Origin of the sequence: Peribacillus frigoritolerans, assembly GCF_004358755.1 — a bacterium.
Taxonomy (GTDB): domain Bacteria; phylum Bacillota; class Bacilli; order Bacillales; family Bacillaceae; genus Bacillus_P.
The window spans coordinates 1-461373 of record NZ_SMZY01000001.1 but is presented as its reverse complement, the minus strand read 5'-3'; the positions used below and the strand labels follow the sequence as shown (position 1 = coordinate 461373).

General features: G+C 40.1%; 472 protein-coding genes, 2 tRNA genes, 1 other RNA gene, 2 pseudogenes, 4 riboswitches and 6 other annotated features (1 of these 487 only partly in view). Of the genes and pseudogenes, 77 read left to right on the top strand and 400 right to left on the bottom strand.

Going from position 1 to position 461373, the window contains the following annotated elements; all coding sequences use genetic code 11:
• From E2R53_RS02340 to E2R53_RS02325, 4 genes are all read right to left on the bottom strand, one after another.
• Positions 1-351: the 5' portion of a VanZ family protein gene (locus E2R53_RS02340; protein ID WP_133310227.1), read on the bottom strand. It extends 711 nt beyond the left edge of the window; the window shows 351 of its 1062 coding nt (coding positions 1-351); the start codon lies at positions 349-351; the stop codon falls past the left edge of the window.
• A gap of 379 nt (positions 352-730) precedes the next feature.
• Entirely contained in the window at positions 731-1279 is a 549-nt protein-coding gene (locus E2R53_RS02335; RefSeq protein ID WP_133310226.1) for an SF0329 family protein, read from the bottom strand.
• A 118-nt stretch (positions 1280-1397) separates the two neighbouring features.
• On the bottom strand, positions 1398-1718 hold the full coding sequence (locus E2R53_RS02330) for a hypothetical protein (RefSeq protein WP_133310225.1): 321 nt from the start codon (positions 1716-1718) through the stop codon (positions 1398-1400).
• Between the two features lie 304 nt (positions 1719-2022).
• Positions 2023-2397, bottom strand: a complete 375-nt coding sequence (locus tag E2R53_RS02325; RefSeq protein ID WP_133310224.1) for a DUF3888 domain-containing protein — start codon at positions 2395-2397, stop codon at positions 2023-2025.
• A gap of 259 nt (positions 2398-2656) precedes the next feature.
• On the opposite strand from E2R53_RS02325, the gene E2R53_RS02320 reads away from it, so the two are divergent.
• Positions 2657-3577 (top strand): hypothetical protein, encoded by a 921-nt coding sequence (locus E2R53_RS02320; protein WP_133310223.1) that lies wholly within the window; start codon positions 2657-2659, stop codon positions 3575-3577.
• A gap of 534 nt (positions 3578-4111) precedes the next feature.
• Here E2R53_RS02320 and E2R53_RS02315 read toward each other — a convergent pair.
• Both E2R53_RS02315 and E2R53_RS02310 read right to left on the bottom strand, forming a co-directional pair.
• Positions 4112-4333: a hypothetical protein gene (locus E2R53_RS02315; protein ID WP_133310222.1), complete on the bottom strand. Its 222-nt coding sequence runs from the start codon at positions 4331-4333 to the stop codon at positions 4112-4114.
• 134 nt (positions 4334-4467) lie between these two features.
• A complete protein-coding gene (locus E2R53_RS02310) occupies positions 4468-4956 on the bottom strand; it encodes an NUDIX hydrolase (RefSeq protein ID WP_133310221.1) in 489 nt (162 codons plus the stop codon).
• A 791-nt stretch (positions 4957-5747) separates the two neighbouring features.
• Between E2R53_RS02310 and E2R53_RS02305 the strand changes: the two genes are divergently transcribed.
• Positions 5748-6206, top strand: coding sequence for a DUF3888 domain-containing protein (locus tag E2R53_RS02305; protein WP_133310220.1), 459 nt, complete (start codon positions 5748-5750; stop codon positions 6204-6206).
• A gap of 120 nt (positions 6207-6326) precedes the next feature.
• Here E2R53_RS02305 and E2R53_RS02300 read toward each other — a convergent pair whose 3' ends face one another.
• The 5 genes from E2R53_RS02300 to E2R53_RS02280 form a co-directional block, all read right to left on the bottom strand.
• On the bottom strand, positions 6327-6821 hold the full coding sequence (locus tag E2R53_RS02300) for a GNAT family N-acetyltransferase (protein ID WP_165970861.1): 495 nt from the start codon (positions 6819-6821) through the stop codon (positions 6327-6329).
• Positions 6822-6976: 155 nt separating this feature from the next.
• Positions 6977-7504, bottom strand: coding sequence for a hypothetical protein (locus tag E2R53_RS02295; RefSeq protein WP_133310218.1), 528 nt, complete (start codon positions 7502-7504; stop codon positions 6977-6979).
• 86 nt (positions 7505-7590) lie between these two features.
• Positions 7591-7779, bottom strand: coding sequence for a hypothetical protein (locus E2R53_RS02290; protein WP_133310217.1), 189 nt, complete (start codon positions 7777-7779; stop codon positions 7591-7593).
• Positions 7780-7871: 92 nt separating this feature from the next.
• Positions 7872-8330: a hypothetical protein gene (locus E2R53_RS02285; protein ID WP_133310216.1), complete on the bottom strand. Its 459-nt coding sequence runs from the start codon at positions 8328-8330 to the stop codon at positions 7872-7874.
• Positions 8331-8818: 488 nt separating this feature from the next.
• Complete coding sequence (locus E2R53_RS02280; RefSeq protein WP_206197343.1) at positions 8819-9349, bottom strand: GNAT family N-acetyltransferase; 531 nt, start codon at positions 9347-9349, stop codon at positions 8819-8821.
• A 262-nt stretch (positions 9350-9611) separates the two neighbouring features.
• Here E2R53_RS02280 and E2R53_RS02275 point away from each other — a divergent pair, with 262 nt between their 5' ends.
• Positions 9612-9818 carry a hypothetical protein gene (locus E2R53_RS02275; RefSeq protein ID WP_133310214.1) on the top strand — a complete coding sequence of 69 codons (207 nt, stop codon included), beginning with the start codon at positions 9612-9614 and terminating at the stop codon, positions 9816-9818.
• 51 nt (positions 9819-9869) lie between these two features.
• Here E2R53_RS02275 and E2R53_RS02270 read toward each other — a convergent pair whose 3' ends face one another.
• From E2R53_RS02270 to E2R53_RS02250, 5 genes are all read right to left on the bottom strand, one after another.
• Positions 9870-10466, bottom strand: coding sequence for a group-specific protein (locus E2R53_RS02270; RefSeq protein ID WP_133310213.1), 597 nt, complete (start codon positions 10464-10466; stop codon positions 9870-9872).
• Positions 10467-10559: 93 nt separating this feature from the next.
• The gene (locus E2R53_RS02265) at positions 10560-11225 is read right to left on the bottom strand and encodes a GNAT family N-acetyltransferase (RefSeq protein ID WP_133310212.1); all 666 of its coding nucleotides are present in this window, start codon (positions 11223-11225) and stop codon (positions 10560-10562) included.
• Between the two features lie 111 nt (positions 11226-11336).
• The gene (locus E2R53_RS02260; protein ID WP_133310211.1) at positions 11337-11783 is read right to left on the bottom strand and encodes a pyridoxamine 5'-phosphate oxidase family protein; all 447 of its coding nucleotides are present in this window, start codon (positions 11781-11783) and stop codon (positions 11337-11339) included.
• Positions 11784-12085: 302 nt separating this feature from the next.
• Positions 12086-12607, bottom strand: coding sequence for a hypothetical protein (locus tag E2R53_RS02255; RefSeq protein WP_133310210.1), 522 nt, complete (start codon positions 12605-12607; stop codon positions 12086-12088).
• A gap of 317 nt (positions 12608-12924) precedes the next feature.
• Positions 12925-13152 (bottom strand): hypothetical protein, encoded by a 228-nt coding sequence (locus E2R53_RS02250; RefSeq protein ID WP_133310209.1) that lies wholly within the window; start codon positions 13150-13152, stop codon positions 12925-12927.
• A gap of 578 nt (positions 13153-13730) precedes the next feature.
• Between E2R53_RS02250 and E2R53_RS02245 the strand changes: the two genes are divergently transcribed.
• Entirely contained in the window at positions 13731-14138 is a 408-nt protein-coding gene (locus tag E2R53_RS02245) for a hypothetical protein (protein ID WP_133310208.1), read from the top strand.
• 69 nt (positions 14139-14207) lie between these two features.
• On the opposite strand, the gene E2R53_RS02240 is transcribed toward E2R53_RS02245, so the two are convergent.
• From E2R53_RS02240 to E2R53_RS02210, 7 genes are all read right to left on the bottom strand, one after another.
• A complete protein-coding gene (locus tag E2R53_RS02240; protein WP_133310207.1) occupies positions 14208-14705 on the bottom strand; it encodes an NUDIX hydrolase in 498 nt (165 codons plus the stop codon).
• A gap of 105 nt (positions 14706-14810) precedes the next feature.
• Complete coding sequence (locus E2R53_RS02235; protein ID WP_133310206.1) at positions 14811-15098, bottom strand: hypothetical protein; 288 nt, start codon at positions 15096-15098, stop codon at positions 14811-14813.
• A gap of 79 nt (positions 15099-15177) precedes the next feature.
• Positions 15178-15912 carry an alpha/beta fold hydrolase gene (locus E2R53_RS02230; RefSeq protein WP_133310205.1) on the bottom strand — a complete coding sequence of 245 codons (735 nt, stop codon included), beginning with the start codon at positions 15910-15912 and terminating at the stop codon, positions 15178-15180.
• 102 nt (positions 15913-16014) lie between these two features.
• Positions 16015-16422, bottom strand: coding sequence for an NUDIX hydrolase (locus E2R53_RS02225; RefSeq protein ID WP_133310204.1), 408 nt, complete (start codon positions 16420-16422; stop codon positions 16015-16017).
• Between the two features lie 43 nt (positions 16423-16465).
• Positions 16466-16702, bottom strand: a complete 237-nt coding sequence (locus E2R53_RS02220) for a hypothetical protein (protein WP_165970860.1) — start codon at positions 16700-16702, stop codon at positions 16466-16468.
• Between the two features lie 102 nt (positions 16703-16804).
• Positions 16805-17200 (bottom strand): VOC family protein, encoded by a 396-nt coding sequence (locus tag E2R53_RS02215; RefSeq protein ID WP_133310202.1) that lies wholly within the window; start codon positions 17198-17200, stop codon positions 16805-16807.
• Positions 17201-17240: 40 nt separating this feature from the next.
• A complete protein-coding gene (locus E2R53_RS02210) occupies positions 17241-17771 on the bottom strand; it encodes a DUF6584 family protein (RefSeq protein ID WP_286166043.1) in 531 nt (176 codons plus the stop codon).
• 147 nt (positions 17772-17918) lie between these two features.
• Here E2R53_RS02210 and E2R53_RS02205 point away from each other — a divergent pair, with 147 nt between their 5' ends.
• Positions 17919-18218 (top strand): hypothetical protein, encoded by a 300-nt coding sequence (locus tag E2R53_RS02205; protein ID WP_133310201.1) that lies wholly within the window; start codon positions 17919-17921, stop codon positions 18216-18218.
• Between the two features lie 76 nt (positions 18219-18294).
• Here the strand turns inward: E2R53_RS02205 and E2R53_RS02200 are convergent, their stop codons facing one another.
• Genes E2R53_RS02200 through E2R53_RS02185 form a run of 4 tightly spaced genes read right to left on the bottom strand, consistent with a single transcriptional unit; the run spans position 18295 to position 21127 of the window.
• The gene (locus tag E2R53_RS02200) at positions 18295-18756 is read right to left on the bottom strand and encodes a GNAT family N-acetyltransferase (RefSeq protein ID WP_133310200.1); all 462 of its coding nucleotides are present in this window, start codon (positions 18754-18756) and stop codon (positions 18295-18297) included.
• Between the two features lie 23 nt (positions 18757-18779).
• Complete coding sequence (locus E2R53_RS02195; protein ID WP_133310199.1) at positions 18780-19811, bottom strand: serine hydrolase domain-containing protein; 1032 nt, start codon at positions 19809-19811, stop codon at positions 18780-18782.
• A 28-nt stretch (positions 19812-19839) separates the two neighbouring features.
• Positions 19840-20616, bottom strand: coding sequence for a hypothetical protein (locus tag E2R53_RS02190; protein WP_133310198.1), 777 nt, complete (start codon positions 20614-20616; stop codon positions 19840-19842).
• Positions 20591-21127 (bottom strand): RNA polymerase sigma factor, encoded by a 537-nt coding sequence (locus E2R53_RS02185; RefSeq protein ID WP_133310197.1) that lies wholly within the window; start codon positions 21125-21127, stop codon positions 20591-20593. The genes E2R53_RS02190 and E2R53_RS02185 overlap by 26 nt, the downstream gene beginning before the upstream one ends.
• Positions 21128-21405: 278 nt before the next feature.
• On the opposite strand from E2R53_RS02185, the gene E2R53_RS02180 reads away from it, so the two are divergent.
• Positions 21406-22272 (top strand): GNAT family N-acetyltransferase, encoded by an 867-nt coding sequence (locus E2R53_RS02180; RefSeq protein ID WP_133311118.1) that lies wholly within the window; start codon positions 21406-21408, stop codon positions 22270-22272.
• A gap of 128 nt (positions 22273-22400) precedes the next feature.
• Here the strand turns inward: E2R53_RS02180 and E2R53_RS02175 are convergent, their stop codons facing one another.
• The 8 genes from E2R53_RS02175 to E2R53_RS02145 all read right to left on the bottom strand — a co-directional run bounded on the left by E2R53_RS02175 (position 22401) and on the right by E2R53_RS02145 (position 28289).
• On the bottom strand, positions 22401-22952 hold the full coding sequence (locus E2R53_RS02175) for a GNAT family N-acetyltransferase (RefSeq protein ID WP_133310196.1): 552 nt from the start codon (positions 22950-22952) through the stop codon (positions 22401-22403).
• Positions 22953-23005: 53 nt separating this feature from the next.
• Entirely contained in the window at positions 23006-23161 is a 156-nt protein-coding gene (locus E2R53_RS23035; protein ID WP_165970859.1) for a hypothetical protein, read from the bottom strand.
• 47 nt (positions 23162-23208) lie between these two features.
• The gene (locus E2R53_RS02170) at positions 23209-23577 is read right to left on the bottom strand and encodes a hypothetical protein (protein ID WP_133310195.1); all 369 of its coding nucleotides are present in this window, start codon (positions 23575-23577) and stop codon (positions 23209-23211) included.
• A gap of 53 nt (positions 23578-23630) precedes the next feature.
• On the bottom strand, positions 23631-24239 hold the full coding sequence (locus E2R53_RS02165; protein WP_133310194.1) for a hypothetical protein: 609 nt from the start codon (positions 24237-24239) through the stop codon (positions 23631-23633).
• Between the two features lie 178 nt (positions 24240-24417).
• Positions 24418-24744, bottom strand: coding sequence for an ArsR/SmtB family transcription factor (locus E2R53_RS02160; protein WP_133310193.1), 327 nt, complete (start codon positions 24742-24744; stop codon positions 24418-24420).
• On the bottom strand, positions 24745-25164 hold the full coding sequence (locus tag E2R53_RS02155; RefSeq protein WP_133310192.1) for an SRPBCC family protein: 420 nt from the start codon (positions 25162-25164) through the stop codon (positions 24745-24747).
• A gap of 183 nt (positions 25165-25347) precedes the next feature.
• Positions 25348-27591 (bottom strand): ABC transporter permease, encoded by a 2244-nt coding sequence (locus tag E2R53_RS02150; protein WP_165970858.1) that lies wholly within the window; start codon positions 27589-27591, stop codon positions 25348-25350.
• A complete protein-coding gene (locus E2R53_RS02145) occupies positions 27588-28289 on the bottom strand; it encodes an ABC transporter ATP-binding protein (protein ID WP_133310190.1) in 702 nt (233 codons plus the stop codon). Before E2R53_RS02145 ends, E2R53_RS02150 begins: the two co-directional genes overlap by 4 nt.
• A 255-nt stretch (positions 28290-28544) precedes the next feature.
• Here E2R53_RS02145 and zwf point away from each other — a divergent pair, with 255 nt between their 5' ends.
• Positions 28545-30035 carry a glucose-6-phosphate dehydrogenase gene (gene zwf, locus E2R53_RS02140; protein ID WP_133310189.1) on the top strand — a complete coding sequence of 497 codons (1491 nt, stop codon included), beginning with the start codon at positions 28545-28547 and terminating at the stop codon, positions 30033-30035.
• A gap of 81 nt (positions 30036-30116) precedes the next feature.
• On the opposite strand, the gene E2R53_RS02135 is transcribed toward zwf, so the two are convergent.
• Positions 30117-30671, bottom strand: a complete 555-nt coding sequence (locus E2R53_RS02135) for a hypothetical protein (RefSeq protein ID WP_133310188.1) — start codon at positions 30669-30671, stop codon at positions 30117-30119.
• Positions 30668-30880 (bottom strand): hypothetical protein, encoded by a 213-nt coding sequence (locus tag E2R53_RS02130; protein ID WP_133310187.1) that lies wholly within the window; start codon positions 30878-30880, stop codon positions 30668-30670. Before E2R53_RS02130 ends, E2R53_RS02135 begins: the two co-directional genes overlap by 4 nt.
• Positions 30881-31094: 214 nt before the next feature.
• Here E2R53_RS02130 and E2R53_RS02125 point away from each other — a divergent pair, with 214 nt between their 5' ends.
• On the top strand, positions 31095-31517 hold the full coding sequence (locus E2R53_RS02125) for a hypothetical protein (RefSeq protein ID WP_133310186.1): 423 nt from the start codon (positions 31095-31097) through the stop codon (positions 31515-31517).
• A gap of 98 nt (positions 31518-31615) precedes the next feature.
• Here the strand turns inward: E2R53_RS02125 and E2R53_RS02120 are convergent, their stop codons facing one another.
• The 3 genes and pseudogenes from E2R53_RS02120 to E2R53_RS23465 all read right to left on the bottom strand — a co-directional run.
• Positions 31616-32041, bottom strand: coding sequence for a hypothetical protein (locus E2R53_RS02120; protein ID WP_133310185.1), 426 nt, complete (start codon positions 32039-32041; stop codon positions 31616-31618).
• Between the two features lie 193 nt (positions 32042-32234).
• On the bottom strand, positions 32235-32360 hold the full coding sequence (locus E2R53_RS23470) for a hypothetical protein (RefSeq protein ID WP_286166042.1): 126 nt from the start codon (positions 32358-32360) through the stop codon (positions 32235-32237).
• A 628-nt stretch (positions 32361-32988) separates the two neighbouring features.
• A pseudogene (locus E2R53_RS23465) lies at positions 32989-33447 on the bottom strand (SMI1/KNR4 family protein); the annotation flags it as partial.
• Between the two features lie 212 nt (positions 33448-33659).
• On the opposite strand from E2R53_RS23465, the gene E2R53_RS02110 reads away from it, so the two are divergent.
• On the top strand, positions 33660-34691 hold the full coding sequence (locus E2R53_RS02110; protein WP_286166041.1) for an SDR family oxidoreductase: 1032 nt from the start codon (positions 33660-33662) through the stop codon (positions 34689-34691).
• Between the two features lie 17 nt (positions 34692-34708).
• On the opposite strand, the gene E2R53_RS02105 is transcribed toward E2R53_RS02110, so the two are convergent.
• From E2R53_RS02105 to E2R53_RS02085, 5 genes are all read right to left on the bottom strand, one after another.
• On the bottom strand, positions 34709-36079 hold the full coding sequence (locus E2R53_RS02105) for an MFS transporter (RefSeq protein ID WP_133310183.1): 1371 nt from the start codon (positions 36077-36079) through the stop codon (positions 34709-34711).
• Between the two features lie 141 nt (positions 36080-36220).
• On the bottom strand, positions 36221-36649 hold the full coding sequence (locus E2R53_RS02100; RefSeq protein ID WP_133310182.1) for a VOC family protein: 429 nt from the start codon (positions 36647-36649) through the stop codon (positions 36221-36223).
• A 169-nt stretch (positions 36650-36818) separates the two neighbouring features.
• On the bottom strand, positions 36819-37001 hold the full coding sequence (locus E2R53_RS02095; protein WP_029279862.1) for a YqaE/Pmp3 family membrane protein: 183 nt from the start codon (positions 36999-37001) through the stop codon (positions 36819-36821).
• 100 nt (positions 37002-37101) lie between these two features.
• The gene (gndA, locus tag E2R53_RS02090) at positions 37102-38514 is read right to left on the bottom strand and encodes an NADP-dependent phosphogluconate dehydrogenase (RefSeq protein WP_133310181.1); all 1413 of its coding nucleotides are present in this window, start codon (positions 38512-38514) and stop codon (positions 37102-37104) included.
• Between the two features lie 117 nt (positions 38515-38631).
• The gene (locus tag E2R53_RS02085; RefSeq protein WP_133310180.1) at positions 38632-39873 is read right to left on the bottom strand and encodes a DNA polymerase IV; all 1242 of its coding nucleotides are present in this window, start codon (positions 39871-39873) and stop codon (positions 38632-38634) included.
• Between the two features lie 177 nt (positions 39874-40050).
• A riboswitch (cyclic di-AMP (ydaO/yuaA leader) is annotated at positions 40051-40195 on the top strand.
• 86 nt (positions 40196-40281) lie between these two features.
• On the opposite strand from E2R53_RS02085, the gene E2R53_RS02080 reads away from it, so the two are divergent.
• Entirely contained in the window at positions 40282-41544 is a 1263-nt protein-coding gene (locus tag E2R53_RS02080; protein WP_133310179.1) for a cation:dicarboxylate symporter family transporter, read from the top strand.
• Positions 41545-41756: 212 nt separating this feature from the next.
• Here E2R53_RS02080 and E2R53_RS23030 read toward each other — a convergent pair whose 3' ends face one another.
• The 5 genes from E2R53_RS23030 to mce form a co-directional block, all read right to left on the bottom strand.
• Positions 41757-41933, bottom strand: a complete 177-nt coding sequence (locus tag E2R53_RS23030; protein ID WP_165970857.1) for a hypothetical protein — start codon at positions 41931-41933, stop codon at positions 41757-41759.
• A gap of 109 nt (positions 41934-42042) precedes the next feature.
• On the bottom strand, positions 42043-42570 hold the full coding sequence (gene msrA, locus E2R53_RS02075) for a peptide-methionine (S)-S-oxide reductase MsrA (protein WP_133310178.1): 528 nt from the start codon (positions 42568-42570) through the stop codon (positions 42043-42045).
• A gap of 68 nt (positions 42571-42638) precedes the next feature.
• The gene (locus E2R53_RS02070) at positions 42639-43763 is read right to left on the bottom strand and encodes a M20/M25/M40 family metallo-hydrolase (RefSeq protein ID WP_133310177.1); all 1125 of its coding nucleotides are present in this window, start codon (positions 43761-43763) and stop codon (positions 42639-42641) included.
• 23 nt (positions 43764-43786) lie between these two features.
• Positions 43787-45334 carry an acyl-CoA carboxylase subunit beta gene (locus E2R53_RS02065; RefSeq protein WP_133311116.1) on the bottom strand — a complete coding sequence of 516 codons (1548 nt, stop codon included), beginning with the start codon at positions 45332-45334 and terminating at the stop codon, positions 43787-43789.
• 2 nt (positions 45335-45336) lie between these two features.
• Complete coding sequence (mce, locus tag E2R53_RS02060; protein ID WP_133310176.1) at positions 45337-45753, bottom strand: methylmalonyl-CoA epimerase; 417 nt, start codon at positions 45751-45753, stop codon at positions 45337-45339.
• A gap of 178 nt (positions 45754-45931) precedes the next feature.
• Here mce and prli42 point away from each other — a divergent pair, with 178 nt between their 5' ends.
• Positions 45932-46024: a stressosome-associated protein Prli42 gene (gene prli42, locus E2R53_RS23025; RefSeq protein ID WP_165970856.1), complete on the top strand. Its 93-nt coding sequence runs from the start codon at positions 45932-45934 to the stop codon at positions 46022-46024.
• A gap of 178 nt (positions 46025-46202) precedes the next feature.
• Here prli42 and E2R53_RS02055 read toward each other — a convergent pair whose 3' ends face one another.
• The 9 genes from E2R53_RS02055 to E2R53_RS02015 form a co-directional block, all read right to left on the bottom strand.
• Positions 46203-46721, bottom strand: coding sequence for a L,D-transpeptidase (locus E2R53_RS02055; RefSeq protein ID WP_133310175.1), 519 nt, complete (start codon positions 46719-46721; stop codon positions 46203-46205).
• A 20-nt stretch (positions 46722-46741) separates the two neighbouring features.
• Complete coding sequence (locus E2R53_RS02050) at positions 46742-47725, bottom strand: aromatic acid exporter family protein (RefSeq protein WP_133310174.1); 984 nt, start codon at positions 47723-47725, stop codon at positions 46742-46744.
• Between the two features lie 215 nt (positions 47726-47940).
• Positions 47941-48663, bottom strand: a complete 723-nt coding sequence (locus tag E2R53_RS02045; protein ID WP_133310173.1) for an amino acid ABC transporter ATP-binding protein — start codon at positions 48661-48663, stop codon at positions 47941-47943.
• Positions 48656-49315 (bottom strand): amino acid ABC transporter permease, encoded by a 660-nt coding sequence (locus tag E2R53_RS02040; protein ID WP_070876687.1) that lies wholly within the window; start codon positions 49313-49315, stop codon positions 48656-48658. The genes E2R53_RS02045 and E2R53_RS02040 overlap by 8 nt, the downstream gene beginning before the upstream one ends.
• A gap of 79 nt (positions 49316-49394) precedes the next feature.
• Positions 49395-50174: a transporter substrate-binding domain-containing protein gene (locus tag E2R53_RS02035; RefSeq protein WP_133310172.1), complete on the bottom strand. Its 780-nt coding sequence runs from the start codon at positions 50172-50174 to the stop codon at positions 49395-49397.
• Positions 50175-50418: 244 nt separating this feature from the next.
• Positions 50419-50856, bottom strand: a complete 438-nt coding sequence (locus tag E2R53_RS02030) for a BrxA/BrxB family bacilliredoxin (RefSeq protein ID WP_133310171.1) — start codon at positions 50854-50856, stop codon at positions 50419-50421.
• A gap of 127 nt (positions 50857-50983) precedes the next feature.
• Entirely contained in the window at positions 50984-52003 is a 1020-nt protein-coding gene (gene meaB, locus E2R53_RS02025) for a methylmalonyl Co-A mutase-associated GTPase MeaB (protein ID WP_133310170.1), read from the bottom strand.
• Complete coding sequence (gene scpA / locus E2R53_RS02020) at positions 52000-54159, bottom strand: methylmalonyl-CoA mutase (protein WP_133310169.1); 2160 nt, start codon at positions 54157-54159, stop codon at positions 52000-52002. Before scpA ends, meaB begins: the two co-directional genes overlap by 4 nt.
• Before the next feature lies 1 nt (position 54160).
• Positions 54161-56047, bottom strand: coding sequence for a methylmalonyl-CoA mutase family protein (locus E2R53_RS02015; protein ID WP_133310168.1), 1887 nt, complete (start codon positions 56045-56047; stop codon positions 54161-54163).
• A 399-nt stretch (positions 56048-56446) separates the two neighbouring features.
• Between E2R53_RS02015 and E2R53_RS02010 the strand changes: the two genes are divergently transcribed.
• Positions 56447-57349: a diacylglycerol/lipid kinase family protein gene (locus E2R53_RS02010; protein ID WP_133310167.1), complete on the top strand. Its 903-nt coding sequence runs from the start codon at positions 56447-56449 to the stop codon at positions 57347-57349.
• Between the two features lie 42 nt (positions 57350-57391).
• Here the strand turns inward: E2R53_RS02010 and E2R53_RS02005 are convergent, their stop codons facing one another.
• From E2R53_RS02005 to E2R53_RS01970, 8 genes are all read right to left on the bottom strand, one after another.
• Positions 57392-58702 (bottom strand): dihydrolipoamide acetyltransferase family protein, encoded by a 1311-nt coding sequence (locus E2R53_RS02005; RefSeq protein ID WP_133310166.1) that lies wholly within the window; start codon positions 58700-58702, stop codon positions 57392-57394.
• 30 nt (positions 58703-58732) lie between these two features.
• The gene (locus tag E2R53_RS02000) at positions 58733-59716 is read right to left on the bottom strand and encodes an alpha-ketoacid dehydrogenase subunit beta (protein ID WP_133310165.1); all 984 of its coding nucleotides are present in this window, start codon (positions 59714-59716) and stop codon (positions 58733-58735) included.
• A gap of 12 nt (positions 59717-59728) precedes the next feature.
• Positions 59729-60721 carry a thiamine pyrophosphate-dependent dehydrogenase E1 component subunit alpha gene (locus E2R53_RS01995; protein WP_133311115.1) on the bottom strand — a complete coding sequence of 331 codons (993 nt, stop codon included), beginning with the start codon at positions 60719-60721 and terminating at the stop codon, positions 59729-59731.
• A 44-nt stretch (positions 60722-60765) separates the two neighbouring features.
• Positions 60766-62187, bottom strand: a complete 1422-nt coding sequence (gene lpdA, locus E2R53_RS01990) for a dihydrolipoyl dehydrogenase (RefSeq protein WP_133310164.1) — start codon at positions 62185-62187, stop codon at positions 60766-60768.
• Between the two features lie 17 nt (positions 62188-62204).
• Positions 62205-63320, bottom strand: coding sequence for a butyrate kinase (gene buk, locus E2R53_RS01985; protein WP_133310163.1), 1116 nt, complete (start codon positions 63318-63320; stop codon positions 62205-62207).
• A gap of 81 nt (positions 63321-63401) precedes the next feature.
• Positions 63402-64496, bottom strand: coding sequence for a branched-chain amino acid dehydrogenase (gene bcd / locus E2R53_RS01980; RefSeq protein ID WP_070876675.1), 1095 nt, complete (start codon positions 64494-64496; stop codon positions 63402-63404).
• Between the two features lie 48 nt (positions 64497-64544).
• Entirely contained in the window at positions 64545-65435 is an 891-nt protein-coding gene (yqiS, locus tag E2R53_RS01975) for a phosphate butyryltransferase (RefSeq protein WP_133310162.1), read from the bottom strand.
• A 146-nt stretch (positions 65436-65581) separates the two neighbouring features.
• Positions 65582-67642 carry a sigma 54-interacting transcriptional regulator gene (locus E2R53_RS01970; protein WP_133310161.1) on the bottom strand — a complete coding sequence of 687 codons (2061 nt, stop codon included), beginning with the start codon at positions 67640-67642 and terminating at the stop codon, positions 65582-65584.
• Between the two features lie 155 nt (positions 67643-67797).
• Here E2R53_RS01970 and E2R53_RS01965 point away from each other — a divergent pair, with 155 nt between their 5' ends.
• A complete protein-coding gene (locus E2R53_RS01965; RefSeq protein WP_070876672.1) occupies positions 67798-68052 on the top strand; it encodes a DUF2627 domain-containing protein in 255 nt (84 codons plus the stop codon).
• An 11-nt stretch (positions 68053-68063) separates the two neighbouring features.
• Here the strand turns inward: E2R53_RS01965 and E2R53_RS01960 are convergent, their stop codons facing one another.
• Positions 68064-68792 (bottom strand): glycerophosphodiester phosphodiesterase, encoded by a 729-nt coding sequence (locus E2R53_RS01960; protein ID WP_133310160.1) that lies wholly within the window; start codon positions 68790-68792, stop codon positions 68064-68066.
• Between the two features lie 47 nt (positions 68793-68839).
• Here E2R53_RS01960 and E2R53_RS01955 point away from each other — a divergent pair, with 47 nt between their 5' ends.
• On the top strand, positions 68840-68983 hold the full coding sequence (locus tag E2R53_RS01955; RefSeq protein WP_133310159.1) for a YycC family protein: 144 nt from the start codon (positions 68840-68842) through the stop codon (positions 68981-68983).
• 70 nt (positions 68984-69053) lie between these two features.
• Here E2R53_RS01955 and spo0A read toward each other — a convergent pair whose 3' ends face one another.
• The 23 genes from spo0A to E2R53_RS01840 form a co-directional block, all read right to left on the bottom strand.
• Positions 69054-69845: a sporulation transcription factor Spo0A gene (spo0A, locus tag E2R53_RS01950; protein ID WP_070876669.1), complete on the bottom strand. Its 792-nt coding sequence runs from the start codon at positions 69843-69845 to the stop codon at positions 69054-69056.
• A 302-nt stretch (positions 69846-70147) separates the two neighbouring features.
• Positions 70148-71437: a SpoIVB peptidase gene (gene spoIVB / locus E2R53_RS01945; RefSeq protein ID WP_165970855.1), complete on the bottom strand. Its 1290-nt coding sequence runs from the start codon at positions 71435-71437 to the stop codon at positions 70148-70150.
• A 237-nt stretch (positions 71438-71674) separates the two neighbouring features.
• Complete coding sequence (recN, locus tag E2R53_RS01940) at positions 71675-73399, bottom strand: DNA repair protein RecN (RefSeq protein ID WP_133310157.1); 1725 nt, start codon at positions 73397-73399, stop codon at positions 71675-71677.
• A gap of 31 nt (positions 73400-73430) precedes the next feature.
• Positions 73431-73880 (bottom strand): transcriptional regulator AhrC/ArgR, encoded by a 450-nt coding sequence (ahrC, locus tag E2R53_RS01935; RefSeq protein ID WP_133310156.1) that lies wholly within the window; start codon positions 73878-73880, stop codon positions 73431-73433.
• Between the two features lie 127 nt (positions 73881-74007).
• A complete protein-coding gene (locus tag E2R53_RS01930; protein WP_133310155.1) occupies positions 74008-74850 on the bottom strand; it encodes a TlyA family RNA methyltransferase in 843 nt (280 codons plus the stop codon).
• A 3-nt stretch (positions 74851-74853) separates the two neighbouring features.
• Positions 74854-76746: a 1-deoxy-D-xylulose-5-phosphate synthase gene (dxs, locus tag E2R53_RS01925; RefSeq protein ID WP_133310154.1), complete on the bottom strand. Its 1893-nt coding sequence runs from the start codon at positions 76744-76746 to the stop codon at positions 74854-74856.
• Between the two features lie 308 nt (positions 76747-77054).
• A complete protein-coding gene (locus E2R53_RS01920; RefSeq protein ID WP_133310153.1) occupies positions 77055-77939 on the bottom strand; it encodes a polyprenyl synthetase family protein in 885 nt (294 codons plus the stop codon).
• Complete coding sequence (locus E2R53_RS01915; RefSeq protein ID WP_133310152.1) at positions 77939-78172, bottom strand: exodeoxyribonuclease VII small subunit; 234 nt, start codon at positions 78170-78172, stop codon at positions 77939-77941. Before E2R53_RS01915 ends, E2R53_RS01920 begins: the two co-directional genes overlap by 1 nt.
• Positions 78165-79517, bottom strand: coding sequence for an exodeoxyribonuclease VII large subunit (gene xseA, locus E2R53_RS01910; RefSeq protein ID WP_133310151.1), 1353 nt, complete (start codon positions 79515-79517; stop codon positions 78165-78167). The genes E2R53_RS01915 and xseA overlap by 8 nt, the downstream gene beginning before the upstream one ends.
• A 14-nt stretch (positions 79518-79531) precedes the next feature.
• A complete protein-coding gene (gene folD, locus E2R53_RS01905) occupies positions 79532-80407 on the bottom strand; it encodes a bifunctional methylenetetrahydrofolate dehydrogenase/methenyltetrahydrofolate cyclohydrolase FolD (protein WP_133310150.1) in 876 nt (291 codons plus the stop codon).
• A 32-nt stretch (positions 80408-80439) separates the two neighbouring features.
• Positions 80440-80832, bottom strand: a complete 393-nt coding sequence (nusB, locus tag E2R53_RS01900; protein WP_070876660.1) for a transcription antitermination factor NusB — start codon at positions 80830-80832, stop codon at positions 80440-80442.
• 201 nt (positions 80833-81033) lie between these two features.
• Positions 81034-81441, bottom strand: coding sequence for an Asp23/Gls24 family envelope stress response protein (locus E2R53_RS01895; protein WP_070876659.1), 408 nt, complete (start codon positions 81439-81441; stop codon positions 81034-81036).
• Between the two features lie 23 nt (positions 81442-81464).
• Positions 81465-82817: an acetyl-CoA carboxylase biotin carboxylase subunit gene (gene accC, locus E2R53_RS01890; protein ID WP_133310149.1), complete on the bottom strand. Its 1353-nt coding sequence runs from the start codon at positions 82815-82817 to the stop codon at positions 81465-81467.
• 11 nt (positions 82818-82828) lie between these two features.
• Complete coding sequence (gene accB, locus E2R53_RS01885; RefSeq protein ID WP_133310148.1) at positions 82829-83320, bottom strand: acetyl-CoA carboxylase biotin carboxyl carrier protein; 492 nt, start codon at positions 83318-83320, stop codon at positions 82829-82831.
• A 256-nt stretch (positions 83321-83576) separates the two neighbouring features.
• Positions 83577-84161, bottom strand: a complete 585-nt coding sequence (locus tag E2R53_RS01880; protein WP_133311114.1) for a SpoIIIAH-like family protein — start codon at positions 84159-84161, stop codon at positions 83577-83579.
• Positions 84162-84178: 17 nt separating this feature from the next.
• Entirely contained in the window at positions 84179-84832 is a 654-nt protein-coding gene (gene spoIIIAG / locus E2R53_RS01875; RefSeq protein ID WP_133310147.1) for a stage III sporulation protein AG, read from the bottom strand.
• Positions 84825-85457, bottom strand: coding sequence for a stage III sporulation protein AF (gene spoIIIAF, locus E2R53_RS01870; protein ID WP_133310146.1), 633 nt, complete (start codon positions 85455-85457; stop codon positions 84825-84827). Before spoIIIAF ends, spoIIIAG begins: the two co-directional genes overlap by 8 nt.
• A gap of 11 nt (positions 85458-85468) precedes the next feature.
• Positions 85469-86638, bottom strand: a complete 1170-nt coding sequence (spoIIIAE, locus tag E2R53_RS01865) for a stage III sporulation protein AE (RefSeq protein ID WP_133310145.1) — start codon at positions 86636-86638, stop codon at positions 85469-85471.
• A gap of 26 nt (positions 86639-86664) precedes the next feature.
• Entirely contained in the window at positions 86665-87054 is a 390-nt protein-coding gene (gene spoIIIAD / locus E2R53_RS01860) for a stage III sporulation protein AD (RefSeq protein ID WP_175443507.1), read from the bottom strand.
• Between the two features lie 13 nt (positions 87055-87067).
• Positions 87068-87274, bottom strand: a complete 207-nt coding sequence (gene spoIIIAC, locus E2R53_RS01855) for a stage III sporulation protein AC (protein ID WP_029279768.1) — start codon at positions 87272-87274, stop codon at positions 87068-87070.
• A gap of 21 nt (positions 87275-87295) precedes the next feature.
• Positions 87296-87811: a stage III sporulation protein SpoIIIAB gene (spoIIIAB, locus tag E2R53_RS01850; RefSeq protein ID WP_133310144.1), complete on the bottom strand. Its 516-nt coding sequence runs from the start codon at positions 87809-87811 to the stop codon at positions 87296-87298.
• Entirely contained in the window at positions 87808-88728 is a 921-nt protein-coding gene (gene spoIIIAA / locus E2R53_RS01845; protein WP_133310143.1) for a stage III sporulation protein AA, read from the bottom strand. The genes spoIIIAB and spoIIIAA overlap by 4 nt, the downstream gene beginning before the upstream one ends.
• Positions 88729-88801: 73 nt before the next feature.
• The gene (locus E2R53_RS01840) at positions 88802-89083 is read right to left on the bottom strand and encodes a YqhV family protein (RefSeq protein ID WP_133310142.1); all 282 of its coding nucleotides are present in this window, start codon (positions 89081-89083) and stop codon (positions 88802-88804) included.
• A 117-nt stretch (positions 89084-89200) separates the two neighbouring features.
• Here E2R53_RS01840 and E2R53_RS23020 point away from each other — a divergent pair, with 117 nt between their 5' ends.
• Positions 89201-89377, top strand: coding sequence for a hypothetical protein (locus E2R53_RS23020; protein ID WP_154319145.1), 177 nt, complete (start codon positions 89201-89203; stop codon positions 89375-89377).
• Positions 89378-89397: 20 nt separating this feature from the next.
• Here E2R53_RS23020 and efp read toward each other — a convergent pair whose 3' ends face one another.
• The 4 genes from efp to E2R53_RS01820 all read right to left on the bottom strand — a co-directional run bounded on the left by efp (position 89398) and on the right by E2R53_RS01820 (position 92131).
• Positions 89398-89955: an elongation factor P gene (gene efp, locus E2R53_RS01835; protein WP_133310141.1), complete on the bottom strand. Its 558-nt coding sequence runs from the start codon at positions 89953-89955 to the stop codon at positions 89398-89400.
• Between the two features lie 51 nt (positions 89956-90006).
• Complete coding sequence (locus E2R53_RS01830; protein WP_133310140.1) at positions 90007-91068, bottom strand: M24 family metallopeptidase; 1062 nt, start codon at positions 91066-91068, stop codon at positions 90007-90009.
• Position 91069: 1 nt separating this feature from the next.
• Positions 91070-91510: a type II 3-dehydroquinate dehydratase gene (aroQ, locus tag E2R53_RS01825; RefSeq protein ID WP_133311113.1), complete on the bottom strand. Its 441-nt coding sequence runs from the start codon at positions 91508-91510 to the stop codon at positions 91070-91072.
• An 84-nt stretch (positions 91511-91594) separates the two neighbouring features.
• On the bottom strand, positions 91595-92131 hold the full coding sequence (locus E2R53_RS01820) for a YqhR family membrane protein (protein ID WP_133310139.1): 537 nt from the start codon (positions 92129-92131) through the stop codon (positions 91595-91597).
• 492 nt (positions 92132-92623) lie between these two features.
• Between E2R53_RS01820 and E2R53_RS01815 the strand changes: the two genes are divergently transcribed.
• Both E2R53_RS01815 and E2R53_RS01810 read left to right on the top strand, forming a co-directional pair.
• Positions 92624-93571, top strand: coding sequence for a DUF1385 domain-containing protein (locus tag E2R53_RS01815; protein ID WP_133310138.1), 948 nt, complete (start codon positions 92624-92626; stop codon positions 93569-93571).
• Between the two features lie 42 nt (positions 93572-93613).
• On the top strand, positions 93614-93988 hold the full coding sequence (locus tag E2R53_RS01810) for an SA1362 family protein (protein WP_133310137.1): 375 nt from the start codon (positions 93614-93616) through the stop codon (positions 93986-93988).
• 7 nt (positions 93989-93995) lie between these two features.
• Here E2R53_RS01810 and E2R53_RS01805 read toward each other — a convergent pair whose 3' ends face one another.
• The 4 genes from E2R53_RS01805 to E2R53_RS01790 all read right to left on the bottom strand — a co-directional run bounded on the left by E2R53_RS01805 (position 93996) and on the right by E2R53_RS01790 (position 99315).
• Positions 93996-94880 carry a patatin-like phospholipase family protein gene (locus E2R53_RS01805; RefSeq protein WP_133310136.1) on the bottom strand — a complete coding sequence of 295 codons (885 nt, stop codon included), beginning with the start codon at positions 94878-94880 and terminating at the stop codon, positions 93996-93998.
• A 154-nt stretch (positions 94881-95034) separates the two neighbouring features.
• Complete coding sequence (gene mntR, locus E2R53_RS01800) at positions 95035-95466, bottom strand: transcriptional regulator MntR (protein ID WP_070876642.1); 432 nt, start codon at positions 95464-95466, stop codon at positions 95035-95037.
• Between the two features lie 128 nt (positions 95467-95594).
• Entirely contained in the window at positions 95595-98153 is a 2559-nt protein-coding gene (locus tag E2R53_RS01795) for a vitamin B12-dependent ribonucleotide reductase (protein WP_133310135.1), read from the bottom strand.
• Between the two features lie 325 nt (positions 98154-98478).
• Positions 98479-99315, bottom strand: a complete 837-nt coding sequence (locus E2R53_RS01790; protein WP_133310134.1) for a lipoate--protein ligase family protein — start codon at positions 99313-99315, stop codon at positions 98479-98481.
• A gap of 219 nt (positions 99316-99534) precedes the next feature.
• Here E2R53_RS01790 and E2R53_RS01785 point away from each other — a divergent pair, with 219 nt between their 5' ends.
• Complete coding sequence (locus E2R53_RS01785; protein WP_286166103.1) at positions 99535-99906, top strand: rhodanese-like domain-containing protein; 372 nt, start codon at positions 99535-99537, stop codon at positions 99904-99906.
• Positions 99907-99993: 87 nt separating this feature from the next.
• On the opposite strand, the gene gcvPB is transcribed toward E2R53_RS01785, so the two are convergent.
• Genes gcvPB through gcvT form a run of 3 tightly spaced genes read right to left on the bottom strand, consistent with a single transcriptional unit; the run spans position 99994 to position 103922 of the window.
• Entirely contained in the window at positions 99994-101454 is a 1461-nt protein-coding gene (gene gcvPB, locus E2R53_RS01780; protein ID WP_133310133.1) for an aminomethyl-transferring glycine dehydrogenase subunit GcvPB, read from the bottom strand.
• Positions 101447-102793, bottom strand: coding sequence for an aminomethyl-transferring glycine dehydrogenase subunit GcvPA (gene gcvPA / locus E2R53_RS01775; protein ID WP_133310132.1), 1347 nt, complete (start codon positions 102791-102793; stop codon positions 101447-101449). The genes gcvPB and gcvPA overlap by 8 nt, the downstream gene beginning before the upstream one ends.
• Before the next feature lie 25 nt (positions 102794-102818).
• Positions 102819-103922, bottom strand: coding sequence for a glycine cleavage system aminomethyltransferase GcvT (gcvT, locus tag E2R53_RS01770; protein ID WP_133310131.1), 1104 nt, complete (start codon positions 103920-103922; stop codon positions 102819-102821).
• 159 nt (positions 103923-104081) lie between these two features.
• Positions 104082-104193, bottom strand: a riboswitch (glycine riboswitch).
• Between the two features lie 305 nt (positions 104194-104498).
• Here gcvT and E2R53_RS01765 point away from each other — a divergent pair.
• From E2R53_RS01765 to E2R53_RS01750, 4 genes are all read left to right on the top strand, one after another.
• Entirely contained in the window at positions 104499-106181 is a 1683-nt protein-coding gene (locus E2R53_RS01765) for a DEAD/DEAH box helicase (protein ID WP_133310130.1), read from the top strand.
• 24 nt (positions 106182-106205) lie between these two features.
• Positions 106206-107000: a YqhG family protein gene (locus E2R53_RS01760; protein ID WP_133310129.1), complete on the top strand. Its 795-nt coding sequence runs from the start codon at positions 106206-106208 to the stop codon at positions 106998-107000.
• A gap of 296 nt (positions 107001-107296) precedes the next feature.
• Positions 107297-107383: riboswitch (cyclic di-GMP riboswitch) on the top strand.
• Between the two features lie 31 nt (positions 107384-107414).
• Positions 107415-107546: an anti-repressor SinI family protein gene (locus E2R53_RS01755; protein WP_083328201.1), complete on the top strand. Its 132-nt coding sequence runs from the start codon at positions 107415-107417 to the stop codon at positions 107544-107546.
• Between the two features lie 97 nt (positions 107547-107643).
• The gene (locus E2R53_RS01750; protein ID WP_133310128.1) at positions 107644-107979 is read left to right on the top strand and encodes a helix-turn-helix domain-containing protein; all 336 of its coding nucleotides are present in this window, start codon (positions 107644-107646) and stop codon (positions 107977-107979) included.
• Between the two features lie 365 nt (positions 107980-108344).
• On the opposite strand, the gene E2R53_RS01745 is transcribed toward E2R53_RS01750, so the two are convergent.
• On the bottom strand, positions 108345-108644 hold the full coding sequence (locus E2R53_RS01745) for a DUF5658 family protein (RefSeq protein WP_133310127.1): 300 nt from the start codon (positions 108642-108644) through the stop codon (positions 108345-108347).
• A gap of 299 nt (positions 108645-108943) precedes the next feature.
• Here E2R53_RS01745 and E2R53_RS01740 point away from each other — a divergent pair, with 299 nt between their 5' ends.
• Complete coding sequence (locus E2R53_RS01740) at positions 108944-109291, top strand: helix-turn-helix domain-containing protein (RefSeq protein ID WP_133310126.1); 348 nt, start codon at positions 108944-108946, stop codon at positions 109289-109291.
• Positions 109292-109380: 89 nt separating this feature from the next.
• On the opposite strand, the gene E2R53_RS01735 is transcribed toward E2R53_RS01740, so the two are convergent.
• Positions 109381-109605, bottom strand: coding sequence for a hypothetical protein (locus E2R53_RS01735; RefSeq protein WP_133310125.1), 225 nt, complete (start codon positions 109603-109605; stop codon positions 109381-109383).
• Positions 109606-109689: 84 nt separating this feature from the next.
• Here E2R53_RS01735 and E2R53_RS01730 point away from each other — a divergent pair, with 84 nt between their 5' ends.
• Positions 109690-110013: a DUF3889 domain-containing protein gene (locus E2R53_RS01730; RefSeq protein ID WP_133310124.1), complete on the top strand. Its 324-nt coding sequence runs from the start codon at positions 109690-109692 to the stop codon at positions 110011-110013.
• Positions 110014-110247: 234 nt separating this feature from the next.
• On the opposite strand, the gene E2R53_RS01725 is transcribed toward E2R53_RS01730, so the two are convergent.
• The 9 genes from E2R53_RS01725 to comGA form a co-directional block, all read right to left on the bottom strand.
• Positions 110248-110427 (bottom strand): YqzE family protein, encoded by a 180-nt coding sequence (locus E2R53_RS01725; RefSeq protein ID WP_133310123.1) that lies wholly within the window; start codon positions 110425-110427, stop codon positions 110248-110250.
• Positions 110428-110451: 24 nt separating this feature from the next.
• Positions 110452-110970, bottom strand: a complete 519-nt coding sequence (locus E2R53_RS01720; RefSeq protein WP_165970854.1) for a shikimate kinase — start codon at positions 110968-110970, stop codon at positions 110452-110454.
• 76 nt (positions 110971-111046) lie between these two features.
• Positions 111047-111421: a competence type IV pilus minor pilin ComGG gene (gene comGG / locus E2R53_RS01715; RefSeq protein WP_133310121.1), complete on the bottom strand. Its 375-nt coding sequence runs from the start codon at positions 111419-111421 to the stop codon at positions 111047-111049.
• On the bottom strand, positions 111418-111915 hold the full coding sequence (gene comGF / locus E2R53_RS01710; RefSeq protein WP_133310120.1) for a competence type IV pilus minor pilin ComGF: 498 nt from the start codon (positions 111913-111915) through the stop codon (positions 111418-111420). The genes comGG and comGF overlap by 4 nt, the downstream gene beginning before the upstream one ends.
• On the bottom strand, positions 111848-112174 hold the full coding sequence (comGE, locus tag E2R53_RS01705) for a competence type IV pilus minor pilin ComGE (protein WP_133310119.1): 327 nt from the start codon (positions 112172-112174) through the stop codon (positions 111848-111850). Before comGE ends, comGF begins: the two co-directional genes overlap by 68 nt.
• On the bottom strand, positions 112158-112625 hold the full coding sequence (comGD, locus tag E2R53_RS01700) for a competence type IV pilus minor pilin ComGD (RefSeq protein ID WP_133310118.1): 468 nt from the start codon (positions 112623-112625) through the stop codon (positions 112158-112160). Before comGD ends, comGE begins: the two co-directional genes overlap by 17 nt.
• Positions 112588-112896: a competence type IV pilus major pilin ComGC gene (gene comGC, locus E2R53_RS01695; RefSeq protein WP_133310117.1), complete on the bottom strand. Its 309-nt coding sequence runs from the start codon at positions 112894-112896 to the stop codon at positions 112588-112590. Before comGC ends, comGD begins: the two co-directional genes overlap by 38 nt.
• 17 nt (positions 112897-112913) lie before the next feature.
• A complete protein-coding gene (gene comGB / locus E2R53_RS01690) occupies positions 112914-113948 on the bottom strand; it encodes a competence type IV pilus assembly protein ComGB (protein WP_133310116.1) in 1035 nt (344 codons plus the stop codon).
• Positions 113938-115005: a competence type IV pilus ATPase ComGA gene (comGA, locus tag E2R53_RS01685; protein WP_133310115.1), complete on the bottom strand. Its 1068-nt coding sequence runs from the start codon at positions 115003-115005 to the stop codon at positions 113938-113940. Before comGA ends, comGB begins: the two co-directional genes overlap by 11 nt.
• A gap of 196 nt (positions 115006-115201) precedes the next feature.
• Here comGA and E2R53_RS01680 point away from each other — a divergent pair.
• Positions 115202-115273: transfer RNA gene (locus E2R53_RS01680), tRNA-Gln, on the top strand.
• A 43-nt stretch (positions 115274-115316) separates the two neighbouring features.
• Here the strand turns inward: E2R53_RS01680 and E2R53_RS01675 are convergent.
• Both E2R53_RS01675 and E2R53_RS01670 read right to left on the bottom strand, forming a co-directional pair.
• Complete coding sequence (locus E2R53_RS01675) at positions 115317-115565, bottom strand: hypothetical protein (protein WP_133310114.1); 249 nt, start codon at positions 115563-115565, stop codon at positions 115317-115319.
• 187 nt (positions 115566-115752) lie between these two features.
• Entirely contained in the window at positions 115753-116133 is a 381-nt protein-coding gene (locus E2R53_RS01670; protein ID WP_133310113.1) for a Spx/MgsR family RNA polymerase-binding regulatory protein, read from the bottom strand.
• A gap of 270 nt (positions 116134-116403) precedes the next feature.
• On the opposite strand from E2R53_RS01670, the gene E2R53_RS01665 reads away from it, so the two are divergent.
• A complete protein-coding gene (locus E2R53_RS01665; protein ID WP_070876617.1) occupies positions 116404-116649 on the top strand; it encodes a DUF2626 domain-containing protein in 246 nt (81 codons plus the stop codon).
• 40 nt (positions 116650-116689) lie between these two features.
• Here E2R53_RS01665 and E2R53_RS01660 read toward each other — a convergent pair whose 3' ends face one another.
• Together E2R53_RS01660 and E2R53_RS01655 are read right to left on the bottom strand one after the other, a co-directional pair.
• Positions 116690-117799 carry a class I SAM-dependent methyltransferase gene (locus tag E2R53_RS01660; protein WP_286166040.1) on the bottom strand — a complete coding sequence of 370 codons (1110 nt, stop codon included), beginning with the start codon at positions 117797-117799 and terminating at the stop codon, positions 116690-116692.
• Positions 117789-118421, bottom strand: a complete 633-nt coding sequence (locus tag E2R53_RS01655; protein WP_133310112.1) for an MBL fold metallo-hydrolase — start codon at positions 118419-118421, stop codon at positions 117789-117791. The genes E2R53_RS01660 and E2R53_RS01655 overlap by 11 nt, the downstream gene beginning before the upstream one ends.
• A gap of 83 nt (positions 118422-118504) precedes the next feature.
• Here E2R53_RS01655 and E2R53_RS01650 point away from each other — a divergent pair, with 83 nt between their 5' ends.
• Positions 118505-118969 (top strand): hypothetical protein, encoded by a 465-nt coding sequence (locus E2R53_RS01650; RefSeq protein WP_133310111.1) that lies wholly within the window; start codon positions 118505-118507, stop codon positions 118967-118969.
• 74 nt (positions 118970-119043) lie between these two features.
• Complete coding sequence (locus E2R53_RS01645) at positions 119044-119217, top strand: DUF2759 domain-containing protein (protein ID WP_133310110.1); 174 nt, start codon at positions 119044-119046, stop codon at positions 119215-119217.
• 232 nt (positions 119218-119449) lie between these two features.
• On the opposite strand, the gene E2R53_RS01640 is transcribed toward E2R53_RS01645, so the two are convergent.
• From E2R53_RS01640 to E2R53_RS01580, 14 genes are all read right to left on the bottom strand, one after another.
• Positions 119450-119764: an MTH1187 family thiamine-binding protein gene (locus E2R53_RS01640; RefSeq protein WP_133310109.1), complete on the bottom strand. Its 315-nt coding sequence runs from the start codon at positions 119762-119764 to the stop codon at positions 119450-119452.
• 26 nt (positions 119765-119790) lie between these two features.
• Entirely contained in the window at positions 119791-120894 is a 1104-nt protein-coding gene (locus E2R53_RS01635; protein WP_133310108.1) for a hypothetical protein, read from the bottom strand.
• Between the two features lie 64 nt (positions 120895-120958).
• On the bottom strand, positions 120959-122098 hold the full coding sequence (locus E2R53_RS01630; protein WP_133310107.1) for a M14 family metallopeptidase: 1140 nt from the start codon (positions 122096-122098) through the stop codon (positions 120959-120961).
• A gap of 283 nt (positions 122099-122381) precedes the next feature.
• On the bottom strand, positions 122382-124286 hold the full coding sequence (locus E2R53_RS01625; protein ID WP_133310106.1) for an LTA synthase family protein: 1905 nt from the start codon (positions 124284-124286) through the stop codon (positions 122382-122384).
• Between the two features lie 349 nt (positions 124287-124635).
• Entirely contained in the window at positions 124636-125604 is a 969-nt protein-coding gene (locus E2R53_RS01620; protein WP_133310105.1) for an ROK family glucokinase, read from the bottom strand.
• 65 nt (positions 125605-125669) lie between these two features.
• The gene (locus E2R53_RS01615; RefSeq protein WP_133310104.1) at positions 125670-125870 is read right to left on the bottom strand and encodes a YqgQ family protein; all 201 of its coding nucleotides are present in this window, start codon (positions 125868-125870) and stop codon (positions 125670-125672) included.
• 168 nt (positions 125871-126038) lie between these two features.
• Positions 126039-127208: a rhomboid family intramembrane serine protease gene (locus E2R53_RS01610; RefSeq protein ID WP_133310103.1), complete on the bottom strand. Its 1170-nt coding sequence runs from the start codon at positions 127206-127208 to the stop codon at positions 126039-126041.
• 151 nt (positions 127209-127359) lie between these two features.
• Entirely contained in the window at positions 127360-127536 is a 177-nt protein-coding gene (locus tag E2R53_RS23015) for a hypothetical protein (RefSeq protein ID WP_165970853.1), read from the bottom strand.
• Between the two features lie 58 nt (positions 127537-127594).
• Complete coding sequence (locus E2R53_RS01605) at positions 127595-128365, bottom strand: DUF92 domain-containing protein (RefSeq protein WP_133310102.1); 771 nt, start codon at positions 128363-128365, stop codon at positions 127595-127597.
• Positions 128358-128924, bottom strand: a complete 567-nt coding sequence (locus E2R53_RS01600) for a 5-formyltetrahydrofolate cyclo-ligase (RefSeq protein WP_133310101.1) — start codon at positions 128922-128924, stop codon at positions 128358-128360. The genes E2R53_RS01605 and E2R53_RS01600 overlap by 8 nt, the downstream gene beginning before the upstream one ends.
• 64 nt (positions 128925-128988) lie before the next feature.
• Positions 128989-129138: a 50S ribosomal protein L33 gene (gene rpmG, locus E2R53_RS01595; RefSeq protein WP_070875478.1), complete on the bottom strand. Its 150-nt coding sequence runs from the start codon at positions 129136-129138 to the stop codon at positions 128989-128991.
• 118 nt (positions 129139-129256) lie between these two features.
• Positions 129257-130306 carry a sugar phosphate nucleotidyltransferase gene (locus E2R53_RS01590; protein WP_165970852.1) on the bottom strand — a complete coding sequence of 350 codons (1050 nt, stop codon included), beginning with the start codon at positions 130304-130306 and terminating at the stop codon, positions 129257-129259.
• Positions 130307-130319: 13 nt separating this feature from the next.
• Positions 130320-132959, bottom strand: coding sequence for a 1,4-alpha-glucan branching protein domain-containing protein (locus E2R53_RS01585; protein ID WP_133310099.1), 2640 nt, complete (start codon positions 132957-132959; stop codon positions 130320-130322).
• Between the two features lie 15 nt (positions 132960-132974).
• On the bottom strand, positions 132975-133370 hold the full coding sequence (locus E2R53_RS01580; protein ID WP_165970851.1) for a hypothetical protein: 396 nt from the start codon (positions 133368-133370) through the stop codon (positions 132975-132977).
• A gap of 221 nt (positions 133371-133591) precedes the next feature.
• Here E2R53_RS01580 and E2R53_RS01575 point away from each other — a divergent pair, with 221 nt between their 5' ends.
• Positions 133592-133939, top strand: coding sequence for a hypothetical protein (locus E2R53_RS01575; protein WP_133310097.1), 348 nt, complete (start codon positions 133592-133594; stop codon positions 133937-133939).
• Positions 133936-134412, top strand: coding sequence for a hypothetical protein (locus E2R53_RS01570; RefSeq protein ID WP_133310096.1), 477 nt, complete (start codon positions 133936-133938; stop codon positions 134410-134412). The genes E2R53_RS01575 and E2R53_RS01570 overlap by 4 nt, the downstream gene beginning before the upstream one ends.
• Positions 134413-134455: 43 nt before the next feature.
• Here E2R53_RS01570 and phoU read toward each other — a convergent pair whose 3' ends face one another.
• The 10 genes from phoU to E2R53_RS01520 all read right to left on the bottom strand — a co-directional run bounded on the left by phoU (position 134456) and on the right by E2R53_RS01520 (position 145795).
• A complete protein-coding gene (phoU, locus tag E2R53_RS01565; RefSeq protein ID WP_133310095.1) occupies positions 134456-135115 on the bottom strand; it encodes a phosphate signaling complex protein PhoU in 660 nt (219 codons plus the stop codon).
• 107 nt (positions 135116-135222) lie between these two features.
• Positions 135223-136047, bottom strand: a complete 825-nt coding sequence (gene pstB / locus E2R53_RS01560; protein WP_286166039.1) for a phosphate ABC transporter ATP-binding protein PstB — start codon at positions 136045-136047, stop codon at positions 135223-135225.
• 32 nt (positions 136048-136079) lie between these two features.
• Positions 136080-136958, bottom strand: coding sequence for a phosphate ABC transporter permease PstA (gene pstA / locus E2R53_RS01555; RefSeq protein ID WP_133310094.1), 879 nt, complete (start codon positions 136956-136958; stop codon positions 136080-136082).
• 1 nt (position 136959) lies between these two features.
• On the bottom strand, positions 136960-137901 hold the full coding sequence (gene pstC, locus E2R53_RS01550) for a phosphate ABC transporter permease subunit PstC (protein ID WP_133310093.1): 942 nt from the start codon (positions 137899-137901) through the stop codon (positions 136960-136962).
• 72 nt (positions 137902-137973) lie between these two features.
• Positions 137974-138948: a PstS family phosphate ABC transporter substrate-binding protein gene (locus E2R53_RS01545; protein WP_133310092.1), complete on the bottom strand. Its 975-nt coding sequence runs from the start codon at positions 138946-138948 to the stop codon at positions 137974-137976.
• A gap of 196 nt (positions 138949-139144) precedes the next feature.
• The gene (locus E2R53_RS01540; RefSeq protein WP_133310091.1) at positions 139145-141313 is read right to left on the bottom strand and encodes a peptidoglycan D,D-transpeptidase FtsI family protein; all 2169 of its coding nucleotides are present in this window, start codon (positions 141311-141313) and stop codon (positions 139145-139147) included.
• A 131-nt stretch (positions 141314-141444) separates the two neighbouring features.
• The gene (locus E2R53_RS01535) at positions 141445-142731 is read right to left on the bottom strand and encodes an MFS transporter (RefSeq protein ID WP_133310090.1); all 1287 of its coding nucleotides are present in this window, start codon (positions 142729-142731) and stop codon (positions 141445-141447) included.
• A gap of 123 nt (positions 142732-142854) precedes the next feature.
• Entirely contained in the window at positions 142855-143463 is a 609-nt protein-coding gene (sodA, locus tag E2R53_RS01530; protein WP_133310089.1) for a superoxide dismutase SodA, read from the bottom strand.
• 136 nt (positions 143464-143599) lie between these two features.
• Positions 143600-144088 (bottom strand): DUF456 domain-containing protein, encoded by a 489-nt coding sequence (locus E2R53_RS01525; RefSeq protein ID WP_435796765.1) that lies wholly within the window; start codon positions 144086-144088, stop codon positions 143600-143602.
• A 96-nt stretch (positions 144089-144184) separates the two neighbouring features.
• Positions 144185-145795: a Na/Pi cotransporter family protein gene (locus E2R53_RS01520; RefSeq protein WP_133311109.1), complete on the bottom strand. Its 1611-nt coding sequence runs from the start codon at positions 145793-145795 to the stop codon at positions 144185-144187.
• Positions 145796-146029: 234 nt separating this feature from the next.
• On the opposite strand from E2R53_RS01520, the gene E2R53_RS01515 reads away from it, so the two are divergent.
• Positions 146030-146800 (top strand): DUF1189 domain-containing protein, encoded by a 771-nt coding sequence (locus tag E2R53_RS01515; RefSeq protein WP_133310087.1) that lies wholly within the window; start codon positions 146030-146032, stop codon positions 146798-146800.
• A gap of 47 nt (positions 146801-146847) precedes the next feature.
• Here E2R53_RS01515 and E2R53_RS01510 read toward each other — a convergent pair whose 3' ends face one another.
• Entirely contained in the window at positions 146848-148575 is a 1728-nt protein-coding gene (locus E2R53_RS01510) for a methyl-accepting chemotaxis protein (RefSeq protein WP_133310086.1), read from the bottom strand.
• A 224-nt stretch (positions 148576-148799) separates the two neighbouring features.
• Here E2R53_RS01510 and E2R53_RS01505 point away from each other — a divergent pair, with 224 nt between their 5' ends.
• Both E2R53_RS01505 and ispG read left to right on the top strand, forming a co-directional pair.
• Positions 148800-149138, top strand: coding sequence for a hypothetical protein (locus tag E2R53_RS01505; protein ID WP_133310085.1), 339 nt, complete (start codon positions 148800-148802; stop codon positions 149136-149138).
• A gap of 137 nt (positions 149139-149275) precedes the next feature.
• Positions 149276-150382, top strand: coding sequence for a flavodoxin-dependent (E)-4-hydroxy-3-methylbut-2-enyl-diphosphate synthase (ispG, locus tag E2R53_RS01500; protein WP_251625510.1), 1107 nt, complete (start codon positions 149276-149278; stop codon positions 150380-150382).
• Positions 150383-150426: 44 nt separating this feature from the next.
• On the opposite strand, the gene E2R53_RS01495 is transcribed toward ispG, so the two are convergent.
• Positions 150427-150819: a DUF308 domain-containing protein gene (locus E2R53_RS01495; RefSeq protein ID WP_133310084.1), complete on the bottom strand. Its 393-nt coding sequence runs from the start codon at positions 150817-150819 to the stop codon at positions 150427-150429.
• A gap of 149 nt (positions 150820-150968) precedes the next feature.
• On the opposite strand from E2R53_RS01495, the gene E2R53_RS01490 reads away from it, so the two are divergent.
• Positions 150969-151550, top strand: a complete 582-nt coding sequence (locus tag E2R53_RS01490) for a hypothetical protein (protein ID WP_133311108.1) — start codon at positions 150969-150971, stop codon at positions 151548-151550.
• Between the two features lie 54 nt (positions 151551-151604).
• Here E2R53_RS01490 and E2R53_RS01485 read toward each other — a convergent pair whose 3' ends face one another.
• The 4 genes from E2R53_RS01485 to E2R53_RS01470 all read right to left on the bottom strand — a co-directional run bounded on the left by E2R53_RS01485 (position 151605) and on the right by E2R53_RS01470 (position 154785).
• On the bottom strand, positions 151605-152027 hold the full coding sequence (locus E2R53_RS01485) for a Fur family transcriptional regulator (protein ID WP_133310083.1): 423 nt from the start codon (positions 152025-152027) through the stop codon (positions 151605-151607).
• A gap of 1 nt (position 152028) precedes the next feature.
• The gene (locus E2R53_RS01480) at positions 152029-152865 is read right to left on the bottom strand and encodes a metal ABC transporter permease (RefSeq protein ID WP_133310082.1); all 837 of its coding nucleotides are present in this window, start codon (positions 152863-152865) and stop codon (positions 152029-152031) included.
• A gap of 1 nt (position 152866) precedes the next feature.
• A complete protein-coding gene (locus E2R53_RS01475) occupies positions 152867-153640 on the bottom strand; it encodes a metal ABC transporter ATP-binding protein (protein WP_133310081.1) in 774 nt (257 codons plus the stop codon).
• Positions 153641-153903: 263 nt separating this feature from the next.
• Positions 153904-154785 carry a YitT family protein gene (locus E2R53_RS01470; RefSeq protein WP_133310080.1) on the bottom strand — a complete coding sequence of 294 codons (882 nt, stop codon included), beginning with the start codon at positions 154783-154785 and terminating at the stop codon, positions 153904-153906.
• A gap of 83 nt (positions 154786-154868) precedes the next feature.
• Between E2R53_RS01470 and E2R53_RS01465 the strand changes: the two genes are divergently transcribed.
• On the top strand, positions 154869-155123 hold the full coding sequence (locus tag E2R53_RS01465) for a DUF2624 domain-containing protein (RefSeq protein WP_133310079.1): 255 nt from the start codon (positions 154869-154871) through the stop codon (positions 155121-155123).
• 124 nt (positions 155124-155247) lie between these two features.
• Here E2R53_RS01465 and E2R53_RS01460 read toward each other — a convergent pair whose 3' ends face one another.
• Together E2R53_RS01460 and E2R53_RS01455 are read right to left on the bottom strand one after the other, a co-directional pair.
• Complete coding sequence (locus tag E2R53_RS01460; RefSeq protein ID WP_133310078.1) at positions 155248-156144, bottom strand: deoxyribonuclease IV; 897 nt, start codon at positions 156142-156144, stop codon at positions 155248-155250.
• 11 nt (positions 156145-156155) lie between these two features.
• Complete coding sequence (locus E2R53_RS01455; RefSeq protein WP_133310077.1) at positions 156156-157472, bottom strand: DEAD/DEAH box helicase; 1317 nt, start codon at positions 157470-157472, stop codon at positions 156156-156158.
• Positions 157473-157826: 354 nt separating this feature from the next.
• On the opposite strand from E2R53_RS01455, the gene vrrA reads away from it, so the two are divergent.
• Positions 157827-158510: a VrrA/YqfQ family protein gene (gene vrrA / locus E2R53_RS01450; RefSeq protein ID WP_286166037.1), complete on the top strand. Its 684-nt coding sequence runs from the start codon at positions 157827-157829 to the stop codon at positions 158508-158510.
• 120 nt (positions 158511-158630) lie between these two features.
• Positions 158631-159575: a 4-hydroxy-3-methylbut-2-enyl diphosphate reductase gene (locus E2R53_RS01445; RefSeq protein ID WP_133310076.1), complete on the top strand. Its 945-nt coding sequence runs from the start codon at positions 158631-158633 to the stop codon at positions 159573-159575.
• A 45-nt stretch (positions 159576-159620) separates the two neighbouring features.
• Here the strand turns inward: E2R53_RS01445 and E2R53_RS01440 are convergent, their stop codons facing one another.
• The 26 genes from E2R53_RS01440 to rpsU form a co-directional block, all read right to left on the bottom strand.
• Positions 159621-160742, bottom strand: coding sequence for a Nif3-like dinuclear metal center hexameric protein (locus E2R53_RS01440; protein ID WP_133310075.1), 1122 nt, complete (start codon positions 160740-160742; stop codon positions 159621-159623).
• Positions 160739-161452 (bottom strand): tRNA (adenine(22)-N(1))-methyltransferase, encoded by a 714-nt coding sequence (locus E2R53_RS01435; RefSeq protein ID WP_133310074.1) that lies wholly within the window; start codon positions 161450-161452, stop codon positions 160739-160741. Before E2R53_RS01435 ends, E2R53_RS01440 begins: the two co-directional genes overlap by 4 nt.
• A gap of 133 nt (positions 161453-161585) precedes the next feature.
• On the bottom strand, positions 161586-161948 hold the full coding sequence (gene cccA, locus E2R53_RS01430) for a cytochrome c550 (RefSeq protein ID WP_070875448.1): 363 nt from the start codon (positions 161946-161948) through the stop codon (positions 161586-161588).
• A 327-nt stretch (positions 161949-162275) separates the two neighbouring features.
• Positions 162276-163415 (bottom strand): acyl-CoA dehydrogenase family protein, encoded by a 1140-nt coding sequence (locus E2R53_RS01425; RefSeq protein ID WP_133310073.1) that lies wholly within the window; start codon positions 163413-163415, stop codon positions 162276-162278.
• A gap of 385 nt (positions 163416-163800) precedes the next feature.
• Complete coding sequence (gene rpoD / locus E2R53_RS01420) at positions 163801-164913, bottom strand: RNA polymerase sigma factor RpoD (protein WP_070875446.1); 1113 nt, start codon at positions 164911-164913, stop codon at positions 163801-163803.
• A gap of 117 nt (positions 164914-165030) precedes the next feature.
• Positions 165031-166839, bottom strand: coding sequence for a DNA primase (gene dnaG, locus E2R53_RS01415; RefSeq protein ID WP_133310072.1), 1809 nt, complete (start codon positions 166837-166839; stop codon positions 165031-165033).
• A gap of 32 nt (positions 166840-166871) precedes the next feature.
• Positions 166872-167324, bottom strand: a complete 453-nt coding sequence (locus E2R53_RS01410) for a YaiI/YqxD family protein (RefSeq protein WP_070875543.1) — start codon at positions 167322-167324, stop codon at positions 166872-166874.
• A gap of 357 nt (positions 167325-167681) precedes the next feature.
• Complete coding sequence (locus E2R53_RS01405) at positions 167682-168494, bottom strand: pyruvate, water dikinase regulatory protein (RefSeq protein WP_133310071.1); 813 nt, start codon at positions 168492-168494, stop codon at positions 167682-167684.
• 20 nt (positions 168495-168514) lie between these two features.
• Positions 168515-169153 carry a helix-turn-helix transcriptional regulator gene (locus tag E2R53_RS01400; protein WP_133310070.1) on the bottom strand — a complete coding sequence of 213 codons (639 nt, stop codon included), beginning with the start codon at positions 169151-169153 and terminating at the stop codon, positions 168515-168517.
• Positions 169154-169395: 242 nt separating this feature from the next.
• Positions 169396-171459: a glycine--tRNA ligase subunit beta gene (gene glyS, locus E2R53_RS01395; protein ID WP_133310069.1), complete on the bottom strand. Its 2064-nt coding sequence runs from the start codon at positions 171457-171459 to the stop codon at positions 169396-169398.
• Complete coding sequence (gene glyQ, locus E2R53_RS01390; RefSeq protein ID WP_133310068.1) at positions 171452-172342, bottom strand: glycine--tRNA ligase subunit alpha; 891 nt, start codon at positions 172340-172342, stop codon at positions 171452-171454. The genes glyS and glyQ overlap by 8 nt, the downstream gene beginning before the upstream one ends.
• 306 nt (positions 172343-172648) lie before the next feature.
• Positions 172649-173404: a DNA repair protein RecO gene (recO, locus tag E2R53_RS01385; protein WP_133310067.1), complete on the bottom strand. Its 756-nt coding sequence runs from the start codon at positions 173402-173404 to the stop codon at positions 172649-172651.
• Between the two features lie 32 nt (positions 173405-173436).
• Positions 173437-173580, bottom strand: coding sequence for a YqzL family protein (locus tag E2R53_RS01380; RefSeq protein WP_133310066.1), 144 nt, complete (start codon positions 173578-173580; stop codon positions 173437-173439).
• Between the two features lie 138 nt (positions 173581-173718).
• Positions 173719-174633 carry a GTPase Era gene (gene era, locus E2R53_RS01375; protein ID WP_133310065.1) on the bottom strand — a complete coding sequence of 305 codons (915 nt, stop codon included), beginning with the start codon at positions 174631-174633 and terminating at the stop codon, positions 173719-173721.
• Entirely contained in the window at positions 174626-175135 is a 510-nt protein-coding gene (locus tag E2R53_RS01370) for a cytidine deaminase (protein WP_133310064.1), read from the bottom strand. The genes era and E2R53_RS01370 overlap by 8 nt, the downstream gene beginning before the upstream one ends.
• 3 nt (positions 175136-175138) lie before the next feature.
• Entirely contained in the window at positions 175139-175516 is a 378-nt protein-coding gene (locus E2R53_RS01365) for a diacylglycerol kinase family protein (RefSeq protein ID WP_133311106.1), read from the bottom strand.
• A complete protein-coding gene (gene ybeY / locus E2R53_RS01360) occupies positions 175488-175958 on the bottom strand; it encodes an rRNA maturation RNase YbeY (RefSeq protein WP_133311105.1) in 471 nt (156 codons plus the stop codon). Before ybeY ends, E2R53_RS01365 begins: the two co-directional genes overlap by 29 nt.
• A gap of 5 nt (positions 175959-175963) precedes the next feature.
• A complete protein-coding gene (locus E2R53_RS01355) occupies positions 175964-178141 on the bottom strand; it encodes an HD family phosphohydrolase (protein ID WP_133310063.1) in 2178 nt (725 codons plus the stop codon).
• 62 nt (positions 178142-178203) lie between these two features.
• On the bottom strand, positions 178204-179163 hold the full coding sequence (locus tag E2R53_RS01350; protein WP_133310062.1) for a PhoH family protein: 960 nt from the start codon (positions 179161-179163) through the stop codon (positions 178204-178206).
• Positions 179164-179166: 3 nt separating this feature from the next.
• On the bottom strand, positions 179167-180351 hold the full coding sequence (gene yqfD / locus E2R53_RS01345; protein ID WP_133310061.1) for a sporulation protein YqfD: 1185 nt from the start codon (positions 180349-180351) through the stop codon (positions 179167-179169).
• A 16-nt stretch (positions 180352-180367) separates the two neighbouring features.
• The gene (yqfC, locus tag E2R53_RS01340; protein WP_070875432.1) at positions 180368-180655 is read right to left on the bottom strand and encodes a sporulation protein YqfC; all 288 of its coding nucleotides are present in this window, start codon (positions 180653-180655) and stop codon (positions 180368-180370) included.
• Between the two features lie 61 nt (positions 180656-180716).
• Complete coding sequence (locus E2R53_RS01335; RefSeq protein ID WP_133310060.1) at positions 180717-181163, bottom strand: hypothetical protein; 447 nt, start codon at positions 181161-181163, stop codon at positions 180717-180719.
• Between the two features lie 28 nt (positions 181164-181191).
• Positions 181192-182184: a flotillin-like protein FloA gene (floA, locus tag E2R53_RS01330; protein ID WP_070875430.1), complete on the bottom strand. Its 993-nt coding sequence runs from the start codon at positions 182182-182184 to the stop codon at positions 181192-181194.
• A 16-nt stretch (positions 182185-182200) separates the two neighbouring features.
• Positions 182201-183499, bottom strand: a complete 1299-nt coding sequence (locus tag E2R53_RS01325) for an NfeD family protein (protein WP_435796773.1) — start codon at positions 183497-183499, stop codon at positions 182201-182203.
• Between the two features lie 973 nt (positions 183500-184472).
• The gene (locus E2R53_RS01320; RefSeq protein ID WP_070875428.1) at positions 184473-184919 is read right to left on the bottom strand and encodes a GatB/YqeY domain-containing protein; all 447 of its coding nucleotides are present in this window, start codon (positions 184917-184919) and stop codon (positions 184473-184475) included.
• A 13-nt stretch (positions 184920-184932) separates the two neighbouring features.
• On the bottom strand, positions 184933-185106 hold the full coding sequence (gene rpsU / locus E2R53_RS01315; protein WP_015595024.1) for a 30S ribosomal protein S21: 174 nt from the start codon (positions 185104-185106) through the stop codon (positions 184933-184935).
• A 209-nt stretch (positions 185107-185315) separates the two neighbouring features.
• Here rpsU and E2R53_RS01310 point away from each other — a divergent pair, with 209 nt between their 5' ends.
• On the top strand, positions 185316-186260 hold the full coding sequence (locus E2R53_RS01310; RefSeq protein ID WP_133310059.1) for a Na/Pi symporter: 945 nt from the start codon (positions 185316-185318) through the stop codon (positions 186258-186260).
• 43 nt (positions 186261-186303) lie between these two features.
• On the opposite strand, the gene deoC is transcribed toward E2R53_RS01310, so the two are convergent.
• The 13 genes from deoC to gpr form a co-directional block, all read right to left on the bottom strand.
• Positions 186304-186975 (bottom strand): deoxyribose-phosphate aldolase, encoded by a 672-nt coding sequence (deoC, locus tag E2R53_RS01305; protein ID WP_070875426.1) that lies wholly within the window; start codon positions 186973-186975, stop codon positions 186304-186306.
• A 180-nt stretch (positions 186976-187155) separates the two neighbouring features.
• Positions 187156-188514, bottom strand: coding sequence for a tRNA (N(6)-L-threonylcarbamoyladenosine(37)-C(2))-methylthiotransferase MtaB (mtaB, locus tag E2R53_RS01300; RefSeq protein ID WP_133310058.1), 1359 nt, complete (start codon positions 188512-188514; stop codon positions 187156-187158).
• A 5-nt stretch (positions 188515-188519) separates the two neighbouring features.
• Positions 188520-189275 carry a 16S rRNA (uracil(1498)-N(3))-methyltransferase gene (locus E2R53_RS01295; protein ID WP_133310057.1) on the bottom strand — a complete coding sequence of 252 codons (756 nt, stop codon included), beginning with the start codon at positions 189273-189275 and terminating at the stop codon, positions 188520-188522.
• Between the two features lie 13 nt (positions 189276-189288).
• Positions 189289-190227 (bottom strand): 50S ribosomal protein L11 methyltransferase, encoded by a 939-nt coding sequence (gene prmA / locus E2R53_RS01290; RefSeq protein ID WP_133310056.1) that lies wholly within the window; start codon positions 190225-190227, stop codon positions 189289-189291.
• 20 nt (positions 190228-190247) lie between these two features.
• Entirely contained in the window at positions 190248-191360 is a 1113-nt protein-coding gene (gene dnaJ, locus E2R53_RS01285) for a molecular chaperone DnaJ (protein WP_133310055.1), read from the bottom strand.
• A gap of 219 nt (positions 191361-191579) precedes the next feature.
• Positions 191580-193406 carry a molecular chaperone DnaK gene (dnaK, locus tag E2R53_RS01280; RefSeq protein ID WP_133310054.1) on the bottom strand — a complete coding sequence of 609 codons (1827 nt, stop codon included), beginning with the start codon at positions 193404-193406 and terminating at the stop codon, positions 191580-191582.
• 24 nt (positions 193407-193430) lie between these two features.
• Entirely contained in the window at positions 193431-194024 is a 594-nt protein-coding gene (gene grpE, locus E2R53_RS01275) for a nucleotide exchange factor GrpE (protein ID WP_133310053.1), read from the bottom strand.
• Positions 194025-194108: 84 nt separating this feature from the next.
• Positions 194109-195137 (bottom strand): heat-inducible transcriptional repressor HrcA, encoded by a 1029-nt coding sequence (gene hrcA, locus E2R53_RS01270; protein WP_133310052.1) that lies wholly within the window; start codon positions 195135-195137, stop codon positions 194109-194111.
• A gap of 177 nt (positions 195138-195314) precedes the next feature.
• On the bottom strand, positions 195315-196466 hold the full coding sequence (gene hemW, locus E2R53_RS01265) for a radical SAM family heme chaperone HemW (RefSeq protein WP_133310051.1): 1152 nt from the start codon (positions 196464-196466) through the stop codon (positions 195315-195317).
• A gap of 98 nt (positions 196467-196564) precedes the next feature.
• Positions 196565-198391 carry a translation elongation factor 4 gene (gene lepA / locus E2R53_RS01260; RefSeq protein ID WP_133310050.1) on the bottom strand — a complete coding sequence of 609 codons (1827 nt, stop codon included), beginning with the start codon at positions 198389-198391 and terminating at the stop codon, positions 196565-196567.
• Positions 198392-198848: 457 nt separating this feature from the next.
• Positions 198849-199193, bottom strand: coding sequence for a YqxA family protein (locus tag E2R53_RS01255; protein ID WP_286166034.1), 345 nt, complete (start codon positions 199191-199193; stop codon positions 198849-198851).
• 24 nt (positions 199194-199217) lie between these two features.
• A complete protein-coding gene (gene spoIIP / locus E2R53_RS01250; protein ID WP_133310049.1) occupies positions 199218-200414 on the bottom strand; it encodes a stage II sporulation protein P in 1197 nt (398 codons plus the stop codon).
• Positions 200415-200479: 65 nt separating this feature from the next.
• Positions 200480-201598 carry a GPR endopeptidase gene (gpr, locus tag E2R53_RS01245; protein ID WP_070874388.1) on the bottom strand — a complete coding sequence of 373 codons (1119 nt, stop codon included), beginning with the start codon at positions 201596-201598 and terminating at the stop codon, positions 200480-200482.
• A gap of 209 nt (positions 201599-201807) precedes the next feature.
• Between gpr and rpsT the strand changes: the two genes are divergently transcribed.
• Positions 201808-202074, top strand: a complete 267-nt coding sequence (gene rpsT / locus E2R53_RS01240; protein WP_070874389.1) for a 30S ribosomal protein S20 — start codon at positions 201808-201810, stop codon at positions 202072-202074.
• A 43-nt stretch (positions 202075-202117) separates the two neighbouring features.
• On the opposite strand, the gene holA is transcribed toward rpsT, so the two are convergent.
• The gene (gene holA, locus E2R53_RS01235) at positions 202118-203134 is read right to left on the bottom strand and encodes a DNA polymerase III subunit delta (RefSeq protein WP_133310048.1); all 1017 of its coding nucleotides are present in this window, start codon (positions 203132-203134) and stop codon (positions 202118-202120) included.
• Positions 203135-203435: 301 nt separating this feature from the next.
• On the opposite strand from holA, the gene E2R53_RS01230 reads away from it, so the two are divergent.
• A complete protein-coding gene (locus E2R53_RS01230; RefSeq protein ID WP_070874390.1) occupies positions 203436-203570 on the top strand; it encodes a YqzM family protein in 135 nt (44 codons plus the stop codon).
• 49 nt (positions 203571-203619) lie between these two features.
• Here the strand turns inward: E2R53_RS01230 and E2R53_RS01225 are convergent, their stop codons facing one another.
• The 3 genes from E2R53_RS01225 to E2R53_RS01215 form a co-directional block, all read right to left on the bottom strand.
• Positions 203620-205953, bottom strand: a complete 2334-nt coding sequence (locus tag E2R53_RS01225; protein ID WP_133310047.1) for a DNA internalization-related competence protein ComEC/Rec2 — start codon at positions 205951-205953, stop codon at positions 203620-203622.
• Positions 205954-205960: 7 nt separating this feature from the next.
• Positions 205961-206509, bottom strand: coding sequence for a ComE operon protein 2 (locus tag E2R53_RS01220; RefSeq protein ID WP_133310046.1), 549 nt, complete (start codon positions 206507-206509; stop codon positions 205961-205963).
• Between the two features lie 71 nt (positions 206510-206580).
• Positions 206581-207207: a helix-hairpin-helix domain-containing protein gene (locus E2R53_RS01215; protein ID WP_165970850.1), complete on the bottom strand. Its 627-nt coding sequence runs from the start codon at positions 207205-207207 to the stop codon at positions 206581-206583.
• 84 nt (positions 207208-207291) lie between these two features.
• Here E2R53_RS01215 and comER point away from each other — a divergent pair, with 84 nt between their 5' ends.
• Positions 207292-208116 (top strand): late competence protein ComER, encoded by an 825-nt coding sequence (gene comER, locus E2R53_RS01210; protein WP_133310044.1) that lies wholly within the window; start codon positions 207292-207294, stop codon positions 208114-208116.
• A gap of 78 nt (positions 208117-208194) precedes the next feature.
• Here comER and E2R53_RS01205 read toward each other — a convergent pair whose 3' ends face one another.
• Genes E2R53_RS01205 through E2R53_RS01170 form a run of 8 tightly spaced genes read right to left on the bottom strand, consistent with a single transcriptional unit; the run spans position 208195 to position 213229 of the window.
• Positions 208195-208938 carry a class I SAM-dependent DNA methyltransferase gene (locus E2R53_RS01205; protein ID WP_133310043.1) on the bottom strand — a complete coding sequence of 248 codons (744 nt, stop codon included), beginning with the start codon at positions 208936-208938 and terminating at the stop codon, positions 208195-208197.
• The gene (rsfS, locus tag E2R53_RS01200; protein WP_070874395.1) at positions 208935-209291 is read right to left on the bottom strand and encodes a ribosome silencing factor; all 357 of its coding nucleotides are present in this window, start codon (positions 209289-209291) and stop codon (positions 208935-208937) included. Before rsfS ends, E2R53_RS01205 begins: the two co-directional genes overlap by 4 nt.
• Complete coding sequence (gene yqeK / locus E2R53_RS01195; RefSeq protein ID WP_133310042.1) at positions 209288-209866, bottom strand: bis(5'-nucleosyl)-tetraphosphatase (symmetrical) YqeK; 579 nt, start codon at positions 209864-209866, stop codon at positions 209288-209290. Before yqeK ends, rsfS begins: the two co-directional genes overlap by 4 nt.
• A complete protein-coding gene (locus tag E2R53_RS01190; protein ID WP_133310041.1) occupies positions 209856-210425 on the bottom strand; it encodes a nicotinate-nucleotide adenylyltransferase in 570 nt (189 codons plus the stop codon). The genes yqeK and E2R53_RS01190 overlap by 11 nt, the downstream gene beginning before the upstream one ends.
• 17 nt (positions 210426-210442) lie before the next feature.
• Positions 210443-210736: a ribosome assembly RNA-binding protein YhbY gene (gene yhbY, locus E2R53_RS01185; protein WP_133310040.1), complete on the bottom strand. Its 294-nt coding sequence runs from the start codon at positions 210734-210736 to the stop codon at positions 210443-210445.
• Positions 210730-211572 (bottom strand): shikimate dehydrogenase, encoded by an 843-nt coding sequence (gene aroE / locus E2R53_RS01180; protein WP_133310039.1) that lies wholly within the window; start codon positions 211570-211572, stop codon positions 210730-210732. Before aroE ends, yhbY begins: the two co-directional genes overlap by 7 nt.
• 15 nt (positions 211573-211587) lie before the next feature.
• Entirely contained in the window at positions 211588-212691 is a 1104-nt protein-coding gene (gene yqeH / locus E2R53_RS01175) for a ribosome biogenesis GTPase YqeH (RefSeq protein ID WP_435796772.1), read from the bottom strand.
• Positions 212692-212698: 7 nt separating this feature from the next.
• Positions 212699-213229, bottom strand: coding sequence for a YqeG family HAD IIIA-type phosphatase (locus tag E2R53_RS01170; RefSeq protein ID WP_083328033.1), 531 nt, complete (start codon positions 213227-213229; stop codon positions 212699-212701).
• A 374-nt stretch (positions 213230-213603) separates the two neighbouring features.
• On the opposite strand from E2R53_RS01170, the gene E2R53_RS01165 reads away from it, so the two are divergent.
• Complete coding sequence (locus E2R53_RS01165; protein ID WP_133310037.1) at positions 213604-213744, top strand: sporulation histidine kinase inhibitor Sda; 141 nt, start codon at positions 213604-213606, stop codon at positions 213742-213744.
• Between the two features lie 3 nt (positions 213745-213747).
• On the opposite strand, the gene E2R53_RS01160 is transcribed toward E2R53_RS01165, so the two are convergent.
• Positions 213748-214554 (bottom strand): phosphatidylserine decarboxylase, encoded by an 807-nt coding sequence (locus E2R53_RS01160; RefSeq protein WP_133310036.1) that lies wholly within the window; start codon positions 214552-214554, stop codon positions 213748-213750.
• 100 nt (positions 214555-214654) lie between these two features.
• Between E2R53_RS01160 and pssA the strand changes: the two genes are divergently transcribed.
• Complete coding sequence (gene pssA, locus E2R53_RS01155; RefSeq protein ID WP_133310035.1) at positions 214655-215194, top strand: CDP-diacylglycerol--serine O-phosphatidyltransferase; 540 nt, start codon at positions 214655-214657, stop codon at positions 215192-215194.
• A gap of 34 nt (positions 215195-215228) precedes the next feature.
• On the opposite strand, the gene E2R53_RS23010 is transcribed toward pssA, so the two are convergent.
• Positions 215229-215393 carry a hypothetical protein gene (locus tag E2R53_RS23010; RefSeq protein WP_165970849.1) on the bottom strand — a complete coding sequence of 55 codons (165 nt, stop codon included), beginning with the start codon at positions 215391-215393 and terminating at the stop codon, positions 215229-215231.
• Positions 215394-215818: 425 nt separating this feature from the next.
• Between E2R53_RS23010 and E2R53_RS01150 the strand changes: the two genes are divergently transcribed.
• Complete coding sequence (locus E2R53_RS01150; RefSeq protein ID WP_133310034.1) at positions 215819-215959, top strand: YrzI family small protein; 141 nt, start codon at positions 215819-215821, stop codon at positions 215957-215959.
• 178 nt (positions 215960-216137) lie between these two features.
• Here E2R53_RS01150 and sigK read toward each other — a convergent pair whose 3' ends face one another.
• Complete coding sequence (sigK, locus tag E2R53_RS01145; RefSeq protein ID WP_070874405.1) at positions 216138-216866, bottom strand: RNA polymerase sporulation sigma factor SigK; 729 nt, start codon at positions 216864-216866, stop codon at positions 216138-216140.
• A gap of 214 nt (positions 216867-217080) precedes the next feature.
• Here sigK and E2R53_RS01140 point away from each other — a divergent pair, with 214 nt between their 5' ends.
• Positions 217081-217827 carry an SGNH/GDSL hydrolase family protein gene (locus E2R53_RS01140; protein ID WP_133310033.1) on the top strand — a complete coding sequence of 249 codons (747 nt, stop codon included), beginning with the start codon at positions 217081-217083 and terminating at the stop codon, positions 217825-217827.
• Positions 217828-217890: 63 nt separating this feature from the next.
• On the opposite strand, the gene E2R53_RS01135 is transcribed toward E2R53_RS01140, so the two are convergent.
• From E2R53_RS01135 to E2R53_RS01115, 5 genes are all read right to left on the bottom strand, one after another.
• Positions 217891-218130: a YrhC family protein gene (locus E2R53_RS01135; RefSeq protein ID WP_133310032.1), complete on the bottom strand. Its 240-nt coding sequence runs from the start codon at positions 218128-218130 to the stop codon at positions 217891-217893.
• Positions 218131-218220: 90 nt separating this feature from the next.
• Complete coding sequence (locus tag E2R53_RS01130; protein WP_133310031.1) at positions 218221-219354, bottom strand: bifunctional cystathionine gamma-lyase/homocysteine desulfhydrase; 1134 nt, start codon at positions 219352-219354, stop codon at positions 218221-218223.
• Position 219355: 1 nt separating this feature from the next.
• Positions 219356-220279: a PLP-dependent cysteine synthase family protein gene (locus tag E2R53_RS01125; protein ID WP_133310030.1), complete on the bottom strand. Its 924-nt coding sequence runs from the start codon at positions 220277-220279 to the stop codon at positions 219356-219358.
• Between the two features lie 54 nt (positions 220280-220333).
• Entirely contained in the window at positions 220334-221032 is a 699-nt protein-coding gene (gene mtnN, locus E2R53_RS01120; protein WP_133310029.1) for a 5'-methylthioadenosine/S-adenosylhomocysteine nucleosidase, read from the bottom strand.
• 30 nt (positions 221033-221062) lie between these two features.
• Positions 221063-221704, bottom strand: a complete 642-nt coding sequence (locus E2R53_RS01115; protein ID WP_133310028.1) for a class I SAM-dependent methyltransferase — start codon at positions 221702-221704, stop codon at positions 221063-221065.
• A 536-nt stretch (positions 221705-222240) separates the two neighbouring features.
• On the opposite strand from E2R53_RS01115, the gene E2R53_RS01110 reads away from it, so the two are divergent.
• A complete protein-coding gene (locus E2R53_RS01110; protein ID WP_070874412.1) occupies positions 222241-222441 on the top strand; it encodes a DUF2536 family protein in 201 nt (66 codons plus the stop codon).
• A gap of 86 nt (positions 222442-222527) precedes the next feature.
• On the opposite strand, the gene E2R53_RS01105 is transcribed toward E2R53_RS01110, so the two are convergent.
• The 21 genes from E2R53_RS01105 to E2R53_RS01005 all read right to left on the bottom strand — a co-directional run bounded on the left by E2R53_RS01105 (position 222528) and on the right by E2R53_RS01005 (position 243820).
• Positions 222528-223217, bottom strand: a complete 690-nt coding sequence (locus E2R53_RS01105) for a YrrS family protein (protein ID WP_133310026.1) — start codon at positions 223215-223217, stop codon at positions 222528-222530.
• A 54-nt stretch (positions 223218-223271) separates the two neighbouring features.
• Positions 223272-225014, bottom strand: a complete 1743-nt coding sequence (locus tag E2R53_RS01100) for a peptidoglycan D,D-transpeptidase FtsI family protein (protein ID WP_133310025.1) — start codon at positions 225012-225014, stop codon at positions 223272-223274.
• A gap of 58 nt (positions 225015-225072) precedes the next feature.
• Positions 225073-225546 (bottom strand): transcription elongation factor GreA, encoded by a 474-nt coding sequence (gene greA, locus E2R53_RS01095; RefSeq protein WP_070879795.1) that lies wholly within the window; start codon positions 225544-225546, stop codon positions 225073-225075.
• A gap of 311 nt (positions 225547-225857) precedes the next feature.
• Complete coding sequence (gene udk, locus E2R53_RS01090) at positions 225858-226493, bottom strand: uridine kinase (protein WP_133310024.1); 636 nt, start codon at positions 226491-226493, stop codon at positions 225858-225860.
• Between the two features lie 2 nt (positions 226494-226495).
• The gene (locus E2R53_RS01085) at positions 226496-227764 is read right to left on the bottom strand and encodes a peptidase U32 family protein (RefSeq protein WP_133310023.1); all 1269 of its coding nucleotides are present in this window, start codon (positions 227762-227764) and stop codon (positions 226496-226498) included.
• 25 nt (positions 227765-227789) lie between these two features.
• Positions 227790-228719 (bottom strand): peptidase U32 family protein, encoded by a 930-nt coding sequence (locus E2R53_RS01080; protein ID WP_133310022.1) that lies wholly within the window; start codon positions 228717-228719, stop codon positions 227790-227792.
• On the bottom strand, positions 228712-229374 hold the full coding sequence (locus E2R53_RS01075; protein WP_133310021.1) for an O-methyltransferase: 663 nt from the start codon (positions 229372-229374) through the stop codon (positions 228712-228714). Before E2R53_RS01075 ends, E2R53_RS01080 begins: the two co-directional genes overlap by 8 nt.
• Positions 229375-229556: 182 nt before the next feature.
• Positions 229557-230684: an endolytic transglycosylase MltG gene (mltG, locus tag E2R53_RS01070; RefSeq protein ID WP_133310020.1), complete on the bottom strand. Its 1128-nt coding sequence runs from the start codon at positions 230682-230684 to the stop codon at positions 229557-229559.
• 215 nt (positions 230685-230899) lie between these two features.
• Positions 230900-231190, bottom strand: a complete 291-nt coding sequence (locus E2R53_RS01065) for a DUF1292 domain-containing protein (protein WP_070879789.1) — start codon at positions 231188-231190, stop codon at positions 230900-230902.
• A gap of 33 nt (positions 231191-231223) precedes the next feature.
• Positions 231224-231640, bottom strand: a complete 417-nt coding sequence (ruvX, locus tag E2R53_RS01060) for a Holliday junction resolvase RuvX (RefSeq protein ID WP_070879788.1) — start codon at positions 231638-231640, stop codon at positions 231224-231226.
• Between the two features lies 1 nt (position 231641).
• Complete coding sequence (locus E2R53_RS01055; protein WP_029279472.1) at positions 231642-231908, bottom strand: IreB family regulatory phosphoprotein; 267 nt, start codon at positions 231906-231908, stop codon at positions 231642-231644.
• A gap of 157 nt (positions 231909-232065) precedes the next feature.
• A complete protein-coding gene (gene alaS, locus E2R53_RS01050; protein WP_133310019.1) occupies positions 232066-234699 on the bottom strand; it encodes an alanine--tRNA ligase in 2634 nt (877 codons plus the stop codon).
• Between the two features lie 381 nt (positions 234700-235080).
• Complete coding sequence (locus E2R53_RS01045; protein WP_133310018.1) at positions 235081-236142, bottom strand: AI-2E family transporter; 1062 nt, start codon at positions 236140-236142, stop codon at positions 235081-235083.
• Positions 236143-236566: 424 nt separating this feature from the next.
• On the bottom strand, positions 236567-236758 hold the full coding sequence (locus E2R53_RS01040; protein WP_070879785.1) for a hypothetical protein: 192 nt from the start codon (positions 236756-236758) through the stop codon (positions 236567-236569).
• 14 nt (positions 236759-236772) lie between these two features.
• Positions 236773-237273, bottom strand: coding sequence for a PRC-barrel domain-containing protein (locus tag E2R53_RS01035; RefSeq protein WP_133310017.1), 501 nt, complete (start codon positions 237271-237273; stop codon positions 236773-236775).
• Positions 237274-237275: 2 nt separating this feature from the next.
• Positions 237276-239651, bottom strand: a complete 2376-nt coding sequence (gene recD2, locus E2R53_RS01030; protein WP_133310016.1) for an SF1B family DNA helicase RecD2 — start codon at positions 239649-239651, stop codon at positions 237276-237278.
• 29 nt (positions 239652-239680) lie between these two features.
• Positions 239681-240334, bottom strand: a complete 654-nt coding sequence (locus tag E2R53_RS01025; RefSeq protein ID WP_133310015.1) for a tetratricopeptide repeat protein — start codon at positions 240332-240334, stop codon at positions 239681-239683.
• 78 nt (positions 240335-240412) lie between these two features.
• Positions 240413-241528: a tRNA 2-thiouridine(34) synthase MnmA gene (gene mnmA, locus E2R53_RS01020; protein ID WP_133310014.1), complete on the bottom strand. Its 1116-nt coding sequence runs from the start codon at positions 241526-241528 to the stop codon at positions 240413-240415.
• A gap of 27 nt (positions 241529-241555) precedes the next feature.
• Complete coding sequence (locus E2R53_RS01015; RefSeq protein WP_133310013.1) at positions 241556-242698, bottom strand: cysteine desulfurase family protein; 1143 nt, start codon at positions 242696-242698, stop codon at positions 241556-241558.
• A gap of 15 nt (positions 242699-242713) precedes the next feature.
• Positions 242714-243130, bottom strand: coding sequence for a cysteine metabolism transcriptional regulator CymR (gene cymR, locus E2R53_RS01010; RefSeq protein WP_133310012.1), 417 nt, complete (start codon positions 243128-243130; stop codon positions 242714-242716).
• Positions 243131-243148: 18 nt separating this feature from the next.
• Positions 243149-243820, bottom strand: coding sequence for a YczE/YyaS/YitT family protein (locus E2R53_RS01005; protein WP_206197342.1), 672 nt, complete (start codon positions 243818-243820; stop codon positions 243149-243151).
• 236 nt (positions 243821-244056) lie between these two features.
• Between E2R53_RS01005 and E2R53_RS01000 the strand changes: the two genes are divergently transcribed.
• Positions 244057-245322: a replication-associated recombination protein A gene (locus E2R53_RS01000; protein WP_133310011.1), complete on the top strand. Its 1266-nt coding sequence runs from the start codon at positions 244057-244059 to the stop codon at positions 245320-245322.
• Positions 245323-245533: 211 nt separating this feature from the next.
• On the opposite strand, the gene E2R53_RS00995 is transcribed toward E2R53_RS01000, so the two are convergent.
• The 5 genes from E2R53_RS00995 to E2R53_RS23005 all read right to left on the bottom strand — a co-directional run bounded on the left by E2R53_RS00995 (position 245534) and on the right by E2R53_RS23005 (position 250388).
• Complete coding sequence (locus tag E2R53_RS00995) at positions 245534-246295, bottom strand: tRNA threonylcarbamoyladenosine dehydratase (RefSeq protein WP_070879777.1); 762 nt, start codon at positions 246293-246295, stop codon at positions 245534-245536.
• A gap of 240 nt (positions 246296-246535) precedes the next feature.
• Positions 246536-246724: non-coding RNA, 6S RNA (ssrS, locus tag E2R53_RS00990), on the bottom strand.
• A 62-nt stretch (positions 246725-246786) separates the two neighbouring features.
• A complete protein-coding gene (gene aspS / locus E2R53_RS00985; protein ID WP_133310010.1) occupies positions 246787-248565 on the bottom strand; it encodes an aspartate--tRNA ligase in 1779 nt (592 codons plus the stop codon).
• Between the two features lie 20 nt (positions 248566-248585).
• Entirely contained in the window at positions 248586-249848 is a 1263-nt protein-coding gene (gene hisS / locus E2R53_RS00980) for a histidine--tRNA ligase (RefSeq protein WP_133310009.1), read from the bottom strand.
• Between the two features lie 71 nt (positions 249849-249919).
• Positions 249920-250154 (bottom strand) — a binding site (T-box leader).
• Between the two features lie 57 nt (positions 250155-250211).
• Positions 250212-250388: a hypothetical protein gene (locus tag E2R53_RS23005; protein WP_165970847.1), complete on the bottom strand. Its 177-nt coding sequence runs from the start codon at positions 250386-250388 to the stop codon at positions 250212-250214.
• Between the two features lie 135 nt (positions 250389-250523).
• Here E2R53_RS23005 and E2R53_RS00975 point away from each other — a divergent pair, with 135 nt between their 5' ends.
• The gene (locus E2R53_RS00975) at positions 250524-252272 is read left to right on the top strand and encodes an SH3 domain-containing protein (RefSeq protein WP_165970846.1); all 1749 of its coding nucleotides are present in this window, start codon (positions 250524-250526) and stop codon (positions 252270-252272) included.
• Between the two features lie 129 nt (positions 252273-252401).
• Here E2R53_RS00975 and dtd read toward each other — a convergent pair whose 3' ends face one another.
• From dtd to E2R53_RS00940, 7 genes are all read right to left on the bottom strand, one after another.
• Positions 252402-252848: a D-aminoacyl-tRNA deacylase gene (gene dtd, locus E2R53_RS00970; protein WP_133310007.1), complete on the bottom strand. Its 447-nt coding sequence runs from the start codon at positions 252846-252848 to the stop codon at positions 252402-252404.
• Between the two features lie 16 nt (positions 252849-252864).
• A complete protein-coding gene (locus E2R53_RS00965; protein WP_133310006.1) occupies positions 252865-255057 on the bottom strand; it encodes a RelA/SpoT family protein in 2193 nt (730 codons plus the stop codon).
• A gap of 156 nt (positions 255058-255213) precedes the next feature.
• Positions 255214-255726, bottom strand: a complete 513-nt coding sequence (locus E2R53_RS00960; protein ID WP_070879771.1) for an adenine phosphoribosyltransferase — start codon at positions 255724-255726, stop codon at positions 255214-255216.
• A 16-nt stretch (positions 255727-255742) separates the two neighbouring features.
• A complete protein-coding gene (recJ, locus tag E2R53_RS00955) occupies positions 255743-258091 on the bottom strand; it encodes a single-stranded-DNA-specific exonuclease RecJ (RefSeq protein WP_133310005.1) in 2349 nt (782 codons plus the stop codon).
• Between the two features lie 60 nt (positions 258092-258151).
• Positions 258152-258496 (bottom strand): LapA family protein, encoded by a 345-nt coding sequence (locus tag E2R53_RS00950; RefSeq protein WP_133310004.1) that lies wholly within the window; start codon positions 258494-258496, stop codon positions 258152-258154.
• Between the two features lie 267 nt (positions 258497-258763).
• Positions 258764-261010: a protein translocase subunit SecDF gene (secDF, locus tag E2R53_RS00945; RefSeq protein ID WP_133311101.1), complete on the bottom strand. Its 2247-nt coding sequence runs from the start codon at positions 261008-261010 to the stop codon at positions 258764-258766.
• A 40-nt stretch (positions 261011-261050) separates the two neighbouring features.
• Positions 261051-261347 (bottom strand): post-transcriptional regulator, encoded by a 297-nt coding sequence (locus E2R53_RS00940; protein ID WP_286166033.1) that lies wholly within the window; start codon positions 261345-261347, stop codon positions 261051-261053.
• Positions 261348-261489: 142 nt separating this feature from the next.
• Here E2R53_RS00940 and spoVB point away from each other — a divergent pair, with 142 nt between their 5' ends.
• Positions 261490-263052, top strand: coding sequence for a stage V sporulation protein B (gene spoVB, locus E2R53_RS00935; RefSeq protein ID WP_133310003.1), 1563 nt, complete (start codon positions 261490-261492; stop codon positions 263050-263052).
• 3 nt (positions 263053-263055) lie between these two features.
• On the opposite strand, the gene E2R53_RS00930 is transcribed toward spoVB, so the two are convergent.
• On the bottom strand, positions 263056-263706 hold the full coding sequence (locus E2R53_RS00930) for a DUF421 domain-containing protein (RefSeq protein WP_133310002.1): 651 nt from the start codon (positions 263704-263706) through the stop codon (positions 263056-263058).
• Between the two features lie 151 nt (positions 263707-263857).
• Here E2R53_RS00930 and E2R53_RS00925 point away from each other — a divergent pair, with 151 nt between their 5' ends.
• The gene (locus tag E2R53_RS00925) at positions 263858-264238 is read left to right on the top strand and encodes a TIGR04086 family membrane protein (RefSeq protein ID WP_133310001.1); all 381 of its coding nucleotides are present in this window, start codon (positions 263858-263860) and stop codon (positions 264236-264238) included.
• A gap of 50 nt (positions 264239-264288) precedes the next feature.
• On the opposite strand, the gene yajC is transcribed toward E2R53_RS00925, so the two are convergent.
• The 12 genes from yajC to nadB all read right to left on the bottom strand — a co-directional run bounded on the left by yajC (position 264289) and on the right by nadB (position 276257).
• Positions 264289-264573 carry a preprotein translocase subunit YajC gene (yajC, locus tag E2R53_RS00920; RefSeq protein ID WP_133310000.1) on the bottom strand — a complete coding sequence of 95 codons (285 nt, stop codon included), beginning with the start codon at positions 264571-264573 and terminating at the stop codon, positions 264289-264291.
• 21 nt (positions 264574-264594) lie between these two features.
• Positions 264595-265737 (bottom strand): tRNA guanosine(34) transglycosylase Tgt, encoded by a 1143-nt coding sequence (gene tgt / locus E2R53_RS00915; protein ID WP_070879764.1) that lies wholly within the window; start codon positions 265735-265737, stop codon positions 264595-264597.
• 29 nt (positions 265738-265766) lie between these two features.
• Entirely contained in the window at positions 265767-266795 is a 1029-nt protein-coding gene (gene queA, locus E2R53_RS00910; RefSeq protein WP_133309999.1) for a tRNA preQ1(34) S-adenosylmethionine ribosyltransferase-isomerase QueA, read from the bottom strand.
• An 18-nt stretch (positions 266796-266813) separates the two neighbouring features.
• On the bottom strand, positions 266814-267014 hold the full coding sequence (locus tag E2R53_RS00905) for a DUF2905 domain-containing protein (protein WP_070879762.1): 201 nt from the start codon (positions 267012-267014) through the stop codon (positions 266814-266816).
• Entirely contained in the window at positions 267011-268012 is a 1002-nt protein-coding gene (gene ruvB, locus E2R53_RS00900; protein WP_070879761.1) for a Holliday junction branch migration DNA helicase RuvB, read from the bottom strand. The genes E2R53_RS00905 and ruvB overlap by 4 nt, the downstream gene beginning before the upstream one ends.
• 11 nt (positions 268013-268023) lie before the next feature.
• Positions 268024-268632, bottom strand: a complete 609-nt coding sequence (gene ruvA / locus E2R53_RS00895; RefSeq protein ID WP_133309998.1) for a Holliday junction branch migration protein RuvA — start codon at positions 268630-268632, stop codon at positions 268024-268026.
• Positions 268633-268945: 313 nt separating this feature from the next.
• Positions 268946-269509: an intercompartmental signaling factor BofC gene (locus E2R53_RS00890; RefSeq protein ID WP_286166032.1), complete on the bottom strand. Its 564-nt coding sequence runs from the start codon at positions 269507-269509 to the stop codon at positions 268946-268948.
• A gap of 168 nt (positions 269510-269677) precedes the next feature.
• Positions 269678-270409, bottom strand: a complete 732-nt coding sequence (locus E2R53_RS00885) for a YhcN/YlaJ family sporulation lipoprotein (protein ID WP_165970845.1) — start codon at positions 270407-270409, stop codon at positions 269678-269680.
• Between the two features lie 395 nt (positions 270410-270804).
• Positions 270805-272547 (bottom strand): SafA/ExsA family spore coat assembly protein, encoded by a 1743-nt coding sequence (safA, locus tag E2R53_RS23460; RefSeq protein ID WP_286166031.1) that lies wholly within the window; start codon positions 272545-272547, stop codon positions 270805-270807.
• Between the two features lie 186 nt (positions 272548-272733).
• Positions 272734-273828 carry a quinolinate synthase NadA gene (gene nadA / locus E2R53_RS00870; protein WP_435796771.1) on the bottom strand — a complete coding sequence of 365 codons (1095 nt, stop codon included), beginning with the start codon at positions 273826-273828 and terminating at the stop codon, positions 272734-272736.
• A 28-nt stretch (positions 273829-273856) separates the two neighbouring features.
• Positions 273857-274687 carry a carboxylating nicotinate-nucleotide diphosphorylase gene (gene nadC, locus E2R53_RS00865; protein WP_133309995.1) on the bottom strand — a complete coding sequence of 277 codons (831 nt, stop codon included), beginning with the start codon at positions 274685-274687 and terminating at the stop codon, positions 273857-273859.
• Entirely contained in the window at positions 274674-276257 is a 1584-nt protein-coding gene (nadB, locus tag E2R53_RS00860; RefSeq protein WP_133309994.1) for an L-aspartate oxidase, read from the bottom strand. Before nadB ends, nadC begins: the two co-directional genes overlap by 14 nt.
• A gap of 101 nt (positions 276258-276358) precedes the next feature.
• On the opposite strand from nadB, the gene E2R53_RS00855 reads away from it, so the two are divergent.
• Positions 276359-277525, top strand: a complete 1167-nt coding sequence (locus E2R53_RS00855; RefSeq protein ID WP_133309993.1) for an IscS subfamily cysteine desulfurase — start codon at positions 276359-276361, stop codon at positions 277523-277525.
• Positions 277512-278057: a transcription repressor NadR gene (locus tag E2R53_RS00850; RefSeq protein WP_133309992.1), complete on the top strand. Its 546-nt coding sequence runs from the start codon at positions 277512-277514 to the stop codon at positions 278055-278057. The genes E2R53_RS00855 and E2R53_RS00850 overlap by 14 nt, the downstream gene beginning before the upstream one ends.
• A 41-nt stretch (positions 278058-278098) precedes the next feature.
• Here the strand turns inward: E2R53_RS00850 and pheA are convergent, their stop codons facing one another.
• From pheA to E2R53_RS00710, 28 genes are all read right to left on the bottom strand, one after another.
• The gene (gene pheA, locus E2R53_RS00845) at positions 278099-278956 is read right to left on the bottom strand and encodes a prephenate dehydratase (protein ID WP_133309991.1); all 858 of its coding nucleotides are present in this window, start codon (positions 278954-278956) and stop codon (positions 278099-278101) included.
• A 15-nt stretch (positions 278957-278971) separates the two neighbouring features.
• The gene (locus E2R53_RS00840) at positions 278972-279415 is read right to left on the bottom strand and encodes an ACT domain-containing protein (RefSeq protein ID WP_133309990.1); all 444 of its coding nucleotides are present in this window, start codon (positions 279413-279415) and stop codon (positions 278972-278974) included.
• Between the two features lie 66 nt (positions 279416-279481).
• The gene (gene obgE / locus E2R53_RS00835) at positions 279482-280768 is read right to left on the bottom strand and encodes a GTPase ObgE (RefSeq protein ID WP_133309989.1); all 1287 of its coding nucleotides are present in this window, start codon (positions 280766-280768) and stop codon (positions 279482-279484) included.
• Positions 280769-280791: 23 nt separating this feature from the next.
• Positions 280792-281340: a sporulation initiation phosphotransferase B gene (locus tag E2R53_RS00830; protein WP_133309988.1), complete on the bottom strand. Its 549-nt coding sequence runs from the start codon at positions 281338-281340 to the stop codon at positions 280792-280794.
• Between the two features lie 309 nt (positions 281341-281649).
• Positions 281650-281943 (bottom strand): 50S ribosomal protein L27, encoded by a 294-nt coding sequence (rpmA, locus tag E2R53_RS00825; protein WP_029279387.1) that lies wholly within the window; start codon positions 281941-281943, stop codon positions 281650-281652.
• A 1-nt stretch (position 281944) separates the two neighbouring features.
• On the bottom strand, positions 281945-282298 hold the full coding sequence (locus tag E2R53_RS00820) for a ribosomal-processing cysteine protease Prp (protein ID WP_070879463.1): 354 nt from the start codon (positions 282296-282298) through the stop codon (positions 281945-281947).
• Positions 282299-282309: 11 nt separating this feature from the next.
• Complete coding sequence (rplU, locus tag E2R53_RS00815; RefSeq protein WP_070879462.1) at positions 282310-282618, bottom strand: 50S ribosomal protein L21; 309 nt, start codon at positions 282616-282618, stop codon at positions 282310-282312.
• Between the two features lie 15 nt (positions 282619-282633).
• Positions 282634-282718, bottom strand: a sequence feature (ribosomal protein L21 leader region).
• A gap of 52 nt (positions 282719-282770) precedes the next feature.
• Complete coding sequence (locus E2R53_RS00810) at positions 282771-284204, bottom strand: Rne/Rng family ribonuclease (protein WP_133309987.1); 1434 nt, start codon at positions 284202-284204, stop codon at positions 282771-282773.
• Positions 284205-284263: 59 nt separating this feature from the next.
• Entirely contained in the window at positions 284264-285130 is an 867-nt protein-coding gene (locus E2R53_RS00805) for a M50 family metallopeptidase (protein WP_165970844.1), read from the bottom strand.
• A complete protein-coding gene (locus tag E2R53_RS00800; RefSeq protein WP_133309986.1) occupies positions 285123-285902 on the bottom strand; it encodes a M23 family metallopeptidase in 780 nt (259 codons plus the stop codon). The genes E2R53_RS00805 and E2R53_RS00800 overlap by 8 nt, the downstream gene beginning before the upstream one ends.
• Positions 285903-286094: 192 nt before the next feature.
• Positions 286095-286901 carry a septum site-determining protein MinD gene (minD, locus tag E2R53_RS00795; RefSeq protein WP_133309985.1) on the bottom strand — a complete coding sequence of 269 codons (807 nt, stop codon included), beginning with the start codon at positions 286899-286901 and terminating at the stop codon, positions 286095-286097.
• A gap of 2 nt (positions 286902-286903) precedes the next feature.
• Positions 286904-287587 carry a septum site-determining protein MinC gene (gene minC / locus E2R53_RS00790; protein WP_133309984.1) on the bottom strand — a complete coding sequence of 228 codons (684 nt, stop codon included), beginning with the start codon at positions 287585-287587 and terminating at the stop codon, positions 286904-286906.
• A gap of 146 nt (positions 287588-287733) precedes the next feature.
• Complete coding sequence (gene mreD / locus E2R53_RS00785) at positions 287734-288252, bottom strand: rod shape-determining protein MreD (protein ID WP_133309983.1); 519 nt, start codon at positions 288250-288252, stop codon at positions 287734-287736.
• Positions 288252-289145 (bottom strand): rod shape-determining protein MreC, encoded by an 894-nt coding sequence (gene mreC, locus E2R53_RS00780; RefSeq protein ID WP_133309982.1) that lies wholly within the window; start codon positions 289143-289145, stop codon positions 288252-288254. The genes mreD and mreC overlap by 1 nt, the downstream gene beginning before the upstream one ends.
• A 34-nt stretch (positions 289146-289179) precedes the next feature.
• Complete coding sequence (locus tag E2R53_RS00775; protein WP_070879454.1) at positions 289180-290202, bottom strand: rod shape-determining protein; 1023 nt, start codon at positions 290200-290202, stop codon at positions 289180-289182.
• Positions 290203-290321: 119 nt separating this feature from the next.
• A complete protein-coding gene (gene radC / locus E2R53_RS00770; protein WP_070879453.1) occupies positions 290322-291005 on the bottom strand; it encodes a RadC family protein in 684 nt (227 codons plus the stop codon).
• A gap of 36 nt (positions 291006-291041) precedes the next feature.
• Positions 291042-291614 (bottom strand): Maf family protein, encoded by a 573-nt coding sequence (locus tag E2R53_RS00765; RefSeq protein ID WP_133309981.1) that lies wholly within the window; start codon positions 291612-291614, stop codon positions 291042-291044.
• A gap of 309 nt (positions 291615-291923) precedes the next feature.
• Positions 291924-292961, bottom strand: a complete 1038-nt coding sequence (locus E2R53_RS00760; RefSeq protein WP_133309980.1) for a hypothetical protein — start codon at positions 292959-292961, stop codon at positions 291924-291926.
• Positions 292962-293079: 118 nt separating this feature from the next.
• The gene (locus tag E2R53_RS00755) at positions 293080-293898 is read right to left on the bottom strand and encodes a hypothetical protein (protein ID WP_133309979.1); all 819 of its coding nucleotides are present in this window, start codon (positions 293896-293898) and stop codon (positions 293080-293082) included.
• Positions 293879-294514, bottom strand: a complete 636-nt coding sequence (locus tag E2R53_RS00750) for a PilN domain-containing protein (protein WP_133309978.1) — start codon at positions 294512-294514, stop codon at positions 293879-293881. The genes E2R53_RS00755 and E2R53_RS00750 overlap by 20 nt, the downstream gene beginning before the upstream one ends.
• Positions 294515-295546 (bottom strand): type IV pilus biogenesis protein PilM, encoded by a 1032-nt coding sequence (pilM, locus tag E2R53_RS00745; protein ID WP_165970843.1) that lies wholly within the window; start codon positions 295544-295546, stop codon positions 294515-294517.
• Positions 295547-295563: 17 nt separating this feature from the next.
• Positions 295564-296325, bottom strand: a complete 762-nt coding sequence (locus E2R53_RS00740) for a prepilin peptidase (RefSeq protein WP_165970842.1) — start codon at positions 296323-296325, stop codon at positions 295564-295566.
• Positions 296326-296333: 8 nt separating this feature from the next.
• Positions 296334-296804, bottom strand: a complete 471-nt coding sequence (locus tag E2R53_RS00735; RefSeq protein ID WP_133309976.1) for a type II secretion system protein — start codon at positions 296802-296804, stop codon at positions 296334-296336.
• A 105-nt stretch (positions 296805-296909) separates the two neighbouring features.
• Entirely contained in the window at positions 296910-298115 is a 1206-nt protein-coding gene (locus E2R53_RS00730) for a type II secretion system F family protein (RefSeq protein WP_133309975.1), read from the bottom strand.
• Positions 298115-299155: a type IV pilus twitching motility protein PilT gene (locus tag E2R53_RS00725; RefSeq protein WP_133309974.1), complete on the bottom strand. Its 1041-nt coding sequence runs from the start codon at positions 299153-299155 to the stop codon at positions 298115-298117. The genes E2R53_RS00730 and E2R53_RS00725 overlap by 1 nt, the downstream gene beginning before the upstream one ends.
• Before the next feature lie 7 nt (positions 299156-299162).
• Positions 299163-300818 (bottom strand): GspE/PulE family protein, encoded by a 1656-nt coding sequence (locus E2R53_RS00720; RefSeq protein ID WP_133309973.1) that lies wholly within the window; start codon positions 300816-300818, stop codon positions 299163-299165.
• A 3-nt stretch (positions 300819-300821) separates the two neighbouring features.
• On the bottom strand, positions 300822-302186 hold the full coding sequence (locus E2R53_RS00715; protein WP_133309972.1) for a VanW family protein: 1365 nt from the start codon (positions 302184-302186) through the stop codon (positions 300822-300824).
• Positions 302187-302188: 2 nt separating this feature from the next.
• Positions 302189-302638 carry a hypothetical protein gene (locus E2R53_RS00710; protein ID WP_133309971.1) on the bottom strand — a complete coding sequence of 150 codons (450 nt, stop codon included), beginning with the start codon at positions 302636-302638 and terminating at the stop codon, positions 302189-302191.
• Positions 302639-302803: 165 nt separating this feature from the next.
• Between E2R53_RS00710 and E2R53_RS00705 the strand changes: the two genes are divergently transcribed.
• Genes E2R53_RS00705 through E2R53_RS00695 form a run of 3 tightly spaced genes read left to right on the top strand, consistent with a single transcriptional unit; the run spans position 302804 to position 305386 of the window.
• Positions 302804-303244 (top strand): type IV pilus modification PilV family protein, encoded by a 441-nt coding sequence (locus E2R53_RS00705; RefSeq protein ID WP_165970841.1) that lies wholly within the window; start codon positions 302804-302806, stop codon positions 303242-303244.
• Complete coding sequence (locus E2R53_RS00700; protein ID WP_133309969.1) at positions 303241-303744, top strand: prepilin-type N-terminal cleavage/methylation domain-containing protein; 504 nt, start codon at positions 303241-303243, stop codon at positions 303742-303744. The genes E2R53_RS00705 and E2R53_RS00700 overlap by 4 nt, the downstream gene beginning before the upstream one ends.
• Before the next feature lie 13 nt (positions 303745-303757).
• The gene (locus E2R53_RS00695) at positions 303758-305386 is read left to right on the top strand and encodes a hypothetical protein (RefSeq protein WP_133309968.1); all 1629 of its coding nucleotides are present in this window, start codon (positions 303758-303760) and stop codon (positions 305384-305386) included.
• Between the two features lie 36 nt (positions 305387-305422).
• Here E2R53_RS00695 and E2R53_RS00690 read toward each other — a convergent pair whose 3' ends face one another.
• From E2R53_RS00690 to E2R53_RS00680, 3 genes are all read right to left on the bottom strand, one after another.
• Positions 305423-307135, bottom strand: a complete 1713-nt coding sequence (locus E2R53_RS00690) for a sensor domain-containing diguanylate cyclase (RefSeq protein ID WP_286166030.1) — start codon at positions 307133-307135, stop codon at positions 305423-305425.
• An 84-nt stretch (positions 307136-307219) separates the two neighbouring features.
• Positions 307220-308524, bottom strand: a complete 1305-nt coding sequence (locus E2R53_RS00685; protein WP_133309967.1) for a bifunctional folylpolyglutamate synthase/dihydrofolate synthase — start codon at positions 308522-308524, stop codon at positions 307220-307222.
• Positions 308525-308606: 82 nt separating this feature from the next.
• Entirely contained in the window at positions 308607-311249 is a 2643-nt protein-coding gene (locus E2R53_RS00680; protein WP_133309966.1) for a valine--tRNA ligase, read from the bottom strand.
• A gap of 125 nt (positions 311250-311374) precedes the next feature.
• Positions 311375-311603 (bottom strand) — a binding site (T-box leader).
• Positions 311604-311761: 158 nt separating this feature from the next.
• On the opposite strand from E2R53_RS00680, the gene E2R53_RS00675 reads away from it, so the two are divergent.
• Positions 311762-311953, top strand: a complete 192-nt coding sequence (locus tag E2R53_RS00675) for a hypothetical protein (RefSeq protein ID WP_133309965.1) — start codon at positions 311762-311764, stop codon at positions 311951-311953.
• A gap of 188 nt (positions 311954-312141) precedes the next feature.
• Here the strand turns inward: E2R53_RS00675 and ysxE are convergent, their stop codons facing one another.
• Together ysxE and spoVID are read right to left on the bottom strand one after the other, a co-directional pair.
• Positions 312142-313179 (bottom strand): spore coat protein YsxE, encoded by a 1038-nt coding sequence (gene ysxE, locus E2R53_RS00670; RefSeq protein ID WP_133309964.1) that lies wholly within the window; start codon positions 313177-313179, stop codon positions 312142-312144.
• 119 nt (positions 313180-313298) lie between these two features.
• Positions 313299-314321 (bottom strand): stage VI sporulation protein D, encoded by a 1023-nt coding sequence (spoVID, locus tag E2R53_RS00665; RefSeq protein WP_133309963.1) that lies wholly within the window; start codon positions 314319-314321, stop codon positions 313299-313301.
• A 193-nt stretch (positions 314322-314514) separates the two neighbouring features.
• On the opposite strand from spoVID, the gene E2R53_RS00660 reads away from it, so the two are divergent.
• Both E2R53_RS00660 and E2R53_RS23000 read left to right on the top strand, forming a co-directional pair.
• Positions 314515-314703 carry a CsbD family protein gene (locus tag E2R53_RS00660; protein ID WP_133309962.1) on the top strand — a complete coding sequence of 63 codons (189 nt, stop codon included), beginning with the start codon at positions 314515-314517 and terminating at the stop codon, positions 314701-314703.
• Positions 314704-314792: 89 nt separating this feature from the next.
• On the top strand, positions 314793-314951 hold the full coding sequence (locus E2R53_RS23000; RefSeq protein WP_165970840.1) for a hypothetical protein: 159 nt from the start codon (positions 314793-314795) through the stop codon (positions 314949-314951).
• Between the two features lie 50 nt (positions 314952-315001).
• Here the strand turns inward: E2R53_RS23000 and hemL are convergent, their stop codons facing one another.
• The 6 genes from hemL to hemA are packed head-to-tail and all read right to left on the bottom strand — an operon-like array spanning position 315002 to position 321261.
• Positions 315002-316288, bottom strand: coding sequence for a glutamate-1-semialdehyde 2,1-aminomutase (hemL, locus tag E2R53_RS00655; RefSeq protein WP_133309961.1), 1287 nt, complete (start codon positions 316286-316288; stop codon positions 315002-315004).
• 18 nt (positions 316289-316306) lie between these two features.
• Complete coding sequence (gene hemB / locus E2R53_RS00650) at positions 316307-317287, bottom strand: porphobilinogen synthase (protein ID WP_133309960.1); 981 nt, start codon at positions 317285-317287, stop codon at positions 316307-316309.
• A 6-nt stretch (positions 317288-317293) separates the two neighbouring features.
• Entirely contained in the window at positions 317294-318079 is a 786-nt protein-coding gene (locus E2R53_RS00645; protein WP_133309959.1) for a uroporphyrinogen-III synthase, read from the bottom strand.
• Positions 318079-319011, bottom strand: coding sequence for a hydroxymethylbilane synthase (gene hemC, locus E2R53_RS00640; protein WP_133309958.1), 933 nt, complete (start codon positions 319009-319011; stop codon positions 318079-318081). Before hemC ends, E2R53_RS00645 begins: the two co-directional genes overlap by 1 nt.
• Positions 319012-319053: 42 nt before the next feature.
• Positions 319054-319887, bottom strand: coding sequence for a cytochrome C assembly family protein (locus E2R53_RS00635; protein WP_070876414.1), 834 nt, complete (start codon positions 319885-319887; stop codon positions 319054-319056).
• Positions 319888-319905: 18 nt separating this feature from the next.
• Complete coding sequence (gene hemA, locus E2R53_RS00630; protein WP_133309957.1) at positions 319906-321261, bottom strand: glutamyl-tRNA reductase; 1356 nt, start codon at positions 321259-321261, stop codon at positions 319906-319908.
• A 213-nt stretch (positions 321262-321474) separates the two neighbouring features.
• On the opposite strand from hemA, the gene E2R53_RS00625 reads away from it, so the two are divergent.
• From E2R53_RS00625 to E2R53_RS00610, 4 genes are all read left to right on the top strand, one after another.
• Positions 321475-321960, top strand: coding sequence for a LiaF transmembrane domain-containing protein (locus E2R53_RS00625; RefSeq protein WP_133309956.1), 486 nt, complete (start codon positions 321475-321477; stop codon positions 321958-321960).
• Between the two features lie 323 nt (positions 321961-322283).
• Positions 322284-322526: a hypothetical protein gene (locus E2R53_RS00620; protein WP_133309955.1), complete on the top strand. Its 243-nt coding sequence runs from the start codon at positions 322284-322286 to the stop codon at positions 322524-322526.
• A gap of 9 nt (positions 322527-322535) precedes the next feature.
• Positions 322536-322787: a hypothetical protein gene (locus E2R53_RS00615; RefSeq protein WP_133309954.1), complete on the top strand. Its 252-nt coding sequence runs from the start codon at positions 322536-322538 to the stop codon at positions 322785-322787.
• Between the two features lie 120 nt (positions 322788-322907).
• A complete protein-coding gene (locus E2R53_RS00610; protein ID WP_286166029.1) occupies positions 322908-323129 on the top strand; it encodes a hypothetical protein in 222 nt (73 codons plus the stop codon).
• On the opposite strand, the gene E2R53_RS00605 is transcribed toward E2R53_RS00610, so the two are convergent.
• Entirely contained in the window at positions 323126-323389 is a 264-nt protein-coding gene (locus E2R53_RS00605) for a hypothetical protein (protein WP_206197341.1), read from the bottom strand. The genes E2R53_RS00610 and E2R53_RS00605 overlap by 4 nt on opposite strands.
• 83 nt (positions 323390-323472) lie before the next feature.
• Here E2R53_RS00605 and E2R53_RS00600 point away from each other — a divergent pair, with 83 nt between their 5' ends.
• Positions 323473-324111 carry a hypothetical protein gene (locus tag E2R53_RS00600; RefSeq protein WP_133309953.1) on the top strand — a complete coding sequence of 213 codons (639 nt, stop codon included), beginning with the start codon at positions 323473-323475 and terminating at the stop codon, positions 324109-324111.
• Positions 324112-324245: 134 nt separating this feature from the next.
• Here E2R53_RS00600 and yihA read toward each other — a convergent pair whose 3' ends face one another.
• The 24 genes and pseudogenes from yihA to E2R53_RS00480 all read right to left on the bottom strand — a co-directional run bounded on the left by yihA (position 324246) and on the right by E2R53_RS00480 (position 351994).
• A complete protein-coding gene (gene yihA, locus E2R53_RS00595; protein ID WP_133309952.1) occupies positions 324246-324839 on the bottom strand; it encodes a ribosome biogenesis GTP-binding protein YihA/YsxC in 594 nt (197 codons plus the stop codon).
• Complete coding sequence (gene lon, locus E2R53_RS00590; RefSeq protein WP_133309951.1) at positions 324836-327160, bottom strand: endopeptidase La; 2325 nt, start codon at positions 327158-327160, stop codon at positions 324836-324838. Before lon ends, yihA begins: the two co-directional genes overlap by 4 nt.
• Before the next feature lie 534 nt (positions 327161-327694).
• Positions 327695-329356, bottom strand: coding sequence for an ATP-dependent protease LonB (lonB, locus tag E2R53_RS00585; RefSeq protein ID WP_133309950.1), 1662 nt, complete (start codon positions 329354-329356; stop codon positions 327695-327697).
• Positions 329357-329871: 515 nt separating this feature from the next.
• Positions 329872-331137: an ATP-dependent protease ATP-binding subunit ClpX gene (gene clpX / locus E2R53_RS00580; protein ID WP_070876402.1), complete on the bottom strand. Its 1266-nt coding sequence runs from the start codon at positions 331135-331137 to the stop codon at positions 329872-329874.
• Positions 331138-331553: 416 nt separating this feature from the next.
• Positions 331554-332840, bottom strand: a complete 1287-nt coding sequence (tig, locus tag E2R53_RS00575; protein ID WP_133309949.1) for a trigger factor — start codon at positions 332838-332840, stop codon at positions 331554-331556.
• Positions 332841-333082: 242 nt separating this feature from the next.
• The gene (locus E2R53_RS00570) at positions 333083-334093 is read right to left on the bottom strand and encodes a tetratricopeptide repeat protein (RefSeq protein ID WP_133309948.1); all 1011 of its coding nucleotides are present in this window, start codon (positions 334091-334093) and stop codon (positions 333083-333085) included.
• Positions 334094-334174: 81 nt separating this feature from the next.
• Positions 334175-334771: a 3-isopropylmalate dehydratase small subunit gene (gene leuD / locus E2R53_RS00565; protein ID WP_133309947.1), complete on the bottom strand. Its 597-nt coding sequence runs from the start codon at positions 334769-334771 to the stop codon at positions 334175-334177.
• Positions 334743-336182: a 3-isopropylmalate dehydratase large subunit gene (gene leuC / locus E2R53_RS00560; protein ID WP_133309946.1), complete on the bottom strand. Its 1440-nt coding sequence runs from the start codon at positions 336180-336182 to the stop codon at positions 334743-334745. Before leuC ends, leuD begins: the two co-directional genes overlap by 29 nt.
• Positions 336183-336246: 64 nt before the next feature.
• Positions 336247-337359 (bottom strand): 3-isopropylmalate dehydrogenase, encoded by a 1113-nt coding sequence (leuB, locus tag E2R53_RS00555; RefSeq protein WP_133309945.1) that lies wholly within the window; start codon positions 337357-337359, stop codon positions 336247-336249.
• A gap of 27 nt (positions 337360-337386) precedes the next feature.
• Positions 337387-338931: a 2-isopropylmalate synthase gene (locus E2R53_RS00550; protein WP_133309944.1), complete on the bottom strand. Its 1545-nt coding sequence runs from the start codon at positions 338929-338931 to the stop codon at positions 337387-337389.
• Positions 338918-339940, bottom strand: coding sequence for a ketol-acid reductoisomerase (ilvC, locus tag E2R53_RS00545; RefSeq protein WP_070876390.1), 1023 nt, complete (start codon positions 339938-339940; stop codon positions 338918-338920). The genes E2R53_RS00550 and ilvC overlap by 14 nt, the downstream gene beginning before the upstream one ends.
• A 29-nt stretch (positions 339941-339969) precedes the next feature.
• Positions 339970-340488 (bottom strand): acetolactate synthase small subunit, encoded by a 519-nt coding sequence (ilvN, locus tag E2R53_RS00540; protein WP_070876388.1) that lies wholly within the window; start codon positions 340486-340488, stop codon positions 339970-339972.
• A complete protein-coding gene (gene ilvB, locus E2R53_RS00535; RefSeq protein ID WP_133309943.1) occupies positions 340485-342203 on the bottom strand; it encodes an acetolactate synthase large subunit in 1719 nt (572 codons plus the stop codon). The genes ilvN and ilvB overlap by 4 nt, the downstream gene beginning before the upstream one ends.
• A 110-nt stretch (positions 342204-342313) precedes the next feature.
• Positions 342314-342569, bottom strand: a binding site (T-box leader).
• 11 nt (positions 342570-342580) lie between these two features.
• On the bottom strand, positions 342581-343486 hold the full coding sequence (ilvE, locus tag E2R53_RS00530; protein ID WP_070876384.1) for a branched-chain-amino-acid transaminase: 906 nt from the start codon (positions 343484-343486) through the stop codon (positions 342581-342583).
• 518 nt (positions 343487-344004) lie between these two features.
• A tRNA-Arg gene (locus tag E2R53_RS00525) sits at positions 344005-344080 on the bottom strand.
• Between the two features lie 118 nt (positions 344081-344198).
• Positions 344199-344717 carry a metallophosphoesterase family protein gene (locus tag E2R53_RS00520; protein ID WP_133309942.1) on the bottom strand — a complete coding sequence of 173 codons (519 nt, stop codon included), beginning with the start codon at positions 344715-344717 and terminating at the stop codon, positions 344199-344201.
• An 18-nt stretch (positions 344718-344735) separates the two neighbouring features.
• On the bottom strand, positions 344736-345323 hold the full coding sequence (locus E2R53_RS00515; protein ID WP_133309941.1) for an XTP/dITP diphosphatase: 588 nt from the start codon (positions 345321-345323) through the stop codon (positions 344736-344738).
• Between the two features lie 5 nt (positions 345324-345328).
• Positions 345329-346087: a ribonuclease PH gene (rph, locus tag E2R53_RS00510; protein WP_070876380.1), complete on the bottom strand. Its 759-nt coding sequence runs from the start codon at positions 346085-346087 to the stop codon at positions 345329-345331.
• A 121-nt stretch (positions 346088-346208) separates the two neighbouring features.
• Positions 346209-347276, bottom strand: coding sequence for a GerMN domain-containing protein (locus E2R53_RS00505; protein WP_133311094.1), 1068 nt, complete (start codon positions 347274-347276; stop codon positions 346209-346211).
• A gap of 513 nt (positions 347277-347789) precedes the next feature.
• On the bottom strand, positions 347790-348587 hold the full coding sequence (gene racE, locus E2R53_RS00500) for a glutamate racemase (RefSeq protein WP_133309940.1): 798 nt from the start codon (positions 348585-348587) through the stop codon (positions 347790-347792).
• 9 nt (positions 348588-348596) lie between these two features.
• The gene (locus tag E2R53_RS00495) at positions 348597-349049 is read right to left on the bottom strand and encodes a MarR family winged helix-turn-helix transcriptional regulator (protein ID WP_133309939.1); all 453 of its coding nucleotides are present in this window, start codon (positions 349047-349049) and stop codon (positions 348597-348599) included.
• Between the two features lie 223 nt (positions 349050-349272).
• A pseudogene (gene gerE / locus E2R53_RS00490) lies at positions 349273-349362 on the bottom strand (spore germination transcription factor GerE); the annotation flags it as partial.
• Positions 349363-349378: 16 nt separating this feature from the next.
• Complete coding sequence (locus E2R53_RS00485) at positions 349379-350953, bottom strand: recombinase family protein (protein ID WP_133309938.1); 1575 nt, start codon at positions 350951-350953, stop codon at positions 349379-349381.
• Between the two features lie 735 nt (positions 350954-351688).
• Positions 351689-351994 carry a helix-turn-helix domain-containing protein gene (locus tag E2R53_RS00480; protein ID WP_286166028.1) on the bottom strand — a complete coding sequence of 102 codons (306 nt, stop codon included), beginning with the start codon at positions 351992-351994 and terminating at the stop codon, positions 351689-351691.
• 126 nt (positions 351995-352120) lie between these two features.
• On the opposite strand from E2R53_RS00480, the gene E2R53_RS00475 reads away from it, so the two are divergent.
• The gene (locus E2R53_RS00475) at positions 352121-353290 is read left to right on the top strand and encodes an AIPR family protein (protein WP_133309937.1); all 1170 of its coding nucleotides are present in this window, start codon (positions 352121-352123) and stop codon (positions 353288-353290) included.
• Positions 353291-353949: 659 nt separating this feature from the next.
• On the opposite strand, the gene E2R53_RS00470 is transcribed toward E2R53_RS00475, so the two are convergent.
• From E2R53_RS00470 to E2R53_RS00460, 3 genes are read right to left on the bottom strand one after another with little or no spacing between them, the layout of a single operon-like run.
• On the bottom strand, positions 353950-355851 hold the full coding sequence (locus E2R53_RS00470) for a hypothetical protein (protein ID WP_133309936.1): 1902 nt from the start codon (positions 355849-355851) through the stop codon (positions 353950-353952).
• Positions 355835-357823, bottom strand: a complete 1989-nt coding sequence (locus E2R53_RS00465) for an McrB family protein (RefSeq protein WP_133309935.1) — start codon at positions 357821-357823, stop codon at positions 355835-355837. The genes E2R53_RS00470 and E2R53_RS00465 overlap by 17 nt, the downstream gene beginning before the upstream one ends.
• The gene (locus E2R53_RS00460; protein ID WP_133309934.1) at positions 357807-359096 is read right to left on the bottom strand and encodes a hypothetical protein; all 1290 of its coding nucleotides are present in this window, start codon (positions 359094-359096) and stop codon (positions 357807-357809) included. Before E2R53_RS00460 ends, E2R53_RS00465 begins: the two co-directional genes overlap by 17 nt.
• 310 nt (positions 359097-359406) lie before the next feature.
• Between E2R53_RS00460 and E2R53_RS00455 the strand changes: the two genes are divergently transcribed.
• Complete coding sequence (locus E2R53_RS00455; RefSeq protein WP_133309933.1) at positions 359407-359703, top strand: ArsR/SmtB family transcription factor; 297 nt, start codon at positions 359407-359409, stop codon at positions 359701-359703.
• A gap of 5 nt (positions 359704-359708) precedes the next feature.
• Here E2R53_RS00455 and E2R53_RS00450 read toward each other — a convergent pair whose 3' ends face one another.
• The 4 genes from E2R53_RS00450 to E2R53_RS22995 all read right to left on the bottom strand — a co-directional run bounded on the left by E2R53_RS00450 (position 359709) and on the right by E2R53_RS22995 (position 364210).
• On the bottom strand, positions 359709-360200 hold the full coding sequence (locus tag E2R53_RS00450) for a hypothetical protein (RefSeq protein WP_133309932.1): 492 nt from the start codon (positions 360198-360200) through the stop codon (positions 359709-359711).
• Positions 360201-360874: 674 nt separating this feature from the next.
• The gene (locus E2R53_RS00445) at positions 360875-362476 is read right to left on the bottom strand and encodes a recombinase family protein (RefSeq protein ID WP_286166102.1); all 1602 of its coding nucleotides are present in this window, start codon (positions 362474-362476) and stop codon (positions 360875-360877) included.
• A 26-nt stretch (positions 362477-362502) separates the two neighbouring features.
• The gene (locus E2R53_RS00440; RefSeq protein WP_133309930.1) at positions 362503-364008 is read right to left on the bottom strand and encodes a recombinase family protein; all 1506 of its coding nucleotides are present in this window, start codon (positions 364006-364008) and stop codon (positions 362503-362505) included.
• A gap of 40 nt (positions 364009-364048) precedes the next feature.
• Positions 364049-364210, bottom strand: coding sequence for a hypothetical protein (locus E2R53_RS22995; protein WP_165970839.1), 162 nt, complete (start codon positions 364208-364210; stop codon positions 364049-364051).
• A gap of 632 nt (positions 364211-364842) precedes the next feature.
• Here E2R53_RS22995 and E2R53_RS00435 point away from each other — a divergent pair.
• A complete protein-coding gene (locus tag E2R53_RS00435; RefSeq protein ID WP_133309929.1) occupies positions 364843-365439 on the top strand; it encodes a hypothetical protein in 597 nt (198 codons plus the stop codon).
• A gap of 918 nt (positions 365440-366357) precedes the next feature.
• Here E2R53_RS00435 and E2R53_RS00430 read toward each other — a convergent pair.
• The 12 genes from E2R53_RS00430 to E2R53_RS00375 form a co-directional block, all read right to left on the bottom strand.
• Positions 366358-366672 carry a hypothetical protein gene (locus E2R53_RS00430; RefSeq protein WP_133309928.1) on the bottom strand — a complete coding sequence of 105 codons (315 nt, stop codon included), beginning with the start codon at positions 366670-366672 and terminating at the stop codon, positions 366358-366360.
• Between the two features lie 385 nt (positions 366673-367057).
• Complete coding sequence (locus tag E2R53_RS00420; protein WP_133309927.1) at positions 367058-368086, bottom strand: hypothetical protein; 1029 nt, start codon at positions 368084-368086, stop codon at positions 367058-367060.
• A gap of 1041 nt (positions 368087-369127) precedes the next feature.
• Positions 369128-369289, bottom strand: a complete 162-nt coding sequence (locus E2R53_RS22990) for a hypothetical protein (RefSeq protein WP_165970838.1) — start codon at positions 369287-369289, stop codon at positions 369128-369130.
• A gap of 175 nt (positions 369290-369464) precedes the next feature.
• On the bottom strand, positions 369465-370868 hold the full coding sequence (locus tag E2R53_RS00415; protein WP_133309926.1) for an esterase/lipase family protein: 1404 nt from the start codon (positions 370866-370868) through the stop codon (positions 369465-369467).
• Between the two features lie 125 nt (positions 370869-370993).
• Positions 370994-372745, bottom strand: coding sequence for a UvrD-helicase domain-containing protein (locus E2R53_RS00410; RefSeq protein ID WP_133309925.1), 1752 nt, complete (start codon positions 372743-372745; stop codon positions 370994-370996).
• The gene (locus tag E2R53_RS00405; RefSeq protein WP_165970837.1) at positions 372732-374585 is read right to left on the bottom strand and encodes an ATP-dependent nuclease; all 1854 of its coding nucleotides are present in this window, start codon (positions 374583-374585) and stop codon (positions 372732-372734) included. Before E2R53_RS00405 ends, E2R53_RS00410 begins: the two co-directional genes overlap by 14 nt.
• A gap of 476 nt (positions 374586-375061) precedes the next feature.
• Positions 375062-375553 (bottom strand): hypothetical protein, encoded by a 492-nt coding sequence (locus E2R53_RS00400; protein WP_286166027.1) that lies wholly within the window; start codon positions 375551-375553, stop codon positions 375062-375064.
• A gap of 316 nt (positions 375554-375869) precedes the next feature.
• Positions 375870-376097, bottom strand: coding sequence for a hypothetical protein (locus E2R53_RS00395; protein ID WP_133309923.1), 228 nt, complete (start codon positions 376095-376097; stop codon positions 375870-375872).
• Positions 376098-376117: 20 nt separating this feature from the next.
• On the bottom strand, positions 376118-376495 hold the full coding sequence (locus E2R53_RS00390) for a hypothetical protein (protein ID WP_133309922.1): 378 nt from the start codon (positions 376493-376495) through the stop codon (positions 376118-376120).
• A gap of 496 nt (positions 376496-376991) precedes the next feature.
• The gene (locus E2R53_RS00385; protein ID WP_133309921.1) at positions 376992-377558 is read right to left on the bottom strand and encodes a DUF5067 domain-containing protein; all 567 of its coding nucleotides are present in this window, start codon (positions 377556-377558) and stop codon (positions 376992-376994) included.
• A 93-nt stretch (positions 377559-377651) separates the two neighbouring features.
• Complete coding sequence (locus E2R53_RS00380; RefSeq protein WP_133309920.1) at positions 377652-377828, bottom strand: DUF4926 domain-containing protein; 177 nt, start codon at positions 377826-377828, stop codon at positions 377652-377654.
• 512 nt (positions 377829-378340) lie between these two features.
• Entirely contained in the window at positions 378341-384112 is a 5772-nt protein-coding gene (locus tag E2R53_RS00375; protein WP_165970836.1) for a DUF4011 domain-containing protein, read from the bottom strand.
• A 351-nt stretch (positions 384113-384463) separates the two neighbouring features.
• Between E2R53_RS00375 and E2R53_RS00370 the strand changes: the two genes are divergently transcribed.
• Entirely contained in the window at positions 384464-385765 is a 1302-nt protein-coding gene (locus E2R53_RS00370; protein ID WP_133309918.1) for a deoxyguanosinetriphosphate triphosphohydrolase family protein, read from the top strand.
• 109 nt (positions 385766-385874) lie between these two features.
• On the top strand, positions 385875-386474 hold the full coding sequence (locus E2R53_RS00365; protein ID WP_133309917.1) for a restriction endonuclease: 600 nt from the start codon (positions 385875-385877) through the stop codon (positions 386472-386474).
• 123 nt (positions 386475-386597) lie between these two features.
• Here E2R53_RS00365 and E2R53_RS00360 read toward each other — a convergent pair whose 3' ends face one another.
• The 5 genes from E2R53_RS00360 to E2R53_RS00340 all read right to left on the bottom strand — a co-directional run bounded on the left by E2R53_RS00360 (position 386598) and on the right by E2R53_RS00340 (position 390631).
• Positions 386598-386753: a helix-turn-helix domain-containing protein gene (locus E2R53_RS00360; protein WP_133309916.1), complete on the bottom strand. Its 156-nt coding sequence runs from the start codon at positions 386751-386753 to the stop codon at positions 386598-386600.
• A gap of 134 nt (positions 386754-386887) precedes the next feature.
• On the bottom strand, positions 386888-387355 hold the full coding sequence (locus E2R53_RS00355) for an acyl-CoA thioesterase (protein WP_133309915.1): 468 nt from the start codon (positions 387353-387355) through the stop codon (positions 386888-386890).
• Positions 387356-387463: 108 nt separating this feature from the next.
• Entirely contained in the window at positions 387464-388228 is a 765-nt protein-coding gene (gene sdhB / locus E2R53_RS00350) for a succinate dehydrogenase iron-sulfur subunit (protein WP_133309914.1), read from the bottom strand.
• A gap of 3 nt (positions 388229-388231) precedes the next feature.
• Complete coding sequence (gene sdhA / locus E2R53_RS00345) at positions 388232-389992, bottom strand: succinate dehydrogenase flavoprotein subunit (protein ID WP_133309913.1); 1761 nt, start codon at positions 389990-389992, stop codon at positions 388232-388234.
• Positions 389993-390022: 30 nt separating this feature from the next.
• Positions 390023-390631 (bottom strand): succinate dehydrogenase cytochrome b558 subunit, encoded by a 609-nt coding sequence (locus tag E2R53_RS00340; RefSeq protein WP_070876365.1) that lies wholly within the window; start codon positions 390629-390631, stop codon positions 390023-390025.
• A gap of 345 nt (positions 390632-390976) precedes the next feature.
• On the opposite strand from E2R53_RS00340, the gene E2R53_RS00335 reads away from it, so the two are divergent.
• Positions 390977-391393, top strand: a complete 417-nt coding sequence (locus E2R53_RS00335; RefSeq protein ID WP_133311091.1) for a YslB family protein — start codon at positions 390977-390979, stop codon at positions 391391-391393.
• 42 nt (positions 391394-391435) lie between these two features.
• Here the strand turns inward: E2R53_RS00335 and E2R53_RS00330 are convergent, their stop codons facing one another.
• From E2R53_RS00330 to zapA, 13 genes are all read right to left on the bottom strand, one after another.
• The gene (locus tag E2R53_RS00330) at positions 391436-392668 is read right to left on the bottom strand and encodes an aspartate kinase (RefSeq protein WP_133309912.1); all 1233 of its coding nucleotides are present in this window, start codon (positions 392666-392668) and stop codon (positions 391436-391438) included.
• 130 nt (positions 392669-392798) lie between these two features.
• Positions 392799-392982, bottom strand: a riboswitch (Lysine riboswitch).
• Positions 392983-393049: 67 nt separating this feature from the next.
• Positions 393050-394822 (bottom strand): excinuclease ABC subunit UvrC, encoded by a 1773-nt coding sequence (gene uvrC, locus E2R53_RS00325; RefSeq protein WP_133309911.1) that lies wholly within the window; start codon positions 394820-394822, stop codon positions 393050-393052.
• A 318-nt stretch (positions 394823-395140) separates the two neighbouring features.
• On the bottom strand, positions 395141-395455 hold the full coding sequence (trxA, locus tag E2R53_RS00320; protein WP_070876361.1) for a thioredoxin: 315 nt from the start codon (positions 395453-395455) through the stop codon (positions 395141-395143).
• 160 nt (positions 395456-395615) lie between these two features.
• A complete protein-coding gene (locus tag E2R53_RS00315) occupies positions 395616-396593 on the bottom strand; it encodes an electron transfer flavoprotein subunit alpha/FixB family protein (RefSeq protein ID WP_070876359.1) in 978 nt (325 codons plus the stop codon).
• Positions 396594-396647: 54 nt separating this feature from the next.
• Positions 396648-397421 carry an electron transfer flavoprotein subunit beta/FixA family protein gene (locus tag E2R53_RS00310; RefSeq protein ID WP_070876357.1) on the bottom strand — a complete coding sequence of 258 codons (774 nt, stop codon included), beginning with the start codon at positions 397419-397421 and terminating at the stop codon, positions 396648-396650.
• Positions 397422-397496: 75 nt separating this feature from the next.
• Positions 397497-398270, bottom strand: a complete 774-nt coding sequence (locus E2R53_RS00305; RefSeq protein WP_133309910.1) for an enoyl-CoA hydratase — start codon at positions 398268-398270, stop codon at positions 397497-397499.
• A gap of 49 nt (positions 398271-398319) precedes the next feature.
• Positions 398320-398904 carry a TetR/AcrR family transcriptional regulator gene (locus tag E2R53_RS00300; protein ID WP_070876352.1) on the bottom strand — a complete coding sequence of 195 codons (585 nt, stop codon included), beginning with the start codon at positions 398902-398904 and terminating at the stop codon, positions 398320-398322.
• Between the two features lie 206 nt (positions 398905-399110).
• On the bottom strand, positions 399111-400799 hold the full coding sequence (locus E2R53_RS00295; protein WP_133309909.1) for an AMP-binding protein: 1689 nt from the start codon (positions 400797-400799) through the stop codon (positions 399111-399113).
• 255 nt (positions 400800-401054) lie between these two features.
• The gene (locus E2R53_RS00290; RefSeq protein WP_070876348.1) at positions 401055-401459 is read right to left on the bottom strand and encodes a DUF350 domain-containing protein; all 405 of its coding nucleotides are present in this window, start codon (positions 401457-401459) and stop codon (positions 401055-401057) included.
• A gap of 22 nt (positions 401460-401481) precedes the next feature.
• Entirely contained in the window at positions 401482-403839 is a 2358-nt protein-coding gene (locus E2R53_RS00285) for an endonuclease MutS2 (RefSeq protein ID WP_133309908.1), read from the bottom strand.
• 29 nt (positions 403840-403868) lie between these two features.
• Positions 403869-405590 carry a DNA polymerase/3'-5' exonuclease PolX gene (polX, locus tag E2R53_RS00280; protein ID WP_133309907.1) on the bottom strand — a complete coding sequence of 574 codons (1722 nt, stop codon included), beginning with the start codon at positions 405588-405590 and terminating at the stop codon, positions 403869-403871.
• A 135-nt stretch (positions 405591-405725) separates the two neighbouring features.
• Positions 405726-406268 (bottom strand): CvpA family protein, encoded by a 543-nt coding sequence (locus tag E2R53_RS00275; protein WP_133309906.1) that lies wholly within the window; start codon positions 406266-406268, stop codon positions 405726-405728.
• 8 nt (positions 406269-406276) lie between these two features.
• A complete protein-coding gene (zapA, locus tag E2R53_RS00270; RefSeq protein WP_070876341.1) occupies positions 406277-406549 on the bottom strand; it encodes a cell division protein ZapA in 273 nt (90 codons plus the stop codon).
• A gap of 104 nt (positions 406550-406653) precedes the next feature.
• Between zapA and rnhC the strand changes: the two genes are divergently transcribed.
• Positions 406654-407589: a ribonuclease HIII gene (gene rnhC / locus E2R53_RS00265; RefSeq protein WP_133309905.1), complete on the top strand. Its 936-nt coding sequence runs from the start codon at positions 406654-406656 to the stop codon at positions 407587-407589.
• 174 nt (positions 407590-407763) lie between these two features.
• Here the strand turns inward: rnhC and pheT are convergent, their stop codons facing one another.
• The 3 genes from pheT to E2R53_RS00250 all read right to left on the bottom strand — a co-directional run bounded on the left by pheT (position 407764) and on the right by E2R53_RS00250 (position 412838).
• Positions 407764-410178 carry a phenylalanine--tRNA ligase subunit beta gene (pheT, locus tag E2R53_RS00260; protein ID WP_133309904.1) on the bottom strand — a complete coding sequence of 805 codons (2415 nt, stop codon included), beginning with the start codon at positions 410176-410178 and terminating at the stop codon, positions 407764-407766.
• Between the two features lie 14 nt (positions 410179-410192).
• Complete coding sequence (gene pheS, locus E2R53_RS00255) at positions 410193-411227, bottom strand: phenylalanine--tRNA ligase subunit alpha (protein ID WP_133309903.1); 1035 nt, start codon at positions 411225-411227, stop codon at positions 410193-410195.
• 62 nt (positions 411228-411289) lie between these two features.
• Positions 411290-411531: a binding site (T-box leader), on the bottom strand.
• Positions 411532-412079: 548 nt separating this feature from the next.
• Positions 412080-412838 (bottom strand): TrmH family RNA methyltransferase, encoded by a 759-nt coding sequence (locus E2R53_RS00250; protein WP_133309902.1) that lies wholly within the window; start codon positions 412836-412838, stop codon positions 412080-412082.
• 171 nt (positions 412839-413009) lie between these two features.
• Here E2R53_RS00250 and sspI point away from each other — a divergent pair, with 171 nt between their 5' ends.
• On the top strand, positions 413010-413222 hold the full coding sequence (gene sspI, locus E2R53_RS00245) for a small acid-soluble spore protein SspI (RefSeq protein ID WP_029279208.1): 213 nt from the start codon (positions 413010-413012) through the stop codon (positions 413220-413222).
• A gap of 31 nt (positions 413223-413253) precedes the next feature.
• On the opposite strand, the gene E2R53_RS00240 is transcribed toward sspI, so the two are convergent.
• Together E2R53_RS00240 and E2R53_RS00235 are read right to left on the bottom strand one after the other, a co-directional pair.
• The gene (locus tag E2R53_RS00240) at positions 413254-414339 is read right to left on the bottom strand and encodes a M42 family metallopeptidase (protein ID WP_133309901.1); all 1086 of its coding nucleotides are present in this window, start codon (positions 414337-414339) and stop codon (positions 413254-413256) included.
• A gap of 64 nt (positions 414340-414403) precedes the next feature.
• A complete protein-coding gene (locus E2R53_RS00235) occupies positions 414404-414892 on the bottom strand; it encodes a dUTP diphosphatase (RefSeq protein WP_133309900.1) in 489 nt (162 codons plus the stop codon).
• Between the two features lie 139 nt (positions 414893-415031).
• Here E2R53_RS00235 and E2R53_RS00230 point away from each other — a divergent pair, with 139 nt between their 5' ends.
• Positions 415032-415427 carry a sigma-w pathway protein ysdB gene (locus E2R53_RS00230; protein ID WP_133309899.1) on the top strand — a complete coding sequence of 132 codons (396 nt, stop codon included), beginning with the start codon at positions 415032-415034 and terminating at the stop codon, positions 415425-415427.
• A gap of 6 nt (positions 415428-415433) precedes the next feature.
• On the opposite strand, the gene E2R53_RS00225 is transcribed toward E2R53_RS00230, so the two are convergent.
• The 26 genes from E2R53_RS00225 to E2R53_RS00100 form a co-directional block, all read right to left on the bottom strand.
• Positions 415434-416042 (bottom strand): TVP38/TMEM64 family protein, encoded by a 609-nt coding sequence (locus tag E2R53_RS00225; protein WP_224771107.1) that lies wholly within the window; start codon positions 416040-416042, stop codon positions 415434-415436.
• 56 nt (positions 416043-416098) lie between these two features.
• Complete coding sequence (locus tag E2R53_RS00220; protein WP_133309898.1) at positions 416099-416368, bottom strand: DUF1294 domain-containing protein; 270 nt, start codon at positions 416366-416368, stop codon at positions 416099-416101.
• Between the two features lie 78 nt (positions 416369-416446).
• Positions 416447-416806, bottom strand: coding sequence for a 50S ribosomal protein L20 (gene rplT, locus E2R53_RS00215; protein WP_070877701.1), 360 nt, complete (start codon positions 416804-416806; stop codon positions 416447-416449).
• 27 nt (positions 416807-416833) lie between these two features.
• Positions 416834-417034 (bottom strand): 50S ribosomal protein L35, encoded by a 201-nt coding sequence (gene rpmI, locus E2R53_RS00210; protein WP_029279195.1) that lies wholly within the window; start codon positions 417032-417034, stop codon positions 416834-416836.
• 21 nt (positions 417035-417055) lie between these two features.
• Positions 417056-417574 (bottom strand): translation initiation factor IF-3, encoded by a 519-nt coding sequence (infC, locus tag E2R53_RS00205; protein WP_165970920.1) that lies wholly within the window; start codon positions 417572-417574, stop codon positions 417056-417058.
• 58 nt (positions 417575-417632) lie between these two features.
• Positions 417633-417762: a sequence feature (ribosomal protein L20 leader region), on the bottom strand.
• A gap of 134 nt (positions 417763-417896) precedes the next feature.
• A complete protein-coding gene (gene thrS / locus E2R53_RS00200) occupies positions 417897-419828 on the bottom strand; it encodes a threonine--tRNA ligase (RefSeq protein WP_133309896.1) in 1932 nt (643 codons plus the stop codon).
• A 347-nt stretch (positions 419829-420175) separates the two neighbouring features.
• Positions 420176-421000 (bottom strand): putative sporulation protein YtxC, encoded by an 825-nt coding sequence (ytxC, locus tag E2R53_RS00195; protein WP_133309895.1) that lies wholly within the window; start codon positions 420998-421000, stop codon positions 420176-420178.
• 119 nt (positions 421001-421119) lie between these two features.
• On the bottom strand, positions 421120-422055 hold the full coding sequence (gene dnaI, locus E2R53_RS00190) for a primosomal protein DnaI (RefSeq protein ID WP_133309894.1): 936 nt from the start codon (positions 422053-422055) through the stop codon (positions 421120-421122).
• A gap of 19 nt (positions 422056-422074) precedes the next feature.
• Positions 422075-423484: a replication initiation and membrane attachment family protein gene (locus E2R53_RS00185; protein ID WP_133309893.1), complete on the bottom strand. Its 1410-nt coding sequence runs from the start codon at positions 423482-423484 to the stop codon at positions 422075-422077.
• 61 nt (positions 423485-423545) lie between these two features.
• Positions 423546-424004 carry a transcriptional regulator NrdR gene (gene nrdR / locus E2R53_RS00180; protein WP_070877707.1) on the bottom strand — a complete coding sequence of 153 codons (459 nt, stop codon included), beginning with the start codon at positions 424002-424004 and terminating at the stop codon, positions 423546-423548.
• Positions 424005-424076: 72 nt separating this feature from the next.
• Positions 424077-424475, bottom strand: coding sequence for a cytosolic protein (locus E2R53_RS00175; protein WP_286166025.1), 399 nt, complete (start codon positions 424473-424475; stop codon positions 424077-424079).
• A gap of 166 nt (positions 424476-424641) precedes the next feature.
• Positions 424642-425022, bottom strand: a complete 381-nt coding sequence (gene speD, locus E2R53_RS00170; RefSeq protein WP_070877709.1) for an adenosylmethionine decarboxylase — start codon at positions 425020-425022, stop codon at positions 424642-424644.
• Positions 425023-425431: 409 nt separating this feature from the next.
• Positions 425432-426454, bottom strand: coding sequence for a glyceraldehyde-3-phosphate dehydrogenase (locus tag E2R53_RS00165; RefSeq protein ID WP_133309892.1), 1023 nt, complete (start codon positions 426452-426454; stop codon positions 425432-425434).
• 121 nt (positions 426455-426575) lie between these two features.
• Positions 426576-427181 (bottom strand): dephospho-CoA kinase, encoded by a 606-nt coding sequence (coaE, locus tag E2R53_RS00160; RefSeq protein ID WP_133309891.1) that lies wholly within the window; start codon positions 427179-427181, stop codon positions 426576-426578.
• Between the two features lie 16 nt (positions 427182-427197).
• Positions 427198-427833, bottom strand: coding sequence for a sporulation membrane protein YtaF (gene ytaF / locus E2R53_RS00155; RefSeq protein WP_133309890.1), 636 nt, complete (start codon positions 427831-427833; stop codon positions 427198-427200).
• Positions 427834-427897: 64 nt separating this feature from the next.
• On the bottom strand, positions 427898-428722 hold the full coding sequence (mutM, locus tag E2R53_RS00150; protein ID WP_133309889.1) for a DNA-formamidopyrimidine glycosylase: 825 nt from the start codon (positions 428720-428722) through the stop codon (positions 427898-427900).
• 12 nt (positions 428723-428734) lie between these two features.
• Complete coding sequence (gene polA / locus E2R53_RS00145) at positions 428735-431365, bottom strand: DNA polymerase I (RefSeq protein ID WP_133309888.1); 2631 nt, start codon at positions 431363-431365, stop codon at positions 428735-428737.
• 146 nt (positions 431366-431511) lie between these two features.
• Positions 431512-432447, bottom strand: a complete 936-nt coding sequence (gene hflC, locus E2R53_RS00140; RefSeq protein WP_133309887.1) for a protease modulator HflC — start codon at positions 432445-432447, stop codon at positions 431512-431514.
• Positions 432437-433417, bottom strand: coding sequence for an FtsH protease activity modulator HflK (gene hflK / locus E2R53_RS00135; RefSeq protein WP_133309886.1), 981 nt, complete (start codon positions 433415-433417; stop codon positions 432437-432439). Before hflK ends, hflC begins: the two co-directional genes overlap by 11 nt.
• Positions 433418-433635: 218 nt before the next feature.
• Complete coding sequence (gene pnpS, locus E2R53_RS00130) at positions 433636-435396, bottom strand: two-component system histidine kinase PnpS (RefSeq protein WP_133309885.1); 1761 nt, start codon at positions 435394-435396, stop codon at positions 433636-433638.
• Complete coding sequence (locus E2R53_RS00125) at positions 435389-436108, bottom strand: response regulator transcription factor (protein ID WP_133309884.1); 720 nt, start codon at positions 436106-436108, stop codon at positions 435389-435391. Before E2R53_RS00125 ends, pnpS begins: the two co-directional genes overlap by 8 nt.
• Before the next feature lie 371 nt (positions 436109-436479).
• Positions 436480-436956, bottom strand: coding sequence for a MaoC/PaaZ C-terminal domain-containing protein (locus E2R53_RS00120; protein WP_133309883.1), 477 nt, complete (start codon positions 436954-436956; stop codon positions 436480-436482).
• 80 nt (positions 436957-437036) lie between these two features.
• Positions 437037-437975 carry a malate dehydrogenase gene (gene mdh / locus E2R53_RS00115; RefSeq protein ID WP_133309882.1) on the bottom strand — a complete coding sequence of 313 codons (939 nt, stop codon included), beginning with the start codon at positions 437973-437975 and terminating at the stop codon, positions 437037-437039.
• Between the two features lie 70 nt (positions 437976-438045).
• Complete coding sequence (icd, locus tag E2R53_RS00110) at positions 438046-439314, bottom strand: NADP-dependent isocitrate dehydrogenase (RefSeq protein ID WP_133309881.1); 1269 nt, start codon at positions 439312-439314, stop codon at positions 438046-438048.
• A gap of 117 nt (positions 439315-439431) precedes the next feature.
• Positions 439432-440550 carry a citrate synthase gene (citZ, locus tag E2R53_RS00105; protein WP_133309880.1) on the bottom strand — a complete coding sequence of 373 codons (1119 nt, stop codon included), beginning with the start codon at positions 440548-440550 and terminating at the stop codon, positions 439432-439434.
• Between the two features lie 393 nt (positions 440551-440943).
• Entirely contained in the window at positions 440944-441402 is a 459-nt protein-coding gene (locus tag E2R53_RS00100) for a DUF441 domain-containing protein (RefSeq protein ID WP_133309879.1), read from the bottom strand.
• Between the two features lie 155 nt (positions 441403-441557).
• Between E2R53_RS00100 and ytvI the strand changes: the two genes are divergently transcribed.
• Positions 441558-442667 (top strand): sporulation integral membrane protein YtvI, encoded by a 1110-nt coding sequence (gene ytvI, locus E2R53_RS00095; RefSeq protein ID WP_133309878.1) that lies wholly within the window; start codon positions 441558-441560, stop codon positions 442665-442667.
• 99 nt (positions 442668-442766) lie between these two features.
• Here the strand turns inward: ytvI and E2R53_RS00090 are convergent, their stop codons facing one another.
• The 8 genes from E2R53_RS00090 to dnaE form a co-directional block, all read right to left on the bottom strand.
• Positions 442767-443153, bottom strand: coding sequence for an FxsA family protein (locus tag E2R53_RS00090; protein ID WP_133309877.1), 387 nt, complete (start codon positions 443151-443153; stop codon positions 442767-442769).
• 91 nt (positions 443154-443244) lie between these two features.
• A complete protein-coding gene (gene pyk / locus E2R53_RS00085) occupies positions 443245-445005 on the bottom strand; it encodes a pyruvate kinase (RefSeq protein ID WP_133309876.1) in 1761 nt (586 codons plus the stop codon).
• 53 nt (positions 445006-445058) lie between these two features.
• Entirely contained in the window at positions 445059-446018 is a 960-nt protein-coding gene (pfkA, locus tag E2R53_RS00080; RefSeq protein ID WP_133309875.1) for a 6-phosphofructokinase, read from the bottom strand.
• A gap of 302 nt (positions 446019-446320) precedes the next feature.
• Positions 446321-447298, bottom strand: a complete 978-nt coding sequence (accA, locus tag E2R53_RS00075; protein ID WP_133309874.1) for an acetyl-CoA carboxylase carboxyl transferase subunit alpha — start codon at positions 447296-447298, stop codon at positions 446321-446323.
• On the bottom strand, positions 447292-448167 hold the full coding sequence (gene accD / locus E2R53_RS00070) for an acetyl-CoA carboxylase, carboxyltransferase subunit beta (protein WP_070877728.1): 876 nt from the start codon (positions 448165-448167) through the stop codon (positions 447292-447294). Before accD ends, accA begins: the two co-directional genes overlap by 7 nt.
• Positions 448168-448311: 144 nt before the next feature.
• Positions 448312-448935 carry a FadR/GntR family transcriptional regulator gene (locus tag E2R53_RS00065; protein ID WP_133309873.1) on the bottom strand — a complete coding sequence of 208 codons (624 nt, stop codon included), beginning with the start codon at positions 448933-448935 and terminating at the stop codon, positions 448312-448314.
• A 10-nt stretch (positions 448936-448945) separates the two neighbouring features.
• Positions 448946-450181: an NAD(P)-dependent malic enzyme gene (locus E2R53_RS00060; RefSeq protein ID WP_133309872.1), complete on the bottom strand. Its 1236-nt coding sequence runs from the start codon at positions 450179-450181 to the stop codon at positions 448946-448948.
• A 119-nt stretch (positions 450182-450300) separates the two neighbouring features.
• Positions 450301-453663, bottom strand: coding sequence for a DNA polymerase III subunit alpha (gene dnaE, locus E2R53_RS00055; protein ID WP_133309871.1), 3363 nt, complete (start codon positions 453661-453663; stop codon positions 450301-450303).
• Between the two features lie 137 nt (positions 453664-453800).
• Here dnaE and E2R53_RS00050 point away from each other — a divergent pair, with 137 nt between their 5' ends.
• From E2R53_RS00050 to E2R53_RS00040, 3 genes are all read left to right on the top strand, one after another.
• Positions 453801-454139: a YtrH family sporulation protein gene (locus E2R53_RS00050; RefSeq protein WP_070877732.1), complete on the top strand. Its 339-nt coding sequence runs from the start codon at positions 453801-453803 to the stop codon at positions 454137-454139.
• Positions 454136-454639 carry a sporulation membrane protein YtrI gene (gene ytrI, locus E2R53_RS00045; RefSeq protein WP_133309870.1) on the top strand — a complete coding sequence of 168 codons (504 nt, stop codon included), beginning with the start codon at positions 454136-454138 and terminating at the stop codon, positions 454637-454639. Before E2R53_RS00050 ends, ytrI begins: the two co-directional genes overlap by 4 nt.
• A gap of 166 nt (positions 454640-454805) precedes the next feature.
• On the top strand, positions 454806-454988 hold the full coding sequence (locus E2R53_RS00040; RefSeq protein ID WP_133309869.1) for a hypothetical protein: 183 nt from the start codon (positions 454806-454808) through the stop codon (positions 454986-454988).
• Positions 454989-454992: 4 nt separating this feature from the next.
• Here the strand turns inward: E2R53_RS00040 and E2R53_RS00035 are convergent, their stop codons facing one another.
• Entirely contained in the window at positions 454993-455928 is a 936-nt protein-coding gene (locus E2R53_RS00035; RefSeq protein WP_133309868.1) for a DHH family phosphoesterase, read from the bottom strand.
• A 148-nt stretch (positions 455929-456076) separates the two neighbouring features.
• Here E2R53_RS00035 and E2R53_RS00030 point away from each other — a divergent pair, with 148 nt between their 5' ends.
• Positions 456077-456373, top strand: coding sequence for a YtpI family protein (locus tag E2R53_RS00030; RefSeq protein ID WP_133309867.1), 297 nt, complete (start codon positions 456077-456079; stop codon positions 456371-456373).
• Between the two features lie 40 nt (positions 456374-456413).
• Here the strand turns inward: E2R53_RS00030 and E2R53_RS00025 are convergent, their stop codons facing one another.
• The 5 genes from E2R53_RS00025 to E2R53_RS00005 all read right to left on the bottom strand — a co-directional run bounded on the left by E2R53_RS00025 (position 456414) and on the right by E2R53_RS00005 (position 461169).
• Entirely contained in the window at positions 456414-457733 is a 1320-nt protein-coding gene (locus E2R53_RS00025) for a DRTGG domain-containing protein (RefSeq protein WP_070877737.1), read from the bottom strand.
• Between the two features lie 70 nt (positions 457734-457803).
• On the bottom strand, positions 457804-458043 hold the full coding sequence (locus tag E2R53_RS00020) for a hypothetical protein (RefSeq protein WP_133309866.1): 240 nt from the start codon (positions 458041-458043) through the stop codon (positions 457804-457806).
• Positions 458044-458172: 129 nt separating this feature from the next.
• Complete coding sequence (locus tag E2R53_RS00015; RefSeq protein WP_133309865.1) at positions 458173-458856, bottom strand: metal-dependent hydrolase; 684 nt, start codon at positions 458854-458856, stop codon at positions 458173-458175.
• A 119-nt stretch (positions 458857-458975) separates the two neighbouring features.
• Positions 458976-460094: an alanine dehydrogenase gene (ald, locus tag E2R53_RS00010; RefSeq protein ID WP_133311089.1), complete on the bottom strand. Its 1119-nt coding sequence runs from the start codon at positions 460092-460094 to the stop codon at positions 458976-458978.
• Positions 460095-460410: 316 nt separating this feature from the next.
• Entirely contained in the window at positions 460411-461169 is a 759-nt protein-coding gene (locus E2R53_RS00005; RefSeq protein WP_133311088.1) for an SDR family oxidoreductase, read from the bottom strand.
• Between the last annotated feature and the right edge of the window lie 204 nt (positions 461170-461373).

Below are 461373 nucleotides of genomic sequence, written 5' to 3'. Positions count from 1 at the left end.
ATCGTCTATATCAAAAGCTCCCAAACCAGAAAACATTTGTAGGGTTTCAAGTATTGTGATAGACAAAATAAAAAAGGTTATAAATCGTCTAAAACTACATCGAAACAGGAGTGGAATGATAATCCCAAAAGGTATGAACGCTACAAAATTCCCGAACTGAAAAAACCAATTTTGAAAGTCTCTTCCCATTGGATAATGCAATTGAATCGCTCCAGGTATTGGGTTAAATCGTAAGCTAGATTCTTGCCCTAGGGAACCTCTATTGAAACCAAGATACAAGAAATAGAGGGTCAAAGCTGTATATAATGTTAACAACACAATCGTTACTTTTCGTAACTTCCCTTGATACATAATTACAATCCTTCCTTCTCGCAGAGTGAGACTCGTCTACTATTTGATAGCCAACGCCTTTTGCCTCAGGAGAACTCGAAAGCTTTAGAAGAACTTGAACATCCCCCTAACGCCACAATGATGACAAGCAAACTGAAACTCATAATAACCCTCACGCACTCGCACATTTTCCAATTATACCCCTCTAAAAGGCAGCCGTAGCAGCCTGATCGTCTTCTTAAACTAACGACCCCGATTGTTGCATAAGGGCAACTCACAATATCTTAATTCCCCTTATCTATAAAAGGAGAATAACACTGCTATTTTTTACAATTCTTCAATTGTCATAGGCTTTATTAAAGTTGAATGTTGATAAGACGTAGAAAAAGAACTTCGTGTTTTATGGAAGTTCTTTTTCTGTTCTAAAATGTATATTTTCTGCCTCACAACGTAATTTATAAAAATCCTGAACTAATGATTTTTCTTCAGAAATAAATTCTTTCATTTTACGTAAAGTTCTTTTCCCTACACGACGGTCCAACATACACAATATTTTTATTAACATATTATTCGACTTTAGAGATACTTCAATTGGTGAATTAAAAAATTCTTCCACAGCAGAAAAAAAATCATATTGTCCATAAATACCTTCCATACTTAATCGTTCTTGAGCTTGTTCTTGGATTGCTCGATTATTAAAAACATTATCATAGCTAAAATCGTCTAATTGAATACGGATATCTCTTTCTCTATAATATTCTTCTCTTTCAGCAGTAAATGTACACATACTTAACATTTCTACTTTATCAACACTTATGACAGCTCTCCCTAACTGGTCGTGAGCTTTTCGATAATTAATCACTTGAAAATCTACTCTTGAATGCAAAGATTCGCATACCAAACTCATTAAACGTTTCTTTGCTTTGCTCCATTTAGGATGATATGACAATAAACCCCCTCCTCTCTAAATTGTAAAAGTTTACCTTTTTTATTTCGGAACAAGAGCGATATTCGTTATTCAACTAATGCCCCCGATTGCTGAATAATTGGTCTTATCCTATTTGGCTTTAAAAATACTCCTTATATGTGTATATGGTAATAAGTAACGAAATTGTTGCATAGATGATAGCAGTTACAAAAGCTGTGTTTAATGAAAAAGAATGCTTTTCCTCTTTCATCTTAAAGTTTGTTGTTTGTGTCTGAATCAAAACATCAGTGTGTTTCGATGTATAACCTCCGCTAGAAGTAAAAAACCAAATCAATCCGGCACCGAGAAAACCGACGATCGTAGAGTAATCAATAAATCCGACTTTGAAAACATAGGATACTGTATAATTGGTTCCTAATAATGCAGCTAATGTAAGAACGGCAATAACTATCTTTCTCAACAAAATTCCCCCTTGATGTTGATTAAAACATTTTATATTTGTATCCTTCTTACGTTTTACAGTAAGTATAAGATTCATTATCATTATCAAAATTCAAAAAAATCACACAAAAGGTTACAATAAAGTACCCTTCGTGCAATTTTTTATTAGTGAATTGATATGCAACTTTTAATGACCATTCTTATTTGCATACTAAACCGAACCCGTTATTCATTCCACAAATCCTTCCTGCTAATACCTCATTAATCAAAGGCGATACGTTTTGCTGCAATCGCCCCCGATTGTTGAATATGGAATCTTAACATCATCCTAGTACTTCTATAACATTAACCCCTTCTAACTTTACACCAAAAGTAATATTAACAGGACTCTCCGGTGGATTATGAGGACCTGTATATGTGTCGTATTTAACCTTTACTGTGAAATTGTACTGGGAATACCCATCTGACTTTCGAGTAACTTCTAAGATTTCAGCATTCCATAAACCATAACTACGTTCTGGATATTTTTTCTTAATTGCTTCTCTGGCGTAAGGGTCTAGTAATACCAATAATGCATCATAAAAATCATTATGCTTTTCTCCCACACTTACTTTTTTAATTTCAGCAACTCCTTGGATTGTAAATGTTAAATTCAAATATAACGAAATCACAGTTAAGGCAATTAATAAACGTTTCATAATTGCAGCTATCTCCTTTTTATTAGTAGCCTGGCCTACTTTTTTTCAACAAGTCTTCATATTCTAAAATATGACCCATTTCTAAGCAAAAAGGGACGATGTTACATGGGATAATGATGCAATAGGAAATCACTTATTTAAAGATTATGGATTTAAGGACATGTATCATGAAACCTAAACAAGTACTTGGCACTAAATAGTATTAGCCGTTGGATTTTATTCCAATAGCTAATTCTTAATAAATAAGGAGTATGATTTTATGAAAAACAAATATCTAAAGTGGATTTGTTTAATTATTCTTCTTTTTACAATAGGTTTTTTAAGTTCATATTTATTAAATTTTACTGAGAATAAAACAAATAATAAGCTCGGCACAAAAGAGAATATTTCCGGTTTAACTGGAGAAGGTACTAATACAATTAGTGTTGGTCTATACAAAAACGATAAACTAATTAAAGAACATGAATTAAACGATCTAGAGAGAAATAATAAATTCACTTTATCTTTGTCTAATTTCATTAATACATCTAGGGAATATATGATGTTAGTCCTTGTTGATTTCAAACAACATGAATTCAAGATTAACGGAGAAAGTAAAACAACATATTCTTTTTTAGCAAAACCTAATGAAACTGAAAATGTGCCATTTTCTATTGAGATCCCTGATAAAGCAAGTGAACTTACTATTTTAGTGATTAAAGAACCAAATAAAATTACTACGAATACAAAAGAAATAGATAAAATTATTACTCTTCAAGAAGTTTTACCTTTAAGGTTTAACTTAAATACTAATACTCAAGAAACTATTTTAAGCACTCTTAAGTCTTTAGAAGTAGAAAAAAACGTTCCAATAGAAAATATGTTTATATCTTATAGTAAGCAAGAATTAAATATTACTCTTGATTATCCTAATGAAAAACCTTTGTATATGCATATTGGTGATTTTGAGAATGGGAAAACTCCAGTTGCCATTGTTGCTTTTAATAATTGGAAACAAACCCCTTTAAATGGAGAGTATATAAATTTTGCTGAGGTTTCGAAACAAATGAAGGTATACAAGGTTGATAAATTAGATAATGGGATAATACAAATATTATCCTTTCCTAAACCTTTCAATGTTACAACTGACGATTACATCTCACAAAATGTTTACAGTTCTTTTAGGATGAAAATAAAGTAGAGATTTTTTTGGGAATTTTTATTGACGTCCATCGTTTGATAATCAAAGGTAAATGAATACTCTATACAAAGTTAGTTGAGAAGAATTGACAGAAGAAAAACACACTGATTTTTCCCAAACCGGGACTACTTCAGCGTGTTTTTTGATGGGATTTCACACCGAAATTAGAAAGTTGTCTTAGGATTTATTGGAGTTGCTACTTTCTTCTCTACATAACATTCTTGTTTTACAAACTTGTTCTTCGTGAGGTTTACTAATAAAATTCAAATGCTGTTTATTCTTAATTTAAAAAGTCTCGTTCCCATTCTAAAGGGTTCCGTTTTGGAGTGCAAAACACAGAATAGCAGCCTAATTAACAATACAATTAGCATAACTTAACGAGAAAAGACTCGCCATAATTTTATGACGAGTCTTTAATTTCGTAAATGCAATTGGAAGCTGTTATTCCATTATAGCCCCCGATAACGGAATAAGGTTTTCCAGTTATAAATTAGCATTTCAAAAATGAATGGTTTAATTATCCCCCTATCAACTCTATGATAACAAGATAGCCGCTAAAGAGAAAATGGACGCCACAATAATTAAAATAAGCTCTCTTGATGATTTCCTATCCCATCTTTGTACAAAATCCTCTGATAAACTCCTATCTTCATTGATTGCCTTTTTAAATTCTTTATTGAACCTAGATGTTCGTATTAGTAATATCATCCATAAACAAATAGCAATTAGTCCACTAACTATTTTTAGCCAATCCATAATTTAGTCACCCTCAATGAATTAAAGTGTTCTTTTTAATACATTCCCTCCAAGTTTACTCATTATTGACCTATTATGCCCAAATATAAAGAGGCGATCACTTGTGCAGTAATCGCCCCCGATTGCTGAATATCTTACATTCTAATTTCCCAATCATCATAAATCTCAACATCCGGATCAAATACACTTCCCTTTAACCACCTAAATGCTTTAAGCAGTAGTGGAGATGCATTATTAATATTTGCTTCTTCTTCTGACAACCACAACGCACCCAGAGAGTCTTGACCTTCAAACTGATGAGGTATCTTTATATCGCCTCTGATTACTTCAACTAAATAATAGGCTGCAATATGATGGACAAATTCATACTCATTCCAAGCCCAAGGTAACATAAAGTCTGCTATACCCAAGTTTTTGTCTACTTTCACTTCAAAACCAGTCTCTTCAAGAAATTCTCTTTTTAATGCTACTGTCAGACTTTCACCATCTTCTAAACTTCCTCCTGGAAGATCATAACGATTTATGTAAGGTCCTCTGTTCTTATTGATTACTAGTATTTTATTGCCGTCGGTGTATATGCCGTAAACTCCAAAAACTCGGTGAATCTTTTTATCAGTAATCATTATTTTCTCCTCGCAATATTCTGAACGCCAAAGGGTGACAACTGATATTACATAATGGCCCTTGATTGTTAAAGATTAAGGAGATTCAAAAATGAATTTCTTCCAAGAATTTCATTGTAGATTTTTCTAACTGATGTGGAGTTAAATGATTTACATCTACCACTCTCGTATTAAATCGTTTAAACCACTCTTTTTCAAAACTAAATATTTTCAAGTTCTGCTCAAACGAGCTTCTTCCTCTTGTTTTGTCATTCTGTTTTCGCCTTCGCAGGGTCTCTTCATTCGCATCCAAGTATAAAATATAGTCAGATCGACATTTTCGTAATTCTTGAAGTTCATTTTGAAGTTCGTTTTCTACATCCCATCCGTATTCATTTGCTAGAGAATAATGAAGTGTATAAAACTCGATATCTTCTGGCCCTCTATCAAGTATTATCTTTCCATCAGGTAAATTATGAAATCGATTAATTTCTGAATCATACCAAATCTTTACCCTATCTCCCGATTTGACCCCATTGCTTGCTTGCGTTTTATTACATTACACCGAGCTATAGGTACATCTTTAATGTTTATACGGGGACTTAAGATTTAAGTTTCACTATTCAGATAATTATTTGAATTATTTTAATAATGGCACCTTTTCAGTTAAATTACCCAATTCCTCAATAAGAAAAGGCGATTCGCTTTGCTGCAATCGCCCCCGATTGCTTAATTGGAATTTTGTGGCCTTTTGGACTAATTGCTGAATAATTTAACCTGAATTTAGGCATACCAAAACTGAGGTGATTAAGTTGAGAAGAACATTATTAATTCTCTCTGTATTAGTATTTGCAGCTCTAGTTTCTCTAAATATTTCTAGTGGAGAAGCAGAAGTCCCTAGAACAAGTAAGAAAGAAATGGTTCACTATCTTTCTGCTGAAGAATTATTATTGAATTTTATTGGGCCAAAGATCGAAGAAATTGTTCAAGAACAGTATGGCCAGAGAAAGCCTTGGCATTTTGTAAAAGTCAGTGAGGTTAAAGGGATTGCAAGTGTCAAAGAACCAAAAGATTGGTTTGAAGTAAAGGCAGTAATTGCTGTAGAAGAGAAATCTAAAATGAAATATGATGCATTAACAATTAAGTTTGATAATCATTATATAAATAATGATAGTGATTTTATGAAGAATTTAAAAAACATTTCTTTTGACTTGTTAAAGTATGAAAAAGATGTCAAAAATATAAATCAAAAAACGATGGAGGGGCAATAAATGCCTCTCTTTTGTTTTTTAATAAGGCACCAGTGAACTTAAGTATTGTAAATTAAATTTCCGATTGAGAAAATTTAATTTACGCACCCGATTGCTTAATAATTTTTTAAAAGTTTGTTCCTAAAAATATGCCGGTACTTCATATGAAATAGTCTCAATTTCTAATGTTGAGGAGTAATACATACAAACACTATTTTTATACTTTTGTTTTGAAGTTGGTATTGCTTTAAAATTCAATTTATTATAGAAAATATGATCAATATCACTATAAAGAAAAATTAAATTGCAGTGTTCTTTCTCTTCTAATTCTTTTATAGTTTCCTTAATGAGTATTGAGGCATAACCTTTTCCCCTTAATTCTGGAGGAGTCGATATAGATCCGATACCTTTTATAACCAAGCCTTTGGAGGGCTTTAACGTATATACTATGAGCGAGCTTAATAGCTTGTTTGTCTCTGTATCAACCAGTACATACCAAACACCATTTTTGTACTTGCTAGATTCATTACACACATTCAGATAATCCTGAACAGCAAGTTTGTCACCCCAAGCATCATAGCCCATCATAAAAACCGACTCCATATCCTCATTTCCAGCAGCTCTAATTGTTTTCAAAATACCTCTCCTCAAGATCATTTTCACTTTCATTCGGGCTTACCTTAGAGTAATCAATAATCTACGGAGATTTGCGAGTTGTTAAACAAAGGTGCTAATTCAATAATCGTCCCCGATTGTTGAATAAAGTAACCAAAATGCTTTTTTTATACTTTTTAGAGATTAAGTTCATTAATGTCCCTGAATATTAATGAATACACATTTTTCTGGTGTTCGTCCGTCTTCTTATCATTGTACATACCGTATTTCCAACCTTTTAATGTACCTTCTTTAGGTAGAATACCAACTGCAAAATCCTCTCCTGGTTTCCAGCTCCAATCCTTTTGGTACTCTACACTTTTGTTTGTGAAAGGTATATGGCTTGTAGTGGATATAAAAAAAAATGGAATTTTTGATTTCAAATAGATATCTGCATATTGACTTTTAGAAGCTTGGTAAAGATGTTCTTCCAAAATGAAGACTGCATCATAATCTAATAATTTTAACTCAGTCAGTTCTTCAAGTGAAATTTCTTTAAAGTTAACTTGTTCCTCCGTAATTTCTGGTGGAACTCCGACCACAGCTATATTTAATTCTGCTCCATTGTAGGAATATAACTTAGGATCTTTAGAACAAGCTGATAAAGCAATTATTACAATCATTGATAGGTAAATTACATATTGCTTTTGTTTTGTGCTTTTCATTTATTTCCCCCCAGATACTTTAACACCATAAACAGAGGCAAAACTTTGTTAAGTAATCGCCCCCGATTGCATAATAAGGGTCAGTGTTAGTCCTTAACCCTAATTATAATTTTGGATAGAATTCCGCATACAATAATAGTCAATCCAGCAAAGATTCCAGCATATATTCTGTTGTCCCAGTCTATGTAAGAATTTGAGATAGTAATCACAGTGGCAGCAAAAAAGCCCATAAGAATTGCTTGAGGTATATTTAATTTCATTTTAAACTTTTCCATTAAAAACTCCTTTTTGGCCCGTAGAATTTTCTAAACGATAATATTTGTTGTTGCAGATAAGCCCCCGATTGTTGAATAATAAGAAATCAAATCTAAGCTGCATTTCTGTAATCTGAATAGTAAATTGTACCCCAAAATAGAATGAAAAAACTTACTAGAATAACAAGGCTTATAATTGCCTCTTTAACGGTATAATATGGTTTTTTCTTTAATAAAAGCTGATCAGTGATTAAAAAGATTCCTGCTGCTAATAAACTAATCCAGCCTAAGATTAACCCAAACAGAAAATGAAAGATAATTGAAATAAGTAAACTTATATATTTTAAATTAGAATATCTTTTTGATAGTTCACCAATTTTATCACTGAGAATCGATGTAATTATTCCATAAAAAAATATAGCTGGCACTACATAAATCATATAAATTGAAAGGGAAGAAATGACAGAATAAAAAATAGAGCCATTAGAACCAAATCGATAAAAGAATATACTTAATAAAATTGCGTATAGAGTACTTGAAATAGAAGCAGATATTATTTTACGTGAAATCATATTTGTCAGTTAACTCCTTAACTTATTTAAACGTTTTTTTTGTAAAAGTTTTATAAAAATTTACTCTTAAACAATTTTAATAAAATTAAAGAGAATGACATATATAATTAGTACATTCAACAGAAGTCCCCATATTTCTAGACTAAATTGACCATCCCCATAGTAACCTAGCCATTGAGCAGGTATCCCATAGAACGTATAAGAATCTTCACTCCAGTATCCTATGTTAGGAATAAAAGCTATTGAAACCGTAAGAATTAGTGCAATGAGCAAAAGAAGTTTTTTATTAATTGACCTCAAAACAGAATCACCTCTATATATTTAAAGTGTCAATTTCTTTTGAACTAAGCCCAGCATTTTAATAAGGGTACTGCCCAATATCTTTATACCAATTATTTCAAATAGAAGTCGTATTAACAACAAAAAATGCATATTAAGAGGACTTATCTTATTCCGGATAAGCCCCCTTTACTTGAAGAACTCATATATTATTTATGGTACTCCATCAACCAACAATCTTGATAAATCCCCTCGTGAAGTTCTCGATTTGGAAGTACCTTTACTTTTTTAAATCCACATTTCTCATAACATTTTATCGCCCTAACATTTCTTGTTTGAGGGTCCATAACTATTCGGTCTGCTTTTTGTTGTTCGAGCAAAAATCTAATCATTGATGTAACAAGTATTGTTCCAATTCCTCTGTTCCAATAATCTATTTCTCCTATAAATTGGTCTGTTCCATAAACATCTTCGTTTAAATACCCATATTCTTTTTTAGTTTCATCATCTAATTGATAGTATTGGATATAGCCGATTACTTTGCCTTCATACTCTACAATACATTTAACTTCTTCATCATCAGTAGCAAAAAAAGCTTCTTTCACCTTGTTTAAATCAAAAGGATTATCCCTGCCTTCATAGAACTCAAGAACCGACGGGTCTGATAGCCATTTTGCTAAAAAGACATTATCTCCATCTTCTAATTTCCTAACCTTTAAATTCTTATTATGAAACAACATAATAGTATTTCCCCCATTTCTATTTACACTCTTTAAGAAATAATCCCTCTAATGAGTTATTCATTTAGGCTGCACATTTACTCAATCAGAAAAGGCGATTTACTGTGCTGCAATCGCCCCCGATTGTTGAAGACTTGAAGTCGAGATATCTAAAGATGCGATAAATCTTTGACAGTACCCTCGATATTCGATATCCTATATTATTCTGAATGTCAGTAAATAAAATTAACGATCATTAAGCTATAAAAGGGGATTTATTTAGATGGATATTAAGGTATCTGACTTGGTTGAAGCAAAACGTCAAATTGACTCAACTCTTAACAAACTAAGAGAAACAGTAAAAACTCTTGAAGCTAAAGAAAATCCTAACAGATATAAATCTCAGATCACCTTAGCCAGAAGGCGAATAGAAGCATTTGAAATTTCAGTGTTTCTTATTGAAAGAGAAATAAATGACCTTGGTAAATAAAGTCGCAATTACTTTATTGCGCTATCTCCCCCGATTCTTGAATAACAAAATTCAGACAATCTCACAACATTTAAATAATTTTGAAATTACCTCTGATCTTTTTCTTGAGTTAAAAATATCTTCAATAGGCAGCACTGCATACCACGTACTATAAGTATTCTCTGTTAACAGTGGATTATCATATATTAAATTTATTTTTAACCTTTTATTCACATTTAGAGATCTAGATAATTCCGTATAAACCTTATTCATTCTATTCTCATCAAATACACTTTCAATTGAAATTCTTCCATAAATCCCATTCCACCAAGTTACAAAGGACTTAACACTCTCAGAATATCCAAATTCTCCTGTTTCATTGTCCTTAAACAACTTTTGATACAATGTTTTATCCAACTCTAATGTCCCATTATGGTCGTATAAGCCACTATGGTAATTTTTTTTTACAGCCTCGTTCCATACTTCTGTAAAAATATTTTCAAACTCACCTTCTACGAGCCCCCAGGTTGCACTTTCCACGTATGGAAACAAAGGATTTTCTCGATCTTGATTTTCACTGTTTATATATATGTTTTGTACATAAATCAAATAATTCAAGGAATAAGGAGCGTTAACTTCCATTTCAAATCCGCTAAGTGTGTTCTCCATAAAACTGTCCCCTCCTGTTCATTTAGTTCCATTATCCTTCTAACAAAAAGGCGCCAATACAATACTGCAATCGCCCCCGATTGCTTAATAAAACTAACTAAAATGCAAGTCGATTCCATATTGATATAAGTTTAGCTTCCTCGCAACAGACTGTGATGAAAAATTATCCCAGGCAGTGCTATAGAGAGGCTGCAAACCTAATTTCTTCACTTCATTAGCCCAAGATATGACACATCTAGTAGCATAGCCTTGACCTTGATAACTTGGTGATGTTTCCACACTAGCTTCAGCAGCTGCTGCACTTATTCTAGCACTAGAACATACGGACACCGCTTTACCATCTCGAACAATAACGTACATTGGCTGCTTCCATTCTATTTCACTCATTAGATTAGAAAATTCTTCAGCCAGGAGATCTTGATTTTCATTAGTTATCTTAATTGCATCAGATGTCATATTAAAGCTTTCAGGGAAGGAGAAAGCTGGTCCCAACCATATAGAATTAATCTTCCTGATCTTATTAAGATTAAGAATGATTTTTCCTAAATCCAGGTTATCTACCTGTGTTAAAATTTCATTTTTTTCAATTTCGGAAATAGTCCTATCAAACCGAATTACATTTCCTGTCTTAGTACGTCCAATGAATAGGAACGGGCCAGCTGTATCTTTATGTTCATTCAATCCTGTTATTCTTTTTAGTTTATCAATTTTAAATAATACTTCAGTCTGCATTTCCATCATTTTTTTCTCTTTACTCAATTTTTCATTCTCCTAGTTTAAACTAAACACTTAAAAATTTTTTTATATCAACAAACACCCTCGATTGTTGAACAAAAATGCTTATCAATGAAACTAAATCTTCTTTGGCTTTTAAGAATTAACTCTAAATGACTGATCTCTAACAACAACTGTTGCCGGTTGAAAACAAATGAGAAGACTATTGTGATTGAATCTTTTAAATCGATTATCCCATCTCTCTTCTACTGTACCTAAATAACGGGACAACAATCTTTTTGCCATATTAATATCAAAAGGTTCAACTGTTGCCACCCCTCTAAAACCAGCGTGTAATACTTTACCACTCATATGATTAAAATCAACGATTCCAATTGCACAACTAGGAAATTTCTGAATTCTCGAAGGAAAACTATCTGTTTCATTGTTACCTAATATCCAAATACAGTTATTCTCCCAATGAAACCATACTGGAGATTCTTTTGCGCCTTTTTCTGAAGAAGTTGCAAGATGTGCAAATAGTGGCTTCATTAAAAACTCATCCAAATCAAAACTTTTCTTTTTATCTCTAATAACCCTCATTCGTAACCTCCTCATCCATCAAATCACTTGGAATCTAATTCTTGTTTCGTATTTGCAGATGGAAGCTTATATTCAACTATTGCCCCCGATTGCTTAATACCAATTATTTCAAAATCAGGTGATTAACTCAATTGTTTATTTCATTAAAAAGGACACTTACCTTTTTACAGATAAGCGCCCTTTAATTGAAGATCGATATTTGTAGTAGATCACTTAAAATTTTAAAGAGAACTTCAGCTAAAAGTACCCGATTGTATGTTCATCCCTATATGATCGTTAGCTGTACCCTGTTACAAAAAACTCTATTGGACTTCAATTATAATGCTGCCAAACAGGTTATCTTCAATATATACATCCAATTTCCAAATTCCTTTTGAAGGTAAATTCAAATAACCTACAGATTCAGCATAGTGATGAGGGGGTTTTACTACCTCTTCGTTCGGGACACCAATCGAGCTTTTAAAAGCTGTAACAGTTTTTCCGTCCTCTTTACTCGTCCCTATTATTTTCACCTGCTTATTGAATAGCTGTTCCGTCTTTTCTGGAGTTCCTCCCCAAAAATGAGGTAATTGCTTATTATTTGTCCCAGCTTTAACTGGAGCATCTACAATAGCCAACTTGCCTTTAACCCCTCGCAAACCAAAAGGTACATCTTTTCCATTTGGCCCTGGTTTGGAGATTGTAAAGTAAGGGCTAACTTGCCATTCTTTCGTTGTAGTTTCTGATGAGGCAGGTGTATTGTTTTGCTTAACTGAAGATGAATTTTCACTGGAACAGCCTGTTAGTAGCAAAAAGGTACAAATTGAAATAAGAAAATTCTTCACATGTCACCTCTTACAATTTTTTCTATATAAATTCGAGATAAATAGATGAAAAACCTGCTATAAAAAAATTGAATCAACCAAGCTCATTGTTAGGAAAATCGGGTTTTGACTATCTATGTGTTCTTCAACTAACGCCCCCGATTGCTAAATATGATTTACAAAATGTTAGTAGCCGGCAATATGAACTTTACCTATTTCACTCCCAGAAAATGAATCAATAAATGCTTCGTACTCTGCGAGGTGATTTTACTCGCACAAATTCGACGTAGTAAAAGAGGCACTTTGTTTTAACAAACTCCCCCTTTTCCGGTATACAGTTATTTCTTTCTAAAGCGCAAATATGCAAAGACAAGTATGACTGATATTATGGATAATATTATTGAGTACTCTGTTATCATAAAGAAAAAATCCGGATAAGAAGTTCCTGATGTTGAAATATAACCGTTTACATCTTCTGTAGAATATGTTCTATTTAAGAATACTAACAGTAATGAAAAAGAAATTATAAATGAATAAATAGCAGTTTTAACTAAAATTTTCTCCAAAATAAATTCCTCCTTCTATGTAATGACATTGAATTAAATATTAATCATCAATTATTCGCTTCAATAAGAAGTTGCAGTGTTAAACCAACCTACATAAACAATAACGAATTTACTTAACGGTCATTAAGTCCCCCCTTTTTTCAATTCTGTTATTCCACAATCCTGCCCTTTAATGGAATAACTGATATTTCCATCTTAATATAAATGTCCTATATCTTGTATAAATTTATAAGTAATTCGCCCCCCGTTATAGTTGTTAAATGGTGTGTGTGTGTGAATTACTTTGCAATTTAGAAACAAGAACTTCGTAAATAACAACATCTTCTCTAAAATGCAAATCTTTTTAACATAAGAATAGTTGCAATGATCACCTTTTAAAGTTCCTCGAAAGTCTAAATGTCTCATTGTTTTGTCTTGTTTCATTCGCCACTCTAATTCCAAAAAACACTTTGGACTCTATTTTTTTCTTTTAAAGATTAACCAACTAGATTAATTAAAGTTCTTTCGATTTTTGTTGAGAATATCTGGTACTATTAGAAATAACTATCATACATTCAAGTTGAAAAGGAGTGTTAAAAGTGGAGCGGTTAGTCTTCTTTTATAGAAAATGTTTAGTCGTAGTCATTTCTGCTATGATGTATACTGGCTATGCTTATACAGAAGGTTTTACAAATTTTGAATTGAATCCATCTGCTTTGTTTTCAAGTATCATTTTTTTTGCGATCTGCATAATTGGCTATACAGCCTATGGCCTTCCAATTTCCATCCTTACAGAGCTTATTACAAAGAAGATAGTATCGTATAAATTTGTGCGCGCTTTCACTTCGGGAATCCTACATTTGTCAGGAGGTTTTTTGTTTTACTTTATCAGTGAAGATCTTATGTACTATTCTGTTCAGTGCACAATCGTGTTTTTTCTGACAGACGAAGTGTTGAGAATGCTTGAAAAAAGATATTCGCACATTTGTTTAAAAGGTTGGGTTTAAGTATACTTTTTTAAAGTTGGGACGTTTTCATAAAATGCCCAAACTGCAGAAGATACAACATACCTTATACTAATTCATTAATTTTTTTAATTCCGTCAAAACAAAATTTTCACGTTTTATCCATACGCTCTGCTCACATTGATTTAAAATGATTTGGTTTTGTTCCATCGCATCTTCAAGCTTTACCCACTTAGGTGTATATTCTTGTTCAGATTCGTACTCATCTAACTGTTGTTCTACTGCCTCCCCGCCTGTTAATTCACAAAGATAATAATGTGAAGTCATTCGAAAGACAGCATCTTTATCATAGTCATCTAAATGTCTTTCGATGACAACGCCCATTTTGTCTCCAACTGAACCGTTGAGATAGCCTGTCTCCTCTGCTACCTCACGTATTAGACCTTCTGCATGACTTTCATTTCTTTCTACTCCACCACCTGGAAATTTTAAGTCTCCAAGATTTGAATGAACCATAAGGATTTTATTATTTTGAATAATGATGGCCCGGACCGCTTCTCTGTTGTTTATCCTAACTTTTCCCTCGTCAATCTCCTGAATTCCTAACATTACATTAAAAATGATAACCCCTCCATTTTATAAAAGAGAAATACGATTCCTAGTGTGTATCCTTATGAAAGAACCAGTCTGGTTGTATATAAATGCGGCAATAATTCATTTTTTTTTATTTTTCAGTTCTAAAAGTACAGGTGCTATATTCAGCAAAATGGAAACGATCGTCAAAAACCATAATGCCCTTTCCATGCCAGGTACCACATCCTTTAACGCTGCCCAATCGTCCACTTCTACCCAATCAGATATAAGACTGTATTCTGCACAAAGTGTAAGTGCTGTAAATGATAATCCCATAGCCATTGCAAGCTTATAATCCTTCCCTGCTTTATATAAATAAAGATTGATAAAAGTTATTACTATTGAAAAAACCCCTAAAATTATCCACATAATTATGCCTCCATTTTTTATTTAAAGATGAACATTTATCTATAAATATATTAATCCTTGTTCTGAGATGGCCTCCTGCCTATTCATTTTTACATTTTTCTATTAATCTTCTAATGGCCTCTACAACTAATGCTGGTTCATCATTTTGTATGTAATGTGTACTATCTTCAGCAATCATAAATTCACTGATAGTAGATATTTGAAGAAGTTCTTCTTGCATTGTATTCCATAAATCTTGTGACTTGGGGGAATAGTGATTTTTTTTGCCTGCAGAAAGGACTGTTAATGGAATGTTTAGTTTCTTTTGGTCTTCTTTTAATTGATTTAAACTTTGCATAAATTCTTCATAATTACCTTCGTGAACGAATTGCTTATTGTAAGCTTCTTGAAACTCTTCGGACATAGTTGGAAGAAATCTTTCTCGATAATCCTCAGGTGTAGAGTCTACTAGAAGCAGTCCACAAACATCGTCAGGATATTTACTCGCAAATAACCGTGCATTCACTCCCCCAAAAGAGTGTCCTACCAATATATATGGAGGCATTATATTTAACTTATATAGAAGCTCATTCAATTCTTTTACCATCTCTCGGCTATTTCTAGGATTAGAACTTGGCTGGCTTCTGCCTAAACCTGCTCTATCATACACAATAACTTCTGTTAGCATGGAAACTTCGGAAATGATGGAATTCCACCCTTTTGAATAATCTCCATACCCAGCATCCATTACAACGGTTGGTTTATCCTGTTTTTCTCCCACTATGTTAGCAAACATTTGGAAGCCGAAAACTTTTATATACATTTCTTTAGACATATCAATTGGATCCTCACTTTTTTTATTCCTTTACTTCAACAATTTTTCAATAAAAGAAGCGTCAATCTCTTCTTGGATCAACGCCTTTTATTGGTGGATATTCTACTTCCAAGTAGTTGTGCTTGTTTGAAGCTGCTTACTTACAGACAGTTGATCCATTATCCGTGATAATTCTGAATGGAATTTTACTGATTTTAAATCTTTAATAAATTGAATCCCTTTAATCTTTTCTATTTCATTAACAGTAGCAATTCCACTAGCGGCATTTGCGAAATAAAAGTAGCCATGCCATTTGATATCTCCAAAATAAAAGAATCCATTATAAATCTCAATCAGATCACTAACATCTATTCCAATTTCTTCTTTCACTTCTCGTTTCGCACATTCCAAAGGGGTTTCACCTGCTTCTTGCTTTCCGCCCGGCAAGTTCCAGTCATCCGCTCTGTCCTGAACAACTAATATCTTATTTCTTGTATCTTTAATTAATACACGAGAAAAAGCTGGTTCCAAAGTCCATTCCTCCAAGTTGATGACTGCTGTTTTTAGATTTTGCTCAGTATGAAGGAGTATATATCCTGTCCGTATCTGTATCAATTACAAAATCTACTTGAATATCTTCCTCAAAAGGGACGATGTCAAATTTATTCATTCTGCAAAAGATGCTGGGCAGATCACGAACATCAACAGTCATTTGTTTTGCCCTTACATACATCTGCCTTAATTCTTGTTTTGAACATTTCTTTCCTGTAATCAGTATTTGATGATAAAATCCATCAATTTCGACAATCATTGGTATTCACGATCGGTTGCTGGCCAATCTATATAGCACTAGGTAGTAAAACTAAGCGATGAAAGGTTAATGAACGTCCCCAATTGCTGCACAGTAAAAAAATTAAGGCGCTACAAGCTCTACTTTTATTCGATCTGGATCTTCAAAATACACGCCATAATGTTCTTTTCCACCTGCGAATGGATGTTTATCCGGATAAAGAATATGAATGCCTCTGGACTTTAATTTATTTGTCATTTCATCTACATGCTCTCGTGAATTCGAATGAAAGGCCAGATGGTTCAGGCCAACTCGACATCTATTATAAGAAACATCCATATATCGTTCCTGGGTTTGCACGAAGACAAGATAAGTATCTTCAATTTTCCAGCTCTGCCCCTGATCCCATTCCTGATACTTGCTGTAACCCAGCTCTTCAAGAAACCAACCCCAGAATTCAATAGATCTTTTTAGATTAGATACATATATCTCGATGTGGTGAATTAATCCTTTTGGCAAAATACCCCGCTCCTAATATTTTTTTGCATAACTCCCCCTGCTAAAGTATCCATTTCACAAATGAATACACTCCTATAAATGCAAATACGATCGTACCGAATATGACTGAAAGGCAGCCGACAACAAGCAGCTTATCAATCACTGAATCCTCAGGTTCCTCCAGCAGTTTTTCTGTTACTTTCTTTTGCACGGGTGAAAAATTATCACTAAATTCCAGATTTTTTAGTATTTCTTTATCACCTTTAAACTTTAAAGCTCTTACAATCTGGAAAGGATTATTACCCATCGATTTTTCGAATTCAATACAGGCATGCTGCATTTCCGGTGTTTTATTCTTTTCCAAATACCAGTAGCGGCCTGCCATTGACGGGTACTTCAATTCATAGTAAATATCCCCTAATTTTCTGCGGAGCTCTAATTCATCAGGGTACGTTGCAATCAAGCCATGCAGTCTGTCCCTGGCTTTCCCCAAATCGTTTTTCTTAATATCCTCTTCGATCTTAAGGAGAGTATTTGCCGGCACTTTTTCTATGTGAGACACCTCATTTGATTTATTCGTTCCATCTTCCAAATAGATACAGCAGTAACAACACCTTTTTCATTAAGATAAATTTATTCTCTTTCAGCAGAGAAGTCTGATTCTATATCTGAATTCAGCCTTCCTATGATAAACTTAAGCTTATCAGCATTTTCCAATTATGAAACAAGGAGATCAGATATGTTTCATGTTCTATTGCTTATTGCGGTTTTTTTCTTTTTACTTTATGCAGTCCGGAAAATGGTTACTGGTGAAAAATATAACCCTGAAACGACACTTGCCGAAGCAAAGCAAATTGCACGTTCCATGTTATTGGGAATTGTCATAGTGATATCACTTATAGTCATCGCATACGAGGCTTGGGTTCTGTCAGGGCGTTCTGCAGACTGGGATGGTGTATACATTACAGCTGCAGCTATCACAGGAACCGCCGCCTTTTCTTTTGGCTATTATTATAGAGTGAAATCCAAGTACACCTAAAAGCTTATAGTTTGCCAAGGACATTCTAGGTAACCAATCGTTCTCTTACTTGAATAATGGCAAACTATAAGAACACTTAAGAAGGAAAATATTCCATCGGCTCCACACAGTGGACATACCCATTTTTCTTATAATAACCAATCGAATCATCACTCGGCCAAACAATGACAAATTCACACTTAGTATCTTTAATCCACTGATTAATCGAGCTTAGCACCATACTTCCAATTCCTTTGTTTCTATATTCCGGTATGGTGTACACATTGGTCATGTACGCAAAGGGATAGGTTGTTCTTCCAGGCCGCGGTACTTTTTGAATTAGTTCTATGTAAATATGAGATATGATTGTTTCATTTTCTTCTGCAACCCAGATCATCCACCGGTCACCCTTAATAGCGTTCTCCAAGAAGATTTGGCATTCTTTCTCGAAGTCTGGAAAAGATGAGTTTTTCTTGCTTTCATCATGTTCAATTGTGAAATCCCATCTCATTTTGATTAATTGGTCAATGTCCTTTTCTTCAGCAAACCTTATTTTCAAAAAAATCCTCCCTATCCCTAAGCTTATTTTCTCCCTTTTTCCAAGCACTCCATCACCGTATCGCCGAATGACCTGACATCCTGTAAATAATCATATCCCTCAGGTGACCCGAAACTATTAAACATGCGGACAGCAACGAAGTCTTCTTGTGGGATTACCAATAATGTAACGCCTGTATAGCCCAATATCTGATAGGAACCTCTGGGAACTCTTTCTCCGATTTCTGTTTCCTTGGCCGGCAAATCTTTCACAAACCACAGGAAACCATTTTGCGGAGAGTTGTGATCTATAGTTGCTGGGCTCTGCATAGAGGTAGCAAGCTTGATGACTTCTTTTGGGACAATTTGTTCCCCGTTCACCTTTCCTTCTTTAAGGTGCAGATATCCCCATAAAGCCAGTTCGCGAGCAGATACATACATGTTCATCTTGTCGCCTTCTGTACTTTTGCTCGTTCTCCAGCTGCTATCCTGTCCAGATCTCAAAATGATATCAACAAGTTTTTCATTTTTTTCGGCATGCCAATCCGATTCAGAAAAACCCAGCGGCGTGAACACTTGTTCATGGACAATTTGAGAAATGGTTTGTCCAGTTGTACGTTTGACAATTTGTGTCAGGGCATCTATGCCAACTTGCCTGTAGGTCCATTTCTCACCAGCAGGATACTCCCGGCAGATAACACCCTCTTTTTCCGTTAAGCCGTGGGTATGTGTCAATAAATGCCTGATGGTTGTATCTTTCCAAACAGTTTCGTCAAGCCCTGGCAAATAGTTTGTTGCCAGATCATCTATACTGTGAATGCATCCGGTATATACAGCATATGCCACAGCAAAACCAATATAGCTTTTTCTCACAGAGGCTACGTGAAATTGAGTATCCCGCTGTACATTTCTTGCATCAGGCTTGTTTGATTGCTCTCCTATGTATTCTTCTAAAACAACAGAATCGTTTTGAATGACAAAAACAGCAGCTCCTGAACAGATTACTTGGTTAAACGTATGAGTAACGTGTTTTAATACTGGGTCAAAATTCTGATTTGGTTTGGTGTTTAAAAGCAAAGACTATTCCTCCGGTGTCAGTAATCAACTATTCTTTCTCATATTGAAGTAAATTTGCAAGTTTTATCAGTTCATGAGGATCTATACTTGAATCCTTTTTATTCATTCCAGCAGCATATATATGATAGATAAAGTTTTCAGTGACCACATACAGATCAGTCTTGCCGCTTTCTGTTTTTTCTTCCTGCAACACACCCCTGTGACCTGATATTTCTACTTCGTATGCAGTATGGGATAAACTAGGATATTTCGTATGCGGCAGCAGCATTTCCATTCTTGTATTAATTGGTTCATCATGTTTTTGAGTATTGATATATATGTGCTGGCCTGGTGTAGTTGTTGCGTATATCGCCTGCGTTTCAAAAACTTCTTCCTTTCCCTGCTTAGATATACTGAGGTGGATTTCCGGTTCTCCTGCAATGGTTTTGATGGTTTCATTGGCATCCGTTGGATAAACAGTATTATTGATTCCTTCATTTGTAAGAACCGCCGTTTTTTGTCCATTGATTGTCTCCATTTGAAAATGGACACCTTCAATGAATTTACTATTTCCGCTGCTAAAATCGCCTGTCCCGGTCAGGTTCAGCTTTCCGCTCATCTGACCAGCCATCACAAACAGGAATAAAGCAGCCAGTACTGAGCTTATTGATAAAGTGAAAATCCGCTGAAGTCTTAGCATCGCATTCGTTTTTTGAATGTTTTTCATGAGTTTTCGTCGAACCATTTGCGCACGGTAAGGACTCCATTCTACTTGATCATCTGCCTTCTGCAGCAGCTGGTCACAATAACTTACTTCTTTGTTCATCCTGATAACCCTCCTTGATCAATGTTTTTTCTAGAGCAAGCATGGCTCTTGAGAGTGTAGATTTCACCTTTGTTTCGGACCAGCCAAGTATTTCGGACGTCTCACTGATTGAGAATCCCTTGATTTTTCGGATAATAATAACCTCACGGTGAGAATCCTTCAGCATTTCCAAGGCCTGATAAAGCTCCTTTGAACGCTCTTTCAGCTCAACGAAATGCTCCGGTAGCAGACTGGGATCTTTCTTTTGACGGAAGAGCTCCATGACTAACCGTACCGGCTTTTTCTTTCTTGCGTAGTCGACCGTTACATTGTGCGCAATTCGGAACAGCCAGGTTTTCGGATTTGCTTCCCGCCTGAAGGAATGATGCTGCCTGAACGCCCTTAAAAATGTTTCGTGCGTTAAGTCTTCAGCCTGCTGATAATCTTTTGTCATCATTAAAATATACTTGAAAATGGTCTGATGATACTGGCTGTACCAATCTTCTATTTCGGTCTCTCTTGCATCTTCCAAATGAATCGTCCTCTTCCTTAGATTGTAAGTACCTGTTATTTAGACGTATGACGTGTTGAAAAGTTGTGTTTCAGTTGCAAAAAGTTAAAAGATTGCGCTCAAAACCTTAAAAATATGGCAACGTTTACTTTTAATGGTATTATATGACTATCAACTTGTAAACTTAGCGATTTTTATAGGTGAACAGAATTCATTTCTTTTTAGGAAACAGGGAGAATAAAACAGTGATAACAATCGAAAGAGCAGTCATATCAGATGCCGGAAAGCTAACAGAAATAATGAAAACTGCATTTGATGAAGAAGCAAGAAGATGGCTTCCGAATCAAAACATTCTTGATTACAACATCCAGCCTCCTGGATATTCTTCAGTTGAAATGACAAAGTATATGATTGAAGAATTGATTTATTTTAAAATAATCTATAATAGTGATATTGTTGGCGGAATCATCGTGAGCATAACGGGTAAGTCTTTCGGCAGAATCGACCGGATTTTCCTCGCACCGGAACATCAAGGGAAAAAAATCGGTTCAAAGGTCATTGAATTAATGGAAGAGAAATTTCCGGCAGTAAGAACCTGGGACCTTGAGACATCCAGCAGACAAGTGAATAATCACCATTTTTACGAGAAAATGGGGTACAGAACTACTTTCAAAACCGCAGATGAATACTGTTATATAAAGAGGAGAGAAAGTTCTGCAGATATAGAAAGACTGAGAGAGAATCAAGATCTTTCGAATACACAATATGAAAACTGCAAGATGAACCAAACAGAGTTCTATCAAATAAATGCAGAAGGCAGCTCCTTCAGTAACAGCAATTTAATGAATACTCATGTCAGCAACTGTAACCTCAGTCACTCAAAGTTTCAGAATATTAATTTCAGGCATTCATTTTTTGCAGATTTAAACCTTTCTTACAGCAAAATGAGATTAGTAACTCTTGCAGGTGTCCGCTTCATGGACACAAATCTTGGAGATGAGAAACGACCAATCTCTTTTGAAAGGTGCGACCTTCAGGGAACGGCCATTAAGAACAGCAGCCTGAGAAACATGAGAATTACAGATTGCGATATCGCAGGTATGACAATTGACGACATTCCAGTCGAAAAGCTGCTTGAGGTATATTACCAGCAGTTAAAAAAGTAACTAACTCATGACAAAAACAGCCTCTTTAGGAATAAAGGGCTGTTTATTTATTCATTCTGTTTAAATCAATTAGTTTGTCCTGTGCAAGCATATTATTGCACTAATAACCAGCCCAATAGAGTCAATCCTTATTCCGACCATTCATTCTCGAGTACACTGTAAAGCAATGAATCTCTCCATCCATCTTTTAACTTCAAATGATGACGTATCCGGCCTTCTTTTTTCATTCCAGCCTTCTCCATAACCCTAAATGATCCTGTATTTTCAGGATCACAGGTAGCAAATATCCGATGAAGATGGAACTCTTTAAAACCTAATGCGATTAATAAGCCGGCGGCTTCGGATGCAACGCCCTTGCCCCAGTAATCCGGATTCACTATGTATGAGATCTCTCCCGCCCTGTTTTCCCAGTCACTTATGTTTAGTTCCGCTGCACCTATCATTTTCTTTTCTTTTTTGTTAATGATGGCAAAAGAATATCTTGTTCTTGGATCTTTCCTGGAGTCTTCAACGACTTGCCGGACAAATGCCTTCGTCTCTTCTTCTGTATTCGGTCCCCATGGCTGAAAAGCGCATGCCCTTTCTTGTGAGGCATATTGGTGAACACCTGCCCAATCTTCTTGTCTCATTTCCCGCAAGAATATACTTTCACCGGTAATAGTTGAATTTCTTATTTCCATACTGGCCTCCTCATCTTATATTTATATATCTAATCGCAGCTGTATAATAAATGTTAATCATGATCAAAAATGCTTTTCACAAGACGAAACAGCATCCTTGGAATAAACGTGATGATCTTCCAAACCGCTTCAAACAGAATTTCAAATACAAATTCCCTGCATTGATCTCTAAACGAGTCTTTTCTTATACCTCTTCTCATTCTATTCAATATCAGGTCCTCCAAAGTAAACTTTCCTATCAATTCGCTCGTCAAACTCACTTCTTCTGCAAATAGAAGGTTTCCTCCTTCTTATCGTCCCATTTAATCGTCACCTTCTGCTTTTCCCCTTTTCCTGTAACAGAACATCCTCTACAGTTGGAAGAGAGAGTCATTGTAGCGCCTTTTACGTTTTCTTCTGATTTTGTTGATTTTCCATTGTTTATGTTAATATCAAGCACCTCAAATTGAGTGTTCTCATTTCCGTCCTTAAAATGAAATTCATAGCTGCCATGCTCTTCATTTCCATCAATCGTTGCTGTGTATTTTCCGGTCCAGCTTTTGCTTTCTCCCGAAAAGGTTATGAATTGACTCGTGCATCCAGACAATAATCCTAATAAAAGGACGGCAATAAATAGTTTATTCATCAACTTCTCCCTTCTCACAGCGGTGCAGCTTGCTGTTAATCATTATAAATACGCTACTTCTTGATTGTTTTAACTTCTTCAATTCTCCACCTAAGAGTCTCATCATCAAACCCTTTTGTCTTACTCATAATAAATTGATAATCGTCCCTTATCATATCGGCTGTTTGATAGGTGAGTACGATTTTTTCTCCTTCTATCCCTATCTCCTTAAGATCGAGCACCGAATTTGGTTCCCAGTCAATGCTGCCGGTCTTGAAATGAATACTGCAAGGACAATTCCCTGCTCTGTCTATAGGTGAGAATCCCCCATTTAATGAAAATCCAAAATAATCTTTTGCCTTATTGAATGAATCTTCCTCTTTATAATCTTCGACTGTACGAACCGCATCTAAGAAATCTTGGTACAAAACTGGTGAATTCAAGCGATCAATTTCTTTTTTGAGGTCGTCAGCATTATTTTTTAATCGTTCATTTTCTTTCGCTGTCTCTTCAAATGCAGCAGCATTTTTTTCTCTGACGTCTTTAAAAGCGGCAACCTGCTCTGTCAGATTGTCTCTTTCCTGCTGAAGTTTCTCTGCCTCATTTCCCATGTTTAGATTATTGATGATCATCATTGCCAGAAATATAACCAAAGCGATAATTGCATAAGCACTTTTTTTCAAACCAGGACCCCCTCATCAAACGATCAAAAAGCAGAATAGTTAAATTACGTTTAAAGGCTGAAAAAGTTTCATTTTTCTAATAATTCCCGCTCATCAACTGCTGAATGTCACATGGCTGTATAGCCAGCACGAAAAAACTCAGCTCATGAATGAACTGAGTTACCATTTATATGAAACACTAGAGTGTTTCATCATCATTCTCAACAATATGCTTAAGGATCGACAATTTGTTATTCCAAAACTGCTCATAGTAGGACAGCCATTGTTTTACTTCTGTCAGCGGCTCTGGATGCAGTTGATAAATTTTTTCTCTGCCTACCTTTTTACCGCTGACTAAATTAGCTTCAGATAGAATATGAAGATGTTTAGCTATGGCCGTCCGGCTTATAGGAAAATGAGAAGTTATTTCGGTAATGGCCAATTCTTTGCCTGCAAGTAATCGAAGCACTTCTCTTCTTGTTGGATCAGCTATAGCTTGAAATACATCATGCTTTAATGCTGACATTTATCCTTCAACAACCTTTAGGAGTCGTTCATTAACAATATTAATCCAGCCATACTCCATTCTCTTGCGATTAACAGAACTTTTTTCGTTTGCTTTTGGAAGAACTTCATCTGCAGATTTCCAGCCGCCATGAATCAGGGTGAATTCTGTTTTTCCGCCCAGGTCTTTCAGGAGAAAAGTAACGATCCATCCATCTGTATCCCAGGAAAAAGAAATTTTAGTTGGTTCATCCACTTCTAATACTTTACAGGGAGATGGACCAAAAGGGGATTGAATGTGAAATTCATGACCAATCCTGGCTTCGAAATCATTGGGCATAAACCATGCTGCAATCCCTTCAGAATTGCTTACTTTTGCCCATACCTTTTGAATAGGAGCTTCAAATATAATTGTTTGTTTAATATCTTGTAATGTCTCCACTAAAAACACTCCTTGTCAATTAAAAATACAGAACCATTTGGTTTCGTTTTTAGTATATAACACCTTTTAGTTTCATATCCACATGAACTTTCTCGTTTATATTTCTCCTTTTTAGTGTTCATCAAAAAAAGACAATCACATATAAATGCAATTGTCTCTCTCAAATTTCCAGGGCAATACTCCTTACTCCTGGCGCTTCAGCACTTCCTGCAGCGGAATGCGGCTGATTTTCCTCTTTGAAAGCTGCAGGGAGGTTACATAAGATGCGTAGATGATGATAAAACCGGCGGCGATCATCAGATAGTCAGGTTCGATCGGAAGGGAGAATCCCGTTGATTCCGAAACGGATGCCATCAGTCCTTTGTAGCTGATAAATGCAAGAGGAACGCCGAGTACATATCCTGCTATGACGACAGGAGTATAGACATTCAGAAGAAGGGATGAAATTTCTTTCCTGTCATAGCCCATGACTTTCAGCAGGGAAATGTTCACGGTGTGCTCATCCATCATCATGCTGGTGATCAGGTAGATGATGATGAGGCCGATTAAAAAGGCGAACACGCCGATCACCGCCGCCGAATAGTTGGTCGGCTCAAGGAGCTGTTCCATGCCTTTTTTCATGGCATTTTTATCTTCAATCGCAGCGATTGCTTTTCCAGATTCCTTTTTAAGCGTCCATTTTCCGATATATGCATCTTCTTCAAGGTTCAAAAAGCGGTTCACGTCCCTGCGCTCCATGTAAATGGCATGACCGATGAAGATTTCTGCAACACCGGTGATGGTGACGGATTGCTCCTGGTCGGTCCAGGGATTTTGAATCGTGATGGAATCTCCGGCTTTAAGACCTTCGGCCGCAGCCAGAGCCTGAGTTACGACTGCCCCTTCAGGCAGCGTGCCGTTCAGCTCTGTCCCGCTGCTGTCAATTAGTTTCAGCATTGACGTTGAGGAATCCATGCCAACGAGCTGCGTTTTAACGTCTTTTCTGCCGTCTTTCCCTTTTATAATGGCTTCTGCTGCAGAAAACGGACTTTCCTCTGCCGAAACAGGCTCCGTTTTTACTTCCTGATAATAGATCGCATAGTTATAGCGATAAGCATCTTCATACGTTTTTTTCATCAGCACGTTCATTGAATTCATGGAAATGAATCCAAAGGTGACTAATAAGGAGGAAAAGAGAATTCCTGTAAACAGCACAAGGCTCTTGGATGGACTGGTGAGCAGCATCTTCAGGCGGAACCTTCTTTTAAAGCTCCATTTTAATGGGAGCTTTATGGCTCCTTTTTTCGAAAAAGACGGTCTTGAATGCAGCAGTTGGAGCGGCGGTTGATTGACTTTTTTTCTGACTGTCAGGAAACCGGCCAGACAAAGAACGGAAATCGGCACAGCAAATCCAGCGATAAGAGTGACCGGATCAAAGGCAAGCCGGTTTAAAATGGGCAGATTGTAAAAAGCGGTGTAGAGCTCTGTCAACGGCCCCGCTGCAATGAGTCCTGCCGCTATCCCGAGTACCGTTCCGGCAATGGCAATGATCAATGGATACAACATAAAGGAGAGCGTGACTTCCTTTCTCGTATACCCGAGCGCAAGAAGGGTTCCAATTTGAGTGGACTGCACGTCTATTTGCCTTTTCAGCATTAAAACGACCATAAACAGGGCAAGAATCCCGATAAAGACGGGAAGAACACTTCCAAATGACTGATTGGACTCAATTTCCGCATCAATATATGAAATTCTGACGTTGTCTTTTGCATCCACCCATTTCAGAACAGCAACTGTTTCTGCAACGGTTTTTTTCAGGCTGCTTAAAGAACCGCTGGTTTCAAGAAATCTGCCGGAGTAATAAACAGGCGGCTGATTTCCCCCTGGAAAATCCTCTTTGGCCATCAGGATGACACCGAATGTTTTCGGATCAGCCATCAGGTCATTCTCGTTTTGAACGCCGTAAATATAGTCCGGGAGATAAACATGAGCCGTTATTTTGCAGGTTTTCCCGCCGGCGTCAAAGCTGTCTCCCACTTTCAGCCCGTGTGCGTCTGCAAAAGAAGCGGTTATGGCTGCTTCATTTTTTTCATCCGGCAAACGGCCCTTTACCACATAGGGTTCATTGATGCCTTGCTGAACGGAGAGAATTCGGGCAGTAACGCCCTCCTTCCATTCGATATCCAGCCATTGGCGGGCCTGCAGATTCACTCCAAATTCCTTTTCAATGGAGGCCAGCTCATCCTCAGACAGCCGCTCTCCTGCTGTAAATTGAAAATCCTCCTGATTATACTCTTCTCTGAACAGCTGATTGCTCGAATCCATCAGTGCCATTGTGCTTGAGAGCGTCACAAAAAGCATGACGGCAACTGCGAGAAGGAGAGCGGAGCCTCCAAACTGCAGAGGCTTTTGCCTGATGGTGCGCAGAGCCATGGCCTTGATTTTCATACCCATTTCACCTGCTCTGCAGGTATTGGAGCCTCATTTTTAACGGTTTCAATGATTTTTCCACTTTTCATTTTCATGACGGTATGGGCCATATCGGCGATTCCCGGATTATGGGTGATCATTAAAATGGTTGTGCCGTAAATGACGTTAATTTCCTGAATAAGCGAAAGAATTTTTTTCCCGGTCTCTTCATCAAGCGCTCCCGTCGGTTCATCGCAGAACAGAATACTTGGATTTTTGACGATCGCCCTTGCAATGGCTGTTCTCTGCTGCTCCCCTCCGCTTAATTGATGCGGAAACTTGTGCTGGTGTTCACTCATTCCGACCTTATCCAGGATCTCATCAGGGGAAAGAGGATGATCACTGATGTCGGCGCCGGTTTCAACATTTTCCCTGACAGTCAGTGCAGAAATAAGATTATAGGATTGAAAAATAAAGCCCGCATGCTTTCTTCTGAAAAGAGTGAGCTGCCTGTCGTTCATTTCATGAAGGTTTTCTCCCTGGACGGTGACCTGCCCCCCGTCTGCTCTGTCAATGCCTCCGGCCACGTTCAGAAAGGTGGATTTCCCGGAGCCGGATGGTCCAAGAATGACAATGATTTCTCCTTTTCCGCATGCAATGCTGACGTCATTTAATGCAGGCACCTCTACTTCACCTGTACGGTATATTTTTCTGACATTCTCAAAGATGAAACTCATACAGACACCCCCGATTATTTCTAGTATCTTCCTCTGTATCGTACTAAAAATCTTCATTCTTGACGATCTCTTATTTTACCTGTAATCCTAATTTCATTTCCGTTTTATGGATACAATAGAAATGGTTCATACTACTTATGTAGGAAATTAATCTTAAATGTTTGATTTACTTCATGGTTAGCATTAAAATTAAGTACTTGAACAGGTTACATATCATTATTAATAAATCCGCTGATACAAAGTGAGGTTCAATACATGAATACGGAACATAAACCAAAAGCAGTAATCGTAATATTCGGAGCAACAGGAGATCTTGCCAAGCGCAAGCTTTTCCCCTCCATCTACCGTCTGCACCGCAGCAAAAAAATCGACAGTGACTTCGCTGTTGTAGGCGTGGGCAGGAGACCGTGGACAAATGAAGAATTCCGCTCAAATGTCAGCGACTCGATTCAGTCATCGATTAAGCAGTCATCTGAACTCGATGAATTTGCATCGCATTTTTACTATCATCCATTTGATGTGACAAATCCATCTTCCTACCTTGAGCTGAAAGGCATGCTTTCAGAGCTTGACGGCAAATACGGTATCCCTGGAAACAGAATGTTCTACATGGCGATGGCGCCGGAATTTTTCGGAACGATTGCCCGGAATTTAAAAAGCGAAGGCCTGACAGCAACAGAAGGCTGGAGCCGTCTTGTCATCGAAAAGCCGTTCGGACATGATCTGCCTTCAGCACAGGAGCTGAACGATGAAATCCGCGAAGCTTTCTCGGAAGATCAAATTTACCGCATTGACCACTATCTCGGAAAACAGATGGTGCAGAATATTGAAGTGATCCGCTTCTCAAACGCTCTGTTTGAATCGGTATGGAACAACCGCTATATCTCCAACATTCAGGTTACTTCAAGCGAAGTACTTGGTGTAGAAGACCGCGGACGCTATTATGAAAATTCAGGTGCGCTGCGTGATATGGTTCAAAATCACTTAATGCAAATGGTGGCCCTGCTTGCGATGGAACCGCCGATCAAGCTTGAAACAGACGAGATCCGTTCTGAAAAAGTAAAAGTAATGCGCGCACTCCGCCCTCTTACAGAGAAGGACGTTCCTGATTACTTCGTGCGCGGACAATACGGCAAAGGCGAATCAGAAGACGTATCTGTTCCCGGCTACCGCGAAGAAAGCAATGTCGATCCGGAATCCAACACAGAAACATATGTGGCCGGCAAGCTGATGATCGACAACTTCAGATGGGCTGGCGTGCCTTTCTATATCCGCACAGGAAAGCGCATGACGGCAAAATCAACGAAGATTGTTGTCCAGTTCAAAGATCTGCCGATGAACCTCTACTCAAACGATGTAGACAGCAAGCATCCGAACCTGCTCGTCATTCACATTCAGCCTGATGAAGGCATCACGCTTCACCTGAATGCCAAAGAAGCAGGCGGCGGCTCTTACGTTAAACCGATCAAGCTTGACTACTGCAGCAACTGTGTTGATCAGTTCAACACGCCTGAAGCCTATGAAAAGCTCATCTATGACGGTCTGCGCGGAGACGCCACCAACTTCACTCACTGGGATGAAGTGTCCCTCTCATGGAGCTATGTGGACACCATCTCAAAAGCATGGGAAACGCACAAAGCTGAATTCCCTAACTACGCAGCCGGCTCAATGGGTCCAAAAGCCGCTGACGAACTGCTTGAAAAAGACGGCTTCCACTGGTGGCCGATCACGGATATGGTTGATTAACTCAAAAAAGGTTAGAGATGAATATGTACGATCGCACCGCTTTTAGCGGTGTTTTTTTATTGCATAAAAATCTTACATACGTCACAAATTCATATTCCTGATTAACAGCTGGTTGTATTCAGTCCAAAATTCTTCATACAATTCTTTATCGTAGTCATCAGAAATCCGTTTTTCTTTCGAATGATCAAACAATTCTTTAGCCTGAAGGGCAAAAGAGACGATCTGGTTTTTATAATCGATGCTGCCTATTTTCACTTCTAACCCTGGATAATAAATACTCCCCGTATCCGGATTGGTTGTAGTTATTTTCACAAAATCCGATAGTGTCACGTGGCCGTCCAAATGTTTGACGCTCCAATGGATAGAAATGGGGCAGCCCATCATCAAGATTGCACCGCAACCGTGGAGAATCAGGCCTTCATCATGTTCAGGTTCGCAGCAATAATCATTTTCAAGGGTCCGCAGAAGTGCCAGAGCAGACTCGCTGATTCCCCATTCTTCGTTAACAGATGATTGTGTAATAATCGTATCAAGAACACTCAAGAAAATTTCACCGTGAGAACACAAGTCATGTTCATCATCGCAAAGCCAACGTTGATTCTCAATTTTGATTGTAAAGGGATTTGACAGTTTCATTTTTCATTCTCCTGTTTCACTGTCTTCTCTTTTTGCTTGCTTCTTGGAGAGATTAACCAATTTATAAAAAGAATGATTACTGCTAAAGCAAAAGCTTCAATAATGTTTTCTTTCCAAAGCAAAACTCTTGTTTCCTGGTAATCAAAAAATACTTTTGTTGTACCAATCAACAGAAATAGAATAAGGAAATAAATGATTTCTCTTTTCAATTCATCAGCTCCGGACATAAGAAAAAATAATTAACAAACATTTTTGAAGTCATTTTGAGAGTACTTCTTATTAATTAAGCAGCTCTCCCTTAACAATTAATTCTAATCCGCTGCATCCAATTCCTCCTGCATCCGTGTCATTAATAATTTATGGAAGAAATTGAAACTTTTATTACAACAATACGTCTCATTATGTTAAAAGGAGGGGTTGAACATGAAAAAAATGAGGCTATTACTATTTTCCATTGCAATAATCTCACTGTTTGCAGCAGGCTGTTCAAACGGTACAGCAGCTGGAGGGAAAAGCATTGAAGTTTTAAAACGTATAGGTGATAGAACTCAATACGGGGATTTTAAAGTGATTACAGACGGTGAACAAGTAAAAAAAGCGGAAGAAATTGTGAATGATCTTGACTGGGAGAATGCAAAAGTTGATATGGCACGTCCTGCAGATTACCACTTTTCTTTCCCAAACCCTGAGGCCAAAGTCGCTTTATTTGAACTATGGGTAAGTCCAAACAAAGATAAAGTCGAACTCGTCATTGATGCTGAAAGTAAATATATTCAATTAGACAAAAACAAGTCGGCAGAACTGTTTGAAATACTGACAGGTGAACAATTATCTGACCAGAAATAATGTTATGGCCTCGATTTAGAGGCCTTTATACTTAGTTTCTTCTAAAGGGTCAATCAGTTCTTCCACTGTGCTGAAGAATAATATGCCGCCTCCAAAACCTATTCATACTCCATAACGTTTAAACACTGCCCATCGGGACCTATTGTGATATGATGAATTCCATTTGATTCAAATAGTTTATAGAAGTCACCGCGCCTGTTGAGTTTGGATAGGTGCTCTGTCATATCCGTTTCAGAAAAGACAATATAATCCATTGATATTGATCTCAAGTAAAATTCATAGATAAATTGCTTATTAAGGTCCTTTACGTACCCCACCTCACCAGTATCCCACTTAAATAAACGGGATAACGAAATGGTTTTAACTGAATTAAATTTTGAAGAGAGTGTGGTAAACAGTTCTTCTTCATAGTCTGGAATGATTGCATAGATATAACATTCGTTCTTATAAAAAGAAGATACCTCATCTATCAATTCTTGTTCTTCAATTTCTTCGTCGAGGAATACCACTGTTCTCTTAAGCAATCGATCACCACCTATTTGTTCTAATTATTTCAAGTCGAAACACAATACATCTGTTAATAACAAGCCCCTGTTAAATTTTTTTTATTTAAATTAGATTATATTAAAAGGAAACCAAACTTATAGTGGTTTCCTAATCACTTTTTACTCAGTTATTAAAGGCCATCACGTTATTACTAAAAAGAACCAAGACAAATCAAAACCAATCTTTCACATAAGCAACTAATCCCATTAAAGCACCTATTCCCGCCCCAATAAAAACAGGTACTACAAAATTTGATTTATTTCTTTTTTTGCTTAATATCTCATTATTGTGACTCATTAAAATGCCCCCTCTGTATAATATTATTTATTAACTATACGAAAAAATCAGGACAAAGTTTCAAGTTCTCATTTGAGTAGATGAATAAGTGCTATACATTGGATTTTGACAAACTCAAACTATCATAGGTTATTATCTCTTTTTTGTCTGTTCCCTTTATTCAACAAAGATGCTGCGATAGCAGAAAGAAAATCACCGTGAAGTATTAAACGAGCACTCATGCATGTCACTCCTTTCTCTCTAAAATTTATGCTTTTTATGACTAATCCACTTCACATTACTGCACAAAGTTTCGGAAGTACATCTCCTCATAATACTTAATTTCACTGTCATTCCTTATTAAAAGCACAATCTTCTTTACAGCCATAGAAGAGAGAATTTCCTTTTCAAGGAACTCGTTGCCATAAGTGACAGCTAACTCTTTAATACCAAGTATAGAACTTTGCAGGAGTAATATCACACTTTCCTCAATAAAGCGTTCGTTTCCTGCAGGATTAAAGTAGAGATAATCCAGGGCAGGAATGATTTCTTGTTCAATGTTTGTTAGAAAAGCGACTTTGAGTTCCTCATATGTCCAAACCCGTTTGTCCTGTTCAAAAAATAATTCATCATGCCCGGTTTCCTCTTCGGTATACAATCCGTTTAATAAAGCTCCAAAATTCGGAGCGAGTTCAATTACTAGCTCTGAATCAGCCTCAATATAGATAATTGGCGGATTTTCTTTCAGTTTTCGGTAATCAAAAGCAATCCAGGAATGCCCCTCTCCAGAAAATAGCACAATATTCTGAGGAAGCCCCCACTCATTTATCAAATATTCACTGTTTAAAATACTGTGTTTTTCACCTATCCCCCAAATATGGTCCACGTGAACATGGTTATCTGCCCAGGATGTCGGGACATTCGTCGGGAACGATTTGTCATTAAGTGAGCCGCCATTTTGTTCTTTAAGAAGAGCTACATAAGATGCCGGCAGCTTTACTTTGAGTATTTCTTCAGCACATTGAACTGCTTCATCTGTTAAATCCTTTAACTTATAATATTCGTCATCTTTTTGCCAGATTGTTTTCAAGATCCATGTACTCCTCATTAGTCATTTCAGCTTCAGTTACTTCTGTTCACATACTTCAACAACTGAGTCCTTTATCCTCTTTTCAGACACCTAAATAACTCATGCAGTTTCAATAAATCGTATAAAGAATGCTTTAATCAGTTCATCATATTCGTTGACAATATCAAAAACTAGTATTATTATATGTTTAAACACTTAAACATATAGTACTTGAAAGGATGATCTTAGTAATGAAGAAAACCGTACTTGTCACAGGCGGAACCGGCTATGTTGCAGCCTGGGTCGTTAAGGAGCTGCTTGATGGAGGCCATGATGTAAGAATTACTGTCCGCGATGCAGCGAAGACAGAAAAATACCAGCATCTCCTTGATGTAGAGAAACAATCTGCCGGAAAACTGACAGTCTTTGAAGCAGACTTACTGAAAAAAGGAAGCTTTGATGAAGCCGTGAAAGGCTCTGAGTATGTGTTTCACACCGCTTCTCCATTCTTCATCAGCGGATTTAAAGATGCGCAAAAGGAATTGATTGAGCCGGCTTTGGAAGGAACGAAAAACGTTCTGGAATCGGTCAGACGCACACCTGAAGTGAAACGGGTAATTCTTACGAGCAGCGCAGTGGCCATTTTCGGGGATAATGCGGACATGGAGGGCAAGTCCTCTTTTAATGAAAAGGACTGGAACACGACGAGCAGTGTTTCACATCAGCCGTACAGCTACTCAAAAACTCTAGCTGAAAAGGAGGCATGGGAAATGGCGGACAAGCAGCATTTTGATTTAGTCACCATTAACCCAACCTTTATACTTGGTCCGTCTCTTTCAAAACGTTCAGATTCAACGAGCATCAGTACGATTCTCGACCTACTGAAAGGCGGATTTAAAAGCGGCGTGCCCAACTTAATCAACGGAACCGTTGATGTGCGTGATGTCGCAAAAGCCCATGTGCTTGCCGCCTTTACTGAATCTGCAAAGGGAAGATACCTGATTTCAAATGAGGAAGCCTCCCTGCTTGATATGGCCCGAATATTTGAAGAAAACCATCCAAACCACCATCCTCTTCCTAAACGCGAAGTGCCAAAACCGCTCATCTGGCTGATTGCACCGAAGGTCGGCCTGACACGGAAGTATGTCAGCAAAAACGTTGGAATTAACGCCCGCTTTGATAACAGAAAAAGCATAAATGAACTGGGTATGACTTACAGAAGTCTAAAGACGACCCTGAGTGATCAGAACGAACAGCTTGAGGCTGACGGCCTGCTTTCTTGATGCATAAAAAAGTCACTTCAGTATTGAAGTGACTTTTTTGCATCTCGTTTAATATAAGACAAAAAGACAAAGAAGGAGCTAATAATCAGCAGCGCCATCCCCCAAAAGATGTTTGTGTAAACTGCTGTGACCGAAACACCCTGCTGCCATTCAATCAATAAACCTGACAGCGCAACACCAAATGCTCCGCCGAAAAATTGAATCAGCTGCATCAGGCCCATGCCCGAACCGATTTCATCCTCCGGCAGGATGCGGGATGCTTCGTTCGCAATGCTTGAGGTCAGGCTTGAAAAACCTGTGCTCATAAACATGTAGGCGACCAAAATCGCATATGGATATTCCCCTGAAAACAAAGCCAGGATCAGCAATGAAATCAGCAGCATCACGTGGCCAAAGGAGATTAACGGTATATTTCCGAATCTGTCAATCAGCCGTCCTATGAACTGTGCGGCAACCGCTGAAAGGATGGCACCCGGAAAAATAATCAGGCCGATGGCAGCAGGATCTTTTCCAAAAAGCTCTGACAGGATGATCGGCATCATAAAGAGCGCGGAAAAATGAAGAATAAATCCTGAAAACGCTGATAAAGCAAGCTTCACATACTGTCTGTTTTTAAACAGCGAAGGCTGCACAAACGGCATGCTGACTTTGTGAATATGCCTCCATAAGAGATACAAGATAGCCAGCGAGCCAATCAGAAGAGGCACTGACATGGTGGATAAAAAGAGCAGCAGTCCCGTGACTCCGAGCCCTGTCAGCAATCCCCCGGCCGAATCGAAGTGTACCTTATGCACTTCCTCTTTAGGAAGCAGTTTTTTAAACAAGGGAAGAAGCAGGACTACAAATGCCGTGATAACAAATAAGTAGTTCCATCCAAGATAGGTTGTAATGGCTCCGCCAATAACGGGTCCAAGTCCAAAACCGAGAGATGCAGCAGACGAAATCAGCGACATCGCTTTCCCTCTTCTTGAAATCGGAATATATTTACCCGCCAGAACCATTGCAAGACCAGGCACAGCCCCTGCTCCCGCTGCCTGAAGAACTCTCGCGGATAAAAGCAGATAAAAGTTATGAGAAAAGAAACCGATAATGGAGGCTGCCCCGAGCATCGCAAGCCCGACTGCAAGCAGCCTTGAGATCGGAATAAAATCTGATAATCGGCTGTAAGTGAGAGTCGAGATGGCAAAAGCGATCGAGTAGCCTGACACAATCCAGGATGCAGTGCCGGATGAGAGACTCAAGTCACGCAGCACGCTCGGCAATGCGACATTAAACATCGTCGTGTTCATTACAACGAGCCATACGGTTAAACTCCACAGCCATACAATTCTATTTTCGTATTTTAAGCCAGGAACTGCTGGCGGTCTTTCTTCTATTTTCGTTGACATTCTATCCCGCCCTCAGCCTTTATATCGTATACCTAAAGAAATATATACTCTTACAGCATGTACAGTCAACCGATTTGCTTTGATTGGTCCTGTAAAGACGAAAACCCCTTCTTAACCAAGAAGAGGTCTTTTTTAGGCTTATTATTCGTTTTCTTTAACAGCAGATACTTGCCATTCAACACCATATTTGTCTTTAACCTGTCCGTATGCCGGACTCCAGAATGTTTCCTGTAGAGGCATTGTGACATTTCCGCCTGCTGAGAGCTTTTCAAATACATGTTTGGCTTCGTCGGCTGAATCAATATGAATCGCAATCGAAACCTGTGAACCGAGAGTATAAGGCATTCCAGGAAATGTATCAGACAGCATCATGAGGGTATCCCCCGCTTTAAACTGTGCATTCATAACCCGGTCCTTTGCATCAGCGGGGACTGGATGATTCGGATCCTCCGGCATGTCCCCGAATGTCTGAATCGAAACAAGTTCAGCATTTAATGCATCCACATAAAATTTCACTGCCTCTTGACCATTTCCATTTGTCACAATGTAAGGATTTACTGATGTGATCATTTTACACCTCATTGTCATAAATTTAATAAGAACACTTGTTCTGTATTATCATAACATGTTCAGCTGCCTTCTGCTACACACTTTTTAAAAAGATGCAATAAATAAAGCCCGTCACTCTATTTCTTTAGAGGCGGGCTAATTTCCTGCAAAGGCAGCTTTATTTTTATAGTTATCTCACGCCGTACTTCTTCATCCGCTTCTCATCTTTTGCATCCTTCACCACAAGCACGGCATGTATGGCTCCCGGAAGATAAAAAATGAGCGTTAAAATCAGGTTAAGCAGCGCCTGAAACGGTCTGCCGACAAACAGCACAGCCACAGGAGGCAGTAAAATCGCCAATAAATAAAGCATCAACATTCACCCCGTTCTTTTTTTATCCGTAACATTTTACCCTGATTCACCGATTTAGAAACAGTAAAAAACACGGAGCACAAGGCCCCGTGTTCCGATCTTACTTAGACATCCATTCTGTATGGAAAATACCTTCTTTATCTGTACGCTGATACGTATGAGCTCCAAAGTAGTCACGCTGCGCCTGAATAAGGTTGGCAGGAAGTGTTTCTGTACGGTAGCTGTCATAGTATGATAACGCAGCTGAGAAGCTAGGCACCGGTACTCCCTGCTCAATGGCAACCGTTAAGACCTTGCGGAGCGCTCCCTGGTAGCCTTCAGCAATTTCTTTAAAGTATGGATCTAAAAGCAGGTTTGCAAGGCTTGCATCACGGTCGTACGCATCTTTGATTTTTTGCAGGAAAGCAGCACGGATGATGCAGCCGCCTCTGAAAATCATCGCGATGTCACCATACTGAAGGTCCCACTTATATTCATCAGAAGCTGCTCTCATTTGAGCGAAGCCTTGTGCATAAGAACAAATTTTACTCATATAAAGAGCTTTGCGCACAACTTCAATCAGTTCTGCTTTGTCGCCTTCATAAGAAACAGCTGCAGGTCCTGATAAGATTTTGCTTGCTTTCACGCGCTCATCCTTCATGGCAGAAATGAAGCGTGCAAATACAGACTCGGTAATAATCGGAAGCGGAACACCTAAATCAAGAGCGCTTTTGCTTGTCCATTTTCCAGTGCCCTTTTGGCCTGCAGTATCCAAGATAACATCTACCAGGGGCTTGCCTGTTTCTTCATCTGTTTTCGTGAAGATGTCAGCTGTGATTTCAATTAAGTAGCTGTCAAGCTCGCCTTTATTCCAGTCTGCAAATACTTCATGCAATTCCTCTGCAGATAGACCAAGAACATTTTTCAAAATAAAATAAGCTTCTGAAATCAGCTGCATGTCCCCATATTCAATGCCGTTATGGACCATTTTCACGTAATGTCCTGCACCATCAGGGCCGATATACGTAGTACATGGATCTCCATCAACTTTTGCAGAAATCGCTTCGAAAATAGGTTTTACCAGATCGAAAGCTTCTTTCTGTCCGCCAGGCATAATAGATGGTCCTTTAAGTGCCCCTTCTTCGCCTCCTGATACACCAGTGCCGATGAAGTGAATGCCGCTCTCGGCAAGCTCCTTGTTGCGGCGCTGTGTGTCTGTATAAAGCGTGTTTCCGCCGTCAATTAAAATATCCCCCTTGTCTAAATGAGGAAGCAATTGTTCAATAGTAGCATCTGTTGCAAAACCCGCTTTGACCATCAACAAAATTTTGCGGGGAGTTTCAAGTGATTGAACAAATTCTTCAATGCTGTATGTACCTACAAGATTTTTACCGCTGTTTTCTTTCAGCATTTCCTCTGTTTTATCAGAAGAACGATTATAAACCGATACGGAATATCCGCGGCTTTCTATATTAAGAGCAAGGTTTTTGCCCATGACGGCCAAACCGATGACGCCAATTTGCTGTTTTGACATTGTAATACTTCCCTTCTCAATCAATTTTTTTAAAGACAGAGCTCATGTATACATGCACATGGATTCTTCATGTAAAATAACACAGAAACCGTGCTTTTATCAAGTAAAGCGTCTTGCTCATTCCCTTAAAAAATCTTTATTAAAGCTTGTGCCGCTTGTCTTATCATCTTCTAATTTGTCCACTTTCATCCCGCGTTTCACCATGCTGCCGCCATATCTTCTATTAATATCTTCAATGGTTTTGTAAAGCGGTTCTTTTTTGGCATCCTCCTGAAAAGAAAAAAGATCCAGCTGCTTATAAGCGTCCTCTTTCTGAACGAGATCCTGGCATGTGATGCCAAGAAGCCTGATCGGTTCACCTGTCCAATGTTTATCAAACAGAGCTTTAGCATGCGTAAGAATATCTTCTTTCTCGACAACGGGGTTGTTCAGCTTTTTACTTCGGGTAAATGTGCTTCGGTCAGAATAGCGAATTGTCGTGAAGATTTTCGTGCCGAGAACATCCTTCCGTTTCATTCTGCTGCTTACCGACTGGGACAGGCGGTTCAGTGTTTCATAAAGAATTCTCGGCTCTGTCGTATCTTTTGATAATGTAGTTGAATTTCCAATGCTTTTAAAATCATAGATAGAGTCAGGGTTTACCTCTCTGTCATCAATGCCATTCGCTCTTTTTTTCAGCCTCTCGCCATTAATTCCGAGAAGCTGCTTTAACCCGATCGCATCTGCATCTGCAAGGTCTTTTATTGTTTGAATGCCAATTGTTCTTAATTTATCCGCTGTTTTTTCGCCAACCCCATGCATCTCGCTTACTGGAAGCGGCCAAAGCGTTTTACCCAGTTCCCGCTTTCTGAGTACTGTGATGCCAAGCGGTTTTTTCATATTGGAGGCCATTTTGGCGAGAAATTTATTAGGAGCGACGCCGATGCTTGCAGGCAGCAAAAGTTCATCCATCAGCCTGTCCTGAATAGTCTTCGCGATTTGAAGAGGATTGCCCTCCTTTAAAAACTCCGTTAAATCCATATAACCTTCATCAATTGAAACGGGCTCTACCAGATGGGTAAACTCCCGCAAAAGATCGAACATGGCTTTTGAGGCTTTCCTGTAACGGTCAAATTTTGGTTTGCGCACAATCAGTTCAGGACAATGGCGTTTCGCCTGCCAAAGCGGCATAGTTGTTTTTACTCCCTTAGCCCTCGCCTCGTAACTGCAGGTAACCACAATTCCTTTTCTTTCTTCAACGTTCCCTGCAATGGCAAGCGGCTTTCCTCTGAGTTCGGGATCAAATGCCATTTCAACCGATGCATAAAAGCTGTTCATGTCCACATGAAGAATCACTTTGGGCCCGCTTTGCTCTTTCATTTCCGTTCAACTTCTTTCCAGACTGTTGTTAATCTTAAGTTTACCATAACAGCAGGAAACACCGCCAACGGAGATCGTTTTCACTCTGATCAGCACCCTGTTCAGCATAAAAAGATTGACAAGTTGCTGTTTGTCAGAGTAAATTATATCTTGTATGTTTTTTATTATACTGAACAAATGAATAACAAGCTTAATCCATCCAGAGCGGGGGAATCATGCAATTGGTAATCCAATTACCTTGGGGTGAATCCTTTAAACAAAGGCAGGGAACTCTCAATCCCGAATCCGACAGTTAACCTCGTATGCTTTATTGAGAGAAAGAACTTTAGTAAATTAAAGACCTTTCTTTTTTAAGATTGGTCTTTTTTTGTATTTTCAGACAACTTACAACTTAGAGGGGGTTCATACATGAAGAAATTTAAATTGGGACTGGCTTCCCAAATTTTCATCGGTTTGATTTTAGGGATTTTGGTAGGTGTTATTTGGTTTAACGATCCGCGCGTTGCAGCGTTCCTGCAGCCGCTTGGTGATTTATTTCTCCGCTTAATTAAAATGATCGTCATTCCAATTGTTATTTCCAGCTTAATTGTCGGTGTTGCCGGAGCAGGCAATGGAAAACACGTCGGAAGACTTGGCGGCAAAACAATCCTTTATTTTGAAATCATTACAACAGTTGCGATTGTTCTTGGCGTATTGCTTGCAAATGTCTTCCAGCCTGGACAAGGAGTTGACCTTGAGTCTGCTCAAAAGACAGATATCCAGCAGTATGTCGATACGTCTGAGGAGCAAAGTGAAAAAACGGTCGCCGAAACGTTCCTTCATATCGTTCCGACAAACTTCTTTAAATCTGTCGTTGAAGGAGACATGCTTGCAATTATCTTCTTCTCAGTCCTGTTTGGACTTGGTGTTGCAGCCATTGGAGAACGGGGAAAACCTGTCCTTCAGTTCTTTGACGGTGTCTCGCACGCGATGTTCCACGTCGTAAATCTCGTGATGAAAGTCGCTCCGATTGGTGTGTTTGCCCTGATTGGAGTAACCGTTTCAAAATTTGGCATTGATTCTCTGTTGTCTCTTGGAAAATTAGTTCTTTTGGTGTACGCTGCCCTGATTTTCTTTTTGATCGTTGTTTTAGGTGCAGTTGCCAAATGGGCAGGGGTTAATATCTTTTCACTCCTCCGCTACATTAAGGACGAATTGCTTCTGGCATTCAGTACTTCCAGCTCTGAAACCGTTCTTCCGAGAATCATGGAAAAGCTAGAAAAAATGGGTTGTCCTAAAGGAATCGTTTCTTTTGTCGTTCCGATAGGCTATACCTTCAACCTTGACGGATCTGTGCTCTATCAGGCAATCGCTGCTTTGTTCCTTGCTCAGGTTTACGGCATTGAATTGACAATTGTTCAGCAATTGACGCTGATCTTAGTCTTGATGGTCACTTCAAAAGGAATGGCTGCAGTTCCAGGCACATCATTCGTTGTCCTGCTTGCTACCCTTGGGACCATCGGTATTCCTGCAGAAGGACTTGCCTTTATTGCAGGTGTTGACCGCATCATGGACATGGCGCGTACGGTAGTAAACCTAGTTGGAAATACATTGGCTGCTATTGTCATGTCAAAATCAGAAGGAAAATACAACCGTATTAAAGCGGATGAAGTGATGAAAGCAAGTGCATAGAAATAATCTGCCCCCGGCGCTGCTGCCGGGGGTTTGTTATACAATCAGAAATTCCTAAAATGGAAGGATCCGCTGCTTAACTATCTATATTTAGGAGGATTCTCTTACCCTCTGAAATCGACATTCAGTTTTTGAGGGTACGATTCTCCAATCATAACAAAACACACCACTCAGCAATGAATAATGAATGGTGTGTTTTAATTTAATTCTATTCACTTGCACTCAACTTTATCAAACCCAAACCTTTCAAGAAACTCATTGTAGGCTTCCATTCTCCCAAGGATTTTTCCTTTCTCAAGTTCATTCATGTTATTCTGCAGTAGCTTGCAATTCTCCTCCGCTCTTGTTTTCACATAGGAAGCGATGGCGCTTTCATTAAATGTATTCATATTGATCACCTCACCTTAATATGGAAAGTACCCCGCTGCCCTCTTTGACAAACTATTATCAGCACATTCAAAAAAGCCCCTCACCTGTTAAAAGGCAAAGGACTAGGGCTTACTTCTTCCAATTTTTCTGAATAAATTCTTCTCTTCCAGACTCTTCTCTTTCTTGCTTATACTTATCGGGATTTTTAGCATAAAACTTTTGGTGATATTCTTCTGCAGGGTAAAAAGGTGCTGCAGGCAGGATTTCAGTGACAATCGGATTTTTAAAGCGGCCGCTCTCTTCAACTGCTGTTTTTGACTGTTCTGCTTTTAGCTTTTGCTCTTCTGTATGATAAAAAATGGCAGTGCGGTACTGGCTTCCTCTATCAAAAAACTGTCCGCCGTCATCAGTCGGATCAATTTGCGGCCAATACAGCTCAAGGAGGGTTTCGTACGAAAAGACATCTGGATCAAAGGTAATTTCGACAGCTTCCCTATGGCCTGTCTCACCTGTCTTAATTTGTTCATACGAGGGATTTCCCAAGGTTCCGCCTGTATAGCCTGAAACAACCTCAATGATTCCAGGCTGCTCGTCAAATGGCTTGACCATACACCAAAAACATCCTCCGGCAAACGTTGCTTTTTCTCTCTTATTCATGCATGACACCTCTATTTTCTAAATAAGAAACAGCAGGTGCAATCGCTGCGCCTGCCATTCTTTTGGGGTTATTCGCCTTTAGCTACTTCTTCAATGATAGCCAAAACAAGTTCAGCTGTTTTCACAAGCTCTTCTATCGGCATCTTTTCATTTGTTGTATGGATATCTTCGTATCCTACTGCCAAATTCACGGTTGGAATGTCAAATCCGGCAATCACATTGGCATCACTGCCTCCGCCGCTTGTTTGAAGCTCGCTTGTGCGTCCGATTGCTGCAGCCGCTTTTTTAGCGACTTCAACAACATGATCACCCTCGCCGAATTTAAATCCTGGATACATCACTTCAATATCCACTTCAGCTCGTCCGCCCATTTCTGCAGCAACGCTCTCAAAAGCTTCTTTCATTTTCGCCACTTGAGCTTCCATTTTCTCAGGAACCAAGGATCTTGCTTCAGCTAAAATATTCACATGATCGCAAACGATGTTAGTTTGCGTGCCTCCTTCAAAACGGCCAATATTAGCTGTTGTTTCTTGATCAATTCTGCCTAAGGGCATTTTTGCAATCGCTTTGGCTGCAATGGTAATCGCAGATACACCTTTTTCAGGAGCGACACCGGCATGAGCCGTTTTGCCAAAGATGGCTGCTTTTACTTTAGCCTGTGTTGGAGCAGCTACAATGATTGTGCCGACTTTACCATCACTGTCTAATGCATAACCGAATTTTGCAGTGATTTGAGACCCATCTAGAGCTTTTGCGCCTACAAGGCCAGATTCTTCACCGGCGGTAATAATAAATTCGATTTTCCCATGTGCGATATTATTTTCCTTTAAAACGCGGACGGCTTCAAGCATCGCGGATAAACCTGTTTTATCATCAGCACCTAAGATCGTCGTGCCATCTGTTACGATGTAATCATCTTTAATAGATGGCTTAATGCCTTTTCCAGGAACAACTGTATCCATATGTGACGTAAAGTAAATGGGATCTACTCCGTCCTTTACAGCATCCAAAGTACAAATTAGATTTCCTGCTCCGTGTCCAGTGATGCCGGTAGTATCATCTTCCACTACATGAACTCCAAGTGCTGAAAACTTTTCTTTTAATACTTTTGCTATTTCTGTTTCGAATTTCGTCTCTGAATCAATTTGCACAAGCTCCAGAAATTCATTAACTAAGCGGTCTTGATTAACCATATGTATTTCCTCCATAAATTGTATTAAAGCGGCATGTTTCCGTGCTTTTTGACAGGTCTTTGCTCCTGCTTTGTCCGCAGCATTTCAAGCGCTTGAATCAATTTGATTCTTGTATCCCGCGGATCAATGACATCATCGACCATGCCCTGACTTGCAGCAACATACGGATTAGCGAATTTCTCCCTGTATTCTTCAATTTTATTTGCTCTTGTTTCCTCAGGATTATCACTGTTTTCAATTTCTTTAGCGAAAATGATATTCGCAGCACCCTGAGGACCCATTACAGCAATCTCGGCATTCGGCCATGCAAACACAAGATCCGCCCCGATGGATTTGCTGTTCAGTGCAACATATGCTCCGCCGTAGGCTTTTCGCAAAATAACCGTCATTTTAGGAACGGTTGCTTCTGAATAGGCATATAAAATTTTAGCTCCGTGTCTGATGATTCCCCCATGCTCCTGCTTAATTCCAGGGAAAAATCCCGTTACATCTTCAAATGTAATAATCGGAATCTGGAAAGAATCACAAAAACGGATAAACCTGGAGGCTTTATCAGAAGAATCAATATCCAGTCCGCCCGCCATATATTTTGGCTGATTGCAGACAAGTCCTACGACTTCTCCTTTTATTCTTGCAAAACCGACGACAATATTTTTTGCAAAGTCCTTTTGCACCTCATAAAAAGAATCGGCATCCGCTACTTCTTGAATCACCACTCGAACATCATAAGGCCTGAGAGCATCAAATGGAATGCAGTCTGTCAGATTCGGACGATAATCTGAATGATTCTCAAACGGCATTATTGGTGCTTTTTCCTGATTATTCTGAGGTAAATAAGTGATTAATTTTCTCACCTGAGAAAGCACCTCTTCTTCTGTTTCACCAGAAAAATGGGCATTTCCGCTGATTGTATTATGTACTTTAGCTCCGCCTAAATCTTCAGAACTGATTTTTTCGCCTGTTACGGTTTCAATCACTTTAGGCCCTGTTATAAACATTTGACTCGTTTTCTCGACCATAAAGACAAAGTCTGTAATGGCAGGAGAATAGACGGCACCGCCTGCACAAGGACCAAGGATAACAGAAATTTGCGGAATAACACCTGAGTAGATGGTATTGCGGTAAAAAATCTGCCCATATCCATCTAATGATACCACACCTTCCTGAATTCTAGCACCTCCGGAGTCGTTGAGGCCAATGAAAGGCGTTCCGCTTTTCGCGGCAAGATCCATGACTGCAGCAATTTTTTTGGCGTGCATTTCTCCAAGAGCTCCGCCGAAAACAGTAAAATCCTGTGAGAATAAGTAGATTGGCCGCCCATGGACTTTGCCGTATCCTGTGACAACTCCGTCTCCAGGTCCTTTTTTTCCGCTAAGGCCAAAGTCATTGCAGCGGTGTTCAATAAAAGGATTCATCTCTACAAAAGTACCTTCATCTACTAATAGATCAATTCGTTCTCTCGCTGTCAGCTTTCCTTTTTCATGCTGTTTCTCAATGCGCTCATCTCCGCCGCCCATTTCCACTTCACGTCTTCGATCATACAGTTCATTTATTTTATCGAAAATATCTATGCTCATTGAACAGTACCCTCTCTCTTTTCACATAGTTCCACTAATACTCCATTTGCAGCTTTAGGATGCAAAAAAGCGATTGAAGCGCCGCCTGCACCGTTCCTTGGAGTTTCATCTATCATTTTCACTCCATTATTCCGTAAATCTTCAATCCGTTTCTTTATATCATCCACTCCTAAAGCCAAATGATGTATGCCTTCTCCCCGTTTTTCAATAAATTTGGCTACAGCACTGTCGTCTGAAGTGGGCTCAAGCAATTCAATTTTCGTCTCCCCGATTTTCAAAAAAGCCACTTTCACCTTCTGCTCTTCCACGTGCTCAATGCCCTGAAGCTGTAATCCGAGAGTCTTCTCATAAAACGGAAGCACCTCAGAAATGCAACGCACCGCTACCCCTATGTGATCTACCTTTTTAATCATCTCTTCCCTCCTCTTGTTGAAAACGCTTAACTCTTATGAACATGACTTACTTCTTTATATACTGTCAATATTCCTGCTGTTTCGACTAAAATGTGCAATTTTGTTCATAACTCCTCCCTTGTCCAGTCTAATTATTCACGTTAAAATATAGACAGAATCCTATTTAGGAGTGAAGATTATGTCTAAAAGATTTCAAAAATTGATTGTTTATTTGATGCTTGCTGTAATGATTGCAACAACATTACTTGCTGGGATGAGCATGTGGTTCTAATAAGAAATGCGGAGCCGATTGTTTAGCCCCGAAAGGCAGATAAGAATCCGGCAGTGAAGGCGCTTTTTGCCAATGCTTACGGATTTGTTCTGACCGAGGGGTTAGGAGGCGGAGCTGGACACCATGAATAACGGAACCGGCTGATGACCGGCATCTTATACTAAAAAAGGTGATTCCCTCATTGGGAAACACCTTTTTTCATTGCACCTTTTTCAGCAGCAATTTCTTCAAACGGCTTCTTGTTTTTTGTAATAAATACCTTTGTGCCGATTGGAATATGTTCAAACAGAATTTCTACTTCCTCATTATACATGCGCACACATCCCTGGGTCACAAAGGAACCAATCGAATCTTCATTATTCGTTCCATGAATGCCATACGTTCTGCCGTCAGAATTTTCTGCATCGAATCCAATCCATCTGGTCCCAAGCGGGTTTTTAGGATCGCCGCCCGGAATATTCTTTTTTCGGTAATACGGATCTGCCGCTTTCACAGTAATCGTGAATTCTCCTTCTGGTGTAAGCTCTTCATTTTTGCCTGTAGCCACGTCAAAGATTTTCACAACCTGACCATTATCTATATATGCAAGTTCGTTCGACTGCTTATTGATAATGACATATGGATCACCGACAGATGGATTTTCTCCGAGCGGCCAAAGCGGAGAGAGAAACAAGATGGAAAGAAGCAATATTTTCATGATGATTCACCCTTTTTTCTTTATGTTGCGCTGGAAGGATGAAATTCATGCTCTGCAGATATGCCTTTAAACTGACTTTTTATGACAAGATACTGCTCCATCTCCCGTACAAAGTGAAGGAGAGCGGCTCTTGCTTCAAATTCATCCCGTGATTCGGGAAGCGGCATTTCTTCAAAACTTTTTCTCATATGATGAAGCTTGACTAAAAACTTGTGTGCCGTATTACCAGGGTGTATCGCTTTTCTGACTTCCTGAATAAATTCAGCGATAATTTCGGCCTGATCCACCGTTACATTTACGGAAGTAATAATCGGAAGGACCCGTTCGATAATTTCAAATTGTTTTTCCCTCATTTTGAAATAGTGGTAGTAAAGATTTTCATGTCTCATAAAATGATTTTCGACATCTCTGAATGCCAGAGTTTTGGCTTCGTTTATTAAAAGAGCGGTCTCCGTTATTTCTTTTCCATCCCATGAACTATCGTTTGATAGTAAATACTCCTCAATTTCCAGAAAGATTTTCGAAAGATTATCTTCAATTTTCAGCTGATATTCCTTCAGCTTTTTATCAACACTCGGCATATAAAGGTTCATAATCAGGGCCACCCCTATCCCGGTTGAAACAAGCGCGATTTCATTTAAAACAAGACTGAGCGTAATATGTGAGGATGTGTATAAGTGCAAAATGATAACTGAACTGGTCACAATCCCTTCTTTTGCACGAACAATCACTGTCACAGGAATAAAGAACAGTAAAAGAAGACCGATAACAAAAGGATAATAGCCAATTCCTTCAAAGAAGACAAATGAAAAGAGAATGGCAATTAAACAGGCAAAAAATCTTGCCCAGGAAGTCTGCAATGATTTCTTCTTTGTAACCTGAATACAGAGAATCGTCAGTATCCCGGCTGATGCGAAATTATCGAGCTGAAACAGCTGTGCCAGACTGATGGCAATCGCTGCTCCAAATGCAGTTTTAAGCGTGCGGTATCCGATTTTAAACATTTTCTTGCCCCTTGCTTCAACATTCTGTTTGTTAGTGTAACCAAATTGAAAAATGATTTTTGAATAAGTCTTATGTATGCTGCTGCGGTTTTTTAAATGAACTGCTCATTTAATGGTGTTTCTTTTGAAATTAATATGTATAAATGAATACGGCCAAACCTTTTAAAAAACAAAAAAGAAAAAGATGATCATTATGATCACCTTTCACTTTAGGATTATAGCATTTTTTCAAGGAAAATTTGAGCACGTTTCGTTTTAGGATTTGTAAAAAATTCCTTAGGCGGTGCATCTTCAACTAAAATGCCCTCATCCAAAAAGAGGACTCTGTCTGCTACTTCTCTTGCGAATCCCATTTCATGGGTTACAATCGCCATCGTCATACCCGAGAACGCAAGATTTTTCATAACCTCCAATACTTCCTTTACCATCTCTGGATCAAGAGCAGAGGTAGGTTCATCAAAAAGCATAACCTCGGGGTTCATTGCAAGCGCCCTTGCAATCGCAACCCGCTGCTTTTGTCCGCCTGATAACCTGCTTGGATATTCGTGAGCTTTTTCAGCAAGACCTACTTTCTTTAAAAGCTCGTGACCCTGTGCCTCTGCTTCCTTTCTGGAAGTTCCCTTAACCGTTAATGGAGCGTATGTTAAGTTTTCCAAAACGGTTTTGTGAGGAAAAAGATGAAAATGCTGAAAAACCATTCCGACATTTTGACGAACTTTATTGATATCTGTTTTTGGATTTGTAATATCATGATCCTTAATCCAGACATGTCCGTCTGTTGGATCTTCCAAACGATTCAAACAGCGCAAAAAGGTGGATTTTCCTGAGCCTGAAGGTCCGATAATCGCGACAACCTCTTTTTCAGCAATTGATGTGGTAATTCCTTTAAGCACTTCTAACTTACCAAATGACTTATGAAGATTTTCTACTTTAATCACTGCGCGCCATTCTCCTTTCAACGAGTTTGCCAAGGAGCGTTAAGATGATAACCATGACATAATAGATTAAACCCGCAATTAAGATCGGTTCAAAATAACGGTATGTTTGTCCTCCGACAATATACGAACTTCTCATGATATCCTGTACACCAATGATTGTTACAATAGCAGATTCTTTTGTCAGCGTAATGAACTCATTCATCAGTGCAGGAAGAATATTTTTGATGGCCTGAGGAAAAATGATATCTTTCATCATTTTTGAGTAAGGAACACCAAGAGCCATTGCAGCTTCGCGCTGCCCTTTATCGATTGCCATGATGCCTGCTCTGATAACCTCAGAAATGTATGCGCCTGAATTCAGGGCAAATGTTGCAACTGCTGCAGGATAAGGATCAATCTCAAAGCCAAGTATTTGCGGTGCACCATAATAAATGATTAATAATTGCAAGATGAGCGGCGTGCCGCGAAAAACGGATGTATATGCATCTGCAATCCACATCAGCGGCTTAATTCTGCTGATCTTAAGCAGAGCAAGAATGACAGCTAGAATAAATCCAATTAAAGCAGAAAGTCCTACAATTTTCAATGTAACAGGTATCCCCTGAAGAATAAAAGGTATGGAAGGGGCTATAGCCGGAAAATCCAGATTCATTTTTCAAGACACTCCTTTCTGTATAAGGAAATAAAAAACGTTCAACAATCGTTCCGTTGAACGTTTTTTTAAAGTTAACTTATTTTTCTTCTCCGCCGAACCATTTCACGACTAATTTTTCAAGCTCGCCGTTTTCTTTCATTTCCTGAAGAACTTTGTTGAACTCTTCCGTATGTTTACTGTCTTTAGGGAAAGCAATCGCAGAACCTGCTTCCTCTGTTTCCCCGTCTTCAATTACCACGCCTTCTAGTTCTTTATCCTTTTCAAAATAGCCTTTTGCTACTGTGTCTTCAATAATTGCTGCATCAAAACGGCCTGATTTCATTTCTTGAATCAGTTCAGGAATTCTGTTGCGGTTTTCAACTTTGATGCTTACCTCTTCAGCGATTTCCTCCGCTTTGCCTTCTTGAATTGAAGCAAGCTGAACGCCAACTGTCTTTCCTTCTAAATCTTCAACAGATTTAATGCCGCTGCCTTTTGGAGAGACGATCATATGTTTAGCTGTATAGTATACATCTGAAAAATCCACGCTTTTTTTGCGTTCTTCCGTTGGTGTCATCCCTGCTAAAACAATGTCAGCCTTGTTAGCCTGAAGTGCCGGGATTAAACCAGTAAAATCCATGTCCTGAACTTCAATTTCATAGCCAAGCTCTTTGCCGATTGCTTTGGCAAGGTCGATGTCAAATCCAATGATTTCGCTCCCTTTAGCAGTGTCAATGTACTCAAAAGGAGGATAATCTGCAGATGTTGCCATTTTCAACACTTTTTTCTCTTCTCCAGATCCATTGTCTGAAGATCCGCATGCAGCAAGAACTCCAATTACTAAAATCGAAATCACAAATAATAACAGCTTCTTCATTTTCTTCCCCCTATAGTTTTCTTAAAATTCTAAATTTATTAATATTATCTTCTATAGAATAATATTTTACAAGTGTTTTTTTACGAATAAATATCCGAATAAATGTATTTTAACACAGACTTATAAATATGCAATATCTAGTTCAATAATTTATTTTTATGCAAAAATATTATATTGGAAAAGAATGTTAAACTTTTCGGAAATATAAAAAACCACAAAAAAAAACTGCCGTAAAAACGGCAGTTTAGATTTCTTCGCAATGCTGATCAAAAGCTTCTTGAAGCTTTGCTACAACACTCATGGGATCGTGTCCTTCGATTTCATGGCGCTCAACCATAGCCACAAGTTTGCCGTCTTTTAACAGGGCAAACGATGGTGAAGAAGGCGGATAACCAGTGAAATGCTCTCTTGCATAAGCAGTTGCTTCTTTATCCTGTCCTGCAAACACAGTGACAAGGCGGTCAGGTCTTTTATCATAATGAACAGAGTGAGCTGCTGCAGGTCTTGCAATACCCCCTGCACAGCCGCATACAGAGTTGACCATCACAAGAGTTGTTCCTTCTTGCTTAAATGTTTCTTCCACCTCTTCAGGTGTAGTTAATTCTGTATATCCTGCAGCCGTGATTTCTTTTCTTGCCTGTGCGACTACATCATTCATAAACATATTAAAATCGATATTCACGTTATAACCTCTCCTTTATTGACAATACATACAGTTTACCAATAGTTGCGGCAAATGACCACTGAAATGCGGAACGGACTTTTCAGCGCAGGAAGACAGATAAATTTAATCTTCGGGAGAAAAGCACTTATCTGCTTAAAAAAGCAGAGATCAGCTCTTTTACACTTCCTGAAACCGGACGCTTTCCTTCTACCACATCTTTTTCATAGCTCTGCATATTGCCTTTTATAAAAGTATGCTGAAAAAAATGATGCTTCAGCTGTTCCTCAATCATCTCATAGAGCCATTCCTTCTGCTGAAGCTTCCTTCTGCCTTCGAACATTCCGCTTTCTCTTGTTTTCTGTGCAAAAACATTGATTGTCTCCCATATTTCCTGTATCCCTGTTTCATGTAGGGAAGAAGCAGTGACTGCTTTCGTTTCCCAGCCTTGTGTATAGGATTTTAGAAAATGAAGAATATGATTGTACTCATGCTCAGCTTTTTTTGCATGATCACGATTATCACCATCAGCTTTATTGACGACCACAAGATCGGGAAGCTCCATAATGCCTTTTTTCATCGTCTGCAGCTCATCTCCGGCACCTGTCAAAACCAATAGGAGGAAAAAATCAACCATCCCTCTTATGGCAAACTCACCCTGTCCGACACCAACCGTTTCAACAAGGATCACATCATACCCTGCTGCCTCGCAAACAATGATGGATTCCCTTGTTTTCCGTGTGACTCCTCCAAGTGTTCCGCTTGATGGAGAAGGCCTGATAAAGGCATCCGGATTGCGTGAGAGCCTCTCCATTCTCGTTTTATCTCCCAGTATACTGCCTTTTGAAACTTGGCTGCTCGGATCGACAGCAAGTACAGCCACTTTATGTCCGAGACTGCACAAATACGTCCCGAAAGAATCAATGAAAGTGCTCTTTCCTGCACCAGGGACCCCTGTTATCCCGATTCGTATCGAGGAGGTCTCTTTTTGCTGCAGTTCTTCAATCATTTCCTGCGCTTTTTCAAAATGCTTTTCGGCATTGCTTTCCACTAGAGTAATAGCCTGGGCAACAGCCACTCTGTCGCCATTGAGAACCCCTTCGATATAGTGCTCTGCACTCTTTTCCATACTTCCCGCTTTTTTACGCTTTTGAGGACTTCCTGTCATTCCTCTGCATCCTCATAGCCAAGTCTTTCGTAAATCTTCTCAAGCATAACTTTTGCTGCATTCGGAATAACAGTTCCTGGTCCAAATATAGCAGAAGCCCCGCTGTTTAATAAAAATTCATAATCCTGATATGGAATAACTCCTCCGACAATCACGACAATATCTTCTCTGCCTAGTGCCTTCAGTTCTTTTATCAATTGCGGAAGAAGGGTTTTGTGGCCTGCAGCAAGAGAACTCATGCCGACAATATGAACATCATTTTCAACTGCCTGGGCAGCTGTTTCCGCCGGTGTTTGGAATAATGGACCAATATCCACATCAAAACCGAGATCTGCATATGCCGTTGCCACAACCTTTGCACCGCGGTCATGACCATCCTGTCCCATCTTGGCGATTAAGATGCGGGGTCTTCTTCCTTCCAGCTCGGAAAATTCATCCGTCATTCTTCTTACACTTTCGATTTCTTCTTCATTAGAAAATTCAGAGCTGTACACTCCGCTGATGGAACGGATCACTGCCTGATGCCGTTTAGATGCCTTTTCGACCGCATCGGAAATTTCGCCTAAAGTTGCTCTTGCTCTCGCTGCCTCAACAGCAAGTGCAAGCAAATTCCCTTCTCCGCTTCTGACAGCCTCTGTTAATGCTTCAAGTGCCAGGTCCACCCTGCCCTGATTACGTGCCTCTTTCAAAGTCTGAAGCCTTTCAATCTGTTTTCTTCTTACGATTGTGTTATCAATATTTAAAATTTCAATTGGGTCTTCTTCCTCCACTTGAAATTTATTGACGCCTATAATTGTTTCCGTTCCCGAATCTATCTTAGCCTGACGTTTAGCTGCCGCTTCTTCAATTTTCATTTTAGGAAGCCCTGTTTCAATCGCATTAGCCATTCCGCCAAGGTTTTCCACCTCTTCAATATGCGCCCACGCCTTATCCATCAGCTGTTTTGTAAGAGATTCTACATAATAAGAACCCCCCCATGGATCGATTACATCGCATATACCGGTTTCCTGCTGCAAATAAAGCTGAGTGTTTCTGGCAATACGTGCTGAAAAATCAGTTGGAAGTGCGATGGCTTCATCCAGTGCATTTGTATGCAGTGACTGGGTGTGGCCCATAACAGCAGCATGCGCTTCAATGCAAGTTCTGACAACATTGTTAAACGGATCCTGTGCTGTCAAACTCCAGCCTGAAGTTTGGGAATGTGTTCTGAGAGCCAGTGATTTAGGGTTTTTAGGATTAAATTCTTTGACAATTTTGGCCCACATTAACCTTGCCGCCCTCATCTTTGCAACTTCCATAAAATAATTCATGCCGATTGCCCAAAAAAAGGAAAGTCTCGGAGCGAATTGATCAATATCAAGGCCTGCTTTTAACCCTGTCCGAATATATTCAAGTCCGTCAGCCAATGTATAAGCAAGCTCGATATCCGCTGTAGCCCCCGCTTCCTGCATATGATAGCCGGAAATACTGATGCTGTTGAATTTAGGCATATTTTTCGCCGTATATTCAAATATATCCCCGATAATCCTCATTGATGTTTCTGGAGGATAAATGTATGTATTCCGGACCATATATTCTTTTAAAATGTCATTTTGAATCGTACCTGCCAGTTTCTCTTTAGAAACTCCCTGTTCCTCAGCTGTCACAATATAAAACGCCATGATAGGCAGAACAGCTCCGTTCATCGTCATCGAAACTGACATTTGATCCAGCGGAATCTCATCAAAAAGGATTTTCATATCAAGAATGGAGTCAATAGCCACGCCTGCTTTCCCTACATCCCCTTCAACTCGCGGGTGATCAGAATCGTATCCTCTGTGGGTCGCGAGGTCAAAAGCAACGGATAAACCCTTTTGCCCCATGGCTAAATTCCGTCGGTAGAAAGCATTGCTGTCTTCTGCGGTTGAAAAACCGGCATACTGCCTGATTGTCCATGGTCTGTTCACATACATAGTTGAATATGGCCCTCTTAGAAAAGGCGCAATGCCCGGATAGCTGTCCAAATAAGGCATATTTTTTCGGTCTTCTGAGGTATAAGAAGCTTTTAAGGGAATCCCTTCATTCGATTGAAAAGGTTCGGCAGCATGAACGTTTTCAGGATTTTCGGTAAAACTGCCTCTGATCAATTCTACATTCGCAAGATTAATTCGAGTCATATTACAATACCCCCAATTGAAGCTGCAATTTTTTTAAGAAGGCATAAACATCCATTCCGTGATAGATGCATTCATGAATGCCGCGCTGCTCAAGGTAATCTTTATCAAGCCGTCCCGCTGCATAAACTTTGACGCCTGGCAATCCCTTTATGAAATCAAGCGATTCATACGACTCATCTTTCCCGCATACGATGATAGGCTTGTCCGGTCCTTCCAGCTGATCTGGTTTCAAAATCACAGCCTCTATACCACCTGCCGAAAGCATGCCTGTTACAAAATCAAGCCGCGGTTTATAGTCAAGCAGCTTTCCAAGCACGATGACTCCAACTTTTGGATAATGACCGAATTTGCTTTTGTATTCAGCTGAATCAGCCCTGAGTCCTTCAAATTGTTCAGCAAGTCTCATTGATAACAGTTGAGTCAATTCCTCATTTGATTTGTCACCTAATAATCCAGCATTTATATCACTTGCTTTTATCGTTTTTGCGTCTTTCATCCATTCATTCAATGATGGGCCACGGTCAGTCCCGGCCGCTTCTGCAATAGGAATTCCCCCTTCAGCTTTTCGTACTTCTAGTTCAGGCTCCTGCAAATTCGCATAATGGTTCGTTCCAATCAGCTGCACCTTTCGATTACTGACATCTTCCAGTCTTAGTGTCAGAAGAGTACGCAATTTTTCCTGAATATAACTTTTCCTTGCTGCCTGCACGAATCCGCCCATCGTTTCAATCGACTGAATCTCCTTCCAGGCAAGCTCCGCAAGCTCAGCAGTAAGCTCTTCAATGTACCATGAGCCTCCTGCAGGGTCAGCAACTTTAGACAGAAGACTTTCTTCTTTCAAAATAAAGTGCGTATTTCTTGCAATTCTGTCTCCTGTTTTACTGACGTCTCCAAGCACTTCATCAAAAGGTGCAATAGTTAAGCTGTTCACCCCTCCGATAGCAGCTGAAAATGCTTCTGTAGTTGCTCTCAGCATATTTACATGTAAATCGTGCTTTGTCTTATTGAATGTTGATGCAGCAGCATGCAAAACCAGAGGATGTCGATCCGCACTTGCCCCAAATGCTGTCAAAATGGTTGCCCATATTTTTTTAGCCGCTCTGAATTTAGCAATCTCCATAAAAAAATTAGATCCGGCAGAGAACGTAAAACCGACCCTGTCAGCAAGTTTTTCGATGGAAAAGCCGCGTTCTTTTAATACGTTTAATAGCTCAATTGCATTAGAAAACGTATAAGCCAGCTCTTCTTTTGCAGATCCGCCTGCCTTATGGAAAATTTCACCATTAAAAAATACAGCTCTTACATAAGGCAAATTTTCCTGATCCAGTATTTCGATCATTTCCACAAGACATTCTATTTTCTTCGTTAAAGAAACAAGGTCCGATCCGCTGATCCATTCACCGTATGGATCAAAAGCGAACGAGCCTTTACAATCTTTATTTTTCAAATAAGTTATAAATAATGGGAAGAATCCGATATTGCCCTGCAATGAAATATGGAATTCTTTTTGTTCCAAGTCGATGCCATCAAATGCTGTGCAAATGTTCTGATAGGTTTCCAGATAACCAATGTCTTCTAAGTGAATGATATCCTGGCCCATCTGTATGGTTTCGCGAATTTCATCATTTAATTGTTCTGGTGTTTTTGACCGCTGAAGTTTTTGGCTGACAGACCAATCATTTCTTTTCTGGGCAGCGGCCCCCCTTTTTTCCCCGCTGGATTGCGTATTGTGCTCAGTATATAATGGATTTAGAGTAATGCCTTCATATGTTTTTCTGGAAAGACTTTGAATGCTTTTCCCCTTTAAAGCTTTCTCGGCCTCTTCCACCCACATTTGTTCTGATGCTTTTTCAAAATCATTTATTTCGTGATTGATTCTTTGCTTCATACTCCCGCTTCCCGGATAGGAAGCCCACCCCCTTGGCGCAAAAGAATGCGTTTACATTTTTGAAAATAGTAAAAACTTAATCTATTTCATTTTATTATACCTTTACACAATCAGCAATTCTATTTCAATATTGAAACCTTAAAGCACATTCACCCGTATTTATCTAAAAAATGTTTCAATTACATGAAGAGAGGTTAATTTAAAGATGAAGAGAAAATTCGGAGAAAAAAAGAAACGCAAAAAACGGGAGAATTGGATAGTCGATACTTTACTTGAGTGTATTGGCTTGATTGAATATCTTTTCCTTCTTCCGTTTAGAATTCTGATTTACACTATAAGGTCTTTAATCAATTTATTAAATTTTTAAACCTATTCTGCAAGCTCATAAGGGGTTTTTTTATGGCGAAATATAAAAAAGGCATGCTGATCTATAATGGAAATGCCGGTCAGAAGGATGCTGAAAAAACACTTGGAATCTGTGTTCCGGTTATTTCCCTGCATGTGGAACAGCTCTTGCTGCTTCAAACATCAAAGCCTCTGGATGCACAGGAATACTGCAGGGCTCACGGCGAAAACATGGATATCGTAATTATACTGGGCGGAGATGGCACCGTACATGAATGTATAAATGGACTTGGCGGACTGAATCAAAGACCGGTTATCGCCATTTTGCCCGGCGGCACATGCAACGACTTTTCACGCACACTCGGCATTCCGCAAAATTTAAAGAAAGCCACTGAAGCATTATTTGCAGGTGAAATTCGCGGAACAGACGCTGCAGAAACGAGCGGAGGATACTTCCTCAATTTTTGGGGCATTGGCCTTGTTGCGGAAACATCTGAAAATATTAATGACACCGAAAAAGCACTGCTTGGAAAAGTCAGCTATTTTCTAAGCGCGTTTCGAACGATTAAATCCATGAAGCCTTTTCACTTCAGACTGAAGCTTGATGACACCTGGATTGAAGAAGAAGCAATCATGGTGCTGATTGCCAATGGCAAAATCATCGGCACAAATATGCTGCCGCATCCAGATATTAAAATCGATGACGGCCTTGCAGATATTTTCATCATTAAAGAAGCCAGTTTTTCACTTATTAAAGAAGTGATGACAATGAAAGACAACATTGAGTGGAATCATATCGATTCTCAGCTGATGCACTATCAGGCAAGCAGCATGCAAATTGAAACAAAAGAAGAAATGAGCGTCGATACAGACGGTGAGGTTTATTCAAAAACACCCGAAACCATCACGATTTTACATAACCATTTTCAAATGCTTGTACCTAAGGATCAAATATAAGAAAAAAGCCATCACATGATAAGAAGTGATGGCTTTTTACTATTAATATACAGAAGTCGTTTCTTTTGACGTATTCTCTAAAATTTCTTTTACTCTTGCCAGGAATCTGCCGCACACTAAACCGTCAAGCACACGATGATCAAGAGACATGCATAGATTCACCATATCGCGCACCGCGATCATGCCGTTGTTCATCACAACAGGACGTTTTACGATGGATTCCACCTGAAGAATGGCAGCCTGCGGGTAGTTGATGATCCCCATAGACTGTACAGATCCAAATGAACCTGTATTGTTTACTGTAAAGGTCCCGCCTTTCATTTCATCTGCCGTTAACTTCCCTGCACGGACCTTGCCTGCAAGTTCAGAAATTTCACGGGCTATGCCTTTAATTGTTTTTTCATCAGCATGTTTAATCACGGGAACATACAAAGCATATTCAGTTGCAACCGCAATTGAGATATTGATGTCTTTCTTCTGGATAATGCTCTCGCCCGCCCACATTGAATTGATCTGCGGGAATTCTTTTAATGCTTGGGCGACAGCTTTGACGAAAAACGCAAAGAATGTAATGTTAAATCCTTCTTTTTGCTTGAATTCATTCTTGATTGTATTGCGGTATTCAACCAGATTGGTTGCATCCACTTCAATCATCGTCCAGGCATGAGGTGCCTCATGCTTGCTTCGCAGCATGTTAGAAGCAATCGCTTTGCGGATGCCGGTAACAGGAATTTCAATATCTCCCGGCTGTGCAGAAACAGATGCAGCAGGAGCTGATTGTGCAGTTTTCTGCGGTGCAGCTGCTGGTGCGTTTTGCTGAACATCTGCTTTAGCTGGTGATTCTTGTGCAGGCGCAATGCCTTTGTCCGATGATGAAGGGATATTTCCGCTCTCAATGATTTGCTGCAGGTCTTTTCTTGTAATTCTGCCGCCGGCGCCTGTACCTGCAACCTGTTCAAGATCGATGTCGTTTTCCTGTGCTAAGCGCAGGACAGCAGGAGAATATCGTTTCTTGTTTGATTGGTCTGATTGCTGAGCAGGTTCTGCTTTTTGTGTTTCCTCTGAAGCCGATGAAACTGGTGCGTTTGCCGCTTTAGCATCTTCGCTTCCTCCGCCGACGTCGACTTTGCAAATAATTTCGCCGACAGCAAGCGTATCGCCTTCATCTGCAACCAATTCCTTGATTACGCCCGTAAAGGAAGATGGAACTTCTGCATTTACTTTATCTGTCATAACCTCAGCAATCGGATCGTATTTGTTTACAGTATCACCGACTGATACCAGCCATTTGCTAATGGTTCCTTCCGTTACACTTTCCCCAAGCTGGGGCATTGTCATCTGTTCAACTGCCATGTCTGTTCCCTCCTCAAATGAAAATCTTATTTAAAATTCAGCAAGCTTCCGCATAGCCGCTTCTACTTTATCTGGATTGATCATAAAATATTTTTCCATTGTCGGAGCATATGGCATTGCCGGCACATCAGGCCCTGCAAGACGCATGATTGGTGCATCCAAATCAAATAGGCAGTTTTCAGCGATGATGGCTGACACTTCACTCATGATGCTTCCTTCTTTGTTGTCTTCTGTCAGCAGCAGCACTTTTCCTGTTTTAGAAGCGGCTTCAATAATTGCTTCTTTATCCAGCGGATATACCGTCCGCAAATCAAGAATATGCGCTGAAATGCCATCCTGCGCAAGCTTTTCTGCAGCTTGCAGTGCAAAATGCACGCACAGGCCGTAAGTGATGATTGTAAGATCTTCACCTTCACGCTTAACATCGGCTTTTCCGATCGGCAGTACATAATCATCAGCTGGAACCTCGCCCTTGATGAGGCGGTAAGCTCTTTTATGCTCAAAAAACAGAACTGGATCATCGTCTCTAATTGCAGCCTTTAAGAGTCCTTTTACATCATAAGGAGTTGAAGGCATCACAATTTTAAGACCAGGCTGATTGGCAAATAAAGCTTCGACCGATTGTGAGTGATAGAGAGCGCCATGTACGCCTCCGCCATAAGGAGCACGGATCGTAATCGGGCAATTCCAATCATTGTTTGAACGATAGCGGATTTTGGCGGCCTCTGAAACGATTTGATTGACTGCAGGCATGATAAAGTCCGCAAATTGCATCTCTGCAATTGGTCTCATTCCGTACATGGCTGCGCCAATTCCCACACCTGCAATCGCTGATTCTGCAAGCGGAGTATCAATGACGCGCTCTTCTCCAAACTTGTCGTACAATCCGGCTGTCGCTTTAAAAACTCCGCCTTTTTTGCCTACATCTTCACCAAGCACGAAAACTTTTGGATCACGTTCCATCTCTTCACGAATCGCCATCGTGACAGCATCTATATAAGAAATGACTGGCATTGTTCTTCCCCCTTACTCTGCGTATACGTATTTAAGTGCTGACTCTGCATCTGCATATGGAGCACTTTCAGCGTAATCTGTTGCTTCGTTTACAACCTTCATGATTCCGTCATGAATTTCTTTTTCCAACTCATCCGTCATGACGCCAGTTTCTTTTAAATAAGCGGCAAACTTTAAGATTGGATCATTTTTCTTAGCTTCTGAGACTTCTTCCTGCCCGCGATATGAACGATCATCGTCATCACTTGAATGAGGAGTCAGACGGTATGAGATTGCTTCTATAAGTGTAGGCCCCTCTCCGCGACGGCCTCTGTCTGCAGCTTCTTTTACTGCCTGATACACTTCAAGCGGATCATTTCCATCCACTGTAAAGCCAGGCATTCCATAGCCAATCGCACGGTCTGAGATTTTCTCGCATGCTACTTGCTTTTCATACGGAACGCTGATTGCATATTTATTATTTTCACACATAAAAATAACCGGCAGCTTATGTACTCCTGCAAAATTTGCGCCTTCATGGAAATCTCCCTGGTTTGAAGAGCCTTCCCCGAACGTGACAAACGTGACAAGATCCTTTTTCTCCATTTTGCCCGCAAGAGCAATTCCAACTGCATGCGGCACTTGGGTTGTTACAGGTGAAGAGCCTGTAACAATGCGATTTTCTTTTTGGCCAAAGTGACCGGGCATTTGACGGCCTCCTGAATTTGGATCTTCTGCTTTTGCAAATCCGGAAAGCATCAATTGCTTTGCAGTCATGCCAAACGCAAGCACGACACCCATATCACGGTAATATGGAAGGGCATAGTCTTTTTTGCGGTCAAGTGCAAATGCAGCACCAACCTGAGCCGCTTCCTGTCCCTGACACGAAATCACGAATGGAATTTTCCCTGAACGGTTGAGCAGCCACATGCGTTCATCGATTTTGCGCGCCATGACCATTGTTTCATACATTTCAAGAACTTCTTGATCAGATAAACCAAGTATTTTATGACGATTTTCAGCCATCATTTTGCCTCCTTAAAAATCAGTATGTAAGGGATATCCTCCCTTTAAGAATGGATTGCTTTCCCATCAACTGCAAGGGCCGCTTCACCTATTGCTTCAGACAGAGTTGGATGAGGATGAATGGTTTGTCCAATTTCCCACGGTGTTGCATCAAGCACCATTGCAAGCCCTGCTTCAGAAATCATATCCGTTACATGCGGTCCAATCATATGAACACCAAGGAGATCATCGGTTTTAGCATCGGCAATTAATTTGACAAACCCGTCGGATTCCCCAAAAACAAGCGCTTTGCCGATCGCACGGAATGAGAACTTACCTGTTTTCACTTCAAATCCCGCTTCTTTTGCTTCATCTTCTGTATAGCCGACACTTGCAATTTCAGGTGTGCTGTATACACATCTGGAAACTTTCTTATAATCAATTGCAGAAGGAGTATGTCCCGCTATATGCTCAACTGCTGTAATGCCCTCATGTGAAGCCACATGCGCAAGCTGAAGTCCGCCTATAACATCGCCAATCGCATAGATATGCGATTCTTTCGTCTGCATAAATTGATTGGTTTTAATAAAGCCATTTTCAAGCTGAATATCTGTATTTTCAATCCCGATGCCCTCAACATTTGCCTGACGTCCGACAGATACAAGAATTTTTTCAGCAGAGAATGTCTTTACTTCACCTTTATGCTCAGCACTGATAGAAACAGCTTCTCCTTTTTCAAGGGTTTCAGACAGCACTTTAGCCCCTGTTACAAGGTTAATGCCTTTTTTCTTAAGCAAGCGCTGCATTTCTTTGGATATTTCAGCATCTTCAGTTGGAAGGATGCGGTCTGCGTACTCAAGTACAGTTACCTCAAGTCCAAAATCAGACAGCATGGATGCCCACTCTATTCCAATTACTCCTCCGCCAACTATAATAATTGATTTAGGCAGCGATTCAAGTGCAAGTGCTTCATCTGACGTTAAAACAGATTCACCGTCAATTTCAAGGCCGGGCAGACTGCGCGGTCTTGATCCTGTAGAGACAATCACATTTTTAGGAATCAGCATTTCATTCTCTTCGCCGTTATTCATTTCAACAGAAATGGTTCCGGGCATTGGAGAGAAAATAGATGGACCCAAAATGCGGCCAGTCCCTTCATAAACATCGATTTTCCCCTGCTTCATTAAATGCTGAACGCCTTTATGCAGGGTATCAATAATCGATTGTTTGCGCTCTTGGACCTTCGTGAAATCAAGTTCAACACCTGATGTAATAACGCCAAACTCTTCGCTTCTTTTCGCTGTAGCAAACACTTCCGCACTTCTAAGCAACGCTTTGCTTGGAATACATCCGGCATGAAGACAAGTGCCTCCTAGTTTTCCTTTTTCAACAATCGCTGTTTTTAAACCGAGCTGGCTTGCGCGAATTGCGGCTACATAACCGCCTGTTCCGCCGCCTACAATGACGAGATCATAATCTGTTGCCATACTGATGCTCCTCTCTTTTAAACCTGGTTGTAGATCTTAGAATCCACTCTTTTATTCGGATATTCCTTGGCTTCTTCTTCCCCCCGGAGAACGCGGAGAGCCCCTTCTGTTAATGCCTGAAGTTCATTTTCACCCGGAAAGACATTCACATCTGCGATCCAGTCAATGTAGGAAGAAATTTCTTTTACGAATTTTTTCCCGTAGGCAAGACCGCCTGTTAGAATGATTGCATCTACTTTGCCTTTTAACACGGCGCTTGCTGCACCGATTTCTTTGCCGATTTGATAGGCCATGGCATCAAATACAAGTTTAGCCTTTTGATCACCTGCAGAAATCATGCGTTCAACCTTCTGGCCGTCATTGGTGCCAAGATACCCGACCAGCCCGCCTTTTCCAACAAGCATTTTCATAACTTCCTCACGATAATAATCACCGGAATAACAGAGATTCACCAGGTCACCTGCAGGTACAGTCCCTGCCCGTTCAGGACTGAATGGTCCATCTCCATGGAGTCCGTTGTTCACATCAATTACTTTTCCAAGCCTGTGTACGCCGACTGTAATCCCGCCGCCCATATGAGCCACAATCAGGTTCATTTCACTGTATTTTTTGCCGTACTGCTGAGCAACTTTCCTCGCAACGGATTTTTGGTTTAAGGCATGAAAAATACTCTTTCGTTCGATGGATGGAACACCGGATACTTTTGCAATCGTTTCCATTTCATCTACAACTACCGGATCCACAATGAAAGAAGGTATGTTCAGCCCGCCGGCTATTTCAAATGCGATGATGCCTCCCAAATTTGAAGCGTGCTGTCCTGCAAAACCGATGCGGAGATCGTGCAGCATTTGTTCATTTACATGGTATGTTCCGCCCTCTATCGGACGAAGCAGTCCGCCTCTTCCGCATACCGCGCTTAATTTAGAGATGTTAATCCCTTCTTCATCCAGCGTTTCAAGTATTGTTTGTTTTCTGAATTCATATTGATCAATAATGCTGTTAAAAGCATTTATTTTATCTGTATCATGACGGATTGTTTTTTCAAAAATCGATCGTTCATTATCAAATACACCAATTTTCGTCGAGGTCGAACCGGGGTTTATGACGAGAATCCGATATTCTTTTTCTTGCAACTTCCAAAACCTCCAAATATGAGAGAGATCAGACAGCGCATCGACACGCTGCCTGCTTAACTCTTCTCAAAAAATTGCCTATCAGCGGCGGCTTAAAATGTGATGTCCATTTTGCAGAAACTGGCTGCGGGAATTTCTCATTCTTTCAATGCGCTCTTCCGCTAAACGATCAGCTGCCGCATATGTAGGGATGCCGTCGCGTTTTGCAATTTCAAATACACGTTCAATATTTTGATAAATGCCTTCTACTTTTTTCATCGCTCTTTCGCTGTTGTAGCCAAGCAGCTCATCAGCTACGTTAATTACTCCGCCGGCATTAATGACATAGTCTGGTGCATAAGCAATTCCCATTTCATGAATCGTATCGCCATGACGAGTTTCTCTTAATTGGTTATTTGCAGCACCTGCAATGACTTTAGCTTTGATCTGCGGGATGGTATCGTCATTGATAGTAGCTCCAAGTGCACACGGTGCATAAATATCACAGTCCACTCCGTAAATTTCATCTGGATCTACAGCTTTAGCTCCGAAAGCTTCAACAGCTCTTTGAACGGCTTCTTTATTAATATCCGTCACAATCAGCTGTGCGCCTTCTTCGTGCAAATGTCTGCAAAGGTTGAATGCAACGTTGCCGACACCTTGAACTGCAACAGTCTTGCCTTCTAATGAATCTGTGCCGAACGCAGCTTTTGCAGCAGCTTTCATTCCGCGGTATACGCCGAACGCCGTTACAGGAGACGGGTTTCCTGATGATCCGAATGCAGGTGAAATACCCGTTACATAATCTGTTTCTTCGTGGATCAAATCCATATCTTCAACAGTAGTGCCGACATCTTCAGCAGTAATATAACGGCCATTAAGTCCTTGAATGTAGCGGCCGAAAGCACGGAACATTTCTTCGTTTTTATCTTTGCGCGGGTCACCGATGATAACTGTTTTCCCTCCGCCAAGATTTAATCCTGCAGCTGCATTTTTGTAAGTCATACCCTTGGCTAAGCGAAGAGCATCTTCAATCGCATCTGCTTCTGAAGCGTATGTCCACATGCGCGTGCCGCCAAGTGCAGGTCCTAAAGTTGTATCATGAATAGCGATAATAGCTTTTAGCCCTGATTGTTTATCTTGGCAAAATACCAGTTGCTCATAATCATATTGTTCCATATATTTGAAAATTTCCATGTGTAATTCCTCCTAAAGTTCTTTTCGTTTTCATTTCCGGGTTGTCTCTTAACTAGAACAAATCGCCAAAGCCAGCGAGTATAGCTTGCTTTCAGCTGAATCAGCACGGCTGGTTAAGACAATCGGGGCTTTTGCACCTGCAATGATGGCTCCTACTTTTGCATTCGCAAAATACATGAGCGATTTATATAAAACATTGCCAACTTCAATGGTTGGTACTAAAAGAATATCAGCCTGTCCTGCAACAGCGCTGGTGATGCCTTTATGCTCTGCAGCTTCATATGAAACAGCATTATCAAGTGCAAGCGGGCCATCAACGATGCAATCTTTTATCTGCCCTCTTTTGTTCATTTGGGTGAGAGCAGCTGCATCGAGAGTCGCCTGCATGGAAGGGTTTATAACTTCAACAGCTGCAAGGGGCGCTACTTTTGGAACATCTATCCCAATTTTCCTTGCAACCATGACAGAATTTGCAAGAATCTGCTTTTTCTGCTCCAGATCTGGTGCAAGATTCATCGCTGCATCCGTTACAATCGTGTATCTATCGTAGCCTGGCACTTCAAAAACAGCTACATGTGATAGAATTTTGCCCGTGCGAAGGCCATATTCCTTGTTTAAAACCGCCTTTAAAATGACGGCTGTAGGAACATTTCCTTTCATTAATACATCCGCTTCATTATGAAAGACAGCTTTAACAGCAAATTCTGAAGCTTGTTCAACAGATCTTGCATGTTTTATTGAAAACTTTTTAGCATCAGCACTTCTTTCTTGAAGCATGATTTCAATTTCTTCTTTATTTCCGAACAAAATAAATTCGGCAAGTCCCCGTTCTGAAGCTTCCAAAACTGCTTCAAGCACTTCTGGATCTTCGGCAGAGGCCACTGCCACTGTTTTGTTTTCAAGCTGGGCTGCTTTTTCTAGCAGGTCTTCTAAGTTCATTGTGTTTTCAACCCCTTCAAGATGTATTCACAGCACCCGTTATATTATAATGCAAGAAGCGTGCCAACATAAAACCTTGTAAACGCTTCATCTTATCGAATATAAAACATGCAATTTATTTCATACCGTGCAAATTATTGCGTGCATTACTTTGCAAGATTGTATTTTTCTATTTTATAATACAGGTTTCTAAGCGAAATACCTAATGAAAGGGCGGTTTTTGTCCGATTAAAATGATGCTTGTTCAATGCTTCTCTTATTAAAACTTCTTCTAGCTGTTCGATTGATTCTGCAAGAGTCTGATTGCCGCTGCCTTCTATAGAATAGGCTATTGCCCCGGACTTTTTATCATCATCCTGTGCGAGTTCCGGCAAATGGTGTGCAGTAATTTCGGTTTCATTGTATTTCATAAAAATCATTGCTCTTCCAAGAACATTCTCAAGCTCTCTGACATTACCAGGCCAGCTGTGCGCTACAAGCATGCCTAAAGCTGATTCTTCAATTCCTTCAATACTTCTGCCATAGTCCTGATTCAGTTTTCTGATAAGGTGCTCAGCAAGCATCGGAATATCACTTTTCCGGTTCCTGAGCGGCGGGATTGAAATAGGATAACGATTTAACCGATAATACAAATCTTCACGGAATGTGCCGTCTGCCATAGCTTTTTCAATATTTATATTTGTTGCAGCGATGACTCTTACATTGATTGGAATGGATTTCGTTGAACCAACGCGGACAATTTCTTTTTCCTGCAGCACACGGAGCAATTTTGCCTGTACATTTGCCGAAAGTTCGCCAATTTCATCAAGAAAAATGCTCCCTTTGTTGGCTTCTTCAAAAAAACCTCTTTTACCGCCCCTTTTCGCTCCTGAAAAAGCCCCTTCTTCATAGCCGAACAGCTCGCTTTCAAGCAGCGTTTCTGAAATAGCCGCACAATTCACACGGATAAACTTGTTGTACTTCCGGTCGCTTGCATTATGGATCGCATGGGCGAATAATTCTTTTCCTGTCCCAGATTCCCCTCTTAAAAGAACAGTCGCAGGTGTTTTAGCCCCAAGCTTTGCCTGTTCAATTGCAAGCTTGATCTCTTCGCTTCCCCCGATAATATCTTCAAAGGCATACTTCGCTTCTAGTGTTCTGATGATTTGCCTTGCTCTGTGCAATTCTGTCGTTAAGGTCTGGATCTCGGACACATCATGAATAATGCCCACACTTCCTTTTAGTTTCCCATCTACAATGATTGGAGCTACGTTTACAATGACGTCTTTTTTGCCAGGGCCAACTTTCATCCTCACACCTCTGACAGGTCTTCTCGTTTCAAGAACCTTCATATGCATGCTTTCACCCTCAGATATATCAGCAGTCGCAGGCTTGCCCAACACTTGTTCTTCAGTCAAACCAGTCATCCTAGAATAGGCGGGATTGATCAAAATCCCTCTTCCTTCTTCATCTACTACAGTTATGGCCTCATCAGATGATTGAATGATGGCTTGTAGAAGCGTTTGAATTTCCTTTAAGTTCGTCATTTCTTCTGCAAGGTTCACAATATCGGTAATATCTTTAAACAAGGAAAGGGCACCGAGCAATGTTCCAGAGTCATCAAAGATCGGGATTCTTGTTGTAATAATTTTAAGGCCATTTTCAAGTACCTGTTCCTGATTCATTTCCACTTCTTTTGTTTTCAGAATTCTTGGAAGCTTGCTTGAAGGAATCATCTCTTCAATTAGACGCCCAATCACATCTCCCTTTTTTAACCCTGTCATCCGCTCTGCTGTTTTATTGAAAAGAATCAGCCGTTCTTTATCATCGATGACAATCATGCCGTCATTCGTTGAATCAAAAATGGTTTCATGCTTATGTGTAATATCTTTTAAAGCTGAAATTAAATTCTCTTTCTGATTGATTAAATTAGAAATAATATGAGCGACAGTCCCCGGGATAATCACCGTATTTCTGCTTCTGCACTGCAGCAGGTCCTCAAATACCTCATTGCTTCCAGTTGCCTCGATCACAATATTGATCTGATCGGACAGCAGCGGCTTCCATTCAGAACTTGTCAAAATTCCAAGTTTTTTTGCAAGCTGCATGCCAGGCGCATCTGGATCAATGTCCACTACTGCCAATATTTCCATCGCTTTTATTTCCAACAGCATTTTGAGGAGTGTTGTCCCGCCTTTTCCGGCACCTACCAGCAAGACCTTTTGCATAATGATAACCCCTTACCGTTTTTTATATGTTAAATATGTATTTGAATGATTCGTGCAAAATTTTGCACAGTTTTATCATATCATTTTTTGTTCACTTGACAAATTGTTTTTTTCGTTGAACAATTTAAACAGACAAAGGGGAAAGGACTAAAAAAATGATACGAATATTCGCTTTATTAATCATGGTGATTCCCGGAGTTTTGGCCGGCTACGGCATTAAATTAATGCGTGATATGCTCTTTGGAATTCTCCAGGCTCCTTTTCCAAACCTGGGGCTGCAATTTACCGCCGGGCTGCTTTTATTTATAGGCGGATTAAGTTTTGTCGCAGGATTTATTTTTTACCGTGACCGAAAACGAAATAAAGTGCAGAAAAAATTCCAGAAAAATAAAAGAACCCCGTTAGTTTAAGATAAACGGGATCAAATTATTTCTTTTTTTAGCAATAGTGCCTTTTCGGGGTAATCCGTGAAAAATCCTGCGCACTCTGATTTGAAAAGCATTCGCATTGTTGCGTCATCATTGACTGTAAACGGGCGCACCTGAATCCCATTAGCCTGAGATTGAAAAATCACGTGCTGATCAGCTGCAAAATGGATAGGATGAATTCCGCTGGCTGAAAGTGTTTTGGCATAATTCCATGGTTCAAATAACCTCTCGCTTAAAAGGGCTGCCGTTTCCAGTTCAGTTGAGATACTGCGGCATCTCATTAGACTGTCATGATTAAAGGATGAGAGAATGACGCGATTTTGCATGGTATGAGTGAAAATCTGCTGTATGACTTTTTCTTCAAGGTTTTCATATTGAATCCGATCATTTTTCAATTCGATATTCACCAGAAAGTTGGAAGTTCCGCTCCATGATAGCACTTCTTCAAGAGATGGGATACACGCTATTCCTGAGTATTCAGGAAAGCGGCTGCATGCATCCAATGTTTTAAGCTGGGCAAAAGTTAAGTCTTTCACAAAACCATTGCCATTCGTTGTTCGATCAACCGTTTCATCATGAATAACAACTGGAACTCCGTCCTTGGAAAGATGAACATCAAGTTCAATTCCATCGGCACCAAAATCAATTGCCGCCTTAAAAGAAGGCATCGTATTTTCAGGACATGTACCTGCAGCACCTCGGTGTCCAAATATTTTGGTCATGTGCATCACCTGTTTCCATAATATTTTGAAAGGAGCATAAACGAGCTATGAGACCACTTCCAATATCCGCTGAAACAGCGATAAAGCTTTCAGAGGAACTAAACTTGCCGATTGAACAAATCATGCATATGCCTCAGCATATCCTTCTTGCTAAGCTTGCCGAAATGCAGAAACAAGACAAAGAAGAGTAAACAGCAAAGAACCCAATTTCACCTGATTGGGTTCTTTTTTTAAGATCCAGCCTCTAAGATTCTAGCTCTCTCAAGAAGCTTTATGCTCTAAACGCAATTTGTCAGCTACCATTGCGATGAATTCTGAATTCGTCGGTTTCGCTTTAGACATGCTTACTGTATATCCGAATAATGAGGAAATTGATTCAATATTCCCGCGGCTCCACGCTACTTCAATTGCATGGCGGATCGCACGCTCGACACGGCTTGCTGTCGTGTTATACTTTTTGGCGATATCAGGGTAGAGCACTTTAGTAATGGATCCAAGCAATTCGATATCGTTATAAACCATTGAAATGGCTTCTCTTAAATATAAATACCCTTTGATGTGGGCAGGAACGCCAATTTCATGAATGATGCTCGTAATGTTCGCATCAAGGTTTCTTCCTTTGTTTTCGGACTGAGATCTGAGAGAGGAGTTTGATCTTGAAAGAATCGGCGCTGCTGATTTTCCGCTTACTTGACGAATATGATTAACCAGGTTTTCCATATCAAAAGGTTTTAAGATGAAATAAGATGCACCAAGGTCAACTGCTTTCTTTGTCACGTCTTCCTGCCCGAAAGCTGTAAGCATGATGACATTAGGCTGTTTGGATTTTTCCATCTCTCTCACTTTTTCTAAAACAGCCAGTCCGTCCAGATGAGGCATGATAATGTCCAGAACCAAAACATCTGGATCTTTATCCTTTAGCATATTCAGACACTCTTGTCCGTTGTATGCAATACCAAGCACTTCCATGTCTTCCTGACTTGAAATAAATTCATCCAAAAGCCCCACTAGCTCCCGATTATCATCAACGACACACACTTTTATTTTCTTCAATTAAGCTTCCTCCTCAGTCTTCATTTCCCGCCTAAATCGATAGTATCTCTATACATCATTCTAAATGAGAATTTCGACAATGCAACTAAAATTCCTCTTATTTTTTTAAATAATACCAAAAAAATGAAATATCTAAATTATTCTTCAATTTGCTCACGTTTTCGACGAGTTACGCTATTTATCTTTTCCAAAGTTAAACAGTTTTGTCGAAAAATCTTCTTACTTCTATTTTACCTAAAATTAGACGATAAATAAAGCCAAAAAAATTAGCTGTTAAGAAACTTGTCTCAACAGCTAATTCATCAGCTCGCTTTTTTTGCATCTTTATGATAAATATCAATACCCGCTTCACTCAGCATCCACTCAATATGAACACCATAACCAGAAGTTGGGTCATTTACGAAAACATGCGTGACTGCCCCGATTACTTTCCCATTTTGAATAATAGGACTTCCGCTCATCCCCTGAACAATACCTCCTGATTTCGCTAAAAGCGCCGGGTCGGTAATTTTAATGACCATCCCTTTTATCGCAGGAAATTTTTGAGGAGTTGAACTGACGATTTCAACATCAAATTCTTCAACTTTGTCCTGGTCGACCACTGTCAAAATGTGAGCTGGACCTTCTTTTACTTCGTTTGATAATGCGATTGGCATTGGCTTATCGTAAAGTCCATTTGCCATGTCCTCATTAAGCTTCCCGAAGATTCCAAACGGGCTGTTCCTTGTAATATTGCCGATTACATGACGATCGCTTGAAAACCTTGCCAGCTTTTCGCCAGGATTTCCATTGCTTCCTTTTTCAATTGATGTCACTGTTGATCTTACGACTTGCCCATCCTGTACGACAATCGGCTTTTTCGTATCCATATCAGAAATAACATGTCCAAGGGCGCCGTATTTTTTTGAATCTGGATCATAAAAAGTCATGGTCCCTATTCCTGCTGCGGAATCACGTATATATAAACCAATTCGGTAAGCACGTTCATTTTCATCTTTCAAAGGAACTAATTTTGTTTCAATTTCTCGATTCTCTCTGGATATTACTAAGTCAAGCGGTTTGCCTGTTTTTCCAGCATCTTGTATAAATGGCGTTACATCACTCATACTCTCTACTGTAGAGCCGTTTATTTTCTTAATAATGTCTCCAACTTGAACCCCTGCAATTTCACCTGGCGACTTTTTGCCTTCTGCTGTTTTAATTTGATGATGACCTACAACAAGAACTCCAAGCGTATTCAGCTTTACACCAATTGATTGACCGCCTGGAATGATTTTAAAATCTTCAAGCACTTTTACATCGACTTTTTTTATTGGAATTCCCGCTAAATCAAATACTATTTCACCAACTCCGCTTTGCTTTCCTTCAATCTGAAGGGATTCAGCACCGGTCTTAATTGAAAAAACCTGTTCTGAATCGCCGGCTTTAGCACCAGCCTGCAGAGATGTTTCCATTGATAATTGCTGATTTTCAAATACGGTTAAAGAATTTGGCAATTGAATGTATTCTTTAACAGGTTTTACAAATCCTAAACTCATTAAAGAAACAAGGAGAATACAACCAATTATTTTTCTAATTTTATCAAAGCCCAAATATACACACTCTCCTCGCTCCTGACACCACACCAATACATCGGCTACATTCATTAATTTTGCCTTCTGAAGGCGCATTTATAACTGATATAAAAAGAAAATGTTGCTGTTTTGATGTATAACCCGGGTAATACTCAGAAATAAGGAAGCTGGTTTGAATAGTTGGCCATGATAAATCGGCTATATGCTTGATTTGAAGCGAAAAATCAAAAAAAATACTGCCTGGGATGGCAGTATTTATAAGCTCTTGACCGTATCAGCAAGAGCAAGCAGCTCTTTTGCGTGCTGTTTTGTTAAATCGGTTACTTCAACGCCGGCGATCATCCTGCCGACCTCTTTTATTTTTTCTTCCTCCAGAAGCGGTTTTACGCTTGTTTTGGTTCTTCCTTTAACCGTTTCTTTTGATATGAAAAGGTGTGTGTCTGCCATCGCAGCAACTTGTGGAAGATGCGTAATACAAAGGACCTGTGACCCGACAGAAACTTTGTAGATTTTTTCGGCAATTGCCTGTGCAACCCGTCCGCTTACACCTGTGTCCACCTCATCAAAAATAATGGATGTGACACCCTGGTGCTTTGAAAAGATGCTTTTCATGGCAAGCATAATCCTTGAGAGCTCTCCGCCGGAAGCAATTTTAGAGAGCGGTTTTAATGGTTCGCCAGGATTGGTCGATAAGTAAAATTCCGTTTCATCCACGCCATTTTCTCCAAATTTAGCAGGTACACCATCAACCTGAGGCGCATCCTTGCTTCCTTCCCTTACGCCAAAAACAACCTCAAATTTTGTTTTTTCCATATACAATTCTTTCAACTCCCGCTGAATTTGCTTTGTCAGCTCAGCGGCGCTTTTTTTCCGGACGGCTGTCACATTTTTTGCTTCAACGATCAGATCTTTCACCAGGCTGTCCAACTCGTTTTTCAGCTTGAACAAATGACTGTCGCGGTTTTGAATCGTGTCAATTTCTTCTTCAATGGCTGCTGCGTATTCCAGGATTTCTTCTACATCCTGTCCGTATTTTCTCTTAAGATGGGTAATTTCCGCAAGTCTTGTTTCGATTTCATTCAAGCGCTCAGGATCGAATTCCAATTGATCCAGTTCATTTCGAATCTGAAAAGATAAATCCTCAAGCATATAATAGCAGTTTGAAATGGTTTCGGACATTTCTTTCAGCGACTCATTTATTGCTGATACCTCTTCTAATTGACTCATGGAATGGCCAATATAATCGAGGCCTCTTTGCTCGCCGTGCAATGAATTATAACTGTTTTGAAGCGATTCAAATATTTTTTCGAAGTTGGATATTTGGCTTTTTTCTTCCATCAGCCTCTCATCTTCTTTGATTTTTAAATCCGCTTTTTCAATTTCTTCAAGCTGAAACTGAATCAAGTCAAGCCTATGGGCCATTTCCTGTTCATTTTCAGACAGCTGTTTTATTTTTTTCACAAGCTTTGCGTATGTATCGTAAATTTCTCTGTAAGAAGCAAGTGCATGATTTATTTTCCCCGAGCCGAACTGATCGAGAAGCTTCCAGTGGTTTTCCTCGTTCATCAGCTCCTGATTGTCATGCTGTCCATGAATATCAATAATCATTTGTCCGATTTCTCTAAGAATTCCTATGGTGACAAGCTTCCCGTTAATACGGCAGATACTTTTTCCCGAAGATGAAATGTCGCGTCTTAAAACAATCATGCCGTCGCTCGTATCGATTCCAAAATCATTGCATCTGTCTATACAGGGGTGTTTTTCATCATCAAGTAAAAAAAGACCCTCTAATTCAGCACGTTTCTCTCCGTAACGAACAAATTCAGATGAGCCTCTTCCGCCGACAAGCAAATGAACGGCATCAATGATAATCGATTTACCTGCTCCGGTTTCTCCAGTTAAGACGGTCAGCCCTTTCTCAAAGGAAACCGTCAATGATTCAATAATTGCAAAGTTTTTTATTGAAAGTTCCGCTAACACAGCGCCGGATCCCCCCTTAAATATTTCGTTATTACAGCATATCCAGAAAACGTTTCGAAATAATTGAAGTATCCTCAGGCGTACGGCAAATGATGAGAATCGTATCATCTCCGCATATAGTACCCAGAATTTCATTCCAATCTAAATTATCAATTAATGCACCAATGGCATTAGCATTGCCAGGCAGCGTTTTCATGACGATGTTATGCCCTGCTGAATCAATTTTCACGAAGGCATCCATTAAAGCCCGCTTCAGCTTTTGCAGCGGATTAAAACGCTGATCGGCAGGAAGGCTGTATTTGTACCTGCCGTCAAGCATAGGCACTTTCACTAAATGAAGCTCTTTAATATCTCTTGAAACAGTGGCCTGTGTCACGTTGAAGGCAGCTTCCTTAAGCATGTCCACTAACTCATCCTGAGTTTCAACTTCATTATGAGTAATCAGCTCGCGGATTTTTATGTGTCTTTGACCTTTATTCATTAGGCACCCCTTGTTAACTGTATGTTTATACTGAATATGTTATATGATATTTTAATAAAAGTACACGTTTTTGTCGAAGTGTATGTTCTTATTTTAATCAAAACAAACAGGAATAATAGCTGCTCTATTATTCCTGTTCCGATTTTTTGCTTTTTAGTTCATTGTGGGCTTTTTCAACCACGCTGTCGATTGTATCAGGGAAGCTCATGTTTCCTGCTTCATCCGTTCCCTTCCAGCGCAGATGGAGCAGAAATTCGATATTGCCGTCTCCTCCTGTTATAGGAGAAAAAGACAAGTTGCAGCAGTCATATCCTTCTTTTAACGCAAAGTCAGTAATATATTCCAATACCATTTTATGCGTTTTAGGCTCTCTGACAATCCCTTTCTTGCCCACGAGCTCCCTGCCTGCTTCAAACTGCGGTTTAACTAGAGCGATGCAGTCACCGCCGGCAACCAGAATCTTTTTAAGTGCCGGAAGAATTAACTTCAGAGAAATAAATGAAACATCTATCGAAGCAATTTCAGGCAATCCTTCTGAAAAATCGGCTGGCGTGGAATATCTGAAATTCGTCCGTTCCATGACAACAACACGGTCATCCTGACGGAGTTTCCAGGCAAGCTGATTATAGCCCACATCTAGAGCATAGGACAGCTTGGCTCCATTTTGCAGGGCGCAATCTGTAAATCCCCCTGTTGAAGAGCCTATGTCGAGGAGAATTTTATTTTCAACTGAAAGATCAAATTCTTTTAATGCTTTTTCAAGTTTCAAACCTCCGCGGCTTACATATCGCAGCATATTCCCCTTGATCGTAAGATTTAGAGCAGGATCTACTTTTTCGCCAGGTTTTTCAACTCTTTCTTCGTTTGCATAGACGAGCCCTGCCATAATGGCACGCTTCGCTTTTTCTCTCGTTTCAATCAGTCCTCTTTCAACTAGGAGGATATCAATTCTTTCTTTTTTCGAACTCATTCATTAAACCCTTTTCTCTTTCGCTTTTGATATGCTTAAAATCCGTTCCTCTGCGTGGGCAGCCGTTAATCCTATTTCTTCAAGCAGTTTATTTACGCTGCCGTGTTCAATGAAACGGTCAGGAATGCCCATTCGGTCTATAACGGCATCTGAATGGCCTTGCTCATGAGCAAATTCAAGCACCGCACTGCCGAATCCGCCTTGGAGAACAGCCTCTTCAATTGTAAGCACCGGCATTTTTTCAGCAAAGATTTCTGAAAGCATTGCCTCATCTAGAGGTTTGATAAACCTTGCATTTACCACACGTACTGAAATATCTTTTTTCGCAAGACTTTCCGCAGCCTTCATAGCCATTTCAATCGTTGTGCCGAAAGTCAGGATAACTGCATCTGTACCCTCTCTGATTACTTCCCATGTTCCGATTGGGATTTCTTTCAGCACGTCATCCATTTTCACGCCAATTCCATTTCCTCTAGGGTAACGGAGAGCGATTGGCCCATCATTATATTTTAATGCAGTATAGACTAGATGCTGTCCTTCATTTTCATCTTTAGGCATCATGACTACCATGTTCGGCAAATGTCTCAAGAACGCGATATCAAAAACACCCTGATGTGTTTCACCATCAGCACCAACTAATCCTGATCGGTCAATTCCGATGAAAACATTGAGGTTTTGACGGCATATGTCATGAACGACCTGATCGTATGCACGCTGAAGGAATGTTGAATAGATGGCCAAAAACGGTTTCATATCCTGTGTGGCTAGTCCCGCAGCCACTGTAGTTGCATGCTGTTCTGCAATTCCGACATCAAACATCCGGTCAGGAAATTCGCTTGCAAAGCCTTCAAGTTTTGAACCGACAGGCATAGCCGGTGTAATGGCAACGATTCGATTGTCTTCCCGCGCCATTCTTCTGACGGTCTCGCTGACAAGGCTGCTCCACGCAGGACCTGCGGTTTCACCCTTTACAAAATCGCCCGTTTCAATCTTATACGGTCCAGTTCCATGCCATGTTCCAATTTTATCTGTTTCAGCAGGCTGATATCCTTTGCCTTTTTTTGTAATGACATGTAAAAGAACAGGTCCTTTTGTTTTTTTAGCATATTGCAGATTCTCAAAAAGATCATCGTAATTATGACCATCTACAGGTCCGAGATATGTAATTCCAAGCTCCTCAAAAAAGATGCCTGATACCAGCATATATTTTAAGCTGTCTTTTACACGTTCGGCAGTCGCTGCAAGCTTACCGCCGACAGCAGGTATTTTCTTCAGAATATACTCAAGCTCATCTTTAACCCATTGATATTTTCCTGCGGTTCTTAATTTTCCAAGCACATTATGAAGAGCACCTACATTTGGTGCGATAGACATCTCATTATCATTCAAAATGATGATCATATCTTTTTGTTCGTGTCCGATGTGATTAAGCGCTTCGAGAGCCATCCCTCCTGTTAAGGCGCCATCACCGATAATCGGCACGATATGATCTTTAGTCCCCTTTAAATCTCTTGCAATGGCCATTCCCATTGCTGCAGATAAAGAAGTAGAACTGTGTCCTGTTTCCCAAACATCGTGTTCGCTTTCATTGCGTTTAGGAAATCCGCACAAACCCTGATATTGCCTGATTGTATCGAATTCGCATGCCCGTCCAGTCAAAATTTTATGAACATACGATTGATGCCCGACATCCCACAGGAATTTATCATTTGGACTGTCAAATATTTTATGCAAAGCAATTGTCAGCTCAACAACACCAAGATTAGGTCCGATATGTCCGCCGCTGACAGAGAGCTTCTCAATTAAAAATTTGCGGATTTCGGCACTCAATTGCTCTAGTTCATTATTTGATAGCTTCTTAAGGAATGAAGGGTCTTTAATGGATAACAGATCCAAATGGATCACTCACTTTCAGTTCATTTTCTACATGGTTCTTTTAGTGTTTAAAATAGCCGCTAACACAGCTGTGATAACGGCGACATTTGCAGCATTTCATGAAATTCTTTTTTTATCCTGATATCCCGCTCTGTATGGACTTGATATGTATAAAATATGGTGTAAGTATAACATACCGTCATAAAAACCTCAATTTGATGGTGTGCTATAACAGGTTGAAGAGATATTGAGCAGAAGGTGATATCGAATAGAGGTTGTAAAAACCGTATAAAATCAAAAACGTGACATTCAGCTGTCACGTTTTTGGTTTAATGATCTCTTGAAGCAATTAAGTCGCATAATTCTTCAAGCAAGCCTGAATGGATATTAATCTCTGCAAGAATCGCTTTTGCATGGCTAATATGGTCTTCCAGTTTCTGTTTTGCACCCTGTAAAGTAAGAAGTGACGGATAGGTTGTTTTTTGATTCGTTTCATCCGATCCGACAGGTTTTCCAATTTTAAACTGCTGGCCTTCAATATCTAAAATATCATCCTGAATTTGAAAGGCAATTCCGATATGATAAGCGAATTCACGCAGCTGGGCGATTTCCACGCGGGAGGCATCAGCTAAGATTGCTCCAGCGATAATACTGAAAGCAAGTAATTTTGCCGTTTTATGTTCATGAATATACTCCAGCTCTGAGATGGTCAGGTTCTTCGCTTCTCCCTGCATGTCTGCCACCTGACCACCTACCATACCTTCAACGCCTGCAGCTTTTACTAATTCACTGATCAGGGCAAGGCGCTTCTCTGCAGAAATGTCCTCCTGATCAGCAATCAGTCCAAAGCTGTGCGTAAGGAGACCATCTCCCGCAAGAATGGCCAGTGCTTCTCCGAACACTTTATGATTTGTAGGCTTTCCTCTTCTTAAATCATCATCATCCATCGAGGGAAGATCATCATGAATAAGAGAATATGTATGAATCATTTCCACAGCGCAAGCAGCAGGGATTCCGATTTGTTCCTTCTTTCCGAAAGCATGAAGCACGGCTAACACTAAAGCAGGGCGAATTCTTTTGCCGCCCGCGCTAAGCGAATAGATCATTGCCTCTTTAATAGAAGGAGGTGCAGCCAGCCTGCTGATGTATAAAGGCAGCTCTTCCTCAATTTTCTCTTTTCTTGAAGAAAGAAAAATGTCAAGAGACAGCGTCATCACTCTTCCTCCTGCAAATCAAAAGGAGCAAGTTCTCCGTCTTCGCGGAGAATCTGGTCCATTTGCTTTTCAACCGCCTGCAGCTTATCATGGCAAAGTTTTGAAAGCTTCATTCCGTCCTGAAAATAAGCGATTGCTTTCTCAAGAGGCACATCGCCCTCTTCAAGCTTTTCAACTATTTGTTCGAGCTCTTCCATGGCTTGTTCAAACGTAGCTTCTTTTTTCTCACTCATAAGCATTTCGCTCCTCCACTCCTGTAACTTGGCAAATAACCTGCCCGTCCTGCATTTGAATGTGAAGTTCATCACCCGTTTTGACTTGTGAGATGCTTTTCACAAGATCTTCATCCTGATAAGCAATGCTGTATCCCCGCTCCATGATCTTCAGCGGACTGAGCGCGTTCAGGCTTGCGGCCATTGACTGAAATTCCGCCTGTTTTTGACGCAGCAGAACGGACATATCCCTTGTCAATTTCTTGATCAATTGCTGATGCTTCTCTTTTTCACGGTGGATTTGTTCACGGGGATGCAAACGGTATAAACGATTTTTTAATTGATCATATTTGTCCTTCTTCAGCTGAATGGACCTGAGGCTTTCTTTTTGCAGTGCTTCTACTAATTGATCTAGCTGCTGTTCCTTTTGCTGATACAGCTGCTTCGGATATTTAAAGGCATACGACTTTTGATAATAAGCCAATTGCTCTTTTTTTGAAGAAATCTTTTCCTGCATTGCACGCAGCAGACGTGTTTGGCGATTAGAAGTTCTCTCCAAAAGTTCTGCAAAATGCGGCACTGCAAGCTCTGCTGCTCCAGTTGGAGTAGGCGCCCTTAAATCTGCAACAAAATCTGCAATTGTATAATCCGTTTCATGCCCTACAGCTGAGATGACCGGAACGGCGGAATTGAATATTTCCCTAGCAACCATTTCTTCATTAAATGCCCATAATTCTTCGATGGACCCTCCGCCGCGGCCAATAATCAGCACGTCCAGACAGCCCAATGCATTGGCCTGCTTAATCGCTCCAACAACAGACGGGCCAGCATGGATTCCCTGCACAAGTGCAGGGATAATGATGACTTTAGCTGAAGGATAGCGGCGTTTGATTGTAATCAATATATCCCGGATTGCAGCTCCTGTAGGCGAAGTAATGACACCTATTGCCTGAGGATATTTTGGAATCGGCTGTTTATGCTTTTGATCAAACAGCCCTTCTTGTTCGAGCTTCTTTTTAAGTTCCTCATATGCAAGGTACAGGCTTCCGATACCGTCAGGCTGCATTTCTTTCACGTACATTTGATAGCTGCCGCTCGGTTCATAAACAGAAATTTCACAGCGCAGCAGCACTTTCATGCCATTTTCAGGCTTGAATTTAAGCGATGAATTTTGGCCTGCAAACATAACGGCTGCAATTCGTGCTCCTTCATCCTTTAATGTGAAATACATATGGCCTCGGCTGTGCATTTTAACATTTGAAAGCTCACCCTTCACCCAAATATCCTTCAGGTGGGGATCGACATCAAACTTTCGTTTAATATACTTTGTTAAGGCCGTAACTGTCACATGCTTCATTTCACTCATTGCTCAGGACTCCTTTAAAGCTCTTTACTTACCTGCAGTCTTTCAGCGGAATTTCTTGCTGATTTTACTACATTATGAGCAAGCATTGTAATCGTCATCGGACCTACGCCGCCCGGAACAGGAGTGATGTGGCTTGCAATTTGCTTTGCATCTTCAAAAACAACATCGCCGCACAGCTTTCCTGTCTCCAGCCTGTTTACGCCAACATCGATCACAACAGCATTCTCTTTTATGTGCTCGCCTGTAATGAAATTAGCTCTGCCGACAGCTACAACTAAAATATCGGCTTGCTTTGTTACTTCTTTTAAATCCGGCGTTCTTGAATGACAATAAGTAACGGTAGCATGCTCATTCAGAAGCAAGATGCCGACAGGTTTTCCTACGATATTGCTTCGTCCTACTACTACAACATGTTTACCTGCAATTTCAATATTTGCAGATTTTATCAATTCTACAATTCCAGCAGGTGTGCACGGCAAGAATGTATCTTCTCCGATCATCATTTGCCCGATATTAAGAGGATGAAATCCATCTACATCTTTTAAAGGAGAAATCTTTTCAATGACTGCTTTTTCTTGAATATGATCTGGCAATGGAAGCTGAACAAGGATGCCATGGCAGCTTTCATCATGATTATATTTCTCAATCACATCCAGAAGTTCTTTTTCTTCCATTGATTCAGGAAAATGTTCAAGCTTGAACGCCACGCCGATTTCTTCTGACGCTTTTTGTTTTCCTTTAATATAAGAAATAGATGCTGGATGATCGCCTACTAAAATTACGACAAGTCCCGGCACAACACCTTGCTGTTTTAATTCTTTCACTTCCTGTGCAAGCTGTTTGCGTTTTTCCTGAGCTAATTCTTTCCCGCTGATTATTGAAGCTGTCATTGTTTTGTTCCTCCTCCGAGTATTGTGATTGATTATTTATCAATCGTCTGTTTAATGTTTGAGAGGACACCATTAATAAACTTCGGTGATTGATCATCCCCAAAGGTTTTTGCGAGTTCAATTGCTTCATCAAGAGTTACATTGACTGGAATTTCTTCAATATACATCATTTCATATACGGCGAGACGCAGTACAGATCGATCTACATTTGCAAGTCTCTCGAGTTTCCATTTCACTAAATGAGGTTTGATTTGTTCATCAATCTCTGCCATATGCTCAATTGTTCCAAGAACAAGAGCAGTCATAAACTCGTCCAGTTCTTCCCCGTCAAGCGCATGAGACATCGCTTCTTTAGGATCAATATCACTTACATCTATTTGAAAGAGTGCCTGCAGCGCTTTTTCTCTTGCTAATCTTCGTTTCATTTGTTCTTGCTCCTTTATGTACAAAAATGTCGAAATGTCATAAAAAGATAATACCATATTTCATGGACATAAGCACATCGATAAAAACCTTTTCTGTCGAAATGCCGAATAAAAAACTTCACATGCAATTTAATATTCGTACTTAACCAAATGTTCAATCTATTTAAGTGAAAAAAAACCAAAGGAAGATCTCCTCTGGCTTTACATTTCCTGGTCGACTTCAATTTCCTGTGACTTAGTTTCAAATTGAATTCCGACTACATGAATATTAATTTCATTGATTTCAAGTGCTGTCATGTTGTATAAAGCCTGGCGCGTATTATCCTGAATGCGCTGAGCAACCGTAGGAATGGAAACTCCGAACATCATGACACAATATACGTCAATCGTAATTCCGTCTTCTGAAAGATCAACTTTTACACCTTTGCCGTGATTTTTTTTCCCTAAACGCTCAACTACGCCAGATGCAAAGTTGCCGCGCATTTGGGCAACGCCTTCTACTTCAGAAGCTGCAATACCGGCAATAACCTCAATGACCTCAGGGGCAATTTCAACTTTGCCAAGACCATTTTCTTCATGAGTCATTTCAAGTAATTTGTTTTCTTTCAAGAATCAGCACCTCCATATATTTTTCAAGCTTCCATCAATTTATGGATTTCTAAAAATTTCGTATTAAACTCTCCTGATACAAACGTATCATGCTCAAGCAGCTTTTGGTGAAAAGGAATCGTTGTATGAATTCCCTCAATTACAAATTCACCCAGGGCACGCTTCATTCTCGCAATTGCTTCTTCTCGCGTAGCACCGTATGTAATCAGTTTAGCAATCATCGAGTCATAGTATGGCGGAATTGTATAGCCCGGGTACACTGCAGAATCTACTCTAACACCCAGTCCGCCAGGCGGCAAGTACATCTCAATTTTTCCAGGTGACGGCATAAAATTCTTCTCTGGATTCTCTGCGTTGATCCGGCATTCAATGGCCCAGCCATTGAAAACAACATCTTCCTGCTTAACAGACAGCGCAAATCCTGAGGCTACTTTAATCTGTTCTTTAATCAAATCAATGCCTGTTACCATTTCAGTCACGGGGTGCTCCACTTGAATACGTGTATTCATTTCCATGAAATAAAATTTATTTTCAAGATAATCAAAAATAAATTCTACTGTTCCCGCTCCTGTATAGTTCACTGCTTCTGCTGCTTTAACAGCTGCTCTTCCCATCGTCTCGCGCATTTCCGCTGATAATGCCGGAGAAGGTGTTTCTTCAAGTAATTTTTGAAGACGGCGCTGAATGGAACAATCTCTTTCACCCAGGTGAATGACATTGCCCAGGGAGTCAGCCATAACCTGAATTTCTACATGCCTGAAATCCTCAATGTACTTTTCAATATAGACTCCAGGATTTCCAAAAGCAGTTGCTGCTTCCTGCTGTGTAATTTGGATGCCTTTTATCAGCTCTTGTTCTGTTTTAGCGACCCGGATCCCTTTTCCGCCTCCGCCTGCTGTTGCTTTAATTATAACAGGATACCCGATATCATTTGCAAGCGAGACAGCGTCCCCTGATTCTTTAATAATTCCCTGTGAACCCGGAACAATCGGCACTCCCGCTTTTCTCATCGTTTCCCTTGCAACATCCTTTGTTCCCATTTTAGAAATGGCATCAGCGCTAGGTCCCACAAAGATGATGTTGCATTCCTGGCAAAGCTCTGCAAAGTCAGCATTTTCAGCTAAAAAACCGTAGCCCGGATGAATGGCTTCACTGCCGGTTAATTTTGCAACACTAATAATGTTCGTGAAATTCAAATAGCTGTCTTTTGAAGCTGTCGGACCGACACAATACGCTTCATCAGCCAGCTGAACGTGCAAAGAGTCTCTGTCTGCTTCTGAGAAGACTGCAACCGTCTCTATTCCTAGTTCTTTGCACGCCCGAATAACCCGAACCGCAATTTCTCCTCTGTTTGCTATAAGCAATTTCTTAATCATAGTTTCTCTCCTTACTCTGGTCTGACAAGGAATAATGGCTGACCGTATTCAACAAGCTGACCATTTTCAGCTAGAATCTCAACAATTTCCCCTTTAACTTCTGCTTCAATTTCATTAAACAATTTCATGGCTTCAACGATACAAACAACTGAATCAGATGTTACTTTTGATCCTACTTTTACATAGTCGTCTGTGTCCGGAGAAGATGCAGCATAAAACGTTCCAACCATTGGAGACGTGATTTTATGTAAGGATTCCTCCTGAACAGGAGCTTCTTTCTTAGGCTGTTCTTTTACTTCCTGCATTGCTGCCACAGCCTGTGGAGCAGGGCTTTGGCTCTGTTCGACTGCTGCTACTGAAGTAACGCGATTCGCAGCTTGCTCCAATTCATCCAAACGTTTTTTTAATTTAATTTTTGAACCTTCATGTTCATAAGTAAATTCATCAATAGAAGACTGGTCAATGAGTTTGATCAGTTCTCTGATTTCTTGTATCTTCAACATCTGCTGGCACCCCTATTCAAGTTCTTGATGATTCCTTGACCATCTTATTTGTTTTTATAATCTAGTACTAAAACTTAGTCCTATTATACATCTTACGACAGGTCAGGCATTAAATTCAATATTAATTCTTTCCTGAGGAGGAGGATCTTAATATGTAAGACTACTTTAAATTATAAGGGAAATCAAAAAAATATGAAACGTTTACACCAATTAAATAGAAAATCCCCGTGTGGCAGACACACAGGGAAGTTGCTTTTTATTGATTAGAAGGCTCCAATGTAACCGCTACATCTTTCATGCCTTTCATTTCACTGCTGACAAGCTGAATGATTTTGTTTGCTTCAGATGCTGAGCTCTCTTTCGCTTTCACCGTTACTTTCACTTTTTCTCCTTCGATGCGGACGAGAGCATCGTCATAGCCATTGGATTTAATGAACGTTTCAAGAATTTCCTCATTGGCCACCGCTTCATCAATGGCATTCATTTCATCTCTAGCTGCACTTTTCTCAGCGGCTGTTACATCTTTGCTTGCAACAATATCCTCTAAGCTTTCTTTTCTTGCACTTCTTGCATCTTCAAGCTGCAGGCGCATGGTGGCAAACAGCTCATCGTTTGAAACCGATACAACCGTTCCATCCTCAGCCTCCTCGATCGTAACTTCCCCATTATCATTTTCCTTTTCTGTCCCTTTCACGGCTTCTGCTTTTTCACCTTTTTCAGCCTCTGCTCCAGTCAATGCCACATCGTTTTTCACTTCTTCAGGAGTTGTAATATAGTAAACTGACAGAACTACAACCAAACTTAACATCGTTAATAACCAAACCGTTTGTTTTTTCAGCATCATTCGTGAATCCTCCTTTATTTCCCTTTTTTAGCTGCAACTGCAACGCGGTGGCTCGGCACCCCAAGCACTCTCGTTACAGCTTCAACAATTGATTTTTTTATTTGAATGTTATCAGCACCCGCAGCTACAACAAGCACTCCCCTGATTTCCGGTTTCTTGGTCTGAAGGATGATTGGAGTTTCCTGCTCTCCCTTTCGGATAATGACAACGGATTCTTCAGTTGATCCATCTTCGACCGTCCTCTTCCCTCCCTGAGGATCCGTCTCTTCTGTCGTTTGGCTTTGTGAAACGCTGTTTTTTTCAAGAATTTGCTCTGATGTGGCATCTACATTGACGACAACCATTGCATTCTCAATGCCAATCATTGAATCGAGCGCTTCTTTTAATTGATTCTCATATTCTTGCTCGTATTTATCGATAGACCCTGAACCCCCGCTTTCTTCAGAGGGTTTAAAGACATCGGCATCACCTGAAGCGGTTGATGTCAGACCGGAGACTTGCGACACCTTCGGCAAACTTGCTTCATTCGTGAAAAGGTTGCTGATCAGCATAAAACCTATTCCAATTGCCAAAACGATTAGAACATAGTGATACTTGGATGGTTTTTTGCCGTTTTCAATGTTTATCATGCTTTTTAGCTTCTCAAACAAATTCTTTGGATTACTCATCTGTGCTGCCCTCCCCTCCTTCCATTTTCAAGGAAATCTTATCAGGGTCAACTTCCCAGATACTTGCGAGGTATGATTTAATCTCTGATGCCTGCCTGATTTGATTTTCTTTTTCAGTTTTTTCTGTTTCCGCTGCACCAAGAACAACTGGCTGAATGGTTTCAACCGCTTCGGATTCTGCTTCATCTGCTTCAAGTATCACCTCTATGCCCTGCAGACTTTTTTGAATTTCTTCAAATGGTTCATCTACAGATAGAGAGATATGTTTAATCGATACATCATAGCTTTGCACCAGCTCCTCTTTTGCCTGTGATTTTAATTGGACAGCCATGTTTTTTAAAATATATGCATCGTTGGAAGCTTGTATTTCTTTTTTTTGCAAATCAATTATTTTTTTTATTTCTTCTTCCTTTGTTGGAGATTCCATTTGAACTTCTGATACAAGCGTATTGATGTCAGCTGATAATAATTTGAAGATCGGCGAGAGAATGATGACGATAAGCAGAAGGCTGATGACCATCTTTGCGTACTTTTGCATGGCTGAATTCGGCAGCAGCAAATCAAGGATGACAGCAAGCATAATAAATAGAATGATATTCGCTATCCATTCTGTTAAAAAAGACATGCCTCATCCTCCTAACGAACCATCATGGTAATGTTTCCAGCAGCAATAATGACCGTAATACTTAAGAAAAACATCAAAGAAACAATGGCAAGTGCGGCAAAAATATAAATCACGCTTTTACTGATGATATCGAGGCATTTGATAATCGGGCCTCCGCCGAGCGGCTGTAGCAGGGCAGCCGTAAGTTTATAGATAAAGGCAAGTGTCAAAACCTTTATTGCAGGAAACGCTGCGATAAAAAGCAGGATCGCGACGCCGATAATCCCGACTGTATTCTTTAATAGAACGGAAGCACTGATGACTGTATCCGTTGCGTCGGTGAACATTCTGCCAAGCACCGGAATAAAGTTGCCTGTGACAAATTTAGCTGTTCGAATCGCCATACCGTCAGATACGGCGGCCGTTGCTCCCTGAACAGAGATGACACCGAGAAAGACGGTTAAAAACGTTCCGAGAAGGCCAATACTTATATTGCGCAGCAGCTGCGCAAGCTGGGTCACTTTGTATTGATCCGTCAATGTACTTACGATGCTTAACAGAGCTGAGAGGAATAACAGGGGCAGAACGATTTTTTCAATCAATACCCCGCTTGTGTTCATAAGGAAGAGGATGACAGGATGGAAAAACGCTGCTGAGATCAGGCCGCCAGAAGCCGCCATGAGTGCAAGCAGCAGGGGGATCAGCGCCAAGATAAAGCTTGTCATCGTCTGTATGGCTTCAACTGTGTATTCAATCGCTATGTGAAAACTATTAAGAGCAATAATCATCAGCACCATATAGACAAGTGCATAGGCTACTTTGCTTACCGTACTTTGGCTGAATGCATCCTGAAGCAGCTGCAGAAGCATGCTGAAAATCGTCAGCAGAATTAGAGTTCCGAGCAATTTGCCGTTTGCAATAATCTCATGAAAAATATATTTCAAAAACGCTTTTGACCATTCCTGGAAGGACAATTCCTTTTCTCCATTTAAAAATTGAAGCAAGCTTCCCTTTTGACTCTCTGGAAGATACCCTCCATACTCTGTCATAATGTCATCCCAGAATTTTTTAATTTCCTCAATTCCGAGCTTGTCTATTTGCTGATCAATTAAGTCCTGCTGCGGTGGAGGGGGAGAAGCTTGTACAATCACTGGAAAAGAAAAAAAGAAAAGAAAGAAGACGGCGATGATTCCTTTTTTCATTTTACTCACCCCTTAAAGCCTCGCTATTAAGCCGGTATTAATCCGATAATGGTTTCTATAATGACAGTTAATATAGGAACTGCCATGGCCAGAATCAAAATTTTTCCGCCAAGCTCAATTTTTGAGGCGATGGCGCCCTGTCCGGCATCTTTTGTAATCTGAGCTCCAAACTCTGCAATATAGGCGATTCCGATTATTTTTAAAATGGTTTCTACATACATCATATTAATATTTGCATTCAATGCTATTTTTTCGATCATCGTGATAATCTGTGAAACCTGATCGACCAGAAATAGAAAAATGACGCAGCCGACAAATACTACAAGCATAAAAGCATATGTCGGCTTTTGTTCTTTTACGATTAACGCGAGAAAAGTGGCCACTAAGCCAAGTCCGACAATCTGGATAATTTCAATCGCAGAGCCCCCCCTATCCCTGAAAGAGGAAGACTGATTTTATTTTTTGGAACAGATCCTCAACTATGGAAGCAACCATGAACAGAATGTAGATAAATCCAAGCAATGTAACCCATTGTGCATACTCTTTCTTTCCCATTTGATCAAGTATTGTATGAAGAAATGCTACAACAATTCCAATTCCCGCTATCTGAAAAATGATATTCACATCTACTCCCATTACATGTAATCCTCCTGACTGCTACATCAATAAAATAACGAGCAATAATCCAGATAAAAAACCTAAGCTTTTCAGCATTGCTTCATAGCGGCTTTGTTTATCAAGTGCATCCGCTTCTTCTCGTTCAAGATGGGTTAAGGTCAGGCGAATATGTTTTTGCTGCGACATGATGTCGTGCTGTCCGAGCGTCTCTCCAAATTGCTTTAAAATTTCATATTCTCCCTGCTTAAATGCTGTCATCCGCCAAACTTCCTGCAGGCTATTTTCCCAGGCTTCCTTTACACTTGTATGCCCTGCGGACAATCGTTTTGAAAACTCTTCAAAAAACCATGAGAGCGGCTTTGGCATCTGTTTTGACAAAGTGGCTGCCGCTTCTTTGAGAGGTGTGTGCGAATACATAATTTCTGCCTCAAGAGCCTGAAGAGCAACCTTTAGCTGCCTCAGCTGGCGCGGACGCTCACTAATATGCTTCGCCACTTCAAACCCTGTCCATGTAGTCGCAAGCAAAATGAATACAGCTCCAAGTATTTTTATCATGACGGTATACTCACTTCATTCCGTATCAGCCGTCTATCGGCATCCAATATTCTTTGAACCGTCCCTGGCCCATTCGTTCTTGAGAGTTCAATATACCGTTTAAAGATGCCATGCTCTGCCAAAGGCTTTATTGTAGGGCGTGAAATGACGTCGTCAAGCGAATAGCCGTGCACAGAAATGAAAAGCCCTACTCCTGCATGAACGGCCTCTAAGATAGCTTCTGTATCTTCCATCCTGCCTGCCTCATCCACAACCAGAACGTCCGGACTCATCGACCTGATCATCATCATCATTCCCTCTGCTTTCGGACAAGCATCAAGCACGTCCACTCTATCCCCGAATTCATGCTGGGGAATTCCATTGATGCAGCCTGCAATTTCTGACCGCTCATCCACAATTCCTACTTTTACGGAAGGAATACTGCCTGTTCCAGTACTCATTACTCTTGCAAAATCACGAAGAAGAGTTGTTTTTCCTGTTTGAGGGGGACCAATAATCATGGTATTCATCCAGGCTTTATGATAGATGCTGGAAATAAAAGGTTCAGCAATGCCTTTTTTCTGTTTTGCCACACGAATATTAAAGGAAGTAACATTTCGAATTGCTTTCACAGCGCCATTTTCTGTAATAACACGCCCTGACAGCCCCACGCGGTGGCCGCCCTGAATCGTTATAAAACCCCGCTTCAGCTCCTCTTCAAGCGTATAGATGGAGTATTGGCTCAGCTCATTTAAAAGAGATATACCGTCTTGATAATCAGCCTCGCAAGGCAGAAAAAATGGTTCTCCTGCTATTACAATTTCTACTCTTTTCAAAATCCTGATTCGGATCTCTTCGATTTTTTCTAGCGCTTCCCGCGGCAGGTTCAGCACGTGTTTTCTTATGTTTTCAGGAAGCATCTCTGTAATCTCGTTCAACTGGCTTCCTCCTTGCATAGTCTCTTGATACTCTAATGTTTATGCAGGCTTGGACACAATATGACTTCTTATGTTACTTATAGACGCCGATTAATATAAATGCGACCCCGATTGCGATAAAAATCAGTTTTGCATATGAAAGCTGCTCAGCAATCTGAAAGATTCCTATTGTCATGGTTAAAATAAAAATAATCGGACCAACAATGGCAAGCATGGAATTAATTAATACAGCTTTGCGCACATCATTGAAGACGAGCATTAATATAGCTGCCGTCATTTCAATGCTTGCAGATAATAATCTTAATAGAGCCATTGATCTTACTGCCGGATCTAAATTAGCGAGGTAGTGTTTCATCTTGTCCTCCTCCGTGGTTATTACTAAAACCTATGAAGAACGAAAGATAAATAGACAAAAAGAATTCTTGACAGAATTTTCAGATTTAATAATAATAGGTAGAAAGGGGGATGTGTCATGGGATTTGGAGTGGAAGCTTATGAATTATATAACTATTTACAATGGTTCATTGGAATGATGATTTATATTTTCATACCGGCAGCACTTCTTTTCAGAGCGGGTAAAAAGAAAGAGGATAAGGGAAAAGTCTTCCAGACGCAGCCACTATTAGAGGATACAAAAAACTCCATCTGAAAAGATGGAGTTTTTGATGACTAAGCTCTTGAAACGTATGAGCTGTCAGTAGTATTAATAATTAGAACGTCTCCTTCATTTACAAAGAAAGGAACGTTTACAACCAGGCCAGTCTGCACTTTTGCAGGCTTCGTTCCGCCTGAAGCAGTATCGCCTTTGATGCCAGGCTCTGTCTCAATAACTTCGAGCTCAACTGTGTTTGGAAGTTCAACTCCAAGTGTTTCACTTCCGAACATCATGATGGACACTTCCATGTTTTCTTTTAAGAACTTCAATTCGTATTCAATAGATGCTTCCGGAAGTTCCACTTGATCGTATGATTCATTATCCATGAATACATGCTGATCTCCATTTGCATAAAGATATTGCATTTTGCGGTTCTCAATTTGAGCTTTCGCAACTTTTTCACCAGCGCGGAATGTTTTTTCCTGAACAGCTCCTGTACGCAGGTTACGAAGCTTGGAGCGTACGAATGCTGCTCCTTTACCTGGCTTTACGTGCTGGAAATCCATTACGCGCCAAATGGCATTATCTACTTCAATTGTTAAGCCTGTACGAAAATCATTAACTGAAATCATTTATGTTCCTCCTATGTAAATGCTGCTTTATTAACGTTCTGGAAGCTTTTATTATAAAATAATAAGCTCTTTTGGGGAGTGTGTCAGCGACTCATTACCATCCTCTTTAACGACTGTATCATCCTCGATGCGTACCCCGCCAAGCTTTGGTATATAAATTCCAGGCTCTACAGTTACGATCATGCCGGGTTCAAGAACCGTTTCAGATTTGACAGACAGTGACGGCCCCTCATGAACTTCCATGCCGAGACCATGACCAGTTGAATGTCCGAAATATTCACCGTAGCCGTTTTCTGCAATATAGTCTCTTGTGAGAGCATCTGCTTCTTTACCCGTCATGCCTGCTTTTATCCCATTCATTCCCCGCAGCTGTGCTTCGAGTACTACGGAATAAATCTTCTTCAGCTCATCACTTGGATCTCCCACCGCTATCGTTCTTGTAATATCTGAACAATATCCTTTGTAGTATGCACCAAAATCAAGTGTTAAAAAATCGCCTTTTTCAATTTCTTTTTCACTTGCTACACCGTGAGGCAGCGCAGAGCGATATCCTGATGCAGCAATAATATCAAATGAAGAAGAAACAGCGCCTTGTTTTCTCATGAAAAATTCAAGCTCATTTGCCACTTCAATTTCCTTCATACCCGGACGGATGACTGTCAAAATGTGCTTAAATGCAGCATCTGCAATCTCCGCAGCTTCCTTTAATATCTTAATCTCTGCTGCAGACTTAATCAAGCGTAACTTTTCTACAGCACCTGAGACCGGAACAAACTCAATCCCTCTTAATTCAGCCTTATAAGCAGAGTATGAAGCGAAGGAAAGATCATCCTGCTCAAATCCAAGACGTTTAATCGATATCTTAGCGGCTTGGGCTGCCACCTCTTCAAGAATCGGTCCTTTATGCTGAACAATCTCAAAACCCTCAATTTGTTTCGCTGCCTGCTCTGTGTATCTGAAATCTGTAATAAATACAGCATGCGAGTCAGATATGACCGCAACACCGGAAGAGCCTGTAAAGCCTGTCATGTAACGGCGGTTGTAGCTGCCCGTTATAAGAATCGCATCCACATCAAGTTCTTTTAATCTGTTTCTCATTTTCTCAAGCTTCATCTTATTTCTCCCCCATCTTTTTATGTAATGCGAGTAAAGCATATTGATAACCCTCAAAACCAAGACCGATAATTTGCCCTGCTGTTACAGGAGCCGTTACAGACTGGTGCCTGAATGGTTCCCGGCTATGTACATTCGATATATGAACTTCAATGACAGGCATGGAAACGCTCGCAATTGCATCTCTTATGGCATAGCTGTAATGAGTAAAAGCCCCGGGGTTAAGCACAATTCCATCAAACTGATCGTCTGCCTCATGAATCGCATCAATTAAGTCCCCTTCATGATTTGATTGAAAGCAGGTGACCTGAAATCCTTGTTTTTCTGCAAATAACATTAATTCACGTTCTAAGTCTGTAAGCGTTTTGCTGCCATAAACATCAGGTTCCCGCAGACCAAGACGATTGAGATTTGGACCATTAATAATCAAGAAATGCCGCATCATAAAAACTCCTTGCTTAAATAAACTAAAAAAAATAGAATGTTCAATTTATGAACATTCTACCATAATCGCCGATTACTTTCCTTAATGTTGAGGGGACGCCTTCGCATTTTTTTTGCTTAAGATCTCGTTATGTTCAAAGGAAATGGTATAGCCGACAAATACTCCATATAAAATATAGAGACATATTGTCGTTACAGTAGTCAGCCGTTCAAGTTCAAAGACAGATTTTAAATTAGGAAAAATCGGATTTAAAAGGAAGAATACGAGCGCCCATAGCGAGAGACCAAAAGCAAGGCCAACAAACATGGATGAGAATCTCTTTAAAACAAGATAATACAAAAGCGCCGTTCCGACGGAAAGAATGCCAATGCAGAAAACTGAAACAAAGTTTCCCATGACGCCATTTTTCCATTCTCCCAAAATAAAGGGCTGAAGCAATAAATTCGGGCTAATTTCTGTTAAGTTCAGCACATAAGCTAAATAACCGAGCAAACTCCAAATCACTCCGCCTGCAAAACCTGTAATCACCACTCTTCCTATAAAAGGAATTGATTCACCAGGCTTATCAGGATCATCTCTTTTTTCTCCGGCAGAATTAGATTGAAAATCATCTGTCATATGTACACCTCCTGCTCTTAGTATGTGCAGGAATTCGGCTCCATCATTCAAAAAGGATACAATCAGATGTCTAGCAAAGGACTGCTGGGTTATACTACTAAGAGTGAGACATCGCTTGTTCAGCACTCACAGTAAGATATAAGCTGATCTTTGTCTTAAGCTCTTTTCGTAAACTTTGTTGCTATTAGTCTAAATATTTAAACGCATAAGTGGATTGCAGCGGATAAACTTGACTCCTGCAGGAAATAGAGCAAAATGGGAACCCTGCAGGCAAAGCCGAGGAGGCTTCCATGCTCCCTGCGGAAAGCAAGTGGAGCGGAAAGGAACGGACAACATTAATAATCGAAAACAACATTGATCACAATCTAAAAAGAATTAAATTCAACTGCCTAGAGGTTTATCCTGTTTTTATGTAGAATATAAACATAACATTCTCTGCAGCTTTGTTTAAAAACAGTCCAAAAAGAGAATAGATAGGTAGGTTGGTGAAAAATGTCAAAGCAGAATAAGCCTGCATATGGCGGGCAAGCAGTGGTAGAGGGCGTCATGTTCGGCGGAAAGCATCATTATGTAACAGCCATCAGACGCAAAAACAAACAAATCGACTATTTCCGGTTACCGCGAAAATCAAGCAGCATGATGACAAGCCTTAAAAAGATTCCATTTATTCGCGGCATCGCAGCTATTATAGAAGCAAGCGCAAATGGAACGAAGCACCTGAATTTTTCAACAGACAGGTATGATCTCGATCCTGAGGAAGATGAAATACTCCAGCAGCCTAAAAAAGAATCAAAGATGACGATGATACTTGGAGTTGCTGCGATCGGTGTTCTTTCCTTTCTCTTCGGGAAATTCATCTTCACTTTAGTGCCTTTGTTTCTGGCTGAGCTGACAAGGCCCATTTTCTCTTCTGACCTTGCACAAATATTAATCGAAGGGCTATTCAAATTAATTCTGCTCTTAGTCTATATTTATGCGATATCATTTACTCCGCTGATCAAGCGAGTCTTTCAATATCACGGTGCAGAGCATAAAGTCATAAATTGCTATGAAAATGAAATGCCGCTTACGATAGAAAATGTTCAGAAACAAACGCGTCTGCACTACCGGTGCGGAAGCAGTTTCCTGTTATTCACAGTTATAGTAGGGGTATTTGTTTACATGCTTGTTCCGACAGAACCGCTTTATGTCCGCGTCCTTAACAGGCTGGCATTAATACCTGTCGTGATTGGCATTTCATTTGAAGTCCTTCAGTTTACAAATAAACTCAGGGATGTTCCTGTTTTAAAATGGCTCGGTTATCCCGGCTTAAGTCTTCAGCTGCTGACGACAAAAGAACCTGACAATGATCAGGTCGAAGTTGCCATCGCAAGCTTTAATGAATTGCTGCGGATGGAAAAGGAAACTGAAGAAGGTATAAAAACGGAACAAATTGTATAAGCTGAACTTCATTAATTCATTTTCATCTTGGGAGGTGGACTCATGAAAAATCGTGTGAATCCATTTGTGATGATTGTGTTAGCTCTTGGCGGAATCGGGTTTCTGGTTACCCTTATAACCAGACCCGGATTCCTCTTCAGAGAAATGCTGATCTTCGTTATTGTTCTAGCCATCATCTATTTTGTTGTCCGTTACTTTACAAAACAAAGAATGGGAAAAGACTCTTCCTCATACTCTAAAGCTGCTAAACAATCTAAAAGACGTTTCAGCGACCGCAATCAGAGCAGCTCCCATTTGAAAAGTGTTTCAACGCAAAAAAAGAGCAGCAAAACATCTGCTCTTAAAAAGAAACAAGCCTCTCATTTAACAGTGATTGAAGGAAAAAAAGGCAAAAAGAAAAGCAGGGCATTTTTCTAGCCTGCTTTTAATACGTCCATTTTTTCAAGAAAAGTTCAGTACGGCTTCTTCCTAGCTCAATTAGAGCTAGTTTTTTTTGTTCAGTTAAGTCAAATTCAGTCGTTAAAATACTTTCGACAGGCAGAAAAATGATATTTTTTTCATGCCTGCTCGAAATATGCCTGGCATCATGCGCGTCTTTCATCGTTTCAAAAAGAGCGCCATACATTTCTATTGCGTTTCGGATATTGTTTCTCGGCCTCTCTTCATCTCTAGGACTTAGTTTGATGCCAAGAACCGGCCGTGCCTGAATTGATTTCTTTTCTTTAAACAGCCAAATTGGAAAATTGCTTAAAACTCCTCCATCCACGACAATATTGGTTCCTTCAGCAGAAGTCAGTTTGACAGGTTCAAAAAAATAGGGAAGGCTGCAGCTCATAAGAACAGCTCTCGCAACAGAAAAACGTTCTGGAACAAGGCCGTACCTTGGCAAGTCATCCGGAAGCACAATAATTCTTCCATTAGTCAGATCAGAAGCAACGATTTTAAGGGAGCCGGGTCTTAAATCACCAAAGGTCGATACCCCTCTCTCCTTCAGCTTGCCAGCTATCCATTCTTCAAGCTTGCCGCCCTTATAAAGACCCAGCCGCCAATAGATATTCAGCCATTTCATAAATTTAAATGGAAGGATGGAAGGATTTCGTTCTAAAAACTTTCCGAGCTCCATATCATCCATCATTGTTATGATTTCATCACTTCGGTATCCCGCAGCAATAAAGGCAGCAATAATGGAGCCGGCACTGGTCCCTGCGACCCTTACAAATTGCAGGCCCCTTTGCTCAATTGCCTGATAAGACCCAATTAGTGCAAAGCCTTTTATTCCACCGCCAGAGAAGACGCCATCAATATACACAGAAGTTCCTCCCCTCTTCTCCCATCCTTACATTGTAAGTTGGGGAGGCGGAAAATAGACCTTTTCTGCACGTTTAGGACAGCTCTCTGAGGCCATGTTTTAGTGTAAAAGCAATTGAACGCAAAAAAAGACGGAAGCATTTGCTTCCGTCTTCTTAGGACTCACTGTCCTGTTCATTCTGTTTTTGTATAGCACGCAGTGTTTCAACGCGCGCTTCATCTCCTTCAAAGAATTGCACAAGATCGCCGATGCGGTCAATGGCATTCCAGCTGAGATGATGCTCGATGCCTTCAACATCATTGTAAATTTTTTCTTCATCCACGCCGATCAGCCTCATGAACTGCTCTAAAAGCTCATGACGGTAAACGAGGCGCTTTCCAATTTTTTTGCCTTTTGGCGTTAAGATAAGTCCACGGTATTTTTCATATATGAGATATTCATCTTTATCTAGTTTTTGGACCATTTTTGTTACTGAGGAGGGATGAACGGAAAGTGCTTCCGCAATATCAGAAACGCGGGCATATCCCTTTTCTTCTATTAATAAGTAAATTTGTTCAATATAATCTTCCATACTCGGTGTTGGCATGCGGTCCCCTCCAAAAAACGTTCAAAACATAGGAAATCATTACAAGTGTACACTAGTTTGAAGGCGATGACAAGGAAGCCTTCGTTCTAATTGCGAAAAGAAAAGAGCTGGCTAGCCAGCTCTTTATCTTATAGACCACACTTCAATTGTGCTCCGCAGCTAGTACATGTGTTGCAGCCGCCGATGTCTTCAACCGTACCTTCCCGACAGACCGGACATGTATTTCCTACCTCGTTGCCAATCGTTACATTTGTAGATCTTAATGCCTGTATTGTATCAACCAGCACAACTTTTCCTTTTTCTTTAGCTGGTGCTTCTTCACTCTCAGAGAATGTGTTTTCTTCCGCTTTTAAAGTCAGAACCTGGGTGTCACGGCTTCCGTCAACGTAAACCGTGCCGCCTTTTGCTCCGCCTTTATATAATCGTTCATATACTTTTTGAACTTGATCAACAGTATATCCTCTTGGTGCGTTAACCGTTTTGCTGATTGAACTGTCAATCCAGCGCTGAATCACACACTGTGCATCTGCATGAGCTTCTGCACTCAGTTCCATTGCTGAAATAAACCATTTTGGCAAATTATCAGGATCTGCTTCCGGATGCTGATCCAGATATTCCTGTACGATATCCGCTTTCACTTCAATGAACTTTCCTAATCTTCCGCTTCTGTAATAAGAGAACGAGAAGTAAGGTTCGAGTCCGGTGGATACGCCAACCATTGTCCCTGTGCTCCCCGTAGGTGCAACAGTCAATAAATGCGAGTTTCGAATGCCGTATTCCTTAATATCATCTAAAAGATCAGCCGGCATTTTGCTCATAAAGCCTGTTTTTGTGAATGCATCACGCAAACGGTTTGTTTCTTCTTCTGTTTCACCAGTGAGGAACGGGAAGCTTCCTTTTTCTTTTGCAAGCTCAACAGAAGCTTTATATGCAGTTGTTGCGATCGTTTCAAAGACTTGATCAATCAATTGATTGCCTTCTTCTGAACCGTACTCTGTTTCACAGTAGATCAGCAGATCATGCAAGCCCATAACGCCAAGGCCGACACGGCGTTCGCCCAATGCCTGCTTCTTATTATCTTCTAAGAAATAAGGTGTTGCATCGATGACGTTATCCTGCATGCGGACACCGACTTCTACCGTTGTTTTAAGCTTTTCGAAATTGACCGTTTTGCTTTCTTTGTCTGCCATTTCAGCAAGATTGACCGCTGCAAGGTTACAGACAGAATAAGGTGCGAGAGGCTGTTCCCCACATGGATTTGTAGCTACTACCTTTTGTCCATACGCTTTAGCATTCGTCATGTCGTTTGCATTGTCGATAAAGAAAATACCGGGCTCTGCTGAATAGGTCGCACAAACATTGATTAGGTTCCAAAGCTCTTTCGCTTTAATTGTGCGGTATGTGCGGACTTTGTATCCCAGATTCTCCCAATCGCGGACATCGCCATGATTGTGCCAGTCTTCGTTATAGGCTTTCATTTGGTCTGCATTATAGCTTTCCACATCAGGGAAGCGAAGCTCGTAATCTTCATCTTTTTCAACTGCATCCATGAAATCCTTCGTTAACGTAACGGAAATGTTTGCGCCTGTAAGGAATTCAGAGTTATGAACGCTGTATGTTCCACCAGTAACCAGTTTCAATTCTGCATCTTTAATGATTTTTTCATTAAATCCGCCGAAGCCTGGAATTTGCTTGTAGTTCACAATGCTTTGGTACATTGCTTTTTCATCATCAGTCAGAGGCTTGAACTTTAATTTTTCCTGTGCGTATTTCTTGATTGTTTCGTCATTCGTGTTTTCGATTAAATAACGTAAAATACGAGGGTTTTGCATTTTAGATATAATGAATTCAATAATATCAGGATGCCAGTCGGCAAGCATGATCATTTGAGCGCCCCTGCGCGAACCCCCTTGCTCAACTAAATGCGTCAGTTTCGCAATATCATCCAGCCATGAGACAGAACCGGACGATTTGCCGTTCACTCCGCGTGCGAGTGTATTTCTTGGCCGCAGTGTTGATCCGTTCGTTCCGACTCCGCCGCCTCTGCTCATGATTTCCATTACCTGCTTGCGGTGCTCTGAAATGCCTTCGCGTGAATCCTGTACAAATGGCATCACGTAACAGTTGAAGTAAGTCACATCTGTTCCTGCTCCAGCTCCGTATAAAACACGTCCCGCCGGTACAAAGTTCAATCCGACTAATTCCTGATAGAACTTCTGGAACCATTCATTCCGCTTTTCTTCTGTTTTTTCAACAGATGCAAGCCCTGTTGCATTTCGTTTTGCGATTTGCTCGTAAAATACTTCAAGCGGTTTTTCAATGACATCCAAAGAACGATGGATAACTCCTGTTTCAACCTCTTCAGGCTTTTCAAGGGAATGGCGGTACTCTTCTTCAACCTGTACACTGGCCATTTTAGTCTGCCAGTCAATCTCTAATAGATAGCCAAGCCCTCTTGCAGGGAATTTTGGATCCTCTTTGATCGTCAGTACGACAAAATCCCCTTTTGATAATGTCAGCTTTTCAGTGTCTTTAAACGTGTATCGGTCAAGCATGACTAAACGCGATACCCCTTTGTGCGTCAATTTCATGTCATCAGTTATTGGGTGAACTTGGGGAAACAATGAAATATCGTGGTTCAGCTTGTCCACATCAAGTTTTAAATTTTCATTTAGTGCTACGGTCATTCAAACAACTCCCCTATCTACTTGTACTTGATTTAATTTATCACACAGCCATACTTTTATCAATATATAGTATTATATTTTCGTTCGACAATACTATATATGGATAAACAGGCAAACCTATTTTATTTTGTCAAATTAATAACTGCACAAATGAAGCAGAAATAATGAGAAAAAAGAAGATAGGAACTCCATAATCACTTTTTTTGATGAATTTTGTCGCTTGCAAAATCCGAAGAGAACACGTAGTTAGAAAAATAAGGAATGTTTTGTAATAATTTGAAAAGCATCACAAAAAAATAAACAAAAGCGACTAGATTTAAGTCGCTTATCGTTTATAATTCCACTCATCTGTATCATATTTTTCCAATGCAATCTTCTCTACATATGCATGTTCTTCATCTGTCAGTGTATAAGGCTCAAGTGAAATATTCAGCCCCATTTCAAAGCCCTTTTTAAAAGCATGCTTTGCCTCCTCCAGAGTAACAGGAATTTCACGCAAAGCATTGACAGCAACTGCCTTATTTTTAAAATTTTTCTGCATTCGTTCTTTTACCCGCTCGCTTGGATACTTAAACAGGTTAAAAAGCTTTTCTTCATCTATATCGAGCAAAATGGAGCCGTGCTGAAGAATGACTCCTTTTTGGCGTGTTTGAGCGCTCCCTGCTACCTTGCGTCCTTCTACAACAAGTTCATACCAGGATGGTGCGTCAAAACATACGGCAGACCGCGGATTCTTAAGCCCCTGCTTCTCTTCCTCCGTTCTCGGAACGGCGAAATATGCATCAAGTCCCAGTTCCCTGAAACCCTGAAGAATACCTTCAGATATGACTCTGTATGCTTCCGTTACAGTCTTTGGCATTTCAGGATGCTCTTCTGACACGATCACGCTGTAGGTCAGCTCTTTGTCATGGAGAACCCCTCTTCCTCCTGTCGGCCTGCGCACAAAGCCAAGCCCGTACTCTTTAACGGCATCAAGATCAATTTCTTTTTCGGCTTTTTGAAAATATCCAACTGAAAGAGTGGCCGGGTTCCAGCCGTAAAAACGAATGACCGGAGGGATCATTCCCTGACTGTTCCACTCAAGCAGCGCTTCATCTAATGCCATATTATAGGACGGGGAACAATTCCCTGAATCAATAAATCTCCAAGTTTCTTTTGCCATCTTCATACCCCATTTTCCATGATAAGTATGTATTTCATTTTCTGTGCCTTACCTAGTCTATCAAAAAGAAGGGAAGGTTGAAAATATTTATGTCTTATTCATAGATGACAATTTGATCCTGCTCTTATATAATAGTAGTTGTCCAATATTATTAAAGTTCATTTGAACTTGTCTTAGAAAAGTTGCTTATAAAGGAGTCGGGTCAGCTTGACAACATGGATTTTTTTATTGATTCTATTAGGCGCACTAGCAGCCTATACGATTTACTCTTATTTTTATCAGCGAAAAATTATGAAAACATTAACGGAAGAAGAATTCCGAGCAGGATACAGAAAAGCTCAGTTAATTGATGTCCGTGAACCAAATGAATTTGACGGCGGACATATCCTTGGAGCAAGAAACATTCCTTTATCCCAAATGAGACAAAGACATAAAGAAATCCGCAAAGATCAGCCAGTCTACCTTTACTGTCAAAACACTGTCAGAAGCGGACGCACAGCTCAAATGCTGAAAAGAAAAGGCTACAATGATCTCTACATGCTTAAAGGCGGCTTTAAGGGCTGGGGCGGAAAAATTAAAGCTAAGAAATAAGAAGAAGTCTGCAGACAGTTTTGCAGACTTTTTTTGTATAAATAGAAAAAAGGATCCGCAAAAGAGCGAATCCTTTTTTTTTACCTTTTACTGCTTTTGATAACGCAAGATCGGTTTTCTTGCTGCTGTAGTTTCATCTAAGCGGCTGACAACTGTCGTATGCGGAGCTTCCTGGACGATTTCAGGGTTTTCTTCCGCTTCTTTTGCGATTTGAAGCATCGCCTCAATAAATGAATCTAAAGTTTCCTTTGATTCTGTCTCAGTCGGTTCAATCATGATGCACTCTTCAACATTTAACGGAAAGTAGATTGTTGGCGGATGATAGCCGAAATCAAGCAGCCTTTTTGCGATATCAAGCGTACGGACCCCTAATTTTTTCTGGCGCTTGCCTGAGAGAACAAATTCGTGCTTGCAATGTCTGTCAAACGGCAGATCATACGCTTCTGAAAGTCTTCTCATCATATAGTTGGCGTTTAGTACTGCATATTCCGTCACCGCTTTTAATCCATCAGGTCCCATTGTGCGAATATAAGTATATGCACGGACATTGATTCCGAAGTTTCCGTAGAATGGCTTTACCCTGCCGATAGACTGCGGGCGGTCATAGTCAAACGTATATTTATCATCTCTTTTTACTAAAACAGGTTTTGGCAAGTACGGAATCAGATCAGCTTTTACTCCGACCGGACCAGATCCAGGACCGCCTCCTCCGTGAGGGCCGGTAAATGTTTTATGAAGATTTAAATGAACGACATCAAATCCCATATCGCCGGGGCGGGCCTTGCTTAGTACGGCATTTAAATTTGCACCGTCGTAATAAAGCTTGCCTCCTGCATCATGAACAATTTTCGCCATTTCCAATATATTTTCTTCAAAAAGACCAAGGGTATTAGGATTCGTCAACATAAGCGCAGCTGTATCGTCCCCTACCACACGCTTTAAATCATCAAGATCAACAAGCCCCTGTTCGTTTGATTTAACCGTAATCGTCTCAAATCCTGCTACTGTTGCTGATGCCGGATTTGTTCCATGAGCCGAGTCAGGAACAATCACTTTTGTCCGGTTCAGGTCATTGTTCGCTTCGTGATAAGCACGGATCATCATCAGGCCGGTCCATTCACCATGAGCTCCCGCTGCGGGCTGAAGTGTAACTTCATCCATTCCGGTAATTTCAATGAGATGCTCCTGTAAATCATACATTAGCTCAAGTGCACCCTGAACTGTACTTTCATCCTGCAATGGATGAATATGAGCCAGTCCTGCCATACGAGCAACATTTTCATTAATTTTCGGATTGTACTTCATCGTACAGGATCCAAGAGGATAAAAACCGGAATCAACTCCATGGTTTCTCTTGGAGAGAGCTGTATAATGTCTCATGATATCAAGTTCAGATACTTCCGGCAGTTCAGCATCATCTTCTCGCAAATATTCACTTGGAATCAATTCATCTGCTGCCATTTCAGGGATATCCAATGAAGGCAAACTATAGCCTGTTCGTCCTGGTTTTGTCAGTTCAAATATTACTGGCTGATCCTGCTTATTCATGTCCATCCCCCAATTCCTTAACAAATAAGTCAATTTCTTCTTTTGTGCGCAATTCAGTTACCGCTACAAGCATGTGGTTTTCAAACTCCGGGTATACAGTGCCTAAATCGAAACCGCCAATGATATTCTTTTGAATAAGTTTTGCATTTATCTCTTTAATCGGTTTGTTTAATTTAATAACAAATTCGTTAAAAACAGCCCCTTCGAATGGAACTTCAATCCCGCTTGCAGCAAATGCTTTTTTAGCGTAATTTGCTTTTTGGATATTTTGCAAAGCCATCTCTTTTACGCCTTTTTTTCCCAGTGCAGTCATGGCAACCGAGGCTGCCAAAGCATTTAAAGCCTGATTTGAACATATATTAGAAGTCGCTTTGTCACGTCTAATGTGCTGCTCACGCGCCTGCAGGGTTAAGACAAACCCGCGTCTGCCCTGTTCATCTGTCGTTTGGCCAACCAATCGTCCCGGCACTTTGCGGAGCAATTTTTGAGTTACAGCAAAATATCCGCAGTGCGGACCGCCAAAAGCAGTAGGAATACCGAATGGCTGAGCGTCGCCTGCCACAATATCAGCTCCAAATTTTCCAGGAGGTGTTAAAGCTCCCAGCGCAAGCGGATTAGAAGACACGATAAACATGCTCTTTCCTGTGTGAGCAATAGGTTCAATGTCTTTAAGCGGCTCGACTTGCCCGAAGAAGTTTGGATATTGCACAACAACAGCCGCAACATCGTCTGACATTTCCGCTTTTAAAGCTTCAAGATCGGTTACGCCATTTTTCACAGGCACTTCCACTACTTCAATGTACTGTCCTTTTGCATATGTTTTCAGAACATCTCTGCTTTCCGGATGAACTGCTTTTGAAACAATGACTTTTTTCTTTTTTGTTTGACCGGCAGCAAGCATGGCAGCTTCAGCCAGAGAAGTTCCGCCGTCATACATGGATGAATTTGCAACATCCATTCCAGTAAGCTCAGCAATCATCGTTTGAAATTCAAAGATGGCCTGAAGCTCGCCTTGTGAGATTTCCGGCTGATACGGTGTGTAGGCTGTATAAAACTCTGACCTGGAAATAACATGATCTACGATGATCGGCATGTAATGATCATATACACCTGCGCCAAGGAAAGAAGCATTGCTTCTTAAATCCTTGTTTTTAGAAGCAAGCTCACTCAGCTCACCCACAAGTTCCGTTTCAGACTTTGCTTGTTTGATCTTGTATTCCCCCTGAAAACGCACACTCTCGGGAATATCTGAAAAAAGCTCATCTATAGAAGATACTCCGACAGCGTCAAGCATTTCCTGCTGATCTTGTTCTGTCATCGGCAAATAACGATGTTTCATGGATGTGTTCCCCTTTCAAACTAGTTCATTTTTTTGGTCGTTTATAAAAAGGTGTTGAAACTACAACTGCTTTTAAGCGTTTCTTGCGCACCTGAACACTCACTTCAGAACCTGGTTCTGCAAATTCCTTTTTCAGCATAGCCCAGCCAATATTTTTCTTTAATGTAGGAGATTGTGTGCCGGTCGTTACCTCGCCGATTTGTTCGTCTCCATGAAATACTTCATAACCATGCCTTGGAATTCCCTTGTCAATCATCTCTATACCGGCAAGCTTTCTTGCCGTGCCATTCTCTTTTTGTTCTTTTAATACATCTTTGCCGATGAAGTCTGCCTCTTTGTTCGGTTTTACGGCAAAGCCAATCCCTGCCTCAATCGGAGTAATGTCCTTAGTAAGCTCCTGGCCATACAAAGGAAGATTTGCTTCAAAGCGCAGTGTATCGCGTGCCCCTAGACCGCAAGGAAGAATTCCTTCATTTTTGCCTGCTTCTAAAATCGCATTCCATAAAGAAGGCGCTTCTGAAGAAGGGCAATAGACTTCAAAGCCGTCTTCGCCTGTATAACCTGTTCTTGAGACAAGTGCTTTTACATCATTTATGACAACGTCATCTTTGAATTTAAAAAACTTGATTTCACTTAAATCTGTTTCTGTTAATTGTTGAAGAATCGATTCAGCTTTAGGACCCTGAATGGCCAGCTGGGCAATTTCAGATGAAACATTACGCAGCTGTACATCTCCGAATTTGTGCGAGCTCAGCCAATCATAATCTTTTTCAATATTTGAAGCATTAACGACTAATAAATAATGAGAGTCTGATTTTTTATAAATTAATAAATCGTCCACTGTTCCGCCATCTTCATAGCACATAGCCGTGTACTGCGCACCGCCGTCTTTCAGCAGGGAGACATCATTTGTCATCGTTTTTTGAAGAAAAGCTAGACTGTCCGTGCCTGCCACTTCAATTTCGCCCATATGCGAAACATCGAATAAACCTGCCATTCCCCGAACTGCTTCGTGTTCCTCTTTAATAGAAGAAAATTGAACGGGAAGATCCCATCCTCCAAAATCAATGGTCTTTGCTCCGTGCTCTTTATAGACATCAAATAATGGTGTTCGCTTTAAATCCGCCATAATCAAATCGCCTCCCCAAAAAGTATAAAAAAAGGACAGAGACCCCCCTTTATATAAAAAGGAAGTCTCTGTCCCTGCACCTGAAAGTTTACCTTGCCAATATATGCAAAGCTTTCCCCTTTGGTGGTTTGCCGCTTTCACAAACTCTCTCCAGAGTTGCGTCAAACAAGAGTTCTTTTGCCTGAGAGATTCACAGATGTTTGCTCCTTCGGCGCTGCGTTTGCGGCATACATCCAATGAAGCCGCCGGCAGTCTCTCCCCTTGTTCTCATTCGCTCATATTTTCTTTAAAACTGGTCATACTAAGAGATAACATTCTTTGACATTTTGACATTTTTGACATAAGAAGCATGCTGACTGAAAAGTAAGTATGTTAGCAACTTTCTTACTTATTAACATCCTACCATTATGAACAATATTCATCAATCTATTTTTACACAAATATTAAACATGTATTTTAGTTTAATGTTCGTGTTTAACCTATTTTATTTGTATTTTATCATAATAAATTACGAATTCACACTTTAAAGTGAACGATTCAGTATAACATTACCTTTTCTTGAAAGGGCTGTCATTAATGAATGTAAAAATCAACTTTGATTCCTCCTGGCAGGATACTTTTTTTAAGAAACTTGAAGATGATGGACCCTGGGCAAGCTGGGAAAATTACAAACTCGCCTGTGAAGTGCAAAAACATTTAATTGTTCCTTCATTTGAAGGCTTGCAGGCACCAAATCATCTGACCGATTTCACACCGCTTCCGCATCAATTAGAGGTTGCAAGACAAGTAGTAGAGCATATGAACGGCAAAGCGATACTGGCAGATGAGGTAGGGCTTGGAAAAACGATTGAAGCTGGACTGATTGTAAAAGAATATATGATCCGCGGACTGGCCAATAAGATCTTAATTCTTGTGCCGGCCTCTCTTGTGTCACAATGGGCAAGAGAACTGCATGAAAAATTTTATATTCCAGCTGTTGAGCAGAAGAAGAGCTATGTATGGGAAGCATGTGATGTGGTTGTTTCTTCTATTGATACAGCAAAACGAAGTCCTCACAGGGAAATTGTCCTTGCCCAGCAATATGATTTAGTCATTATCGATGAGGCTCATAAACTCAAAAATAATAAAACAAAAAACTATGAATTTGTTCAGAGCCTGAAAAAGAAATACTGCCTGCTTCTGACTGCAACTCCAATCCAAAACCGTGTAGAAGAGATTTTCAATCTTGTCTCTCTTCTCAAACCCGGTCATCTTGGAAACGAAGCTTACTTTTCAGAAGTTTTCTCAGCAAAAAATCGCTCACTCGAACATCATGAGCATCTGCAGGAGCTTGTCAACAAGGTCATGATTCGAAACCGCCGCGGCGATACCGGAATTGACTGGCCTAAACGCCATGTTGAAACGGTTCCGATTGAACTCTCTCCAACTGAACGAAATTTGTACACAGCCATTTCAAGGCTGAAATCGTTCGGAACGGCTTCTACAAGCATGTTTTCCATCATGACCCTTCAAAGAGAAGCTTGCTCAAGCAGAGAAGCTGTTTATATGACGCTGAAAAAAATGATTGAGCGGCCTGAAGGTGAAGCCTCCCCGCTTCCTGAACCTATTATCAGGGAATTGATTCAGTGCATTGATGAGGTGGACGGAAACTCTAAAGCACAAAAAACAGTGGAGCTAATTAAAAGAATTGATGATAAAGTGATCATTTTTACTGAATACCGTGCCACTCAATTTTACCTGCAGTGGTTTTTGCAGCAGCACGGCATTACTTCTGTGCCATTTAGGGGAGGATTTAAGCGGGGCAAAAAAGATTGGATGAAAGATTTATTTAAAAACCGCGTTCAAGTCCTGATTGCAACAGAAGCCGGGGGCGAAGGCATAAATCTTCAATTTTGCAATCATATCATCAATTATGACCTGCCCTGGAATCCTATGCGGCTTGAACAAAGAATTGGCCGGATTCATCGCCTCGGTCAGGAAAAGGACGTTTACATCTATAACATGGCTACAAAAAACACGGTCGAAGAGCATATATTAAAACTGCTTTATGAAAAAATTAATCTATTCGAAAAAGTAATCGGTGAGCTTGATGAAATCTTAACCAAATTGGATATTTCCAATTTTGAAGATCATTTGCAGGACATTCTCTTTCAATCAAAAAGCGAGGGCGAAATGAAAATCAAAATGGAAAATTTAACATCCATCCTTCATTTTGCAGAACAGGAACAATCAGAACAAAAAGCTGCAAATGGAAAATAAAAACAGGCAAGGAGGCCAGAAGATATGCTGCAGCAAGAGATCAGCCAATTCTTAGAAAGTTTTTTCACAGCAAATTCATGTCAGATCACAGATAAACAGCCAGAGTATATGACTGTGCAGTTAACAATCGAAATGGATAAAGAGCTGATGAATCGGCCTTTTTACTGGACTTATCTTGAAAAAACCGGCGGTGTTCCAAATCCTATGCAACTGACATTTCTTACAGATGCCAAACAGGCCCCAGAAGATTTAAAAGGAGAAATCATGCATTTCGGCGCACCGCGGCTCCATCAAATTTTCCGGACGAGCAAAAAGCTTGGAAGCCACATCCGCCTTTATGAAAGTCCTCCGAACAAAGGAAGCTCTCAATCACTGCATCCATGGCTTGGAGTAAATATTATGGTATCTTATCAGAGCGACAAAAAGAAGGACCAGCTTTATTCAATCGGTCTCCATTTGATCAGCGGCGCAATCATTGAAAACTTCCAGGATCAATTGGAAAAAATGACGCTTACTCCCCGCATTCCTGATCTTTGTTTTACGACCTCCCCAATGATTAAGGAACAAAGCGGGTTAAATCGAATTCAAAACTATATTCAATCCATTATTGAGCAGGATGATCACTCTTGGGCGGAAGATGCCAGACAGCGCTGGAATGCTGATATGATGCTGCTCAGCCATTTTTATGAAGATCTTGATGAAAAACCGGAAGCCTACCAATTAGAAAAAGAAGCATTGAAAGAATTATATGATCCGCAAATAAACGTTTCGATTGTAAATGGCGGAATTTTTTATTTGTCGCAAAATGCGTTCTATTAATGTCGAAAACTGCAAAATCTCATTTTCAAATAAGAAAATGAGATTTTGCAGTTTGTTTTATCGCGTAAAATTTTCTGTCGCTTCTTAAAAACAAAACCCATCAAAATGCCTACATTAAAGGAATTTACACCCAATTAATTCAAGTATTTTCATAAAAATCAAAAAATATTTTTCAATCGACACATTTCAGCACAAAAAGCAAAAATCATTTTTTATAATAGTAGTAAATAAGATACACTCTTCTGAAGGACTAAAGAAACAAAAACTTGATTTATGCAAAATGAACGATTGCACATATCAGACAAAGGCAAACTTGCTGAAAGGCAGGGACGCAAAGTCACAGATCTAAGGTTTACAAAAACTATGATGGCTGGACTGCCTGAAATACAGAGACGTATTTTAGGAGGAGAAAAAATGGAGATATTAATGAAGGAAGTAGAAAAGATGGATCAGGAATGGAAAGAGTTAATCCTGTCAGCTTTGAAAATGGGCATCAGCAAAGAAGAAATTAGAGAATTTCTTAAAACGCAAACACTTAAAAATTGACAAACAAGAATTGTACATATTTTTTTTTGTAAAAATCGTTCTATATATATAACACCACCTTCGTTATATGCTATAATGGCTCTGGGAAGGTGATCATATGATTGGTGAACGCATCCGTAAATACCGCAAAGAACGAGGACTTTCTCTATCAGAGCTTGCCGATCGCGCTGGTGTTGCTAAATCGTATTTGAGTTCAATTGAACGGAATCTGCAGTCAAATCCTTCTGTTCAATTTCTTGAAAAGGTCTCATCTGTACTTGGAGTATCTATGAATACCCTGATTTTAGACGAACCAATTTATGAGACTAAAAAAGATAATCTTGATAGTGAATGGGCAAACCTCGTGAAAGAAGCGATGGATTCTGGTGTGACGAAGGATCAATTTCGTGAATTTCTTGAATTTAACCGGTGGAAAATGAACCAAGATAAATAATAAATTCCTGCACCACATGAATAGAGCCTTTTATCAGGCTCATTCCATGTGGTGCTTTTTAAATTTCGGTTCACCATGCGGCTAAACGTTAAATGACCCAAATCAATAAAGGACAAAGACGTTCTGGTATTTTGCCAGAGCGTTTTTTTTATGCATATCTATCAAAATTACCGGTTAATTTCATCCTATTCTTTATTAAATACTTTTCCGGATTAAAATTAGCGGTATGCACCGCTCGAATAGCTTTTATTTTTGTCAGATCATTTGTGCAGATTGGACAAATCCACCGATCTGCCGGACAGCTGCTGAATGAAGACTGATAACAGCGATTGCAAAGTTTTTTATACATACTACTGTCCTCCACTCTAAATAAAAATGATATGAATCCAATAGACATGCATCGCCAACACAATTCCATAAGCAATAGAAGCTGTATAAGCAATGAATTTTACTGCTGCTGAAGAAGGCAGGCACCTGAAAAAAATAAATAAAAGTAAAAAAATAGAAAAGGATAGTTTGAAACCTGCAAATAAAAGGGGATGTATTTCATAGAGCAGCTTCATAAATGGATTAGCTTCAGCTATTAAATCGTATTGAAGACCAATAACAGTAAGCAAAGCATCTAATGCATTAACAACAGCCAAAAAAATGAAAGCGCGTTTCAAAAGCGTCTCCCCTTTTTGGTGATTTTCAGCTGGATATTCTCAATTAAGAACAATTTAATTGCAATTTATTGCTGCCTGATTTATTTTTATGCAACCAGTTATTTATTATAAGGATCTATTAAATTATAAGACGTTAAAGACAAATAATATATCATTAAAAACCGCTGAATTTTCGTTTTAAAGAACATTTTACGCGCACAACCTGCTGTTTGCTCTTATTTTCTTACTATTTCACCACTTTATAAAGAACGATATGTTCTATATAATGAAAACACATTGATATTAAAGGAGCATTCTTGATGATTGGGGAAAGGATTAAATCTTTACGGCAAAAGAAAGGATACTCCCTTTCTGAACTCGCAGAGCTATCAGGAGTTTCAAAATCCTATTTAAGCTATATTGAGCGGGATATTCAAAAAAATCCTTCTATGCAGTTTTTGACTAAAGTTGCTGTTTCATTAGGAACGGACCTAGAACAGCTTCTTGCAGAGGATCAGGATTCAAAACCTAAGGCAGAAAAACAATTGGACGAAGAATGGACGGATCTCATTTCTGAGGCTATTGATCAGGGATTGACGAAGGATGATTTTCGCACCTTTCAGGATTTTATAAAATTTAAACGATATAAAGAAAAAAAGAAACATTGAGTCAAGTATATGAAATGGAAGATCTTCGGTTCGACTTTCCGCAAAAACGAAAAGAAGAATAAAGCCGCCTACGGACGGTTTTATTCCGCTTAATCTCCCCCGCCTCCCCCGCCGCCGTCACCTCCTCCTGAATCTCCTCCGCCTCCCCAGTCAAAGAAGCCAGAGTCAGAGCGATGACGATCATCCGAATCTGTTCCGGCAACAGGAAAGATTGCGGAGGAACCGGTGCCTCTGTGTCTGTTTTTACTTCTATTCCCATCTGTAACAATTGCAGCAATAAGGATAATAAAAAAGAAAATGATCACGAATACCATTTTATTGCCCCCTTCAGATAATATTCCAATTTTGAATAATAGCTCCTTTTTTGGTAAAAATAACTAAAAAGGAAGGTGATACGTTTGAAAAAATCGATTGTTTTATTTCTTCTTCTCTTTATCTACGGATTAACTCCTTCATTGGTTTCAATTTCCAGTGATGTTTCTGCCGCACAGCACACAGATTGGAAAAACGTTGCTGTCAAAGAGACAAAAAAACGTTATCCTTTGTCACAGGTTCTATTTGCACAAAAGATTTGGGATAATACTAAAAAGAATCAAACTGTAAAACAATATAAAGTTACCGTACGTGAAGGAATGAAAGACATTGGCGTTTTTGTAACAATCTCTTACGATGCCAAAACAGAAAAAGTAAAAAAGATTCAAGTATTAGAAGAGGCAGACTAAAGGAATAAGAAACGATACAAGAAAAGGTACCCAAACGGGTACCTTTCTTATTACACACGGAGATTCTGATTTAACTTCTCAATCTGATCCTGAATTATACCGCAAACCTCTTCCGCAAACTTTTATCGGTCCTTAGTTAATTCACAAGTTCAAAAAAAAGTGCTGTTTTGAATTGCACCCAAATATTAGATCATTCTAATATTGCGGGGTCACTTCAAACCAGCACCGGCCTTTTTATCTTCTTTTCTTCTTAAAAAACATGACGGCAAATGGCAAAATTCCGAACCATCTGCTTGCAAATGGAGTCCGCTCCGTTTTGCGGATCGTCTTTTTTGCTTTTCTTACTTCCTTTGGGGTATCCATATAACGAACTAATTGCTGTGTCATATATTTCACATAATCATTGGTAGACAAAACAAACACCTCATGCACACTTTTTTATTCAGTATAGCCAGTGTCTTGTCTTTCTAATCTCTTAATCATTTCTTCAGTAACTTCATTTATTGATTTACCTGTCGTTTTTATCATGAATGAGCAATCTTCATAAGCAGTTTTTCTGGACAAATACAATTCAGTAAGATCTTCTTTTGAAGCATGGAGTGCAAGCGGCCGATTTTCATCCTCTTTTAGGCGTTCAAAAATAACATCAAGATCCGTATGCAAAAATACAACTATTCCATTCTCCATCATATACTTTCGGTTTTCTGTTCGGACAGGAAGCCCGCCTCCTGTTGTAATGACTACATCTTCAAGGGGGAGCATCCTGATGGATTTTGTCTCCAGATCCCGGAAGAATTCTTCTCCCTGTTCTTTGAAGATTGTCTTCACTTCTTTTCCGGTCTCTTCTGCAATGAATTCATCCATATCATAAACAGGAACTTTCAGCCTTGCAGCCAAAGCTTTTCCGATGGTTGTTTTTCCAGTTCCCATAAATCCTGTTAAAAAAATAGCCTTCACAAACATTCACTCCGCATTTTTTTCATAACTTTAACACAGATTTGCTCATTATGGGAAATGATTTTAAAGCGATCTTCTAATATACCGTCCAATCGACAATTTTCTTTTGCATGATGCTGTATCTATATTTAGATGAAGTAAAATTCTTATTTTCTGTTACGCATGACAGTTCTACAAGAATATGTTCCGGATCAATTTCAGTAACCGTATAAACTATTGTCCCTTTTTTAAGTTTTATGAGCTGCTGTTCTGCTGCATCTTCTCCAGTAATTTGATTTAAAGAATGTTTAACCCCAAATAGCATAAGATTTTCTAATAATACCGACTGGCTTCTTTCCTCGTAGAACTTTTTTTCTGTTATATATAAAGCTGTGTGATGAAAGACAACCATAAGAAAAAATAGTACCAATATCGAGACTGAAGGAAGAATATACCCACTTTCGTTTTTCATTTCATGGCCATCAGTTCATGATAATTTCTGAGACTGAAGCGGTACTCATTATCTGTCATGCTGGTAACCGTAAGAGATGCACCGCCTGCAATAGGCTCAAATTTAACAGTTTTAACATTTCTGAGACAGATGATATGCCCCGTTCCATCAACTTGTCTGCGAATAAGAAATCCGTATTTTTCATATTCAATGACCCTTCCTGATTTTGAAGTGAATGAAATTCTTTGGGGCTCAACGGTCAAATTCGTCCCTTCCCGCATTTCGATAACGGTCTGCTGCTGAAAAACTTCCCATTCCAGAAGATTCAAATCATCTTCCCTTTCAGATATTCCATAAAGGTAAGGGATAAGAATGACCGAAGAAGAAACAATAATAACGACTATGCTTAAAGAGAACAGCATGTTTAGAAACGTAAATCCCTTATTCTCAAAAAGAATACAGGCATTCCGCTTCCGCATCTTTCTGGCTTTCCCATTTGATGCAAGCTTGATCAATTCCTTCCTCCTTGCTCCATATAATCTCAAACCTTTGATTTTTAACGGAAAGAATAAGGTTTTCTTTTGCACGGTTTTCAAAATTCAGGGTTTCAATGTGATCTTTCAGAAGAACCAAGGCTTCATGCTTAATCTTATTTTCTTCCCGCTCTTTTTTTAAATAAACCGATGCCGGAAGCAGCATAAGAGAAATCATCGACCAGATACTAAAGGCCATAAGTATTTCAGCCATCGTAAACCCATTACAGCCCTTCAACATTCATTCGCCCCATTCCCATATAAAAGATCATCCTGTACTTCTCTTTACGATAGGCAACATTCATTGTTCCGCTTGCTGTTATTCCGCCTTCACTGTTAAATTGAACCCTGGCATCCATTGTTGCTGGGGTAATTTGAATATCGGAATCATAGCTTACCGTGAATAACCTCTTTGCGGGTATCCCTCCCTCTACACCGATGTACTGGTTTTTGGCTGTATCAAAAAGAATCATAACCCCTTTTTTATTCGAGATTGCATGCTGCTGAGCATAAAGAACATCCCTTTCAAGCGCTTCAAAAAATAATTCTGCCGTTTTTTGACTTTGAAATGGCTGTATGATGAGCATCGTTAACACCATAAGAACAGATACAATACTCATCACCATAATCGTTTCTGTTAATGTATAGCCTGATTCAATCTCCTGCCTTCTCAGCAACCTTTCCGTCGCCATCAATAATCAGCTCGGTTCCATTCGGGCATACAGGTGATTCCTCAATATAATTCTCTGTCTTAAGGTCATCAATTGTAGGGACCGACTTTAGTTCAATTTGATAGGCAGTGGACTGAGCCTGTAGTGTATTTTTCAAACCTTCGCAGCCTTTAGCCTGAATATTTGAGTGATGCTTCGTAATATTCGGAATGGTAATCAAAAGCAGGACAGAAATGACAAGCAGGACGATCAGCATTTCTATTAATGTAAAACCTTTCTCACTTTTAACCATGGTGGTCCTCCTCTTTTTTATAAAGCTTCCATCATGTGATACATTGGCAAAATCATTGATAAATACATCAATAAAACCGTCACTCCCACAGCCAAATAAGCCGCGGGCTGGATCATCATGATCCATTTCATTAATTTGCCTTCAAGGCGCTCAAGAACAAATTGACTGTAAGTATAGAGCTCCCTAGCTAAATTCCCATTTGCTTGTCCGTGCCCAATTACTTGGGTCATCTCTTTTTCATAAAATGAGTTTCGTTCAACTAAACCTTCAAATCGCTCCCCTTTCTTTAGATGTTCAATAAACCAGGAAGCTTCATCCCTGTAGAAAGGGAGCAAATTTTGATTTTCAAATACCGTCAGGCTTTCATATATAGACAGGCCGCCTTTCAATAAATTGCTTAACTGCAGCGAAAAATAGTAGCTATTAATAAGGATCACAAATTTCTTCCAGAGCGGAATTTTTATCGCAATTCTCATTTTTTCCTGAGGAGGCAGCTTTTTAAAATAAATGATGTAAAAAATGCTGCCTAATACAAATAGAAGGAGAATTAATACAATAAAAATCTTTGTACCTTCAAAAATCACAAATAGAATTTCAGTCAATATACTTGGCTTTATATTCATGGAGTGATAAATTTGCTGAAACTGCGGAGCGATAACTGACTGGGAAATATACAGAAGAATGCCGATTGTAAAAAAGAGGAAAAGAGGATATTGCAGAACTTTCTTCATTTTTTCATGCTGAACAAGTTTGCGGCTGAGCATTTCTCCTCCTTCTCTAAGAGCCATTTCAAGATCTCCATGCCGTTCTGCAAAGTACAAGTAACTTAGCACTTCAGTATGAAAGCTCAGCTTTTCAAAAGCTGTGCGGACAGGAACTCCTTTGGATAATTCCCGCAGGCAAAAGAAAACAGCTTGTTTCTTTTCATCATTTAAATCAATCGATGTGAATTTCATTGCTTCATTGAGTGTATATCCTTTTTCTAAAAGATCGCTGAGTCTATTTAAGAACAATGCCTGATCTTTTATCAGCCATTTTTTTTTAATCTTCATACTGATATATCCACTTATGCATAGACTGATTAGATAAATAACCTAAAGCGATCCCTTTTTTAATCACATCTTTTAAGGTTGTATAGTCACAATCTACTTCTTCTCCCCTGGCTTCCTTGAATGCGAGAGTGAGATTTTTGCCATAAAGCATCTCAAAAATTCCAAGCCGTCTGGACTTTCTCATTTTTTTGCAGTGCGGAGAACAAACATTCGCGCAAAAAGGGCATTTTAACGCTACAAGCCTTTGTGCCACAACTGCTAAAAAGGTTTGTTCAATTTCAGATAAACTGACATCAAACTCCAGCATTCTGTAAATAGCTCCTTTTGCATCTCTAGTATGCATCGTTGATAATACTAAGTGTCCTGTCAGCGCTGCTCTGACTGCTATTTGAGCTGTTTCCCTGTCCCTGATTTCACCTACCATGATAATGTCAGGATCATGCCTCAGAATCGCTTTTAATCCAACTGCATAAGTAATTCCGGCTTTTTCATTTACTTGTACCTGCAAGACTTCAGAGCTTTTTGTTTCAACAGGATCTTCAAGGGTAATAATGCTGCGGTTAAAATGTTTTTTTGCGTAATGAATCAGAGAATAAAGAGTGGTGGTTTTACCTGAACCAGTCGGGCCTGTAAATACCATCAGACCATGAGAGTGGTTAATAAAGGAGAGAAGCTTATTTGCTGTTTGGGGAAACAGAGAAAGATGCGCCAGCGAGGGAATCACTTCATTTGGAAGTATGCGGATCACAAGACTTTCTTCAAAGATTGTTGGAAGCGTTGACAGACGGAGCTGGACATCTATGGTTTCATTTGAAAGGGCCAAAGCGCCATTTTGCGGCCTTCTTCTTTCACCAATATCCATAGAGGCCAAAAATTTAAAGTGTGCGATAATCCGTTCACATACCTCTTTTCTGATGGAGCGCTTTTCGATAAGGTCATCATCAATACGATATTGAATAACGGCATCCTTCTCTCTCGGGACAAAATGGATGTCTGATGCATGTAATGAACACGCTTCTTCCACAATTCTTTCACTTAATAATTCGATTGAATTCATGACATCCTCCTTTCTGTTCAATTAGTGAAAGCGTACTTGATTTCCGTTTAGAATGCACATCCTAAAAATGCAGTTTTTTCAACCATTTTAGTCGTTTTCCCGTCTGATAATTTCATAATCTGCCAGATAAAATAAAAATTTCACGGCTTATCGTATAATTTTGCTTGTTTTGTCAAAAATGAATAAAGGTTTTCATTGGGCTATAGCCAAGCGGTAAGGCAACGGACTTTGACTCCGTCATGCGCTGGTTCGAATCCAGCTTGCCCAGTTCATTAAGTGCGAAAAACCCTGCGAATGTACGCAGGGTTTTTTTAAGCTTCTCTTTTGGCGTAATAGATGTAGGGTTTTCGCTTGGATTTAAGCAATGACGGTTTCATATAATATACCCGGTAGCCGCTGTTTAGAATTTCATGATCGATGTATTTAAGATTGTTTTTTTTAGCGAAATCCTTTGAGGCTTTCTCAATGCTAATTTCATTGGAAATATAATTTGGACTTGAATAGTCAGTTGCTACATTCCTATTGCCAATGCCCTCTAAAAAGAATTGTATTTCTGTCATTTCAGCTCCACCTTTTCGTTCTTTATAATGAACTATTTGTATACACTATACAAAGAAAATGGCGGATTGAAAATGGCTAAAAATGGTTGATTTCCTAATATATATTATATTTACTTGGTATTTCTAAAGATTACTCTCGTATTCTCATTTTTTCGTTTCCGATAAAGAACGGAGTGTTCTTTATAAATCATGAAACAGATTTATGAACTTCCTTCTTCTTTGAAAGTTTTGTCAGAGCTTGGGGATTATAACCAACGACAAGCTTTTTTCCATCTGTAATAATCGGTCTTCTTAAAAGCTTAGGCTCGTCAATGATCAGTTTTATGACATCAGATAAAGGAAGATCATCAATATTTAAATTTAAATCTTTATACGTTTGGCTGCGGGTAGCTAAAATCTCATCCATGCCGTCTGTTGTAAGCTGAAGAATTTTCTGGAGTTCTGTATAAGAAGGAGTTTCACGAAACAAATGCTTTTCACTGAATTCGATATTGTGCGCTTTTAACCAATGCTTAGTTTTCCTGCATGATGTACAGCTTGGATAACTATAAAAAAGTAACTCGTTCATTGTTCTTCATCTCCCATTCTTGTATAAGGTTTGTTTAAAAATAACGCTCATACGGCAGCAATTCTTACTTTCTGATTTTATTGTACAGTATTTGTTTAACTTTTGTACAGCAATAATCCTTGGAATAACCATCTTTTTTTTATAAAAAGTTTACACTTTGTTACATAAATGGCACTTCTAGAATGTAAACGCTATTTACAATGGTATTGGACGTACATTATAATAAAAAAAGTGATGGACTTAGGGACTAAACAAAGGAGGGATTGACATATGGATCGCATGTTCCGAGTATTAGGCTTTTGGACTGGCATCTTTGCTGTCATGTTTTATTTGGGAGATATGAAAACGACTTCATTATTATTCTTCGGACAGACTGGATTTTTCGTACTTTTATCTTATTTAAAATTATCTGAACGCATGTATATTTACATTTTTGGAGCATATTTAACCGTTTTCTTCGTAGGCTTTACATATTGGACAACGTTTATGATGGTGCCTGGACAGGGCGGCCATTGATAAATTAAAAAGGTGAGCTGCCAGCGGCAGCTCACCTTTTTTAATAGATATCTTTTTCACGAAGGTTTGTTCCCTTTTCATGTATAAATACTTGAAAAGAAGAACTCATCCCATCCGGCATAATTAAACTTCTGATCGCTCTATTTTGTTTGGCTGCTTCCCCAAAAGGATTTAGATCTCCATTTTCCATAAGGTAAGAGAGAATTCCTGCGTTCGCCAAAAATAGATCCTGCCTTTCGCTTTTCAGCAAATTCCAGCCAAACTCTGCTGCCCTTTTCTCTAGTGCATCAAAGTGGATGTGCGCAGTCAGATCCATTTCAAAAGGGTTCGCAAGCGGAGTCATCATTCTATGCCTCAAGTACCCCCGCATGCTTCCTTTATATCTGGCTGGGTGCTGCCATTCTTTATTTGTATATCCATAGTCAATTGTAACAATGACTGCCTTGTGAGCTAAGGCATTTATCTTTTCTAAATATTCGAGCATGGAGAGCGGAATCTCAAAGCGCTGTCCTTCACAAAGCTTGATTCCCTGCCAATTTAAGTAATCTTTTATCTTATCATTTTTTAAAGGAACTCGTTTTTCAACAAGTTCATTTTCTTGATTAAAGGAAATACACACTTCAAACAATTGGTTATTGCTTTTTTCTATAACCTCTACAGGAAAGGCATCAAACAGTTCATTAGAAAATATTATGCCGCTGTAAGGTTTTGGAAGATCATCTATGGAAGATATTGATGTAAGACGGTTCAGCTTAACACTGGCTGATTGAAGTTCTCTGTGATATCCGCTTTTTTCAACAGAATATACCTTCATTACCTTGAATGTCTCTGGAGATATCTCTTCCCATTCACGGAGCATGGCTGAAAGAAATCTTCCTGTTCCCCCACCCAGTTCACAAAAGAAGGGCTCTGCAGCCCCGCTTTTAACGAGCCTTGCAAACAGATTGGCAAATACTTTTGCAAAGACATCAGAAACATTGCTGGCCGTATAAAAATCCCCATCTTTGCCGATTTTCTTTTCCTTATTTGAATAATACCCGAGCTCTGGATGATAGAGGACAAGATTCATGTATTCTGAATATGTGATCGCTCCGCCTTGTTTATTTATGTAGTCAATAACAGGCTGAATCATCTTTCCTTTAAAAGCCATTTAAATATGGATTGCTTTCCATTTCGAGTTCGATTGTTGTATCTTGTCCGTGTCCAGGCAGAACAATTGTGTCCTCCGGGAGAGTAAGCAGCTTTTGATGAATGCTTTTAATTAACTGACCATGATCTCCCTGCGGCAAATCAGTTCTGCCGATACTGCCTGCAAATAAAGCATCCCCTGAAACAACAAAGCCGCCTTCTTTAAAATAAAAAGAAATGCTGCCTGGTGAATGTCCGGGTGTTTCGTATATTTGACAGGAAAAAGAGCCTATTGTGAGTGCATCTTCCTGATCGATTAAGTGATCTGCTTCACGAGCAGAAATGGTCTGTGACATAAATGCCATTGATCCGTTCATTGCCGGATTAGAAAGCCATTTTTTTTCTAGACGGTGAATGTATACTGGTATCTTAAATTGATCACGTATTTCATCTACAGCTCCAATGTGGTCAAAGTGTGCATGTGTCAGCAAAATCGCGATTGGCTTCATTCCTCTTTTTTGAATATGCTGAATTAACTTTCTGCCTTCACTTCCAGGATCGATGACAAGACATTCTTTCATAGCATTCGATATTAGATAACAATTCGTTTGGAGAGGTCCTAAAGGCATCTGCTCCCATTTCATATAAACACCCCGATTGCATGATTTTTCTTTCTATTTTACACTAAACTTATGTTGAACTAAATGATTAGGGAGTGAAATGCGGGGTGAAAATGTATTACGGAGTCGAATTTCATTCAGACGCAGATATTAAAGACATCATTGCCGACTATGAATACTGTGATTCAGATGGCAGTATACTGATAACAGATTGTTACAAGCAGGCAATCTTATTAAAAAATCAATTTATCTCCAAGAATATCTATGAGGAAATTCACGAATTAATACAGCTGCATCCAACAGAGATATACAGCTCCTATATTGACTATGGAATGATTTCAGAGTCAGGCAATCACTACCTGTTCAAGGAAATGGTTTGCCATTTTCAGCTCAAATCAACTGAGTTCACTCAGATGAAAATGTGCATCCTGCAAATCGAAGAACATTTACTTGCTGTCAGTGATCAGACGTTTTATGCCGGCTGCCATGACTCTGAGCTGGTTCAAAAAATTGCTCAATCATATGAAGTAACGGTAGATTTCGACCTCGACAAACAGAATGAAAACGTTTAAAATATTAAAAGGAATATTTTGTTTTTCATTCTGTTTACATTTAAAAAGACTTACATACGTCAGGGGGCTTCAAAATGGGATTAGTTATTATATTCGCTCTAGTTACATTACTGTCTGCATACGGACTTTACCGCTCGTTTAAAGGCAAAAACGTACTTGGCATCGTCTTTGCCGGAGGTACTCTTGCAATATTTGGATGGTTCACTTTTATGACTATCATCCATCATGGATTTCCGACTGCGCATTAATAAGATAAGCGCAAGTGACCGTTTAGCGCAGGCAAACAAATAAGGGTCCGGCAGAAAGGCGCTGTTTGCCAATACTTGCGGTTTCTGACTGCCTGAGAAGCATAAGCGATTTCGTTCGGTATCAAAGTGCAAAGTTTTATATTTTCTTATCTCTTAAGTTCGAAAAAAGCGGCTCGAGTCAGTCTGCGCAAGCAGAAATAGACTAGAGCCGCTTTTTCTTTTCCCGAATTGATTATAGCGTTGAATGTCGGTTTACACTGTTTAGCTTGCTCTCCATCGTTGAAGATTTATCTCTGCGGTCATCGATGCGGATATTAGTGGCCACACGCTGAATCCCCTTCTCAAACGGTGATTCATGAATGGCTTTAATAACATCGAGCAAATCAGATAACTCACCCTCAATAATTGTATTCATTGGAGTAAGCTGAAATTTAATTATGCCCTCACGTTCATATTCTTTAAGAATTGATTGAACAGCAGCGACATATTCGCTTACACTTGCCGTTTCAGTGCCGATCGGAATAACAGTTACGTCTGCAATTGCCATATACTCTACCGCCTCCTGATGTGTTTTCACTTAACAATACTTTTAATTTCGGGGTCTTTCAAGTTAATTACCTTTTCTAAATAGGAGCCGTACAAGGCCAGTTCACCGTTGGGAGAAAGTTTGATTTCACTGTTATCAATATTTTTTAACACAATCTCTGTTTTTTTATTTTTAGGATCAACGGATGTTAAATTAAATTTATTATCTTCTGCTGGAACAAATGTATAAAACAGGCCGCTTCTGCTTGAATAATCAAATTCAGGCACAAGCCATTCCGAGTATAGCGGCAGCAGTTCTTCATCAAAAGAATAGATGTAATTCTCGTAATTACCATCATAAAAAGTATAAGAACCAACCGGTTCTTCTTCATTCTCAACTACAACAGCAAATGAAAGGTCTTTAAAATTCGCGTGAGTAATAATATGTTCATCAATCAAAACTTCTTTCTTACTCACTAATGAATGCTTATATAAAGGAGCTGTTAATTGAGGTTCCGCTTCATCCCATTTCAGATACGTTACATCCTCATCAGACATCCACTGAATAAATGGAATTTCCACAGGATTTTTATCTAATGAGAAATCGCTCATATTCAAGATAAAAGTTTGAAACGTCCAGTTTTCATCAAATGAGGTCAAAAATAAACGTTCTCCGGACGGACTCCATGAAAAAGTAAGCTCAGAAGAAGGAATAGACCGTTTCGTCTTTACATTGCCCATTTGATCAATAATCGTTATTTCAGCCTCAAAGCTCGATGGACTCGAGTGAACAAGAATTAAGTTTTTATCCGGATTCAATTCGAGCTGCACGATTGACGCTGCCGATTCAAAAACTTTCTCTTTTTCAGCTGTAAAGAGGTTATATTTATAAACCGTTGATTTTTCTGCATTCTCACTTAAATAAAGGACATGCTGATTATCAAGCCAGCCTTCAACTGAAAAGAAATTCTCATCCGAGATGGGAATAAGATTTTTCTCCTGAAGAAAATCAACAGAAATATATCGTTCTGCTGTTGCCGGCTTTCGTATCTCTGCAAGTTCAGAAACATCATGAGGTTGATGAGATTGCTGTGAACAGCCAGTGAATATAATTGCCGTTATGAATGCCAGTAGTATTATTCTGAATCTCATCAACAAATGCTCCCCTCTTATCTGTCACATCTAGTATTACGTTTAAGTCAGCCTAATTGTTTCATCATTTTAAAGAATATAAAGAAGCCCAGAAAATCCCTCTGCTTTTTTCATAAATTTCATCAAATTGATTTAGCGGAAGAGGGTTGACACCAATGCCAAGTTCTATGGTAAAACCGCATTTTTTCTTTTCATAAATAAACCAATCCCGAAAACCTGCATGACTGTCTATATTCTTTATAGCTTTATATCCGCTGAGACGGCTGTATTCGGTCACAATGGCCAATGCTTCTTCCGGTTCACAGTTCATGTATCCCCAGTAAATCTCCTCACCCTGGGTATGTACAGCCACTATGAGATCAAAGTTACGGGCATCTGCAAGCTTAGCCATTGCAATAGATTCCGGTTCTGTAAGGGGCGCATCTCCAGGATAATCTCTCGATGCAGGAAATTTAGGAATTTTTCTTTCCTTTTCTATCTCCCAGTAAGCAGGATACTGATTATTCAGATCTACTCCATTAATGTTTGCTTTCCATTGCTCAAAATCTAAACTGTTGTTATTCATAAACAGAACGGATTGATAATGAGAATGCTCAGCAGGCAGTCCATTGATTACCAGCTGCACCCCATCCGGGTTAACCATCGGAACAAAAGATAAAGACGTATTTTGATATAGTTCCATCGCAGCGTGCCCTTCAAATGCGCCTCCATCTACAACTGCTTCCAAATACTCATGAAGCCAGCACATTAAAACAGATGTTGTAATCCATTCATTTGCATGAAACGATCCATTCATGTGAACCTTCTTTGTGCCGGTTCCAATCAAAAGTTCATATATAGGAAGGCCTAGTACGCTGTATCCAATGGTTCGTTTCTCTATAAAAGGAAAGGCTTCCGTTACTTTTGCCAGATCTTCAAGAAGAACATTGTAATCATATGCCCGTTTTATTTGGATAAACTCTGATGATTGAGGTAAAGAATCATGCCCCTCATAAAAGTCTATTATATTCCTTACTGGTGTCTCTTTGGAAGTGGACGAAATGTGACATTTAAATTTTCCAGTAAAAGGGATATGGAATGTTTCACCGGACTTTATAAACGTTGTTTTCAAATGAGGATTTGAATCAAATAGCAGCTGCTCATGAACGTTTAAAATACTCGCGAGCTCCTTTAAGGTTGTGTTTTTTTCTGCTCTGACTTTCATCCTGATTCCTCCCTGGCTTTTGGTTATTATTAGCATATGATTCAACTTCCCTATTCTTGTTAAACGCTTTAAAACAGTCACAAAGACTGACGTAAGAAAAGCGAGAGCGCCGCCCGTTTAGCGCAGGCATGACAGATAAGGATCCGGCAGAAAAGGCGCTGTTTCCGAATACTCCGTACTGGACGAGGAGCCTGAGCGATTCCGCTCGCCATCGAAGCGGAAAATTTTGTACTTTCTTGTCACTTAAAAAAGCTTTGGCCACAAGGCCAAAGCTTTAGATTACTTACTTACTGGATTCATTCTCAGGTTCTTTTTTTTCTTTTCCGTTTTTCATTTCATCATAGAAGCGCAAAAGATCTCCATAGATGATTTTATCTGAGTAATTTAATTCCTGCTTCGCTTTTTCCATAAACGGCTCACATGCATTTTTATCTTCAGCAGGCTCGCCGGTTGATTTATCGTAGCATGTTCCGCTTGTATAGACGAATTTGTCTGTAATGAAGCTTCCATCACGAAGAACAGTAAACGGCAATTTGTCTTTCGAGAATAAATCTTTGCCGAATTCAATTTCTTCTTTCGTCTCGATGCCCAATAAATGCATAAGTGTAGGACGAATGTCAATTTGACCGGAAACATCTGAAATCGTTTCAGGTTTTTTATCCGTTACACCTGGAATATGAACGACAAATGGGACCCTTTGCAGCTGAATTTCATCAAATGGCGTGACTTCCTTGCCTAAGAATTGACCCATTGCTGCATTATGATTTTCTGAAATACCATAGTGATCTCCATACAGGACAATAATTGAGTTATCATATAACCCTTCATCTTTAAGCTTTTGAATGAAATTTTTCAAAGCTTCATCCTGGTAACGGACTGTCGGGAAATAATTATTCAATGTTTTACTGTTGGAATTAAACTCATCCACCATTTTATCTTCTTCATTCAGTTCGAATGGGAAGTGATTTGTGAGCGTAATATGCTTGCTGTAAAAAGGCTGAGGCAATTCTTTCATATGATCAACTGACTGTTCAAAGAATTCCTTGTCTTTCAGTCCCCAGCCTACTGAATTTTCCTCGTTTACTTCGTAATCATTTACATCAAAGAATCTGTCGTATCCTAAAGCCTGATACATGATGTCACGATTCCAGAAACTTTTATTGTTCGCATGGAAAACAGCTGAGTAGTAGCCTTTATCTTTCAATAATTCCGGAGTGGCTGCATATTTATTGTTGCTGTTTGTGAAAAATACTGCACCGCGTCCAAGAGGGTAAAGCGAGTTATCAACAATAAACTCTGAGTCAGAGGTTTTCCCCTGGCCGGTTTGATGATAGAAATTATCAAAATTGTAGCTTTCACCAATGAAGTCATTCAGGAATGGTGTAATTTCTTTTCCATTAATTTTTTCGTTAATGACAAAGCTCTGTGTCGACTCTAATGAAACCATAATGACATTCCGTCCTTCTGCAATGCCGAACATTTCATCATTTGGCTCTTTCTTATTTGCTTTTACATAGTTTTCAATCTCAGTCAAACTATTGCTGTCTGCAAGCGCACGCTGTGCAGATGTTTTTGACTGAAGGACTCCATCATAAACATGAAAGTTATAAACACTGATGTTTTTTACAAGCATTTCACGGTCAAAAGAGCGTGTTAAAAGCTGAGGGCGCTCTGTTTCAGCTAATCCCAGGTTAAAGAAAAAGATTCCTGCTACCAATAGGTAAAAAGCTGTTTTTTCCTTTCTGGTGACAGATGATCCAGTTTGAAAGCTTGGACGTTTCATCAGCCAGAAAAGGATGACGATATCAACAAGAAGCAATAAATCAAAAGGTTCAAATAAAGATGATATACTGCTTCCCAGATCACCCATATTGCTTGTCTGGAATAAAACAGGAATCGTTAAGAAATCATTAAAGAACCGGTAGAATACAATGTTGGCAATAAGGACAGCAGTTACAACGATGCTTGCCCCCAATATATACCTGTTGCGATTTTTCTCTTTCATAAACAGCCCAAATCCAAATATGAACAGAAGAAAGCTTAATGGGTTAATGAACAGGATAAATTCCTGGGTGAAGTTTTCAATTTTAATGTCGAAACTAGTTTTGTAGACAATGTATGTTTTTATCCACATGAACAATGTCGCAATCAGTAAAAATGAAATTTTCGAAAATGATTTTATACGCATTTCATAACCTCCTCATACGTTAGAACCTGCGTAACATATAATTTTTTTTATTTATCATAAATCAATATTTTTTCCATAAATTAGGCTGAAATATCACAGCTAAACCATATCTTAATACTTCTTTAACAAAAAATCAATCGTTTTTAATATTTCCCTTACACTAGGATGATAGAATAATAATGTTCAGCTTATTCGTTTTACCCTATAGTTAGACGTATAAAACATAAAAAAGTTTCAAAAATATCAAAGTAAAACTTTTCAGAATATTGAATGACAACAAGAAGGAGCCTTATCTATGAGAGATAGGGCTCCTTTTTATTATCATTTTTTTTATTTTTTTATATGTGCCTTAAACTGTCGACAGCTTTGTTTTTACAAGCCAGGCACCGCCGATTACCCCTGCGTCATTTCCTAAAGTGGCAATTGATATGGAAGCACCTTCTGCCACGCGCGGAAATGCAAAGCGCTTGAAATACTTTTCTGTATTTTTTCTTAAGTGTTCACCTGCTTTTGAAACCCCGCCGCCTATAACGATCTTTTCTGGATTTAAACCATTTGATAAGTTCGCGATAGCAAGACCCAATTGCATTGTAATATATTCAACAACTTCTGATGCAAGCTGATCTCCTTGTTCAGATGCTTCAAACACATCTCTTGAAGAAATGCTGCCGTTCTCTTCGTATAAATTTCTCAGCGAGCTTGGTGCTGAGTCCTGATGCAGTTTTTCAACAGCAAGCCTCACAATACCCGTTGCAGAAGCAATTGTTTCAAGACATCCTTCTTTGCCGCAATTGCAAGGTGCGCCTCCCTTTACTACAGAAGTAATGTGGCCAATCTCTCCTCCTGCTCCGTTTACGCCGTGAACAACTGTTCCATTAGAAATGATGCCTCCGCCTACTCCAGTGCCGAGAGTAACACAGATTACATCTTTGGCACCGTCTCCGGCACCTTTCCACATCTCTCCGATAGCTGCAATGTTTGCATCATTGTCTATCACGGCTTTTAAGCCTGTTTCAATTTCAAGATGGTGCTTCAGCGGGTAGTTCTTCCAGCCTAAGTTTACTGTTTCGTAAACAAGACCTGTTTCTAAATTCACAGGACCCGGTGCTCCCATGCCGATTCCTGCAAGCTTGGACTTTGTTTGTCCAAGTTCGGCAAGCTTCGCATCGATTGCCTTTGCTATATCTGTAGTTATCGTTTTTCCGCTTTTATCTGTAGGTATTTCCCATTTTTCGATCATTTCGCCATAATGGCTGATAAACGCCATTTTAATTGTTGTTCCGCCTAAGTCAATTCCTACTAGCCATTTATCTGTCATTTTCAACGTCATCCTTTTTTGTATTTTTTAAGAAACCGTTTGCACAATTTCCTGAACGGTTTGCCTTACTTTTTGTCTTTCACCCGCTGGCGCTCCTGCCTTAAAAGCAGTACTGCCATCTGGTAATCCTGAACTTCGATAAGATTCGATTCAAACAGCTGTCTGACTTCCATCTCCATCAGTTCTAAATCAGCTGAGCGATCGCCAATGTAAATGATGGTTCCATACTTTTTTAAAAGCTGCTGAACATCATAAATTGTTTTCACATTTCCACCTACTCATATGAAGCTTAATCTAACTACATTAAAGTATAAAGGAATGTCGTAATGCGTCAAGAGAATTATCATTAATAAGGACAGATATCTTCTGAAATCGTCCGCAGGCTTTTATCTAGATCCAAATACAGGAAATAAAAAAAGAACAGTCTCCTGTCCTCAAATAATCCAAGCAAAGTGAATTCCGTAAATATATGCACCGGCTATTAATAGAATGGACAGAAAAGCTCCAAGCAGTCTCAGTCCCCATTTGTTTTGTTTAGGGAGCGGAACGGTCAGTGCAGCCAAAAACCCTCCCAGCAAGCCTCCAATATGCCCTGCATTATCAATATTGGGGACAGCGAAGCCAAATAGAAGATTAAGGACAATAATAAATATTAAATTTGAGCCGATTGTTCTGAAAAACAAGTTTGGTTTGATTATTCCTAAATAAAGCAAGGCACCGAAACAGCCAAAAATAGCTCCTGAAGCTCCTGCTGAAATCGAGGGACTTAAAGCAAAACTTGCAAGCGTTCCTGCTGCGCCAGCAAACAAATAAATAAATAAAAATTTTGCAGATCCGTACATTCTCTCAACCGCACTGCCAATATAAATCAAGGCCAGCGTATTCATCAGTAGATGCAGCATCCCAATATGGAGAATAATCGGAGTAAAAAAACGCCACCATTCACCGTTTATAATCGAGGGATTGTATTTAGCGCCAAACTGAATTAATACTTGAGTGTTTTGACTCCCTCCTGCAGCTTCCAAAAGCATAAACATTAAAATTTGCAGACCAGTAAATAAATAGGTAAAGATTGGTTTTCCAAAATTAAAAATCTGTCTTTCTTCCTTTACTCTGCGATTTGAGTATGTAATTGCCTCGCTTCTGAGCCTTGCAATGTCAGTTGGATCAGGTGATTTATCTGAAGCCAGGCTCACTCCAAGCAACTGTTCAAGGTAAAAAACCATTTCTGATTCATTGTCTTTATGAACAACAATTGATTTTATAGTCGTTTGTCCTTCCTGGTGCGGTTTTTCAATACGAAACTCCCACTCATCCACTGGCGGATATGATGAAATATAAACGTTTAATAATTGGATCGGATGCCTCCATGATTGTTTGCGTATCCGGTCAATGTGTCCCGCAGTCCTTTCAATATCCTGCTGAAGTTCTCTTCCCCAATCAAGATCCATTCTAATGAAACGTACAATTTGAAACTCCTTATTTTTGTATGGACCAAGCAATACTTCCTGTTCATCTTCTGATAAACGGATTATCTGATAATCGTGTCTCGTCACAGCTTCATGGGTTAACTTCCACAAAAGATTATCCCCGCTTATTCCCATATTCTTCTCTCCGAACTTTTTTATAAATATTATATCAACTTATCGTAATCTTGTTAAAGAATAGTACTTTCTTTCTATAATTGGGCTATTTTTTATGCATGACATAAAATATTTAATAATAAAAAAACACCTGTTGGCCAACAGGTGAGCATTAATGAAACGCACGGAACATAAATTTTTCCCTGATAAAAGGAATTCTCATGGAAAGCTGAATGAAAAAGTGCCTTATATTCGGCTGACTGAGCACGACATTCATCAGACGGTAACGATATTGGTAAAACGCAAGAATACCAAGGACCATAAGAAGTACTGAATTCAATTTTCGCATCTTCATCCCTCCTAGTGATACTTTTTGCCGCTAACCCATTTTTTATCCTTATTTTCTTTCAGTATACAAGTAATGCTAAAAGTGAAGCAGTAAAAATGGCTATAAAATTAACAGCATCATTATTTAAAAAGCCTCTGATCTTTGTGCTGCGTTCCTGACAATGCTCGTATCGTTCTGTATTTATTCCGCAGACTGGACATTGATAATACACTTGAACAGAAGCGCCGAGCACCGTATCAATGAGATTGCCAGTGAATCCGAAAAGAACAATTAGAAGGATATCCATTTCATGCAATGGAAAAACGGCATAAGCAGTAATTCCGATTAAGCAAGCGCCTGCAAATGCTGCACCAGTGCCGAGAGAACTTACTGCTCCGGACGTTCCTTTCTTTACCTTTTTCAAAGTGAAAATCATTCTTGGCATTTTTTTGCTGAGTGTTCCAATTTCAGATGCCCACGTGTCAGCATTTGCAGCAGCGACAGACGCGCTGTATACGGCGAAACTGCCCTCAAAAGGCAGAAACGCATGAACAATGCTGATTAATGCAGAAACACCTCCATTTGCCAGCACTTGAGCTGCGTCTCTCTGATCTCCTTTCACCAGCAGTTCGGATGTACTCATTTTGCGATCACGCTTAAATTTGCTCCAGAAACTAGAACTTCCAAAGAATATCCCCAGCACCACTAATCCTGAATAGCCAAAACCTGTATAAATGGATATTCCAATGAAACCCGCAGCGATAGCTCCGCTTATGGTTAAAGACTTCAGCTTAAGTCCAGCGACAGAAATAAAAAGAATAAAAAGAATGGCAAATAAGTGATCAGCCACTGACAATAATCACCTCGTTTTCCGTCAAAATTTGGTTAACAGGCAGATCGTGGGCTTCAGCAGGAACAGCAGAGACCAACTGTGCCTCAAATGCGAGTGAAACAGAAAAACCCCTGTACTGAGTCATATATCTGTCGTAATAACCGCCTCCATACCCTATTCTGTAGCCTTTTCTATCAAAGCATATACCCGGGACGATAAGAAGGTCAATCTCATCAGCCGGAACAAAGGCTGTTTTTGAAACAACAGGCTCTTTCAGCCCAAAATAAACGGTCTCTAGCTGATCCGCTGTCTGAAAGGTGCGAAATTCCATCTTTTTTTGATCGGGATAACATTTAGGTATGGCCACTCTTTTGTTCAGCCTTAAGGCCTCCTTTATAATCATCGCAGTATCTACTTCTCTGCCGTTTGAAATGGTGATGGCAATTGTTTCGCTCTTCAGCCAGTACGGCTGAGCAAAAAGTCTTTTATTTATACGTTCACAATTCTTCTCGTATGTATCGTTTTCTAAAGAATTAAGTCTGTGTTTCACATCATTTCTAAGATTTGTCTTCAGCATTCCAAAGCGCTCCCTTATAATTAATAGGTATAAAAAAAACAGCAAGGAAATAAATTCCTGCTGCTTACTTTGTTTCGCGGTGTAAAGTAACCTTTTTCTCTCTAGAGCAATATTTTTTAAGCTCCATGCGATCCGGGTTATTACGTTTGTTCTTTTTAGAAATGTAATTACGTTCGCCGCACTCTGTGCAAGCTAGTGTAAGATTAACGCGCATGTTGATTTCCCTCCAAACTAAAAAACTTATACTAAATCAGACTTAACTATAATAGCATTTTTAAAAAAGAAATTCCACATTATTTTATTTTTTTCTTCAATGTCTAAAAAGAAAAGTGTTAAGAATCTCTTTTTGTATACTCTCTCCAGGCATTAACCGTCTCTTCGCTGATATCAGCAAGCGCTGAATGATCCTGAATCTGACAGTGTCCAATCATCCCGCCAAGACTGCACGATTTTCCAACATAGCTGTTTTCCCAGAGAATAGAATGGGTAATTTCTGATTTTTCATGGATAATGGCTGACTCAGAGAGAACGGTTTCTGGCCCTACTGTTGCCCCTTCATGAATAATTGTATTCTTGCTGATATAAATCGGGCCTTTTAACGTCACATCGTCATGAATGGTCACCCCATCCTCCATCCAGATCCCCTTAGCTATCTCTTTACCCTTAGAAGGAAGGTTGACTTTATGATGGAGCATATCAAATTGAGCTTCGCGATATGTTGCAAGCGTCCCAATATCAGACCAATATCCTTCAGCTTCAAAAATACTGATTTTCTCATTATGTTTTAAGATAGCAGGAAACACATCTTTACTGAAATCATAATGAGTAAAGTCTTCTAAATAACTGAAAATTTTTGGATCCAGAATATAGATGCCAGTGTTGATTGAATGCTGGGTAAGGTCGCTCCAGTTAGGCTTCTCAAACATTTTTTTCATCTTTTTATCTGAAGACAAAAGCACTCCGTACTCGATCGGCAAGTCCAGCGGTTTTGTAAAGATAGTCGCTGCTGCAAGCTGGTCCTCATGATGCTGTATGCCTGCCCTCAAATCAAAGTCAGTAAGAATATCTCCGCTGATGACAAGAAATGACTCGGTAAGCAATTGCTCTGCCAGCTTTACACTTCCTGCTGTACCAAGAGGCATCCCGTCTTCACTGTAAGTGATCGTGACTCCCCATTTTGAACCGTCGCCAAAATAGGCACGAATAGAAGATGACAAATAATGCACAGTCATTATTATATCCTTAATGCCGTGTCTTTTTAATAACTCAATGCTATATTCCATAACAGGCTTGTTTAATATTGGGACCATTGGTTTTGGACAATGATTTGTAAGAGGTCTAAGCCTGCAGCCTTCTCCGCCTGCGAGGATCACTGCTTTCACATTTTTCAGCTCCTTATCTTTTAGGATAAAGCACTTCGTACTCTTTAATAACTTTTTTAACAATATGTTCATAGGCGAAACGGCTCAAAACTTCTTCATATCCCTTTTGAGCCAGACGGTCTGCCCGCTCTTTATGTTGGAGTGCCTCTAGGATAGCTGATGCCAAAGCTTTTGAATTTCCCCGCTCAAACAGGAGTCCATTTTCATTGTGCTTGATAATTTCTCTTAAACCGCCGGTATTTGAAGCAATTGTCAGTTTTTTTGCTGCCATGCTCTCCAGTGCAACAATCCCAAATGGTTCATAATAGCTAGGAATAATATTCATCTCACAGTGCGTAAGGAGTATATGTATAAGGTCTTCATCTATAAAACCAAGGAATGTTACATTTTTATGAACGTTCAATTTTTTCGCTTTTTTTTCATATTCGTTGCGATGCGGCCCATCTCCTGCTATAACCATGCGGATTTTAGGAAAACGCTTCAAAATACCCGGTAAGGCAGACAAAAGGACATCAAACCCTTTTTCTGCGACCATTCTTCCCATCGAGAAAAGATAAGGCTGCCCTGTCAAAGTTATCACTTTGCGCTTTTGGGAATTTTTATCATACATATTAGTTTTTAAAAGATTTATTCCATTAGGGATCACAGTTAGTTTTTCAGTTGGTATGTGAAATTGTTCGGTGACCTCCTTCAGCATATAGTCACTGCATACAATCACCCGATCTGCTGCTTGTACAAGCAAGTTCTCTTCCCTATGTATATACTTTTGAAGCGGGGTCGAGATTTCTTTAACCCTTCCCTGTTCTGTCGCATGAATGGTTGCAATGAGCGGCACTTTTAAAAGATTCTGTATGGCTCTTCCTGCCCCTGCAGTAAGCCAATCATGAACATGCACGATATCATATTCTATGTGTTCATTTTTTAATAAAAATTGAACAAATGCACTATTGTGATTCAATGTCCATTCAGTAAGCGACTTATGTTTTTGCTGAAGAGACTGTATCCGGTAAACATGCAGATTTGGAATTGGGTTTTCATACAAAGGTTTTTCATCTGAAGCTATCGTAAGAAGAACAACCTCGTAATTTTGCCCGGCAAGTGCATTAGAAAGCTCATCTACATGTCTTCCTAGCCCCCCGACAACATTAGGGGGAAATTCTGTAGACACCATCAGTATTTTAGGCCGGGCAGCAGGATCTTTTATCTCAGATACCGTACTGTTCAATGGAAGAAAGGCAAATAAATCCGGTTCCTTATTATAGGTATCAAGTGTTTCATCCGTTATTTCACTCAGTTTATAATAATTCTTTAGATGCTTTCTAATCCGCTTATGTCCATAATCAGCAGAAGTCCCATTTCCGATCATGAATGTCCAGTCACTGCTTGCGGCAAGCATCCATTCTTTAATAAGACTCCATTTTTTTTCCGGATTCATTTCCCGGGAATTGACAGTGGTGCCAAATAGCTGTTTCTCGATTAAATGAAAGTGCTGAAAATATTCCGCTGTTTTTTCATTAAGCCACATGTCGCCGTATCCGTTTCTCCCCCATGTAGAAAAAGCTAAGTCCACACGCTCGCTGACTTTGCCCATGTTCTTAAGCCAATCAGACGGCAGAATAAATTGGTTTTCATGTTTTAACAGCTCACATAGAAAGGCAGGCCCTTCAAACCACCAATGACCGAACAGCTCAAAATCAAATGGAATCACAGCCAGTTCACATGCAGAGCCCAGCCTCTGCAAAAAATCATGTGCATCCCTTTTAGCTTGTTCAAATGCCATTTCTTCCATATATATCTTTTTCTGTTCGGTCTGACCAGTAATCCTCCAAAGCTTCAGTCCAGTATTGATTCTTGTTTTGCCAAGAAAAGCAAACTCTTTAATTTCATCCCAATCTCTAATAAATCCGACATCCCGATAATATTCCCGGTAAACATGGTGTGCCGGGTATCCATTATGCTTATCCCATACAGCGCCAGCGATTTCTTTATTTCGTTTAAAAATGGTCAGGCCCTGATCATTTGCTGCCGGGTATGTTATTTCAGGTGAATCGGCAAACGTGTATTCAATTCCCTGTTGAGCCAGAATTTGAACGGTTTGAGCGCTGATTGCCATCTCTGGCAGCCAGAACCCTTTCGGAGCTGTACCGAAATGATGTTCAAACACTCTCATTCCCGTTTCTACTTGCATGTTCATTCCTTCTTCAGTGCAATGAAAAGGGAGAATTGCATGTGTTGCACATGTAGTGATAACCTCAATTTTTCTTCTATTGAATAACTCAATATAACCTTGTAAAATATTGCCCTCAAATTCTTCAAAGGTTTCGATAATTTTCTCATAACGAGACAGATAAAATTTAAGGACTGATTGCTCATCATCCACCCCCCTGCTTAATTCTGATTTGATTAATGACACCATTTTGCCCAAGTGACGGCGATAGTTTGCCTGGATCATCTTATCTGTAAGCATTTCCATAAGAGTAGGAGAAAAAGAAATCGTTATGGACGGGTTTTCCACAGCCTTCAAACTCCAAAGCATTGGAATATAGGATTCTGACAAAGCTTCAAAAAGCCACAGCTGTTCATATTCTGTATTTGTATAGTCAGTGATGAAAGGCAGGTGGGCATGAAGAATGATCATGCTGTTTTTCACCATGTGCTCATACCCCTTCTATTTGTCGTATACCGTATATGCTGAGAATTGCTTTTCCCAAGAATCAGGTTCATCTTTATAGACTTTCCAATTAATCAGACTGTCATTTGTATAGGTTACTTCTAATACATTTGACTTCAGAACAGTCAGTGTACTATTTTCAGATGTATGAAGAATCAATTCTGCATAATATCCGGCATCTGATCCTATACCTTCTATTAAAAGGTAAGTATGTTGATCTGAGATCTTAAAATCTTTATAGTAAAGAAAGTTTTTCTTCTTTTGATAAAACCTTATTGTTTTTTTTAGTGACGGATACTGCTCGCTGCAAATGATTGAGAGCGCCATTTCCGTTTTACTTCCTATATTCCATTGTAAAAACAATATGGATGGAGTTCTCATTAACAGGGTCATTGCATCCCCATGAAGGTGATTTAATTGATTCATTGAAGGTAGATGTTCCAGGTTTTTCATCCCTTTCCTATTATATTGCTGCTATTATTATGACATAAGATTATTCTAAGAGAAAATCGCTCGAATTAAGACATTTTTCGACAAATTGCATATTCCGCTTTAGAATGTATGAAATCTATGATATAAAGAAAAAGGGAAAAAATATTAGAAGGTGAATAAATATGGAGATTATGATCATTGCCCTGTTAGTAGTCAGTATTCTTTTAATTGGCGTCTCATTCTTTCAAAGAGACCATGTAAAAGATATTGAACAGGAAGTTGAACACCTGTCTGTTTCTTCGATGCAAGAGATATATAAGCTGAAGAAAAAAGTCAGAGTGCTGGAAGAAGAAATTCTTCAAAATGATTTAGAGATTACAGATAATGATTCAATCGACCCTCAGACCCTGCAGCGCATCATTTTGAAACATAATCAAGGCTTATCCACTGAAGCAATTGCAAGATCTGAATACTTAAGCGAAAAAGAGATCGGAGCCATTCTTAGAAAGAATGAGAGGGTCTTAACATGAGCAAAAAAGGATTTCAATCATTCGCAGCTGGAATGATTTTGTCTACATCTGTTCTTGCCGCTACATATTTCATGGGAGAAGCCAATGAAAAAACAGCTGCTGTTGTGAGCAAAGAAGTGTCTGAAAATGATATAAAAGAATACCTAATTAAAAAGGGCCAGACGGCTATCGACACGAAAGAATACGATGAGCTTATCGCCTTTAAAGAAACTGCATTGATTGAAAAACAAAAGCAAGCCGAAGCCCCGCCTGAAGAAAAGCCTCAAAATGAAAAATACACATTGAAAATTGTAGAGGGAATGAATACAGGTGATGTTTCTGACATCCTGGAGCAAGAAGGCGTTATTGCCTCTGCAAAGGACTTTAATGAATTTGTCATTAACGGAAATTATCATACGAAGGTTCGTATGGGAACATTTGAACTTACTAAAGGCATGTCCTTCAGCGAAATTGTCAATGTACTTGTAAAATAACATAAAAAGAGCTTGTCACTTAGGTGACAAGCTCTTTTTATGTTTATGCATTTAAATCATATCTTCTGCCTTTAACAAGGTATAGGACACTTTCAGAAATATTTGTTGCATGATCTGCAGTACGCTCAATATATCTGCATACAAACATTAATTGAGTAATCTGCTGCATAAGCTCTTTACGCTCAGGCATAATTTCAAGAAGCTCTCTAATCGTTTGTCCGTATAAATCATCTACTTGATCGTCCATATCAGCAACTCTCTTAGCTAATAAGACATCTTCATCGTTAAATGCCTTTACAGATAGCGAAAGCATTTCTACAGCAAGCGCATGCATCTTTTTGATTGTTTCAATCGGCTTGAATAATGGCTCATCACCGATACGAATCGTAGATTTAGCGATATTCACAGCAAAGTCAGCCATTCTTTCAATATCATTTGAGATTTTAATGGCAACGATAATCCGCCTTAAATCAATGGCAACCGGCTGCTGTTTTGCAATAAGAAGGATAGCCAAATCGTTGATTTCCTCATCTAAATCATCAATGCGCTCATCGTTTTCAATGATTTCCAATGCTGCTTCTACATTTTTCGTTTCAAGTGCGTGGATCGCTTCTAGTAAAGCCTTTTCAGTGAGCTGAGCAATTTCATTTAATCGATCACGCAGGATTTTTAAATCGTATTCAAATTTCTCTCTAACCACCATGTTTAGTTACCTCCACATTTTATCTGTCTTTTAATAATAAATGATTATTTATCGATATGGGAATAAGTCGTGCAATTTTTCATATGCACGACTTATTGCTTTAAACATTATCCGAAACGTCCAGTAATATAATCTTCTGTACGTTTATCTGAAGGATTCGAGAACAAGCGGTCTGTTTCTGAATACTCAACAACTTCTCCGTTCAGGAAGAATGCTGTCCGGTCAGAAATACGTGCAGCCTGCTGCATGTTGTGAGTAACGATTACGATGCTGTACTGTTTTTTTAATTCCTGAACAAGCTCTTCCACTTTCAGCGTTGAAATTGGGTCAAGAGCAGAAGTAGGCTCATCCATTAAGATAACATCTGGCTCAATTGCTAGACAGCGGGCGATGCATAGACGCTGCTGCTGACCGCCTGATAAACCAAAAGCATTTTCTTTAAGACGGTCTTTTACTTCGTCCCAGATGGCAGCCCCTTTTAAACTCTTTTCAACGATCGCATCAAGAGTCTGTTTGTCTCGGATTCCATGAATTCTTGGTCCATATGCAACATTGTCATAGATGGATTTTGGAAAAGGATTTGGTTTTTGGAATACCATGCCGACGCGTGTGCGCAAATCTTCAACACCATAGCCTTTATCAAAGATATTTTTCCCGCGATAAATAATTTTTCCAGATGTGCGAACTGTAGGGATCAGCTCTACCATGCGGTTTAGAGTTTTAATATAAGTGGACTTTCCGCAGCCGGACGGTCCGATAATTGCAGTGACTTCATTTTCATAAATGTCCAGATCAATATTTTTTAATGCCTGATCATTTCCGTACCAAAGGTTAAGATTATCTGTTTTGTAAACGATGCTTTTGTCTATTTTAGCAATCGTTTCAAATTCTTCGTTTTCCTTGCGCTCTTTCACAACTTTTGTCATTTCCACTGTGTGAAGCCTCCTTCATCCTTTAAGCATGCTTAATAATTTTTTTGGAATTTATTACGAATGAAAACCGCAACTGAGTTCATGACTATCAAGAAAATGAACAAAACAATAATACCTGCAGCAGCTACATCCTGAAAATCAGCCTGAGGTCTTGAAGCCCAGTTAAAAATTTGAATCGGCATAACTGTAAATGTGCTCATCACATTTTCCGGAAGGTAATTAACAAAGGCAAAAGCTCCAACTACAAGCAATGGAGCTGTTTCACCAATCGCCCTTGAGAAAGCAAGGATGCTCCCTGTTAATATACCTGGTACTGCCGCCGGCAAAACAACCTGACGGATCGTTTGCCACTTTGTTGCCCCCATTCCAAATGATGCCTCGCGCATTTCTTTCGGAACAGCCTTGATCGCTTCCTGGGATGCAACAACAATGACTGGCAGGACAAGCAGCGCCATTGTAAATCCTCCCGCTAAAATACTTCTCCCAAGATCAAAAAATCGAACGAATACCGTTAACCCCAATAGCCCGAATACTATTGAAGGAACCCCTGCAAGGTTCGCAATATTTATCTGAAGAAAGTTTGTGAATCTATTTTTCTTAGCGTATTCTTCCAAATATAGTGCCGTTCCAACTCCTAGTATCAATCCAACAGGTATGACAACTGCCATTACCCACAGGGATCCTACAATTGCTGCTTTGATGCCTGAAGCTGACGGTCTCCTTGATGCAAAGTTTTGAAAGAATTCTGGAGTTATATAACTAAATCCTTGAGTGAATATCCGATATAAAAGGATGGCCAGTACTACTAATGCAAAGCTTGTAGCCAATAAGAAAATGCCTTTATAGATGCCATTAACAGCAAGTCTGCTGGACATTTTTTTAGCGACTTTCTCTTTATTGATGTAGTTCATGTTAATATTCCTCCCTAAACCGTCGAGAAATGAACTGTGCAAGCAAATTCATCAGCAGCGTGAAGATGAACAGCGTCATACCTACAGCATAAATACTATAGTAAATTGTTGTTCCATATCCAGCATCTCCTGAGCTTACTTGTACAATATAAGCTGTCATTGTCTGAATTGACTCTGTCGGATCAAATGTAAGCTTTGGAGTAGCTCCTCCGGCAAGAGTTACAATCATAGTTTCACCAATTGCTCTTGAGATAGCTAAAACAAATGAAGCAATGACGCCAGATACGGCTGCAGGCAAGACAACTTTTATTGCTACTTCAAACTTTGTGGAGCCAAGTGCAAGAGCTCCCTCTCTCATTGATTTAGGTACCGAAGTCATGGCATCTTCAGATAAAGATGCAATCATAGGAATAATCATGATGCCTACAACAATGCCGGGACTGAGGGCATTAAAAAATCCTAAGTCCGGGATGATTGATTGCAGTAATGGTGTCACAAATGACAGGGCGAAAAATCCGTATACAATTGTCGGGATACCTGCCAATACTTCTAATATCGGTTTAATAATTCTTCTGACGCGGTCTGAAGCATACTCACTCAAATAAATAGCAGAAGCTAGACCTATAGGCAATGCGACCACCATAGCAATGAACGCTACCAGGAGCGTACCCGAAATTAACGTGATGATACCGTAAGAAGGATCGCTTGCAAAAAATGGATACCATTCTTTTTGTGTAATAAAGTCAATAATTGAAACTTTATTGAAGAAAGTAAATGTCTCTACAATCAGTGTGAATAAAATTCCAACAGTTGTTAAAACAGAAATAATGGCTGTCAGCAGCAGAAATGCAGGAACGATCTTCTCTATATATCTTAACCAAGATCTCTTTTCCTTTTTCTCTTTTATCATTTCACTGACAGACTGGCTTGTTTGTGTTGCCATATTGTGAAAACCCCTTTCCAAAACATGGGAAGATGAGAAGCAGTTACGCTTCTCATCTATTAGATTTTGAAATTATTTTAAACCTTCGATTGTTTTAAGCTGTTCTGTGTATTTTTCTTCTGGAAGGCTTACATAGCCAACTTCTTCAGCTAATGCACCAGCGTTTTCCAAGTAGAATTTAACATACTCAGCAACTTGCGGCTTTTCTTTCATTGATGCGTTGTTAACATAGATGTAAAGCGGACGTGAAAGCGGGTTGTACTCGCCAGACTCAACTGATTCGTTAGTCGGTTCAACTGCTTTGCCTTCTTCATTTACGATTGGAACAACTTTTAAAGTGTCTTTGTTTTCTAGGTAGTAAGCATATCCAAAGTAACCCATTGCATTTTTATTGCTTTGTACACCTTTAACCAAAACATTGTCATCTTCAGAAAGAGTAGCTGCTTTAGCAACAGGCTCTTCGTTAAGAATTACTTCATCAAAGTAATCGTAAGTACCAGAATCTGTTCCAGGAGAGAACAAAGTGATTTTTTCTTTAGGCCATTCAGGGTTAATGTCAGACCACATTTTTTCTTTGCCGTCTTCAACCCAGATCTTTTTCAAGTCTTCTACAGTTAATTCTTTAATGAAATCATTTTCTTTATTAACTACTACTGATAAACCGTCAAATGCTACTTGTAATTCTGTATATTCAATCCCAGCTTCTTTCGCTGCTTGAGCTTCTTCATCTTTAATTGGACGTGATGCTTGAGAAATATCTGTTTCACCAGCTACGAATTTTTCAAAGCCGCCGCCAGTCCCTGATACGCCAATAGGAGCTTTAACATCTTTGTTATCCATAGCGAATTCTTCAGATACTGCTTCACCAATAGGAGCAACAGTTGATGATCCGTCGATTCCAACTTCACCTTCTACTTGAGCTGCTTCTTCAGAAGATCCATTTTCTGAACTGTTGCCTTCTGAACCTTCACCATTTCCACAAGCTGCTGCGAATGCAAGCAATGATGAAATCATAATTGTCATGGCTAAAAATTTGAAGCTTTTCATATTTCTTAATTCCCCCTACAAAGTGGTGTTTTTGTCCTACAAGTAATACAATAACGCTAAAGTGTTAACATGGTTTTAATCGAATGTTAAGGTTTTGTAAATGCGTGAATAATTTTGTCGCGTTTTGTAGAATATCTAAAGCATAATAAAAAGCACTCTAACAGAGTGCTTTTATTATCTTCATTTGTATTAGTTTCTATTCATTTTCTTCCTCTTCCAGCACCCTTGCATTTTCAGGCTGGCCTACACCTTCCTGAATGCCTTCTTTGCTTTGCTCGCTTTTCAGTTCAAAGTATTTATCCATGACCCGTCTTCCGATCAGGTTATTTATAGGATGTGAATTTTTCGCCTCATCGTAAGCCCATGGCACTACTACCGCGAATGCAACCTCAGGATTATTATGGGGTGCATATCCTGTAAGTGTTAAATTATAAGTAGGCGACAGGAATTTGTTTTTATTCGGCCCATCGTAGAAAGCTTGCGCAGTACCCGTTTTACCAGCAGGTAAATAATCTGCCCCTGAAAAATAACTGTAGGCTGTTCCATTTTTCTCCTGTGTTACACGCCTGAAGCCTTCCTGTACCCTTTCAATGTATTCCCTCTTCATATCGAGACGATTTAAAACTTCAGGATTTATAGATTGAATAACGGAACCTAGATTGTCTTTAGGCGACGGCTCCCTTATTTCTTTTACAATTTGAGGCTTCATGCGGTATCCGCCATTTGCAATCGTAGAAACATATTGTGCCATTTGAAGCGGCGTATACGTATCGTACTGCCCTATGGATAAATCAAGCAATAATCCGGGTGTCAGGTCCTGCCCTTTGAAGCCGGTTGCTTCATTAGGAAGGTCTATACCTGTTTTTACTCCTAATCCGAATTGACTGTAATAATTCCTGAGCACTGAGAAAGCTGAAGTATCAAGGGGCAAAGATTTGTTTCTTCTATACTCCCCGTTTGCCATTGCTATCGCTGTTTTGAACATATATACATTTGATGATCTTTGCAAAGCTTCAAGATCATCAATATTACCCATGTTCCGGTACGATTTCTTAGGCGGAGAACCTTTAATATATAACGGTTCATCAAGCTGAACTGTACCAGGTTTGATCACGCCTGATTCAAAACCTGAAAGAACTGTGGCTCCTTTAACTGCAGAACCCATTGTATAAGAACTTGTCATCGCGCCTAACGCATAATCCTCAAGAACCATTTTTCCGTTCTCATCTTTTTTAATTTGCTTTCCTGCCATTGAAAGCATTTCGCCATTTCTTGGATCCATCATGACGACAAATGCCCGGTCAAGTAAAGCTGTTCCAGATTTTTTCTTAGCTGCAAGCAGCTCTTCCTCAATAATCTTCTCAACCTCCTGCTGAAGCTGTACATCGATTGTCATAATCAAATCTTTCCCGCTTTTTCCTTCAGATATAATTTCTGTTTCAAGAATTTTGCCCGATTTATCTGTAATATTGCGGGCTTTTGCTTTTTGGCCTTGAAGAATATCTTCATATTGATATTCTAAATAACTTTTCCCCACCCGGTCATTTCTGCTGTAATCGCGGGATGTGTAATAATCCAGACGATCGCTCGGAATCCCTTCTTCTGACGAAGAGATGCTGCCGATCAGCGTTCTTAATGTTTTGTCAAAAACGTAGCTGCGTTCCCAGTCGGTTGTAATATCCACGCCGGGCAGGTCCTCCAGATGCTCGCTTATATATGCAAATTCCTGCTCTGAAATATTATCTTTTTTAATAATTTGCGGAGCTAATGCGTACCCGCTGTCCATTTCTCTTTTTATCGCAAGTATTTTCAATTCATCTATCGAAATATCCTGCAAATCTTTTTGTGTTATCCGATCAAGCTGAAGATCATACAGGTCATCATCGCTTATGACTCCATCAATAACTTTTTGTTTATCTTCTTTTGTAATTTTCTTTTCAGCTTCCTTTGGACGAGTTAAAATCCAATAATCTTTTTTATCCCTTAATGTAATCTTTTTTAACTCTTCTTCCAATGCCTCCTGGTCTTCCTTTGAATCTGTTCGGTCCTGGTCAAAAATCTTTGCAAGCTTCGCAGCAACTTCTAAACGTTCTTCTTGTGACGTAGTATTTGATCTGGTGTATGTAATGGCATTAATAGGTTTGTTATCGACAATTGTATTGTAGTTCCGGTCAAAAATTTTCCCCCGAGGAACTGAAGTGCTGATATTCACTTCCTCATTCCGTTCAACTTCTTTGCGGTAATCCTCGCCGTAAACGATTTGAACAATTCCAAGCCTTAAAATCATTCCTGAAAATACTAAAAATACGAGGAAAAACAAAACGTTAAGGCGAAGCGGAACTGTTCGTTTCTTTTTCTGTGACATATAGCACCGCCTTATCTTCTATTAAAAACACAATAGACACCATTTTAAGGTGTCTATTGTTATAGTTTATGAAAAATATCGACGAATTTCTATTAAATTCGACAGTTGTAACACGATTGTCATATGTGATGCTAACTGCTTTCTCCATCTACAAGATTCGGTTCGGGCATATTTTTTTGACCGTCATCATTTATTGGTTCATTTGAGTCAAGCAAAGATACTTTGCGGATAAAGAAATAAATTAAGCTGTGGCCAGAGCCTATAACGGCCAGTAAAATTGGAATGCTTTCCTTTTCATCAAATACTGTAACGGCAAAAATGAATAAAAGAATAGATGTGATTCTCCCAAAGTTCAAGAACAGTTCTCTTACAACAATATATTCAATTCTCGCTTCCGCAGCATTCCATGACCGCCCAATCACATCATATGTCAGAGAAATATAAGGTACAAGCAGCATCGGATATGCAATGGCAATCGCAATAGCATACATGATCAGCTTTGGATATGTAAGGTCAAACAGGAGCAAAAAGATGGAGGCATACAATAAAATTCCGCCAACTAAAATTGATTTTTTCCTCATCTTTTTGGTAATCAGCCGAGTTGCCAAATAGTAAAACACAAAAGCTACAGCTGAGTTCATCAGTCCGTATTTACCTAAGGCAAACTCGCTTCCTGTAGTAATAAACACCAGCACTCCAATTACAAAAATGAATGTTCCTTCTCTAATGCCCTGAAAAAAATGAGCGTTAGTGATCATTCTCCAATTGACGTTACGTTTCCTTTCCTTTAATACGTCAAGCAGCAAATACCTCCCGTGCGCATGTCTCCTTTTTAAAAAAAGACTTAAAATAACAGCACAGAAAAATAATCCAAGTGAGATGGAAAAGATGGACTTATATCCAATATCACCCGTCAATCTTGAGATCACAAAACCTGCGACAATTGGACCAATCATCCCTGCAGAGGATGTCATGATTCCTAAAAACCCGTTAAAAAAATCCCTTGTCTCAGGTTCTGTAATTTCAAATGTAAGTACATTAAAAGACAGCCAGTAAAATCCAGATCCTATTCCAAGCAGCCCTCCAAGCAAGATAATGTTATTGGCCGCATTATCTCCTATTATAAGAACTGACAAATAAAAAACAGCCAAAAAAGCAATACCAAGCCTGAAAACGATCACCCGGTCAATTTTCTTTGCCCATCTCCCCGCAATAACAAACGTGACTGGCTGCATGATTACAATGGACAGATTGTAAATGCCCAAGTCGAGAAAGCTGCCAGATTGCTTCCAAAGGTACACATTGACAAAAGAATTTGAGAGGGCGATTCCTAAAGAGTATAATCCTCCAATAATCAGCAAAAGGATTAGTTCTTTATTCACTTCTACATCACCAAATATTTTCTGCAACTTAGACATACTTTAAAAACTCCCCTTTATTAACTAACCATTAGTCTCTCTTTATGAGGTGGAGTTATGTATGCTAAATGAAACAGGAAAAAAGCAGAAGATCTTAAAAGATCTCCTGCTTCGTTCGAACCATTATTTAGCTTCTTCGTAACGTCTTGTAACTTCTTCCCAATTAACTACATTCCAGAATGAAGAAATGTAATCCGGGCGGCGGTTTTGGTAGTTAAGGTAATATGCATGCTCCCAAACGTCAAGTCCAAGGATAGGCGTTTTGCCTTCCATTAAAGGAGAATCCTGATTTGGAGTGCTAGTTACTTCTAACTCACCGTTGTTAACAACAAGCCAAGCCCAGCCAGAACCAAAGCGAGTTGCTCCAGCTTTAGCAAATTCCTCTTTGAATGTTTCAAAGCTGCCAAATTTGCTGTTGATTTTATCAGCAAGTTCACCAGATGGAGCTCCTCCGCCGTTTGGTGAAAGGATTGTCCAGAAAAGGCTGTGGTTTGCATGCCCGCCGCCATTGTTGCGGACTGCAGTACGTGCAGTTTCAGGAACTGCATCTAAATTAGCTACTAGATCTTCAACGCTTTTACTGAGAAGATCGTCGTGACCCTCTAATGCAGCGTTAACGTTAGTAATATACGTATTATGATGCTTCGTGTGATGAATGTTCATTGTTTCCTTATCAATATGCGGTTCTAAAGCATCATAAGCATAAGGCAATTGCGGTAGTTCGTAAGCCATTTAAATCTCCTCCTTAAATTGTATGTAAATAGGAAGCTTATTCATTCATAAGCTTGTCACATTAAGATTACCAAAATTGTCCGATTGTTTCAATTTAAAAGCCTTAAAATATGAGGCATCTTTTTTATGAAGCTGTTTATAGAACAACATACAAAAAATAACCAATCATGATCAGCTGAATAATTGTTTTGGCAAACACTCCGGATATAAATCCGATTAATGACCCAAGACCTACTTTAACTGATTCTTTCATATCCTTTTTATGAACCAGGAGTTCAGCAATCACTGCACCAAGGAATGGCCCAATAATAATTCCTGCAATCGGAATAAGAAAAGGACCTATCAATAAACCAATCGTGCTTCCCCATATTGCAGCTTTGCTTCCTCCAACCCGTTTGATCCCCATTAAATTTGATACATAGTCCGCCGCAAATAAAACCGCTACAAATACACCTTCAATCAGCCAGAATTGATATCCGTATTCCTGAAAGCCAAAAAATGCTCCATAAAGAAGAAATCCCCCAACTATAAAAATAACGCTGGGTATAATTGGATAGACCAATCCGGCAAACGCAATGATGAACATTAATATAATCAGAGCCCAGTATACAACCTCCACTGCCATCCACCACCATTTCTCAATCTCTTATTAAACATATGTAAAAAAAGCAAGAGCATAAGCCCTTGCTTTCATTATAACTGAATCATTCTATTTTAAACATTATTTACGGTAGCCTAAAACTGCCTCTGCAATATTTACTGAATGATCACCGATTCTTTCCAGGTTGCTGATAATGTCAACAAACACAATGCCTGCTTGACCTGTACAGCTTCCTTCATTGATGCGGAGGATGTGTTTTTTACGGAGCATGCGCTCCATTTTATCAATCTGCTCTTCTGATTTCATAACTTTAGAAGCCAGGGATGTGTCTTTGTCATCTAATGCTGAAATCGCATCTTTTAGTGTTTGGATCGTCAGTGTAAACATTTCATCCAAATCTGCCTGAGCAGACTCAGTAAGCTTCACTTTATTTGATAATTGATAATCAACAAGCTCAACAATATTTTCGAAATGATCACCCACGCGCTCGATGTCGCGAACGGTATCCATCAGTGTTGAATGTTCTTCGGATTCTGCCGCTGACATTTCCGCTCTGGAAATAAGCACTAGATAATCTGTGATCTTACGGTCAAGATTATTAATTGCATCTTCTATTTGATAGGCAGTTTCTGAATGCTTAGGCAAATTCGATTTAAGATATTGATTTGCTTCTTCAAGTCCGAGAGTCGCAAATTGACCCATACGGAGAATTTCTTCTTTTGCCTGTCCAAGCGCAATAGATGATGATTGTTCTATAAAGATTGGATCCAGATGCTTTGCTTTGTATTCGATCATGGAGTCTTCTCCTGGTATCAGCTTAGTAACAATGTAAGCAAGTACGCCAATAAAAGGAAGCTGGATCAGTGTATTTGTAATATTAAATGTACCATGTGCAAAGGCGATCGTCATTTCTGGATTTAAACCTAAATTCATCTTCAGCATTCCTATAAAAGCTGTAAATAAAGGCAAAAGCACTAAAAAGATTGCTGTACCTATTAAGTTAAAAAGAACATGCGTTAACGCGGCCCTTCTTGCAGCTACTGAAGCTCCAATTGATGCGAGGACTGCAGTAATCGTAGTACCGATGTTATCTCCGAACAGAACAGGCAATGCCGCTTTAATGTCGATAAGGCCCAAGCCATGCAGCTCTTGCAGAATTCCAATTGTAGCACTTGAACTTTGAACGATTACAGTAAATACAGTCCCTATGACTACGCCGAGCAGAGGGTTATCACTCATGCTGACTGTTAATTCCTGAAAGGCTTCTAAAGAACGCAAAGGCTTCATGCCATCGCCCATTAGCTCAAGTCCAAAAAATAGAGCGCCAAAACCAAATATAATTTGACCGATATTATGGATTTTTTTATTTTTGAAAAAGAAAAGCAATATTGCTCCTGCAAATAAGATAGGAAGCGAGTACTCAGAAATTTTAATACCGATAATAAAGGCCGTGACAGTGGTTCCAATGTTTGCTCCCATTATGACACCAATTGCCTGTCTTAAGCTCATAAAGCCCGCACTTACTAAGCCCACTGTAATAACAGTGGTCCCGCTGCTAGACTGAATAAGGATGGTAACAAATATACCTGCAAGAACACCCATAATAGGATTTGTAGTAAATTTATCTAGAACATCCCGAAGCCTGTCGCCTGCAGATTTCTGCAGTCCGTCACCCATGAATTTAATGCCAAATAAGAAAATCCCAAGGCCTCCAAGAAATTCAAATATCATTTTCTGTATATCTAAATCCAACCTATTTCAACCCCCAACATCTTTTATCGACAACTTTCTACAACCTCCCCAATTATTAACGAAGTGTTGATTATTTGTAAAGGTTTTTAGAACTATTTCCTTAAAAATTTACAATATCTTAACAATCTATTTTACAGCATACCTTCAGCCTTGTTTCTTTCCTCTGAGATGTATAAAATGAAAGCTGGATTATAATGAAGGAAGTGTACATATATGAACATTTTTAAACAGTTTGCGAAAAGTTTATACTCTCCAAAATCGATTTCCATGTTCAGATTTCAAGGAATCGGCAAAACCATTCTATACGTGTTTTTACTGACCCTTCTTGCGACTCTCCCAATGGCAGTGTACATGTCCACTGGCATTTCGGGACTGCTGAAAGGATTAGATTCCACCCTGCAGGAGGACCTTCCTGAATTTAAAATAGAGGATGGCACTTTAATTTCAGATACCACTGAACCTCTTGAATTAAAAAAGGATGATTTATTTATTGTTTTTGATCCGACTGGCGCATTCACAGCAGATGAGATTGAAAATAAGCAAAACGGAATCGGCATTTTAAAAAATGAATTTGTTTATGCTGTTGCAGGCCAAGCCCAAAGCTATGATTATTCAATGCTGAATACAATGACTTTAACAAAGGATGACTTATCCCAATACTCCTCTCAATTTGAAAGTGTGTTACCGATTGTATTGAGTGTTGTTCTTATAATGCTGTTTCTGTTTACAGCAGCTTCCAAATTCATTGAAATAACTTTTTTAGCTTTCATCAGCATCCTTTTTAAAAATAGTTTGAAGCGAAACCTTAATTTTAAACAGCTTTGGGTAATGTCAGCCTATGCCGTAACGCTTTCCACTGTATTCTTTATGATCATGGAGTTTCTTCAAGTATCCGTACCAAGCGGAATTCTTGTGAACTGGTTTGTTAACTTGATCATTATGTATCTTGCACTAAAAGAGATTCCTGCTTCCCGAAAAAAATAAGAAGCAATTACAAAAGCGAACCCCTTCATCCAAGAGGTTCGCTTTTTTTAACTCACTTTATATTCTTTTGCAGCGCTGGAAAGATTTCTTGATAAATCCGTTATTTTTTGCCCGATTTGGTGAGTTTTGTTCATCTGGGCAATTTGCTCCTCAGAAGCAGCAAGCATCTGTTCTGCACTTGCAAGTGTCTCCTGTGAAACGGAAGCAAAGCTTTCAGCCGATCTTTCCATAATTGGAAGAGTAGCGTTCAAATGCTGAATCTGCTTTTTCATGCCCGAGAGTCTTCTGTTTACAATATTAATCTCACTCATCAGTTCATCAAATGACACTCTGGATTGAGCGGCCACATCAAGGTGGGAATGAATGTTAGCGAGCATATGTTCAAACTCCTTTGATGCTCTAGATGATATATTTTCCATAGATAAGATGGATTTAGTAATATCTTCAGTCGCCTTTGATGACTGTTCAGCCAGTTTTTTGACTTCACCCGCAACCACGGCGAATCCATTCCCCGCTTCGCCAGCCCTGGCTGCTTCAATTGCTGCATTTAAAGCAAGAAGCTTAGTCTGTTCAGCAATGGTTTGAATAATCATTACTACATTTGCAATTGATACAGAGTGCTCCTTTACACCCCTAATTGTATTTGTCATCTTTTCAAATTCCTGTTCAAATGAATTCATTGTCTGAATCATTTGGGATATATTTTTTTCACCGCGATAAGCTGATTGATTCATGTCCGCAGCGCTGCTGAATAAAAATTCCATATCCTGAAAAACAACTCTCAGCTCGTCCCTCATTTTGCCAAAAGCATGAATACTGTGATCTGAACTTGACGCTATCTGTACAGCTCCAGCTCTTACTATCTTTATCGCCTCAACAAGCTGACTATTATGTACGATTACATCATCTGTTGCTTCTCTAAGCTGCTCTCCTGTTTTTGTCAAATCCCCAGTAGTTTTATCAATGTTTCCCACCATCATCCGCATTTGTGTCATCATTTGGTTAAAGCTTTTCATGAGTGAATTGATTTCCGGCATAGATGTCTCTATATGAATGTTTTTAGTCAAATCCCCCTCTCTAACTTCCTTCATCGTGTTTCTGAGCACCGCTAAAGGTTTAGTCAAACTTCGAATCACGACGATAAGCACTGCTGTTGTAATAAGCCCGCTCAGAAGAACCATCCATGCAGTAAATGAGGCAAGTTCCCGAGCTGTATTCATATAGCTTTCTGTCGGCACCGCTATTAAAAACTGTCCTTTTAATTCTTGAACTTGCTTAAAAGATAATGTGTAGTCGATCCCGTTTATCTCTTGGTGGAAAATGCCATTGTCTTTTTCTGTAATGTCGGCAATAAGCTTACTGGTAAACGCAATCTTAGAATTTTCACTTACTGAAAATGGATTTGCCTTATTTTCATTTATTAAAAAAAAGTCAGCACTCAGTCCATCCTGAATGAGCTCTGAAGCTTGATTGGTCAGCACAACTTTGTCAAATCTCTTTAAAAATTCCTCTTCTTCACCAAGATAGGCAATCATTAAATTCCCAGCAATTTCTCCGGTTGTATTGACTTCACGCTGCAGCCTATCCTCGATAATATCCATTGTTGTCTTTTTGGATTTTACATAAGAGGTATACCCGACTGCTGTAATAGAAGAAATTAATAAAGTAAGCACCAATATCAGTAATCTCGACTGCAGATTGATTTTCGAAAGCAAGGGCTGACGATCTTTTTTAGGTTTAAATTTTTTACTATTAATGATTGATAATAATTTCATTTCGTATCATCCTTCCCCTATCATCAAGAAAATTATCCCAAATTAATGTTAAGGAAGTGTAAAGCTACTATTAAAATAATAAAAAAATTGTCGAAATTTAAAGTCCAAAGAAGGTGTTATTTAAATACATTAGGACTATCAACCTTTTTTTAGATATAAAGGACATATTTTAATGGGACAAGCATAGAAATAACTATCGTGAACTTAAGTGGGAGATGATTTTATTGAAGCGTCTTATGATCTTCATTTTATTTATATTTCTGATGTATATCGTCTATTATGATATGAACAGCGGCACCATTTCCATAAAGCCTCAAGGTCATGTATATGAAGAGCCTGCTGCAGAAGCAGTATCCGCAGATACTAAGCCATATACCGAAAAAAAGATCAGTCAGGGAGAAACCGTGCTGACAATTGTCGAGCAGCTTCATAAGCAGTTCCCGGTGCCCATCGATCAAATCAGGCAGGATTTCGAAAAGCTGAATCCAAATGTAAAAGCGGACAATATTCAAGTGGGAAAAACATATAAATTTCCACTTTATGAAAAAGAAGTTGCTTCATAATTCTTGTCAATATTAAGCACACACTGTTACAATATGTGAGGGAAAGCACAATTTCTCGCATTGAACGATAAAAATGGTTAACATGATAGTATAGAACCATGATTATTAATTTAAGGAGCGATTTACACGTGAGTGAAATCATACATCGTACCAAAACCCGTCCTGTTAAAGTTGGCAATTTAACAATCGGCGGAAACAATGAATTAGTCATCCAAAGTATGACAACGACGAAAACACACGATGTGGAAGCTACGGTCGCTGAAATCCTGCGATTAGAAGAAGCAGGCTGTCAAATTGTTCGTGTCGCCTGCCCGGATGAACGTGCAGCCGATGCTATAGCAGAAATTAAAAAACGCATTAATATTCCACTTGTTGTAGATATTCATTTTGATTACAAGCTTGCGCTTAAGGCAATTGAGGGCGGGGCAGATAAAATCAGAATCAACCCGGGCAATATCGGCAGACGTGAAAAAGTAGAAGCCGTTGTAAAAGCTGCAAAAGAAAAAGGTATTCCAATTCGCATTGGGGTTAATGCCGGTTCTTTAGAAAAGCGCATTATTGAAAAATATGGTTATCCAACAGCAGACGGCATGGTTGAAAGTGCCCTTCATCATATAAAAATACTTGAAGATCTGGATTTTCACGATATTATCGTATCGATGAAAGCTTCAGATGTGAACTTGGCTATTGAAGCATATGAAAAAGCGGCCAAAGCTTTTGATTATCCGCTTCATTTAGGTATTACAGAGTCAGGCACTTTATTTTCAGGCACCGTAAAAAGCGCTGCCGGCCTTGGCGCCATCCTGAGCAAAGGCATCGGGAACACGCTGCGCATCTCACTGAGCGCCGATCCGGTAGAGGAAGTAAAAGTTGCAAGAGAGTTATTAAAATCTTTTGGACTGTCTTCAAACGCGGCAACTCTTATTTCATGTCCTACCTGCGGGCGGATTGAAATTGATTTGATCAGCATCGCAAACGAGGTTGAAGAGTATATTTCAACGATTAAGGCTCCCATTAAAGTTGCGGTTTTAGGCTGTGCAGTAAATGGACCTGGTGAAGCACGGGAAGCTGACATTGGTATTGCCGGCGCCAGAAAAGAAGGGCTTCTTTTCATGAAAGGACAAATTGTCCGAAAAGTGCCTGAGGAAACCATGGTAGAAGAACTGAAAAAAGAAATTGATAAAATCGCTGAAGAATATTATGCAAAACAGGCAGCTGAAAAAGCGGCTGCCGAAATTCAATAAAAAACAAGCTTGGCATAAACTGCCAAGCTTGTTTTTTTAATTCTTTAAAAGAAGGGCAAAATGAAAATTCCAAGGATTAATGAAACGATGCCAATTCCAATCGCCCATCCTCCTAATCCTTCTGCTCCTCTGCGTCGCGCAATAAAACCTACGATAATCCCTGCTGCTCCTAAGATAACCGGGAATATCAGCAAAGAAATAACGGAGAGGACGATAGCCAAATACCCCATTCTGCGTCCGTCATCAACTGTCCCTTCCTTTTCTTGCTGACGTTCGTAGTCTGCATCTCTTCTTATGTTTGCAGGAGCTGCAATTTCAGCCGCTGTTTCTTCTTTATAATCATCCCGCATATCTGGGCTGTTGTAGCCAACTTCATCTTCACGGAGATCATATTCCTTAATGTTTCCGTGATAATCATAATGTTTCTCATCTGCCATGCGTGATCCCTCCATTCATATAGTAAAGGAACATTTATAGTATGAGCCGCACAGCCTTTCCGTATAACTGTTAAAGATTACTGTGATTGTAAGAACGGATTATGATACACTAACTAGTATAGTTCAGACAGCAAGGGAGAGAGTACATGATGCTGCGATTAGGGATTGATATTGATGGAACCGTTACTTCACCTGAAACATTCGTTCCATATTTAAACAAATCATTTGGCATAAACATAACGCTTGATGATATGAAGGAATATGACCTGACTAAATTACTTAACATTTCAGAAGCGGATTTCTGGAAGTGGATGGATGAACAAGAACCGCTGATTTACAAAGATGCACCTATGGCGACCGATGCAAAGTTAGTGCTTGATGAATGGAAGAAAACCCATAAACTCCTATTTATCAGTGCGCGCAGAAGTCACTTGCAAGAGGTGACATTTGACTGGTTTAAGCGCAATGAACTATTTTATCATCAAATTGACCTGATTGGCACTCATGATAAACTAGGTGCGGTCCGTGAAAACAAAATTGACGTCTTTTTTGAGGACAAGCATGATAATGCCTGTATGATCAGTGAGGAATTTAACATTCCAGTTATTTTGTTTGATACTCCATATAACCAAGATCCCATTCCTGGCGGGGTCATCCGTGTAAATAATTGGCTTGAAGCGAGAGAATGGGTAAATTCCTACAAGAAAAGAACACAGCCCGTTTTACGCTAACTCTAATGCACACAAAAAAGCTTGCGAAACTTCGCAAGCTTTTTTGTACTGCGTTTAAACAGTAAGTTCATGGCACTCCGGACAAGTACCGTATATTTCAAATTTATGTCCGCTGATTTCATATCCGCTTAAATTCTCTTTCAATTTTTCCATAGGGCAAGAAGCAATTTCTTTCGTCTTCCCGCAGTTCAGGCAAATAAAATGATGGTGATGATGCTTTGTTCCGCATAAAAATCGAAAATGCTTTTCCCCTGACAGTTCTGTTGTTTCCAGTATGCCCATTTCGGCAAACAAGGAAAGATTGCGGTAAATGGTATCAAAACTTAATCCCGGATAGTCCGATTTCATTTTTTCCAGAACATCTCTTGCTGTTAAATATTTATTTGACTGCGCGAATAATTCAAGCATTTCTTCGCGCTTGCTTGTGTACTTATATCCTTTTTCCTTCATAAGAAGAAGAGCTTCTTGAACATTCATCTTACTGACCCCTTTTTATTTTGGTCCATAATATCGACAGTATCAGGATGACGACTGAAAGCATAACAATCGTTCCTCCTGGAGCTAGATCTAATTGATAAGCCAGCACTAATCCAATAATAACAGAGATTTCTCCAAAGAGTACAGAAAAGAATATTGCCTGTTTAAACCCCTTTGCAATTCGAATACTTGCTGCAACCGGCAGGGTCATTAGAGAAGATACTAATAAAATGCCGACGATTCTCATGGAAGCAGCAATGACAAGAGCAACCGTTAAAATAAAAATAAAGTGAATCCACTTAGAATGGATGCCTGATGCTGCAGCGTGTTCTTCATCGAATGACAGCAAAAACAGTTCTTTAAATAACGCAAAAATGACAATGAGAACAAATACCGTAATGGCAGTGATCACCAATAAATCCGTTCTTGTTACTGCACTGACACTTCCGAAAAGATAATTAAATAAATCCGTATTAAATCCATCAGCAAGTGATATAAAAATCACGCTCAATCCTACTCCGGCTGAAAGGATAATCGGAATGGCAAGCTCCTGAAAATGCTTATAGACAGCTCTCAGCTTTTCAATAAACAAAGACCCTGCCACAGAAAAGCCCATTCCTAAATAAATTGGATTGAGCCCTGACATGCCAAGCACTTTTTTCTCAAGAAGCAAGCTCGCCGCAATTCCAGCCAAAGTCACATGACTAAGTGCATCCGCTATTAAAGACAGTCTTCTTACGACTACAAAAACACCGAGAAGCGGTGCAATCAGTCCGATAAGAATTCCTGCCAAAAATGCATTTTGTAAAAATTCATAATTTAGGATACTATTTATCATTTTATCTTCCCCCATGATCATGGTGATCGTGAGTTAATACATGAACAGAATGACCATAAAAGTCAGACATATCAGAGTTCTGCAGGCTTTCGAATTCCTGTGTATTACCGTGGAAATGCAAATGTTTATTTAGACAGGCTACGTGAGTTACTTTATCTGTGATGGTACCTACATCATGTGTGACAAGAATCAAAGTAATTCCCATTTCAGTGTTTAAATTTTTCAGCATTTCGTAGAAACTCTGAACTGTTTGAGCATCAACTCCGACTGTCGGCTCATCAAGGATGAGCAATTTCGGATCACTCACAAGCGCCCTTGCAATGAATGTCCGCTGCTGCTGGCCGCCTGAAAGTTCACCGATATTTCGTTTTGACAGCTGTTCTAAACCGACAGCCTTAATTGCAGCTTTTACTTTTTCATGATGGGCCGGTTTCAGCATTTTAAACAAACCTAATTTAGACGTCAGCCCGCTTGCAACTACTTCGTATACAGATGCCGGAAAGCCTGTATTAAAACTGTTTGCTTTTTGGGACACAAATCCGATTTTATGCCACTCTTTAAATTTGCGGATATCTTCTCCGAAAAGGAAAATCTCACCCGCGTCGGGCTTCAATAGACCGAGAAGGCATTTCAGCAGAGTTGTCTTTCCTGAACCGTTTGGCCCGACGAGGCCCAGGAAGTCACCCTCTCTTACCTTAAAGTGAATATCTTCAAGTACTTTAGTGCGGTCATATGTGAATGATAAATGACGGATATCAATAATAGGCTGATTCATTAATTTCACCTTCTAGTTTAAGAATGGTTCCGATTTAAAATCGTAAAAAAAGATCAGAAACCAATGTCTGATTTTTAACATAGAGATTATACAAGATTGTAGTAAAAAGAGCAAGAAACTTGTTTTAGTCTAAGGCTGTTTTCTCGTAAATTGTTGTTTTTGATAATAAATGTCGCCCGCTGCTTTCCGCTGCAGGCACTTAGGTTTTTTGACATTTAGTTTAAAAAACAAAGTTTACGAAATGAACCTTATCACATAAGAAATTAATGGATCGCTGATTTAAAATTCGTCCCTTTTGTTTCTTGTGTATTCATTATGGTAATAAAGGCATTTGTATCAATTTCATGGACAATCGATTTTAACTTCGTTACTTCAAGCCTTGTTACAACGACATAGATGACTTCTTTTTCGTCATCGGTATATCCGCCTTTGCCTTTTAATTTTGTGGTGCCGCGCCCAAGCCTTTGAAGAATGGCGTCAGATACATCTTCGTAGTAATCCGAAACTATAATTACTGCCTTAGTTTCGTCTAATCCCTGAATAACTGTATCAATCGTTTTAAAAGCAATATAGTAAGCCATGACCGAATACATAGCTTGCTCTGGTCCAAAAACAAATGCTGCCCAGGCAAAAATGAAAATGTTAATAAACATCACAAATTCTCCTACTGAAAACGGCAGCTTTTTAGTAAGCAAAATGCCTAAAATTTCAGTTCCGTCCATTGAACCGCCGTTTCGTATGACCAATCCTACACCTACACCAAGAATTAAACCTCCAAATACAGTTGCTAAAATCGGCTCCGCTGTGAAGGCTTCGACATGATGGAGCATACTCTCGATGATTGCCAGAAAGACAATCCCGAAAATAGAGGAGATCATAAACGTTTTCCCAATTTGCTTATAGCCGTAATACATGAAAGGCAAATTCAAAAGGACAACCAGTGTTCCGAAATTGATAAATGACAGACTGTCTGGTGTAATATGGTCAATGATAAGCGAGATTCCGATAATTCCTCCGTCAATAATCTGATTGGGGATAAGGAACAGCTCAATCGAGACAGCTGCCAGCGCTGCACCAGCAATGATCAAAATCAGTCTTGTGATCAGCCGCCCGGTACTTTCTTTTTTATGCTGTTTTTTTGTCATATGAATAATCCCCCTGTCTTTTTAAAAATTAGGCACTTTTCTTAAAACTTCACCATACATTGAATGGTGAAGGAGGTATGTACGTGATACTATTTCAGAAGATTGTCAACCAGAAACTCAACTCATTGGATGCTGATGGATTGCTTCAGCTTGCTAAGCAGAACAGCCTTGCCATTGACAGAACCCAGGCTCAGCAAATCGTGAGAATCATCCGGGGCAAAAACATTAATATTTTTGATGATGCTGAGCGAATCCGCCTATTAAAAAAGATAGCTGCCATTACTTCGCCTGCCACAGCGCAGCAAGTGAACCAATTGTTTCAGCAATTTATAGGATAAAAAGCTGTCGATTTGCTCCGACAGCTTTCTTTTTTAAGTTGTAAGAAAGTATAAAATTTTCCGCATTGATGGCACGCGGAGTCGTCCAACAACTCCTTAGCCGGAACGGGCGCTTGCGCTTTACTTATCCCTGATTGCGGATCAGGTCTAAAAGATCAGGATTGAATTCTTTGCCGCGCAGCATATCAATCTCAAATTGATATGGCGGTTTTTTATCTTTTTTATCTTCACCTACATATGGAGTTTCAAGAATTTTTGGCACATCCGCAAGCTCGGGATGATGAACGATGTTATTTAATGCTTTAAATCCGATATGGCCAAATCCAATGTTTTCATGGCGGTCCTTGCGGGCTCCAGAGATATTTTTGCTGTCATTAATGTGAAGCACCTTCAGCCTGTCCAAACCGATAATAGTGTCAAATTGCTGCAGGACACCATCAAAATCATTAATAATATCATATCCGGCATCATGTGTATGGCACGTATCAAAGCAAACGGAAAGGTGCTCATTATGAGTGACACCATCAATGATCTGTGCGAGTTCTTCAAAAGAACGGCCGCACTCAGAGCCTTTTCCGGCCATTGTCTCAAGAGCAATTTGAACATTTTCTTCTCTATCTAGAACTTCATTGAGTCCTTCAATGATTTTTTTTATGCCTATTTCAGAACCCGCTCCAACATGAGCACCTGGATGCAGGACAATTTGTTTTGCTCCAAGAGCATGCGACCTGTCCATTTCAGACCGCAAAAATTGCACGCCAAGTTCAAAGGTTGCAGGGTTTGTGGTATTGCCGATATTGATGATATAAGGTGCATGAACAACTATATCAACAATCCCATTTTCCCGCATATGGGCCTGTCCGGCTTCAATATTCAGCTCTTCAATTTTTTTACGTCTAGTATTCTGAGGTGCTCCCGTATAGATCATGAACGTATTCGCACCGTAAGATACTGCTTCCTCACTTGCAGCAAGCAGCATCTTTTTCCCGCTCATTGATACATGTGATCCTATTTTCAGCATCTCTTCTCCCCCTACTTGCGCTTTTGATTCAATCTTCTTTGACGTTTTTTAATTTCGTCCATTTCTCTCGTCAGTTTCTTTTTGTATCCCGGTTTTACACCTTTTGGTTTTCTAACCTTGCTTTTTGCCATCTGATCGACGCCATCTGAAGGTCTTACGCGTTTTTGTCTGCGTTTGCGGTCCTCGACTTTTTTCCACTCGCCGTTTACAAGGTCCTGATTTTCAAATTCAATCCCTAATTTTTCAAGGGTAATTAACGCATCTTCATTTGCCGGCTCATAGATCGTTGCTGCAATACCGGAATAATCTGCACGTCCAGTACGTCCCACACGGTGAATGTAAAAATCAAGATCACTTGGGAGCTCAAAATTAATAACGTGGCTTACTCCGTCGATATCAATGCCTCTTGAAGCAAGATCTGTTGCTACAACATACTGATAATCAAGATCATTAATTTGCTTCATCATTTTTTTGCGGTCTCTTGGTGATAGATCGCCGTGAATGCGTCCGACTTTAAAGCCTTTAGCAATCAGTCCGTCCGCTACCTCATCCGCTTTTTTCTTTGTATTTGTGAAAACAATAGCTAAATAAGGGTTGTAGTTTTTCAGCATTTCAAATAAAAGATTTGTTTTATTACGGTGTCGCAAAGGCACTAATACGTGCTTGATTTTTTTCGCTGTTGCCTGCTTTGGAGCAACGTGAGTAAATTTAGGGTTTTCCATATATTTTTTCAGGAAAGGCTTTAATTTTTCAGGAATTGTAGCTGAAAAAACAAGGATTTGAAGTTTTTCGGGCATATTTCCGCCAATTTTATCAACATCTTCAATGAATCCCATATCAAGCATGAGGTCTGCTTCATCAACAACTAATGCTTTAGCCTGATGAACAAAAAGAGCTTTTTCAGCAATTAAATCCTTGATTCTTCCCGGCGTTCCGATGACAAGCTGAGGCTGGCTTTTCAGTTTATCAATTGTGCGCTGCTTGTCAGTTCCGCCAATAAAACATTTAGCCGAAATCGTTTCATTTTCCGGTGCAAATTTAAGAACATGCAAGGCATCCTGATAAATTTGATTGGCCAGTTCTCTTGTAGGGGCGGTAATCACAACTTGTACGTTTTTATTTGAGGGATCAATCCTGTGAATAAGAGGCAATAAATAAGCATGTGTTTTCCCTGTGCCTGTTTGTGATTGTCCTATAGCTGTTTCCCCTTTTAATAGTGAAGGGAATAAGCGTGCTTGTATTTCAGTCGGTTCATAAAAACCCAGCGCTTTGACAGCATCTATAATAAAAGGCTTAAATGGAAACTGAGTGAACTTAGTTTGTTCCATGTTCATCATCTCCTTGATGAGTAAATTAATAAAATAGGCTCTATTCTAAGACCTTGCTGTTTTTCGGGTGTTAACCCTGAGAGTTTTGTCCCGGCAAAAGGTTTCATTTATAACACTATATTAGAAAAGAGCACAGTTCTCTAATAAAGGAAGGGAACTATTCATTTTGCGAATTACAACAATTCTTGCAATAACAGCCAAAAAATAAGACACGGTTGTCCATCAAAACATTATATACGATATTAGAGAAAAACTCCAATCGATTCCGCCTATTCTTTCAGACGCGCAAACATTTTAAGCTGATGCTGCATATTGTGTAGGTAGTATACGCGTTAGTTTAAAAGGAGGATCATCATGTTTCAGCAAAGACCTATGCCTCCAATGCCTTCTAGAGGATTCCAGCCTCAAAGAATGCAAATGGGCGGTCAGCCGTTTTCAAACCAGTCTTTTGGAAATCAGCAAGCCCGGGGATTTGGACCGCCTCGTTCCTTCCAGCCGTTCGGACAGCAAATGGGCCCCTTTTCATCACAGTTTGGACCGCCGGGATTTGGCGGACAGCAGTTTGGCGCGCAGCAATTCGGACAGCAATTTGGTCAGCAGGCAATGGGAAGAGGAGGCGGCATTAGGGGCATTCTCTCAAGATTTCTTCCTGGCGGCGGCCAAGGCGCCGCAAGTGCTGCCAATGCAGCACAGGGTCTGCAGGGAATAACCAATCCCGCCAATTTATCCAGCATGCTTGGAAACGTACAAAAAGTTCTGGGGATGGCTCAGCAAGTCACGCCAATGGTTCAGCAATATGGGCCTCTGGTCAGAAACCTTCCTGCCATGATTAAAATTTACAGTGAATTAAAAGGCGGAGGATCAGGCGACGCGGAAAGCACAGAATCAAATGCAGAAAATACCTCTGCTGAAGTTTCAAGTGCTGCACCGTTTGATGCAGACACATCTGTCACCAGCCCGCCTAAGGCAGCAGTAAAAGAAGAACAGGTAAAAGCACCAGCTGTAAAAGGCGCATCTGCTCCAAAGCTTTATATCTGACATTCTTCTTTGTATTCTTCTGCAGTCTCCGCTATAATAATAAGAGATTACGAGAGCCAAAAGCCTTTTCTTTGGCTTTTTTATATTTTCTCTCGAACTTCTCTCTAGGAGGATCCTTTTATGGAAGTTATTAAGATTGCACCGCGGGGATATTGCTATGGCGTCGTTGATGCCATGGTTATTGCAAAGAATGCCGCTTTAGATAAAACTTTGCCAAGGCCTATTTATATTTTGGGCATGATTGTTCACAATAAACACGTTACTGACGCTTTTGAAGAAGAAGGCATTATTACATTGGATGGCAGCAACCGCATGGAAATACTTGAAAAAGTAGAAAGCGGCACCGTTATTTTTACAGCCCACGGTGTTTCTCCGGAAGTCAGAAAAATCGCTTCTGAGAAAGGTCTCATTACGCTTGATGCCACATGCCCCGATGTGACAAAAACACATGATTTAATTCGTGAAAAAAAAGCTTCAGGCTATCATGTTATCTATATTGGGAAAAAGTCGCATCCTGAGCCTGAAGGGGCTGTCGGGGTAGCGCCTGACATTGTCCATTTAGTGGAAACAGAAGAAGATGTTGATGCTCTTACTTTCCAAAACGATAAAATTGTCGTCACGAATCAGACGACTATGAGTCAATGGGATGTTTATGACATCATGGAGCGCGTGAAAGAAAAGTATCCGCATGTAGAATATCATCAGGAGATTTGCCTGGCTACCCAAGTTCGGCAGGAAGCTGTTGCAGAGCAGGCAAAAGATGCTGACCTTACGATTGTCGTTGGGGATCCAAAGAGCAACAACTCAAACCGGCTTGCACAGGTTTCTGAAGAAATAGCAGGAACAAAAGCCTACAGAATATCAGATATAAGCGAACTGAAGCTTGAATGGTTTGAAGGTGTTAAAAAAGTTGCCATTACTGCCGGCGCCTCAACTCCTACGCCTATTACAAAAGAAGTCATTCAATTCCTTGAAAAGTACGATCCGGAAAATACGCTGACATGGAACATCCAGCACAATGTTCCTCTTCAAAAAATACTGCCGAAAGTTAAAGCAGTCAAATAAAGTTCAAACAAAACCGCTGGTAATCAACTCCAGCGGTTTTTTATGTTATACAAATGTAAATGGATCTGTATGAATTTCTGAAGGGAAGATACTAACCTCAAATTTCTTTTCTTCACACATAGAAAGCAGCAGATCTGTTACCCCTTTTTTCATGACTTTCTCTACATTGTGACCCGGATCAATCACATTTAAGCCCATCACCATGGCATCATGAGCTACATGATAATAAAGGTCCCCGGTAACATAGACATCGGCTCCTTTGCGTTTTGCCTGGTGGATGTATTTATTTCCGTCTCCTCCAAGAACAGCAACTTTCCGCACCTTTGCATCCTTATTCCCTACCATTCTTACACAAGGAACATCAAGCTGCTTTTTCACATGCTCTGCAAATTCAGTTAAAGACATCTCATTTCCAAGCAAACCTATACGCCCTAATCCTAAAGCCTTGTCGTGCCCTTCAACTGGAAAAAGATCAAATGCAGGTTCCTCATAAGGGTGCGCTTTCAGCATAGCGGAAACAATCTTTCGCTGCTTGCTTGCCGGAATGATCGTTTCAATTCTCTCTTCTTCTACAAACTCAATTTTCCCTGATTGACCTATATAAGGATCTGTTCCATCAAGAGGACGAAAGCTTCCCGTTCCATTTGATGAAAATGTACAATGACTGTACATTCCAATATGGCCTGCACCTGATTGCCCCAGAACAGCCCTGAGATCGGCCGCATGATCTTTTGGTACATAGACGACCAGCTTCTTCAATTCCTCCTGATAGGTGTCAGCAAGGACCTCTGTGTCTGTCAGCTGCAGAGCTTCTGCAAGTAAATCATTCACACCGCCTGCAGCAACATCTAAATTGGTATGTGCTGCGTAAACAGCAATGTCATGTTTAATGCACTTTTCAAGCAGTGCGCCCCCCGGCTGATCCGTCGCCAGGTTGTTAAGCGGACGGAATATTGGCGGATGATGAGCGATAATTAAATTCGCATTTTTTTCGATTGCTTCATCAACTACTTCACCCAGAACATCGAGGGCGATTAATACGCCATGAATAGGTTTATTCAAAGTTCCTATTTGCAGGCCAATCTTATCGCCTTCCATGGCATATTCTTTTTTCGAAAACGATTCGAACAATTGGATGATTTCAAAGCCGTTAGGTATTTTGCTCATTTCCTTGTAACCTCCTCAAGCATTTCAATCAAATCATTCAGTTCTTTTTTCTTAGCTTCATTCCCCGGGCTCAATGCCGCACTTTCTATACTAGTTAATATCCGTCTGTTATGCTCAATTTCCTGCGCCCATTTCTTAAGGAACGGTTCTGTTTTCTCTTCCATCAAAAAAGGACCGACAAGCAAGCCTTTTTGCAAGGCTGTATGCTGATATGGAGCTTTTGCTTCACCCTTTTCAGCAATAAGAATCTCATAGATTTTTCCGTCTTCTTCCAATATCTCTTCATTTATCAGTTCCCAGCCGTTGCCAAGCAGCCATTTTCTTACATGATGTGCATGAATGTTGGGCTGAAGGATCAGTCTCTCTACTCCAGCTAATTTTTCTTTTCCGGCTTCAAGGATTTTTTCAATCAATGCTCCGCCCATTCCTGCAATAGTGATGCACGTTACTTCATTAGGATCAATGACATCCAGCCCGCTTCCTAAACGAACCGATATGACATCCTCTAGGCCGCTTTTTTGGACTTGCTTCTTCGCAGACTGAAACGGTCCCTGAACGACTTCCCCGGCAACAGCCGAAGCTGCCAAACCGTTTAAAAGGGCGTAGCAGGGCAAGTAAGCATGATCAGAACCGATGTCTGCCAGTACAGCATTCTTTGGTATATAATCAGCTACCGTTTTTAGCCTGTTTGATAAATTCACTTCATTCATTCTAAACCACCACATTCTTATGTACTTTTAATTCGGTCTCTCTATATAATAAGAAAAGTCCTCCGCAGATGCAAAGGACTTTTCGTTTTCGTTTAAATGGAACGATCCATATTTAAGTTTCTTTCGTGTAAAACTATTTGATTTTAGAAACCCATTCTGCCATCTCGTCCAGTTTTTCATCAGGAACTAAACCGGCCGGCATGTTTCCGCGTCCATTTTTAATCGTTTCTTTAATTCCGTCAACGCCGAGCCTGTCCCCAGCCCCTTTAAGAGCAGGACCCGCACCGCCTTCGTAATTCTCGCCATGACAAGAAACACAGCTTTGCTTGTAGATTTCCTCTGGTGAAGCGTTTGCAACTTCTCCCGATTTATCTTCCTCTTTTCCTTCTCCAGCCATTTCTTTCATATCGCCGAGCCCTTTAATAGATAAGAAAAACATAAGGCCGATTCCGATTACGGCAACTAAAGCAAATGGAATTAGTGGATTGCGATTCATTATGTAACCTCCCCTATGTAAAAATCTTGAAATGCAGGTAAACGATAGATTTAAACAATCTCTATTTTACTTTAAAATTTGTGGAAGTAAAAGACTTATTGTATAAGTTGGGCTATTTTTCAAAAATTAGTCAAAAAAACTTCATCAATGAAGATGAAGTTCCTGTTTTCAAGTGATAAGAAAGCATAAAATTTTTCGCTTCGATGGCGTGCGGAATCGCTCAAGGCTCCTCGGCCAGAACGGATCCGAAAGCATTGGCAAAAAGCGCCTTTACGGATCCGTATCTGTCTGCCTGCGCTAAACGGGCGCTTGCGCTTTTCTTATTCGTCAGCAGCCAATAAGTCTTGCAATAACCATCCGCTGAACTTCGCTTGTGCCTTCGCCGATTTCAAGCAATTTAGCATCCCGCAGATATCGTTCAACATGATATTCTTTCATGTAGCCATAGCCGCCGTGAATTTGAATGGCCTGATTCGTCACTTCTGTACACATTTCTGATGCAAACAGCTTGCAAAAAGAAGCTTCCTTCGTAAATGGTTTTCCCTGATCCTTTAACCAGGCTGCTTTATAAACCATTGTTCGTGCTAAATCAATTTTCATGGCCATATCGGCAAGTTTAAATTGGATCGCCTGAAATTCACTTAATGTTTTTCCGAATTGCTTTCTTTCTTTTGAATAAGCTAATGCTCTTTCAAAAGCTGCCTGGGCAATTCCTACTGCCATAGCGCCAATTCCAATTCTTCCTCCGTCTAAAGTCATGAGAAACTGCCTGAAGCCATGCCCTCTTTTACCAAGAAGATTTTCTTCAGGAACGGCAACATCTTCAAGTATTAATTCTGTTGTATTCGATGCATTCAATCCCATTTTTTCATAATTATCAATCACCTTGAACCCCGGTGCATCAGTTGGAACAATTAATGCGCTTATCTCTTTTTTTCCTTCTTTGCGATCCGTGATGGCCGTCAATGCCAAAAACTTTGCGTAAGAGGCATTTGTAATATAGCATTTATTTCCATTTATGGTGAACTGACCATCTTGAAGAACAGCTTCGGTCTGAGTGCCTCCTGCATCTGATCCTGCATTTGGCTCAGTCAGCCCAAAGGCACCCATGGATTCTCCTGAGCAGATTCTTGAAAGATACTTTCTTTTTTGCTCTTCTGTACCAAACATATTAATAGGAGCCCCGCCTAATGAAATATGGGCAGAGTATGTAATTCCGGTTGAACCGCACGCTTTGCTCAGTTCTTCCGTTACAATTGCGAAACTGATTGTATCTGCACCGCTTCCTCCGTATTCTTCTGAAAACGGCAGTCCAAGCATTCCCATTTCACCGAGCTGCTGAAAAATTTCTGCTGGAAATTGCTTAGTTTTGTCTCTTTCATATGCCCCTGGCTCAACAACTTCTTCTGCAAACTCTCTGATGGTTTTCTGAATCATGCGCTGTTCTTGTGATAGTTCAAAATTCATTTTATCCCTCCGTTTTGAATACGCTTACATATTAAATTATAAAGTGTAGCACTCTGTTTTCACAACTTTTTAAATTTTTTATTTAATTAAAAAATATTTTTCTGCAATGCTTCATTTTAAAAAGGATGCTTCATGTAAATGACATTTTAATGAATTTGTCAGTAATTTCAAGGATTTTTCCAGCAGGCTAAAGGATTGATGGGTCAAATTCAAGAGGTAAAATAAGCTGATGAAGGCTTAAAATTTTCTGAGGGTGATTTGCAAATCAAATAACAATTAAGTAAAATAAATGAAAAGAAGATGTAATAATGAAATTTATTGTTACCGCTGTCAAAAATAATTTTTTATAAAAAAACAAAAAAAAAAGCGAACAAAAGTCCGCTTTCTATTCCAAGAAATCTTTTAATCGTTTGCTTCTGCTTGGGTGACGAAGCTTGCGAAGTGCCTTTGCTTCAATTTGACGGATGCGCTCTCTTGTAACGCCAAACACTTTACCTACTTCTTCAAGTGTTCTTGTGCGGCCATCATCCAGTCCAAAACGAAGACGAAGCACGTTTTCCTCGCGGTCTGTCAGTGTATCCAGCACATCTTCAAGCTGTTCTTTTAACAGCTCATAAGCCGCATGTTCGGAAGGAGAAGTTGCATCTTGATCCTCAATAAAATCACCAAGATGTGAATCATCTTCTTCACCAATCGGTGTTTCTAGAGAGACAGGTTCTTGTGCGATTTTTAAAATCTCTCTTACTTTATCAGGAGTCAGGTCCATATCTTCTGCAATTTCTTCAGGAGATGGTTCTCTTCCTAAATCTTGAAGAAGCTGACGCTGAACACGAATCAATTTATTGATTGTCTCAACCATGTGTACAGGAATACGAATGGTTCTGGCCTGATCAGCTATTGCTCTTGTAATAGCCTGACGAATCCACCATGTAGCATATGTGCTGAATTTAAAGCCTTTGCGGTAGTCGAACTTCTCTACGGCTTTCATAAGGCCCATATTGCCTTCCTGGATAAGATCCAAAAACAGCATTCCGCGTCCTACATATCTTTTAGCGATACTAACAACAAGACGAAGGTTGGCCTCTGCAAGTCTTCTCTTCGCTTCTTCATCGCCTTCTTCAATGCGGTTTGCAAGCTTAATTTCTTCATCTGCTGTTAAAAGATCAACCCGGCCTATTTCTTTCAGATACATCCGCACAGGATCATTAATCTTAACACCTGGAGGCACACTTAGGTCGTTTAAATCAAATTCTTCTTCCTTTGCCAGCTGCTGTATATTAGGATCATCAGTCGATTCATTATCACCTACTAATTCAACGCCCTGCTCGCCAAGGTACTCATAATACTCATCCATTTGGTCTGATTCAATTTCGAAGCCCGACATGCGCTCAGCAATCTCTTCGTATGTTAAAACTCCACGTTTTTTTCCGATTTCTGTTAATTGGTCTTTTGCTTGTTCCAATGTCAATTCAGAATCATGGGTTTGTTTATCAGCCATTGGATCCCCTCCTTCCAAACTCTTGCAATTATTGCTTTATGTGAATGTGCTAATAGATAGTTGAAACCGATTAGCCGCAATGAATCTCTGTGTTTTGCGCAAGTCAAACATCTGCCTTCATTTAAGATCGCGCTTAAGTCTTATGACTTCCATAGCGATATTGGCAGCTTTGACAAAATCCTTTTGGCGCTCTGCTTCATGCTTTTCAGCTTCTTTTTCTTTTATCATTAACCAATTTTGGTGATTCAACACCTGTTTGATATAATCTGACAGCTCCCGCTCGGATATTTCTTCATTTACCGAGAGCATGGCTATATCTGAAACAAACTGGTGAAGCTGATTGTCCGGCAGTTTTCTCAGGAACGAGCTGACACTTGCCTCATTTCCTTCTTCGTAATATGCATATAAGTAAGTTATAATCGCTCTGTGCTCTTCTATATTGAACTGAAGTCCTATACGGTCAAGCACTTTTTGTGCAATGTCCTTATTTCGGAGCATGTGTGCTATAAGGAGTCTTTCAGCATTATGAAATGCCGGCAAAAGACGCTTTTGCTTTGGCTTCATCGCATGCTGGACAGGGGCACTCTTTTGCTGCTCCTTTTTTTGTTCAGGCTTTTGGCCGGATCTTTTATCCTGCATTTGACTCTTTAAAACATCCATTGATAATGAAAATTCTCCGGACAGCTGTTTTAAATACAGTTCGATTTCTACTCGATTCTCAAGCAAGCTGAGTTCTTTCAGTATGTCTTCTATATACTGCAGCCGTTGTCCTTCATCCTGAAGATTTTTTCCTTTGCGGAAAACCTGCATTTTAAATGCCATTAACGTAATGCTTGCCCCTATTACATCTTTTTTGAATTTTTCTGCACCAAATGTCCGGATGTAGTCATCAGGGTCTGTTCCATCAGGCAGCGCGGCAACTCTCATTTTGCAGCCGGCAGCAGCAAGTGTTTTAGATGCTCTTAATGTAGCTTCAAGTCCTGCAGAATCAGAGTCAAAACAGATTATAACATCTCCTGCGTTTCTTTTGATGATTTTTGCCTGAGCTTCAGTCAGTGATGTGCCCATTGTTGCAATCGAATGCTGCACATCTGAACGGACAGCAGAAATAACATCGGCAAAACCTTCAAATAAAACAACTTGCTGATTTTTGCGTATATGTACTCTTGCTTGATGAAAATTATAAAGAACTTTACTTTTGTTAAAGATTGGTGTTTCAGGGCTGTTGAGATATTTGGGCTGTTCTTTTCCAAGCACCCTACCTGAAAAGGCAATGGTACGGCCGGTGTGATCCAGTATAGGAAACATGATCCGATTGCGAAAACGGTCCAGATACCCATCAGAGGAGCTTTTCTTAACAAGCAGGCCTGCTTTTTCCATCATTTGCTGATCGTAGCCCCGTTTTGTTAAAAACTTGGCAACGAAATCCCAGGAATCAAGCGCATAGCCAATTTCAAACTGTTCAATTGTTTCTTTGGCAAAGCCTCTTTCTGTTAAATAATCGAAGGCAGCTTGCCCTTCTTTAGTGTTTACGAGCAAATGATGATAAAACTTCTTCAGCAGTTCATGTGCCTCAATCATTTTTTCATCATCGCTGTTTGCATCTTTTGGCAAAACGGCATTAAGCTGATCCGGAAGATCAATATGCAGTTTGTCAGCAAGTGCCGAAGCTGCTTCAACAAATGAATAGCCTTCAATTTGCATTAAGAATGAAAAGACGTTCCCGCCGGCGCCACATCCAAAGCAATGATAGATCTGCTTATCATGTGAAACGGAGAACGATGGTGATTTTTCGCCATGAAATGGACATAGCCCAAAATGATTTCTTCCCTGTTTCTTCAATTGAACATATTCACTGACAACATCCACGATGTCTGCCGATTGCTGAATTTTATCGATTATTTCATCGGGAATTCGATTTCCCATACCAACAACTCCGTGATACAAATATTCGCGATTTAACCACTAATTCCTGCATCTTTCGACAAAATCTTTTCCAGGGTGAAAATAAAACTGTCTCTGTCTGACTGGGTAAACTTTTTGGGGCCTTTTGTATGCTTTCCGCCTCTGCGTTCTTTCGCAGAAAGATACCTGAACTCAAGCGCCAGCTCAATATTTTCTTCTGTATACTGTTTACCCCGGGGTGTCATAACTATAACCCCTTTTTTCAGCAAAAGACCCGCAAGACCAATATCCTGCGTCACAACCAGATCATCACGGTATGAGTGATTAACGATGTATAAATCAGCAGATTCTTTGCCGGTGTCCACATAGACCCAGTCATATCCGTATGTATTTGATGTTTTGTGGTTGTAAGAAGCAACAAACAGGACATTGATCTGGTAATGGGCAGCAAGGTCAGCAATCTCCTGCTTTACAGGGCATGCATCTGCATCGACAATTATCTGCATCTTTTTTTCGTCATCTTTCACTATTCTACATCACTCCGATAGATTCCTTCTTAACCTTTTAGAAAAGATTGCATGGAAAACGAGCCTGAATTTGTCGAATTATTTTTCGTTGCTTCACTTGACAGATCACAATAAATAGTTTATTCGTTCTTGGTCAAGTCTAAACCTAAAATAAGTAATTTTATCACAATTTTTTATTATAATACAAAGTCTTTAAATTTTCCATTCTTTTTCACGAACTTAAATTGTTAATTTCAGGACATTGTCCTTTATTTTTGCTTCAGCAAGAACAGGACCAAGGACATATATAAAACTCAGAGCTTCTGCTTCTCTGAGTTCAATATTTTTGCCTGATCTTCAATTATACTTATTCATGATATTTTGGATCATGTTGGCTGTTTCCTCAACTGCTTTATTGGAAACATCGATTACCTGACAGCCGATTTTATCAATAACCTTTTCAAAGTATTCAAGCTCCACTTTGATTCTGTCGATATTCGCATAAATAGCTTTATCATTTAGGCCTAGAGAGATTAATCGTTCTTTTCTTATGTCATTTAATTTATCAGGGCTGATTTTAAGTCCGATGCATTTTTTAGGAGAAACTTTAAATAGCTCCTCAGGAGGTTCGACTTCAGGAACAATCGGCACATTCGCCACTTTAAACCGCTTGTGAGCCAAATATTGGGACAGCGGTGTTTTTGATGTTCGTGATACACCAACGAGAATAATGTCCGCTTTCATGATGCCGCGAGGATCACGGCCGTCATCGTATTTAACCGCAAACTCAATAGCCTCTACCTTTTTGAAGTAATCTTCGTCAAGTTTACGAACTCTGCCAGGTTCATATTTTGCATTAATCCCATAAGCAGATTCCATTTTGTCTATTAATGGTCCGATGATATCATAATAGACAACCCCTTGAGCATTCGCTTCTTCAATCAGTCCCTGTCTAAGCTCAGGAACGACCAGAGTAAAGCACACAATTGCCTGTTCAAGTTTAGCGAGCGCCACCACTTCTTTTATTGTGCCTAAATCTTCGACGTAAGGAATTCGTTTGATTTTTGTGTCCGAAGCATTTCCATTAAATTGGCTGATAGCTGCTTTTATAACAAGTTCAGCTGTTTCGCCTACAGAATCTGATACAACATAGACATGGCGATTGTACATACCATTCCTCACTCCCCTTGTTAAATGATTTCATTCTCAGCTAAGCCGACCAATATCTTCGTCATATTTGTTTTAGTGATTCTTCCAGTTACTTCAAAGCCTTTTTCCGTCTCTTTAATGACTGGAATGGCGTCAATTTGCTTGTTTATTAAAAATTTCGCAACATCCATGATGTAATCCTCACGCCTGCACATGGTAATGTTCGGCATTCGTGTCATGATTATATTCACAGGAATGGATGCAAGCTCCTGCTTTCCGATGCTTGCTCTGAGCAAATCTTTCCGGGACAATACTCCAACCAGGATTGACCCTTGATCTACAACAAATAACGTGCCGACATCTTCAAGGAACATCGTAACAATTGCATCATAAACCGATACATTCTCGTTCACTACAACCGGAATGGACTGGAAATCTTTCACCTGCAATTTTTTCAGTTTATCTGAAAGAAGACCTGCTCCTGTTTTGCCTGTGTAAAAATAGCCGACCCTGGGTCTTGCTTCAAGATAGCCGGCCATTGTCAGTATTGCGAGATCAGGCCGAAGAGTCGCTCTTGTTAAATTCAGCTGATCGGCAATATGTTCACCGGTAATTGGTCCGTTATCTTTTACAATTTGCAGAATGTGTTCCTGCCTTTTATTAAGTTCGATTATACTCACCGCCTTAAGGTTCCAATACATATGTATCAAGCGTTCTAATTTCCTATGGGTAAATAGGTTATACTATATAAAAATATTATATACTATTTGAACGGATTGAAAAGAACCTTTGGAAAAAAAGAAATGCGGAACCGACCGTTTAGACCTGACAGACGCTCAATATATAATTAAAAAAAGACATTAATCAATTTATATAAAAACAAGCAGACGATTGCCCTCTTCCAGGCAATCGTCTGACTTTATTATTTTACAATGACAGCATCCATATTGGCAAAGGATTCTATCAATGCAGCAAGCTGTTTCATTTGTGCAAGGCGATTGTTTTTCAATGCCTCATCTTCCGCCATGACCATCGTTTCGTTAAAATAAGTTTGAATAAATGGCTGTAATGAACGAAGGGCTGCAAATGCAGCATGGTATTCACCGGCAGCTGTATTTGCTTCATACTCATCTTTCACGTGCACGTATTGATTATACAGCTCCTGCTCCTCTTTATTCTTGAAGAGTTCAGGATTAACAGCTGCTCCAGTGCCTTTTTTCGAGATATTTTGTACTCGAGCAAAAGCTTCCATTATTCCCTTGAAGCTTTCATCTTTAGCTGCATCTTCTAGCACTGCAGCTTTTTCCATGATTGCAGTCAGTTCCATATGCCCTGCTCCAAGCACGGCATCAATGATATCGTATCTGATTTTTTTCTCATCAAGAACGTGTTTTACTCTCATTTTGAAAAATGCGAGCATTTCATTTTTCACTTTGTTTTGATCAATTTCATTAAATGGTGCAAGAGCAAGGTCAAATAATTCGTCTAAAGAAATTGTCCACTTTTTTGCTAACAGGATTTGAACAATGCCGCTCGCCTGGCGTCTGAGCGCATATGGGTCCTGTGAGCCAGTCGGGATGACACCGATTGAGAAGAAGCCTGCAATGGTATCAAGTTTATCTGCAAGCGCCACAATCGCCCCTGCAGTTGAGGCTGGTGCTGAATCTTCGGCATGACGCGGCATGTAGTGCTCGTTTACTGCAGCTGCCACTTCTTCCGCTTCTCCAAATGCTCTGGCATACTTTTCGCCAATGATCCCCTGCAATTCAGGGAATTCATATACCATGTGTGTGACAAGGTCGAATTTGCAAATCTCAGCTGCACGCAAGACATGTGTTTTTTCTTCGGAGGATACGTTAAACCGTTCAGCAAGAGTTTGTGAAAGAGAAGTCATTCTTCTAACTTTATCTCCTGTAGATCCAAGTTCTTCATGGAAAACAATTTTATCAAGTTTTTTCACATTGTCCGAAATCACAAGCTTTTGGTCTTCATTGTAAAAGAAAGCTGCGTCTGACAGACGTGCGCGCAAAACTTTTTCATTTCCTCTTGCCACGTTTTCAATATGATTGTGGTCGCCATTTCTGACTGTTACAAAGTAAGGAAGCAATTCACCCTCCGCATTTTTCACCGGAAAATAGCGCTGATGTTCTTTCATTGTGGTTACAAGCACTTCTTCTGGAAGCGACAGATACTCTTCTTCAAACTTCCCAAACAATGCAGTCGGATACTCTACGAGATTGGTCACTTCTTCTAATAAATCTTTATCAATTGGAATATTCCACTTGTTTTCTTCTTCAATATGATGCAGCTGTGTGAGAATAGCTTCTTTTCTTTTTACAGGGGAAGCAATGACAAACTGTGAAAGAAGCGACTTTTCATATTCAGATGGATGATTGATTACTTGATCTGAGCCCAAAAAGCGGTGTCCTCTCGTTTCTTTTCCAGTTTGAACGCCAGTAATGTTAAAAGGAATCACTTCCTGGCCGTATAGGGCAATCATCCATTTTATCGGCCTTGCAAATCTCAGTTCCTGAGATCCCCAGCGCATATTTTTAGGAAACGTAAGACCAGTAATGATCTCTCTTAAGTCTGTTAAAAGTTCTTTTGTTTCTTTCCCTTTAATGAATTTTTGAACATGTGCATATTCAATGCCCCCAATTTCTTTAAAGAAGATATCCTCAACACTTGCTCCCTGGCCTCTTGAAAATCCAACAGCTGCCTTTGACCAATTACCGTCTCTGTCAAGCGCAATTTTCTTGGCAGGTCCCTTAGCTTCTTCCTCGATATCCTCCTGTTTTTCAGCAACACCCTCTATTTGCACCGCAAGTCTTCTTGGAGTTGAAAAAACATTGACCTCTCCAAAAGAGATATTTTTCTCCTTCAGCCAGTTCGCTGTTTTTAGAGAAAGCTGATTCATTGCATCTGTTACAAATCTTGCAGGCAATTCCTCAAGTCCGAGTTCAAGCAGCAAATCATGTTTACTCATCTGTTTTAGCCTCCTCTTTTTTCAGCATTGGAAATCCTAATTTTTCTCTTTCATCATAGAACGTTTTTGCCACTTTTCTGGCCAGGTTTCTTACACGTCCAATGTATCCTGTTCTCTCTGTTACAGAAATGGCTCCTCTTGCATCAAGCAGGTTAAACGTGTGAGAACATTTTAAAACATAGTCATATGCAGGATGAACGAGTCCTTCGTCCATTTGCCGATGCGCTTCTTTTTCATAAATGGAAAACAGATTAAACAGCATCTCGGCGTCTGACGTTTCAAACGTATACTTTGAATGCTCAAATTCAGGCATCAAGAAAATATCGCGAACGGTAAATCCATCCGTCCATTCCAAATCAAATACATTTTCTTTATCCTGGATATAGGAAGCCAGGCGTTCAATGCCATATGTAATCTCAACAGATACGGGCTTGCACTCGATGCCTCCCACTTGCTGGAAATAAGTAAACTGAGTAATTTCCATTCCATCAAGCCAGACCTCCCAGCCAAGTCCAGCACAGCCAAGTGAAGGGTTCTCCCAGTTATCTTCAACGAAACGAATATCATGTTTCAGCGGATCAATGCCCAAAGCCTTTAAGGAATCCAAGTACAATTCCTGTATATTGTCAGGGGAAGGCTTAATGATAACCTGAAATTGATGATGCTGATAAAGGCGGTTCGGGTTTTCCCCGTAGCGGCCATCAGCAGGACGGCGGGACGGCTCTACATAAGCTACTCTCCATGGCTCAGGACCAATTGCCTTTAGGAACGTATAAGGACTCATCGTTCCTGCTCCTTTTTCAGTATCATAGGCCTGCATTAAAATACACCCTTGATCAGACCAATGCTTTTGCAGTGTTACTATCATGTCTTGAATATTCAAACCAAGCACCTCCATATATCTAATAAATATATAAAACAAAAAACTCCCGTCTCTATGCTGTGTAATTCAGCATAGGGACGAGAGTTAACCCGCGGTTCCACCCTAATTGCCAATGCATTTATTATGCATCAGCCTCTTTCCGGTAAAGTCGCTCAAGAAACGCCTTTCTTTGCCGGTTATCCCTTAGCTCACACCATCCTAAGGTCGCTTTTCATAACGCTCTGCAAATACTCTTTTTCCTTCACAGCAACATATTAATTTACAAGCATCATAATAGAAACAGAAGACAAAGTCAATATGTATACATCATGTCAGCTTTCCTTTTAACGATTCAATCTGATCTAAAAACTTCTTAGACTTTAGAAATATCCCGGAGTATTCACTGTAATAGGAATCAATCACCATTTTAAGCTCTGCTTTTGTTTCCGGCTTTACAGTTACTTTGCCCAGCCTTTCTAAGTCAAAATAATAAAATAAACGCAATAATTTAGCGGTTGCCTGGGAAATCTGCAGTCTGTACGGATCGGTCTCAAAACATCTGTGACAGATAAAACCGTTTTCTCTTATCGAGAAATGAAAGGTACCATCCTTGCTGCTGCAGTTTACGCACGAATCAAGCTGCGGGTACATCCCCAGAACATTCACTATTTTCATCTCAAAAATATAAAGCAGGACATCAGGATCGACACCTTCATTTAGGCGCTGAAGAGTCTGACTGAACAATTCAAAAAGAAAAGGATTAGGTTCATTTTGCTCTGTGCTTTTATCAAGCAATTCTGCGGCATACGAAGCATATGCCGTCAGAAAGATGTCTTCCCTAATCCCCCGCATAGAAGAAATCGTTTCGCCCTGCTGCAGCCCTCCGAGTCCGGAAGACTTCTGAAATAAGAAATACCCGTATGTGAATAACTGAGTTGATGAGGAAAGCCTGCTATTAGGCTTTTTTGCCCCTCTGGCCATTACCCCCACTTTACCAAGTTCACGGGTATAAATTGTCACAATTTTATTTGTTTCACCATAATCATTTGTTCTAATGACAATGCCTTCACACTTTTGAAGCAATCTTTCTCACCATCCAGAAGGATTCGGTCAGATCACGAAATTGGAAAGTCAGCTTCAGCCAGCTCATGATCGTGTGAATCGGGTCCGTCACCAGTATCTTTTTCCAGTTCCTTAAAAAGAAGATAGGTATCAATATTACCTGTTTGAATAAAGACTTTCCAGGTAAAATCCAACATGTAAACCCCCGCCTTTCTGTCGTTAAGACAAGCAAGCTATAATCCAATTTCTATATCGTTATCTTGACCTGAGATCCTTCGTTTCATGTTAAACAAATTTTGTTAAATCAAGCGGTTTGCTAAAAGCAAATTCTAAAATCAGTACTCATCTTCTCTAAATCCGAAGTCGCGAAGCTGAGTCATTTTGTTGCGCCAATCCTTTTGAACTTTTACCCACAGTTCAAGGAAGACTTTAGTGCCAAGCAATGCTTCGATATCAACGCGGGCCCGCTGGCCGACTTCTTTCAGCATTTTCCCCTGCTTGCCGATGACAATTCCTTTTTGGGAATCACGTTCAACAATGACTGTTGCGCTGACATAAATAGACTGATTGTTATCACGTCTCTCTATAGCATCAATAACAACGGCAACAGAATGCGGAATTTCCTCCCGCGTTAAATGAAGAACCTTCTCGCGGATCAATTCCGAAATAATAAATCTCTCAGGATGATCCGTTACCTGATCTGCAGGATAGTATTGCGGACCTGCCGGCAAATAGGATTCAATCTGCTCAAGAAGCGTATCAACATTGTTTCCCTGCAGCGCAGAAATAGGAATGATTTCTTTAAATGGATAATAAGCGCGATACTGATCAATTAACGGGAGCAATTGATCGGGGTGGATCTGATCAATTTTATTAATGATCAGAAAGACCGGTGTTTTTGTGTGCTGCAGTTTTTCGATGATAAATTCATCTCCGCGGCCGTATCCTTCTTCAGCATTGATCATGAACAAAACAACATCTACTTCTTTCAGCGTGTTTTGCGCTACTTTCATCATGAAGTCACCGAGCTTGTGCTTTGGTTTGTGAATTCCTGGTGTATCTATAAAAACAATTTGAGATTCATTTGTCGTATATACGCCCTGTATTTTATTGCGTGTAGTCTGGGGTTTGTCGCTCATAATGGCAATCTTTTGGCCAATCACCCGATTAAGAAATGTTGATTTCCCAACATTCGGTCTGCCAATGATGGAGACAAAGCCGGATTTGTATTCAGTTTCTTTTTTATTCATGAAGATCCTCCGATGAAAATGCCCCAGGCAATAATTCTGCAACTGTCCATTCTTTTACATCACCATTCAAGTTTGTCAGGATAACCTTCATATCCTTTGGACAAAGTTCAGAAATAACCTGTCTGCAGGCTCCGCACGGAGAAACCGGACCTTCTGTATCAGCAACAATTGCGATGGCAGCAAACTCTTTGTCGCCTTCTGAAACAGCTTTAAACAATGCTGTCCTTTCAGCACAATTTGTCATGCCGTATGAGGCGTTTTCAATGTTGCAGCCTCTGTATACTTTTCCGTCTTTCGTTAATAGAGCAGCTCCAACCTGGAACTTGGAATAAGGAACATATGCCATTTCGCGTGCTGCTTTTGCTTCTTTGATGAGTTGTTCTGAGTTCAAAGCTCTACTTCCTTTCTGTATGGCGACATCATGTATTTCTATTTTACCTAAAATAAGGTGAAATTTCACGCAGATGCCGCAAATGTAATTTAATTGTAAGAATTTTCTCATAACTCATAAAATTTTAGGGATAAAGATGATTAATCCTATAATAACTGCTAGCACTGCATAAATCAAAACCGCGCCTGCTGCAGCATCCTTAGCGGCCTTTGCAAGCGGATGATATTCTGCCGTGACAAGATCCACAAGCCTCTCTGCCGCGGTGTTCATCAGCTCAAGCGAAAGCATTCCCCCCATTAATATAAGGATAATCAGCCATTCAGTCAGACTGATATGAAAGAGAAAGGCTGCCGCGGTAACAAGAATACAGATCACGGTATGTATTTGAAAATTCCGTTCAGCTCCAAACGTGCTCTTTATCCCATCCCACGCATATGAAAAACTTCTAATAAATCGTTCCCGCTCAGATCTCTCTTTTGAGCCCATATGCATCCAGGATTTCTTTTTGTTTTCCAAACATTTTTTTCTCTTCTTCCTCTGTCATGTGATCATAGCCAAGCAGATGGAGCAGGCCGTGAACAGCCAGAAATCCAAGCTCTCTTGTAAAGGAATGACCATATTCCTCTGCCTGTTCTTCTGCACGGGGGACAGATATTATAATATCTCCTAAAACCGGAGGCATGTCCACCCCTACAATTGAAACTTCACCTTCCCCCTGCTCTTCCATGGCAAAAGAAATCACATCTGTAACCTGGTCTTTGCTGCGGTAATCCCGATTGATTTCTTTTATTTTTTCATTGTCCACAAATGTAACAGACAGCTCGGCATCCTGTTCAATGCTTTCTGCATCCGCTGCAAACTGTAGCAGCGTTTCAACCATTTCCAGCTGCTCTTCTGTCAGCAATTCTGTTTCATCTGCCATATCGATGATCATTTTATTCATGCTTGTTTCACCTTCTGTTTTGAAATTTCCGGATATTCAATTCTGGAATGGAAAATCCCTTTTAATGTTTCGCTGAATGATTTTGCAATAATATCAAGCTCTCTGAGCGTTAAATCGCATTCGTTCAGCTGATGATCCTGAAGCCTGTCTGTTATGATGCCCCGAATAAGCTTTTCGATTTTGTCCGGCGTTGGACTTGACATCGATCTGACTGCGGCTTCAACACTGTCTGCTATCGAAATAATAGCTATTTCTTTTGTTTGAGGTTTTGGTCCCGGATAACGAAACTCTTCTTCATAAATATCCGGATGATTTTGTTTTGCTTTATGATAGAAAAACTTCAATAAAGTCGTTCCATGATGCTGTTCTGCTATATCTACAAATTCCTTTGGCATTTTGTGCCTGCGGAGAAGCTCTGCACCATCAGACGCATGAGAAATAATCACATTTTTGCTTAATTGAGGGGACAATTTATCATGCGGATTTTCAATATTCATTTGATTTTCGATAAAATATTGAGGCCGTTTTGTTTTGCCAATATCATGGTAATAGGCTCCCACACGAGCAAGAAGGCCATTCGCCCCAATTGCTTCACAAGCTGCCTCAGACAAGTTTGCCACCATGACACTGTGATGGTATGTCCCCGGTGTTTCCGTTAATATTTTGCGGAGCAGCGGATGGTTTGGATTCGATAATTCAATTAATTTCATTGTAGAAAGAATGCCAAATCCCGTTTCAAAAAACGGCATAAATCCGATCGTCAAAACGGACGATACAAGACCCGAAGCAAGCGCCATGATAAAGTAAGAACCAAGTTCAATGTTTGAGTAGCTTCCATTCTGCATTAACAGAATAGAAGTTATGGTCAGGATATTGATCAAGGCTACAAATAATCCTGTCTGAAGAATTCTTGAACGGACATTTTGTTCATTCAGAAATAAAACTCCTGCAATACTTCCAAATAAGAAATACACACCGATTGTAAAATTGAAGGTACCCGTGACACCTTCATTAAAGATAATGCTCCCGCAGACGGCAAAAATAATGCTCGTTAATATAGCAAGCCTTTCGTGCAGAAGAAGTTTAATAAGCATCGCACCCATCGCGACCGGGACCAAATATCCTACATTAGAATAATCAATCTCCTGAAAGAAACTGATAATTTTTATAACCAGGATTGTAATACTGAAAATTAACACATAAAGAATAAGAGAATGATTCTTTCTCTCTGATGGCTTATCAGGTGCTTCAAAATAATAAATGAGTGTGGCAATAATCAGAAGAATAATCAGCATAAGGCCTGCAAATGGCTTTAGTGCAAGCTGATTATCCAGAAGCCCGACAAGATCAAGCTTTCGGTAGATGTCCCGGCTGATGTAACCGCCTTCTTCAACAAGAATCTGGCCTTGTTTTATCTGTACTTCTTTCACATCATCATATGCCTGCTGCTTTTTCTCTTCCGTTGCATCGAGATCAAAAACATAGTTTGCTATTACAGCATACCTTCCAAGCTGTACAGCTGCATTTGATAAGTCAGCCCGAAGTGTAGAAGACTTAAGATCCTCTTCTACCAGGTCCTTTGCTTCATCCTGTTTCTGAAGAGGAATTTCATCGCTCATTACGCGATTAACGGCAGTAATGATGGCATCTCTTGCAATAGCCAATTCATTGTCTGAAGAGTCCAGCAGCGCTCTAAAGGCTTCATCAGGAATCTTTTCTCTAATGTCCGCTGTAAGCTTGTCCTTTAAACGTTTAAGCTTTTCATCTGCAGATATAGAATACACTTCTTCCCCTTCAGTAACATTTTCATTCTGCATTTTTATTTCGTCTGCTGCCTCTTTATTTGTTTCTTTTACAAAATCAAAAATGGATGTTATGACTTCTACTCGATTTACGACATAGTCTTTCCTTAGAACATATTCATCTTCCACTGCATCATAGGCTTCCTGGCGCTTGTTTTCCGTTTCATAAGTATCATCAGCCTGCGTAGGAGCAATGATCGTTTGATCTGAATAAGTGAAAAGTTCAACATCAATTGTTTCCGGCTTTACATTGCTGTATAGCGAGACAAAAATAACCGCGGCAAGCATAATATACATCGAAATATGTATAAATTTATAATTCTTTATTTTATCGATCAGCTGATTAAGTTTTGGCTTTTGCTTCAATTTCATAACATCACCCCCTGCTCCCCTTTGCAATCATGAAAAAAGTGACCCGAAATCGGGCTGTCGGGTCACTTTGTCTGATCATATGCTTCGATGATTTTCGCAACCAGCGGGTGGCGAACAACATCTGATTGCTGCAGTTCGTTAAAAGCAATGCCGCTGACTGCACTTAACGTTTCTTTAGCGGCAGCAAGTCCTGATTTTACGCCTTTTGGCAAGTCTACCTGTGTGATATCCCCGGTAATGACCATTTTCGATCCAAAACCAAGCCTCGTCAAAAACATCTTCATTTGAGCGGGTGTCGTATTCTGGGCTTCATCTAAAATGACAAACGCATCATCAAGCGTTCTTCCTCTCATGTATGCAAGAGGTGCAATTTCAATCGTTCCTCTTTCAATTAGTCTTTGTGTGTGCTCCATCCCAAGAACATCATGCAAAGCATCATAAAGAGGACGCAAATAAGGATCAACTTTTTCCTTAAGATCACCAGGAAGGAAGCCGAGGCTTTCACCGGCTTCTACGGCAGGCCTGGTTAAAATGATTTTTTTAACCCCGTTATTTTTTAAGGCGCTGACTGCCATGACAACGGCCAGATAGGTTTTCCCTGTTCCTGCTGGCCCAATTCCAAAGACAAGATCTTTATTTCTGATAGAAGAGATATAATGTCTTTGTCCAAGAGTTTTCACTCTGATTGATTTACCCCTCGCATCTTTGCTGATCTCATCTACATATAATGCTTCAAATTCATCAAGTTTTAATCGTTTTGCCATTTCGATTCCGTATAGAACGTCGCGTTCACTAATAGTGATTCCTTTTCGTATCAGGACCAGCAGCGATTTTAAAACATCATTCACTGTCTGAACGCTGTCAGGGTCCCCGGATACATAAAAAGCTTCGCCTCTTGTAACAATGGAGACGTTCAGCTCCTCTTCCATACGCTTTAAATGTGCATCATTATTCCCAAACAGAGCAACGGCTTCATTTGGATTTTCTAATTGCTGATTTATCGTAACTAGTTCTTCTGGCATGATTTAATCTCCCTGAACAATTGGTGTTGTTTTTACGATATTTTCTATAACTTGGTAGAGCACTGTTAGTTTTACTTTACCATTCTCGTTCGTCTCGTGCAAAACTTTTTGACCCTTTATTTCTGCTTCATCTCCCAATTCATTCTTTAATTTCTTCTTGCCCAGGTCAAGTCCCGCTTTTCGCGCTTCTTCTTTACTGTAACTGCGTGTTACAATTTCTTTTTCACGGTATATTTTTTTGCCGTATCCAATCGGCAGATTCCACTTCAGAAATTTAATGGATCTTATGTCTTCCTCCACTTCAAAGTCTTTAAACATGTCCTGTTTAAACCCCCACACCTGAAGCTGCCAAGAGCCAAATTCCAAATAATACTTCCGTTTTTCATCACCTGAGAAAACATTAAACGTTGTGTTAATAGGTACATCCACTTCAGCTTGATACCAGGTTTCTCCGAGTATCTCCGCTTTCGCTGCCACCTTCTGCTGATTGTTCTCATTGCCTATTAATCCGGAAACAAGCATCTGTCCTTTTTTTACATGCTCATTTATAGTGACCGCAGGCTGTCCTTTTTCAACATACATTTTAGTAATAATCGCTTTTTTCTTTGCAACAATGTGCTGCGGACTTGAATATGTGATTTTTTCCGGTTCATTTTTCTCAACAACTTCAAAATGATAATTTGTGCCCTTCAGTTCAACTCCAACCCAGGTAAGCTCTTTAATATTGTTTGTCAAATTTTTTTGAATGGAATCCGGATCAAGCGTAAGGAACTGCAATTTCCCCACCTTCACGCCCATAGCATCAAGTTCTTTCCTAATAAGATGCTCCGTACTTGGCTTAGCTCCCTTAATATCGATTCCCCAGATCATGTTGGATAAAAGGAGAATAACGGTGAAAAACAATGCGAATCCAATGACAAAACCGCTGTTTTTTAAGGATTTCTGAACGAGAAAAGGCAGGCCCGACACTTTCTTCAAAGAGCATTTGCATTCATTTTTGCGAGCTGCAGCCCGGATGGCATGTACATCTTTCAGCCGAATAAAAAAAGAGACCGCCTCTCCTTCTCTTCTTACATTCCACACAGGGACATCCTTCCTGATGCAGTCATTAATAAACCTTTCCGTTCCCCTCCCTGTTATTGTGACTTTTATGACACCGTAAAAGAAATGCATCCATTGGTTTTTCATCGTGATCCTCCTATGTTCATGATTGCTCTAAGTAATTGACTTGATCGATTTTCCCCTGCAGAAGAATTTCTTCGGGCAAAATCGCTTTTATGACAAAGGCCTCGCCTTTAATCTGAAGCTGTCCCTGTTTAAGCAGAAGCCGCAGTTCATTATCTGTAAAAGTGAGCAGCCCTCTATGATTTTCAATATAAATATGTATTTGGCCGATCATCGTGATACGGGGAAGATCCATCATGACATCCTGGGGTATTTCTACTGTTCGTGAGATCCATTTCGCTACTTGCTGTCGCCATTTTTTCGCCATAAAAAAGAACCCCCTCTCATCTCATATGTATGAGCAAAAAGGGGGTTCTAACACTTCTTTTTTAAACTCGGCGTTTTGCAGAAGGATGAGGCTTTTTAGATCTGGGCGGACCGAGAATTTCACTCCAGATAAAACCTTGAACGACATTATCTTTATTGATGACATGGTTTGCTTTCGCACGCTCAGGCTTACTGATTTTGGAAACAGTCACAATTTCCGTTTTCATTTCATCAGCTGGTGAGCCAATTTCATTTCCAAGCTCACTAGAATCCGTTTTTGCTGCCTGGTATCTGGATTCAATAGTTTGAATCGCTTCCTTCATGCGTTCTTTAGCCGGCTGATGATTTGCGGTCTGATCAATTGAAGGGACAGGCGCAGCGGATGCTGGTTTCTCCTTTTGCCTCCGCTGCTGTCTTTCCCTCTTTTTTTTGCCGAATAAGGATGATAAAACAAAGATCAGGCCCGCAATAACTAATGGATTGGTAAGAATAAAATCTACTAATTCCATTCTTCAGCACCTCCTCTTCGAGCTTTTCCTATTTATTATCATGATCCGGCTGATCTTTTGATAACTTTCCGATTGAATCTCTCATATCTGTATCGGCATTTATATTCTCAAAATTCATGTAGTCCATTACACCAATTTTACCATTTCGCAATGCTTCAGCCATTGCAAGCGGAACCGTTGCTTCCGCTTCCACTACTTTCGCTCTCATTTCCTGCGTTTTTGCATTCATTTCCTGCTCAAGAGCGACCGCCATTGCACGGCGTTCTTCAGCTTTAGCCTGGGCAATCTTCTTATCTGCCTCAGCCTGATCGGTCTGCAAGATGGCTCCGATATTTTTGCCGATATCAACGTCCGCGATGTCAATTGACAGGATTTCAAAAGCAGTGCCGGAATCCAGCCCTTTATTTAACACCGTTTGAGAAATCATATCAGGATTCTCAAGGACTTTTTTGTGATTGCCGGAAGAACCGATTGTACTGACGATTCCTTCACCTACACGGGCAATAATCGTTTCTTCGCCTGCGCCCCCGACTAACCGTTCAATATTTGCACGCACCGTGATGCGGGCTTTAGCCTTCACTTCAATACCGTCCATCGCTACACCGGCGATAAACGGCGTTTCAATAACCTTAGGATTTACACTCATTTGAACGGCCTCTAAAACATCCCGTCCAGCAAGGTCAATGGCTGCGCATCGTTCAAAAGACAGCTCGATATTCGCACGTTCTGCGGCAATTAAGGCATTAACTACACGGTCAACATTTCCTCCTGCTAAATAATGACTCTCAAGCTGATTAATCGTAACACCAAGTCCTGCTTTATGCGCTTTAATTAATGGATTAATGATCCGGTTTGGGCTTACGCGTCGAAGCCTCATTCCAATAAGGGTGAAGATGCTGATTCGAACACCTGCAGCAAGTGCTGAGATCCACAGTGTAATCGGTACAAATGTAAATAAAACACCTATTAATATAACTCCTATAACAATTAAGCCTAATGTTAATAGCAATGACGGATCCATTGTACTCCTCCTTGTATTAAAGGATTTCTCTCACAACAACACGAGAGCCTTCGACTTTAACAACTTTTATTTTTTGATCTTTAGTAATATACGTGCCTTCTGTCACAACATCGATTCGTTCATCGTCTATGAGTGCTGTTCCAGATGGCCTCATTGACGTGAGGGCAATGCCGGTTTTTCCGATCAGCTCAAGACGGTTCCGGTTTGAAACATACCCGCTTTCAGTATTTGTAGAATCACGCAAGATCAGTTTTTTAAATATATTCATACGTTTTCCAAACACCTTTACAAATATGATGGCTGCCAATACGGCAACGAGTAGTGCCACACCTAATGAAAATGCCATATATGCAATATCATCGGTTGCGATGAAAAAGCTTAATAGGATCGCTCCAAACCCAATAAAACCTATAATTCCGCCGGGAACAAAAAACTCAGCGGCCACCAGAATTAATCCAACGATGAACAAAATCACAGTTTCAAGCCCTGCCAGCCCCGCAATATAATGCCCGTAAAAGAACAGAAACAGCGAGGATAGTCCCATGAAGCCCGGCAGCCCAAAGCCAGGACTGTATAATTCAACGATAAGTCCTAGACTTCCAATCGAAAGCAGAATCGGAATCACAATGGGATTGGTCACAAATCTTGCTACTTTTTCAGCGAAGCTTACTTCAATATCAATTACTTCAGCAGAACTTAAGTTCAGTTCTTTTAACAAACTGTTCAGATTCTCAGCGATACCTTCTGCATAGTTTACCTCTACCGCCTGCTCTGCAGTCAATGTCAATAAATCACCCTTGCCTGCCCCAAACTCTGGAAGGTCAACATCAGGGTCAGCCATCGCAAGGGCATATTTTGAATCTCTGTTATTCTGTTCCGCAGATTCTTTCATTTCAGCCAGCCAGAGAGATTCCGCTTTTTTATCAGCGGTATTACCCTCGAGATCAATAATTGCCGCAGAACCCATCTTGGCTCCAGGAACCATGTAAATCTGGTCAGCATTTAAGGCAATATAAGCTCCAGCCGATAATGCCCGTCTGTCAATAAAAGCGGTTACTGGGATTTCTGATGCTCTTATTGTGTCCGCGATTTCAAGTGCTGCATCAACCGCTCCGCCCGGAGTATTTATATCGAGGATAATGTGGTCAGCATTTTCAGCTCTTGCTTCCTTAAAAGATCTTTTAATAAATTGTGACAACCCTTTTTCAACGGTTTCTTCAATTGGGATGACCGCCACTTTTTCAGAATGATTATCTGCAGCGGGCATATACGCGCTGCCAAACAAGGAAAGAAACAAAACAAATCCAAATAATATGTGAAATAAACGGTTATGATTTCCCACCAATTGAATCGCAAGCCCCCTTTCAATCGTAAGGTTTAACAGTAATACGTTTCAACTTAAGTATAGGTTTCGTTTTTAGGAAAAATTCTTATTAGAAAAGCGGAACCGCCCGTTTAGCTCCGACAGACAGAAAAGGCTCAGACTGGAAAGTCCGGGTTTGACTTTTCAGGCTGAGACGTTCTGGCCGAGGAGTTGGGCGATGGAGCTGGACAATGTGTGAAGCTAAAAGCCCGTTTAGCTCCGACAGGCAGATAAAGATTCGCCATTAAAGGCGCTTTTTGCCTTTAATGGCGAATCTGTTCTGACCGAGGAGTTAGGAGGTGGAGCTGGACAATGTGTGAACAGAAAAATCCAGTTTAGCTCCGACAGACAGAAAAGGCTCAGACTGGAAAGTCCGGGTTTGACTTTTCAGGCTGAGACGTTCTGGCCGAGGAGTTGGGCGATGGAGCTGGACAATGTGTGAAGCTAAAAGCCCGTTTAGCTCCGACAGGCAGATAAAGATTCGCCATTAAAGGCGCTTTTTGCCTTTAATGGCGAATCTGTTCTGACCGAGGAGTTAGGAAGTGGAGCTGGACAATGTGTGATGCAGAAATACCAGTTCAGACCCGACAGACAAATAAGAATTCCTCCGAAAAGTACGGATTCCGCCTTTTTGGGGGAATTTGTTCTGGCCGAGGGCTAGGAAGTGGAGCTGGACATTGTGTGAAGCAGAAATACCAGTTTAGAACCGACAGGCAGATAATGGGGACAAACAAGATTTTTCATTTACCTATTTCTAAACTTATATAACGATTTTTTTATGTTACAAGTTAAAGTGACCTATTTTTAGGTGAAATGGTGATGCGATTGATTTTCAAGACTATTTTTAAGGAAATAGTTGAGTAAGTTTTTCCATTAAGACATTAAAAAACACCTTGTTCAAATGAACAAGGTGTTTTCCGTCTTTTTATGATAGCTGTCCAGCTACAGTTTTATTGACAAGCGCGCCATCAGCCTTACCTTTAACTTTAGGCATGATTGCAGCCATAACTTTACCCATGTCTGCTTTAGAAGTTGCGTTTACTTCTGCGATTGTTTCTTTCACAATAGCTTGAAGTTCTTCTTCTGAAAGCTGTTTTGGCATGTATACAGTTAAAATATCAAGTTCAGCCTGTGTCTTTTCAACTAAATCTAAGCGATCAGCTTTACTGAATTCCTGGAGGGAGTCTTTACGTTGCTTTAATTCGCGAGAAAACACAGTCAGTTCCTCTTCAGCAGACAACTCCTGTTTACCCAGCTTGATGCCTTCATTTTGTAATGAGGCTTTCACCATGCGGATAACAGCCAGTTTGTCCTTCTCTTTGTTCTTCATCGCTTGTTTCATATCTTGATTCAAACGCTCAAGAAGACTCATAAATCCACCCTCTTTAGAATTTGCGTTTTCTAGCAGCTTCAGACTTTTTCTTACGTTTTACGCTAGGTTTTTCATAGAATTCGCGCTTTCTAGCTTCTTGTATAGTACCGCTTTTTGATACTGTACGTTTGAAGCGACGAAGAGCGTCCTCAAGCGACTCGTTTTTACGAACGACCGTTTTTGACATTCTTATTCCCTCCCTCCGAATACAACCAATCGACATCATCTGTTTAATAAACATGTTTAAAGAAAACATGTACTTTGCAATTATAATATAACGTTTCTCAGAGGTCAACTTATATAAGAAAAAGTTCTTAATTTCGTTCATTTGTCCGGTAGATTTTTGTCATGCTGCCGTGCGCTTGTCCATATATTTTTAAAATAAGAGGTGATTTGATGGGGGCTGCAGGCTTTTTCCTGCTTTACTTGATTGTTTTTTTAGCGGGTATGCATTTGCTGAAAAATGGCCTGTCTGTTCTATCCGGACATGCGATGAGAGACTGGATTTATGCTTGTATTAATCATCCCGTTAAAGCTTTTATGGCGGGAATCATTTTTACGGGGATCCTGCAAAGCAGTTCAGCTGTGATGATCATCGTAATCGGTCTTGTTTCAGCAGGAGTCATCTCGTTTAAACAAACGATTGGAATTATTCTTGGAACGAATATCGGATCTACTTTCACGACCCAGCTAATTACATTGGATATTGGATCATTGATTCTTCCGCTTTTCATTATTGGGCTTCTATGTTTTTTTATGGGAGTTGTGTTCAAAAAGGAAGCGCTGATTCGAATGTGTGAAGCTTCTATGGGACTCGGGGCACTTTTTTCAGCGATGTCTGGCTTTGGCCGGCTTGCTTATCCTCTATCACAATTGGAGCTTGTTAACGAGTTATTGCTCTATACAAATGAGCACTCTTTTGCAGGAGTCATCTGCGGGACGCTTCTAACTGCAATTATTCATTCGAGTGCAGCGACTGTAGGCATCATTATGAGTTTTTTAAATGCAGATATCCTTACGCTCAGTGCAGGCATTGCTTATGTTCTCGGAGCAAATATCGGCACTTGTATTACCGGCTGGATGGCAGCCGCCGCCGCAAATCAAGAAGCAAAGCTGACTGCGTATGCACATATATGGGTCAATGTTATAGGTGTAGCCGCATTTTACCCTTTCATTTCATTATGCAGTTCAGCTGTTCAAAATCTATCTTCACATCCGGACTTGCAGCTCGCTCATTTCAGTTTAATTTTTAATGTCATCAGTTCACTTGCCTTGCTTCCCTTTGCAAATGCATTCGGCAGTTTCGTTGTTTCATTTTCAACTTTTTTTAGAGGGAAATAAAAAAGACTGCCGAAAAAATTTCAGCAGTCTTTATAGTCTTATATTAATAATCAGAGTTTGAAACTTCACCTTTAACAATTGAAATTCCAGCACTTGCACCGATGCGGGTTGCACCTGCTTCAACCATTGCTAGCGCTCCTGCGCGGTCACGGACGCCGCCTGAAGCTTTCACTCCAACATCAGGTCCTACTGTTTTGCGCATTAGAGCGATATCTTCGACAGTTGCTCCGCCAGTTGAAAAACCAGTAGAAGTTTTCACAAAATCCGCTCCCGCTTTAACTGATAATTCGCAGGCTCTTACTTTTTCTTCATCAGTTAAAAGACATGATTCAATGATTACTTTAGTAAGCGCTTTTCCTTTAGCTGCATCTACAACAGCACGGATATCGCGCTCAACAAGCTCGTCATTTTTATCTTTTAATGCGGCGATGTTGATTACCATATCAACTTCTGTTGCACCTTTTGCGATTGCATCTTTTGTTTCAAATGCTTTTGTTTCAACTGTAGTTGCACCAAGAGGGAAACCGATGACAGTACAAACTTTTACGTCTGTTCCTTTTAGTAAAGCAGCTGCTGTTTCAATCCATGTTGGATTTACACAGACAGATGCGAATTTATATTCCTTAGCTTCTGCGCATAATGTTTCGATTTGAGCCTTTGTTGTTTCAGGCTTTAATGCTGTATGGTCAATCATACTGCCAATATTTACTGACATATGTAAGTACCCCTTTTCCATTTAATTAGTCGTCTGACCTCTTACATCTTAACATTTTTTCAAAATAAATACGAGTACAAACTTAATTTACACCAGAGAAATAATTCTAAACCTCGTTTTTAAAGAAAGTGAGTTTCCTGATTTTAAGATAAATAAAAAAACCCGGTCTGCTCGACCAGGTTAAGAGATGTTTCTCATGCTTTCAGCTGCAGGTTCTTCTTCCATGACACGTACAAACTGTCCTTCTGAATATGGATAGCCAGCTTTAGTAATTTTCACTTTCACAATTTTCCCGACCATTTCTTCTGCTGCAGGGAAAACAACTTTCAGGTAATTATCCGTATAACCGACATAAAGTCCGCTTTCAGGATCTTCTTTGTATAGTTCTTCTGGAATAACCTCCAGAACTTCATCTTCATATACAGATGCGTATTCTTTCGCAAGCTGATCAGAAAGGGCAATCAGCTGATGAACACGTTCATTTTTGATGTCCTCATCTACTTGATCTTCCATTCTTGCAGCAGGCGTGCCAGTCCGTTTTGAATAAGGGAAAACATGAAGCTCTGAGAATTTATGTTCTTTAATAAAGTTATATGTTTCCATGAATTCTTCATCCGTTTCACCAGGGAATCCGACGATTACGTCAGAAGTTACAGCAAGTCCTGGCAAAGCTTGTTTCAGGCGCGTTAAACGCTCAGCAAAGAATTCCATTGTGTATTTGCGCCGCATTCTTTTCAATACAGTATTTGAGGCTGATTGAATCGGAATATGCAAATGGCGGACAATTTTATCTGACTGATCAAGCACTTCTATGACTTCGTCTGTAATTTGACTTGCCTCAATAGATGAGATTCTGATGCGCTTTAAGCCGTGAACCTGAGTGTCCAGATCACGAAGCAGCATAGCGAAGTTGTAATCCTTCATGTCTTCTCCGTATCCGCCAGTATGAATACCTGTTAATACGATTTCTTTATAGCCTGCATCAACTAACTGCTGAGCCTGTTTAATCACTTCTTTAGGGTCACGGGAGCGCATTAAGCCGCGTGCCCATGGAATAATACAGAATGTACAGAAGTTGTTGCAGCCTTCCTGAATCTTCAATGATGCACGAGTGCGGTCCGTAAAAGCAGGTACATCAAGTTCCTCATATACCCGAGCCTTCATAATATTGCTGACGCCGTTAATTGGCTGTCTTTCGTTTTTAAATTGCTCAATATAGTCAAGCATTTTAACACGGTCAGATGTACCTACTACGATATCCACACCCGGAATCGCCATAATTTCAGCTGGAGACGTTTGAGCATAACAGCCGGTTACACAAATAACGCCGTCCGGATTTTTTCTGATTGCACGGCGAATGACCTGCCTGCTTTTTTTATCGCCAGTATTCGTTACTGTACATGTATTTATGACATAAACATCAGCTTTGCTTTCAAATTCAGAACGGTCATAGCCTGCGTCCTTGAATAACTGCCAGATAGCTTCTGTTTCATAATGGTTTACTTTACAGCCAAGTGTATGAAATGCCACGGTTGGCATGGTAATCACCTCGATAATTCAAAATAATAAGAAACAGCAGATAAAACATATAGCGGAGCCGTTTCCGTCCGTAAAATTCTCGGCCCGAGCCCGCAAGCTGTAAACCCTGCATCCTTCAGCTGTTTTATTTCTTCTTCTGTTAGTCCGCCTTCTGGTCCAAAAACCACAAGAATGGTCTGACCTGAATGACTTTCATTTAATGCTTTTGCAAGATTTGCGAGCTCCCCATTTTTAGCGGATTCTTCATATGCAACGATTTTGACATCATATGAAGCGGAAGCAATAATGAGTTCCTTCCAGCTATATGGTTCAGCAACCTCAGGAATTCTATTGCGATAGGATTGTTCAGATGCTTCTTTTACAATCTTTCTCCAGCGCTCCACTTTTTTGACTGCTTTTTTTGCATCAAGCTTTACAACGGAACGAGCAGCATTAAAAGGGATAAACGAAGCGGCACCAAGTTCTGTGCCCTTTTGAAGAATCCATTCCAGCTTATCCCCTTTAGGCAGCCCGCTCGCTATCGTGACTGATACAGGGAGTTCATAATCAGCAGTCTGCCAGTCGATGATCATGCATACTGCTGTCTCATCATTTACCTCTTCTATCTCACAAAGCGCTGCCTGTCCATCTGACGTACAGCAAATCAGTTTGCTGCCGGGTTTCATACGCATAACACGGGAGATGTGATGAACATCATCTCCCGTAATTGTAATTCTGCTCGTTAAATTCTCTTTTTTTTCACTTATAAAATAACGCTGCACAGATGAGCACCTCTTATTTCTTTCTTGCGATAAAGGCCACCCAGTCTTCCATAACAACTGTTTCTTCAATCTCAAATCCAGCCTCGATTAAACCGTTTTTAACCTCAGCCTTTTTATTGAGAATGATTCCAGAAGTGATGAACAAACCGCCTTGTTTCAGTATCTGAATTGCATCGTGGACAAATCGCAGAATGACTTCAGCCAAAATATTTGCAACGACTACGTCTACAGGACCTTGAATACCGTTCAGCAAATTATTTTGAGATACTGTGACGGCCTGGTGCACTTTATTTAATTTCGTATTTAAACGTGCGCTTTCAACAGCAACTGGATCTAAATCCAGTGCCTGAACCTTTTTTGCACCAAGCATTGCAGAGGCAATGCTTAAAACTCCCGATCCTGTGCCTACATCTACAACTAAATCGTGTTCTTTTACAGACCGTTCAAGCGCCTGAATACAAAGAACGGTTGTAGGATGAGTCCCTGTGCCAAAAGCCATCCCGGGATCAAGCTCAATAATGAGTTCATCAGAATGGACCGGTGTATAAGTTTCCCATGTCGGCACGATCGTAAATCGCTCCGAAATCTTAACGGGATGATAATATTTCTTCCACGCTGTTGCCCACTCTTCATCATTTACCTCACTTATTGAGATATCATTTTTCCCTAAATCGATATCATGAATAAGCAGGTTATTTACAGCTTCTTTAATCTCCTCAACGGTTTCGCCAAGGAAACTGTTTACCGGCAGATATGCCTTAATAATAACACCTTCATCAGGATAGTCATCAGAATTGAGGTGGTAGATTTCTCCATAAACACTTTCGCGCTCTTTTAATAGATCCATTTGATCTTCTATGACGACACCGCTCGCTCCGGCCTCATGCAATATATTCGAAATTGGTTCTACCGCTTCTTGTGTTGTATGAATACTTAACTCGGACCATTTCATTCTACCAGCTCCACTTCTGTTTATTCACCCTTGAACGCACGCTTCACTTTATCAAAAAAGCTTTCTTCATGCTCATCTGGTCTTCCCCCGCTCATTTCAGCGAATTCGCGGATAAGCTCTTTTTGTTTTTCTGTAATATTAGTAGGCGTTAATACACGAACGATAATGTGCTGATCGCCCTGTCCGTACCCTCTCACATTTGCGACACCTTTTCCCTTCATACGGAATTTTGTGCCCGTTTGTGTTCCGGCCGGTACCTTAAGTTTTACTTTGCCGTGCAGAGTAGGCACTTCAATTTCATCGCCTAAAGCGGCCTGTGCAAATGTAAGCGGCATTTCACAGTAGATATCGTCTCCGTCTCTCTCAAAGAACTCATGAGATCTAACTTGGAATACAACATATAAATCACCGCTTGGCCCACCATTTAATCCTGGCTCCCCTTGTCCGGAAACTCTAAGCTGCTGGCCATCATCGACTCCAGCTGGAATTTTAACAGAAATCTTTTTCCGTTTTTGAACTTTGCCGGCTCCTCCGCACGTTGAACATTTATGCTTGATCATTTTGCCTGTTCCGCTGCAATGATTACATACGCGGCGGTTGACAATTCTGCCGAATGGCGTGTTCTGCTCAACGTTCAGCTGTCCTGATCCGTTACAATGTTTACATGTTTCCGGTTTAGTTCCAGGCTTTGCTCCAGAGCCGTCACATGTATCACATGTTTCTTCACGCGGAATTTCAATGGTTGTATCCTTGCCGAATACGGCATCTTCAAAGGACAGAGTCATTGTATACTGAAGGTCAGCACCTTGTCTTGGCGCATTTGGGTCACGTCTTCTTCCGCCGCCAAAGATTGAACTGAAAATATCGTCAAATCCGAATCCTCCGCCGAAGTCAGATCCTCCGAAGCCCTGGTTAGGATCAGTATGTCCAAATTGATCATATTGCGCACGCTTCTGATCATCAGTCAGAACCTCATAGGCTTCTGAAATTTCTTTGAATTTATCGGTTGCATCCGCATCTTTGTTGATATCAGGATGATATTGTTTTGAAAGCTTGCGGTACGCTTTTTTCATTTCATCCTTTGTCGCGCTCTTACTTACTCCAAGCACTTCATAGTAATCACGCTTGCTCATAATTTCTCACTCCCGAATTCTCACATAAAGTAAATTGTATCACTCGATTTAACCTGATTGCAAGATATTGTTTACGTATAGAAGGTGTTTTCATACCCATAATCTATTCATTCTTTTCTGAAAAGTCTTTGCTTTCTTCATGAAAAAAAAGTCAAAGTCAAGACAAGCCTGACTTTGACTTTCCTTATGCGGGATGAAGTCACTCATTTCCGCTCAGTATTATTTTTTATCGTCGTTTACTTCTTCATATTCAGCATCAACTACGTTGTCATCTTGCTTGGCGCCTGCTGCACCTTCAGCACCTTGCTGCTGTTTTGCAGCTTCTTCATACAACTTCATTGATAATTGCTGAACGATTTCTTGAAGCTCATCTTTTTTCGTTCTGATTTCTTCAAGCTCATTTTTCTCAATAGCCGCTTTTAAAGCATCTTTAGCTTCGTTCGCTTTTGCAACGTCAGCTTCGTCAACTTTGCCTTCAAGATCTTTCAGAGTCTTTTCAGTTGTGAAAACCAGCTGATCTGCTTCATTGCGAAGTTCAACTTCTTCTTTGCGCGCTTTATCCGCATCTGCATTCTCTTCTGCTTCTTTTACCATGCGTTCGATTTCTTCATCACTTAAACCTGTTGAAGATTTAATTGTGATTGTTTGTTCTTTGTTTGTGCCTAAATCTTTTGCACGAACATTTACGATACCGTTTTTATCAATATCGAATGATACTTCAATTTGCGGAACTCCGCGCGGAGCCGGAGGAATATCCGTTAATTGGAAACGCCCTAATGTTTTATTATCTGCAGACATTGGACGCTCACCTTGAAGAACATGAATATCTACAGCTGTTTGGCTGTCAGCAGCCGTTGAGAATACTTGTGATTTGCTTGTTGGAATCGTCGTGTTGCGCTCGATTAACTTGGTGAATACGCCGCCCATTGTTTCAATTCCAAGTGAAAGTGGTGTTACGTCAAGTAATACAACGTCTTTCACATCACCAGTGATAACGCCGCCTTGAATTGCTGCACCAAGTGCTACAACTTCGTCCGGGTTAACACCTTTTGATGGCTCTTGGCCAAGCTCTTTTTTGATTGTTTCTACAACAGCAGGAATACGAGTAGATCCGCCGACAAGGATTACTTTATCAATTTCATTTTTAGAAAGTCCTGCATCTTGAAGCGCCTGGCGAACAGGACCCATTGTTCTTTCAACTAAGTCAGAAGAAAGCTCTTCGAATTTAGCACGTGACAATGTTACTTCCAAGTGAAGAGGTCCAGCTTCTCCAGCTGTGATGAATGGCAGTGAAATCTGTGTTGAAGATACACCAGATAGATCTTTCTTAGCTTTTTCAGCAGCATCTTTCAAGCGCTGAAGAGCCATTTTATCTTTTGAAAGGTCGATGCCGTTTTCTTTTTTGAATTCTGAAACAAGATAATCAATGATTACTTGGTCAAAATCATCTCCGCCAAGACGGTTGTCTCCAGCTGTTGAACGAACTTCAAATACTCCGTCTCCAAGTTCTAAAACGGATACGTCAAATGTACCGCCGCCTAAATCGTAAACAAGAATTGTCTGATCTTGGTCTGTTTTATCTAAACCGTAAGCAAGTGCTGCTGCAGTTGGTTCGTTGATAATACGCTCAACTTCAAGTCCTGCAATTTTACCTGCATCTTTTGTTGCCTGACGCTCAGCATCATTGAAGTATGCCGGTACTGTGATAACAGCTTTTGTAACAGGCTCGCCTAAATAGTCTTCTGCATATGCTTTTAAGTGCTGAAGGATAATGGCAGAGATTTGCTGAGGAGTATTCTCCTTGCCTTCTACCTCTACTTTATAGTCCGTTCCCATGTGTCGTTTGATGGACATAATAGTGTTTGGATTTGTAATAGCCTGGCGTTTTGCTACTTCACCAACCTGGCGCTCGCCATTTTTAAATGCCACTACTGAAGGAGTTGTGCGGTTGCCTTCTGCATTTGGAATAACCTTAGGTTCTCCGCCTTCTAACACTGCAACACATGAGTTTGTTGTACCTAAATCGATGCCGATAATTTTCCCCATCGTAGAAACCTCCTAATATGTAAGTTATTGATTCACTTTAACCATTGCTGGTCTGATAATGCGGTCTTTTAATTTGTAGCCTTTTTGGAATTCTTCAATGACAACATTGGATTCATATTGATCATCTTCCACCTGCATAACTGCCTGATGAAGATGCGGGTCAAACGGCTGCCCTTCTGCTTGAATGGCTTCAATGCCCTCATTTTGCAGCGCCTGAACCAGCTGGCGATAAACCATATCCATTCCCTGTAGCAAGGATTGTGTTTTTTCGTCATCCGTATCTATTTTTAACGCTCTTTCAAAGTTATCAAGAGCTGGCAGTATTTCGGTTATCAGATTTTGAGAACGATATTTTTGTGCAGCCTCAAGATCAAGACGTGCTCTTCTTCTGAAGTTATCCAGATCTGCCTGTACGCGGTACATGCGGTTTTCAGTTTCACTAAGTTTGGCTTCAAGTTCATCAATCTTAGCTTTGGCTGCTGTTAACTCATCAGATTCCTGCGCTTGTTCAGCTTGTATATCAGAATCCGCTGATTCACCCTCTTGGTTAATCAACGTTTCTTCTTGTTTTGTTGCTGTTTCATTTTCTTTTAAGCTTTCTTTTGCGTCGTTAGTCAATTTCTTTCACCTCCCTTAAAGTGCAAAGCCATGGAAAGGGAGCGGAAAACAATTTTCCACTCTCTTACAATATGGACAATGTTTTTATGAGTGATACAGATTTGTTAAGGCTTTGGACATATCTTTTGTGACTCTCTGAAGCAGGCTGATTACCCGGGAATATTCCATTCTTGTCGGTCCAAGGACGGCAATCCGCCCTATTTGTTTATTATCAACAGAGTAGGTTGCTGTAATCAGACTGCAGTTTTCCATTGCAATGTTCTGATTTTCTTTGCCGATTTTAATCGTAATTCCTGAATCATAGGCCTGCAGAATGTTATATAATTCCTGCTCTTCCTCGATCATTGTCAAAAGTGTTCTGACACGCGTGATATCATTGAATTCAGGCTGGCTTAACATATTTGTTTTCCCGCCGAAGTATATCTTTTCATTTGCGTTCATCGTGAATGTTCCAGATAGAACTTTCATGATGGAGTCATAATTTTGAATATGATTCCTCAGCAAGTTTACTATTTCTTTGTATATCTTGTCATGCAATTCGACAATCGGGACGTTAAATAATCGCTCATTTAATATGTTTACCATTTTCTCTATATCCTGCGGATCAATTGTTCCCGGAAAAGAAATGGTCCTGTTTTCAACATGGCCCGTATTTGTCACAATAATTGCAACAGCTGTATCTTCGCTGATTGGAACAATCTGAATTCGTTTCAGCCGATTTTCGTTTACTTTAGGACCTAAAATAATTGACGTGTAATTCGTTAAGTCCGAAAGAATCTGAGCAGACTTCTGCACTACTTTTTCAAGTTCAAATATGCGCTCTGCAAAGACAGACTTAATCGTAACAACATCCATATTTGTCAGTTTCTGCGGAGCAAGCAAGTGATCCACATAATAGCGGTACCCTTTCTCAGACGGAACTCTGCCAGATGAACTGTGGGTCTTTTCGATAAAACCCATTTCTTCAAGGTCTGCCATTTCATTTCTGATTGTTGCAGAACTGAATGTGATCGTTTCCTTCTTAGAAAGAGTTCTAGAGCCAACCGGCTGAGCCGATTGAATAAAATCATCAACAATGACCTGAAGTATTAAAAGCTGACGATCTGTTAACATTATCATCACCTCTGTTAGCACTCTGTATGCGTGAGTGCTAAATCTATAATAAAAAGTATCAAATCAAACGTTAAATGTCAATTATTTAGATTAAATTCCCTATGAGTTTATAGGTAAATCATTTAAGAAAAGGAAAACAAAAAGACAAGCGTAAAAACGCCGTCTTTTATGTTTACCCTATTCAGCAGGCACAACACCTAAAAATGCCTGAAAAACTTCATTTCCCAGTAATTTCCCCTGGTGAGTGAGTGAAATGGAATCCTCTCCATCATTTAACAGGCCTTTTTCAGTTTGTTCCTGGATCTGCAATCCAAAAACATTTGTAATAGGCATGCCGAACTTATCGGCAAATCTCTTTTTGCTGACTCCGGAAGATTTACGTAAACCAAGGAAAAGTTCCTCTTCCATCTTTTCAGCTTCTGTTACTTGATGCTCATTCAGATAGGGAAATCCTGTTTCTTCAATCAGCTGCATATATTTTTTCAGCGGACCTGCATTTGCCCGCCGGATATTGCCTGTGTAGCTGTGCGCTCCCGCTCCGATTCCGTAGTATTCTTCATTATCCCAATAAGTAAGATTATGTCTGCTTTCAAAACCTGGAATGGCAAAATTGCTGATTTCATATTGATGAAAACCATGCTGTTCCATCTCTTCCATGAGATATTCATACATGACGGCTTCATCTTCCTCAGGAGGAAGGATCAGTTTGCCTTTGGACATTAAATTATAAAAAACCGTTTTGGGTTCAACAATGAGAGAATACGAAGAATAATGCTTAACATCAAGGCCAAACGCAATCTTCAGGGAATCTCTGAAATCTTGGATTGTCTGCCCGGGCAGCCCGTACATCAAGTCAATGCTTATATTGTCAAAGCCTGCTTTTTTGGCTAGCTCAATGCTTTTCATGACATCAGCCGAACGGTGAGTGCGCCCGATCTTTTCAAGCAGCCTGTCGTTAAATGTCTGCACGCCGAAACTCAGGCGGTTTACGCCAAGGTCTTTCATCACCTTTAACTTTTCATATGAAAGGTCACCAGGATTCGCTTCTACTGCAAATTCGTGTAATGATGGGGATGGCTTAAACTCCTCATTTATTGCTGTCAGGAGCTTTTCCATTTGTTTTTCATTTAAAGCAGTGGGTGTGCCTCCGCCTATAAAAATTGTCTCAAGAGAATCTGACGGGTATTTTATAAGAGTGTTTTTCATTTCCATTTGCATGCTGTCAAGGTACTCCTCAACTGGCTGATTTTTCAAAAAGACCTTGTTAAAGTCACAATAATGACAGATCTGCTCGCAAAAAGGAATGTGTAGATATGCAGCTTTGACCATTTTTCTCACCTTCTAATAAAGAAGCCGCAGTGCGTTGACTGCGGCAAATGTTTTTTCTTACGATATCACACATTGTGTTTGAATGAAAATGATTGGAATTAGTTATCGTCCATTTTCAGAACAGCCATGAAGGCTTCCTGTGGAACTTCTACAGAACCGACGGTTTTCATTCGTTTCTTACCTTCTTTTTGCTTCTCAAGAAGTTTGCGTTTACGGGAGATGTCTCCTCCGTAGCATTTGGCAAGGACGTTTTTGCGCATTGCTTTGATTGTCGAACGAGCAACCACTTTTTGTCCGATTGCCGCCTGAATCGGCACCTCGAATTGCTGGCGCGGAATCAGTTCTTTTAATTTCTCTACAATGATTTTACCGCGGTCATAGGCTGAATCTCTGTGAACGATAAATGACAGTGCATCAATTTTCTCATTGTTGAGCAGGATATCCATTTTCACAAGCTGGGACGTTTTATAGCCGATCAGCTCATAATCAAATGACGCATACCCTTTTGTGTTTGATTTTAATTGGTCAAAGAAATCATAAACGATTTCCGATAATGGAAGTTCATAAACAATGCTGACTCTGTTTTCATCCAAATATTGCATATCGATAAAGTTGCCGCGTTTATTCTGGCAAAGCTCCATGACAGCACCGACATAATCGTTTGGAACCATTACGGTCGCTTTCACATATGGCTCTTCAATCCGGTCAATCTTTTGAGGATCAGGAAGATTGGATGGGTTATCAATCCGGACTTCGCTGCCATCTGTCAAAAAGACATTATAAATTACACTTGGTGCAGTTGTAATTAAATCAATTTTAAATTCACGCTCAATCCGTTCCTGGATAATTTCCATATGCAGAAGTCCAAGGAATCCGCAGCGGAATCCAAAGCCAAGTGCCTGAGATGTCTCCGGTTCATATTGAAGTGCTGAATCGTTAAGCTCCAATCTTTCTAAAGCCTCGCGCAGATCATTGTATCTTGCCGTATCAATTGGATACAGGCCGCAATACACCATAGGATTTAATTTACGGTAGCCTGGAAGCGCCTCGGTTGCACCATTTTTAGCGTCCGTTATCGTATCACCGACTCTTGTATCGCCAACATTTTTAATGGCAGCTGTTAAGAATCCGACATCGCCTACATTTAATTCATCAAGCAACAGAGCTTTAGGTGTAAATACACCGACCTCTGTTACTTCAAATTCCTTGCCCGTTGCCATCATCTTGATTTTTTGTCCGACTTTAACCGATCCCTCTACTACTCGGATGTATGCCACAACTCCGCGGTATGCGTCATATAAGGAGTCAAAGATAAGCGCTTTAAGCGGCGCATCAGGATCACCTTGTGGAGCAGGAACTTTTTCAACAATCTGTTCCAATATTTCTTCAATTCCGATGCCAGCTTTAGCTGAAGCAAGGACAGCTTCTGAAGCATCAAGACCGATTACATCTTCAATTTCCTGGCGGACACGTTCAGGATCAGCGCTTGGAAGGTCTATCTTGTTGATAATCGGAAGAATTTCCAGATCATTATCCAGAGCCAAGTAAACATTCGCAAGGGTTTGAGCTTCAATTCCCTGTGCAGCATCAACAACCAGTACAGCTCCCTCACAAGCAGCCAGACTGCGGGAAACCTCGTATGTAAAATCGACATGTCCCGGTGTATCAATCAAATGGAAAATATATTCTTCTCCATCTTTTGCTTTATATCTTAATTGAACGGCATTTAATTTAATCGTTATTCCGCGTTCTCTCTCAAGATCCATTGAGTCAAGAAGCTGATTTTTCATTTCTCTTTGTGTTAACGCTGACGTTTTTTCCAGAATTCTGTCCGCAAGCGTTGACTTCCCATGATCAATATGGGCAATAATCGAGAAATTGCGTATCTTGGATTGCCTATTTAATTTATCTTCTTTATTCTTCATAATCGTTCTATCACTCCTACTAAACTGGCCAATGCACTAAATTTGATTATATCAATAGGGGAAGTAACATTCAACACCGAAAAGCGGAACCGCCCGTTTAGCGCAGGCAGACAGATAAGGATCAGCCAGTGAAGGCGCTTTTTGCCTTTGCTCTGGCTGATCCGTTCTGGCCGAGGAGTTGGGCGATGGAGCTAGACAACACCGAAAAGCGGAACCGCCTGTTCAGGCCGAGCAGTCAATACGGAATTGATGGGTTTTCCAATTTAATTGGAGGGGTTTTGGAATTAATTCATGGGGTTTCCGAATTAATCGGAGGGGTTTCCAAACTAATTGGAGAATTTTTGTTCTGCCCGAAGACTGGGAGGCGGAGCTTGACACAGACAGATCAGGATCCACCACCTCACAAAAAAGAGGAAGGCCTCCAATCAGCTTCCCTCCATCCTATGCAATCTTCGGTTTATTGAAACAGGCTTTCAACCAGTCCTGCCAAAAATGTAATAAACCCCGTTATGACTGCACTTGCAAGCGCGGCAAATTTTTTTCCAAGCTGGGAAAAGAAATTGAATGCCTCCATTTCCTCGAGCTTTTCCTGTTTTTCTTCGAGATTATGGCTGACGCCTAATACGGAAGCTTCCAGTTCTCCTGATGAATCATTTTTCACTTCAAAAGCGCTGCTCAAATTGGGGTCATCGTATCCTTTCATTTTTACAAGACCCTGATTGGCCTGCTGCATGCCAAACAAAACACCAAGCAGCAGTATTGAGCATAGGACAAAGCACTTTAGCATGAATTTCATCATCATACTTCCCTCTAATCTGAATTTATCTTATTTTTTCTCAGGAGCTGCAGCATTTACTTTTTCTGCCTGCCAGTAATACTCACTGAAAATATCTGCAACTGCATCTGCAGTACGGTTAAGTTCCTCCAGGTTGTTATCGATGCCGCCGAATTCAATCAACATTGCATTTTCTGTAAGATCCTGATTATACAGGCTGTTTGAACCTGGGGAATCTTTAAGGAACACACCTCTGCTCAGCCCCGGGTATTTTGCTTCAATTCTTTTATGAAGCTCGGAGGCCAGTTGTTTGTTTTTATCATGAAGAGGATTTTTCCCCCCTATGACGAATGCAACCTTGGCATATTTCTTCCCGTTAATATCTGCGGTTGTTATTTTATAAGGCTGTGAATCACGGTGAATATCAATTACATACTGAATCTCTTTATTTCCCGCCATTGCTGTTTCAACTGTCGGCCGGGACATGGTATATGCTTTTGTAAATGACCAGCCCTTCTCATTCAGTTTCTTCATGAAATTGGTTTTATCTACGTTTGTTCCGATTCCTTTATCTTCAAGTGCTTTTCCGAGTCTGTCTCCTACGAGTGTTACGTTTGCTTCTGAATGATAAGCGCTGTTTGCATTTTTGACATTCTTTAGCATAGGCAAATAGGATTCTGTTGTATGTGTATGGTAAATGTAAACCACTTTCCGTTCTCCTGTTGTCGCAATCGGCGGTGTTTTTGACTGATCCGGCTGATCATCCGCACCTTCCAAGTCAGCGATTGATGCTTCCCGCTCCTCTAGAAGCACCTCTGTCGGCGGGGGAGATTCAATTGGCATTGTTGTATAATCGGTTCCTTCTCCCGCAACTACAATTTCGCTGTCAAAAAGGGTAAATCCAGGGAGCTCCCTTCCAAGCAGACTTCGGGGGTCTTCAGGGTTGATGCTTGTTGCCGCTTTGAAAAATAAAGATGAAACACTTGGCGGTTTAGCTTCTTCAGGCAGATCCTGAACAAAATAACGATTTTCAAAACCAAGCAGATGAATAAAAGAATTGCCTGTTATATTATTTGTTAATTCATTAATTGATTTTGAAGTGATTCTATATTCAGGCTTTAAGGAAGTCAGCGCGCCTGAAAGTAAAAATACGAGCATAAACCCGATAAAGCCGAGTGCAAATCCTTTTTTCAAGCTTGTCCCATTCAAAGTTACTATTATTCCGCGATTAGTTCGAGAATGCTTCATCTTCTTCCTCCTTCAAAGCTTGCCTGCTTAACTATATGCAGCAGCCGGAGAAAGTAGACTGATTTTTAATGCGTATATGACCTCGCGTTGCTGCTGTCCACCTGCTGATGAAGTGCCTCGTTCAGCCCATTCGCTACAACTGTTGCCATGTCTTCAATAAAGGTGTCAACTTCCTTTGGAGTCACCATCAAATTATGTCCAAGCGGAGAGAGGACTTCGTGGATCAGTCTTCTTTTTTCTTCATCCTCAAGAGTTCCAATGATTCCAAGGAATTGCTGTCTATGTTCATCTGATGGAAGATCTTCATCGGAAAGCACTCTTTTTTCTCCAAATGACATCCCTGCCGGAGTGAGCGACTTCGAAGGACGGTCTCCTTCCTTCATCTCTCTTCCGAAGTGCTTTAAAATAAAATCAATCGTATCGCTTGTGATTGAAACAGCATCCACCACTGTCGGAATGCCAAGTGCAATAACAGGAATGCCCAGGGTGTCCATGCTTAACTCTTTGCGTTTATTTCCTACGCCAGATCCCGGATGAATTCCTGTATCTGAAATTTGAATCGTTGTATTTACACGCTCAATCGATCTTGCAGCCAGCGCATCAATGGCGATGACAAAATCAGGATTGCTTTTTTCAATAATGCCGGTAATAATATCGCTTGTTTCAATTCCTGTAATCCCCATTACCCCAGGAGATATCGCGCTCACTGGTCTGAAGCCTTCCTGAACATTTTCAGGCTGAAGCTGAAATAAATGACGTGTAACAAGAAGGTTTTCTACAACGCGTGGGCCAAGCGAATCTGGTGTCACATTCCAGTTGCCAAGACCCACTACAAGACAGCTTGCATCCTTTGGAATCTTCAATCCATCCATAAAACTGCTGAATTCTTTTGCGAAAACGTCTACAACCTGATTTTGCAGCGCTGTATCTTTTTGGCGAATCCCCTGTACTTCAAGGGTCAAATAATTTCCAGGCTTCTTTCCGGTAAGCTCTGCTCCCTTCTCGGTAATTTGAAGAGATGTTATTTTCACTCCATTATCATCCCGCTCTTTAACAATTACGCCTTCAATCTCGGGTGATTTCTTTTCGGGCTCAGGTGTTTTTGTTTCAGCTGCCAAATCGCGTGCTTCAATGGCCAAATCTGTTCGGACTGAATACATACTTAAATCTAAAGGTTCTTTCAATGTCATAACCTCCTGGCTGCATAGTCTTTCTTAATCTGTATTTTTGCCTTAATTTCCAGCTTTCATTCTTGACAGTCATAAGCCGTGATAATTTCCTTTACAATTATATTGCAATCTATATGTCCGTTTGATAAAATATCACTTGTTCTTATTATTGATGAAAATGTCGAGTATAATAGATCTCGAATGCTTTTTAGGAGGTGAAACGAATGCCAAACATCAAATCTGCAATCAAACGCACAAAAACTAACGCTGAGCGCAATGCACACAATGTAACAATCAAATCTGCTATGCGTACTGCTATTAAAAGAGTAGAAGCTCTAGTTGTTAACAACGATGCTGACAATGCAAAAGCTGCACTAGCTGTAGCTTCTAAAAGAATTGACAAAGCTGCTCAAAGTGGTCTAATCCACAAAAACGCTGCTGCTCGTTACAAATCTCGTTTAACGAAATCTGTAAACGGTCTTTCAGCATAATAAAAAAATCCTCTTCCCGAGAAGAGGATTTTTTTTATGGGCTTTATTTGAACAATCGGAGCAAAAATAGTTCAACGGCGAGTCTTTTATCCATTTTGCCGGTTTTCATGTCATAGTCTGCGTCACCCAGCTGATTCATAATCGATGTCAGTTCCTGAGTTTGAAAAAGCTGTGCCTGCTGCATGGCAAGCTTCACCCGGAATGGATGCACCTTAAGATTCCCTGCAATTTGCTGCTGTCCGTATCCCAGAACAGACAGCTCTTTCACTTGAAGAATCAATCTGAATTGATTAATCAGCAAGGATAAAATCTTGATAGGTTCCTCGTTTGCTTTCAGCAGATCATAAAAAATCTGCATGGCGCGAGTCCTGTCTTTGCGGATAACCTTCTCAATCAACTCGAAAATATTTTGCTCAAGTGTTCTTGAAACAAGAGAAGAAACAATGTCTTCCGTAATCATTCCGCCTTCACCCGCATATGTACTCAGCTTTTTTATTTCTTGTGAAATGGCCATTAAATTTCCGGCTGTCAGCAAATATAGCCGATCTCTTGCGGAGTCCTGAAGTGCAATGGCATTTGCATCTGCCAGTTCCTTCATCCACTTTTTTGTTTCATGCTCAGAAAATCCATTCATTTCAACAGCTTCAGTCATTTTTTTTACAGCTTTAGTGATTTTTTTTCGTTCATCCAGCTTTTCGTAAGGTGCTACAATAATCAAAATGGTGTAGGGAGCAGGACTTTTCAAATACTCCTCTAATTTTTCAATGCGGTGTTCTATCTTTTCTTTCTTCTTTTCACTTGTTAAAAAGTGAGGATTCTTAAGAATAACCACTCTTTTTTCACCTAAGAAAGGAAGTGTTTCTGCATCTTCAATGGCAGATTCCAATGCTGTTTCAGACAGGTCATACTGAGCAAGATTAAAATCCATTTCAGATGGATCCAAAGCAGCTTCAATAATCAGCTGAACGGTTTCCTGAATAAGATAAGATTCCTTTCCAAGAAGCAGGTAAGCAGGCTTCAGCTGTTTATTTTTCAAATCTTTCCAGACGTTTGATATCATTTTATCACCCAGTTTCAATCATTCTTTTCTAATCCTATCGGTCTCCTGCCTGTTTAGCAAGTGCGGATTTTGTAAATGGGCAAAATGAACAGGGAACAGGCTCAGCCGGTTCCCCTATATATAAACGCCACCGCCCATGCCCCAGGTTACATGTGCAGGTAAGCGATCGATATGTTGTCATTATTTTTCTCATGCTGATGGGTTTCTATAGGTGTAAAGTGTTGTCAAAACCCATATTGGAAAATGATAGATTTTTTGTATGATTTGGCTTATACTATAAGGCATATAGGAGGGGTAAATTGTGAATGAATTTGAAAAGAATGTTCAAAGCAAACGCAACGATGCAGTAGACTCGGGTGTAGGATTTATCGTTTCATTTGGTTTTTTTGCCACTATTTTCGTATTAGCGACAGTTATCAAGTTAATCGGTTCATGACAACCCTTACATAGAGACTGCAGAGCAGTCTCTTTTTCATTTTCATAAATCATTTATCTGATACGCTATCGTATGGAGGCTGCACGGAAAACGTTCCACTGTCACCGTGAAATTTATACGTAATCGAACCATCCCTTTTTGTTTGAAGATCTGATACATCATATTTTTTCAATAGCTGAAGAATTTCATCATGAGGATGGTTATACCGGTTGTTCTCACCTGCTGAAATTAAAGCAAACTCCGGCTGAAGCTGCTTTACAAACGATTCTGATGTAGAACCTTTGCTTCCATGATGACCAACCTTTAATACGTCGGTTTTTAGACCTTTATATTTTTCAAGGATACGCTTTTCTCCTTCGTGCTCTAAATCACCCGTAAACAGCCACTTCAAACCTCCAATCTTTGCAAATATAACTAAAGAATCGTCATTTTCACTCTCTGATAAAGCAATTGGAGATAAAATGTGCAAGTTGAAAAAATGGTCAGCTACAGCGTCACCGCTTTTCAAAACTGAAACCACCGTTCCTGTACTTTTCGCTTTATCGATGATTTCCTGCTCAAATTCCCCTCTTAAAAAACCATATGGCACGATCAGCTCCAAGACACGTATTTCAGCAAGAAGATCGATGACCTCCCCGGCGTGGTCTGCATCTCCATGAGTCAGAATCAGTTTATCCAGGGTTCTTTTGCCTTTTGATTTCAAAAAAGGAATAAGTGTATCTTCAGCGATTGAATAAGCGCTGCTTTTTTCTTTCCATTTTTCCTGATTAAATGACAGCATACCGCCAGTATCGATTAAGTATGTCCCCTGATTATGCGGTGCAGAGAGGTAAATAGAATCACCCTGTCCAACATCAAGCATCACGATCTCACCCGTTTGAACAAAATACTCTGATTCGTGCTGATAAAAAAGCAGAAGCACAAGGAATGAAACGAAAAGCCTCATTTCTTTCAATCGATGGGATTTCTCATATGCAATAAATGCCTGACATAAAAACAATGTAAATAGAAACAGAAAGATAAAAGATGGTTTGCCAAATAGAAGCATAAATGAAGGCAAGCTGCTGATAAACAGCACAAGATCATTGCTGATTTGCAGCACAAGATCCGTTAAAGCGATCAGGAATGATCCAAATGGCGGAAAAATAATCATCGCAAGCACTGATACAAGTGATAAAGGAAGAATGACCACGGAGTAAAAAGGCACAAACAGAAGATTCATCGGCAGACTTAACAGGGAGATTTGATAAAAACTGTACAAAATAACCGGAAGGGATGAGAGCTGGGCAACTGATGATACCGCAACCAGCTGATAAAAGCGGTTGTTCATTTTTGAAAAAGCCCTGGCTGACAGAATAAGGGCCATACTCACTGAAAAGGATAATTGAAAGCCAACATTAAATAAGTAATATGGATCTGCAAAAAGCAAAATAAGAAACGTAACGGAAATAACATCAATTGTAGAGAGCTGCAGCTTCAATTGTTTTGATGCAAGATAAAGCATGCTCATCCCTGCAGCCCTGAGGACGGAAGGCGCCCCTCCAGCAATTATGCAATAAACCGGCAGTGATAGGATTAAAAGAAGTTTCACTTTTTCATGCGTCATTCCTGACCTGATTAAGATAAAGTAGAGTCCGGAAACTAAAATACCGACATGAAGACCAGAGATCGCAAGTAAATGAACGATGCCAAGCTCCTGATATGCCTTATTAATATCTTCGGAAATATTAGTACGTTCCCCGTATAGAAGTGCCTGCACAATTCCCCGGGATTCCTCCGGAAATACCTCAGAAATAAACAGAATGCCAGCTTGTCTGAATTCTTTCAGTTTTTCAGACAGCGTTTGATTTTCTTTCCTGCATTGCTCAATTGAATCTGCCTTAAGAATCCAATGAATCCGATTGTTTTTAAGGTAATCTGCGTAATCAAAAGCATTTGGGTTGGTAGCATGTTTAGGAGGCTTTAATTCCCCTTTAAAAGTACAAGATGTGCTGATCTGCAATAACCTGTACCTGTTTTTCTCTTCCTCTGAACTGAAATAGTATACGGCACTTATTTTTTCTTGATTAGCATTTATAACACCTTTCATTTGATTGCCGTCAATTTGAGGAAACTCAGCGAATTCCCCCTGAACGGTTATTTTGCCCTCATTAAACCTTGATGCATTGCTTTTTTCTACTGCATGGAAATGAAAAATGAAGAGAATTAAAATGGCCATACAGCCAATCAGCAAAGTCGTTTTTTTGCGGAAAAGAAGATAGGCACAAAAAAGAAGAATGGTGAAGGAGGATATCGGATGGAATGGAAATTTTGCAGCAGCAACGGCTAAACCGGCTGCTGCCGCAAAATAGATGACCTTTCCTTGATAGCTTATTTTAGACATGCTGAAATTATACGTTGCTTTTGAACAGCTTATTTGCTTTTTCTAAAAGCACGTTGCGTTCTTCGACATCATTTACCTTTACAAGCAGTTCGTCGATGAATTTTCTCTGTTCGAAAGCAAGAGGGTCTGCATTCGCTTCAACCTGCTCTACATGAACGCCAGCTTGTTCAAATAGCTCCGCTGCATACGGATGATTTTTGTAGCTTTCCGCAAAATAGACCTTTTTGATGCCGCTTTGAATAAGGGCTTTGCAGCATTGCAGACAAGGAAAATGTGTCACATAAATTTCTGCGCCTGCGGTCGGCACGCCAAATTTAGCACATTGCAGCAGCGCATTCATTTCAGCATGAATGGTTCTGACACAGTGATTATCGATGACATAGCATCCCTCATCAATACAATGGACGCCTCCTGCTATTGAACCATTATATCCTCCGGCAATAATGCGCTTGTCCCTGACAATTGTAGCTCCTACCGCAAGGCGAGTACATGTGCTTCTTAGAGCAAGCAGATGACTTTGCGCCATAAAATACTGATTCCAGGAAATTCTGTTCATGTTATCCCCCATTTGTAGAAGTAGCTGTAGCTCTTCCTTTAGTGTATCGATAGTAGGAAAAGCCCGTCAATTCATTTTACTGAAATACTGTCTTTTAATTTTTCGAACGATTTTTCCCCAATTCCTGAAACGTTCAAGATATCCTCTATTGTTTTGAACCCGCCCGCTTCTTCGCGGTATGCAAGAATGGCTTCCGCCTTCGCAGGACCAATCCCTGTAAGCGTCTGAAGATCCTCTGATGTTGCTTTATTAAGATTGACTTTCTGCTCTTCAGCATCAGCTCCTGCTGCAGGCTGCTGAATTAGATTTTCTGCAATCTCACCCTGTTTTGGAATATAGACAATCATCCCATCCTCAAGAAGCTCTGCAAGATTGATTTGAACGGCATCTGCAGCATTAGTTAAGCCTCCTGCTTTTTCTATGACATGATGAAACCTTTCTCCGGGCTTCATTTCATATACACCAGGCTTTTGAACTTCGCCTTTCACATCTACAATGACTGTCTGGTCTGCTTCATTCTCTTCTGATTCAGGCTCTTCGTTTAAAGCCTGCTCACCGGTTAATAAAGCAGCTTCATCTTTGTTCATTTGAGGAGTATGTTCTGCCGGTATTGAATTTTGCTGCGTTTGATGCAGAAAAAAAGCGGCGGCAATACCAATCACACCGACTAAATATTTATATTTTTTTAGAAATTCCATGCATTGCTCCTTCATGTGATTCATATTTTTTCATCTTTTTTCATAAAGTGTAGGAGAAAGTATGTTAAAGGAGGGGATGAAACATTGAACGCAGGCTTTATTGGAACAGGGAATATGGGGAAAATATTAATTGAAGCGTTTATTGAATCGAATGCACTTAAGCCCTCAGCCATTCATATTACAAATCGAACATTTGAGAAAGCGGCAAATCTAAAAAAAGAGTATCCAAAAATAAATTTATATTTAACACCTGAAGAAATCGCTCGGCAATCTGAGCTTATTTTTATATGTGTGAAGCCGCTTGACATTCACCCCCTTTTAGTAAAATTATCACCCTATTTACGAAAAGATCAGTGCATCATCTCTATAACAAGTCCAATTAATGTTGAACAGCTTCAGTCTATAGTTAATTGCCAGGTCGCCCGTGCCATTCCAAGCATAACAAACCGGGCACTATCAGGTGTGTCGCTGCTTACTTATGGAAACTGCAGTCCATCTATGCGGAAGTCAATTGAGGAATTATTTCAGGCCATTTCAAATCCTTTTACAATCGACGATCACATAACAAGAGTTTCATCCGATATCGTAAGTTGCGGCCCGGCATTTTTCAGCTACCTTCTGCAAAGATTTATAGATGCCGCAGTCAGAGAGACAGAAATCACAAAACATCAGGCTGTTCAATTGACGAGTGAAATGGTTATTGGGCTTGGAAAGCTGCTGGAGAGCGAACTGTATACACTTCCAACATTGCAGGAGAAGGTGTGCGTAAAAGGCGGCGTAACTGGCGAAGGCATAAGTGTAATGGAAGCAGAAATCGGCGAGGTGTTTGAGCACTTATTTCAGAGAACACACAGGAAATACAATGAGGACCTAAGAGAGGTAAAAGAACAATTCGAAATATATGAGTGATATAGTAGGATTTCTCCATTCGTTTCTATTTTCCTTCCGGCCTATAAAAAAACCATCGAAAAATATATTCGATGGTTTTTATTTCTTTGCGGCGACAAAAAAGATTCTCTCAGACTGAGATTCAGGAGGCTGATTTTTAAAATCTGCTGTTATTTCGAGTAAAGTAAAACCTGCTTGTTTAATCATCTCTTCATACTGATTCACAGGGTAAGTTCTTTGGGTATGATATTCATCAAATCGCTCATACATTGATCCCCGCTTTACAAAAAAGGACAAATCGTGTTCAATGCTGTCAGGTGCATCTCCAATAAAGCTGTTCCAGATATAACTTACTTCATCGTTATTATCAGCAAATGTAGCTTCATTGAATATTTCATGTATTTTATATATGGAATGCACATCAAAAACAAGGATCCCGTTAGGTGCAAGCTGGTCAAATGCAGCATTTAATGCAGCATGAACATCTTCTTCTGTCTCCAGGTAATTAAGAGAATCACAGCAGATAAAAATGCCGTCAAACAATTGGCCAAGCTCACTCGGCAATCTCATATCATGCTGAAAATATGGAATGCTTAATCCCTCGGCTGCCGTTTTCTGAAAGGCAATCGACAGCATTTCTTCGCTGATGTCCACCCCTGTAACGTGATATCCCTTTTGTTTCAGCCTGATGGAAATTTCTCCAGTGCCGCAGCCTAAATCAAGGACATTGGTTCCGCCATTTCCAAACTTGGCCATCCTTTCATGAAGGAACTCTGTCCAGAGGGTATAAGGAGCCTCTTTCATCAGTTCATCATAAATCTCGGCAAACCCTTTATAAATCATTGTGAAAGGACTTTCTCCAGATTTTCAGATGGAGCATCTCCCCAAAGTTTTTCAAGCTTGTAATAGTTTCGCTCATCTTTATGGAAAACGTGTGCAACAACATCACCCATGTCAATCAGCACCCAGCGTGCTTCATCAAATCCTTCCAGGCGCTTAACCTCAATGCCGTTTTGTCCCGCCTGATCTTTCATCTCTCTTGCAATTGCCTGTACTTGTTTATCTGAATTTCCGTGACAAATTAAGAAGTAATCCGCGATTAATGAGATTCCTTCCATTTTCAGAGCTACGATGTCTTCTCCTCTTTTGTCATCTGCTGCTTTTGCTACAATTGCCAACGTTTCTTTACCAGTCAATATAATGTTCCTCCTTTTTCTTCAAAAACCAAAAAATTGTATGATTGCAGAGTCTCTGGATAGATTGCCTGATTTTTTTTCAGCAAAAATAAAATCGTATTTTTCATCGACACAATCAGTGCTTTATTTAAATCATTCTTTGCAAGCTCTCTTACTTCGTCTGCACCCGGAAAGATTCTTCCAGGTTCAATATAATCTGCAACATAAATAACTTTATCTAGCAAAGTCATATTTTCTCTTCCAGATGTATGGTAACGGATTGCATCCAAAACCTCTGCATCATATATGCCTGCTTCTTTTTCAACAAGATAAGCACCTACTGGAGCATGCCATAATTCCGGACTGTGAATTAACAATTCCTTAGTCATATTCTGCTCGATAATGATTTGTTTCATCTCATCTTTGCTGCGGAACTTGGCATAATCGTGAAAAATGGCCGCTGTTTCAGCTTTTTTCACATCTGCTCCATATTGTTTTGCAAGTGCAATTGCCGTTTCCATTACCCCGATTGTATGCTCATATCTGTGATCTGTTAAATGTTCCTTCACTAAAGCTAATGCTTTTTCACGTTCCATATAAGTGATTCTCCTCAATATAGCCTCTCACTTCATCCGGCAGTAAATAATCTGTTGAATAACCAAGTCTTATCCGCTCTCTAAGCATAGTTGAAGATACTTCAAAAATTGGCGCATCGACTTCAATGACTGGATATTCTGTATCTGATTCAAAGCCTGCACGTTTAACGCCTACAAATTGAACTAGTTCAATCAGGTGATCAATTTTATGCCATTTGGGCAGAAATTCAATCATGTCTGCTCCAATAATAAAGTAAAACGAGCAGTCTGGAAATTGGTTTTTCAGCAAAATAATTGTATCGTAGGTGTACGAAGGGCCATTTCTCTCAAATTCAATGCTCTGAACCTTAAATCCTGGCCGCTTTTCTGTACACAGCTGAAGCATGTGAAGCCTGTGTATACTGTCCGTTGTGTCATCGCTGTCCTTATGGGGCGGATTTTGGTTTGGCATAAACCAAATTTCATGAAGATGAAGAGAATGCAATACTTCATTTGCCATTAATAAATGTCCAAAATGAGGGGGATCAAATGTGCCCCCAAATATTCCGATTTTCCTCATCTTCTCCACCTCCCCATTTATCTAGGCAGTTTAAGCTGTTTATTTTCTTTTGATTCTTTATATAACACGATCGTATTGCCGATTACTTGAACAAGCTCAGCTTTTGCTCCTTTTGACAGAGCTGCTGCTACTGAATCGCGATCCTCTTCGCAGTTCTGAAGAATACTGACCTTGATCAATTCTCTAACTTCAAGTACATCAGCAATCTGCTGGATCATATTGTCATTTACCCCGCCCTTGCCCACTTGGAAAATCGGGTTTAAATGATGTGCTTCTGCACGTAAAAAACGTTTCTGTTTACCAGTTAACATGTAAATCCTCCTAATTGTTCGTAAACTAATTTGCTCATTCTTGCTGTATCCGGCTTTTCACCGGTCCATATTTCAAAGGAAAGAGCTGCCTGATGGACAAACATTCCTACTCCATTCAATGTTTGTGCTCCGGCCACTTCTGCTTCCTTTAATAGAGCTGTCTTTACCGGATTATAGACGATGTCACTCACAATCGAGCCTTTTTTTAAATTTGTCAGCTCAAATGGCTTCTGTTCAGTATTCGGGTGCATCCCGATTGCAGTTGTCTGAATGATGACATCATAGTCTGAAAGTCTCTGTTCTGACTCGCTCAGTGAGAGAACCCTTCCGGCACTTGCTGCAGGACATACCTTCATAAGCTGTTCTGCTTTGGCAAGTGTCCTATTGGCAAGATCGATTCTTTCACAGCCTTCTGAGGCAAGAGTGAAATAAATCGCTCTTGCAGCACCGCCGGCGCCAATAATTAAATACCTCTGCTCCTGCAGAGGTTTGTTCAAAAGATGTTTTAAAGACTGCAGATACCCCTGCCCATCTGTATTATACCCAATTAGACAGCCGTCTTTATTAAGGACTGTATTAACCGCTCCAAGCAGTTCTGCAGTTTCATCAAGCTTGTCTAAATATGGGATAATGGAAACCTTATGCGGAATGGTCACATTAAAGCCGGCTATTCCTAAAGCCTTCATTCCTGCTATCGCAGCCTGCAAATCATCTTTTTCAACATGAAATGCATGATAGGAAGCTTTTAGCTCTTTTTGCAAAAAAGCATCATTGTGTATAAGCGGTGACATGGAATGCCCGACAGGACAGCCAATCAGTCCATATACTCTATTCATGAAAGTCTCTCCCAATCAGATTAATGATGGTCTCAATGTAACATTTACACCTTTTGGGGCATATGCCGTTACTTTCTTATTCCCTTCGTTTACCGTCACCCATCCAAGTCCCGAGAAAACAATATCTGTTTTATCTTCTTTGATTGTAAATTCATGCGCAGTAAGTTCAGGGAATTCTTCCAATTGCTCCATGCGCGGAGGCGTAAGCATATCACCTGCGTGTCTTTTGTACAGTTCATCTGCGTTTTCCTGTTTTGTCCGGTGGATATTCAGTTCGGAAGGAACGTAGCAAGTAAGAGAAGTTCTTCCCCCGCTTAAATAATCCAGGCGCGCAAGACCGCCGAAGAATAAGGTCTGCATTTCATTTAATTGAAAAACCTTTGGCTTGACTTCCTTCTTTGGAGACAAGAGCTTGAGGTCGTTTTTATCTACGAAATGGGCCATTTGATGATGATTAATGATTCCAGGTGTATCATATAATGATGATCCGTCATCAAGGGGAATCTCAATTAGATCAAGAGTCGTACCAGGGAAGTGGGAAGTCGTTATAACGTCTTTTTCTCCCGATACCTCTTTAATAATCCGGTTAATAAAAGTAGACTTTCCAACATTCGTGCAGCCTACTACATAAACATCCTGACCCTCGCGGTATTGCTCAATCGCATCCGTTACTTCAGGAATGCCCTGACCTCTTGCAGAACTGATCAGAAAAACATCAACAGGATTCAATCCAAATTCCTTCGCTTCACGCTTCATCCAGTTGATTAATTTTTGCTTCTTAACGGATTTTGGCAGGATATCCGCTTTATTACCGACAAGCAAAATCGGATTTCCTCCAACAAAACGCTGAAGACCATTCAGCCAGCTTCCGTTGAAATCAAAAATATCAACGATTTTCACAACAAGAGCATTTGTATCGCCAATCCCATGAAGGATCTTCAAGAAATCTTCATCAGTTAAGGACACATCTTGTATTTCATTGTAGTTTTTTAAGCGGAAGCATCTTTGGCAAATAATCACTTCTTTTTGCAGTGCACTCTCAGGCGCATAACCAAGCTCGTCCGGATTTTCCGTTTGAATCTTTACGCCGCAGCCAATGCAGACAAATTGTTCTTCTATCACTAGATTAATCCTCCCATTGAATTAAGCCTTTTCTTTTAAGAGCAGCTAAAATTCTGCGTTCAATTTTACGGTTCAGTCTTGTTACAAGACCGTCTGTAGAAGCAACAGGCACAACTAAAATGGTATGAAAACCATTGCGGTTTCCTCCGAGTACGTCTGTTAAAAGCTGATCACCAATGACAACTACGTCCTTTTTTTCAAGGTTCATATTCTTTACAGCACGTCTGAAGGCTTTTCCCATAGGCTTTCTTGCTTTATATATAAATGGAATGTTTAGCGGATCTGAAAATGATTTCACCCGTTTTTCTACATTATTAGAAACAATGGTCACAGCGATACCATGATCCTTCACATCTTTAAACCATTCAATCAGCTTTGGTGTAGCGCTTGGACGGTCCCACTCTACAAGGGTATTATCCAGGTCAGTAATAATCCCCTTTACTCCCCGCTCTTTAAGAACCATAGGAGAAATTTCAAAGATATTTTTTACATATTCACCGGGCAGGAATAGATTTAACATATATAAACACCTCATCGAACATTTTTTGGCCAAATTACATCATATCTGATTTTGCACGTTCTTTCAAAAGAAACTTGACAGCTGCGGAAAGCAACTGCAAGTATTCAATATATTTTTCGACAAAATTTGTAAAAAATCAACACCTGTGGATAAGCTTATGCACATTATACACTCATATAAATTCCTCTGATTTAGAAATTATAAACAAGATATTAACAGCTTATCCACCATCTTCTGTGGATAAGAGAACGATTGTTCTATTTTTTAATTCATGTTAGATTTAATTTACTAGCAGAAAATAACATATTAGTATATGCATGGTGTTGATATATAAAACCTTTACCTTATCCATAATTGGAGGTGCAAGCCGGAAATTTCGGCGCAAAGAGATGCGAAAACTATCTGATGAACTATTGATTGAATCGTATTTTAAAGCAACAGAGATGAATTTAAGCGAAGATTTTATTGAATTAATCGAAAATGAAATTAAACGCCGATCTCTGACTCACGTTTTAAAAGCATCCAGTTAGCTTTTAAAGCGTGATGTCCTCTCTTTTCATTTTTTTCACAGCCAATACCTCTCCTGCTTTCACTTCCTTCTTCAAAGCGACTGAATCTGCAAAATCAGTCTTATGTTTCTCAAACAGCAGAACAACTGTAGACCCAAAAGAAAAATAAGCCAGTTCTTCCCCTTTTCGAACCTTTTCATTAGCATGAGTTAATTGAATGGTATTTATAAACATTGCACCCACTTTTACAACTGCAATATGATTATGATCTTCTTCTTTAATTTCTGTTATTGTCCGGAAATTCTTTGACAGCGGTGATTTTCCGTACATTAAGCCCCAGCTGTTTACAGGATATGATGTTTTCCCAAGCTCATACTGTCTTTCAACCGTTCCTGAGGCCGGGCTGTGGATGCGGTGGTAATGACTTGGACTTAAATACAGAACAATAAACGAACCATTTATATATTTCTCTGCTAAAGCAGAATCTCCAAGCATATCATTAATGGAATAAGGCTGATTTTTGACAATAATGGCATCATGAGAAGAAATAGTGCCAAATTGTTCTATGACGGCATCAACTGGACTTATGATATGATTTGGGTTACCATCGAACGTTCTGGCATCTTTTTTTAATTCGCGAATAAAAAAATCATGCAGAGACGGATAGGCATCGATTTGCTTTTGAATTTCATTGACGTTGACTTGATAAATCTTCGTATAGGACGGAATAATAAAACGGCTTCGTGAAGATTTGGCAAATTTCATGATATACTTTGAAACAGGGAGAGAATTTGTAAGTTCGATTAGATTTTGGTACAGTTTTTTTCTCAAGTTAGTCCTCCAAAAAAAATTACTTTACTACATTGATTTTCATGCATAGAATGAAAGTAGGCCTATTTGGTCATTTATGCAATTATAAGGAAGTGCAATTATGTTTTTAATAAGTTACGTAGATGCAACAGTAAAAAAAATAAAAGCAAATACAGCTAACCTGCTGACGCTCGTTAATCTCGGCCTGGGCGGTTTTGCAATTCTATATACAATAAATGATGTCTTAAAACTAAGTCTATTGCTTATTTTTCTCGCAGCCCTTGCTGACAGGTTCGATGGAATGGTTGCCAGGAAGTTTAATATTGAATCAGAACTCGGAAAACAATTGGATTCAATGAGTGATATTATATCATTTGGAGTAGCCCCTGCACTACTTCTTTATAAAGGAATTCTTTTTGAGTTAGGTGCTCCTGGCGCATTTTTCACGGTTTTATACATTGGATGCGGCGCTTTCAGACTGGCAAGGTTTAATATCTCTGACAACTGCGGTTTCTTTAGCGGTCTTCCGATTACTGCAGCTGGCTGTATTCTGACTTTAAGCTATCTTTGGAAAGATTTTATGCCTGCATATAATTACATTTTTTTGCTGATGATTTTATCATTCTGTATGATCGCATCATTCAAAATACGAAAAATGTAGAAAACACCTCATGGAATGAGGTGTTTTTTTTTGGCTATTTGCAGTAATTATTGTAGTAATAGCCTCCTCCAAGAACAAGGAGAAGAATGAGCAGAACTACAATAAAGGCATACCAGTAGCCAAAGCCGGCGTATGGTGCATAAGGGTATGGGTACGGATATGGAGCAGGCGGTCCATAAAACGGTGCACACGTTCGCATTTGAGAGACCTCCTTTATCTGACTGTACTGATAAAATATGTGTCACGCGCCTGCTTTGTATGGGCAGGTGCCGGCCATCCGGGTGGTTAATATGTACAATTACCTTTTTTTGAAAAAAATGTGCCTAATTTGTGAAAAAAGGGTTTACAATATCATCCATTGTGGATATAATTACCATTGTAATCGAATTTATGAAAAGGGAGGTCGAATCAAATGTTGATCAATCAATTAAAAATGAATCAATTAAATATATCTCTATTCGGCCGAACTGGTGTACAATCTTAATTTAGTATTGTCCATACCGCCACAGGTTGAGTAGTATCAGCCTGTGGCGTTTTTATGCTCATTTTCATATGAACGTTTCACGCCACAGGTATGTCCTGTGGCGTTTTTTCATGGAAATCATTTAAAAAGGAGGTGATAGTATGACCATCCACTTATTGTTTGTTACTTTAACCATTAAACGAAAGCAAAAATCAATCGATCAAGTGCTGCATGAAGAACAAGTTTACCAATCTTATGAAGCCATGATGAACAAATGTTTTCAAATGTACAACGGCAACTAATCTATTTTTCAACACAATCATAATTAGAAAGGAGAGAGTTAAAATGATGATTCAAATGGTTTTAAGAATGCACCTCAATGTGGAGAAGGATACTGCATAGGCGAACCATCCATACGGCTGCCGCATCTTTCATTTTCAAAAGAAAAAAGCGAAGAAACCTCACGGGTTCTTCGCTTTTTTATCCTTTGCTCTTCTGCTGGTTTTTCTTTTCTTTTTCTGCCCGGTAAAATTCATGAAACATCTTCATTAAGGCCCTTTTTTCAATCCTTGAAACATAACTCCTTGAGATTCCAAGCTCCTTCGCAATTTCACGCTGTGTTTTCTCCTTTTGCAGATCAAGCCCGAACCTTCCGACAATCACTTCTTTCTCACGTTCATCAAGAATATCAATGAATTCCTTCACTTTCTCAAGCTCCATATTCAGCTGAATGGTATCAATGACATCTTCCGATTCAGACTTTAAGACGTCAATCAGGCTTATCTCGTTTCCTTCTTTATCCTGTCCGATAGGATCATGCAGGGAAACATCTTTTTTTGTTTTCTTCAGTGCCCTGAGGTGCATGAGAATCTCATTTTCAATACACCTGGCTGCATAGGTCGCAAGTTTTGTGCCTTTTCCTTCTGAGTAGCTTTCAATTGCTTTTATCAGGCCGATGGTTCCGATCGAAATAAGGTCCTCCGAGTCCTCTCCGGTGTTTTCAAACTTCTTGACGATATGTGCTACAAGCCGCAAATTATGCTCAATCAGCATATTGCGGGCATGTTCATCCCCTGTTGCCATAAGCCTGAGATACTTCTTTTCATCATTTGCTGACAAAGGCTGCGGGAAGGCATTGTTTTTGACATATGATACTAGGAAGACTAATTCCTTCAATAAGTACCCTAACGCTGCTAAAACCCCTGACATTGACCCACCTCCACGTACAGAATGTAGGCTTTAGCCTATAAAACATTTGTATGTATCGGGGTGCATGTTTGTGTCTGTACTAAGAAAGATTGTACGGAATAATCCTCGATTTTATTTATGAATAAAACGCATACATTGTGACACTTTTGAAAACCCTATTGATTCTTCCATATTTTTGATCAATAATGGATTTTAGTGATTTGGAGGTGCTTTGTTGAAAAAGTATTTATCTCTTGCCGCTTTTCTGCTGATTTTGATTTTAGTGAGCTGCGGAAATCGTTCAGAAAGATATACAATCGTTGCATTTGGCGACAGCAATACGCGCGGTGCAAACTGGACCATCCGCAATTATCAGGATACTGACAAATGGGTGAATTTGATAAAATCCACTTTACCTGTAAATGACAGGCAGGCTTTTATCCATAATGCCGGAGTTGGCGGTGAAACCACTGAGGATGCAAGGAAACGCTTTAAGCGCGATGTCCTGAAAATGGATCCTGATTTGGTCTTCATTATGTTTGGAACAAATGATGCAGTCATATTGCCGAATGGGAAACCTAAAGTAGACCGTGCCCGTTTTAAAGAAAACCTTCTCTACTATGTGCGTGAAGTAAGAAATGCAGGAGGCACACCTGTCCTAATGACCTGTTTGCCGATTGTAGAAGGAAATGGAAACGATAAACTCTATTACACCCGCTATCCTAAGAAGCTTTATGCTCATACAGACGGAGCCAGAAACTGGCATAACTCATACAACGATATTACCCGCGAAGTCGCATTTAAAAATGATGTCACACTAATAGATAACTGGACAAATATGGTGAAGTTTGCCGGAGGGGATTCAGATGAAGCGTTATTAAAATCTGGAATCATCGATCCATCAGGCAATCATATGACACCGCAGGGAGCAGAACTAATTTATTTATCTATCCTTGAAAGCAGAGTACTCGGTCCTAAGTAAAAGAACCCATCCTAAAGCAGGAATGGGTTCTTTTACTTATATATAAAATTATAAACACTTATTTTAAGCGTCTTCCTGCTCATCTAATCGTTTCTTATATGTGATGGAGCGTTTCATGCAGTAAAAGGATGCTGCCAAGAAGACAGCAGTCGTTCCCATCATCACATATTCTTTTATAGGGCTGGGCTCTAGGCCCTGTGCCGGTATCAGCATGCCGAGATATAAAAAGACACTGACTGCAAGCAGCACGAATGCGTATCTTTTGTAATCTGTCATTAGCTGCTTAATATCTTTTTTATTCATCTTAGTATCACCTGCCATGAATGTGTCTCTAATAAAACGATAACATATACCAGCGGTGATTTATGCATGTAAATTCCGGCAAAAGAGGAATTAGTTTAAAGCATTTTTTAAGTCTTCAATCAAATCCTCTGAATCTTCAATCCCTACAGAGATTCTTACTAAACCATCCGTGATGCCAAGCTCCATCCGGCGTTCTGCAGGAATTGAAGCATGCGTCATTTTTGCAGGAACAGAAATTAAACTCTCAACAGCACCTAAGCTTTCAGCTAAAGTAAAATACTTCACTTTTGACAGGACTTCTTCTGCTTTCTCTTCGCTTCCTACATCAAATGAAACCATTCCGCCGAAACCTGCTGCCTGTTTTTTGGCAATATCATGGTTTGGATGATCAGCAAGGCCTGGATAAAATACCTTTTCAACGGCTGGATGCTGAACAAGGAAATCAACAATCGCAGCAGTATTTCTTTCATGTGCCTCCATGCGCAGTGCAAGGGTCTTAATTCCGCGAATGAGCAGCCATGAATCTTGAGGCCCAAGGACTCCTCCAGTGGAGTTCTGGACAAAGTGAAGCTGTTCAGCCAGATCCTCAGAATTAACAACTACAAGCCCGCCTACAACATCACTGTGGCCGCCGATGTATTTTGTCGCACTATGAAGAACTATATCTGCTCCCATTAAAAGAGGAGTCTGCCAATACGGAGTGCTGAATGTATTGTCTACAATCGTTAGCAGCCCGTGTTTTTTAGCAAGAGAAGCAGCAGCTTCTACGTCCGTAATTTTAAGCAGCGGATTTGTCGGAGTTTCAATGAAGAGCGCTCTTGTATTTTCTTTAACCGCTGATTCAATGTTTGATAGATCGCTTGTATCAACAAAAGTAGTATCAATGCCAAGACGGTTTAACACTTTTGTCATAACACGGTATGTTCCCCCGTAAACATCATCTGTTAAAATAACATGGTCTCCGCTGTTAAAAAGCATCATAACTCCTGTTATGGCTGCCATGCCTGAACCAAATGCAAAGCCCGCATGTCCTTCTTCAAGGTCCTTAATCAGCTCTTCTAATGCGTGCCTTGTTGGATTGCCTGTTCTGGAGTACTCAAATCCTTTATGGTTGCCGACTCCATCTTGTTTATATGTGCTGACTTGATAGATTGGCGTCGATACGGCTCCTGTATGAGGATCACCGACAATACCTCCGTGAATCATCTTTGTTTTGCGCTTCATTCTAAATTCCTCCCTCATAGATTTTTTTACTTAAATAACGTTCACTGCTGTCAGCGAAGATGGTGACGATATTCGTTCCCGGTTCAGCATTTTCCGCTTCTGACAGTGCTGCATGAAGCGCTGCTCCCGCTGAGCTTCCGACAAGCAGACCTTCTTTTAAAGCAAGTTCTTTCACACGGTCAAATGCGTCTTTATCTAAAACGGTATGAACACTATTAAAATATGACTCGTCCATATAACCCGGCAGGAATTCCATGCCGATGCCTTCTGTTTTATGCGGTCCTGATTCACCGCCATTTAAGATGGAGCCCTCAGGCTCAACGATGACTGTCTTGATCTTTGCATTCTTTTCTTTTAAATATTGAGCAGTGCCCATGAATGTGCCGCCAGTCCCCGCTCCGGCCACAAAAACACCGATGCGTCCATCCAGCTGCTCCCAAAGCTCCGGTCCGAGCGTTTTGTAATAGGTAAGAGGGTTTGCAGGATTTGCAAATTGCTGCGGACAATAAGAATCAGGAATCTCTTTCAGCAGTTCCTGTGCTTTTTTAATAGCTCCTTTTATCCCTTCACTCGTGGGTGTATTGACTATTTTTGCACCCAAGGCTCTCATAATATCCTGCTTTTCCATGCTGAATTTCTCAGGAACGCACACGACAACATTGATCTTGCGGCTTATCGCAGCGAGAGCAAGACCGATTCCGGTATTGCCTGCTGTTGGCTCAATAATGGTTCCGCCCTCTTTTACTTTGCCGGTTTTAATCGCTTCGTCTATTAATTCAACTCCAAGACGGTCTTTAATGCTGCCGCCCGGGTTAAAAAATTCAAGTTTTGCAAAAAGGCGCACTCCTGCAGGCAGTTCAAATTGTGTAATCTCCATCAGCGGTGTTTGCCCAATAAGTTCTTCAATGCCCTTTACAACTTTCATTTTGTTCACTCCCAAGAATTTAAAAAAGGGATCAAAGATGTGAATCCCTGTCTATTAGCTTTTTAACGCACTCACAATACTTAAGACAAGCTGCGCGGAGTTCTTCGCTGCAGTAACTAGATACTGCTCAAAAGATACATCCGATTCTTTGCCCGCAATATCAGACAACGATCTGATAATGACAAAAGGGACACCAAATTGATGCGATACCTGAGCAATAGCGGCTGCTTCCATTTCTACAGCATAAAGGCTGTCAAACTTTGTACGGATGTATGCCACTCGTTCCGGGTCATTCATAAATGAGTCACCAGTCGCAATCAGTCCTTTTACCACTTGAATGCCTGTTTGTCCTTCTGCTTGTTCTACTGCGATCTCAACGAGCTTTGGATCCGGCAAAAAGGCTGGCGGCATTCCCGGCACCTGCCCGTATTCATAATTGAATGCTGTAACATCAACATCATGGTGTCTTACTTCAGATGAAATGACAACATCCCCGACGTTCAATGATTGATGGAAACCGCCTGCTGATCCTGTATTAATGACATAATCAGGCTTAAATCGGTCAAGCAGAATCGTTGTGCTCACTGCTGCGTTTACTTTTCCGATTCCCGATTTTAATAAAATGACTTCAATTCCTTTATATGTTCCTGTTGTAAATTCACTGCCTGCAATTGTTTCTGAAGAAGGATTTTCAAGCTGTTCTCTTAGTATTGAAACTTCCTCTTCCATTGCTCCGATAATTGCTGCTATCATTATTTAGTCAAATCCTTTCCAAAAGGCGAATTATTGTTTCACTGCTTCCATTAACCAGACAAATTCATTCATTTGTGTGAAGGTAACCTCAAAAGAGTTGCTTTCAAAAATACGGCGCATGACAGAATGTATGGTGTAATACTCTGTTTCAAGGTCATTTGCCAGGTTTAAGAAATGCTGCTTTTTTGATTTTTCGATCATGGTCTGATACGCTTTCTGATCGGTAAAAACAGTGTCAGCAAACACTATTTTACCACCTTTTTTAAGAATACCGCCATAGATTCGGACAGCTTTCTCTTTTTCATCATCTGTCAGATGATGAAAAGCATACGTACTTACAATTGTTTCAATTTGTTCTTCAGGAACTGGAAATGTCAGAAAATCTCCGTCGCTGATTTGAACCGCGCTGCCAAGCTTTTCTGCAGCCTTTTCACGCATTGTTTTCGAAGGTTCAATCCCATATACTTTTTTCCCTTTATTTAAAAGCTCATTCGTTAAATTCCCGGTGCCGACACCAAATTCAAGAACCGTTTTCCCAGACAGCTGAGTGACAGCCTTAAGAATGTGCTCATAGCCTGCAAAAACTTCTTTGTATTCTTCATCATGTCCACCGACAGTTGAATCATACGAATGTGCCCAATCCTCAAATAACTCTATAAATTCTCTCCCCATTTATGCCACTCTCCATAAGATGTTTTAAAATTAATAATTCCTATCTGTATACTATGAATTAAAAAATGAACTGTTCTTAATTTACCATAATCCAATTCAATTAGGCAATGAAAAGACTTTCCATCGATCATATCAACAGACTTATTCTTGAAAAATTTTCTTCGTTTGTTTGTTATGCAAGGGATATGTTCAATCTATTTTATGAGAAAGACTATTTTCGCATAGATTGTTGTTTTTGTTGATAAATGTTGTCCGTTCCTTAATGCTGCAGGAACTTGCTTTCCGCGGTCCGGCTTTGCCTGCGGGATCTCCCATTTCCCTCTATTTTCCCGCAGGAGTCAAGTTTATCCGCCACAATCCACTTATGGTTTTAAACATCTAGTCTAAAAGCAACAAAGTTTACGAAAAGAGCTATTAGAAAAGAGCACGCAGCCTTCCTAATAGACACAAATGAGTCTAAAACCAAAAATAACACTCGTTGTAAAAACATCCTTTTGGTAAAATAACAGTGCATGAGAATGGAGGACTGACTAATAATGTTTAAATTGGATTTCATTAAAGATAAAGTGGAGTTTTTTGAAGCAGAAAAAATCAAAGATTTGGAAAGAAAAATTAATGAGCAAATCGAGGTTAATAAAGCTATTTTACTGGAGCTTCATTCTGTATCGCATCAAATGCATGTAACAGAGGAAGGCAGAAGGTTTTATAGTGCTGCTGTACATTTTAAGGCTAAGTAGATATTACTTAAGAAAAGCGCAGAATTTTATCTTTTCTTAATAAAAAAAGATGAGGCCCGGACAAAATCGGGTCTCATCTTTTTGCATTATCTTGTTTCTGTTTGCTTTAATTTTTCCACCTTAACAGGCTTCCAGCCCTCATTTTCAACCCAGGTAATTTCTACTTTGTAGTTCTGTGTTTTGTCCTTTGATGAAATGGTTCCTTTAGCATCGTTAGGGCTTCCATTGTTGCCTATAAACCAGATTGTCATATCTGATTCGCTTAAGCCGGTTGCATAGCTCATCGCCTGTATCATTTCAGCCCAGTCCTGTGAATTCTTGTCATACTGAGCAGCATGCGGCTCAGATTGAGAAGTGCCTACTGGCTTCCAGCCCGGATTTTCTATAATCTGGTCAACATTGGAATTTGGATCTCCTTCTGTGACCACTTCTTCCCCGGCTTCTGATTCTTCAGGCTCTTCTTTTGCATTTTCATCTTCTTCAGCAGCATCCGCTTCTTCACTGCTGTCTTGCTCAGACTCAGCATCTTCTTTTGCCGTTTGTTCTTTATCTTTTTCTTCTTTATTTTTTTCGTTTTCGATTTGATTTGATCCCGTTTCTTCTTTCGTGCCTTTTGAAGCCTGTTCACTGTCATTTCCGCCAAGCATCAGCTGTGATCCAATAACGAGAATGAGAATGACCACAATGCCAATTAAAATGTTCAGGACAACATTTGCTTTTCGGCGCTTATCACGATTTTCAAAACGTGATCCTTTACTTAGTTTGCTCAAGTGCATTACACTCCTTTATCCCTCTAACATTCTGTTTCATTCTATCATTAGAATGAATTTCTATCTAGTAGAAGCATTTTCTAGCCGGGCTAATTCATTTGCCATGTCATAAAAAATACTATTCGCAGAAGATTGTGCACTCTGTGTATCAAGCTCTACCACAACCATGGCATATTTAGGCTGATGAGAAGGAAAAAAGCCTGCAAACCATTTATGTACTGTACCTTTTCCTGTTTCTGCAGTCCCTGATTTACCTGATACCTCAAAAGGCAAACTTTGAAACCTTCTGCCGGTTCCTTCCTGATCCGTTACGACTAAACGAAGCAGGTGCTGAAGCTTTGCGGCTGTATAAGGTGATATATTGTCGCTTTCCGGTTCTGAATCGGAAAACTTAAACATGGTAGTTCCATTTTTATATAATATACTATCTGCAATTTTCACTTGTTTTTTTTCGCCGCCACGGGCGATTGCCGCCATCATATTTGCTACTGAAAGCGGTGTGACCCGTACATTTTTTTGTCCAATAGCTGTTTGAGCAATTGCCCGTTCAGCAGATTTATCCGTCTTATCTCCCCATATGTGCGGTGTTTTCTCTTCAGGAAATTGCTTAAAATCTTCATAATGATACACAGGTCCGCTCCAGCCAGCTTGTTCGGTTAATCCCAATTTTTCTGCGTATTCCTCAATTGTGTCAGGATCCTTATCCATTAACTCGCCTGCTATTGCAGTAAATGTATAGTTGCAGCTTTCCGCAAAGCTTCTTTCTAAATTCAAGATGCCTTTATCGTGCTCTTTATCAGGTTTGCCGTACATATTCAGACTGCAATTATATTTTCTGTTCTTATCTATTCCGTTTTCGATCCCTGCTGCAGCAATGACTGTTTTAAACACTGAACCGGGTGCAATTGGAGTCAGCATCAGATTCGCATAGGTTTCATGCTCTGAACGGTTCATTTCAGGTTTGCTGACCATCGCTAGTACTTCGCTTGTTTCCACATCCAGCAGCACTATACCTCCTTTTTTCACCTGATACCGGTTCACCACGTCGTTCGCCAAATCCTGCATAGTGCTGTCAATGGTTGTCTTAACGCTTACGGGATAAAAAGGATTGGCATCAGCAATGTATTTAACATTAATGCCAAACAGCGGATTTCCGTCTCCATCAACGTGGTAAAGAAGTTTCGTTTCGGCGTCGGGAAGAAGAAATTCATCAAATGCCTTTTCGAGACCTGTAATCCCGATCTGAGTCTTGGACGATAAATTTTTCTTTTCGGGATATTTTTCTCTTAGCACTTCAGCATTTTCACCTGTAATTCCGATGAAATGATCAGCTGCCTGACCTTTCTTTTTTGTTTGCTGATAAATAGCAAATACTCCTGGAATCTCCAAGTCATTGATTTTATTTATTGCAGAATCAGACAGCTCGAATCCATCATTTGATCCAAGGAGCAGCGGTTTATCCGCTTTTTCTAATAATTTCTCCAATTTAAATGGCGGCACATTGACAATCTCTGAGAGTTTGCTGATTGGCCAGTCAATCTTCTTCAGAAAAGGAAATAATACAAGCTTAGCCTCCTGATCGTGTCCAAGAGGAGTTCCATTTCTGTCTACAAAGCGTCCCCTTCCATCATCAATCATGACTTCTTGTGTCCGCTGACTGACGCTTTCCTCAATCAAATTGATGTTCCTGTCTGTAAATGATTCCGTGTGAATCATCTGGATATCTGCAAGTCTCAAAATCAACGCAAGCATCGATAAAAATATGCCTATCGCAATTATTTTCATTCTTTTTTTTGTTTTCATAGAAAAACACCTCGTCTTTAGACTAGTGTCGACGAGGTGTTTTTTTATTAAACCTATATTATTTAACGTTTGTAATTTTCACATGCATTTCTCCGCCTGGAGTCTGCACATTCACTTCATCTCCAACTTGACGGCCCATCAGGCTTTTTGCGATCGGAGAATCATTTGAAATTTTGCCTTCGAAAGGATCTGCTTCAGCGCTTCCTACGATTGTATATGTTTCTTCATCTCCATTTGGAAGTTCAACAAATGAGATTGTTTTGCCAAGTGTTACAACATTTGTATCGGCGTCTTCTACGATGATCTTCGCATTGCGGATCATGTTCTCAAGCGTAGTCACTCGGCCTTCAACAAAAGCCTGCTCTTCTTTAGCTGAATCATACTCAGAGTTCTCTGAAAGATCCCCGAAGCTGCGGGCAATCTTGATTCTTTCGACTACTTCTTTGCGCTTAACGGATTTTAAATATTCCAATTCCTGTTCAAGCTTTTCTTTACCTTCAGTTGTCATAGGAAATACTTTTTCTTGTGCCATGATCTCACTCCTTCTAGTATAACTGTCCCCTAAAAAAATATGGTATGTAAAATGCACTGTGATAATGGGGAGGGCTGAAAGCTTCAGCCCTCACACGGCAATATGCATATGCTGAACTTTTCAGGTGATCTTGTGAGGAAATAGCCTTGAATGTAGCTTAAAAGCAAGCCAGCGGCTTGCTTTCCTCATAGAGCACAGAATGCTCAAGTTTACTTTAAATGAGAATTTTTACTCAGTCAATGATGAACCCTGAGAAACTTTAACAGCCTATACATAATATGGTCACAGTACTCTTTATCTATGCTATGTTATTACAAAATTGCATTTAGTTCAAGAATTGTTTGAATTTTTGTAACCATAAGGTCAATCGCGACATGATTTTGACCGCCTTCTGGTATGATGATATCCGCATAACGTTTAGTAGGCTCAATGAATTGATTGTGCATCGGCCTTACAACAGAAACGTACTGCTCAATCACAGAATCAATGGTTCTTCCGCGTTCTTTGATATCGCGCAGCATTCTTCTGATAATGCGGATGTCGGCATCTGTATCGACATACAGTTTCATATCCATCAGGTTGCGGAGTCTCTCGTCTTCTAAAATTAAGATGCCTTCAAGAATGATCACATCTTTAGGTTCTACTAAAAGAACATCTTCCGAACGGGTATGAAGCTTGTAATCATAAACCGGCTTCTCAATTGCTTCATAGTTCAGAAGCTGTTTAATGTGCTCAATTAATAGCGTGTTATCAAAAGCAAGCGGATGATCATAATTCGTATTCAGTCTCTCTTCGTATGGAAGATGACTTTGATCCTTATAATAAAAATCCTGTTCAAGCATCAGGATGGAATGACCTCTGAAATGCTCGTAAATTGATTTTGTAACACTTGTTTTACCTGAGCCGGAGCCTCCTGCAACTCCAATAACAATGGGCTTTTTCCCCATAATCACTTCCCCTTTCGCATCATGTTATTTGGGAAGACTTTTTGATCTGCTTTAAACTTCACAATTTGCAGAGGATGACGGGCAGCATCGAGCTCATTGCCGTCTTCGTCCCATAACGCATCAATCGTTTGTGTAAAGTTTGCAAGTTCAGGTCCGAAGAATTCAACTTCATCCCCCGGCTTAAAGTAGTTGCGCTGCTGGAGGGTAACCATGCCTGTTTCCTCATTGTAATCAAGGACAAGTCCAACAAAGTCAAATGTCGTTTTCTTTCCATGAACTCCGAACATTTGCTCCTCTGTGCCTGGAACTCCTTCAAAAAATGCAGGCGCTGTGTCACGGTTAGCACATTTATCAAGCTCATCAAGCCATTCTTTTTGAATCACGAAGTTCTCAGGATCCGCACAGTATGCATCAATTACCTTGCGATAAACGCTGACAACTGTTGCTACGTAGTGAATGGATTTCATGCGTCCTTCAATTTTCAGGCTGTCAATTCCAAGCTCGATCATTTTTGGAATAGATTGAATTAAGTTTAAATCTTTGGGACTCATTGCAAATGCTGCATCATCCGCGCCAAACAGTGCTTCTTCACCATTATCAGCAAGTTTATAGAGATCATAATCCCAGCGGCATGACTGACAGCATCCTCCGCGGTTTGAATCCCTTGCAGTCATATGGTTGCTCAGTACACAGCGGCCGGAATATGCTATGCACATTGCCCCATGGATAAACGTTTCAATTTCGATATCCACTTTTTCTTTCATTTCTTTAATTTCTTCAGCGCTCGTTTCGCGGGCAAGCACCACGCGCTCAAGACCTTCCTCTTTCCAGAACTGGACAGCTTTCCAGTTTGAGAGAGATTGCTGTGTGCTCAGATGCACCTCAAGCTTTGGCGCTACTTTGCGGCATGTCTCAATAATCATCGGATCAGCTACAATGATGCCGGCGACTCCTGCATCCTGCAGACCCATTAAATATTCTTCAAGACCGTCCATGTTTTCATTATGTGCAAAGATATTTGTCGTTACATAAATTCTTGCACCATACTTGTTTGCAAATTGAACACCTTCGGCCATTTCTTCTTGTGAAAAGTTGTCTGCATTTGATCGCAGGCCAAATTCTTTTCCGCCGATAAAAACAGCGTCAGCCCCATAATGCACGGCAATTTTAAGCTTTTCTAAATTTCCGGCCGGAGCAAGCAGCTCAGGTTTTTTCGTAATCACACGTTTGCCGTCTATGATTTGTGAGATGTTATCTTTAACAGTCAACATACTATTTCCTCCTTCATTTTATTTTTTAGTACACTGTTTCCTTAAAGAAAAATCCTGTATCTAAAGGCCGGTTCTCAGGCTGAATTTCTTCTATGTCTGCAAGAAGCTGATCTTTTACATCTTCATATTGTTCACGGTCTTCTGCGCATAAATCAATGGCTTGGCGGTATTTCTTTGTAACCTCAATTAAATACTCAGATGTCTGCAGGACACCATCGATTTTAAATGAGTCAATACCGGCATCAATCATATCTGCTAGTTCATCAATAATGCACATATCGTTAGGACTCATAATGTGGGTGCCATTTGCATCCTCATAAATCGGGTACTTATTGCTGCGCTCTTTGTCATGGAGGAACATCGTTTTTTCATCCTGGATGCTCTCAATTTTCATGGCTTTTCCCTGGTATTCATAGTAGTTGCCTATCAGGGTGCGTTTTGACTGAAACATGCATGTCATCCCATGAACCTGCACTTCAATTTCCACTTCTGCATTTTCTTTTGTTTCAATGATTGATTCCATGCTTAATTCACGTGCCAAAACAGCGCGTTTCGCGCCTTTTCTTCCCCAGTAATTGCACGTATACCAGTTGGTTGCTGTCGTTTCTGTATTCCAATGAAGCTTCATATCAGGAGCTGCTTCTCTGGCAGCCATTAAAACAGCCGGATCTCCAAAGACGACCGCATCCACTTTTATCTCACTTAAGAAGCGAAGATAGTCATACAATTCTTCGATTTTCTCATTATGAAAAATGGCATTCATTGCAGCGTATACTTTTACGTTTTTTGAATGAGCAAGAACTGTCGCTTCTTTCATTTGATCGCGATTAAATTCACCTGCAAGACGAAGCCCATAACGCTGTTCTCCGATAACGACCGCAGTAGCGCCTGCTTCCGCCAGGGGAAGAATATCTTCCACTTTTGCAGGTGTAACAATTAATTCTGGTTTATTCATCTTTTTCACCTCGTTTTATACTTACAGCCATTCCATCACCAACAGGGAAAATCGCTGTGTGATAGGCTTTATTTGACATCAGCCACTCATTGTATGTCCGTATTTTTCTAAGAAGCGCGCGCCGTCTGCGATGAAAGGACATATCTTCTTCTTCAGATGCAACTAAACCTTTGAATAGGACGTTGTCTGTAATAATGCAGCCGTTCTTTGAAAGCATTGGTTCGTACATTTCAAAGAATCGCATATACTGACCCTTAGCTGCATCAATAAAAATCACGTCGTAAGGACCTTTTTCTTCTATTTGTTCCTTAAGCTCCAACGCGTCACCATGCAGAACCGTAATTCGGTCAGCCAATGCATTCGCTTCAATATTTATGGCTGCTTGTTTAAATCGCTCAGCATTTCTCTCAGCCGTTACAATTTCTGTTTCCGGCAGAGCTTTACACATTCGAATCGCAGAATAGCCGATTGCGGTGCCGATTTCTAATATTTTTTTCGGCTGTTTGAGCACAAGCAGACTAATCAGAACTTCTATCCCTGTCTTTTCCATAATGGGAACGGCGTGATCAATCGCATATTGCTCCATCTGTGTGACTGCTTCATCTTGATCAGGAAGAAGGCTTTCTATATATGATAAAATCGTGTCGTTTTCCATTATTTTCTCCTTCAAACGGTGCTTTGATCACCGTTAAAGTGTATCTTAAATCATGAAAATAAGAGTTCTTTCAGAGAACTCTTGTCATTATTTGTCATTTTGTTTATCTTTCTCTACACAACTCGATATATTTTACCACAACAGAAAAGGGAATGCGAATATTTTCACGTTCCCTTCTGTTCTTATTTATTGGTAATATGCTCTGCTTTAGCTTTATTGTGCTCTTCAAGTGTTTTGGAGAAAATGACTTCCCCTTTTTTTGTAGCCAGGAAATAGAGAAAATCTGTTTTTTCAGGCTCCAGTGCCGCTTTCATGGATTGATTTCCAGGATTTGCAATCGGGCCTGGAGGCAGTCCCTTCACCTTATACGTATTATACGGTGATTCCACCTTTAGGTCTTTGTAATAAACTCTGTCCTTATGCTCTCCAAGTGCATACAGCACAGTAGGATCTGTCTGAAGCGGCATTTGCTTTTCTATCCGGTTGTAGAATACACTTGATATTTTATTCCGGTCAACTGATTTTGTGGCTTCTTCTTCAATCAAAGATGCCATTGTAATAAATTGATGGACGGATATTTTCTTTTCTTCAATCTGCGGAAGGTAAGGAATGACAACAGTATGTGTCTTTTTAATCATCTCTTCTAAAATAAAATCAAGAGAAGGCTTTTTCTCATAAAAAGGATAAGTAGCAGGATAAAAATAGCCTTCTAGAGGATATTTAATATTCTTGCCATAGATATCCTTTGTTAAGGTTTCCGGATATTTCTTTTGCATCGCAGTTATGAACTCTTTATTATTCATCCTGTCTAAGACTTCTTTTTCGGTAAACCCTGATTGCTTGGCAATTGATTTAGCAATGTCCCTTAGTTGAATTCCTTCGGGAACTGGAATTTGAAATACGACATCCGTAATCACTTTTCCGGATTTAAGACTGGCTACAATATCTTCGATTTCCATCGAAGGTGTTAATTTGTAGTCTCCCGCCTGAAATCCTGACTCATTTTTAAATTTCACATAGTATTTGAATACTCTTTGATCCTTAATGATCTTTTTTTCTTCTAAAATGGCCGCAATTGTGGAAACGGATGATCCTATTGGAATGTTTACATTAATTGCATTTTTGTCCTTTTCATCTACAGGCTGCAGCGCAGACTTTATATATAAATAGCCGCCACCGATTAATCCTGTCATCAAAATGACTAAAACAACAAAAATCACCAGGACGATTTTTCGGATGACTTTAGCTTCCTGCTGTTTTTCAAGGAGTTTATTTTGGATTGAATGTTTGTTCGAATCAGCATCTGACATTATCGGATGTATCCCCCTTTCATCAAAATGATTATACTACATAATCACTGTTTTTTCGCCAAAATCCAGCATAATTTTAAGGAAAGGCCGCTTAAAGAATGAAAATTTATCATTATCGGTCCATGTTTGACAATCCTGCCATAGAACTATTATCTCCTCTGAAGATATTTTTCTTTTTTACCGCAAAAAAAAAACCGTCCTAAGACGGTTTCTTCTTACTTTTCTTCCTCTTCTTCATTATCAAGGAATGTATTCAGCATCTCTTCAACAAGATCCCACTCTTCTTCTGTTTCAATCGGCGCAAGTTCTCCGTCTACACCGTCAGCTGTCGGCTCAAAGCTTGATGCATGAATTTCAATTTCTTCTTCATCATCCTGTTCGCCAAGCGGGTAATAAAGCACATATGATTTTCCGAATTCTTCAGAAGCAAATGTGAAAAGAATTTCACAAAGCTGTTCATTTCCATTTTCGTCTACTACTGTAATTTGTTTTTCTCCGTGTTCCATTGCAGTCACCTCATCTATAGTTTGCTGTCAGTTTTAATTCAGGCTATCTAAATATCCTTGCAAAATCATCACTGCAGCCATTTTATCAATTACTTTTTTTCTTTTCTTTCTGCTGACATCTGCTGAAATCAGTACTCGTTCAGCTGCCATAGTTGACAATCTCTCATCCCAGAGTATAACAGGGACTCCAAATTTTTTCTCAAGCTTCAAAGCAAACGTCTGGCTTGCTTCTCCTCTTGGTCCAACCGTTCCATTCATATTCTTTGGGAATCCGAGAACGATTTTTTCTGCTTGATGTGCGTCCACAATTTGTGCGAGACGCTCGAGCCCAAAGTTGCCGCCCTCTTCATCAATTTTAATCGTCTCAAGCCCTTGTGCTGTCCAGCCAAATTCATCGCTGACAGCAACTCCAAGAGTTTTGGAGCCAAAATCCAAACCAATAATTCGCATATTAATCCTCTCTATGATGGTGTAAGTACGATTTAACCAATTCCTCAATGAGTTCATCCCGTTCAAGCTTGCGGATTAAATTTCTTGCATCGCGATGACGGGGGATATATGCAGGATCTCCAGAGAGCAGGTATCCAACGATTTGGTTAATCGGATTATAGCCTTTTTCTTTCAAAGCATCGTATACAGTGAACAGGACTTCATTCACATTTGTTTCAACTGCTTCCTCAGAAAAGTTAAACTTCATCGTTTTATCAAAGGAACTCATCACTCGCACCTCTTTCCCAGATTCACCTGTGGAATCTGCTTGTCCGTTCATACTACCATTCTACACTAACTATCGAAATTATAAAACGGATTTCACTTTCTGGTGAAAATCTTTAAAGAAATTCCTCCAGAAAGCAAAAGGTTCATAGATGCTGACTCTAGATGGTTTTTACCCATTCTAATGCATATTTCAAAGCTTCTTCAAGTTTTTCAGGATCCTTGCCTCCAGCCTGTGCCATATCCGGACGGCCGCCTCCGCTGCCTCCGCATCTTACAGCTACCTCTTTAATCAATTTCCCTGAGTGGTAACCTTTTTCGACTAAATCACTTGTAATTCCTGCTGCCAGGCTTACTTTTCCGTCATGAGCTGCTCCAAGGATGACAATGGCGGAACCTAATTTTTGCTTTAATTCATCAACCATTGTTCTCAGGCTGTTCATGTCTTTAGCATTTACTTTGCTTGAAAGCAGTGTAACACCATCAATTTGAAAAGCGCTTCCTAGTAAGCTTCCAGCTTCTACATTACCCAATTTAGCTGTTAATGATTCATTTTCTCTTTGGAGAGAACGAACTTCACCAAGAAGAGCATCTACACGTCCTGCTGCATCTTTAGGATTTGATTTCAGCTTCGATGAGACGTCAGCAAGAATGGAAAGCTGGTCTTTTATCAGCTGATAAGCGGCTTGACCGGTAACTGCTTCGATTCTTCGTGTACCCGCACCTATTCCTGTTTCGGCAACAATTTTAAACAGCCCGATAGAAGAAGTGTTGTCAACATGGCAGCCTCCGCACAATTCAAGACTGTAATCTCCTACTTGAACGACTCTGACAATATCTCCGTATTTTTCGCCGAAAAGAGCCATAGCTCCCATTTCCTTCGCTTCAGCAATTGGTTTTAGCTCAATATTGACGCCGATGCTTTTCCAGATTTGTTCGTTTACAATTTGCTCAATCTGTTCAAGCTCTTCAGGCTGAACTTGCCCAAAATGTGAAAAGTCGAATCGAAGTCTTTCAGATGTTACGAGAGATCCTGCCTGGTTGACATGTCCGCCAAGCACATCTTTAAGTGCCTGATGCAAAAGATGTGTCGCAGTATGGTTTTTAATGACTGCACTCCTAGTTGTTTCGTTAACAGCTGCAGTTACTTCATCATTTGTTTTCACTGTGCCGCTGATCACGGCTGCAGTGTGCAGATTTTGCCCATTTGGAGCCTTTTGTACATGCTTTACTTGAAGTTTGACTGCATCATTTTCAATGATGCCTTCATCTGCAATTTGACCGCCGCTCTCAGCGTAAAATGGCGTTTCATTTAGTATAAGCTGCACTTCATCTCCTGCATGTGCCTCGTCTGTCAGCTCGCCGTCTTTCAGAAGAACGGACACTGAAGCTTTTGCCGTCAGCTGAGAGTAACCGACGAATGTGCTTTCGGCTGTAATTTCGCCAAGCACTCCTCCCTGCACCTGCATAGAATCAACATCCTGTCTTGCAGCACGTGCACGTTCGCGCTGGCCTTCCATTTCTTTTTTGAAGCCATCATGATCAATTTCCATTTGTTCTTCCTGTGCATACTCTTCTGTCAGTTCAACAGGGAATCCGTATGTATCATACAGACGGAAAACGTCCGTTCCAGGAATGATGCTGCTTCCTTTTGCTTTTTGCGTTTTTACAACTTCAGCCAAGATGGACAAACCGTCATTTAATGTTTCGTGGAAGCGTTCTTCTTCATTTTTTATAACTTTTTGAATAAACTCCGTTTTGGCTTTTACTTCTGGGTAGAAGTCAACCATAATTTCTCCTACAACCGTGACAAGCTCATACATAAACGGCCGGTTAATATTAAGTTTTTTTGCATATCTTACTGCTCTGCGCAAAAGACGGCGAAGTACATATCCGCGTCCTTCGTTTGATGGAAGGGCGCCGTCTCCAACAGCAAATGTCACTGTTCGGATATGATCGGCTACAACCTTGAAGGCTTCATCCTTTTCTTGGTCAGTTCCGTATTTTTCGCCGGAAATTGTTTCAGTTGATTCGATGATCGGCATAAACAAATCTGTATCGAAGTTGGTTGGAACATCCTGAATAACAGATACCATTCGCTCAAGGCCCATTCCTGTATCAATGTTTTTCTTTGGCAGAGGTGTATATGTACCGTCTGAATTATGATTGAACTCTGAGAATACAAGGTTCCAGACTTCCAGGTAGCGCTCATTCTCTCCGCCCGGGTATAGCTCAGGATCTTTCGGATCATTTCCATAAACCTCGCCGCGGTCATAGAAAATTTCTGTATTCGGTCCGCTTGGTCCTTCGCCGATATCCCAGAAGTTCCCTTCCAGACGGATAATCCGCTCTTCAGGCACTCCAATTTTATCTTTCCAGATTAAGAAAGCTTCATCATCTTCAGGGTGAATTGTAACGGACAGTTTTTCCGGATCAAAGCCGATCCAATCTTCACTCGTTAAGAATTCCCATGCCCACTCGATCGCTTCTACTTTAAAATAATCACCGATTGAAAAGTTTCCAAGCATTTCAAAAAATGTATGGTGACGGGCTGTTTTGCCGACATTTTCAATATCATTTGTACGGATTGATTTTTGTGCATTGCAAATTCTTGGATTTGCCGGAATAACGCGGCCGTCGAAATATTTTTTAAGCGTTGCTACTCCGCTGTTGATCCAAAGCAGAGACGGATCTTCATGAGGAACCAAAGAAGCGCTTGGTTCAACTGCATGGCCTTTTTCCTTGAAGAAATCTAAAAACATTTGACGAACTTGTGCTGAAGTTAGTGTTTTCATCTTTTTTCCTCCTCGTATTGCGGCTGTTTTCCTGAAGAAAGCTCTGGCATACACCTTTCTCGGAATAAAAAAGCCTCTTACAAAATAAAAAACTCCCGTCTCTGTGAAAATCATAGAGATTTTCACAGGGACGAGAGATTGCTCGCGGTACCACCCTGATTATGGACTTACTGTCCATCAGCTTCATTTAACCGTAACGGGGTTAAGACGGCAGGGTTTGCCTGCACTCTGGAATAGCCTTCTGTTTCCCTTCATCCCGAAATTCCTCTCAGCCTTGGAAATTCCTCTCTTGTCAGATGGTCTGAAACGTACTCGTTCCTTCATCGATTTTATAAAATATGCAGTGTATACGCGAATTATAGTTCATAGGCTGTACCAATGTCAATGCTGTCTTCTCAAATGCACGAGATGCATCAGTGTCACTTTTAAGACAGCTAATACAGGAACAGCTAAAATCATTCCGATAATCCCTGCAATTTCTCCTCCTGCAAGCAGGGCAAGCATAATGATAATCGGATGCATATGAAGACTTCTTCCAACGATTAAAGGGCCAAGGATATTCCCTTCGATAAATTGCAGGGAAAAGATGATAATAATCACAATCAGGACGGTATCCATAGACATGGATGCTGCAATAATAACTGCCGGAACCGCACCAATAATCGGTCCGAAGTACGGTATGACGTTCGTTATCCCTATTAAAATCCCTATGACTAAAGGATATTTGATATCAAAAAACCAAAGTGAGATAAATGCCAGAAAACCGATGATGAAACAGACAAGCAGCTGTCCCCTTATGTAATTACCCAAGGACTGATCGACATCGCGGATGAAAATAACTGCCTCAGGTCTCCACCGTTTCGGAGTTAAATACCAGGCGGCTTTTTTTATTTGCTCATAATCCTTCAGCATATAAAATACGAGAAAAGGAATGAGAGCGATGATTAAAACATAATCGAAAACTCTGCCTAAGCTATTTAAGATCTTGTCAATCCAATAAGAAAACCAGGCTTCAATATTTTGAAATGCTGTTTCAATTCTCGTGTGAACCTCTTCCGGAAACCGGTCAGTATGATCATGAACCGTTGATAGCCATCCCTGATACTTTTGTTCAAATACCGGAAAACTTTCAGAAAGATCCTTAAGCTGTGCAATGATGACCGGGATTCCCTTGTAAAAGCCATAACCGATTCCGCCAAAGAAAAGAGTGTAGATAATTAAGATTGAGAGTGTGCGCGGAACCCCGGTGGAATGCAGTTTTTCAATGACAGGATGCAGCAAATAGGTAATGAAACCAGCGATTAAAAAAGGAAGAAGGATAGCTTTGATGATAATAAAAAAAGGATCCCAAAGGACTCTAAGCTTCAAAAATAGATAAATGGAAAGCAAACACAATAGAAAAATACCGATTCTCATCAGCCATTTAAAATACCGTTCTTTCAAAGGGCATCCCTCCTCACCATTAGTTTGGGGAGGAGCGGATGAAATATGCATTGAAATTATAAAAGCGGAAGCCGCCACAGCTCAAGCTCCGATAGACAGGAAGGGGCGTGCGGAAAATCTGCTGGTTATTGGCATTCAGCGTTTTGTCTCACTTTTTTCTTCAGTAAGACAATTTTACTGTTCCATTCGACAGCTATGAAGCATTTTCTTCTAAACAAAAGCTTTGACTGTTCTGCAAAACATTTTTTTCTAAACAATGAAAAAGCCTCTGCCTTATTAAGCAGAGGACACGTAATCAAAACTTTTTCATTATTCGTTTTCGCATTTTTTTCATCGAACGTTTGGACATCGGAATGCGTCCTATCAGATCTGAAAGCATTGAGGACATTTTGCGGTTCATGGCGTATTCCCCCTTTATTACTGTCTACATGCTGATTGTTCGATCATCATCTGTGAAAAGATCATCAAGAGAACTTAGAGAACCGTCCTCTTCCACTTGATGGGTAAAGATCTGGCCTTTCGATATGGACAGCTCGATAAAGCAGCCCCAGCAATAATACTGATTCACGCCAATCTTCCCAATATCCTTACTTTTACAATTCGGGCATTTTAACAATGCGGTGCACCTCGCTAATGAATAAAATCCATGACGATTGCATCTTTGCTAATGGTTAAAGACCCTGGAGGATCAATCATTCTTTTTCCCTCCATCATATCTGCAAAGAATCCGTCCGTCAGTTCATATGCTACAATGGTGCCCACTTGTTCAGAAAAGTATACATCAGCAAGAAGTCCAAGCTTCTCGCCTTCCGTAGAATAGACAGCTTTGTACTGGATCCGGCGGTGTGATTGCAGGAAATAAGCTTCTCTAAATTCAGACAACGATTTCAGACTGCTTCTGCCGTTAACCATTATTCCGTCCTTGCCTATCGTACAAATCGTTTCTGCAGGAACTATGCGCCCTTTCCTGAATATGCCTTTTTCATTTATTAACAGCCCGATAAAAGAGCCATTTGCATCAAAACAAACATCAGATACATAACCGGTGATTAATCCGTCATCTACATCAACTACCGGCATGCCTCTGAGCTCTGTAAATGTCCGCAGGAGAAACTCCCCCTTTCCGAACATTCTTAGATTTTGTTTTCTTCCATAAAGTCATACGGGGTAATGCCTTCCATTCCGATCATGGCATCAGCAAGGTCAAAGGGAAGCTCTTCTGTCAGTTCTTCAATATCATGCTGTTTTTCGGAAAGCTTCATTTTTAAAGAGGTCTGCCGGCTTAAATGATCTCTGTTTTCAATTCCCCGCAGCAGGGCATCTTGTTCCCCGCAAAGGATTAAAAACTGCTTGCTTCTTGTAATAGCGGTATAAATCAAGTTCCGTCTAAGCATTCTGTAATAGCTTTTAACAACAGGCACAACTACAATCGGAAATTCGCTTCCCTGTGATTTGTGAATGGAACAGCAGAACGCATGCGTGAATTGATTGAAATCAGATTTTGTATATGTGACCTCAGTGCCATCAAAGGAGATGACGATCATATCTTCTTTTTCAGTGTTCTCCTTGGCATAAAAAATGGACACAATCTCTCCGATGTCGCCGTTATACACATTGCTCTCAGGCTGATTCACAAGCTGGAGCACTTTGTCGCCGGATCTGTACACCGTATCGCCGAATTTCATTTCCCTTTTGTTTTCAGCTTTAGGATTAAACAGCTGCTGCAGCATAATATTAAGCTGATCTATGCCCGCAGGCCCGCGGTACATCGGGGCAAGCACTTGAACATCACGGGCTGTATATCCTTTTTTAATGGCGTTCGAAATGACTTTCTCCACTACTTCCTTTACCTGTGCACCGCTGCATCGAATAAAGGATCTGTCTTTAGTAGGCGCAGTCAAGTTATCCGGCAGCCTTCCTTTTTTTATATCATGTGCAAGCTCTATAATGGATGAACCCTCAGCCTGTCTGTAAATATCCGTCAGCCTTACAACAGGAACTGCCTGAGATTCAAGTAAATCGCGCAGCACTTGACCAGGTCCTACAGAAGGCAGCTGATCTTCATCACCAACCATGATGACTTGTATATGTTCAGGCAGAGCTTTAAACAGCTGATTGGCAATCCAAGTGTCTACCATCGACATTTCATCGACAATCAGCAGTTTTGCACCAATCGGGTTATCTTCTCCGTGATCAAATCCTTCTGCACCGTTCCACTTTAACAGCCGGTGAATCGTTACAGCAGGCAGACCTGTTGCTTCAGTCATTCTTTTTGCAGCCCGTCCTGTCGGGGCAACTAATGAGATTGGGAATGGCTCTTCTTTTTTGTAATCTTTTTGCTCAAGTGAACAGCCGTGCAAATCTGCATAAAGTTCCACGATTCCCTTAATAACGGTCGTCTTTCCTGTACCCGGCCCTCCGGTCAACAGAAGCATCGGAGACATCAGAGCCGTTTGAATCGCCTCTTTTTGAGTCGGGGCGTACTGCACGTTCATTCTCTCTTCCAGTTTTCCGAGTGAAAGCAAAAACTCTGATTCAGGAAAAATGCTTTCATATTCTGTCTGCAAAAGGACACGCTGGATACTTTTGACAAGTCCCTGTTCAGCAAAAAAGAGAGAGGGCAGATAGGCTCTGTCTTCTTCAATAATAATTCCTTTTTCTTCAGCAAGTTTGATCAATTGTTCTGAAATATCGGTTTCAATAATTCCTGAATTCTTCGATGAATTCAGCAATTCCATTGATTTTATAATTAACTGCTCAAGTGATACATATGTATGGCCCTCTTGAAGGCAAAGATGTTCTATTGTATAAAAGCAGGCAGCTTTAATCCGCTCAGGGTGATTTCCGCCGAGTCCCATTTGGCCGCCAAGCTCATCAGCGCGCACAAACCCGATTCCTTCGATATCTTTCACAAGCTGAAAAGGATTCTCCTGAATCATCTGGATGGTTCTTTCTTGATAGGCCTGGTAAATTTTCATGGAAAGCTGAGGACCGAAGCCAAGCTGATTTAAAATAATCATTGCCTGCTCAAGACCCTGATGCTCCTTCAGCTGATCAAGCAGCTGGTTTGCTTTGTCTTTGCCGAGTTTCGGCACCTTATCCAGTACAGAAGGATCTTCCATCATTTTCGAAATGGCGCCTTCTCCGAGAACATCAACTATCGCTTCCGCTGTTTTCCTGCCTATCCCTTTAAACAGGTCACTTGAAAGGTATTGAATGACACCATCGCGCGTTTTGGGAATTTCCTTCCGGTAATGCTCAGCCTGGAATTGCTGTCCGAATTTAGGATGCTGCGTAAGCATCCCAAAGAAGGTATATGTTTCATCTTCATGCAGAAGAGGAAAATAGCCCGTCACGGTTATTTCTTTTTGATCATAATTTTCGCTCGTTTCAAGAACCTCCGTCTTTAAGACGGTATAATGGTTTTGGTCATTCTGATAAATAACCGTGATGATCTTTCCTTTTAAAAACCGTTCCTGCTCTTGAAACAGGTCCGCCTTTTGCTGCACAAGATCTCCTCCCCCTGATTTCCTGATTCTTACAGCGTTTGCATCAGCTGCTTCAAATTAGCCGCCATGTCATGGTCCGGCTGAATGCTCAGAGCTTGATTGAGCATTTCCATGGCCTCTTTTGCGTCCTCTTTAAATGCGTAGCCCACACCTAAATTATAGTATGCGTCCGCATGACCTGGATCCTTTTCCACTACAATCTGGAATTGCCGAATCGCTTCATCAAGTGATTCCTGCTGAGCTAAACATAAGCCATATTGAAAGCGTGCTTCCGTGTCCTCTTCATTTAATTCAACTGCTCTTTGTAAATATGGAAGGGCAGGCAGCGGCTGATTCATTTGGACATAGCTCATTCCAAGCATGAAAAAGACATCTGAATGATCCATCCCTTTTTGAATCGCCTTTAAAAACATTTTTTGAGCTGATTGAAACTGCTCGCTATTGTAATACACATTTCCGGCACCATAGTAGGCCGTAGTCGTCTTTGCATCAAGTTCTATCGCTTTTTCAAAAAAGGTAATCGCTTTTTCAAACTCTCCTACTGCTGCCAATAAATTTCCGAAATTCACATAACAAACAGCATCCTTTGGATTTTCTTCAATAGCCTCTGAAAAATATCCTGCCGCTTTTTCAAAATCGCCTTTTTGCATGGCTTCTATTCCTAAAATACTTTTATCGCTCATGATCAACAGCACTCCCGGTAACAAATTTTTAAAGAAAAAACCTCAACCGACGTTGAGGTTTTAACAAAGGTTGCATCTTTAACCAACATACCAGATTTTATCATTCTTTTTAAATACATCATCAATGGTGCCGCCGCCAAGACATTCGTCATCACTGTAAAAAACAACAGCCTGTCCAGGTGTAACGGCCCTGATCGGTTTATCAAAAATCACTTTTGCAGTTGTTTTATCGATCATTTTCACTGTGACAGGATTATCTGCCTGACGATATCTGAATTTTGCCGTGCAGACAACTTCTCCTTCAGGGAGTTTGTCTGAAACCCAGCTGATGTTTGTAGCTGTAATCGACTCCGAATAGAGGAGATCATTGTCAAAGCCCTGATCCACGTACAAGACATTCTTTTCAAGGTCTTTCCCTACCACAAACCAAGGATCTCCGCTGCCGCCGATGCCAAGACCGTGGCGCTGTCCGATGGTGTAATACATCAGGCCGTCATGCTTGCCTTTTACTTCTCCTGAAAGAGTCTGCATTAAACCGGGCTGTGCTGGGAGATAGCCGCTTAAAAATTCTTTAAAGTTGCGCTCTCCGATAAAGCAGATGCCCGTACTGTCTTTTTTTGCAGCAGTCGCAAGATTCGCTTCTTTAGCAAGCTCGCGCACTTTTGATTTTGGAATATTTCCGATTGGGAACATCACTTTTGATAATTGCTCTTGTGTCAGCTGATTGAGGAAATAAGTCTGATCTTTATTTTCATCAGCGCCTCTGAGCATTTTGTAGTCCCCGTCGCGGTACTCAACCTGCGCATAGTGCCCCGTGGCAAGATAATCCGCTCCAAGAGAAATCGCATGCTCTAAAAATGCTTTGAACTTAATTTCTTTATTGCACATTACATCGGGATTCGGGGTTCTCCCTGCTTTATACTCATCTAAAAAATAAGTGAACACTTTTTCCCAATATTGTTTTTCAAAGTTTACTGCATAGTATGGGATTCCGATTTGATTGCAGACCTGAATGACATCATCATAGTCTTCAGTAGCTGTACACACTCCATTTTCATCCGTATCGTCCCAGTTTTTCATAAAGATGCCGATCACATCGTAGCCTTGCTGTTTTAAAAGAAGTGCCGCAACAGAGGAATCAACCCCTCCTGACATTCCAACAACAACACGTGTGTCTTTAGGTGCTTTTTGCATCTTTTTCACCTCCGTTTGTCAATCATTCTAAGCTGTTAATCTTTTTACAATTCGAGCTGTCTCCAAAGCGGCCTTCTCAACTTGCTCCACCGTATTTCCAAGACCAAAACTAAAGCGGATGGAAGCTTTTGTCCGTTCAGCCCCCTGCCCGTATATGGCAGTAAGAACATGCGAGGGCTCAATGGAACCTGCTGTACATGCTGATCCGCTTGAAACGGCAATTCCTGCAATGTCCATGTTCACTAGCATTGACTCCACATTTGTCCCTGGGAAATAAAGATTTAATACATGAGGCAGACTGCTTTCTATCTCACCATTTATTTCAAAAGAAACATCTTCCGTCTTTAAAATATCAATTATTTTATCTTTAAACTCTTTGTAAAGTACAGTTTTTTGCTCTCTGGTTTCAAGAGCAAATTGAACTGCGGATTTCAGCCCTGCAATGCCGGGTACATTTTCCGTTCCGGCACGCCGTTTCAGTTCTTGCTCTCCGCCGTGAGAGTGCTGTTTAAGCGAGATTCCTTCTTTAACATAAAGAAAACCGGTCCCTTTTGGTCCATTAATCTTGTGGCCAGAAGCAGAGAGCATATCTATATAGCTCTCTTTCACATTCAAATCAAGGATTCCGAAAGCCTGTACAGCATCTGTGTGGAAAAGAGCCTGATGATCCTTCAGAACCTTGCCGATCTCATCAATCGGCTGAATCGATCCAGTTTCATTGTTCCCGTACATGATCGTAACCAATATGGTTTCAGGCGTCAGTTCCCGTTTAAGATCTTCAATTGAAACAATGCCATTCTGATTAACAGGCAAATAGGTAACATCAAATCCCTGTTTCTCCAGATGCTTGCATGTATTTAAGACAGCATGATGCTCAATCTGCGTCGTTATGATGTGCCTGCCTTTATGCTGATTTGCAAGAGCAGAGCCGATTATCGCTAAATTATCAGCTTCCGTTCCGCCGCCCGTAAAAATAATTTCCTTCGGTTTTGCATGAAGACTCCGCGAAATCACCGCTCTCGCCTCATCCAGCAGTCTTCTGCTTTCTCTTCCAAATGAATGGATGCTTGAGGGATTGCCGAATACATCCTGCATGTGAGGAAGCATCGCGTTAATTACTTCCGGATGCATTGGGGATGTAGCTGCATGGTCCAAATAAATTCGCTCCATTTTACTCCCTCCTTTTTAGATATAAAACATATAAGATTCCTGCTCGCCATCTGAGTAGTTTGCTAAATCTTCAAGAGTTGTATTATCAAGAACGTCTTTTACCGCATCGCGTATGCGAATCCACAGGTGACGCTTAGCAGGCTCTTCATCTTCAAGCACTTCTACAGGGCTGATCGGCCCTTCAAGAACTCTGATAATATCCCCTGCAGTAATGGCCTCAGGTTCATTTCCGAGAACGTATCCTCCGTATGCTCCTCGTATGCTTTTGACTAAACCTGCATTGCGGAGCGGTGCAATCAATTGCTCTAAGTAGTGTTCAGATAAATCATGCGTCTGGGCGATGCTTTTTAAAGAGGTGGGCCCTTCCCCGTGTTTCTTTGCAAGCTCTATCATAATTGTAAGACCATAGCGGCCTTTAGTTGAAATTTTCATATATACACCCCTATAATTCTAGCTAACTTGGTGAACATCCGGTTCTTTTCTGATTGTTTTTTCAAGCAGGGCATTGGTTGTTTTCTGGCATTGCGGAAGGGTAAATCCAATGATATACCCAATGGACAGTGTGCAGACGATTGTTCCAATGAAAACCGGTCCGCCCAAAATCCAGCCGAAAAAAAGAACAATGACTTCAATCCCTCCGCGGATCCTTGATACCTTTATGCCGGTCTTTTCAACCAAAGCAAGCATTAATGTATCGCGAGGTCCTGCACCGCAGCCTGCAGAAATATACAAGCCGATTCCATAACCCATCACAATAATACCAAGCAAAAGCATCAGTGCTTTTCCGGCATACCCTGACGGTGTCTGCATAAACGGCAATGATAAGTATAAATCTATAAATAGACCTACAGTCAGCATATTGACAAAGGCACCTGCCTGAGGCACCTTTCTTGTAAAAATGGAGGACAATAGAAGAATGGCTCCTCCTACAATAATTGCCCAAGATCCAATCGTTAAACCAAGCTGGTAATATAATCCTATATGAAGCACATCCCATGGAGATGTGCCTAGTTCAGCTTTTATCGTAAGGACGATGCCGAAAGACATGATGAGCAGGCCCAAGAAATAAATGCCCCATCTCATACTGAGTTCCTGATTCTTTTTACTGCGCAAAGCATTCATCGTTCTTCACTTCGCCTCTCATCGTTTAAAAATCTGAAACAATCTATTTTTTGCTGTAAAAATTTGTTTTTCCCTTAAATGAACCTAAGCCATTATAGCATATTATCCTTCATCGTAGCATTCAAATTAACTCGCCGGTTTCCTATTAAAGATAGAAATCAATTCATATGACTAAGAGGAGAAGTCATGATAAGCTTAGTAAAATAAGATCAGTGCTTCGTCTTGGGAGTGATAACATGAAACCTCTGGCATTTCGAATGAGACCAGAAAACATTGATGAAATCATCGGGCAGGAACATTTAGTCGGCAAAGGAAAAATGATTGAGCGGATGGTAAAAGCAAAACACTTGAGCTCGATGATTTTGTACGGACCTCCCGGAATAGGAAAGACATCCATAGCAACAGCGATTGCAGGAAGCACAAACACCGCTTTCCGTAATCTGAATGCAGTTGTGAATAATAAGAAAGATATGGAAATCGTCGCAGAAGAAGCGAAAATGTCCGGAAAGGTCATTTTAATTCTTGATGAGGTCCACCGTCTGGATAAAGCAAAACAGGATTTTCTCCTTCCTTATTTAGAGGATGGAAAAATCATTTTAATTGGAGCAACGACAAGCAATCCCTATCATGCCATCAATCCTGCCATAAGAAGCAGATGCCAGATTTTCGAATTAAAGCCTTTAGAAGCTGCTGATATAAAAACAGCTCTAGAACGGGCTTTAAAGGATGAAAAGAAAGGACTTGGCAGCTATCGTGCCATTATTTCCGAGGAAGCCCTCATGCACTTTGCGTCAAGCTGTGCAGGTGACGTGCGATCTGCTCTCAATGCTCTGGAACTTGCTGTCATCTCCTCAGATCCAGATGAAAATGGCGAAATTCACGTCACACTCGAAACAGCAGAAGAGTGTCTTCAAAAAAAGAGCTTTGTCCATGATAAAGATGGAGATGCCCACTACGACGTCCTTTCCGCATTTCAAAAATCGATCCGCGGATCCGACGTAAATGCAGCTCTGCATTATCTCGGCAGACTGATAGAAGCTGGAGATCTGATCAGCATTAACCGCAGGCTGCTGGTCATTGCATATGAAGATATTGGTCTTGCAAGCCCTCAAGCTGGTGCCAGGACATTAGCAGCCATTGAAGCAACAGAAAGACTTGGACTGCCTGAAGCTCGAATCCCGCTTGCAAATGCAGTCATAGAGCTTTGTCTCTCCCCAAAATCCAACAGCGCATACAGTGCACTGGATGCTGCCATTGCAGATATCCGCGCCGGTAAAAGCGGTGAAATCCCTGCTCATCTGAAGGATGCACATTACAAGGGAGCAGAAAAACTTGGCAGAGGCATTGACTATCAATATCCCCATGACTTCGAAAATGGCTGGGTAAAGCAGCAGTATCTGCCGAATTCACTAAAAAAGAAAAAGTATTATGCCCCTAAACAAACAGGGAAATTCGAACTTTCCCTTTCACAGATCTATGAAAAGCTGATGAAACAGCAATAAAGAAAAGCGGAATCACCCGGTTAGCTCCGACAGACAGATAAGGATCCGGCTGAAAAGGCGCTTTTTGCCTTTACATACAGAGCCGTTCTGGCCGAGGAGCTAGACAAGACGAAAAGTGGAATCACCCGGTTAGCGGGCACACAGAAAAGAATCCAAAAGAAGACAATAAGAAAAGCGGCATGATTTCAAATCATGCCGCTTTTCTTATCATTTAGTCGTTTACACGTGCAATTTTAATATCTTTTAAAAGCTCCATGATAACATGTCCGCCCATGATCAAACCTGCTACAGACGGAACCCACGCATTAGAAGATGGCGGCATTTTCGCTTTGCGGATCGGCGCTGCGTCATTTCCTACCTTCAGACGTACATCTTCTCGAATGACAATCGGGCTTTCATCAGAGAAAACGACCTGAATGCCTTTTCGGATTCCTTCTTTGCGAAGACGGGTTCTGACCACTTTGGCAATGGGATCTGTATGGGTCTTGGAAATATCGGCAATTTGAAATCTTGTCGGATCCGTTTTATTTGCCGCGCCCATGCTTGAAATAATCGGAATGCCTCTATTTAAACATTCTTTCATTAAGTGAATTTTATATGAAATCGTATCAGAAGCATCAATGACATAATCAAGGCCATAACTGAAAAATTCTTCATATGTTTCTTCTGTGTAAAACATCTTCAGTGCAATAACATCGCACTCTGGATTAATTTCTTTAATGCGGTCTCTCATCAAATCAGCTTTTGGCTGACCGACAGTTGAGACGAGCGCATGAATTTGGCGGTTTACATTAGTAATATCTACATCATCTTTATCTACAAGCAAAATTCGTCCTACTCCGGAACGTGCAAGCGCTTCTGCTGAGAAAGACCCTACACCGCCAATTCCAAGGACTGCAACTGTGCTGTTTTTTAAAATTTCAATTCCTTCTTTGCCTATCGCAAGTTCATTGCGGGAAAATTGATTCAGCAAAACTCTCAACTCCATTTATTTAATCCATGACTGTATTTTTCCTGAAAATGAATATATCATACTTTCTGTGAAAAACAAGAGCTAATTCTAAACATTTACTACGCTTGCTTACCATGAATCCATGATTTTCGGACTATCAGGTACTCAAAAAAAGTGCACTGCAGTTCAAACATCCACTTTCACACAAAATAAAAACCTGCATAAGCAGAAAGCTTATGCAGGCTAAATTCTCGTTCGTTAAGAAGTCCCAATTGTGCCGTCGCTGCTATCTTGGTTTTGAACCCGCTCACAGCAGGTGGGTGTCCTGTTTCATGTATGATAAGTCCTCTGATCGAATGATGAGGCATTTACATAACGCTGAAAACGTGAACTCCCGGATCAAGTAATGTTGGATCAAAACTAAGTGTACGACGTACACATCAGGACTTCTTTTTATCTTGTAAAAAGATTACCACAACAAGGTGCGGTTTTCAAGTAAATCGTTCTGGGCATTATTCACTCTTTTTCAGTTTTAATGCAAGGTTAAGATCTGTTAATTGCTCTGTGCTTACTTCACTTGGAGCATGTGTCAGAAGATCGCTTGCACTTGCCGTTTTAGGGAATGCAATCGTATCGCGCAAGTTCGTTCTGCCGGCTAAAAGCATAACCAAACGGTCAAGTCCAAGGGCAATTCCGCCATGAGGAGGGGTGCCATATTCGAACGCTTCTAAAAGGAAGCCAAATTGTTCAACTGCTTCTTCTTCAGAGAAACCAAGCAGTTTAAACATTTTTTGCTGAATGTCTTTTTCGAAAATACGGATTGATCCCCCGCCAAGTTCGTATCCATTTAAAACAAGGTCATAGGCCTGAGCTTTCATGCCTGCCGGATTCGTCTCAAACAGCTCAAGATCTTCGCGTGCCGGCATTGTGAATGGATGATGCGCAGCAAAGTAACGTCCCGCTTCTTCGTCATATTCAACTAGAGGCCAGTCAACTACCCAAAGAAAATTGAATTTGCTTTCGTCGATTAATCCCAGCTCTTTTCCCAGTTTCAGACGCAAAGCACCAAGTGCATCTGCAACGACTTGCTTTTTGTCGGCAACAAACAGCAATAAGTCTCCTGCCTCTGCTTCAGTCACTGTTTTCAAGCTTTCCTGTTCTTCAGCAGGGAAGAATTTAGAGATAGGGCCTTTCAGCTCCTGCTCTTCCACTTTGAGCCATGCAAGGCCCTTTGCACCATATTGTGAAACGAACTCTGTTAAGGCATCAATATCTTTTCTTGAATAAGAAACAGCCGCTCCTTTAACGTTAATCACTTTTACTTCTCCGCCATTTTGCACAGCACCGCTGAACACTTTAAAGCCGCTGTCTTTCACAAGTTCAGAAACATTGACGAGCTCTAGTCCGAATCGTGTATCAGGCTTATCAGATCCATAGCGGCCCATTGCTTCGTCAAACGTCATACGCGGGAGAGGAAGGGTTAAGTCCACGCCTTTTGTTTCTTTCATGATGCGAGTCATCATCTCTTCCATCAAGGACATGATTTCATCCTGGCTCATAAATGACATTTCAATATCCACTTGGGTAAACTCCGGCTGACGGTCAGCACGAAGATCTTCATCTCTAAAACAGCGTGCAATCTGGTAGTAACGGTCAAATCCAGAAACCATCAGGAGCTGTTTGAAAATTTGCGGTGATTGAGGAAGAGCATAGAATTCGCCTTCATGCACACGGCTCGGCACTAAATAATCACGTGCTCCCTCCGGAGTGCTTTTCGTTAAAATCGGCGTTTCTACATCTAAAAATCCTTTTTCATCCAGGAAATTCCGGATGGATTTTGAAACGTTGTGGCGCATTTTGAATGTATCAAGCAAAGCAGGTCTTCTTAAGTCCAGGTAACGGTACTTTAAGCGGACATCTTCTGATACTTCTTCAGACTTATCTTCAATCAAGAAAGGCGGATTTTTTGCAGCATTGATGATTGAGACATGTTCAACCTTCACTTCAATTTTTCCGGTTGAAAGATTAGGGTTTACTGTTCCCTCTGTACGTCCGACTACTGTGCCTTCAATATCCAATACATATTCACTGCGGATTTTTTCTGCGATTTTCAGGGCATCTTCAGAAACTTGAGGATTGATCACGATTTGAACAATTCCAGTTCTGTCTCTGAGATCGATGAAAATGAGCCCGCCAAGGTCACGGCGTTTTTGCACCCACCCTTTTAATACTACTTTTTCTCCGATTGCTGCTTCTGTTACTTCACCGCAATAATATGTTCGTCCAAACATGTTTGTCTCTCTCCTTTTGGCTATGCTTTTATATAGGCTGTAAGCTCATCAATTAATACTTCTACCTGTGTGCCTGTTTCCATGTTTTTTACGGAAATGATGTTCCGTTCAAGCTCATCTTCGCCTAATACAGCAACAAATTTTGCTTTATAGCGATCAGCTGCTTTAAATTGAGCTTTCATTTTTTTATCCTCGTAATCTTTTTCTGCAGTTAATCCCGCTTTTCTGAGTTCATAAACGAGAGATACAGAACGGTCTTTCGCTTTATCCCCAAGAGCTACGACAAAACAATCAATCGACTGTTCGATTGGAAGCTCTACGTTTTCTGCATCAAGAGCAGCAAGAAATCTTTCAATACTGAGTGCAAATCCGATACCCGGTGTTTCTGGGCCTCCGAAATCTTTCACAAGACCGTTATATCTGCCGCCGCCGCAAAGAGTTGTAATCGCACCGAATCCTTCTGCGTCGCTCATAATCTCAAATGCCGTGTGGTTGTAGTAATCCAGTCCGCGCACCAAATTTGGGTCAACTGTAAACTCAATATTTAAATCCGTTAAATATTGCTGAACTTTATTGAAATAAGCTCTTGATTCTTCATTTAAGTAATCCATAATTGAAGGGGACGTTGCCATAAGCTCATGATTACGGTCTACTTTGCAATCAAGAATCCGAAGCGGATTTTGCTGCAGTCGTTTCTGGCAATCCGAGCAAAACTCGCCGATTCTTGGTTCAAAATGAGCAATTAAAGCTTCCCGGTGAGCTTTTCTGCTGTCAGCATCTCCAAGACTGTTGATAATCAGCTTCAGCTTCTTTAATCCAACAGTGCGGTAAAGCTCCATTGCAAGAGATATGACTTCTGCATCCATTGCAGGGCTGTTGCTTCCAAGCGCCTCAACCCCAAACTGAACGAATTGACGGAAGCGTCCTGTCTGCGGGCGTTCATAGCGGAACATTGGTCCTATATAGTAAAGTTTTGTCGGCTGAGACGGCTGTGCGTATAATTTCTTTTCAACAAATGCACGGACAGTTGAAGCCGTTCCTTCCGGGCGAAGGGTCATGCTTCTTCCTTTGCGGTCCTGGAATGTATACATTTCCTTTTGGACAATATCCGTTGATTCACCTACTCCTCTTTGAAAAATCTCAGTGTGTTCAAAGATTGGCGTCCGGATTTCTTTATATTGATAGTATCTGCAAATTTCACGCGCTGTGTTTTCGATATATTGCCAGCGTTCAACATCTCCAGGAAGGATATCCTGAGTGCCTCTCGGAATTTGAAATGACATGTTTTACTCCTCCAATTTTCATAAACCTTCAAAAATTTTGAAAACAAAAAACTCCCGCCCCTACATAAAAATGTAGGGACGAGAGTTAGATCCCGTGGTGCCACCCTAGTTGAAGCAATAAATGCTCCCACTCAAGACAGTTAACGCCTGTCACGTCCGCCTCCTATTAAATGCAAGCAGCATCGTTCAGAGGGAAACCTAAGGAGTGTTCTCTTCATCAAGTCATCATGCGAAAAGCTTTCAGCCACGGCTTTTCCTCTCTTGTCATGTGTCCTCTTGACTACTCTTCTCCATCAATGGTTCAAAATTATGTAGTTCTTGCTAAGATTTATATACTATCATACGAATGTTTCAGGCTTTGTGTCAAGAGCGATTTAATTGTTTTTTTAATTTCTTCACTTCTCTCAAACTTAAACCATATTCGCTTGCAAGCTCATACAAATTAGAATTCTGTTCTTTTTCAGCAAATTCATGAAAATTAACTCCAAATACATCATTATTGTTATAATGAGTTGTCTCGCCTTTATCACTGTGCCTCATGATCATTGCTCCTTTTTAACTGTCTATCCCATAGCATTGCCTTTTTCCCGAAAAAATATATCAAATGTCACAAGGGATAGCCGATATTAAAAGCGAATGTACTATAAGTTATCTATGAAAAAGGAGGATCGGTCATTGTTTCGAAAACTACTCATTTCCATTATTTGCACCCTGCTTATCATGTGTCAGCTTCAAATGATGCCCAAATCTGCATCAGCTGAAACGAAAAAAGCGGTCATTGCAGTTGATGGATTAAACATCAGAAGCGGTCCTGGACTAAGCTATTCTGTCATCGCCAGTGTGAAAAAAGGAGCTGTGTACTCCATCACAGACCAGAAAAAAGATTGGTATCAAATTCAATTATCAGGCAATAACAAGGGCTGGGTAGCCTCATGGCTGGTAACTCTTCAACAATCGGCCCAAGCACCAAAAGCAAGCTCAGGCAGTTCATCTAATACGGTCAAATCAAATGCCGAAGACTTGAGAATACGCAGCGGCCCCGGCACAAGTTTTCAGGTAACAGGCACATTTGACAAAGGGCAAACGGCAGCTTTTGTTCAGCAAAATTCAAATTGGGTCGAGATCTCTTATAAAGGGAAAAGAGGCTGGGTTTCCAGTCAGTTTGTTTCCTTACAAAAAAAGGAACAAGCTAAAGCGCCTGATCCATCAGGTTCCAGGAGCGGAAAAGTCATTGCGACATCATTGAACGTGCGCAACAAGCCTTCAACATCAGCCTCCACTATCGGCAGCCTGAAAAAAAATGCTTCTGTTGCCATTACTAAGACACAGGATAAATGGCACGAAATTCAATTTAATGGTCAAAAAGGCTGGGTACATAGTGATTTTATTTCTGCAAATTCCGTGCAGGCGCCTGTAAGCGGCGGCAAAAAAGGAAAAGTCACAGCAAGCTCCCTGAATGTCCGCAGCAGCGGCAGCTTAAATGGCTCTGTAGTTGGTTCCATTTCAAAAAATGCAGAGGTCACCATTCTAGAAACTAAAAACAGCTGGCATCATATTAAATACTCAGGTAATAAAAAAGGCTGGGTTTCGAGTTCCTATATTTCGGTTGCAAGCGGACAGGGAAATACAGGTAAAGGAAACACAACAAGCCAATCTAAAGTCAGCATTTTGCAGGATGGGACAAATATTCGAAAAGGCCCATCTACAAATCAAAGCATTCTGAGACGCGCTAATGCAGGAGAACAATTTTCTGTTATCAGCAAAGAAGGCGATTGGTTTAAGATCCAGCTCTCCGGCAATACTGCAGGTTATGTAGCAGGATGGGTAGTATCACAATCAGGTGAAGGCAGTTCTGTCTCAAGACCTGGCGGAGATGTTACCTCTTACTTGAAAAATAAAACCATTGTTCTTGATCCTGGACATGGCGGACGTGACGGAGGAGCGATCGGCACTAGAGGCTCACTTGAGAAGAATCTCACGATGTCCACTGCCAAGCTCGTTTACGATAAGCTGAAAGCTTCAGGGGCGGACGTGCACTTAACGCGCAGCAGTGACAGCTACATTAGCTTAAGCTCACGTGTCAGCACGGCTCATTACAGAAATGCAGACGCTTTTATAAGTCTCCATTTTGACAGCATCAATAATAGAAGCGTTAATGGAATGACGTCTTATTACTACAGTGAGTCTAAAGATAAGCCACTGGCTTCACCTGTTCATTCTGAATTAATGAAACAGACGAAGTTAAAAGACCGCGGAACAAAATTTGGGGATTATCATGTTATCCGTGAAAATAACCAGCCTGCCGTTCTCCTCGAGCTTGGTTATGTCAGCAACAGCACCGAGGAGCTGACTGTACGCTCAAACGCCTATCAGGAAAGAGTGGCACAAGGGATTTATTACGGACTGGCACAGTATTTTAAATAAGAACGAAAAAACACTCATGCTCTGGCTTGAGTGTTTTTTTGAGGGTGCCAATATTAAACTAATATCGTTCTTTATTTTTCCATTTTAAAAAAAGAAAAGCCGCCGGGCACTAAGTGCCCGGCGGTTTTCTTAATTCGCCTGTGATTCTAAAATCAATGTAACAGGCCCGGTATTTGTAAATGAAACATCCATCATGGCGCCAAACTCCCCAGTTTGAACGGTAATGCCTTTTTCACGAAGCTTAGAATTGAAGTAATCATATAAAGGCTCTGCCTGATCGGGCTTCGCAGCTGCCATGAAATTTGGCCTTCTTCCTTTTCTGCAATCACCGTATAGAGTGAACTGAGAAATGGATAAGACTTGTCCCCCCACATCAATCAGGGAAAGATTCATTTTTTGCTCCTCGTCTTCAAAAACTCTCAGATTGGCAATTTTATCTGCAAGGTAGTCAGCATCCTGTTCGGAGTCCTCATGTGTGACTCCTACTAAAAGCATAAATCCTTCAGAAATTTTGCCGACTGTTTCGTTATTTACTTTTACTTCTGCATCTTTTGCGCGCTGGACAACAATCTTCAAGACAGAAAAACCCTTTCTAATTCATGATTCTTCTTACAGAATAAATATCAGAAATCTGCTTAATTCTCTCCACTACTTTGTGAAGATGGCTTATGTTGGAAATGGCAATCGCCATGTTGATTGTAGCTACTTTGTTGCGGTCAGATTTGCCTGCAACAGATGAAATGTTAGTCTTTGTTTCGTTTACAGCCTGAAGGACCTCATTTAAAAGTCCTCTTCGGTCATAGCCGAGTATTTCGATTTCAACGTTATACTCTTTGCGGCCATCAAGCTGTGTTTCCCATTCAACCGGGATCAGACGGGCCTGTGCTTCTTCTGTATGCACATTTGGACAGTCGTCACGGTGAACAGATACTCCTCGTCCTTTAGTAATAAACCCGACGATTTCATCACCTGGTACAGGATTGCAGCATTTTGATAAACGGATCAGCAGGTTGTCGATTCCTTTTACGCGGACCCCGCTGTCACGCTTTTTAGTTGAATATGGACGCACTTCAGAAATGACTTCTGAAATATCTTTCTCTTGTTCCATATCGCGTTTTTTGCGCCATTTTTCAGTCAGGCGATTCGCAACCTGTGCCGCCGTGATGCCGTTATAGCCTACAGCTGCATACATATCCTCATCATTTGAGAAATTGAATTTTTCAGCTACACGCTTTAAATTATCACTCGTTAAGACTTCTTTTAATTCAAATTCGAGATTTTTAATTTCCTTCTCGACCATCTCTTTGCCCTTGTCTACATTTTCCTCGCGGCGCTGCTTTTTAAAGAACTGGCGGATTTTATTTTTCGCCTGAGACGTTTGGGCTAGCTTTAGCCAATCCTGGCTAGGGCCGTAAGAATGTTTCGATGTCATGATTTCGATGATATCGCCGGTTTTTAATTTATAATCCAGAGTAACGATTTTGCCGTTTACTTTTGCACCGATTGTCTTGTTGCCGATCTCAGAATGGATGCGGTAGGCAAAGTCAATCGGAACAGAGCCTGAAGGCATTTCAATCACATCGCCTTTAGGCGTGAAAATAAACACCATATCCGAAAACAAATCGATTTTTAATGACTCCATAAATTCTTCCGCATTCGTAGTATCATTTTGGAACTCCAGAATTTCGCGGAACCATGTTAATTTTTGTTCAAGAGTTGACTGCTCTTCTGTCTCTTTTCCTTCTTTATACGCCCAGTGCGCAGCGATCCCGTATTCTGCAATCGTGTGCATATCCTTCGTGCGGATCTGAACTTCAAGAGGATCCCCTTTAGGACCAATCACTGTAGTATGAAGGGATTGGTACATGTTGGGCTTCGGCATGGCAATATAATCTTTGAATCGGCCTGGCATCGGTTTCCAGCACGTGTGGATAATGCCCAGGACCGCATAACAATCCTTAATGCTGTTTACAACAATCCGAACAGCAAGTAAGTCGTAGATTTCATTGAATTGCTTATTTTGAAGGGCCATCTTTCGGTAAATGCTGTATATATGCTTTGGACGGCCTGAAAAATCAGCTTTAATATTTACTTCATGTACCCGATTTTTCACTTCGCCAATGACTTCTTCTAAATAAAGCTCGCGTTCAGCACGCTTTTTCTTCATCAAATTCACGATGCGGTAATACTGCTGCGGATTCAAATAGCGCAGAGCCGTGTCCTCAAGCTCCCACTTTATCTTTGAAATCCCCAGACGGTGTGCAAGCGGCGCGAAAATTTCAAGCGTTTCATTAGAGATTCTCCGCTGCTTTTCTTGCGGCAAATGCTTAAGTGTGCGCATATTGTGAAGACGGTCAGCAAGTTTAATTAAGATCACACGAATGTCCTGTGCCATTGCGACAAACATTTTACGATGATTTTCAGCCTGTTGTTCTTCGTGAGATTTATATTTAATTTTCCCGAGCTTTGTAACCCCGTCCACTAGCATGGCGACTTCATCATTAAATGTTTGTTTCAAGTCATCAAGTGTGACGTCCGTATCTTCTACGACGTCATGTAAAAATCCACCCGCGATTGTCGACGGATCCATGTCCAAATCAACTAAAATCCCTGCGACCTGTATAGGATGAATTATATATGGTTCACCCGATTTACGGTATTGTTCACGATGCGCTTCTTCCGCAAAATCATAGGCTTTCTGAATGAAAAGCAAGTCTTCATCCGTTAAATATCGTTTTGCCTTCTCTATGACCTGCTCAGCAGTCAGTACTTGTTCATTAGCCATGGAATCACCTTTACAATGAAAACTTTATTGTACCTATTATCATGAAAAACACAGAAGAAGTAAAGAGAAATACTGACTTTTCTGTGCCCAATTAATGGCTGGTACCTGCCTTAATATAGAAAAAGCACCCATTCCCGAGTGCTTTTCCCTATGTGATTAAAATTTCATCAGTGTCAAAATATCGTAATCATCCAATTTGCTGCGTCCGTCAAGGTAGCTTAATTCAATTAAGAAAGCAATGCCGGCAACGACTCCGCCAAGCTCTTCCACCAATTTAATCGTTGCTTCGATTGTTCCTCCTGTAGCAAGCAAATCATCTGTGATCAGCACGCGCTGACCTGGTTTGATGGCATCTTTATGCATAGTAAGCACATCTTTGCCATACTCAAGACCATACTCTACGCGAACAACTTCGCGGGGAAGCTTGCCTTCTTTGCGGACAGGCGCAAAGCCTACTCCAAGTGAATAAGCTACAGGACAGCCGATAATAAATCCGCGTGCTTCCGGTCCTACAATTATATCAATGTTTTGCTTGCGCGCATATTCAACAATTTGATCTGTTGCATAGCGGTATGCATCCCCATTGTCCATTAGCGTAGTAATATCTTTAAACTGAATGCCCGGCTTCGGATAATCCGGAACCACTGTTACATATTTCTTTAAATCCATATTAAGTTTGTCCTCCTCATGCATTGACAAGCGTTGACGATAGTTTCATTCTTTCATCAAACCATGTTTTCAAATCCTGGTATGACGAATATAGCAGCGTATTTTCAAGCTCTAATTGCTGAAGCTTGGAAGCATACGCAGTAGATTCGGCTAGATCTCTTTTTGGCGGATGATGATTGACAGAAATAATGCCATTCTCTATTGTAGCAAATTCCAGGTCAAAAAACACCTGTGACATGAAATCTATTGTTTCATTTGACCAGCCTTTATGTCTGGCAAGCGCTTCTGCGTGTTTTTTTAAGTCAAATGTCCCTTTTTGTTTCAAAAATCCATAATACCATTTAAAATGTTCCCTTGTTGGGATTGTGGCAAAAAAATGTTCCGTATGCTGATGGAAAATAGCATAAATCCGGTCAGGACGCGCCTGTTCAAAAAGAGCATTCAGATGGTCTATTGAAGATGGCGTATCAATGAACGTGACATATTTATCCTTTAAATCCAAACCTTCTGCCCCTTGGCCGTTTTCCAAAAATAGAAGATTAAGGTTCAGCCCTTCAAGCAAAGTGAGTGTTTCCTTTTGGAAAACAATATGGACATTTTTTTTGTCATTCATTTTTTCAACAGCTTTCTGAAGATTGCGGGTTCCTCTAGCATCAAACAGCTGCCATTCATTTACAGCCAGATCCTGGATCATGAATTGCGGTTTCCGGAAGTTATTCCATTCATTAATAGATAATTCTCCAACCATTGATAGTTTTGCAAGAGGTGCCATATGATCGTGCAGATGCCCGAATCCAAATCCGATACAATCGAGCTGCTGATGATTTTGTTCAACAGCAAGCTTCAAATGTGTTTGATCTGAACCTATTTTCCTCATTGATCCCAGCCCAACGGAGTCAAGGAGGAAGAGAGGCTTGGGATTGCTCATTCCAAATGGAGCAAGCAGTCCGATTTCTTCGATGGAGTCTGTAGTAATTTCCGTTAAAGCACATTCCGCATCAATTTTTTTAAGGGGAATGAAGTCTTCTTCAGTCAGCTTCTCAGTTGCAAGAGCATTCAAACGCTGTCTCAATTGATCAACATCTTCTATGTTAAGAGTCATACCAGCAGCCATTGGATGTCCTCCGAAATGCGGCAGGATCTCCCGGCACGTTGACAAATTAGCAAATAAATCAAAACCGGCTATGCTTCTTGCAGATCCTTTAGCAATTCCCTTTTCGTGATCAATACTCAAGATAATTGTAGGCCGATAATATTTCTCTACCATTCTCGAAGCTACTATCCCGACAACCCCGGGGTTCCAATCTTCTTTTGCAAGAACAAGCACCGGATTTTCCTCAATCGGATACATGGATTCTACCTGCTGGGTCGCTTCTTCGGTAATTTGCGAGACGATTTTCTGTCTTTCTTTATTGAGCAGGTCAATGTCTTTTGCAAGACTTTGAGCCTCATCAGCGTCTTCTGTCATAAGGAGATGAACGGCCGGATCAGCAGACGCAAGCCTCCCTACGGCATTTATCCGCGGCCCGATCGCAAAACCGATCGTCTCTTCATTTACATCTTTTCCTTCAGCTCCTGCTACTTTAAGCAGCGCTTTTAACCCTTTTCGTTCTGTTCGTTTTAATTGCTGAATTCCAAGGCGTGCAATCAGACGATTTTCCCCGTGAAGCGGAACAAGATCGGCGATGGTTCCTATTGCAGCAACTTCAAGCAGATGCTCCGGAGCCTTCCCAAGCAGTGCATGGGCAAGCTTAAAAGCTACACCAACACCGGCTAGCTCTTTAAAAGGATATTGGCAGTCAGGCTGCTTTGGATGAATGATCGCGTACGCATCAGGAAGAACCGGTCCCGGTTCATGATGATCGGTTATGATCAGATCAACGCCAAGCTCTTTAGCAAGAGCCGCTTCATTCACGGCCGAGATCCCTGTATCTACAGTAATGATTAAAGAAAAGCCCTCCTCATGAGCATGTCGGAAAGCCATCTCATTAGGACCGTAGCCTTCAGTAAATCGGTTAGGTATATAAAAATCAGCATTAGCTCCGAGTGAGTTTAGCGTTTCAAGCAGAACAGTCGTAGAACTCACTCCATCTGCATCATAATCTCCAAAAATCAAAATCTTTTCTTGTTCTGCAATCGCATCGTTTATACGCTTAACAGCTTTGTCCATTCCAAGAAGCATGAATGGATCAAAAAAACCATGCTTTTCAATATTCAGGAATTGGTCGGCCTGTTCAGCAGTCTCAATTCCGCGATTTAGCAGCAGAGAAGCAACCAGAGGCGTAACATTCATCGCATTTATCAATTCATCAGCTTTATCCGGATGGGGTTTGGAAATATCCCATCTAGTCTTCGCTTTCAGCAAAAAAATCACCCCTTAACCACACTATTATACTAGAGTTGGTAAGGGGTGACAAACTGGAAATTATAATTCCTCTGATGTTTGGCCTATTTGCTTGGCGCCATGAGCACTGCTGTTGGTTTCATGAACACGAGGATCTTTTTTCAGAGATTCGTTTTCATTCAATAATTCTGTCTTTTCTTTTTCAAGAACTTTCACATTGCGCTGTAGAGCGTAAATTCTTGTTAATCCTGCAGAAGCAATCATTAGGCCTCCAAGCAGAACGGAACCTAGAATAATTAGAATCAGAGGCCATTCGGCTTCGCCGAATAAATAGTCCACTTCAACCGGATCCACATTTATAACAGCAAAGATTGCAACAATAAGTGCAAATAGGATCGCAAATATAAAGCTCCATTGTCTCTTCATTTTCTTTCCCCCTTCGTAAAAATCTCTTTTCTTTTACCCTTTTTTTGAATTCACTAAAACAAATTAGGATAAAGGGATGTTCTACAGCATGTTCTTATCCTAACCAGTTACAGGAATAAGAAAAGCGCAAGCGCCCGTTGGCAGGCATGACAGATAAGGATCCGTTCTGGCCGAGGAGCTGGGCGATGGAGCTGGACATCGAAGCGTATAATTTTATACTTACTTTCTTACCTCTAATTAAAGAACCGCGATTTCTCGCGGTTCTAATTATACGACTGGTTCATCGTGATCCTGAACTTTTTTCATCTTGCTTTTCTTTTGAATTTCTTTCCATTTCCAGATCATCCAAAGCTGCGCTGCGATGAACAGAGATGAGTAAGCACCTGAAATTAATCCTATCAGCAAAGCAATGGAGAAGTTTCGAATGGACTCACTTCCGAAGATCATCAAGGCAATTACACAGAAAACGACTGTGAGTATAGTATTTATAGAGCGTGTAAATGTCTGCTGCAAGCTTCGGTTCACAATGCTTTTCAGATCATCATACGTTTTCACTTTTGTCTTTTTATATAGTTCTCGAATCCTGTCAAAGGTCACGATCGTGTCATTGATTGAATAACCGACTATTGTCAGCACCGCTGCAATAAACGTAACATCCACTTCCAGACGGGTAATACTGAAAACAGCGATAATGAAGAATGCATCATAGAGCAGAGCAAGCACTGCAGCTACCGCCATCTTATATTCAAATCGCAAAGAAACATAGATAATGATTCCAAGCGAAGCGATTAATACACCGTACATCGCGTTTCTTGCCAATTCTTTCCCGACAGTCGGAGAAACTGTACTGACGCTTGGATCTTTTCCATATTTTTCATTGAAATACTCTTTTACCTCAGCTATCTCATCTTTATCAAGTACTCCGATAAATCTGGCTACAGCGATTTGATTTTGGTTTCCGGATAATACGATATCCTTCGCCTCAAGATCAAGATTCGCAAGCTCTTTTTCTATTTCTTCAGCGGTTAAAGTCTTTTCCGCTCCAATCTCTATGCGGGTTCCGCTTGAAAAGTCAATGCCAAGATTCAATCTGAATACTAAAAGGACAACCACCCCGACAGCAAGCAATATACCTGATGCAACAAAGAATTTTTTCCGGTGCTTAACAAAGTCAACCTTATCAAACTTTGTTGGGGCATCAACATCTTCAGTGGATTTGCTTAAATCAATAATGTCATTCTTATTCACACCGAAATACCCTGGCTTTTTATCAAGCCACTTGCTTTCAACCAGTAACCCAAGCAAGATTCTGCTTAAGAAAACAGATGTTAAAAAGCTGACTAGGATACTTAGTACAAGACTGGTTGCAAATCCTTTTACAGCACTTGTTCCAAAGAAAAACAGCACACCGCCTGCAAGCATCGTTGTGATATTCGCATCGAAAATCGTAGCAAAGGAACGCCGGTTTCCAGCTCTGTACGCAGATCTGATGGACTTGCCAAGCTTGATTTCCTCTTTAATTCTTTCGTATGTAATGATATTGGCATCTACTGCCATACCGACTCCCAAGATCAGTGCTGCTATACCCGGAAGTGTTAAAACACCGTTCATCCAATCAAAAACTTGAAGAACAAGATAGAGATATGCGCTTAAAGTTACGATTGCAATGACGCCCGGTAATCGATAGAAATAGAGCATAAATAAGAAAATAAAGCCGATTCCTATAACTCCCGCAAGAACCGTTTTCTGCAGGGCTTCTTCACCAAACTGCGCTCCTACCGAAGTAGAATAGGTTTCATCGAGTTTAACAGGAAGTGAGCCGGCATTTAGAAGATTGGCAAGATCTTTTGCTTCTTCAACTGTAAACTGTCCTGTAATTGTTACATCGGTTGTATTAAAAACTTCCCCGACGTTTGGATTTGATAGAAATTTCGGAGATTCTTTTGCAACTTCTTCTTTATATGAGTCGCCTTCTTCATAATCAAGCCAAATAACAAGCTGATTTTCAGGCTGCATTGCCACGATTTGCTCTGTTACGTTTTTAAACTTTGCAGCATCCTTAAGTTTAACTGCCACAATAGGTTCTTGTGTATCTGGATCAAAGGTCTGTTTAGATGCACCTTCCACAAGATCCGAACCATTCATCATGACTTTATCATTTACATCCCGGAATGTGAGCTCTGCCTGAGTGGAGAGAATTTCCCTTGCCTGGCTTTGGTCCTTAACTCCTGCAAGCTGAACTCTGATTCTGTTTTCCCCTTCGATTTGGATGTTAGGTTCACTTACACCAAGCACATTTGCTCTCTTCTGCAGAGCATTCACAGTACTGACAAGGGCATTGCGGTCAATTTTATCGCCTTCGTTAGCGGGCTCAACATCATAAAGAATTTCAAATCCGCCCTGCAGATCTAGACCAAGCAAAATATTATCTGCGGCCTTGTTTCCAAATGTCCCAATCAAACTGCCTACGCAAAGGACGAGTAAGAAAAAAGCAATAATGCGTCCTTTTTTCATCATGTTGTTTCCTCCTTAAAGAAAAACCATTCAATATGTATTATCCTTCACTTATACCAAGCTTTTTGCCTTCTTCGCTTTCAAACCAGCTGCCCGCCTTATAGGATTCAATCGTAGCAAATGTCATGAATTCGTTTGGCTTGATTGCCATTATATCAGCAACCATTTCATATACCATCAGTTCATTCTTTTTCTTCCACTTTTTATTTCTTAGGAAATTCCAAAGCTCTTCTACTGTCACCTCGCCGTAATCAAGAATTTTAAATTCCTCTGCTTTGCTGACTAGCGCCGGCTTTACGTGATGGCGGTATTTTTCGATTTCATCTTTTTCCATCATGACACGCTCCTTCACCTGAACATTTGCGGGATAATTTATTTTGAATAAGCCTCTGCTTGAACATACTTGTCATGCTTGGCCAATCATAGCGCATATAGTAATTGTATATGATTACAAGCTATTTGAGAAGGCAGGGAAAGCCATGTCAAAGCAAACATTTTTACAGGGAACGTTAATATTGATTGCGGCCGGTCTGATTACAAGGGTTCTGGGCTTTATAAACCGGATTGTTGTGGCTCGTTTTATCGGGGAAGAAGGCGTTGGGCTGTATATGATGGCGATGCCTACACTGGTTCTGATTATTACGATTACCCAGTTCGGTTTGCCTGTTGCGATATCAAAATTAGTTGCGGAAGCAGAAGCTGAGGGAAATCAGCGGAAAATCAAAAAAATCCTGATTGTCTCTCTTGCCATTACAGGAACACTCAGTCTTATATTTACTCCTACCATCGTTCTTCTCGCTCCCTATTTATCAAATTCTTTACTGACTGACCCAAGAACACTGTATCCTCTTCTTGCCATAACACCGGTTGTTCCAATTATCGCCATTTCATCCGTTCTAAGAGGATATTTTCAAGGAAAGCAGAACATGCGTCCTGCAGCGATCTCACAGGTACTTGAACAAATCGTCCGAATTTCATTAATCGCGGTTTTCACAAAAACATTCCTGCCATATGGAATTGAGTATGCAGCAGCAGGAGCCATGGCATCTGCCGTCATTGGAGAACTGATCTCACTCCTCTATTTATTCTCCATGTTTAAAATGAAAAAGAAATTTAAAATCCGAAGGAAGTTCTTTAAATCTCTCCACGAAGGAAAAGATACCTTCCAAAACTTAATGAGCATTGCGCTCCCGACAACCGGAAGCCGCATGATTGGTTCCATAGCCTGGTTTTTTGAGCCGATTGTTGTGGCTCAAAGCTTGGCTATAGCAGGATTTACAGCAGCGATGGCAACTAGACAGTACGGTGAATTGACAGGGTATGCCCTTCCGCTTCTTATGCTGCCGTCATTTATTACCTATTCCTTATCAACTGCACTTGTCCCTGCAATCAGCGAAGCTATGGCACAAAAAAAGCTGCACCTTGTCCAGCACAGACTTCAGCAGGCGTTCAGATTGTCTCTTGTGACAGGCGGGTTCGCAGTAGTTATTTTATATATCTATGCGGGGCCAATGATGACGGTTATGTACGGAAGCAGCCACGCCGCCATCTTTGTTCAGGTTATGGCTCCCTTTTTTATCTTTTACTATTTTCAGGGACCTCTTCAAGCAGTTTTGCAGGCTCTAAACTTGGCAAAAGCCGCCATGATTAACAGCTTTGTCGGCTCTGCTATTAAAACAGCCCTGATCTTTCTTTTAGCAACGCGGCCATCTCTTGGAATCATGGGAGCCGCCCTTGCCATTGTAGCAGGGATTATGCTTGTCACGCTGCTTCATTTAGCAACCGTCATGAAGGTAATCTCTCTTTCGATACGGATTGGGGAATATGCCAAGTGCTTTTTGACTATGATTCTCTCCGGCATAGCAGGTTTTTATTTCTACCGGCTGCTTTCTCTCGGCATGGGAAAAAAGTTAATCATTTCGGTTTTGTTTACTTTTACGGTTTACTGCATCCTTCTGGTCATCTTCCGATTAGTTCACAAGGAAGAAATAAAAAGGATACCTTATATAGGAAACACTCTTTCCAAGCTTGCACCCCGCTGATGATTATTTTTCATCTCTCAAATCGATGAAAAATGCACCTTTATTATGTGTGCAAAAAGAGATATTTTTGATATCAAAATAGCCAAGATCCCTAAGCTGCTGCCGGAGCCAGAAGTTTGTTTTGCCAATGCGGTACAAGTTCTCTTCCTGAATGGATCCGTCAATAATTAACGGCAGCTGCAGCTCTTGATGCTCATGCTCATGTTCTTTTTTAATAACAGACAGCTTTCCTGATGGTTCGAGAATGGCAAAATCAACTTCGCTGATGTCGTTAATTTCCTTTTCCCTGAGCTGGATGAGAAGATCATCAAAATTATAGCGCTGCGTTTTCATGGCATGCTCATTAATTTTCCCTCTATCAATAATGATTGTTGGTTTTCCGTCGAGCAGTTTTCTTACTTTGTGATTTTTAAGGGACAGATACGCAAGGCCAATCTGTATGCCCAGAAGCAGAAACATGGGAATGATGGTATGTATTAATGGATCCTCCGTATTTTCAATGGCCATGACTCCCATTTCAGCGATCATTAAAAAGACAACAAGATCAAGAATGCTTAATTCGCCAATTTCCCTTTTTCCCATCAGTCTGAAGATAATAACAATCATGAAATATAAAAAAATCGTCCTTGCTACTATGATTAATGACTCTTCCACCAAATATCCCCCTTTGCTTGCATAGATAGTTTTATTTTGAACGGATAAATCATTTTCATGTAAAGCAAATTGATTCTATTTCGTTTTAACGTGAATAGGATGGTAATAAGACGAGCAAAAACAAGCTGACAGGGATAAGGGGGAGATTGCAATCGAAACGCGAAGATGGAGCAAAGCCATTCTTTACGGGTTATCCAGCATTATAGTGGCAGCACTTGCAACAAGCTTACTTTTTTCATTGCTGCTTAAATTTACCGGCTTAACGGAAGATGCCATTAAATGGTTTATACTGGGCCTCTCATTTTTAGCCGTATTCATCGGAGGTTTTATTGCTGGAGGAAAAGGAAAAGAGCGCGGATGGCTGGTTGGGGGCACAACAGCCGTCCTTTATACATTAATTATCTTTTTATTTCAATTTTTAGGCTACGGAAAAACATTTACAATGGAGCAGACGATGTATCATGGCGGTTTCCTTGCTATAGCCATGCTCGGCGGAGTAATGGGAGTAAATTTGTCAGGTTCCTCGAAATAAAGCAAAAAGAAGCGCAGAGACTGCGCTTCTTTTTGTTCATGCCTTATGTATTAGGCTTTTTCCATCGTGATGCCTTTTTGTTCAACAACGTCGCGAATAGCGCGGCGGTCAAATGTGAGGCGTGAGCCATCACCAGCTTTGATGATTACTTTTTCTTCGTCGATTGAATCAACGATGCCATGCATACCGCCAATCGTTACGACTTTGTCACCTTTTGAAAGACTGTTCTGCATTTCACGGACTTTCTTCTGCTGTTTCTGCTGAGGACGGATCAATAAAAAGTAAAAGATCGCGAACATTAAGATTAACGGGCCAACCGTAGTCAATAATTCCATATTTTTCACCCCTTTCAAGTGTTAAAAGTTTTTAGCATTCGGCTTGTTAAATCCATATTGTTCAAAGAATTCATCTCTGAAATCGCCTAATCGGTCTTCACGGATTGCCTGTCTGACCTGCTCCATTAATTTTAACAGAAAATGAAGGTTATGGTAAGAAGTTAATCGGATCCCGAAAGTCTCGTCACACTTCATTAGATGGCGGATATAAGCACGGCTGTAATTTCGGCAAGTGTAGCAGTCGCAATTCTCATCAATCGGACCGAAGTCACGCGCATATTTAGCATTTTTTACAACTAAACGCCCGCTGCTTGTCATCAATGTGCCATTACGCGCAATTCGCGTCGGCAGTACGCAGTCAAACATATCAATTCCTCTGATAGCACCGTCAATTAGAGAATCCGGAGAGCCAACGCCCATGAGATAACGAGGTTTATTGGACGGAAGCAATGGAGTTGTCGATTCCAGCACACGGTTCATAATGTCTTTGGGCTCTCCAACGGAAAGACCGCCGACAGCATAGCCAGGGAAATCCATTGAAACTAAGTCCCGGGCACTCTGCTTCCTTAATTCTTCGTATTCTCCGCCCTGTACAATTCCAAATAACCCCTGATCTTGCGGACGCTCATGAGCATTCAGGCATCGCTCTGCCCATCTGCTTGTCCGCTCTACTGATTTTTTCATATAGTCATATTCAGCAGGGAACGGAGGACATTCATCAAATGCCATCATAATATCAGAACCGAGAGCATTTTGAATCTGCATCGCTTTTTCCGGAGACAAAAACAATTTGTCGCCGTTCAGATGATTTCTGAAATGCACGCCTTCTTCTTCTATTTTGCGGAATTCGCTCAAACTGAAAACCTGAAAGCCGCCTGAATCCGTTAAAATCGCACGGTCCCAGTTCATGAATTTGTGAAGCCCGCCCGCTTCTTTAACGATCTCATGACCAGGACGCAGCCATAAATGATACGTATTGCTTAAGATGATGCCTGCACCCATCTGAACGAGTTCTTCCGGAGACATTGTCTTTACAGTAGCCAATGTCCCTACCGGCATAAACACAGGCGTTTCAAACGACCCATGAGGTGTATGAACACGGCCGAGTCTTGCACCGGTTTGTTTACAGGTTTTAATTAATTCATAACGTATTGGTGATGACACCTTTTTTCCTCCTTCAAGGCTGTTTTTCTTTAGATGATAAGCATGGCATCGCCAAAGCTGAAGAATCGGTATTTTTCCCTGACTGCCGTTTCATAGGCATTCATGACATGCTCTCTTGTAGCTAGCGCACTTACCAGCATAATCAAAGATGATTTAGGCAAGTGGAAGTTTGTAACCATTCCATCAATTGCACGGAATTCATAGCCTGGATAGATAAAGATGTTTGTCCATCCGCTATCCTCGATGAATGTTCCATCATTTTTTGAAGCGATGGTTTCAAGAGTGCGTGTAGAAGTAGTCCCTACTGAAATAATCCGTCCGCCTTCAGCGCGCACTTGATTAAGCAGCTGGGCTGTTCCTGCACTCATTTGATAAAATTCAGCATGCATCTCATGTTCTTCAACTACATCCGCGTTTACTGGCCGGAATGTTCCAAGACCAACGTGCAGAGTGATAAAGACAATATGAACACCTTTATCCTTCAACTGATCTAAGATCTGCTCTGTGAAATGCAGTCCTGCAGTCGGAGCTGCAGCTGATCCTCTCTCTCTGGAGAAGACAGTCTGGTACCGCTCCTGGTCATCCAGCTGCTCTTTAATATATGGAGGCAGCGGCATTTTCCCTAAAGAGTCTAATGCTTCATAAAAAATCCCTTCATACTTGAACTCAAGCAATCTCCCGCCGTGTTCAGACTCCCCTGTGCAAACAGCATGCAGAATGCCGTCTCCAAATACAAGCTCCGTGCCAATTTTCACACGTTTTGCCGGTTTCGCGAGAACTTCCCAAACATCTCCTTGCTCTTGCTTAAGCAAAAGCAGTTCAATTTTAGCCCCCGTGTCTTTTTTCTCCCCGATTAAACGGGCAGGCAGAACACGGGTATTATTCAGAACCAGACAGTCTCCCTCATGAAAATAATCAATGATTGATCTGAATTGTTCATGCTGAATCGAGCCAGTCTCTTTATCCAGGACCATCAGTTTAGAAGCATCCCTTTCTAAAAGCGGCACTTGTGCAATTAGTTCCTCTGGCAAGTTAAAATCAAATAAATCTACTTTCATTGTTTTTCACCTTTTCTATTATTTAAACCGTCCGAAAACATTAAACAAGATCGTCAGCAGGATACTGATTACAATTGATGTAACGATCGGAAAATAAAACGTTGTGCTGCCTTTTTTAAAGACAAAATCTCCAGGCAGTCTTCCAATGAGCTGCATGAATAATCCTGCAAAAAAAAGAACGGCGCCCATCATCATCAGGATTTTGGGAAATTGGGTCATTTTTCTGGAGCCTCCATTTGAAAGTGATGGTAAACTGCTTCCGTTACCATTCTACCCCTTGGAGTGCGTTGTATAAAACCGATTTGCAAAAGATACGGCTCATAGACATCTTCTATCGTGTGTGATTCTTCTCCGATTGTAGCTGAAATCGTATCAATTCCGACCGGACCGCCTTTATACTTTTCAATTATCCCCATTAAAAGCTTGTGATCGATATGATCGAGGCCCAATCTGTCGACCTGAAGTTTTTCCAAAGCTTCCTTGGCAAGGCTCCCCGATACAGTCGGCTCGCCAAGCACCTGGGCAAAGTCCCTTACCCGTCTTAATAGCCTGTTTGCTATTCGAGGCGTACCCCTTGATCTTCTTGCAAGTTCCAGCGAAGCTTCTTTTTCCATGCCAATCCCTAATATGTCTCCGGTCCGTTCAACAATGAGAGACAGCTGCTCTTCATTATAATATTCCAGCCTGCTGAGAACACCAAACCGGTCTCTAAGCGGAGCCGTAAGCAAGCCAACGCGTGTGGTGGCCCCTATAAGAGTAAACGGAGGCAGATCAAGGCGGACAGAACGGGCAGATGGGCCCTTTCCAATCACAATGTCAAGACAGAAATCCTCCATCGCCGGATACAGTACTTCTTCAATAGAGCGCTGAAGACGATGGATTTCATCAATAAATAATACATCCCCGGGCTCAAGAGCTGTTAAAATGGCAGCCAGGTCTCCCGGCCTTTCAATAGCCGGTCCTGATGTTGTGCGGATATTTACGCCCATTTCGTTTGCGATAATCGTTGCAAGCGTTGTTTTTCCAAGACCCGGAGGACCGTATAAAAGGACGTGATCCAGTGTTTCGCTTCTGAGTTTAGCGGCTTCAATAAAGACTTTCAAGTTTTCTTTTACTTTATCCTGTCCAATATACTGAGATAAAGTCTGAGGTCTTAAACTTAGCTCGATTGCACCTTCATCTAAGTCCGCTTCACTTGATACAAGACGTTCATCCATGTCTTTTCACCTTACTTTAATAGCTTTTGCAAAGCTTTTTTCACATACTGATCTGTTGATAGCTCTTCTTCCATAAGAGACGGAATGACCTTATTAATTTCGCGTTCAGCATATCCAAGCACCTTTAGAGCTTCAAGTGCCTCATTAAGGGCTTTTGATGCTGTTTCTTTTTGTTCATGCTCTTCATGCGTAAACAAATCCGGAGCAAACTCTCCTGCTACATCGGCAAGCTTTCCTTTAAGATCAAGAATAATCTGCCTCGCAGTCTTCTTCCCAACGCCAGGAAACTTAACAAGAAACTTCTCGTCCTCATTTTCAATCGCACCGACTACTTGCGAAGGATTTCCTGAAGCAAGTATGGCAAGAGCTCCTTTAGGTCCGATTCCTGTAACGTTCAGAAGCTTCATAAATAATGCTTTTTCTTCTCTTGTATGAAAACCATATAATGCGAGGATATCTTCTCTGACTAGCTGATATGTAAAAATCGTCACTTCTGAAGATCGATTGCGCTGAAAGCTGAATGGATTTGGAGTATGCACCTGATAACCGATTCCGCCATGGTCAATGACAATATATTCCGGAGTAACAAAATCAATATAGCCTTTTATAAATTCAATCAAAACGTTAGTCACCTCTTTACAACTGTACCTCATTGTATCATAATTTTTTCTTTTGCCTGTAGTATAAATCATTAAAAAAGCAGTCTTCTTATGGATTGTTATTTTTCTAACGCAACTAAATGGGACGGGCAGCCAAAAAAGCACTTCAATCTTAGTTATGGCGCAACAATGTTGGCGGCCTCCTGTAAAGTGCTTCAGACTCAGTTAGGATGCAGCAAACCGGGGCAAGTAACCCATTAATGTGTCAGTCATAATCCAAAAATGAAAGTCCTTATAAACACAGAAAAAGCCAGCGCTGTTGCACTAGCTTTCTTTATTTCACATCTGCCGGTGATGAATAGGCTTTATATGACTGAATGACCTTTAAGTACTGATCTTTTGATTCTATGCGAATTCCCTGCCTTAATTCATCATGCTTTCGTGTTTCAAGTTTTTTAACATCAATTTGAAAGAATGACTGAATAATTTCCGAAGCATCATCAGGCTTTCCATTAAAAATAGAAAAGACACCTTCTGATGAAATGCCGAAATACCCGTTTGCTTTTAGTAAAGGGGAGATATCATCCATTTCTTTTTGGAAAATAATCTGATGATCGTCCTGATCAATCAATTGCCAATCCTCATATTTTGCCCAAAAATCCTCCATTGCGAGAATGGTTTCGGTTTTCACTTCTTCACTGATTTCACCATCCAAATAGATTCGTTCAAGCACCACTGTAACGGTCAGCGGACCGCTTACTTCATAGACTTCATTTTCCGTTTCTGCTGCATTCTCTGAAGCACTGGATTCTTTCTGATGGAAAGAAGGAATGATGAAAAATAATGTGACTATGACGCAGGCAAAGGCACCAATCAGTAAACGATGAGACGACATCATCACATACACCCCATATCATGAGCTATTTACCATAATGGCAAGTATTCGTCATTTCTAGTTTCACCAAAAATAGAAATTTTAACCTTTCATGATTTTTTTATTCTATTTAGATAATAAAAAAAAAAAAGAAAAAAGGGGCATCTATATACAGATACCCCCTTTCATTGTTTATCTTGCTTGCTGAAAGGGCTCTTTCATGACATTGCCCATATCATCAAATAGATCTCTAATATCTTCATTGATTGTATTTTTCGGCTGTCCTGTTTCAATGTTGTCATTAATTGTTCTGACACGTGTAAATGTGCCTTCATCAGTGACAACTTTAATATCTTTGCCTTCAGCTGCCGGACGCACTGCATTCAAAACGGCATTTTTAACGTCTTTGTCGTTTTTATCATCCGTATCGATGGCAACAAGCACCTGATCTCCATTTACAACCGTGCGGACATCATCGACATCTTTGACATCTGCAGCTTTTTCAGAAACATTTTTAGCAATAGCTTCATCTTGGTCATTGTAATAATTGACTTGCTTTACCTGACCATGATAATTTTCATCTGTTCTGCTGAAACGGTTGTCTTTTTCAATCATGCCGTCTTCATTAGAAAGCGGGGCTGTTGGATTATCCATTCTTCCGTTATGAAAAGCGGTATCACGATCATTAACTTTTGTGAAGTAATTATCATTCATGTCGCCTTCCATCATTTCTGTCAATGGCCCATCATTATCCACGTTATCCACGCCATCGTTGTTGTTATTCCGGTGTTCATCTGAATAATAACCGATAGGTCTTGTAGAATCATCGTATCTCGTGTCAAGTGCGCCTTCATTATTGTTGCAGCCTGCAAGTCCAGTCGCAGCTATGGCAATTGCAGCAAATGCAGTAACTTTATGCCTCAATATTAAAACCCCCCTGATTTTCCTGTAGCGAGCAAATTACGCTCTTGTATAGGTTGCTCGTTCAGAGAAGCATTAATCTGTTAGTTAACGGTAAGTCCTTAAAATAATGGAGACATTTATTATTTGACGGTGATTGACGGAATTGGGGAAAATAAGATGGGAATGCGGAAATTTCGCATGCAAGATCCATGAATTTATGCGTGGCCAGCCTGCTTTTAATTGCGGCTTGCGCTTTTTTGCGATAAACACACATTTGTTTGTCAAAATACCTTTTTATAAAGCTAATCGCGAAACGAATTTTGATTAATCCCCTGCCAGGTAAAGCACGTGTACTTGGACACGGAATATAAATAAGAAAAAGAGACGAACAATATGTCTCGTCTCTTAGATCTATGTCAATCGTCGTCGTCCTCATCATCAAATCTCGGCATCGCAAATTGACCATCCCCGCCAAATTGACCGCCTTGACCAAATTGTCCTGGCATTCCGCCAAATTGACCGCCTTGACTAAACTGTCCTGGCATCCCGCCAAATTGACCGCCTTGACCAAATTGTCCTGGCATCCCGCCAAATTGTCCGCCCTGACCAAACTGCCCTGGCATTCCGCCAAATTGACCGCCCTGACCAAACTGCCCTGGCATTCCGCCAAATTGACCGCCCTGACCAAACTGCCCTGGCATTCCGCCAAATTGACCGCCCTGACCAAACTGTCCCGGCATTCCGCCAAATTGACCGCCCTGACCAAATTGTCCCGGCATTCCGCCAAATTGACCGCCCTGACCAAATTGTCCCGGCATTCCGCCAGAGCCTTGCCCAGGTCCGCCGCATCCACAATCTTCTTTATCCATTGCAGGGCTTACTTGCGGAGGCATATTATTCATCATCCCCTGATCCCATGCACCGGCTACACCCTGCGGCATATTTGGACCGCCGCTGAACGCTCCTTGAACTTGAGGCTGGAATCCGAATCCCGGCCCCGGCATCGGCGGAGACATCGGATAGCAGCCCGGCGGATATCCTCCTGGCCCCCCAAATCCAGCGCCTCCGAATCCTGGACCTCCAAAACCAGGGCCTCCGAATCCTGGGCCTCCAAATCCTGGGCCTCCAAATCCTGGACCTCCAAATCCTGGACCTCCAAATCCTGAACCTTCAAATCCTGGACCTCCAAATCCTTGCTGACCATACGGCATTTGCATTTGCTGCTGAGGCATATATGCTCCCATTACGTCATCATCGTCATCTTCATCTTCATCAAATGGCATTTGCTGCGGCATTCCCATGCCAGGGCCCTGCTGATACGGCATACCATATGGCTGTATTTGAGGTCCGCCGAATCCCGGACCTCCAAATCCTGGGCCTCCGAATCCTGGACCGAATCCTGGTCCCGGCATCACTGGTGAAACGGGATAACAGTCATCCCCGCCCGGAAAACCTGGACCTCCAGGTGCCTGCTGATCCTGGGCACCGGCGACTGCACCAGGGTTCTGATACGGAGCCCCGCCCTGGCCGCCAGGAAATACTTGTGGACCCTGACCGCCCTGATAAGCCCCCATCACTCCTTGCTGCGGCATGTTCGGCTTATTTTCCATATCCTTTGTGGCCTCCTCTTTATTAGCAGGTGATACTGATTTTGGCTTTTCAGCCGGTTTTTCAGCCGGTTTTTGAGCTGGCTTTTCGGCTGGCTTCATCATCTCAGGCAGAACATTTGAAGGCTTTGGCGGAAGCTGCGGCTGCGGTGCCTGCGGCATCATCGCCATATTCAGCATGTAGTAGTTATTAATATCTAATTCTGGATATGCTGGCTGTTTAATGTTCGGCACTGGAGGAACATATGGCACCGAGGGCTTTTCTTTCGGAACTTCCTTCGGTTTGGTATCTGTGACATCCATCACTTGTTTCGGTTTTTCTTTTGCAAAAGGATGCTCGGATTTCGGCATTTCCTTTTTCCCTGAAAAGTTAACCTTAGTTTCATTTTTAACAGGAACTCCTTCGCTTGGAACCTTTATTTTCATTCCAGGCATGATTAAGTCAGGGTTGCTTAGCTGAGAGTTCATCTTTTTCAGTTCTTCAAAATCTACCCCATATTTTTTGGCAATTTTCCAAAGCGTATCGCCTTTTTGAACAATGTGGATTTTCAACCTTTCCCCCTCCTATGCTTGAAACTTTATCGCATATGATTTGCAGGCAATTATGCCATTCTTCTTCATCACAACTTATGCTTAAGAAGACAAATATATGTTTCCCGGCCAATAAAAAAACTGACAAACTTAAGATGAAGGCAGCTTGCGGGTGCACTTATTTCATCTTATTTTGTCAGTTCCATTTTATACGTGTTTAAGCATTCGCTCTAAAGCGAGAATGGCATGTTCTGCTGTTTTTGGGTCAACTTTAATTTGATTGATGACCTTACCTTCTTCCAGTCCTTCGAGTGACCACAATAAGTGTGGAAGGTCAATTCTGTTCATCGTCAAACATGGGCACATAAACGGATTCAGCGAGACAATTTCCTTATCAGGATGCTGGTCAATAATCCTTTTCACAAGATTCATTTCTGTTCCAATCGCCCATTTGCTTCCGGAAGGAGCTGCTTCAATCGTGTCGATGATATATTTTGTAGAGCCTGCCAAATCACTTGCAGCAACTACTTCTCTGCTGCATTCCGGATGTACGATGATTTTCATATCAGGCTTGGCAAGGCGCAAATCTTCGATATTTTTCACTGTGAATTTTTCATGGACGGAACAATGGCCTTTCCATAAAATCACGATAACATCCTCAGGATTCCCATCAAATTCAAGCTCGTTTGTCAGCGGATTCCAAATTGCCATCTTATCAAGCGGAACACCTAAGTTATAAGCCGTATTTCTTCCTAAATGCTGATCCGGCAAAAATAGAATCCGCTGTTGTTGTTCAAACGACCAGCGCAGCATTTTTTCTGCATTTGAGGAAGTGACAGTTGCCCCTCCATTTTTCCCGACAAATGCTTTAATTGCTGCGGTCGAATTCACATAGGTCAATGGCAGAATTGTATCCCCATACATTTTTTGAAGCTTTGTCCATGCCCGCTCAGTCTGCTCAATATCCGCCATATCAGCCATCGAACATCCTGCTCTCATATCCGGCAGCAAAACAGTTTGCCCTTCACCCGTCAGCATGTCTGCTGTTTCAGCCATAAAATGCACGCCGCAAAAAACGATGTATTCTGCCTCTTTGTTTTCTGCCGCGGCCTGTGCAAGCTGCAGGGAATCCCCCGTAATATCTGCAAACTGAATAACCTCATCCTTTTGATAATGATGACCGGGTATCAGCAGCCGGCGGCCAAACTTTTCTTTAATCTGTTTAACTCTTTTGATCATTTCCTCTTCTGTGAGGTCTTTATAATGAGAAGGCATTTTTTCATTTGTTTCAAATTGAAGCATATCCAGTACATTCACTGTAACTTCCTCCTTATTCTGCATTCATGCTTAAATCAAGAGATTTGGCGGAATGAGTCAGCATTCCAAGTGAAATATAGTCCACTCCGGTGTCACCGTATTCAGCCAGATTTTGAAGGGTAATTCCTCCAGAAGCTTCGGTAATGATTGACGAAGGTGTCAGATCGGCAAAAGCTTTCACTTCTTCAGGTGTCCGGTTATCAAACATAATGATGTCCGCATTTGCCTCGATTGCTTCCAGGAGCTGTTCCTCAGATTCAATTTCAACCTCTACTTTTATCATGTGCCCTGCATGCGCCCTTACCTTTTTTACAGCTTCAAAGATAGAACCGCTGCTTGCAATGTGATTATCTTTAAGCATAATTCCGTCATACAGGCCAAATCTGTGATTGTATCCGCCGCCGCACCGAACAGCATATTTTTCAATCATTCTCAGGCCCGGTGTCGTTTTCCGGGTATCAGTAATCTTCGTATGAGTGGAATTCAGGCAATTCACTGCCTGATTTGTCAGTGTGGCAATTCCGCTCATTCTTTGAAGCAGGTTTAGGATGACTCGTTCTCCAGTAAGGAGTGAACCTATTGGACCTTCAATAACAGCTGCTTGCTCACCTTTATTTATTTGTTCACCATCTTGTTTCAGAAGGTTAACTGATACATTGCGATCAAGAATTTCATACCCGATTTTGACCACATCCGCACCCGCAAAAGTCCCGTCTTCCTTGGCTGTAATTATGGCTTTTCCCCGCTGAGATTTTGAAAAAATATACGAGCTTGTAGCGTCATGATCACCAATGTCTTCAATAAAGAAAGCTTCTAATTGTTTTTTCAGTTTAAGTAAATTCAATTTCCATCACCTCTGAATCATTCTTTAACCCTGTATCGTATTTAGAAAGAAGAATTTGTTTTTTCAGCCATAACCGGTCTTCTTTATAAGGATAATCTGTTCTGAAATGGCCGCCCCTGCTTTCTGTTCTTCTAAGTGCAGAAGCCACAATAAGCCAGCCTGCTGTCAGCATATTTATTTTTTCGTACTCTTTATTTGTGAAGTTATTCACATTGATATCCCAAAAAGAGATTGGCAATAAGAATTTCTCAAACCAGCATTTTGCAATAAAAAGTCCTTCTTCAGAACGCTCAATAGCAGCAAAGTTTGTCATCATCCACTTTATCTCTTCCTTAGAAGGAAATATGACTGCCTGCTTCCTGCTGTTTCTGATTTTCACTGACTCAGATTCTCTAAATGCATGTTGAGGAGAATTTAAGATGTGCATGCCTAGACGGCTGCCAAAAACAAGGCCTTCAAGCAATGAATTACTTGCCAGTCTGTTTGCCCCGTGAACTCCTGTACAAGCTGCTTCACCAACTGCATATAAACGGCTTACCGAAGTTTTGCCATCTATATCTGTTTTGATGCCGCCCATAAGAAAATGCATTCCCGGGGCTACTGGAATCAAACCTTCATTTAGATTGACACCATGTTTTTTACATAAAGCTGAAATCGTTGGAAATCGGCTTTCAAAGGCTGGGATAGACGAGATATTAAGGAAAACGCGGTGGCCTTTTTTCATCTGTGAAAAAATCGTTCTTGCAACAATATCCCTTGGAGCAAGATCTCCAAATGCATGAATACCTTCCATGAATCGAATTCCACTCTCATTTTGAAGGAAAGCTCCTTCTCCTCTTACTGCTTCAGATATAAGCCCTACGCATTCACCATTTACCAGAAGCATCGTCGGATGAAATTGAGTAAATTCCATATCCGTGAGGACAGCACCAGCACGAAAGGCCATTGCAAGTCCGTCACCTGTTGTAACCTGTGAGTTGGAAGTATGTTTGTATAGACTGCCGCAGCCGCCCGTTGCAAGAATGGTATGTCCGGCAAAATACTGCTGAATGTCACCTTGTGCATTCCGGGTAAATACTCCTTTGCAAATTCCATCACAGATGATAAGGTCGAGCGCCATTTCATCTTCAATGATTTCAGTGTTTTCATTTAGCTGTGATAATAAAAAATGAATCACAGCTTTTCCTGTGGCATCTCCGCCTGCATGAAGTATTCTGCTGAATCTGTGTGCGCCCTCCTGACCAAGCAGTAATTTCCCGTTTGAATCGTGGTCAAACTGAAATCCATTTCTTATAAGGCCAAGAACTTCTTTTGCCCCTTCCTTTACAAGCAGTTCAGCCGCAAAAGCATCGTTATGATAAGATCCTGCCGTCATCGTATCTTCGTAATGACCCTGCCAGCTGTCATATTTGTCCACAGCTGCTGCAATTCCCCCTTGGGCAAGCATTGAATTGCTCTCGTATTTAGTTGATTTAGTAAGTATGGTGACTTTTCTTGAAGATTGAAGCTGATAGGCTGCAGACAGAGCTGCAATGCCGCTTCCGATAATGACTGCATCCGTTTGAGGCATAAAATAACCCCCTATTCTTTACAAGTGTCTTGACACTTATATTTACACAAAACTAAAATAATGACAAGAGATTTTTTTGAACCCTGAGAGGAGACTCAAATTTGATTTATTTAGATTACGCGGCTACAACACCCATTAGTGATGAAGCCCTCCATGTATTTGCCGAGGCATCAAAAAAAGCATTCGCAAACAGCAATAGTCTTCATGATGAAGGAGATGCCGCCAAGTCATTATTAGATGCCTGCCGCGGACAGATAGCAAACCTGATTGGCGGTAATGCCTCTGGAGTTTGCTTCACAAGCGGAGGAAGTGAATCCAATGTACTTGCCATTGAAACACTCTTAAAAAATTCTCCTAAACACAAAAATCATATAATTGCGTCTGCGCTAGAACATTCTTCTAGCTATAATTATTTACTATCACTCGAGCAAAAAGGCTATGAGGTTACATTTTTATTGCCTGGTAAACATGGTAAACTACATGTAGAAGCAATAAGGGATGCCTTAAGGGAACAAACCGCACTTGTTTCCATTCAGCACGCAAATTCTGAAATAGGCTGCATCCAAAATCTGGATAATATCGGATATTTTTTACAGGATAAGCCTGTTTATTTTCACAGTGATTGTGTTCAGTCGTTTGGAAAGATCCCCATTAAAGCGGATGCGTGGAAGGTGGATGCGATTTCAGTTTCAAGTCATAAGGTGTATGGACCAAAAGGGGTCGGCGGTCTCTATTTGAATCCGCGTAAACACCTTAATCCTGTTATTCCGGGCGGCACACATGAAAATGGATTTAGAGCAGGCACGGTGAATGTGCCGGGTATTGCAGCATTTGCTTATGCCGCGGCGGCAGCTTGTTCAGTCATGCAGACAGAATTCACCAGACTTGAATCGCTGAAGAACAGGTTTTTAGCAAAGCTCAGCGACTATCGCGAACATGTTCACATTATCAATAAAAATGTGGATGATCAGCTGCCATCTATTATTGGCCTTGTGATTAGAGGGATCGAGGGACAATATATGCTTCTTGAAGGCAACCGAAGAGGCGTGGCCATTTCCACAGGTACAGCCTGCCAAATTGGCATGCAGACTCCCTCAAAGGCGCTGATGGCTATCGGCATGACCAGCGATGAAGCCCTGCAGTACATCCGGATTTCAACAGGTAAACATACTAATGCCGAAGATCTTGATAAGATGGCTGACATCATAGAAAAAGCAATTAGCGAGAGGCATATGGAAAGAAGGGAAAGACTGCATGAACGAAGGTAAAATCCCCGGAACAAAAAGAAGAGAATTAATCCTGAATTGGCTGAAAGAAACGAAAGTTCCAATGAAAGGCAGCGACATGGCAAAAAAGACTAATGTCAGCAGGCAAGTCATTGTTCAGGACATTTCTTTGTTAAAAGCACAAAATGAACCAATCCTTGCAACAAGCCAAGGCTATGTTTATATGAAACAGGAAAACGATGAACTGCCTGCCTATAAGCGCATCATCGCAAGCAGCCATAAACCCGAAGCAACGGCTGAAGAACTGAATCTCATTGTTGATTACGGTGTAACCGTGAAAGATGTCATCATTGAACATCCTGTATACGGGGAATTGACAGCTTCCATTATGGTCAGCAACCGTAAGGAAGTTCGTGATTTCATCGAAAAAATTGAGGAAACAAAGGCAGCCTATTTATCCCAGCTTACAGAAGGATTGCACTTGCATACATTAGTAGCGGACCGCGAGGAAAAATTAGATGAAGTATGCGCTGCTTTGAAGACGGCGGGGTTTCTTGTTAACGAAGAAGATTAAAATAGATAAAAACCGGCTTGAAATGCAAGCCGGTTCATTTTTTATATCGAATAAGCGCTGTATGTACCAAGAGTCCGGACACTGCAGCCCAGAGCCTCAAGCTCTGCCATCGCACCTGGAATCAGGACTTCATCCATTTTCATATCAATGTCGATAATAAAAAAGTAGTTTCCAAGACCTGTTTTCATAGGTCTTGATTCGATTTTTGACAAATTCAGCTTTCTCCAAGAAAAAGCAGAAAGCACTTGGTGAAGGGCCCCCGACTGATCTGAAGGCAAGGTAATCATAAGGGTTGTCCGGTCTGTGATTTTCTTTAATTTGGTCTTGATATATGTATGCTGGTTTGGGTGCAGCACAGCAAACCGGGTATGATTATGGGTATAATCATGGATATTCTTGCGGACAATTTTAAGATTATATTCTTCAGCTGCCAGTTCATTTGCCACAACCGCAATATTTTCTTCAGGATGCTCCTGGATGTATTTTGCAGCTGCACCTGTAGATGTCGCGTACTCATACTTCGCTTTAGGAAGCTGATGATGAAGAAATTTATGACATTGTGCAATGGCATGGGAATGAGAGTATACTCTTTCTGCATCTTCCCAAGAGTCTTCTCTTGATGGATGAACCATCAAGTGCTGCTGAATAGGCGCTACAATTTCCCCAATGATGGAAAGCGGCTGTTCATGAACGAGGTAGTCGATCGTTAAGTTAACAGAACCCTCTAACGCATTTTCAAGCGGGACAACAGCTAAGTCAATTCTCCCCTCAGCTGCTGCATCCATGCATTGCGGGATGGTCAAAAAGGGAACATGCTCGGCATGCTCTTCGAAAAATTTTGTAACGGCAAGATGTGTAAACGTAGCTGCCGGACCTAAATAACCAACTTTATATGACATAAGAAATCCTCTCCCCTAAGCTCCAGATCCTAATATCTCTACTTTCTCAACAAATTCAAGACGCTTCATCCTTGCCATGACGCTGTTGATATCTTCTTTCATTCCATTCGTATTTAAAGACAGTGTTACATTTGCGCGTCCCTGCAGCGGAATCGTCTGATGGATTGTCAGTACATTGCAGCCTGCTGTGGCCACAACTGCGAGAAGCTGTGATAAAGTGCCTGATCTGTCTTCCAAATGAAAAAAGAGCGTGATAATGCGCTCGTTTACCATTGTATGGAATGGAAAAACAGCATCACGGTATTTATAATAAGCGCTTCGGCTCATATCCACACGCTGAACAGCTTCAGCAACAGAGTCTGCTTTTTTTCGTTCAATCAATTTTTTGACCTCAAGCGTTTTTCTCATCGCCTCAGGCAGAACGTCTTCCCGTACTAAAAAAAAGGTTTCTTCCTTCATGACCTGCTCCTTTTCTTCATCTGACTGTGAAAAAAGAAGAGCGGATTAAGGCTCTTCTTCTTTAGGCTATTCAACAAATTCAAATTCGAATTCAAGCAAACGCACGATATCGCCGTCTTTTGCTCCTCTTTGACGGAGTGCTTCGTCGACACCCATTCCGCGCAGCTGTCTTGAGAATCGTCTGATTGACTCTTCTCGCAGGAAGTTTGTCATTTTGAAGAGATACTCCACTTTCTCTCCTGATACGACAAATGTTCCGTCACTGTCACGGGTAATTTCAAATTCTGCTGCTTCTTTATCGAATTTATAAAGAACACGGTGATCGGAAAGATCCTCTTCCTCATAAAGCGGGAATTCCGGTGTCTTTTCAATTGTGTTCATGATTTCAAATAAAAGTTCGCGGACGCCCTCACGGGTAATAGCAGAAACAGGGAAGATCGGAAGGTCATCCTTAAGCTTTTCTTTAAATGCTGCAAGGTTTTCTTCTGATTCCGGCATGTCCATTTTATTTGCAACGATAATTTGCGGTCTTTCTGTCAGACGCAAATTATATTCTTTAAGCTCAGCATTGATAGTCAGATAATCTTCATAAGGATCACGGCCCTCGCCGCTTGACATATCAATGACATGAACGATGACCCGTGTTCTTTCAATGTGGCGCAGGAATTGATGACCAAGTCCCACTCCTTCATGTGCACCTTCAATTAATCCAGGCAGATCCGCCATAACGAAGCTTCGGCCATCTCCTGTTTCAACAACACCAAGGTTCGGCACAAGCGTTGTAAAATGGTATTCGGCGATTTTCGGTTTAGCTGAGCTTACCACAGATAACAGCGTTGATTTACCAACACTCGGGAAACCGACTAAGCCAACATCTGCAAGAAGCTTAAGCTCCATTATGATGTTCCGTTCCTGTCCGGGCTCTCCATTTTCAGAAAGTTCAGGAGCAGGATTGGCCGGCGTGGCAAAACGGCTGTTTCCGCGTCCTCCGCGTCCGCCTTTTGCAATAACAGCCTGCTGTCCGTGCTCAGTCAGGTCAGCAATAACCGTTCTTGTTTCTTCTTCCATAACGACTGTTCCCGGCGGAACTTTAACAATCATCGGCGTGGCATTTCTGCCATGCTGATTTTTAGACATGCCGTGCTGTCCGCGGTCTGCTTTGAAATGACGCTGATAGCGGAAATCCATTAATGTGCGCAGGCCCTCTTCAACTTCAAAAATAACGTCAGCGCCTTTACCGCCGTCTCCGCCTGCAGGTCCGCCCTTAGGAACATATTTCTCGCGGCGGAACGCAACTAGCCCGTTTCCTCCGTCGCCGCCTTTTACATATATTTTCACCTGATCTATAAACATGGTAATCCTCCGCTCCAAGCCAATTATACAACCCCGACCGTAATGGTCAGTTCGTCCGGGGAAAGCTCATAATGCTTTACTGACACCTGATTCTCTTCATTTGATTTCAGCCAATTTAATAACAATGCTGTTTCTGTTATTATGCCATTAAAATCAAAAAAGAATCGAACTTGTCCCTGATTGGCTTCTGTTTCTATTGTGATGCTTAAGTGATTCTCATTGCACTTGTCAACGGAATCGTCAAGAATCTGAAAGAATTGCTCACACCATGCAGCAACCTTCACATCGTATTCCGACAAGTCATAAATGGAACCAAGGACTTCATACTCCAGAGAATAGTGATGCCTTTTCCAATTGAACGTCATTAAGAGGCTCGCAAATGAAAGCATTTTTAAATTGCATAGCTTTGATTCGCTTTGTGCTTCGATGACGATTTCTTCTATAATCTGCTGTACGCGATCGTGTCTATTTAATGATAAGTTTCCTTTGATTAATTGCAGTTTATTCATCCAATCGTGACGTGAATGACTTAACACATCAACAATATTCCACTCTTCATTTGTTTTTTTCATGTCGGCACTCCTACTCCCTTTTTCTCTATTCTTTTCTCTAGGAGCTTTAAGACTTGGAAACTGAATGTCGTACTAAATTATAACAAACTATCCGGGGGAAAATAAGTGCAATTTGAAAAAAGCAAGAGGAAATCAAAGATATGGGGAGGTTTTTCTGAAAAAAATGACTGTTTTTCGTAAGATTTCTGTTTTAAAGGACCAAATCAGTCCGCATCTTTCTGCTAACTGGTGATTTTATACTTGGGGCTCAAAACAGAATTAAAAATAAAGAAAAACTCTAACCAGAGGCTAGAGTTTTCCTAAAAGAAATTATGCTTCTTGTGCTACAGGATATACGCTAACTTTTTTACGGTCACGTCCGAAACGCTCGAAACGTACAACTCCGTCCACTTTCGCGAAAAGAGTGTCGTCACCGCCGCGGCCAACGTTTTCACCTGGGTAAATTTTCGTTCCGCGTTGACGGAAAAGGATAGAACCACCGCTTACGAATTCGCCATCCGCACTTTTAGCGCCAAGACGCTTAGAGATTGAATCACGACCGTTCTTAGTAGAACCTACTCCTTTTTTAGAAGCGAAGAACTGAAGATCTAAAGTTAAAAACATTCTAGTCCACCTCCTGCTGGTTGTTATTTATCGTAATTTTTATGAAATGTCCATAGTTCAATTCAATTGACTGCAGCGATACGAGCATGCCTTCAAGCAGCAGCTGAGCCTGTTCGCCCGCTTTTTGCTCTAGATCATGTGGCAGCTGAAACGAAAGAAATCCTCCGTCTCCTCCCTGTTCAACAATCGGCGTTATGCCTGTTAACTTATGTATCGCATTAACAGCACCAAAAGTGACGGCAGATGCTCCAGCACAGACAATATCCTTTCCATGTACATCGAAATCGGCATGTCCAGATAATGTAAAGGATTCAATTAATCCGCCGCTTGAGCGGTTAATGACTGCTTTTATCATCTTAAATGGCCTTAAGCGTTGATTGCGTCAATAACAAGTTTCGTGTATGGTTGACGATGACCTTGTTTTTTGCGGTAGTTTTTCTTAGCTTTGTATTTGAATACAGTGATCTTTTTAGCGCGGCCTTGTTTTTCAACTTTCGCTGTAACAGTCGCTCCATCAACGATCGGGCTACCAACTTTCACGTCATCTCCGCCAATGAATAAAACTCTGTCAAAAGTAACAGTGTCGCCTTGTTCACCAGCAAGCTTTTCAACGTAGATCGCTTGACCAGCTTCTACCTTGATTTGTTTTCCACCAGTTTCAATAATTGCGTACATTCCTATGCACCTCCTAATTAGACTCAGACTCGCCAGCAAACAGGTGATCCGGAGCATTCCGAAAAACTTTATACCTGCATCTGTGCGGTTGTAGCACGGGTGCTACAATCAATAACATAACAATACTATCAAAATAGGCTCCTGTATGTCAATTATATTTTATCTTTATTTTTCAAAAGCCCCTGAATCATTTCACGATTTCCCAGCTGCACAATTTTATAGTGATCGGTCCATTCTTTCTTTTCCGTCAAAAAGATCTCAAAGTGCAGGGCCTTTTCCAATCGTTTAAGATGTTCATCCTTTTTCCCTCTTAATACTTCAGCAGCATGAGGAGGCAGTTCAATCATGGCTGCCTCATGCTCCATGTACTGCAGCTCCCATAGTTCCCGTTCGATTTTAAAAGCGATTGTTTCAGGAGACAGCACTTGTCCTGTGCCGCTGCATACGGGGCAAGGTTCCGTGATGAGAGATGGAAGATCGGGACGCACTCGTTTACGGGTCATTTGAAAAATATTCATTTGAGTAAAACCAAGCATTTTTGTTTGAACCCTGTCCTGCTTCGCTTCCCTGAGCATTTCGTACAAAATAGCCTGCCTGTCCTCCTGCCTTGGCATATCAATGAAATCAATGATGATCATTCCGCTTAAGTTGCGGAGCCTGATCTGTCTTGCCGCTTCTCTTGCCGCTTCTATATTCGTTTTCATTACCGTATCCTGCAGAGAAGACTTGCCTGAGAATTTCCCTGTATTTACATCAATTGCGGTTAATGCTTCTGTCTGATCGATCACAAGATAGGCGCCATTTTTCAGCCAAACTATCCGTTTCAGCGCTTTTTCTATTTCCTGTTCAATCTTGTACGCATCAAAAACAGGCTGCTTTGATTGGTGAAACACTATTTCCAGGGTCTCATACCGGCTTTTTAAATCCAGGACGAGATCGCTGTCATCGCATACGATCTGCTGCAGCGTTTCAGGATCGATTTCCCGCAGGATTCTGTCAAAGAATGGCGTGCCTTCAGTTAAAAGGGCGGGCGCCTTCGTATTTGCATGCAGCAGAGCCTCGTATTTTTTCTTCAAATATCGATACTCGTTATGTAAGGTTTCTTCTGCTTGTCCGCTTGCTGCAGTCCGGAAAACAAGCCCTTCATTCTCTGCGCAAAAATGAGTTCCAAAGGACCTGAGCCTCTCCCTTTCAGATGGATCCTCTATTTTTTTTGAAACAGCCGTATAGCCTGATGTTGGCATGTATACAAGATATTGTCCGCCAAATTCAAGGTTGGCGGTCAGTTTTGGCCCCTTATGTTCAGTTGCTTCTTTTGCGACCTGAACCAAAAGCTGCTGTCCTTCATTAAGCTTGGCTGATTTCAAATCAGGGGGGAGATCATTAACTGAAAGGTATCCGTTTTTTTCTAACCCGATATCGACAAAAGCGGCCTGCATGCCTTTAAGAACATTTAAAACACGGCCCGCATATATGCTGCCGGCCGTTTCATTTATATGATGGATGTGAATTTCCTGAACTAGATTTTCTTCAAGCAGTGCACAGCGATTTTGACCGCCTTTTGTATTTAGGACTAACTTACGCAATGATCATCCTCTTTTCTGTAGATGTCTTTCTAATATTTACTCATTTTATCAGTCCTGCGTCAATAATCATAATTCAGTTCGCCGACAGTTGATTGTGTCCGCTTATCAGCAAAAAAGGCATGAAGAAGCTCATTTTCATCGAGCTCAAACAGCTTCTTTCCATTTCGTTCAACAATAATCGGATGCTTGCACCCCCGTCTGAATTTCAGCAGCGTTTGATAGATGGACTCTCCTTCATCTACAATAATCGGCTCTAATATTCCCGGGTCCTGCTGGTTGCCGTAATATCTCTCGAGCAAAAATCTCATGCTCGCAAAACTGCGGTGTTTATATTCCATATATAAAGAATAAATAAGGAAACCTGCAATCACCCAAACGTTAAGCTGCTGCGGATAAAAAATAAGAAAAAATAAAAGATACAGAGCTAGGGACACAGCTGAAACCATAAGCATAGTCCGATGAGCATCCTGATAGGACCGCTTCATGGATACAAGCAAAAACAGCAATTTCCCTCCGTCCAGCGGCCAAATCGGCAATAAATTAAACAGAAGAATCATGACATTGTAGAAGGTAAAGAGCTGATAAGTTTCATAACTCAGAAAACCTGCCGTTTGAAAAAGAAACGCTGCTCCCTGAAGCGGAAGATGCTGCAGAGGTCCGGCTGCAATTGTCAGAAGTTCTTCCTTCAAAGGCCTGTTCCCGTGCTCCTCCACTTCTGCAACCCCTCCAAATGGAAGCAGAACAATCGATTTCAGCCTCCAGTTGAAATGTCTGGCTGTCATAGCATGACCCAGTTCATGTATGAGGATAATGGACAGCAAAATCAGCAGGGATTGAAAATGAGCCGTCATAATCGAAATCCCCATGATTACCCAAAGAATAGGGTGAATATGAATGTGAAGAAAAACAGATAAATATTTAGTCAAAGGATATCACCTGAATCGGGTCAATAAATTGATCACCTTTTTTAATAGCGAAATAATATGTCCCTTTTTGGTCTTCTGCCGCCTTGATTTTGCCGATTTCTTTTCCGCTTTCCACAAAATCATAAAGGGAAACATTCACTTCCTCCAGATTGCCGTACCAGCTCTCGGTTGAATCTGCATGCTGAACGACAACCGTCAAACCAGAGTCTTCTTTTTTAGCAATTTCAATAACAATCCCTTCATTCATTGCTTCTACACGATTGCTGCTCGTTTCAACCATGACACCCTGGCCATTATCTTCAAACGTTTCAAGTACTTTTCCTGAAGCCGGAGCTGTGAATTCTGTATTATCTTCAGACTTTGGTGCCTGATCAGAGGTTTTAATCAGGGCAAGCGGGTCGCCAAACTGCTCACCGTACCACTTTGAAATCACGGCAAACTGAAATTCCTCTTCAAAGGTACTTGTGACCACACTCTGAACTTTTTCAAAAGGAGGCGAATCATTCTTAAAAACAATGGCAGCAACAAGTACTAAACAAGCTCCAATCAGCAGCTTAAACATAAATACATCCGGTTTAAATAATGGATGGGAGCCCCCTCCGCCTCTTTCGGGATCATACGTGTGATATGCGGAGCCTCCATATTTTTCTTCATCATCTGTGAATGATAGATCGGGCAGCTGTTTTTGAGGTTTTATCCTCTCAGCTCCTAAACTGCGGTCCCGTTTTCTTTTTGCCATTCTCCTGCGCAAATCATCCGCTCGATTCCCCATTGCCACACCCATCCCCTCGAATCACATTTACTCAATTTTATGCCTTGTCCTTATGGAATATGACAAGCCTGCGGAACGGCCTCCATGTGTTTTTGAAAATGGAGCAGCAGTGACATTTATAAAAAAAAGCAATCTCCTAAAATCAGAGATTGCTTTTTGAAAGAAATAAAATTTTGCGCTTATCTTGATACCTTATACTCTAACGCCGAAAAAGCGTTTGATTTTTGTAAAGACACCTGGATTTGCATCTTCTAATGATTGCAGAGGAATGGATTCTCCCAGGATGCGCCGGGCAATGTTCCGGTATGCAATAGCTGCGCGGTTGTTTGAATCCATTGCAATCGGCTCACCATTATTAGACGCTTTAATGACATCATCATCATCTGCTACGATTCCGATTAAATCAATCGAAAGATGCGTAACAATTTCATCCACATCAAGCATGTCCCCATTTTTCATTAAATGGTTGCGGATTCGGTTGATGACCAGCTTCGGCGGTTCAATGCCCTCTTCTTTCTCAAGCAAACCGATAATGCGGTCTGCATCTCGCACTGCTGATATTTCAGGAGTAGTCACAACGATAGCCTTGTCAGCACCTGCAACAGCGTTTTTAAACCCCTGCTCGATGCCTGCCGGACAATCGATCACAATGTAGTCATAGTCTTGCTTAAGCTCATCTACAAGCTTCTTCATCTGTTCAGGATTTACAGCCGATTTATCGCTCGTCTGCGCAGCAGGAAGCAAATAGAGCCTGTCTTCAAAGCGTTTATCTTTTACAAGAGCCTGATGAATTTTACAGCGGCCATCAACAACATCCACTAAATCGTAAATGATGCGGTTCTCAAGCCCCATCACAACATCGAGGTTTCGCAGGCCGATGTCTGTATCAATGAGACATACGCGTTTTCCTAAAATCGCTAAAGATGTTCCTAAATTAGCAGAAGTCGTTGTTTTGCCAACTCCGCCTTTGCCAGAGGTAATAACGATAGCCTCACCCACGGTCAAATTCCCCCTTCAAACCTTGTCAAGTTAGGTCGTAAATGAGTCAACTGCTGCAGTCGATCAATGATGATAGTTTCACTTTCATCTATGTAAGCACATTCCATCTCGTGCTTTTCTGTCTGAATATAATCAGGGGCACGGTTTACGATGCCGCAAATTCTGATTTGCGACGGTTTCATCACCGATGCGGCGATGACGGCCGATTTGTTCCCGTTATATCCAGCATGCGCAATGCCTCTAAGCGTTCCCATGATGAAAATGTTTCCTCGTGCTATTACAGTGCCGCCCGGATTAACATCTCCGATCAGGAGCAAATCGCCTTCAACTTTAAGAACCTGTCCGGATCGAATCATTTTAGCAACCGAGACCACTTCTGCTTCTTTTTTCATTTGCAGGGCATGATCTTTTGTCACAACATTGCTTTCAAACGCTTCAACAACCAGATTCCGTTTTTTTTGTATAACAGCTTCAATTTGATCCTGCTGTTTTTTATGAAGCAGACGGTTACCCGCTTTAACGTTAACGGTGATATATGGCCCATCTTCATGAATGTATTGCTTTAAGGATAACATTTGCTCAAGTTCATTCAGCAGTTCTTCAAAAGAACATGAATCATCGAGATGCAGCGTTAATCCATCTTTTGTACCTTTTATTGTGACAAATTGCTGTTTCTGAGCCTTCATGACGTTCACCTCAACGACTATACTATTTCGACAGATAGATGCAATCTTCCTCTTTTTTTATAAGAGAATTTTGATTATTCGGCTGATGATCCAACATGTCTGTCGCAGCGATAGCCGTTTTCCAGAATGTGATTCATCAGTAATCGCTAGTCATCCAGATAATCACTTTTGATTCTCGATATAAAGCGGCTCATCGGATAAATCAGGACAACAGCCCCGACAGAATTTGCAGCCACTGTAGGCAAAAGCCTCAGATTAGTAAAATCATAGAATGACAAATTGGAGTAGCCGATCAGCATTTGAATGCCATACGAGTAGAATTCCAAAAGTGTAACAGCAAGCAAAGACAAGAAAAGCACAACGAGCATATTTCCCTGCAGTGCTTTTAAAGCTTTTGAAATTAAATATGCGAATAACGGATAGGCAAATAAGTATATGCCAAGTATTTCTGTATATACAATGTCATGCAGCAGTCCAAAAACCAGGCCGTAAATCAGTCCTAATTTTTGACTGTGATAAGCCGTGATAAAAACGATTGACAGCATAACAAAGCGCGGAATGATGACCTGATCCTCATTCGTAAATGGAAGCTCAATCAGGTCAACAAACGTGCTTTCGGAAATAAAAATAAATAAGATCAAAAGAGGAAGGAGAATGCGGTTCATTATTCTTCCTCCTCCTCTGGATCCATATTATCGATATCAATCGTTTCTTTCACTCGCTCTGTAACAAAAACACGGTCAATATCATAAAGATCAGCTTCAGGTTTAATGTAGGCCATTTGCGAGAGGCCGTATGAATCAGGCTCTACTTCCATGACTTCACCAATGACAAGGCCTTCGGGAAAGATTCCGCTGCTCCCGGAGGTGACCACCTTCTGCCCTTTTTCGATTTTAACATCAGATTCAATTTTTTTTAGGAGCAGCGCTTTTTTCTTCTCATCATATCCTTCGATCAATCCGAAAATATTTGGCTGCCCTTCTTTGCCCTGTATTTCAGCTGCAATCCGGTTTTTTCGGTCCGGCGAGCTTAATAGCTGAACGGTTGAATTGAATTTTGACGTATTTTTTATTTTTCCGATTAATCCTTTATCCGTAATGACGGCCATGTCCTTTTGGATGCCGTGCTGTGATCCCTTATCAATCGTAATTAGGTCAAACCAGCGGCCAGGATCAGGATTTCTTGCAATTAGAGTGGCAACGATCGGATTATATTTTCTAAGCGATTCTTCTGCGCCGAGTTCAGCCCGGAGCTTTACATTGTCCCGCTTCAGCTCTTGAAGCTCGGTCTCTATTTTCATATGCTCGTCAATTTTGCTTTTAAGCAATTTATTTTCTTCATATGTATTTTTCAAATCGCCGACATTCTCAAAGAAGCCCGCTACATATTGTGCGGGCTTATGAAATACAGTTTGGAATAATCCTGTTGAATCTTTAACAAATTGTTCTGGCCATGTTAGCTGTCTGTCTTCTTTTAAAGAATACCCAATCAATGCCACTAAAAAGATGATACTAACCAGCAACAAGATAAGACGTTTATTCAAGAAAAACTGTGGCATGTGACTTTACACCCTCTTAATGTTTATTTCACAATTAGCGGCTGTCTCTTGCTTTTGTTTTGAACAAATGAATATGCTCAAGAGCTTTCCCTGTACCGATTGCAACACAATCAAGCGGGTTTTCTGCAATTAAAACAGGCATGTTTGTTTCTTCGCTGATCACTTTATCAATGTTGCGAAGCAAAGCTCCGCCTCCAGTAAGAACTATGCCGCGGTCCATAATATCCGCCGCAAGCTCAGGCGGTGTTTTTTCAAGTGTATTTTTAACAGAATCAACAATTGAATTGACCGTATCACGCAAAGCTTCTGCAATTTCTTTAGCGGTAATTTCAATCGTTTTTGGAAGACCTGTCAGTAAATCACGGCCGCGAATGTCCATATTATCGACACCTTCAGCAGACCCTGCAGAACCAATTTCCATTTTAATAGATTCTGAAGTACGGTCGCCAATCATTAAGTTATATGTTTTGCGGATATAATTGACGATGGCATCGTCCATTTCGTCACCGGCAACGCGGATAGATTGAGACGTAACAATTCCTCCAAGAGAAATAATCGCCACTTCTGTCGTGCCTCCGCCAATATCAACTACCATGCTTCCAGTCGGTTCCCAGACAGGAAGATTCGCACCGATTGCAGCTGCAAACGGCTCTTCAATCGTATAAGCATCACGTGCGCCTGCTTGTCTTGTCGCGTCAATAACTGCACGCTCTTCTACTGCTGTAATGCCGGAAGGAACACAGACCATAACATAAGGCTTGCTTGCGAAAACACCTTTACCTTTTGTTGCTTGTTTTATGTAATACTTCATCATTGATGCAGTTGTTTCATAATCGGCAATTACGCCGTCTTTCATCGGGCGGAGCGCCACAACATTTCCAGGTGTGCGTCCAATCATATTTTTTGCGTCGTTTCCTACTGCAACGATAGACTTAGTGTCTGTCTGCATCGCTACAACAGAAGGCTCACGAACCACAATTCCTTTTCCTTTAACGAAAACAAGGGTATTTGCTGTACCCAAATCTATACCAAGGTCTCTTGTCCCAATTCCAAACATCAGATGTATCTCCCTTTCTAAAAACCGAATTACTTTCTACTATTTATTTTCAAATGTCATATGAGAACTAAAAAAACTCATAAACATTATTATAGCGTAATTACGCAAAAATAAAAGTGTTACAAATATCCTTTTTCTTTTAAACTCACATATTTTTGCTCACCGATAATAAGATGGTCCAAAAGCTCTATCCCTAACATTTTACCACACTCTGTTAACCTTTTTGTGACTTCGATGTCTTCGCGGCTTGGAGTAGGGTCTCCCGAGGGGTGATTATGGATGCAGATAATTGAAGCTGCCGACCGTTTCAGAGCTTCTTTATACACTTCGCGGGGATGGACAATCGAGGCATTCAGGCTGCCGATAAAAACCGTTTGTTTGTGAAGCACCTGGTTTTTCGTATTTAAATAGAGGCAAACGAAATGCTCCTGTGATAAAAACCGCATTTCTTCCATTACATAATTGGCACCGTCTTGAGGGGATTTGATGACATATCTGTCTTCGTATGTGAGGCGGTTAATTCTTCTGCCCAATTCAAGAGCTGCGAGGATCTGCACAGCCTTCGCTTCCCCTATTCCAGAGATGCTTGTCAGTTCCCCAACCGATGCTTCTTTAAGGAACCTTAAACCCTCAAAGTGAGTAAGGAGCCGGTTTGAAAGCTGCAGAACAGATTCCTTTTTTGAACCTGTTCTAAGCAAAATAGCAAGCAGCTCGTGATTTGCAAGACTTTCAGGACCGTCGTGGATCAATCTTTCACGGGGCCTGTCTTCTTCAGGGAAATCATGGATTTTTAAAACTTCCAATCGTCGTCTCCTCCTATTTCCCTCTCTGCTTAATCTTTATTTAAGCGAAAACCCTGCTTTCTTCAGCTCTCTGACCGTGCGTGCGACCGGCAATCCCACAACCGAAAAGTAGTCGCCCTTTATTTCTTTTACAAATAGGGAACCGAGCTCTTGAATTCCATAGGATCCTGCTTTATCCATCGGCTCCTCTGTCTCGATGTAATCTTCAATTTCTTCTTCTGAAATTGTCCAGAAGGTGACATCTGTCTGTTCATAAAACAAGATTTTCTCTTGCTGGAATAGAATGGCAACCCCCGTTAAAACCTGGTGGGTATTGCCTGATAATTTAGTAAGCATCCGCTTTGCGTCTTCTGTATTGGCCGGCTTGCCCAAAATTTCTCCATTATAAACAACAACGGTATCTGCTCCAAGAACAAACGATTCATTAAAACGGTCTGCAACGGCTGCAGCTTTTTGCTCTGCAAGCGACATCACAATCTCAGAAGGCGGAAGCTTTTGATCCACAACTTCTTCTACATCACTGATTACAATTGTAAAAGGCACACGAACATTCTCTAGCAGTTCTTTTCTGCGAGGAGAACCTGATGCCAAAATAAGGTGCTGCTCCATCCTTTAACATCCTTTCATTCGGTTTACAAGGGAGATACATTCGTATCGTAGCAAACACTGAAGGGATACACAAATACGAAAAATCCGATTTTGCAGAACAAAAGCGCAAGCGCCTTGGTCAGATCCGACAGGCAGATAAGAATCCGCCAGAAAAGTCCGGGTTTGACTTTTTTGGCGGATTCGTTCTGACCGAGGATCTAGGCGCTGGAGCTGGACGTAGATAACATTATTTACTTATCCACAACCTTTTACATTATATAATTTAGCTAAACAATAAAAAAAGATCGTCCTCATATTTAAGGACAATCTTCATTTTAATGTCAGCAAGAGATCCATAAGTTTTTGCTGGGCAGCCCATCCTGTTTTTTCGTTTACATCTTCTTTTAGAAGCATGGAAACATCCGTCAAACCTTCTTTGACAGCTGCAAGATTTTCATCTTTCGGTTTGAGTTTGTTCAATTCAGTCAAGATCGCATCAGATTCCGCCTCAACGCCATCTGACTGACCTGCAGCAGCGGATGAAGATAAAGTCACTAACGATTTAAAATGATTAATAATGGCAGTTGCGTCTTCATTTGTCCTGATTGAAAAAACAGCACTTTTCCCGCTCCATGGTTCGATGGCGCTGGTTTTGTACACATTGCTCAAACCATCTGTTTCCTGTTTGGCATTTCCGACACCGCCATACACAAAGTATGAGCCCTCTTCTTCAACGGCTATAGCAGGAAAACCTTTGCTTTTAATCTCAGAAGCTGTAGTTTCTGCCCCGGCCTCTGATGAAAATTTTCCTATTTGAGCGAAAAATAGCTGAATGTCAGCTGAAGCTTCCCCTGAACCTGCCGCGCCGCCCTTAGAATCCGCTTGAGAGGCCGCTTGCTCTGTCTCAGCGCCAGCCTGCTGCAGGGCTGCCGGCAAATCCTCATTTGAAATAAAGTTCAGTGCAACGAATCCAAAGCTCACACCAAGCACAATCGCGAGAATGATGGTAACCGCATATTGTTTAAATGGATAGGTGCTAAGCGCATTCTTTCTGCCCATGCCGAAGTAGGGCGAGACTTTACCCTTTGAAGATGATTTTTTAGAAGCAACTACTTTCGGATCATCCTGAAACACTTCACCGTCGTCCTCAGGCAATACCCAAGAAAATTCATCCTCTTTTTCTGCTCCAGAAGCGGCAATTTCTTTTTCAGCCATCACTTTCTCATCCCAGCTCAGAACAGGAATATCCAGAGAGACCACATTCTGTTCGATTTCGTCCGGTTTCTTTTTCGGCTGTTTCACACTCTTCAGTTTGCGTTCTTCCCCATTGATCTTGATCTTCATTGCATTTGCCCGCTGCTTGTCCACTTCAACACCGCCTATCTGAAACGATTCTCGTATCTGAATTCCATGCTAGCATACGAAAATAAAAAAAGAACAAGACATTTGTCGTCTTGTTCAGAAAGGTTTTCGTCAAATAAATACCCTATTCGCCATCCTCCGTTTCAAGAGACGGAGAAAGCGGATTAAATTTATTGCTTGGCTGAGGAGCAGCAACCTTAGGTGTTTCCGCGCTGAGATCCTGCAAACCATCCGCATAAAAAGCTGAAACCTGCAGCGTATATGTGAGCGGCTCTGCCTCCTGATCAAGTGAAGTAAGCTCAGGAAGCCCTTCAAACGTTAAGATATCCACTTTGGTGACCCGCGGCTGCTGTTCAAGGGTTTCGATAAATGTTTCCATATCGAAGTAATGACTCGATGTCACTTCAAGCGAAAGAATCACTCTTTTTAGTCCCTCAGGTGCATCCGGCAGCGGCGCAGGCGTTTCTGCAGTTACAGCCGGAGAAGTGTCCTGTTTCTCTGCAGAATCAGCTGTTTCCTCTGTTCCGTCCTCTTCAGGTGCCGCTGCCTGATTTTCAGAAGGTTGATCTCCTTCAGATTCAACCGAAGCAGCTGGCGGCAGCAGAGCGTCTTCACTTTCTGCAAATGTCACATTCTGAATCCTGCTATTTGACACAGTTTCTGCTTTTTCCAGGTCGAGGACGAGCTGCTCAACCATCGGGGAAACCGGGACCTTTCGCTGTAATTCTACAGAATTTACAACTGGCTTAGTTTGTGTCGAAGTGCCGCTGCTAAATTTCTGCTTTAACTGCTCTTCTTGCATCGTTTTCATACTTGATAAACTATCAATCTCAGAATTCACCGGTTTGATGAATAGATAATAGGCACCGGCATAGAGAGATCCGAGCACCAAAGCGGCTGCCAACAGCAAAATGAGATGTTTTTTATGAAGATGGATTGTCATTGGTTTCATCCTCACTGGATTGATTCACATAGTCTGGATTTACTTTCAGCAAATATTGAGCTTCAGATCTTGGAAGAGCCTCTACACCCGCTGAATCGCTTTCTGAAAGAGATTTCTCTGGATCGGCTTCTTCTGCTGCTGCAGACAAACTAGTTAATTCTGCTTCAGCGAAAAAAATAGAGTCCTTTAATCTCGCTAAATAGTAGGCTGCTTCACGATTGGTGTCAAATTGAACGGTAAGTGTCAGTTCTCCAGCATCATTATAAGAATAAGCTTTGAAAAACCCTCTCTCAGGAAGCTGTTTAGATAGCTCTCTTAAGAGTGGCACTGTATCAAGAGAAACACCTGATGAATAATCTACAGCTGCCTGCAAAGCGGCTATTGACGATTGAGAGCTGCCCGCTGTGCCGGAGTCATTTGCAGTCAAGGCTGCAATTTCCGCCTCAAGCTGTGTAATTTCTTTTTGAATGGCACTGAGATTTTGATTCGCTGAATAGCTATGTATGAAAAAGATGACAGCCATTGTAAGCGTTATGAGTGCAATAATGAAATATAAAGATAAATTAGCTACGTTTCTCGGGTCTTTTTTGGGAAGTAAATTAATATCAGCCAGCATCTAGTGCACCTCTTTTAATGCAAGACCTGCCGTTAAATAAAACGAAGCAGGAAGCGGAGACTTGTCTGCAAGCTCTGCCTGCACATGTTTCATTGTAGAAATTTTCAAATCATACCGGGTGCTGAGCCTCTTATGAACATCAGCAAGCATGGGATGGTCGCCTGTTAAGATAAACGATGAAACTTCATCATTGCCCTGATTTAAGGAGAAACGATAAAAATTCAGAACGTGATCCATTTCTTTCAGAATTTCATCAACCTGCAGCATAAATTCCTCATGGGATACAGACATCTTTATGTACTTTTCTCCTGATTGCCGAAAGAGCCGTTCTTTATTTTCTTGAAAGGGGATATCACCTTGATCCAGAATCATGTGCTTTTTCTCCATCTCTATATTGCGCATAAAGACGGGCTGCTGCTTCTGAAAAATACTTAAATTTACGGCTGACAAATCAAATTGAATGAGCATGGCTGATGAATCTGCCTTCTCAGCTTCAGCCAGCTGAGAGTAAAGACGGTAATGGCAGAGCGGAGAAATATCTGCAGCGAGAGGCTTTAGTTTTGCCCCATCAAGCAAATCTGAATAAGATCGCACAAGCTCTTCACTTGAAGCAAAAAGCAGCAATTGAAGATGCTTGTCGCTTCTAGACAAAACAATATAGTCAAAGACTGCCTCATCGAAAGGGAGATGAATAGATGAACCAATTTCAAAATAAAGATGCCCTCTAATTTCATCATCTTTAAGATCACCTGGAACCGCAACCTTGCGGATAACGATAAAAGCATCCGGAACCGTAAACCGGACTTTTCTGCCCTTGATGCCCCAATCCTGTACACACTCATCCAGGATCATCGACAAAGTATCAAAATCCTGAATGACGCCTCCCCGAATCAAACCTTCCGGGAGAAACCGCTCAACACATGTCTGGACGACCACCGGCTTTGACTGTTTCAATTCTATGTATCGGATCACTTCATCTTTAATAGTCAAATTCCCTATTTTCTTTTTAAGTGCAAATCCAGAAAAATTCACTTGTATCTCCCCCTGCCCTATAAACCAATCAATCTAAAATACCACAATAAAAGTTCTTCGCCGCAAAAATAAGCAAGCAATGTCCCAGCCATAATAGACGGCCCAAACGGCATCGGCTGCCTGCGTTTCACTTTGCCCGCTAAAATAGCAGCAAGACCGATCACGGAACCAAACAGGCAGGATAAAAAGAAAGACAGCAGAACCAGTTTCCAGCCAAGAGCGAGACCAAGCACAGCAAACAATTTTATATCTCCGCCGCCCATGCCGCGGCCTTTGCTCAAGAAAGCAATCGAGAGGAGCAAAAAGAAACCGGCCGCAGCCCCAATCAGCGAGTCCCACCAGGGAGAGAGCGGAATAAACATTCTTTCTATTAAAAATAAACCGGCAAAAAAGAGCAGCACTTTATCAGGAATAATCATATATTTAATATCCGAGACAAAGATAATCATAAATAACGAGATGAGAGTAAGCGCAATAACCAATTCTTTTGACCATCCCACCAATAGCGGTGATATCGTAAAAAGAATTGCCGTCATCATCTCAACAAACGGGTAAAGCGGAGAAATCCTCGCCCTGCACTTTCTGCACTTCCCGCCCTGAAGCAAGTAAGAAACAACAGGAATAAGCTCTCCTGCCGTTAACGTATGATGACACCCCGGACATGCAGACCGGGGCGCCACTATGGATTCTTTATTTGGTATGCGGAGGCCTGCTACGTTGAAGAAGGATCCTAGTAGGAGGCCGTAACATAACAATGCCAGTAAAATGATAATTTCCATACGAATTATTAATTTACATTATTTCTAGTTATGTCAGAAGTTGATATTGCTGCACCATTAGCAGCCTTAACTCCTCGTATATCATTAACTAATTTTACTTTAGAAGGCTTTCCATTAACTAATACTACATATGAAGCCGGAGTAGTTGGTTCTGCAGTTAAAATAGTTGTGCCTCCCTTAGCGTATTCACCACTTGTTTTATCTGGATCACTAAAATCATCAACAAACTTACCATTTTCTAAATAACCTAAAGTTAACACTTTAGTACCACTTTGAAGAGTAGGATCAGTTGTTGCAGCTAGTTTAGCAGAATTAACCATTGTTTGAGCATTAGCTACATGAGCATCCTTTTTACTGTTATCAATAAGTCCACCAATAGCCGGTACAGCAATCGCAGCAATAATCCCCAAAATAACAACAACAGCAAGTAACTCAATAAGCGTTAATCCTCGTTCGTTCTTTAACATCTTCTTAAGCATGTCTTTCTCCCCTTAACTAGTAAATTGGTAATATAGTCCTTTGTATGTAGACTATGGTTATTATAGCATATAAAATGGATGATGCTGTTAATTTTTTGTCAAATTTTAATTTATTTTGTTAAAAATATCAAACATAGGTACTAGGATAGAAGTCACTACTACACCGACAATTCCTGCAAGGAAAACAATCATTAACGGTTCGATTAATGATTTGAGCCGATCTGTCGCCTGTTCTACTTCTTCCTCATAAAAATCCGCTACTTTTGAGAGCATTTCATCCAGTGATCCCGTCTCTTCACCAATTGCAATCATCTGGGTGACCAGCGGCGGAAATACCCAATGATCCTTCATTGGCTCTGTCAAAGAGTTTCCTCTTTCCAGGGCATTTCTTGACTCCTTCAGCACTCTGCTGATCACTTCGTTTTCAACGATATTCTCAACTATTGAAATAGCCTGTAATATTGGAACGGAGCTTGAAAACAGTGAACTTAACGTTCTTGTCATTCTTGCAAGAGCTGCTTTTTGCAGCATTCTTCCGAAAATAGGAGTTTTTAAGAAGACAATATCCAAATAATACTTTGTTGAAGGCTGACTCTTCATGAATACAAGACCGATTGAGAATAGTAGAATCCCTAAAATGACCGCCCACCAGAACGATTGCATCCACTCGCTTGCTCCAAGCACAAATTGGGTAATCAGAGGCAGTTCTGCTCCAAAATCGCTGAACATATCTACAAATGTCGGCACAACAGCTACCAATAAAAAGATGACTACAGCAATAGCAACAATGCCGACAACTGCAGGATAAGCTAAAGCTGAAATGATTTTCTGTCTGGTTTTATACTGCTTTTCGTAATGAACGGCCAGCCTGTCCAGGGTTTCGTCCATGTTCCCTGCCGCTTCCCCAGCTTTAACCATGTTCGTAAACATGGAGGTGAAAATCTTTTTATTTTTGCCGGCTGCTGCCGAGAGAGGATTTCCTGAACGAAGGTCCTCTTCTACGTCAAATAGCGCTTTGCTTAAAGCCTTGCTGTCGGTTTGTCTTGCCAGAATATTTGTCGCTTCTACGACAGATATTCCTGCTTTTAACAGCGTTGAAAATTGCCTCAAGTAGATGACAAAATCCTGAAGTTTCACATGGTTTCCAATGCTGATTTCTTTCGTGAGCAGCGTTTCCTGCAATTCTTCTATTTTCGTGATCCGCACGCCTTTTTCCTGAAGCTTCAGAATGGCTTCGCGCCTTGATGTACCGACAATCACTCCGCTTGACTGGCCCGCTTTGCCCCGTCCCTCGTATTTAAATCTAGCCATTAATTCATCGTCTCCTGTAAAAAAGGATCTGCCATTTCACGCAGAATCACTCCTGATTGCACAAGTTCTCTTATGCTCGCCTCAAGCGTCATCATTCCTTGATCGCGGCTAGTCTGAAGGATGTTATGAATCTGGTGGATTTTTTCATTGCGTATTAAATTGGCAATCGCCGGGTTGTTGACCAATACCTCTGTTGCTGCTCTTCTTCCTTTAAAATCAATCGTCTGAAACAGCCTCTGCGAGACAATCGAAACGAGAACCGAGGCAAGCTGAATTCTTACCTGCCCTTGCTGATTTGGAGGAAATACATCAATGATCCTGTCAATCGTTGAAGGAGCACTTGATGTGTGCAGAGTCCCTAAAACGAGATGTCCTGTTTCAGCTGCGGTAATGGCAGTATGCACCGTTTCTAAATCTCTCATTTCCCCTACTAAAATCACATCTGGATCCTGGCGCAGCGCCGCTCTTAATCCATTTGCAAAATTCAAAGTATCAAAGCCGACTTCTCTCTGATCAATGATGCATGATCCATGTTTATGCAAATATTCAATCGGGTCTTCCAGCGTAATAATATGTTTTCTGCTCGATTGGTTCATATAATCGATCATCGCTGCAAGAGTTGTAGATTTCCCGCTGCCGGTAGGACCCGTAACCAATATTAACCCCTGAGGTTTGCGGGAGATCGTACTTAAAATCTCTGGCAGTTTGAGGTCCTTAAGTGTAGGGATTGATGTAGGAATAATCCTGATTGCAAGCGCAACACATGAGCGCTGCTTATATGTATTCACCCTGAACCTTGAGACCCCGGGAATGCCATAGGAAAAATCAAGCTCGCCTTTTTCCTTAAACTTGTCCCACATCGCCTGCGGCAGAATCGATCTCGCCATTTCCTCTGTGTCAGCAGGCTGAAGAATGATATTGCTGTATTTTTTCAATTCTCCATTAATTCTCAGCATTGGTGAGATTCCGACGGTAAGATGAATGTCAGAGGCCTTCAATTCAAAGGCCGCACGCATAATTCCTTCTAATTTTGATTTCATTTCTTTATCACTCCGATAGAGCAACTCGCAGAATTTCTTCTGTTGTTGTCAGCCCTTGCTTTACTTTAAGAAGACCGTCATCAATTAAAAACAGCGTTTTATTTTTAACCGCCAGATCACGAAGCTTCGAGAACGATTCCCCGTTCATAATGACTTTTTTCATCTCATCGGTCATCACTAAAAGCTCATGTATGGCAAGACGCCCTTTATATCCGGTCATGTTGCACGTACCGCACCCTCTGCCTCTGACTATTCTGTCTACAGTCATGCCCCTTTTAGCAAAGATCTCCGTTTCTCTTACCGAAGGCGGAACACTTTCAGCGCAGTCACGGCAAACTTTTCTGACAAGACGCTGAGCAACAACTCCCGATAATGATGTGGCTACAAGAAAAGGTTCTACTCCCATATCAATTAAACGGGTAATCGTTCCGACTGAATCATTCGTATGCAGCGTACTTAATACAAGATGTCCTGTAAGCGAAGCCCGGATTGCAACTTCTGCTGTTTCCTTATCCCTGATTTCCCCGACCATGATAATGTTTGGATCCTGTCTTAGAATGGAACGAAGACCTTTTGCAAACGTCATGCCAACAGTTGTGTTGACCTGGATCTGATTGATGCCTTCAAGCTGATACTCAACAGGATCTTCAATGGTAATGACATTGACATCCTCTGAATTCAGTTTATTAAGTGCCGCATATAAAGTAGAGGACTTTCCAGAACCTGTCGGTCCTGTGATCAGCACAATCCCGGATGGGCGTTCAATCAAATTTGTAAAACGCTGAAGATTCGTCTTATGGAAACCAAGCTGGTTCATATCATTAAGGGCGCTGCTTAAATCAAGCACCCTTAAAACGATTTTCTCCCCAAATACAGTCGGCAATGTAGCTACCCGCAAATCAATCGGATGAAAATCGAGATTCAGCTTAATCCGTCCATCCTGCGGTATCCGCTGCTCTGTTATGTCAAGATTGGACATAATTTTGATTCTCGCTGTCAGAACACTTTGCATATGTTTTGGCAGCGTTCTTTCTGTCTTAAGAACTCCATCAATTCGATATCGTATAGAAATCTTTGTTTCTTGAGGATCAATATGAATATCACTTGCCCGCTGCTGCACCGCATTCTGCAGCAATTGGTTGACTAGCCTTACAATGGGAGAATCCGCATCAGCCAGCCTTTCATCCTGCACCTCTTCTTCAGGCGCTCCAATCAGCTGATCGATATCTTCTTCCATATCAAAATATTTTGTAATGGTCCGTAAAATATCATCTTTCGTCGCAATGGCCGGCTCAACTTGAAAACCTGTTGAAAGCCTCAAATCTTCAATCGCGTAAAAATCCATTGGATCCGCCATCGCTACAAAAAGCTTGTCTCCCTCTTTTTTTAAAGGAATCATATAATTGCGCTTGGCCGTTTCTTTTGGGATCAGGGTAAACAGTTTAGTGTCAAAAGGGTAACGGAACAGACTTACATGCGGAATGCCAAGCTGAAATTCAAGAACTTCAATCAGCTGCTGTTCGGTTATATAACCGCGCTGCAGCAGGGCATCACCGAGTTTTTGCTTCTCGCTTTTTTCTTTCAGCGTCAGCTGCAGCTGTTCTTCTGAAATAAGACCCGTTTCAACAAGGAGGTCACCAAGTCTTTTTCTCATTTGCTTCATGACTTATCTCTCCCCCTTTTCAAATGCCGGTTCTTCCCATAACTCATGATCTTCAGCAGAAACAGGAGCAGCGGAAGAAGAATTTACAGTCTGGTCTGGACTCAAAGCACCATTTGAGGCTTCTGACGGATTCTTAGCTTGATCTGAATTCGAATTTTGATTTGGATTAGAATTTACACTGTCAGCTTGATTTGATGGAGGAGTTTCACCTTCCACAGAAGCCGCAGAGCTTTCTTCTGAAGCCGCTTTTAATGCTGTCTTTTCAATCCGGTGCACAGGAGCATAATAATCATCTGAAATAAACTCAGTCGAAACGATGTTCCCTTCTTGATCGAGCTCATTGCGGTAGACGGAAATAGACTTCCCTTCTATCCCCTCTTCTTCTACCCTTGTTGTATTTTCTGCCAGGGCAGAATCAAACTGGATGATTTTTTTAGGTTTATAGTTTTTTTCATTTTCCATCGTTAAGCTGTAGCTTTTTTCAAATTCCAGTCCTTCCAGTGAAATGAGCAGGGAACTGGCATCTTGTGTGAGCTTTACTTCAAAAATAGTATCGTTTGGGTTGTAAAAAATAAAATCCTGCTTCCCCATTGTGAAACTCGCTTCTTTTCCCAGCTCAGCATAGGCAGGCAGCACTTGACTAATATGTCTTTCAACTATTTCAAAATTTGCGGAAAGTATCGTTTGATAAATCCCCGTTGCAATCCACTTTAAAGTGGCATCATCAAAGTCCTGCATTTTCTCTGTTTCTATATATGATGCCAATGAAAAAGTTTGTTTAGGTTCAATTGTCAATGTCAGCGGATTTTCCAAAATGAATGACTCGTTTTGCAGGGATGTACTTGCAATAATGGTTTTGGGGACTTTTTCTTTCAAGTAATATTCATCAAGATTAATTGAAATAATCCCCTCTATCAGCTCTGATGAGGCAGCTTCAATCTCAGCTGATAAAGCTTTCCGATCAACTGCATGTAAGATTTCTGCAGGCAATTCCGTTTGAAGAAACGCTGTAAAGGCTGCTTCATTCATATTAACCGCAATGGCTTCAGTCTTATTTTCAAGTGCTTGTTTTGCTGTTCTTTTCACATCAAATTCCATAAGTGTTAAATCTAGAGTGAGCTCTTTATCCGCCTGAAGGAAATAAAAGCTCTTTTCTCTCCACGACTTAATAGCATCATCCAGCCTGGCAGCGGCTTTTTCTTCTGTTAAACCTGAAAGATCAACACCGCTTACGATCACACCTTCCGGAACCGTTTTATCGGAAAATAGTGCTCCGTAAGCCTTTGCACCAAAGATAGAAAAACCAAAAATGAAGAACACACATCCTGCTAATAACACAAAGATTTTTAATTTCACAGCCTTCTCCATTTTTATGACCTTCCTTTAACTAGTTTCGTTTTGTTTAGAAGTGATTCAAAGTCTCTTTCACTATCTTCCTCCCCGGAAGAAACATAGGCCAGTTCAGGAATATAGTCATCTTCTAAAAGGTTTGACACAGTCCGGGGTAAATCTGCACGCAAAGCTGTATTTTCTGGCCTAGCAGCCAGTTCGAAAGACTCAACAGCAGCAGGTACTGCCTCCTGCATTCTGAGAGAATTTACAAACAAGAAGCCAGCTGCCCCTGTCAAAATAACCAGAATCAGCAATCCGCTGAATAGTGAGAAAAAATAACTAGCTGCAACACCTGTTATTGCAAGCAAGAAAGACAGCGGAGCAACGATCCATATCTTCGGCCGTTTTACTGGGATCTGCTGCCTTGCAAGGAAAGGTAAAATAATCAGGACTCCTACTATAGCTAAAATCATTTGTTCAGTACTCAAACCCCAACACCCTTTACTAGTTAAATAAACCCATGAAATAAGAATTAATAATTTCCAAATACTAGACAAAAATCGACTAGTTTTATTGTATAATAGCTTTTAAGAGAAGAAAAGAAAGAAATGGAAGAATTGCCAATAAATTTTGCAAATAAGCAGGTGAATGTAATGAAACAGCGGTTTATCAGCCAGAGAGGATTCACTTTAATTGAAGTTTTGGCATCTATTGTGATACTTGCCATCATGTTTTCAGTTTTAAGCGGGTTCTTTGTAAATAGTGCTTCTTACTCAAATACATTCGACAAAAAATTGTCTGCGGTTCAGCTTAGTAAAAGTCTTCTGGAGAAATATCAGGCTGAGGGATTTGGAGAAGCTGAGAAAAAAGTGGGATATCCATCCGAAAAATTATCAGGAAAAGAAATAACAGAAAAGCTAGGATTACCTGAATCGATGTTTAACGCTGCTGATTATGAAGCTGCCGTTTCCTATCTTCCTCCAGATCCAAATAGGATCCAGACCGATCAATTAATCCGGATTCAAGTTACTGTGTCAGCCCATACAGGAAAAACTTCTGGTACTTCAGAGATTGAGGGGTACATTCGAAAATGATGAAACTGTTAAAAAATCAACAAGGAATCTCCTTACTTGAATTGCTGGCTGTGCTGGCATTGTCTTCAATGATTATTATTTTAGGTGCTTCCTTTCAGACCGGGATGTTTAAAGCAGGGTATCTCACGATAACAAAAAATGAATTAAGGAATGAATCTGTTCTTATTTTGGATGCTCTAAATAAAGCAATGGAAAACGCAGATGAATTTGCAACTGACAGTCAGCTTGATACTGAGGTAAAGGCTGTAAATCTCTTAGAAATCGAAAAGATTTATGATGGGAATAAAAAAGAATTTACCGAAAGCAGAAACACGTTCTCTATAGAAGTTAAAGAGAATGCTCTATTCATCAGAGGCAAGCAGATCAGCGATGACCGCCACATCTTAAAAGATACGAAATTTCTTATAAACGGCAATCAATTAGTATGTACAATCATCCTAAACACGAAAAATTCTAACGCTGAACCTTACAAAATCATTAAAATATTTAACTTGTCCTGATGGAGGAAACGGTATGAACCTAAAAAATCAAAACGGATATGCTTTATTGAATGTTGTCCTTATTTTCTCGATCGTGACGATCTTTGGAATCTCATTACTTGGAATGACGCTCAGCTCACAGAAATTCACCGCTTACTCAGAAAGTTATACAGAGAATCTTGCTGTAGCGGAAATGAAGATGGATGAATCAATGATTCGTTTAGAAAATAAGATCAACCAGTTTAATAATGAGGTGAATTTAAAGCAAATCAGCGGACAAGTCTTAACATCAGAATTGGAAACCAACATTAAATCTTTAGATTTACCTAATGAAGGCATTAAATTCGTTCCAAAAAATATAAGAACCAATACTTCTGGCGATAACCGCTTTTCTGAAATGGTTACTATAAAAGTCGAAATAGACGATTCGTCGAGATATTTAACTAAAACGGTCACTATTACATCGGCTGCAGATATCTTTAGGTTCAGCACCGTAACAGAGGGAAAACTGATATTTAATGGCGCTGCTTCTATTAAAGGAGACATTTTCGCTGATAATGGCATCTACTTAAGCAAATATGCGAAGTTTATGGTGAATAACGACTTTTACACCCCTTTAACTGATTATCCTATAATTGACGGCAATATTATGGTTAAAAAAGCAACTTCTTTGGGCTTAAAAGTCTTTGAAGGCAAGGAACCTAACTGGCACCCGGTTAATGATATGAGCACGTTAAAAGCTTATTTACCTAACACACCAGCTGTAAAAGACCGATCCGTTCAATTTGAACAATTTAATATACAAAAGATTATAAGTGACAAAAAACAGGAATTAGATACTAAAAAGAATCATTCATCCGACTATCATGATTCATCTATCAAATCTTCAAAGGTCATAAATAATAGTGCTGTCTATAAAAATTATCTGGTAGTTGAAAGCGACTTAACAGTTAAAGGAGATCTTACCCTAGAAGAAGGAATCAATTTAACCTCCAAAGGCAGTTTGAAAGTAGCTGGAAATGTATACATAAAGAGCAGTAAAAAACAAACGAATGCTTTATCAGGGATTATTGATATCACTAATAATGACAATTTTATTTATATTGAAGGCAATACGTCTATATCTGATTTAACGGTTAACTCTCATATTTACAACTCAGGAAATGTCAGCATCAAAAAGAATTTAAATATGAATGGAACCATTTATGTATCCGGCGACAGCACAATCGAGGACTTGTCAAACAAGAGCGGAGGAACTGCTGTTATATTAAGCAAAGGCAGTTTAAGAGTAGCTAATAATAATGTTTTTCAAAAGACGGCAAGAGAAATTGATGCTTTCCTTTATTCAGATCAAGATCTTGAAATTTATGGAGTCGGGTCTAATATTAAGATAAATGGAGGCATCTACGGTAAAAATATTACTTTAAATGCTACTAAAGGTGAGACTTATCCTACATCAGGATATTCTTCTTATAACCCTAATCTAAATAAAAGTAATTTTAACTCTATAGGAGGTTTGTATATCGAAAAAAACCAAACCAATGCAAACCTGCCGTCCCGTCTGCAAATAGAATTCAAGCCAGAGTTAATTCAAAATCCCCCAGTCGGCCTGCCGACAGTAGATAAACTGCAGATTACGGAAATCGACCAAAAAATCGAATAACACCAAAAAACCAGCACCCGCAAGGATGCTGGTTTTCTATTTCACATACTCCGCCACACGGTTCCGTCCTGCCTGTTTGGCTCCGATATACATGGCACGGTCAGCATGTCTGATAAGGTCGAGCGGTCCTTCTGCATCATAAGGAGCAGTTGCGTATCCTATGCTGGCAGTGATCGGAACGGATTGGCGCCTGCCTATGGTTTGAATGTCCTGGTCAATCAAGAATGGCCTGTTGGCGATTGTTTTGCGGATCCCTTCAGCGATGGCAAAGCATGCCATCTTGTCCACGTTCGGCAGGAGAACAACGAATTCTTCTCCCCCATACCGCGCAACTGTGCCGCGGTCTCCAATAAATTTTACAAGCCTGTCTGCGAGTGCGATCAGGATTTCGTTCCCCCCCTGGTGCCCGTATGTATCGTTCACTTTTTTGAAGTGATCAATATCGAGCAAGATAAGGGATAAATGATTTAGTTTACCGCCTTCTAGTTTCATATACTCCGATTCAAGCAGCTTCTCCATGTAGCGATAGTTATAGAGACCTGTAAGCGCACAGCGTTCACTTTGGTTTTTCGTTTCCTCATAGCTTCTCGCATTATCAATTGCAACGCCGAGATAGGCTGTCAATAAATCAACGATCATCAGCTGTGACTGATCATAGGAGCGTTTTTTGTCAGAGGCAAGAACCACGATGCCAACGACTTTTTGGTTTCTGACAATCGGTACCGCAATCATACTTTCAATTGTATCAGGCAGCAGGGTTTTCTCAAGCTTTGCCCAATGTTCACGTCTTTTGTAAAGAACGCTTTTCTTTTTGGCATAAACCAGCCCGCCGATCCCCTGATGAACGGAAAGCGTTTCTTTTGTATTGGATAAAATCTGTCCATTTTCAAGCTTCCGGATGACTTTAAGCTCATATTCATTGATGACATCAATTATATAAGCATAGTCTGCTTTGATCATGGATGTCAGTTTATCAATATAGACGTCCAGTACTTCTTTCACTTCCAGCCTTTCCGTAAGCTGATGGCCAATTTCGCTCGATTGCTGAAGGTATGTATTCAAACGCTGGCTGTTTGACAGCAGGAGCAGAATAAAGGATATTCCGACAAAGGGAATTCCTACATAGAACAATGCTTCTAGACCTAAGTCTTTATATAAAAGATACAGCATGATTCCAACTGGCAGGAACATGAGAGTGGTGAAGATCTCCCATAAGAAATCTTTCGAAAAGAATTTTTCTTTATTTTTATAAAAGAAGCCTCTGATCACATGCTGGAGAAAAAAGTGATTGGTCAGGCAAATGGTGAAAGCATAAATGATGATCTTCGATAAGAATTCCAGAGTGAATTCAGTTTGCCCGTGTGATCCGCCAATAGCATAATAGACTGCCGCCCCTGCAATCGAAACGATTAAGAACATCAATGAATTTGTGGGATAGCGGTAGATTTCTTTAGATCCTACGCGAAGCTTAATAAGAAGAACCGTCAGGGAAACCTGCATCAGGATCATTTCAACAAATGGACCGAAGAGCAGGAAAACAGAAATCGATACACCCTGGGCGAAAAAAACAGGCGTTTCGTTTACGATAATAGGAAAGATGGAAACAATACACATCAAGATCAGGAAAGTTGCAATTTCCAGCTCATTGCCTGCTATCATCGGCGGCCAAAAATAGTAGGCTGCACATAGTGCTGATGGAAACATAATGGCCCAGGACACCCACAATACAACTTTAAGATGTTTATCCACGTACTGTTCCCCCTGTCTATCTTTTACTATTTTTATATTTTAACAAAAATTCAGATATCTGTCATTTATTTTAGGACTATCAGCCTAATTTTCCGGTAAGAAATTTCGACAATAAGGCCTGACTTCGGAAATAAAGTACAAAGATCCTGTAACCAAGAAGATATCTCCTAATTCTCCCGCTGTCATCATTTTATCAAAAGCAGATTTCCAGTCTTCATCAAAATCTTTTTTCGGATGCCTGCACGCTTCAAAAAGCTCTGCAGCCGAAGCAGCCCTTGGAAAATCAAAGGTTGTAAAATGCATGCTGTCTGCAATCGATGAGAGAATATCAATCATCTCAGTGTATTCCTTATCTTTTAAAGCAGAAAAAAGAATATGAATCTTTTTGCCGTGATAATGGCGTTTCATCACTGCTGTCAGGCTTTCTACTCCCTCTTTATTATGAGCACCGTCAACAATAATGGCGGGATATTCGGATAACTGCTCAAATCTGCCGCTCCAGCTTGTCTGCAAAAGACCTTTAATAACATGCTGCTCATCGATATGAAATAATTCATTCGCCCGCAGATAATCAAGGGCCATCACTGCAAGAGCGGCATTTTGAACTTGATGCTCTCCGCGCATTGCTATCTCAAGATTTTGATAATGACTGAACGGCGTCTTCATTTCAAACCTTTCTCCTCTTGGGATAGGCTGGTGAGTCAATATTGGAAAAGAATCATAGTAAAGAGAAGCGTTCATCTCATTTGCCTTCTTCTTTATAACGTTCAAAGCACGTTCATCTGCAACAGACGTCAGCATAGGAATACCCTGCTTGATGATACCCGCTTTTTCACCAGCGATTTCTTCGATTGTATTGCCAAGAATATTCATGTGATCATAGCCGATGCTTGTGATCATCGTTAAAATCGGCTCTGCAATATTGGTTGAATCATATGTGCCGCCAAGACCTGTTTCAAGCAGCAGGATATCCGTTTTTTCATGTCTTCCAAAATAGTAGAAAGCCATGGCTGTGATCACTTCAAATTCAGTCGGTCCGCCGAGCTCTGTCTCTTCAAGTTCATCTGCAAGAGGCCTGATCATATTTACTAAAAACAGCATTTCTTCATCAGAAATGGGTTTGCCGTTCATGCTGATTCTTTCGTTGAATGTTTCCAGAAACGGAGAGGTAAACGTACCTGTCGTATACCCTGCTTCTTGAAGAACATTGCGCATATAGGCAATAGTTGACCCCTTGCCATTTGTCCCTGCAACGTGAATGACGCGAATGTGTTTATGGGGATTATTTAATTTTTCCATCATCCAGGTCATCCGCTTCAATCCTGGTTTGATCCCGAATCTTAAGCGGGAATGAATCCAATCTACAGCTTCCTCATAGGTTTGAAACATGAGCCTCTGCCCCTTTTCTCTCTATTTACATGAAAACTCGGGTGTGATTCTGCCGATCACAACCCGAGCTTCTCTAAAAAGCTTACCCTTTTAATTCGCTGATTCTTGAAAGAACAGCTTCTCTTTTCTCCACATAATCGCTTTCTTTCGCACGTTCTTCTTCAATTACTTTTTCAGGTGCTTTTTTCACAAAGCCTTCGTTGCTCAGTTTCTTTTGAACACGTTCGACTTCTTTATTTAATTTATCCAGCTCTTTTTGAAGGCGTGAGATTTCCTCATCAATGTTAATTAAGCCTTCAAGAGGGAAAATAAGCTCAGCTCCCGTTACGACAGAAGTCATCGCTTTTTCACCTGACTCTGCATCCGTGCTGATTGTCAGACTGCTTGTGTTGCAGAAACGCTCAATATAAGCGCGGTTTTGATCAAGCTGCTGTGCAACATCTGCATTTTTTGCTTTAATCAGCATCGGAATCTGCTTGCTCATAGGTGTATTAACCTCTGCACGCACGTTTCTTACAGAACGGATCACTTCAACAAGCAGCTTCATATCTGCAGCAGCTTCTAAATCCGTTAATGATGCATCAACTTCAGGCCATTTGGCGATTGTAATTGATTCGCCTTCGTGAGGAAGGTTCTGCCATATTTCCTCGGTAATGAATGGCATGAATGGATGAAGAAGTCTCATCGTGTTATCAAGCACATAAGCAAGAATGGAACGAGTTGTTTTCTTCGCCTCTTCATTGTCCCCATAAAGCGGAAGCTTCGCCATTTCGATATACCAGTCACAGAAATCATCCCAGATGAAGTTATAAAGAAGGCGGCCTACTTCACCGAATTCATATTTATCAGCAAGTTTGGTCACATGCTCAATGGTTTCGTTCAATCGAGTCAGAATCCATTTGTCAGCCACTGACTTTTCTCCGCTGATATCAATTTCTTCATATTTCAGGCCGTCCATGTTCATTAAAGCAAAACGTGAAGCATTCCAGATCTTATTTGCAAAGTTCCAAGTCGCTTCTACCTTTTCGTAGCTGAAACGCAAGTCCTGGCCCGGAGAGCTTCCCGTAGACAGGAAGTAACGAAGTGAATCTGCTCCGTATTTTTCGATGACATCCATTGGATCGACGCCGTTTCCAAGAGATTTACTCATTTTGCGGCCTTGTTCATCGCGTACAAGTCCATGAATGAGCACATCTTTAAATGGACGCTGGCCTGTAAACTCAAGACCTTGGAAAATCATGCGGGATACCCAGAAGAAAATAATATCGTAGCCCGTTACGAGCACGTCTGTTGGATAGAAGCGCTGATAGTCGATTGATTCTGTGTCAGGCCAGCCCATTGTCGAGAACGGCCATAGCGCAGAACTGAACCAAGTGTCGAGCACATCCGTATCCTGTTCCCAATTTTCAATATCTGCAGGCGGTGAGTGATCAACATGAACCTCGCCTGTTTCTTTGTTATACCAAGCCGGTATTCTGTGTCCCCACCACAGCTGCCTTGAAATACACCAGTCACGGATGTTTTCCATCCAGCGCATGTACGTATTTTCAAATCGGTTCGGAACAAAGTTTACTTTTTCTTCTTTGCTTTGAAGATCAATCGCTTTATCAGCAAGCGGCTGCATTTTAACAAACCACTGTGTTGAAAGGTATGGTTCAACAACAGCTCCGCTTCGTTCACTGTGCCCTACAGAATGAAGATGCTCTTCAATCTTGAATAAAACGTCCATTTCCTGAAGATCTTTCACGATTTGCATGCGGCAGTCAAAACGGTCAAGGCCATTGTATTTGCCTGCTTTAGCATTCATTGTTCCATCTTCATTCATAACGAGAACACGTTCTAAGTCATGGCGGTTTCCGATTTCAAAATCGTTCGGATCATGTGCAGGCGTAATTTTTACAGCTCCTGATCCAAATTCCATATCGACGTAGTCGTCGCCGACAATCGGAATCTCGCGGCCAACGATTGGAAGCACAACTGTTTTTCCGATTAAATGCTTGTAGCGGTCATCTTCCGGATGAACGGCAACCGCTGTATCACCAAGCATCGTTTCAGGACGGGTAGTAGCGATTTCAATAAATCCTGAGCCGTCAGACAGAGGATAGCGCATATGGTAAAAAGCGCCTTGAACATCTTTATAAATAACTTCAATGTCCGATAAAGCAGTTTTTGTTTGTGGATCCCAGTTGATGATATATTCACCGCGGTATATTAGTCCCTTTTTATAAAGTGATACAAATACTTCATTTACCGCTTTTGATAAACCTTCGTCTAAAGTAAAACGCTCTCTCGAGTAATCAAGTCCAAGTCCAAGCTTGGACCATTGCGTGCGGATATGAGAAGCATACTCCTCTTTCCACTTCCATGTTTCTTCAACGAACTTTTCCCGGCCAAGATCATAGCGGGATTTGCCTTCCTCGCGCAGCTTGCCTTCTACTTTTGCCTGAGTAGCAATTCCTGCATGGTCCATGCCTGGAAGCCACAGCACGTCATAGCCCTGCATTCTTTTCATGCGGGTCACAATGTCTTGAAGCGTTGTGTCCCATGCATGACCAAGATGAAGCTTGCCAGTAACGTTAGGCGGCGGAATAACGATTGTATAAGGCTGTTTTTCCTGGTCGTTAGTCGCTTCAAAGTACTTGCCCTTCAGCCAGTAGTCATAGCGGTTACGCTCGATTGCCTGCGGATCATATTTTGTAGAGAGTGTTTGTTCATTGTTCTCCATTTTTTCTTCCTCCTTAAAAATAAACCGGTGATTAACTAGAAAAGCGTAAGCGCCTGGTTCAGATCCTCGGTCAGAACGGATCTAGGCGCTGGAGCTGGACAAAATAAAAAACTCCTCTCATCCAATAAAAGGACGAAAGGAGTTGATTTCGCGGTGCCACCTTTTTTCACAGGCGAAAATAAGCCTATGCTCTCAAATGGGATAACGGCGTTCATGCCGATTCTCTCTACTTCAAGTTCAAGAGAATTACTCGAGGGCGACCTTCAAGCGAGCTTGTTTAAGAAATCTTTCAGCAAATGATTTCTCTCTCTAAAAACAGCTTTCGGCTTTACTCTTCCCTGTCAATGTATGTTCTTTTATTCAATAAAAGCATGTATGTATTATTGTATACAATCTTATCATTTTACGTCAATCATCTTCTCCAATTTTTCTGTCCTTTATTCACAGTCAGCACAAATTTGGGTAAATGCACATATCTTGTTAGCATGAGCCAACAGGTTAGGAGAATTTGTATGCGCAGAAAAATTAATTACTACAATATGTCACCATGGGTAAAGCAATTCAAATTGATTGCAGGCCAGTTCATTGTACCGATCACGATTTTCCAGACGATACGGACTTTGATCTTTCCTTCTCTAGTAGACCTTGTTCTATTATCCCTGCTGATCTTACTTGGTGTAGCCCTTCACATGGAGTGGATTTAAAGAACCCAATCAGAGAGATGATTGGGATTTTTTTATGGGATAAGAAAGGATAAAATTTTGCGCTCCGATGGCGAACGGAATCGCTCAGGCTCCTCGGCCAGAACGGCTCCGCAAGTATTGAAAAAAAACTCCTTTTCTGTCAGATCCTTATCTGTCATGCCTGCGCTAAACGGGCGCTTGCGCTTTTCTTATGATGATTGCTCTGCTGCTATTTTCTTATTCTCTTCGATTTGCGTTACTTTCATAACAAAATATTCGATATTTTTAAACGTCCAATAGGATTTGATGAGATCCTGATTTCGTTTGAGCTGGGGGACACTCCGGGTTCCATGGTTCATATGCTTTTTTAAATTTCTGTAAATGAAATCCGGGTATGCCAGATAGCAAGTGAATAAAAGCATTTCTTCTTCCCTGAAGGGAAAATGCTGCTGATGCGTATAGAGCCAATCCACACAATCATCATCCGCAAATGGATACGTATGGAACGTACGATGATAGAAGAGAAGCAGATCGTCGATTGGAGATGAGTATCTGGATTGTTCAAAGTTTGTTAAAAATCCAGTGCCCTGTTCATCATACAGGTAGTGATGAATGGAAGCTCTGCCATGAATAATAACCTGGCGGGTATCTTCCTTTTCCTTCATCATCTCATACCATTCATCAAGTTTCTTCCGTGCGAAATCCGTCGCTCTTGCTGTTTCAAAGTAATACGTAACCGCCTGCAATTCAAACGGGGACAAGTACCACCTTTTTTCGCATTCATCTACATATTTTTCGTAAATGGTTTTGTTGTCATCCCATTGCTTGGATAACGTTTCATAATGTCCTTTAAGTGCATCCTGATTCAATTTTTCCGAAGCTGCTGTTTTCTGATGGAGCACAGCGAGTTCCCTGAACATGTTTTTATGGCGCTCATCTCTCTCCTCTTCCGGTTCATTGTGAAGCCATGGCATGATGTAATACCAGTTCTCGCCATCTGAGGTGAAAAATTGCCGGTGTTTATTTTTGAAGATCGGCACATAGCCGGAAAATCCTTTTTGATGAGCGGTATGAAGGGTTTCTATAAAATTCCCATTTCGGTTTGCTTTCACTCTTTTTAAAGCATATGATGCCCCTGAGCTTGCATAGATTTTAGTCAGCTTGTCACTGATTGATTCCGCGTACTCGCCAGTTAAATCATATTGGCTGATTACAGGCGCCAGCTTATCCATAATTTCTCTCACCACTCTATACCTCACCTTCCTTTAAGAAGGAATAAGTGAACGATTTTACCTTGTTTTATAGAGATTGTTTCTTATAAAAAAAACAGCTGAGGAATACTCCTCCCCAAGCTGTTCTGTCCATCTTAATGCGTGTTTGCATAAACCGGAATATATAATGTCTGCCCTTCATGCACATCTGCCGTTGAGCTAATCTGGTTTACCCTGTGCAGCTGCTGGACCGTGATATTATAACGGTCGCATATGCTGTCAATTGAATCACCCTGCTGAACAATGCAGATTTTCAGTTTTGAAAACTCTTCTTCGTCTTCTCTGCCAAAAAGCTTTGTTAAATAAAGAGAGTTTTCGTTCTCCTTCGGCTGCTCCTGCTTTTTCACTTCTTCTTTTCGGCTTTTTGGACTTTTTTTAGACGGCGCTGAGTAAATCTCTTCGACCTCATCTTCAGCTGGCCTTCCCGCATTATAATGAATTTCAGGCTGTACAATTTCTTCTTCTATTGCCTGCTTTCTGACCTCTACATCAAAAGGCTGATAAAACTCTTCTTTTTCAGGAGTGTTTTCAGCAAGTACGGCATCATAGCTTTCTGAATACGCTTCCTGAGTCTCCTCTTCATAGAGCAAAGCCTGAGACGAACGGTACAAAGGCTCAAGCTCTTCTTCAGCTGAGTGGTTATATGTTTTCTCTTCTTCTTCCTCTTCCTGAACTTCTTCAAAAGAATCCTGACTTGCGATTCCGCTTATTTCTAAATCTGCAACAAGCTTCAGATTTCTGCTTTCAGATAGATCATAGTCAAACGATTCAATCGTCACATAGACTTCTTCTAAATTTCCAATTCTGTTTCTTGGGATCGTAATATCCACAGGAAATCGGTGCACAAGCTGCGAAATGCCGTCTTCCTCCCGGGTTTCAACACTGCTTACGAACCGGAGATTGGCATATTCAAATTCCTCTTCGTTATAATCCTCATCTATTTTGTACTCACCCGTTAACTGCAGTGCACCCCGAATGGAGATGTACTGGTCAAATTCCTGGATGGTGATGTCTGGATCTAATGAGATGGATAACAGCTCACCTACTTCCTGTCCCTTTTGAAACCAAACGGATTCTTCAACAGAAAACCGTAATGATGATTGTTGATCCTGTGACAACTTGAACTCCTCCTTTCAATGGCCTAACCAAATAGCTATGACATTAAAGGTTTATGTTCCAGATTCAAAGATTATGAGTGATTTTTAGAATTAGACTTCATTCAATAGGGCTTTTTAGTATATTAAATTCAGTGTTTCAACTATCCCCTGACCGGGAATATAGAATGTAACATACAAAAAGGAGTGATCTGCAATGTCAAAAGATCAAGGTTTAAGCGACAAAGTAAAAGGCAAGGTAAACCAGGCCAAAGGTGAAGTGAAAGACCAGGTCGGCAATGCAACAGACAATCCGAACATGCAGCGTGAAGGCAAAAAAGATAAGCTTAAAGGCAACATCCAAGAAGGTGTAGGAAAAGCGAAGGACGATTCCCGCCATTATTAATGTACATAAAAGAGAGCCTGGCCTAAGCCGGCTCTCTTTTTTATTTAATGGGATTCCTGCTATACTAGAAGAAAAACACAGGAGATTCTATGAAACCCTTATTTTTCATCATCATTGGTTTAATTTTTTTACTGCAGATTCCATTATGGTTCAATATTGTCTCTGACTGGCTTATGGCTGCTGTCGCCGTAATTGGTCTCTCAATTATTTTTTTAAGCAAGTGGCTGAGCAGGAAATCCGGTTATTAGAAAAAATAAAAACAAACCCCTGCACATTTTCTGCAGGGGTTTTCAAATGCTTATTTTAATTTAGAAAAAGCTTTTTCAGCCGCAGCAATGGTTTTATTCAAATCTTCATCTGTATGGGCTGTAGATAAGAATAGACCTTCAAATTGAGAAGGCGGAAGGAAGACACCTTCATTTGCCATTTCACGGTAGAATTTTGAGAAAAAGTCTAAATTAGATGTTTTGGCTGTCTCAAAGTTTGTTACTTTTTCATTTGTAAAGAAGAAGCCTATCATTGAGCCGGCTCTGTTAAATGTAATCGGAATATCATGCTTTTTCGCTGCAGCCGTTAAGCCTTCTTCGAGGATATCGGCTTTACGGCCGAATTCTTTATAAGAATCCGGAGTCAGCTGTTTTAGAGTTGCATACCCTGCAGTCATAGCAAGCGGATTTCCGGATAAGGTACCAGCCTGATAAATCGGTCCGCTTGGAGCAATCTGCTTCATAATGTCTGCACGCCCGCCGTAAGCTCCAACAGGCAATCCTCCGCCAATAACTTTTCCGAGGCATGTAATATCAGGTGTTACACCAAAGTAGTCTTGCGCACAGCCATAATCAACACGGAAACCTGTCATTACTTCATCAAAGATAAGCAATGAGCCGTATTGAGCGGTAATTTCTCTGAGGTTTTCAAGGAATCCTTCAAGCGGCGGCACCACTCCCATATTTCCTGCAACTGGTTCTACAATCACACCCGCAATATCGTCTCCGTATTGTTCAAATGCGTACTTTACGCTTTCCATATCATTGTAAGGAACCGTGATCGTGTTTTTCGCAATCCCCTCAGGCACCCCTGGGCTGTCCGGCAGACCTAGTGTTGCAACACCAGATCCTGCTTTGATTAATAATGAGTCACCATGTCCATGGTAGCAGCCTTCAAATTTGAGAATTTTGTTTCGGCCGGTAAACCCCCGGGCAAGGCGCAATGCACTCATTGTTGCTTCTGTTCCTGAGCTTACCATGCGAATCACTTCAATTGAAGGGACACGGTCAATCACAAGCTTTGCAAGTTCATTTTCGATTAATGTGGGTGCACCGAAGCTTGTACCTGATTCCGTCACCTTTTTGATTGCTTCAACCACTTCATCATTTGTATGACCTAAAATAAGCGGTCCCCATGATAAAACATAATCGATATATTCATTTCCATCGATATCATAAATCTTGGAGCCTTTACCGCGTTCCATGAAGATAGGATCCATTGCAACCGATTTAAATGCGCGCACCGGGCTGTTTACACCGCCTGGCATTAAATCCTGCGCTTCTTTAAAGGCCTGCTTTGATTTTTCATAATTGCGCATAAGAATTCTCCCTTACGATTAGTGTTGTTCTTTAAGCCAGCGTGCAGCATCCTTTGCATGATACGTCAAAATCATATCAACACCTGCACGTTTCATGCTGATCATCATTTCCATCACGATCGCTTTTTCATCAACCCAGCCATTTTGTGCAGCCGCTTTGATCATGGCATATTCCCCGCTTACGTTATAAGCGACAATCGGTACATTGAAGTTGTTTTTCACATCACGGATGATATCAAGATAAGATAAAGCAGGCTTCACAATTAGAAAATCTGCGCCTTCCAATAAATCCGATTCTGCTTCTCTTAAAGCTTCCATGCGGTTAGCAGGATCCATTTGATACGTTTTGCGGTCGCCAAATTGCGGTGTGCTGTGTGCAGCATCTCGGAATGGACCGTAAAACGCGCTTGAGTACTTGATGCCATATGACATAACCGGCACATCTTCAAAACCCGCTTCGTCTAATCCGCGGCGGATTGCTGCTACAAATCCGTCCATCATGTTGGATGGTGCAATAATGTCAGCTCCTGCTTTTGCCTGGCTGACGGCTGTCCGTGCAAGCAGATCCAGTGTAGGGTCATTTAATATTTTGCCTTCTTTAACAATGCCGCAATGTCCGTGGTCTGTAAATTGGCATAAACAAGTATCGGCAATGACAACGAGATCAGGGAAGTTTTCTTTAATTTGAGTAATCGCTCTCTGAACAATCCCGTGGTCATGATAAGCTTGTGAACCTACCTCGTCCTTTTCATCTGGAACACCAAACACGATAACCGATTTAATGCCCAGATCAGATACTTCCTGCATTTCTGCATTCAAATAATCAAGTGAAATCTGTTCAACGCCAGGCATTGATTTTACTTCATTTCTCTTCTTTTCTCCCTCTACTACAAAGATTGGATAAATGAAGTCTTCTGCATGAAGGTGAGTTTCACGTACAATTGATCTCATGCTGCTGGTGGTGCGGAGTCTGCGGTGTCTAGTAAATTGAAGATCCATAGTTATTCATTTCCTTTCAGATTGAATATGAGTTTTCATTCTATTAATCATGGCATCGATTGTGTACGTTTCACAAACAATCCCATTAAATCCGTAATTGGACAGGGTCTGGTGAGTAATGGGCCCGATGCTTACCAAAGTAACACCAGAAAGCAGCGAATTCAGATCCATGTTTTTCATGACTTTCATAAAAGCATCTACGGTTGAAGAACTTGTAAATGTGATATAATCCAGCTCATTTTGCTTCAGCAAATGCTCGATTTTTTGTCCATCTTCTACATTATGTATTGTTTCATACAGCTTGGCATCTGTCACGGAGAAGCCCTTATCTGTAAGCTTTTTGATTAAGATTTCCCGGGCGAGGTTTCCCCTGAACAGGAAAATATGCTGAGTGGTATTGGTCTTTGCTGAAATTTCCTCTGCTAATCGCTCTGCCACATATTCTTTTGGAATGATGGTGACCGGGAAGCCTTTGTCTTCTATCAATTTCTTTGTTTTTCTGCCGACTGCGGCAAAGATGCACTCTGATAATTGAGTTTTATGTATATTATGTTCTGACAGGAAGTCAAAAAAGGAAGCAACCCCATTTGTGCTTGTAAAAACTAGGCAGTCGTTTGATCTGATGCTGTCGATAATCTCATGAATTTGCTTTTCATTCTTTGCCTTTTCAAAACGGATAAGCGGAGTTACAATGGGAACTCCGCCGGCGTTTTTAATTTTTTCGGCAAATGTGGTCGCCTGTGTATGCTCTCTTGTAATTAAAATTTTCTTACCGGAGAGATCAGGAGTCATTATAGATCAAGCTCCTCTTTCACCCGGTCAATCAAATCTTTGGCCCCTTGTTTGATCAGGCGGTCTGATACTTCCCTGCCGATCGCCTCCGGATCTTTCCCAACGATTCTTTCTTTATAGATCTCTTTTCCGTCAGGTGAGGCAATTAAAGCAGTCAGGGAGATTTCGTTATCAAAAGCAACTGTAGCATAGCCGGCAATCGGAACCTGACAACCGCCTTCCATAACATGAAGGAATGTTCTCTCAGCCTGAACCGCGAGACTCGTTGCTTCATCCGTAAAATGAGACAAGAGTTCAAGCAGCTCGTGATCATCTTCTCTGCATTCAATAGAAAGTGCACCTTGTCCAACTGCCGGGACACAATCATTTGCATCCAGGAATTCAGTTACAACATCCTGACTCCATCCCATTCTTGCAAGACCTGCTGCAGCTAAAATAATAGCATCATATTCTTCATGCTGCAGCTTCGCAAGACGTGTATCGATATTTCCCCGAATCCACTTAATCTCAAGGTCCGGCCTCATCGCAAGCAGCTGCGCGCTTCTTCTTAAACTGCTCGTTCCAACAATCGCGCCTTCCGGAAGCTCAGAAAGCTTCACATGATTTTTTGAAATGAATGCATCTCTCGGATCTTCGCGGAAAGGAATGCAGCCGATTGTCAGTCCTTCAGGCAACACAGCGGGCATGTCTTTCATACTATGTACAGCCATATCAATTTCGCCGTCAAGCATGGCCTGCTCAATTTCTTTGACAAAAAGACCTTTTCCGCCTACTTTTGAAAGTGTCACATCTAATATCTGATCGCCTTTTGTCACAATTTCACGCACTTCAAACTCAAAAGGCAGCCCTATGTTTTTTAACTGATCAATCACCCAGTTCGTTTGGGTTAATGCCAATTTGCTTCGTCTAGAACCTACTATTATTTTGCGCATAATGAGTACCTCCAACTTTCAACCTGATGTATGGTGCATTTATTATGAATCCCATATATGAAACCGGGACAAACTTCCAAATAAGAAGAAATTAATTAATAGAATTAAAAAGGATGCTGCATTTAAGTAAGCAACCTGCTTGCCCTGCCACTCTTTCACAATGCGGCTGTATAAATAAAAACTATAAACGAGGAGCATCATAAAGGATCCAAGCACTTTTGCATCGTACCAGTGAAAGTTTGGAAGTTTCAAATAGGCCCAAATAACTCCTAGAATTAAGCTTAATAACAGCATTGGTACTCCAATGACATTTAATACATATGACATATGATCAAGCTTTGCCAAATCATCGATTCGGAGTAATTGCTTTCCCCATTTTTTCTTTTTCAGCAGATTGAATTGAATCAAGTAAAGCAGGGAAAAAACGAATGACAGCGTGAATGCCCCATATGAGAGAATGGCCATCGTAATGTGGATAAACAGCAGTTCAGAGATCAGCTGACCTGAAACAGCTGCCGATTCATACTGAGAAGGAGCAAATGTATGAATTGATAGCATAATAAACCCTAAGACGTTTGTAAAAAAGATAATAAAGTCCACTCTTAGAAAGCGGTTTAATACAACTGACAGCGTAACAAGCACCCACGAATAAAAATACAAGCCTTCAGAAATATTCAAGATTGGAAATCTTCCGGTTGTAAACATTTGATAAAACAAAAAAATTGTTTGCAGCAGCCAAACAATAGAAAGCAACCAGAAAGCAATCTTGTTTGCCTTCCGGTTGTTATGAATAAAATCTATGAAAAAAAAGAGAACACTAAACGCATAGATAATAATAATTAATTCATTGATTCTTGTTAAACTCATCTCTGGCATAAATCAAATTCCTCTCACTTACGATTGAAGTGAAGCTTTTGCTTGCTCAATCGGTGCTTTTGAGCTGCTTAAAGAAATTGAGTTTTCTTGTCTTTTTTGCTCTTCTACCGCTTCTTCAATATCAAAGATTTTCATGAAAAGATCCAGCGTGTGATCTGCATCAGGTGCTGCAGACAATTCTTTCACTTTTAATATTGGATCACGGAGCATTTGATTGATGATGCTTTTCGTATGCTTGTTTAAAAGTTTTAATTCACGTTCTGTAAGATTTGGCATCTTCCGTTCAAGGCTTTGCATTGTCTCAGCCTGAATACCAAGTGCTTTTTGACGAAGAGCGGAAATGACAGGAACAACACCAAGTGTGCTGAGCCACTGTTTAAAGGCAACGATCTCACCTTCAACCATAATTCCAATCTCTTCGGCTGCCTTTTGTCTTTCTTGAAGATTTGCATCCACAATTCCCTGCAGATCATCAATATCATATAAAAAGACACTTTCAAGCTCATCAAGTGCAGGATCAAGATCACGGGGAACAGCAATATCCACCATAAACAGCGGTTTGCCCTTTCTCATTTTTTCGACCCCTGCCATGATTTCCTTCGTAATAACAAATTCTTTAGAGCCTGTAGAACTGATCAGGATATCAGCTTCAACAAGTGCACATTGAAGTTCATTCATGCTTTTTGCGCTGCCGCTGAATTTTTTAGCCAGAAGCTCTGCTTTTTCAAATGTGCGGTTGATGACTGTCACTTTGCGCACTCCGCTTCCATGCAGATTCTGCACAGCAAGCTCTCCCATTTTGCCTGCCCCGAGAATAAGAACATGCTTGGATGATAAATCTCCAAAGATTTTCTTTGCAAGCTCTACAGCAGCATAGCTGACAGAAACGGCATTTGCGCCAATATCTGTCTCTGAGTGTGCTTTTTTGGCAAGTGTGATGGCTTGTTTAAACAGATGCTGAAAGACCGTACCAATTGTGTCTTCCGTTTGTCCAAGCATGAAGCTTGACCGGACTTGTCCAAGGATCTGGGTTTCACCAAGCACCATAGAATCAAGTCCGCATGAAACGCTGAATAAATGATCGATTGCTCCATCATTTTCATACATCGTTAAAAAGGGTGAAAAAGAATCTTTGTCGATTCCAAACCACTCTGCTAAAAATGCTTTAATATAATAACGGCCAGTATGAAGCTGGTCCACAACAGTATAAATTTCTGTCCGATTACAAGTCGAAACAATGATATTCTCCAAGATGCTTTTCTTGCCTTTCAAAGCTTTCATTGCATCTCCAAGCTCATTTGGATTAAATGTTAATTTTTCACGGATTTCGACAGGGGCAGTTTTATAATTTAAGCCTACAACTAAAATATGCATGATCCTATACACCCCACATACAAGAATACTATTACCATTATACCATGACCTGCATTTTTCTCTTTTTTTAAATGTGAACAGTTCTTGAAAGCTTGTTTGTCTATGGTATGATACTATTTAAAAGCAAAAGCTGTTACATATTCGTCCACCTTGAACAATACCAAAAAAAGTGCTTACAATCAAGGAAATCGTTCTATTTAGAGGTGAAAATCAATGAAAAAATCGACAAATTTCTCTGCCTATGCCCTGCTGGCGATTGGTTTTTACTACGCGCTGGAAACCTTTCAGATTCAGCTGTTTGATCAGCAGCAGTCATGGCAGACACTCTTAATTCTGTTTGGACTGGCATTTCTGATCGGCGGCCATTTTGATCAGGATGATAATGCTATTCTTCCAGGCATCCTTCTTGCCGGCCTTGGAGTCCATTTCCTTTGCATCGGACAGTTCCCAAACTGGCCGGAGCATGCACCTGCCATTACCTTTATCATCGGGCTTGGCATAATCCTCCGTTCAGCTAAAACAAAGACCGGGTCTGTACAGGGATTTATTTTACTCCTGCTCGCTGTTTTTCTCCACTCATTTGACTCGATCATCAATGGCCTTGGATGGGTTGAGCAGGGAGTGCAGGTTGCCCAGAAATTTTGGCCTGTCCTGCTAATTCTTGGAGGTTTTTACTTATTGTTTCTGAAAAAGAAGTAACTTATGTAAAAAAGCGGAATTGTCCGTTTAGTCCGGAGATATTGAACAATCTCCATATAATTTGCAGCTGTTGATAAAGGGAAAGGAGAATCAGCTCCTTTCCCTTTTGACTGTTTTTTCTTGATTAATCAGCAATTTTCACCCTTTTATTTTTCTGCCGATCTGTGAATAATCTTTTTCCATCTTTTTGGATAGGTAAAAGAAATAGCAATCTTCCCGTATATGAATCTCCGAATGTGATCAGAAATAACACAAGAATTCACACTAACCTTACCGCAAACATATAATAAGGTAAAATTGCAGAAGAAATGGAGGATTGAATTGTGCCAGTATCCGTCGTTTTTAATCAGATTAATGTGGTGAGCATGTCTGCGAATTCAATCATTTCTTCAGGGCAGAACAGCCAGCCGGATTGGAATGCCCAGGGGAAATTTAATTCCGGGAACGGTAATTACGTTAATTCATGTGCCATTGGATGCACAAATATTATAAATGATCAGGATTTATTCGATATGGCGATTTCCCAGCCGGAAAATATTAATCCCCAGCCAGTATCACAGATTTAGATGAATGATATGAAAAATTTAACCATTCAATTTACCAATATCAATATAACTTCACTATCTGCCAATTCAGGTGTGTTCACAGGAACAAATACTCAATATGACTGGACCGTCGGTATGAAGAGCAATGCGGGATTCGGTAAAATCATCGGTTCGGATAATGTATCCATTCACAATGCAAATTTCGTGCATGATAACGATGTGATGGATTCAGATTTCTCGCAGAATCAAGGTTCGAATGATCAGCCTGTCAATCAAAATTAATTAAGAAACCATCTTAGCCGGATGGTTTCTTTTTATTAAGGGCATACTTCAACAGGAGTTTCTATATATATCTAAGTAAGGAAAAAGATCGTCCAGGGACAAGCCTGAGAGAGGGGCTGCATGATGGCGAAAATTTATTTTCAATCGGTTCATGTAAATCAGATTCAAAATAGCTCTGGTTTATTTTATGGCGAGAACTTTCAATATAAATGGACCAATAAATCGAGAATGCATGAAGGATTTGGAAGAATAAGAGGAAATTCCAATAAAATTCATCATAATATCACAGTGGCAGAAACTCAGGATAAGAAAGCTGATGATGATGATAAAGACCAGCATTAAGTGGCTTCTTTTCCCTTCATGATTTGCTGAAGCACCTGTTCAGGTGATTTTTTTAAATGATCATGCAGTACAAGATGTGTATTATTAGCAATTTCGTTGTTATTGCCTGAAACGGTGCCGAAGCCGGAGTGAAGGCTGCCGATCGAGGTATTCCAATTAATCTGCCGGTTTCTTCCAATAAAAATACCCGCATTATCTGCAACTTCATGCACGTTAAGATCAGTAAAGCTGATTTCTGAGGAATGATGGTTTATTCTCATATTTCCTCCCTCAATTCAAATATTCGATCCGCCTTTCATTATATGTTTCAGTTGGGCGGAACGTGCAAAAGGGATGAAACGGTATGACACTGGAAGATAATACATTACTAAAATTGCTTAATAGAATTGAAAAGAGGCTTGATGCATTAGAGGAAAAGGTTAACGCTCACCCGGCTAACCAAACCTTTCATATAGATCGTGTTGAAACGATGAACATTCGTGAGCTGTCCTATCGTTTAAAAAATGTGGATGTTAAGCAGTTAAGCGGAACGATGAATATAGGAAATACGTTTCTTACAAGGACTTCTCAAAAATCTAAAAGGGGTCCTAGTCAAGAAGATATTACTATTCGGATCAATGGAAAGTACATTCCTTATAAATTCAGCGGAATTAAAAAAAGCTCCCATCATCCTGATAAGAATCACACCTTCTCTTCAGCTTTCAGCATCGGTGATATCCATATCGGCGCTGTTGAAGCGGCTTCTGCTGTAAACTTCGGCAATAACTTCCCGACTAACTTCACAAGCAGCAGCAAGCATAATCAAGGATTCGGCAACATCCTGGGTGATGGAAATGATATTCATGATATTCTTTCACACCAAGAGGAACGGGATGCAGTAGACGTCTTCAATGAAAGCCCCCATCAACAGCATCCTGAATGGCTTAAGTGGTTGAAGGAGGAGCAAAAGAAAGACGCGGAGGATGATCATGAACCCAAATAAACAAGGAGCTGACCTATCGATAAAACCATCTCAATTAAGAATTCCCCAATAAAAAAACCTGTGCATAATAATATCCTGCACAGGTTTTAGAAATTACTAATTAAATGATCAACAGCCCCCAGGCTGGTTCCATCTTATTTCTTTAAATTCGTATAATGCTCAATTGCAGACCAGGCTTCTACTTTGCCCTGTCCGGTTTCAGAGGAGAAGCAAATTAGCGGATCATCTGGATCCTTGTTCAGTGTTTCTCTGACAACCTTCATATGTTTCTGCCATTTGCCTTTAGGAATTTTATCGGCTTTAGTGGCAACTACGATTGTCGGGATATCATAGTGTTTAAGAAACTCGTACATCATCACATCATCTTTTGAAGGCGCATGGCGCAGGTCAACTAGTAAAACAGCCGCACAAAGCTGTCTGCGATTTGTGAAATACGTTTCAATCATTTTTCCCCATGCATCCCGCTCCGATTTTGAAACTTTTGCGTAGCCATAACCCGGCACATCGACAAAATGAAGCACTTCATTAATGATATAAAAATTTAAGGTTTGGGTTTTACCTGGCTTGGATGACGTCCGCGCCAGGTTTTTCCGGTTCAGCAATTTATTGATAAACGATGATTTTCCTACGTTTGATCGTCCTGCAAGAGCAATTTCCGGCAATTCCAGATCTGGATACTGCTCGGGCTTTACTGCACTGATGACAATCTCGGAACTTGTTACTTTCATTCATTCTCTCCTACTAACGCATGCTGCAGCACTTCATCAAGGTGTGATACAGGCACAAATGTTAAATCATTGCGGACACTTTCAGGGATATCTTCAATATCTTTTTCATTGTCCTTTGGCATAATGATCTTTGTTAATCCTGCCCGGTGTGCACTCAGCGTTTTTTCTTTTAATCCGCCGATTGGCAGAACTCTTCCTCTTAATGTAATTTCTCCGGTCATGCCGACTTCTTTTCTGACCGGTCTTCCGGTCAAAGCTGAAATCAGCGCTGTTGCCATTGTAATTCCTGCTGAAGGGCCATCCTTTGGAACTGCACCTTCTGGAACATGAATATGAATATCATGCAATTCATGAAAATTCTCAGCAATATTCAGCTCTTTTGCGCGTGAGCGGATAAAGCTGAATGCTGCCTGTGCAGATTCTTTCATGACATCGCCAAGCTTTCCGGTTAAAATCAGCTTGCCTTTTCCAGGTGATAACGATACTTCAATTGAGAGCGTGTCTCCGCCTACAGTTGTATAAGCAAGGCCGGTTGCAACTCCAATTTGATCTTCCAGCTCAGCCTGACCGTAACGGAACTTGTTCTTTCCTAAATAATCAGCAAGATTTTTGTCTGTTACGATAATTTTTTTGCGTTCCTCAGCAACAATTTGCTTGGCTGCTTTTCGGCAAATCGCTGCAAGCTGTCTTTCAAGACTTCTGACTCCTGCTTCACGGGTATGATAGCGAATGATATTTTGTATAGCTGACTCACGGATTTGCAAATTAGACTTTTTCAAACCATGATCTTTTAACAGCTTAGACAGCAGATGATCCTTGGCTATATGAATTTTTTCAATTTCTGTATAGCCTGCAATCGTGATAATCTCCATTCGGTCACGCAATGGGCCAGGTATGGTTGACAGGTTATTTGCCGTAGCGATAAACATGACTTTAGATAAATCATAGGTCTCTTCAATGTAATGATCGCTGAACGTATGATTTTGTTCCGGATCTAGAACCTCGAGCAAGGCTGATGAAGGATCTCCTCTGAAATCATTGGACATTTTATCAATTTCATCAAGTAAAAAAACAGGGTTAATGGTACCCGCTTTTTTCATGCCCTGAATAATGCGTCCCGGCATTGCACCGACATACGTCCGGCGGTGACCGCGGATTTCAGATTCATCCCGTACTCCTCCGAGTGAAATGCGCACGAAATTCCGGTCTAAAGACTTAGCAACTGAACGGGCAAGGGATGTTTTCCCTACTCCCGGAGGCCCTGATAAGCATAAAATCGGTCCTTTTAGCGAGTTTGTCAGTTTTTGGACGGCCAAGTATTCAAGAACACGGTCTTTTACTTTTTCAAGCCCGTAGTGATCCTCGTCCAAAATCGTTTCTGCACGTTTTAAATCAAGACGGTCAACTGTTGCATTAGACCAAGGCAATGAGATAAGCCATTCGAGATAATTGCGGACAACAGAACTCTCGGCTGAGGTCGAAGGAACCTTTTCATATCGTTCCAGCTCTTTTAAAGCAGTAAGTTTGATATGGTCCGGCATGCCGGCCTTTTCAATCTTCTCGTTCAGAATATCCACTTCACCCGTTTTGCCTTCTTTATCGCCAAGCTCTTTTTGAATCGCCTTCATTTGTTCGCGGAGATAGTATTCCTTTTGCGTCCGCTCCATTGACCGTTTCACACGCTGGCCGATTTTCTTTTCAAGCTGAAGCACTTCTTTTTCATTATGAATGATTTCAATGACACGGTTTAGCCGCTCTTTAATATCCAGTGTTTCGAGAACTTCCTGTTTTTCTTTCAATTTAAGCGGCAGATGAGATGCGACAATGTCGGCCATTCTGCCTGGCTCATTAATATCTGTTACAGTTGAAAAGGTTTCGCCGGATATTTTTTTTGACAGCTTTATGTATTGATCAAAGTGATCGAGCAGCGTTCTCATAAGCGCTTCATCTTCTGCGTCTTTTTCTGTGCTTTCTTCTAAGGAAGCAGCACCGACTGCAAAATAGTCACCTTCATCTACATATTTAGTGATTTTCCCGCGCTGCATGCCTTCTACGAGAACTCGGATAGTTCCGTTAGGAAGCTTCAGCATTTGTTTAATTTTCGTCAATGTTCCTACTGTAAAGATATCTTCTTCGGTTGGTTCATCAATTGAAATATCACGTTGAGTTGTTAAAAAGATTATATGATCATCCATCATCGCTTTCTCAAGCGCCTGTACGGATTTTTCGCGTCCTACATCAAGGTGAAGTACCATTGTCGGGTACACTAACAATCCTCTAAGAGGTAGGAGGGGGACGATTTTCTCTTCTTTTTTCGCCAACTGTCATACACCTCCATGACTTTAGTATCAATCATTATAATATAATGAGTTCATTCTTGTACAATTCTATCTCATCGGCAAAACAGTGTCTATTTGTAAATCATATAGTGTTACCTTATGTAGTATACCCTTTCCTCGGTCAGAAGACTAAAGAAATTACTTCCGTGGAACAAAGAAAAGCGGAATCGCCCGTTTAGCGCAGGCAGACAGATAAGGATCCGGCTGAAAAGGCGCTTTTTGCCTTTACAGACGGAGCCGTTCTGGCCGAGGAGTTGGGCGATGGAACTGGACAACAAGAAAAGCGGAACCGACTGTTCAGACTCGGACAGACAGATAAGAATTCACCCGAAAAGTCCGGTTCCGCCTTTTTGGGGAATTTGTTCTGGCCGAGGGGCTAGGAGGTGGAGCTGGACAACAGGAAAAGCGGAATCGCACGGTTAGCGCAGGCAGACAAATCCTTTCTGGCAGAAGCGTTGGGCGATAGAGCCAATATCGCAGAATTTTATCATTCTTTTCACTTAAAAAACCCCGAGATTACCCGAGGTCTTGTTTTATCAATGATGTAATCGGCGCAGGCACCTCAGTTGGAGGATTCAGCAGCGCGACATCAAATACTTCCTGCAAATTCGTAACCGGGATGATATGTATGCCTTCAACCGTTTTTAATATCGATTGCATATTTTCAGCCGGAATAATGACTGTTTTCGCACCTGCGAGCTTAGCCGCTTTAATCTTCGGCACAACCCCGCCAATCGGTTTTACATTGCCATGAATGCTGATTTCTCCTGTCATGGCTACTGTATGATCGACCGGAATTTTGTGGATAGCAGAGAAAATGCCTGTTGCCATTGCGATTCCCGCTGAAGGTCCGTCTACTGGTATGCCTCCCGGAAAGTTGACATGGATATCATAATCATCAGCTTTAATGCCCATTGACCGCAAGACCGTAATGACATTTTCAATCGAGCCCTTGGCCATGCTTTTTCTTCTGACCGATTTGCCTCTGTCACCGATGCTTTCCTCTTCCACAATACCTGTTATATTAATATTCCCTTTATCTTTGGCATGAATGACCGTTACTTCTATTTCAAGAAGAGAACCTGAATTCGGACCGTGAACAGCGAGTCCATTGACGAGACCGACTTTCGCATCCGCATAAATTTTTTTATCATATCGCGGTGTAAGCTGACTTGAACTTACCACCCATTCAATATCCTGCATTGTAATTTCTGTGCGGTCTTCTGTCATCGCCATGCCTGCTGCAATTTGCATCATGTTCACAACCTCGCGCCCGTTTCTAACATATGAAGTCAATGTGGCTATGCTCGGTTCACTTACCTTCATATTTACTTTGACTGCCGCTTTTCTTGCTACAACCGCAAGTTCAGCCTGCTCCAAATCTCTGAAGAAGACTTCAAGACAGCGAGAGCGGATGGCAGGCGGAATTTCATTAGGCGTTCTGGTCGTTGCGCCGATCAATCGAAAATCAGCAGGCAGTCCATTTTGGAAAATATCATGTATGTGATTTGGAATCTGAGTATTTTCCTCACTGTAATAGGCGCTTTCTAAAAAAACTTTACGATCTTCTAAAACTTTCAGCAATTTGTTCATCTGAATCGGATGCAATTCGCCGATTTCATCTATAAACAGAACGCCTCCGTGTGCATTTGTCACAGCACCCTGCTTGGGCTGGGGAATACCAGCCTGTCCCATTGCGCCTGCACCCTGATAAATTGGGTCGTGCACAGATCCTATTAAAGGATCTGCAATCCCTCTTTCATCGAACCTTGCAGTAGTTGCATCTAATTCAATAAAAACAGCCGCAGGCTTAAATGGTGATTTATTATTTCGTTTTGCTTCTTCCAGTACTAGTCTTGCAGCCGCCGTTTTTCCGACACCTGGAGGACCGTATATAATTACATGCTGAGGATTGGGTCCGCATAGGGCTGCTTTAAGCGCTTTGATTCCATCTTCCTGGCCAACAATATCCGAAAAGCTTTTAGGACGGACTCTTTCAGAAAGAGGCTCCGATAATTTAATCGATCTCATCTTTTTCAGTTGTTCCATTTCTTTGCGTGATTCGCGGTCGATTGATACTTTTTGGGTACGCTGATTTTTTAATAAATTCCAAAAATACAAGCCAATGATGACCCCGAAAAACAGTTGCACAAATAATGCAATTCCAGTCCAGCTCATAGTGGTCCCTCCTACTGCGATGTCAATTTATCCCGCATTAACGGGCAGTAAAAACCCTCACCTAATAATAGTAGGGAATACTTATTCTCTGGTGAGGGTAACTGCCCGTAAATACCCGATCTGTTCAACAAATCATCACCGTTTCTGCTGATGAAAGTTTCACTGTATAAGCTAGTATCTCCGAGGGACTTGCGGAATAAACGTGATTATCCTAACTATAATTACGATATTAATGTATAAAAAAAGCAGTCTTTCAAATTAAAAAGACTGTTTTCGCATAGATTGTTGTTTTTAATTATAAATGTTGTTCGTTCCTTTCCGCGAGGGACCGTGGAAGCCTCCTCGGCGAGCCTGCGGGGTCTTCTATTTCGCTCTAATTTCCCGCAGGAGTCAAGTTTATCCGCCACAATCCACTGATGGTGTTAAACATTTAGTCTAAAAGCAAAAATGTAAACGAAAAGAGCCATTAAGAAATACAAAAAAGCCTTGCGGGTTTATATCCCGCAAGGCTTTTATTATGCAGATGTTTTAGTATCTTCTTCAATAATCGTGCCGTCAGTCAATACCAATTTAGGCGGTACTTTATCTGTGACTGTTTCAGCAGTAATGATGCATTTCGTAATATCATCTCGTGATGGAAGCTCAAACATGACTTCAAGCATGAGTCCTTCAATAATAGAACGAAGTCCGCGCGCTCCTGTTTTGCGTTCAATTGCTTTTTTAGAAATTTCCATCAGTGCATTCTCTTCAAATTCAAGTTCTACACCATCTAAATCAAGCATTTTTTGATATTGCTTAACAAGAGCATTCTTAGGTTTAGTCAGAATTTCAACAAGTGCTTCTTCATCTAAAGGCTGAAGGCTTGCAATAACCGGCAGACGGCCAATGAATTCCGGAATAAGTCCAAAACGCAGAAGATCTTCCGGAAGCACTTTTGAAAGAAGCATTTTTTGGTCAAGCTCATCATCTTTTTTGTCAGAACCAAAGCCAATAACCTTTTGGCCTAAGCGGCGCTTAACGATTTGCTCGATGCCGTCGAAGGCTCCGCCGCAAATAAATAAGATGTTTGTTGTATCAATTTGAATGAATTCTTGATGAGGGTGTTTGCGTCCGCCCTGAGGTGGAACACTTGCAACAGTGCCTTCAAGAATTTTAAGAAGCGCCTGCTGTACACCTTCACCTGAAACATCACGTGTAATAGACGGATTTTCAGACTTGCGGGCAACTTTATCAATTTCATCGATGTATATAATGCCTTTTTCAGCTTTTTCTACATCATAATCAGCAGCTTGGATCAGTTTTAAAAGAATGTTTTCGACATCTTCCCCAACATATCCAGCTTCCGTTAAAGATGTAGCATCGGCAATTGCAAAAGGAACATTCAGAATGCGTGCTAATGTTTGAGCAAGGAGGGTTTTACCGCTTCCTGTCGGCCCGATCATCGCAATATTACTCTTAGATAGTTCTACTTCATCGATCTTGCTGTTTGAGTTAATGCGCTTATAGTGGTTATAAACAGCTACAGCAAGGCTCTTTTTCGCTTGTTCCTGCCCGATGACATATTCGTCCAAAATTTCACGAATTTCTTTCGGCTTAGGAACATCTTTAAATTCAACTTCTTCTTCTGTTCCCAGTTCTTCTTCAACGATTTCTGTGCATAATTCAATGCACTCGTCACATATATAGACACCTGGTCCAGCAACTAATTTACGAACCTGGTCTTGAGTTTTACCGCAAAATGAACACTTCAGCTGACCTTTTTCGTCATTAAATTTAAACATGTTTTCACCCCTTATATCTTTGTATCATCTAAGTACCCATACATCTTCACTATAGGAGAAGCTGCTCTGGATGGATTGTTTTTCTTATTCCTAAGTATAAAGGTAATGGGAATGAATATCACGCAACTTACCTTGACCGCTGTCCGAAGCGGTTAAAGTCTGAAAAATTGGTATGTATTGCATTGTACCATAAGTATGTAGAGTACAGGAAATAAAACCACTCTGCCTGAGCAGATTAGAGTATTAGTATATATAATTCGCTCTTTGGGTTCAAAATCCTTGCTCTCTAAATGAATCTTTTTCTTAACATATGTATGTAGCATCCGGTAATTATATAGTACCCAATGCGATTAAAAATAAATCTATTTTGCAAAACAAGGCACGAATCATCTCGCGCCTTGTTTCTTTACTATTTATTATGCAGCTTCTTTGCTGTTTTCAACAAGGAAGTCGATCGCTTTACGTACTTTAAGATCTTCTTTTAGTCCTTCTAAAGATCCTAGAGCTTGCTTGATGTTCTCAACAGGCATGTTGTACATTTCAGCCATTTTAGCAATCTCAGCATCTACATCTTCATCTGTAACTTCGATGTTTTCTGCTTTAGCGATTGCTTCAAGAGTCAGGTTGTACTTCACGCGTTTAGATGCATCTTCTTTCATTTGCTCTTTTAAAGCATCTTCATCTTGACCTGAGAATTGGAAGTATAACTCAAGGTTCATGCCTTGTGCTTGAAGGCGCTGTTCGAACTCCTGCATCATGCGGTTTACTTCGTTTTCGATCAATACTTGAGGAATGTCCACTTCTGCATTATCAGAAGCTTTGTCTACAAGTGAGTCACGAAGTGTGTTTTCCGCTTCAGCTTTTCTAGTTTCTTCAAGGCGGGTTCTTGTTTTAGCTTTTAAAGCTTCAAGACTTTCCACTTCTTCATCAGCGTCTTTAGCAAATTCATCATCTAAAGCAGGAAGTTCTTTTGCTTTGATTTCATGAAGCTTCACTTTGAAAGTTGCCGGCTTTCCTGCAAGGTTTTCAGCGTGGTATTCTTCAGGGAATGTTACTTCAACGTCTTTTTCTCCGCCAGCAAGAAGGCCTACAAGCTGATCTTCAAAGCCTGGGATGAAAGAGCCAGATCCGATTTCAAGTGTGTAGTTTTCAGCTGTTCCGCCTTCGAATGCTTCGCCGTCAACGAATCCTTCGAAATCGATTACGACTGTATCGCCATTTTCAACAGCGCCGTCTTCTTTAACAACTAGTTCAGCATGACGCTCCTGTAATGTTTTAAGTTCAGCATCTACATCTTCTTCAGATACTTCTGCATTCACTTTTTCTACTTCAAGGCCTTTGTATTCGCCTAATTTCACTTCTGGTTTTACAACAACTTTAGCAGTAAAAATTAAGTTTTTGCCTTTTTCGATTTGTTCAACATCGATTTCAGGACGGTCGATTGGCTCAATGCCAGCTTCTTCAACTGCTTGAGGATATACTTCTGGAAGAATGATATCCAAAGCATCTTGATAAAGTGACTCTACGCCAAAACGCTGTTCGAACATGCCGCGGGGTACTTTACCTTTGCGGAATCCCGGAATATTTACTTGCTTTGATACTTTTTTAAATGCTTCATCAAGGGCTTTGCTGAACGTTTCCGCATCAACTTCAACTGTCAGAACGCCTTGGTTACCCTCTAACTTTTCCCATTTTGCAGACATATGTTTCCCTCCAAAAAATCTATTGAAATAGTGACATAATCTAGGTTAGGTTTGGCAAAGTATGCCTTGTCCATTTTAAACAAGTGCTTCCTTTGTTATACCCCTATGTAGATGATTTACTAAATCGGCCAGTGTAGTGTATGATGTCTGCGCGCATAAGGGTACATTCCCTTTGGTACGGCTGATCATCATTTTACAACCATTTTATTATAACATAGAAAAAATTCCTTTCAACATTTACGTTAGATTTGCAAATAAGAAATTTCTTCTATTTCATAAATTTTTCTTGCTGCTTCCATCAGCCTATCTTCTTTTACTTCATATGTATAGCTGACCTCTTCTGCCGGTGCGGCTATGCCATGCATTTCATAGCCTGCATAATGAAGCGCAGCTGCCCACAGCCTTGCTTCTGCCGGTTCCGGCAAAAATGGAAATAACACGTACAAATGGCGGATCCATACTTCTTTTACTGCTTCGTACAGCGCAGGATTCTCCTGCCCCAGATTATCATCCAGGACATTCAGGACTTTCTTTGTAAAAGGAAGTTCAGATAAGTCTTCAAGTTCTGCCGGAATCAGCGACATCGTTTTGCCGAACTTAGCAATTTTTACTTCTTTTTCCACCTCATTCTCCATAAGCAAATGAAGAATCATCGATTGCACAACAGGATGGCTGCCTTCATCCTTCAAGATGGATTGAAGCTGCAGCATGTGCCTTGATACATTTCGGTCTTTTAAGGATTGAACATAGGCAACCTGCTGATTTATCGTATCAAGCAAATTTCTCGGTTCTGTATAGCTTTCATCTTCCTCTTCCTCATCAATCGGAAAATCTTCGTCCTCGGTCATTTTACGGCTGAAATCGAGAAGCTTGTAAAAGTGCTCGGCCTGATCATGAGGCAGCTGATTTTCCTGGAGCACAGCCTCGATCGTCTGCTGCACTTCACTATATTGCCTGAGCTGAATAAGAACCGTTAAATAAACCTGCAGCACAGTAAAATAGTCCCCGATGTCTTCATGGAGCATTTTACGGCAAACTGCCTTCGCTTCTTCAAGCTCTCCAAGCTCCATCAGGCATAATGCGATTCCGAGATGAATTTCAGCCCTTTCCTCTCCAAGTTCCAGCACTTCATAAAAGAGAGAGAGAGCTTCTTTAAATTGTTTATTTTTCAGCGCATCCAATCCTTTATCAACTAAACGCTCACTTAAGTTAGGAAACGGAATGACTTTTCTCTGTTTTTTTCCATCCATCATTGTAGGATCATCTCCGGCTTGCTATTTGCCTACAAGTGTACCAATGGACGCTTTAGAAAACAAGGAAAGAAGAGCCCGGAATTACGACATCCAGACTCTTCTTGATTTTTCATATTCAGCAATCTGTTCTTCATACATGAAAGTAAGTGAAATTTCATCATGTCCGTTCAGCAGCATATCTTTCCAGTATGGATCGACCGTGAACGAGTAAAGGACCATTTCCCCGTCGCGGATTTCTTGTTTTTCAAGGTCAATCGTGCACTCAAAATGGGGGTTTGAGGCCCGCTGAATTAACTGCTGATGAAAATTTCCATCTATTCTAATAGGAAGAAGTCCATTTTTCAGGCAATTTTGATGAAATATATCTGCAAAAGAAGGGGCAATGATGACTTTGAACCCGTAATCCCCTAAGGCCCAAGGCGCATGCTCCCGTGAGGAACCGCAGCCGAAATTCTCTCCAGCCACTAAGATGCTTGCTCCTGCTGCCTCAGGCTTATTCAGCTCAAATTCAGGATTGTCTGTTCCGTCATTTAAATATCTCCAGTCAAAGAAAGCAAATCTGCCATATCCGGTCCGTTCAATCCTTTTTAAAAACTGCTTCGGAATAATCTGATCTGTATCTACATTCGACCGGTTTAAAACAGCCAGCTTACCTTTGTGTACTTGAAATGCTTCCACTTTCAATCCCTCCTGTAAGTTCTCTGACATCAACAAATCTGCCGTAAACAGCTGCTGCTGCAGCCATTGCCGGACTGACAAGATGGGTCCGGGCACCTTTTCCCTGTCTGCCTTCAAAGTTCCGATTTGACGTTGAAGCGCAGCGCTTTCCTTCAGGCACAATATCATCATTCATGCTTAGACACATACTGCAGCCTGATTCGCGCCATTCAAATCCTGCATTCATAAAAATCTGATGCAGTCCTTCTTCTTCTGCCTGAAGCTTCACTTTTTGGGAGCCGGGAACGACGATTGCTCTTACAGATGGGTTTACTTGTCTATCCTTAATCACATTAGCAGCCTGACGAAGGTCTGTTATTCTGGAATTTGTACAGGATCCGATAAACACATAATCAATTTCAATATCCTGCACCCTTGTATCCGGTTCAAGCCCCATATAGAAATATGCTCTCTCTGCTTCCTGCTTCTCTTCCTGTTTGGTGAACATGCTGGTGTTCGGCACTTTTTGATCAACTGCTACAGCCATGCCGGGATTCGTTCCCCAAGTAACCATTGGAGAAATATCGGCAGCTTCAATTGTAATTTTATCGTCATATTCAGCCCCTGGATCACTCTTCAGGTTTTTCCAGTAGGCAATGGCTTCCTCCAAGTCTTCTCCCTTTGGAGCATATTGACGTCCTTTAACATATTCAAAGGTGGTTTCATCAGGGGCCATAAGTCCAGCACGAGCTCCCGCTTCGATTGACATGTTGCAGACGGTCATTCGTTCGTCCATTGACATTTTTTCAATCGCTTCTCCGGTAAATTCAATGACATACCCTGTACCAAAGCGAACCCCGAATGTCCCGATAATATATAAAATCACATCTTTTGCTGTTACCCCTTTTTTCAACGAGCCGTTTATATGAATGTTTAATGTTTTCGGTTTCTGCTGCCACAGCGTTTGAGTTGCCAGCACATGTTCCACTTCACTTGTTCCGATACCAAATGCCAATGCTCCAAAGGCTCCATGTGTAGAGGTATGGCTGTCTCCGCAGACAATTGTTTTTCCTGGCAGTGTAAGTCCAAGCTCAGGTCCGATTACATGGACAATTCCCTGATCTGTACTATTAAGGTCTGCAAGCCTGATTCCAAATTCGCGGCAATTGGTCTCAAGTGCGCTTACCTGAAGTTTAGCAACTTCATCTTTAATTTCAAACCGGTTAACCGTTGGAATATTATGATCCATTGTAGCAAACGTATTTCTGGGTTTTCTTACCTTTCTCCCGTTCTGCCTTAAACCTTCAAACGCCTGCGGGGAAGTGACCTCATGAATCAGATGAAGATCTATATAAAGAAGGTCAGGCTGATCATCTTTCCGGTAGACAACATGATCATCCCATATTTTTTCTACTATTGTTCTGGCTTTCAAACAAATACCCCCTTTAATATTTAAAAGATTGGCGCTTTTCATCTGTTGAAAAGCGCCGAAAGGTTTATGCATAAGCTTCCATTATGTTAAAAATCGCATGATCATCCGCAAGGGCAGCTTTGATCTCCTCAACAAGCTCAGAGGTAGAAAACGGCTTTTCTCCTTTTCTTGTTAAATCAGCCGTTCTCTTGCCTGAATCGAGTACATGTTTAACAGCATTTTCGATTGCTTCCGCCTCTTCCTCCATTTTAAAGGAGTGTCTAAGCATCATGGCTGTTGATAAAATCATGGCGACAGGGTTCGCTTTATCTTCTCCCGCGATATCAGGAGCAGAGCCATGAACAGGCTCATAAAGATGCAGTCCTGTTGCACTCAAGCTTGCTGACGGCAGCATTCCAAGGGATCCTGTCAGCATGGAAGCCTCGTCACTTAAAATATCACCAAACATATTTTCAGTGACAATCACATCAAATTGTTTTGGATTATGAATAAGCGCCATTGCTGCATGATCAACCAGCATATGCTGAAGCTCAACATCAGGGAATTTCATTGCGACTTCTTCAGCAACTTCTCTCCACATTCGGCTAGATTCTAAAACATTCGCCTTATCAACAGAAGTCACTTTCTTTTTTCTATCCTGTGCAAGCTGAAACGCTCTTTCAATAATGCGCTCCATTTCATCACGCTTATAAAACAGCGTATCGACTACCGTGTGTTCCCCATTTTTCACATTCCGTTCACTCGGCTTTCCGAAATAAAGACCGCCTGTTAATTCTCTTACAATCATGAAGTCGACGCCTTCCACATACTCCCGCTTAAGCGGAGACGAATCGAGCAGGCTTTCAACCGTTTCAACAGGCCGGAGATTTGCGTATAAATCAAGTTCCTTCCGAAGAGCAAGCAGACCTTTTTCAGGCCTTAAATGAGATGGGTTCTTATCCCATTTCGGCCCTCCTACTGAACCAAGCAGAACTGCATCAGATTCTCTGCACATTTGCAGCGTTTCCTGCGGAAGCGGAGAATTCATTTCATCGATCGCCGCTCCTCCAATCATTCCATATTGAAAATGAAAACGATGATAGTAATGTTCTTCAATTGCTTTTAGAATTTCCACAGCACCATCCATAACTTCTTTTCCAATACCGTCTCCCGGCAATAATGCAATTTTCTTCTCCATTTAACTCTGCCTCCTTCATGATTTTTATTAAACAGTAGCTTTTAGGCTTTCCTCGGCTTGAGCATTTAAAATAAGAATTCGATTTACAGCATTCAGATAGGCTTTCGCGGAGGCTTCAAGAACATCCTGCGCCATTCCTCTGCCGCTTGATTCAACGCCTCCGACCGTGACTCTTACAAAGACTTGAGCAAAGGCATCGCGGCCGCTGCTGTTGGATTGAATCCGGTAGTCCTGCAGTTTAATAGAAAAACCTGTGCACCGCTCAAGTGTATTGTAGATGGCTTCTACACTTCCTCCGCCAGTGGCTGCTTCCTGCACTAACTGCTGCTCCTGGTTTTTGAGAGTAACTGTAGCAGTCGGCACCTGGGATGTTCCGTACTGAACCTGCAGGGATACTAGTTCAAACATATCCTCGCTTCTTTCTACTTTTTCTTCTATTACAAGAGCGGCAATATCTTCGTCAGTAAATTCTTTCTTTTTCTCAGACAGTGTTTTGAACGTTTTAAAGATTTTATTAGATTCTTCTTCTGTTACACTGAATCCAAGCTCTGCAAGCTTGCTTTTGAATGCGTGACGGCCTGAATGCTTTCCAAGTACCATCGAATTTGAGCCGACTCCCACAAGCTCGGGTGAGATAATTTCGTACGTTGTTTTTTCCTTCAGCACACCATCCTGATGAATACCTGATTCATGGGCAAAAGCGTTCTTTCCGACCACAGCTTTATTCGGTGGAATCATCATTCCTGTCAGCTTGCTTACAAGATCACTCGTTTTCTTGATTTCATCAAGCTTCATATTGGTCTTTGCACCAAAGTAATCTGAGCGAATATGGAGAGCTACGCCGATTTCCTCAAGTGATGCATTTCCAGCACGCTCACCTATTCCATTAATCGTACCTTCGATTTGCCCGGCTCCGTTTTCGATGGCTGCCAGAGAATTCGCAACTGCCATACCAAGATCATCATGGCAATGTGCAGATAAGATGACTTTATCAATGCCTTTTACATTTGATTTCAAATATTGAAAAATCTCTCCGTATTCTTTCGGGTTAATGTAGCCCACTGTATCCGGGATATTAATTACGTTTGCACCCGCAGCAATCACTTCTTCTACAATTTTTGCTAAAAATGGAAGTTCGCTTCTGCAGGCATCCTCGGCAGACCATTGAATAAGCGGAAAGTATTTTGATGCATATTTGACTGATTCAACGGCTGTTTCAATGACTTGTTCAGGAGATTGCTTTAATTTATAGTGCATATGAATAGGTGAAGTAGCAAGGAATACGTGCAGTCTCGGGTTTGCACCATCTTTCAGGGCATCCCATGCTGCATCGATATCTGTTTTCACTGATCTTGCAAGTCCTGTAACTGAACAATTTTTAATTGTTCTGGCAATCTCCTGTACAGCTAAAAAATCTCCTTTTGAGGAAGCCGGAAACCCGGCCTCCATAATATCAACACCAAGTCGTTCCAGCTGAAGGGCAATCTGCAGTTTTTCTTTTGCATTTAAATTGACTCCGGCTGATTGTTCCCCATCTCTCAGAGTTGTATCAAATAGGTTAATTTTTCGCACTTGCGACCACTTCTTTCCGTTTTGGCTTAACAAATGGCATCATTTCACGAAGCTTTCTCCCTACTACCTCAATTTGATGTTCATTTTCACGATTGTTGATTGCGTTGAATTGAGGGCGATTTACCTGATTCTCGATAATCCAGTCTTTTGCAAATTTACCGGATTGGATATCATGCAAGACTTCTTTCATCGATTCTTTTACTCTTTCATCTACGACTCTAGGTCCAGATACGAAATCTCCCCATTGTGCTGTGTCTGAAATGGAATATCTCATTCCTGCCATTCCATCTTCATACATAAGGTCAACAATCAGCTTCAGCTCATGCAGACACTCGAAGTATGCAAGCTCCGGCTGGTATCCCGCTTCTACTAATGTTTCAAATCCTGCTTTTACTAGAGACGTTAACCCTCCGCATAAAACCGCCTGCTCTCCGAAAAGGTCTGTTTCTGTTTCTTCTTTAAAAGTTGTTTCAAGCACTCCTGCACGAGCTCCTCCGATTGCTTTTGCATAGGCTAAAGCAAGATCTTTGGCCTCGCCTGTTACATCCTGATAGACTGCGAATAATGCAGGAACGCCGGCACCGTCTTCAAACGTTCTTCTGACAAGATGTCCAGGACCTTTTGGAGCGACTAAAAATACGTCTACAAATTCAGGAGGAACAATTTGGTTGAAATGCACGTTAAATCCGTGTGCAAATACTAGTGCATTTCCTGGCTGAAGCTGGTCTTTGATTTCTGCTTCATATACTTTTTGCTGCTGTTCGTCCGGCAAGAGCACCATCACAACATCTGCCTGAGCTGCTGCTTCTTTAACCGTTGTAACCTCTACTCCGTCTGAGGCAGCCTTGTTAAATGAATTTCCTTTGCGAACGCCGACAACAACATCAATTCCGCTGTCCTTCAAGTTCAGTGCATGAGCGTGGCCCTGTGATCCGTAGCCGATTACTGCAACCTTTTTACCTGCTAATACTTCCTCTTTAACATCACCGTTATAATATACTTTTACCATGTTCATTCTCTCCTTTTAATGTCAATTTGTTAAACGATTGAATAAGTTTTTGCGCCATTTGCAGCACGCTGTGTTCCTCTTGGGAAAGCAGTTGTGCCGGTTCTGGCAATTTCTTTGATTCCATAAGGTCTTAATAGATCAATGATTGCTTCAATTTTTTCTGATTCGCCTGTAACCTGAACTACTACGCTGTCACGGCTCACGTCAATGACTGTTGCTCTGAAAGGTTCAATCACACCTTGAACTTCCATTCTTGTCGCTGGCGGTGCAATGACTTTAATTAAGGCGAGCTCTCTTGCGACGATTGATTGATTCGTAATATCCTGTACTTTTAAAACATCAATCTGCTTATTAAGCTGTTTTGTAATCTGTTCAACTTCTTTTTCGTCTTCTACGTGAATGACAAACGTCATTCTTGAGATTCCTTCAATTTCTGCATGACCGACTGTGATGCTTTCGATATTATAATGTCTTTTTGTAAATAAACCGGTGATCCGATTAAGGACCCCTGAACGATTATTGACAGTCAGTGTAAGAATTCGCTTCACGGTTTAACACCCACCATTTCATGTAATCCTTTTCCTGGAGCAATCATCGGGTATACATTTTCCATCTGGCTTACATGTACGTTTATCAGAACAGGTTCTTTTGATAAAAGAGCCTGTTTGAACGCCGGAAAGTCTTCTTCAGTCTGAATTTTCAGTCCTTTCATGCCGTACGCTTCCGCTAACTTTACGAAATCAGGCTGTGATTGAAAAACAGATTGTGAATATCTTTCTTCATAGAATATTTCCTGCCACTGTCTGACCATTCCAAGCACTCCGTTGTTCAATAAAATCACTTTAACCGGCAGATTCAGCTCGTGGATAACAGATAGTTCCTGAAGGGTCATCTGGAAACCGCCGTCTCCAAGAATCGCGATGACATTTGCGTCTTTTTCAGCAAGCTGGGCTCCAATAGCTGCAGGCAATCCGAATCCCATTGTGCCGAGTCCTCCTGATGTAACCCAGCGATTAGGCTGCTGCAGGCGGTAATACTGCGCTGCCCACATTTGATGCTGTCCGACATCTGTTGTAATAATTGCCTCTCCATTTGTCCATTCATGAATGAGTTCAATCATATGCTGAGGTTTAAGCTCTTCATCTGATTTTTTGTACCATAACGGCAAGGACTTTTTGTTATTCTGCAAGGCTGTATACCACTCATCATGCTGGCTGCGTTTGCCGTTTTGATGAATAAGATTTTCAAGAACAAGTCTTGCATCGCCAACGACTGGAATTTTTGTTTCAACCACTTTGCCGATTTCAGCAGGATCGATATCAATGTGGGCAATCGTTGCGCTTTTGGCAAAATGATTTAAGTTTCCTGTTACCCTGTCGTCAAACCTTGCACCGACACTGATTAATAAATCACATTCATATAACGCCATGTTTGCGGTATATGTACCATGCATTCCGGCCATCCCGAGAAAGAGCGGATGATCTGCTGGAAAACTTCCAAGACCGAGCAGTGTGTTTACAACTGGAATGTGCTGCTGTTCCGCGTATTCTTTCAGCTGCTCGCTTCCCTTGGCATGAAGCACTCCTGCACCCGCTAAAATAACCGGCTTTTTGGCACTGCTGACAGCTTCGACAAGCTTTCTGATCTGAAGATAATTCGGTTCTGTTTTTGGCTGATATCCCGGCAGATGGACAGGGGCGTCATAATTGAAAATCCCTTCCGCTATTGCGATATCCTTTGGAACATCAATGAGAACCGGACCCGGTCTTCCCGTTGTTGCGATATGAAAAGCTTCTTTGATGATGCGCGGGAAATCATTTACATCCCGGACTTGATAATTGTGCTTTGTAATCGGCATTGTGATTCCAAGTACATCCGCTTCCTGGAAAGCATCTGTTCCAATGACGGAAGATGCAACCTGTCCTGTAAATACTACCAGTGGCAGGGAATCAATCATAGCATCTGTAAGCCCTGTAATCAGGTTCGTGGCGCCTGGCCCTGATGTGGCAATGACGACTCCAGGTTTGCCTGATACTCTCGCATAGCCCTCAGCTGCATGAATTCCGCCTTGCTCATGCCTTGTTAAAATGTGATACATGCCAGAGTTATAGAGTTTGTCGTAGATTGGAAGAACTGCCCCTCCCGGATAACCGAAAATCACCTCTACATTCTCCCGTTTTAAAGCTTCAATCATCATCATGGCCCCGGTCATCGTTTTCGTACATTTGGCAGAGTTTGCATCCAATTGTACCTTCATACTCATTGATTTTTGCCTCCTTTTTTCCCGCTATCATCAAAAGCCTTAATTTTTTATCTGATTATTTCAAAATAAAAAACCTCCCCGCCCCAATATTGCCCACGTGTAATGTGAGTCAAAGGGGCGAGAAGGTTTGAAAACACTTTTCGCGGTACCACCCTTGTTCATGGTCTGCATTAGACCACCTTATGAAAGCACTTGGCTTTCTTTTTAATAACGAGTGCTGTGAAAATGACACCCGGCTGATTCTACTAAACTTCAAATCAGCACTCAGAGGCGAGTTCACTTAAAAAGGGACCGCCGGTTCTCAGCTCCACCAGCTCTCTTTAGATCCTTGTTTTCTAAGCTACTTATCCTCTTCAGCGTTTTAATTTATTCTTTTATCAGCTTACACTTAAGCTTGAACTGCTTCCTTTTACTTTTACACCATCAGATAATACTTTTTCTCTGAAACACTCAAGCAGACGGTTCGTATGCTCTCCTGGCTGCCCATCTCCGATTTCCCTGCCGTCTACCTTAACTACAGCAATAACTTCAGCGGCAGTTCCAGTCAGGAAGACTTCATCTGCTGTATAAACATCATGTCTTGTGAAAGGTTCCTCACGTACATCGTAGCCAAGTTCTTCAGCTATTTCGATGATGACATTTCGGGTAACTCCTTCAAGCGCTCCCAGGTAACCTGGAGGAGTAAGAAGTTTTTTATTTTTATAGATAAAGACATTATCAGCAGATCCTTCTGCGACATAGCCTTGATCATTCAGCATCAGAGCTTCGCTTACATTTGCGAGGTGTGCTTCAATTTTTACAAGTACGTTGTTCAGGTAATTCAGTGATTTTACTTTAGGACTTAAAACGTCCGGCCTATTGCGCCTTGTTGGAACTGTCACAATATCAATTCCTGTTTCATAAAGGTGTTTAGGGAAGATTGACAGCGGCTCTACAATAATGACAACATTTGCTTCTTTGCATTTATATGGATCAAGCCCAAGATCGCCGACTCCTCTTGAGACAACAAGTCTGATGTATGCATCATCTAATCCGTTTTTCTCAACAGTCTTAACTGTTAAATCCGTCATTTCCTCTTGCGTATATGGCATGTTGAGCAAGATGGATCTGGCTGACTCATATAATCTTTTCATGTGCTCATTTAATCTGAAGATGTTGCCGCTGTATACTCTGATTCCTTCGAAAATACCGTCTCCATAAAGGAAGCCATGGTCATACACCGAAATTTTCGCATCTTCTTTTTTTACAAATTCGTTATTTAGAAAAATCCATTGGTCACCCATAAAGAGCACACCTTTCTTTTAAAGTCTAAACGCGTTAATCAGTTGAATTCCAGTGTGTAAAAAAAATCCGTATAACGTTTGTTATGGACTCTTTTAAATGAACCTCACATGTTCATGTAACTTATATTTGAGCCTATATTACGCCCATTAAATAACGGTGTCAACCGTCTTTTTTCGAATTGTTAGATAATTTAGATTTGTTTAACAATTTGTATACGCTTACATGCCCGTCATAATAGGGATTGTGTTTTTTTGAAAATTTTTAGAAGTTTTTTTCTGTGAGATTGTCTGACAAGGTTTTGGCTGATTTGATAAGGGGTAAATAGGGGCGAAAAATATTTTTGAATTTAGAAATTAATCTTTTTTTTGACTCCGAAATGAAATTTGTTAGCAATAGAAGAGTTTGCAAAGCGAATATGATCCTGTTAAATATCCTAAACTTCTTTTTAAAAAAATTTATGAAAAAACAACAAAAAAACTTCTTTCGATCAATCGAAAGAAGTTGTATGTATAAAGTATGGCGTCCCAGGAGAGATTCGAACTCCCGACCAACGGCTTAGAAGGCCGTTGCTCTATCCACTGAGCTACTGGGACATATTATTTACTAACATCGCGTTTATGTATCAGCGACATTTTTTATTATATGTTCGATTAGATTAAAAGTCAATAACTTTTTCTAAAATTTTATGAAAGAGGGAAAAATATCCCTCTTTCACGATGAAGCCAGCTCAAACCTTTGCGAGAGGCCGGTTACAGGAGATCCGTCAAGCTCGAAAAAAGTAACTTGTGCCGTTTGATTTTGTATTTCTAATATAACATATGTTTTTTCAGTGCGCATCCGCGGAAGTCTGATGCTTCCCGGGTTAATGAAAAGGATATTATCGACATATTCCGCTCCTGCCATATGAGAGTGACCAAAGCAGACAATCTTCGCATCGTGCTCTTTCGCACTGTACATCACATTCATAAGAGTGGATTTTACATTGTGCAAGTGGCCATGAGCAACAAAGAAACGATATCCTTCCACATCTTGGGTGACTTCATTTGCAAACCGTGCTTCAAAATCACAGTTTCCGCGGACAGAAGTATATCCCTGAATAGCAGAATGATCTGCTTCAAGTTCAGAGTCTCCGCAATGAAACATGGCATCTGTTTCCCATTCATGGCGTTTTCTGATTTCCTGAAGCTCATCTGTTAAGCCGTGGCTGTCACTGATTATTAAAACTTTCACGTAAAAAACTCCCCATCGTCAGGCTTTAAGCAGTTTTGCAAGCTTTTGCAGCGCAACCGCACGATGGCTGATTTTATTTTTCTCTTCCTTCGTTAACTGTGCCATCGTTTTTGCTTTATCTTTCACTAAGAAAATAGGATCGTACCCGAATCCATTCTCTCCCATTGGCTCTTCTGTGATATAGCCTTCAACTGAACCTTCTACCGTAACCGTTTCACGGCCAGGCTCAGCCAGTGCCAGTGCACAGCGGAATCTGGCATTCCGTTCTTCCTTTGAAACACCCTTCAGCTGAAGCAGCACTTTTTCAATATTGGCTGCATCACTTTTCTCAGCTCCTGCATAGCGTGCTGAATAAACCCCAGGTTCTCCGCCAAGATAATCGACTGATAGCCCGGAATCATCTGCAATGGCCATTTTCCCATATAGCTTTGAGATTGCCTCCGCTTTTAAAACGGCATTTTCTTCAAACGTAGAGCCCGTTTCTTCAACTTCTGGAGAATCTTCCAGGTCCATCAGTGAAATGGCCTTTAAATCGTATTGAGATAAGATCGATTGAAATTCAAGTAACTTACCTGCATTTTTCGTTGCAATAATAACTTCCTTCATATGATTCATCCCTTTCCATCTTTTTGATCGATGATTTTCAGAGCTAAATCTCCAAGGGCCTCCATTTGAATTGAAATTAGCGAGTTTATTCCTTTTTCAGCTAAATCAAGTAATTCATTCAGTTCTTCTCTTGAAAAAGTCGCTTCTTCTCCAGTTCCCTGAAGCTCAACGAATTTCCCTGAAGACGTCATGATGACATTCATATCCACCTCTGCTGATGAATCCTCAATATAATTTAAATCCAAGATCTCACCAAGCTTTGAATCCATTCCGACTGATGTCGCCGCAAGAAAATCCGTGATTGGCAGCGTACTGAGTTTCTTCTGAGACATCAGCTTTCCAAGTGCTAAAGTCATGGCAACGAAAGCTCCGGTAATGGAAGCTGTGCGCGTCCCGCCATCTGCCTGGATCACATCGCAGTCAATCCAGATGGTGCGCTCGCCTAACTTTTCAAGATCAACCACTGCACGCAAAGCTCGTCCAATCAAGCGCTGTATTTCCATCGTGCGGCCTGTTATTTTACCTTTTGAAGACTCTCTGATCGTCCGCTGTTCAGTAGCGCGGGGCAGCATGGAATATTCCGCTGTGATCCATCCCTTTCCTTCTCCCCGCATAAATGGAGGCACACGGTCCTCAATGCTTGCATTGCAAATTACCTTTGTATCGCCAACACTGATTAACACCGAACCCTCAGGATGCTTCACGTAGTCTGTCAGAATTTCAACTCTTCTTAATTCATCTTGTTTGCGCCCATCATGTCTCATCATATTCCTCCGATCAATTCTTATGCTGATCAAGCTTTCGTTTTATGTATAAACAATAAAGAAGAGGCAGCGCTTATGACTACCTCTTAGTTTCTCTATATAGTATATCAAAAATCAGCGATTAAAAACTACCTGTGTTCACATTGACTGGACGTGAGACAGGTTCAGTCATCTTTTTGCCTTCTTCATTTACAAGCTCTGCTTTTCCGTCAACCGTTAATACAACGTTTTCAATGCCAGGCTGTTCAGTCAGTGATAAGACAAGGGAATTTAGAACATGAGTTGAAACCATCTTTTTCTCTTCATCTGCACTTCCATAAATGGACTCGTTGAAATTCAGAGTGACAGTGCCGTCTTCCACTTTAGGTTCTTCAAGAAGCTTCACATCCTTCTGCATGTCAGTGAGCAATGCTTGTGAGATGTTCGGTTCCTCTGTTAATTTTTTCACCACAGCTGCTATTGGATCTTCTTCGTCATTGCTTACCCGCGTCGTTACAGGTACATAGTATGTCTGATCGTTATGCTGGGCTGTATAGTAAACCGTCAGAGGCTTTGTATTCGTAATATCCATAACACCCGCTGTATCCAGATTGATGCCGTCAGCACGGCTCAGCTCGCTGCTGATCGGTGTGCCCCCTACAGGCATTTCATTTTGTTCATGACCGTTAATCATAATTTTTACTGTTTTGACTGAGTCAAATTGAGTCAATGTCCAAGTAATCGACTGAAGGATTTTCAGCTCATCTTCGGCTTGATAGTTTTTAAACTCTTTAGAAAAGTCAACGATGGCAGTACCATCTTTAACATTCACATCCACTTGAGTATCCTGAGGGATAACGGCTCTGAAGCCATCAGGAAGGATATTGCTGACTGGTCCGCCCTCTACAAGGTATTCAAGAACCTGTTTGGCTACTCCTTCTTGCTTTGGCAGGTCAAATGTCTGGGCAACAACAAGCCCGTTGCTGTCAATCAAGTATAACTGCCTAGTATAGGTTTCTGCAGACTCTTCTCCTTTTTCACCCTCTGCTGTTGTTTTTTCTTCTTTCAGAGTTTCTTCGTTCCCTTTATCAGCATCTTCTGTGTATGAAACATCTTGCGGAGGATCGATTTCCTTTGCTTTTTCCCCGCCGAATAATCCGCATCCTGACAAGAGCAGCGTCGATGTTACAACAGTAGCAGCAATCTTCATGTTTCTAGTTTGAGACATACAATTCCCTCCTAAGGCAGTTTGTACTACTATGTATACGAGCTGTTTATTGAATTAGACCGAATTTGAAAAGAATTTTTGTACTAAGAAAAGCGGAAGCGCCCGTTTAGCGCAGACAGACGGATCCGTTCTGGCCGAGGAGTTGGGCGATGGAGCTAGACAATAAGAAAAGCGGACCTACTGGTCAGACCCGAAAGACAAATAAGGATCCGGCTGAAAAGGCGCTTATTGCTTTACAGACGGAGCCGTTTTGGCCGAGGGGCTAGGAGGTGGAGCTGGACAACATGAAAAGCGGAACCGACTGTTCACAGGCCGAGGAGAAAATACCGAATTGATGGGGTCCAACTTAATTGGAGGGGTTTTAGAATTAATTCATGGGGTTTCCGAATTAATTGGAGGGGTTTCCAATTTAATTGGAGGATTTTGTTCTGGCCGTGGGGCTAGGCGGTGGAGCTGGACAACACGAAAAGAGGAACCGGCAATCGGCTCCTCTTTTTACAGCGTAATAGATTTTACATTTTCAACAGGCTGCTCAAACAGCTGAGAAGCAATCCTCTGGAAAAGCTCCTTTGATCCAGTCGTTAAAAACAAATGATGATTCTCTTCCTGCGTCTCATTCAATGCTCCTTTATAAGACAGGATTGTACTGACTTCACGGGCTGTTTCATCACCAGAGCTGATAATTTTCACTTTGGGACCCATATAATCCTCAATTAACGTCTTTAAGACCGGATAATGCGTACATCCAAGAATAAGAGTATCAATCGGCTGATCTTTTAAAGGAAAAAGAGATTCACGTACAATGGATACAGCATAATCGTTTTCGTAATCTCCGCTTTCTACAAGCGGAACAAATGCAGGGCATGCCAAGCTCTCGACTTCGACTGTCTTCTTAATCGTTTTAAGAGCCTTCTCATATGCACGGCTTGCAACTGTATTAACCGTTCCAATAACGCCGATATGATTGTTTCTGGTGACTTTAATCGCTGTTCTTGCTCCAGGGAAAACGACGCCTACTACAGGGATATCAAGCTCTTCCTGGATTTCCTGCAATGCAATGGCTGTTGCCGTGTTGCAGGCGATCACAAGCATTTTTATATGGTGATTTGACAAGAGATAATTCGTCATTTGCCAAGTAAATGACCGAACCTCTTCAAGCGGTCTCGGTCCATATGGGCATCTCGCCGTATCACCTAAGTAGATGATGTCTTCGTTTGGTAACTGCCTCATGATTTCGCGTGCAACGGTCAGCCCGCCGACACCGGAATCAATGACGCCAATTGCTCTGTTCAAAAAATCGCCTCATTCTTCTCTCATTTCTAGGTGTAATTTCAATAATGAGCTTTCAAGCTGGATGATTTCTTGCATATCATAATTTTTGATTACATTTTTTAAGTATTGTTGACGCTTTTGTATAACTTCTTCAATGATGCGCTGGCCTTCTTCAAGAAGATGCACTCTCACAACCCTTCGGTCATTCGCGTCTTTGATCCTTACCACCAGTTTGTTTTTTTCCATTCGGTCAACAAGATCTGTGGTGGTGCTGCATGCGAGGTACATTTTATTAGATAATTCACCGACTGTCATGTCGCCATGTTCGGAAAGCCATTGGAGCGCTACGAATTGAGGCGGTGTAATCGGGAATTGATTAAGAATCTCCCGTCCCTTCTGTTTGACCATAACAGAAATATGTCTCAGGGATTTCTCCATATCAGCGACCATTTTATCACTTACTACATCATTATGAACTGTCATCAGCAACCCTCACTCATTCAATCTGACCGCACGGAATGAAATTTAACAGTAGGAATGTGCGTATCATATCCATTTTGTATGTTTTCGCTGAAAATTGCAAGTTTCATATTTTAGATGTCCGATTTGAAAAATAAGAAATGGCATAGTCAGTTTGGCGCAGCCCCGATTTTTCTGCACAGAAATAATAACCGGCTACCCTTAAAGCAAGGTCAGCCGGTACGTATTAGAGCTCAAGTTCACCCATACGAAGGAGCTCAACAACAGCTTGTGATCTCCCCTTAACACCAAGCTTTTGCATCGCATTCGTAATGTGTTTTGAATACCTATAATCAGTGCAAAGTGCCGAAAGGAGTGAAGACTTCGACTTCTCCCACTTTATTCACTAAGATCTCGTCAATACAGGCTTTTAAAATGAAGCGAAGTTCATCTTTGTCTTGGGTATCTAAATTAACTAATCGATCAAGAGCTTCTTTCATTTCCTTTTTAATGGAAGCACTGTTATCTTCGATTTCTTTATCGCGTTCATGAAGTGCCAGTTGTTCTTGGCTGTTCTTTAAATCCTTTTCTAATTCCTTTTTTTCAAATTGATATTGTTCTTCATCGATTTCTCCCAGCTTAAAGTCTTTTCTTAGCTCAAAAAGAAATTTCCTTAGATTTTGTATCTTTTTGTTGAGCTGATTTTTCTTATTTTGTATCTTTTGAGGTTTTTCATTGTTTTTTAGATTAGACTCAGCAGCTATCTTTTCACAGTCGATTACTTTTTGAAATTGCTTACTCAGATAGGATAAGATGTCATTCAAGAACGGCTCAAAAGGGATCCAAAGACCGTTTTCACAACCGTGTTTTCCAGAACGTTTACGAGTTGAACATACAAGGTACCTATATTCCTGACCGTCTTTTCCTTTTTTTCCGGACTTAGTCACTACAAGGGAATTTCCACAATGCGAGCATCTTACAACTCCGGAAAGAACATTCTTTACATTTCTACGACCGCCTCTTTTTCCACCGCCTCGCTCTAAACGAATTTGTTGAGCTTTACTAAAGATTTCGTTAGGGATAATAGCTTCCCAGTTTTTCTCTTCATTCGATTCCCAATCTTCTTTATTTTTTTGAACAAGCTTTTTGGAATGATCATGTATATTATCTTCATTATTGTATATTTTCTTAGATGTATATTTACCAAAAACATTCTTACCAGTATATGCTTCATTTTGAAGTATACGTTGTATAGTAGTAACCTGCCACAAATTCCCTTTTGGAGAAGGGATTTCACGATCGTTCAAATTGTTAACAATGCTCTTTTCTCCCATGTGGTTATGTACATATAGGTCAAATATGGTTTTGACTACTTCAGCGTTTTCAGGAATAACAGCTAAACTTTTTCGGTGATCATCCGTTCTTATTTTTTTATAACCAAAGGGGGCTATGCTGCCTGTAAAATTGCCTTTTCTTGCACTTTGCCGAATCCCCCTTCTAGAGGAAAGGGCGATTTGTTCAGATAACTTTTGGTTGACTGCAGTTATTAACTGGAACTTCAGTTCATCAGTATCAATTTTTGAATCGAACGCTTCCTCTATAGAAATAACCCGAACACCATACATTTCCACTAGTTTACGTTTCATAGTAAGGGCATCCATCATATCACGAGAAAAACGTGATAAGGACGAAAAAATCACTGTATTAAAAAAACCTTTATTTGCGTCATCAAGCAGGTTTTGTATCTCTTTTCGTCGAATCATGCTTGTTCCTGAATCGCGGTCTTCATAAACATAGCCAACTTGTAAATCTTCAGCTACGGCTTTTTCTTCACATAACATACGCTGATGTTCCGGTGAATCCTTCTGTGATGATTTTAATGTAGAAACACGTACGTAAATAGCTGCTACGTGATTATTGTTTCCCATAGCTCTTCTTCCTTTCCAACATTCAATACCTAAAAAAACAGCCCGCAATATGGCGGGCTTTAAGCTTTTGCGTTTAACAACACTTTACTAACCGTGTACTGAATTAATTTCTCTATAACTTCTTTATCAGAACGAGTGGATTTTTTGAAGACGAGTATATAATTCTTCTTCATAGGTGTACTCCCCCTCGGAATATACCTATGTACCGAGGATTTGTCCTATATCCGTATATTTATATTTTAATTTTGTTACTTCCTATTTTACTAATTCACCATTGAATATTACATCAACAAGTTTTTCCAATAGGAAATATTATAAATTTTCTAATTGCGGGAAAAAAGGTGTGGGAAAAACTACAATAATAATTAGTGTGTATAAGTCATTTCTTCGTTCATTTTGGTTAAAAAACATGTACGAAGAAACTAGGACAATGGACACCTGTATTTGGCAATTAAGAAATGTCGCTAATGGCAGTATATTTTTCGAATGAAAATAAGGCTGAATAACAAGTAATGAATAAAATCTTGTTTATTCAGCCTTTATTTAATACATACGCTTATTCCATTTACGCTACCCGTTAGTTCAACAAAAAAAGTAGCTACTTATCTTCTTAACTCAAACCATTTTAAGTTCAAAAACAATATTGCCCAAAATCCATTTAAAAATAACGCCTAAAATGGGCATTTTTTTTATTATCGAAGGCAAAAAAAGAGTGCCTTGTTGAGAACCTTTCTCCTAGTTTCGATTACTATTTTCAGAAGGCAAAATATATTCTTCTATAGCGTTTATTAAAGTTGAAAAATCAACTTCTAAAGCAACGGATAAATATTTCAATGTTACTAAGCTAGGCATATTGTATCCATTTTCAATATTTGATAACGATTTTTCAGATATCCAATCAACAGGTAATAATTGCTTATTAATTCGATCATCAATGAAATATTGCCTTGATTTCTTTTCAAGAGAAAGTGCTAATCTGTATTCTTTAATAATATTTCCTAGGTTTATTGCATGTTCAGTTAATAGTTGTTTTTTTGTCATATATTTATTTTAACAAAAAAATTTTAAAAAGGAACTACGGTTCCTTTTTAAAATTGGATTATTAAGGTAAGATTTAATTAACGCTTAGCACAAATGCTCAAGCGAAAAAAATTAGGAGGTATTCAAATGAATACAAAATTTAGAGTAAAAACAGTACGAACAATCGCATCACCATCAAATCCAGACGTTACAACTTATTATGCGTGGACAGAATTTCAAGATTTACCACAAGGTATTTCTTTAGAAGTAAATCCCCGAAAACCTAAAATGAATACATCTGTAGCTAAACAACTAATTACAGCTGTTAAAAGCACGGATAATTATTTTGACCTTAATAACCGTGGTATTGTTATTACCGCAAATAACTTTAAATTCCATACAAACGATAGTATGGCTGAATTAGACTTAGGGGATGATCCAAAAAAGTTTGGTATCCTCGATGGCGGTCACACGTATCAAGCGATTATTGAAAATCGCATCCATTTACCTGAAACTACAAAAAAATATGTTAAATTAGAGATTCTAATTGGGAAAGATTTAGATGTAGCTGCACTAGCAGATGCACGAAACACATCTGCTCAAGTTAGTGACCTTGCACTATTCGAACTAGATGATAAATTTGATTTTGTTAAAGAAGCAATAAAAAATGAAATTTATGCAAATGAAATTGCTTTTAAAGATAATGATAACAAACGTATTCCTATCATCGAATTATTAAAGCTAATGTTTGCTTTTAATATTAAACGTTTTCCAGATGATAGTAGTGCTCCTGTTTCAACATATTCTGCTAAACATTCTGTATTTAAAGATTACAAAAAAGAATTTGACAGTAATCCTAATATCTACAAGCAATTAGCTTTACAGATTCCTAAACTTGTCGAATTGTACGAAAAAATCCAAACTGAATTACCAGAAAAATATCAAGAATTTAAAAATGAAGATGGTAAAACTGGTCGTTTCGGAAGTGTTCGGGGTGTTGAGAACAATGGTAACTTCTCAACATTATTTACTCAAAAAACACTTTCTTATGAAATCTCTATTGGATTTATTCTTCCTATCTTCGGTGCTTTTAGAGCACTATTAAAAGAAAAAGATGGTTTTTTAGAATGGAACTTTGACCCAATTCAAATTTGGGAAAAAGCTGGTCTTCGTTTAGTACAAAACACTTTTGATACAGATACAAACCCTCAACAAGTAGGTAAAAGTAAAACTCTTTGGCAATCAAATTATCGAATTGTAGATAGTATCCAAAAAGATTTACTATTAGCATACTTTATGGAACAAAAAAACAATTAAAAAAATAAGCCCTCCCTCTTTTAAAAGAAGGGAGAGGGCTTATTATTATAAATAGGGGTAGCGTCAGAAAAATGCGGATTTACATCATGAAGCATAAAAATCTCAGAACACTGGTAAATCAGCATTCTGAGATTTTTTCTTATGCTATTCCAATAAGGATTGAAATGTAAAAAGAATAAATGCAGAAGTAAGAAGATGGATTTCATCCCCTCTTATTCCACTAACCTGCCCCGTTAAAACAATTAGCATAGCTTGACAATTATTTATAAATATAAGCATCTATACAGTTCTACCTTGAGTAATGATTCGAAATCATTAATAAACATACTGCCAAAACATACATTATTTAATTGCCAGAAACAGACACCTTTAATTAATGCAAATCTACATAATGCAAATCTACATCATTCTTAACGAAGAAAAATACTTCTTTTGTAAGGATTTGTTAATTGAATTAAAAATCTAGGATAATGAATTAAATAATATGTTTTTATCCAAATAAGCCTGCAACTCAATAACAGCAAAATCGGCTTGTTTATTCCTGTATAAATAAAAACGATAAACATAATCTCATCAACTAAAGGCACCCCTTCTATATGGGGTGCCTATTTTATCTTTTTCCTTTTTGAACTTTTTAGATGAACCTAGAAAAATTCAGATTAATTTGATACTTTTTGAGTTCTAGAATAATTTCTTCCTTCAATCCATTCGTGCATAGTATTTGATAGTTCAATATGACCTATAATACGAAATTCATCAAAGTCATCTACTAATTCAGGATAAAGTTGAATAAATGTAAAAGGTCTGTTAACAGTTAATACTTCGTTATTACTGTCTTTGGAATATAAACACACCACCCGGCTTACACAGTGAGCATAGGGAGTGAATGTGTTCTCTCCTCTATAAAAAATACTAGAATAACTTGAAAGTTGGTGCTTGGTGGTATTAAAATAACTGCTTTTATATAAAGATTTCATTTTACGATACTTTGAATCCATTACAAAGCTATCTCTGAACCAATAAGTTTCATCGTCCTGTTTGTGGTAGTAGTCTAATTTTATGTCTGGACGCCTTTTATCTTGAAAAGAATAAAAATTCTCATCTCTTTCTTCAGCCTCTTTATCATCAAAAGCCAAATATTTATCAAACCAAATATGAATGATTGAATTTTTATTTTCCATAATAAATTGTTTTCCTTCGGGAATACCCTCTTGATTATAAACATTAATAAAGTTTTGTGTTATTCCCTCAGTTAAGGTGTATCCATCTTCTTTTAATATCTCCATGACTTTAAATAGACAAAAATACTCAAATATTTTCCATGTAGGTTTTAAAATAGGGACGTACTTTTTCTTATCTCCTTCATTTTTCTGTATTTTCTTAGACTCGTTAAAAAGGTCACTAAAAACTCGATATGGATGTTTTTTAAGTATCGGCTTTGACTTTCCTCGATCAACATCACTAAGAAAAGCGTGTGTTAGCAGCCATGAAAATCGGTCTTGGATAGTTTCTAAATCTTTTTTCCACAAACCCAAGGTCTTTTTTAATACTTTATATTTATGAATATTTTGTTTTGCAATTTTAATTTTAGTCCACATTTGATTAATTTGGGGTTTTGCCACATCTCTTTTAGTAAAAAGCTTTTCAGTCGAGGCTTCATATTGCTTAATGCTCACTTCCTCAGTATGGATATCCTTTACTAGCTTACTATAATCACTAACAATCTCACTTTGTACTATATTAAGATCTTTCATCCACAACAAAATAGTATCCTTCAGCCATTGATTTTCTTTATTGTTGGTTAAAAGGATTTTCTTTTTATTATTATGGTAAACATATGGTTGTAGCCCAAGATTTTTTGCTATTCCTTTAGAAGTCATAAACCACCTTTGTGATTTAGAATCCACTTTACCTGGTATGTTAGAAATAATATTTGTTCCAATTACGTTTTTAGAAGGATCACGTTCTATAGAAAACAAACTAAAGATAATGCTCTGTTTATTGTGTTGAATAAATCGAGCATAATCATAGTACCAATAAGATGATAAGTCTTCTGTAATTGGTTTTGATAGGGAATTATTACTGTAAATAAAATCATAAATTATACCTTCCACAGACTTTTCTAGATAGTCGTGAATCCACTGAACTTGGCTTACAAGTAAATGCAATGGCTCTACCATAAATCCTGTAAAATATCGTTCCCCTTTGTAGACAACTTCGATTATATAAATGCCCATTCTCCAAGGATATACTTCTTGATCTTTCGCTCGATAAAACCATTCAATATTATCATCATTATTTGAAAGAGGTATCTTTCGCACCTCTTGTTCTTCTAGTTCATCGTATAAAGAAGTTTCCACACGAATATAAGCATTTTCGTCGAAATCATTTTCATCTTCTACAAAAAATTGTATTCCAGTGGGTAAATTTTCACCTACTGAGATAAGTTCATCTCTATTTATTGAATAATCCGACCACACATGACTAATATCTTCTTTATAATTGTTACCTTTGAATACTATTTGAAAGGGAAGAGCATCAGAATTACAGTGTATAGCCATTTCTCATCAACTCTTTCGCTTTTTGCTCTAAAAAGTTTAGTGATATTCCAAATTTTTCTTCTTCTGTATCTAGAATCAATCCAATCAAACCATGGTTGTATGTCTGTGTTTCCTCGTCATAAACACCAATTACTTTTTCAATCTGATCTCTGTGCCCTCTGATTTTCGACAAAACCCTTTGTTTTATTTGGTAATCAAATGCAACATCTCGAGACATTAATAGGTTTTCATCTTGATCTTCGGGGATATTTTCAAGGTATGTTCCTATAGCTTTCGCAATACGAAAGGATACTCCTGTCTGCGAGTCAAAACTACTAATTACGTCATGAATACTTTCGAGAATATCAAGCTCTGCATCATCAATAGATATTAATCCAGTTTTATCTTTAACCCATTCCCTATATCGATTAGAATCAATTTTTAAATTTTTTAGTCGTTTCAATTCCTCTTGATCTGTCTTGTATGATTCTCTTTGACGTTTAGCTTGAATAAAGTTTGTTTTTTCTAGTCGTATGACATTGGTGCGATCTAATACACGATTACTAAAATCTTTTGTGGTTTCATCAAAATTTACTGTTCCGACCATCAAAACGTTATTTCCAATCTTAATGCCCTTTCTATACTCTTCTTGATGACTAAAACTTTTTTCACTGAACAATTTTAGTATTCTGTCCTCTTCTGGAAGTTCAAGTAATGATATAAAATCACTAAAATAATGTTCAACTTGTCCAAGATTCATTTCATCGAAAATAACCATATGTAATTTCTTAGGGTTATTTTCTGCTTGCTTTAGAAAAGATACTAATCCAGTATCACTTTCCATATAAATACCACTTTGTTGATTTAAAAAACCAAGAATATCTGAAGGTTCAGTGTATCCCGGACTGACAGGGACAATTAATAAATTTTTTCCTAAATGAAGTCCTAGAGCTTCTGCATAAAGTCTAGCTAATTCTGTTTTACCAGTACCACTCATTCCTCCAAGTACAGTAAAATAGTTGGTTTTTAAAGCAGTATGAAAATTAATTAGGTCTTCTTCCATATAAACTAAATCTTTCTCAATTGCTAAATCATTTAATAATTTTATGAATTCATATTCAGACATAAAATCTTTTACATTAGAATCTGGTGATTTTGTTGTATGAGAGTTGGATTTCTTCTCTTCTTCTTTCTCATATATATCAGTACCCTCAGAATCAAATTCATCTCTTAATTTCCCTGCAAAATCACTAGTAATAAATGAGATTTCCCTATGCTCACCTACATGATTAAAAGACCATTTGGCTGATAATGGCATAACTTTTATCATTTCTGGTTTTTTACAAACATATGTGTTAGGGTTAGTTTCTATTTTTTTTAGAATGTCAGAGTCTGGTATATGGTAAATATGTCTGTCACAAACAATAAATTCTGGCAGCTCCATAAAATGGTTGTATTGATGTAATTGAAAAGGTCGCCCTTCCTGTAATATTTTATTAAATCTATTAGACGGCATACCTTTTCGGATATATGGAACAGGTAAATATGTATAGCCCTTTAACTCATCATTTTCTACCAAAACAATGTCAAAATTGTAATGGTAAAGGCTTTTAGAGGAATCATAAGATAATCTCGGTTTAAATAATATTAGTTTTCCTTCAAAATGATCCCTTAAGAATTCCAATCGATTTTCAGCTTGAAAATATTTAATAGATTCTAAGTAAGTTCTGTTATGGTTATCAAAAGAGATATATTTTTCATCACTCAATTTCCCTAATTTTTGAGAAAGAATTTCTGGCTCTGCAGACAGTGGTTGGATGTAATAAACAACCCTTTCCGGATCTTTCCCTCGCGTAAATGTAACCGCCTTCATTTCTTCTCCTAGTTTAGGTAAACGATCACTATCTTCTGCAAGTCTTCCTAGTATATAACAATTCTCTACATCTCTTTTTTCAACTCCAGTTATTTGCTCCGAATTAAAAGTTGTAGTCATATAGTTTCGTCTCCCTTTCAAATGTCCATTTAATAATTTGTTCTAAGTATTCAAGTTCACTGAATCCATAAAGTTCCTCGTACTCTAAATCGTTCTTGTCAAGAAAGTTTTTCATATTCGACCACTCATGGGAATGAAAAAATGCATTTCGCGTTAAGAAAATAGTTTTATTTCTCAACAACTCTTCTTTTCCCTGTTTTTTAATATCCTTTAACGCCTTGATTGTCATACTGTTATTCTTCAGGTAAGGTCCTAAGTCAAATGAATCTCCTCCAGCTACTATAAATTCATCTTTGATCTTCTCACTAAAACTTTCAAAGAATTTAAGATATAAATTAAAGGAATCTATTTTCCCAGTTAATAGTTCAAATTTTTCTTGTGTATCTTTTTTATCATTTAATGCTTTTTCTAAGTTTAAACGTAAATTGTTATTCTGGATTACTAACTGGGAGTTTGCACTTTTTAATTCTGGTAATTCTTTAGCAATTTCTGATGTTAGTGTTAAATTATTACATAATAAATTTTGCCTTTTCTCTGATAAAATCAACTCTACTCCATCTGACATAATTTTATAATCACTATTAGAGTAATTATCATTATGATATAAAAATGCTAATAAAAGTAAGTATTGAACATCCTTGTGGGTTTCCATTAGTAATTTGTAAAGGGAAAGATCGTCAATTTGTTGTGTTAGAAGAATAAATTCTTCCAATGTTTTGCTCTCATTATCATTCAGGGAATAAGAAAAATCCTCCAATGTGCTTTTAAGATTAGGATATTTATTATATAAAAGATGTGTACTTACAAAATTGTTGATTTTCTCATATGTGCTACTTTCTTTGTATCCCTGAAAACCATAGAATATGAATTTATCTAATTTGGAGTTTTCAAGCATTTTATGAAGTTGTTCTTTATAAATATCTGGAAATAAACTATAAAGGAGAGCGACAGAGACAAAGGGTTTATTCCCGTAATATATTTCGGATTTCTCTAAAAAAAGTTCAAAGTTAATATCATTCCATAGTATATTCTTATTCATATACTCTTTTGCTACACCTTCTAACAGAGATTCGTATGTTAGAGGCTTTTTACCTCGTTTATTTTTCCCTCCATTAAATCCACTTCTTAATGTATTCTTTATTGCTGCATGAACCCGGTTAGCAGGGGCATTATCGGGCCTTTTAAATCCCTCCACTGGAATTTTATGAATTTTACAAACTGCTACTAAATCGTCTGGTTTAAGCAATGTTAAATACCATTCATATTCAAGCATAATATCCTCCTTTTCTGGCGTATCTAAAATTTTACACTTATTGTAGGTAAATGGAAATAGATTGAGAAGTATTATTAAAAATATTTCGAATAATATTTACAACTTATTTCAATAAAATTATTTATTGTAAGAGATTGTACCTATTTAGAATTTAAAAGAAAAGTGCACCATATGACGGGAAGGAACCTCATCTAGTGCAAACAGAAATATTACATTTTATTTAAGTGCTTTTCAAAACTATTACCCATGAATGAATAAATAGATTATTGTTAAGACTTTTAAGAAGTATTAAGCAAAGGGAGCAATTAAAATGCAGACATCATACTTCAGCGAAGAAGAGATAGAAAAACTGACTAAATTTATGCAAGCAATGTCTGACCCTACACGTTTAAAAATCCTAAGTTTATTACACGCAGCAGATCAAAATGTTTCTGATATTGTATCTAAGCTAGATATTTCACAATCAGCTGTTTCCCACCAGCTTAAGATCCTAAAGAATGCCCAGCTAGTAAATGGGATACGTGTAGGTCAGACAGTTCGCTATTCCTTAGTAAATCAATTAATGTTAGAAAGAATAACGGAAATCATTAAAGTTAAAACAAGTTAGTTAAACTATTTCTTAATCTCATCAGTCGAATTTCCCTCATCGAATAAAGAAATCTGACCTTCTGAAACTGCAGGTTTGCTAACTCTCTTCTTATTTATTTCATTAAATTTCTTGAGCATTGTTTGTTGAGTTTCCGTAATTTCCATAAGAAGTTTTTTTAATGCTGCTATTTCTTCAAACAAACCTCCATTATTTTCCGATGTGCCGTTGAGTTCTACTTGTGTTTTAACTTCTCCAACCTTCGATCTTGAATTAGATATTTCTCTCTCAATGTGCTCTTCACAAAAGATGACACGGTCAATCAATCCAGGTCTTTCTTTTTCAATGTATTTAAATAAGCTATTTTGAGAAATTCTCCAGCCTTCTTTTCGATTTTTAGGTGATTCCCCCTCAATTCTGCCCTCTCTTAACCACCTTGCTACCATTTGTGGAGATTCTGTTATGTAATATTCCTCCAAAATACTTGTTGCTTCAAATAAACTAATGGTCTTATCCAAAAATATCCCTCCATTCACATCTCATTTTATGTTTTGATGGCTAGAAATAGGACAACCGATAGTTTCTTAATTTACATTAGTAACTACTATAAAATTTAATTCAATAAAAAGGTACTTAATTAATTTAAATATTCACCTTTAGTCTTTCTTGAAATTACATTTACTTTACCATGATAACTATTCATGTAGTAATACATAACGTCATTCTCAAGAACTATTCAACCTTATTAATGTAATTACATGTATAATTACATTAGTAATATTATTTAAGTAACTTATTATAAATAAAACATAATCAGACAAAATATAAGTTATTTACTACCTTGCCGAAAAATAAAGTTAATGTTCACCCCTCTGCCGAAATCAAATTCTTTCAAAAAAAGAGCTTGTCCTTTAGCTCCATAATTTTTTTTGGAAAGCCTTAGGACAAGCACTCTTAACGTCATATCACATAATCACCTTACGGCAAAAGGGTAGGTTTAGGATCCTAACCCTACCCTTTTGCCGTAGATATCATTGCATTCCTACCTTATTACCGAAAATTAATGATGCGAATTTTTGTAATAATTTTCTTATAGGCGAGCTATAGATTAATTTTGGTACAAGAGCTTCTCCAATTAATAAAAACCATCTGACTACAATAAATTGCAGCAGATGGTTTTATATTTTGATTTTTAATCAACCTCAATATCTAGAAAGTACTTTGTTTCTAAATTTACCTTCCCATGGATATATAGATTGTACTGGTTTTCAATAATTCTTCCTTGATGTTCATTTTTATTAGTTTCCCATAAATCTTTACTCTCGTTTGACAGGCTAACTTCAATTTTATTGAATAAATGGATAATCAATCTTCTCATTGAATTCTTAGTGCCATTACCGTAAAGCCCATTGTTCATATTTTGCCATAAGCTAAAATCAGACATGATTAATTCTGTGAATTCCTTTTTCTTTAAGATCTCATCAATTTTTAGCCTATTAAGTTTTATTTTCTTACTTGTTTGTTGTTTGTAAACCTGGAGAGAATATAAAATGGAATCATGATCATTCTCTGACATTACTTTCTTTATTTCATTTTCCACTTTTTCTTTTTCTATCAAGTATTTATTAATAACGTTTTTTAAATTCTCAATCTCAAGGTCATATTCTACTAACTCTTTTGTAGCGGATTTAATTACTTCTTTATGAAGGTTAACCGGATCACCATAATGGTTATGATTTTGTAGTAAATTCAGTATAAAGTATATAACATACTTTTCAATTTCTTCTACATCAATGCGAATCTTATACTTTCTCAATTCATTATCACGGCATGGTGGACAAACATAAACTCTCTTTTTATGTTCATCACCTTTTAAGCTCTTGGTACTTTGATTTTTAGGTTTTAGTGGAACTTCACATTCCCTGCAATAAAGAATATCTTTAAGTAAGTATTGTGATGATAAATAATTTGGAGAAACAATTTCTTTCTTTTTTTTCTCGTACATTGACATACAATACTCCCATTCTTCAAACGAAATAACTACTGGAATATCCTTACTCTTCCCCAAAATCCAATCTTTCCTATCATTGATAGAATTATGTGACGTTTTATTCCTTTTATTCATACTTAAATAACCAGAGTAAAACGGATTAATGATAATAGATTTTACTTTTTCTTTAGTCCACTCTAAATCATTATTTTTTTCTTCATTTAAAGCTGCTGCAATTGATTTGAAACCAAGTCCTTCTCTATACAGCTTAAAAGTCAGCTTAACAAATCCAATTTTTTCTGGTTTTATTGTAATTTCTTTCTTGTCTTTATCGTAGCAATACCCAAAAGGAACTTTACCACCTATCCATTTTCCATTTTCAATTTTGTATTTATAATTATCTTTAGTCCTATCTCGTGTAGCGTCGGATTCGAATTTTGTCATTCCATCTTTTAGCAGTTGAGGGACAAGTTCACCATTGTCATAAAGGGTCCGTGGCCCGCTTAAAATTACAGTCACATTATGTTGTGAAAAAAATTCTCTAAGGTAGAGATGTTCTATCGGGTTTCTTGCCAAACGATCATTATTATAAACTATTATGATATTGAATTTCCCATTCTCAGCGTCATCCATTAATGATCTCAACATTAGCCTGTTATGCAAAGTCTTTTTAGTTGCAGATGTTTTCTCATCAATGTATTCTTTAACAATTTTACAATTAAATTCTTTAACAAGAGAATTTGCAGAGTGTAGCTGTGATTTAATATCCTGCTTTTTTGTAGAGTATCGTCCATAAAATACAATAACTTTGTCTTCAGAAAGTACATTTCTTAAATCATTTTTAATGATCGTGTTTCTCCTTTCATATCTTGGAATGGATGTTTGAACATTATATCTACTGCATTGTTTGTAATTTTAATGGTTAGAACGATGTCATGTAATAAGTGTTGTAGTTGAGGGAAGAAAGTTTTTTCGTAACGGAATGGAATTGCTTTATATGTAACCGAGTTGTTTAAGATGCGATCTATAAGACTTACTTCATTCCTGTATTCTTCTTCAAACAGCTCTATTTCTAAGTCTTTTACATTCACAAGACCTTGTAACTCAATTATTTCGTGTTTAAGTTTAATTTTTTCCTCTTTCTTCTTGATATTAATAAATTTCTTTGTCAATTCCATCTGCTTGTTCTCTAGTTTTTTTCTTTCGGAATTCATTAGGTTAATTTCCGTTGTATGTGCTGATTTCTTTTGTTTTAGAAATCTCTTTGTTATCTCCGCCAAATTTTCAGCCATTAAACTCTCAAAAAAAATAATGGCTTGATTAAAAACAAATTGTTCTATTTCTTCTTTAATTAGAGAATGTCTCTTACATTCACAAACATATTTTGGCGTGTCAATTCCATTATTCTTTCTTACTTTCCCTTGAAATTGCTTCATACATGTTGAACAAGTAATTAGCCCATCAAGTAAAAAAATTTGTTTAGACTTATTTGACAATACTTTTTTCCTGCTCATTTGTTCCATTATTTCAATTGCAGCTTCCCATTTTTCTTTTTCAATAATTTTCGTATGTGGAGTACTTTGATATTTAGGAATACCTTGAAATCTCCTAACCCTCATTCCTGAATAAATTGGATTACTTAGCATGTTTTTAATTCCGTTAGAGGTCCATTTTTTATTATTACGTGTTCTGTAACCCGACTTATTGATAAAATTCCTTAAATCGTTCAAAGTTTCGTACTTTCTTGAAAGAATCAGATTGTAGATTTCTTTCACTATTTCAAGTTCATCATTAATCAAAATGATCTTATCTTTAAGATCATTTTGATTTTTATAATCATTAGACTTTATATAGCCGTAGGGCAGAGTCCCTAAAGTACCTTTATTTTCAAAATTGGAACTTTGTGTATTAGAAAGTCTTTCCTTAAGCTGGATTACTTCATGTTCTACTAACCCAGACATAATCAGTTCAATAAATTCTCCAATATTTGTATACAGCATGGGGAACTCACTATCCGCTGCAAATAGTACTTGTACATTATGTTTCTTAAAGAAGAAGTACATCTCCATATACTCTTTAGATCTTCTTGCAAGCCGATCTCTTTTATAGACAATTAAAGTTTCAATCTGATTCTGTTTAATTTCTTCAAAGAGCTTTGACATAGCAGGCCTTTGATTCAGACGCTTTTTAGAAGCTGAAACATTCTCATCTATAAAGAAGTGATTAATTGGAAGTCCTTTGAAAAGTGAAAACTCTTTTATTTTTGCTCTTTGTAAACCTAGGGAATTTTCTTGAAGATCTGAAGAATTTCTTAGGTAAGCCACCGTTCTTTTCATGGATACCCTCCCAAAAATGAATCTTTACACATCTAAATTTTTAATCATCTTTCAAATTAGGTTCTTTTGATTTAAGAAATTGATCATATTTTACTGCTTTAATTGCTTCAACGTATGCAGCTATCCACAAATCAGTCGATGTTTCATCATGAGTGTAACTAACACTTTTAATATTGAACCTTTGTTTTTTTTCAGATGTCACAATAGGGCTCCTTTGGATTTTATTGTTATAATGTCACTTTTAGAATGCTTCAAAAGGAAAGAAATATACAAACATATGAACCAATGTTTATATGTTTAATTTAAATAATTGCAACTGGATGCATACTACTGACTGAATACTTTAATTAAAAAAGCGTATACCCATAGAAAATATCCCAATGAGAATACGCTTTTTAAGAAATTCAAATGCGAGTTATCTACTTCTTTTGATTGTAGCCATGTGAATACTCGTACCATTTTTCAGTTTGATTTTTCGTTTATTAACTATTTGAACATTTTGATCTATTCCTTTTATCCTTTGCATGGAATTATACAAAAAGGTTCCTCCAATCATTTATAGGACAGCCACTTTAATATGACGAAAGAATGCCGAATTTATACGTTACTAATGAGATATATCAAACTGGCAGAAATGACAGCCCCTATGGATTTCTTCTGGCACATGTTTCAATCATAGTTTCATTTCGCTCATGTAACTTCTCAGCTTGTTGATTTTCATCTGGTGATAAAATTCTAGATATTTAAGTTTTTATATTTACTTTTTTCATAATAGAGTATTATAGAAAATGGTTCGTGCCTAAACAACATAGAAAACGAGAGGAATACCGAAAGATGAAAAAAATAAGATTGATTATCATGGGAATTATAGCGGTATCAGGAGTAGTGCTCTTATTAAATGAGGATAAGGACGAAATAAAATCTGCTGATGACGAGAATGAAACCAAAACAGCTTCCGTACATAATAATGAAGGTAAGAATAAGGTTGAAACGGTAAAAATGGAAGCAACTCCAAAATTGAAAGAGTTGATCGAAAAGCAATTCGATTATTTTGATGCAATCGTTAACAGCGAATATTTCTATGCTTTAAGGAACGCCCAGCCGGATGATTCAATTTTTGAACAACCACCAGACGAATGGTTGACCGCTGATGTGCGAAAGGATTTTGACCAAATGGCTAACGAAATGGAAGTGATGCTGCCCCCATCAATGGATGTAAATGATAATCTAACCCAGGATATACTCCGGATTATTCATAATATAAGAGATGGTTTCGGATACAATGATTCTGGAAATATCTATGAAGTTTACAATGTTCTTCATGGCTTGCATGTTGGTTTTAATGGATACAAACATGTCGAACGAGAGAATGGAAGAAAACGTCTAGATCCAGAAGGTGATTGGACAAGAACGTTTGGGGGTACCGAATAAACCCAATTAAAGAGGGGTAACATGCCCCTTTTAATTGGGTTACGGCATTTAGTGATGTTATTAAAGGTGAAGCTTTTGGAACTATATTGAAGAACTTTGCCCAATTCTTCTCCTAACCCTTCTAATTCAATTATTTTTCTTTTTAACTCTTCGTTTACTGATCATCAACATCATTCTGTTCTTCTTTTTAAATAACCTTCTGAATTTATCAATCATATTCCCTCTCCCATCTATAGTAAGCTTTCGATTTCTTTATTCAACTAACCTGCACCGTTACTCTAACTAAAAAAGAGCTGCCAAAGCTACTCCTACCACCTCTTGAAATTCGATATTCTCCATATATCTCGATATCATATAAATCCTCAAACATTTCCTATCATGTCGTATAACCTAAATGAATTTTGGTGTTTTAAACCTACTGGGTGAAGTTTGTTATCCGATTTCCTTTATATCAAGCTTTATCTTCAACCCTACCAGATAAATCTACATTTATTTATCTTAAAGTTAAGAATTAAATACAATTTTAACCTGTACTTGGACCCGCTACGGCTAATGGAGTGATGACATCCTCATTCATATCTCCAATATGGATGGGCGTTACCAAAAAGGATTGTAAATGCACTCCGGCCATCATAGTAGTAAAGTGCATCAGAGGTCATAGGAAGAGTAATAAAAATGTTTGTCATCCTCTTCAAAGTTTAGTGCTGAAACACTGATCTCTTCTTCAATCTTTTTGATTCTCTGTTCGTTCTCAATATCCAGTTCATATTCTCCTCTGTGTTTTTCCTTCTATTAGCTAATTTACCTGATTTGTTCAGCGTTTCCCATAAGAAAAGGTCTGCGGTATGGGGCAGACCTTACAATTAGTACACATAGTCTACTGCATTTTGCAGTTTTCTCCTCAAAACATAATCCGTTTTATGAATTAATTAACGCATCAATCGCCTTAATGTACTCGTCCTCAGGGCTCTGAGGCTTATTAAAACGGATAGTGAAAGCACCAGACTGATGGCTAAAACTAGAAGCATTTTTTCCAGCTAATTCTTCTGAAGGCCATAGATAAATACTTACATCTTCTGTTGTTATTAACTGGGTGCAATTCAATCCATCTGATTTACATTGTTTTGAAGTATTGTCTCTTGGATCTATGACGCTAAGGTTAGCATCCTTGAACGCAGAGAGAACGTCATCAGCGGTATATTTACTGGGTGATTCTGTGACGGCCGTATTCACTTCTTCAATATTATCCGGTAGATATTCAAATTCGATCTCTTAAGCGGTGCGATAATTTAATTAATTTTCATTATCCAATATCAGTAGGTTAATAAATGCTTTGGATCAGCAGGTATCTCAAGTCACCTATGACGAAAAAGTTTGGCGAGATAACCCAGCGTTAGCTAAGGAAATGTTTGATGTATTATCCATTTTGTAACTTTTCAACTAACCTGCCCACACTAAAAAAGAACTGCTCGAAGGCGGCCCTGTTCTTGAAGTAACGCACCCGTTTAGCTCAAGTACAATCTTTCACAAACTTAATTTACCTTTTGTTAAAAATCAACTAAAAATGCAACATAAGGACCCACCCTCTGCCTCTATTCGTTTTCAGCATTGTCCAAGGTCACATATTGATAGGTATTGTGTATATCTCAAACTCACCTTTTCGTAACTTCTCTAATTTAAGCAATGCCCCTCTTACATCCCCGAAGCCAATGTATCCTATTAAATGACCTTCATTCCCATTAAAATACTCCGCCAATTTCATCAACTTCTCTTTCAGCGTATCGGTCGTGAAACGCTTCAGCACATCATAATACTCCACTTCCCCATATCTTGCTTTGTAAAAGGCAATCCGGTCAATGGAATGATAGTAACCGAAGTCATATTCCTCCGAACCGGAATAATACGACAGTTCGTCCAATAAATAATAGCCAATCATCTGCAGATTATCTTTCTTCTTCAACGCTTTGTCCTTTGTTGTCTTAAAATCGTAGAGTGTTCCGTTAATATAGATATCCGCATCCGCTCCCTCCACCAGTTGTGAAGCGATTCCAAAGTTCGGGTTGAAGGACACGGAGCTGTTCTTCTTGATGATTTCCGGTATCATGAAGTTTTCCTCAAATACCGCCATCATCATTTCCAGTTCATTCATTACGTCAGCGGGAGCGGGCTCGTTAAACAGGTATTCCAAGTCCACATCTTCCGGATTGATCCCTGCCCGATAGATTTGCTCTAACTTTGCTAAGTGAACCGCTATCTCATACAATTCAGCAAGTTGTTTTCGGCTCATCACCACTTTTTTAATTTTCTCCTCCCACGGCTTGTACTTCCCAAGATAATATTCCTGTATATCCGGCAACTTCCTTAATTTGTACATCCCGTGATAGGCAACCAAATCGGTTGCAATATACTCATATTTTATAAGCTTTGCAATTCTAAACCGTGCCATGTAGTCAAACGCTGTACCTACTAAACTGGAATTTTGGTCGTTCTCCAATGCGTTCGGCACTCTCAGTATGTATTCATCAGAAAAGGGCTTCTTCCCACTTAACGTATAGTAATCGCTCCTTCCCGGCTCAACCGATAAAAGTATCTCCCTAAACGCCTTATCCTTCTCTGTCTTTCCGGCTAATATGCTGCTTAATGACACTTAGCTATCCCCTTTCCTTGGAACTATTTCTCATAAATATTCTCTACTCATTTGTTGCATCCCTTCTTCAACTAAACTGCCCCGTTAGTACAATAAGAAAGCACCTTCTATGGCAGCTAAATCTTCAACTCTTGTACCCGTTAGTTTAAGTACATTGTAATAGGAAAAAGCCCGCAAAATTGCAGGCTTCAAATCTGATTGGCGTTCACGAGTATTTCATAGGACATAAATATTTCTAATTGGTTTTCTTCATTACATTCCTCAGATTTTCTATAAAAAAATGCGGTGAGTTAGCAGTACCATAATGCGGATTAAAAGTAATTAATGGCTCTCCTGCCGAATCCAATTCAATTGTCGCAGTAGCGGTTTGTTTACCAGAACGAGACTTAAACCAATACTCCAACACGTTACCAACAATTACCGCTTTCAAACCTCTGAATGTATTTTTGGCTATCTCATTTAATTCACTTTCCTTGAATTCAACAAAAGTCTTTTCTGGATTATTTGCAGAATCAGAGACAGTTTGGGCTATGCAGAAACTACGCTAAGTGACTTTTTCCCCTTTACTATAGCATAACCAAGAAGTGCTGCTACCGGTATTATTAGCGGCTTAATCATTTTTGACATTTTCATATCGACAATTTCCCCCAATTCTAATTTAATCAAAATTCCGTGTCATAAGAACATTTACTTCAGCGTGATCTGTATACAGTTTCAAAAATATCACTAAATTACTGACAATTATATCAAAAGTATCAATTCTATATTTACTAAAAAAAGCCCGCATAATATTATGCGGCCTTCAAATCCCTATTTATAACATCGTCTCGTTCTTCAACATAAGCCCCCTATAGTTTAAGTACAATTCTTCACAATTTTTTTTTACTCACGCCGTAAATCATTTATTGGGTCGACCTCATATTCCTTGTTAATGAACATGTATTTTCGCTTCAAACATAAAAAGACCCTGCAGGGTAGCCACTTTTTTAAAGTGTCAACTCTATAGGTTACGTTTTACAACGGGACTACCGCCTTAAATTATTATCTTTGTTTCTTATTTTGTACCCACTCTGTTCTGCATTCTAGACACCAAGCCTGTTTCCAGTTCTGCCCTGTAGCTTGCTTTCCAAAATATTCGGCAGTGTCTGGTGAATTTCTACTGCATTTTTCACAAGTCTTATTCTTTGGCTCTTTATATTTCATTGTTAATTCCCTCCTTTATGATTTTTGTGCATTGTTGCTCCTATTATAGGAACCGTGCATTACGAATTCCAAATCAACTATACAGATTTCAATATCAACCATCCACCACAGCCTCAAACTTTCATGCTTTTTAGTTCAATAAACTATTTAAATAATTTAAATACACTTTACTGGTTTATGATTCAGCTGTAATTATGTTTTTAATTATTTCATTTAGTCTAATAAGTTCAAACTCTATACTATTAATGATAAGGTGTTTCCAGGCACCCTTCTTATTGGTATATAAATTACTGTTATCTTTTTTTAATTGTTCTAATTCAGCCTGTTCTAGCTTAGTTTGAAAAGATTTTTCATCTGCCTTAGATATATTTTCTTGGTATACACCGGTCTTATAGATAGACGATTTTATTTCTTTACTTATCGATTGTTGGCATTTTTCAATATCATCAAGTATTACAAGTAATGTGGCTTTTAGTATTTCATCATCTAATAATTTTACATATTCATAAATTTGATTATTTATCGGGAGAAGGTCATATGATTCCAGGTTTGCTAAATAGGAAATGTCGTCGGCGGCAGTAGTGCTAGTTAAATAATAAGGATCTTCTTCTTTAAAATAACCACTAGCATAGCCATCTTCCTCATAATTTTTATACCAGCGTTCTAAATTTTCAGCTGTTTCCGTACTAACTTTGCTTTTAATAAAGAATTCCCTTTGGTTCCTTACACGTTTTAGTTGATAAATAATTTTATCTAATTCTATAGTTAAAAAACTTAATCCACCATAATTTTTATGTAACTGAGGCGTTTCAAAATTATCTTTTTGAATGCATGATTTTAGGAACTCTTCTATCAGTGTGTAAACTTCATGTTCTTTATCAATTTTACAAATAGTTTTGTGGTTTGCATCAACACCAAAAACATGTTTGGGATCTAGGAATCCGGGTGTTGATGAAAAAGGGTGTACAGTTCCATCCAGCTCCCCTCTAATAGCCCTTTGGTTCAATTTCGGAAATTTGTTTTGGTCTAATATCCCTTTCCACCTATCCCTAATGTTAAACAATTCATCACTAAATACTTTTAAAGATAATACCTGTACTGAAAAAATTCGTTCTCCAATAATAGGAGGAACAAGAGATCCAACTGCACTTACTAATGTTCCCCCTTTTGCACCCTCAAATGGTACAGCCAAATAAATAATCCCTTTTATTCTATTAAAGAGTTCAGTATCTCCTTTATCGATTAAATGAATTAACATTTTTTGTGTTACTATTCCCCCTAAACTGTGGGCTACAAAGTATAAATCCTTAGTTTTTAGTTTATTAATTACATGCGTCCTTAGTAATTCAGCAATCTGAGCGATTTTATATTGTTTAAGAATAAATCCGGTTCGATACCCAAAAGTATGAATTTCAAAGTTTGAAAGTGTTTCATCTTCATCTATCAAACGTGGTAATGGTTTTTCCTCTATATTTTGCCAAGTTTTTATTGCATCCCCGTTTAAACCATGAACAAAAACAATAGCTTTTTTTTCATTTCTTGAGCTTATTTTATGTAACCCAAACCCCAGTGACTCCATATTTTTATTCCCTTCATATCCATTTTCATTAGTTCATAATTAAATTCAAATTTGTATAAAATAAACATTACTTGTTTTAAAATAAGTTTTAAATTCTAAGGCTGTTACTAAAAGTTTTTACACCATTATTGGTTTATTCCCTTATGATTGATTGTGGTTTGATATGCTTCAATGGCACCTATTATGTAAGGAGAGGGTTCCTTATTAAATTCAAAATACCTTTGTGCATTAGAAGAATAAAATCGCTTTATTGAGTTTGATATAAGAAATACATACTCTTTTGCCCTTGTTAGGGCTATGTAATGCAGATTTTCATCTTCTCGCAGTTTAATAGGTTTACCTTTTGACCGAAAATCCGGGAACGTGTCTTCGAATAAGTCTAAGTGTAATACCACATCAAATTCTAATCCTTTCGATCCGTGAATAGTTAATAACTGGACCTCTTCAACCTTAAATGGGCGAAAATTTTCAAGTAACGTTGGATTATATATTAATTGCTCACAGGCTGCTTTGGTGAGTTCGCTTAATACATAATCAGGATAAATATTTTGAATTATTCCAATCAGCAAATTAATTACTCTTTCGCTTTTCTTTACATCGGTGGCTTCATTTTGGGACTCTAGTTTAAACTCCTTTATTAAACTCTTTACTGCAACTATATTTTTTCGTATTCCTCGTACCCGGTAATCAAAATGATTCTCAATGAAATCCTTAGCGGTGTACTCCTTCGGATTAAACGATAAAATCATCAATTGCCGCAGAATATTGCCACCAATACTTCTGTCGTCAGTTAAGAGTAATTTGTGTTGTAATCGATGTGGAATTTTTAATACGTCAGATATCATTTCCAATGTTTCATTTGTTCTTCCTAATAATGCAATCTCAGACTTCTTATCAACTCCTGATATTTCAATAATTTTGTCAATTGTTTCGTTTAACCAATATCCAATTTGATATTGCGTACCGGTCAATGAGACTTTAACGATTCTACTCTCACCTTTTGGAACAGAAGAAATATCCATACCTCTTTGAAGACGTAAAAAAAGGTCTGCATAACTTTGGATAAAAGGATGACACCTATGATTAATATTCATATCAAATTTCTCAAAGGTAGCCATAGTTGTTAGTTGTTGCATATATTCAGGACTTCCAGATTTAAAAGAGTAGATGGATTGATTAAAATCACCAACTGCCCAACTGATTATTCCTATCTCTGATAATCGTCTAAATAGGCTAAATTGCTCGAAATCAGAATCTTGAAATTCGTCAATAACTACATACCGATACTTTGCTTTTAGATATTTTGCACATGTTTTTGTACTCATAATTATTAAATTAGCCATACCGCCAATTAAATGTAAGTCAAAGTATCCCGAAAGAAATCGTTCTTCCAAATACTTTCTATAAGAATAGTCTAATTCTTCATATATGCAAATTTCTTGGTCATAAATTTGTTGAATGGGGAATTCTGAATATTTTTCTAAAATCGCTTTTATTGCTTTTTTTATGGTTCTTATAAGTTGTTCTTGTTCTTCATCCTGAACTTTTTCAACTAATACTAGTCTAGGTGGCGTTCCCATCAGTCTCTTACCGAACGACAATACAATTTCTGAGCTGCAAAAACTATCGATTGTACTAAAAAAAGATTGTTTTGTTTCACTACACAATAATTTAGCTCTCTTCTCTAATTCCTTACTTGCTTTATTTGTATAAGAAATAGCAATGACTCCTTGATAATCTCTACAATCCTCTATTACTTGTTGAATCTTTTTAGCAAGTGTCCAAGTCTTTCCGCTTCCAGGTCCAGCAACAATAACAGCATTATTATTCCATTCCAGAATACTATTTTGTTGAGGTGTAGGTTCAAAGTTCAACATGATTAGCTACCCTCATCTGCTGAACAATGGTTTGACATGCATACAATGGTTCTGCTAATGGGTCATCCTTTAAAGAATCTAAGCACTCACTATTATTTTCTAAAAAATGATACATAAATGTGGATTTTTTGCTTTTCATTTCTGCTACCATATCTTCAATTACTAGGACTTCCTCATCCTCCTCGCTTGGAACAAAATATTGATTTATAGCTTTTGTCATATCATTATTAGAATGATAAATATCCTCTTCTAAGCCTTCTTCTGCTAAAAACAAACCGTAATTGCTAAGTGGGAGGTAAAATACATTGTACATCTCATGTCTATGGGCATTGCTTGCTGTATTATTTTCTGTAAGTTTATCTGCATTTTCTGCAATCAATTCAGCAAGATTTACCCGTTGTTCTCCAATTGGCACTTTTGCAGAGCATTTTGTTGAAAATATATTAGTTAATCTTCTGATTCCGGTTAAATAATAGGCTTCTTTTAACTGCTGCTTTGGTCGATTGTATTTTTGATAATCATTGTCCGTTCGCATTACCCATGGGATGCCCAAAGCATTTAATAAATCAATATATCTTGTAAAGCCAACACCCTCTACAGATAAAACACTGATGTTTAATTTGTCCAAATCCACACATAATTGATGGGCTAAGTTCTTATAAAAAACAATTTCAGATGTCCCCTCAACCAGAAGCACACAGTCACTAAAATATACCTCTGCGATAAGAGGACTAAGACGATATTCCATAGATCTAATTTGATTTCCCAATTCTTCTGATACACCATTGTGATTACAAATTGTAGCTGGAGATCCTTGTTTAGTATGTAACCTTATTATCGAGCTAGGATTAAATTCGCACGCGATATAAGGAGAATGTGAAGTTAATATAACCTGAGTTGGTAATACTTTAACTAGATATTCAGCCAATTTTCTTTGTTGGTGTGGATGAAGGTGTGCTTCACATTCTTCAATACAGAAAATAGAAACTTCATTTGGTTGTCCATCTTGAATGGAAATTTGATTTAGTGCGGACCAAAGAGCAATAAAAGCTTGGTTCTTTCTTCCTTCACCACCCAATTGAATATTATGTTCTCCTATACTAGATAGGAGACTGATCTTTCTGAACAAATCATCATTGGCTGGTAAATCAACACCTAATTTCAAATTCTGTTCTTGATGGTGTTCAGACAAATCCCTTAACTGGTTATTAAGAGTTTCCCCAGCCTTTCCTATAAAGGATAATGTATTCAATTCACTTTCTATAACCTTTATCCGACCACTTAAATCTTGAAATTTTTCATTATCCGATTTTTCTTCCTCGTCAGTTCTGGCATCCTGCAAATATTCTATAAGCCTATTTTTTTGATTTTTTAAATACTGGTCAATCTGTCGGGTAGCACTTACGTATCTCATGTTCAATGCTCTTAAATAAAATCGACTTGAAACTAATTGCAACTCTTCAAGAGAAGGTCCTACAAATAGCTTGTAGTCTTTTGTGCCACCTATTCTAGTTCTGGTTGCAACATAGCGTAAGTAAACATCATCGTTATCGCTGATATGTTCCCTAAAACATGATAAAATACATTCTTCAATAGCTTCTACAATGTGAAGAGTTATAGAGAATTCATTTGCTTCTGCTTCTGAATAGATACAAAAATCCTCATCCAGAGGTTGTAAGTCGTTTTCAGATAAAGATTTATCTAAGAGCAGTCGTAATGCATATAAAACATTGGTTTTACCGATATCATTTGCCCCGATAATAAGTGTCTTCTCATCAAAATGCAATTTAGTATTGATAAAGTTTCGGTAATTCTTTACCTCAATATAATTTAACTTCATGAACATCCTCCACAACGCTAACGGCTGTATTTTTTTTCATAGATTCATTTTTTTATCGTACAAAAAAGAGCTTTTTACAAAGCCTTGTCATTTCTATATTTTACACCTTTAAGTAATAAATGGAAATATCTCATTCATTGCGGCAGTTATGAAGATATTCTTGCTGAATCATTTAATTTCCTAATTACACTTACAAGTTTCATTGCTGTATCGTCATCAAATATTCCTGTTATTCCTTCATGATGAATTGATATGAATAATTTAGGCTCTTAAATTTTCTTCCTTATTGTATTAAAGCACACAATAGTTTAAGTGGGGACCTTCACAATCTCTTCTACACATAAATATAACTCCAATCCCTAATAAGTGTTGTTCCGAAATCCGGTACAATACAAAAAGACGCCTTTTTATTCAAGAAAAGCGTCCGCTTGTGGAAGATCATCAAGATAAGAAGATATATCAGATTTTTATCTTCTTCACTCTTCAAATATTTTTTTATCCCATTCGTTCGTAAAACCTTCAGGCCATTTTCTTTTTTTGATCGCTGCGAATTCCTTATCTTTTTTAAGGATCTCTATGCATTCTTCAACTAATGGTTTTAAATCATATTTTTCTATTCCACCGTCAAATATATACGTAATAAACGCATCATCAGAACTATCCTTATTAACAGTGAGACGTGTCTTTGAAAATGGATAAATCTTACCTTCACATTCCAATTCATCGATAGGACATTCATTTCTTGGAAGGTTCAAATCAACCAGTACAACTTTTTCATCTTGAACAACCTGTTTGTGTTTGTCAAATGACTGACTTATCCAATTACTAATCGTCGTGTGAACGATTAAACCATTATCCAGTTCTTTAATATTTTTTTTTACATCATTGAAAATCCAATTTTTATCTTTTATTATTTCCTTTTCCATTGATATGCCCACTCTGACATGATCCATCGTGTTTTGATCCATGACATCACAACCTTTTATTTTTTTGAGTATTTACCATCACGGGTAATATTTGACATTCAAATAGCAAAACCTCCTATTTTTCAGAAGATTCTAAAGTTTTTTCACTTTTCCCTTTTTTATTTCTTTATTATTCTATCTTCAACTTCCACTAACCTGCCCCGTTAGTTCATCAAGAAAATCAACAACATCCTTTAACAGAGCAAAAAGAAAAAGAAAAAGAAAAAGAAAAAGAAAAAAAGGGCATTTATAAGAATGCCCTTTTTTTATTCTACATCACTTATTATTAGTACATTAGATGAATTTAAAAAGAAAAGTATTATTTTTCTATTCGCTTAATAATGAATTCACCATCAAATAAGTTATAAGTCATCCAATATTTCTTTGCTTTTGAAAGGTCTTTATGTTGATCAGGATTATTAATGTAACAAACCATTTCTTTTAGAACATCAATGTCAGTTATTAAATACTGGCTACCATCTCTGCATAAAAACAAATCATCTTTTTTTATAGGAAGACCGAAAGCATATAGATTTTCTTGGTCCATATTTACACTACCTTTCCATTTTATTGACCTACAGCGTAAGTGAAAACATCAGGCTCACCCCAAACAAAACCGTCCTTAACCATTAAAGTTTTTATTTTTCTAATCCTTCCTTGTTTGGCTTTTACCATATTACTTTGGGTCAAAAATTCCGTACAGTCTTTCGCGACGATTGCATAAATCTCTTTAAGTTGTTGGTCAGAATCTCTAAATCCGGGTATTATTTTAAAACGGTTTGCTGCTAAATAGTAATCTCCATCAGAAAAAGATTCCTCTGCCCTAGTATATATCTTATTTTTTTCTACTAAATCGTCGATTCCTAAATTGTGATATAAAAACCAGCAAATCAAGAAGCCTCCTACTATAGCTAGTGTTACTTTACCTTTTTTAGTTTGAAGCATTGATTCACTTTCCTTTTCAATTAAGTATATATATACCATTTTACTAATTTAATAATGTAATAGCACTAAATAGGAGACTTGGATTCCTGTTTTTTTCTTTTTTTTTACGGGAGAGGAAGAGAAAAGAAAAGGAGTCTCAAGGTTCTGGAGAACACGAGAAAATATTTAAAGATAGGAACGTTTTCTATCGATGAGAACAAATAAAAGAGACCACCTATAAGTGGTCTCTTTTATTGCATCTTATGGAACTAACGCATCCGTTAGTAAAAAACTTTAAATTCAGAAAATATAGCACCTAGAAGAACGATAGCGTAGAAAATAGTCCGCAGATTTTGGACTCGCGTCTTCCTTTTTTTCATCAAAATGAATATGCCCTGCTGACTCTTTATATTCACGTTGTATTTGACTTTCTTGCCATCCCGCTGCTTTAATTTTAGGATCAATTAGCAAAAAAACACTTACAAATGTAAGTGTTTTTTAATCAGATTTAAAACGTTTATTTAATATTAAAAGTTTGTTCACCTAATTTATCGCCACCAATACCTTGTGTAGCAATTAATGTTACAGGAGTTTCTAAATCATCTAATTCATAAGCTACTGCATTTTTAACTGTACCATCTTTTTTAATTGTTTCTAATTGAGAATCGAGAAATTGGTCATCTGGAAGTCCACCAACTTCAAGAGTATTGACTGCATTAGGATCATTGTCTTGTACTGCTTCAAATACTGCCATCCATCCAGTAGTAGGATCAATTTCTTTATCACTTAAATTAGTTGTTTCATACCAAATTGCAAATACAGGTTTTTCACCATATTCATTTCCTTTTTCACCAGCTTGAATAACTTTAGTTTCTGTAATTTTAATTTTTAAGTCATTTAATTTTGCTTCATTATCTTTGAAATAGAGTTCATTATTCGTCTCTTTTTCTTCATTTGTATTTTCTGTAGTTGCTTCTTTATTTGCAGAATCAGAACCATTTTTCGTTCCTTCGTCTTGATTGCCACAACCAGCAATTATAGATAGTGTTAGTGCAAAAGTTAACATTAAAGTTTTTTTCATCATGATACATTTCCCCTTATGTTTTAATTTGATTATTATTAGTGTAACTTATTTTGTGAATATAGTCCTAATATTTTCTATATTATTCCACCTTTTTTATTGTAAGTAATCTCCTGATATTGCTCCCAAGAATAGAGTTATCCCATCTTTATCAGAAATCTCTACTTCATAATTGTTGTCCTCATAAACCTCTAGGATAGTGCCTACTTGTCCTTTAGTAAACTCATTATTGGGATCATCTTTAATTATCCTTACAACATCATATTGTTTCATATATTCACCATTTCCCAATTAACCTTGTTAAACTATCCTGCTCCGTTAGTACAATAAGAAAGCACCTTCTATGGCAGCTAAATCTTCAACTCTTGTACCCGTTAGTTTAAGTACATTGTAATAGGAAAAAGCCCGCAAAATTGCAGGCTTCAAATCAGGATTGGCGTTCACGAGTATTTCATAGGACATAAATATTTCTAATTGGTTTTCTTCATTACATTCCTCAGATTTTCTATAAAAAAATGCGGTGAGTTAGCAGTACCATATTTAACATAAGGGCGGGTTTAGTAAAAATTAGGGATAGAATTATAGTTAAGCTATTCTTTGTTATTCAGCTAATTATCGGCAATTGAAAATATTAGTATGTTTTTCAAGAAGTGGCATAAGTCTAATAAAAAAATGAGCCAGAGAAATACTCTAGGCTCTTTTTTTTATGCTAATTGTCCTGCTGAATTCTATTTTGCACTTCAAAAAGGATTCCGCTAGTTAATTATTGAAACTAATTAAGTTTATCATTTATCTCTTTTGAGCTTATTTAGTAGATTTTTGATCTTTGTTATTTCTAAATTGCGTTTTTTAAACCATTCTTGAGACCAGATTCTGTGGATCTTCCATCCCAAATTCTCAAGAACTTGCTGACGTAAACGATCTCTATCACGGGCTACCTTTGAACTGTGATAAGTCTTGCCATCACATTCGATACCACACAAATATGAATCAGGTCTAAATGGGTCCACTACCGCAAGATCGATTTTATATCCCGATACACCAACTTGAGTATGCACTTCATATCCCAAATCCACAAGAGCATCATATACATCTTCCTCAAATGGTGAATCAAAGATTTTTTTGTTTTGAGAAGATGAATAGGTGGGTAGATGTCCACTTCTTGCCATTTCCATGTATTCACGTAATCGATGAACACCAACACTCTGTGTACGTTCCAAAGGTATATCCTGAGGTAATAAAGAACTTATTAGCTTTATTTGATATTTTGCACGGGTTACTGCTACATTCAATCGTCTTTCCCCACCGTTTTTACTCAACGGCCCAAAATTCATATAGAGGCTACCATCTGGGGCTTTAGCATAACCAATACTAAAGAAAATCGTATCACGTTCATCCCCCTGAACATTTTCTAGACTTTTCACAAAGAATTCGTCTTGTTGTTCTTCTTTAAAGAATTCCTCCATAGACGGGTTCTTTCTTCTCATCAAATCTATTTGTTCACGTATTTCCGTTGCCTGTGCATCACTAAAAGCAATAACACCTAAAGAACGATTAGGAGTTTTACTAAAGTGTTCGAATACCAATTGAGCAGTTATCTCCGCTTCTCTTTGATTACTTCTGGTACCGCCTCTATCATACAATCCATCTGGTACGTATACAAATTTGACACCTAAGTGTTCTCCGTGATCAGCACTTGGGAAAGTAATCAAACTGTTTGAATAGAAAGCAGCGTTAGAAAAAGAGATTAGAGATTCGTGTCTGCTTCGATAATGCCAACGTAAACGCATATTAGGAAGGACATTCTTGCATTCGTCTAGAATGCTCTCATAGTCAACCTCATCTTCATCCTCAAATTCTTCTCCAATTCCACCAGCTTTAAAGAAATCAGTTGGAGGTAACTGCTTATTATCTCCTACTATTATGACCTGTGATGCACGGATAATAGATCCTATAGCGTCTTCAGGAAAAATTTGAGAAGCTTCATCAAAAATTACTACATCAAAAGCAATATCATTAGCATCTAAATATTGACTTACTGAGAGTGGGCTCATCAAGAAACATGGTTTTATTTCTAATGACAATGCTGAAGTTTGTGATAACAATTTTCGAATTGCTATGTGACGCTTCTTTTTACCAATTTCATGAAGTAGTACACTTAACTCTTGTCTAAAAGAGAGACTTTCATTTGCATGTTGCCTTTTCTTCTCTAAAATACTCTGTATCCTCTCTGCATTTTCCACTAAACTTTTCAAATCAGCTTCACGGAAGTTTTGAATAATTTCGTTAGCTTGTCCTGCATCGAAATCATATAGGATATCTTCTTCTTGATAAATACTGTCCAACCATTTTCTATAGAATCTTTTCTGGAATAGTTCAACAAATAACCATTCATTTGGCTTTTCTGATTCTATATGCTTCAAGAAAGAAGATAGATTAGCTTCTTTTAATTTTTTCTCTAAACGTTTAAAACGTATCCAATTTTCTAGTTCGCTTATAGAACCAGCACGTTTATCTATCCAAGAAACGTAATCAATGAAAGTACAATTTTGTAGAGTTCTTCCATCTGACTGTAGTGCTTCAATTGAGAAATAGTTGTTTAAATCAAGAAACAGCTTGTCGTTATGAGCTAACAAAGCAGCATTATTATCAAAATAAGAAATTAGTATTTTCTTTTGATCTTCACCTGCTCCTTCAGAAATATAAGCCATTAAAGATTCGGGTACTTCATGATTTACGAAATACGTCATCCATTCCTCAAGCCATGCCAAGGCATCAAAAATCCTATCCCAATCCGTGGTATATCCTGAAAAATAGTCACCAAATGTTTTCTTTAGATTTTCTAATTCATTATCAAGTTGCATTTGTTTATTTTGAACGTAAATAGCTTGGTTCAAGTCGTTTCGTAAGTCTAATATAGACTCGTACTCAAGTTTGATATCTTTTACGATTAAATCATATTCCATATACCAACTCTGAAGTTTTTCATGGAAGCTTTCAAATAAATTTTCTAAACGAGAAATATTCCACTTATTATCATCTGTACGATGGAAATCATCGAAAAGGTGTGGCAATTTTTCTTTTAATATTCCAAACGCACAATCCAAATTCCGTAATGCATGTTCTAAATTATTATGGCTTTCTCCGATAACATACGAATCTTCAATAAGAAGAGCCTTATATCGTTCAGGTATAAAAGGTGTGGATGTCTGTAACAATTCCACGTCATACAAGGCTTGTTCAACAACTTCCCAGGGTGTAAGTTCCTTTTGATACCAGTTTCCCATTACTTCTTTAAAATGAGGTTCTTTATTTGCGATTTGATTATTTATTTTTATCAGAGATAACCCTAGATCAATATCCAACAATAAATCTTTCAAGGATAGATTGGCTACAGTTCCATCTTTCCTAACGTTCATTATCTGGCTAAGATTACCATAGAAGGTGTTCAATTTCCCATGAGTTACATTCATTTCATTAAATATTTCATTAAACAGCCATTGATCTATTGGCTGGATATTTCTTTTATGGAATAACGATGGGAAATTCCCTATAAGCGATAAGAGAACTTCTTCAAGGTCATGAGCAATGAAATTTAATTGTTCATATTGTGAAATGAAGAATTCCATACGTCCTGTTGGGTGAATTAAAAGTTCTTTTAATGGTAAAGGAACTTTTAATTCATTAAACATTTCTTGTATTTCTATAAACACATTAAATGAGTCCTCAACGTGGCCCCACTCAGTGTCGATTCCTTTATAATGCCTTCCAAAATAAGTACGGGAATCAGATTGATTATTTTCCATCCATTTTTTGTTTTCTAATACTCTTTTTATTAATCGAACATGTTTAAATATCGTATCAAAATCGTACTTATCTTTTTGTTTTAGTTTTGAGCTTAACCATTTACGGTCACGATTGAATTGCCCGTTAAATAACCGCAGTGGGGATTGATAGGTTGTCTCAAAACGTTTAAACATCTCAAATATTTGATCATCAACTACTTCTTCTTCATAGATCTCTAGAATGGTAGACAAATCTTGGTTGTATTTATTTTGAACATTTTTATATTCTTTAATTAAGTTGTAGATATCATGCTGGCGTTCAACTTGAAACCATACTGCAGTAGGTTTAGGATCTTTGGAGATCAGCTCCATCATTCGTTTTAAACTTGTAATTGATTTTATATTTATTAAGTCTATCTCTAATGATTGAGAGATAAAATTTTTTGGTTGTTCAATTTGTTCTTGAAGAGCTAACATTTTTCCAATTCTTTCTTGAATTGATAGCTTCTTGCTGAATATACTATCTTCTCTTGGTTCTGTAATATCGTCAGATTTAAATAATGAAAGAAGTTCAGAACCTTGATTCTCAATTAATTGTTTTAGTGTAAATAAATCAAGTTCCAGTAATGATGGTTCATATTTTTTTTGTAAAAGATTGTTCATTTTTTCATTGTCCGTGAATAACAATTTTGCATCGTTAATAGACTTTCGTACCCCATTTAAATTTTTAAACCATTCAATAGTTGGGCGAGGTTTTTTCAAAGCAACATTCAAATAAATTTTCAAAAGGTGAGCGTCCTCAATTTTTTTCATTTGAGGCAGACCCAAATCCTCTTGTAATAAAGATAACTCTGCGATTGACTGTAAGGAATTTCTCACGCGTGTAACTACTTCTATAAGAAGATCCCTATCATGAATAAGAAGTATAGGGTCATTTGAGTCAAATATATTGAATAGAACGTCCGATTTGAAAAATAATCTATCCACAATAATTGGTAAATCTTTTTTCAAAATTTCAGTATTAAATTTCTGAGTTAGAACCTTTTTCTCGTTCAAAAAGGTTGACATCTTTTCCTGATATTCTTTAGCCTTTAGGATGGTTGTTTGCATCGAATTATAGCTAAACCAATGTCTAGGTGGCTTAGGTGAATATTTAGCCATTTCTATAATTTTTTGATTGTGACGAATTTCATCAATACTATCACTCTTCAAACCTAAAGTTTGTTGAACTATTTGAGCTGAATGACTAATATCAGAAAGATTTTGTTTAAGCTGCCTTAGCAATAATTCCATATTAGATGCTAATTCAAGACTGTAAACCGATTGATTAAAACCTTTCCAAATCGGGACATGCTCTACTAAAATCATTAGATTTCGATATCTCTCTAATTCATTTATAAGAGACAAAATGGACTCTAAATTTATTGATTCATTTATATCAAAATCAAATAGTAACTCCTGTACTCCGTCCAATTGAGCCAAGGAACCGTGAATTTCGTATACAGATTTGCCAAAAGGTTCTCTAACCTGGTGCAGTTTTTCAGAGTAGGAGTTTAATTTTTCTCTTAGAAGATTAATATTGGAATAAAGTTCATTTTTAATCCGTCTATTTTTTGGATGTTTATCTAGTACCTGTTGAAAAGAATTTAATACCGATCTCTTATTTGCTTTATGGCTGTGTAGTTCAAGACAGAAATCACCTAATCCAACGTTTTCAAGGCGTGATTTAACAACTTCAAGTGCTGCCATCTTTTCTGATACAAATAGTACTTTTTTATTATTTGCTAAACATTCAGCGATAATATTTGATATAGTCTGGCTTTTACCTGTACCAGGAGGACCCTGCAAAACAAAACTTACTCCGTTTTTAGCTGCTATAATAGCTTGTTGTTGACTAGAATCCGCATCAAGAACCTGAAAAGACTCTTCAGCGGGAATTTTCTGATCCAAGTTGCTGACATCTGGAACAGAAGATAAATCCATTATGTCATTATTGTCACTTGATGGAACTCCTGAAATTGCTCGGATAAGTGGGTGACTTTCAAGCAATTCCCGATAATTTTGAAGGTCTTTATACATGACTAGCTTGCTGAAGGAGAATAACGAAAGGTAAACTTCAGGAGAAACAGACCAATCATCTAAATAAGCAACTTGTTCAGAAATCATTTCCCATATTTTTTGAAGATTGACATCTTCTTGTTCACCTAATTCAGGAAATATGATTCCCTTTTCTTCCCTTAATTTATGGGCCATAAATGGATTAAGGACAATTTCATCATCAACCATCTTCATTCTGAAGGGTTGATTCGCACTTGATCGATTTAATTCGACGGGCACCAAAAGTAATGGTGACATAAACTCTTTATCATTGCCCTGTTCTTTCCACTTCAATACTCCAAATGTCAAATAAAGCGTTTGAATTCCTTGCTCATTTAAACGCGTTCTTGCATCTAACCTTAACTTAGCAATCAGTTTGATAAACTGCACTTTTAATTCCCCAGTAAGCTTTCTTTTCATTGAATCCTCTTCTAATGAGTTTTCAATTTTATTAATTTGCTCTAAATATAGGGTTTTTAACTCTTCAATATTCATATTTTTCGAGTTTTTAACAAGTTCGTCAAACAATAACTGTGGTTGTTCAAACAGTTGTAATGAGTTGTTCTTTTTTGGACGAAAATTTAAGAGAACGTTTCGATTAGTAAGATCAATTAGATCTCTTTTCCATTTTTCTATTTTTAATTGTAATAGATCATTCTTTGTGGATACATCCACCTTCATCCCACCTATAAAATTAATCATTCCTTTATTAATAAAGATATGAATACGTTATTTTCGTTATCCATTAACTATATGAATGGTAAAAAAGTCTATGAACAATATTTACCAAGATATATTTTACCACCTAGTAAAAATATACTCAATCACTTATAAACTAAGATGCACATTTATTAAATTTTTATTTTACTTTCTCTTAATATTTTGTTTTATCCTATGTATTTAACTATGGGTTTTCTTCCCTTAATAACTCAAACTTATTAGTTGTAATGTTCTGACAAAAATATAATACAAAAGTCATTTATGTGGTAATATTATCCATGAAACTAAATTCATGGAGATGGTTTTATGGATAGAAATAAAAGTGAATTATTGGATTTCTTAAAAGAATTTTATTACCCACTAAAAAATTTAAACAAACGGATTCACTTTGAAGAACCTACTCAAAGAGCTCGTAACGAATATCAAAGAGATTATTCAAGAATTCTTTATTCTACATCTTTTAGAAGACTTCAAGGAAAAATGCAGTTATTAGGTATCCAAAATGATAAATTTTATAGAAATCGATTAACTCATAGTTTAGAAGTAGCACAAATAGCTAGAGGGATTGCAGAAAGGCTTAGAACACTGTCAGGTGATACAAATGTGTATATAGATGATACATATGTTGTGGAAGCAGGTGCACTTGCTCACGATATCGGAAATCCTCCTTTTGGACACCACGGGGAAAAAGTCCTAAATAAATTAATGAAAGAAAAGGGTGGGTTTGAAGGTAATGCACAAACTCTAAGAGTATTAAATGAATTAGAGAAGAAATTACCTAAACGGAGAGGCTTAAATTTAACTATTAGAACTTTATTAAGTGTTGTGAAATATTATAAGCCCTATGATGAAGAAACAAAGAAATTCATTTATAAAGAAAATTTTTTACAACTTAAGGACCTATTGACAGATTATGAGGTTTTGCCAAGAACGGTTGATGTTCAGATAGTGGACTTGGCAGATGAAATAGCTTATGCTGCTCATGATTTAGAAGATGCACTTAGCTTAGGGCTTTTCAATATTGATGAGTTCATGTTTGAGTTTAAGGATGAAGTGGGAAAAAATGAGGATTATTTATTCCTTCAAGATTTAGTTAAAAAAGCAAAATTTTTTGCACGTTCTGCGTCAAACTACCATTCTTCTGAAGAATTCGGATTATTATTAAGAAAAGAATTAACATCTAACTTAGTAAATGAATTAGTAAATGATATTGGAATTATTGAAGTTGATAAGAAATTCAAATTAAAAACTGCTACGAATAATGATCGAGAACTTGGGTTTAAAACGTTGGACAGTTTTGCGGATTGTCTAAAAGCATTTACTTTCAAATGTATAAATAGATCAAATATTGTTCAAATATATGAAAAACAAGGTGAAAAAATTATTAAGGGCTTGTTTGACGCCTTTATTGATGATGAATTTAATAAGGATAATTTATTACTTCCCGTTGAATTCAGGGGAACTGAACAAGGAAAAGAGAGAATGATTGCAGACTATATTTCTGGAATGATGGATTCTTATTCAGTACAAGTTTTTCAAAAATTGTACGGTAAAAATTCCATAGATGTAATTTATGACGTGAATTATTTTGGCAAATATAAAATTTAAATTTATTATCAAAAAGTTTTTTTCCAATAAGTTGATCTTTCTTTTATGCTTCAATTGAATAATACAGAAGAATTCAGTCAATTACTTTATTATGACTGGAGGTAGACACATGATTTTTATAGAAATCTTTATGGCATTATTCTTGCTCTTCGCATTTTTTCATTTCAATTTAACTAAGAAAAATAGCGATCACAGAGCAGCCTTATTAGCTCAACATATTGATTCAAGTGATGAAATGAAAAAAACATTAGCTATGGGTTTGTATTTGAGATTTAGAAAGGAAACTGCTGAAAATCCACCTAAATACTCAACTACATACATTAAGGAAGATCCATTAATGTTTGAATCATTTGTTGCAAAAGTAATTGAAAGGGCTAGAGGGGGAACAACGTGGGTTTCTCCTGCTTCAGGGGACTTTGGTGTTGATTTTGAACATAAAAAAGAAGAAGGCATGTTCTTGGGTCAAGTAAAATGCTATCAAGGAGATTTATCTTTCGATCCTATAGCCCTTATTCATTCTAACATGATAAAAACAGGTGCTAATGGAGGGTATGTTATTACTACAGGTTCGTTTACATCATCTGCAAGAAAGTATGCAGAAGGTTTAGATGTTGAACTAATTGATGGTATTAAGTTAGTTGATTTGTGGATTGCTGGATTGGAAAATGAAGAGCAGGAAATTAGACATGTTTTACCAGAGTATATTTAATTTAGTTACCGTTTAAAAAACAGTCGGTATGAAACCTATTGGAGCGTTTCATACCGACTGTTTTTTGTATTTGTCTTGAGTTCAATTGTTAAAGTATTAGATTTTATTAGTAATACTTTCAAACTATATTACATTGGAAATATGGTTCCGAACTGTCTTTTCACTAATAAAGAGCTCGCCCGCTATTTCTTTCGTTGTTTTGTCTTGAACTAATAATTCGAATACTTCTCTCTCTCTTTTTGTGAGTAATGGCTTTGATTGAAACTCTTTCTCTTTCAAGAATAGTAACCCTCCTTGCTAGGTGCGAGCCGATCTAACGAATGGGTATAAGATTAGTCAACATATAGTATGTGCACACTGTAATGGCGGTGACAGGAATCTTAGAGGAAAGCAAGAAATTCCATGTCTATTTTTCAAGTGGCAAATATGGCAGACTGAGCAAGCATCTTTTTCTCCACTTCCAGAAACGGTACACTTTTTCCATTGTATTTGGATATTTGCACAACGGTGCCTCGTCCTGTAAAACAAACTTCATTTTTTTCATTCACCGCACAATAATGCAGATCCATCGATGAATTCCCGATTGATGCTGCTTTTACAAAAAGGCGGATTTTCTCATCAAAAAAAACCTGTTTGATGTAATCGCATTGAATATCTGCAACAACAGGAATCAGCTCTCCGTCTTTTTTCAGCCAATTATCCATAAGACCTGCGTGCTTAAAGAATTCAATTCGTGCTTCTTCAAAATATGAAATTGGGGCTGTATTGTTCATATGTCCGAACATATCTGTTTCGGAAAAACGAACTTTTACCTGAAAATAAAAAGAAAACGTATCCTTCCATTCCTTGAACGGCAGCTGTATGTATGAGATTTGTTTCATGATTGTTTCCCCTTTTCATGTTTAAGTGAAAAAACACCTCTTCATTGAAAGGAAGAGGTGTTTTCTTATTAAATGATATCCGCTGATTTCTATCTGGATATCTGCGTTTTAAACTTGATCGCTTCCGAAGAAATTACGGAACGCCTGGAACGTAGTATCTCTGTTGAGTGCAGCAATAGAAGTCGTTAAAGGAATTCCTTTCGGACAAGACTGCACACAGTTTTGAGAGTTTCCGCAGTTTGCAAGACCTCCGTCGCCCATAATGGACTCGAGACGTTCTGCTTTATTTAATGCACCTGTCGGATGTGCATTAAACAGACGAACTTGTGAAAGCGGAGCTGGCCCGATGAAATCTGAATTGCTGTTTACATTCGGACATGCCTCTAAGCAAACACCGCAAGTCATGCATTTTGATAATTCATATGCCCATTGACGTTTTTTCTCAGGCATACGCGGGCCAGGGCCTAAGTCATAGGTTCCATCGATCGGAATCCAGGCCTTTACTTTTTTCAGGGAATCAAACATTCTGCTGCGGTCAACCTGAAGGTCGCGGACAACAGGGAATGTTCTCATCGGCTGAAGGCGAATCGGCTGCTCAAGCTGGTCAACAAGGGCAGTACAGGACTGGCGCGGTTTGCCGTTGATCACCATGGAGCATGCTCCGCACACCTCTTCGAGACAGTTCATATCCCATGTAATCGGAGTCGTATCTTTCCCTTGTGAGTTAACAGGATTCCGTCTGATTTCCATCAATGCAGAAATCACGTTCATATTTGGACGATAAGGAATCTCAAATGTTTCATCATAAGGGGCAGCTCCAGGCTGGTCTTGGCGAGTAATAATAAAACGAACTACTTTCTTTTCACTGTTCATTTTTTATTCCCCCTTTTTCTTCTTCGAATAGTCGCGCTTACGCGGTTCAATTAAGCTAACATCCACTTCTTCATAATGGAACTTAGGAGCAGCTTTTGGACCGGCAAATGTGGCCATCGTCGTTTTTAGGAATTCCTCGTCATTGCGTTCAGGGAAGTCCGGTTTGTAATGAGCACCGCGGCTTTCATTGCGGTTATAGGCGCCAAGTGTAACAACACGGGACATTTGAAGCATGTTTTGAAGCTGACGTGTAAACGTCGCACCCTGGTTGCTCCATTTAGCTGTATCATTAATGTTGATATTTTCATATCTTTCAAGAAGCTCTTGAATTTTTTCATCTGTTTTAAGCAATTTATCATTGTAGCGGACAACCGTTACATTGTCCGTCATCCATTCGCCAAGCTCTTTATGAAGAACATATGCATTTTCAGTTCCATTTAAGTTCATGATGTTCTGCCATTTTTCTTCTTCCTGTTTCACATGACCGTCAAATAATGAAGAAGAAAGATCTTCAGCAGATACATCAAGACCGCTCACATATTCAACTGCTTTCGGTCCTGCAACCATACCGCCATAGATGGCAGACAGCAATGAATTCGCTCCTAAACGGTTGGCTCCGTGCATCGAATAATCACACTCGCCTGCTGCAAATAGTCCAGGGATATTCGTCATTTGATCATAATCAACCCAAAGTCCGCCCATAGAATAATGAACAGCCGGGAAGATTTTCATTGGAAGCTTGCGGGGATCATCCCCCATGAATTTTTCATAGATTTCAATGATTCCGCCAAGTTTGATATCAAGCTCTTTAGGATCTTTATGAGAGAGATCAAGGTAAACCATGTTTTCTCCATTGATTCCCAGCTTTTGAGATACACACACATCAAAAATTTCGCGTGTTGCAATATCACGGGGCACAAGGTTTCCGTATGCAGGATATTTTTCCTCAAGGAAGTACCAAGGCTTACCGTCTTTATACGTCCAGACACGACCGCCTTCTCCGCGTGCCGACTCACTCATCAGACGAAGCTTATCGTCTCCAGGAATTGCCGTCGGGTGAATTTGAATGAATTCACCATTTGCATAATGCACACCCTGCTGATAGACGATTGAAGCAGCTGATCCTGTGTTAATGACAGAGTTTGTTGATTTTCCGAAAATGATTCCAGGTCCGCCTGTTGCCATAATTACGGCATCTGAACGGAATGCTTTCATTTCCATTGTCGTTAAGTCCTGACCAGTAATACCGCGGCATACGCCATCCTCATCGACAACAGCCCCAAGGAATTCCCAGCCCTCATACTTCGTTACTAATCCGGCAACCTCATAGCGGCGCACCTGCTCATCAAGTGCATAAAGCAGCTGCTGGCCAGTTGTTGCTCCGGCAAACGCTGTACGGTGATGCTGCGTTCCTCCAAAGCGGCGGAAGTCCAGAAGACCTTCAGGAGTACGGTTGAACATAACTCCCATCCGGTCAAGCAAATGGATAATGGAAGGCGCTGCTTCACACATTGCCTTTACAGGAGGCTGGTTTGCGAGGAAATCCCCGCCGTATACTGTATCATCGAAATGCTCCCAAGGAGAATCGCCTTCCCCTTTTGTGTTCACTGCTCCGTTGATTCCGCCCTGAGCACAAACTGAATGAGAGCGCTTAACTGGAACTAAAGAAAATAAATCTACATGAACGCCAGTTTCTGCAGCTTTGATCGTAGCCATTAGGCCCGCTAAGCCACCACCGACGACTATTATTCTACCTTTACTCATCTGGCCCACTCCCTTTGGTTCTATTACCTATTAAACAAATGCAAAAATAGTGCTGACTCCAACGTAAGATAAAGCTAGGAAAAGTGCGATCGTCACATAAGTTGAGATCAGCTGAGATCTTGGTGTCACAGTAATTCCCCAGCTCACAGCAAATGACCACAGTCCGTTTGCAAAGTGGAAAATCGTTGAAACGACACCGACAACATAAAATACAATCATGAATGGATTACTGAAAATGGAGGCCATCATGTCAAAATTCACTTCAGCGCCAAATGCGGCTGCAATTCTTGTTTCCCATACATGCCAGGATACAAAGATAAGTGTAATCACGCCAGAAATCCTTTGAAGCATAAACATCCAGTTGCGGAAGTAGCCAAACTTGCTTACATTATTTTTAGCTGTAAACGCAATGTAAATTCCATAGATCGCATGGTACAAAAGCGGCAGGAATATAATAAAAGTTTCCAGAACAACTCTAAATGGCAAGCTTTCCATAAAATGTGCAGCATTATTAAATGCTTCTTCTCCTCTTGTTGCAAAGTTATTTACAACAAGATGCTGAATTAAGAAGACACCAACCGGAATAACTCCAAGCAAGGAATGAAGTCTTCGGTTCAAATACTCTCTGTTTCCAGCCATCTCAACATAACCCCCTAGTAATCTTAAAATCTTTTTTTTAATGTTTCTCCTATTCCCGGCAATCTTTTAAAAAAATAAACATTGTATGATAAAATGTGACAAATTTATTGTACTCCCAACGAGTTACAGCGTCAAGAAAACGCGTTCATAAATTTTAATTTTGTGACAAATCTTATTTTCTCCCTATTTTTATTTTCCTGAAATACTTTCAAAGCGGTTTTAGAGCTTGTAATTTACTTTTATTGCATGTTCTTACCCGCCCAACTTGATATATAATAAAGTCAGAAAGAGGGGAAGAATGTGAAAAAAACCAGCGAACAAATCGATATAACGCAGCTGAGGGACATGCAAGTGCCCGCATTCGCCTATGAGCTGCTGCGGGAAGTTCTTATTCCGGATATACTTGGAAACGAGTCCGCATCTATGCTTTACTGGGCAGGCAAGAGCCTTGCGCGCAAATATCCTGCAGAATCAATTGAAGAGCTTATTGCTTTCTTTTCATTAGCCGGCTTTGGAACTCTTTCATTGGTACATAAGAAAAAAGATGAAATGGAATTTCAGCTTGAGAGCGAACTGATCAAAACAAGATTCAAGACGATGAAAGAGCCTTCTTTTCAGCTTGAAGCGGGATTTCTCGCCCAGCAGGTGCAGCGGATGAACAAGCAGATTACAGAAACCTATGAACAAGTAAAAAAACGTGCGGATAAAGTGCATTTTACAGTGAAATGGGACTACAAAGACATGGAATTCGGCAACGATTAAAGGGATGGGTATCTATTATACCCACCCCTTTTTTTATATCGTTTACAGAACCTGTGCAGGCTGCTGTGATAATTCGAAGGCATCATGCAGCGCTTCAACCGCTTTTACCATGTCAGCATGACTGATAACAGTTGACACTTTAATTTCAGATGTGCTGACCATTTTCACTTCAATTCCTTCTTGGGCAAGAACATCGAACATTTCTGCCGCTACACCAGGATTTGATACCATGCCGGATCCGACGATGGAGACTTTTGAAAGGCCGCCTTCTGATTCTATTTTTTCAAAGCCAAGCTCTGATTGATAGGTTTCAAGGACGTGAACCGTTTCTTCCACATCACTTGTTTTCACAGAAAAAGATAGAGATGCCAGGCTGCTGTTTGTTGAACTTTGAATAATAATATCCACATTAATTCCGTGGCTTGCAAGCGTTTTGAAAATGGTTGACAGGGCAGAAAGGCCGCTCGGCAATCCGCAAACCGTTATTCTTGAAACTTGATCTTCAAATGCAATTCCTCTAACAACTAAATTCTGTTCCATCTTTGTTTCCTCCTCAATTAACGTGCCTCTTTCTTTTTCTGAGCTTGATCTGACTTCCAAGGGAACTCCGTAATTTTTTGCAAATTCAACAGCCCGGGGATGAAGAACGCCAGCTCCAAGATTGGCAAGCTCAAGCATTTCATCATAAGAGATGCCGTCTAATTTTCTTGCACTTTTTACATAGCGCGGATCTGTCGTAAAGACACCTGTCACGTCTGTATAAATATCACATTTATCAGCTTTTAGAGAAGCAGCCAGCGCAACAGCTGTCGTATCTGAACCCCCGCGGCCGAGCGTCGTTATTTCCTGTCCGTCTGCTAGTCCCTGAAAGCCTGCAACGACAACGACTTTTCCAGCTTGGAGCTGATTTTTGATTTTTTCCGAGTCAATCCCTGAAATCCTCGCATTGCTGTGGACATTTTCAGTCTTAATGCCTGCCTGCCAGCCAGTGTAAGAAACAGCATCGTATCCTTGTGCCTGAAGAGCCATCGTCAAAAGAGAAATCGTCACTTGTTCACCAGTTGACAGCAGCATATCCATTTCGCGCTTGCTTGGTTTTTGAGTGATTTCAGCTGCCAGTGAAACTAAATGATCCGTTGTTTTCCCCATTGCCGAAACAACAACGACGACATCATTCCCGTTCATTTTTTCCTCGATTGTTCTTCTTGCAGCATTCATGATTTTTTCCGGAGATCCAACAGATGTGCCTCCAAATTTTTGTACAACTAATTCCATATCAGCCTCTCGCCTTTCAAGTTTATATTGATCGTCAGCAGGTAAAAGGGAGAATCTCAGAAAACACAAAAAAGCAATGAGATTCTCTATCTCATTGCTTGCATAAACGAATAATGGAACTTCATTCATACAATGAGATAGCGCTCCAAGAAAAATACATCTTCTTGACAATTTTACGTCTATTAAACGCAAAACCAGCAAAAGAAAGAAATGGCTCTTTTTTTGCTTCGGCGACTCTCCCCTTTCACCCATCTTCAAAGGATTCCATTTTCCTCGGAAGGGCTACTCTTGAAGTTCGCACCTCTACCATCATTTAACGAACTAAACGATCTGGTTATCAAATTAGTTAGAATTGTAGCAAAGAATTTGTCTTTGTGCAATCTATTCTTTCAATTTTTCTGCAATAAGCTGTGCCGTGTTTGCCGGTATCCCTGCCGCTATCAGCTCTTCGAGGCTTGCTTCTTTCATTTTTTTAACAGAACCGAAATGCTTGAGCAAAGTTTTGCGCCGCTTTTCCCCGACTCCCGGTATATCATCCAGGATCGATTGAAAGGCTGTTTTTCCTCTTGTCTGCCTGTGAAACGTAATCGCAAAACGATGCACTTCATCCTGAATCCGCTGCAGCAGATAAAACTCCTGGCTGTTTCGTTCAAGTTCAATGACAGTCGGAGGGCTGCCGATCATTAAATTAGAAGTCCGATGCTTCTCATCCTTTACAAGCCCTGCGACAGGAATGGATAAACCGAGTTCATTTTCCAGTACATCCTGAGCTGCAGCCAGATGCCCTTTTCCTCCGTCAATGATAATCAAGTCAGGAAGCGGCAGCTCCTCTTTTAGCACGCGCGTGTATCTTCTGCGGACAACTTCACGCATTGACTCGTAATCATCTGGTCCTTGCACTGTTTTAATTTTATACTTGCGATACTCTTTTTTGGCAGGCTTGCCATCTATGAATACAATCATCGCAGATACAGGATCTGTCCCTTGTATGTTTGAATTATCAAATGCCTCAATTCTTGCCGGTGTATAGATCCCCATTTTTTCACCAAGCTGATCAATTGCTTTGATCGTTCTCTCTTCGTCACGCTCAATGAGTGAAAATTTTTCTTTTAAAGCGATTTTGGCATTTTGATGGGCAAGCAATACGAGATCCTTTTTCTTTCCGCGCTTTGGATGGATGGCTGAAACGTGAAGAAGCTGTTCTGCCATTTCATGATCAACGCTTTCAGGCAGCAGTATTTCTTTAGGCAGAATATGATTGTTCTTGGAGTAAAACTGGCCAAGAAACGTTAAAAATTCTTCCTCTGGCTCCTGGTACAGCGGGAACATGGCAATATCACGTTCTATCAATTTACCCTGACGGATGAAGAAAACCTGAACACACATCCAGCCTTTATCATAGGAATAGCCAAACACATCACGATCGACGAAATCATTCAGCGTCATTTTCTGTTTTTCCATGGTCGCATCTATATGCGCAATGGAATCACGGTATTCTTTTGCCCGTTCAAAATCCAGATTCTCAGCAGCAGCCAGCATCTTCTTTGAAAGTTCTTCTTTAATTTGCTTAAAGCCGCCTTTTAAGAAACGGGACATTTCATCGACCATTTGCCGGTTTTGCTCTTGTGTTACCTTATAGACACAGGGGGCCAGACATTGTCCGATATGATAGTAAAGACAAACTTTATCAGGAAGCGTAGTACATTTTCTTAGCGGATAAAGACGGTCGAGCAGCTTTTTGGTCTCTCTGGCAGCCTGGACGTTTGGATATGGACCGAAATACTTTCCATTATCTTTTTTGACATTTCTCGTAACGATCAGCCGCGGGTGCCGTTCAGCTGTAATTTTAATAAAAGGATACGTTTTGTCATCCTTAAGCATGACGTTGTATTTAGGATCATGTTTTTTAATTAAATTTAATTCTAAGATCAGCGCCTCAATATTCGAAGACGTGACGATATACTCAAAATCCTTGATTTCATTTACGAGCCGTTGTGTCTTCCCGTCATGTGAGCCGGTAAAGTAAGACCGTACCCGGTTTTTAAGAACTTTTGCTTTTCCAACATAAATAATCGTTCCGAAACGGTCTTTCATTAAATAACAGCCCGGCTGATCTGGCAGAAGTGCCAGCTTTTCTTTAATTAGTTGCTCCATAGCAGACACTCCGTTTCCTTGAAGATTAGCGCAGAATAAGTATCGGTCATCAGCGGCAAGTTATTCCCCTTATTGTACCATTTTAGAGAGCTGGAGTCTTTTGTTTGCCTTCAAGGATTCTTTTCATTCGGCTTTTTTGGATAGATTATTGTTTTTAATTACAAATGTTGTCTTCTGCTATCCGCTGCATGCACTTACCTCCTTACATTTTAGGTCTTTGGCACCAAATCATTTCCTGAGCAATAATTGACAATTTTTTTGGCAGGTTTTATAGACATAAAAAAAGATCCGGAATACCGGATCTTTTCTCCATCATGATTATGCGTGTTTATTTAATAGATCAGCTAGAGCTTCTTTAGGCTGGAAGCCAACTGTTTTGTCTACAACTTCGCCGTTTTTGAAAACAAGCAATGTTGGAATACTCATAACACCATATTTGCCTGCAGTTTCTTGGTTTTCGTCAACATCAAGCTTAACGATTTTCACTTTATCGCCTAGTTCCTGATCAAGCTCTTCAAGAACCGGTGCAATCATTTTACAAGGTCCGCACCAAGGAGCCCAAAAGTCTGCCAGTACGACGCCTTCGCTAGTTTCAGCTGTAAAAGTTTGATCTGTTACATTAGTAATTGCCATTATGTTTTCCTCCTAAATGTTCAAGTGATGCCTAAAGTATAGCATTAAAGAATGTGACCTGCTAATTTTTTGCTCACTATTCCTTTTCCCTTACTTTGTGATGAAAAACATTTATTCATTCAAATTAAAAACACGCCCGCTTGGAGCGTGTTTTTAGGAATCAAGAATGAACTTTTAATTTCTTAAACTCTTCCGTCAGCATCGGTACAACTTCAAATAGATCTCCGACAATGCCATAATCAGCTACTTTGAAGATGTTTGCTTCAGGATCTTTGTTAATTGCCACAATAATCTTGGAGTTAGACATACCGGCTAAATGCTGGATCGCTCCAGAAATACCGCAGGCAATGTACAAGTCAGGAGTGACAACTTTTCCTGTTTGGCCGATTTGCAGCGAGTAGTCGCAATAATCAGCATCACAGGCACCGCGGGAAGCTCCGACTGCTCCGCCGAGAACATCTGATAACTCCTTCAGCGGGTTAAAGCCGTCCGTGCTTTTCACTCCGCGTCCGCCGGCTACAATGACTTTAGCTTCAGAAAGATCAACACCTTCTGTAGCTTTGCGCACCACTTCTTTTACGATTGTGCGAAGATCTTTGATCTCCACTGAAACAGAAGATACTTCACCCGTTCTTGTTTCATCCTTTTCAAGAGGAGCGATGTTATTTGGTCTGATTGTTGCGAAAATCGTTCCATCTGTCACAATCTTTTTCTCGAAAGCTTTCCCTGAATAGATCGGACGTGTGAATACGACATTTCCGCCTGCTACTTCTAAATCTGTAGCATCTGAAATTAATCCGGATCCAATCTTTGCAGCGATTTTAGGTGATAAGTCTTTTCCAAGAGCTGTATGCCCGAAAACAAGGCCTTCCGGTTTTTCAGCTTCGATAACGGCAAGCAATGCCTGTGAATAGCCGTCAGGTGTATACGTTTTCAATTTTTCGTCTTCAACTGTAATGACGCGGTCTGCACCATAATGAATCATTTCTTCAGCTAAAGCTGCTACACTGTCGCCAACTAAAACAGCTGTTACCTCGCCGCCTTCGGATATCGTTTTACCTGCTGCAATCGCCTCAAAAGACACGTTGCGCAATGATTGATCGCGTACTTCTCCCAATACCAGCACTTTTCTTGCCATTATAAAGTCCCCCTGTTTTACGTTTGATTGAAAATTCTGCTTTCAGGTAAATACTTAGATTACTTTTGCTTCGTTGCGAAGAAGAGATACCAATTCCTTCACTTGTGCATCTAAATCGCCTTGAAGTACTTTACCCGCTTCTTTTTTAGGCGGCATATAAATTTCAATTGTTTTTGTTTTTGGCTCAACTTCATCTTCTTCAAGATCAAGATCATCCAATTCCAGTTCATCCAAAGGCTTTTTCTTTGCTTTCATGATACCCGGCAAAGAAGGATAGCGGGGTTCATTCAGACCCTGCTGTGCTGTAACCAGCAATGGCAATGTCGTTTCAATGACTTCTGAATCTCCTTCAACATCGCGGACAACTGTCGCTTTGTTTCCATCAATCTCAAGCTTTGTAATCGTTGTTACATAAGGAATATCCAAAAGCTCAGCAAGACGAGGTCCTACTTGTCCAGATCCGCCGTCAATCGCAACATTTCCTCCTAAAATTAGATCTGCATCTTTATCTTTAAAGAATTCTGCAAGAATTTTAGAAGTTGTGAATTGATCTCCATCTTCAAGATCATCTTCCGTATTAATTAATACAGCCTTGTCACACCCCATTGCAAGAGCAGTACGCAATTCTTTTTCAGCTTCTTCCCCGCCGATTGTCACAACTGTTACTTCCCCGCTGTTTGCATCGCGCAGCTGAATCGCTTCTTCAATCGCATACTCATCATAAGGATTAATAATGAATTCTGCGCCATCTTCATTGATTTTGCCGTTTTGAAGCGTTATTTTTTCTTCCGTATCAAACGTTTTCTTCATGATTACATAAATGTTCATGTCCATCCCCCTATTTACGTTAAGCATTCAATTTAGTTGTATAGAAAAAACGTCAGGAACGTTTTATCACATAATTTATTCGCCTTTGAACTGCGGCTGTCTTTTCTCAAGAAAAGCACTGATTCCTTCTTTTGCATCTGCGCTTTCAAATACAGTACCGAAATAGCCCGCTTCTTTTTTCACCCGATCATGATACGGAAGTGTTTTAGAAGCATTGATTAAATCGATGGCTGCACTGACAGATATCGGGCTTTTTGCAGCAAATTTCTTCGCAAGCTTCATCGTCTCATCTAATAAGGCTTCTTCTGCATAAGCATGGTTGGCAAGACCGTATTGCGCTGCCTCTGTTCCTGAGATCGGTTCACTTGTCAGCAGCATTTCAAGCGCTTTCGCTTCTCCTACATACTTAGGAAGACGCTGCGAGCCGGCGAAGCCGGGAATAAGACCAAGCTGAAGCTCAGGCAGCCCGAGCTTTGCATTCTCTGTAACAAGCCTTACATGGCAGCTCATTGCAAGCTCAAGGCCCCCGCCTAAAGCAGCTCCATGAATCGACGCGATGACTGGTTTTCTGAATGTTTCAATTCTCTCAAAAAGTTCCTGTCCATTTGCAGCAAGCTTAGAGAACTCTTCACCGTTCGGCACTGAAACAAATTCCTTGATGTCAGCCCCTGCTGAGAAGAATCTTCCCTCGCCATTAATGACAATGACCCTGACGTCTTTATTTGCTTCAAACTCATCCATCAGGGATGAAAGCTCTTTCAAAACATAAGATGAAAGGGCGTTTGCGGGAGGTTGGTAAATGGTTACGACCGCAACATAATCTTCTACTTTAACATTTAAATAACTCACAGCTCAGGCCTCCTTATGCATTTAAACAATTACGTCAGGAAGGATTTTGTTAAACCCTTCCGCAGCCTTTGATCATAAGTTCATGAACGCTTCCTGCAAGTGCAGTGAGATCAAATTTCTGATCATTCATGACCCATGTTGTTACCGTTTCATCAATGGTTCCAAATATCATCTGCCTCGCCAGGCGTGTATCCAGGGCTTCACTGAATTCGGAAGTTTCTTTTCCTGTTTGAATAATCGAATCAAGAATGTTTAAATACCCTCTCAGTACCTCATTGATTCTCAGGCGAAGATCTTTATTTGACTGCCTGAGTTCAAGCTGGGTAACAATGGCAAGATGATGATCTTCGGCTAAAAGAGAAAAATGTTTTTCTATCAACATGTATAACTTCTCCGCCGCCGTGTCCTTTCCTGCTATTTCTTGTTGAATTTTTTCGATAAATACGCCCATTTTCTCCTGAAACAAGGAAATCAGGATATCTTCTTTATTTTTAAAATAAAGATAAATGGTTCCGTCTGCGACTCCTGCCTGCTTGGCAATCTTCGAAACCTGTGCATGATGATAGCCATTTTCAGCAATAACGATGACAGCCGCATCTATAATTTGGAGATATTTTGGTCTTTTCTGTTTCAATATGAATTCTTCCTTTCAAACTGAATGAATCATCATTCATATTTTAATCATAAAATTACATCACCTATCTGTCAAGAAGAAAGATTGATTTTATCTTTCATCATAATAGATGTAAAGAACCCTCTCAGCATTAGGAAGAGATGGTTCTTTATCATTTTTCTATTCTTATTGCTTTTCATTTTATTTAATACAGCGTTTTTTCCAGATTAATTGGCATTTTTCAATTTTTCTTTTTCTTCTTCTACAAGTGAGCGCCTTAAAATTTTCCCGACTGCTGTTTTTGGAAGCTCTTTGCGGAATTCATAGATTCTCGGAATCTTGTATGCTGCCATATGCTTTCGGACAAATTCGTCAAATTCCTGTTCAGTCGCTTCCGCACCTTCTTTTAAAACGATATATGCCTTCACCGTTTCACCGCGGTATGGGTCCGGTATACCGGCTACTACTGCTTCCTGCACTTTTTCATGCTCATATAAAACCTCTTCGATTTCACGCGGATAAATGTTGAATCCCCCGGCGATTATCATATCTTTTTTCCGGTCAACGATATAAAAATATCCCTCTTCGTCCATATAGCCAATGTCACCGGTTAAAAGCCATCCGTCCTTCAATACGGCTTCTGTTTCCTCTGGTTTTTTCCAGTAACCTTTCATGATCTGCGGACCTCTTACAGCAATTTCTCCAAGCTCATTGTATTCTGCCTGCTTTCCCGTTTCAAATGAAAGAATAATAGATTCTGTATTAGGCCACGGCACTCCTATACTTCCTTTTTTCCGATGTGACCAGAGGAAGTTTGAGTGCGTAACAGGAGATGCTTCTGACAAGCCGTAGCCTTCCACAAGCTTTCCGCCAGTCTCCCGCTCGAATTTCTCCTGGACTTCTACCGGAAGTGGAGCTGATCCGCTAATACATGATTCAACAGATGAAAGATCATACTTTTTCAAATCGGGATGGTTTAATAATGCAATATAAATAGTAGGTGCTCCAGGGAACAGCGTAGGCTTTAATTTATCAATGGCTTTAAGCGTATCCGTCGCATCGAATTTGGGAAGCAGGATCATTTTAAAGCCTTGCATAATTGATAGATTCATAACCGCTGTCATTCCGTAAACATGGAAGAACGGCAATATGCCAAGCACTGATTCCTCTCCGCGTCTGCATTTATACATCCAGGATGAGCACATGGACGTATTTGCAACAAGGTTTTCATGCGTCAGCATAACTCCCTTTGGAAAACCGGTTGTTCCTCCTGTATACTGCAGCAAGGCAATATCTTCTTTAGGATTTGTCACTATTTCCTCAATAGATGTGCCCTCCCGTTTCATGATTTCCTTAAATAAATGCGTGTGTCCGCTGTGCTCAATTTTCACAATAATTTGATTCTGCTTTTTCTGCACAAAAGGATATAAGAGGTTTTTCGGGAAAGGCAGATAATCTTTTATGCTTGTCGCAATAATATGTTCAATGCTTGTCAGCGCTTTCATTTTTGAAACCCTTGGATAAAGGAGATCAAGCGTAATAATGTATTTCGCATCAGAATCATTCAACTGATACTCAAGCTCCCTTTCCATATATAGAGGATTCGTTTGTACGACAATTCCTCCGGCAAATAAAATGCCATAATAAGCAATGACTGCCTGCGGGCAATTCGGCAGCATAATAGATACTCTTTCGTCTTTCTTTAACCCAAGCGCCTGAAGGTAGCCGGCAAATTTTAAAGATTGTTCATAAACCTCTGTAAAAGTCAGTTCCTTGCCTAAAAAATGAATAGCTGTTTTTGTCGGAAATTCTTGTGCTGCCTGCGTGAGAAAAAATTGAAGAGGCTTGTTGTCAATTTCAGCATAATGAGGTATTTCTTCAGGATATAGATGAAGCCAGGGTTTTTGAACTTCCATTTTTATTTCCTCCCTTTGTTGCCATCATGACTTTTGGCTTATAAAGAAAGTATACCAAAGTTATATTCAGAATATAAAATATTTTTAATTATTTTAATTGTATTAAAAAAATCCGGATTCATGTCATGAAATCCGGATTTTCTTCATAATAGTAATTTTTCATGCGAAAAAAACCATAAAGATAATGCCTACTACAATAAACAAACCGCATATGCCAAGCAGTACTTTCGCTAATGTTTCCACTGTTTTCTCTCCTTATATGCCTGCGCCGATCACGTAGGACAGACCAATTGAAATGACCATGGAAATAAAGCCTACCGCACGATTGTCATTTTGAATTTCATCATCAATTCTGAATTTAGGCGTTAAAAATTCATAGATAAAATAGCCTAAAAGCAATAATACGAAACCAAACATTCCCCAGCCAACCATCTCAAATAGCGTATCATGCTGTCCGATTGAAAAACGGAACACGTTGGCAATTCCAAATATCTTGCCGCCCGTCGTCATCGCAACTGCAAGATTGCCTTTTTGAATTTCTTCCCAGTTATTATATTTGGTCACCAGTTCAAAAATGGTCAGAAACACAACAATACATAAGATGACGACGCTATAATAAGCTGCAGTCTGAACGAATTCATTCTCCCAAAATTGATTCATTTCTTATCTCCCATATTTCGAATTATTTTAATTCAACAATCGTAACGCCTGAACCGCCTTCGCCTGATTCCCCGTAGCGGGTGCTCTTAACGTTTCTGTGCTTTTTCAAGTATTCCTGCACACCTGTCCGAAGTGCTCCTGTTCCTTTTCCGTGAATGATGGAAATTCGCGGATAGCCTGCAAGTACGGCATCGTCCATATATTTTTCTACTCTAAGGAGGGCATTTTCATACCGTTCGCCTCTTAAATCAAGTTCGAGAGAGACATGATAATCTTTTCCTTTTACCATTGCAAGAGGTTTCGTTTCGACAGGCTTCGGTCTGCTGATATACTGCAGATCCTCTTCTTTTACCTTCATTTTCAGAATGCCTATCTGCACCTGCCATTCCTTATCGCTTACTTTAGACAGCAAGTGGCCTTTTTGATTGAAGCTGATGACCTTCACTTCGTCGCCTTCTGCATACTGATGCTTCTGCGTCTTCGTTTTCGGCTGTTTGCTGCTTTTTTCAAATTCCGGCACCGCTTCTTCAAGACGCTTTTTAGCATCAATTAATTCATGTTCTTTAATACCAGTCCGGTGTTCTTTTTGCATCTTTCTTAATTCGCGGATAATGGACTCTGCTTCTGCTTTTGCCGCTTCAACTTTTTCTGCCGCCTTCTTTTCTGCCTGTTCGTAAAGCTTGTCGCGTTCTTCGTTGAAAGAAAGAATTTTATTTTGCAGCTCTGAATGAAGCTTTTCTGCGTCTTTGCGCAGTTCTTCTGCTTCAGTAAGCTCTGAGTCAGAGCGTTTTTTACTCTCTTCAAGCGACGCAATCATTGAATCTACTTCATTGCTCTCAGCACTCATATGGGATTTTGCGCGGCCAATAACTGATTGCATAAGGCCAAGCCTCTTTGAAATTTCAAATGCGTTGCTTCGTCCGGGAACGCCGATTAAAAGCTTGTAAGTAGGGCTTAATGTTTCAATATTGAATTCAACGCTTGCATTGACAACACCTTCACGGTTATACCCATATGCTTTCAGTTCAGGGTAATGCGTTGTAGCGATCACTCTAGCACCGCGATGATGAACTTCATCCAAAATGGAGATGGCAAGTGCTGCTCCCTCCTGCGGGTCTGTTCCTGCACCAAGCTCATCAAACAAGACCAGGCTGTTATCGTCAACACGCTTTAAAATATCCACAATGTTTACCATGTGAGAAGAAAATGTACTTAAGTTTTGCTCAATCGACTGCTCGTCTCCTATATCCGCATATACATTTTCAAACACAGCCATTTCTGAGCCGTCAAGAGAAGGTATCTGCAGTCCGGATTGCGCCATTAATGTAAACAGACCGACTGTTTTCAGGGTTACTGTTTTTCCGCCTGTATTCGGTCCTGTTATAACAATTGTCGTAAACTCTGAGCCAAGTTCAATGTCATTTGCGACAACTTCTTCCGCGTTTAAAAGCGGATGTCTAGCTTTGAAAAGTTTAATTCTTCCGCTGTTATTCATTTCAGGCTTTGAAGCTTTTATTTTTTTCGCGTACGCTGCTTTCGTAAACATAAAATCCATTTCGCTGAGGGCTTCTACATTCACCAAGAGAGGCTCGGCTTCTTCAGCCACTTTCACCGTAATTTCTGTTAAAATGCGGTCAATTTCAATCTTCTCTTTCATGCGCGCCTGCTGAAGCGTGTTATTTAAGTCAACTACTGCCTGAGGCTCGATAAATAACGTTGCTCCTGATGATGACTGATCATGGACAATTCCGCCGTAAGCTGAACGGTATTCCTGCTTAACAGGAATCACATACCTATCATTACGTATAGTAATAATCGCGTCAGAAAGCATTTTTTGAGCAGAAGAAGACCGGATCAGCGACTCAAGCTTTTCTCTCACCCTTGATTCTGTCGTTCTTAATGATGTCCGAATCGAACGAAGAGCATCGCTTGCTCCGTCCAGAACTTCTCCATTATCGCCGATACAGTGAAGAATGTGCTGCTCCAGCTTCTGCAGGGGCTGAATCTCGGCTGCAAATCCGTCCAGATGAGGAATGTCGATTCCATTTTCCACCATGTCTTCAATAAACCGCTTCATATGCTTGCCTGCATAAAGAGTTCCTGCAATCTCCATCAGCTCATGCGGATTCAGCATACCGCCGATTTTAGACCGTTTAATGCTCTGGCGAATATCTACGAGACCGCCAAGAGGAGCATTGCCCTTCAGCCTAAGGACTTTTGCAGCTTCATCTGTCTGTTCCTGCCATTTTCTTACCTCATCATAATCAGTGGATGGAACAAGCCTCTCTACTTTTTCCTTTGCTAATGAAGAAGATATATGCTTTAAAAGCTGTTCTTTAACTTTATTGAATTCTAATACTTTTAACACACGCTGCTGCACGATATACAGCCTCCTTGCTGTCTTTTAGGCTACTTATTATGCCTGTTAAAAAAGGATTGCAGCTGATTCAGATCCCACGTATTGATTACGTTTTCTGCTTTCACCCATCCTTTAATTGCTGTTGAAACACCTGTTTTCATATCTTCAAGCATGTCTATATTATGTGCATCTGTATTGATTGCAAGTTTTACACCTGATTCATGCGCTTTTTTAATATGCTCAGCGCTCAAATCCAGTCTGTTCGGATTTGCATTCAGCTCTAATACAGTATTTGTTTCTTTTGCAAGCTGAATCAGCATCTCCACATCAGGCTCATATCCGCTTCTTCTGCCGATCAGCCTGCCTGTAGGATGGGCAATCATATCGACATGATGATTTTCAAGAGCCGTTTTCAGGCGCTGCATGATAATATCCTGTGATTGAGAAAAGCTGGAATGAATCGACGCGATGACAAAGTCCATTCCTTCTAATACTTCATCATCATAATCAAGAGAGCCATCCGGCAAGATGTCCATTTCAACTCCTGCAAAAATTTTAAAATCCTCATACTGTTCATTTAATTTGTCAATTTCATTCCGCTGTGCTTTTAATCGTTCAGGAGTCAGACCATTTGCAACTTTAAGATATTGAGAGTGATCCGTAATGGCCATATACTGATACCCGCGCATTCTGCACGCCTCCGCCATTTCACTGATTGTAAAGGCTCCATCACTCCAAGTCGAGTGCATATGAAGATCTCCTTTTATATCATCAGCACATATCAGCTTAGTATCCTTCAAGTATTTTTCTATTTCCGTCCCATCTTCGCGGATTTCAGGAGGGAAGAAAGGCAGATCAAAGTGAGCGTAAAATTCTTCTTCGGCTGAAAATGTTGTCACTTCACCTGTCTCACTATTTTCAACCCCGTATTCACTTATTTTTTCGCCGCGTTCCTTTGCCAGCTGCCGCATTTTTACGTTGTGATCCTTTGAACCAGTGAAATGATGAAGTGTCGTGGCAAATTCATCAAGAGTCACTAACCGAAAATCCACTCCGATTTCATATTCATACGTCAGCTGTACAGAGACCTTTGTGTCTCCATTTGCAATGATTTCTGAGATGTTCGGGATTTTTATCAGCTGATCTCTTACATATTGTGGATGCTCAGTTGCGATAATAAAATCCAAGTCTTTGACTGTTTCTCTCATTCGTCTGAGACTGCCTGCCCTGCTGTATTTTTGAACCTCTTCACAAGATTCTAAATATGTCTCAATTTCCTCTGCAATCGGCAGTGCAAATGATAACGGGAGCCTCTCAGGACGGGTTCCAATTTCATCGATCGCTGCGAGGATTTTTTCTTCTGTTTTTTTTCCGAACCCGGCAAGGCTCTGTACCTTCTCTTCAAGACAAACTTTTTTAAGAGAATCAACGTCCGTTACCCCAAGCTCTTTATAAAGCTTTGCAATTTTTTTACCGCCAAGACCTGGCAGCTTCAGCAGCGGAATTAGCCCCTGCGGAACTTCTGACTGAAGCTGCTCAAGTGTTTTTGATTTTCCTTCTTGGATATACTCCGTAATGACAGCAGCTGTTCCTTTGCCGATGCCTGCGATTTTTGTGAAATCATCGATTGAAGACAAGCTTCGATCATCTGATTCAAGGGCATTGGCAGCTTTCCGGAAAGCTGCGATTTTAAACGGATTTTCTCCTTTCAGTTCCATGTGTACAGCTATATATTCAAGTAATTTAATGACATCTTTTTTATGTACGCTCATTGTTCCTTCACCTCGGGTCAAGTCGTTTTCCATCTATTGGGGCTCAATTAAAATGATACAAATATTTTCTCCAAAAGTACAACAAAGGGAGAAAAGACCTTTTACCAAAAAAACTTCTCCTAATTGGAGGAGAAGTTAATTCGGTGCATATTGCAGCCATAATTCCTGAACTTTATCAGAAAAATACGGCGTGTGATGAACGATAACCTTTGCAAGACCTGAATCCCCCATTGCTGACTGGACTTCCGGAATAGGGAGAAGCCCGCCAATGAACAGCAAGATGAAAAGGATTAAATAGATTTCGAGAAATCCTAAGATGGCGCCAGCCCATTTATTCAGCTGTTTAAGAATTGGAAGGTATGTAACAAAATCAAGCATAGATCCTACTACCTGCAGCAAGATCTTTGTGCCGATAAATAAAATAACAAACGCTACCGCTCTATAGTAAGCATCTTCAAGATTTCCGCCTGTAAAAAAGGATATCGCGGATCCGCTATCGCCAAGCGATGGATAAGGAACCCACAGCTCTAACTTTGGCGCTAAAACACCAAAGTATTTGTATGCTACAATATAGGCGATGATAAATCCTGTAAGATGTATGAATTGAAGAATAAAGCCGCGTTTTAATCCGACTAGCAGGCCCATGGCCAAAATGATGAAAAGTGCAATATCAAGCATTTACCGCGTCAATCCTTTTCTATGATTTGTTTCTCTAGTTTTTCAAATTCATCTCTTAATTTTAAATAGTCATGCACAACATTCACTGCAGTTAAAACTGCCAGCTTATTAATATCCAGATTAGGACTTTTGCTGCTGATTTCACGCATTTTATCATCAACAATAGAAGCCACCAGGCGCACATGACTTGTGCTCTCCGTGCCTACTATTGAAAATTGCTGTCCATATATATCAACTGTCGTTTTCTTTTTTGAGTGGTTATCCAACGAAAAATCCTCCATTCTTGAGAATCCTAATCTTTATCATAACATGATATCTAGTATAATGGAAAGATAATGCCAATCAATATCTAGTATCAATCATATTTTAAAAGAGGTGTCATCTCTTGTCCAATGCCGTTATTAAAATTGATCAGCCTACCATCCTGAAAATGAAATCCTACTACTCTTCGGATCTAGGCTCAAAGCTCCCCCCGGGTGCTGTATTTACTGCTAAATCAAACGGGTGTACCATTACTGCCTATAAGTCAGGCAAAGTTCTGTTTCAGGGCAATCTGGCGGCAGAAGAAGCAGAAAAGTGGTCAAAGCCTGAGCAAAAGACTACTAAGAAACCTTCGAAGCCTCTTACTGTTTTTAGTCCGCCGGCGAACATATCAACTCTCTCCATTATAGGTTCGGATGAAGTCGGAACAGGCGATTTCTTTGGGCCGATTACTGTTGTAGCAGCCTATGTGAAAAAAGAACAGATTCCCCTGCTTCAGGAATTAGGCGTGAAAGATTCAAAACATCTGAATGATAGACAAATTACGGCCATTGCCAAAGATCTTCTTTCTCTCATTCCTTACAGCCTGCTGGTTCTGCATAATGAAAAATACAATCAGCTGCAAAGCACAGGAATGTCACAGGGGAAAATGAAGGCCATCCTTCATAATCAGGCCATCAACAAACTTTACGATAAGATCGCACCTGAAATGCCTGAAGGGGTTTTAATCGATCAGTTTGCAGAGCCTTCCATGTATTTCAAGCATCTTAGCGGAATTTCCTACCGTAAAGAAAATACTTTTTTCAGTACAAAAGCAGAAGGAATCCACCTGGCGGTTGCAGCAGCTTCCATTTTGGCAAGATATGCTTTCCTCAAGGAGATGGATCGTCTGTCTGAAAAAGCCGGGATGATACTCCCTAAAGGTGCTGGAGCAAAGGTTGACGAAGCGGCAGCGGCCATTATTATTAAAAAAGGTGAAGTCACATTAAAAAACTTAACAAAGTTTCATTTTGCCAATACGGATAAAGCAAAAAAATTGGCTGCCAAGAAAAAACGATAGATAACACGAAAAGCGGAACCGACTGTTTAGCTCCGACAGACAGATAAGAATTCACCCAAAAAGTCCGGTTTTGACTTTTTGGGTGAATTTGTTCTGGCCGAGGAGCTAGAAAAATAAGAAAAAAAGCAATGGAATCCAAATGGATTTCATTGCTTTTTTTGTTTGTTTATATATTTAACCTCTCAGCACCGCTGCATATTTCTCTTCAACAGCACGAAGCACTTTCTCATGAGCCTTCGCTACTTCCTCGTCTGTTAATGTGCGTTCAGGGTCGAAATAGCGCAGAGAGAAGGCAAGCGACTTCTTATTTTCTTCCAGTCTATCGCCTTCATATAAGTCAAATACAGAAACTTCTTTTAGAAGCTTGCCGCCTGCTTCAGAAATCGTTTCTTGAAGATCGCCTGCAACAATTCCTCTGTCAACAACAAGGGCAATATCCCGTGTCATTGAAGGGAAACGAGGAATCACAGAAAACTTTAATTCTTCCAGATTCGTTTCCAATAGCTGCTGTAGGGCTAGTTCAAATACATAGGTTTCAGTCAGGTCCATTTGTTTTTGAAGTTTTGGATGAACTTGGCCGATGAATCCGGCAGTTTGGCCATTAAGCAAGATTTCAGCCGTACGTCCCGGGTGAAGCCCATCGCGCTTAGCCTGTTTGTATGTGATCTGCTCTTTCAATCCAAGAACATCAAACAATCCATCAAGAATTCCTTTTACTACATAGAAATCTACCGGCTTCTTTTCGCCCTGCCATTGATTTAAATGCCAAAAACCAGTAACAGCACCGCTTAACCGTTCTTTTTCAACAGGCTGTTCGCCTGCTCCCTTTGAAATGAAAACCGAGCTCATTTCATAAAGCGCAACTTGGTCATTTTGACGTGCAAGATTGTATTTCAGTGTTTCCAGCAAATGCGGAACCAAGCTTAAGCGGAGCACGCTGCGCTCTTCGCTCATCGGCATAGCAAGACGAGTATAGTCTGATGCTTCAAGAGCAAATTGAGATGCTTTTTCTTCGCTTGTTAATGAATAGGTAATCGCCTGGTACAAGCCTGCTCCTTCTAAGTACCGGCGGGCTTTGCGGCGGTTAGACTGATATTCAGTCAGTCTGCCTGGTGAAGATGCACTGACAGGGAATGTGGAAGGAATATTATCATAGCCATACAGTCTGGCTACTTCTTCAATTAAATCTTCTTCAATCGCAATATCTCCGCGTCTTGTCGGAACTGTAACCGTAAATGTTCCGTTATCTTCCTTGACTTCAAAGCCAAGTCGAGTGAAAATCGACTGAATTTCATTAACTGAAATGTTCATTCCAAGCACTTTGTTGATTTTATCTGCATGAATGCCGACTACAGCCGGTTCTGCCTCTAAGTAGTTTACTTCTGCAGATCCATTAAGAACCTCACCGCCTGCAAGCTCAATCATTAATTGTGCTGCACGTTCTGCTGCAGCGCGCACACGGTTTGGATCAACGCCTTTTTCAAAACGGGCACTTGCTTCACTTCGGAGGCCATGATCTTTAGAAGCTTTTCTGACAGTTTGACCATTAAAGTACGCAGACTCAAGCAGGATCGTTGTTGTATCTGAATGAACTTCAGAATTTTCTCCGCCCATCACGCCTGCAAGAGCAACAGGCTCTTTTCCATTTGTAATAACAAGATGTTCAGAAGTCAGGATACGTTTTTGACCATCCAGTGTGACGATTTCTTCGGAAGCTTCAGCAAGACGGACAAGAATTTCTTTTGAACCTAAGCGGTCATAGTCAAAGGCATGCAAAGGCTGACCGTATTCAATTAATACATAGTTGGTAATATCCACAACATTATTATGCGGACGAATTCCTGCTGCCATTAACCGCGTTTGAAGCCATAGAGGTGATGGTGCAATACGCACATTGCGGATCACTTTCGCTACATATAATGGATTCTCTTCTTTTGCCTGGACTGATACTGAAATATAATCTGCAGCCTTTTCAGAAGCTTCAACATGTGTAAGGTCCGGATATGTGACACTTCTTCCTAAAATCGCAGCTACTTCGTGTGCGACACCAAGCATGCTTAAGCAATCTGAACGGTTAGGTGTTAATCCAAGCTCAAGAATCTGATCATCTCGGCTTAGCTCAGCAAGAGCATCTGCACCTGGCTGAACGTCATTCGGGAAAACGAAAATCCCTTCTGAAAATTCTTTTGCCACAAGCTTTGACTCAATTCCGAGCTCCTGCAAAGAACAAATCATTCCGTTTGATTCTTCGCCGCGCAGCTTAGCTTTTTTAATCTTAAAGTTTCCAGGAAGAACGGCACCCACAGTTGCTACCGCCACTTTTTGGCCTTTATCAACATTTGCAGCACCGCAAATGATCTGCACAGGCAGTTCTCCTCCGACATCTACTAAGCATTTATTCAGCTTATCAGCATTCGGATGCTGTTCTTTTTCAAGCACATGACCAATTACTACACCGCTCATGCCTTCGTTCAGTGTTTCAACACCTTCAACTTCAATCCCGCTTCTAGTGATTTTTTCTGCCAGTTCTTCTGCTGATATTCCGCTGAGATCAACGTAATTCTGCAGCCATTTATATGAAACAAACATCGGTAAACCTCCCTTTATGCTCTTTTAAATTGTTTTAAGAAACGAACATCATTTGTGTAATAGTGGCGAATATCGTCAATGCCGTATTTCAGCATGGCAATGCGCTCAGGACCCATTCCAAATGCAAATCCGCTGTATTTTTTCGAGTCAAATCCAGCCATTTCAAGAACGTTAGGATGAACCATTCCTGCACCTAAAATTTCAATCCAGCCAGTGCCTTTACAAACATTGCACCCATGACCTCCACATGCAAAGCATGAAACATCAATCTCTACTGAAGGCTCTGTAAATGGGAAAAAGCTTGGACGCAAACGAATTTCGCGGTCTTCTCCAAACATCTTTTTAGCAAAGGCTTCCAGTGTTCCTTTTAAATCGCTCATGCTGATGTTTTCATCGATTACTAACCCTTCAATTTGAGTGAATTGATGGGAATGTGTCGCATCGTCGTTGTCGCGGCGGTACACTTTACCCGGACAAATGATTTTAACAGGCCCTTGACCTTTGTACTTTTGCATCGTTCTGGCCTGAACAGGAGATGTATGTGTACGAAGCAGTGTTTCATCTGTAATATAGAACGAATCCTGCATATCACGAGCAGGATGCCCTTTTGGAAGATTCAATGCTTCAAAGTTAAAGTAATCTGTTTCAACTTCAGGACCCTCTTCAACTGAATAACCCATACCAAGGAACAGATCTTCAATTTCTTCAATAACTGCTGTAATAGGATGATGGTTACCAGCTCGAACCGGACGTCCAGGAAGAGTCACATCGATTGTTTCTGCAGCCAGTTTTTCCTCGACCGCAGCTTCCTCCAGGCCTTCCTGTTTTGCTGCAATGCTCGTCGCAATGCTTTCACGGACCTCATTTGCAAGGGCCCCCATTAACGGACGCTCTTCTGCAGATAGTTTCCCCATACCGCGCAGCGCTTCTGTGATCGGTCCTTTTTTGCCTAAGTATGAGACACGGATGTCATTCAGGCTTTTTAAATCATTTGCTGTTTGTATTTTTTCAAGTGCTTCTAACTGAAGCTGTTTCAGTTGTTCCTGCATACTGTTTCCTCCTTTATTTCAAATGAATGATCATTTTTTTCCAAAATAAAAAACCCGCCCAAAAAAGGGACGAGTTGAATATCGCGGTACCACCCTTGTTAACAGCCCAAAAACATAAGCTGTTCACTTCGTTCTAAGATAACGGAATTGATCCGGAACACCTTTACATTCAAAAGCCGAATGGTCCTGATGCCAGCTAAAGAGGTGAATTCATTTACCGCAGTCAAAAAAATGCTCTCAGTCACCGGCATTTTCTCCCTGATTGACGCTCCCGTAAACTACTCTTCTCTATCATCGCTGTTAGAGTATGTAACTGTATCTTATTATAATGAAAAGAAATTGTTCATGCAACACCGAAAAGCGGAGCCGACTGTTTAGGCCCGACAGACAGATAAGAAATCACCGGAAAAGGCCGGTTTTGCCTTTTTCGGGGATTTTGTTCTGGCCGAGGGGCTAGGAGGCGGAGCTAGACACCACCGAAAAGCGGAATCGCCCGGTTAGCGCAGGCAGACAGATAAGGATCCGACAGAAAAGGCGCTTTTTGCCAATACTTTCTGATCCGTTCTGGCCGAGGAGTTGGGCGATGGAGCTAGACAACACCGAAAAGCGGAGCCGACTGGTCAGACCCGACAGGCAGATAAGAAATCACCGGAAAAGGTCGGTTTTGCCTTTTTCGGGGATTTTGTTCTGACCGAGGGGCTAGGAGGCGGAGCTAGACAACACCGAAAAGCGGAGCCGACTGGTCAGACCCGACAGGCAGATAAGAAATCACCGGAAAAGGCCGGTTTTGCCTTTTTCGGGGATTTTGTTCTGACCGAGGGGCTAGGAGGCGGAGCTGCCAAAACTCCGCCCTTATTGATTCCCTATACAGTGATACATAAGAATTCCCGCTGCAATCCCCGCATTGAGGGATTCCGCTTTTCCGAGGATTGGAATGTACAGATTTTGATCAGTGAGCTGTAGATATTCTTTATTTACTCCGCTTCCCTCATTGCCAATGAGCAGGCCAAACGAAGCTGCTGCTTCCGTTTGGCGGTAATCAACACCATTTTGGAGCGAGGTTCCGTATATGGAGACTTTTTGCTGTTTAAGCTCTGAGATTGCCTCATTCAATTTCCTTTTTACAATTGGAATGTGAAAGATTGATCCCTGACTGGAACGGACAACTTTAGAATTGTATGCATCAACTGTCCCTTCACCAAGTATGACTCCATCCATGCCTGCAGCATCTGCAGTCCGGATGATTGTCCCTAAATTGCCAGGGTCCTGGATTGCATCTATCAGCACAACCTTTTTCCAGGCAGTGATTTCGTGCTTTTCTGATTGAACACAGACTGCGGCTGCACCCTGAGGCGATTCCGTTTCTGAGATAGCTTTCATGATTTCTTTAGTGACATATGTAATTGACAGGTCATCCGCATTCCAGTGGGATGGAATGGCCGCTTCTTCTGAAATAATCAATTCTTTAATCACAGATTTATCCTTTAAGGCTTCTTCTACTAAATGCAAGCCTTCAATTAAAAATGTATTTGTTGTGTCACGTTCTTTTTTTGTATGTAATTTACGCCATTGCTTAACCTTCTGATTTTGCACAGATTCAATTCGTTTCACGAGTATACTGCTCCTTTACTGCTGCATTTCTTCTATATAATTACGTGATTCTGAAATCACTTTTATCACTTGTCCAGCTTTTCTATATTATATCTTATAAAACATACATAAAAAACACAAAATAACACAGGATATGGATAGGTAAATATTATAAGATGTGGAGTGATAATGATGGATTTAAATTTAAGAAATGCCATCATCTCAAATGTATCCGGCAATGATCAAGGTCAGCTGGAGGATACGATTGTAGATGCCATTCAAAACGGAGAAGAAAAAATGCTTCCTGGCCTAGGCGTTCTGTTCGAGGTAATCTGGCAGAATTCAAGCGAGGATGAGAAAAATGAAATGCTGACGATTCTTGAAGAAGGTTTAAAGAAGAAATAAATGCTGGGCAATCTGCCCAGCATTTTTAAAATTAATCGAAGGTAATTGTATTAACAGTTTCTTCGTCCAGACGTTTAATAACCTCAGTAATCAGTTTTACTGCATTTTCATAATCATCGCGATGAAGCATAGCTGCATGAGAGTGAATGTATCTCGTTGCAATTGTAATAGAAAGCGCAGGTACACCGTTTGCTGTCATATGAATGGCACCTGAATCTGTTCCGCCGCCTGCAATCGCGTCAAATTGGTATGGAATACTGAGTTCATCGGCAACCCCGACAACAAAGTCACGCAGTCCTTTATGAGATACCATTGATGCATCATAAAGAATAATCTGCGGGCCTTCTCCCATTTTACTTGAAGCTTCTTTCTCTGTAATTCCAGGTGTATCGCCTGCAATCCCCACATCGACACCAAAACCGATATCAGGCTGAATCACGTGTGCTGAAGTACGCGCTCCGCGTAGGCCTACTTCCTCCTGAATCGTTCCGACCCCATAAACAACATTTGGATGGTCTGCGTCTTTCAGTCCTTTAAGGACATCAATTGCTATTGCACAGCCGATGCGGTTATCCCACGCTTTCGCGAGGAGCATCTTATCATTGTTCATAACTGTGAATTCAAAATAAGGAACGATCTGATCTCCAGGCAAGACCCCGAACTCCATCGCTTCCTCACGGCTTGATGCACCGATATCAATAAACATATCTTTAATATCGACCGGTTTTTTTCTTGCTTCAGGAGGAAGAATGTGCGGCGGTTTAGATCCGATCACACCAGTCACGTCCCCTTTTTTGGTGCTGATCGTCACACGCTGTGCGAGCATGACCTGAGACCACCATCCGCCTACAGGCTGAAAACGGAGAAATCCTTTATCATCTATTTTGGTAACCATAAAGCCTACTTCATCTAAATGACCAGCAACCATAATTTTCGGGCCGCCTTCTTTGCCTGTTTTTTTGGCTATTAAGCTCCCAAGACCGTCTGTTGTTACTTCATCGGCATATGCCGTTATGTATTTCTTCATGACTTCTCTCGGCTCTCTTTCGTTGCCGGGAATTCCTTTTGCATCTGTTAAATCTTTCAGCATCTGCAGTGTTTCGTCTAATTTCACCATCAGTTTACCCCCCTCTTTTACTAATTACTATTATACTAGACGCTGGAAAGTAATTCAAAAATTCTCAATACCCTTGTTTTTGTCGATCGTGATTGACTTCATTTTTTTTAACATAAGCAGCCTCAATCTCTTCAGGTGAAAAGCCAAGAGCTTCTCCGAGCAAAAGATACTGCCGAAACAGTTCTAGATAGTGTGCTTCTGAACGGCTTTTTTCAAACTGCGCAATTTTCTCATAAACAAGGACAAAATGGGCTGTTAAGGAATTCTCATCAGCGGCCAGATCAAACTCAACACCGTCTGTCACGCCTATTTCAATTCCAAGGGATAGAATGAAATGTATGCCATCCACATACTCCTCAAGAATAACGCTTGCTTCAGCCGGATGCTTTAAACTCCAAAATTTAAAGCATCTTGTTTCATTGGCAAGTTCGCCAACCTCAACAAGCAAAGCTAAAATTTTCTTTTCAAGCAGCGGTTCTTCTTCCAAACCGTGCTGCTTTTCAATTTTCGAATCAAGATCATTCTGCATCTCAAACAGTTTCAAAAAATTCATTGTTTATCACTCCTATACTCGCCAAGTTTAACACTTGCACCTTTTTACTTCAAAAAAAATCTGAACTTACACAAGAAAAACTGAAACTTTATCAATACTTCAATCGTATTGTAACAAAATACGTTTGGGAGGCACTACCATGATAGTAATCCTGTTACGATTACTTTTGCTTGCTCTTATTGTCTTTGTCCTTTATTCTCTTGTAAAATATGTGCTGAATCCCAAGCGAAAGCTTGAGCTTGCACAGGAGCAAAAAGAGTATTTCCTGCTTGATGACCGTAACAACGTGCGCAAAAACTTTTTGTTAACCTACAAGGGTGTCTTGTTCGAAGGCGAGAAATACCTTGGAACAACAGATCGGGCGTTTGAGGTTGTCTCCATCTTTATGTGGACCGGAAGCCCAAGTAAACTTCAGGGACTTTCTCTCTCTGATTTTGAATTTGTTGAAGAAAAAGTGAGGGAACAATATCCTCATGCGGCACTCGATTGGAAAAGTCCAGTAAAAGAATTATTATTAAAAAGCAAAAAGCCGTGACAGAGGTCACGGCTTTTCCATTGATTTTATAAAGAAATCATTCCATTTTATGACCACTCTTTTTTCCCTCAGCAAATAAACAAATAAAATCAGCGTTCCAATTAATACAATTGTTGTAATAAGCGAGAATTTTCCAAAGTAAGCCCCAAAGGATGTAAAACAAAAGGCTGCAGGGATATGAGTCCAAAAGGAAAGCTTTGCGTAATCTTTAAATGATGTCGACCGGTCAAGAATGCATAAGGATAAAATGGAAAAGTTAACGAACGGGATCATTCTGAGAACAATGATTTGTCCTACAGAAAGTCTCGTGTATTTACCAAGCCATTTTTTCCTCAATCCTGAAAACCGCTCCAAAAAAGAAGGAAATTGTTTGGAGAGGATATAAAAACTTATGCTAGCGACAGTCAGCCCGATAATCGAATAAAAGGTCCCAAATTGAGTTCCGAATAGTATTCCTCCAATAATACAGATGACAACCACAGGAATGAATAAAAACTGTCTTAAGATGTGCATAAAGATAAAAAAGAGCGGGGCCAGAAAGCCTGTTGACTGAACTGTTGAAACGACTGCTGAAGTTGCAAGATCGATTGTCCTCACCTCTTTCATGCAGTTCATAAGATGACTTTTTGTGAGTAACGTGTGTACTAAATTGTATCTGTTTTATTAGGGCATTATGACATCTTATATAAAAAATAGCTGAACAAGATGAGATGAATCACCATTAAAACAGGCAGACCGACAACAAACGATTGATGCTTCGTTTTATGCCTGAATGCATTCATTCCAATTGTCAGCCCGATTGCACCCCCAATGAAGCCAATAAGCCAAAGAGTGTTTTCTTTAATTCTCCATTGTCCCTTTTTCGCTTTATTTTTATCTGCTCCCATTAAATAAAAGCCGTAAACATTCAGTAATATGTAATATCCAATCAGAAGCGCCATCAACTTGCACCCTTTCTATAAAAGTGAATGTAAAAAAAGGCCATTCTCAAGCGGTGAGAATGACCTTTTCAGCAATGATTAGCTGTTTAATTTAGCTTTAGCAGCGTCTGCTAATTGAGCAAATGCTTGAGCATCTGTTACAGCAAGCTCAGCAAGCATTTTGCGGTTTACTTCGATGCCAGCAAGCTTTAAGCCATGCATTAAACGGCTGTATGAAAGACCATTCAAGCGAGCAGCTGCGTTGATACGAGTAATCCAAAGCTGACGGAAATCGCGTTTTTTCTGACGGCGATCGCGGTAAGCATACATTAATGATTTCATTACTTGCTGATTAGCAACTTTGTATAATGTATGTTTTGAACCGTAATAACCTTTAGCTAATTTAATAACTTTTTTACGTCTTTGACGTGAGACAGTACCGCCTTTTACTCTTGGCATGTCAATTCCCTCCTATGTGAAAACGAATTATTTAATATTATCTAATAAATGACGGATGCGTTTGAAGTCGCCTTTGCTTACTAAAGTGCCTTTGCGAAGTTTGCGTTTTGCTTTTGTAGATTTGTTAGCAAATAAATGGCTAGTGTAAGCGTGTGAACGTTTTAATTTACCTGATCCAGTCTTTTTGAAACGCTTTGCAGCGCCGCGATGAGTTTTCATTTTTGGCATAAGGTATTCCTCCTCGTATCTTTACTTTTCTACTTTAGGTGCTAGAACCAAGAACATGCTTCGTCCATCCATTTTTGGATGAGACTCAATTGTACTTAAATCTTCACAAGCTTTAGAAAAACGGTCTAAAACACGTTGACCAATTTCTTTATGAGTGATTGCACGGCCTTTAAAACGGATAGAAGCTTTCACTTTATCGCCTTTTTCAAGGAACTTGCGTGCATTCTTAAGTTTTGTGTTAAAATCATGCTCATCAATTGTCGGGCTGAAGCGAACCTCTTTAATACTGATGATCTTTTGATTTTTACGTGCTTCTTTTTCTTTCTTTTGCTGCTCAAAACGGAATTTGCCGTAGTCCATAATGCGACATACAGGTGGTTTCGCATTTGCAGCAACTAATACTAAATCAAGATTCGATCTGGCAGCAATCTCAAGCGCCTCTTGGCGAGATTTAATTCCAAGCTGGTCGCCATTTGCACCAATCAGACGAACCTCACGAGCGCGAATTCCATCGTTTACCATCATGTCTTTGCTAATAATTAGCCACCTCCAAGGATTTTTAACTGAACAGATGAATTGTTTGTGCTACACTTTCTTGAAAAACAAAAAAGTGTGGGCGCACAAAACACCCACACTACGATTTAGTATACTAAGTATATATAGTCGTAAACCTGGAGACTGCAATGATGCGTCGATCAGGTGAGAAGCGGGTGCTTCTGCTTGCAAGACAAACTTCTATTCAATTACCCTGCAAATTATATCACGAAAAAATTTCCGCTGTCAAGTCATGCTGGTTTTATTGCAACAGAATGAATTGTATCAAACATTTACTGGATGTGCAATAGTTTTTTTTGAGCAGATTTTACCTCTTCACTTCTTTAACAATTCCATCGATAAATTCTTTGAGAGCAATTGTCTCTGATTTTTGTTCTCCGTATTTGCGGACATTAACAGCAGCTTCAGCAGCTTCATTGTCACCGACAACAAGCATATAAGGAGTTTTCTGTATTTGCGCCTCACGGATTTTATAGCCGATTTTTTCATCGCGTGCATCAAGCTCTACGCGGATTCCTTCAGCCTGCAGCAGTTCTTGAACTTTTTTCGCATAGTCAAGATGTACAGAAGGCGAAACCGGAATAACCTGTACTTGAGTAGGAGCGAGCCAAGTCGGGAAAGCTCCTTTGTATTCTTCAATCAAGAAGGCTACAAAGCGTTCCATTGTTGATACGACCCCGCGGTGAATAACAACCGGGCGATGCTGTTTGCCGTCCTCGCCGACATAATTTAAATCAAAACGCTCCGGCAATAAGAAGTCAAGCTGAACTGTAGACAGTGTTTCATCTTTTCCAAGTGCTGTGCGGACCTGCACATCAAGCTTTGGACCGTAGAACGCTGCTTCGCCATCTGCTTCAAAATAATCAAGCTCGAGCTCATCCATTGCTGACTTCAGCATGCTTTGAGCTTTTTCCCACATTGCATCATCATCAAAGTATTTTTCCTTATCCTCTGGATCGCGGTAAGAAAGACGGAATGAATATTCATTGATTCCAAAATCTTTATAGACTTCTTCAATCAATCTCACCACTCGGATAAACTCATCTTTAATTTGATCCGGGCGGACAAAAATATGTGCATCATTAAGTGTCATCGCACGCACGCGCTGAAGGCCGCTCAGGGCACCAGACATTTCATAGCGGTGCATCGTTCCAAGCTCAGCTACACGAATCGGAAGCTCGCGGTAACTGTGAATATCGTGTTTATAAACCATCATGTGATGCGGGCAGTTCATTGGACGAAGAACTAAATCCTCATTGTCCATAGACATAGCAGGGAACATGTCATCCTGGTAATGATCCCAGTGACCTGATGTTTTGTAGAGCTCCACACTTCCCAGAACAGGAGTGTAAACGTGCTGGTAGCCAAGGCGCTCTTCTTTATCCACAATGTAGCGCTCAACGATACGGCGGATTGTCGCACCTTTTGGAAGCCAGATTGGAAGACCCTGACCTACTTTCTGGGACGTAGTGAATAAACTCAGCTCTTTACCCAGCTTGCGGTGATCGCGCTCTTTCGCTTCTTCTAATAAACGAAGATGCTCATCTAAGTCTGCTTTTTTAATAAAAGCTGTGCCATAAATGCGCTGCAGCATTTTATTGTTGCTGTCTCCGCGCCAGTACGCACCTGCTACACTTAAGAGTTTAAATTCTTTTAATTTTCCAGTTGAAGGAACATGTATGCCGCGGCAAAGGTCGAAAAATTCACCTTGCTCGTAGATTGTTACTTTTTCACCTTCAGGAATAGCATCCAGAAGTTCAAGTTTCAGATTATCGCCAATTTCTTCATAGATGGCTTTTGCTTCTTCCCTTGTAACGATCTTGCGGACAACTTCGATGTTTTCATTGATGATTTTTTTCATTTCTTTTTCAATGGCCGGAAGATCTTCAACAGAAATCGTTTGTTCCATATCAATATCATAATAGAATCCATTCTCGATGACCGGGCCAATTCCAAGCTTCACATCTTTGTAGATCCTTTTTATAGCCTGCGCGAGCACGTGTGCAGAACTATGCCGGATGATCTCCAATGCGTCAGGACTGTCAAGTGTGACAATTTCAATGCTTCCATCTTGATCGATTGGTGTTTTCAAATCAATCAATTCACCATTGAATTTTCCTGCTAATGATTTTTTTCTAAGCCCCGGGCTGATGGATGCCGCAATATCATCAGTTGTTGTGCCTGCCTGATATTCCTTTACAGCTCCGTCCGGAAATGAAATTTTTACAGCGTCTGACATCCTTGTCACTCCTTTAATTAATTTTTGAAAAATAAAAAACTCGTCCCTAAAGTAAGGGACGAGTGATTATTCGCCGTGGTTCCACCCTTGTTTCCATTCATGTCATATAGTGAATGGCTCAAAAAAATCTGTAACGGGAATACCCGTCAGCAATTACTCGGCATCATGCCTTTCACAGCTGAAGTTTAGAGGTGGTAAGCGGGTTATTCATGCCAGGAAGCTCTCAGCCGTGACTTCCCTCTCTTTGCGCCGTGATAACACTCTCATGTCCTCATCATAACTTATCATGTATTTATAACGTATTATAAAATCATTTCCTGGGGAAATCAAGATTATTCAGCTTTTTTTTAAATACCCGCCATTTTTCTCGGATAAATATTTACTCTCTCTAAAAAAATATTTTGTATGGTTCTAACCATGCCTAAGTCTGGAGAATCGGTATATAAATGAATTTTGTTAGGGGCAATTGACACCAGCGGCGCCAAAAGCGAGGCGTCAATGTACATAGGATGCTGATGAATAAAGGACCTGTCAATATACTTCATCAGCTCATCCTGGCTCAGTTTTGCAAACTGTTCATTGTAAACTGTCAGCTCTTTTTCATGCACGATATGAAGCACGTTCACTTTCGTTTCTCTGCTCATGGCATAATCTCTTAAACTCTGAATAAATGTCTGGTATTCCTGCTCGAGCTTGTACTCTTCAATGGCAATCTCAATATATTTATTTAAACGCTCCACATACCGGTGAAGACGGAATTTTATAAAGGATGGAAGCGCAAAAGACAGATTAGGCCTGATAAAATCAGCCAGAGCTTCATAGATCGGAGTTTCCCTTAATGGAAGCTGATCTACTTTCGGAATCTCGCTGCGTTCTCCTTCAATAATCGCCTCGGCAATATGTATGATTTGCTGCTGTTCCTCTGGCTCTTGGAAATAGAATCTGTCTTTAATGATGGACAGCATCAGGTGAGATTCTTTGTACTTCAGGATGTAGCGGACGATCACCGGAATCAGAAGGACGTTAATCATCTCAACTGGATCATTGCTCATAATCTGAATTCCATGTTCCTTTATTCTAACAATCTCAGCTTTCCATTTATCTCGTTCATGATCAAGCATATTGTGGACTGTTTCTGCTTCATGCGGAGAATTGAAAAATATTTCGATCATGGTTGTCCCCCCTTTTTAGCCAATACCTGATTTCATGTATATGGCGGAGAACCGTGAAATAGAATCGTTTTTAAGGGAAAATAAAAAACACAGTCCTTTTAGAACTGTGTCTCGCTGAGCTATCTCTCCCGCCAATTGCGGCCTTTTAATTCATAAGGATCGGCAAGATATTTAATTCTCTCCATAATTCGTGCAGATTTGACGGGTTCTTCCTCCCCGCGCTGTGTAACACTTAAATGACTCTGCAAATCTTTCATGCTGAAATTTGATGTGAAAAATGTCGGCAGATTTTCAAGCATGCGGTATTGAAGAATGGAGCCTAATATATCATCCCGAATCCAGCTGGACATCGCTTCTGCACCAATGTCATCGAGCATAAGCACTTTTACTTTTTTAACGGCATCAATCTTGCTTTCAAGTGAATTGTCATGGAGTGAGCTCTTCAGTTCTCTCATAAATTCGGGAACATAAACGAGCATGGAAGGAATTTTCTTCTTGGCGAGCTCATTTGCAATGGCTCCAAGTATATACGTCTTGCCCACTCCAAACGAACCGTACAGATACATTCCCTTCACATTCTTTCCTGCTTCATATTCTTCGCTGAAGCTTAGAACCGTATTGACAACTCTTATTCTGCTGTCTTCTTTTAAATCAATATCTTCAAGCTTCGCATTTAAAATATCACGGGGAATAAACATGGATTTAATCAAAGCCTGATGTTTCTTACGCTCATCCTCCGCTTCCTTCATTGGACAAACCTCATATTTTAAATCGATCGTTTTCCCCTGAAGAATAAGCTGAGGATGATATCCTTCAACTAGGTTCTTACATTCTGAGAGGCTCGGGCAATCTGCACACCGCTTGCTTTGGCCGATGTATTCATACAGCTTGATTAGACTTCTGTTAATCATCGCATCATCAATTTCCAAACGATGTTCACTCAGAAATTTTTGAATGTCTGGATTCTTCATAATTTGTGCTTTCATCGCACTCATCCGTTTTTGAAAATCCTCACGATTAGCAAGTCCGCTTAACGTTTTATTAATCGATTCCAATTGCTTTCACCTCCACAGGTTATTCTGACTGCTGCTGTCTGTATTGTTTTATTTTTTCTTCAAGCCTTTTCCGCTCGAGATCCACTTCTGTTTGGTTGATTTCTTCTTTTGTTTCAGGTTTTTCCAGATCTTCTTTAAGCCACTGAGGCAGCTTCTCTTTTCTTATCAGCTTTCTGCCGGTTTTAGAAACAGTTTTCTTTTCTGCCCACTCCTGGTATTGCCTGTGCTCCTGCTTTGCGAGCTCCATTGCGGATCTGACGGTGGCTACTTGTTTTCTGGCCCAATGACTGGCAATTTTCTGCACATACGATTTCGATAGCTTCATATCTGTTTTTAACATAACATAGTAAATTAAAACATTAACTACGCCTGGATGAAGCTTCTGCTTAAACATGACTTCTTCAACAATCTGCAAATCAGCTGCCGCTGGTTCAATTCCATCTGCGAGATCCATTAAAAACTGCTTTGGCGAAATCGAATCAAGCTGTTTGATCAGCATTTCCTCCTGAGACAGTTCTTTTTCAGGAGAAGTTCCAGACCTTAGAAACGCAGGCTGGGTTTTATCGGCAAGTGCAGGCAATTTTTCGCCGTGCTCAAATTGATACCAGTCTCTTGCAGCTTTTCTTAAGCTGTCAATTTGGATTGTTTCATTTGCGTCAATGGCATTCATCACGACGTTTTTCATTTCCATTGCATTAATCCCATACAAGTATGAAAGTTTTTTAATGGTTTCTTTCACTTTCTTCGTAATGGATTTTCTAGGAATGACCGCTTCAGACAAACCTGCAAAAAATAAATCAAAATCAAACACATCATCTGTCATCAAAGGCGATGCTGCTTCTCCAGAATGATAAAATTCTGTTCCCTTTTCAGGTTCAAGGTCTTCCTGCACTTCATCTGTGAGTCTCGAAATCATTTCACTCGGCTGCAGAGATTTAAATACCTCATTAAACGGGCGCGTAATTTGAACGAGATCCGAAGACAGGCTGGTGTCTGCAAAAAACTTCTTCAGCTGATTGTATTTGTTTTTCCCGACGCGATTATATAAATAGATGTTCAGTACCCCGTCCTGAAAAAAGTCAGCAGGCTTCAGAGGAGGCATCAATTCGTAGATATACAGCTTTGTATCATTTTGTTCTTTTTGAAACGTCTTTAATAATCCGATCCCCTCAAGCTTAATCCGCTCTTCATAGATTTCTCTCAGATTGCTCTGCATGAGGGACATCAGCCCATGATGTGTCGTTTCTTCGCTCCACATCCGGTCCTGTTCAAGCTCCGCCCAAAGCGTCATATAAAGACCATAGCATTTTGCACCTAATAGCGGCTGATAGAGCAGCGTCAAAACTTTCCTGTCAAAATCCTGCAGGACACCATTCATTTTGACCAAATACCGATCTACAGGCAATAACTGATTCCAATGCTTGTCCATTACTTTTCCCTCTATTTCATAAGTTAAAAAAAGAGCCTGAAGCGATTCCTTCACGAGCTCTTTATTTCACCTTTTTAATCAGTTCTGATAACTCTTGAATGAAAACATTGATATCTTTAAATTGACGGTAAACAGAAGCAAACCGGACATATGCAACTTCATCAACATGCGCAAGTCTGTCCATGACCATCTCGCCGATATCTTCACTGTTTACTTCTGAGATTCCTTGATTTCTTAATTCTTTTTCAATATCCTGGACGATTTCCTCTAATTTCGGAAGAGGCACAGGGCGTTTTTCACATGCTTTTATCAGGCCCCGCAGGATTTTGTCCTTGCTGAACTCTTCTCTAACGCCTTCTTTTTTCACAACAATCAGCGGAATTTCCTCCACTTTTTCAAAGGTTGTGAATCGGTATTGGCATTCCTCGCATTCACGTCGTCTTCTAATCGATTTCCCTTCATCAACAGGCCGAGAGTCAAGCACTCTTGTTCCATTATGCTGACATGTTGGACATTTCATACTACCAGCTCCAATCCAAAAGCATCAGGGTTGTATCTTTATTTTATGAAAATAAATGACATGCAGCAAAAATCACTTTGAATGCAGTCCTGTTCCTATAAACGGCAGTGCCTTGTTCAGCTTCTCATATGAATCAATAATCAGCTTACGGCTGAATCCGAAATCACTTGCCAATTTAGTATCTGTTGATACATTAAAATCAATGGCTGTTTCATAAGGTCTTACCGAAACGATCGTGATAATCATCAGCGCTTTTTTCGGTTTGTCGATTACTACGCTGATTTCGCCGCGGTCTTCTGATACAGATGTAACCGTCGCACCGGGCTGTTTGCTGAATGACTGTTCAACTGCTTCAATTGCCTTTTTCGCGGTTGTTTTATAATAATGGCTTTTTAAAGCGTCGTCGTAATGATTTTCGGATGTTTCCTGACCTGTAGAAAGAAAAACTTTCATTTTTCGCAGCATGCTCATAGTCGAAGTAAAGCTCCTTTTATTGTTTTCTGTATGTAAATTTGTCATTCTTTAACAATCGTGCAGGCAGCACTGAGTTTTTTATCATTTCAAAAAATTAATATGAAGCATAAGAAAAAGAGGTGCAGTTCGCACCTCTTTTATTTTACATTAAAATCATTCATCATTAAAGAGCTTTTACTTGAGCTTGTTTAACTTGTACAGGACCCATGCCGCGCGGAATTTCGATATTCTCGCGAGTTTGTGCTCCAAGAGCTTCTGCAATATAGTCTGCAGCAATATTCGGATTTAAGTCACCGCATGTGTATACATCGATGCTTGCATATCCGTGTTCAGGAAAGCTGTGGATGGTTAAATGTGATTCAGAGATGATAACAACTCCGCTTACACCTTGTGGAGCAAATTTATGAAAGGCAACCTCGCGTACTTCGGCACCTGATTTTAAAGCAGCATTTACAAAAGTCTTTTCAATGTATTCCATATCGTTCAGCTTATCAAAGTCGCATCCCCATAATTCTGAGATAACGTGTCTTCCCATTGTTTCCATTTTTAATGGATCCCCCTTTAGCAAAATTAGTTTACATGAATTCTTCGCAAATGGATTGTTCAACTACCACGGGGGAAAGTTAGTCCAAAGAGGTCCTAACCCTTTAAGTAGCCACAAGGCCGCGCTTAGTAAGAAGTTCACGAAAAATAGTATACTTCCTTTAGTTTGTTTTTGCAACAAACTTTTTTTGAAAAAATACAGCACCTTTTCTCACATGAACCGCAGAGCCCGTCAAAACTGATTTTTTAAGCAGCCCATTTTTTTGATTACGATACTGGTTGGCGATTACTTGCTAAAGCTGATAACTGTGAATATCCAGACATTTACATAACTCTTGCGGAACTAACACTCATTCTGGGCCAAAAAAAAACAGGCTGCAAGCGCAGCCTGTTTTCATTTTATCATCCTATTAAACTGCAGACAGCTTCTTCATTTTTGAAGCAACAAACTGGACTAAGTCAACGACTCTGCAAGAATATCCCCATTCATTGTCATACCACGCAAGCACTTTTATCTTGCGGCCTGCCATCACAATTGTTGATAAACCATCAATGATTGCAGAATGAGGGTTTGTGTTGAAATCTATGGAAACAAGCGGCTCTGTTGTGAAGTCAAGCACTCCTTGCAAAGGCCCGCTTGCAGCAGTCATAAATGCTGAGCTTACCTCCTCAACTGTTACATCCCTCTTCACATCCACTACAAGATCTACCAGTGAAACATTTGGCGTCGGCACTCTGAGCGCCATGCCATGCAGTTTCCCTTGAAGATGCGGCAATACAAGCGACAGCGCCTTTGCGGCTCCTGTAGTTGTAGGAATAATAGACTGGCCGCAGGCTCTTGCTCTGCGAAGGTCTTTATGAGGATTATCTATGTTTTTTTGATCATTTGTGTAAGCATGTACTGTCGTCATTAATCCGTTTTCAATTCCGAATTGCTCATCGAGTACTTTCACAACTGGAGCGAGACAGTTAGTTGTGCAGGAAGCATTGGAAATAATAACGTGCTGCTCATTATTGTAAGCCTCTTCATTTACGCCCATCACAATTGTTACGTCTTCGTTTTTGCCAGGTGCCGTCAAGACAACTTTTTTGGCCCCTGCCTGTACATGGTACATGGCTTTTTCGGCGTCATTGAACTTACCCGTTGCTTCAATGACGATATCGATATCCATCAATCCCCAAGGCAGATCCCTTGGATCTCTGAAATTCAGCAGCTGAATTTTTTGTCCATTTACAAGTAAATAATCATCGAATGGAAGAACTTCTCCCTCGAATTTCCCGTGATTTGTATCATATTTTATCATGTGCGCCAACGTCTCAGCCGGATAGCTTGCGTTAATCGCTACAATCGATAAATTCTCTTCAAAGATTGCTTTTCTAAATACCATTCTCCCAATGCGACCAAAACCGTTAATGGCAATCTTCGCTTTCATACCATTACCCCTTCCGGATTATGTGATATACTAATATATGCTTAATTTCATAAATAGTATATCACATTTAACCACTATTAGGATGATTAAATTCTTTTTTTTTCAAAAAAAGAATCAAGCTTCATTCAGAAGCAAGATTCCATTTTTTCATCAGATCTTCGAATTGCTTTTTCGTTGACTGAAGCGAGCCGTTGTTATCAATTACTTCGTCTGCTTTCTCCTTTTTATCCTTTAGAGGCAGCTGAGACTGAATCCGCCATTCAGCTTCCTGCTTAGTCAATTGATTCCGGTTCATCAGCCTCTCAAGCTGCACACTGGGGTCTACATAAACAACAACGGTCAGGTCTGCCATATGTGATAAATTGCTTTCAAATAAGAGAGGAATATCCAGCACTACTGCAGGCTCATTTCTTTTTTCAGCATCCTCTTTTTGCTGAAGCATTTCCCTGCGGACTGCAGGGTGAACGATGCCGTTCAGTTTTTTTCTCTCTGTTTCGTTCTGAAAAACGATGCTGCCTAACTTTTCACGGTCAATTGAGCCATCATCTTTTAAGATGCTGCGGCCAAAAGTCTCCACGACTAAATGATAAGCAGGTTCTCCCGCTTCCACTACTTGTTTGGCGATTACATCTGCATCAATTACCGGGATATTTGCTTCCTTAAACATGTTTGAGACTGTGCTTTTACCGCTTGCTATGCCTCCTGTTAATCCAATCGCCAATGTCACTTTGAATCCCCCTTGCCTAAAGCTTCCAGATGCCTAAAACAATCAGCAGGACACCTGGTAAAAAAGTGAGTTTATCCATCCAGGCAAACCGTGAAAACAGATGGCCCGATTTGATACCAAACGCCACAAACAATGAGCTCATAACAGCTGCCAGCAAACTGGTCATAATAGGTGAATAACCTAATAGAGCAGCGCCGATACCCGCTCCAAACGCATCCAGTGATAACGCAAAACCAAGCAGCAGTGCCTCTATTCCTGTAATGGTTCCGGATTTATCCAGATCTGCCGCAGTTGGCCTGCTCAATATATTAATCACGATGCCAAACGATTTAATCTCTAAGTTGAGCAGTGTTTTCTCCGATTCTTCCTGAGTCATTTCCTTTACCGGACGAAAAAACTGATAAAGAACCCAGGCTCCAATAGCAATTAAGATGATGCCACCAAGTTTAGCAGTCAGACTATGAGGAAGAAAGGACGTGAGCAGATGCCCTGCTCCCATTGCTAAAAGCAAAGTCACTGCTGAACAGCAGGCAATAATAATAATTGACTTAATCGGCATGCTCATTTTTCTTAATCCATAAGTAAACCCGACTGAAAAACTATCCAAACTTACTGCAAATGCTAATAAAAAGAGTGATGTAACTGCAACCATAAACCATGCCCCTTCCGCAAAAGCTACGGTAGTATATGACAATGACCTATGAGTTGTTAAAGTTCTATCGCTGGCAGTTTTCGCAGTAGTGTGTTCCTCTGCCCCCTACAGCTGTTTTGATTAATGTTTTTCCGCATACTTTACACGGCTCATTCGTTCTTCCGTAAACAAACAATTCAAGCTGGAACATACCAATCTGTCCTTGTGTATTGACGTAAGATCTTATGGTGCTTCCGCCTTTTTCAACCGCTTCGCTTAAAGTAAGAATAATCTCATGGTGCAGCTTTATCATTTCCTCATCCGACAATTCGTTTGAAGGGCGTTCAGGGTGAATGCCCGCACGGAATAAAGCCTCATCAACATATATATTCCCTAGTCCAACCATCACTTTTTGATCAAGCAGGACAACTTTTATTTTACGATTTGTTTTTTGAAGCTTTTCGCTTAGATAACTCACTGTAAAATGCTCAGAAAAAGGTTCAGGTCCTAAATGCGATAAAGGAAGATCTAGTTCTTCCTCTCCCTTTTTGAAAAGATGCATTGTTCCAAACTTTCGTACATCTTTATACCTTAGTTCTGTGCCGTCTGTCATCACAAATACAACATGTGTATGCTTATCAATCTGGTCAGAGTCCTTGTAAAGGCCGTACCTTCCTTCCATTCTCAGATGTGAAACGAGCACATAATCATCAAGGAAAAATTTAAGAAACTTTCCCCGTCTCCCAACATCATGGATTGTCTGGCCAATTACAGCATCCTGGAATTGTTCGGTCACTTCAGGTCTTTTAATAATTTTAGGCCAATGGATATAAACCGCTGCAATTGTTTTTCCTTTTACAAGTTCAATAAGTGTTCGTCTGACGGTTTCAACCTCTGGCAATTCAGGCATCTTATCACTTCCTTATTTTGCGTCATACCAAGATGATCCGAATGAATAATCAACTTTAAGCGGCACCTTGAGTTCAACTGCATGCTCCATCACTTGCGGAACCAGTTTTTCAAGAATTTCAATTTCATCTTTAGGAGCTTCAAAGATCAATTCATCGTGTACCTGCAGCAATAATCGCGTTTTCAGTTTTTTCTCTTTCAGCTGTGCAGCCATATCAATCATCGCTTTTTTTATGATATCAGCGGCGCTTCCCTGTATCGGAGTATTCATAGCCGTTCTCTCGGCAAAGCTGCGCACATTAAAATTCCTGCTTGTAATCTCTGGAATATAGCGGCGGCGCTGAAGCAGCGTTTTTACATAGCCATTTTGCTTTGCTTCCTGAACGATTTCCTCCATGTACTCTTTAACACCTTCGAAGCTTTCAAGGTAACGCTTAATAAATTCACCCGCTTCTTTTCGGGTAATATTTAAGCTTTGAGATAGACCATAATCACTGATTCCGTAGACGATTCCAAAGTTTACGGCTTTTGCCTGTCGTCTCATATTGGAAGTCACGGCGTCAGCTTCAACATGGAAGACATCCATTGCTGTTTTTGTATGAATGTCCAGATCATTTTGAAAGGCTTCGATCAAATTTCTGTCTCCTGCTATATGGGCAAGAACTCTGAGCTCAATTTGAGAATAGTCTGCAGCGAACATTACCCAGTCGGATTCGGAAGGGACAAAGGCCTGACGAATTTTCCGCCCTTCTTCTAATCGGATCGGAATGTTCTGCAGGTTCGGGTCTGTTGAGCTTAACCGCCCAGTCTGAGTCAATGTCTGAACATATCTTGTATGAACTTTATTTGTGTCGCGGTGAACAACTTTAAGCAATCCTTCAATATAGGTTGACTGCAGCTTCCCAAGCTGACGGTAGTGAAGGATTTCCTGAACGATTTCATGTTTATCCGCAAGTTTTTCCAGGACATCAGCCGATGTAGAATAGCCTGTTTTCGTCTTTTTAACTGCCGGAAGCTGAAGCTTATCAAATAAAATGACTCCTAGCTGCTTCGGAGAATTAATATTGAACGCTTCACCGGCTAAGCGATGGATATTCTCTTCAAGCGTTTTTAACCGTTCAGTCAGCTGCTGCCCCATATCGTTTAAACGGTTCACATCAACCGTCACACCTGTTGCTTCCATCTCAGCCAAAATGATTGAAAGCGGCATTTCAAGATCCTGGTAAAGTTCAAGCTGTTCATTCTCTTCCAGCTCAAGCTGCAGTTTTTCTCTGACAGTTTGCAGAGCAATGCCTTTGCGCACTAAGTGTTCCGCAAGTTTTTCTGTATCAGGAATCCCCCTCTTGGCTCCTTTTCCATAAACAGCGTCATTTGACTGAACAATATGTATGCCTTTATGGCGGGCAACACTTGCCGCATCATCAAACGTTTGTGAAGGGTCTAAGATGTATGCCGCAAGCAAAACATCAAATTCAACCGCATTCAGATCAATCCCCTGCCAATGAAGAGCCACAATCGATTGTTTAGCATCATACACAGTTTTGCGCTTCGTATGATCTGACGCCCACTTTAAAAACTTTTCAGAGGTTAAAGCCAGTTCAGTCGGAACGTAATAGTTTCCGTTCTCATTTATGATCGCAAGACCAATAATGTCGCTGTTATGATAATTTTCTTCCAATACTTCAACGATTAATACAGCTTCATCTGTAAGCAGATCATCTGTTATGTCTTCCGCGGTTTCATATTCGACATCCTCAATTGGCTGTTCCTCAATCTCTGCTTCCGCACCAAGCTTCTCAAGCAATGAATTGAACCCCAGTTCTTTGTAAATTCCTGCAACATTCTTTACATCGTAGCCCCCGTACTGCACATCAGCTAGTGTTATTTCTACAGGTGCAGCACAGTTGATTGTTGCAAGCTCCTTGCTCATGATGGCCTGATCCTTGTTTTCTTCAAGCTTCTCTTTTAACTTCTTACCGGTCACCTGATCCAGCGATTCAAGGAGACGTTCAAGCGTTTCGTGCTCCTTAAGCAGCTTAATCGCTGTCTTCTCTCCAACTCCTGGAACTCCGGGGATATTATCCGAGCTGTCACCCATTAATCCTTTCATATCCACAATCTGAGCCGGAACAAGTCCATATTTCTCCTGAACAAACTCAGGTGTATAGGAATCAACGTCTGTAATTCCTTTTCTCGTAATATCAACTGTTATATGATCTGAAACAAGCTGGGTTAAATCTTTATCACCCGAGATGACTTTCACTTCAAATCCATCACGTTCAGCTTGCTTTGATAGAGTTCCGATAATGTCATCGGCTTCAAAATTCGGAAGTTCATAGCGTGATATGCTGTAGGCATCCAGCAGCTCGCGGATAAACGGAAACTGCTCAGAGAGCTCAGGCGGGGTCTTCTGTCTTCCGCCTTTATATTCTTTAAACGTTTCATGTCTGAAAGTAGTTTTCCCTGCATCAAATGCAACAAGAAGGTGTGAAGGTTTTTCATCCTCAAGTATTTTCATAAGTATCATAGTAAATCCATATATAGCATTCGTATGTACGCCTTTATCGTTATTCAGCAATGGCAAGGCAAAAAAAGCGCGATAGGCAATGCTGTTCCCGTCAATGAGAACGAGTTTTTTTGTCATTCAACCGAACCTCCTGTATGTAAGAAATACACCTTATTCATGGGTTTTTCATAAGAAAAAACCCATGATTTATCTTTCTCTATTCTACCATGAGAGGCAGAAAGAAAGAAAATCAAGGGCTTATATTTCTGTTTAGCTGATTAGGTTTATTCCGTCTCACCCATCAATGTTTTGGCATATTCGGAGTCAAACGGCATGATAATGACTGTTTCATTGCCGATTGTTTTCTTATAGGATTCCAGTGTTCGGTACAGCTCATAGAATGCTGGGTCTTTTGAATAAGAGCTATTGTAAACTTTACCTGCTTCCTTTTCACCCTGGCTTCGGATGACGTCTGCGTCTGCAGCTGCTTTAGCAAGCATTTCTTTTACCGTCCGGTCTGTTTCTGCAATAATCGTATTTTTCCGCGCATCTCCCATGGATAAATACTCCTGTGCCGTTGACTGTCGCTCTGAAATCATTCTGGTATAAACCGATTCCTCATTATCTTCCGGCAGATCTGTCCGTTTAATCCGCACGTCCGTTACACTGATGCCGTATCCGTCTTTTTCAAGAAGAGAATTTACAATCTCCGTTACTTTATCGTTAATGCTTCCCCTGGATGATTTTTCATCGTTGATGATCTCATCATAGTTTAATTTCCCAAGCTCAGAACGAACGGTTGAGAACGTAAATTCCGCCATCTTTGTTTCTGCGTTTACAAGCGTTCTTGCATTGGCAATTAATTTTTTCGGGTCATCTACCTTCCACACAGCATAGTTGTCTATCAAGATCCGCTTTTTATCTTTTGTGTTTATTTCCGCCTCTTCTACGTCAAAAGTCATTTGGTATTTTGGAATGGAAGATACCGTTTGAACAAATGGTATTTTTATGTGCAGTCCAGGTTTTTCAATAATTTTTACAACTTCTCCAAACTGGCGGATTACTTTGTACTCATTTTCTTTTACTACAAACAGATTTGTAAGCAGGACAATGGCAAGGATGAGCGTTAAAATAAGCCAGATCCCAGCGCGGATATATTTTCCGTATCCGCTGAAATCTCTGCGCTGATTTTTCATTTTGACTAGATTATCATTGGCCATTTTTATCACTTCCTTCTTCATCTGCTGCTTTTGGCTTTGCCTCTGTTTGCTTTTGCATGTCGCCAATCGGGAAATACTTCATTGTGTTGCCGTCATCTTTCATAAAATAAATCGTTGCTCCCGGAAGCACTTGATCAATCGTTTCAAGGATCAGACGTTTCTCCGTGATTGCTTTAGCATTCTGATATTCACCCAGAACGGCATTGAATGTAGCTACCTCACCGCGCGCTTTCTCTATTCTTGCGGTTTTATCCGCTTCAGCTTTTGATTTTAATGCATTTTTTTCTCCCTCTGCCTCTTGAGTCCGCTGATTCGAGTATTTCTTTGCTTCATTTATTTTAGTGTTCATTGTTTCACGTGCACTTGTTACATCTGTAAATGCTTTACGGACCTCATCATTCGGCAGATCAACATCCTGAAGCTTAACTGCAAGTATAGAGATGCCGATATCGTATTTTTCAACAAGGGAGATTAACAGTTCCTGTACATCTTCCTCAATTTCTACCTTTCCGGATGTTAGTGCATCATCAATAATTGAACTTCCGATAATACTTCTTAAAGATGCAGATGTTGCATCATATAAAATTTCCTGAGGATCCTCCGAGTTAAATAAATATTTTTCAGGATTGGTTATTTTCCATTGCACAACCATATCAGCCAAAACAATATTTTCATCACCTGTGATCATTTTTGTATCTTTTGGAAATGATTTTACATCTCCATCCTTTTCTGTGTAGCCAAACTGAAGACTGAATGTTTCTTTTGACAGTTTTTCTACAGATTGAACCGGCCATGGCATTTTAAAGTGAAGCCCGGGTTCACTGATGCCTTCTTCCACTTCACCAAATGTGATAATAACAGCCTGATCCGATTCATCCACCGTATACCAGGTTGTAAATGCAAGAATAGCTAGAACAATCACTAATAAGACAGCTCCGATTATTGTATAAATGCGCTTGATGCTGATCATTTCTATGCCCCCTTTTTACCTTCCCAAATATTTACGCAGGTTAGGTGAAAAAGTTTCATTTTTTTGGAAGCAGTTTAAATAATAGAACAAAAAAAGGGACGAGAACAGGGAATGTTCTCGTCCAAAAGATTGGCTCCTTGGATGAAGGGGTTTTCACTTATTATATTATCAGCACTTTATTAAGCAAAATTAAATGTGATGTAAATAATATGTAAACCCTACTCCAAATGATGATTTTTTTTCAGCTTTACTGTGAAAGTGGTTCCTTCCCCTACCGTGCTGTTTACAAAAATCTGCCCCTTATGCGCTTCAACCAAATGTTTAACAATAGCAAGTCCCAGCCCCGTTCCTCCCGAATTTCGGCTTCTTGCTTTATCTACTCTGTAAAAACGTTCAAAAATCCTTGGAATTTCTTCTTTTTCAATTCCAATTCCTGTATCACTGACAATAAAAGCTGCATGACTTTCACCGTCTTTTAAAAACACCTGGACTTTACCGCCTTTAGGCGTATAGTTCAAGGCATTGCTAATAAGATTAATAAAGATTTGCTTTAGACGATAAACATCCCCAAACACATACAGTTCATCGGAATTCACATGAAGTGATAACTCAATTTCTTTCTCAACTGCTTTACTTCTAAGAATGATAATGACTTCTTCAAGGATCTCCTTTGCATTGCAGTTTTGAAGATTAAGCTTGAAGCCCTGCTGTTCTATTTTTGATAAGTCAAGCAAGTCCTGAATCAAGGTTTGCAGTCTGTCACTTTCTTTAAGAATAATGGAAAGGAAATACTCCAGGGTCTGCCTGTCCTCGAGTGCACCGTCAAGCAGCGTTTCTGTAAATCCTTTAATCGATGTAATGGGCGTTTTCAGCTCATGAGATACGTTCGCAACGAAGTCTTTTCTCATTTGCTCAAGTTTTTTCAGTTCCGTAATATCATGAAAAACAAGAACAATGCCCTTCCATTCATCATTGGTGCCAATAATCGGAGCACCGTATACTTCAAAATGCCTGCGCTCTATTTTAAGAGGAAGATGCAGCTGTTTTCTCGCCTTGATTTCGGTCATAAAGATGTGCTCGACCAGATCAACAATTTCTTTATGCTGAAAGGCTTCATAATAAAGCTTATATAAAAAGTCGGTGGATTCAATATTGAATAATTCTTTGTAGGCGCGATTGACTAGATTGATATATCCTCTGCCATCAATCAAAATCAAGCCGCTTCCCATGTTTTCTATTAGTGTCTGGAGACGATCCTGCTGCATTTCCTGGGCACGGTTCATATCCTGGAGATTTCTTGCAAGAACATTGATGGATTGACTGAGCATGCCGGTTTCATCAAGATGATCTTCATACGTTCTCGCTTTATAGTTGCCTTTTGCAAGCTCCATAGCCACATTTGTGGCTGATTCAATCGGTTTTGTATAACGGGAAGTAATCCTTAAAGCAAGCAGGAGAATGACTAGAAGAGCCAAACCAAGGCTCGCAATAAGAAGCCCCCATATTTGCTGATTGATTTTCTTTAAGGAATTTTCTGTTGAGCTAAGGATAATGTAGCCCTGCTTCACATCATTCTCATAGTAAGGCAAACCATAGATATAAAGATTTTCTTCCTCGATACTGAGTTTGAATCCTTTATTGGAATTGCGGTGTTTTATAAGAATTTCTTTTGCAATTGCATCATGATCTTGCTGAAAAGGCCCGGCATCCTTTAATACATTTCCGTTTCGGTCATAAATTGTAATATGAGATTTGATTGTTTCGCTGTAGTTTTTAAGAAATGAATCAAAATTAGGTGAAGTCAATCCCTTTTCCTGAATAAAAAGTTCCGTTATTTTTGCCTCTTCTTTTATCCGCTCTTGAAAGGAATTCATATAATAACTGCCGAAAATTTGTCCAAGAAGCAGCCCAAGGCCAATTAAAACCGCAATGATCAGCGTGATAAGAGCAAAAATCAGGCGTGAACGAAACCTATTCATCCATTCTTGGCTCCTCGAGCTTGTATCCCAGTCCCCTTATCGTTTTTATGTAGAGCGGCTTTTTTGTGTTTCGCTCAATTTTTTCACGCAAGTGGCTGATATGTACATCGACTATTCGTGTATCTCCGGCAAAGTCATAGTTCCAGACAGCGCTCAGCAGCTGGTCCCTTGTCAGCACGCGGCCCTTATGTCTGGCTAAATAAACAAGAAGTTCGAATTCTTTAGGAGTCAGCTCAAGACGTTCATCCCCGAAATAGGCTTCGTAATGTTCTGGAAGGATTTTCAGATCTCCAATCATCATTCTTTCAGAAGTATCAAGTTCTTTAATTTCTGGATCAGATGAAGTCTGTGTTCTTCTTAAAATGGCTTTTACCCTAGCAACAACTTCTCTTGGGCTAAAAGGCTTTGTCATATAGTCATCTGCGCCAAGTTCTAAGCCAAGAACTTTATCAAATTCATCATCTTTTGCTGTCAGCATCAGAATCGGCACCATGATTTTCTTTTGTCTAAGCTGTTTGCATACCTCTATGCCGTCCATTTTTGGAAGCATGAGATCGAGCACCATTAAATCTGGTGATTCATTCAGCCCCTTTTCGAGACCTTCTTCTCCATCGATTGCTGTAATTACTTCAAAACCCGCTTGAATAAGATTGTATTGAAGCAAGGTTAAAATTGATTGTTCGTCATCTACGACCAGAATTTTCTTACTCATATAAGCCTCCACCAAATAGTTTTACCCCAAACAATCCAAATTGCTTATCTCTTTTTATATCTCCATTATAGAGGATAGTTGTAATTGAACAAATGTTTTCTTTCAGATCGTACAGTTCTCCTATAATCAGGCAGGTTACTATTCTTTAGAATGACCAATAAAAGCAGACAAATTCCTATTGTATTCTTAGCAGAACATAAGGACACGAATCAAAAAAAGGCTGTTTCGCATAAATTCTTGTTTTTTGATTATAAATGTTGTCCGTTCCATTCCGCTCCAGTAGAGGTTTTAAGCATTAGTCTAAATGCAACAAAGCATAAGGAAAAGCCAAAAAAATACCAGTATCCGCTTTAGGACACTGGTATGACAAGTTAAAAGTTTTCAAGAGCATGTCCGTCCATTGATGAAAGCTGAACAGGCGGTACAACAATGATCGATCCTTCGATAACAGGCAATTCTTTTTCATTATGCGCTTCTACACGCAAGGTGATCTGATTCTCTTCTTTATTAACATCTATGACTTCAAAGAAAAATTGAATCATGCTGTAATGATAGACTGGCAGTGGAAACGAGAGATTCTGCTGCAGAATGTGACTTCCTGGTCCCGGCAAATATTTAGAAACAGCAGAAGTAATAATTCCTGTAAGCATGATACTTGGTACAATCGGTTTTTCATAAGGTGTTAACGAAGCATAGTCATGCTGAATGTACAGCGGGTTTGCATCATTTGTCAGACCAAGATACAGGAGCAGATCTTTATCTTCAATCTTCTCAGTAAGTGTTAATTTTTCTCCTGTAGTGATTTCATCGATTTGTCTCCCAAGTTTTCTTTTTTTGCCAAGCAGCATTTTCGGTCACCTCCAATAGTGAAAACGTTTACAATTTCATTCTCAATAAAGCTGGAGATCTATCTCCAACTTCTGAGTTATTAAGTAAGAACTTTCATGACGCTTTTTACAGATTCTGCAGACTTTGTTAATGCTTCTTTTTCGTCAGTCGTTAATTCAAGCTCAATAATTTGCTCTAGCCCGTTTCCTCCAAGGATAGTTGGAACACCTAGATAAATTCCTTTATAGCCATATTCGCCTTCGAGATAAACAATCGCAGGGATTACTCGGCGCTGATCTTTAAGGATCGCTTCTGACATTTCAACTAATGAAGCTGCTGGAGCATAATAAGCGCTGCCATTGCCTAATAAGTTAACAATTTCTCCGCCGCCTTTGCGTGTTCTCTCAACGATAGCCTCTAAACGGTCTTTCGGGATTAATGTTTCTAGGGGAATACCGCCTGCATATGAGTAGCGCACGAGCGGCACCATATCATCTCCGTGTCCGCCAAGTACGAAACCTGTTACATCTTTCACTGAAAGATTCAGCTCTTGTGCTACGAATGTACGGAATCGGGCTGTATCAAGCACTCCTGATTGTCCAATTACACGGCTTTTCGGGAATCCTGATTCTTTATACACAGTGTATGTCATAGCATCGACAGGATTTGTTAAAACAATGATGATTGTATTTGGAGAGTATTTCACAATTTCCTTTGTAACGCTTTTCATGATTTTTTGGTTTGTTTGAACTAAGTCATCTCGGCTCATACCTGGTTTGCGGGCGATGCCTGCTGTAATGATGACAATATCAGAATCAGCTGTATCTGCATAATCGCTTGTTCCAATAATATTAGCATCAAATCCTTGAACAGGGCTTGCTTCCAGCATATCTAAAGCTTTCCCTTTAGTGGGATTCTCAAGCTGCGGAATATCTACTAATACGACATCTGAAAGTTCTTTTTGAGCTAATAAAAATGCAGTTGTCGCACCAGTAAAGCCAGCACCGATCACTGAAACCTTTTTGCGTTTCATTCCCATTCAAAACATCCCCTTTACTATGTATGATAAGGCTATTTTTCATAGAAGAAAAATAGCCTTACTGGTTTCCTTACATTTTGCTGATTAGCGCATCAGCGAACTCAGAGCATTTTACTTCTTTAGCGCCGTCCATTAAACGGGCAAAGTCATACGTAACTACTTTGTCTGAGATTGATTGTTCCATTGCGTCAACAACTAATTTAGCTGCTTCATTCCATCCTAAGTGCTCAAGCATTAACACTCCAGAAAGAATGACAGATGATGGATTTACTTTATCAAGTCCTGCATATTTAGGAGCTGTTCCATGCGTAGCTTCGAAGATAGCATGTCCAGTTTCATAGTTGATATTTGCTCCAGGAGCGATACCGATTCCGCCTACTTGAGCAGCAAGGGCATCAGAAATGTAGTCTCCGTTTAAGTTCATTGTTGCAACTACGTCAAATTCACGCGGACGAGTTAAGATCTGCTGCAGGAAGATATCTGCGATAGAATCTTTTACAATGATTTTGCCGGCAGCTTCTGCATCCTGCTGTGCTTTGTTTGCAGCATCCTTGCCGTCTTTTTCAACGATGCGGTCATATTCAGCCCAAGTAAATACTTGATCTCCGAATTCTTTTTCTGCCAGTTCATAGCCCCAGTTCTTGAAAGCTCCTTCAGTATACTTCATGATGTTTCCTTTGTGAACGAGTGTAACTGATTTGCGGCCTTCTTTAATTGCATAATTGATTGCAGCACGCACTAAACGCTGAGTACCCTCTTCAGAAACAGGCTTAATGCCGATGCCTGAAGTTTCAGGGAAGCGGATTTTATTAACGCCTAACTCATTTTTAAGGAATGAAATCAATTTTTCTACTTCCTCAGATCCTTTAGCATACTCAATTCCAGCATAGATATCTTCCGTATTTTCGCGGAAAATGACCATATCTGTATCTTCAGGACGCTTAATTGGAGAAGGAACTCCATTAAAATAGCGTACAGGACGAAGGCAAGTAAACAAATCAAGCTCTTGACGAAGGGCAACATTCAATGAGCGAATTCCTCCGCCTACCGGAGTCGTCAAAGGTCCTTTAATCGCGATGAAGTATTCGCGGATTACTTCAAGTGTTTCTTCAGGAAGCCATTCTCCAGTCTTGTTAAATGCTTTTTCTCCTGCTAAAACTTCTTTCCACTCAATTTTCTTTTCGCCATTATATGCTTTATCAACTGCTGCTTCTAAAACGCGTGAAGCTGCTGCCCAGATATCAGGACCAATTCCGTCCCCTTCAATAAATGGAATGATTGGATTGTTAGGTACGTTTAATACTCCATCTGTTACTGTAATTTTTTGTCCTTGTGTCAAAATAATTACCTCCTGTTATGTATGATAGTTAGAAAAGCGGAATCGCCTGGTTTCTGATTCATCAATAAGAGGCCGGTCCAGTTTTTACTGTAAAGGGCCTCTAATCTTTAAAAGAGATCAGCCGCGCTGTTCGATTGGGACATATTTCTGCATGTCAGGACCTGTATAATCTGCACGCGGGCGGATCAGACGGTTGTTCTCATATTGCTCAAGAATATGAGCGAGCCATCCGGATACACGGCTGACGGCAAAGATTGGCGTGAACAAATCATGATCGATTCCTAAGCTGTGGTACATAGATGCTGAATAAAAATCTACGTTTGGCGGAATGGATTTTTCACTTGTTACGACTTCTTCAATTTTAGTAGAAATTTCAAACCATTTTGGCTCACCAGTGAGGTTCGTCAATTTTTCAGACATTTCCTTCAGATGTTTCGCTCTAGGATCACCTTGGCGGTACACACGGTGTCCAAAGCCCATAATTTTCTCTTTGCGTGCAAACTTTTCATGCAAGTATGACTCAACGTTATCAACATCGCCGATTTCTTTGAGCATTTTCATAACTGCTTCATTTGCACCGCCATGAAGAGGCCCTTTAAGAGCTCCGATTGCTGCAGTCACGCCGGAATATACATCTGATAGTGTTGCTACACATACCCGTGCTGTAAATGTAGATGCATTGAGCTCATGATCCGCATGAAGGACCAGTGCTTTGTTGAAAGCTTCAACTGCTACACCGCTCGGCTCTTCTCCAGTTAAAGTATACAGGAAGTTCGCTGCTAAACTAGCATCAGATTTTGGTTTAATAGGCTCAAGTCCTTTACGGATTCGGGCAAATGCTGCAGCAATTGTCGGCAGTTTAGCCTGAAGGCGGATCGCTTTGCGGTAGTTAGCTTCCGGATCCATTACATCTGCTTCACTGTCAAACAAGCCAAGAAGAGATACAGCTGTACGCAGAGCTGCCATCGGATGTACAGATTTTAAATCGTATGATTTAAAGTGATCGACAACCTCCTGCGGTATTTCAGCATTCTCAGCAAGTTCTTTTTTAATTTCTGCAAGCTGGTCTTTCGTTGGAAGCTTTCTATGCCACAATAAATAAACGACCTCTTCGAAACTAGCATTCTCTGCTAAATCATCGATATTATACCCCGCATATGTAAGAGTATCATCAATAATAGAACTTACAGATGAAGTAGTAGCAACTACTCCTTCTAGACCCCGTGTTGTTGTCATGTAAATCTCTCCTTTGCAAAAATATCCCCATTGATCCGCTCTTCTCGTCAACAATAAAAGATAGCATTCGACAAACTGGTCTTTTTCTTTTTATTTGCCCAATCTTTCAATCGTTTAAACGACCGAGCGCTTGCTCAATACACAAGCATTTTTTAAAAAGAAAATGCTTACATTTACAGCTAATATAATAGCCACATCGAATGTTATCTTCAATTGTGACTTTAATTAATAAGAAGGCGGAATGAAACTGCCTATACCCATTATAAACAATTATCTGATTTTTGTGAACGAAAAGAATTTCCAGAACCAAAAAATTTGTCAGAAAAATGATATTTAAGAAGAATAATGAGTTTTAAAGGCGCCTTCTCACTTATTGTATCAGAATTTATTATATTAACCAAAAAATTTAACCGTTTGCATAGCCAAATAGGCAATTCCCGCTCCAATCAGCGGTCCTACGGCGACTCCCCCAAATAAAGACACTGCTAAAATGGTTCCAAACACAAGAGCTGTAGTGATATGGGGATCTTCAGCAAGCAGCGTCAAACCATTTTTAGCAATAAGGGCTACTGCAATCCCGGCTCCCAAAGCAATCCATGCATAGGAAGATCTCATTGCCTCTGTCAGCTGCTTAAATCCAATATCACCGGTAGCAATCGGCACCAAAACGGCGATCGTAATAACGGTGACACCCCAATTTATCCCCTTTGCCTGGATGTGAGGGAACAATTTCGTATCAAGGCCGGTCAATTTCACTACTAATAAAAAACCGACTGCGAACATTAATGATTGATTTTTGGCAAGAAATCCAACGATCAATAATATGATTAAGAATAGGACAGGTTGATTCATTTTCATAATTCCTTTCAAAAGCCTTTGCCAGCACATCGGCAAATACAGATCTCTTTTTTGCAAAGAGTCTGGGACCTCATGCTTGACACAAGTACCGAAATTTATAAACGATCTTAACCTATAAAAAATCTGAATGATGAAAAGGAGGGGATCATTTGAATGCTTATATTGTACAAGTTACTGTCAGAACGCTTGCCGTTGCAGGCATCATTGCCGCTGTGCTCGCCTCTGTCTATTATGTCTCGGCTCTCACTTATCCGTTTATAATAGGACTCATCCTTGCAATGTTCATTAACCCCATGGTTAATCTGCTCGAAAAAAAAATGGTCCGGAGTGCTGCCGTTTTTCTATCCATCGCATTTCTGTTTGTCATTTTCGCAGGCATTATCACTTTGCTGGTCACTGAACTCGTAACGGGAACAACGTATCTTGCATCGTCCGTGCCTGAGCATTTCAAAGCACTTGTCGTTTATATTGAGACATTCATTGGGGACCGTGTGCTTCCCATCTATGAAGATATTGCTGCTTTATTTAACACGCTTGATTCAAGTCAGCAGGCCACGATCCTTGCCAACATTCAAAATGCAGGCGAAAAAATCGGATCAAATGCAGCCGACTTTTTAAAAGGACTGCTTGAGAATATTCCGCTTTTGATCAGCTGGCTTCCGAACGCTGCTACAGTGACAATTTTCTCCTTGCTCGCGGCTTTCTTCATCAGCAAAGACTGGTACAAATTTCAGAAGCTGCTTCGCAAATATCTTCCTCTTAAAGCGAGAAAAAGCGGCAGAACGGTTGTTGATGATTTAAAAAAAGCCTTGCTTGGTTTCATTAAAGCTCAGCTGATATTAATCAGCATCACAACAATTATCGTATTAATAGGGTTGCTCTTCCTGAGGGTTGATTATGCAATTACAATTGCTTTGCTGATTGGAATTGTTGATTTGCTTCCTTATCTGGGAACAGGTCTGGTTTTCGTCCCGTGGATCATTTACTCAGCATTCAGCGGCGATCTGCCGTTTGCTATTGGTTTAGGTGTTTTATATCTGATCATATTGATTCAGCGTCAAATGATGGAACCTAAGATTTTATCTTCAACGATTGGACTTGATCCTCTAGCTACACTGATTTCGTTATTTGTAGGTTTCAAATTGATTGGGTTTCTTGGTTTAATCGTCGGGCCAGTTTCTTTAGTCATATTCAATGCCCTTCACAATGCAGGAGTATTTGAAGATATTTGGACATTTATCACTGCTAAAAAATCGTAAGGGCCATCAGAAAAGCGGAAGCGCCCGTCTAGCGCAGGCAGGCTTCGCTTTTCTGTATTGGCAAACAGGAAAAAACCGCTGATGCAAAATCAGGCGGTTCTATCGTATAATTGTAAATCGATTTTGATCGATTATTCTGCTGATCCACTTTTGCAGCAGCGGTTTTACAAACTTTCTTGTTGCGGGGATTAATAAAACAAACCCTGTTAAATCTGTTATAAAACCTGGGGTTAATAGAAGCAAGCCCCCAACGAGAACGCATAGCCCGTCAATTATGGCATTGCCGGGAATATTTCCAAAGCTGATTTCACGCTGAACTTTTCGGATCGCTTCCATTCCCTGCTTCTTTGCAAGCCACGCTCCAGCTATCCCAGTTGCAATGATCAGAAGAATCGTTGGAATGATTCCGATCGTTTTGCCCGAGAAAAGTAGGATGCCAATTTCACATGCTGGGATGATGATTAAAAACGGCAGCAAATATCTCATCTAATGCACCTCATTTTGTCGTATATAAAGAGTATATGGAATGCATGCAAAAAAGAGAAGGAAAAGCCCTTCTCTTTTTGTCTGTATTTACTTAAAGAACACTTGCATGTCCTTGGTAGATGGCACCGCGTGATCCATCAACTGTGATTTCCTGACCATCTTTAAGGATAGAAGTTGCATTTTCCACTCCTACGATTACAGGAATTCCAAGACTTAAGCCAACTACAGCAGCATGGCTTGTTAATCCGCCTTCTTCTGTAATTAATGCTGATGCTTGCTCTAAGGCACCCATCATGTCACGATCTGTGCTTTGAGACACTAAAATAGCACCCTGAGTCATTTTTGATTCAGCATCAGATGCTGAGCTTGCCACGACAACTTTTCCAAACGCTGTTTTGCGTCCGATTCCCTGTCCTTTAGCAATCACATCGCCAACAACGTGAACTTTCATTAAGTTCGTTGTGCCCGTTTCGCCGATTGGCACGCCTGCAGTAATGACAACTAAATCACCATGCTTAACAATTCCGGACTGAAGTGACTCTTGTACTGCCTGTTCAAGCATTTCATCAGTTGATGCTGCTTTTTGACCATTGCGTGAGTATACGCCCCAAACAAGAGCAAGCTTGCGTGAAACTGACTCACATGAAGTAACAGCCACGATCGGAGCTTTAGGACGGTATTTTGAAATCATTCTCGCCGTATGTCCGCTTTCAGTCGTTGCTACAATTGCAGCAGCTTTCAAGTTAAGTCCTGTATGCGCAACCGATTGTCCAATTGCATCCGTAATTGTCATGTCAGCCTGTTCACTGCGCTTTGCAAGGATTTGCTTGTAATCAAGAGCTTGTTCAGCACGTGAAGCAATGTTATTCATAGTTTGAACAGCTTCAACAGGGTATGATCCTGCAGCCGTCTCACCAGATAGCATGATTGCATCAGTACCGTCAAAAATGGCGTTTGCAACGTCACTTGCTTCAGCGCGTGTCGGGCGCGGATTGCGCTGCATGCTGTCAAGCATTTGTGTAGCTGTAATTACCGGTTTGCCTAAAGCGTTACACTTTTTAATTAGTTCTTTTTGAACCAATGGCACTTCTTCAGCTGGAATTTCAACACCCAAGTCACCGCGTGCAACCATTAAACCATCTGAAACCTCAAGAATCTCGTCGATGTTATCGACACCTTCCTGGTTTTCAATTTTAGGGATGATTTGAATGTGGCCCGCATCGTGTTTTTCAAGCAATTCGCGAATTTCAAGAACATCTGCTGCACGTCGTACGAATGACGCAGCGATAAAGTCTACTCCCTGCTCGATTCCAAAAACGATATCATTTGCATCTTTTTCCGTGATTCCCGGAAGCTTAACGCTTACGCCTGGAACGTTGACACCTTTTTTGTTCTTTAATGTGCCTGTGTTTAAAACCTTTGTTCTGATTTCTTTCGCTTGTTTGTTCATTTCAAGAACTTCAAGTCCGATCAGACCATCATCAAGTAAAATGATTGATCCTGCATGTACATCATCAATTAAACCTTCGTATGAGATTGAGAACTTATCAGCTGTTCCAAGCACTTCAGTCATTGACACGATCACTTCTGATCCTGCAACTAACTCGATTGCACCGTCCTGCATGGAGTGCGTGCGGATTTCAGGTCCTTTAGTGTCCAAGAGGATTGCAATATCCTTATTAAGCTTTGCCGATGCCTCGCGAATGTTTTTGATGCGGGCTCCGTGCTCTTCGAAATCTCCATGAGAGAAGTTTAAGCGTGAAACGTTCATACCGGCTTCCATTAATTGCGTAAGCTTTTCAACACTTTCACTTGCAGGGCCGATCGTACAGACTATTTTCGTTTTTCTCATTCGTTATATTCCTCCTGTTAATAGGTATGAAAACGATACCAAACAGATATCATTTAGATTGATAATTCTTTTGAAAGCTGATACATGTTCTTATCAACTGTATGCGGTGTATCTAAAATCTCAAGGATATCATTGTTTGTTAATTTATTGCTTTGAATGCCGACTGCGCGTCCGCCTTTTCCTTCAAGCAATAATTCTACAGCATAAGCACCAAGACGGCTGGCAAGCACACGGTCAAACGCCGTAGGAGATCCTCCGCGCTGAATGTGCCCGAGTACTGAAACGCGTGTTTCAAGCTTTGTAGCCTCTTCAATTTTTCTGCCGAATTCGACTCCGCTTCCTACGCCTTCTGCCACGATGATAATACTGTGTTTTTTGCCTCGGTCTGTTCCGTGCTTTAAGCGTGCAAGGATATCTTCCATATCATAGTCCACTTCCGGAATCAGAATCGTTTCTGCTCCGCCTGCAAGACCTGACCATAACGCAAGATCTCCAGCATGTCTTCCCATGACTTCAATCACGTATGTACGTTCATGTGATGTTGCAGTATCCCGAATTTTATCTATAGCATCAATGACTGTATTCAGTGCAGTATCAAATCCAATTGTAAAATCAGTGCCTGGAATGTCATTATCAATGGTTCCCGGAACGCCTACACATGGAAAACCATGTTCAGTCAGCTTTTTGGCTCCCATATAAGAACCATCTCCGCCGATGACAACTAAGCCTTCTATTCCATGCTTCTTTAATTGCTCGATTCCTTTTAATTGTCCCTCAACTGATTTAAATTCAGGACAGCGTGCTGTATAGAGCTTTGTACCCCCGCGGTGGATAATATCTCCTACAGATCCAAGCTCAAGCTTTTCGATATGTCCAGCAATTAATCCAGAATAACCGTGATAAATTCCGTACACTTCTACATCATGATAGATCGCTTTACGTACAACAGCGCGCACGGCTGCGTTCATACCAGGCGAATCTCCTCCACTAGTTAATACGCCGATTTTTTTCATTTTCTCACCCCAAAGTAGTATGTGATATTAAAATAACATGAAGAAATGGGCAACACAATAGACAAGAAACGACAAATGTCGAATTTTCACGTTACATTTAAACCTTTCTCATTATACAATAAAACCTCTTGTTTTGAGGGGTTTTCAGCGAATCTTTGAAAATTAAATAAAGTAAACGCTTCCTTTTTGGTTTGTCGAATAATCCCATTAGCTAAGGGGGCATGCGTTTACCATCATTTTCTAGGTATATTCCCTTAAAAAAAGAAACGTGCTGCCTTCCTGTTCGGAGGCTACACGTTAATCTATTTTACCCCAAGTATTTCTTCTGCAAACGAAACTTGACCGATTGCTTTAAACTTTTCATAGCGATGCTGGACCAATTGAGGTCCATCAAGCTTCAATAACTCTTTCAGGGAAGCATGAATGACTTTATCAATATTTTTTGCCTGTTCTGAAACATCTCTGTGTGCGCCGCCTTTAACTTCATTGATTATTTGATCAATGACGCCAAGCTTTTTCAGATCAGGCGCTGTTATTTTCATTGTTTCCGCCGCTTTTTTCGCAAGCCCTGCATCCTTCCATAAAAGAGCAGCTGCTCCTTCAGGCGATATAACAGAGTAAGTCGAGTTCTCAAGCATGTGAATATGATTTCCAACGCCGAGCGCAAGCGCGCCGCCGCTGCCGCCTTCTCCAATCACAATACAGATAACCGGAACAGTTAATCCTGCCATTTCAAATAAGTTTTTGGCGATTGCTTCGCTTTGGCCCCGTTCTTCTGCAGCCTTGCCGGGATAAGCTCCTTTAGTATCAATGAAACAAATAATCGGACGGTTGAACTTTTCAGCCTGATGCATTAAGCGCAATGCTTTGCGGTAACCTTCCGGATGAGGCATTCCGAAGTTCCGGCGGATATTTTCTTTCGTATCCTTGCCGCGCTGATGGCCAATGACCGTTACAGGAAGTCCATCGTATTTTGCGATGCCCCCAACAATAGCTTCATCGTCGCCATAGTAGCGGTCGCCATGTATTTCAAAGAAGTTAGTGAAAAGTTTTTCAATATAATCCAATGTTGTCGGACGGTTAGGATGTCTTGCAATTTGCACTCGGTCCCAAGGCTGTAAATTGGTATAGATATCTTTTTCAAGCTTTTCAAGACGGCCTTCAAGCTTCACAATCTCAGCCGATAGATCTACATCGGTATTCTTCGTAAATTCTTTAAGCTCTGAAATTTTTTCCCTTAAATCTGTTACCGGTTTTTCAAATTCAAGTTCTCCTACCATGCAGATCCACCTCCTGACGTATGAAGTTCGAGGATGTTTGAAAGAGTCTCTTTCATATCCAATCGATTAATAACGGCATCGAGCTGGCCGTGTTTTAAAAGAAATTCTGCCGTCTGAAAATCCTCCGGCAGGTCTTCCCTGATTGTCTGTTCAATGATTCGTCTTCCTGCAAATCCAATCAGTGCACGCGGTTCTGCAAAATTATAATCACCAAGAGAAGCAAAGCTTGCAGAAACCCCTCCTGTTGTCGGATGAGTCATGACAGAGATGATCAGACCTCCGTTATCACTGAACATTTTCAGTGCAGAGCTGGTCTTGGCCATTTGCATTAAGCTAAGAACACCTTCCTGCATCCTTGCACCGCCGGAAGCTGTAAAAATAATAAACGGCAGCTCACGGTCATTTGCACGCTCTATCGCTCTAGTAATCTTTTCGCCGACAACTGAACCCATGCTGCCCATTCTGAAGCTTGCGTCCATAATGGCAACGACCGTTTTATTGCCGTTTATTGTGCCTTCTCCGGTTACAACTGCTTCGTTTAAATTTGTTTTTTTGCGGTCCTTTTCTACTTTTTCCATATACCCCGGAAAATTAAGCGGATTTTCAGAGACCATTTCCTTATCAAACTCTGTAAATGAATGTTCATCAAATAAGCTTTTAATTCTTTCTCTTGCAGTCATGGTGTGATGATGGCCGCAATTCATGCACACGCGCAGGTTTTTATTCAATTCTTTTGAATACATAATCTTTTTGCAGCTAGGACACTTTGTCATGATTCCTTCAGGCACATCATGCTTTGCCTGCTCAGAAGGAATGGATGCATATTTCTTCTTTTTTGAATTCTTTTTAGAAAATAAATCCTTTAACAAAACGTTGCCTCCTTTTCTATGAACATCATTCGGTGTCTCTAGACAGATCGCCTGTTTGAATAAAATGATTCATTCCTGTCTTTTAGCCATATCTATCTACTTTACCGAATCATTTTCAATTTTTTTGTAAAAAGGTGTCATGTCCTATTCGACATTTTCTTTCTTTGTTAGAGTGTTAAAAGAATCAAATACCTTCTTTTCATCTTTTGAAATGAGTCCATCAATTATTTTTTCATATACATTAACTCTGCTGGTCTTCTGCTCCGGCTGGATCACCTTTAAATACTCATTCAGGACCGTCCATATCCGGAATAAAAGGTAGTTGTCCGACAGCTGCATAAACTTAGTCATAATCTCCACATGTCCCAGATTCTGAGCCGGAATAGAGATGCCGATATTCTTTAGTTCTTCAGCATGATTATCTTTTTCAAGCAATAATTTTAACGCATTTGATTCCAGCAGCACGTTCATTTCAATCAAATCTGCGATTGCATTCTTATCCTGCAAAATAAACGTGCCGAGAATTTCAACAAGACCATGTTCGCGGAAATCCTTGATATAAGTTCCTTCACCGCGTCTTGTTTCAATCATTCCGAGGAGCTCGAGCGCCCGAAGAGCTTCCCTGACAGAGGATCTCCCTGCATTTAAGCGTTCAGCGAGTTCTCTTTCAGATGGAATTTTATCTCCTGCTGAAAGACCATCTTCGTGGATAATGGACCTGATTTGACGAAGTATCTCAATATATACCTTCGACTTCGGTGCAGTCACAGTACACCACTCACTTTGATTCGATGATCGCTAACTGTTTAGTCTTTTCAGCTATTTCATCTGGGTCAGCCTTTAATCTTGCCACACCAGTCTCCATCGCTGCTTTTGCCACCGCTGCCGCAACTGCAGGAGCTACCCGTGCATCAAATGGAGCCGGAATAACATAGTCAGCGGATAATTCTTCAGCACTTATTAATGAAGCAATTGCTTCTACAGCCGCGATTTTCATTTGTTCGTTAATATGAGTAGCACGCACATCCAGAGCGCCTCGGAATATGCCAGGAAATGCAAGAACATTGTTTACTTGATTCGGGAAATCTGAACGTCCGGTGCCAATAACCATAGCACCTGCTTCTTTAGCTTCACTCGGCATGATTTCCGGCACGGGATTCGCCATCGCGAAGATGATTGGATCCTTTTTCATGGTAGCAATCATTTCTTTTGTCAATGCACCTTCAACTGAAACACCGATAAATACATCGGCATCTTTGATGACATCTGCCAATGAGCCTTCAGCACGGTCACGGTTCGTAAACTTAGCTACTTCCGCTTTTACGTTATTCATGCCAAACGAACGTCCTTCAAAAATTGCCCCTTTTGAATCGCACATGATAATATCGCGCACACCATAGCGGTATAGAAGCTTGATAATGGCTATCCCCGCTGCACCCGCTCCATTTGCCACCACTTTTATGTTCGACATTTGTTTGCCTGCAAGCTTCAGTGCATTGACAAGTCCTGCAACAGTAACAATGGCAGTTCCGTGCTGATCATCATGAAAAACAGGAATATTCGTTTCCTTTTTCAATCTTTCTTCAATAACAAAACAATTCGGTGCTGCAATATCTTCAAGATTGATGCCTCCGAATGTAGGCTCAAGCAATTTGACCGTCTCTACAATTTTATCCACATCTGTTGTATTCAAACAAATCGGAAACGCATCAACTCCCGCAAAGCTTTTGAAAAGGACTGCTTTGCCTTCCATTACAGGGAGTGCTGCCTCCGGTCCGATATTTCCCAGGCCAAGCACTGCAGTGCCGTCAGATACTACTGCCACCATGTTGCCTTTCATCGTATAGTCGTATACTTTATTTTTATCGTCATAAATTGCCTTACAAGGTTCAGCGACCCCTGGAGAATAAGCTAAGCTTAAGTCTTTAGCATTTCTGACTGGTACTTTTGATTTTGATTCTAGCTTTCCTTTATGAATTAGATGCATATGTAATGCTTCTTCTCGCAATGACATCTTCTCACTCCTTAGGGTCATATTGGAGGTGGTCTGACCACTCCAGCCAATAATAAATCATAACATAATTTTAGTTATTGTAAAGACTTGTATTTTTTGACTTCACCGATTATACGTTTTTAATCTTTTACTGCCACATTCTGATTGCCTAAAAGTTCTCTCAGCTCCGACAAACATCGGTCAGTTGCATCCACAAAATAGTCTCTTGGCAGCTGGACGGTTCTTTTGTCTTTCTCGTAATAAAGAAAAACGGGTGTGCCTCCTCGATGCTGCTTGAGGGTATCTTGTACAGTCTGCAGTTTACCCTCAGCAAGATGTGACTCTTCAATTTTAAGGAATAGTGTTTTCGTTCTCTTCTCGAGATCTTGAATGGTTTCTGCATCTGAAATAATCAGCTGCAGCCGATCATTGCGATTCTCAATCTTTCCGCTCAGTACTGCAACTTTCCCTTGAGAAAAGATATCCCCGGCTTTTGTATAAACAGCCGGAAAGGCTACCGCTTCAAGTTCCCCGCTCTCATCACTTAAAGCAAGAAAAGCCATAACCTCGCCTTTTTTTGTGCGGATAGTGCGGATGGCTGTGATAAATACTCCGACCTTCACCTTCTGTTGAAGCAATTGCCGCGCATCGCTGATTTTCACAACCCCAAAACGATTAAATAAGAACGAGTGCGCAGATGCTGGATGACTTGAAAAGTAAAATCCCAATGCTTCCTTTTCAAATTTAAGCATTTCTTCCATTTTGAATGGTTCAACTTCTATATATTTCGGCTTAATACTGAATTCTTCCTCTTCCAAAAACAAATCATATTGATTTTCATCATCTGAAGAAAAAAGTGCTGCATGCTCGATTGCTAAATCAAGACTTGCGAGCAGCGTCGATCTTTCCATCTCAAACTCATCCATTGCTCCGGAAAAAATGAGAGATTCCATCACCTTTCGGTTGACGATTTTCATCGATACCCTCACACAAAAATCAAAAAGATCGGCAAATTCCTTTTTCTTTCTTGCCTGATAGATTTCTTTAACAGCGTTTGTTCCAACATTTTTAATTGCATTAAGACTAAATCGAATGCTTCCCTTTTCTACAATAAAAGGATATTCACTTCTGTTAATAGATGGCGGCAAAACAGCAACGCCATGCTGCTTGGCCTCTCTAATATATTGAGCGACTTTTTCGTCATTGCCGATCACACTAGTTAAAAGTGCTGCCATAAAATAAACAGGATAATGGGCTTTCAGGTAAGCAAGCTGAAACGAAATCATGCTGTAGGCCACGGCATGGCTTCTATTAAAACCATAGTTAGCAAATTTAACGATTAAATCATAAATGCTGTTTGCAGAGGCTTCATCATAGCCGTTTTTGATGCAGCCCGATACAAAATGCTCTCTTTCCTGATCAAGCATATCCTTAATTTTTTTCCCTACTGCTCTTCTTAATAAATCAGCTTCACCCAAAGAAAACCCAGCCATTTTTGAGGCTATTTCCATGATCTGTTCCTGATACACGATTACCCCATTGGTTGTTTTTAAGATAGGCTCCAGTGCAGGATGCGGGTATTCGATTTTTTCTCTGAGATGCTTACGATTTATAAAGAGAGGTATGTTTTCCATTGGCCCCGGACGAAAAAGGGCATTTACAGCCACAATATCCTCAAGATCTGTTGGTTTCAGTCTTCTAAGAACGCTCCGCATTCCTTCAGACTCCAGCTGAAAAACCCCCGTTGTATCGCCTTGGCCGAGCAGTTCAAATGTCTTTTCATCTTTATAGGAAATATGGGAGAAATCGATTTTTTTCTTCTCATTCCGTTCAATAAGACCTGTTATTCTTTCAATAAGCGTTAAGTTTCTAAGACCTAAGAAATCCATTTTCAGCAATCCAAGGTCTTCAAGGTAATCCATCGAAAATTGAGTTAAATAGATCCCGTTATGCCCATCCTGAATGGGAATGATGTCAGTCAGCGGCTCGCTGCTGAACACTACACCGGCAGCATGTGTGGATGTATGGCGCGGCAGGCCCTCAATTTTCAGGGCCGTTTCATAAATTTTTTTATATAAATCTGACTCTGATAAAAGATTTTGCAGATCTTTAGACTCTGAATAAGCCAGCTTTAACGTTGTACCGGGTTTAGAAGGGATGAGCTTTGCCAGCACATCCGCCTCTTTTGCTGATGCCCCCATGACTCTTCCGACATCACGAAGCGAGGCCTTAGCTGCAAGCGTTCCGAATGTCACAATCTGGGCAACGTGCATAGAGCCGTATTTTTCTGCAACATAGGCAATCATTTCATCCCGTCTTGTATCAGGAAAATCAATGTCTATATCAGGCATATTAATGCGTTCAGGATTTAAAAAACGCTCAAATAAAAGATGATGTTCAATTGGATCTACATCTGTAATTTTTAACACATACGCTACGAGGGATCCGGCAGCAGAACCCCTCCCTGGCCCCGTCAAAATATGATGGTCGTGGGCATACTTCATGAAGTCCCAGACGATTAAGAAATAATCACTGAACTTCATTTGTTTGATAACATCCAGTTCATACTCAAGCCTTTTAAAATAGGTATCTTCCGGTTCTGAAAAACGATGTTTCAATCCTTGCAGACAAAGTCTTTCCAAATACTCGTCAGCTGATTGGCCGGCTGGTGCAGGGTATTTCGGAAGCTGTGTTTTTCCGAGTTCAAGAGATACGTTGCATTCTTCAGCAATTTTCAGCGTATTCTCCAGAGCTTCAGGACAATCTTGAAAAAGTTCAGCCATCTCAGAAGGCGATTTAAAGTAATACTGATTCGAAGGCAGCGCATAATCACTGTCATCTTCCATTTTTGAGCCGTTTTTAATAGAAAGCAAACAATTATGGGCAAAGGCATCCTCTTTTTCCACGTAATGAACATCATTTGCTGCTACAAGCGGAAGACCTGTTTGATGGCTTATCTTGAGGATTTCCTCAGTCATTTTGAAATCATCTTGGATAGAATGCTTTTGAATAGATAAATAGAAGTCTCCTTCATTAAAAAAGCTCTTATACATCTCGAGAAGCTTTACTGCTTCTTCACTTTTCCCCTCCCCAATATACTTTTCAGTAAGTCCTGTTCTGCCGGGGGTAAAGGCCGCTAAACCGCTGCTGTAGGATTTCAGCCATCTGCTCTTAATTCCTTGAGGCGATTTTGTTTGCAGAACACTGCTGATTTTCAAAAGATTCCGGTATCCATCATTATTTTTAGCTAGCAGTATAAGGGGATACCCTACATCCTCACCGGTCTCTTCTAAAATGACTGAAGCTGTCAGTCCGATAATTGGCTTGATGCCGTGTTTTTTGCATTGTTTATAAAAAGCAATCGCTCCATACATCGTATGAAAATCTGTAATAGCGAGAGCCTTGAATTGATATGATTTTGCTTTTTCGATTAACTTATCTATTCTTGCTGAGCTGTTCAGCAGACTGTAGGCGCTTTGAACTTGAAGGTGAACAAATGGCAATCTAAGTTCCCATCCTTTCTGGCATTCTCATAGTTTTATTATATTCCTGTTTGAAAAGTGACACAAATTGAAGCTTTCTCATCACATACTTCCCTTTGTTTGTCCATATACATGTCAGTAAGGGGATGATGATAAAAATGGAGGTTAAAGAAGCTTTTATACCAGCCTTTATAAATAGTTATTTTATAGCGCTTGGAGTGATCTTGGGCGGTTCAATTATCGGCGGCGTAGGAGCATACTTAGCCGGGGAGCCTCCTCTGTCAACCATTTACAGTCTTGCAAACAGATTGAAAATTTGGGCGCTTGTTGCTGCAATCGGCGGTACGTTTGATACGTTTTACAGCTTTGAAAGAGGATTTTTCGAAGGCGAAACACGGGATGTTATCAAACAGATTCTGCTTATTATTTCAGCTATGGGCGGGGCCCAGACAGGCTGGCTCCTTATTTCATGGCTGACACAGGAGCAGCCGCAATGAGAATTCCGCCTCTGTACAAAAGACCTTCCTGGCAGCGGCTTTTCGCGGGAATGGTTCTCGGCGCTGTCGTCAGCTGGTGTATCTTTCTCTATATTTACGGTGAATGGCAGGAGGAACTAATAACTAAGATTGAAGATCAGGCATATACAATTGCAGAATTAAAAAAGACAAATATAAGCTACAAAGAAGAAATTGAGACACTCAATAAAATCAATCAGGAAAAACTTAGGGTCCAAAACATTCATGTAACTCTGGTGAACGGGGAAAGGTATCAATTCACATCGCTTATGACCTACATGATTCAAGATCATGTAAAAGAGGATATTTCTGATGTGATTGCAAAGGATTTAGAAAGTGTCTATAAAAGCAGGAAGCTGATGAAAAAAGCAATTGAAAATAAGGTCTATAAAATTGACGACAAACAATATAAAGTGGAAATTGAGGAAATGTTCATATACACGACCCTGTTTATCGAGCTTAAAGTAGCATTTGCAAAGTAGCAGCCGGGACTTCCGAACCAAATAAATAGTTTTAAAAGAGAATCAACTAAATAAATGGAATTATTTTTTGAAATTTCAATCAATTACATCACACTCCCCCGCATGTATGGGGTAAAATGGTAATAGCATCAGACCCAATCACCCATTTATAGAAGGAGGGAATGTGATGTATGTATTAAATCACAAAAAGATGGCCCGTGAAAAAGCTGAACGGCTGAAAGAAGGCTTTTCCGCTTATGCAGAGTCTGCTGAACTAGCTACATTAATTAAAAAAGAACTGCTTGCACAAGGACTGACCTTCCACGAGGATTCAACCGAATTCGGATATTGGTTTATCCCAGTTAAATAATTGTTTAAGACTGACACACTTTTTCAAGATCTGCAAGAACCTGCTCTGCTTCTTCCCAGTTATAGATTGATGCCCCCGAAGCAAGCGGGTGCCCTCCGCCGCGATATTTCTTTGCCAACTCATTGATAATCGGTCCTTTAGATCTTAAACGAACCCGAATTTGATCGGATTCCTCTACAAAGAAGACCCATGCCCGAAGACCTTCTATATTGCCAAGCATCCCAACCAGTTGAGAAGCCTCAGAAGCACTTACTTCAAATTTTTCAAGAATCTCTTTTGTCAGAATCATCGATGCAGCACCGGAAGATGAAAGGTTAAAATTTTGAAGAACATATCCGCTGAGCTTTGCTGCATTCACCTTTGTCTTATATAACTCATCGTAAATTTCTGTGAAAGCAAAGTTGTACTCCACGAGCTCACTTGCGTACCTCAGCGTTTTTTTCGTTGTGCTTGGAAAAAGAAAACGGCCTGTATCTCCAACAATGCCTGCATAAATCAGCTGTGCCGCTTTATCAGGCAAAACAAGTCCATCTTCTTTCCCTGAAAGGTAAAATTCATAAATCATTTCACTGACAGAACTTGCTTTTGTATCTACCCACAACAGATCACCATATGGATCCTCATTTGGATGATGATCGATTTTAATTAATTTTGCACCTGTACGGTAACGCTGGTCACAAACACGCTCCTGATTCGCTGTGTCACAGACAATCACTAGAGCGCCATCAAAATCGTGGTCTGCAACAGTGTCCATCTTATACAAAAATTCAAGAGTCGGCTCCCCTAGTCCTGCGAGCAATACTTTTTTATCAGGAAATGATGCTTTGATGATTTCAGCTAACCCGCACTGAGATCCGTATGCGTCCGGATCAGGCCGCACATGCCGATGGATAATGATCGTTTGATATTCTTTTATGGCTGACAGTATTTCACTTTTCATATGTAATCTCCTTTGCGTACCTGCTTATAGACTAATTAAATCATAAAAACCATCGTGCAGAAAAGCGAATCTTCTCTTTTGGTTATGGCAATTCACTGCAAGAATGATTAAAATAGAGGATGTAAGTTTAATATGGAGGTTTTACTTAATGCCTGTATTCGTAATTCTGATCATCTTTGCATTTTCCTTTTATCTCTTCTATAAAGTCAAATTCTACAGAACAAAAAAGCCTATGGAGAAGCAATGGCTCTCTGCAAAGTCAAGCATTGCCCTTGGAATTTTCGTCTTTTTCTTTGGACTCAATCAATTATTTCTTTTTTATTCAACTGTATCATTAGTCGTTGGAATCATTTTTATGATCGTCGGACTCGCAAGCAGCTGGGCAGGATATAAAGCCTATAAACATTATTTGCCGTTTGCTCTTAAGGAATCCAAGCAAGGCTGATACAAAAGAAAAAGGACGGATGACCGTCCTTTTTCTTTTCTTAACTTCTCTCTATAAGCTGAACCATCATCATCGCTTTCCCGACAACGACTCCATTGCTGAACACTTCTACATCTATTTTTCCGAATTTGCGTCCGACTTCCAAAATTTTCGGATGAACCTCAAGCATACTGTCCATTTGAACAGGCTTCATAAAATAAATCGTAATATTCTCAACAACAATTTCGCCTTTTTTCTGTGTGCGTAAATAGCGATTTGTTGCTTCTGTGACGACCGTTGTAAACACTCCATAAGAAATCGTTCCAAGATGATTTGTCATTTGCGGACTGACCTGAAAGCGATAGACATTCGCCTTTTTTGCATCCTCTGCAATTACAACAAACTGGTTTGTCACAATATCATCCAGCTTTTCTCCGATTTGAGGCTGCCTTTGAATCATCTGCAGCGCCTGAAGCACATCCTGACGGCTGATCATTCCCTCAAGCCGATTGTTCTGATCAACGACTGGCAGGACCTCGATGCCTTCCCAGACCATCATTTGGGCCGCAGATGCCACAGAGGTTTTTCCGATAACGGTAATTGGGTTTTTCGTCATCACTTTTTCTACAGAAACATTGCGCTCATATCCCATCACATCTTTTGATGTAACCATTCCCTGTACTTTTAAATTATGATCGATAACAGGAAAACGGCCGTGGCCTGTTTTATAGTTGTGCTGATACCATTCTTCAATAGGATCAGTCGTTTTCAGGCATACGGTCTTATCAAGCGATGTTAAAATATCCTCAACAAGAACAATTTCTTTTTTTATAAGCTGATCGTAAATGGCCCTGTTGATCATGGTTGCAACAGTAAAGGTGTCATAGCTCGTTGAAATAATCGGAAGCTCTGCCTCATCGGCAATTTTTTTGACATGGTCGTCCGTGTCAAAGCCTCCTGTTATCAGAACGGCAGCACCCGCTTCTATTGCAAGCTGATGAGCATTCGTCCTGTTCCCTACAATCAGCAGGTTGCCTGCGCCCGTATAACGCATCATTGCTTCTAGTTTCATTGCGCCGATGACAAATTTATTCAGTGTTTTATGAAGTCCTGCACGGCCTCCAAGAACTTGTCCATCAACAATATTTACAACCTCAGCATAAGTGAGTTTTTCGATGTTTTCTTTTTTCTTTTTTTCAATCCGTATTGTTCCCACGCGCTCTATCGTGCTGACATATCCTTTATTTTCAGCTTCTTTTATCGCACGATAAGCTGTACCTTCGCTCACACTCATATCTTTTGCAATTTGCCGGACCGAGATCTTTTCCCCGATCGGGAGGGAATCAATATGCTGCAGTATTTGTTCATGCTTTGTTGCCAAGCTTCTTCACCCTTTTTTCATCAGCCATTCTTATCTTCCAATTTCATTATAAGGGTGTGAACGCTTTATATCAACGAGCTGCTGCACGCTGCTTTGTTTTTGCCTGGTACTTGCGCACAGCTGCACGTTTTGCAGGACGTTTTTTAGGAGCATAAATCAGCCCCGTCATATTGCCGCCAATCACACATAAAGCAAAGATCAGCCAAACTAGAGAAAAGAAGCTTTCCAAAGAACTGCTGCTTGAAAAATCCAGACGGGGCAATGCAAAATAGACAATGGCACCAGCAAATAAGATATAAAGAATACGCATTTTAGACCAACTCCTTTTTACAGCTTGTTTCATTTTATGCGCTGGTCCTCTCATTCATGCGAAACACCGGGGATTTAAGAGAAGAAAAATTGACATAGTAAAAGCGGAGGAATAACCCCCGCCTGCGTTTTATAGTTTAATAGATTCTCCAGCTTCCATCACTTTTCCGGTATTGCCGGAGAGTCTGCTGACAAATTCTTTTGGATCCTGTTCAATGACAGGGAATGTATTGTAATGCATAGGAACAACCGTTTTTGCTTTGATCCACTTTGCAGCAATCGCAGCATCCTCAGGTCCCATTGTAAAATTATCCCCAATCGGCAAAAAGGCCAGGTCAAGATCTTCAAATTCCCCCAGAAGCTTCATATCTGAGAAGAGCGCCGTATCCCCTGCATGGTAAACCGTTTTCCCTTCATTTTTGAAAAGTATCCCAGCTGGCATGCCTGTATAAACGATTTTTTGCTCCTCTTCCTCTTCATAGCTGGAACCATGAAATGCCTGAGTAAATTTAACCGTTCCAAATTCAAATTTGTGTGATCCGCCTATATGCATTGGATGGACATTTAATCCTTTCCATCCCAAATATGTAGCAAGTTCAAAAGGAGCAACAACCAGGGCATTGTTTTGTTTCGCAAGCTGAATGGTGTCTCCGACATGGTCATTATGACCGTGTGTCAGTAATATAACATCAACTTTTAAATCTTCAACCTTCAAATCTGTCTGGCCATTTCCATTAATAAATGGATCAATGACAATCGTATATTTATCCGTTTGAATTTTCACAACTGAATGTCCATGGTATGAAACCTTCATTTTCTCACTCCCAATCCATTGATAATTTTATCGTACTAAAAATGACCATTGATGTCACATTATAACCTTCAAACAGACACGAAAAAGCGGACATTCTTTTCAATGTCCGCTGTACTCCATTATTCACCCAGCAATGCTTTCGCATCAGAATAGGCTAATCCATGAGATTCTGCTACTGCTTCATAAGTTACAAAACCGTTTAATGTATTGAGTCCTTTTAAAAGCGATTCATTTTCAAGGCATGCTTTTTTGTAACCCTTATTTGCGATTTGGACTGCATAAGGAACAGTTACATTCGTCAGAGCAATCGTTGATGTTCTTGGCACAGCACCAGGCATATTGGCCACAGCATAGTGAAGGACGCCATGCTTTTCATATGTTGGATTATCGTGAGTGGTAATTCTGTCTGTAGTAGCAAAAATACCCCCTTGATCGATTGCAATATCGACAATGACTGAACCCGGAGTCATGCTTTGGACCATTTCCTCGGACACAAGCTTTGGAGCTCTTGCCCCCGGTATAAGTACAGCTCCAATCACAAGATCTGACTGGCTGACAGCATAAGCAATATTGTAGGGGTTTGACATAAGCGTGGTGATTTCTTTTCCAAAAATATCATCCAGCTGGCGCAGACGGTCCGGGTTTACATCGAGCATGGTAACATCGGCCCCAAGCCCGACAGCGATTTTGGCAGCGTTCGTTCCGGCTACTCCGCCTCCAATAATGGCCACTTTCCCGCGCTTCACTCCGGGTACTCCTGATAATAAGATACCCATTCCGCCTTTTGGCTTTTCTAAAAATTGCGCGCCAATCTGTGAAGCCATTCTTCCGGCCACTTCACTCATCGGTGTTAAAAGAGGCAATGATCGGTTTGGAAGCTGAACCGTTTCATAAGCAATCCCAACTACTTTCCGGTCAATCAGTGCACGGGTAAGCTCTGACTCTGCAGCTAGATGCAGATAGGTGAATAAAATTAACCCCTCACGAAAGTACTGGTATTCAGATGGAAGGGGTTCCTTTACCTTCATCACCATATCCATTGCCCAGGCTTCTTCTGGTGAAGCAACGATTTTCGCACCTGCTTCCATGTACTGATGATCCGGAAAACCCGATCCTTCCCCTGCGTTTTGCTCAATATACACCTCATGCCCCGCCTGCACAAGGGGAATGACACCAGCAGGGGTCATGGCCACACGGTTTTCGTTATTTTTAATTTCTTTAGGTATCCCGATCTTCATCATTTTTCCTCCTGTACCATTTCCATTTCAATCCGTTTCTATTTTAAGTATTTCCTTAATTTATCATATGGAAACTCACCTAAATTGGAAATGTATTCTAGGAAATGTGCGTTTACCACGAAAAGCGGAGGCGCCCGTTTAGCGCAGGCAGACAGATAAGGATCCGGCTGAAAAGGCGCTTTTTGCCTTTACAGACGGAGCCGTTCTGGCCGAGGAGCTGGGCAATAACGAAATGCGGAACCGACTGATCTGGCCTAGGTGATAGAAGGATTATTTTCTCTATAAAAAAACACCCCAACATGAGTTGAGGTGCACATTACGGGCGGCGGTTCAATACATTTACAGCTCCGGTAGCTTCGATGACTGCACCGGTAATCATATCTGAATTTTCATTGCATAAAAACGCAATCAGTCTTCCGATATCTTCTCCCGTCCCCGATCTGCCAATCGGAGTATCCGGGTCGCGAATCTCTCTTGCCTGAGAAATACTTGCTTCCTTCATCTCTCCTGTGATATTGCCAGGGCAAATCATATTTGCTGTTATGCCGTATTCTGCTTCCTCGATCGCAATCGTTTTAGTGAGAGATGCAAGACCGGTTTTAGCTGCGCTGAATGCTGACCGATGCAGCCAGCCTGATGATGAATCAGCTCCTTGAAAACCGTAAGTGATAATGCGTCCGTATTGCTGTTTTCGCATGATGGGAATCACTTTTTTCAGCAGATAAAAGACAGCGGTCAAATTGCCGTCTATCATTTCATGCCATTCCGCGTCATGATAATCAGCCAATTTTTTTCTTTCGAATATGTAAGGACCGGCATTATTAATCAAGCAGTCGATGCGGCCAAACTTTTTGAATCCCTCATCAACTAAATATAGCAGGTCTTCTTTTTTTGTTACGTCCCCTTTAATAAAGAGCATGCGGTCTTCAAGATGTGCATATTGTTTCTTTAGCTGCTCAACGGCAGATTCATCACTGCGGTAATTAATTGTGACAGAGTAGCCTTCAGAGAGGAACAGCTCCGTCACTTTTCTTCCTAAACCTTTTGAACCAGCTGTTATGATGGCATGTCTCAACATTAAAATCCTCCTCGGTGCACCGGGATATAGTATACTATTTATCTTTATCATTGTATTGAAATGAAAACAAACTTACAATAACGAAAAGCGGAAGCGCCCGGTTAGCTCCGACAGACAGATAAGGATCCGGCTGAAAAGGCGCTTTTTGCCTTTACAGACGGAGCCGTTCTGGCCGAGGAGTTGGGCGGTGGAGCTAGACAA

What these genes read in the sequence shown, in the direction of transcription:
- vrrA (WP_286166037.1), top strand. Translation starts at nt 157,827, where the DNA reads ATGTTTCAGCAAAGACCTATGCCTCCAATGCCTTCTAGAGGATTCCAG.
- mutM (WP_133309889.1), bottom strand. Translation starts at nt 428,722, where the DNA reads ATGCCTGAATTGCCAGAGGTTGAAACCGTCAGACGAACACTTATTGAA.
- E2R53_RS02170 (WP_133310195.1), bottom strand. Translation starts at nt 23,577, where the DNA reads ATGAATAAACTATTTATTGCCGTCCTTTTATTAGGATTATTGTCTGGA.
- E2R53_RS00400 (WP_286166027.1), bottom strand. Translation starts at nt 375,553, where the DNA reads ATGGATCAAAACACGATGGATCATGTCAGAGTGGGCATATCAATGGAA.
- E2R53_RS00415 (WP_133309926.1), bottom strand. Translation starts at nt 370,868, where the DNA reads ATGGAGTCACTGGGGTTTGGGTTACATAAAATAAGCTCAAGAAATGAA.
- secDF (WP_133311101.1), bottom strand. Translation starts at nt 261,010, where the DNA reads ATGAAAAAAGGACGCATTATTGCTTTTTTCTTACTCGTCCTTTGCGTA.
- dnaJ (WP_133310055.1), bottom strand. Translation starts at nt 191,360, where the DNA reads ATGAGCAAGCGTGATTACTATGAAGTGCTTGGAGTAAGTAAGAGCGCG.
- E2R53_RS00120 (WP_133309883.1), bottom strand. Translation starts at nt 436,956, where the DNA reads ATGCTGCTTGGCAAAAAAAGAAAACTTGGGAGACAAATCGATGAAATC.
- E2R53_RS02295 (WP_133310218.1), bottom strand. Translation starts at nt 7,504, where the DNA reads ATGAAAAGCACAAAACAAAAGCAATATGTAATTTACCTATCAATGATT.
- E2R53_RS02320 (WP_133310223.1), top strand. Translation starts at nt 2,657, where the DNA reads ATGAAAAACAAATATCTAAAGTGGATTTGTTTAATTATTCTTCTTTTT.
- E2R53_RS00230 (WP_133309899.1), top strand. Translation starts at nt 415,032, where the DNA reads ATGATAGTAATCCTGTTACGATTACTTTTGCTTGCTCTTATTGTCTTT.
- E2R53_RS00395 (WP_133309923.1), bottom strand. Translation starts at nt 376,097, where the DNA reads ATGGACCAAGAAAATCTATATGCTTTCGGTCTTCCTATAAAAAAAGAT.
- E2R53_RS01525 (WP_435796765.1), bottom strand. Translation starts at nt 144,088, where the DNA reads ATGGCAGTGGAGGTTGTATACTGGGCTCTGATTATATTAATGTTCATC.
- lonB (WP_133309950.1), bottom strand. Translation starts at nt 329,356, where the DNA reads ATGAGCTGGACTGGAATTGCATTATTTGTGCAACTGTTTTTCGGGGTC.
- E2R53_RS00340 (WP_070876365.1), bottom strand. Translation starts at nt 390,631, where the DNA reads ATGGCTGGAAACAGAGAGTATTTGAACCGAAGACTTCATTCCTTGCTT.
- E2R53_RS23010 (WP_165970849.1), bottom strand. Translation starts at nt 215,393, where the DNA reads ATGCGAACGTGTGCACCGTTTTATGGACCGCCTGCTCCATATCCGTAC.
- E2R53_RS23470 (WP_286166042.1), bottom strand. Translation starts at nt 32,360, where the DNA reads ATGAGTCACAATAATGAGATATTAAGCAAAAAAAGAAATAAATCAAAT.
- E2R53_RS22990 (WP_165970838.1), bottom strand. Translation starts at nt 369,289, where the DNA reads ATGAAATATAAAGAGCCAAAGAATAAGACTTGTGAAAAATGCAGTAGA.
- yihA (WP_133309952.1), bottom strand. Translation starts at nt 324,839, where the DNA reads ATGAAAGTAACAAGTTCCGAGATTGTCATCAGTGCAGTAAAGCCCGAG.
- E2R53_RS01105 (WP_133310026.1), bottom strand. Translation starts at nt 223,217, where the DNA reads ATGCACTTGAGCAAACTAAGTAAAGGATCACGTTTTGAAAATCGTGAT.
- scpA (WP_133310169.1), bottom strand. Translation starts at nt 54,159, where the DNA reads ATGACTCGAATTAATCTTGCGAATGTAGAATTGATCAGAGGCAGTTTT.
- E2R53_RS00680 (WP_133309966.1), bottom strand. Translation starts at nt 311,249, where the DNA reads ATGGAGAACAATGAACAAACACTCTCTACAAAATATGATCCGCAGGCA.
- xseA (WP_133310151.1), bottom strand. Translation starts at nt 79,517, where the DNA reads ATGAGTGAAATGAAGCATGTGACAGTTACGGCCTTAACAAAGTATATT.
- rplU (WP_070879462.1), bottom strand. Translation starts at nt 282,618, where the DNA reads ATGTACGCAATTATTGAAACTGGTGGAAAACAAATCAAGGTAGAAGCT.
- ruvB (WP_070879761.1), bottom strand. Translation starts at nt 268,012, where the DNA reads ATGGATGAACGTCTTGTATCAAGTGAAGCGGACTTAGATGAAGGTGCA.
- alaS (WP_133310019.1), bottom strand. Translation starts at nt 234,699, where the DNA reads ATGAAAACACTAACTTCAGCACAAGTTCGTCAAATGTTTTTAGATTTC.
- E2R53_RS23015 (WP_165970853.1), bottom strand. Translation starts at nt 127,536, where the DNA reads ATGCGAAAATTGAATTCAGTACTTCTTATGGTCCTTGGTATTCTTGCG.
- E2R53_RS01840 (WP_133310142.1), bottom strand. Translation starts at nt 89,083, where the DNA reads ATGAAACACTACCTCGCTAATTTAGATCCGGCAGTAAGATCAATGGCT.
- E2R53_RS00905 (WP_070879762.1), bottom strand. Translation starts at nt 267,014, where the DNA reads ATGACCCAATTTCCCAAAATCCTGATGATGATGGGCGCCGTTCTTTTT.
- E2R53_RS01660 (WP_286166040.1), bottom strand. Translation starts at nt 117,799, where the DNA reads ATGGCTTTTAAAGGAAAGATGATTCAGCCTGTTATTGACTACATAAAT.
- polX (WP_133309907.1), bottom strand. Translation starts at nt 405,590, where the DNA reads ATGAGCGTACATAAAAAAGATGTCATTAAATTACTTGAATATATAGCT.
- E2R53_RS00515 (WP_133309941.1), bottom strand. Translation starts at nt 345,323, where the DNA reads ATGAAGGAAGTTATTATTGCAACGAAAAATGCAGGTAAGTTACTTGAA.
- cccA (WP_070875448.1), bottom strand. Translation starts at nt 161,948, where the DNA reads ATGAATCGCAATCCACTAATTCCATTTGCTTTAGTTGCCGTAATCGGA.
- E2R53_RS00755 (WP_133309979.1), bottom strand. Translation starts at nt 293,898, where the DNA reads ATGACAATCCATCTTCATAAAAAACATCTCATTTTGCTGTTGGCAGCC.
- mnmA (WP_133310014.1), bottom strand. Translation starts at nt 241,528, where the DNA reads ATGCAAAAAGCACCTAAAGACACACGTGTTGTTGTTGGAATGTCAGGA.
- E2R53_RS00475 (WP_133309937.1), top strand. Translation starts at nt 352,121, where the DNA reads ATGAATACAAAATTTAGAGTAAAAACAGTACGAACAATCGCATCACCA.
- mce (WP_133310176.1), bottom strand. Translation starts at nt 45,753, where the DNA reads ATGATTAAAAAGGTAGATCACATAGGGGTAGCGGTGCGTTGCATTTCT.
- ald (WP_133311089.1), bottom strand. Translation starts at nt 460,094, where the DNA reads ATGAAGATCGGGATACCTAAAGAAATTAAAAATAACGAAAACCGTGTG.
- leuB (WP_133309945.1), bottom strand. Translation starts at nt 337,359, where the DNA reads ATGGAGAAGAAAATTGCATTATTGCCGGGAGACGGTATTGGAAAAGAA.
- E2R53_RS01205 (WP_133310043.1), bottom strand. Translation starts at nt 208,938, where the DNA reads ATGATTTATAAAGGGTTTGCCGAGATTTATGATGAACTGATGAAAGAG.
- E2R53_RS02010 (WP_133310167.1), top strand. Translation starts at nt 56,447, where the DNA reads ATGGCGAAATATAAAAAAGGCATGCTGATCTATAATGGAAATGCCGGT.
- E2R53_RS02260 (WP_133310211.1), bottom strand. Translation starts at nt 11,783, where the DNA reads ATGAGGGTTATTAGAGATAAAAAGAAAAGTTTTGATTTGGATGAGTTT.
- E2R53_RS00610 (WP_286166029.1), top strand. Translation starts at nt 322,908, where the DNA reads ATGATGGCGAAAATTTATTTTCAATCGGTTCATGTAAATCAGATTCAA.
- ytxC (WP_133309895.1), bottom strand. Translation starts at nt 421,000, where the DNA reads ATGATCGAAATATTTTTCAATTCTCCGCATGAAGCAGAAACAGTCCAC.
- E2R53_RS00050 (WP_070877732.1), top strand. Translation starts at nt 453,801, where the DNA reads ATGGAGGTTAAAGAAGCTTTTATACCAGCCTTTATAAATAGTTATTTT.
- mltG (WP_133310020.1), bottom strand. Translation starts at nt 230,684, where the DNA reads ATGTCAGATGCTGATTCGAACAAACATTCAATCCAAAATAAACTCCTT.
- E2R53_RS00960 (WP_070879771.1), bottom strand. Translation starts at nt 255,726, where the DNA reads ATGGATTTAAAGAAATATGTAACAGTGGTTCCGGATTATCCGAAGCCG.
- E2R53_RS02290 (WP_133310217.1), bottom strand. Translation starts at nt 7,779, where the DNA reads ATGGAAAAGTTTAAAATGAAATTAAATATACCTCAAGCAATTCTTATG.
- E2R53_RS02310 (WP_133310221.1), bottom strand. Translation starts at nt 4,956, where the DNA reads ATGATTACTGATAAAAAGATTCACCGAGTTTTTGGAGTTTACGGCATA.
- E2R53_RS01445 (WP_133310076.1), top strand. Translation starts at nt 158,631, where the DNA reads ATGGAAGTTATTAAGATTGCACCGCGGGGATATTGCTATGGCGTCGTT.
- E2R53_RS02150 (WP_165970858.1), bottom strand. Translation starts at nt 27,591, where the DNA reads ATGAAAATCAAGGCCATGGCTCTGCGCACCATCAGGCAAAAGCCTCTG.
- sdhB (WP_133309914.1), bottom strand. Translation starts at nt 388,228, where the DNA reads ATGAACAGTGAAAAGAAAGTAGTTCGTTTTATTATTACTCGCCAAGAC.
- holA (WP_133310048.1), bottom strand. Translation starts at nt 203,134, where the DNA reads ATGATATCAAACGTCTGGAAAGATTTGAAAAATAAACAGCTGAAGCCT.
- lpdA (WP_133310164.1), bottom strand. Translation starts at nt 62,187, where the DNA reads ATGGCAACAGATTATGATCTCGTCATTGTAGGCGGCGGAACAGGCGGT.
- E2R53_RS02220 (WP_165970860.1), bottom strand. Translation starts at nt 16,702, where the DNA reads ATGATTGTCGAAATTGATGGATTTTATCATCAAATACTGATTACAGGA.
- yqfC (WP_070875432.1), bottom strand. Translation starts at nt 180,655, where the DNA reads ATGGCGAAAAAATGGCGACAGCAAGTAGCGAAATGGATCTCACGAACA.
- E2R53_RS00485 (WP_133309938.1), bottom strand. Translation starts at nt 350,953, where the DNA reads ATGGGAAACAATAATCACGTAGCAGCTATTTACGTACGTGTTTCTACA.
- E2R53_RS01585 (WP_133310099.1), bottom strand. Translation starts at nt 132,959, where the DNA reads ATGGTGAAAAACAGCATGATCATTCTTCATGCCCACCTGCCTTTCATC.
- accA (WP_133309874.1), bottom strand. Translation starts at nt 447,298, where the DNA reads ATGGTAGGAGAACTTGAATTTGAAAAACCGGTAACAGATTTAAGGGAA.
- E2R53_RS00615 (WP_133309954.1), top strand. Translation starts at nt 322,536, where the DNA reads ATGAAAAATTTAACCATTCAATTTACCAATATCAATATAACTTCACTA.
- E2R53_RS00335 (WP_133311091.1), top strand. Translation starts at nt 390,977, where the DNA reads ATGCAAGTGCCCGCATTCGCCTATGAGCTGCTGCGGGAAGTTCTTATT.
- E2R53_RS01115 (WP_133310028.1), bottom strand. Translation starts at nt 221,704, where the DNA reads ATGGGGAGAGAATTTATAGAGTTATTTGAGGATTGGGCACATTCGTAT.
- gcvPA (WP_133310132.1), bottom strand. Translation starts at nt 102,793, where the DNA reads ATGAAACATCGTTATTTGCCGATGACAGAACAAGATCAGCAGGAAATG.
- rpmI (WP_029279195.1), bottom strand. Translation starts at nt 417,034, where the DNA reads ATGCCAAAAATGAAAACTCATCGCGGCGCTGCAAAGCGTTTCAAAAAG.
- gndA (WP_133310181.1), bottom strand. Translation starts at nt 38,514, where the DNA reads ATGTCAAAACAGCAAATTGGCGTCATCGGTTTGGCCGTCATGGGCAAA.
- E2R53_RS00165 (WP_133309892.1), bottom strand. Translation starts at nt 426,454, where the DNA reads ATGAAAGCGAAGATTGCCATTAACGGTTTTGGTCGCATTGGGAGAATG.
- E2R53_RS00385 (WP_133309921.1), bottom strand. Translation starts at nt 377,558, where the DNA reads ATGATGAAAAAAACTTTAATGTTAACTTTTGCACTAACACTATCTATA.
- mreC (WP_133309982.1), bottom strand. Translation starts at nt 289,145, where the DNA reads ATGCCACAGTTTTTCTTGAATAAACGTCTTATCTTGTTGCTGGTTAGT.
- E2R53_RS00440 (WP_133309930.1), bottom strand. Translation starts at nt 364,008, where the DNA reads ATGAAAAGAACGGTGGCTTACCTAAGAAATTCTTCAGATCTTCAAGAA.
- mreD (WP_133309983.1), bottom strand. Translation starts at nt 288,252, where the DNA reads ATGAACCGCATTCTCCTTCCTCTTTTGATCTTATTTATTTTTATTTCC.
- E2R53_RS00675 (WP_133309965.1), top strand. Translation starts at nt 311,762, where the DNA reads ATGCGCAGAAAAATTAATTACTACAATATGTCACCATGGGTAAAGCAA.
- rph (WP_070876380.1), bottom strand. Translation starts at nt 346,087, where the DNA reads ATGAGACATGATGGGCGCAAACAAGATGAATTAAGAAGAGTTGAAATT.
- E2R53_RS01150 (WP_133310034.1), top strand. Translation starts at nt 215,819, where the DNA reads ATGACCATCCACTTATTGTTTGTTACTTTAACCATTAAACGAAAGCAA.
- E2R53_RS01675 (WP_133310114.1), bottom strand. Translation starts at nt 115,565, where the DNA reads ATGACAGAAATACAATTCTTTTTAGAGGGCATTGGCAATAGGAATGTA.
- E2R53_RS01455 (WP_133310077.1), bottom strand. Translation starts at nt 157,472, where the DNA reads ATGGAACAAACTAAGTTCACTCAGTTTCCATTTAAGCCTTTTATTATA.
- E2R53_RS00840 (WP_133309990.1), bottom strand. Translation starts at nt 279,415, where the DNA reads ATGAAGGAAGAAACCTTTTTTTTAGTACGGGAAGACGTTCTGCCTGAG.
- E2R53_RS02070 (WP_133310177.1), bottom strand. Translation starts at nt 43,763, where the DNA reads ATGGTTAATCAAGACCGCTTAGTTAATGAATTTCTGGAGCTTGTGCAA.
- E2R53_RS01620 (WP_133310105.1), bottom strand. Translation starts at nt 125,604, where the DNA reads ATGACAGATAAATGGCTAGTAGGAATTGACTTAGGCGGAACAACAATT.
- gcvT (WP_133310131.1), bottom strand. Translation starts at nt 103,922, where the DNA reads ATGGCGGATTTAAAGCGAACACCATTATTTGATGTCTATAAAGAGCAC.
- aspS (WP_133310010.1), bottom strand. Translation starts at nt 248,565, where the DNA reads ATGTTTGGACGAACATATTATTGCGGTGAAGTAACAGAAGCAGCAATC.
- E2R53_RS01630 (WP_133310107.1), bottom strand. Translation starts at nt 122,098, where the DNA reads ATGAAAGTCAGAGCAGAAAAAAACACAACCTTAAAGGAGCTCGCGAGT.
- E2R53_RS00470 (WP_133309936.1), bottom strand. Translation starts at nt 355,851, where the DNA reads ATGGCTATACACTGTAATTCTGATGCTCTTCCCTTTCAAATAGTATTC.
- ilvC (WP_070876390.1), bottom strand. Translation starts at nt 339,940, where the DNA reads ATGGTAAAAGTATATTATAACGGTGATGTTAAAGAGGAAGTATTAGCA.
- E2R53_RS01665 (WP_070876617.1), top strand. Translation starts at nt 116,404, where the DNA reads ATGGATCGCATGTTCCGAGTATTAGGCTTTTGGACTGGCATCTTTGCT.
- E2R53_RS02125 (WP_133310186.1), top strand. Translation starts at nt 31,095, where the DNA reads ATGAAAAAAATGAGGCTATTACTATTTTCCATTGCAATAATCTCACTG.
- accB (WP_133310148.1), bottom strand. Translation starts at nt 83,320, where the DNA reads ATGTTGAAGATACAAGAAATCAGAGAACTGATCAAACTCATTGACCAG.
- hemA (WP_133309957.1), bottom strand. Translation starts at nt 321,261, where the DNA reads ATGCATATTTTAGTTGTAGGCTTAAATTATAAAACTGCCCCTGTCGAA.
- E2R53_RS01055 (WP_029279472.1), bottom strand. Translation starts at nt 231,908, where the DNA reads ATGAGTTCCTTTGATAAAACGATGAAGTTTAACTTTTCTGAGGAAGCA.
- efp (WP_133310141.1), bottom strand. Translation starts at nt 89,955, where the DNA reads ATGATTTCAGTTAATGATTTTCGTACAGGCTTAACAATTGAAGTAGAT.
- E2R53_RS00330 (WP_133309912.1), bottom strand. Translation starts at nt 392,668, where the DNA reads ATGGAATTAGTTGTACAAAAATTTGGAGGCACATCTGTTGGATCTCCG.
- E2R53_RS00460 (WP_133309934.1), bottom strand. Translation starts at nt 359,096, where the DNA reads ATGCTTGAATATGAATGGTATTTAACATTGCTTAAACCAGACGATTTA.
- E2R53_RS01460 (WP_133310078.1), bottom strand. Translation starts at nt 156,144, where the DNA reads ATGCTGAAAATAGGATCACATGTATCAATGAGCGGGAAAAAGATGCTG.
- polA (WP_133309888.1), bottom strand. Translation starts at nt 431,365, where the DNA reads ATGACAAAAAAACTCGTTCTCATTGACGGGAACAGCATTGCCTATCGC.
- comGD (WP_133310118.1), bottom strand. Translation starts at nt 112,625, where the DNA reads ATGGCGACGGAAAGGTTGCTGAGAAGGCAGGAGATTGAATCAGGCTAT.
- E2R53_RS01125 (WP_133310030.1), bottom strand. Translation starts at nt 220,279, where the DNA reads ATGAAAGTTGTAAAGGGCATTGAAGAACTTATTGGGCAAACACCGCTG.
- hrcA (WP_133310052.1), bottom strand. Translation starts at nt 195,137, where the DNA reads ATGTTAACAGATCGTCAGCTTTTAATACTTCAGGTCATTGTTGATGAT.
- E2R53_RS01635 (WP_133310108.1), bottom strand. Translation starts at nt 120,894, where the DNA reads ATGAGATTCAGAATAATACTACTGGCATTCATAACGGCAATTATATTC.
- spoVB (WP_133310003.1), top strand. Translation starts at nt 261,490, where the DNA reads ATGTCAAAGCAAACATTTTTACAGGGAACGTTAATATTGATTGCGGCC.
- E2R53_RS02000 (WP_133310165.1), bottom strand. Translation starts at nt 59,716, where the DNA reads ATGCCAGTCATTTCTTATATAGATGCTGTCACGATGGCGATTCGTGAA.
- E2R53_RS00830 (WP_133309988.1), bottom strand. Translation starts at nt 281,340, where the DNA reads ATGAAAAAAACAAATGAAGAGTGGAATATTGTTGATGTGTTAAGTCAT.
- E2R53_RS00370 (WP_133309918.1), top strand. Translation starts at nt 384,464, where the DNA reads ATGGATAGAAATAAAAGTGAATTATTGGATTTCTTAAAAGAATTTTAT.
- E2R53_RS00695 (WP_133309968.1), top strand. Translation starts at nt 303,758, where the DNA reads ATGAACCTAAAAAATCAAAACGGATATGCTTTATTGAATGTTGTCCTT.
- E2R53_RS01255 (WP_286166034.1), bottom strand. Translation starts at nt 199,193, where the DNA reads ATGATGATGAAATTCATGCTAAAGTGCTTTGTCCTATGCTCAATACTG.
- E2R53_RS01470 (WP_133310080.1), bottom strand. Translation starts at nt 154,785, where the DNA reads ATGACAAAAAAACAGCATAAAAAAGAAAGTACCGGGCGGCTGATCACA.
- E2R53_RS02180 (WP_133311118.1), top strand. Translation starts at nt 21,406, where the DNA reads ATGAAAACTGCATTTGATGAAGAAGCAAGAAGATGGCTTCCGAATCAA.
- E2R53_RS23020 (WP_154319145.1), top strand. Translation starts at nt 89,201, where the DNA reads ATGGGATTTGGAGTGGAAGCTTATGAATTATATAACTATTTACAATGG.
- thrS (WP_133309896.1), bottom strand. Translation starts at nt 419,828, where the DNA reads ATGTCAGACGCTGTAAAAATTTCATTTCCGGACGGAGCTGTAAAGGAA.
- clpX (WP_070876402.1), bottom strand. Translation starts at nt 331,137, where the DNA reads ATGTTTAAATTTAATGACGAAAAAGGTCAGCTGAAGTGTTCATTTTGC.
- folD (WP_133310150.1), bottom strand. Translation starts at nt 80,407, where the DNA reads ATGACAGCTTCAATAATCAGCGGGAAAGAATTAGCTCAGGAAAAACGC.
- rpmG (WP_070875478.1), bottom strand. Translation starts at nt 129,138, where the DNA reads ATGCGCGTTAATCTTACACTAGCTTGCACAGAGTGCGGCGAACGTAAT.
- E2R53_RS01135 (WP_133310032.1), bottom strand. Translation starts at nt 218,130, where the DNA reads ATGAATAAAAAAGATATTAAGCAGCTAATGACAGATTACAAAAGATAC.
- E2R53_RS00570 (WP_133309948.1), bottom strand. Translation starts at nt 334,093, where the DNA reads ATGATGGATGGAAAAAAACAGAGAAAAGTCATTCCGTTTCCTAACTTA.
- aroQ (WP_133311113.1), bottom strand. Translation starts at nt 91,510, where the DNA reads ATGCGGCATTTCTTGATTATTAATGGTCCAAATCTCAATCGTCTTGGT.
- E2R53_RS00940 (WP_286166033.1), bottom strand. Translation starts at nt 261,347, where the DNA reads ATGATGGAAAAAGATGAAATCGAAAAATACCGCCATCACGTAAAGCCG.
- E2R53_RS01130 (WP_133310031.1), bottom strand. Translation starts at nt 219,354, where the DNA reads ATGAAGCGCAAAACAAAGATGATTCACGGAGGTATTGTCGGTGATCCT.
- E2R53_RS01085 (WP_133310023.1), bottom strand. Translation starts at nt 227,764, where the DNA reads ATGTTGACTGTTAAAGATAACATCTCACAAATCATAGACGGCAAACGT.
- E2R53_RS01965 (WP_070876672.1), top strand. Translation starts at nt 67,798, where the DNA reads ATGATACGAATATTCGCTTTATTAATCATGGTGATTCCCGGAGTTTTG.
- greA (WP_070879795.1), bottom strand. Translation starts at nt 225,546, where the DNA reads ATGGCACAAGAAAAAGTATTTCCTATGACAACTGAAGGTAAAGAAAAG.
- E2R53_RS00435 (WP_133309929.1), top strand. Translation starts at nt 364,843, where the DNA reads ATGAAAAAAATAAGATTGATTATCATGGGAATTATAGCGGTATCAGGA.
- E2R53_RS00645 (WP_133309959.1), bottom strand. Translation starts at nt 318,079, where the DNA reads ATGACTCCTGATCTCTCCGGTAAGAAAATTTTAATTACAAGAGAGCAT.
- meaB (WP_133310170.1), bottom strand. Translation starts at nt 52,003, where the DNA reads ATGACAGGAAGTCCTCAAAAGCGTAAAAAAGCGGGAAGTATGGAAAAG.
- E2R53_RS02280 (WP_206197343.1), bottom strand. Translation starts at nt 9,349, where the DNA reads ATGTTGTTTCATAATAAGAATTTAAAGGTTAGGAAATTAGAAGATGGA.
- pssA (WP_133310035.1), top strand. Translation starts at nt 214,655, where the DNA reads ATGTTTTTAATAAGTTACGTAGATGCAACAGTAAAAAAAATAAAAGCA.
- nrdR (WP_070877707.1), bottom strand. Translation starts at nt 424,004, where the DNA reads ATGAAATGTCCAACATGTCAGCATAATGGAACAAGAGTGCTTGACTCT.
- hflC (WP_133309887.1), bottom strand. Translation starts at nt 432,447, where the DNA reads ATGGCCAATGATAATCTAGTCAAAATGAAAAATCAGCGCAGAGATTTC.
- E2R53_RS00480 (WP_286166028.1), bottom strand. Translation starts at nt 351,994, where the DNA reads ATGACAAAAAAACAACTATTAACTGAACATGCAATAAACCTAGGAAAT.
- mdh (WP_133309882.1), bottom strand. Translation starts at nt 437,975, where the DNA reads ATGGGAATGAAACGCAAAAAGGTTTCAGTGATCGGTGCTGGCTTTACT.
- E2R53_RS00365 (WP_133309917.1), top strand. Translation starts at nt 385,875, where the DNA reads ATGATTTTTATAGAAATCTTTATGGCATTATTCTTGCTCTTCGCATTT.
- E2R53_RS01005 (WP_206197342.1), bottom strand. Translation starts at nt 243,820, where the DNA reads ATGAATGCTTTGCGCAGTAAAAAGAATCAGGAACTCAGTATGAGATGG.
- E2R53_RS02015 (WP_133310168.1), bottom strand. Translation starts at nt 56,047, where the DNA reads ATGAAGCAAAGAATCAATCACGAAATAAATGATTTTGAAAAAGCATCA.
- E2R53_RS01540 (WP_133310091.1), bottom strand. Translation starts at nt 141,313, where the DNA reads ATGTCACAGAAAAAGAAACGAACAGTTCCGCTTCGCCTTAACGTTTTG.
- E2R53_RS00125 (WP_133309884.1), bottom strand. Translation starts at nt 436,108, where the DNA reads ATGAGTAAGAAAATTCTGGTCGTAGATGACGAACAATCAATTTTAACC.
- E2R53_RS01490 (WP_133311108.1), top strand. Translation starts at nt 150,969, where the DNA reads ATGCTGCGATTAGGGATTGATATTGATGGAACCGTTACTTCACCTGAA.
- pheS (WP_133309903.1), bottom strand. Translation starts at nt 411,227, where the DNA reads ATGCAGGAACAACTGAAACAGCTTCAGTTAGAAGCACTTGAAAAAATA.
- sspI (WP_029279208.1), top strand. Translation starts at nt 413,010, where the DNA reads ATGGATTTAAATTTAAGAAATGCCATCATCTCAAATGTATCCGGCAAT.
- E2R53_RS00355 (WP_133309915.1), bottom strand. Translation starts at nt 387,355, where the DNA reads ATGAAACAAATCTCATACATACAGCTGCCGTTCAAGGAATGGAAGGAT.
- E2R53_RS00735 (WP_133309976.1), bottom strand. Translation starts at nt 296,804, where the DNA reads ATGCTTAAGAAGATGTTAAAGAACGAACGAGGATTAACGCTTATTGAG.
- E2R53_RS01355 (WP_133310063.1), bottom strand. Translation starts at nt 178,141, where the DNA reads ATGAAATTGAAGCAAAAGCCAAAACTTAATCAGCTGATCGATAAAATA.
- ybeY (WP_133311105.1), bottom strand. Translation starts at nt 175,958, where the DNA reads ATGATCATCGATATGGCAGATGAAACAGAATTGCTGACAGAAGAGCAG.
- E2R53_RS01320 (WP_070875428.1), bottom strand. Translation starts at nt 184,919, where the DNA reads ATGAGTCTTCTTGAGCGTTTGAATCAAGATATGAAACAAGCGATGAAG.
- E2R53_RS23005 (WP_165970847.1), bottom strand. Translation starts at nt 250,388, where the DNA reads ATGAGGCACAGTGATAAAGGCGAGACAACTCATTATAACAATAATGAT.
- E2R53_RS01410 (WP_070875543.1), bottom strand. Translation starts at nt 167,324, where the DNA reads ATGCAGATAATTGTCGATGCAGATGCATGCCCTGTAAAGCAGGAGATT.
- E2R53_RS01215 (WP_165970850.1), bottom strand. Translation starts at nt 207,207, where the DNA reads ATGGAATTTCTAAAAAAATATAAATATTTAGTCGGTGTGATTGGTATT.
- E2R53_RS01075 (WP_133310021.1), bottom strand. Translation starts at nt 229,374, where the DNA reads ATGGAAAACGACACGATTTTATCATATATAGAAAGCCTTCTTCCTGAT.
- spoIIIAF (WP_133310146.1), bottom strand. Translation starts at nt 85,457, where the DNA reads ATGTCTTTTTTAACAGAATGGATAGCGAATATCATTCTATTTATTATG.
- deoC (WP_070875426.1), bottom strand. Translation starts at nt 186,975, where the DNA reads ATGTCAGTAAATATTGGCAGTATGATTGACCATACAGCATTAAAGCCT.
- ruvX (WP_070879788.1), bottom strand. Translation starts at nt 231,640, where the DNA reads ATGCGAATTATTGGTTTGGATTTTGGCTCCAAAACTCTTGGAGTTGCT.
- E2R53_RS02055 (WP_133310175.1), bottom strand. Translation starts at nt 46,721, where the DNA reads ATGAAAATATTGCTTCTTTCCATCTTGTTTCTCTCTCCGCTTTGGCCG.
- glyS (WP_133310069.1), bottom strand. Translation starts at nt 171,459, where the DNA reads ATGAGTAAACATGATTTGCTGCTTGAACTCGGACTTGAGGAATTGCCT.
- E2R53_RS00225 (WP_224771107.1), bottom strand. Translation starts at nt 416,042, where the DNA reads ATGAACTGCATGAAAGAGGTGAGGACAATCGATCTTGCAACTTCAGCA.
- mtnN (WP_133310029.1), bottom strand. Translation starts at nt 221,032, where the DNA reads ATGATAGCAGCAATTATCGGAGCAATGGAAGAGGAAGTTTCAATACTA.
- speD (WP_070877709.1), bottom strand. Translation starts at nt 425,022, where the DNA reads ATGGAAACAATGGGAAGACACGTTATCTCAGAATTATGGGGATGCGAC.
- E2R53_RS00730 (WP_133309975.1), bottom strand. Translation starts at nt 298,115, where the DNA reads ATGGCTAGATTTAAATACGAGGGACGGGGCAAAGCGGGCCAGTCAAGC.
- pheT (WP_133309904.1), bottom strand. Translation starts at nt 410,178, where the DNA reads ATGTTTGTTTCATATAAATGGCTGCAGAATTACGTTGATCTCAGCGGA.
- spoIIIAB (WP_133310144.1), bottom strand. Translation starts at nt 87,811, where the DNA reads ATGATAAAAATACTTGGAGCTGTATTCATTTTGCTTGCGACTACATGG.
- E2R53_RS01515 (WP_133310087.1), top strand. Translation starts at nt 146,030, where the DNA reads ATGAACATTTTTAAACAGTTTGCGAAAAGTTTATACTCTCCAAAATCG.
- E2R53_RS02230 (WP_133310205.1), bottom strand. Translation starts at nt 15,912, where the DNA reads ATGTCTAAAGAAATGTATATAAAAGTTTTCGGCTTCCAAATGTTTGCT.
- E2R53_RS01475 (WP_133310081.1), bottom strand. Translation starts at nt 153,640, where the DNA reads ATGAATCAGCCTATTATTGATATCCGTCATTTATCATTCACATATGAC.
- yajC (WP_133310000.1), bottom strand. Translation starts at nt 264,573, where the DNA reads ATGGAATTATTGACTACGGTTGGCCCGTTAATCTTAATGTTCGCGATC.
- E2R53_RS01350 (WP_133310062.1), bottom strand. Translation starts at nt 179,163, where the DNA reads ATGCCAGAAGAACTAGTTACGATAAATCAGCAATTAGAAAATCCAAAT.
- E2R53_RS00725 (WP_133309974.1), bottom strand. Translation starts at nt 299,155, where the DNA reads ATGAAATCAAAATTAGAAGGAATTATGCGTGCGGCCTTTGAATTGAAG.
- E2R53_RS01065 (WP_070879789.1), bottom strand. Translation starts at nt 231,190, where the DNA reads ATGGAACACGGAGAAAAACAAATTACAGTAGTAGACGAAAATGGAAAT.
- E2R53_RS00950 (WP_133310004.1), bottom strand. Translation starts at nt 258,496, where the DNA reads ATGAAGAGACAATGGAGCTTTATATTTGCGATCCTATTTGCACTTATT.
- mntR (WP_070876642.1), bottom strand. Translation starts at nt 95,466, where the DNA reads ATGCCAACACCGAGTATGGAAGATTATATTGAACAAATTTACTTATTA.
- E2R53_RS00715 (WP_133309972.1), bottom strand. Translation starts at nt 302,186, where the DNA reads ATGGAGAAGGCTGTGAAATTAAAAATCTTTGTGTTATTAGCAGGATGT.
- yqeK (WP_133310042.1), bottom strand. Translation starts at nt 209,866, where the DNA reads ATGGAACGTGAAAAAGCATTAGCTTTAGTGAAGGAACATTTAACAGAT.
- E2R53_RS01570 (WP_133310096.1), top strand. Translation starts at nt 133,936, where the DNA reads ATGAGCAAAAAAGGATTTCAATCATTCGCAGCTGGAATGATTTTGTCT.
- yhbY (WP_133310040.1), bottom strand. Translation starts at nt 210,736, where the DNA reads ATGTTAACTGGTAAACAGAAACGTTTTTTACGTGCAGAAGCACATCAT.
- E2R53_RS01580 (WP_165970851.1), bottom strand. Translation starts at nt 133,370, where the DNA reads ATGACCCTGTTAATGAGAACTCCATCCATATTGTTTTTACAATGGAAT.
- era (WP_133310065.1), bottom strand. Translation starts at nt 174,633, where the DNA reads ATGAATAAAAAAGAAACTGAATACAAATCCGGCTTTGTCTCCATCATT.
- E2R53_RS01740 (WP_133310126.1), top strand. Translation starts at nt 108,944, where the DNA reads ATGATTGGGGAAAGGATTAAATCTTTACGGCAAAAGAAAGGATACTCC.
- E2R53_RS02190 (WP_133310198.1), bottom strand. Translation starts at nt 20,616, where the DNA reads ATGAACAAAGAAGTAAGTTATTGTGACCAGCTGCTGCAGAAGGCAGAT.
- E2R53_RS00505 (WP_133311094.1), bottom strand. Translation starts at nt 347,276, where the DNA reads ATGAAGATTGCTGCTACTGTTGTAACATCGACGCTGCTCTTGTCAGGA.
- comGC (WP_133310117.1), bottom strand. Translation starts at nt 112,896, where the DNA reads ATGGTTAAAAGTGAGAAAGGTTTTACATTAATAGAAATGCTGATCGTC.
- cymR (WP_133310012.1), bottom strand. Translation starts at nt 243,130, where the DNA reads ATGAAAATTTCAACTAAAGGCCGCTATGGTCTTACAATTATGATAGAG.
- E2R53_RS00235 (WP_133309900.1), bottom strand. Translation starts at nt 414,892, where the DNA reads ATGAATTTTTTGAAACTGTTTGAGATGCAGAATGATCTTGATTCGAAA.
- E2R53_RS00700 (WP_133309969.1), top strand. Translation starts at nt 303,241, where the DNA reads ATGATGAAACTGTTAAAAAATCAACAAGGAATCTCCTTACTTGAATTG.
- aroE (WP_133310039.1), bottom strand. Translation starts at nt 211,572, where the DNA reads ATGAATAGAGTATATGGACTGATTGGCTGTCCTGTCGGGCATTCCATG.
- E2R53_RS01480 (WP_133310082.1), bottom strand. Translation starts at nt 152,865, where the DNA reads ATGATAAATAGTATCCTAAATTATGAATTTTTACAAAATGCATTTTTG.
- E2R53_RS01625 (WP_133310106.1), bottom strand. Translation starts at nt 124,286, where the DNA reads ATGCGTATAAAATCATTTTCGAAAATTTCATTTTTACTGATTGCGACA.
- zwf (WP_133310189.1), top strand. Translation starts at nt 28,545, where the DNA reads ATGAATACGGAACATAAACCAAAAGCAGTAATCGTAATATTCGGAGCA.
- tig (WP_133309949.1), bottom strand. Translation starts at nt 332,840, where the DNA reads ATGTCTGCAAAATGGGAAAAGTTAGAGGGTAACCAAGGCGTTCTGACA.
- E2R53_RS01655 (WP_133310112.1), bottom strand. Translation starts at nt 118,421, where the DNA reads ATGAAATGGGAGCAGATGCCTTTAGGACCTCTCCAAACGAATTGTTAT.
- yqiS (WP_133310162.1), bottom strand. Translation starts at nt 65,435, where the DNA reads ATGAACTTAGAAGACCTGCTAGAAAAAGCAGCCCAGCTTGAAAACAAA.
- E2R53_RS01600 (WP_133310101.1), bottom strand. Translation starts at nt 128,924, where the DNA reads ATGCTGAAGACAAATCTTAGAAATGATGTGAAACACAGACTTAATTCT.
- E2R53_RS00465 (WP_133309935.1), bottom strand. Translation starts at nt 357,823, where the DNA reads ATGACTACAACTTTTAATTCGGAGCAAATAACTGGAGTTGAAAAAAGA.
- bcd (WP_070876675.1), bottom strand. Translation starts at nt 64,496, where the DNA reads ATGGAAATTTTCAAATATATGGAACAATATGATTATGAGCAACTGGTA.
- E2R53_RS01960 (WP_133310160.1), bottom strand. Translation starts at nt 68,792, where the DNA reads ATGACCAAAATATTTGGACACCGAGGTGCTGCAGGTACATGTCCTGAA.
- E2R53_RS01520 (WP_133311109.1), bottom strand. Translation starts at nt 145,795, where the DNA reads ATGATATTTGAATTTCTTGGAGGCCTTGGGATTTTCTTATTTGGCATT.
- E2R53_RS01955 (WP_133310159.1), top strand. Translation starts at nt 68,840, where the DNA reads ATGAGACCACTTCCAATATCCGCTGAAACAGCGATAAAGCTTTCAGAG.
- spoIIP (WP_133310049.1), bottom strand. Translation starts at nt 200,414, where the DNA reads ATGAAGCATTCTCGAACTAATCGCGGAATAATAGTAACTTTGAATGGG.
- E2R53_RS02095 (WP_029279862.1), bottom strand. Translation starts at nt 37,001, where the DNA reads ATGCTTTATTTATTGGCGATTTTACTGCCTCCTGTGGCTGTGCTGTTT.
- E2R53_RS01165 (WP_133310037.1), top strand. Translation starts at nt 213,604, where the DNA reads ATGCGAAAACTATCTGATGAACTATTGATTGAATCGTATTTTAAAGCA.
- E2R53_RS00380 (WP_133309920.1), bottom strand. Translation starts at nt 377,828, where the DNA reads ATGAAACAATATGATGTTGTAAGGATAATTAAAGATGATCCCAATAAT.
- E2R53_RS00100 (WP_133309879.1), bottom strand. Translation starts at nt 441,402, where the DNA reads ATGAATCAACCTGTCCTATTCTTAATCATATTATTGATCGTTGGATTT.
- ytrI (WP_133309870.1), top strand. Translation starts at nt 454,136, where the DNA reads ATGAGAATTCCGCCTCTGTACAAAAGACCTTCCTGGCAGCGGCTTTTC.
- E2R53_RS01440 (WP_133310075.1), bottom strand. Translation starts at nt 160,742, where the DNA reads ATGAGCAAAATACCTAACGGCTTTGAAATCATCCAATTGTTCGAATCG.
- E2R53_RS00295 (WP_133309909.1), bottom strand. Translation starts at nt 400,799, where the DNA reads ATGGAAGTTCAAAAACCCTGGCTTCATCTATATCCTGAAGAAATACCT.
- hemB (WP_133309960.1), bottom strand. Translation starts at nt 317,287, where the DNA reads ATGGATCTTCAATTTACTAGACACCGCAGACTCCGCACCACCAGCAGC.
- rplT (WP_070877701.1), bottom strand. Translation starts at nt 416,806, where the DNA reads ATGCCAAGAGTAAAAGGCGGTACTGTCTCACGTCAAAGACGTAAAAAA.
- ytaF (WP_133309890.1), bottom strand. Translation starts at nt 427,833, where the DNA reads ATGGTTGCAGTTACATCACTCTTTTTATTAGCATTTGCAGTAAGTTTG.
- E2R53_RS00720 (WP_133309973.1), bottom strand. Translation starts at nt 300,818, where the DNA reads ATGAAGCAAATGAGAAAAAGACTTGGTGACCTCCTTGTTGAAACGGGT.
- accC (WP_133310149.1), bottom strand. Translation starts at nt 82,817, where the DNA reads ATGATTAAGAAATTGCTTATAGCAAACAGAGGAGAAATTGCGGTTCGG.
- E2R53_RS01735 (WP_133310125.1), bottom strand. Translation starts at nt 109,605, where the DNA reads ATGGTATTCGTGATCATTTTCTTTTTTATTATCCTTATTGCTGCAATT.
- pstC (WP_133310093.1), bottom strand. Translation starts at nt 137,901, where the DNA reads ATGGCAACACAAACAAGCCAGTCTGTCAGTGAAATGATAAAAGAGAAA.
- E2R53_RS02235 (WP_133310206.1), bottom strand. Translation starts at nt 15,098, where the DNA reads ATGTGGATAATTTTAGGGGTTTTTTCAATAGTAATAACTTTTATCAAT.
- rpsU (WP_015595024.1), bottom strand. Translation starts at nt 185,106, where the DNA reads ATGTCAAAAACGGTCGTTCGTAAAAACGAGTCGCTTGAGGACGCTCTT.
- E2R53_RS00750 (WP_133309978.1), bottom strand. Translation starts at nt 294,514, where the DNA reads ATGCTGGCTGATATTAATTTACTTCCCAAAAAAGACCCGAGAAACGTA.
- hemL (WP_133309961.1), bottom strand. Translation starts at nt 316,288, where the DNA reads ATGCGCAATTATGAAAAATCAAAGCAGGCCTTTAAAGAAGCGCAGGAT.
- nadB (WP_133309994.1), bottom strand. Translation starts at nt 276,257, where the DNA reads ATGCCTCAAACGGATGCAGTCATTATCGGAAGCGGCATTGCAGCTCTG.
- E2R53_RS01370 (WP_133310064.1), bottom strand. Translation starts at nt 175,135, where the DNA reads ATGAGAAAATTCTTACAATTAAATTACATTTGCGGCATCTGCGTGAAA.
- E2R53_RS00220 (WP_133309898.1), bottom strand. Translation starts at nt 416,368, where the DNA reads ATGGCGCTTCTGATTGGATATTACATATTACTGAATGTTTACGGCTTT.
- E2R53_RS02325 (WP_133310224.1), bottom strand. Translation starts at nt 2,397, where the DNA reads ATGAAACGTTTATTAATTGCCTTAACTGTGATTTCGTTATATTTGAAT.
- E2R53_RS02175 (WP_133310196.1), bottom strand. Translation starts at nt 22,952, where the DNA reads ATGGAAATAAGAAATTCAACTATTACCGGTGAAAGTATATTCTTGCGG.
- E2R53_RS01435 (WP_133310074.1), bottom strand. Translation starts at nt 161,452, where the DNA reads ATGAATGAAGTGAATTTATCAAACAGGCTAAAAACGGTAGCTGATTAT.
- E2R53_RS01405 (WP_133310071.1), bottom strand. Translation starts at nt 168,494, where the DNA reads ATGTACAATCGCCATGTCTATGTTGTATCAGATTCTGTAGGCGAAACA.
- E2R53_RS01015 (WP_133310013.1), bottom strand. Translation starts at nt 242,698, where the DNA reads ATGGAGCGAATTTATTTGGACCATGCAGCTACATCCCCAATGCATCCG.
- E2R53_RS00775 (WP_070879454.1), bottom strand. Translation starts at nt 290,202, where the DNA reads ATGTTTGGAATTGGGACAAGAGACCTTGGTATAGATTTGGGTACAGCA.
- E2R53_RS01970 (WP_133310161.1), bottom strand. Translation starts at nt 67,642, where the DNA reads ATGCAAAAGGTCTTGCTGGTAGGTGCCGGAAAAGGCGGGACAACACTC.
- E2R53_RS00030 (WP_133309867.1), top strand. Translation starts at nt 456,077, where the DNA reads ATGCCTGTATTCGTAATTCTGATCATCTTTGCATTTTCCTTTTATCTC.
- E2R53_RS01380 (WP_133310066.1), bottom strand. Translation starts at nt 173,580, where the DNA reads ATGTTGGATTTTACCTGGAAAGTCTTTATTCAAACAGGTAATATTGAT.
- E2R53_RS00800 (WP_133309986.1), bottom strand. Translation starts at nt 285,902, where the DNA reads ATGGGGAATCGAGCGGATGATTTGCGCAGGAGAATGGCAAAAAGAAAA.
- E2R53_RS00455 (WP_133309933.1), top strand. Translation starts at nt 359,407, where the DNA reads ATGCAGACATCATACTTCAGCGAAGAAGAGATAGAAAAACTGACTAAA.
- rpsT (WP_070874389.1), top strand. Translation starts at nt 201,808, where the DNA reads ATGCCAAACATCAAATCTGCAATCAAACGCACAAAAACTAACGCTGAG.
- E2R53_RS01645 (WP_133310110.1), top strand. Translation starts at nt 119,044, where the DNA reads ATGGGATTAGTTATTATATTCGCTCTAGTTACATTACTGTCTGCATAC.
- E2R53_RS00035 (WP_133309868.1), bottom strand. Translation starts at nt 455,928, where the DNA reads ATGAAAAGTGAAATACTGTCAGCCATAAAAGAATATCAAACGATCATT.
- pfkA (WP_133309875.1), bottom strand. Translation starts at nt 446,018, where the DNA reads ATGAAAAAAATCGGCGTATTAACTAGTGGAGGAGATTCGCCTGGTATG.
- E2R53_RS00685 (WP_133309967.1), bottom strand. Translation starts at nt 308,524, where the DNA reads ATGTTTCAAACCTATGAGGAAGCTGTAGATTGGATTCATTCCCGCTTA.
- E2R53_RS00185 (WP_133309893.1), bottom strand. Translation starts at nt 423,484, where the DNA reads ATGGACAAGCATTGGAATCAGTTATTGCCTGTAGATCGGTATTTGGTC.
- E2R53_RS02035 (WP_133310172.1), bottom strand. Translation starts at nt 50,174, where the DNA reads ATGAAGAAGCTGTTATTATTTGTGATTTCGATTTTAGTAATTGGAGTT.
- dnaG (WP_133310072.1), bottom strand. Translation starts at nt 166,839, where the DNA reads ATGGGAAATCGAATTCCCGATGAAATAATCGATAAAATTCAGCAATCG.
- E2R53_RS02135 (WP_133310188.1), bottom strand. Translation starts at nt 30,671, where the DNA reads ATGAAACTGTCAAATCCCTTTACAATCAAAATTGAGAATCAACGTTGG.
- trxA (WP_070876361.1), bottom strand. Translation starts at nt 395,455, where the DNA reads ATGGCAATTACTAATGTAACAGATCAAACTTTTACAGCTGAAACTAGC.
- hisS (WP_133310009.1), bottom strand. Translation starts at nt 249,848, where the DNA reads ATGTCATTTCAAATTCCGAGAGGCACTCAGGATATCCTTCCTGGAGAT.
- gcvPB (WP_133310133.1), bottom strand. Translation starts at nt 101,454, where the DNA reads ATGAATAAGCAGGATCAGCCAGTAATATTTGAACTGACAAAACCAGGA.
- E2R53_RS01920 (WP_133310153.1), bottom strand. Translation starts at nt 77,939, where the DNA reads ATGACGCTGTCTCTTGACATTTTTCTTTCTTCAAGAAAAGAGAAAATT.
- E2R53_RS01820 (WP_133310139.1), bottom strand. Translation starts at nt 92,131, where the DNA reads ATGACAGATGATTTTCAATCTAATTCTGCCGGAGAAAAAAGAGATGAT.
- E2R53_RS01755 (WP_083328201.1), top strand. Translation starts at nt 107,415, where the DNA reads ATGGAGATATTAATGAAGGAAGTAGAAAAGATGGATCAGGAATGGAAA.
- spoIIIAE (WP_133310145.1), bottom strand. Translation starts at nt 86,638, where the DNA reads ATGAAAAAAGGAATCATCGCCGTCTTCTTTCTTTTCTTTTTTTCTTTT.
- E2R53_RS02285 (WP_133310216.1), bottom strand. Translation starts at nt 8,330, where the DNA reads ATGATTTCACGTAAAATAATATCTGCTTCTATTTCAAGTACTCTATAC.
- hemC (WP_133309958.1), bottom strand. Translation starts at nt 319,011, where the DNA reads ATGCGCAAAATAATAGTAGGTTCTAGACGAAGCAAATTGGCATTAACC.
- zapA (WP_070876341.1), bottom strand. Translation starts at nt 406,549, where the DNA reads ATGGAGGATTTTTCGTTGGATAACCACTCAAAAAAGAAAACGACAGTT.
- E2R53_RS01880 (WP_133311114.1), bottom strand. Translation starts at nt 84,161, where the DNA reads ATGCTGAAAAAACAAACGGTTTGGTTATTAACGATGTTAAGTTTGGTT.
- sdhA (WP_133309913.1), bottom strand. Translation starts at nt 389,992, where the DNA reads ATGAGTAAAGGTAGAATAATAGTCGTCGGTGGTGGCTTAGCGGGCCTA.
- E2R53_RS00040 (WP_133309869.1), top strand. Translation starts at nt 454,806, where the DNA reads ATGTATGTATTAAATCACAAAAAGATGGCCCGTGAAAAAGCTGAACGG.
- E2R53_RS00290 (WP_070876348.1), bottom strand. Translation starts at nt 401,459, where the DNA reads ATGAATCAATTTTGGGAGAATGAATTCGTTCAGACTGCAGCTTATTAT.
- ilvB (WP_133309943.1), bottom strand. Translation starts at nt 342,203, where the DNA reads ATGAGTATGAAGGTACAATTGGATGCAAACTCTGCCAAATGTACGAAA.
- E2R53_RS23030 (WP_165970857.1), bottom strand. Translation starts at nt 41,933, where the DNA reads ATGAATACATTTAATGAAAGCGCCATCGCTTCCTATGTGAAAACAAGA.
- sigK (WP_070874405.1), bottom strand. Translation starts at nt 216,866, where the DNA reads ATGTCAGGGGTTTTAGCAGCGTTAGGGTACTTATTGAAGGAATTAGTC.
- E2R53_RS01750 (WP_133310128.1), top strand. Translation starts at nt 107,644, where the DNA reads ATGATTGGTGAACGCATCCGTAAATACCGCAAAGAACGAGGACTTTCT.
- E2R53_RS01790 (WP_133310134.1), bottom strand. Translation starts at nt 99,315, where the DNA reads ATGGCAAAAGAAACTTGGAGATTTATTGATTCAGGGAATTGTTCCCCG.
- E2R53_RS01080 (WP_133310022.1), bottom strand. Translation starts at nt 228,719, where the DNA reads ATGAATAAACCAGAATTAATTGTTACACCTGCAAAAGTGGAAGATATT.
- E2R53_RS01110 (WP_070874412.1), top strand. Translation starts at nt 222,241, where the DNA reads ATGTTTAAATTGGATTTCATTAAAGATAAAGTGGAGTTTTTTGAAGCA.
- rpoD (WP_070875446.1), bottom strand. Translation starts at nt 164,913, where the DNA reads ATGGCTGATAAACAAACCCATGATTCTGAATTGACATTGGAACAAGCA.
- E2R53_RS01545 (WP_133310092.1), bottom strand. Translation starts at nt 138,948, where the DNA reads ATGAAAAGCTTCAAATTTTTAGCCATGACAATTATGATTTCATCATTG.
- pstA (WP_133310094.1), bottom strand. Translation starts at nt 136,958, where the DNA reads ATGAACTACATCAATAAAGAGAAAGTCGCTAAAAAAATGTCCAGCAGA.
- E2R53_RS01425 (WP_133310073.1), bottom strand. Translation starts at nt 163,415, where the DNA reads ATGAATTTTGAACTATCACAAGAACAGCGCATGATTCAGAAAACCATC.
- E2R53_RS02105 (WP_133310183.1), bottom strand. Translation starts at nt 36,079, where the DNA reads ATGTCAACGAAAATAGAAGAAAGACCGCCAGCAGTTCCTGGCTTAAAA.
- E2R53_RS00405 (WP_165970837.1), bottom strand. Translation starts at nt 374,585, where the DNA reads ATGAAGTTAAATTATATTGAGGTAAAGAATTACCGAAACTTTATCAAT.
- prmA (WP_133310056.1), bottom strand. Translation starts at nt 190,227, where the DNA reads ATGAAATGGTCCGAGTTAAGTATTCATACAACACAAGAAGCGGTAGAA.
- hemW (WP_133310051.1), bottom strand. Translation starts at nt 196,466, where the DNA reads ATGGTCAAAGCTGCATATCTACACATTCCTTTTTGCGAGCAGATCTGT.
- E2R53_RS01190 (WP_133310041.1), bottom strand. Translation starts at nt 210,425, where the DNA reads ATGAGGAAAATCGGAATATTTGGGGGCACATTTGATCCCCCTCATTTT.
- pnpS (WP_133309885.1), bottom strand. Translation starts at nt 435,396, where the DNA reads ATGAATAGGTTTCGTTCACGCCTGATTTTTGCTCTTATCACGCTGATC.
- comGA (WP_133310115.1), bottom strand. Translation starts at nt 115,005, where the DNA reads ATGAATTCAATCGAATTATTAAGTGAAAGAATTGTGGAAGAAGCGTGT.
- E2R53_RS00020 (WP_133309866.1), bottom strand. Translation starts at nt 458,043, where the DNA reads ATGCGTATTCTTTATATCTTATTTGCTGGTGCCATTGTCTATTTTGCA.
- E2R53_RS01575 (WP_133310097.1), top strand. Translation starts at nt 133,592, where the DNA reads ATGGAGATTATGATCATTGCCCTGTTAGTAGTCAGTATTCTTTTAATT.
- E2R53_RS00660 (WP_133309962.1), top strand. Translation starts at nt 314,515, where the DNA reads ATGTCAAAAGATCAAGGTTTAAGCGACAAAGTAAAAGGCAAGGTAAAC.
- minC (WP_133309984.1), bottom strand. Translation starts at nt 287,587, where the DNA reads ATGAAGGCTCAGAAACAGCAATTTGTCACAATAAAAGGTACAAAAGAT.
- E2R53_RS00275 (WP_133309906.1), bottom strand. Translation starts at nt 406,268, where the DNA reads ATGCTTGATATTGCACTTTTCATCATTTTGGCCATGGGCCTGCTAGTC.
- E2R53_RS02145 (WP_133310190.1), bottom strand. Translation starts at nt 28,289, where the DNA reads ATGAGTTTCATCTTTGAGAATGTCAGAAAAATATACCGTACAGGTGAA.
- pheA (WP_133309991.1), bottom strand. Translation starts at nt 278,956, where the DNA reads ATGTCATATAAAGTTGGTTATTTAGGTCCGGCAGCTACGTTTACACAT.
- nusB (WP_070876660.1), bottom strand. Translation starts at nt 80,832, where the DNA reads ATGAAACGAAGATTAGCAAGAGAAAAAGCGCTGCAGGCACTCTTTCAA.
- E2R53_RS00410 (WP_133309925.1), bottom strand. Translation starts at nt 372,745, where the DNA reads ATGTTGAACTTTGAACCTACACCTCAACAAAATAGTATTCTGGAATGG.
- obgE (WP_133309989.1), bottom strand. Translation starts at nt 280,768, where the DNA reads ATGTTTATAGATCAGGTGAAAATATATGTAAAAGGCGGCGACGGAGGA.
- E2R53_RS00765 (WP_133309981.1), bottom strand. Translation starts at nt 291,614, where the DNA reads ATGGAGCAGCACCTTATTTTGGCATCAGGTTCTCCTCGCAGAAAAGAA.
- sodA (WP_133310089.1), bottom strand. Translation starts at nt 143,463, where the DNA reads ATGGCTTACGAACTACCGCAATTGCCTTATGCTTATGATGCTTTAGAA.
- prli42 (WP_165970856.1), top strand. Translation starts at nt 45,932, where the DNA reads ATGTCTAAAAGATTTCAAAAATTGATTGTTTATTTGATGCTTGCTGTA.
- spoIIIAC (WP_029279768.1), bottom strand. Translation starts at nt 87,274, where the DNA reads ATGGGAGTAGATGTGAATATCATTTTTCAGATAGCGGGAATTGGAATT.
- E2R53_RS00060 (WP_133309872.1), bottom strand. Translation starts at nt 450,181, where the DNA reads ATGTCATTGCGAGAAGAAGCATTACATATGCATCTAATTCATAAAGGA.
- E2R53_RS01815 (WP_133310138.1), top strand. Translation starts at nt 92,624, where the DNA reads ATGTCAAAGCAGAATAAGCCTGCATATGGCGGGCAAGCAGTGGTAGAG.
- E2R53_RS00495 (WP_133309939.1), bottom strand. Translation starts at nt 349,049, where the DNA reads ATGACAGTTCATAATGATGTAGTAAGTGATAAAATGGTCGCTGATATG.
- floA (WP_070875430.1), bottom strand. Translation starts at nt 182,184, where the DNA reads ATGGATCCGTCATTGCTATTAACATTAGGCTTAATTGTTATAGGAGTT.
- E2R53_RS02050 (WP_133310174.1), bottom strand. Translation starts at nt 47,725, where the DNA reads ATGTTTAAAATCGGATACCGCACGCTTAAAACTGCATTTGGAGCAGCG.
- E2R53_RS01765 (WP_133310130.1), top strand. Translation starts at nt 104,499, where the DNA reads ATGAATGTAAAAATCAACTTTGATTCCTCCTGGCAGGATACTTTTTTT.
- E2R53_RS01640 (WP_133310109.1), bottom strand. Translation starts at nt 119,764, where the DNA reads ATGGCAATTGCAGACGTAACTGTTATTCCGATCGGCACTGAAACGGCA.
- E2R53_RS00625 (WP_133309956.1), top strand. Translation starts at nt 321,475, where the DNA reads ATGAAAAAATCGACAAATTTCTCTGCCTATGCCCTGCTGGCGATTGGT.
- hflK (WP_133309886.1), bottom strand. Translation starts at nt 433,417, where the DNA reads ATGATCAGCATCAAGCGCATTTATACAATAATCGGAGCTGTCTTATTA.
- E2R53_RS01025 (WP_133310015.1), bottom strand. Translation starts at nt 240,334, where the DNA reads ATGAGCGATAAAAGTATTTTAGGAATAGAAGCCATGCAAAAAGGCGAT.
- E2R53_RS00175 (WP_286166025.1), bottom strand. Translation starts at nt 424,475, where the DNA reads ATGAGCATGCTGCGAAAAATGAAAGTTTTTCTTTCTACAGGTCAGGAA.
- comGG (WP_133310121.1), bottom strand. Translation starts at nt 111,421, where the DNA reads ATGAAAAACGAAAGTGGGTATATTCTTCCTTCAGTCTCGATATTGGTA.
- E2R53_RS01535 (WP_133310090.1), bottom strand. Translation starts at nt 142,731, where the DNA reads ATGTCTAAGTTGCAGAAAATATTTGGTGATGTAGAAGTGAATAAAGAA.
- E2R53_RS01930 (WP_133310155.1), bottom strand. Translation starts at nt 74,850, where the DNA reads ATGAGTTCGAAAAAAGAAAGAATTGATATCCTCCTAGTTGAAAGAGGA.
- E2R53_RS00015 (WP_133309865.1), bottom strand. Translation starts at nt 458,856, where the DNA reads ATGAAGGTTTCATACCATGGACATTCAGTTGTGAAAATTCAAACGGAT.
- E2R53_RS02040 (WP_070876687.1), bottom strand. Translation starts at nt 49,315, where the DNA reads ATGAATCTGGATTTTCCGGCTATAGCCCCTTCCATACCTTTTATTCTT.
- E2R53_RS01670 (WP_133310113.1), bottom strand. Translation starts at nt 116,133, where the DNA reads ATGAACGAGTTACTTTTTTATAGTTATCCAAGCTGTACATCATGCAGG.
- E2R53_RS01810 (WP_133310137.1), top strand. Translation starts at nt 93,614, where the DNA reads ATGAAAAATCGTGTGAATCCATTTGTGATGATTGTGTTAGCTCTTGGC.
- E2R53_RS00315 (WP_070876359.1), bottom strand. Translation starts at nt 396,593, where the DNA reads ATGGCAAGAAAAGTGCTGGTATTGGGAGAAGTACGCGATCAATCATTG.
- lepA (WP_133310050.1), bottom strand. Translation starts at nt 198,391, where the DNA reads ATGAAGAATAAAGAAGATAAATTAAATAGGCAATCCAAGATACGCAAT.
- E2R53_RS00850 (WP_133309992.1), top strand. Translation starts at nt 277,512, where the DNA reads ATGAACGAAGGTAAAATCCCCGGAACAAAAAGAAGAGAATTAATCCTG.
- E2R53_RS01610 (WP_133310103.1), bottom strand. Translation starts at nt 127,208, where the DNA reads ATGGGAATAAGCGGGGATAATCTTTTGTGGAAGTTAACCCATGAAGCT.
- E2R53_RS02160 (WP_133310193.1), bottom strand. Translation starts at nt 24,744, where the DNA reads ATGTCAGCATTAAAGCATGATGTATTTCAAGCTATAGCTGATCCAACA.
- spoIIIAG (WP_133310147.1), bottom strand. Translation starts at nt 84,832, where the DNA reads ATGAGTAATCCAAAGAATTTGTTTGAGAAGCTAAAAAGCATGATAAAC.
- udk (WP_133310024.1), bottom strand. Translation starts at nt 226,493, where the DNA reads ATGGGGAAAAAGCCCATTGTTATTGGAGTTGCAGGAGGCTCCGGCTCA.
- E2R53_RS00310 (WP_070876357.1), bottom strand. Translation starts at nt 397,421, where the DNA reads ATGAACATTTATGTAATCATGAAGAAAACGTTTGATACGGAAGAAAAA.
- E2R53_RS02270 (WP_133310213.1), bottom strand. Translation starts at nt 10,466, where the DNA reads ATGGAGAACACACTTAGCGGATTTGAAATGGAAGTTAACGCTCCTTAT.
- rpmA (WP_029279387.1), bottom strand. Translation starts at nt 281,943, where the DNA reads ATGTTTTTAACTTTAGATCTTCAGTTCTTCGCTTCTAAAAAAGGAGTA.
- E2R53_RS01495 (WP_133310084.1), bottom strand. Translation starts at nt 150,819, where the DNA reads ATGGCAGATGAGAAACATTATGATTATCACGGAAACATTAAGGAATAT.
- E2R53_RS00390 (WP_133309922.1), bottom strand. Translation starts at nt 376,495, where the DNA reads ATGCTTCAAACTAAAAAAGGTAAAGTAACACTAGCTATAGTAGGAGGC.
- E2R53_RS01225 (WP_133310047.1), bottom strand. Translation starts at nt 205,953, where the DNA reads ATGTCTAAAATAAGCTATCAAGGAAAGGTCATCTATTTTGCGGCAGCA.
- E2R53_RS00600 (WP_133309953.1), top strand. Translation starts at nt 323,473, where the DNA reads ATGACACTGGAAGATAATACATTACTAAAATTGCTTAATAGAATTGAA.
- E2R53_RS01795 (WP_133310135.1), bottom strand. Translation starts at nt 98,153, where the DNA reads ATGACCGTAGCACTAAATGAAAATTTAAAACTTGATGTGGACAAGCTG.
- pyk (WP_133309876.1), bottom strand. Translation starts at nt 445,005, where the DNA reads ATGAGAAAAACGAAAATAGTCTGTACGATCGGCCCTGCAAGTGAAAGT.
- E2R53_RS01335 (WP_133310060.1), bottom strand. Translation starts at nt 181,163, where the DNA reads ATGGAATTAGTAGATTTTATTCTTACCAATCCATTAGTTATTGCGGGC.
- E2R53_RS02205 (WP_133310201.1), top strand. Translation starts at nt 17,919, where the DNA reads ATGTTTCATGTTCTATTGCTTATTGCGGTTTTTTTCTTTTTACTTTAT.
- phoU (WP_133310095.1), bottom strand. Translation starts at nt 135,115, where the DNA reads ATGGTGGTTAGAGAGAAATTTGAATACGATTTAAAAATCCTGCGTGAT.
- E2R53_RS00090 (WP_133309877.1), bottom strand. Translation starts at nt 443,153, where the DNA reads ATGAGATATTTGCTGCCGTTTTTAATCATCATCCCAGCATGTGAAATT.
- E2R53_RS01220 (WP_133310046.1), bottom strand. Translation starts at nt 206,509, where the DNA reads ATGAACAGAATTTCCTGGAATCAGTATTTTATGGCGCAAAGTCATCTG.
- comGE (WP_133310119.1), bottom strand. Translation starts at nt 112,174, where the DNA reads ATGTTGAAGGGCTGTAATGGGTTTACGATGGCTGAAATACTTATGGCC.
- E2R53_RS02315 (WP_133310222.1), bottom strand. Translation starts at nt 4,333, where the DNA reads ATGGATTGGCTAAAAATAGTTAGTGGACTAATTGCTATTTGTTTATGG.
- E2R53_RS00890 (WP_286166032.1), bottom strand. Translation starts at nt 269,509, where the DNA reads ATGATGTCGTCTCATCGTTTACTGATTGGTGCCTTTGCCTGCGTCATA.
- E2R53_RS00240 (WP_133309901.1), bottom strand. Translation starts at nt 414,339, where the DNA reads ATGGTGAAATTAGACGAAACACTGCAGATGCTGAAAGATTTAACAGAT.
- E2R53_RS01485 (WP_133310083.1), bottom strand. Translation starts at nt 152,027, where the DNA reads ATGAATGTTCAAGAAGCTCTTCTTCTTATGAAGGAAAAAGGATATAAG.
- E2R53_RS23000 (WP_165970840.1), top strand. Translation starts at nt 314,793, where the DNA reads ATGAAACCCTTATTTTTCATCATCATTGGTTTAATTTTTTTACTGCAG.
- E2R53_RS02100 (WP_133310182.1), bottom strand. Translation starts at nt 36,649, where the DNA reads ATGATCACATCAGTAAATCCTTACATTGTGACAAATGGAAATGGTCAA.
- comGB (WP_133310116.1), bottom strand. Translation starts at nt 113,948, where the DNA reads ATGAAGATTAAAAAAAAATGGCTGATAAAAGATCAGGCATTGTTCTTA.
- E2R53_RS02240 (WP_133310207.1), bottom strand. Translation starts at nt 14,705, where the DNA reads ATGTTAGGAATTCAGGAGATTGACGAGGGAAAAGTTAGGATAAACAAC.
- mtaB (WP_133310058.1), bottom strand. Translation starts at nt 188,514, where the DNA reads ATGCCAACCGTGGCATTTCATACACTTGGCTGTAAAGTAAACCATTAT.
- E2R53_RS01915 (WP_133310152.1), bottom strand. Translation starts at nt 78,172, where the DNA reads ATGAGTGAGAAAAAAGAAGCTACGTTTGAACAAGCCATGGAAGAGCTC.
- dnaK (WP_133310054.1), bottom strand. Translation starts at nt 193,406, where the DNA reads ATGGGGAAAATTATCGGCATCGATTTAGGTACAACAAACTCATGTGTT.
- E2R53_RS01510 (WP_133310086.1), bottom strand. Translation starts at nt 148,575, where the DNA reads ATGAAATTATTATCAATCATTAATAGTAAAAAATTTAAACCTAAAAAA.
- E2R53_RS01035 (WP_133310017.1), bottom strand. Translation starts at nt 237,273, where the DNA reads ATGTTCGGAAAGGGGGAGTTTCTCCTGCGGACATTTACAGAGCTCAGA.
- ilvE (WP_070876384.1), bottom strand. Translation starts at nt 343,486, where the DNA reads ATGGGTGACCAATGGATTTTTCTAAATAACGAATTTGTAAAAAAAGAA.
- E2R53_RS02080 (WP_133310179.1), top strand. Translation starts at nt 40,282, where the DNA reads ATGAAGAAATTTAAATTGGGACTGGCTTCCCAAATTTTCATCGGTTTG.
- ahrC (WP_133310156.1), bottom strand. Translation starts at nt 73,880, where the DNA reads ATGAATAAAGGTCAAAGACACATAAAAATCCGCGAGCTGATTACTCAT.
- E2R53_RS01000 (WP_133310011.1), top strand. Translation starts at nt 244,057, where the DNA reads ATGAAACCTCTGGCATTTCGAATGAGACCAGAAAACATTGATGAAATC.
- E2R53_RS01760 (WP_133310129.1), top strand. Translation starts at nt 106,206, where the DNA reads ATGCTGCAGCAAGAGATCAGCCAATTCTTAGAAAGTTTTTTCACAGCA.
- E2R53_RS01170 (WP_083328033.1), bottom strand. Translation starts at nt 213,229, where the DNA reads ATGAGGTGTTTATATATGTTAAATCTATTCCTGCCCGGTGAATATGTA.
- queA (WP_133309999.1), bottom strand. Translation starts at nt 266,795, where the DNA reads ATGAAAGTAGATTTATTTGATTTTAACTTGCCAGAGGAACTAATTGCA.
- citZ (WP_133309880.1), bottom strand. Translation starts at nt 440,550, where the DNA reads ATGACAACAACACGGGGTCTAGAAGGAGTAGTTGCTACTACTTCATCT.
- E2R53_RS00965 (WP_133310006.1), bottom strand. Translation starts at nt 255,057, where the DNA reads ATGGCTAATGAACAAGTACTGACTGCTGAGCAGGTCATAGAGAAGGCA.
- msrA (WP_133310178.1), bottom strand. Translation starts at nt 42,570, where the DNA reads ATGAATAAGAGAGAAAAAGCAACGTTTGCCGGAGGATGTTTTTGGTGT.
- E2R53_RS00820 (WP_070879463.1), bottom strand. Translation starts at nt 282,298, where the DNA reads ATGATAAAAGCAGTCATTAACCGCTCAAGCGGCGGATTAATTGAATCC.
- E2R53_RS00705 (WP_165970841.1), top strand. Translation starts at nt 302,804, where the DNA reads ATGAAACAGCGGTTTATCAGCCAGAGAGGATTCACTTTAATTGAAGTT.
- E2R53_RS02275 (WP_133310214.1), top strand. Translation starts at nt 9,612, where the DNA reads ATGGATATTAAGGTATCTGACTTGGTTGAAGCAAAACGTCAAATTGAC.
- E2R53_RS00635 (WP_070876414.1), bottom strand. Translation starts at nt 319,887, where the DNA reads ATGCCAGAGATGAGTTTAACAAGAATCAATGAATTAATTATTATTATC.
- E2R53_RS01830 (WP_133310140.1), bottom strand. Translation starts at nt 91,068, where the DNA reads ATGAAGCTTGAGAAAATGAGAAACAGATTAAAAGAACTTGATGTGGAT.
- E2R53_RS02110 (WP_286166041.1), top strand. Translation starts at nt 33,660, where the DNA reads ATGAAGAAAACCGTACTTGTCACAGGCGGAACCGGCTATGTTGCAGCC.
- E2R53_RS02005 (WP_133310166.1), bottom strand. Translation starts at nt 58,702, where the DNA reads ATGGCAGTTGAACAGATGACAATGCCCCAGCTTGGGGAAAGTGTAACG.
- E2R53_RS00605 (WP_206197341.1), bottom strand. Translation starts at nt 323,389, where the DNA reads ATGAGAATAAACCATCATTCCTCAGAAATCAGCTTTACTGATCTTAAC.
- E2R53_RS01365 (WP_133311106.1), bottom strand. Translation starts at nt 175,516, where the DNA reads ATGCATATGGGCTCAAAAGAGAGATCTGAGCGGGAACGATTTATTAGA.
- uvrC (WP_133309911.1), bottom strand. Translation starts at nt 394,822, where the DNA reads ATGGAGCAACTAATTAAAGAAAAGCTGGCACTTCTGCCAGATCAGCCG.
- E2R53_RS00740 (WP_165970842.1), bottom strand. Translation starts at nt 296,325, where the DNA reads ATGGAAATTATCATTTTACTGGCATTGTTATGTTACGGCCTCCTACTA.
- nadA (WP_435796771.1), bottom strand. Translation starts at nt 273,828, where the DNA reads ATGCTTCAATTTGAAACAAATGAAAAAATGCCTTCTCATTATAAAGAC.
- E2R53_RS01310 (WP_133310059.1), top strand. Translation starts at nt 185,316, where the DNA reads ATGGGGGCTGCAGGCTTTTTCCTGCTTTACTTGATTGTTTTTTTAGCG.
- E2R53_RS01100 (WP_133310025.1), bottom strand. Translation starts at nt 225,014, where the DNA reads ATGAAAACAAAAAAAAGAATGAAAATAATTGCGATAGGCATATTTTTA.
- E2R53_RS01995 (WP_133311115.1), bottom strand. Translation starts at nt 60,721, where the DNA reads ATGGCTGAAAATCGTCATAAAATACTTGGTTTATCTGATCAAGAAGTT.
- E2R53_RS02085 (WP_133310180.1), bottom strand. Translation starts at nt 39,873, where the DNA reads ATGAAAGAGCAAAGCGGGCCCAAAGTGATTCTTCATGTGGACATGAAC.
- yqfD (WP_133310061.1), bottom strand. Translation starts at nt 180,351, where the DNA reads ATGAAAAACCAATGGATGCATTTCTTTTACGGTGTCATAAAAGTCACA.